A 461,373-nucleotide genomic window follows, 5' to 3' on the forward strand; every position below is an offset into this window, starting at 1 on the left:
AATTTTTCGGACGGTTTAACTCTAAACACAATATATAAGTCACCTTGAGGTCCACCGTTTTCGCCAGGTGCACCTTCACCAGCTAATCTAATTTGTTGCTCATTGTCTACACCCTCAGGTACCGTCACACTAATTTTAACATTTTTATTCTCTGTTCCTTTACCATGACATGTTGGACAAGGTTCTTCAAATTCTTGGCCAGAACCGCTACATACAGGACAAACTTTTTCAGTTCTAACTCTTCCAAGTATTGTATTTTGTTCCACAGAAACGTGACCAGAGCCATTACAGTAATGACATGTTTTTTTCTTTGTACCAGGCTTAGCACCTTCACCATCACAAGTATGACAACTTACATCTTTACGTATGGATATCTCTTTTTCAGTACCGAAAACAGCTTCATCAAATGTAACTGTCATAGTATATTGTAAGTCATCGCCTTTTCTCGGCGCATTTGGATCACGTTGTTGTCTGCCGCCTCCGAAGAATGAACTGAAAATGTCTTCGAAGCCGCCGCCACCGAATCCACTAAAGTCTTGCCCACCAAATCCTTGGCCACCAAAACCGCCTTGTGGTCCATCATGGCCGAATTGGTCATAATTTGCACGCTTATTTTCATCACTTAATACTTCATATGCTTCTGAGATTTCTTTAAACTTCTCATCAGCACCTTCTTCTTTATTTATATCTGGATGATATTTTTTTGATAATTTACGGTATGCCTTTTTGATTTCTTCTTTAGATGCACCTTTACTAACACCTAAGACTTCATAGTAATCTCTTTTGGCCACTGTTATCACTCCTTTTACAGATTTGTTGAAACTATATTAAAAAGGAAAAAGTCAAAGCCAATGTTCAATTGACTTTGACTTAATTTGGCTAAGCAATTGTGTCATATATTTCTATTAATAACAATTATTTAGTCGCTGACTGCACTTATTTTTGATTGTCTTGGTTGTCATCATCGTTAACTTCTTTAAAATCAGCATCTTCAACATTGCTATCTTGTGATGCATTTTCACCTTGAGCTTGTTGTTGTGCTTGTGCAGCTTGTTCATATACTTTTGCTGATAATTCTTGAACTACTTTTTCTAGTTCTTCTTTTTTAGCTTTAATGTCATCTAAGTCTTCACCTTCAAGTGCAGATTTCAATGCATCTTTTTTGTCTTCAGCATTTTTCTTATCTTCTTCGCTAACATTTTCACCTAAATCAGTGATTGTTTTTTCTACTTGGAATACTAAGCTATCTGCGTCGTTTCTTAAATCACTTTCTTCGCGGCGTTTTTTATCTGCTTCAGCATTTTCTTCAGCGTCTTTAACCATACGATCAATTTCATCGTCTGAAAGTGCAGAGCTTGATTGAATTGTAATGTTTTGCTCTTTATTTGTACCTAAATCTTTAGCTGTTACGTTTACAATACCGTTTTTATCGATATCAAATGTAACTTCGATTTGTGGTACACCACGAGGCGCAGCAGGAATATCAGTTAATTGGAATCTACCAAGTGTTTTGTTATCTGATGCCATTGGACGTTCACCTTGTAATACATGGATGTCTACGGCAGGTTGATTGTCAGCTGCTGTTGAATACACTTGAGATTTAGATGTTGGAATAGTAGTATTTCTTTCAATAAGTGTGTTCATACGTCCACCCATGATTTCAATACCTAATGATAATGGTGTTACGTCTAATAATACTACATCTTTAACATCTCCAGTGATAACGCCACCTTGAATTGCAGCACCCATTGCTACAACTTCATCTGGGTTCACACCTTTATGAGGATCTTTTCCAACTTCTTTTTTAACTGCATCTTGTACTGCAGGGATTCTTGTAGAACCACCTACTAAGATAACTTCATCGATGTCAGAGCTTGATAAACCAGCATCTTTCATTGCTTGACGCGTAGGTTCCATAGTTCTTCTAATTAATGAATCTGCTAATTCTTCAAATTTAGAACGAGTTAATGTAAGTTCTAAATGTAATGGACCGCTCTCTCCAGCAGAGATGAATGGTAATGAAATTTGAGTTTGTGACACACCAGATAAATCTTTTTTAGCTTTTTCAGCAGCGTCTTTTAGACGTTGTAAAGCCATTTTATCTTGTGATAAATCTACGCCATTTTCTTTTTTGAATTCTGAAACTAAGTGGTCAATAATTACTTGGTCAAAGTCATCCCCACCAAGTTTGTTGTCACCTGCTGTTGAAAGTACTTCGAATACACCGTCACCTAATTCAAGGATTGATACGTCAAAAGTACCGCCACCTAAGTCAAATACTAATACTTTTTGATCTTGTTCAGTTTTATCTAAACCGTATGCTAATGCTGCAGCAGTTGGTTCATTGATAATACGTTCAACTTCTAAACCAGCAATCTTACCAGCATCTTTTGTTGCTTGACGCTCACTATCATTGAAGTATGCAGGAACAGTAATAACTGCTTTATCTACACTTTCACCTAAATAGTCTTCTGCTGTATTTTTAAGGTTTTGTAAAACCATCGCTGAAATTTCTTGTGGTGTATATGATTTACCTTCAACGTCTACTTTATAATCAGTACCCATATGACGTTTGATTGATTGAATAGTATTTGGATTAGTAATTGCTTGACGTTTTGCTACTTCACCAACTTGTGTTTCGCCATTTTTGAATGCCACTACAGATGGTGTAGTTCTAGCACCTTCAGCATTTTGAATTACTTTTGGCTCATCGCCTTCTAAAATTGCAATACATGAATTTGTTGTTCCTAAGTCAATACCTATTACTTTACTCATAAATAAATTCCTCCTGATTTGATTTCATTTTTGGTATTTTCATCAAAATGAATATTATTGATTTACTTTAACCATTGAAGGTCTTAATACACGTTCTTTCAATTTATATCCACTTTGTAATTCTTGAGTAATTTGCCCTGATTCGTAATCTGGATTATCATCTTGAACTACTGCTTGATGGACATTTGGATCGAACTGTTGACCTTCAGTTTCAATTTTTTCCAAACCATTGTTTTTTAATGCATTTAATAGACTTTCGTGAACCATTTCTACGCCCTTTTTAAGGGATTTAAATTGTTCATCTTCACCATCTATTTGTAAAGCACGTTCAATATTATCAATGGTTGGAAGTATATCATTCAATACATCTTGTGATTTATATGCTTTCATCGTTTGATTTTCTTTTTGAATTCTACGTTTATAATTCTCAAATTCAGCATACAATCTTAAATATTTTTCTTCATTTTCTTGTACATCTTTTTTCAATTGTTGGATTTCTTCATCTTTAGAATCTGCATTTTCTTCGACATTTTGTGAATCGTCTTCTTGCAGATTGTCTTGCGATGTTTCATTGGTTGCATCAGTATTTTCTACGGATGAATCTTGAGTTGATTTTGTGTTTACTTCTTCATTTGATTCATCTTGATTGAAAACTGATTCATCTTTTTCTGTCATTGTCTGCCCTCCAATACCATATTTGATTACCAAATCGTGTTTAGTAATCGTATGACATTCTGATAATTCATTGCTGTTGGTCCGATAACTGCAATTTGACCTTTTAACCTATCATCAATGTGATATTCACTTGTGACAATAGATATATCACTTAAGCTTGATTCAATTTCATTTCCAATTTTAACGTTAATAGCTGAGTTGGACATCTCATCAAGCAAATCAGTGATTTTATTGGATTCTATATATTGTAGAATCGGTTGAATAGATGATACGTTAGATTCGTTTAACGCATCTATGAGTTTAACCTTTCCGCCCATATAAATGCCATTACTTTGATTATCAAAATGAACATCAATCGTATTCAACATATCTTTAATAAAGTCTTTTTCGATATTTGACTTTACAAAAGTGTTTAATTCATTTTCAAAATGATGGTTATTCCATTCATTATATTTAGTTGAAACAAAATTTGATATCTTTGTTAGTTCATCATTAGATAATGGAACTTGCGTCGCCAAATGTAAATGTTCAACATGACCAGATGTAAAAACAACCACCATAATAACCAAATAAGCATTTGCTCTAATCAAATGAATGTGATTAATTATATCTTTTTTATGATTTGGACGCATAACCAACGTTGTATATTGTGATGCAACTGAAAGTTCATTTGCAAAGTCACTCAATGTAGTGGAAATGTCATAATGATTTTCAATCAGTAAATCTTTTAAACGTTGGATTTTTGTTTGTTGTTGATGAGATGTTTCTTGTAATAATTGATCCACATAATATCTGATACCTGATTCAGATGGAGAACGCCCTGATGATGTATGTGTTTTTTCTATTAGCTTGAGATCTTCTAATTGTTTCATCTCGTTTCTAATAGTAGCAGGGCTAACATTTAACTTGTGTCTTTCAATTAGTGTTTTAGAACCAATTGGCTGACCCAAGTCAACATAATCTTCAACAATTGCATTTAAAATGCTCAATTGTCTATCACTAATCATGTTTTCACCTCATTAGCACTCTTTTGTTTCAAGTGCTAATTATAATTTATCAAATTGGTCAAAGTAAGTCAATGTTAAAGCATTGGAATTTTAGAATTTTTATTCATTTAATAAAAATGCTTCAAAAATATAGTTTCCAATGACTTTTCCGCGTTCAGTCATCATCAAATATCCTTGTTGATCATTGATTAATTCACGTTGCTTTAAATCAAGAATTGTTTGACCATAAACTTCTTCTATTGATTGATTAAATTTTTCATAGAAACGCTTTTTGCTAACGCCTTGGTTCATTCTTAGACCTAAGAACATTTCTTCTTCCATTTGTTCTGATTTAGTAGGAAAAGTGGATTCTAAGATAGGTCTTTCATTATTTTGAATCTTCTTTATATAATGATTTACGGGATTTACGTTACTATAACGTTCTCCATTTACATAACCACTCGCACCTGCACCAAAACCATAATACCCTTCATTTTTCCAATACACTTTATTATGTTCTGACTCATGACCTTTTTTACCAAAATTAGAAATTTCATATTGATGTAATGAAGATTGTTTCATTCTTTCTACTAAGTATTCATACATTTCTTCACCGATATCTTCATTAGGAATCTTCAGTTTCCCTTTTTTATACATGTTATAAAATTGTGTTTTTGGCTCTAAAATAAGTCCGTAACTAGATATATGATCAATATCCATTGCTAAAGCTTTTTCTAGGCTATCTTGAAAATCATCAAGCGTTTGCGTTGGTAAATGATACATTAAGTCAAGACTAATTGATGGGATTCCCACTTTTCTTGCATTTGTCACTGCATTATATATATCAGATGTATTATGTGTTCGCCCTAAAACATCTAATAATTCAGGTTTGAACGATTGAACTCCCATGGATAATCTATTTACACCAAATTGTTTTAATAGTTGTACTTTTTCAAGGGTTAATTCATCTGGGTTGGCTTCAAAACTAAATTCCCCTGAAATATTAAATATACGTGTAATAGCAGTTAATAATTTTTCGAGTTGCTTATAAGAAAGTGCAGTTGGTGTACCACCACCTACGAAAGCTGTTTCTAAATCCCTAACTTTACTGTCTTCCATTTCTTTAATTAAGCAATCTAGATATTCATCTACTGGCTGATTATGTATAAAGTATTTATTGAAATCACAATATGTACATATTCTTACGCAAAATGGAATATGTATATAAGCGCTTTTTACTTCCATTTCTATATGTCACTTCTTTCTATTTTGAAAATTATTTAAGACAAAAACTGGAGTGACTAAGAAATCAAATTTTCTAATAAAGATTTCATAGTCACACCCCGGCAAGAATATCTAAAATTGATCAGTTTTTCTGAGCTGAAGTTCATGCATAGTCTCACTAACTTGATGAATTATGTAGTGAGACTTTACATTTTCATTTCGGTCATCTACAGACTAATAGTAAAAGAACCTGAAACATCCATTTATGTGCTAGATCTTTTGCACTCTCTATTTTTGCAGATTAAATAATAATTCAGGCTGAGACAATCCATAGTGTCTCAGCCCCATTTGTTTCGATTAATATTTAATCTTCATCCATTTTAAGTACAGCAAGGAATGCATCTTGTGGAATCTCCACGTTTCCGACAGCTTTCATCTTCGCTTTACCCGCTTTTTGTTTTTCTAATAATTTTCTCTTACGGCTTATGTCCCCACCGTAACACTTAGATAATACATTTTTACCCATTGACTTAATATTTGTTCTAGCAACAATCTTCTGACCTACTGCTGCTTGAACTGGTACTTCGAATTGTTGTCTTGGTATTAATGTTTTTAATTTTTCAACTAAAGTTTTTCCACGATCATATGCAAATTCTTTGTGCACGATAAAGCTTAATGCATCAACTTTTTCACCATTTAGTAAAATATCCATTTTCACAAGGTCACTTTCTTTATTATCAATAAATTCATAATCAAATGATGCATAACCTTTAGTGTTAGATTTTAATTGATCGAAGAAATCAAAAACAACTTCTGATAGAGGAATTTCATAAATAATATTGACACGAATATCATCCATATATTCCATATTAATAAATTGACCACGTTTACGCTGGCATAATTCCATAACTGCACCTACATAATCATTTGGTACCATCATAGTCGCACGTACAAATGGCTCATATATTGTATCTATTTTATCTCTTTCAGGCATATTTGCTGGATTATCAACTGACACTTCTTCTCCAGATTTCATAATACATTCATAAATTACTGATGGTGCTGTTGCAATTAGTTCTATTCCAAATTCACGTTCAATACGTTCTTGAATTATTTCCATATGCAACATTCCTAAAAAGCCAGTACGGTACCCGAAACCTAATGCTTGAGAAGATTCTGGTTCAAATTCTAAAGATGCATCATTTAATTGTAATTTCTCTAATGCTTCTCTTAAATCGTTATAATCTTTGTTGTCGATTGGGAATAAACCGCAGAAAACCATTGGATTCATTTTTTTATAGCCTTGAAGAGCAGCTTCTGCAGGTCTATCCGCGTGCGTTATCGTATCACCTACACGGGAATCATCAACATTCTTGATACTCGCAACTATATAACCTACATCACCAACAGTTAATTCATCTACAGCTAATTGTTTCGGTGTATTAATACCAACTTCCGTTACTTCAAATTCTTTACCTGTCGCCATCATTTTAATCTTGTCGCCTGCTTGGACTACACCTTCCATAACTCTTATAGAAGAAATAACACCTCGATAAGGATCATACTCTGAGTCGAAAATAAGTGCTTTTAGTGGCGCTTCTGGGTCACCTTCTGGTGGCGGTATAACATCCACTAATTTTTCTAAAATGTCCTCAATACCGATATTTGACTTGGCACTAGCAAGTACAACATCGTCTTGATCGATACCGATTACATCTTCTAACTCTTGTTTCACACGTTCCGGCTCAGCTGCTGGTAAATCAATTTTATTGATAACTGGTAATAATTCTAAATCATTATCTAAAGCTAAATAAACATTTGCTAATGTTTGAGCTTCAATGCCTTGTGCGGCATCTACAACAAGTATGGCTCCCTCACATGCAGCTAACGATCTAGATACTTCATATGTAAAATCGACATGACCCGGTGTATCAATTAAATGGAAAGTATATGTTTCTCCATCTTTTGCTTCGTATTTTAATCTTACTGCATTTAATTTTATAGTGATGCCTCGTTCTCGTTCTAAATCCATGGAATCTAACAGTTGTGATTGCATATCTCTTGTTTCTACTGACTTTGTATTTTCTAAGATTCTATCAGCTAACGTAGATTTTCCATGGTCTATATGTGCAATAATAGAAAAGTTTCTTATATTTTTACGTCTATTAAAACGTTCTTGTTTATCCATGTATTATCCTTCTCACTTTCATAATTCTATCCCGTTTATATGTATGACATTCTTTGATATAATAACGTTTTTGTTAGGTAATTGCAAACTTGCAAAAACATTCAACGCTACTTAAATATAATTCTGTCTGATTTGATGTAAAATTGATGTATAAAATGTTTGTGCAAATAGTCTTTCTAATAAATATTGTATCATTTATCTCTAATTTACGCGCTATACGTAAATAAATGATTGCAGAAAGTCTCTTGTTTTGATAAAATATTTCTTGTTGTAATCAAATTAACTTTGATAGCGAAGATTACTTTTAGGAGGTGACACATATGCCAAACATCAAATCTGCAATTAAACGTGTTAATACAACTCGTACTGCTGAAGAGCGTAACATTTCACAAAAAAATGAAATGCGTACAGCAGTTAAAAGAGCGAATTCAGCAATTGAATCAAATGCTGACAATAAAGCTGACTTAGTAAGCTTTGCTTTGAAAAAAGTTGATAAAGCTGCTCAAAGCAACTTAATTCACAAAAACAAAGCTGCACGTATCAAATCTTCATTAATGACTGCAGCTAAATAATTTTAAAGTTCAAGCAAATGCTTGAACTTTTTTTATACTCTTATTTAATTTACATCAAAAATTTTATATAGATTCTTGTTCTAAATTCCACATTTATCATAAAGAAAGTATAAATAATTCTAAGATAAGATGCTTATCCATGTATGATGACTTCAATTTATAATCTGTTTCTGCACAAGTATCAATAATATTCAATAAATTTTCTAGTTGATAATTTCTAGCTTGGTTTAATGCTAATTTTACCCTGTACGGGTGTACGTTTATTGTTTTTGCTATTTGTTGTCCACTATACCCTTTTTGATTCAATATTTTACATTGATAAAAAAGACGATAGTTACTAGTAATTAATGCTAGTAATTTTATTGGCTCTTCTTTCATAGCTATTAAATCTTTAACAAGTTGGATAGCTTTTACCTTTTTATTTTTTTGAATATATTCAGTTAACAAAAAAACATTTTGTTCTAAACTTCTATTTACTATTTGATGAATATCTTGTTTGTTAATAGTGGAACGATCGCCTAAGTATAGAATCACCTTTTCCAATTCTTGCTTTACAATATTAAAATTGATGCCAGTTAGTTCTAAAAATAAATCAAGTGCATCTTGCTTAATATCTTTATAATTTTCATGAAGTTGTTTCTTAATCCATTGTTTAATTTCTTCCTCTGACATTTGTTCTATTTTCTTTAGTTGTGTATTTTTTTTCAACGTTTTAACTAATTTTTTTCGTTCATCTAATTTTGAATGATATACCTCAAATATTAGAAGCGTGTCTCCATCATATTTCTCAATAAATTCAATTAGTTGATCAATATTGTGATTAACATCTTTTGGAGGTTTTTCACCAGTAAACAGATACGCATTTTGAACAAGAACTACTTTTTTATCTGAAAAAAATGGCATAGTTAAAGTTTCTTCAATAATTGGTGCTAAATCTGACTCATATAAATTGTATTTCACAAAATTAAAATCATCTTTAGGTGCTTGCAAATATTGGCTTACGACTTCAGCCGATTTTTTTTCAATTAACTCAGGCACTTCACCGTAAATTGTAATTATATTATCACTCATATATAGCACCCTTTCATTACGTTTACACATTGAAACATTATATCACGGCTCTTAGTATCTCTCTACTAGAAATGATTATTGTCGTTGCCCATTTATTATTAAATGTCTTTTTAACGTTATTGTTACTTCACCAGATTGACTAGTCATATAAGTATTAGAATGAGCCTGTTGCAACCGTTTAATGATTTCGATATTCGGTAAATTATATAGATTACTTTTACCAACTGAAATCAAACTTATATGAGGTTTTATAATATTAATAAAATTATCACTAGTACTCGTTTTACTTCCATGATGCCCCACTTTTAAAATATCTATCTTTCCTATGTTATATTTTTTAACTAATTCAAATTCATTTTTAGTCGACGCATCTCCCATCAATAAAATTTTAATATCTTTATATTCAATCAAAGTCACTATTGATTGTTCATTTAAATCTTCAGATGTTTGAATAGTAGTATCTAATAAATTAAATTTCGCTTGGCTAAGAAAAAAATATGGAATCATTTTAAAATCTAATATTTTAACACTATGCTGCTTACATTGTTTCTTTAATAAATTGATTTGATTTTTTTGGAAACTCTGCTGATTAATAATTAAATTTTCAATATTCATTGCATTTATTAAGTAATTTAATTCGCCCATATGATCGACATGTGGATGTGTGATAATCAAATATTTAATTTTCTTAACACCATGCCTTCTTAATGTTGGTAAAACTCTTTTCTTTGCTATGTTGTGTTTAACTTTTTCACCTGGCTTATGCAATGTGCCTCCAGTATCTATAAGTACAGCTTCTCTTTGGGGCGTTTCAAATAGTAACGAATCTCCTTGATTTACATTTAACATTGTTAATTTATAATCATTTGATTCAGGTGAAATTGTGTCAATTGTGATCACAACTATAAAAAATATAGTAAATAAATAAAAACGTTTGTGTACTAGTAAAATTATGGTTATAACAAGGAAAAGTACATTTACAGTTATAAGTATAGGTGATAATTCTGGAATAACCCATTTTATTGATGAGAGTTTCATAAAGAGAGAGACCATCAAATCATGTATATATAAAACTAAGTTTAATAGTTTGGTAAGTGGTATGAGTTCAAAAGGAAAATGAAGCGTTAAGAAATAAAAAAGTGATAATGGTAATAAACAACAAGCATAAAATGGTACAAATAGTAAATTTGATAAAATTCCTATCCATTGAATTTGATTAAAGTGGGCTGCACTTATGATAAAAGAACCTATTTGTGCAATGAGTGTTATATAAAGTATGCATTTAATAGTGCTTGCACTTTCTAAAATAGGAAGTGAGAAAAGGATGAAAAAAGTAATTAAATAGGAGAATTGATAGCCGATATTATAAATATATGCTGGATTTATAACCGTAGTAATTATAAAAACAAAAGCTAATAGATTCATAGATTGTTTGTAAATTCGTTTAGGGAGTAAAATAATTAAAAGTGATAGTGATACTGCTCGAATGGCACTTGGCGCCAGTTCAGTGTATAAAGTATAAAGGGGAAGTAAACAAAAAAGTAATAATTTTATCAGTATAAGAGGACATTGGCATCTATTAAATATAAAATAAATTAAACCGATAATTGCTCCAATGTGGGTACCACTGATTGCTAATAAATGATAAATTCCAATTTCTCTAATTTTATCTAGATCAGATTCATCAACCTTCGACGTATCTCCTGTAATCAAGGCAATAATTTTACCTGGTGTCCGCACATGCTTTTCATTCAATCGATCAATTACAAATTGTTTATGTTTTTCTAGAATATACGAAATTGTAGAACGAGACGCTTTACAGCCATTAATGGTCTCTAATTTCACATATAAGTTGCGATTAAGTTGTTCATCAAAAGATTTAAACTTGCCTTTAACATTACAACTATAACCATATAGTTCACTATAGTGAGTGCGCATTTCATCACTTTTGAAATAGTAATAATATTTATAGCTGTGATTGTTAATTGTCAACTTACCACTAAGATCATGATTGTTAATTTCGGGTTTATTCAAAAAATATGCTTCCGTATTAAAAGAGTGATTAATAAGTTGACTTTTAGACGTCTCAGTATGGTTTAAATAGTGTTGAAAATATAAATAAGATATACATGGTACAACAAGTACAAATGCAAATTGTACCATGCCGACACGTTTTTTTATTAGTATAAAAAGTAAACTTGTAAAAACAAGTATCGATAATGGTTTGATATGTAGCCATAAAACACCCGTTAGATAAGCTAAAGCGTAATAAATCATTTGTTCAACAGATATTGTGCTACATGTTTTTGATCAAACGTAATTTTTTTATACTCGATGCCTGATTGGTCTAATAATTTCAAAGCATATTTATGATTATGATAATCTTCTGCATAATAAATTGTTTTAATTCCAGATTGAATAATTGATTTCGTACAATTTAAGCAAGGAAAATGTGTTACATAGATTGTAGCACCATCTGTAGATACTCCTTGTTTCGCACATTGTAAAAGTGCATTCATTTCTGCATGAATAGTACGGATACAATGGCCATCTTCTAATAAGCACCCTTCATCAATACAGTGCACTTCTCCTGAAACTGAGCCGTTATACCCACCAGCAATAATTCTATTATCTTTTACGACAGTTGCACCTACAGACAAACGCTGACATGTAGAACGTAATGCTAGTAAATGGCTTTGAGCCATGAAATATTCTTCCCATTTAATACGGTCCATGTTGATCCTCCAATTAGTTATATGAATTATTTGTTTCAGTTAATTATAGATTAAATTTTATTCGTTCCGAATGCAACAAAAATCACACAGTTAAATCTTCTCGTATTTTCTCTAAAGTCTTATCACCTATACCATCTACTTCTTTAAGTTGATCTATGGTTTCAAAGTGCCCATGTTGCTGTCGATATTCTATTATAGACTTCGCTTTAGAAGGTCCAATTCCATTTACTTTCAATAATTGAGACTCGTCTGCACTATTTAAATTCACCTTTTCTTGGTTTAGTTTATTCTTCGAATGCAGTTTATGGCTATGGTTATCTGAAGTAGTCAAATCATTACTTTGAATATTATTCTTTTCATCCTTTTTAGGTATATAAACTAATTTTTGATCTTGTAATTTTTCAGCTAAATTTATATTACTCAGATCTGCGTCTGGTGACAATTTCGCTTTATCTAATAATTGTTTAATTCTATCTGTCGAATCCATTTGATAAATATTAGGTTTCTCTACTGCCCCTTTAATATCTACAAAAATTGTTTCTGTAGATTTGGCATTTTTATTAGAAGGTTTAGCATATGATTTTTTATTTTTTTCATTTGTTTGTTCATTAATAAACGTAGTAGCATCATCATGCGTTATATTTCTATTTTCATTCTCATACTTTGTTGAATGTATCGCAAAGTAGAGACAAATAGTAATCAAAATTAAAGCAATAGAAATCCAAATTATTTTGTATTTTAACAGTGGCTCTTTCCATTTGTCCCATTCTATAAACATAAAAAATCACTCCTTTATATATTACACGTATAAAGGAGTGATTTTACTTTTATTTTTTTACAATGAAAAATAATCTATTGCCTTGTTCATTGTGCTTATTTGTATCAAAATCTAAAAATGTTTTAATCTTACTAAAACCTGACTGTTTTAACATTTCAATATAATCGTTTTCAGCATATGTCCTTTGATAATGAGATTCATTAAATCTAATATATTGGTTATCGTCTTGTTTAATAAAAAACGACATATCATGCCAAACGCTTAACGGAACATCACCCTTGACTGCTTCCCATCCAAGAAATACATCTTCAGATTCATCAAGATAACTTTGGTTGTTAAACAGTGTATTCATTTTATGAACTGTATGTACATCAAACATGAACACACCATCTTGAGTTAAATGGCTATAAACGTGTTCAAATGTTGAAATAACATCATCTTTTTCAGGTAAATAATTTAATGAATCACAGAAAATAGTAATTACATCAAATTGACGGCCTAACTCGAAATCTGTCATATCACCTTCAAGCCAATGTACATTATTTGATTTTTGAGATGCTATCGCTAACATATCAATACTTAAATCCATACCAGTTATTTCTTGGAAATCAGTTATTAATGACGTTAAACTTCCTGTGCCACATCCAATATCCAAAATTGAATGCTTTTTTTCAGAAAATTGATTAACAATATCTAACCAAGATTCATAGGGTTGGTCTAATGTTAATTGATCATAAAACAAACTCATTTCTTCATACTGAACCATACTAGTATACAACCTGCCCATATGATTCTAATGGTGCATCTCTATATAATTTTTCAATATTATAATAATCTCTTTCATCTTTATGAAATACGTGTACGACTACATTTGCCAAATCAATAAGAATCCATCTCGCTTCATTAAAGCCTTCCATACGTTTAACTTCAATTTCCGCTTCATTAGCTGCATCTTTTACTGCACGAGCAATAGACTGAACTTGTTTTTCGTTGTTGCCGTGGCAAACTACAAAATAATCTGTCATATCGCTAATACCTTGCATTTTCAAAGAAATAATATCTTCTGCTTTTTTATTCTCAGTTGCTTCTACAGCTAAATTTAATAATTGATCTGATTTCATTTAATCATCCTTTACTCTTTCGTCACTATAATTGTAATAATTCAAGCATGCAATCGTCGCGTCATAAACATTAATATCTTTATTAATTAAATATAGTACTGTTCGCTTAGATATTTCATAAATAGTTTTATCTAAGCTACCTTGATTGTATGCTAAATCTCTAATTTCTTCAACGCCTGGGGTCTGACGTCCAGGTTCAATATAATCTGCAATAAATACCAGTTTCTCTGTTTTTGTCATTTGTGCACGTCCAGTAGTATGGTTTTTGATTGCTAACAATACTTCTTCATCATTGACACCATAGTGTTCCTTCATGATTACCGCACATACTGGTCCATGCAAAATTTCGGAGCCATAGCTTAACAAATTGCTATCTAGCTCATGTTGTGTCACAATTTGATACATTTTACCTAAATCATCATATTTAGAATAATCATGTAGAATACCAGCGAGTTCTGCTTTTGATTCATCTCCGTCATAAATCTCTGCTAGTTTAACTGCTGTCTCTGCTACGCGTATTGAGTGATCAAATCTTTTTTTAGGTAACTTTTCTTTAACTAATTCAATCGCTTGATTAATGTTCATATAATCCTTCCTCTCGGATATATTGTTCAACATTCGGCGAAACAAGCACTTTAATATTTTCTCCATTTTTGACTCTGTTTCTAATTAGAGTTGAACTTATATCTATACGTGGAATTGTTATTGCTAACATATCTGATGTTACTTCTTGTATTGCTTTATCCCTATTTACAATAACAAATGTTATAAGTGTTTTTAATTGCTCTATCTTATGCCATTTGTGCAGTTGTTCATATTGATCTGTACCGATAACAAAATATATTTGCGAATCAGGATGTTTTTCTAATAGGCGCATGACCGTATCATAGGTGTAACTTTGCCCTTGTCGTTCGATTTCATCCAAATAAATTGAACCAAATCCCAAGTCTTTTATTGCATATTCAATCATTTTAACTCTAAATGACGAATCTAAATAATCATCATGGGCTTTTAATGGAGACATAAAACTTGGTATAAAATAAAATTGATCTGGCTTGATACAATGATAAACTTCACTAGCTACTGCCATGTGAGCTGTATGAATCGGGTTAAACTGCCCACCATATAATACTATTGATTGCGACATTACGGTAATTGAATTTGTTTATTGTCTTGTGATTCTTTATAAAGCACAATCATCGACCCGATTACTTGTACGATATCACTTTTAGTTTCATCACTAAGTTTTTGCGCTAAAACCTTTTTGTCTTCTGAATTGTTTTGTAAGACATGAATTTTTATTAGTTCTCTATTTTCTAATATATCTATTAATTGATTTACCATATTGTCATTTATTCCCGCTTTACCTATTTGAAATGTCGGGTCTACATTATGGGCTTTACTACGTAAAAAACGTTTTTGCTTACCTGTTAACATAATTACTCTCCTTTTATAAATGTTTTAATACTGCATCTTTCATAACTTTAATATCTGGCATTTTATTCGTCCATATTTTAAAACTTTCTGCACCTTGATATACAAACATATCTAAACCATTGTAAATAGGATTCCCTTTTGCTTCAGCCATTTTTAATATCGGTGTTTTAAAAGGTACATATACAATGTCGCTCACAAGTGTTCGGACATCTAAACGTTCCAAATCAATCACTATATCCTTGTTTTGATTCATACCTGCTGGAGTCGTATTAATAATAATATCAAATGATGCTAAATCTGCTTCGGCTTCCTCTAAACTTATCTTGTTAATATCCAATGTCCAATGTTTAAAACGTTGCTTCGACCTATTTGCTACAGTTAATTTATAATCAACATATTTTGAAAGTTCATTAGCGATACCTTTACTTGCACCGCCAGCACCTAAAATCAAAATCGAAGCATTTTTCAAATCAGGATATATTTGATTTAATCCAGTTACATAACCAATACCATCCGTATTGTAGCCAATCCATTTACCATTTTTTATTTTAACGGTATTAACAGCACCTACAGTTTTTGATTGTTCATCAATTTCGTCTAAAAAAGGAATAATTCTTTCTTTGTGCGGTATTGTCACATTAAAACCAGCAATTGATTTTTCATCAATAATTTCTTTAATTAAATGAAAATCAGTTTCTGGAATATTTAAAGCTTCATAGTTCGCTTTATAATTCAATGCTGTGAAATTAGCATTATGCATTACTGGCGATAAGGAATGGTCAATGGGATGACCAATCACAGCATATTTCAAAATGACCCCACCTTACATAATTGAATTTCTTAAAACTACATCAACATTTTTGGGAACACGTACAATTACTTTAGCCCCTTCATCAATCGTTATAAAACCTAGTCCAGAAATCATTACATCTCGTTTTTCCTTTCCAGTCTCTAAACGTACAGCTTTTACATTTTGCAAATCAAAATGTTCAGGATTGTTAGGTGGAGACAAAACTGCACCTAATTGATTACGCCATAAATCATTCGCATTTTCCGTTTTTGTACGATGAATATTAAGTTCATTTGAAAAATAACATACTAACGGACGCTTTCCACCACTGACATAATCTATACGTGCTAGGCCACCAAAAAATAGAGTTTGACCTTCATTAAGTTGATAAATGCGTTGCTTTACTTCTTTTTTCGGCATTATAGTTTTTAGTTCTTTTTCAGTAACGTAATGTGTCATTTGATGTTCTTGAATAACACCTGGTGTATCAAACATGAATGAAGTATCATCTAATGGTATATCAATCATATCTAATGTCGTACCTGGGAATCTAGAAGTTGTAACTACATCTTTTTCACCAACACTACGTTCAATTAATTTATTAATCAAAGTAGATTTCCCAACATTTGTTGTCCCTACAATATAAACATCATCATTATTTCTCAATGAATCTATTGAATATAATAAATCATCGATACCCTCATTTTTTTCTGCAGAAATTAAAACCACTTCTTCTGCTTCTAAACCATATTTACGCGCCGTTTTTTTCAGCCATTCTTTAACGCGGCGTTTATTAATTTGCTTTGGCAATAAATCTAGTTTATTTGCGACTAAAATAATTTGTTTATTGCCAACAATACGTTTGATTGCATTAATAAACGACCCTTCAAAATCAAAAACATCAACAACATTCACAACTATGCCTTTTTTATCAGCAAGACCGTTTAATAAGTTTAAAAAGTCTTCACTATCTAAACCAACATCTTGAACTTCATTGTAATTTTTCAATCTAAAGCAACGTTTACAAATAACATCTTCTCTATATAAATTGCTTTCCGGTACATACCCCGGCGCATTGGTATCTTCAGATTGTAATGGTGCACCACAACCGATACATTTTAAAATTTCAGTATCTGCCAATCAGTTTTCCTCCCATGTAATATAACCTTTTTTTCTAAAGTGTTGTAATAATCTACGTTCGATAAGTCTATTAAATTTCGTTATAAATCCGTCTGTTTTTTTAACTGGTACAACCATTATAGTAAATAAGCCACGTCTGTTACCACCAAATACATCTGTCAACATTTGATCGCCAATTACCACGATTTCTTCTGGCTTTAATTCCATTAAAACAGATGCTTGTTTAAAAGCACGACCTCTTGGTTTTTTCGCTTTAAATATATAATCTACTTTCAAAGATTTTGAAAAGCTACCCACACGTTGCTCATTGTTATTTGAAACAATAGTCACTTTAATGCCAGCTTCTTTGGCTTTTTCAAACCATGCTCTCACTGCTTCTGTTGGATCAGCAACATCCCAACCAACAAGAGTATTATCCAAATCTGTAATTATACCTTTCACACCAGATGCGGCAAGTTTTTCAATATCTATTTGAAAAATAGATTGCACGTATTCATTTGGCATAAAATATTTCTTTATCATACCCATTTTATTTTCACCTTTTTATATAGATTTAATTAAACGATCAACAATTTCACTGGAGGAAATTGCTGCTTTTTCTAAAAATGCTTCAAATGTAATACCGGCATCTCCATCTGCTAAATCTGAAATCGCTCTTGTAATGATAAACGGTAAATTAAATTGATAACATGTTTGTGCGATTGCAGTTGCTTCCATTTCTGCAGCCATAGCTTGTGGGAAATTTGTTTTTATTGCGGAACGTTGTTCAGCTGTGCCAATAAAACTATCACCACTTACAATCAGTCCAGTTTTTGCGGTTAAATTTTGTTTGTCTATTGCTTCAATTGCAAGTTCAATTAAGTGTTTATCTGCTACGAATTGTGCAGGCATTTGTGGAATCTGGCCTAATTGATAACCAAACGCACGAGCATCAGCATCATGATATGCAACCATATCACTTATAACGACATCACCTACATTTAAAGACGTATCAAGCGCACCTGCAGATCCTGTATTAATAATTAATGTTGGGTTAAATCGTTGTATAAGTATCGTAGTTGAAATGGCAACATTTACTTTACCAATACCACTTTGAGTTACTACGACTTCTTTGTCATGTAATAAACCTTTATAAAATTTGACATGCGCAATGTTAATTTCTTCTAATTCTACAATTTTATCTTTTAAGATTGCTACTTCTTCTTCCATAGCACCAATAATACCTATCACTATCATTCACCTCATCTTAAAATCCTAGCCTTTGTTATTCTACCACATTTAGTGGTATACCTCGATCATTGTTCGATTATTTTATATAAAAACGAGTTCAACAACTATTAAAAAAATTTGTTAATTCATAATACATAATAAAAACCTGAAAGCAACATTCAAATAAGTTGCTTTCAGGTTCAAAAAATTTACATATTAACTTCCGAATAATTCCGTTAATCCTTGAAGTGAGAAGATGCCTGTCACAATTGTCACGATGACAGCTACGATGCCGAATATGAGCATCCATGTAGGGTGTTTATAATCACCCACAATTGATTTTCGTTTACTTGCAATTAATATTGTACCTAAAGTAATTGGTAAAATTAATCCGTTTAACGCACCTGCTACAATTAATAATGTAACTGGTTTACCTAAGAATAAGAATACAATCGTCGAAATAACGATGAAACTTATAACAATAATATTTGTTTTATTATAAAAAGTCTTATGCAACGTCTTCATGAACGTAGCACTTGTGTATGCCGAACCAATTACAGATGACATCGCTGCTGCAAACAGTACGACACCAAATATATTACGTCCTACTGGACCAAGTACATGTTCAAATACTGACGCAGGTGGGTTTTCTGAATTTAATGTAACTCCAGTTACAACAACGCCGAGTACTGCTAAAAATAGTAAAGTACGTAAAACTCCTGTTGTTAAAATACCAGACACTGCCGCTCTATTTACAAAGGGCAAATACTCTTTACCTTTAATACCAGAATCTAATATTCTGTGTGCACCTGCAAAAGTGATATAACCTCCAACTGTACCACCTACTAATGTAATAATTGGTAATACCAATGCAAGTGGTTGTTCAGGCATTACTAAATGTTGTGCAGCATCTGCATATGGTGGATTAGCTTTAAACATAACAAATGCGATTACTAAAATCATCAATAAACCTAAGAACATTGTTACGACATCCATGATTTTTTGACCACTTTTACTTACGAATATACCAATAGATAATACCGCTGTAATTGCAGCTCCAATTCTTACATCTAAACCAAATATTGCATTTAAACCAAGCCCAGCTCCAGCAATATTACCGATATTGAAAGCAAAACCACCAATCGCTATTAGTATTGAAATAACGGTCCCAAGTCCAGGTAAGATTTCATTAGAAACTTCCTGGCCGCGTTTTCCAGTTACAACAAGTACACGCCAAATGTTAATTTGTGCCCCTATATCAATTAATATAGATAGTAAAATTGCAAATGCAAAACTTGATGCAAACTGTGCCGTAAATACAGCAGTTTGTGTCAAGAATGCTGGTCCTATGGCTGATGTAGCCATTAAAAATACAGAACCTAATAATAACCTTTTATGATTTTTTGTAAACTTAAAATCATTCTCTTCTAACTTCGACTTCCCTTGCATTGAATTAGCCCCCTAGCCTTGAAATTGAAACGCCTTCTTTCATTAATCTTTCTTTAATTTTAGATACAAAATTAAAAGCGTGTTCACCATCTCCATGAACACAAATTGTATCTGCTTGAATTTCTATCGTGTTATTATTTTTTGTAATAACCTTTTGAAATTTAACCATATTTACAACTTGATTAATCGCTTCGTTAGTATCAGTAATTAATGCATCACTTTCTTTTCTACTCACTAACTGGCCGTCATCTTCGTAACGTCTATCTGCGAATACCTCCGATGCAGTAGTTAATCCAACGCGTTGAGCCTCAGTAATTAAAAATGTATTAGATAGCCCTATGTATATAATTTCAGGATCGAAATCATAAACTGCTTGTGCTATTGCTTTTGCGATGTCTTTATCTCTTGCACCCATCTGATATAGTGCACCATGTGGTTTAACATGGTTAATTTTGACATTATGAATTTGACAAAAACCGTTAAGCGCACCAAGTTGATAAACCACAATATCATAAATTTCTTTTGTTGAAAAGTCCATATTTCTACGACCAAATCCTTGTAGATCTGGAAGTCCTGGATGTGCGCCAATGCCAACTTTATTTTCTTTAGCAAGTTGTACCGTTTTATTCATGACAGATTGGTCACCAGCATGAAAACCACAAGCAATATTTGCTGAAGTAATGAGCGGTATAATTTGTCCATCTCCACCAAATGAATAATTTCCGAATGCTTCACCTAAATCACAATTTAAGTCTACTTTCACTTAAGTTTCCTCCTTTATAATTTGATGTCTATCTAAAAATTTGATATCAACATTGCTCGCATCACCATTGGCATATTCAGGATATGATAACACTGCATATAAAAAGTCGGCTGTTGTTGTAAAGCCATCAATGACCATTTCATCTAATGCAACTTTTAATTTTTTAATGGCTAGTGTTCTCGATGACGATTTGACAATAACTTTTGCTACAAGCGAATCATAGTTTGGCGAAACTTGATAACCTGAATAAAGTAAACTATCAACACGAATATTAAAACCTTGTGGCAAGTGGAGGTTTTCAACTTTACCTGGTGAAGGTTGAAATTGTTTTTCGGGATTTTCTGCATTAATTCTAGCTTCAATTACATGACCATCAAATATAATATCCTTTTGAGAAAATGGGAGCTCTCCGTGTTGCATTAAATATAACTGTGCTTGGAGTAAATCACGATTTGCTCTCATTTCAGTTACGGTATGTTCAACTTGGATACGTGCATTCATCTCAATAAAATAATATGCATCATCAGTGACTAGATATTCAATAGTACCTGCACTACGATACTGTGAAGCACGTGCTACTTTGACAGCATCACTACACATTTGTTCTCGCATACTTTCTGATATTGCTGCACAAGGTGATTCTTCAATGAGTTTTTGATTTTTTCTCTGTACTGAACAATCTCTTTCACCTAAATGAATATAATTATCTTTACCGTCACCTATAACTTGAACCTCAACATGTTTTGCTACTGGAATAAATGCTTCAACATATATACGATCATCATCAAAGTATTTTTTACCTTCACTTTTTGCTTCTTTATAGGCCTTTTCAAGCATGTCTTCTGATTTGACTATACGTATCCCTTTGCCACCACCACCACTAGCTGCTTTTAACACAAGTGGATATTCAATCTCTTTGGCAATTGTTTTCACTTCTTCAATGGATTCAATAGCTTTGGTTGATCCTGGTATAATAGGTACGTTAGCATTATCAACAGTTTGACGTGCCGTGATTTTGTCTCCCATCATTTCCATTGTTTCATACGTAGGACCTATAAAGTGTATGCCATTTTCTTCTACTTTTTGAGCAAAAGAAGCACTCTCCGATAAAAAGCCATAACCTGGATGAATCGCGTTAGCCTGAGTGATTTTTGCTGCGCTAATAATTCGCGCTTGATTTAAATAACTATCTAGCGGGTTAGCTTCACCAATACATATTGCTTGGTCGGCTAAGCTTACGTGTAAGCTATTTTCATCCCCTAATGCGTATATTGCAACCGTTTCGATATCCATTTCTCTACAAGCCCGTATAATTCTTACTGCTATTTCTCCTCTATTTGCAATTAAACAACGGTACAATGCAAACACCCCTTTCTCAAATTACTTTACATTTACAATGACCTGGTTATATTCAACATTTGTTCCATGTTGCACTAATATTTCTTCAACCACGCCTGATACATCACTTGTTATTTCGTTCATGACTTTCATAGCTTCAATATAACCTATGATATCCCCTTTATTAATTTCGTCACCAACTTCTATTACAGGATTTGTTAATTCCTTTTCATCTTGTAAGAAAAATGTGCCGACCATTGGTGATTTAATTTCTTGATATTGACTTTCAGTTTTATTCTTTACTGAGTCATTATTTGATTTCATATCACCACTATGTTGTTGTATATTGTTTAACGGTTGCTGATAACCGTTATCTTCTGTAAAATCTAACTCTATTTCACTATCAAAATCTTTGAATTTAAACTTTTTAACGTCATTTTCTTTAGCTAACTTGATTAATTTTTCTACTTTTTCGTAATTCATTACAATTCTCCTTTAAGCAATTTATTAATACGTGAAGACGTATGTCTCATTTGTGATAAATCAAAAATTGGTGATTCTGATAATTGTTCTTGTTTTTCTGCAAACTTGCGTTCTTTTTCTTTGAGTTTTTCGTTTGCTTGCGCCACAGTTATCCATTGAAAATCTATTGTTTCACTAGGTTTTTTCTGTGCTAGTATTTCTAAATCTGCTACACAAACAGTCGCTATTTTTGTATAACCACCTACAGTTTGTTTATCATTTAATAAAATAATTGGATTGCCGTCGTCTGGGACTTGTATACTACCTAATGCCACTGGTTCCGAAATAATATCGGCACTTTCTTTAGGTGCAATATTTGACCCTTGTAATCGAAAGCCCATTCGGTCTGACTTTTCAGATATTTTAAATGAATTTGAAGTCAATTGAACTTTTGCTTCATCATCAAAGCTATCAAACTGAGGCCCTTCTATAATATGTATCGTATCTGATAATGGTATTTCTACAGGAACAGTCAGACCGATATGTGACATATAATCACCTTGTTTTCTAATCTGAAGTGTATCACCAGATTTAAGTGCGCGTCCTTCATATCCACCTATTTGACTATGAGTGTGTGTTGAATAGCTTTCTGCAATTAACGGGACATCAATAGGCTTACCAAATACTATATATGCTCTTGCACCCACTCGTGCTGAATTTAATGTTAAAATATCTCCACGTTTGGCAGCAATTACAGTTTGATGTGAAATTGCTTTTTCATTAAGTTGTGCGTCAAATTGTGCACCAGTTATTGCAAAAGTATTATCTTCTAGAAATTGAAGCGTAGGTCCGAATATCGTACATTCAATAGCTGGGCCATCATTGTTTATGAGCGTTTGAGCAAGCCGAAATGCATAATTGTCAAGTGCACCTGCAGCTGAAAAACCTTGATCTTGGTATCCAATTCTACCTTCATCTTGGATTGTACTGAATAAACCTGGATTTAAAACTTTAATACTCATCTTGTAACCTCACCCACTTTTCAATATTGAATTGTTGCCCTGACTGTTCGCTCTCTATTTGTTTAAATGTTTGTTCATCTATAGCATAGAATTTTATCTTGTCTCCTGGGGCATATAAGCACATAGGGCTTCGCTTTGCATCAAATACTTGAATAGGTGTTCTTCCAATAATTTGCCACCCACCAGGTGAAGCTTTTGGATACAATCCAGTTTGATTATTGGCAATACCTACAGATCCAGATGGAATACGTGTTCTTGGTTCTTTTCTTCGAGGTGTATGTAATTGTTCATCCAAGCCACCTAAAAATGGGAAACCTGGCATAAAACCTAACATATAAATTAAATATGCATTTTCACTATGTATGCGTATTACATCTTTAATATCTAACTGATGATATTTCGCTACAGTTTCTATATCTTCACCATATTCGCCACCATAACAGACAGGTAAATATATAATTTTATTATTCTTATTCATTTGAACATCGTCTGCATCTTGATAATTTTCTAGGTTCAAGTCTGAAATAATCTGATTTGAATCACTATGCGTTACATCTATATTTAACATTAATGCACGATATGAAGGTATCATTTCAATAATTGCTGGATGTTGTTGTTCTTTTATATATTTTTCAATTTGTTGAACTTTTTTAAACGTTGTTGGGTCAATTTGTTCTTCAAAATAAATCATAATTGTTTGTTCATTTATTATTTTATATTCCAAAACGTTCTCTCCCCCTTTGTAAACACTTACAATTAATTATAAAATCAAACTAAATTGTGTGCTTAACATTAGTATTATATCATTTACAATAAAACTCTGTTTAATAGCAAATAATTATCGTCTTTAATAATAAAACCGAATTCACTTGATAAATACAAAAATAATTTATCTCAACTATAAATTATATGATTTTATTCAAAAATCAGTATTCTTAAAAGAAATGATAAAAATAATACAGAAATATTTTATAATGAAAAATCCCTCACACATTGGGAAATGTTTGAGGGATGGATAATAAATTTTATTTGATATTAACAATTTTCACATTGATTTCTCCACCATTAGGTAGAGCTACACGTACTTCGTCATCTAATTTTTTACCAATTAAGCTCTTAGCCATTGGTGATTCATTAGAAATTTTACCTTTAAATGCATCAGATTCTGCTGAACCAACGATTTGATATTCTTCTTCTTCGTCACCAGGTAATTCTACGATTGTTACAGTTTTACCTAATTGTACTTCATTGTTATCACCTGTATCTTCGATGATAAGCGCATTGCGTAGCATATGTTCTACGCGTTGGATATCTTGTTCTATGAAGCCTTGTTCATCTTTTGCCGCATCGTACTCAGAGTTCTCTGATAAGTCACCGAATGAACGTGCTACTTTAATTTTTTCAACTACTTCTGGTCTTTTAACCGTTTTTAATTCTTCTAATTCTTTTTCTAATTTATCGTAACCTTCTTGAGTCATTGGATATTGTTTTTGATTTTCCATTATGTCATCTTCCTTTACCTATACAGTCTATTGTTTACTTACTAAAGTTTGAATCTTTGTAGTCATAATGTCAATTGCGACTTTATTACTACCACCTTCTGGGATAATAATATCCGCATACCTTTTAGTAGGTTCAATGAATTGGTTGTGCATTGGACGTACTACATTTAAATATTGATTAATAACTGACTCCATTGTACGCCCACGCTCTTCGGTATCTCTTAATAACCGTCTTAAAATGCGTAAATCAGCGTCAGTATCAACATAAATTTTAACATCCATTAAATCACGTAACGTTTTATTTTCAAGTGCAAATATGCCTTCTACGATAATAACATCTTTTGGCTCAAATGCAATCGTTTCTTTACTTCGAGTATGATTTGTATAATCATATGTCGGCACTTCAACCTGTTTGCCATTTCTTAAATCATTTAGGTTTTCAATCAATAAATCATTATCGAAAGCAAACGGATGGTCATAATTCGTTTCTAAACGTTCATCAAACGTTAAATGTGATTGGTCTTTATAATAATAGTCTTGAGCCAATAGTGCAACACTATGCCCTTCTAAATTCTTCATTATTTCATTTGTAACTGATGTTTTACCAGAACCTGAACCGCCTGCAATACCTATAATTGTTGTGCTTTTCATTATCCAATTTCCTTTCTCATCATATTGTTTTTATAAATTGGACGATCGACCTTTAATTGCACAATTTGTAATGGATGTCGCGCGGCATCAAGTTCATTTCCTTCTTCGTCATAAATTGTGTGTACTACTTGTCGGAACGTATCTATTTCAGGACCAAAAAATTCAATTTCTTGGCCTGGTTCAAATTTATTACGTTGCTGGATTGTGGCAATATTTGATGTTTCATCATAATCTAATACAAGTCCACAAAAGTCATAATCTGAATTTTTCTTATTCTGTTGGCCAAACATTTGCTCTTCGTAACCAGGTGTTCCTTCAAAAAATGCTGAAGCAGTATCACGGTTTGCACATTTATCTAATTCAATTAACCATTCAGGTTTAATTTTAAAATGTTCTGGATCTGCAGCATAAGCATCAATAACTTTTCTATAAACTGATACAACAGTAGCAATGTAATGAATAGACTTCATACGTCCTTCGATTTTCAACGAGTCCACGCCAATGTCCATCATATTAGGTATAGATTCAATTAATTTTAAATCTTTAGGACTCATTGCAAAAGGTGCAACATCATTGTCAGCATAAAATAAATCTAGTTCCCCTTCATTATCTACTTCTAACAAATCATAATCCCAGCGACAACTTTGGCAACATCCACCTCTATTAGAGTCACGTGCAGTCATATGATTACTCAATGTACATCTGCCTGAATATGCAATACACATTGCACCATGAATGAAAGCTTCAATTTCAATATCAACTTTTTCTTTCATTTCTTTCATTTCCATTGCACCTGTTTCACGGGCTAATACAACTCTATCTAAACCTTCTTCTTTCCAATATTCAACAGCTTTATAATTAGAAAGTGACTGTTGCGTAGATAAATGAATCTCAAGTTCTGGCGCAACTTGCTTACAAGTTTCTATAATTAATGGATCTGCAACGATGATACCTGTTGCACCGGCTGCAGCTAAATCACGTAAATATTCTTCTAAACCGTCCATATTTTCATCATGCGCTATAATATTCGTCGTAATATATATTTTAGCGCCATATTTATTTGCAAATTCAACGCCTTCTTTTATTTCAGCCATAGTAAAATTATCAGCATTAGATCTTAAGCCATATGCTTGGCCTCCTAAGAAGACAGCATCTGCACCATAATGTACGGCAATTTTAAGTTTTTCTAAATTTCCAGCTGGGGCTAGAAGCTCAGGTTTCTTTATTTTAGGTGTGTTCTGAGTATTTATTTCTTCTAAAATTTTCACTGTTTCGCCTCCATCAATATACTGTTTGTTTATATAAAAAGCCTTCGTCGAAAGGACGGTGTTCTGGTTGAATTTCTTCAATCGGGTCGACAAGCATGAATTTTTCATCATCATATGCTTCAGGGTCTTCGTTATATAAATCTATAGCTTCACGATATTGTTCTGTGCATACATTGATATACTCTTCAGTTTGCAAGACACCATCTATTTTTAATGCATCAATGCCTACTTCTAATAATGAATCCAATTCTTCAATAAGACAAATATCATTAGGTGACATAATATGAGTGCCATTATAATCTTCATAAACTGGATATTTATTATCACGCTCTTCGTCATATAACAATAATTCATTAGCTTCTTTATTACGTTCAATCTTCATTTGTCGCTCTTGGAAAGTATAATAATTACCTAATAGCATGCGTTTTGATTGGAACATACAAGTCATACCGTGTACTTGTACTTCGATTTCCACATTAGCGTGCTTTTTTATATTAATAATTTCTTCTAAGCTTAACTCTCTAGCTAGTTGAGCACGTTGCGCACCTTTTTTGCCCCAATAGTTACATTGAAAATGGTTTGTTACTAATGCTTCTGCATCCCAATTTAATGGGATCGGATTAGTTTGATCTTTTACAAACATGACAACAGCAGGATCACCAAAAATTATACGATCAACTTTGACTTCATGTAAAAATCCAATATATGCTTCAAGCGCATTCAAATGATAATTATGAAAAATGCCATTTACTGCTGCATATGCCTTTTTTCCATTACGATGGATTAATTCAACAGCTTGCTGCATGGCTTGCTTATCGAATTCTCCGGCAAGTCTTAGTCCAAATTTTTGTTCACCTATAACAAAAGCATCTGCACCTTTTTCAATTAATGTCTCTATATGAGCAACAGATTTCGGTGTTACTAATAATTCTGTCATTGTAATTCTCCTTTAATTGAAATTGCTAAACCATCATCCATATTTAAAAAATTAGTTGTATAAGCTGGATTATTCATTAACCATTCATTATACTCAATAACTTTTTTAACCATCTGACGTACATTTCGTGTTCGCACAACTGATATATCAGAAACAAATCCATGATAAAGCACATTATCTGTAATAACTAAACCACCAACTTTTAATAATGGTGTATACAATTCAAAAAACTTTTTAGATTGCGCTTTGGCAGCATCAATAAATATCATATCATAGGTACGATCATTAACTTTTGAAAATTGTTCTAAAGCGTCTCCCTGTATCATTCTTATTTGTGACGTATAACCAAATTGATTAAAATTTTCTTGAGCTTTTTGTTGCATTTCAATATTACGTTCGATTGTCGTTACATGTATATCACTTGCTACTGAAGCAAATTGCATTGCGCTGTAGCCGATTGCTGTACCAATTTCAAGTATATTCAAAGGCTTATGTAGTCGAATTAATTGTTTAATCATATCTAATGTTAATCTATCTACAATCGGTACTTGGTGCATTTCCGCATATGCTCTTAAACTTTCAATATCATTGTCTGTATGCTTATGTAAATTCAATAAATAGGATTCGTTGTTTTCCATTTTTCAGAACTTCCTTTAATGTAAAATGATACCTTTTATTTAAACAATAAAAATAAATCAGCCACTTACGACTGATTGAGTTTTAATTATCACTGTTTATGTATACACATATGAGTTGTTTAAATTTATGTATATAACTTATTTTCAAATAAGCGTACGATTAAATTTAACTTTATATATTTTACCACAAACGCATAGATAATATAAGTATTATTTAATGCATTAACTCTAGTCTCATCGTTTTGAGTTATAATTGTAATAAATGATTCCACACTTTCTACGATACAAAAAAGCCACAAGCATCAATATACATGCTTGTGACTCTCATACTAAAATATTTGAACTGTTAGATAAACAAAACATTAATTTAAAATCATAAATTTATCTTAGTGATTTTAAATTTAATTCTAAATTATTCGTGGTCGTGATCATCCATTTCAGTGTTCACAACTTCTTCAATCATATCCCATTCTTCATCAGTTTCAACTGGTAAAAATTTACCACCTTCACCGTTTTCGTCAGGTTCATTGATCATTGGAACTAATTCAATTAAATCATCATCATCTGATTCTGCGCCTTCTTCTGCAAGAATCACATACTCTTTTTTAAATTCAGGATGGAAAAATTCTAATACTTTGCGATAAAGAACTTCATTTCCTTCTTCATCGTATAAAGTTAATAATTCCTCTTCATTGTTAATTTCTAGTTCTGAATTGTGATTGTGTTCTGTCATTATTAAACGCTCCTTTTTATTGTAAAGAATCTAAATAGCCTTGTAAGATAAACACGGCCGCCATTTTATCAATGACTTTTTTACGTTTCTCTCGAGAAACATCCGCTTCTAACAATGAACGCTCAGCCGCCATAGTACTTAAACGCTCGTCCCACATGATTATTTCTAAGGATGGCAATGATTCTTGTAGTTGCTCCTTGTATTGTAACGAAGCTTCGCCTCTAAAGCCAATAGAATTGTTCATATTTTTAGGTAAACCAATAACTACTGTCCCAACTTTTTCTCTTTTTATAATTTCAACGAGTTGATCTATACCTAAATCATTATTTTCTTCGTCTATACGGAGTGTGTCTAATCCCTGGGCTGTCCAACCCATAAGATCACTTATTGCAATGCCTACAGTTTTACTACCTACATCTAGTCCAATGATTTTATGCTTTAACATAAATTAATTAGATTTCTCTTGCACATAACTAGAAACTAATTCTTCCATAATATCATCACGATCTATACGACGAATTTGATTTCTAGCTTCATTATTACGTGGAATATAAGCCGGATCACCAGATAATAAATAACCTACTATTTGATTGACTGGGTTATAGCCTCTTTCAGCTAATGTATTATAGACATTTTGTAGTACTGTTTTGACATCTTCTTTTGGAATTTCATCATAACTAAATTTCATTGTTTTATCAAAATTTTCCATGTATAACACTCCTTATTATGCAAGTAAAAACGTTCTTGTTTACATTCTACATTAGTTTTGTCTGAAGTTATAGCGATTTAATGTAATCTTTAATGAAACGTAATGATTCTGTTATTTTCTCAGGTTCAGTACCGCCACCTTGTGCCATATCAGGGCGTCCGCCGCCTTTTCCGCCAACAATCGGTGCCATGTTTTTAATGATTTCACCAGCTTTTACTTTATCTGTCATTGATTTTGGAACAGTAGCGACTAACGCCACTTTACCATCTACCTCACTGATAAGTACAATAATCACGTCTTGTAATTTAGATTTAAAATCATCCATAGTTTCACGAATTGCTTTGGCGTTTGGAACTTCTACTTCTGTAGCAAGTACTTTTAGACCATTGATTTCTTCGACTTGATCAGTAATGTCCCCCATTTTCAATGCAGTAACTTCTTTATTTTTTTGTTCCAATTGTTTTGCAAGTTCTTTTTCATCAGACTGCATCTGTATAATTTTTTCTAATACTTGATCATTTGATTTAACTTTAACTTGAGATTTAACTGCATTAAATTGTGATTGAATTGTTTCAAGATATAAGAAAGCTGATTTACCTGTTAAGGCTTCAATACGACGAACACCAGCACCTGTTCCTGATTCGCTTACAATTTTGAACAAACCAATTTCTGACGTATTATTTACATGGATACCACCACAAAGTTCGATAGAATATGGTGCCATATTTACTACTCTGACAACATCACCGTATTTTTCACCAAATAAAGCCATTGCGCCTAGTTGTTTCGCTTCGTCAATTTGCATTTCTTGAATATCTACATCAATACTATTCCAAATCTCTTCATTTACTCTGCGTTCTACTTGTTCAATTTCATCTTCTGTCATTGGTCCGAAATGTGAAAAGTCAAATCTTAAACGATCTGCTTCAACAAGTGAACCGGCTTGGTTAACATGGTCGCCTAGTACTTCTTTTAATGCGGCATGTAATAAATGTGTCGCACTATGATTTTTCTTAATTGAACGACGCTCTTTATGGTTAACGCTTGCTGAAACCTCTGCACCAGTTGTTACAGTACCAAATTGTACTTCACCTTTGTGAAGATTTTGACCATTTGGTGCTTTCGTTACTTCGGTTACAGCAATTTCAAAATTTTCATTACTAATTGTACCTTGGTCAGCTACTTGACCACCACTTACTGCGTAAAATGGTGTTTCTTTAAGTACAAAGTAAATCGTATCTCCGGCTTCTGCACTTTCAACGATTTCACCATTATGAATCATGTCAGTAATCGTAGATACTTTATCCATCACATCGTAACCAACAAATGTACTTTCAGTCGTAATATTTTTTAATACTTCACTTTGAATTTGCATAGATTGTGAATTTTGTCTAGCTTGTCTAGCTCTATCACGTTGTTGTTGCATTTCAACTTCAAATGTCTTCATGTCGACAGCTAAGTTTTCTTGTGTTGCAATTTCTTCTGTCAATTCAATTGGAAAACCATACGTATCATATAATTTAAATGCATCTTTACCACTAATTTCTTGTGAGGTTGATTTCGCTTGAGCAACTAGATTATTTAAAATTGTTAAACCTTCTTCCAAAGTTTCATGGAAACGTTCTTCTTCTGATTTTATAACACGTTTAATAAAGTCAGCTTTTTCTTTTACATTTGGGTAATAAGGTTCCATAATTTCTGCTACAATATCCACTAATTGATACATGAACGGTTCATTAATATCAAGAGATTGACTAAATCTTACTGCGCGACGGAGTAAGCGACGTAATACATATCCTCTACCTTCATTTGCAGGTAACGCACCATCAGCAATTGCGAATGCAATTGTACGGATATGATCAGCAATGACTTTGAAAGCAACATCATAGTTGTCATTTTCTAAATATGTTTTACCTGATACATTTTCTACCTCATGAATGATCGGCATAAATAAATCTGTTTCGTAATTCGTACGTACATTTTGGGCGATTGATGCCATTCTTTCCAATCCCATACCTGTATCAATATTTTTATTAGGTAATGGCGTGTAAGTATGATCCTTATTATGATTAAATTCACTAAATACAAGATTCCATACTTCTAAATATCGTTCATTTTCACCACCTGGATACATTTCTTCTACTGGATCATTCTCACCAAATGCATCGCCTCTATCATAGAATATTTCTGTATTTGGTCCTGATGGTCCTTCACCAATATCCCAGAAATTACCTTCAATACGAATAATTCTGCTTTCTTCTAAACCAATTTCTTCATTCCATATGCGATATGCTTCTACATCTTCTGGATGAATAGTTACATATAATAATTTCGGATCCATCGCCATCCATTTTTCACTTGTTAAAAATTCCCATGCAAATTCAATGGCTTCTTTTTTAAAATAATCACCTATTGAAAAATTACCAAGCATTTCAAAAAATGTATGATGACGTGCTGTAAAACCAACATTTTCAATATCATTTGTACGAATAGCTTTTTGAGAATTTACAATTCGTGGCTTTTTCGGCGTTTCTCTACCATCGAAATATTTTTTTAGTGTTGCTACACCTGAATTAATCCATAATAATGAATCATCATCTATCGGCACAAGTGGTGCAGACGGCTCAACCATATGTCCCTTTTCTACAAAATAATCAATAAAGTTTTGTCTAATTTCACTTGCTTTTAAGTTCTTCATACTTAAAATCCCTCCATCTCAGCTCAATTAAATTGGTGAGTTAATAAAAATTAAATAAAAAAACGCCCATCCTCATAAAAGGGACGAACGTTTCGCGGTACCACCCTAGTTATAAGTATTAGTAAAACAACCCAAATTATGCTGTTGGTCTGCATGTTAACAGTAGGGTTTCTTACAATTTACTAATGTACACTTATCACTCAATTAGTTATTATGCATCCTGACATAAAGTAGCGTTCAACTATACTTACTGTACTTTACACCAACCAGTACATCTCTTTATGGTTCATATAGTTTACTCATCTTTATGCGAAGTTAATTATATTGTATTTATTTTCGTTGATAATGTCAATCTTCAACAAAGTCATACGGTGTCATTTGTCCCATATTAATCATAGGATTTATGTGGTAAATGTTCGCTTCAGTTAATATCATATCGGAATCAAACATTTCATCAACACTTTCATTATCCGACAGTTGCGCATCTTCATTAGTAAAATAAGCTTTTAAGAAGGTGCATAGTTGCGTCATCCTTGCTTGCCCATGTGTTTTCAATCCAATATCAAATGCCTGTGGATCTCCTAAAAATACGAGAGATTGCTTGGCACGCGTTAATCCAGTATATAGGATTGGCTTCTGTAACATTCTAAAATACTGCTTAACCATTGGCATGATAACAATAGGGAATTCTGAGCCTTGGGATTTATGAATAGAAGTGCAATATGCATGTGTTAACTCTAATAAATCTTGACGCACAAATGTGATTTCATTACCTTCGAAATCAACGACCAATACATCTTTATTTAAGGCGTTTTCTTTAGCCCAAAAAATTCCTACGATAACACCAATATCACCATTAAAAATGTTGTCACTTGGTCTATTTACAAGCTGTAATACTTTATCCCCTTTTCTAAACACGACATCTCCGAATTCAATTTCTCTCGTGTCTTTTTCCTTAGGATTCAAAATATCTTGCAATACAGTATTTAACTTTTTGATACCAGCCGAACCTTTGTACATCGGCGCTAAAACTTGAATATCACTCATGTCATAACCTTTTTTTACAGCACTTGACACTACTTTTTCTACAACAGTTGGAATTTGATCAGTCGTACAATTAATGAAATTACGATCATGAAACCGTTGCGTGATGTCTATAGGTTCACCTAACTTCATTCTATGTGCCAATTCAATAATGCTAGACCCGTCTTGTTGTCTATATACTTCAGTCAAATTCACTCTTGGAATGACTTTAGAATCTATTAAATCTTTAAATACTTGTCCTGGACCAACTGATGGTAATTGATCTTCATCTCCTACTAATATGATTTGAGCATCAATAGGAACAGCATTTAAAAATTGATGGAACAACCACGTATCAACCATAGACATCTCATCTATAATAATGAGCTTTGCCGTAATTTCATTTTCTAAAATATCTTCTGGCTGTGTATCTTGGTTCCAGCCTATCAAGCGATGAATGGTCATTGCTTCTAGTCCAGTAGACTCAGCTAAACGTTTAGATGCTCTTCCAGTCGGTGCACCTAATACAACTGGATAATCATCATTTTGGTAGTCATCGTAATCCAGTGATAAGCCATGAATTTCTGCATATAGTTCTACAATACCTTTAATTACAGTTGTTTTTCCGGTACCTGGTCCACCTGTAAGCAACATAACTTTAGAATTGATAGCAGTTTGTAACGCATCTTTTTGAGAATTTGCATAAGTCACTTGATTTCGAGACTCTATTTCTCCAATTTCCATCAATAAATCTGATTGCTCAATTTCCTTTAATTTATTCGTATATGAAAAATTACGATAAAGGTTTTGAACGCTTTTCAATTCTGAATAATAAAGACTAGGTATGGCCACTTCATATTCTTGTTGAATTAATTTAGTATCACTCACTAGCTCGTTTATTACATCTTCTAATTGCTCCTGCTCGATGATTTCATTTGGCGCTTGCGATAACATATTTTGGGTCATTTCTAGCACTTGATTTGTTGGTAAGTATGTATGTCCTTGTTTTATGCATTCTTCCTCAAGCACATAGAGAATACCTGCTTTTAATCGTTCTGGATCATTGAAATGAATACCGACATTACGTGCTAACGTATCCGCTTTATTAAAACCAATTCCTTTGACATCATAGACAAGTTGGTATGGCTTATGTTCAACAATATTTAAAGTTTCTCCTAAATATGCTTGATATATAGCCATTGCTAACTTAGGTCCGAATCCTAAATCATGTAAACGAATGATAATTTGCTCTGTCTCTTGATTACTTGCGATTTGTTCCGCTATTTGTTTTTGTTTCTTTTTAGGTAAACTTGGCACTTTTTCTAACACGCTAGGATCGTTTAATATATCATTAATCGCGTTCTCACCAAGTTTATTAACAATACTTTGTGCAGTTTTTTTACCAATACCTTTAAATAAATCACTAGACAGATAACTTATGATTGCTTCTTTAGTTTGTGGTAGCTCTTTTTCAAACGTTTCAGCTTTTAATTGCTTGCCATACTTAGCATGTGTAACCACTTGACCTTTAAATGTATACACATCTCCTTCAGCAATCTCTGGGAAAAACCCTACAATTGTCGGCATCGAATCAAATGATTCGTTAGATTCAATCAAATCAACTTTTAAAACCGTATAAAAATTGTCTTTATTTTGAAACAAAATAGCATCAACGGTTCCTTTAATCATTGAATTGTTAAATAATGTAGGGTCTTCCATAAGTTATTCCTCCTCTGCGATAGCTTTAAAAGTTTTAATTGCATGATGACTCATCATATGTTCCGGATTTACTTTAACTGCTTCTTCAAAATATGCTAATGCTTGATCTGTATCTTCGGTTTGCATATAAGATGCTAGACCTAAATTATAAAGTGCATCTGCATGTTTTTTATCTATTTCTAAAACATGTTGTAGTTGTTTTATCGCTTGTTCGAACATTTCTAAATGACATAATACTAAACCATATTGAAATTGAACCTCGACATCTTGGCGTTGATCTTGTTCTGCTGCAGTCATTAAAAATGGTAATGCTTCTTTAAAAGCTTCTAATTGATTGAATGACATACCAATCATATAATTTGTATCTACAGTATCAACATTAAATTTCAATGCTTGTTGATAAAGCTTAATACCTTCATTAAATCGTCCTTCATTATAATAAACATTTGCCAAATTATAATATATTGCACCATTTTCCGGTGCTAATGTAATCGCACGTTGGAAGAATTTTTCTGCTTTTTCAACTTCTCCTGCTTCTGCTAATAATATACCTGCATTTATGTAATTCTCTACTTCTTTTGGATTTGCTTCAATATTTTCAAAAAGTGCCTTCAATGCCGCTTCAAAATTACCTTGTTTAATTAAATTATAAATTTGTTCTTGATTCAAAATTAACCCTCATTTCTGACTTCTAATTATAACATTTTCAGCTTATCTTTAACTATAAATTTCAAAAAAAGAAATCGCTAGTTACTATATTGTATAGTTGACTAACGATTTCAATTTCACAAACACTACAATCCTTTATAATACATAGCTCAATTGACCAGATTCTTTAAAAACATCGTCAATTGTTGCGCCACCTAAACAGACATCACCGTCGTATAAAACTACAGATTGACCAGGTGTAATCGCACGTACTGGTTCGTCAAATGTAACACGTATCGCATTATCATGTTCTTTTTGAACAAAAACTTTTGTATCTTTTTGACGATATCTAAATTTTGCCGTACACTCAAAACCATTTTCAAGATCAACTTCATTAATAAATGAAATGTCAGAGGCAATTAAATAATCACTATATAACGCTTCATGATGGAAACCTTGTTCTACATAAAGCACATTATCATTTAGATTTTTGCCTACTACAAACCAAGGATCACCATCACCGCCGATACCTAAACCATGGCGTTGACCAATAGTATAATACATCAAACCAGCGTGAGTCCCTATTTTTCTACCATCGAGCGTGCGCATTTCACCAGATTGTGCTGGTAAATACTGAGATAAAAATTCTTTGAAGTTTCGTTCTCCTATAAAACAAATACCTGTAGAATCTTTTTTCTTAGCCGTTGCTAAATCTTGTTCCTCAGCAATTCGGCGGACTTCTTTTTTCTCTATGTTACCAATTGGAAACATCACTTTCGATAGTTGTTCTTGTGATAATTGATTTAAGAAATACGTTTGGTCTTTATTATTATCCACACCACGTAGCATTTCTACATGTCCATCTTCACTGCGACGCACACGTGCATAATGGCCTGTAGCTACATAATCTGCGCCTAATTTCAAAGCATGTTCAAGAAATGCTTTGAATTTTATTTCCTTATTACACATTACATCGGGGTTTGGTGTACGTCCTTTTTTATATTCATCTAAGAAATATGTGAATACTTTATCCCAATATTCTTTCTCAAAATTAACTGCATAATATGGAATACCTAATTGGTTACATACTGCAATCACATCATTATAATCTTCAGTGGCTGTACAAACACCATTTTCATCTGTGTCATCCCAATTTTTCATAAAAATGCCAATTACATCATAGCCTTGTTCTTTCAATATATGTGCAGTGACTGAACTATCTACGCCACCGGACATACCTACAACTACTCGTGTATCTTTGTTTGACACTATGCTTCCTCCTTAAATTTGTGATAAATCTTGTGAATTTCCATTGCTATATATTTTATTTCTTGTTCTGTCGTTTGTTCATTAAAACTAAATCTAATTGAATGTTTTGCTCTATCGTCGTCACCATACATCGCTTGTAATACATGCGAAGGTGTTGTTGTACCAGCAGTACATGCAGACCCTGAAGAAACATAAATGTTTGATAAATCTAATAAAGTTAGCATTGTCTCAACATCAATAAAAGGTAAATATAAATTGACAATATGACCGGTTGTATCAATCATTGAACCATTTAGTTCGAAAGGAACTGATCGCTCTTGAAGTGTTACTAAGAATAAATTTTTCAGATTCATTAAATGAATATTATGTTCATCTCTATGTTGATTTGATATTTGTAAAGCTTCTGCTAATCCGACAATTTGGGCAAGATTCTCAGTTCCAGCCCTACGCTTAGCTTCTTGCTCTCCGCCTAGTTGTTGAAATTTTAATGGTGTCTGCGTTTTAAGTAATAATGCACCTACGCCTTTAGGGCCACCAAATTTGTGTGCCGTTATGCTCATTGCATCAATATGAAATTCTTGAAAATCAATATCTAAGTGTCCCACAGCTTGCACTGCGTCTACATGAAAATACGCATTTGATTGTGCCATAATTTCATCAATATCATACATAGGTTGAACCGTACCAATTTCATTGTTTACAAACATAATAGACACCAATATTGTCTCTTCTGTTATTGCTCGTCGTAACTGTTCTAAATCAACCATACCTGATTTATCTACATTTAAATAGGTTACGTCAAATCCTTCTTTTTCTAGTTGCTCAAATACATGGAGTACTGAATGATGTTCGATTTTAGTAGTGATGATATGTTGCCCTTTATTCATCTGATCATAAGCAATGCCTTTAATGGCCAGATTATTAGATTCTGTTGCACCACTTGTAAAAATGACTTCGTTCGGTTTCGCATTAAAAGTTTTGGCAACCGTTCGGCGTGCTTCATCTAAGTATCGTCTTGCATCTCTACCCTTACTATGAATCGAGGAAGGATTTCCAAAGTGTGTTGCATAGATTTCCATCATTTTCTCAATAACTGCTTGTTTGACTGGGGTTGTAGCAGCATGATCTGCATATACTTCCATGTTTGACACTCCTTAAACTTTTATCAATGTTCCAATGATAGCACCAACGTACAAATTTTTCTAGTTGTCTGTTTCAAAATGTCCATTTTCATCAATATGCTTGTAATCATCTAACAACTTTAATGTTGCTTCTAAATTTGCTGATTTACGTTCATTTAAACTTACATTTACCAATTGTTGATTGGACACTTTCCAATGTGTCGCATCAATTCGCGATTGTAAATAAGTATCGTGTGTGACAATCAATACTTGCCCTTCAAAATTTTTAATCATATTTAAAATCAAGTTTTGTGTAGTAATGTCAAAATAATTCGTAGGTTCATCTAATATGAGCAACTGTGGATTTGAGAAAAATAATAACACAAATTGAAGTCTGCTTTTTTCACCCATGGATAATGCACATATCTGCTGGTTGACTTTGTCTTTATCAAAACCAAATGATGCTAATATGGTTTGTCCGTGACTTCTCGTCATACCATCTAATTCCATTACCATCTCTAATGGCGATTGTTCGTAGTTTAAACATTCATTTTGTTGGTCGAAATACGCAATTTTTAATGAAGGTGTAACATGAACTTGTCCTTGATCAGGTACACATATACCTCTTATCAATGCAATGAGTAATGATTTCCCGCTACCATTTGGACCCGTTAATAAAATATTTTCTTTATTTTTTATTTCAAAATGTGCATGTTGATATATAACTTTGCTATTTAATATCATCGTTAAATCTTCTATCCTCAATAGATAACGTTTTTGCATTGTTACTTTGGCATTAAAATGATAGTTCCTGTCTTCGTGCGCTGGCATTTCAGTTTGTTTTTGATCAATTTTTTGCTTGATTTGTGTTTCTTTAGTTTTAGCTTTCTTAGCTAATTTACTCAATTTCTTTTGTTGCTTTGGGTCTCTAACACTTGCGCTTGACTTAGCAGAATTATGCCAATCCTTTATACGTTGTATGGTTTCTTCAAGCATTTTAATTTCTTTTTGTTGCTTCTCAAAAGACTTAATCTGGGTTTGTACTTCTAAATCTTTAACAGTTTCATATTGATTATAATTTCCTTGATATTTTCGCGTACAATGTTGCGTAATTTCCAAAATCTGACTAGCAGTTTGATTGATAAAGCCACGGTGATGTGAAACAAACACTATTGTTTGATTGGATTTATTAACTTCTCTAACTAGGTTTCTTATCATATTTGCATCGAGATGATTCGTTGGCTCATCAAATAGAATCAGTGGTTTTTCCGACATAAATGCACGTAATAACATTATGCTAGTTTGTTGTCCACCGCTCAAAGTCTCAATAGTTTGCTCTAAAAGCTGTTCGGATAATTGAAATCGCTTGGCTTCTGTTATGATGCTTTGTTCAATTTCGTATCCATTCATTTCAATATAATCACTGATTTTTTCAACATTTTCTTCTAATTGTTTTCTTAACTTAGCAACTGTTGGGAAATTTAACAGCACGAATTCTAAACCAGACATTTTTTTATATAACTGCATATCTTGTTGCATAAGATAGGCTTCATCTTTATATTTTTCATGAAGTGATTTTAATAAGGTAGATTTCCCTACACCATTATCGCCTACAATCGCTATATGCTCTCCAAATTCAAAATCTATATTGACATCTTTAATCAATGTTTTACCATATTGCTCAAATGGTTTTTTTTTAAAATAAAAAGACATACTGCATCCCTCTCTTTTAAGGATATAATACGCCTTTGAATCAGTATCTATTTAAAATTTAAAATGCACACATGGCTACTTTAAGTTTAATACTATTTTAGACATAGTTATATCCCATAATTGTTGTATTTAACTGTTGTTGATTGAAATTATGCTTATGAGATTTATCCATAGTATTTTTCTTAAGCCACCTAACGTTGTAATTTACTACATTATAGCAATGAGCAATTTCTTACGCAAGTTCAAAATCGACTGTTATACTTCAAAGTACTTATTATCATTTGAGGAGGACTACGGAAAATGAAAAACTTAAAGTTATCTGCATTAAATTTAGTACCTATACGTGAAGGTCAAGATGACAAAGCTGCACTTGACGACATGGTGACACTAGCTCAAAACCTAGAGTCTTTAAACTATTCACGTTATTGGATAGCTGAACATCACAATGCTCCAAATTTAGTGAGTTCTGCAACTGCGCTATTAATACAACATACACTTGAACATACTTCAACTATACGTGTTGGTTCTGGAGGTATCATGCTTCCAAACCATGCACCATTAATCGTCGCGGAACAATTTGGAACAATGGCAACACTATTTCCAAACCGTGTAGATCTAGGTTTAGGGAGAGCACCTGGTACAGATATGATGACGGCGAGTGCGTTACGCCGAGACCAACATAATGGTGTTTATGAGTTTCCAGAAGAAGTAGAACAATTAGCAACATATTTTGGACCTGCTAATCAACAAGCATATGTTCGTGCTTATCCTGCAGTCGATAAAAATGTACCATTATACATCCTTGGTTCTTCAACAGATTCAGCACATTTAGCTGCTCGAAAAGGATTACCATATGTATTCGCAGGACATTTTGCTCCGCAACAAATGAAAGATGCGATACAAATTTATAAAGAACTATTTGAACCGTCTGACGTATTAAGTGAACCGTATGTTATGGTTTGTCTAAATGTCATTGTTGCAGACACTGACGAACAAGCTGAATATTTATCTACTACTCAAGCTCAAATCATGGTGAGTATTACACGTGGAAGAATGCAACCCGTCCAACCACCTACAGATGATTTAAGAGGATTATTAACACCAACAGAATTTGAATTGGCTAAACAAAGAATGGCTCAATCACTTATCGGATCAGAAGCGACAGTAAAAGATAAACTACTAGCATTTATCGAAGAATATGGTGATATAGATGAATTAATGGCAATTAGTTACATCTATGATCAAGATGCTCAGATGGATTCATATAAGAAACTCAAAAATGTTATAGATAATTTATAATCACACACAAGTAAAAATAAAATTGATGTGGGAGTGGGACAGAAATCCATTTCTCTAATAAAGATTTCGTAGTCCCATCCCGGCAAGGATGACTAGGGTTGAAATGTTTACCTGAGCTGAAGCTCATGCATAAGTCTCACTAACTTAATAAATTAAAGCAGTGAGACTTTATATTTTCAATTCAGTCATCTACTGCCTAATTGGAAAGAATCTGGGACATCTATCTATGTCTCAGATTCTTTTTCAAACAAAAAACTCAACGAACCACTTTGTTCGCTGAGTTTATACAATCTTTGGGAATAAAAAATTATCTTTCGTCTTTATTTTCTTCTTTTTTATCGTTATCACTGCCACCAGTGAATTTATCAATTTGTTCAGACGCTTGTTTTGCTTTTTCGTTATCAGTATCTTTTAATTTATCAGATACATTTTTAGCAGCTTCTTTTGCTTTATCAAAGAAATTTTCAGCCATTTGAATCACTCCTCATTCTAGTTTTAATTAATTTAAATTTATTTTTTAAATTTGTCGATAACTTCATTTGCTTTATCTTTTGCATTTTCTACAAATTCTTTAGCTTTACCAGAAGTTTTATCTTCTTTACCTTCATTTTCTAATTCTTTATTATCAGTAACATTACCTACTGTTTCTTTAACGTTACCTTTTGCTTGTTCAAATTTATTTTCATCTGCCATTATAAAAACCTCCTTACGATGTATATATAACAAATACCACTACAACACCGAATTAAACATATTATTTTAATTTAATTAAAATTTTTCACTTAAAATGGAATAAAGTTAAACAAGATGATTACACCTTAAATATAAAACATATATCCATCTAAATTATTTGTATCCTGATAATCTGCTAAATATTTTAATGATGTATTATCTAGTACATCTCTCACTGCATCTCTCATTCTTATCCAAAGTTGTTTTTGTGCAGGTGGCTCCGATTCAATGCTTTCTACAAATGTAATAGGACCTTCTAAGAGACGAATAATGTCACCCGCAGTAATTTCATCTGCTGGTATTCTTAGTTGGTAACCACCTTTTGCACCACGAACACTTCGAATTAATCCGGCATTTCTCAATGGACCTACAAGTTGTTCTAAATAGAGGTCGCTCAAGTTATTTTCTTCTGCAATAGATTTTAATGACACACATCCTTGGCCTTCTTTTTTAGCAAGAGATATCATTAGTGTTAATCCATATCTTCCTTTTGTTGAAATTTTCATTATATTACCTCACTTAATTCGAATACTATATATTAACATTCTATCATTTTTTAAGTTAATATAGTATTAGAAAGGTGTGAAAGATTGTGACAAACGAACCACTTGCGTCGAGAATGAGACCAAATAATATAGATGAAATTATTTCACAAACACATTTAGTTGGCCCTAAAGGCATCATCAGAAGAATGGTTGATACAAAACGGCTATCTTCTATGATTTTTTATGGTCCACCAGGTATAGGTAAAACAAGTATTGCCAAAGCCATTTCTGGAAGTACACAATTTAAATTCAGACAGCTCAACGCTGTAACAAATACAAAAAAAGACATGCAACTTATCGTTGAAGAAGCAAAGATGTCTGGGCAAGTTATTTTATTGTTAGATGAAATTCATCGCTTAGATAAAGCAAAGCAAGATTTTCTACTACCACACTTGGAAAGTGGAAAAATTGTACTCATCGGTGCGACAACTTCTAACCCATATCATGCTATAAATCCAGCGATTCGTTCCAGAGCTCAAATATTCGAGTTGTACCCTCTCGATGAAAATGATATTAGGATTTCATTAGACCGTGCTTTAAAAGATACGGAACGTGGCTTAGGAAGTTATAACCCAATTGTTGATGAAGAAGCATTGACTTACTTTGCTACACAAAGTCAAGGAGATGTGAGAAGTGCCTTAAATGCACTTGAATTAGCAGTTTTAAGTGCTGAAACTGTAAATGAAGAAAGACATATAACATTGCAAGATGCTAAGGACTGCCTGCAAAAAGGTGCATTTGTGAGTGATAAAGATGGTGATATGCATTACGATGTTATGAGTGCATTTCAAAAATCAATTAGAGGCAGCGATGTCAATGCTGCACTACACTATTTGGCCCGTCTAATAGAAGCTGGTGATTTACCAACAATCGCGAGAAGATTATTAGTTATTAGTTTTGAAGATATTGGCCTAGCCTCACCAAGTGCAGGTCAAAGAACTTTAGCTGCAATAGAATCTGCAGAACGTTTAGGTTTCCCTGAAGCACGTATACCATTGAGCCAAGCTGTAATTGAACTTTGCTTATCTCCAAAATCAAATTCTGGAATCTCAGCGATTGATGCAGCACTCTCAGATATTCGCAAGGGGCATGTTGGTCAAATACCTGATCATTTAAAAGATGGACATTATGCAGGTGCGAAAGAACTTGGTAGAGCAATTGGTTATCAATATCCTCACAGCTATGATAGTGGTTTTGTGCCGCAACAATACTTGCCTGATAAACTCAAACGCAAAATTTACTATGAACCAAAAACGACCTCAAAGGCAGAACAACAATTTAAGACTGTTTATGATCAAGTTACACAATCACAACACAAAATATAAGCAACATATACAAATTTTAAAACAATATAAAAAAGACTAGATCCATATGCTATATGACTCTAGTCTCGAATTTAGACAAACCTTATGCACATAATTGCACAGGATTTGTCTATTTTTTATACTGCGTTTATTTAAAAAATTTATCAACTGATTACAGTTTGTAATTAGCTAGGCTATTTAGTTATCGCTTCATCGTGTCTTTCAATTCTATTTTCTAAAAAGCGCTTATTGATTTTTATCTTTTATACGTTTCACTGGAATATCTTTCAGAATATCGTTAATGACATAGCTCGCACAAATTAATCCTACAACACTCGGTACAAATGCATTGGATGACGGTGGCATCTGACCTTTTCTCGTTGGCGCATTAGCATCTCCTACTGTTTCAATAACATCTTCACGAATCATAATTGGACTCTCATCTGAAAATACTACTGGAATCCCTTTATATATACCTAATTTTTTTAATTTTCTACGGATCATTTTTGCCATAGGGTCCATGTAGGTCTTAGAAATATCAGCAATTTGAAATCTAGTTGGGTCTGTCTTATTAGCTGCACCCATACTTGAAATAACCGCAATACCTCTCTCTAAGCATTCTTTCATCAAATGCACTTTGTACATTAAGGTATCACTAGCATCTATAAAATAATCAATATCATAATTATCAAAGAGTGCTTCATACGTTTCCTCAGTATAAAACATGTGTAATGAAGTAACTTTGCATTCAGGATTGATTTGTTTAATTCGTTCTTCCATTAACGTTACTTTACTCTGGCCTATTGTAGTAGTTAAAGCGTGGATTTGACGATTTACGTTAGTAATGTCGACATCGTCTTTATCAATCAATATGATATGTCCAATATTGGTACGTGCAAGTGCTTCAGCTGCGAATGAACCAACGCCACCTACACCAAGTACAACAACTGTTTGTTTTTTTAATAATGCTAACCCTTCTTGTCCATAAGCCAGCTCATTTCTTGAAAATTGATGCTTCATGTCAGACTCCTTTATTGTATATGTAAATTTTTAAATTTCATTATTTGAATTTGTAAGTTTATCAATCAGATGTGCTATAACTTTATTGTATTGAAAAGTTATTTTATATCAAAAAAATACGCAAGACCGAAGTCTTGCGTACCGATAGAGTCCGTGCGTGCCGTAGTTATAAAATGCTTGATCATTCGGCCTGCTTATAACAGGTGGGTGCCCTGTTTCTTGTTTTGCAAGTCCTCCTATTGAGGCGTGTGCGCTGCAAGAAAACCCATTGGGCTCCCGGATCAAAGAGTGTTAGGCCCAAATATGAAGCAAACTTACGAACACCACAGATGACTATCTTATGGAATTATCATACCACATATAATAGATTTAGCAAGAATAAAAGCTTTACGTTCATTCTAATGACGTATACGTAATGACAATTCTTCTAATTGGTTATCAGACACTTCACTAGGCGCATCTGTAAGTAGACATGTAGCCGATGCCGTTTTAGGGAATGCAATCGTATCACGTAAGTTTGTTCGACCAGTTAATAACATTACTAAACGGTCTAAACCAAGTGCAATACCGCCGTGTGGTGGTGCACCGTATTTGAATGCGTCTAATAGGAATCCAAATTGTTCTTGTGCTTGTTCTTCGGTAAATCCTAGTACTTCAAACATTTTAGACTGTAAGTCAGCATTATGAATTCTGATAGAACCACCACCTAGTTCATAACCATTTAATACAACATCATAAGCATTAGCTTGTGCATTTTCAGGTTCATGATCTAACTTTTCAATATCTTCTTGTTTTGGTGCAGTAAATGGATGATGAGCCGCAGTATAACGTTTTAAATCCTCATCATATTCAAGTAATGGCCAATCCGTTACCCATAAGAAGTTTAGTTTTGATTCATCAATAAGTTTTAACTCTTTAGCAAGTTTAAGTCTTAATGCGCCTAGACTTTGTGCGACAACTTCTGGTTTATCTGCCACAAATAATACAAGGTCGCCTGCTTCTGCTGCTGTTAATGATTTTAATTTTTCAATGTGATCCGTTTCAAAGAATCTAGCTATAGGACCGTTAAGACCTTCATCTACAACTTTAACCCAAGCTAAGCCTTTTGCACCATAAATATTAACAAATTCAGTTAGCGCATCAATATCTTTTCGTGTATACTGATCTGCTGCGCCTTTTGCTACAATTGCTTTTACTTGTCCATTTTGATTAACAGTATCTTTAAACACTTTAAAGTCCATAATTTCTCCAAGCTCAGAAACATTAATCAATTCCATATCAAAACGTGTATCTGGTTTGTCAGAGCCATAACGCTCCATTGCTTCTGCGTATGTCATTCTTGGGAATGGACGTGGAACTTCTACGTCTTTCACTTCTTTCACAACATTTTGAAGCATTTCTTCACCCATATCCATAACATCTTCTTGATCTACGAAACTCATTTCAATATCAACCTGTGTAAATTCTGGCTGACGATCGGCACGTAAATCTTCATCACGGAAACACTTAACGATTTGGTAGTATTTATCAAATCCACTAATCATTAATAATTGTTTGAATATTTGAGGTGATTGCGGTAAAGCATAAAACTCACCATCATGTACACGAGATGGCACAAGATAGTCACGAGCGCCTTCAGGTGTAGATTTCGTCAAGACAGGCGTTTCAATATCAAAGAATCCTTCTTTATCTAAATACTGCCTAATCGCACGTGTTGTTTGATGTCTCATTTTAAATGTTTGCGCTAATTCTTGACGTCTCAAATCAAGATATCTATATTTCAAACGTATATTTTCATCTACATTTTGGTTTTCTTCATTAATTGCAAACGGAGGTGTCTCTGATTTATTGATAATTGTTATATCTGAAACTTGTACTTCTACTTGCCCTGTTGCAATTTTCGGATTAACTGTTTGCGGATCACGCTTTTTAACTAATCCTTTAACTTCAACCACATATTCTGATCTTACCGTTTCAGCAACTTTTAATGCTTCTTCAGAAAAATCTGGGTTAAATACAGTTTGGACATAACCTTCACGGTCACGTAAATCTACAAATATCAATCCGCCTAAATCTCTACGGTTGTGTACCCAACCTTTTAATGTCACTTCTTGGTCTAATAACGCTTCTGTCACTAAACCACAGTATGTTGTACGCTTGCTCATATGATATCTACTCCTTATTTTTTAAAATAATTAACTAATTGATCTAACTCAATTGCTTCGCTTTCACCTGATTGCATATTTTTAATATTGATTTGGTTGTTTTCTAATTCTTGATCACCAATAACGATTGTATATTTTGCATTCAATCTATCAGCTTGTTTCATCTGACCTTTAACTTTGCGTTGCAAGTAATCTTTGTCAGCTTTAACGCCATGACGTCTTAAATCATTTAATAATTTAACCGCATATCGGTCTGCATCTTCACCCATCGTTACGATAAATAAATCAAAGTCATGATCTACATCAAGTTCTATTTTTTCTTCATCTAAAGCTAACAATAATCTTTCAATACTTAAGGCGAAACCAATACCTGTTTGGTTTGGACCATCTAATAATTCTAAAAGTCCATTGTATCGACCGCCACCACATAGTGTTGTAATCGCGCCATCGTAATTAGGATTATCAATCATAAGTTCGAATGCTGTATGTGTATAATAATCTAATCCACGTACCAAATTAGGATCCTCAACATAAGGTACACCTAAATCGTCTAAGTGTTGTTTCACTTCTGCATAATATTGTTTTGATTCATCATTTAAAAAATCAGTAATTCTTGGTGCTGTTTTTATCGCTTCTTTATCTTTATCAATTTTACAATCCAAAATACGCATTGGATTCGTGTGTAAGCGTGCTTGACAATCACTACAAAATTCACCTATAACTGGTTCAAAATGACGAACTAAGGCTTCATTATATTCATGACGAGAATCTGCATCGCCAATACTGTTGATGACAAGTTTCAAATGTTTTAAACCAAATGATTGATAAATATGCATAGCCATTGCCAATACTTCTGCATCAATGCCTGGATTTTCAGCACCAATCGCTTCAACACCAAACTGTGTAAATTGACGATAACGCCCCTTTTGTTTACGCTCATATCTGAACATTGGGCCATTATAATAAAGTTTAACAGGTTGATTTGGTATACCTTGCATTTTGTGTTCAATATAAGAACGTACAACTGCAGCTGTTCCTTCTGGTCGTAAAGTTATACTACGATCGCCTTTATCTTTAAATGTATACATTTCTTTTTGCACTACATCTGTAGAATCTCCAACACCACGTGCAAATAAATCAGTACTTTCAAAAATTGGTGTACGAATTTCTTGATAATTATAAACTTCCATTAATTCATCTAATCTATTTTCAATAAAACGCCATCTTTTCGTTTCACTCGGTAATATATCTTGCGTTCCTCTAGGAATATTTATCATAGAATCTCTCCTTTTATACAAATAAAAAACCCTTGCATGACTAAATAGTCATACAAGGGACGAATTTCCGTGTTGCCACCCTAATTGGCTATAGACAATTAACTATAACCCACTTCATACGATTAACGCTCGTTACGCGACTCATCAAAGAGCACCTGTTCTTGTGTTAAATATTTCTAAATTACTCTGCATAATTTTTCAGCCATGAATTATGTCTCTACACATTTTTAAATGCTACCATTTCGATTAGAAAAATCAAGAATCATATCGGTTTTAATATAGAATTCATACTCAATAATAACGACTTTATGTTTAATATGCAACCTTTTTATTGTGAAAAATATGCACGTAAGCCGTCTACAACTGCTTTTTCTAAAATTTGACGATGCAATTGGTCAGTAATCATATCTTCATCGGTTGGATTACTAATATAACCTAATTCAAGTAATACTGCCGGTACATTCGTCTGTCTCAATACTTGGAAATTTTCTTGTCTTGCACCTTTATTCGTCAATAATGCTTTCTTTTGCAAACTTGCACTTAAGGTCTCAGCAAGTGCTTTTTGATTATCTTTAAACCAATATACGGTGCTACCATTGGCTTTAGACGATTTAAGGGAATCATTATGTATACTAATATAAGCATCACCTTTGATATTGCGATCATCGAGTGTCACATATTCATCTACTTCACGTGTCATTTTCACTTTAGCACCTTCTTTTTCAAGTAGTGACTTTAGCTCTTTCGCAGTTTTCAATGTGTATACTTTTTCCGTACTCTTCTTTGACGTATTACTTGATGCGCCCTGGTCACTGCCGCCGTGACCAGGATCAAGTACAATTGTTTTATCTTTTAATGGCTTTTCATTGGGGTTCGTATCAGCTTGAATATCCAAATTTGTATGCCAGCCTGCAACCCAGCCCTTTTCTTTCTTATTATTTGAAACAACTTCTATCCATTTGCCTGTTTTACCAATTTTATGAAAATGTTGACCTTTATCAATAGACTTTATTTCTGGATAAGCGGCACTTGGACCTGTTCTTAATTCAGCGTCTTCAGTCACGTAAATTGTACTGCTGTCTTCATCATTTTGGTTAAGAAAACCAATAATCATAATGATGAAAATGACAAAGGCAATTGCAATGATGAGCATAGGGAAATTTTTCATTTTATGTTTTTCTAACCGAGCAATGAATTTATTCATACGATTTTGCCATCCTGACTTTCGTAGATAATAGTGACGGGTCCATCATTGGCAATATCCACTAACATATCTGTACCAAATTCACCTGTTTGTACAGATACACCATAAGAACGCAATGTTTCATTAAATAATTCATAGAGTTCATTTGCAGTGTCGGGCGGCATAGATTGCGTGAACCCTGGACGATTCCCCTTCCTAACATCTGCATATAATGTAAATTGAGAAATGGATAAGATTTGCCCCTCAATCTGTTGTATATTCAAGTTAAGTTTACCGGCATCATCCTCAAATAACCGTGCATTAACAATTTTTTTTGCTAATGCTGCTACATCTGCTTCGGTTGATGTCTTACCTACACCAACGAGCAAACAGTAGCCTTTATTTATTTCATGTGCTATTGCGTCATTTGTGACGGAAGCATGTTTAACTCTTTGGACTACTATTCTCATTTGGTTGCACCTCTAATTCCAAACTCTCGTGACTGTATACACATCACCGAGTTGTTTAATTTTTTCTACAACTTGGTACACTTCACTTACATTTTTAACCATAACACTAATATTGATAATTGCATTTTTATCTATATCAGAGCGCCCGGAAACCTTAACTAGATTGCTTTGTGTAGAATTAACAGCTTGCAGTACTTCATTTAATAAACCATTTCGGTCATAGGCAGATACTTCAAGGTCAACTTGGTAACGCTGTGTAGAATCTTTAGAACGCACCCATTCAACATGTATGAGTCGTTCGTGTTCATTTTTTATATTAGGACAATCCGTACGATGTACTTTGATACCGTGGCCTTTCGTAATATATCCCACAATATCATCTCCAGGTATTGGATTACAACATTTCGATAAACGGATTAATACATTTTCTATACCTTCAACATAAACACCACTATCGGTTGTAATATCATCTTTGATAGGTACTGATTTCGTTATGGCTTGTGCTTCATTCAATGCTTTTTGTTTATCCAATATGCGTTGCTTTTCAGTCAGCTTATTGACAATTTGTAGTGCCGTCACACCACCAAAACCTACAGCAGCATACAAATCTTCTTCATTGGCAAAATTATATTTATCATTAACCACGGCAATATTTTCATCAGTAAGTACTGTATCTACTCTAAACCCTTGTTCTTTAATTTCTGCTTCAATCATGAACTTCCCTTTTTCAATGTTAGAAGAACGATCTTGCTTTTTAAAGAAACTACGGATTTTACTTTTAGCACTCGAAGATTTAACAATTTTCAACCAATCTCTGCTTGGGCCATAAGAATGCTTACTTGTTCTAATTTCAACAATATCACCTGTTTGCAACACATAATCGATAGGCTCTATTTTACCATTCACTTTTGAACCAATCATTTTATTACCAACTTCACTGTGAACAGCATAAGCAAAATCAATCGGTACCGCGCCATATGGTAACTCTATAACATCACTTTCTGGCGTGAATGCATACACTTTATCACTTTGTAAATCGAATTTAAGTGTTTCCATAAACTCTTCAGCATCAGAAGTAGTATTATCAGTCTCTGCTAATTCTTTAATCCAGTTCAATTTGTGATTGAAACTTTGTGTTTTTTCAGTAACTTTTTTCCCTTCTTTATAAGCCCAATGCGCAGCTACACCATGCTCTGCAATTTCGTGCATTTCGAAGGTTCTAATTTGAATTTCAAGTGGATCACCATTCGGTCCTACTACTGTCGTATGCAATGATTGATACATATTCTGTTTAGGCATTGCGATATAATCCTTGAAACGACCAGGCATTGGTTTCCATAATGTATGTACTAATCCCAACACGGCATAACAATCATTTATCGAATTTACGATAATTCTAATTGCTAATAAATCAAAAATTTGATCAAATTGTTTCTTCTGTTTTACCATTTTACGATAGATACTATAGATATGTTTTGGACGTCCGTTGATGTCGCCAACGATATTCATCTTTGCTAAATCCGTTTGAATTTGTTCAATCGCATTATAAATATATGCTTCACGTTCACTTCGTTTTTTCTTCATGAGATTAACAATTCTGAAATATTGTACAGAATCTGTATATCTAAGTGCAGTATCTTCTAGTTCCCATTTAATTGTATTAATCCCTAATCTATGCGCTAATGGTGCATAGATTTCAAGTGTTTCTTTAGAAATCCTAATTTGCTTTTCACGGGGCATCGCCTTTAATGTTCTCATATTATGTAAGCGGTCTGCTAATTTCACTAAAATTACGCGCACATCTTTAGCAATCGCAATAAATAGCTTTCGATGATTTTCAGCTTGTTGTTCTTCTTTAGAACGATATTTCACTTTTTTAAGCTTTGTTACACCTTCAACAATCACAGCAATTTCTTCATTGAACATACCTTTAACATCATCAAATGTATATGGTGTATCTTCGATAACATCATGTAAAAATCCAGCTACAATAGTAGGCCCATCTAAATGCATCTCTGTTAAAATGCCAGCTACTTGTATCGGATGCATAATGTAAGGTAATCCGTTTTTTCGAAATTGGCCTTCATGTGCTTCATATGCTATGTGATAACTCTTTAAAACGAAATCATATTCTTCTTTTGTTAAATATGATTTTGCCTTGGATAGTACTTCATCTGCACTATATGGATATTCATTGTTCAATTAAGACACCCCTATACTAAATATTAATCACTTTTAGTACCCAGTATTATTTTTCGTTAGCTATTTAATATTTATAATGTAACGAATTTTTACGTTATTAGGCCAAATTATGTATAATAGTTATATAATACTACATGTTAATCAATAAATAAATGCGTAGCTCATACTATTAGCGAAATCTAAATAATTTTATTCACGGACGAACTTATTTAAGTATAAGAATGATTGTGGATTTAAAACAAAATAAAGTCAGGTGACCAACCTATCAAAGTTTGGTCATCTGACTTTATCTATTATCTATGAGTTATTCGTCATAAGAGATTAAGCTCATAACATCATAATCTTTAATCTTTTCAATTCCGTTTAAATATTTTAATTCGATAATGAATGCAATTCCTACAACAATACCACCTAGTTTTTCAACAAGTTTGATGGCCGCTTCAATAGTGCCGCCAGTCGCAAGTAAATCGTCTGTAATCAAAACACGTTGACCTGGTCTAATCGCATCATTATGCATTGTTAAAACATTTGTACCATACTCTAAGTCATACTCATAACGTATCACTTCACGAGGTAATTTACCTTCTTTACGCACTGGTGCAAACCCAATTCCCATCGAATATGCTACTGGACATCCGATTATAAAGCCACGTGCTTCAGGCCCAACAATTACATCTACATCTCTATTTTTTGCATATGCTACGATTTGATCTGTTGCATAGCCATAAGCTTCACCATTATCCATAATAGTCGTAATATCTTTAAAGCTTACTCCAGGCTTTGGCCAATCTTCAACTTCAGACACATATTGTTTTAAATCCATTCAAACTTCCTCCTATTTATCTACCAGTTCAGTTTTAAACCATTGTTTTAAATGATTAAAATCATCATAAAGTAATACTTTTTCAACTTCTATCCTATCAAGTCTACCTTGATAATATTTACTGGATTCAATTTCTCTTTTGGTCGAAACACTATTCATTTTAATTATACCATTTTCATCTTTTATAAACTCTAAATCTAAGAAAACTTTTAGAATAAATTTCAACATACTTGGTTGTATATTTAAAAACTGACTTAACTGCATGCCTTCTTTTGCTAAATTTGTTTCTTTTTTATTAGCTAAAGCTTTAAAACATTGTTTGAATGTATCCATCTTAGGCATACCTTCAAAATAAATTGAATGTTCATGATTTAGTACTAAATAAATTTGTGACGGTTTCATTGTGCTTAACGTTGTTTTTATTGCATCCATTGACGGTGGTAAATCCCTAAATACATATTTATCATACGACTGCTCTATCGTATCGCCGTAATAGAAATAATTATCACCGAGTTTTTCACTACGATCATGAATTAAATATGCTACTTGACTTGCATCCTGATCTAATTCATTAATTTTGCGCTTGCTCCTATAATCTAATATTTGTAGACTATTGCTTGCAATGTCTTGAATCATAAACTGAGGTGATTGGAAACCATTCCATTCATTTATTTGTAATGTACCTATTACATTAATCGGTTGTTGAGCCCCTAGTTCATTTGCAAGATGTCCATTTTGCCAAAATAATGCTTGTAATTGTTGCTCACCCATTACTAATTTTAAGTGATTTTTGTCTTGACCAATAGCTTTCGCCTGATTGACAACTACATCCTCTAATTTAAAGCATGGACTAGAAAAATCTGTCCCAAAAGGTCGTAATCTTTGGACATCTTGAATATTTTTAATTGTTATATCACTTTCTGCGATTGTAACATCTACCTTTTTAACTGGTTCTAGTGATGTAGTTGATGCAAGTTGCGTCATCCAGTCATTGAGCCCTTGACGTAATTGTTCGATATTTTCAATCGGCATCGTTACACCGGCAGCCATATGATGTCCGCCAAATTTAGAAATCAAATCAGAATGTGCATTTAAAATTTCAAACATAGAAACTTGTTCAATACTACGCGCTGAGCCTTTAGCATGATCTTGACCTTCATCTATATTTAAGATTAATGTTGGTAAACTATAAGTTTCAACAATTTTTGATGCTACTATGCCGAGGACACCTTCATGCCATTCTGGTTGTGCTAACAATAAGAATTGCGCACCTTTCTTCACTTGACTGTCTGCCATTGCTAAAGCTTCTTCTGTAATTTGGGCAACAATATCTTTACGCTCTTGGTTAAAGAATTCCACTTGTTCAGCTAAAAATTCAGCCTCTTCTCCCGTATCAGTCATTAATAATTCTGCAGCCAATGCAGCATCTTCTAACCTGCCTACTGCATTAAGTCTTGGACCGATAATAAAACCTATCGTTTCTTCTGTAATCACATCATTATTACCCGCCTGCTTTAAAATTGCTTTGATAGAAGCTGGGCAATGTTGATTAAGTACATCTAATCCTTGTTTAACTAAGGTTCTATTTTCATCTGTCAATGAAACTAAATCTGCCACTGTTCCTATAGCAACGAGCGCTAAAAAATGTGCTGGGGGTTCATCCAATAATTTTTGAGCTAATTTATATGCCACACCTGCACCACATAGGTATTTAAAAGGATAATCATATTCTGGATGCATCGGATGTACAATTGCAAATGCATTAGGCATCGTGCGTCCAATTTCATGGTGGTCTGTTACAATGACATCTACACCTAAATCTTGCACCATTTGAATTTCTTCATGTCCTTGTATGCCATTATCAACCGTTATAATTAATGAAATACCTTCTTCATGTGCATTTTTGAAAGCCATTTCATTTGGTCCATATCCTTCAGAAAAACGGTTTGGAATATACCATCCTACGTGAGCACCAAGTGATTTTAACGTTTCAACTAAAATTGTTGTCGATGTAACACCATCGGCATCATAGTCTCCATAAACTAATATTTTTTGATTTTGATCAATAGCTAAATTAATACGTTCAATTGCTTTATCCATATCACTCATTAAATTTGGATCATGTGTAACTTGAGCACCTTTTAACAAGTCATTAATATCTTCTTTATCTGTGATACCTTTACTTTCTAGTATCTTTTTTACAATAGGAGTTAGTTTTAAATCTGATGAAACCGCCTCTGTAATTTCTTTTTCTGGTGTTTTAACGTCCCATGTATACTTTGATTTAATCATACTATTCTCCCTCATTTCCACAAGTCATTATACAAAAGATATCTCAAAATAAAAAGTAGTTCCATTTATTAGTGTTAATTTTATTTCCTTTTTGCTAAAACAACTCAAATTATGTGGATTTAAATAAAAACAGCCTCCTACTTAAAGTGTAGAAGGCTGTCGATTTAAAATAATTATACTAAAATCTTTTCGTCATTTGATTTTTTCTCTTTATGAACAATTATTTTATGATTATCTGATTTCTTAAGTTGACGTTTTTTCATTATGCCCCAAAGCGGTACTGCAATAAATACAGATGAGAACACACCTGAAATTAATCCGATAAGTAACGCTAATGAGAAATTGAAAATACTTGGTGCACCAAAGATTAATAATGCAATAACAACAATTACAACTGTTAATACAGTATTAATAGAACGTGTCATTGTTTGACGTATAGATCTATTAACGATGTCATCAATTTGAGATTTATCAGTAATCACTTTAACTTTGTGTAAGTTTTCCCGTACTCTGTCAAACGTTACTATCGTGTCATTGATTGAATAACCAATAATTGTAAGTACTGCTGCAATAAATGTAATATCTACTTCTAATCTAAATAAACTAAAGACTGCAACAATCATAAATGCATCATGAAGCAATGATAGAACTGATGAAAGTCCCATGCGCCATTCGAATCTAAATGTGATATAGATGATAATACCAATCGACGCATATATCAGGGCTAACATCGCATTTTTCGCTAACTCTTGTCCAATGACTGGTGACACTGTATTGACTGTCGGTTTATGACCGAATTGCTGATCTACTGTATTTTGCATTTTAGACACTTCATCTTTCGATAAATCGTGTTTAAATTGGACAGTAGCAGTTTTTCCATTTTCACCAAGTGAAACTTGATCAGGTTTAAATCCTTTATCTTCTAACGTTTGTGTCACTTTATTTTCAGTTACTTTATTATCTGATTCAAAATCAACACGTGTACCACTTGTAAAGTCGATACCTAAATTCAATTTGAAAATAAACAGAATAACGGCACCTACTACAATAATAAGCACACTCAAACCTAATAATGGTTTCGCTAGTTTCATAAAGTCAATGCGTTCGTATGGTGTTTTCAAATCATGAATCTCTTTTTCTTCATTGATACTATGGATATTTTTCTTACTTACCCCAAACAACCAGCTTGATTTTTTGAAGAAATTAGATGAAACCAACAATGATAATAACCATCTAGACAAGAAGACTGCTGTTACGAAAATCATTAAGATACCTAACAATAACATCGTAGCAAAACCTTTTACTGAACTTTCACCAAAGAAGAACAATACTGCTGCTGCAATTACAGTCGTAAGCTGTGCATCGACAATCGTTAAGAATGAACTCTTGTTTGCTTTTTTATATGCTTGCTTAAGTGTTCGTCCGATTTTCATTTCATCTTTAATCCGTTCATACATGATGATATTGGCATCTACTGCCATACCAACACCAAGCACTAATGCAGCTAAACCAGGTAATGTTAATACACCTGAAATAAAGTTAAATGCTACTAATGTTAAATATATATATGTTGTAAGTGCAATGACAGCTACCAAACCTGGTAAACGATAGAAACCTAACATAAATAAGTAAATAACTGCAATACCAATTGCCGCCGCGAATACAGTCTTATCTAAAGCATCTTGACCAAATTGTGCACCGACTGAATTTGAGTAGATTTCTTTAAGATCAACTGGTAATGAACCAGAATTTAATAAGTCTGCAATTTGTTTTGCTTTTTGTACGCCTTCTTCACCATTAAAGCCACCAGAAATTTCTACACTGTCTGAATTAATTGGCTTGTCTACAGAAGCAGCCGATACATATTTAGGATCTTTTTTATCCATTTCTTTATGATATGTATCACCTTTTTCGTGATCTAGCCAAACAACCATTACATTTTCTTTTTTCTTAGAAATTTCTTCAGTCACTTTTTTAAATTTAGCACTGTCTTTCAATTTAAAAGTAACTGCAGGTTGATTAGTATTCTGCTTGAATTCTTGTTTAGCTGAACCTTGTTGAATATCTTTACCTGTTAACTTAACATTGTCATCCGCATCACGAATCGTTAAGTTTGCTTGAGAGGATAAGATGTCTCGTGCTTGTGATTGGTTTTTTACGCCAGCTAATTGTACACGAATTCTATTTTTATCTTCTACTTGAATTTTCGGTTCAGAAACCCCTAAAACGTTGACACGATTTTCTAATGTTTTAGCAGTTGCTTTCACAGCTTTATCATCTATTTTATCGCCTTTTTGTAATGGATCAACTTGATATAAAACTTCAAATCCACCTTGTAAGTCTAAACCAAGATTGACGTCTTTGACTACGTTCTTATATGTTAGTCCCATACCTGCAAACAACAGAACTACAAGTAAGATAAACGCAACAATTCTACTACTCTTTTTCACTTGAACACCTCATTGTTAGCTTATGTTTTAAATTGACTCGCTTTGAATTTTCTACGAGTGGAATCTACTAATATTTTTTGAACAACCTTATATATCTTAACACATTACACCAAGTGTAAAAACTAACTCAACTAATTTCTACATTAAATTTTATATGTAAGCGCTATACAGAATACCTGGAATTATGTAACTTTTTATCATGCACTTTTAAAGTATAACATTAATTTACAATTTCGTTTATTTGCCTCTTTTATAAAGGAAATGATAATAAATTCTATAAAAAAATAACTCAAGACAATGGTTGTCTTGAGTTATTTTTCTAATTTATGATGGATCAACTTGTTTAATAGCTGGTTTTTCTAATGTAAGTTCAGTACCGCTACCATTTAAAGTTAAGACAACTGTAGTTTCGTCAACGCTACGTACAGTACCTTTGATACCGCCGATTGTTGTTACACGTTGGCCAGAAGTCACTTGGCTAATCATTTCACGATGCTCTTTAGCCTTTTTTTGTTGTGGTCTGATTAAGAAGAACCACATTAATACTAATAATAAAATTGGTAATATCAATGAAGTAAATTGCATTATTTTATTGCTCCCTTTTTAAAAGTTTTTTGGGTTATCAACATTAAGCCCATACTGTTCGAAGAATTCTTCTTTAAAGTCTAAAAGACGATCTTCGCGAATTGCTTGACGGATGTTTTCCATTAATTTCAGCAAGAAATGTAAATTATGATAAGTAGTAAGACGTATTCCAAAAGTTTCTTCAGCTTTTATTAAATGTCTTATGTATGCCCTACTATAATTTTTACATGTATAACAATCACAATTTTCATCAAGTGGCCCTAAATCATCCGCATATTTTGCGTTTTTAATAATTAAACGACCATTTGAAGTCATACATGTACCATTACGTGCAATACGTGTCGGTAGTACACAGTCAAACATATCCATGCCTCTTATGCTACACTCAATTAATGCATCTGGTGATCCAACCCCCATTAAATATCGAGGTTTATCTTTCGGCATAAATTGTTCAGTGTGATGTACCATATCGTACATAATTGGCTTAGGTTCACCCACAGACAATCCACCAATCGCATATCCAGGAAAATCTAAAGCAACTAATTCTTCAGCGCTTTGTTGTCTAAGATCTTTATATTCTCCACCTTGAATAATACCAAACAAGGCTTGATCTTCTGGTCTCTCATGTGCTTTTAAGCAACGCTCAGCCCATCTTGTCGTTCTTTCGATAGAATCTTTCACATATTTATATTCAGCAGGCATAGGCGGACATTCATCGAATGCCATCATGATATCTGAACCTAAATCATTTTGTATTTGCATTGATTTCTCAGGGCTTAAAAATAATTTAGAACCATTTGTATGATGACGAAACTCTACGCCTTCCTCGGTAATTTTTCTTAAATTACTCAAACTAAATACTTGGAAACCACCAGAATCTGTCAGTATAGGACCATTCCAGTTCATAAACTGATGTAATCCCCCACTCTTTTTGATGATATCATTTCCAGGTTGTAACCACAAATGATATGTGTTACCAAGTATAATTTTAGCTTCCATTTGATGTAATTCTTCTGGACTCATTGTCTTTACCGTTGCTTTTGTACCTACAGGCATAAACATTGGCGTTTCAAATGAACCGTGTGGTGTATGTACTATACCTAACCTTGCACCAGATTGTTTACATGTTTTAATATGTTCATAAGTTACTGCTGGCATATTAATGCTCCTTTCTTCCCTAAATAATAAGCATTGCATCCCCAAAACTAAAGAATCTATATTTTGACGATACTGCCTGATTGTAAGCATTTAAAATAAAGTCTCTAGAGCTAAATGCTGAAACAAGCATGACAAGTGTTGACTTGGGTAAATGGAAATTTGTAATTAGCCCATCAATTGCTTTAAATGTAAAGCCTGGGAAGATAAAGATATCTGTCCAACCACTCTGAGCGACAAATTGTTCATTTGTTTGCATAATTGTTTCTAATGTTCTTGTTGAAGTTGTTCCCACAGAAATAATACGATGTCCATTCGCTTTCGTCTGATTCAATAGCTCAGCCGTCGCTTCATTCATTTGATAATATTCACTATGCATTTCATGATCATCGATATTGTCCACACTTACCGGTCTAAATGTCCCGAGTCCCACATGTAATGTAATAAATGCAATATTTACACCTTTAGCTTTTATTTCATCCAACAATGCATCAGTAAAATGTAAGCCAGCTGTCGGTGCAGCAGCAGAACCTGTTGCTTTGGCATAAACTGTTTGATAGCGATCTGGATCATCTAATCGTTCTTTGATGTATGGTGGTAAAGGCATTTCACCAAGTTCATCTAATCGTTCTTGTAAAATACCATCATAGTGTAGACGCATAATACGTCCACCTTGATCCAGTTCTTTTACACACTCTGCAACAATTTTACCTTCACCAAAAGTCAATTTATTACCAACCTTAATTCTTTTAGCTGGTTTCAATAATACTTCCCAATCATTTTCTTCAATATGAGTAAGCATTAACATTTCAACCTTTGCACCAGTTTCTGTTTTCAATCCAAATAGACGAGCAGGCATTACCCTAGTATCATTTAATACCAAAGTATCTCCTGCTTCAAAGTAATCAATAATATTTTTAAAATGTTTATGTTCAATTTCTCCAGATTGTCTGCCTAAAATTAATAATTTACTTTCGTCTCTGTTTTTCAAAGGTGTTTGTGCAATTAACGATTCCGGCAAATGGTAATCAAACGCTTCGATATCCAAACTTATTCCCTCTTTTCATTCTTCTTGCTAAAATGTTCAAATGCATATGGCGTTGCCTTTCTTCCTCTAGGCGTACGTTCGATAAAACCTTTTTGAATTAAGAAAGGTTCATAGACATCTTCAATTGTCACACGTTCTTCTCCAATAGAAACTGCGATTGTATCCAAACCTACTGGACCACCTTTGTATTGTTCTAGAATACAATTCATCATTTTATGATCTATGTAATCCAGTCCTTCTTCATCTACCTGTAATAATTGTAATGAAGCCTTGGTTGTCGCAATACTTATGATTTCATCATCATTCACTTGTTGGAAATCACGGACACGTTTTAACAATCTATTGGCAACCCTAGGTGTTCCACGGCTACGTTTTGCTAATTCTATTGCACTATCGTCATCAATTGATGTACCTAACACCTCAGCAGTACGCACGATAATTTCCTTTAATTCAGGTTCTTTATAATATTCTAATCTCAAATGTACGCCAAAACGATCTCTCAATGGCGCAGTTAAACTTCCTGCACGCGTAGTTGCACCAATTAAAGTAAATGGCGGCAAATCTATACGAATACTTCTCGCTTCTTCACCTTTACCAATCACAATATCTAAAAAGAAATCTTCCATAGCTGGATACAACACTTCTTCTACAACACTACTCAATCTATGGATTTCATCAATGAATAATACATCACCAGGTTGTAGACTTGAGAGTATGGCAGCTAAATCACCAGGACGTTCAATAGATGGACCTGAAATAGTACGAATATTAACATCCATTTCATTTGCGATAATATTAGATAATGTCGTTTTACCTAAACCAGGGGGACCAAATAATAAGACGTGATCCAAAGGTTCTTGTCTTATTTTGGCAGCTTTTATAAAAACTTCTAAATTCGACTTTATCGTTGATTGTCCAATATATTGACGCAATTTTGTTGGTCTCAAAGATAATTCAAATGTAGATTCATCATCATGCAATGCTTGATCGACCATTCTATCATTCATTGTGTTATCCCCCTTTCATACAATATGATTCATGTTTAAGATATTAATAGTTGCAAGCCTTTTTTAACTGCCTCATCTACAGACTCAAACGTTGATTTAGATAACGTTTTTTCTACTTTTGTTAATTCGCGTTTCGAATAACCTAATGCTTCTAATGCAAGTAACGCTTCTTTAATAATTGGTAAGGTATCCTTTGTATTATCATCTATATTTAACAACTGACTACTATCCACGTCGTTAATTTGTACCTTACCTTTAAGGTCCAATACGATTTGTCGTGCTGTTTTCTTACCAATTCCTGGGAATTTTGTTAGATACGCATCGTTTTCATTTTCAATCGCAATTTTCACTTCGTTTGGCGAACTACTTGCCAAGATCGCTAAAGCTGATTTCGGACCAATACCTGTCACTTTAATAAGACTCAAAAACATATCTTTTTCTTCTTGATTTATAAAACCATAAAGTAATTGCGCATCTTCTCTTACAATAAGTGAAGTATGTATAACTACTTCTTGATCCATAAATTTTTGAAAACGATATGAATTTGGAGTTTGTATTTCAAAACCAACACCAGAAGCTTCAACTACAACGTGTGTTGGGTTTAATACGGTTAATGTGCCTTTAATATATGCGTACACAATTCCACATCCTTATATCGTCATACTAATTAATTCTACTTTAGATACATGTTCAACGACTCTTAATGCCTCTGTAACATCGTCAATTTCTAAATCTGTACTCGTTGCATCCAATGATAGTGTTATTGTTGCTCGCCCTTCCATTGGAACACTTTGATGGATTGTTAACACAGATAAACTTAATTTAGATAAAGTATTAAGCACTTCAGCTAACATACCTACAATATCATTTACATAAAGAATCAATGTAAATTCTCTTGTAGATTCAATTTTCTCATCTATTGGAAAAATAGTATCTCTATATTTATAAAAAGCACTTCTCGATAAATCGAATTGCTTCACTGCTTCAAATATGGACAATGATGGATCATTTTTCAAGACTTCTTTAATCTTTAAAGTTTTCACAACTGATTCTGGTAATACATCTTCGCGAATTAAGTAAAACTTTTTATAATCTTTTTTGTCCACTTTAAGCACCCCTATTCAACAAACTCAAATTCTCCACCAAGTATTCTTACGATATCGCCATTTTCACATCCACGCGCTCTTAACGCATCATCAATACCCATTGAGCGCATTTGACGTGCAAAGCGGCGAACTGCAGGATCACTATTGAAATCAGTCATCTTGAACATTCTTTCAATGGCTTTACCACTAACAACGTAAGCTGCGTCATCATCTCTTGTAATTGTGAATTTATCTTGACTCGGTGTGTGTTTATAGATAACTCTATTCACACCTAAATCTTCTTCATCATCTTTACTAAAGTCTACATCTTTTACTTCTTCTAATTTATCTGCAATTGAATATAATAATTCATCAATATGATCATGCATAAATGTAGAAAGTGGAATAACTTGAATAGAAGAATCATTTAAAGCTTCTTTAAAGGCTTTTAAATTCTCTTCAGCATTAGGCATATCCATCTTATTTGCAACTACAATTTGTGGTCGTTCTTCTAAACGGTGTTCATAAGCACTTAATTCTTCATTGATAACCTTATAATCCTCAAATGGGTCTCTACCTTCAGAACCAGACATATCAATCATATGTACAATAACTTTTGTACGCTCAACATGTTTTAAAAATTGGTGTCCTAAACCTACACCTTCTGAAGCTCCTTCAATAAGGCCAGGTAAATCTGCCATAACAAAACTTCTTTGATCTTTTGTAGATACAACACCTAAATTAGGTTTAATTGTCGTAAAATGATAAGCTCCTATTTTAGGCTTGGCTTTAGATACAATAGATAGAAGTGTTGACTTTCCTACACTTGGGAATCCAACTAAACCGACATCAGCAAGTAGCTTTAATTCAAGTGTGACATCGATTTCTTCTCCTGGTTCACCATTTTCACTAAAATCAGGCGCTGGATTTCTTGGTGAAGCAAAACGAGAGTTACCACGTCCGCCACGGCCACCTTTCGCTACAATAGCACGTTGACCATTTTCTACTAAATCCGCTAATACTTCTTCTGTTTCTACACTTTTAATTATCGTGCCTGGTGGTACTTTCAAAATCAAATGTTCAGCATTCTTTCCATGCATATTGCTGCTTTGACCACCATCACCTCTTTTAGCTTTGAAATGTGTTTGATATCTAAAGTCTAATAAAGTTCTTAAGCCCTCATCAACTTCAAATATGATGGACGCACCATCGCCGCCATCGCCACCAGCTGGTCCACCGAACGGGACATACTTCTCTCTGCGATATGCTGTAATTCCATTTCCGCCATCACCTGCTTTAAGTGATATTTTAACTTGATCGACAAACATGATTTCACCTCTTTTTCTTAAAGTTTAAAATTTATATTTATATCTTATTTATTATAGCATTATCTAGTTAGTTAGAAAATAAAGACAAAAAATAAACACCAGAAGTTATAACTTCTGGTGTTAACGTTAACAAAAATTACTCAGCTGCTGCATATACAGAAACTTGTTTTTTGTCGCGACCTTTGCGTTCGAATTTTACAACGCCGTCGATTTTAGCGAATAATGTATCGTCGCCACCACGACCTACATTTTCACCAGGATAAATTTTAGTACCGCGTTGACGGAATAAAATAGAACCACCTGTTACGAATTGACCATCGGCACGTTTAGCTCCTAAACGTTTTGATTCAGAGTCACGTCCGTTTTTTGTAGAACCAAGTCCTTTTTTAGATGAGAAGAATTGTAAGTTTAATTTTAACATTATGATTGCACCTCACTTATAATTTAGTCGGATATTGTCTTTATATTCTTCTTCAATTGTTTGCAATGATACTAACATTGCTTGAAGAATTAATTGCGCTTTTTCATTTGTAATGTCTACACTTCTAACGTGGAAATGTCCACCGTCTTCATTGTAATCAATGTCGGGCTTCTCACTTGTTAATCCCATTATAGCATTAACACTTCCGAAAAGAACTGCGGATGCACCTGCACAAACTATATCATGTCCATATTCGCCATGTTCAGCATGGCCATCCATGATAACATCAGTTACTTGACCGGCATCGTTCAATGTAACATCAACATTAATCATAATTATGCGTTGATTTTGTCGATAGTTAATTTAGTATAAGGTTGACGATGACCTTTTTTACGTTTAGAGTCTTTACGACGTTTGTATGTGAATACAGTGATTTTTTTACCGCGACCTTGTTTTTGTACAGTAGCAGTAACTGAAGCACCTTCAACTGTTGGCGCACCAACTTTAACTGCGTCTCCACCTACAAATAATACTTTGTCAAATGTGAATGAGTCACCTTCGTTAACATCTAATTTCTCAACAAAGATTTCTTGACCTTCTTCAACTTTAACTTGTTTTCCACCTGTTTCAATAATAGCAAACATACTTTGCACCTCCTATAATTTAAGTCACGCCAAATTCAGGTGACATACATGTACTTTAACCTGAATCCGTGCGGTTGTATGTAGCTAAAAACTACTCAACTACTGCATTTTAGCATTACGCTTTCTTACTGTCAATCTTGAATTGAATTTTTCTAAAAAATTTACTGATAATTGGATACAATATAGTTAATAAAATCAAATTCAAAATAAATGTAGGCACTACGCGGAATAGTACAAAGTCAATAAAATTAAATTCTATGAGCCCAAGTGTTCCATAAATAATTGCCACATAAATTTCTAAAAACACTGTACTTAGTAATACGATAATAAACAACATTGTATGATCTCTGTAAAATGTTTTGAAGAAAAAGTCCATTATAACTACAAATAATATATAACCGAATAGGTATAATCCATAAAAACTACCAAAATATAAGTCAGTGGCTATACCTAATACAATTGCTAAAATTAGGGCAACACCAAAGTTACGATACACACTTATCAACAACAGATACATAAATGTTAGGTGTGGCACAAAAATGATTGTTTTATCACCAATGTGCATTGGAATAACGAGCCCAATTGCGGTATCAATATAGAACAATACCACACCAATCAAAAAATAATAAAGTGCCCTCATTCACTCGCCCCACTTTCATTATCAGGGATAGTTTTAGGGTCTCTTTTAGCAACATACACATGTTTTAAATCAGCTAAGTTTGCTGCCGTTTTCACTCTAACTTCCTTAGATAAGCCATATTCGTCATTTTCTACTTTAGAAACTTCACCTATGTATATACTACTTGGAAGTTGATCTGCTAAACCACTTGTGACAACTTTGTCGCCTTTCTTAATACTATCTTTATTATTAATATCTGTGATCACAAGTTCTTCATTTTTGGCATCGTAGTGATCTATTAAACCGAAGACATTTTTTCCATCATGTTGAATATTAACTGATAATCGATTTGAACGTGTATTTGTTGATATTAAATCAACTTGAGATGAAAATTGATTTACTTTTGAAATACGACCAACTAATCCTTCAGATGTCATTACAGCCATGTTATTCTTAATACCATCTTTTGAGCCTTGGTTAATTACTAAAGTATTCATCCATTGATCTGGATTTCTAGCTAACACAGTACTAGAAATTGGTTCAAATTTAGAAATATCTTTGATATCTAATTCCTTTTTATATTTTTTATTTTCAGCTTCAAGTCTTTCATTTTCAGCTTCTAATTGTTTAACTTTTGATGACTCCTTAGAATCTTCATTTGAAAAAAGATTATTTACTGACCCTGATACAAATTGGACAGGATAACTTATCGCTTTCTGACCGAATGCAACTGAATCTCCAACGTATTGTTCCACAGGTGACTGTGATTGCGGACGCAGAGATACACCAATTAAGGCAATAAACACAATGATTGCACATAAAATAACAATCAATTTGTTGTTTTTAAAAAACTTTGACAACCTAAACACCTCTATTACCCGACTATTTTATGTTCTTTATATTATTCTATATTACAAGTAGTTCGAAATAAAGTATCAACCTCAAACCACTTAAATAAAATATTCAATCATTGTTCCAAAACGTAAATTAATTTAAATAAAAGAGCACGATATATCGTATTATATCAATTTTTATCTAGAATAGTGTATTAATTTGGTTTATTTTCACCTAATCTTTATAAAGGTGAATTTGAGATTTTGTTAATTTGAGAAAAGAAGATTAATTCGCCTTTCACAGAAATAAATGAAAATTTTAGGCTAATACATTTGTTTTGAAGTTAAATTAATAAAACAAAAAGCCCAGACAACATACTTGTCTTGGACTTAAAAATTTTACATTTGTTAAATATTCTATTTTTCTTCTTTTTCAGATGACTCAGCATTTGCTGATTTATCCGCTTCTTTTTCGTCTTCTTTATATAATGTTTCTTCTTTACGCCAACGTGCAAATAGATTTTGTGCTTTCGCTTGTTCATCTACTTTCTTATCATTAGACTGTTCACTCAAATTAGACACCAACCTTTAACGTTTTTCCTACTTTTTAAGGCTAACGTATTTCGATAAATTTTTCAAACCTCTTACTCATAACTGGAAGGTGGTTGAAGTTTAATATGTTCACCTAATTGATTAAGATCTTGTTCCATTTCAATCTCAGTTTTATAAACACGTATTGAATCTGAACCAAATTTATAAATAATGAACTCGTCACCACGCTGCCCCGCTAGGTAATTATCACTATATCCCATTCGACCAATGCCTGATACTGACATAAATTCCTTTTTGTCTATCCAGTCAAAAACATTTTTAGTTTGGCTCAAAGGTACATTATTCAAAATATCATTATCTTCTACTGAATAACGTTGACCACCGGTTAATTGTTTACTAGAATGTGAATGCTCTACGGAAGGTTCATTATTGTGTACAGGATTCCACTCTTGATCCTTTAAAAAAGGGGCATATTTCAATGCAAAAAATACAATAATTACTATTGCGATAATAGCGATAATATTTTTTATAATACTAAAAATAAAGCGCATGAACCAACCTCCTATTAATTCTTCTAAATTATATAATTCCATGGATTGAAAAACATCAGTCTATAGAAGTATCTAAAACTTAACCATAGACTGATGCGTTTGCTTGATATACATAGTACAATATGGATAAAGGGAGTGACTTAGAATGAGTATTATATCCATAATCTTGCTTGCCCTCTTAGTTATTTTATTATTTAGAGTAGGCTTATCAATTTTAAGATTTTTAATATATGTAGGTATAATCATATTATGTATTTATCTTGGTTATCAAGGTATCCTTTGGATAATGGAGAATTACAATAATTATTTTAATTTCATACATTAATTTACAACGCTTAATAACAATAGGTTATTAGGCGTTTTTATTTATCTTTTTTATCCGAGAGTCTGTCAGGATAACAAAAATAAGTATATTTAATTTATCTACTAAATAAACGTTATTTTTTAGCACTGCCTGATAGTACTTGATATACATAATAACAAGCACTAAGTAATAACCCCCATATTATAGCGACCATAAATGCACTTAATATATATGCCCAAACACCGCTCTTCGATTGATCAAATATAAGCATTATAATTGTTGTTATTACTACACCTATTATTGAGAGCAGAATTGTAAACGTAACTTGCTTCATACTAATCTCTTGTTTCTTTTTTATCAGTTGCATTAAATAAACTACTGGAATTAATAAACCAATTAATAATATAGTTCCCAAAGTGAAAATCCTCCTTATCTGACAACATGATTATACATGATTGTCTAAATATCAGGAAGAAAAAACAAGAATTATTTATATATGTATCGGTGGGGAGTTATCAAAATAACCTTCTTCCACCATACTCAAATATGTATGATCTCCGATAATAATATGATCTAATACTTCTATTCCTAACACATTTCCACAAATTCTCAAACGGTCAGTTGTTTTGATATCTTCTTCAGAGGGTGTGGTATCGCCTGATGGATGGTTATGAAGTACAATAATAGCATTACTAGCACACTTCACTGCTTCGCTAAAAACTTCACGAGGATGAACAATTGAGCTATTAAGCGTACCAACGAATATCGTTTTTTGTTTGATAATTATATTTTTGGAATTCAGGAATAGTGCTATAAATTTTTCTTGGGTTAAGTGTTCCATTTTCCCCATCATAAAATCAGCAACATCTTTAGGACTTGTTACCTGAATCTTATCGTCAATACTACCCGAATGCATACGCTCACCTAATTCAAATGCTGCTTTTAAAATTAAAGATTTGTATATTCCTACTCCTTTTACTTTATTCAAGTCATTTAGCGATAAGTGTTTTAATTCTTTCAAATTGGTCACTGATTTTAATAATTCATTCGCAATATCTAAACTAGAATAACCCTTACTACCAGTATTTATAAGGATAGCTAATAATTCAGCATGAGAAAGATGTGAAGCGCCGTGACTTAATAATCGCTCTCTTGGCTTTTGATTATGCGCTAAATCATTTAATTTCAAATAAAATAACCCCCAGTATATTGATAAATAAAAAACGCAATATTATATGCGATAAAAATAAAAGGTATAAATGGCAATTTATATTTTAAATTTCGAGTAACGAACAGCGTGAATAAGGCAAAAACTCCACCAAGGAGAAAAGTTAATAAAAATGTTAATTTGAACAGATTAAACGGTAGGATTAAAGAAAGTAGAGATAGCAGTAAAATATCACCATAACCAATTGACTTTCGATTAATTAAAAATAATGTATGTAGGATGATTGTTACTATTATAAATGGAAATATGTTTAAATGTGTAATATAAATACTCGTGAATAAAAGTACAGCAAGCATATGAAGTGGAATAGTATACGTTGTAATATCAAATAACGCAAAAACAAGGAGAAATAGGTAAATCAATAAAAAAGTAGGATTTTCAAAATGGTTAAATGGTGGTATAAAATAAAAATAGAACGCTGGTAATATTGCTAAGATTTCACCTAGCACATAACAATAACTAAGCTTTTTCTTACAACATCGTGAAGTACCTTTTAACATAATAAAACTAAAAATCGGTATCATGTCATATAACTTAATATTTTGATGACAGTGATCACATGTTGAACGTAAGGTAAAATAATTAAAGTTAATTTTATTCACAAAACTAAATTGATATAAAAAACTGAATAAGACCGGACAAAATAATAGTTGTTGAATCAACGTTGCACCTCCTACGCACATTATATCACGCAGGTGTTTAGAGTTTAATAAAATTATCACTTATTACTTTTCAGTGAATATTTGACCCACTTAATAAATATCACTAGCTGTAAGTGGTTTAGTTTTTTAAGATTCAATTGCACTTTGTGAATTCATTTCATATACATACGGTATTGTGCTATATACCTTTTACCAGTGGAGATACAGTAAGTCAAAGATTCCAATCATATTGCCAAGAAAAATTTAAAACTGATAATGTCACGCTAAAACACAAATAAATATAATTAGTACAATCGTCTTTGAAATTCTATGGTCTTTACTTGATAACAGTTAACGTCTTCTAAATAACAAAAAACTTATTAAAAAAGCTAAAAAAGCCATTAAATATTTCGACTCCACTCCACTATTTTTATAATAATAAAACAAAATGCAGGCTAAGCATTTTATAGCTTCAGCCCGCATGATATTCGAAATAACAAATTAATTAACTTTAATCTTGTTGAATTTCTTCAACAGTTTCTTCAACTTCAGCACGTGATATTTTCTCTCGTCCATTTTTCATAGCTTTAAGTGATTTATGTGCAAGTGCTAAAGGTAAACGACAGAATAATAAAATTGTTTTCTTATTAATGTCTTTCATATATGCGTCTGCTTTCGCTAAATTATCCTCTGCATACACAAACAAGTCATCACGTGACCAACCATCTGGTACAAAGCTAACACCGCGTTCTTCTAAATCTTCCTGTTCATTACGTAAAATATTTACTGCTTGCAAGCCTCTTCCATATCCAATTGCTAATTCTCTATCTGTTTTCACATTAGCGCAGAAATCCCATAGTTGTGATAGCATCACACCTACAAGTCCGGCAACATAATATGTATAATCATCAAGATCTTCTTTAGTTTGAACATCCCAATTTGCTTTGGCCCATTTAGCCATTCCATATGCCATTTCACTTGAAGCATCCATTACAATTTTTCTTGTTTTTTCAGGACAAGCTTCAATCCATTCATTTAGACGAATCGTTACTTCTGGAAGTTGGTCTTTAAGAGGTGAAAGTATCTGCATATATTTTTCATTATCAAATGGTGCTTTAAACAATTCACTGATTTCCATGAGCATCTGATGTTTGCTATCATTATTTATTTCCTCATGATCTTCAATTTCATCTATCGCTCGTAATATAAGGTAAGCTGAAGCTACTGAATGCTTCAAGTCTTTTTCCAAAAAAGTGATTGGAATATAAAATGTTCGACTGGTTTCTTTCAAAACACGCATCGCATCTTTTGGGAATTTTTTCTCTGTCATGATATTCATATACCTCCCCTTTTTCTAAATATTATCATATAATTCTAAAATTAAATAGCAAATGACTATCCTTGTGCTTCATTCACTTTTAAAAATTCATTTTCTATTTAATACAATTTTATAGAATAGGCGAATGACTCAAATTTGAATCACTCGCCTATTTTAAATTAATTAAAATTAACTTTCGATTTAACTTCACTAATAAAGTATAAACTACCAGTAATAACTAAACCTTTACCAGTATATGTCTCAATAAATGACACATAATCATCAACAAGTGCTTTAGCGTCATATTTTACTTCATCTGAAATTTCTTCCTTCGATAAAGCTTTAGGAAAATCAAAATCAGTTATATAGAAAGTTGAGGCTAGCGTTTTAAGTTGATCAACCATAGCATTGATTGGTTTCCCTTTGATAGCAGAGAACAATACGTCCATTTCTTCAATATGATAGTAACGTTTCATTGTGTCAATTAAGGCTTCAATACTTTCAACATTATGTGCGCCGTCGATTATCATCAATGGAGATTCTTTAACTTGCTCAATTCTACCGGTCCAACTTACTGATTCAATACCATCAATCATTTTATTAAAGTCTAAATCAATAATGCCCGACTCATTCAACTCAATTAGCGCTGTAATTGCTAAAGCCGCATTTTCTTTTTGATGTTCACCAGCCATATTTAACAATAATGTTTCTAGCTCATAATCTTTATAGCGGTAGGTAAACTCATCATCTTCAGATATTACACTAATATCACGATCTAACTCTATACCTTCAGCTTGTTGTTGTTCAACAAAATCACGAATTATTTTGAGTGCTTCGTCATTTTTCACTGCATAAATTATAGGTGTATTTGGCTTAACTATCGCACCTTTATCTTTTGCAATGTCAACGTAAGTATCACCCAAGATATCTGTATGATCTAATCCAATACTCGTTAAAATCGACAAAATAGGTTTAAATACATTTGTTGAGTCATTTTTAATACCTAAGCCAGCTTCAATTACAACAAAATCAACTGGATGTATCTCTCCAAAGTATAAAAACATCATAGTCGTAATAATTTCAAATTCTGTAGCAGTGCCAAGCTCTGTTTCTGCTTCCATTGCTTCGCTTACCGGTCTAACTCTTTGTACTAATTCAACGATTTCATCATCACTTATTGGAATACCATTTAGACTAATGCGTTCATTAAAGGTTTCAATAAATGGTGAAGTGAAAGTACCCACTTCATATCCGTTATCAACAAGTGCTGATCTTAAATATGAAACAGTAGATCCTTTACCATTTGTGCCACCTACATGAATACCATTTATATTAAATTGAGGATTGTTTAAACGCGTTAACATCCATTCCATACGTTTAACACCTGGTTTAATGCCGAATTTAGTTCGTTCATGTATCCAATATAAGCTATCTAGGTAATTCATCTTTAGGACTCCTATGCTTTTAATTGATTAATTCTTAGTTTAACACCATCATATTTTTCTTGATAGTTTTGCTGTTTTTCACGTTCTTCATTTATGACTTTTTCCGGTGCTTTACTTACAAAATTTTCATTAGCTAATTTTTTATTAACTCTGTCTAATTCTTTTTCCCATTTTGACAATTCTTTTTCTAAACGTTCAATTTCTTTATCCATATCTATTAAACCTTCCAATGGTAATACCACTTCGCCTGCTGTAGTTACAGAAGTCATTGCTTTTTCAGGAATTTCAATAGTCGTATCAATAGTTAACTCACTTGGATGACAGAACCTATCGATATAATTAGAATTATTTAATAAAGTTTCTTTAATCTTATCATCTTTTGCCTGTATGAAAATTGGAATTGCTTTTGAAAGTGGTGTGTTAACTTCTAAACGAGATTGTCTCACTGACTTAATTATTTCAACAAGTTGCTGCATCGTTTCTGTACTTTCATCAAATGTAAGTGCGTCATTCACTTTCGGCCACGCCGCATTTACGATAGTTTCACCTTCGTGTGGTAAATTCTGCCATATTTGTTCTGTTACAAACGGCATAAACGGATGCAACATTCTCATAGTGTTATCAAGCACATAAGTTAATACAGAACGAGTCACTTGTTTTTGCGCTTCATCTTCACCATTCATTGGTATTTTACTCATCTCGATATACCAATCACAGAATTCATCCCAGATGAAATTATATAAAGTTCTACCCACCTCGCCAAATTCATATTTATCACTTAACTCTGTAACATTTGCAATTGTCTCATTTAAACGAGTCAAAATCCATTTGTCCGCTAATGATAAATTACCAGTCAGATCTACTTGTTCAACAGTAAAGTCATCACCAATGTTCATAATGCTAAATCTTGCGGCATTCCAAATTTTATTAATAAAATTCCAAACAGATTCTACTTTTTCTGTTGAGTAACGTAAGTCATGTCCTGGCGACGAACCTGTTGCTAAGAAGTATCTTAAACTATCTGCACCGTATTCGTCGATAACATCCATTGGATCAACACCGTTACCTAGTGATTTACTCATCTTACGCCCATCTTCAGCACGAACTAATCCATGTAATAATACATCATTAAATGGTCGTTTTCCAGTGAATTCTAAACCTTGGAATATCATACGTGCGACCCAGAAGAAGATAATATCATAACCAGTCACTAATGCGTTTGTCGGGAAGTAACGTTGGAAGTCTTTAGATTCTTCATCTGGCCAGCCTAATGTTGAAAATGGCCACAACGCACTTGAGAACCATGTATCTAGGACATCTTCATCTTGTACCCATTGGTCGATATCTTCAGGTGCTTGCTCACCCACATAGATTTCACCAGTTTCTTTATGATACCACGCTGGAATTTGATGTCCCCACCAAAGTTGTCTAGATATTGTCCAATCTCTGATTTCCTCCATCCAACGATTGAAAGTCTTTTCAAATCGTGCCGGTACAAAATCAATTCTATCATCTGTTTTTTGATTATTCAGCGCTTGTTCAGCAAGTGGTTTCATTTTTACAAACCATTGTGTAGATAAGTACGGCTCTACAACTGCACCTGAACGCTCAGAATGACCAACAGAATGTTCATGTTCCTCAATTTTAATCACAAGACCTTCTGCTTCTAAGTCATTTACCAATTGTTCACGACATTCAAAACGGTCCATACCTTGGTATTTATCTGCTTTATCGTTCATTTTACCTGATTCATCCATTACAATAATACGCTCTAAATCATGGCGATTTCCAATTTCAAAATCATTCGGATCATGTGCAGGTGTCACTTTCATCGCACCACTACCAAATTCAATATCTACATATTCATCTGCTAGAATAGGTAACTCTCTACCAACAATAGGTAGAATTACTGTTTTCCCAATTACATCTTTATATCGCTCATCATTAGGGTTTACGACAATTGCTGTATCCCCCAGCATTGTTTCAGGGCGAGTAGTGGCAATTTCAATATAACCATTTCCATCTGAATAAGGATATTTAAAATGATAGAATTTACCTTGAACATCTTCATGAATAACTTCAATATCAGATAATGCTGTACGTGCAATTGGGTCCCAATTAATAATATATTCTCCACGGTAAATAAGTCCTTTATTGTACATATCTACGAATACTTTTTTAACCGCTTTACTTAAACCTTCATCTAGTGTGAATCGTTCTCTACTATAATCAAGTCCTAAACCTAATTTTGCCCATTGTGCACGAATGAAAGTAGCATATTCTTCTTTCCAATCCCAAGCTTGTTCTAAGAATTTTTCTCTACCTAAATCATGACGTGACAAACCTTGTTCATTTAGTTTAGCCTCAACTTTAGCTTGTGTCGCAATCCCAGCATGATCCATACCTGGTAAGTACAAAGTATCATAGCCTTGCATACGCTTCATACGTGTAAGAATATCTTGTAAAGTCGTATCCCATGCATGTCCTAAATGTAATTTACCAGTTACATTTGGTGGTGGAATAACGATTGTATATGTTTCTTTCGATTGGTCTTCTTTTGCTTTAAAATAACCATTGTTTACCCATTGCTCATACCGACCCGCTTCAACTTCATTTGGGCTGTATTTTGGTTTCATTTCCATTTATTATAGCCTCCTTAAAAAATAAAAATATCCATCCTATATAAATAGGACGGATATTCCGTGGTACCACCTAAATTCAAGAAATTAAAAATAATTTCAAGCACTTAATATTATGATTAACGCTCAAACACGCTTTAACTTAATTTAAATATCGAAGGACATTTCAGTTCAGTTAAAGTTCATAGTGGGCTACCTTCAACAAGTCAAATTGTACATTTTCAGCAAACATGCACTCTCTGGTAAATTCAAACCTATTTACTCTTCCCAGTAGACAATATTCTATTACTTTAATATAGTATAATGGATATGAAAATAAGTCAATGAAATGGAGAGAATTTCATGAATGAATGCGCATTTGGCACAAAAGATCCTACTTATTTGGAATACCATGATAAAGTATGGGGTCAACCAATATTTGATAGCCTTGAATTATTTAAACTTATGGCTTTAGAATCTCAACACGCCGGACTATCTTGGTTAACAATCTTAAAGAAAAAACAATCTTATGAGCAAGCTTTTTATGATTTTGATCCTGAGCGCATATCAAATATGACCTCAGATGATATTGATGCTTTAATGCAGTTCCCTAATATTGTACATAATCGTAAAAAGTTAGAAGCAATCGTCAGTCAAGCCAAAGGATATTTTGAAATTGAAAAGGATTACGGCAGCTTTAGTGATTTTTTATGGTCATCTGTCGATTATCACCCCGTAGATTTTAGGTATGAACAACCAAGTGAGCGAATTACAGTCGATGCTCGTGCAACAGAACTCTCAAAAACGCTTAAAAAATATGGCTTTAAATTTCTAGGACCTGTAACTGTTTTTTCTTTCTTAGAAGCAGCTGGTCTTTATAATGCACATTTACAGTCATGTCCCAACAACCCAAAATACCAAAATTAATATACCTATTACTATTTTATAATATAAATGTCCCCCTGCTCACGCATACTAGCAAGGGGACATTTTCTTTCAGCAATGTAACGTATCATTTTGATTTATTGGAAATATTTTCTCTATATTTAAGAAACGTTCCTAATAATGGCGCAATTAAAAATAAAATAAAGAATATTCGAAAGATGTGGTAACTTGAGATTAATGCCACATCTGCACCTGTCTCAATTGCAACCAATACAATTTGACTCATGCCTCCTGGTGCTGCACCAAGAAACAATTCGTTTACCGAATGATTAGATAATGATGTAATAACTAATACCATTATAAACGTAAGTAAGATGAGCATGATATTTTGAAATGCTATAGCGACTGCAATACGCCCTTTCATCTGATCAAGTAATTTGGCAATTTGCACCCCTATTCTAATCATGTAAATAACTTGAGCTGCTGCAATAATATAATTATCCAAGGTAAATGTGATGCCAGTTATTAAGTTCCAACAAATTAATACTAAAATTGGCGCAAGTAATTGCTTAGTTGGAAAATTTATTTTACCCATTATTAAATAAATAATCGTTATCGCCATGATTAAAAGTATAATATTCGGAATAGTCAATGCCTCTGTCAATACCTGAGTGGAAGTACCATTATTTGTTCCATGATGACTACTATCTCTAAAAAAGTATGAAATTAATGGAACAAGTATCACAACAAATATAATTCTCGATGTTTGTGTTAAACTCACAACCATGATATTCGCTTTTTTATTTTCTTCAGCCATGATAAGCATTTGACTTAATGCCCCAGGTATAACACTAAGTATTGCAGTTTCAGTATTGACATTGGCTATTTTTTTGAAAAAATGAGCAATAATCAGTGCGAGTATGAGTAACATCACAGTTATCATAATAATTGTAAACCAGTCGTCTTTAATATCAAAAATTACATTTTTAGTGAATGTAGATCCAATTTGCACACCTAGTAATACTAAACCTATTTGACTTAGCCAAAATGGCCATTCAACTTTAAATTTCAGTAATCTCACACAAATTACACTGGCAATGATTGGACCAAACATGAATGGTAATAATACATGCATAGATTTAAGTATTAAACTTATTAGTATAGCTAAAATTAAAACAATAATATTATTTTTTAATTGTTTACTCATACCTTCACAACTTTCATAAGTTATTGTCATACTTTAAGAACTACAAACAAATAATACCAGGTTGGGACATATCGGTCTCAGCCTGGTATCATTTTTGAGCAATAGTTGAATGAAGTTTGAATGTGATTGGCAATCTTGTATAACAACTATTTTCTACTAAACTTAATCATAACTTTATACAATTCGACTTAATGCACGATCAAATGCTTCAATTGTTAAATTAATGTCTTCTTCTGTATGTGCTGTTGAGAGGAACGTACCTTCAAATTGTGAAGGAGGTAAGAATATACCTTCTTTCGCCATTTCTCTATACATTTGACTAAACAATTCTAAATCACTATTGTTCGCTTGTTCAAAGTTTGTAACAGGCCCTGCGTTTAAGAAATATCCTATCATAGAACCTGCACGATTAATAGTAATCGGCACATTATGTTTTGCGAATACAGTTTTCAATCCTTCTTCTAATAGGTCACCTAATTTATTAAAATAATCATATGTTTCTGGAGTAAGTTGGCTTAATGTTTCATAACCGCTCGTCATGGCAAGTGGATTACCTGATAACGTACCAGCTTGATAAATATCGCCAGTCGGAGCAATGTGATCCATAATTTCTTTTTTTCCACCGAAAGCACCAACGGGTAAACCACCACCAATAACTTTACCTAAACAAGTCAAATCAGGTATTACATTAAAGTAACCTTGTGCACAATTGTAACCGACACGGAAACCAGTCATCACTTCATCAAAAATTAATAACGAACCATATTCAGTTGTAATATCTCTAAGACCTTGTAAGAAACCTTCAACTGGTGGAACCACACCCATATTACCTGCTACTGGTTCTACAATTACACCGGCAATATCGTCACCAAATGATTCAAATGCAACTTTAATCGCGTCTAAATCATTGTATGGTACTGTAATTGTATTTTTAGCAATACCTTCTGGAACACCTGGAGAATCTGGTAAGCCTAATGTAGCAACTCCAGATCCAGCTTTGATTAATAATGAATCACTATGACCATGATAACAACCAATAAATTTAATAATTTTATTTCTTTCAGTATAACCACGCGCAAGTCTTAGTGTATCTAATGTAGCTTCAGTACCAGATGATACCATGCGTACTTTTTCAATAGAAGGTACACGGTCAATTACCAATTCCGCTAATTTATTTTCTTGCAAAGTAGAAGCTCCAAAGCTCGTCCCCTTATCTACTGCTTCGTGTATTTTCTCAATAACTTGCTTGTTTTTATGTCCTAGTATTAAAGGGCCCCAACTCAATACATAATCAATGTACGAATTACCATCAATGTCATAAATTCTTGAACCTTCACCATGATCCATAAATATCGCTGGTGTATCAACCGATTTAAACGCTCTAACAGGGCTATTCACGCCACCAGGCATCAACTGTTCAGCTTTTTTCATTGCTTCTTCTGAGTTACTATATCTCATTAAAAATAACCTCCTATTGTTCGTCTAAATAGCGACAAATATCTTTTGAAAAATACGTAATAATCATATCTGCACCTGCACGCTTCATAGAAACCATTTGTTCCATAACAACAGCTTTTTCGTCAATCCAACCATTTAACGCTGCAGCTTTAGTCATACTATACTCACCACTTACATTATATGCAACTACAGGAACATTCGTAGTATTTCTAACATCTCTAATAATATCTAAGAAACTTAGTGCAGGTTTAACAATCATCATATCTGCACCTTCATGTAAATCACTATCCAATTCTCTCAAAGCTTCTCTTCGATTTGCTGGATCCATTTGATATGTTTTACGATCGCCAAATTGTGGTGCTGATTCTGCTGCATCTCGGAATGGTCCAAAGAAACTAGAAGCATATTTAATGCCATAACTCATAATTGGGATATTGTGGTAACATGCCTGATCTAAACCAGCTCTAATTTCAGCAACAAAGCCATCCATCATATTGCTTGGTGCAATTATATCTGCCCCTGCTTCAACTTGTGAAATTGCTGTTTTAACTAATAACGGTAATGACTTATCATTATCAACATCTTTAGTCTGTTCATTTATTACACCACAATGACCATGATCGGTATATTCACATAAACAAGTATCTGCTACGACTAATAAATCTTTATACATTGCCTTAGCTTTTCTAGTTGCTGCTTGTACAATTCCATTATGATCATATGCCCCTGTGCCAATAGCATCTTTTTCGTTTGGTACACCAAAGAACATAATGCCTCTAATACCTAATTCATATGCTTCTTTCAATTCTGCATCTAATAAGTTAAGGCTTAGCTGGTAAACACCGGGCATAGATTTAATTTCTTCTTTTACATTGTCACGTTCTACAACGAAGATAGGATAAATCAAGTCTTCTTTTCTAACATATGTTTCGCGAACCATATTTCGCATTGATTGACTACTACGTAATCGTCTATGTCTATCAAATTGCATTTTCATTCCAACTTTCTAATATTTTATTAACTAATGCTTCTAAAGTTTGTTCTCCTGCTAGTTTACCTCGTGCTTGATATTGATTTAAAGTATTTAGCGTTTGTTGGCCAATTACAAAATAATAATCTAATGTGATACCTTCATTATTTTCAAAAAAGTACCGCACAGCTGAGGAACTTGCGAAGGTCAAAGCGTCTAGCTCTCCATTTTTAATACGATTCTTAACATCTTCTATATTCTTTTTATGTGGCACTGGCTTATATAAATCAATTTTTTCCACGTGTTCATGATATTTGCGCAAAGTTTGTTCTAGTAATGGCCTCGCTTCAGCGCTAGACGGTAATAATAACTGGCCTTGGTCATATTTTGAAAAGCCTTCAAGGAACCCTTCTTGCGAAAAATCATCTGGATAAAAATCGACTTCTAAACCTAGTTTGGAACAATAATCAGCCGTTTTCTTACCAATAACGGCAAGTTGACGATATCGTACCTTATTTAAATATGGTCGGAATACGTCTACAGCATTTTTGGACGAAAAAATAAGCCAATCATAGTTAACATTCAGCAAATTTAAATCAAATGATAAAGGCATTATACTAATAAAAGGTTTATGTATTATGCAAACATCTTTTCGTTCAAATTCACTAGATTGTGTCATAACTATTATTGGTCTCATTTTCTCACCTCGAAGGATTATTGTTCTTCGTTTAGTGCTTTGATTATTTCATATGCGCCTTGCGCATTTAATACTTCAGTAACTTGTTCTCCTAGTTGAACTGGGTCAACGCCTCTTACCGTATGTTGATAACGTTCTTTACCATCCGGAGACATAATTAAGCCTGTAAATTCAATTGTACCATCGCTATCTTTCGTTGCATAGCCACCAATAGGAACCTGGCAACTACCATTCATACGTGCTAAAAATGTTCTTTCTGCAGTAACACAATCTGCTACATCTTGATTATGCACCTTTCGTAATAAAGCTAATAAATCATTATCATCTGCACGACATTCTATGCCTAAAGCACCTTGACCTATAGCTGGTATCAATGTGTCTTTATCTAAATAAGTTGTCACTATATTATCTGACCAGCCCATACGTTTCAAGCCAGCTGCTGCAAGAATAATCGCATCATAATCTTCCGTTTCAAGTTTACTTAAGCGTGTATCAATGTTGCCTCGTATCCATTTAATTTGTAAATTGGGATACTTGGCTAGTATTTGTGCACCACGTCGTAATGAACTCGTCCCAACGATACTATTATCCGGTAATTCTGATAATGGTATATGGTTTTTAGCAATATATGCATCGAAAGGATTTTCTCTATCTGGGATACATCCTAAAGTTAAACCTTCAGGAATCACACTTGGCACATCTTTTAAAGAGTGGATTGCCATATCAATATTATGTTCGAATAATTCGTTCTGAATTTCTTTAACAAATAATCCTTTTCCACCAACTTTTGATAATTGCTTATCAACTATACGATCACCTTTAGTAACAATTTCTTTTATTTCGATTTCAAGGTCTGAATCAACAGATTTCAACTTATCTATAAATTGCCGACTTTGCGTTAACGCTAATTTACTTCTTCTTGAACCAACAACTAACTTACGCTTCATGCGCAACCTCCTAGCAATGCAACGATTTATGGTTTCAATATAAATTCGCTTCAAATTCCTGTCCATTGATGAAAATCAGAAACATGTGAAGCAAATAATAAATTAATCATACTTAAGCTAAACAAAATAACATTAAAATATATCAAATTATGCTTAGATAAAGTATGACTCACTCTCAAAATGATATAAATGCCATACAACACCGTAATAATCAGCGACATAATTACCTTGGGATCAACTATAATACGTGTCCCTATTGTATTAAATCCCCATTGTGCTCCTAAAATAATGCTTAGCATGATAAATATAAACCCAATTAAACTACTATAAAATACGATTTGTTCAAGTGTTGCTACACTGCCTATCCTAAAATATTTTTGATTAAATCGTTTTTGCTTTAAATTTTTATACTGTATTAAATATAATATACAATTTACAAACGCAAATGCAAATAACGCATAACTTATAATTGCAAATGTTACATGTACAAAGAGCAATTCATTTATGACATTCAGTTTATCTCCCACTTGCTGGTAGTGCATCGGCTGAAAAGTGCTAATTGCAATAAAGACAAACCCTACTAAATTAAATAGAAAAATTGAAAAGTTTAACTGTTTAATCACATTAATTACAATCGATATCGAAATGATTAACCATGCTAAAGCAAAAAGTACATCAAATATATTACCTAGGGGTACCTGTTTCGTTACATTGACATAAAAAGATAAAGAGATTGTTTGCAACACCCAAACAATCCCTAATGTAACAAAACCAATGCTTCTAGCCTTATGATACTTTTTAATAAAATCAAAAAAATAACAAGCAATACTAAACAAATATATTAGTAATATTAGCTCATTTAATCTTATAAACAGAAGTTCTTGCATATCATCACCATTTGCATATGCTTATTCAAAACTTAATATTTGACCTACCTTCGACTGTTTCATACGTTTATTAGATTCATACGCATTTTCAGCTTCAATGTCAAAAATATTTTGAAATAGCTCTAATTTTTCGTTACTTCTTCTATCACTACTCAATTCTTTAGCTTGTTTTATAGGATCTTTCAACATTTGGTTAATGATACTTTTCGTATGTTTTGAAATGATTTTACGTTCTCTCTCTGTTAACCCAGGTAGTTTTCTATCGATACTATCCATTGTATCTTCTTGTATTGTCATCGCTTTTTCTCTTAGTGCACGAATGACAGGAACAACGCCTAACATATTTACCCACTCATTGTGTGCTTCAATTTCTGCAGGTATACTTTGTAAAATTTGTTCTGCAGCTCGTTGACGTTCTCTCAAATTAGCATCAACTAATCCTTTTAAGTCATCAACATCGTAACTAAATACATCTTGAACAGCATCTATATTAGGCTCTATATCCCTAGGAACAGCAATATCAATCATAACTAACGAATCATTCTTCCGTTCGGTAGCCTGTGTCTGCAACATATCATTTGTAATAATATAATACTCTGAGCTTGTTGAACTGATTACTATATCCACTTCAGCTAATAGTTTTGGTAGTGATTCCATAGAATCAAATTTCACCTGATGCTTCATTGCTAAATTTTGAGCTTTACTTAAAGTTCTATTAACAATTGTTATATCAGTCACACCTGAACCGATTAAATTTAAGAGTGATAATTCACTCATATCCCCTGCACCTATGATTAAAGCTTGCTTGTTTGATATTTTGCCGAATACTTTTTTGCTAAGTTCAACCGCTGCATAAGAAACACTGACTGCGTTATCTGCAATGTCAGTTTCATTATGTGCCTTCTTCGCAAAAGTAATTGCTTGTTTGAACAAATGATTAAAGATAGTACCTGTAGTTTCAACTTCTTGTGCAATAAAGAATGCTTTGCGAATTTGCCCAAGAATTTGAGTTTCTCCTAGAACTACAGAATCAAGACCTGAAGTGACTTGCAGTAAATGTTGTACTGCTTCGTCCCCCACGTTCACTTCAGTCATCTCTTTAATTTCTTCTACATCTAATTCAAATGATCTCGCTAAAAATCTCTGTATATAATAGCGACCCGTATGAATTTGATCTACAACTGCATATACTTCTGTACGATTACATGTTGATAAAATAACATTTTCTAAAATAGATTTTGTTTCATATAAACCAACATTGGCTGAACGTATAGCATCATCATTAAAAGCAACTTTTTCTCTAAGTGCCACATCTGCAGTACGATGATTTATGCTTACCGCAATAAAATGCATTTATAACGCCCTCCATACATATTACAATAAGTAAATTATAACACAATATTGACATGTATTAAGCACATTGGCTTAGTAAATTAGAAATATTACAATCTGTATTCATAAACTTGTCAAAATTATACACTCAATGAGCATAATATAACTATATGTTTTAATGATTACTTATTTTTTATAAATACTTTTCTATGATATTCCATATTTGTTGTTGCTTGTTATTTTTTACTGATGAATAACTAATGATTTCATCCTCTGGTTCCATCTCTAGTTTTTGCTGTATATTAGCAAGATGTTTTTGTACTTTCCCTTTAGCAATTTTGTCTTCTTTTGTAGCAACAACAAATGTAGGAATGTCAAAATACTTCAAATAGTTGTACATGAGTATGTCATCTTCTGTTGGGTTATGTCTCAAATCCACGAGTTGGATAACTAGTTTTAATGTTTCACGCTGTGAAATATATTTTTCAATCATTTTACCAAATGCTTCACGTTGCTTTTTGCTTACTTTTGCATAACCATAGCCTGGTACATCTACAAATACTAATTGATTATCTATATTATAAAAGTTAAGTGTTTGTGTCTTTCCAGGTTGTTGAGAAGTACGCGCCATATTTTTTCTACCTATCATACTATTAATAAATGTCGATTTACCAACATTAGATCTACCACTTAAACCTACTTCACTTAAACCTGTTTCAGGATATTGTTCAGGTTTCACAGCACTGATTAATAATTCGATTTCATTTGGATTAATTTTCATTATCGAACCTCTTTTCCTTTAAACTCATTGTTTATTATATTACACAATTACTTCTATGAATATGTATTAACTTTATTTCTTAAAAATAAAAGGAGCGGACAAGAGATCGAAAGTTTTATGATCCCAAGTCTCGCTCCTATAACTTTGATTATCCCATAATTAATTTTTAAACTGGGTTAATCAAAGGTCTTACGTTACAAACCTCATTTGGTATTATTATTATCCTTAAGCCGAAGTTTGTGTTTTATTAATTAGCTTGCCATCTTTATCATAGAGTTCAGGTTCTTTTTCTTCAACAATTGTATCTTCAGTAATAACTACTTTAACTACACCATCTGTAGATGGCACATCATACATAATATCGATTAATGCTTCTTCTATGATAGAACGCAATCCACGTGCACCAGTTTTACGCTCTATAGCTTTGTTACTAATCGCTGATAATGCTTCATCTGTAAACTCTAACTCAACATCATCAAGGTCTAACATTTTAGTATATTGTTTCACTAACGCATTTTTTGGTTGTGTTAAAATGTTTTTCAATGCATCGACATCTAATGTTTCTAAATTCGCAACAATAGGAACACGACCAATAAATTCTGGGATTAAACCATATGATTGTAAATCTTCTGGTCTAATTTGTTCTAGAATTGCATCTTCATCATATTTAGATGCTTCACTGCTTGAAAAACCAATAACTTTTTCGCCAAGTCTACGTTTAATTACTTCGTCAATACCATCAAAAGCACCACCAAGAATAAATAAAATGTTTGTTGTATCAATTTGTATTAATTCTTGGTTAGGATGTTTACGTCCACCTTGAGGCGGCACGCTAGCCGTCGTACCTTCTAAAATTTTAAGCAATGCTTGTTGTACGCCTTCACCAGATACATCACGTGTAATAGATGTATTTTCTGATTTTCTAGCAATTTTATCGATTTCATCGACATAAATAATACCTTTTTCCGCTTTATCTATATCAAAATCTGCAGCTTGTATTAAGCGTAATAAGATATTTTCAACATCATCACCAACATAACCAGCTTCAGTTAAACTTGTAGCATCTGCAATCGCAAATGGTACATTTAATGTCTTAGCCAATGTTTGCGCTAATAATGTTTTACCACTACCAGTTGGACCAATTAAAGCAACATTACTTTTTTGTAATTCTACTTCGTCTTCATTTGGTCCTAATTGTTGAACACGCTTATAATGATTGTATACTGCGACAGCTAATGATTTCTTAGCTTTTTCTTGTCCAATTACATAATCATTTAATTTATTCATAATTTCTTTAGGTGTTGGTAATTCAGTTAAACCTTCAGGTTCTGATTGAGCTAACTCTTCTTCAACTATTTCTGAACATAGCTCAATACACTCATTACAAATATATACGCCACTTCCTGCTACAAGTTTTTTAACTTGATCTTGATCTTTACCACAGAAAGAGCATTTTAAATTTTCTTCATCTTCATTGAATTTGAACATTCTATTTACACCCCTATTCCCTAAAGACTATACTAGATAGTATTTTAATATGCAACTTGTAGCTTTCACAAGTTATTTGCACAAAATAGTGTAGCAGACACATTATTTGAATGCATCTGCTACTAGTTTACTATATTAAACGACTAACATATAATTCACAAAATAATTTGCTTTAGTTATATTTAGTTACGCCTCTGAGTCATCTTTAGTCGGTTCTACTAATTTAGCTTCTTTTACTAATAAATCGATAACTTTTTGAATACGCACATCATTTTTTACGATGTCAGTACTACCAAGTGTTTTCTTAATATCTTCAACTGAGATATTAAACTGTTCACTCATTTTTTCTAATTCTTTATCGATATCAGCTTCTGATACTTCCATATCTTCTGCATCAGCGATTGCAGTTAATGTTAAGTTAGTTTTAACACGTTCTTGTGCATCGTCTTTCATTTGCTCTCTTAATTGTGACTCATCTTGGCCAGAAATTTGGAAATAAGTTTCTAAATTAAGACCTTGTTGTTGCATACGTTGCCCAAATTCTTGCACCATACGGTCTAATTCGCTGTTAATCATTGCTTCTGGAATATCAACTGTAGCATTATCAGTTGCTTTACTAATTGCTTCCTCTTTTTGATTATTTTCAGCATCTGTTTCTTTTTGTTCTGTTAGACGTTTACGTAAGTTTTCTTTATATTCATCAACAGTGTTAGCTTCTGAATCTAATTCATTAGCAATTTCATCTGTTAATTCAGGTACATCTTTAAATTTAACTTCGTTCACTTTAACTTTGAATGTAGCGTCTTTTCCAGCTAATTCTTCAGCGTGATATTCTTCTGGGAAAGTAACTTTTACGTCTTTCTCTTCACCAGTCTTAACGCCTACTAATTGTTCTTCGAAACCTGGAATAAATGATCCAGAACCAACTTCAAGGTCATAACCTTCAGCTTGGCCACCTTCAAATTGTTCACCATCTACATAACCGTCAAAGTCAATATTTACAGTGTCGCCATTTTCAATAGCGCCGTCTTCTTTGACAACCATTTCAGCTAAATGACCTAATTGGTGATCGATAGACTCTTGTAATTCTTCATCAGTAAGTTCAGCATTTTGTTTTTCAACTTCTAAACCCTTGTAATCGCCCAATTGAACTTCTGGTTCAACAACAACATTTGCTTCAAATGTCATGTCTTTACCTTTTTCAATTGAAGTTACATTGATTTCTGGTTGATCTACTGGTTTAATTCCAGTTTCATCAATTGCTTCACCATAAGCTTCTGGTAACAAGATATCTACTGCGTCTTGATATAAAGCTTCTACACCAAAGCGTTGTTCAAAGATTTGGCGTGGGACTTTCCCTTTACGGAAGCCTGGCACATTAATTTGTTTAACTACTTTTTTAAATGCTTGATCAATTGCTTTGTCTACTTTTTCTGATGGAACTGTAACGGATAATACACCTTCGTTACCTTCCTTTTTTTCCCAAGTTGCTGTCATGTATAAAAACCTCCATGATTATCCTATTTTATTTTTTCAACTCCACTATTATAGCATAGGTCCTAGCGCTACACAAATACTGTGTTTATAAACCCACGAATAATTATATAGTTGAAAATTATTAATATTGACATAGCTTTGTATTACCCGAAAATTAAATAAATAATTATTGACTAGTATCTATTTCGGTAATAAATTTTACAACATTATTTGTTTCATCTAATTTTTCTAATCCTAGCATTGATTTAAAATAATTTGTATAGGCTTCTATCCAAACATCTTTACTTGCAATACTTTCTATATTTAAAGGATAAATGAGTATCGCATGATTATTCATTAAATGAATAGCTTCTTCAACCATTTGGGCTGCGCTATCTTCTATTAAATCAATGACTTTAGGAATGATTTCCGTCTTAAATAAGGTATGTTCTAATCCATCTAGCTCTTTCGGAGTCACTTCAACATGATAACCATATTTTTGAACACGAATAGAACGATTGTATCCCGCAAACCGTAAATATTCAAGCATAATACTCACAACATTATTTGCAAGAACAATATTCTCCAATAAATGCGCCACTGTTTCTTGGTAACGGAATTGACTATAATCAATTAAAGTCAATATTGTATTGACTTGTTCTCTAAGCGTAATCTCATCGAAATTTTGCAACATACGCGTTGCTGCCTCATTATGTTTATCAATTTGACTTAAAGCGTGTTCCTTTATCGGAAATAATTCCATTCTTGTCTTGTGATCATTTACTTCATCAATAATTTGATTAATGACTTCGACAACCTCAAAATATTGTCCCAATCCATTAAGACTTTTCACATAGTAAATCATCAAATCATCATATTTGGTAATACCTTGCTTGAGTAAAATAATGGCTTCTTCACGTAATTCTAGAAAGTGCTCCATATTATACAACATTGCACATTTTAATAATGACAACTGTTCATCTAACTCAAATTGCGCTTCATACGCTTCGAATTTATCATACATTAAATCATAGTCTGAATTTTGAAAAGCCTGTTTAATTTCTTTGACTAATTTTTCTTTTGACCGTGGAAAAGGAATGATATCTGACATCTTAAAACACCCCTATTGTATCGATTGTAATATTAAAGCACTCCATGTTTCAAATGCATCATAGTTTTCAATCTTGCTTTGGTCAACCCACTTAATACGTAAAGTGTCAGTTTCTTTTGCTTCAACATCATTTGAACTTACATTAATTTTAAATACAACACCTAAATGTACTTCACCAACATCATTTGTATCATCATTTATAAAGCCAATATAAGCCAAGTTTTGTGATTTATGTTCTGGTAAGCCAACTTCTTCTTCTAATTCTCTTTGTGCATTTACTCTAAGCACTTCGTTTATTGATTCGGCACCTTTCACATCATTCATATGTCCACCGACACCTATAGACGACTGACCATGCAGACGGGATTCTCCACCACCAGACAAACGTTCATAAACCAATATTTCGTCATGTTCGTTTTCCAAAATACAATAAGAAATCAATTGCTTATAAGTTGGATCTTCTTCCATATCTCCACGACGCTTTATTTCATAATTAGAAAGCGTTTCGAAAATGTCTTGCCCTTTTGTTGTGTTTTTATCCAAGAAACCATTAAATTGATTCTTCTCATTATTAAAAAGTACTGTTCTTGGTACTACAGTTATCATTTCATCAAATTTAGACATTTCTTTCTCCTTCATATCTGACTTCTTAGTTATTTTATCAAAAGTTATGTATATCTCAAAATGATTATTCAATTATAAAACGGTATCTTAATAAGCTAAAATAAAACAGATGTAATTTGTAATGATAGACATATTTAATAACTCTATGTTTGTAAAAATACACTTGAAAGTCTTTAAAGTCAATTCCGAATTAAAATCCTTATTAAACAAAATATTAGAGGCTAGAACATAGTTGTCCTAGCCTCTATATCAATTATATTATTTTAAAGCATCTTTAGCTTTAGTAACTAATTCGCCGAAAGCTTTTTCGTCTGAAATTGCGATTTCAGAAAGCATTTTACGGTTAATATCGATTTCAGCTTTTTTCAAGCCGTTCATTAATCTTGAATAGCTCATGTCATGTTGACGAGCTGCTGCGTTGATACGTGTAATCCATAATTTACGGAAATCACGTTTTCTTTGACGACGGTCACGGAATGCATATTGACCTGATTTCATAACTTGTTGTTTTGCTACTTTATATAATGTACGTTTTGAACCAAAGTAACCTTTAGCTAATTTAATCGTCTTTTTACGACGCGCTCTTGTTACTGTTCCACCTTTAACTCGTGGCATAATAAATTCCTCCTCTAAATATGTTCTTTTCTAATAGTCTAACCATTTATTTAACGTTAATTATTTTTTATAAGCTAATAATTGTTTTACACGTTTCATGTCTGATTTGCTTACTAATGATGCTTTACGTAATTTACGTTTTTGTTTAGTGTTTTTGTTTGCAAATAAGTGAGATGTGAAAGCTCTAGAACGTTTTAATTTACCTGAACCAGTTCTTTTAACACGTTTAGCTGCTCCACGGTGTGTTTTCATTTTAGGCATGATTCATTTCCTCCTGTAATATCTATATTATTTTTCGTTAATTGGACTTAACATGATGAACATTTGGCGTCCATCCATTTTAGGTCTTTGCTCAACTGTAGCGATATCTTTACATTCTTCTGCAAATTTCTCTAATACACGTTGACCAATTTCTTTATGCGTAATTGCACGACCTCTGAAACGAATAGAAACTTTACATTTATCGCCTTTTTCTAAGAATTTACGTCCGTTCTTCAATTTTGTTTGGAAATCGTGTTCCTCAATTGTTGGACTAAGACGAATTTCTTTAAGGTTGATTGTTTTTTGTTTCTTCTTCATTTCTTTTTCTTTTTTCTGTTGTTCGAATTTGTATTTACCATAATCCATAATTCTCGCAACAGGTGGTTTAGCATTTGGAGCCATGATGACTACATCTAAACCTACACGTTCAGCCATTTCTAGAGCTTCATTTTTAGTTTTTACACCAATTTGTTCTCCATCTTGGCCAATTAAACGTAGTTCTTTCGCACGAATCTTTTCGTTAACTTGAGTTTGATCTTTTGCTATGATTGACACCTCCAAGAATTTTACGAAATTATCCAAGAAAAAGAGCGAGTATATAATATACCCGCTCTTCTTTACACACAACATTTGTCTTGTGTATATAAGACCTGCCAACTGCCTATAGCGTCGCAACAGGTGAGAAGCGGGAGCTTCTACTTGGTTCGTTTCGTATTCAACATTACTTATCTTAACAACTATATTTATGCAAGTCAACAATTATTTTTATTTAATTTGTTCCATGTCAACATCTTGTCGCAAATCCACGTTTTCTAATGGTACCATTTTTGTTTTATAACGTACTTTATGATAAATGAAGAATGCTAAAAATACAGGGATACCCATGTACGTAATCACAAAGCGATTCAAGTTAAAGTCACCTGTTTTGATGAAATCAACGTCTCGACCAATAATTACGAGAACACATAGTACGCCCGCAAAGATAGGACCAAACGGGAACAACTTCGCTTTATATTTCAGTTTTGATTTATCATAATTTTGCTTATCAAACGCTTTTCTAAATCGATAGTGACTGACTGCTATACCAACCCATGCGATAAAGCCTGTCATACCACTTGCTGCAACGATATATTCATATGCATCACCACTTAAGTGTTGTAGGACAAATATACCTATTACAATTATAGCCGTCACTAGTAGCGAAACATAAGGTACGCCACTTTTATTTGTTTTACCAAAAACTGGATAAGCCAACTTGTCCTTACTCATAGAGTATAACATTCTCGTTGATGCGTACATTCCTGAATTTCCTGCCGACAATACCGAAGTTAAAATGACTGCATTCATAAAGGATGCTGCAAATGCTAGACCCGCATTTTGGAATACTAATGTAAATGGTGAGGTTGAAATGTCATCGCCTCCGCCCATAAGTGCAGAGCTATCATATGGAATGAGCATACCGATAACAAATATAGCTAGGATATAGAAAATTAAAATTCTCCAAAATACTTGTTTGATCGCTTTAGGCACTGCGCGTTCTGGGTTTTCTGATTCTCCTGCTGTAATTCCAATTAATTCTGTACCTTGGAAAGAGAATCCAGCAACTAGGAACACACCTAAAATAGTTAATAAACTACCACCAAGACCATCACCTAATATTGGTCCACCGTCTTTAGTGAATGTATCAAAGCCAACAAACTCTCCACCCATAATACCTAGAATGGTTAATAAACCAACTGCTATAAAAATAATTACCGTAACTACTTTTATAAGGGCAAACCAATATTCACTCTCGCCATAAACACGTACTGATAAAGCATTCAATCCAAAGATGATAATTAAAAATAAACAACTCCAACTCCATGCCGGTATGCCTGACAATGGCGTCCAATATTGTATTACTTGTGCTGCAATTGTGACATCTGCCGCAACAGTGATTACCCAATTAAACCAATAGTTCCATCCTAGTGCAAAACCTAATGATGGATCCACAAATCGTGTTGCGTAAGTACTAAACGAACCAGATACTGGTAAATAAGTTGCCATTTCTCCTAATGAAGTCATTAGGAAGAAAACCATCGCCCCAATAATCGCATAAGCTAAAAGTGCACCTAGTGCACCAGCGTCATGTATTGCACCGCCTGATGTCATGAATAAACCAGTACCAATACATCCACCAATAGCAATCATGGATATGTGACGATCTTTTAATCCTCTTTTAACTCCATTGTCTTGAATTTCTTGTTTTGCCATAGAAGCTTCCTTTCTTTAAACTTAGAGGCTAACTTTCTATATGATTATTTATAAGCATTTGCAAATCTATAAACAAGCTACATTAAAGTAAATTGTTCGCACTTGTAAATTCCAGTACTAAATTTTGCTAAATATGAATTTATAAGAATCATTCAACCAAAACAAAATGGTTGCATACCTATTAAGATATGCAACCATTTTACTAATAGCATTTATATAGGTAGCACATCACATATGTGACAGTCCAGTTCCTTTCGAAAACTGTCCCAACTCGTACTGTAAATGGACAATACAAGTTTCGGCATTTTCACCTTTCATTCTTTCAACATACGCTCCATATAGCTTCTGAAGAATTACTCTTTAAAAACGCAACCTCTAACTCAAATTTAATTTTTATTTTATTTACTCACTAACCAGTAATATACATGAATTTAACAAGAGTTTCAAGACTATCTTTGTTTTTTCAATCTAATTTCATCAACTAAGTTCCAAATGAATTCATCTTTTTCAAGCGTTTCTTGATCTTGAGACCCATATCTTCTTACATTTACCTCTTGATTTTCAACCTCTTTGTCGCCAACAACTAATTGATAAGGAATCTTTTGCATTTGAGCTTCTCTAATCTTATATCCCATTTTTTCATTACGATCATCAATCTCAACACGAACACCTTGAGATTTCAGTTCATCTTGAATGCTTCTCGCATAATCGTAATGTAAGTCAACATTAACAGGAATGATTTCTACTTGTTTTGGTGCTAACCAAGTTGGAAACGCGCCTTTTGTCTCTTCTGTTAAAAAGGCAACGAAACGTTCCATTGTAGAAACAACACCACGATGAATTACAACTGGTCTATGTTGTTCACCATCATTGCCGATATAAGTTAGTTCAAATTTTTGAGGTAATAAGAAATCTAGTTGTGCAGTAGATAATGTTTCTTCTTTACCCATAGCAGTTTGCACTTGAACATCTAATTTCGGACCGTAAAACGCCGCTTCGCCTATCGCCTCTTCATAATCCAAACCAAGTTCATCGACCGCTTCTTTCAACATGCTTTCTGCTTTAATCCACATGTCGTCATCATCAAAATACTTTTCTTTATCCTCTGGATCTCTATAACTTAATCTGAAACTATAATTTTCAAAATTAAAATCATTATAAACATCGATAATTAAATTAACAACACGCTTGAATTCTTCTTTAATTTGATCAGGACGCACGAAAATGTGCGCATCATTTAAAGTCATACCACGAACACGTTGTAAACCTGATACCGCGCCACTCGCTTCATAACGGTGCATTGTACCTAATTCAGCTATTCTTATTGGTAATTCACGATATGAATGTGGTTTATTTGCATAAATCATCATATGGTGAGGACAGTTCATTGGTCTCAATACCATTTCTTCATATTCGTCTAATTTCATAGTTGGGAACATGTCTTCTTGATAATGATCCCAATGTCCAGACGTTTTATATAAATCAACATTGGCCATCACTGGAGTATAAACATGGTCATATCCCATGCTTACTTCTTTATCCACAATATAGCGCTCAATCTCACGTCGAATTGTTGCACCATTTGGTAACCATAATGGTAATCCAGCGCCTACCAGTTGATTATTCGCAAATAGTTCTAAATCTTTACCAATTCTACGATGATCACGTTCTTTTCTTTCTTCCAACATTTGTAGGTGTGCTTTCAAATCTTTTTTATCGAAGAACGCTGTTCCATAGATACGTTGTAACATTTTATTATTACTATCTCCACGCCAATATGCACCTGCAGTTGATAGCAATTTAAATTCTTTAATTTTTGACGTAGAAGGTACATGAACGCCACGACATAGATCAGTAAACTCACCTTGCGTATATAACGTTACATTTTCATCTTCTGGAATTGCATCAATCAATTCTTGTTTGTAAGGATCATCTGCGAAAATTGCTTTAGCTTCGTCTCGTGAAACAACCTTACGTTCAACAGGATGATTTTCATTTACAATTTGTTTCATTGTTTTTTCAATATTTTCAAAATCATCAGAAGAAATACTTTCTTCCATGTCAAAATCATAATAAAAACCACCGTCAATAACTGGACCTACACCAAAATGGACATTACCATAAATGCGTTTAAGTGCTTGCGCCATTAAATGTGCTGTTGAATGACGCAACACTTCCAATGCTTCATCAGTACCAGGTGTCACAATTTCAATTTCACCATCATGATCAATAGGTCTAGTTAGATCAATAAGTTGACCGTTCAATTTACCAGCTACAGCCTTTTTTCTTAAACCAGGGCTAATTGAATGTGCAATTTCTTCAGTTGTTGTTCCTTTATCAAACGCTTTCGAATTACCATCAGGAAATTTAATATTAATTTGATCCATGTAACATTCCTCCTATTTTTTCAAGCCTTAAATCATAGCAAACGGATTCGTTATCTTATATAAGATAATACAAAAAGACCCCATCCCTAAAAGGGACGAGGTCTTCGTGGTACCACCCTAAATTAAAGTGACTTTATAAGCATATAAATTCACTTCACTCTACATAAGATAACGGTCTTGAGCCGGATGTTCATTACAACATCATTTATGAAGGAGTAATCAATAAATATACTTACCAATTCTCAACCTACATTGGCTCTCTGTGAAGTAGTGATTTATTCATCTTATCTTCATGTCATTTCGTATGATTTAGATTTATTTATATTATACAACATTTATTCTAAATTTCAATCATTCCTATAATTTTTTCCTTCTAAGTAATAAGGTATAGACAATGTTTTAATGCGCTCCATAATTCGTGCTGCCTTTGTCTTTTCAGTTCCATCACGAGTAACTGACAAATGATGCTCTAATTCTTCAAAACTCAGATTTGAACTAAAGAACGTAGGTAATTCTTGAACCATTCTATAATGTAACAATGGACCTATCACTTCATCTCTAGCCCAAGGTGTAATTTCCTCGGCGCCAATATCATCTAACATCAATATATTGGCTTCTCTAACACGTGCTAATTTACTTTCAAAACTGCCATCTTTAAACCCGCCTTTAAGCGCACGAATAAATTCGGGTAAATACACAATAGTTGAAGGGATTTTTTCAGTTTTCAACTGATTTGCGATCGCACCCAAAATAAATGATTTACCTGTACCAAATGGCCCATATAAGTATAAACCTTTAATTTGCTTTTCTTGATTTGTAATTTTTTCACAAATTTGATTTGCTGCCATCGCTACGTCTAAACGATCTCTTCTATCCATATAAATATCTTCTAGTTTTGCATCTAAAGTATCACGTTGCATATGATGTGAAGTAATTAAATGTGCATTAAATCTCGCTTCATCATGTTTGATCTTACAAGGACAAGGTAAATAGCGAATCTTAATATGTTGATTTTCAACATAAAGCTCTGGTACATGCCCCTTCACAAAATTAGGACAATCTTTAAAAGCATGACCATCATAATGTTTATTCTGATCTTTATATTCTTGTAAAATATTTAAATCTTCATCAATCATAGCATTTGTTAGTTCGGATTGATGGGATTCTAGAAATTGTTTAACATCTGGGTCGTTGATTACATCTTTTTTGATTTTTTCAATTCGTTTTGCCAAATCATTAGATTCACCCATAATGTGGTTAAAAGATTTCATTTATTTATCCTCCTTCCATCTATTTTTCAATTGATTTAAAAATTGTTCCCTATCATTTTTCAGTGCTTCATCATCTTCAGATGTATTAGATGCAGGTGTTTCTGATTTATTGTCACGTTCCTCTAACCATTTTGGCGTCATTTCTCTTGATGCCAGTTGTCTCTGCTTATAATAAGGCTTATGTTTATCAGATTGCTTTTTAGGTTGACTTACTTTCATTGCATATTCATACGCTTGTGCTGCCGTTTTTATCCCTTTCTTTTTCCAATTTGATGCAATTTCAAATATGTAAGTTTTAGGTAACTTCATATCTTCTTTTAGCATCACAAATTGTAACAAGATATTAATGACACCGAACGATAAATTTTCACGTTCAATTAACTCCTCAATCATAAATTTTTGTTGAGTCGTAGGTTCAGATTCCGACCAAGACGCAAGCATATCAATAGGACTAGTTTCTTCTAATTGCTGCAACCAATCATCCTCTTGGTTTACTTGTTCTTGTTCATTCGCGCTCCCAGTATGTTGCATATCAGATGACTTAACATTCAATTTAGGTAATTGTTGCTCATGTTCCATTAAATAATAAGTTCTAGCATGTTTTCGTAACTCTTCAAATGAGAGCTCCTGTGCACTGGTAATTGATTTTAAAATAATGCGTTTCATAGATTCTGGTGTTAACCCATATAACGTTGCAATTTGTGTAATTAATGATTTCGCATCTTTGTCTATAATTTTTGTACTTATAAAATGAGTGTGTAATAAATCATACAATGTTTCAAAATCAAAATGCACTTGACTTAAATCCAAGCCATCAAATGTTGCCTCGTCTTGAATAGCATTTGTATTTTCAGTTATTGATTGATTAGGTACTTTAAATACATCAGTAAACGTACGCGTCACGTCTTTATAATGCGTCATATCAATATCAACCTTAGTTTCAAAATGACGTTTCAGTTGTTGATATCTTTGTTTGCTGACCTCACTGTATAAATAAACAGACAGCATTGGATCGTTGAAAAATTGTTTTGCTGAAGGTGGTTGTATCAATTGATACATAAAAAATGAGTGTTGTGCATCATGATTCACAAATGTTTTTACTAAACCAATACCTTCCAGTAAATCCATAGATTTTCTGAATTCCAACAAATTGATTTTCAATTCACTCATAATAATGTAATGCGTTAACACAACATCTGACTCCAGTTCTACAAATTGATTTAAATAATGATAGAGTCCAGTTGCATTTGCACCAATCATAGGTGTAAACAACCTATTTAATATTTCTAAATGATTATTATTCAAATAAAAATTACGCACAACATTAAAGTTATCATGTGGTCTCAATCCATAATCAGATGATTGTAACCCCATCTATGCATCACTCCGTTTATTTTCAGCTAAAATACCTTGCATTGACTGCAATAATTGGTCTACATCTTTGAACTCTTTATATACAGATGCAAATCTAACGTAAGATACTTGATCCACGTGCATAAGTAAATTCATTACATGTTCTCCAATTTCTCTAGATGATATTTCTGCACGGCCTTCATCACGCAATTGCCATTCAACATTATTCGTAATTTCTTCTAATTGCTCATATCTAACCGGTCTTTTTTCACAAGAACGTACAAGACCATTCAATATTTTCTCACGTAAAAATTGTTCGCGTGTGCCATCTTTTTTCACAACGATTAACGGTCTTTTTTCAATATTTTCAAACGTTGTAAACCTTGTTCCACAATTTTCACATTCTCTTCTACGTCGAATCGCATTAACCTCATCTGCATGTCGAGAGTCTACCACACGAGAATGGGTCGAATTACATTTCGGGCATTTCATAAAATAACCACCCTCCCAATTTGATTATCTTTTATTATACTATAAATGCATGTGTCACAAAAGAATCGCTATTACACTTCAATAAATTTTCTAATAAATATAGAATTCGATACTTTTATATTGGCTATAAATAAAAAACTTCTCACCAATTCATATCAAAAGCGACTGATGAATTAGTAAGAAGTTTGAATGACTAACTGTTTGTACTTTTATAAGTCAAAATGATTTATGATTGAGCTACTGCTACAACATTATTTTTTAATAATGCTCCAATTTCAGCTGCTACGTCAACAACTCGATTTGAATAACCCCATTCATTATCATACCAAGCTACGACCTTCACTTTATTTTCACCCATGACCATAGTACTTTGTGTATCAATAATGGCTGAATGTGGATTTGTGTTAAAGTCCATTGAAACTAGAGGCGCATCTTCTGTTGAAATAACGCCTTGTAAATCATGATCTTTAAATGCTTGATTTACTTGTTCAGCTGTTACTTTGGTATTTAAGTCTACAACCAAGTCAACTAATGAAACATTTTTTGTTGGTACACGTAATGCCATACCATGTAATTTACCTTCTAATTCAGGTAATACTTCTTTTAAAGCTTTAGCTGCTCCTGTAGAGGTAGGAATGATGCTTTCATTACATGAACGTGCACGTCTTAAATCTTTATGTGGATTATCTATATTATTCTGATCATTAGTAATGGCATGAACTGTTGTCATCAATCCATTTTCAATACCAAATTGATCATTTAGTACCTTGGCAACCGGACCAATACAATTTGTAGTACATGATGCATTACTGAAGATGTCGAATTGCTCAATATCTAATTGATCGTTATTCACACCTTTTACAATCATTTGTACGTCTCCACCTTTAGATGGACCAGTTAACAATACTTTTTTTGCGCCGGCATGTATATGTGCAATCGCCTTATCACCATGATTAAATTTCCCTGTCGCTTCTATTGCGATATCGACATTTAATTGATTCCATGGCAAATTTTCCGGATTTCTGTCAGAAACTAATAGAATCTCATGACCATCTACTTTAATACCTGATTCTGTTGGTTCAACTTTTAAATCATATGTACCATGCGTTGTATCATAGTTAATAAGATGAGCAATTGTTTCAGCTGGATAGCTAGCATTTATCGCTACTACATTTAAATTTTTATTTTTTAGCGCGATTCTTAACACCATTCTACCTATTCTACCCATTCCGTTAATTGCAATATTTGTCGTCATTCGAAGCACCCCTCGTTATTAGTGTTATACTTTATGGAAATAGTATAACATAAATATTTTTATAAGAAAGCGTTTTCTCAGATAAATATAAATATTTTTGAATCATATTAGCCAAAGTTATTTGTATGACCAAGAATCGTAACAACTTTAATTTAATAAAAATTATTTTTGCTACCAAAATAAAACACATCACCTATCAAAATATACGTAACTTTGACGGTGATGTGCGCTAATATTTAAGTTTAAAATTTTAAGTACGCATTCATATGCATAACTAATTATAAAGAAGCATCATCTATTTGATTTTCAATATAACCTAATTCAAGTAATAAATTTTCTAGATTCTGTTTTAATTCTAATTTTGAATCACGATTATCAATTACATGATCTGCCATGCGACGTTTTTTATCAATTGAAATTTGACTATATACACGTGCTTTAGCTTCTTCCATAGATAAATTATTGCGTTCCATTAATCTATCGATTTGAATACTTTCTGATGTGTATACTAACCAAACTTCATCAACCGCATCTTGTAATTCATTTTCGAATAACAATGGAATATCCATAATAACATTATATCCAGCTTTTAAATATTCATCTTTTTCCGCTTCCATAATATCATGTACGATTGGATGAACAATTTCATTCAACTCTAATCTTTTTTCCGGATGATTAAATACAACTTCCCCTACGTAAGCTCTATTCATCTCACCGTTTTCATCAATTGCTTCTTCACCAAACGCGGCTTTTACACGCGCTAAACCTTCTGTACCTTTTGCGACTGCTTTTCTAGATGCAACATCTGCATCAACAACTTTGAAACCATGTGCAGTTAACAATTCTGATACGGTTGATTTACCTGATGCGATACCACCAGTTAATCCTATAACTTTGGGCATAATCTCACTCTTTCTTTATTTTTGACAAGTTGGGCAGAAATGACTATTTCTAGTTGCAATCACTTGTGTTTCTATGTCACTCCCACACACCTGACATACTTTTTGTTTGTATACTTTAAGGTGTTGTTGCATTGTTCCAGTACTACCATCTGCATGTCGATAGTCTGAAATACTTGTCCCACCATATTTTATACCCAATTCTAAGACTTCTCGAACATAATAAAACACAATATTTCGTTCTTGATTCGTTAAATTTTTGGATAATTTAGCTGGATGAATACCTGCTCTGAATAGCGCTTCACAAGCGTAGATATTACCACAACCAGAAATCACACGATGATCTAATATCATTTGTTTAATGGGCTTATTTTGATATAGTTTTTTATCAAACCAAGATAGATAATGCGGCAAAGCTTCCTTATCAAATGGTTCAGGTGCAATTTGTAAAAATGATGGATACGCTTCAAACGATGCCACATTTCTAATTTCTCCAAATCTTCTAATATCTGAGTAAACTAATAATTTACCATTATCTAATTTAAAAATAACATGCCAATGTTTACGATAATTACTCACGTGAATATCTTCTAATTTATTTACGACAAAAAATCCACCAGCCATTCCTAAATGACTAATCAACTTTCTTTCTTCGCCATCTTTTTCTATATGGAATACAATATATTTACTTCTACGTTCTATATGGGTAATTGTAAATTGTTGTGTGAATTTTTGAAAAGTATCAAGTTCCATACCTTTGATGATTGTTTCACGGCTGCTTGCTTTCCCCTCTTTAACTTTATCCGAAAAAATCACACTTTCAATTTTTTGTCCGTTTGCAAACGGCTTAATTCCTCTTTTTACATGTTCTACTTCAGGTAGTTCAGGCATTCATATACCTTCTCTCTATTTTGCATCATACCATGTTGCACCGTAACTAGATTCAACTTTCAAAGGAACATCTAGTTCAAGTGCATTGTCCATAATATCTTCTATAAATTCACCAAATGCTTCAACTTCTTCTTTAGGTAATTCAAAAATCAATTCATCATGTACTTGAAGCAATAATTTTGCGTGGAAATTCGTTTTCTTAACTTCATTAGCAAAATGAACCATCGCTAATTTTATAATATCTGCAGCACTACCTTGTATCGGTGTATTCATAGCAGTTCTTTCTGCAAATCCACGTAAATTGAAATTTCTACTTGTAATGTCTGGAATGTAACGACGACGATGTAACAACGTTTCCACATATCCCTGAGCTTTACAGTCTTTAACAATATCTTCCATATATTGTTTAACACCTGGGAAACTATCTAGATAGTCATCGATAAACTGTTTAGCTTGTTTACGTGTGATACCCAAACTTTGACTCAATCCATAATCACTGATGCCATAAACAATTCCGAAATTAACAGCTTTCGCTTGTCTTCTCATTATACTATCTACTTCATCTGGCCCAACATTAAACACTTTCATCGCTGTTGCAGTATGAATATCTTCATTATTAATAAACGCTTGTTTCATACTTTCGTCTTGAGTAATATGAGCAAGTACGCGTAATTCAATTTGTGAATAATCTGCCGCAAAAATCACATTATTTTCATCACTAGATTTAAACGCTTTTCTAATCCTTCTACCTTCTTCTAGTCTCACAGGTATATTTTGCAAGTTAGGATCAATGGATGAAAGTCTACCTGTTTGTGCTAATGTTTGATTAAAACGCGTATGAATTCTATTATCTTCACTAATCACTTTTTGAAGACCCTCTACATAAGTCGATTGTAATTTAGATAATGTTCTATATTCTAAAATATAGTCAATGATTGGATGTTGACCCTGTAATTGTTCTAAAACGTCGACAGCTGTCGAATAACCCGTTTTCGTTTTCTTAATAACAGGTAATTCTAATGTTTCAAACAGGACAACACCTAATTGTTTAGGAGAATTAATATTGAAAGGTTCACCGGCTGCTTCATAGATATTTTCAATCAAAACATCTAGTTTAGCTTGTATTTCTTTTTCCATTTCTTGTAAATCGCTAGCAACCGTATAAATCCCTGTTTCTTCCATCTTGCTTAAAATGCGCGCAAGTGGTAATTCTAATTCATCAAGTAATTCCGTTTGATTATAATCATCAAGTTGTGTTTGTAACTCGGGTTTCGCTTTGCTTACCGCTTCAATAATTGTTGCGACATGTTGATTTAATACCGCGTTTTCCGGAACCTGTTTTTTCTTCCCTTTACCATATATTTCAACACTTGTCTTTACGTAATGTTGCCCGTAATGTGTCACTACAGAATTTACGTCATCAATTGTTCGAGATGGATCAATAATATAATTAGCTAACATAACGTCAAAAACAATATTTTCTATTGCAATATTTAATCTGTGAGCCACAATATATGATTTTTTAGCATCATATACCGCTTTTTCTGTTTGGTCATTTTCTAACCATGCCACAAGTTCAGGATATTCATGTATTTTATCGGCATCGATGACAATGTGATGTGCACCATCGTAGAAACCAAATTTTAAAATATCATCTTTTAAATAATTTGTACCATCTAATTCGAAATGAATTGTCGCTTTTTCCAAGGACTTAAAGTCTATATCATCAAAATGATGTTTCACATTAAGTTCAATAGCTTCAGTGTCATCACTTATACCGTCAACATCTACTTGTTCAAGTAACTGTTTAAATTCAAGTTTTTTAAATAACTCTACTTTTGAAGTCATATCCGGATCATCTGGTAATTTCGTATCTTTTAGTGAGACTTCTAATGGACTCTCACAATTAATAGTTGCTAATTCTTTACTCATTAGTGCATCATCTTTACTATTTTCAAGCTTTTCTTTTAATTTCTCACCTGAAACTTCATCTAAATGGTTATAAACATTTTCAACTGTATTGAACTGTTTCAATAATTTAATAGCTGTTTTTTCACCAACACCTGCAACACCAGGAATATTATCAGAAGCGTCTCCCATAAGCCCCTTCATATCAATAATTTGATTTGGTGTTAAGCCATCATATTTCTCTGCTATAAATTCAGGTGTATAACGATCCACATCAGTAACACCTTTTTTTGTATAGTATATTGTAACATCTTCAGTTGCTAATTGTGTTAAGTCTCGATCACCAGTAACAATAATCGTTTCAAATTGAGCAGCATTTGCTTCCTTGCTCAACGTACCTATAATATCATCCGCTTCATAATTTTCTAATTCATAACGTTTAATTTGATACGCATCTAATAATTGTCTAACATAAGGAAACTGTTCACTTAATTCTGGTGGCGTCTTCTGACGACCACCTTTATATTCACTATATTTATCATGTCTAAATGTAGTTTTCCCAGCATCAAATGCAACCAGGAAATGTGTCGGCTTTTCTTCTTTAATTATTTTTTCAAGTAACATTGCAAACCCATATATTGCATTTGTATGTATACCCGCCTTATTTTGTAAAAGTGGCAATGCATAAAAAGCTCTAAAGCTTAGACTATTGCCATCAATTAAAATTAATTTACTCAATGTTTTAACCTCCAACACATATTTACTATGTATTTTATCATAAAGATCCCGGTAATCTATATTGAAACGACATAATACTCGAATAAATCTAAATGATTAAAAGCGCAAGTTAGACAACGACAAATTTTAAAGGGCCGGGTTGGTTCACTCCTTAAAAAATAATATATTTATCATTGTCCAAATAATTAAAGAGGCCGAAACATTATGATATGCCTCAACCTCATAACTATATTATTCAATTATTTCTATTCAAAAAACGTTACCCTAAATGTTGAACCTTCATTAGGACGACTAAATACATTGATTCTTCCATTATGTGCTTCCATAATATGTTTCGTGATGGATAAGCCTAATCCTGTACCACCTGAATCTCTACTCCTAGCTTTATCTACACGATAAAACCTTTCGAAAATATGTTTCTGGTCTTCTTTACTAATACCTATACCGAAATCTTGAACTTCCATAATCCGTCTGTTCGCCTCTCTGTATACACGAATGATAACCTCACTGGATTCCTTAGAATAACTAATCGCATTTGATAATAGATTTAAAGCCACTTGTGATACTTTATCTTTATTCGCTTCAATAACGATGTTAGAATCAATTTGGTTCACAATAGTAATTTTCTTATCTTCAGCAATTGTTTGCATATTCTTCACAGTATTTTCTGCAACTTCAGATAAACTAATTAATTTCGTAGTAATTTCTGTTTGTTGCTCAACATGTGATAAATCTAATAAATCGAAGACTAATGTTTCAATTCGATCAGATTCTTTTGAAATAATTTGTAAGAATTCATTTAAAGTTTGTTCATCATCTTTAGCACCATCTAATAATGTCTCAGCAAAGCCTTTTATAGACGTAATCGGTGTTTTCAATTCATGAGATACATTTGCAACAAATTCTCTTCTCAAATTTTCAAGTTTCTTCAAATTCGTAATATCATGTAGTACGACAACCATGCCATAAAGATTTTTCTTTGTTTTTGAAAGAATCGGGACACAAGCAGTATCAAAATATTTTTGATGCACTTGGTCAATCGTCAATTCTATTTGGTCATATATTGGTTTTTCTACTTTAAATGCTTCCGTAATTAGTTTTTGCAATTTACTATCTACGAAGCCGACATAACTTTTATGCACCACAGGAGATTCAGGTGCAAAGACGTTATAAAATGATTTGTTAGCAACAACAATCTCACCATACTTATCTATCATAAGAATAGAACTTGGTATATTTTCAACAGTCGTTTTCAATCGATTGGATTGTAATTTTTGTTTATGATTTAACCTTTGTAATTTACGTGCAAGTTCATTCGTTGTGACGAATAATTCTCTTGTTTCTTTAACATTACTTTCGGGCACGCGTACATGATAATATCCTTCAGCTAATAAATTCGTTGCATATGTCACTTCATTAATTGGTCTAATATAAGTTCGATTAATACTTCTTACAACCAAAAATATGATGATTAAAACGAATAAGCCAATTAAGGCAATGTACTTCCAAATTTGAATTTGTAGTTCTAATATTTCATTGTTAACACCACTTATTAGTACATCTTTATCATTAATCGATGTTTTAAAAGTAAACCTACGATCATCATTCACCTTATCATACATCAATTTCGATGGATTGGCTTCGTTGTTAATATCATCATTTATTCGTGTTCCTTGTTTTGTGGAAAACAATTCATCGTTACCTTTTTTAATATAAATAGTTAATTTTTCACTTTTAGCAATATCTTGCATTTCACTTTTTTTACCGTCATTTAATAGATTAACGAGATGAATCGCTTGATGTTCTAAATCTCCCTCTTGTCCAGTGGCAACAGTGTTATATATAACATGTGAAATGATTGCACCTAATGCTAAGAAGCTAAAAATAACGATGGTACATAATAAAAATAACAGTCTTTGATGAAACTTAAGCATTAAACTTTAGGTCTCTCCAATTTATAACCTAACCCACGAACTGTTTTAATCAGTTTCGGCTGTTTTGGATTTTCCTCTAATTTATCTCTCAAATGACTTATATGTACATCCACAATTCTAGAATCACCTGCAAATTCATAGTTCCATACTGAATTCAGCATATGTTCGCGCGTAATAACTCTACCTTGTCTTTCAATAAGGTATAAAAGCAATTCAAATTCTTTAGGTGTTAGTTCAAGTAATTCATCTTCTCTATATACTTCAAAATACTCTGGTCTTATACGAATAGACCCTATAAGTATGTCGTCTTCATCATTCTCAACTGGTACTGCCTCGTTAACAATTGCAGATCTACGTAGAATTGCTTTTACGCGTGCAACGACCTCTCTTGGTGAGAAAGGTTTCGTCATATAATCATCTGCACCAAGTTCTAATCCTAAAACACGATCAAATTCGTCATCTTTTGCTGTTAGCATTAGTATAGGTACCAAATTTTTATCTGAACGTATTGTTTTACATACTTCTATACCATCTTTTTTGGGAAGCATAACATCCAACACAATCAATTCAGGGTTTATTGAAGCTACTTTTTCCAATGCATCTTCACCATCGTAAGCAACTTCAACTATGTATCCAGCTTGTTCTAAATTGTATTTTAATAGGGTTACAATTGATTGTTCATCATCTACTACTAGTACTTTTTGTGACATAGTATACCTCCATATTTATGTTTACAATTAATTATAACTTAACTTTTAATAAAAATAACATAGTTTAAATTCTTTTAACAAAAACTTTACAAAGTGTATAATATCAATCTTTATAAACTTCCATTGGACAAATTATCTTATCGCTATAAAAAGTGTGCTGTGCTATTTATAGTGTTTTAACAATTTATATATAAAATATCGCGTTAATAAAATCTTAACATTAAATTTATAATATGAACACTAAAGTCACAATTAAATGCTTTATTTTAATAAATTAGCACTCAAAATAATATATTTAAAAAAACAAGCCGAGACATTTATTAGTGTCTCAGCTTGTTTATATGTGCTATACCATTATTAATTAAAGATTTTTGATAAGTTCATCACCAAAGTCTGATGTAGAAACCTCTTTTGCACCATCCATTAATCTGGCAAAGTCATAAGTTACAACTTTAGAAGCAATTGTTTTTTCAATTGAAGCAGTAATTTTATCTGCAGCTTCTTGCCATCCTAAGTGTTCTAACATAAGAACCGCACTTAAAATTTCTGATGATGGATTTACTTTATTTAAGTCTGCATACTTTGGAGCAGTACCATGTGTTGCTTCGAAAATAGCATGTCCAGTTTCATAGTTAATATTTGCACCTGGTGCAATACCAATACCACCAACCTGTGCTGCTAATGCATCTGAAATGTAGTCACCATTTAAATTCATTGTAGCTACAACATCATGATCTGCAGGACGTGTTAATATTTGTTGTAAGAAGATATCTGCAATAGAATCTTTTACGATAATTTTACCGTCTTTTTCCGCTTGTTCTTGTGCAGCATTTGCTTGGTCCTTACCTTCTTTTTCAACAATTTCATCATATTGTTGCCAAGTAAATACTTTATCTCCAAATTCGTTATGTGCTAAATCGTAACCCCATTGTTTAAATGCACCTTCAGTAAATTTCATAATATTACCCTTATGCACTAATGTTAATGATTTACGGTTGTTATCTAAAGCATATTGAATCGCAGCACGTACTAGACGCTCAGTTCCTTCTTTGGAAACAGGTTTTACACCAATACCAGACGTTTCTGGGAATCTGATGTTTTTAGCGCCCATTTCATCTTGTAAGAAATCAATTAATTTTTTAGCTTCAGGCGTACCTTCTTTAAATTCAATACCAGCATAAATATCTTCTGTATTTTCACGGAAGATAACCATATCTGTATCTTCAGGACGTTTTACTGGTGATGGAACTCCTTGGAACCAACGTACTGGACGTAAACATGTGAATAGGTCTAATTCTTGACGTAATGCAACGTTTAATGAACGGATACCTCCACCAATTGGCGTAGTTAATGGCCCCTTAATAGCAATTAAATATTCTTCGATTGTATCTAATGTTTCTTTTGGTAACCATTCTCCAGTTTCATCGTAAGCTTTTTGACCAGCTAATACTTCTTTCCATTCAATTTTCTTTTCACCATTATATGCTTTTTCAACAGCTGCATCGATTACTCTGCTCGCTGCTTTCCAGATATCTGGTCCAATTCCATCACCAATAATAAATGGAATAATTGGATTACTTGGTACTGTTAAACCTTCATTTGTTTTTACTACTTTTTCGCCTGCCATGTAAAAAACCTCCATGTTTTTGATTTCTAAATTAAAGTACAGTTAGTTGTTGCTCATCTTAATTGCAATAATTTATCTCTTTTCTATTGGTTCGTATGTTCTATCTGTTTCCCCAATATAATGCGCTCTTGGACGCATAATTCTGTTATCTCTATATTGCTCTAAGATGTGTGCAATCCAACCAGAAGTTCTACTTACTGCGAAGATTGGTGTGAATAAATCATGTTCTATATTCATGCTATGATAAACGGTTGCACTGAAGAAATCGACATTAGCGATAAGTCCTTTTTCAGCTTTCATTTTATCTGCAATCTTAACTGAAATATCAAACAATTGACTTTGTCCTGTTTCAGCTGTAATTTTTCTACTCATTTCTTTCAGATATTTAGCTCGAGGATCTCCATCTTTATACACACGATGTCCGAATCCCATGATTTTTTCTTTGTTTTTAATTTTTTCGTCAATGTATGCATCTACTTCGTCGATTGATTTCACTTCAGATAACATACTCATTACACGTTCATTTGCACCACCATGCAATGGACCTTTTAATGAACCAACTGCTGCAACAATACCTGAATACATGTCAGATAAAGAAGATACTGCACATCTTGCAGTGAATGTTGATGCATTTAGTTCGTGATCTGCATGTAATACAAGTGCTTTATTAAACGCTTCAACTTCGATATCCGTCGGTAATTCTCCTCGTAACATGTACAAAAAATTACCTGCATAATTTAAATCTTTATTAGGTTTAACTGCTTCTTTGCCTTCTCTCACACGTGCATATGAAGTAACAAGTGAAGCGATTTTAGCTTGGATGCGTATTGCACGTTCCAGTGTTTGACTTTCTTCCTCATCTTCTGCGTGTTCATCAAAGTGAGCAATATAAGAAACAGAAGTTCTTAAAGCAGTCATTGGGTGTACATTTCCAGTCGCATATTCTTTAAAATGATTATATACTCTTGGATTTAAAGTCATATATTCGAATAATTTTTCTTTAAGTTCTTTTAATTCTGCTTCATTAGGTAATCGATAGTGCCATAATAAAAAGATAACTTCTTCAAATTCAGCATTTTGTGCTAAGTCATCAATATCGTAACCAGCATAAGTTAGTTGGCTGTCGATGATAGAACTTACTTTCGTTTCAGCTGCAATTACCCCTTCTAAACCTTTTTGTAACTCTGCCATATATAAATTCCCCTTTTCTATTTCATTATGAAATGGCTTTCACAGACCATTATATCCAATATTGTCTCTTTTGTGAATATTTTGGTTTCACTTTGCATACCAATTCGATAAGAAATATTTATTTGTCTATATGCCCTTAAACACGTACTTACCTATTACGTTGTTATACATTCATTTTAATATGTAACGCTTCTTTCTTCAATTTTTTATAGCTTTTCAATTGGTTATCAAGATTAATAACAAATTATTAATGTATTATTCTACCGGTCTTAAAAGCATGTACTTTAAGAAAATAGTTGTTTTATTTTATATTGCATAGCATAATAATAGTTAACTAAATAAAGGAGTAATATTATATGGCTAATCAACAGTTACAAAGAGAACTAAGTAATCGACATATTCAGCTAATTGCAATCGGGGGAGCAATTGGTACTGGATTATTCTTAGGTGCAGGTCAAACCATAGCTTTAACTGGCCCATCTATTTTACTTACATATATAATCATCGGATTCATGCTATTTATGTTTATGCGTGGTTTGGGAGAGATTTTAGTCACAAATACGAATTTCAAATCATTCGCTGATGTCACTAATCATTATATTGGTCCATTTGCTGGATTTGTTACCGGTTGGACCTATTGGTTATGTTGGATTATAACTGGAATGGCTGAAGTTACAGCTGTTGCTAAATATGTAAGCTTTTGGTTCCCAAATATACCTAACTGGTTAAGCGCACTATTTTGTGTACTTGTGTTAATGACACTTAACTTGTTAAGTGCGAAACTATTTGGAGAATTAGAATTTTGGTTTTCCCTAATTAAAATCGTTACAATTATCGCATTAATTATTGTCGGTGTTGTTATGATTGCAATGGCTTATAATACACAATTTGGCCAAGCATCACTAACAAATCTTTATAATGATGGTATTTTCCCTAAAGGTATGAGTGGTTTCGTCATGTCGTTCCAAATGGCGCTATTCTCATTTGTCGGTATAGAATTAATAGGTGTAACGGCTGGGGAAACTAAAGATCCTACTAAAACATTACCTAAAGCAATCAACAGTGTACCTATTCGTATACTTGTGTTTTATGTAGGTGCGCTAGCAGTTATTATGTCAATCATCCCTTGGAGTCAAATAAATCCAGAAGAAAGCCCATTTGTGAGACTATTTGCCTTAATTGGTATCCCATTTGCTGCTGGTATTATTAATTTCGTTGTTTTAACAGCTGCAGCATCATCTTGTAATAGTGGTATTTTTTCGAATAGTCGTATGTTATTTGGACTATCTTCTAAAAAGCAAGCGCCACCATTCTTTAATAAAACAAATAAAAATGGCGTGCCACACATTGCAATCTTTGCTTCATGTGGTTTGCTTATGATCGCAGCATTATTAAACTATATTATTCCAAATGCTACATTAGTGTTCACATATATTACGACAGTTTCGACTGTTCTATTCTTAGTAGTATGGGCATTAATTATCGTTGCATATATCAATTATCACCGTAAAAATCCAGAAAATCATAAAGAAGCAACTTTTAAATTACCTGGTGGCAAAATCATGGGTTACGTTATATTAACTTTCTTTATACTTGTATTTTGTTTATTATTTGTAAATACAGAAACTAGAATTGCAGTATTTTTAACACCAATTTGGTTTATTATCTTAGCACTCATGTATTTACGTTATAAGCAAATGTCAAAAATGCAAAGATAAACATAACTCTAATAATTAACATTTTTAAGAGCCTGGGACATAAATTGATGTCTCAGGCTCTTATCAAATTAAGCAGTAGATGACTGAATTGAAAATGTAAAGTCTCACTGCTTAAATCATTAAGTTAGCGAGACTTATGTATGAGCTTCAGCTCAGGTAAATTACCCTAGTCATCCTTGCCGGGGTGGGACTACGAAATCTTTATTAGAAAAATGGATTTCTGTCCCACTCCCATTTCTACGATTAGTCAAGTATAAATTATATTTGTAAGTATGATTATTTTAATGTGGCGACATTTGATAGTCATATTGCTGATTATTGGTAACTAAATAGTGAATTGTTTTCAATAAACGATTCATACAAGCTACCACGGCAGTCTTATGAGATTTCTCGTTAGGCTGCTTTTTTAATTTATAGTAATAATCAATAATGTGGTTATCATAATTTCGCTGACCCCGAATGATATTCATTACCACCCAAAATAATAGTCTCCGAGCTTTTTATTTCCTCATTTTTAAAATTATAGATAGTTTTAACGCAACAACAGGAAAAAACACTCATCTCTCCTTTTGGATAAAATGAGTGTTTTATTAATGTGTGTAACAGAAATCTATTTCTTCTGTCCCACTCTCTATTTAAATCGTCTTACAGTACGTTTGCATAACCTTCGAAGATTTTACCTTGGTTTGCATCAACAGTTACTAATACATCATTTTGAATGTTTTTCGTAGCATTTTCAACGCCAACTACTGTTGGAATGCCTTTTTCAAGTCCGATAATCGCACTTGGTGAAGTAATACCACTTTCTTCAGTGATAAGACCTACTGCTTTTTCGATATATGGAACTAATGATTCATCTACTGAAGTCGTAACGATAATCGAATCAGATAAGTCTTTGCCTTCTAATTCACTAGCATTATTGACAACAAGTGTATGACCAACTACTGAGCTTCTACCAATGCCTTGCCCTTTCGCAAGTTCATCGCCAACTAAGTGTAATTTCATCATATTTGTAGTGCCTTTTTCACCAGTAGGGACACCCGCAGTGATGATTATTAAATCACCATTTTGAACTCTTTCAGTTTCAACCGCTGTTGCCACTGCATTATTAAGTAATGCATCCGTAGTTTTGCGTCCTTCTTTCACTACTGGATAAATACCCCATACTAATGCACATTGACGTGCTGTTTCTTCACTAGGTGTCACAGCAATGATGTCTGATTTAGGACGATATTTAGAAATTGTACGTGCAGTTGAACCACTTTCTGTTGCTGCAACGATTGCTTTTACATTTAAGTTTAATGCAGTATGTGCAACTGATACCCCAATCGCATTAACTAATGATGTTTCTACTAATTTTGTGCGATCAGATAATAATTTTTTGTAATCTTGCGCTGCTTCTGCAGAAACTGCTATATTACGCATAGTTTTTACTGCTTCTTCTGGATATTGTCCTGCAGCTGTTTCACCAGATAACATAACAGCGTCTGTACCATCATAAATCGCATTTGCAACATCACTCGCTTCTGCACGCGTCGCACGAGGATTACGTTGCATTGAATCAAGCATTTGAGTTGCAGTAATTACCGGTTTACCTAATTTATTACATTGTCTGATTAAATCTTTTTGAACCATAGGTACAGATTCTGGTGGGATTTCAACACCCATATCACCACGAGCTACCATTAAACCATCTGAAACTTCAAGAATTTCTTTGATGTTATCAATACCTTCTTGGTTTTCAATTTTAGGGATAATACTAATGTTTGTATTATTTTTAGCTTCTAATAATTTACGAATATCTAAAACATCGCTAGGACGACGCACAAAGCTTGCCGCGATGAAGTCTACGCCTTCACTAATACCAAAGTTAATATCTTCGGCATCTTTATCAGTAATACCTGGTAAACTTACTTTAACACCTGGTAAATTAACGCCTTTTTTATTTTTTAATTCGCCTGTATTTAATACATCGCAAAGTACTTCACCTTTTGCTTTATCAATTGATTTAACTTGTAATTCAATTAAACCATCATCTAATAAAATATATGAACCTTCATCTACATCATTAATAAGATTGTCATAAGTTACTGAGAATTTATCTGGAGTACCTTCTACTTCAGACATGCTGACGATTACTTCTGAACCTTTTTCAAGTACAATTAAACCGTCTTTCATATTGTGCGTACGGATTTCTGGTCCTTTCGTGTCAAGTAAGATCGCAACTGTTTTTCCTAATTTCTTAGAAACTTTACGAATTGTATCGATTCTTGCTTTATGTTCTGCGTGATCACCATGTGAGAAATTCAAGCGGGCAACATTCATTCCAGCTTTAATTAATTTCTCAAGCATTTCTTCAGATTCAGACGCAGGTCCAATCGTACAAACAATTTTTGTTTTTCTCATTTTAATTTCCTCCCAGTATTTTATATAGATAGTTCTTTAGTTAATTCATATGTTTCGAAATCAAATTCATGCTCTTGTGATTTGAAAATTTCTTCGAATGGAGTATCAGTTAATTCGTTATTGCGAATACCTACACCAATCGCACTCTTACCTGCTAAAAGCAAGTCAACCGCGTGTCCGCCCAATCTTGAAGCAAGCACTCTGTCTGCACCACTTGGACTACCTCCGCGTTGAATATGTCCTAACACAGAGACACGTGCATCGACATTAATATATTTCGTTAATTCTGCTGCACAAGCTTCACCAGTCATGCAACCTTCAGCAACCATAACGATTGAGTGTTTTTTACCACGCTTGATACCATTATCAATCTTTTCAGCGATATCTTTGATGTCTGTTTTAACTTCAGGAACTATAATTGTTTCCGCACCTACAGATAATCCTGCCCACAGTGCTAAATCACCACAATCACGTCCCATTACTTCAATGATGAAAGTTCTAGCATGGCTAGAAGCAGTATCTCGAATTTTGTCGACACAGTCAATGATAGTATTTAATGCCGTATCAAATCCAATTGTGAAATCTGAACCATTAATATCATTATCAATCGTTCCAGGTACACCAATTGTTAAAATTTCATCGCATTCTTCACTAATACGTTGGGCGCCTCGGTAACTTCCATCTCCGCCAATTACGACAAGCCCTTCAATACCTCTTTTACGTAAATTTTCAATACCTTTTTTACGCACAGACGCATCTTTAAATTCAGGACATCTTGCAGAATATAAAAATGTACCTCCGCGTTGAATTGTGTCTCCCACTGATCCGAGCTCAAGTTTCTCAATATCATCGTTTAATAAACCTTGATAGCCTTGATAAACACCATAAACTTCAATATTATTGTAAATCGCTTTTCTAACTACAGCTCTTACTGCTGCATTCATGCCTGGAGAATCTCCACCACTTGTCAACACTGCAATTTTTTTCATGACGACATACCTTTCTAACTTGTATTCTTATTCTAAAAATACCATAAAATTTAAGCTGTTACCATTAAAATAAGGCTTAGCGATGAATGTAAACGTTTTACAAATAACTATTCATTATTTATACAAATAGTAAGCGTTTGCTTATAGGATTTATAGTACCTTGCTGTATATTTTATTAATATTACCTTAAAACCAAAATCATTAAACACCTTAAGTCTCGAAATCAATATTTTGTTGCATAAAAAAGAAGCTTCAATTAAATGAAACTTCTTAGTATTTATAACATTATTCTTTGTAAGAACCAATTGTTCTGAATTTTTGATAGCGATCTTCTACGAGTTGCTCGTCACTTAATTGCTGAAGTTCTGCTAAATGCTTTTCAAATGTTTGCTTAATGTTCTGTGCTTGTATTTCTACATCATGATGTGCACCACCAAGTGGCTCTTTTACCACTTCATCTGCAATATTTAATTCATATAAGTCATCAGCAGTTATTTTCATAGTTTCAGCAGCTATTTTTGCTAAGTTGCTATCCTTCCACAATAGCGCAGATGCGCCCTCTGGTGATATAACAGAATATGTGCTGTTTTCCAACATTAATATTCGATTTGTGATACCTAAACCAAGCGCACCACCACTTCCACCTTCTCCAATTACAATTGATATAACCGGGACAGTTAGTGATGCCATTTCGACTAAATTTCTTGCTATAGACTCACTTTGGCCGCGTTCTTCAGCTGCCTTACCAGGATATGCACCTTTTGTATCGATAAATGTAAAAATCGGTCGATTAAACTTTTCAGCTTGTTTCATCAATCTCAATGCTTTTCTATAGCCTTCAGGATGCGCCATACCGAAATTACGGTAGATGTTATCTTTCGTGTCTTTACCTCTTTGTTGACCAACAACAGTTACTGCTTGTCCATTAAGATAGCCAATCCCACCTATCATAGCTGGATCGTCTCTGTAATTACGGTCACCATGTAATTCAATAAAAGATTCAAAAACATGTGGAATGTAATCTAAAGATGTAGGACGTTCTTGTAAACGTGCTAACTGTACACGATCCCATGGTTTTAAATTCGTATATACCTTTTCAGTCTCACGTGCCAATGAAGCCTCAAGCATTTCTATTTCTTCTTGAAGATCAACATCATTTTTTTCTTGAGATTCTTTAAGTGATTCTATCTTATTTTTTATTTCGAATAACGGCTTTTCAAAATCAAGCATTAGTTTTCACCTCTTGGTGCATTTTTAGAATATCAGATAGGGTTGTACGCATATCTTTTCTATGAACTACTTTGTCTAATTGTCCATGTTCCAATAAGAATTCTGCAGTTTGGAAATCATCTGGTAATTTCTCATTGATAGTTTGCTCAATAACACGTCTCCCAGCAAATCCAATCAAAGCTTTAGGTTCACTAATGTTGATATCACCAACAGAAGCAAAACTTGCTGACACACCACCAGTTGTAGGATTTGTCAGATAGGAAATGTATAATAATCCCGCATCTGCATGTCTCTTCAATGACACACTTGTTTTACCCATTTGCATTAGAGAAATGATACCTTCTTGCATTCTTGCACCACCACTTGCTGAGAACAAGATGAACGGCATACGATTTTCTGTGCAGTGTTCAATGATGCGGCAAATTTTCTCGCCTAATACAGAACCCATACTTCCCATTCTGAAACGTGCATCCATAACTGCTATCCCGAATGGCATACCGTCAAGTTTAGCAGTACCTGTTACAACTGCCTCATTTAAACCAGTTTTTTGTTGATCTTTTTGAATTTTTTCCTCATAACTTGGAAAATCCAATGGATTCGCAGAGGTCATGCCTTTATCAAATTCTGTGAATGTCCCTTCATCTGAAATAGCTTCAATACGCTTATGTGCAGTTAATGCGATATGGTGATCACAATTGAAACATACATTTAAGTTTTCAGCTAATTCTTTTGTATACATAATTTTTTTACATTTTGGACATTTCGTCATAATGCCCGCTGGCACATCACTTTGTTTTGAATCAGATACTGTTACATACTTTTTCTTTTTACTGCTTCTATTGAAAAAATCTTTAAACATTGGTAAACCTCCACTTAACCATCGCTATCAAGTTCATTACTAAATTATAGTTATCAAAATGAGCGTTAATGAATATTATTTATCTAAATCTGTTAATTTCATTGTTTTATTATATATATCTTCTGGGTCAACGTCGATACGTGCAACGCCTGATTCCATTGCTGCTTTCGCAACCTCTCTAGCTACGGATGGTGCAACACGTTTATCAAATGGACCAGGAATACAGTAATCTGGATTTAATTCTTCTGGTTTGATTAAATCTGCAATTGCTTCAACTGCTGCTTGCTTCATTTCTTCATTGATATGTGTTGCTTCTACATCTAGTGCGCCTCTAAAAATACCTGGGAATGCCAATACATTATTAATTTGGTTAGGATAGTCTGAACGTCCAGTACCAATTACTTTTGCACCTGCTGCTTTAGCATCATCTGGTTTGATCTCTGGATTTGGATTTGCCATTGCAAATATAATTGGATCATCTGCCATAGTTTCAACCATCTCTTTTGATAATAAATCTGCTACAGAAACTCCTATGAATACATCTGCGTCTTTGATAACATCTTCTAAACTACCGTCAATTTTTTCTCTATTTGTCCATTTCGCAACGTATGATTTTGTATCATTCATACCAAATGCTCTACCTTCATAAATCGCACCTTTTGAATCACACATAATCATATTTCGAACACCGTATGAATAAAGCAGTTTAACAATCGCAATACCTGCTGCGCCAGCACCGTTTAATACTACTTTAATATCTGATAAGTCTTTTTCTACAATTCTCAATGCGTTAATCATTCCTGCAACCGTTACAATAGCTGTACCATGTTGATCATCGTGAAATACAGGAATCTTTGTTTCTTTCTTCAATCTTTCTTCTATTTCAAAACAACGAGGTGCTGAAATATCTTCGAGGTTAATACCACCATAGTTTGGTTCTAATAGTTTAACCGTATTAATAATTTCTTCAGTGTCCGTCGTTTTTAATGCGATAGGTACACCATCTATTCCAGAAAAGCTTTTGAATAGTACAGCTTTACCTTCCATTACAGGAATACTCGCTTCAGCACCAATATTTCCTAAACCTAACACTGCAGTCCCATCAGTTACTACCGCTACAGTGTTGCCTTTCATTGTATATTCAAAGACTTTACGTGGGTCTTCATGTATCTCTTTACATGGTTCTGCAACTCCAGGTGAATAAGCTAAACTTAGTTCATCTTTATTGGTAACTTTTACCTTAGGTGCAACTTCTAATTTTCCTTGATTTTTTTTGTGCATTTCTAATGCGTCGTCTCTCAAAGTCACTTCAATCTACCCCTAACATTTAATTAATTTAAAATAGCATTTCATATACATTTTTATTACAATATAACCTAAATTACAAATGATATCGATAACATTATGAATAAAATGTCGTCGTATGTTAATACTTGTAATAAAAACATATAGATTCTCTTACTATTATATTTATTTTGTATTCAATTCTACAAAAAATAAAACTGATGGCAAGTTTATGCTTTACCATCAGTTAACTATATCATAGTTTATAAGTTGATTAAAGTTAAATTATTCTGATATCCCACGGTGAAAACAACTGAGTGAGCTCACTCAATACGCGGTTTTCTCTCGTTACATATCCAATTGTTTTGGTATTTCTATTCTTTTCATTGAAATATTGAACTGGTATTTGATGTTTATTGTTGTTCTGTGATAAATATGATTGCAATTCTAACTCGTTATCTATATGCCTAACCACTATTTGTTTCGCTTGCTCAAACTTACTTTTTTCAAAATCATCAATTGTCTCTACTTGATTTAATATAAGCTGATGTTTGTTATTACGTTGTTCAAACTTCCCTTTAACAATGAGCATTTGATCTTCATTTAGCATTGTTTCAAAACGTTTGAATGCATCGGGGAACACAACACCATCCAAGTTATTCAATCCATCATTTAATGTTACAAACGCCATATGTTGCCCATTCTTAGTTCGTATTTTCTTAATACTATCAATTTGTATAAAAATCGGATGATTATCTCTAGCGTTGGTTAATTTATAAATACCTAAATATTGCTTTTGTTCAAATACTTTTTCTACTGGATGTGTAGAGACATAGACCCCTAAATATTCTTTTTCATAATCACTTAATATTTTATCTGGAAGCTCCTCTTTTTCTTCATAAGTAGCTTTAGGTGTTAACATATCAAAGATAAAATCATCTTGCTCAATATCTGATACCCCGTCAAGCACTTGATCTATAGATTGTAACAAGGTCGCTCTATTTTTTCCAAAATCATCAAATGCCCCCACTAATATGAGCGCTTCTAATAATTTGCGTGTTTTAATTCTTTTTGGAATACGACGTGTGAAATCAAAAAAGTCTTTATAAAGGCCATTTGCTTTTCTTTCGTCGACGATTAATTTAACACTTTGATAACCTACACCTTTTATTGCTCCAATAGATAAATAGATACCCTTGTCTGTTGCCTTATAAAACCAATGACTATAATTAATATTAGGTGCTAAAATAGTTAGTTTTTGATGTTTGGCTTCATCAATCATTAGCGCAGTTTTCTTATCACTACCAATTGCATTACTCAAAATATTTGCGTAAAAATAGTTAGGGTAGTGAACTTTTAAATATCCCATGATATAAGCAATTTTAGAATAACTTACAGCATGTGCACGTGCGAATCCATAATTGGCGAATTTTAAAATCAAGTCGAAAATTTGTTTGCTTAAATCTTCGTCATAACCGTTGTCTGTTGCCCCTTTTACAAAATGTTGACGTTCGCTCTCCAATACCGCGCGGTTCTTTTTACTCATAGCACGCCTTAAAATATCCGCTTCTCCATAATCAAAGCCCGCAAATTTACTAGCAATTTGCATTATTTGTTCTTGATAGATGATAACGCCATAAGTTGGTTTTAGGATGGGTTCCAAATCAGAATGCAAATACTGAACTTTATCAGGATTATGCCGCCTAGATATATAAGTTGGAATTTCTTCCATTGGTCCCGGTCTATAGAGTGATGTCACAGCCACAATATCTTCAAAATGTTTAGGCTGTAATTTCTTCAACACATTTCTTATACCATCAGATTCTAATTGGAATATCCCTGTTGTGTCGCCCTGAGATAGCAAATCAAACACTTCTTTATCATCAAATGGGATTTGTTCTATGTTAATCGTTTTATTTAAATCATATTTTACTTGTTTTATAATTTGGTGAATAATTGATAGATTTCGGAGTCCTAAGAAATCAATTTTTAGTAAACCAATTCTTTCTGCTTCAGTCATCGTCCATTGTGTTAATAAGCCGGTATCGCCTAATGTTAATGGTGCATATTCGTAGAGTGGATGATCGTTGATGATAATACCAGCAGCATGGGTTGATGTATGCCTAGGAAGGCCTTCTAACTTTTTACAAATTTCAAACCAACGTTCATGTCTGTGATTACGATGTACAAATTGTTTAAAAGCTTCTTGTTCATATGCTTCATCTAAGGTAATGCCAAGTTTATGTGGAATTAATTTCGAAATTTCATTTAATGTTATATCGTCAAACCCCATGATTCTACCGACATCTCTTGCTACGGCACGTGCTAATAAATGACCAAATGTTACTATACCCGCTACATGATTATCACCATATTTTTCTTGCACATATTGAATGACTTTTTCACGATGCGTATCTTCGAAGTCAATATCGATATCCGGCATAGTTATACGCTCTGGATTTAAAAAACGTTCAAACAGTAAATTATATTGAATAGGATCGATTGTCGTAATATTTAATAAATAACTAACGAGTGACCCAGCAGCTGAGCCACGCCCAGGACCTACCAGTACATCGTGTGTCTTTGCGTAGTTGATCAAATCACTTACAATTAAAAAGTAATCTTCAAACCCCATATTTGTGATGACATTATATTCGTGTACTAAACGTTTGTGATAAAGTTCATGTTGTTCATTTGAAAGCGTTAATTCAGTTAAATTGCGCTCGAGTAATTGCCATAAATAATCTTTCGAAACTTGACCATCTGGTGTTTCGAATTTTGGTAGTAATGATTGATGATAGCTTATTTCTGCTTGACAACGTTTAGCAATTTGGCTGGTATTATGCCAAACTTCTTCACTCACTGCTATACTTTGTAAATCAGTTTGAGTATAAAAATGAGCATTATAATCGAAGGGTTCATTAACTAAATCTAGTTTGCTATTATCCTTAATTGCTGCTAATGCCGCAATCGTATCTGCATCTTGTTGATTTAAATAACACGTACTTTGTGCCCAAACAACTGGCAACCCATATGTATCTTGACTTGTGTGATTTACATAGATATCTTCACACGTTTGAAATGATGAAATAATAGCGTCATGATTTGTTGTGACATCTTTAAAAATTACAACAAAATGCTCAATATATTTTTTTAACCATTCAACCGGGGTTTCTGTTTTGTCTTTCATTTTTATTGCAGAAGATAATTTAAACAAATCTTTAAGGCCTTGGTTGTCTTGAGCCAACACGATTGTTTCAATTTCATTTAAACCATCAGTTACATATAGCGTCATACCAAAAACAGGATGAATATTTGCTGAGATACATGCATCATAAAACTGCGGAAGCCCATATAACACGTTTGTATCTGTGATAGCTAGTGCTGTATAGCCTTCTTTTGCAGCTTTAGTAACAACATCATTAATTCTTAAACTTGAATTGAGCAAATCATATGTTGTATGTATATTTAAATGCGTAACCATTCGCAAATACCTCCTATCTTTTATAATTTATTGTTAAGTGTTTCAGCTAATATTTCAAAATGCTCCCAATCTTTAACAGAAACACCTGAAGCATTTGGATGGCCACCGCCACCAAAGTCACTTGCGACATCATTAATAACGATGCCTTTAGAACGAATTCGACATCTAATTTCAGTTTCTTCATCCACTGCAAATACCCATATTTTTAATCCTTTAATATCTGCAATTGTATTAACAAATAAAGAGGCTTCGTTTGATGCAATATCAAACTGTTCAAGTACATCTTTAGTAATTTTCACTTTGCAAAAGCCTTTATCATTTAAATCAAAGTGTTGTAATACATATCCTTGAAACGGTAATAGCTTAGGATCCTTTTCACCCATTCTATTAAGTTCTTCATTATGATTAAATGGAAATTCTAGTAATTGACTTGCGACTTGCATCGTATGTGCAGTTGTATTATTAAATAAAAATCGCCCAGTATCGCCAACAATACCTAAATAAAGTACACGCGCTACTGAAGCATCTATGATAGATAAGTCATTAAAATGTACAATGAAGTCAAAGATAATTTCACTCGTTGATGACGCATGGTCATTCACATAGTTTATATCCCCATATTGATCCACTGCTGGATGGTGATCAATTTTCACTAATTTATTACCTGATGCATAACGTGCGTCACTAATGCGTGGCGAATTGGCTGTATCACATACAATAACCAATGCATTTTCATATTGCTCATCATTGATATCATCAAATGTCCCTATGAAGTCTAGTGATGGTTCTGCTTCACCAACTGCATATACATTTTTATTCGGGAATTTTAATTTTAAGTATTGTTTTAAGCCTAATTGTGAGCCATACGCATCTGGATCTGGTCTGACATGTCTATGGATAATTATCGTTTCTGTATTTTTAATTTCTTGCATAATTTGATTAAACACTGCAGTCATTTTTTATCTTCCTTTTCAATTATGATATTGGTTCTTTAAATTAATCTATCATCTGACAAATAATCATGGCTTTGGCAACATGTTGTCCGTTGCTTGTCATTGTTACTTCTAATTTTGAAAAGTTTCTACCAACATCTAACATATCATATTGAACGTCAATTTCTGATTCAATTTGCACTGTTTTAATATATATAATGTTTAAACTTTCAATCATAACTTCAAGTTTTTTTAACTTTCTCATTTCATAACGTACTGTTTCTTCAATGATTGCAACAAACACCGCTTTACTTAACGTACCAAATTGATTTGTTAATAATGGGGATATTTGTACCTGAATGCCTTCATTAGTTATCGTAATATGTTTAGCAATTTGATCATTAATCGTTTCACCAACTTGTGGTTGTCTACTCAATAATTGCATAGCTGTTAATACATCTTTTCTAGTGATGACACCTATTAATTTTTTACTTGGTGTCGTTACTGGCAATAATTCAATACCTTCCCAAATCATCATGTGCGCACAATTCGCAACCGTCGTTGACAATTGTACATTTATTGGCGAACGTGTCATAAATTGTGCTAACGTATCATTTTCACTCATTTTAATAATTTCTTTACTTGTTACAATCCCTACTAATCTCCAATGTTCATCAATAACTGGAAACCTGGAATGACCCGTTTCACTTGCTTTGTCTTTGTAATCAGTTAAGTTCATGTGATCAAATAAAACAGTATCATCTGTCACAGGTTTAACGATATCTTCAACGACTAAGATTTCTTTACGAATCATTTGATTATACATAGCTCTATTAATAATATTTGCTACTAAATATGTGTCATAATTCGATGATAATATCGGTAAATCATGTGCATCGGCATATTTGATAATTTCATCTGATGTATTGAATCCACCTGTAATCAATACGGCGCTACCTCTTTTTAGTGCTGCTAATTGAACATCTTTACGATTACCAACTATCAGTAACGTATGTGCACTCAAATATTTTACAACATCCTCTATTTCCATCGCGCCTATTGCAAACTTCGATAACGTTTTGATTAAGCCATTGCGTCCACCTAAAACTTGACCATCTATGATTTTAACAATTTCTGCAAAGGTTAGTTGTTCTATTTGTTCACGAGATTTCTTTTCAATACGTACCGTTCCTACACGATCAATCGTTGCGACCAATCCAATTTGGCCAGCGTCTTTTATAGCTCTATAGGCTGTACCCTCTGATACACTTAAATCTTTCGCTATTTTCCTGACAGATATCTTTTGACCTATTGCAAGAGATTCTATATAAGATAAAATTTGTTCATGCTTTGTCATTACAATAACCTCATTTATTTTTGACAGTTTCTATAACATTATAACTTTTTATCAAGAAAAATGCGAAGTAACGAAACAAATTATTTAATAGAAACATTTATCGCTAGAGTATATATCAAAAAAATTATATTTTAGTTTCCTTTAACTAAAGTATTAAGTAAAATATAAAAATTTAGTTGGCTTTATTAATAAAATTTTATTAGAATGAAATTAAGGAGGGATGAACAATGTTCAAAAATATTTTACTTGGTGTTGATACAACACTTAAAAACGAAAAAGCACTGGAAGCTGTATCTAGATTAGCTGGTGAAGGTTCAACAGTTACAATTTTGAATGCAATCAGCGAACAAGATGCACAAGCGTCAATCAAATCTGGTGTTCACTTGGATAAACTGGTTCAAAAACGTAGTGAAGGCTTAGCAAGTACACGTGAAAGTCTAGATGAATACGGTATTCAGTACAAAGAAATCATCGTGCGTGGTAATGCAAAAGAACAATTAGTTAAAGAAGCGAATAGTGGCAAATATGAAATTGTTGTTCTAAGTAACAGAAAAGCTGAAGACAAGAAAAAATTTGTCTTAGGTAGTGTAAGTCATAAAGTTGCTAAAAGAGCACACATCCCAGTATTAATCGTAAAATAATTAAAGCGGAGTGGGACAGAAATCCATTTCTCTAATAAAGATTTCGTAGTCCCACCCCGGCAAGGATGACTAGGGTTGAAATGTTTACCTGAGCTGAAGCTCATGCATAAGTCTCACTAACTTAATAAATTAAAGCAGTGAGACTTTATATTTTTAATTCAGTCATCTACTGCCTAATTTGATAAGAGCCTGAGATATCTATTTATGTCCCAGGCTTCTTTTGATAAATTAACAAGAATTGCATATTAGAATTGTACTTCTTCACCTGGTTTTAAGATTTGCACGTCCCCAACCTGAACAGCTTCCTTAAATTCATTTGGATCTTGTTCAATTAATTCAAAAGTATCATAGTGAACTGGAACTGAAATCTTCGGTTTAATAAAGTTATTAATAGCATAACTTGCATCATCAATACCCATTGTAAAGTTGTCGCCAATTGGTATGAAACATACGTCTACTGGATGACGATCTGCAATTAATTTCATATCGCTGAATAATCCAGTATCACCAGTATGATAAATTGTTTTCCCTTCTATTTCTAAAACAATTCCCATAGGCATACCTAAGTAAACTGGAATCCCATTATCATCCGTTAAACTTGAACTATGGAATGCTTGAACATATTTTACACTTCCAAATTCAAAGTTTGCTTTCCCTCCAATATTCATAGGTCTTACATTCTCAACATTGTGGTATGTCGTTAAATAATCTCCTAATTCAGCAGAACCTATCACTGTCGCATGATTTCTATTGGCAAGTTCTACTGTATCACCGAAATGATCTGCATGGCCATGTGTCAAAATAATATAATCCACTTTCAATGTTGATGCATCTAAATCAGATAATTCATTTCCTGTAATAAATGGATCTACAATGACCTTTTTACCATTCGATTCGAAATATATTGTTGATTGTCCATGAAATGATAGTTTCATTTACTGTATTCCTCCCATAAAACGATTTACTTTACTTATACCACAAATAAGCAATGCTATAACACTTTTCTTCAATTGAATTAATGAATAAGTGCTTATCACCAAAATTAATTTCATCAAATACCTTTATTATAATATTTAACTTTTGAATTATTCTATGAAGTAACATAAAATTAGTTTAATGAATCACTTAGGAGGATGAACGATAATGAAAATAGAACAAATTACAAACGAAATTCAATCACAACAGGCAGACGGCGCTTGGATTACTACACCACTTAATATTTTTTATTTTACAGGTTATTTAAGTGATCCTCACGAGCGTTTATTAGCGCTTTTAATTAAAGAAAATGGTGACCAAGTTTTATTTTGTCCTCAATTAGAAGTTGAAGAAGTAAAAGCTTCCCCTTTCCCCGGTGAAGTAATTGGATATTTAGATACTGAAAATGCGCTTGCTAAATATCCAATGAATATTAATAAGTTATTAGTAGAGGCAGCACATTTAACACTTTCTCGACAACGTGAACTTATCGAAGCATTTAACGTGCAAACATTTGGTGATATCGATCAAACAATCAAAGATTTAAGAAATGTGAAAGATGCAAGTGAAATTGAAAAAATCAAGAAAGCATGTGCGCTTGCAGATAAGTGTATAGAATTGGGCGTATCATTTTTAAAAGAAGGCGTAACAGAACGGGAAGTGGTAAACCACATTGAATATGAAATTAAAGCCTATGGTGTAAATGAAATGAGTTTTGATACGATGGTACTATTTGGAGATCATGCTGCTTCACCACACGGTACTCCAGGTGACCGCCAATTGCAAAAAGATGAATTTGTACTCTTTGATTTAGGTGTCATTTATGAAAATTATTGTAGCGATATGACAAGAACTGTTAAATTCGGCACGCCACATGCTCAAGCTCAAGAAATATATGATGTTGTGCTAAAAGCAGAACAAGCAGCGATTGCAGCGATTAAACCTGGCGTAACAATTAAAGACGTCGATGATATTGCACGTAATATTATTGCTGAAGCTGGTTATGGCGATTATTTCCCTCACCGACTTGGTCATGGTTTAGGACTAGAAGAACATGAATATCAAGATGTTTCTAGTTCAAATACCAACCAATTTGTCCCAGGCATGGTTGTAACTGTTGAGCCTGGCATTTATGTACCAGGTGTTGCTGGAGTTAGAATCGAAGATGATATCTTAGTCACAGAACATGGAAATGAAAGTTTAACAGGTTATGAAAAATGATAAAAGAAGCGGTCGTTGAAACAATTGATCAAGTAGAACTGGCTATACAGAATGGTGCAGATCGTATTGAACTGTGCGACAATCTTACAGTTGGTGGCACAACACCAAGCTATGGCATGGTGGAAATTGCAACTGAAATTTGTAAAGCACATGATGTTGAAATCGCTGTAATGATTAGACCTCGTGGCGGTGACTTCGTCTATAATTTATATGATTTTGAAATTATGCAACGTGACATTAAAGCATTGCAAAATTTAGACGTTGATTATTTTGTATTCGGATGTTTAACAGAAGATTCTATTTTAAACAAGTGGCAAATGCAAACATTAAAGCAATTAGCAGAACCTACTAACGTGGTATGTCATATGGCATTTGACCAAATACACAAAGAAGGACAAGTAAAAGCATTACATCAGCTTATAGAATTAGGCTTTACTCGTCTACTGACTCATGGTGGCCCAAGTGTCACCAATATATTTGATAATTTAAATCAGTTAGGTAAATTAGTTGTTAACTCTGGTGGACATATCGAAATTATGCCTGGTGGTGGCTTAAATAAAGATAATTTGCAACAATTACTTGACGCTTTTCCATTCCAAGAAGTACATGGTACTAAAATTGTATAAATAAAAAACTGGTAGTGTCCCCTTTAATTATATGAAATAAGGGACCTACCAGTTTTTTATATTTTTATTTTAATGCATTTTCAATATCTGAATATGGTAATTTCAATGCTTCTGAAACACCTTTGTTTGTCAATTCACCATTGATTGTATTTAAACCTAATGCTAATGCCGGGTTATCTTTTAATGCATTTATATAACCTTTATTTGCAAGTTGTAAAGCATAAGGTAATGTTGCATTGTTTAGTGCAATCGTTGATGTACGAGGCACTGCACCAGGCATGTTCGCTACTGCATAATGTACAACACCATGTTTTTTGTATGTTGGATCATCGTGAGTTGAGATACGATCAGTCGTTTCAAAAATACCACCTTGGTCGATTGCAATGTCAACGATTACAGCACCGTCTCTCATTTCCTTCACCATATCTTCAGTAACTAGATTTGGCGCTTTAGCACCTGGAATTAATACAGCACCAATAACTAAGTCACTATCTTTCACACATTGTGCAATGTTTAACGGATTAGACATAATCGTGTGTACACGACCATCGAATAAATCTTCTAATTCTTGTAAACGTTTTGGATTAACATCTAAAATTGTAACGTCTGCACCTAAGCCAAGTGCAATTTTCGCAGCATTTGTACCTGCTTGACCGCCACCAATAATAGACACACGTCCTTTTGAAACGCCCGGTACGCCACCAAGAAGAATACCCATACCACCTTTATATTTCTGTAAGAATTCTGCACCGATTTGTGAAGACATACGTCCAGCAACTTCACTCATTGGCGTTAATAATGGTAACGAACGGTCAGGTAGTTGTACTGTTTCATACGCAATACCTACAACTTTATTATCTAATAATGCTTGTGTTAATTTAGCTTCATTTGCTAAATGTAGATAAGTAAATAGGATTAAGCCCTCTTTGAAATATTGGAACTCTTCTTCTAATGGTTCTTTAACTTTCATAACCATATCAACATTCCACACTTCAGCTTGCTCATTCACAATGCGTGCACCAGCCTCAGTGTAATCTACATCTTCAAAATAAGAACCTAAACCTGCAGACTTTTCAACAACAACTGTATGTCCTTGCTCTACTAATGCGTGAACACCACTTGGTGATAAACTCACTCTATTTTCATTATTCTTAATCTCTTTTGGGATACCTATAATCATTTACATCCACCTCCAAAACTATAGTAACGCGTATTTTATGAAAGCGCAATCAAAGTTTCGGGTAGTTTTACAACATCTTAATTATGTTAATATTCTGTAAACGGTGGTATAATATAAGTAAGAAAAATAAGGAGGTAATTACGATGCTAACTTATAAAAATATTTTAATAGCAGTCGATGGATCACATGAAGCTGAATGGGCTTTCAACAAAGCTGTGGATGTGGCAAAACGTAATGATGCAAAACTGACAGTGGTAAATGTAATCGATTCTAGAACATACTCTTCTTATGAAGTGTATGATGCACAATTCACTGAGAAATCCAAAAATTTCTCTGAAGATTTATTAAAAGGCTACAAAGAAGTTGCTACTAACGCTGGCGTTACAAATGTTGAAACACGATTAGAGTTTGGCTCACCAAAGGCCATTATTCCGAAAAAACTCGCAACAGATGTTAATGCTGATTTAATCATGTGTGGTACTTCAGGTTTAAATGCCGTTGAAAGATTTATCGTTGGATCTGTGTCAGAAGCTATTGTACGTCATTCACCTTGTGATGTATTAGTCGTTCGTACTGAAGAACTTCCTGAAGATTTCCAACCTCAAGTTGCTACAGACGAATTTAGATCTCAGTATCAAGCTTAATCTCACTTATTAAAAAACGTAAGTAATTATTTATGAATGTATGTTATAAATTAGGCATTAAGTTCACTTATTGTGAATTTAATGCCTTTTTGTTTTACACTTTCCAAACAAAATACGTCCTTTTATATTTACAATATAGTCATCGAATCTTTAATTTAATTTCATACCTATACGCTATAATGACTTTAAGGTATTTTTCAAAGGAGTTCTCTAACTATGAATATTTTTAATAAAAAGCTTACTATTGGTTTATTAGCAATAACTGTACTAAATCAAGTAATTGGTGCACAATCAGCACTAGCAAGTGGTTCTGGTTCCGCACCTACATCATCAGCACCTGCTACACAATCTGAAACCCACTCAGTAAAAGACTTAAAATATATCGATAGTCAAACCATTCCATATAATACACAATTTAAAAAAACTAAAGTTGGTGGTATTTCTGGTATTACTTATAATCCTAACAATAACAAATGGCTCTTATTAAGCGATGATCGATCAGAGCAAAATGATTCACGTTTTTATGAAGCACAACTTACTTATAATCATAAACAATTTAAACATTTAAAGTTAAAAAAGGTACATACTTTAAAGCAAGCCAATGGTGAACCTTACACTGATAAAAAACATTTTAAAAAGAATAGCAATGATATTGTTGCCGATCCAGAATCAATTCGTTTCGATCCACTCTATAACCAAATCTTATACACTAGTGAAGGTGATCGTACTTTAGGACTTAACCCATTCATACGCTTTGCCACAACTAAAGGAGACTTCATCTCAGATATCCCAATTAATCCAATAAAAAAAATGGATAAACAGAATAAGCAAGGCTTTAGAAATAACTTAGCATTAGAAGGCAGTACTTTTTCTACAGATGGTCAATCATTATGGACATCCATGGAAGCACCATTACTGCAAGATGGCGCTGAACCAACACCAACATCCGGAGGTCAATCACGTATTACTCAATATGATAGAGCAGATAACTTATTAACTGAATTTGCTTACCCATTAGATGCCATTCCAAAAGCGCCTGGTAAAGGTAAACATGCTGAAAATGGCGTTTCTGAAATACTAGCAATCAGTGATCATGAATTCTTAACTTTTGAGCGTGCCAGTGTACAAGCTGCTGACGACTCTTTTAAAAATTATGTGCGTATATATAAAATCAATACACAAAATGCCACTGATATTAAAAATTTAAAATCAATCAAAAATAGCAATATAAATCCTGTCAAAAAACAATTAATTGCAAACTTAAATAGCAAAGATATACCACATATCGACAATATTGAAGGTATGAGTTTTGGTAAAAAATTACCAAACGGTCATGACAGTCTAGTTATAGCATCAGATGATAACTTCAACAAAGCACAAAAATCACAATTTTTAGCATTTGAGGTTATTCCAGAATCATAAGCAAATCTTAATATCATAAATTTAAAAGCGAGCTAATCCGTTATCTATGGATTAACTCGCTTTTTTTAAATATAGCTAATAAATTTTAAAATTTATAAGTGAAGCAAAGTATTATTTAACATCTCCGAATTCAATAACATCACGTGCAATCATTACTTCTTCGTTTGTTGGAATAACAATTACTTTAACTGGTGAATGTGGGTAATTGATGAAGCCCTCTTCACCATGAATGCTTTCATTTTTCTTAGCATCCCAATAAACACCCATGAATTCTAAACCTTCTAATACTTTAGCTCTCACAGCATCAGAATTTTCACCAACACCAGCAGTGAAGACGATAACATCTACGCCATGCATACGTGTTGCATAAGAACCAATATATTTGTGAATACGTGAAGCAAATACATCAAGTGCTAGTTGCGCTCTTTCTTTACCTGATTCTGCTTCTTCTTGGATATCACGTAAATCACTTGAAGTCCCAGAAATCCCTAATAATCCTGATTCTTTATTCAACGTGTTCAATACTTCCTCAGCATTTTTACCTGTTTTTTCCATGATAAATGGAATTAAGGCTGGGTCAATATTACCAGAACGTGTTCCCATTGTTACACCGGCTAATGGAGTGAAGCCCATTGAAGTATCAACAGATTCTCCACCATCAATCGCAGCAATAGATGCACCGTTACCAATGTGACATGAAATAATTCTTAACTCTTCAATTGGTTTACCAAGAATATCAGCCGCACGTTGAGACACGTACTTATGGCTTGTACCATGGAAACCATATTTACGAATACCGTACTCTTTATAATATTGGTAAGGTAAGCTGTATAGATATGCTTGTTCAGGCATTGTTTGATGGAACGATGTATCAAATACTGCTACGTGTGGTATTTCTGGTAATAATTTGCGGAATGCGCGAATCCCCATTAAGTTAGCTGGGTTGTGCAATGGTGCTAACTCACTTAATGATTCGATTTGTTTTTCAACTTCATCAGTTATAAATGCTGATTTAGGGAATAATTCTCCACCGTGAACAACACGGTGTCCAGTACCATCAATATCATAAATACTGTCGATAATACCATGTTTTTTAAAGCTTTCTAACATAATATTAACTGCTTCTTCGTGATCTTGAATATCATTCGTCTCTTTAATTTTTTCCCCGTTAACTTCAATAGTGAAAACAGAATCTTTTAATCCAATACGTTCGATAAGTCCCTTTGTTACAATTTTTTCTTCCGGCATTTCAATAAGTTGAAATTTCAAAGATGAACTACCAGCGTTTATAGCCAAAATCAATTTTGACATGAGCATAATGCCTCCATTTTCAAATAAGTTTTAATATCCAATACTATTTAATCATTAATACAGCATGAATTCAAGGATATTACAGTTTAATTTTCAGGATGATTTTCTTCCATCCACACATTCAAATCTTGTAAAAATGCTTGGAATTGTTGAGGATTTTTAAAGTCTGGTATATTTGCCAACAATACTTCAACAGATTTGGTTACATTCGTTTCTTTTTTCTGCAATACTAAGATGGATTTACGCGCTTTTTCATTTTTAAATAATGTTGATGGTAAATTTAAAAATGCTTGCATTTCAGTTTCTGTAGCAATGAAATTTTGTAACTGTTTCACATTATTACCTTCAAATATATTACTTGGAACTACTAAAAATGCAAAACCAGAAGGACGCATTGCTGTAATCGCTTGTTCTATCAATAGGAAATGCGAATAGCTATGTCCTTCTTCAAAGCCTAGCGCCATTTCTTTGCTTCTATCATCCACTGGATAATATCCAATTGGTAAATCCCCAATAACTACATCAGCATCTTCAAAAGGCAATGGCATAATAGCATCTTGAGGATATACATCAAAAGGAATTTCTAAAAAGTTTGCTAAATGTACACTGATTCTTGACAATACAGGGTCAACTTCTACCAAATGATGCATTAATGTATGATTGGCAAGTACTTCGTGTACAGAGGCACTTAAATGCCCTGCACCACTCGCAATATCAGCAACGTGCATAGATTCATTATTTTTCAAGAAACGTTCTGCTAAAAATCCTAGAATTAAACCAATTGAATCAGGTGTGATTTGATGATTTGCTTGAATGTCTTCTTTTTGCATTAAGCTAAGGTATGCAAACTGGAATGCTTTTCTTCTATCTTGTAACGTTGCACGTTCCAATAAATCTCGCTTACTTGTGTAGATATATTCCATAGCTAATCCTAAATTTTCTATAAAACTTTGTCCGTTGTCATCGTTTAAAGTCTTTGCTTTTTCATCTAATGTCTTAAACAACTGTTCCATTACTGTTTCTTCTTGTGTCATCTAAAAGTCCTTTCTAAAAAAACTGCCCATAATTTGATTGAAACTAAGCCAGTCTATACTAACTCATTTTACCAAATAATTATGGACAGTAATGTTTATAATGTCAATCATACTGTTCACTGATGTGACAATATCTTCAACTTATAAAAATTATATATATAAAACGTAATTAAATACTGCGATATGCTTCTAAAGCAGACTCAAAATCAGGGAAATCTGTACCTTCTGACACAATTTCTGTATATACTACTTTGTTATTTTTATCTAATACAAACACTGAACGTGCTAATAAACGTAAACCTTCCATTACAACACCATAATTTTTACCAAAAGATAAATCTCTATGGTCACTTAAAGTAATGACATTTTCTAAACCGTTTGAAGCACACCATCTTTTTTGAGCAAATGGTAAATCAACTGAAACTGTTAAGACAACACCTTCTTCTTGAGATGCCTCCTCGTTGAATTGACGTGTTTGTTGATCACAAACACCCGTATCAATAGATGGTACAACACTAATCAATTTCTTTTGACCATCATAAGTTGATAAATTCACTTCAGTTAAATTGTTGTCTAACAATGTAAAATCAGGCGCTATTTCTCCTTCTTTTACTTGTGAACCTAATAATGTAACTGGATCTTGTTTAAATGTAATTTGCGCCATATGAACGCCTCCTAAATTATTAGTGCTTTCTATTATAATTATAACGCTTTGCCCATTTGAAAGATAGCATACAATTTGAAAATAGTGTTAATCTACTTTAAATAAAACAATTTGCTAAACTTATTTTTGATAACAACTGTGTCCGCAAAATAATCATGAATGCCTCTATGTTTATTTGTAAAGATGACGACCAAATAAGGCAAACTACCTAGCACACCATTGATTATTCGACCTATCCATTCTCTAAATAAGACATCTAACCATGTAAGTTGTTGTCTATCTAGTCTCTCTACTCTGATATTACAAATCATTTTGCCTAGCGTTTGTTTATAATACTTCGTTAAAAGTACAAAATATAAATAAAACAATAGTGCTCCTAGTATGTGATCTACACTAAAATAATCAATCCACAGCTTAGCGGAATCTATATTTGTAAAGTGATAAATCGGTTTTAAAATAATACTATGCACACCAAAAACGATGAGACAATCAATGATAAATGCGCAGAATCTTATCCCGAAACCAGCATAAAGTGCTTTTTGCATTTGCTTTTGATATAGTGCATCTTTTTCTGATTCGAGCGTCTGTGTGTCTGCTTGATTTTGTGTTGATTGTGAATTGTCATTTTCTATATTTTTCATATTATCACCTAACCTTCGTAAAGATACATCGGCTCAGCTTTAGAATCGTTTTTAAAGATTGATTTCACATCTTTCAGTTCATTTGTAAACTGTGAAATATTTGATTTAGCACTATATACCGATGAGAACCAACCGCCATCTTCACTATATTCAAATACTTCTGCATCTTTAGCATTCATATCTTTCTTCATAGCTTTTAATGTGCGATCTTCATAACCAATTTCATCAATTAAGCCATTACTTTTCGCTTGTTGTGCACTGTAAATACGACCATCTGCCAATTTTCTTACTTTACTCTCTGACATATGTCTACCATCTTTAACAATGTTCACAAAACGATCAAAGCTGTCATCTAGTACTGATTGTAAAATTTCTTTTTCTTCACCCGTCATTTCTCTAGAACTACTTAATATATCTTTATGTTTGCCAGATTTTATAACGTTCTGTTTGATTCCTAGATTTTTTTGAAGTCCTGAATAATCAATACTAGACATAATCACACCAATTGATCCTGTCATTGATTGTGGACCTGCATAGATCTTATCTGCAGGTGCCGAAATATAATAACCACCTGAAGCTGCCATGCTACCCATATGTACATAAACTTTTTTACCTTTTTTCTTGATTTGTTTTATCTTTTGGTATATTTCATCACTTGGATACGTGCCGCCACCTGGTGTGTTCACAGTTAGTAACATACCTTTAACTGAATCATCATTCTTAACTTTATCCAATTGTTTTAGAAAAGCTGTATGATTATAACCTTCTCCACCAAACATGCCACCACCCGTACCTTCTGCAATTTCACCATTTAAAGTTAAATGTGCAATACGTTTACTTGAATCCCCTTCTTTTTCAACCTCTTCAGTAAAAGGATCCATGTCCGTCGTCGTTGACTCATTAAAAATTGACGAAACAACTGCGGATATTGAACTCATAATAATACCACCAAGTACGATTACAACCGCAAGAACTATGGCGATAATACGCTTTTTCGACATATACAGTCACTCCCATTTGTTTTTTATTGACTCCTACTTCATTAAAACACAATTAATTCATATGTGTATACCATATTTATTATAATAGTTTTAAAAAACAGACATATGAATAAATCGATTTCATATGCCTGTTCCTCTTAATATTCAATTTTCATTATATATTTAGTTTTGCAGTAATTGCATTACATAATCATACGTATTTTTTAATATGAGTATAGCTGTCACAATAATAAACAAGGTTTTAACATATCCAACACCTTTTTTAATCGCAAACATTGCACCTATGTATGAACCACAAACCATACTGGCTGCCATAATCAAGCCATAAAAATAATCAACCTGACCTAAGCACATAAACAAAAGCAATGCGCCTAAATTAGAGGCAAAGTTTAATACTTTAGCATTACCTGCAGCGCCTAAGAAATCAAATCCAAACATTAACAAAATGAATAACATAAACGAACCTGTTCCACCGCCTAAAAACCCATCATAGAAGCCTATCAAACTCATTAAGACAGCAAATAGAATTGCTTTTCCTAGCGTGAGTTTGGTGAAAGTTCGTACATTACCCCAGTCTTTTTTCATAATTGTATAAATCATCACTAATGTTAAAATTACGATAACAATTGGTTTTAGCAGTTCGGAAGGTAAAAAGGTGGCTAAACTTGCGCCACCGATTGATAGTAAAAATACAAATGGAAATAGTTTTCCAACAATTTTCAAATCAACATTACCCGATCTTAGAAAACGTAATGCACTTGTTAATGAGCCAAATGCACTTGCTAATTTATTCGTCCCTAATGCTATTGAGGGCGGCATACCAACTGCAAGTAAAGCTGGAATTGAAATTAATCCGCCGCCACCTACAACTGCATCTATAAAAGCTGCTAAAAAACCAAGTAACACAATAATGATTACAATTGATATATCCCATTCCAGCATATTAAAGTCCCCTTTTTCATTTCTTGTTGTACACACAGTTTCATAGTTGCTACTCCTAGAGCACTTTATCTAATACAACTGCTTATTGCTTAGAATTGCATTAATAATACAGTAATAGAAGTTATGTCCTTAATTCTGTTTGACTTTATTGCTTGTTTTGTCTACATCATTTATTTAAAAAAGATTGCATAATGAATTGTTTTACGAATTCATTGTCATCACTACTTCCTTATTACATTAAAATAAATCGTCTGCTAATGCTTGTGTCGTTGTATCTTTTTCACTTTGATAATCATTAGTAATAACAATTGTTTCTATTTGGTCTACTGCTTGTTGAACAAGTGGTTCGAAATCATATCCAACTTCGTATTTTTCAACTTTTTCAATATCTGGCTCTGTTATAGGATTTTTCGGCGTAAATATAGTACAACAATCTTCATATGGTTGAATCGAAACATCAAATGTACCAATTGCTTTCGCTTTTTTCACTATATCTTCTTTATCCAACGTTAATAATGGGCGTAACACTGGTGTAGAAGTCACATGATTGATTGCATACATACTTTTCAATGTTTGACTGGCAACTTGTCCTAAATTCTCACCGTTAACAATTGCATGTGCGCCTATTTGATGTACGAGTTTATCTGCAACGCGCATCATCATACGACGTGTTGACGTCATGGTATAACGCTCATGTACTACTTTATTAACTTGTTTTTGTAAATCTGTAAAAGGCACGATATGCAATGTGATTGGTCCTACATGTGCTGATAAAATTCGTGTTAGTTCGATGACTTTTTCTTTCGCTTTTTCACTTGTGAATGGTGGACTATGAAAATGAATAGCTTCTACTGTTACACCTCTACGCATCACTTCCATACCTGCAACAGGAGAATCAATGCCCCCGGATAACATAAGTAATGTCTTCCCACCTGTTCCTACAGGTAAACCACCTGCACCTGGAAGCACTTTATCATACATATATATTGCATCTAAACGCACTTCTACCTTGATATTGTGGTCAGGCTTGTGAACATCCACTGTAAGGCGATCCGTTGCATTTAGCACTGCACCACCTATGGTTCTTTGTAGTTCATATGTGTCATATGGAAATTGCTTATCTGAACGCTTGACATCAATTTTAAATGTATCATTTTGTGCATAACCTTCAACAAATCTTACTGCAAGTGCATTTGCCGCTTCAACCGTCTTTTCAATTTTTAGCACTGGGCTGATTGAATATATGCCAAATACTTTTTGAAGTCTACTACACATCTCTTCGATGTCTGCACCTTCTGCTAATTCAATATACATTCTGTCGCGATTGGCCTTCACTGTATAACCTTGTAATGGCATCAAAGCACGTTTGACATTAGAACGCAATTTATTCACAAATATTTTACGGTTTGCGCCCTTTAAAGTTAATTCACCATATCGCACTAATATGTGATCATATATCATTTCAATAACTCCTTCACTTCTTCGTAAACTAATTTAAATTTATCTTTAAATGTTGCGATTTCATCTGGCGTCGTATAGCTCCCCATAGAAATCCTGATACTGCCTTCTATTTGTTGTTTTGGAATATCCATAGCCAATAATACTTCGTTGAGGCTTGCTTTTTTAGACGAACAAGCACTAGTCGTTGAAAGCATGACACCTTCTTTAGAAAATGCATTAACAAGTACTTCACCTTTCACGCCAGGTAGTCCAATGTTCAAAATGTGTGGCGCTGATCCTTCAGGCGAATTGATTTTGACACCATTAAAGTCAGCAAAAAATTGTTTCAAATCTTCAGTCATTGCACTGAGCTTATCATTTAACTCAAAAGTATGGTTAACGGCAGATTTCAGCGCTTTAATAATTGCAATGTCGATAGGCAAGTTAACAGTTCCACTTCTCACACCAAATTCTTGACCACCACCATGAATAATGGGTTCAATTTGATGTATATTTCGAACCAAAAGTACACCCTGGCCTTTTAAACCATGGAATTTATGTCCACTCAAGCTCAATGTATCTACGCCTTTAAATGTCAGTGGTATTTTACCAATAGCCTGCACAGCGTCAACATGTAAATGTGCTTTGGGATACTGATGTACAATCTCTGCGACTGCTTCAATTGGTTGTATTTGGCCCATAATATTATTCACATGCATACAAGTTACCAAACCAACTCGATCTGTCATCAATTCCTGTAAATGTTCTAAATCTATTTTCCCATCATTTGTTACATTGACATATTTTATAATAAAGCCATCACTTTCCAATGACCTTACCACTTCCAATACAGAAGGATGTTCCAATACGGATGTAATAATTTCATTTGCAAAATTCTTTTTCTTATACGCAATGCCTTTAAGTGCAATGTTATTAGATTCAGTTGCACCACTCGTATAGATAATATCAAATGATTGACCTAATTTAAATAAGTCTTTAATTTGTTCTTTGGATTGTTGTAACAATTGATCTGCTTGCAAACCAGCTTGATGTGGACTATTCGGATTAAAATAAAGCGATTGGTTTACTTTAATGTATGTATCTAGCACATCTTGATTAGGCATGGTCGTCGCAGCATTATCAAAATATATCAAACTGTTCCCTCCGTTCCTTTTTAATTGTTATAGTATAATTTTTATATTTTATCATTCATTTCATTAACAGCTATCATTTATATTCTATTTTAAGTTCATTTTAAAATGCTATACTGTTAGCATTATACGCGCTTTTAATAAAAAGAAAAGACACCACGCTAGAAAAATTTGAACGCAATTACTTGTATCTCTATAGTTGAAAAATTGTATACGCCTTATTTAAATATTGATTAAAAAAAGCAAATGTATTTTTAAGCATTATGACTATAAGCTATAGATTCACAAAAAACAAGTCGAGTGCATGTGCACCCGACTTGTTTTCATTTGCTTCTAATATTGTTATTACTTTTTCAATTAACCAATAACTTGTGATTCAATTTGCTTAGTAATACCTGGTTCCACACTTTCCAATGCTTGTTCAGATATTTCAATAGAACGTTTATATCTATTATTTTTAAACAGACGCTCAGCTTCATTAAGACTCTTATCAATATTTGAACTATCTTTACGATAACGGTTCCCATATTCAATTAATTTTTCTGCATACACAGCATTAACAAGTACATCCGTAGCTTCATCTTCAAATTTATTCATTTGTAGCACTACTTTAGAAACCTTATCTTTAAGTTGTTTAACATGAATAGGACGTACACTGAATTTTTTATTCACTTCTCTGACTTCATAATCAATTTCATTCTTCATAATAATGAAGCGCTCAGGTACGCTAGGTAAGTTAGAGGCCAATAATTTTCTGTAAACTTCTTCTTTTTTCGCTTGAACACGCAGGATATTTTCTTCTGCTTCTGCTTCATCTTCTCTAAGTTGAATTAAATGATTTTGTAGTTTTTCTTGTTTGTCATTGATGACAGCAACATGCTCTTCGATATATGCAAGATTATCTTGCACTTCACTGTAACGTACGGCTGATTTTGCCATTTCTCTTAAAATTTCATCATAAACAGCAATCAAATTTTGAATTTCATTTTCAAACTGTCTAACATTCTGTACATCACTTTCATTAATGTAATAATTCTCTCGAACGTATTCAATTTCAGTTTGTAATGTATAGTTCATTTCTTTTGCTTTAAATAAGTTATCAGTTATAACTTCTTTCGTTTCTTCAACTTCATTCTTAGCTTTAACTTCGTGTTCGATGAGTTCATACATTTCATCTAAACGATCATTAATACTATTTAACTTTTCGTTTGCTTCATCAAGTTCCAACCTGCTAATCATCGGCTCAACAAAACTCAACTCAGTCTTCAATGTTTGAAGCGTACTATCTATCTTCACATGGTCTAAATCATAACCTTCGACTTTCAAGTCTCTACAACCATATTTTAAATCTTGGAATTGACCAGGCAATTCTTTTTGAGCTTCTCTTATCAAATCAGGTATTTCTTGCATATCCGTTTTCAAATAATTCATATCATCATTTAACGTTTTGATATGCTCGTGTGCTTGGATATAATTTCCTTCTGATTTAAGCGTCTCAAATGTTTCCATTTCTGGTACAAATGATTCTATTTCGTGTTCTAGTGGTGCTGCTGCTTCACCAAATTGATGTCTATTTGCCAATACTTCACGTTTCATTTCTCGATAATCTGTCTTACATGCATCGTATAAATGATCGCTCTCTTTATGTAATGCCATAATTTCTTCTACTTTAGTAGTAAGGTCATTATAATTGGCTTCATATTGATCCATCATTTCGTGTGATTCGTCCACTTCAGTTTGAGCTTGTGTAAATTTAAATTTATCTAACAAGCCTTCCGCATTATGAATTTTTTCTTCAACTGGTAATAAATGTTGATTTTTACTGTCTAACGATGACTGTTTTAATCTATCATACGTTGATTTTGTCTCACCTTTTAAATTTAATTTTGTTAATTGAGACAAACTGTCATCATAAGGTAACTGTTCTACTTTAATTTTTCGTTCTTCTGCCCCTTCTATTAATTGGCTTTTATTTGAACGCATATAGAACAATACACCAACAATAATGAGTATAATAACTATAATTGCTAAAATGATATACAACACCATATGTTTTCTCCTCCTATTTTATCACTGTTCATTATAACGTAATTCACCTATCTATTAAAAGAGTAAATGAATTAATTCCTATGAATATTTCTATATTTATTATAAATTCATAGCTATTATTCATATGTAACATGTTATTCCTTGTAGTTTTTACGAATCATTTAATTGATTACTATTAAAACAGTCTTTATACTAAATGAAAAATAAAAGTGAGGTTATGCTATACTATGACACCGATTAAAGAAACAAATTATCCATTGTTAGAAAAGCAAATTGCAAGTTTAATAGAAGATGAATCTAACTTAATCGCGATTTTAAGTAATGTATCTGCCATTCTAAATGATTCAATAGATCAAATTAACTGGGTTGGCTTCTATTTAATGGAAAATAATGAATTAATACTCGGACCATTCCAAGGACATCCAGCTTGTGTACATATTCCAATTGGAAAAGGCGTCTGTGGAACAGCAGTATCGGAAAATAAAACACAATTAGTTGAAGACGTTCATGCATTTCCTGGTCATATCGCCTGTGACGCAAACAGTAAATCAGAAATTGTAGTGCCACTTCATAAAAATGGAACAATTATCGCTGTTTTGGATATTGATGCACCAATTACGAATCGTTTTAAAGATTCTGATAAAATTGCATTAGAACGCATTGTTAACGTAATCGAACAACAACTCTCGCATTCATAAATCACCAGTGTATATTACATGTAGCAACATTTTACTGTTGACAGTTACGCATATCGTGTTACAATGTACTTTGTGTGAATAAACGAAATTAGCAGTTGTATATTAGTTGGCTCTATGTTGTTCCCAACGCGGACGTGCCGTGTAACCGTAGCTATGAGGCGAGGACACATAAAACAATATATCCAAATAAGCATACAACACTCTTTTTTGTTTTTTCATAACAACAAAAGAGAAAAAGGAGGCGTCTTATTATGGCTCGATTCAGAGGTTCAAATTGGAAAAAATCACGTCGCTTAGGTATCTCACTTAGTGGAACTGGTAAGGAATTAGAAAAACGTCCTTATGCTCCAGGTCAACATGGTCCTAACCAACGTAAAAAATTATCAGAATATGCATTACAATTACGTGAAAAACAAAAGTTACGTTACTTATATGGAATGACTGAAAGACAATTCCGTAACACTTTTGAAATCGCTGGTAACCAACACGGTGTCCACGGTGAAAACTTCATGCAATTATTAGCTGCTCGTTTAGATGCAGTTGTATATTCATTAGGTTTAGCGCGTACACGTCGTCAAGCACGTCAAATCGTTAACCACGGTCACATCGAAGTTGATGGTAAACGTGTTGATATCCCATCATACACTTTAAAACCTGGTCAAGAAATTTCAGTTCGTGAAAAATCTTTAAAATTAGATATCATTGCTGAATCAGTTGAAATCAACAACTTTGTACCAGATTACTTAGAATTTGATGCTGATAACCTTAAAGGTAAATATATCCGCGTTCCAGAACGTAGTGAATTACCTGCTGAAATCAACGAACAACTTATCGTTGAGTACTACTCAAGATAAGACAATCGTTTCAACCAAGAAGTCCTTTCGACTTCTTGGTTTTTTTATGTCTTAAAAAATTTATCTAGTCCCCTATTCCAATCGTTCGTCTGAATTTACAAACACAATTTTATTCCGTATCCTATAGTTACAGAGGAGTGTTAATTGTGATTATTAGAGCATTAGAAGAAACTGATTTAGATTTTGTACACCATTTAAATAATGAATATTCCATCATGTCGTATTGGTTTGAAGAACCTTATCAATCTCTTAGTGAACTTCAAACACTATATAAAAAGCATATTTTAGATGAAGCTGAGCGTCGTTTCATTATTGAACATGAGCAAATTCGTATTGGCGTAGTTGAATTAGTTGAAATTAATTTCATCCATAGTAATTGTGAAATTCAAATTATTATTGATCCCAAATACAGTGGTAAAGGTTATGCCAAAAATGCTTTTAAAATGGCAATCGATTATGCCTTTTTAGTGTTAAACTTACATAAAATCTATTTATTTGTGGATGTTAACAATGAAAAAGCTGTCCATATTTATAAAAGCCAAAACTTTTCAATAGAAGGCACATTGCAAGAACATTTCTTCACACGCGGTGAGTACAGTGATTGCCATGTAATGGGTTTATTAAAGAAGCATTGGGTTAACCAAAATGATAATGATTTATCACATATTCGTTAAGTAAAATCAATAACGCTACCAAATATCCAAGTCTGACAAGCCCCATTATATAAGGCGAGTCAGACTTTTTTGTATTCTAGTATTTATAGTAAACTCACATCAACTTTTCTGGATTATCTGAAATTAAACCATCAACACCTAGCTCAATCAGTTTTGCTGCTGCATGCTTTTGATTTACCGTATACGGCAGCACTGACAATCCATAATCATTAGCTTTTTTTATAAATCGTCTATTTATTAATGTATATTGCGGATTAATATACTTGGCATAAGTAGATATTTTCTTAAAATTAGGCATTCTATACCAAAATTTTCTTTTACTAATTAATACGCCTAACTCATAGCCTAAATCCATAGAGGCTATGTTCTGTATACACTGCGCATCAAAAGATTGGATGATGACCTTTTCTGTCGGCATGCCGTGAACTTTTAACTGCTCAATAAGTTTATTTTCAATCTCTGAATAAAGGTGTGTTTTTTTAATTTCAATGAGTAATCTTTGAGGATAATTTTTAATTAATTCAAGTACTTCTGCCAATAATAATATCCGCTGCCCTTTAAAAGCTACACCTTTATGTATACCAAAATCAAAATGTCTCAATGCTTCCAATGTAAGACTACCAACATGCCCGCTACCATTTGAAGTGCGGTCAATCGTCTCATCATGAATCACAACAAGCTTACCATCTGCCGTACAATGTATATCAATTTCTAGTATATCAACTCCGGACTTTAATGCCGCTTCAAATGCTATGTATGTATTTTCTGGATATGCAGTTGCTAAACCTCTATGTGCAACATACAATAATTCTTTTTGTTTATGCTTTTGATTTTGCATCGACACACCCTACTTTCCTTATGACTCATTTTCATCTAAACTTAAGTTAACACATTATCTCGGGAGGTCAATCTTTATGGTACAACATGAATTTAAAGTACAAACAAAATGGGAAGGCGGCCGAGAATCGGTTGGGCAATTAAATGGTGATATCATTGACGAGCAAATGTCTATTCCAGCTGGGCTTGGAGGCAATGGTACTGGTACAAATCCAGATGAATTACTCGTTTCTGCAGCATCTTCATGCTACATTATTTCTTTAGCTGCTGTATTAGAGCGTGCAGGTTTCACTGATATTCAAATCAGTCAGTCATCTATTGGATTAGCTATATTTGAAAATACAAAGTTTAGAATGGACACAATCACACATTATCCAGAAATCACCATAGCATCTGATCAAAAAGAACGCTTAAACAAACGCCTACCACAATTGTTAAAAGTTGCAGACAACAATTGCATGATATCTAATTCACTTAGAGGAAATGTAGCTATTAAAATTTCACCCAAAATAAAATAATTTCGAAAAATTTTTATGTATGACGGAATATGATTAAAACCACATTGAATACCCTTACATTTAATATAATAGTCTTTTATTTCATCTTTTTAATACTTTTGTACTTTTATATTTTCAGAAAATTTGCTAAAATTATAAAATCTTAAGCATTGGGGGAATTAGAAATGAATTATTATCATCCATTGTTACTTACTCCTGGACCAACACCTGTCCCGGATGAAATATTACAAGCAACACAGTTGCCAATGGTCGGTCATCGGTCAAGCGATTTTGAACAAATTGCAGAAGAAGCATTTCGCGTTATTAGACCCGTTTTCGGTACTACAAATGATGTTATTATTCTCACATCAAGCGGTACAAGTGCTTTGGAATCAAGCATGCTCAATATCGCAAATCCTGAAGATGATATTGTAATTATTGTGTCTGGTGCATTTGGTAACCGTTTCAAACAAATTGCAGAAACTTATTATGAGAATGTACATATTTTCGAAGTGAACTGGGGAGAAGCTGTCAATGTTCCCGACTTTATTGATTTTTTAAAATCAATAAAAAGACCCGTGACAGCTGTATTTACACAATACTGTGAAACATCAACAACTGTGCTGCATCCAATTAATGAATTAGGAAACGCACTTAAGGCATATAATCCTTCAATTTATTATGTAGTCGATGGCGTTAGTTGTATTGGTGCTGTAGATGCAAATATGGAACGAGATCAAATTGATGTTCTAATCTCTGGAAGTCAGAAAGCCATTATGTTACCACCTGGGCTTGCTTTTGTAGCTTATAATGATCGTGCAAAAACACGTTTCAAAGAAGTAACAACCCCACGCTTTTACTTAGATTTTAATAAGTATTTAACTTCTATGGCGGATCATTCTACACCTTTCACGCCAAACGTCTCACTTTTCAGAGGTGTAAATGCATATGCACAATTAGTTAAACGAGAAGGATTAGACCAAGTGATTCAGCGTCATTATGTAATTCGTGATGCATTAAGACAAGCATTGCTAGCTTTAGATTTTGAATTACTAGTGGAATCAACATATGCCTCCCCTACTGTCACAGCTTTTATTCCTAGTACAAAGGATGAATTGAATTTTATTAAAAATGAATTAAAGCAACGCTTTGCTATTACAATTGCCGGTGGGCAAGGTCATTTAAAAGGTCAAATATTACGTATTGGTCATATGGGTCAGATATCGCCGTTTGATATTTTACAAGTCGTATCTGCATTAGAAATACTTTTATCCGAATATAGAAATCAGAATTATATCGGCACAGCTATTACAAAATACATGGAGGTCGTCAAAGCTTATGTATAAAATATTAGTTTCAGATCCAATTTCACCAGAAGGTTTAAAAAGTCTTATTGATCATCAAGATTTTGAAGTGGTAATTGATACAGATCTCAATGAGCAACAACTGATTGAAGCAATTGCGCAATATCAAGGACTCATCGTTCGCAGTCAAACACAAGTAACTCAAGCAGTAATCGAAGCAGCACCACAATTAAAAGTTATCGCTCGTGCAGGTGTAGGTGTCGATAATATCGATGTGGATGCAGCAACTAAAAATGGTGTTATCGTCATTAATGCACCAGATGGTAATACTATTTCTGCAACAGAACATTCTATGGCGATGATCTTATCAATGGCTAGAAATATTCCTCAAGCGCATCAATCACTAAAAAATGGTGAATGGGACCGCAAAACATATCGTGGCACAGAGCTTTATAATAAAACTTTAGGTGTCATTGGTGCAGGTAGAATTGGGCTTGGTGTCGCAAAACGCGCGCAAAGTTTTGGAATGCATATCCTAGCTTTTGATCCTTATTTATCAGAAGATAAAGCCAAAGAATTAAATGTTACACGTGCGAGCGTAGATGAAATTGCTGAACAAGCAGATTTTGTTACCGTACATACACCTTTGACACCTAAAACCAAGGGTATTGTCGGCAAAGCATTTTTCGACAAAGCAAAACCAACGCTACAAATTATCAATGTGGCTCGTGGCGGTATAATTGATGAAACAGCACTCATTGAGGCACTCAATGAAGGACAAATTCAAAGTGCTGCCATCGATGTTTTTGAAAGCGAACCCGCTACCGACTCACCTCTTGTTGCGCATGATAATATCATCGTCACACCTCACTTAGGTGCATCTACAGTTGAAGCACAAGAAAAAGTCGCAGTATCTGTTGCAAATGAAATTGTAGATATTTTCGAAAATGGCAATGTTTTAAATGCAATTAACGCACCTAAGATGACTTATAGTGAAATTAATGAGGAATTAAAGCCATATATAGAATTAAGCCGAATTACAGGTGAAGTTGGAATTCAATTACTTGAAAAAGCCCCACGTGAACTTCACATTAAATACGAAGGTGACATCGCGTTGGATGATACGAGTTTGTTAACTAGAACACTTGTATCCGGAGTATTAAAACAAGATTTAGCTGAACGTGTTAATCTAATCAACGCCCTCGTATTACTGAATGAACAAGACGTATCTTACAATATTGAAAAAAATACAAAACATCGTGGGTTCAGTAATTATATTGAACTTACTTTGATTAATAAAGATACTCAAATTAAAATTGGTGCTACTGTCTTGAATGGTTATGGCCCACGTATTGTCCGTATTAATGACTATCCTGTAGACTTTAAACCTGAACGTCACCAACTTGTTATTAATCATAACGATAGACCTGGGATTGTTGGACGTACGGGTCAAATATTAGGTGAATATGAAATTAATATTGCTTCAATGCACCTTGGCCGTATTCACCAAGGTGGCAATGCATTAATGATATTATCCATTGATCACCCTGCTACAGAAGAAGTGATTGATGCTTTATATGCTATTGAAGGATTTAACTTAATCAGAAGTGTTGAATTAGAATTACCACAGCAATCAAACTATTCTATTTAAAATACAAACATGATAAAACAGAGACAACCATTACGTTGCCTCTGTTTTGTCATGTTTTAATTACAATAAAATATTTCTAATATCTCCCACATGATCAACAATGTAATCTGCGCCATGTGCTTCTAACTCTGTTCTTGCAGCTTGACCTTTAAGCCCTGTTAACGGACCTATAAATGTTGCACCAATTGTCTTGGCACTTAGTAAATCTGCTAGTGAGTCACCGACGATAAACACTTCATCCTTTTTAACGCGATGTGTTTGATTTGTCGCATAATGTTTATAATTATTTTGATCATTACCATCCAAAGCAATTAAATAACTAAATGGATTAGGTTTACCTAATGGCTTAAGTTCTGGATATATATCTTCGGCAATTAATACTTCACTTGCAGTTCCTATGTAATGCTCTTCAAACAATGATTTAATCCCTAACGCCTCAAAAGGTACGATTGTTTCTGTGCGTGGTCTTCCCGTTGCAATTGCAATATGATAATCTGCAGCTTTTAAATCGATAAGTAATTGTTTGATTTCTGCTACTGGTCTTAACACGACTTCATTATAAATATAACCTTCTTTAAATGTTGTTCGTTTCGTTTTTTGTTCTACTTCACTATATAATTGATGCCCTAGATACCATTCCTGATAAATTTCCTGTGCTAATAACCAAAATGGACTTTTCAGTTCAAATAAAGCGCCTTGTTGTGTGTCTAATTGCTCATTCGCATGTGCTGCTAACGCTTGATAAATATTATCTTTACCCGCTTTCACTCCATCTAAAAATGTTAATGGCACGCTAAAATCTAAAGAAACATCCGTTGCATGCGCACCAACATTTTGTAATGTTTGTTGATTGAAACGGTTCTCATCAAGTACAGTTTCCTGTAATCCTCTGGGCAATGACTTACAAACCTCAATAAAGTGAAGTGCGATGACAATAAATAACATATCCCAATTCGAATTAAGCCCTAGTGATTTTAAACGTGTTAAAATATCATCATGATAAAAAACAATCGCTCTTATCTCTTTAATCTGTTTATCACTCAAGTTATCGAATTGAATTGACGAGTCTAAACCTAAGTACGATTGACTCATAAGCATTTCATAAACTGTAAGCGCAGATACATCGAAGCATCTTTCTTCACTTAAAAATACACCATCCACATCAAATAATACTGACTTCATCATCTATGCACTCCTTTAATCAGAAAATTCTGATACTATTATATCCTACTATCTAAAATTTAAAAGAGCAATCCATTTTACTAATTCACTAAAAAATAAATAAAAAAACATCTAACAATATATGAAATAAAATAATTCATATTGCTAGATGTCCATAAATTAAAACTATTTTTCCATTTGTGTTTCAATCTCATCAGCGACTTGCTGAACTTGTGTACCAATAATAACTTGTGTATTATGTTTACCACTTTGTGTAACACCAACGGCACCCGCGCCTTTAATTTTAGCTTCATCGATTTTACTGTTATCATGCAATTCTATTCTTAAACGCGTTGCACAATTGGTTAAAGTCATAATATTAGACTTGCCTCCTAGCCCTTCTAATAACTGACTCGCTGTATGCGTATATTTATTTGATGTTCCTGCTTCTGTGTCAGGTGTATCACCAGTTGTAGCACTATCAGAAGTTGGATCAGGTAATAAATTATCTCCGCGACCAGGTGTATTTAATTTCAAGAATCTAATAGCTAATCTAAATACAACATAGTAAATCACAAAGAACGCCAATCCTTGTAGAAGCAACATATAAGGTTGGTTCGCAACCGGATTAATCAGTGACAAGACATAATCAATTAAACCAGCACTGAATGAAAATCCTGCAGTCCAATGGAACAAGGCAGCTATAAACATAGACAAGCCTGTTAAAAATGCATGTATCACAAATAATACGGGCGCAACAAACATGAATGAAAATTCAATCGGTTCTGTCACACCTACGAAAAATGCAGATATCGCACCACCAAACATCAACCCATAGACACGTTTTTTCTGCTTGGTTTCAGCAGTATGATACATCGCTAATGCCGCAGCTGGAATACCAAACATCATTACTGGGAAGAAACCAGCCATATAGCGGCCAGTCACACCGTGCACTGCACCATCACCTGTTTGGAATTTCGCAATATCATTTATACCTGCTAAATCAAACCAAAATACAGAATTTAAAGCATGATGTAATCCTGTAGGAATTAATAAACGGTTAAAGAAACCATATAAGAAAGCACCAAATGGCCCCATATCTAAAATCCATGTCCCAAATATAACAATTGCTGCATATATATACGGCCATACAAATAACATAATCACTGCTAAAATAATGCTAAAGAATGCTGTTAAAATAGGTACTAAACGTTTACCACTAAAGAATGATAATGCAGTTGGTAATTCAGTCTTACTAAATTTGTTATAGGTATAAGCCGCAATTAAACCAATGATTAACCCTATAAATACATTTGAGTTATTCATTTGAATAAATGCATCATCCACACCAGTTTCTTTAATCCCTAATAATGGTGCTAACTTTTTAGGACTCAAAACGACTGTAGTTAAAAAGAAACCGACTGCCGCTGCTAATGCAACTGCCCCGTCATTTTTCTTAGCCATCCCAAGTGCTACCCCAATCGCAAATAGTATCCCTAACTGTTCTAGTAATGTAGTACCAGCTGATGAGAAAAATGCTGCAACTGTGGGCAAAACACCCATAGCAGTTAACGCATTCCCAATTCCTGTAATAATTGCTGCCGCCGGTAATACCGCTACTGGAAGCATCAATGATCTACCTAGTCTTTGAAAAAAACTAAACATAAACATCCCTCTTTTCAAGATCATTAGTCATACGAAAAAACATCACATGCACAATATTGTCCACGTGATGTTGGAAACGTATCCTAACTGTTATTGTACAGTTAAATAATACCATATAATTTAAATAACTCGTATACTTTTTTAAAATACAAAAATATGAATTTGCAATTTAATTCTTATTATTCATATATTCATTTAATTCTGATTGTAATTGTATCGTTTTGCGTTCGAGTTCTTTCGTTAAATATTCTAATTTCTCATTACGTTTCATCGTTTTTGGTAAATTTTTCGTTTCAATTGGTTCACCAAATTTGATGACAGCTTTACCAGTCACTAAGCCTTTGATCTTATTCGGACCGACATATGCTGCTGGCAAAATTGGAGCCTCTGCCATTAACGCAATTGTAACAGCACCACGTTTCATAGGCGCACCTTCGTTATATTTCATACGCTGTCCAGTAGGAAATATACCAACCGTTTTATTTTCTTTCAATAATTTAATCGGCTTTTTTAATGTACTTGGTCCTGGATTTTCTCTATCAACAGGAAATGCATTTAATGACGTTAAGAATTTCCCAAACCATTTATTATTAAACAATTCTTTCTTAGCCATATAATGAATTTGATTTGGATAAATAGCAATTCCTAACATTATCACTTCATTATAACTCTCATGCGTACATGTCACTAAATATCTATGTAGTTGAGGTATATTCTCTTTCCCTTGTACTTCCAACGACTTGCTCATTTTAATAATGATTAATTTTAACAAACCACTAATAAATTTATACATGTTCTCACCTGCTTCGTTTGGCTTTTATTTACTCATTGATTTTATCATTTAGTGACTTTATGAACAAGGACATTTACATTTCAGTCTAAAGTCGTATAGTGATATACTAGAAAAAGTTGTAATAAACTTTCATAATAGTAAATATAGTAAACAATGGAGGTAGCAAATGTCAGAATATAACAATGGAAATTACACAAACGATCATAGCAATAACCAACACCCACAACACGCAGTGCCTTCTCAGCAATCGCAGACACGATTAAAACCCAAGTTCCCTTGGTTTAAAACAATCATTGTCGCATTAGCTGCTGGTATTATCGGTGCATTATTTGTACTAGGTATTGGCAAAATCATCGAAAGTACTTTGTTCGATGAAGGCGGCTCATCCGTAAATGAAGCTTCCAATAGCAGTCATGGTGGTAATACACTTGATGGAAAAAGTGAAAAATATGATTCAGTCAATCAAATGATTAATGATGTTTCGCCCTCTATCGTAGGTGTTATAAACATGCAGAAAGCACAAAATTTAGATGATCTATTAAAAGGTAAATCTTCTAAATCTCAAGAAGCTGGTGTCGGATCAGGCGTTATTTATCAAAAAAATAATGGATCTGCTTATATCGTAACGAATAACCACGTCATAGATGGCGCAAGTGAAATTAAAGTTCAGTTACATAATTCTAAACAAGTAGATGCCAAAGTCATTGGTAAAGATGCTTTAACAGATATTGCTGTACTTAAAATTAATGATGCAAAAGGTACGAAAGCAATTGATTTCGCGAATTCTACTAAAGTGAAGACAGGCGATAGCGTCTTTGCAATGGGAAATCCACTCGGTTTAGAATTTGCCAATTCTGTAACATCAGGTATTATTTCAGCAAACGAGCGTACGATTGATACACAAACATCAGCAGGAGCAAACAAAGTAAATGTCCTACAAACTGATGCTGCAATTAATCCAGGTAATTCAGGTGGTGCTCTAGTCGATATCAATGGTAACCTTGTTGGTATTAACTCAATGAAAATTGCGAGTGACCAAGTTGAAGGATTAGGCTTTGCAATTCCAAGTAACGAAGTGAAAGTAACGATTAAACAACTTGTAGAAAACGGAAAAATCGTGCGCCCTTCTATCGGTATTGGTCTATTGAATGTCAGTGAAATTCCTGAACAGTATAAGGACGAACTTAAGACTAACCGTAAAGATGGTGCTTATGTTGCTAAAGTCGAATCAGATAGTGGACTTAAAGAAGGCGATATTATCACAAAAATAGATAATCAAACTGTCAAAGAAGATACAGACATTCGCTCATATTTATATCAACACAAAAAGCCAGGTGAAAAAGTCAAATTAACAATTGACCGTGACGGCAAGACTCAAACTGTTGAAATTACTTTAAAAGAACAAAAGGCTTCATCAAGTAGTGCATCTAAAGATTCAGAAAGTGAAAGCGAATCCCCTTTTAATTAAGTCATAAGAAAAGCCAACACTACTCAAATTTACGGTTTCAGACCATTGACAAACCCTTCGCAAATTAATGCGAAGGGTTTGTTTATTTCTATTTATATAGCTTTTACTGTAAATTCCAAAATGAGATACTTCATCTAAACTTTATATATTAAATACCAACGTAAACTACTTTGTTTATATTCTTTTTTCTTCGGCTCATTGATTTAATACTAAAAAATATTTTATATTTCTTTTACCAATTGATTTGGTCCACGTAATAAACACTACCCCTGTTTAATTTACATATATTCTATTTTTTAATATTGGCAGTAATTTATGCCGACTCCTTCGAGAATAGCACTAGCCAAAGACCACAGGCAAAGACAGTGCCAGCGGAAAGCGTGCATAAAAAAACTGCCAACAAGGTCGGAGACTTTGTCGACAGTTTGAAGAGCATGGGACAAAAATAGATGTCTCAGGCTCTTATCAAATTAGGCAGTAGATGACTGAATTGAAAATATAAAGTCTCACTGCTTTAATTTATTAAGTTAGTGAGACTTATGCATGAGCTTCAGCTCAGGTAAACATTTCAACCCTAGTCATCCTTGCTGGGGTGGGACTACGAAATCTTTATTAGAGAAATGGATTTCTGTCCCACTCCTTTATTTTTATCTTGTGCCAAATTTACTTGTAATTCACCATGTAGTATTTTTTCTTACCACGACGAATAATCGTAAATTCATTAGCTATTTTATCAGCATCTGTAAGTTCATAATTCACATCTTGTTGTCTTACACCATTAATATAAATCGCACCATTATTGACATCTTCACGCGCTTGACGTTTTGAAGATGAAATGCCCGTTTCAACAATAGCTTCTACGATATTAGTAGTGTCATTACTCAGTTCAACTTGTGGCACATCTTTGAAGCCTGCTTTCAATTCCGTAGCAGATAACGATTGCAAGTCTCCTGCAAATAACGCTTTAGAAATACGTACTGCATCATCGAGAGCCTCTTGTCCATGAATAAAACGCGTAACATTTTCAGCCAATGCTTTCTGTGCTTCACGTAAATGCGGTGCCTCAGTCATAGATTGTTCCAATGCTTCAATTTCTTCTTTTTCCAAGAATGTGAAGTATTTTAAGAATTTAATCACATCGTCATCAGTTGTGTTAATCCAGAATTGGTAAAATTCATATGGACTTGTCTTTTCAGCATCTAACCAAACAGCGCCACCTTCTGTTTTACCAAATTTCTTACCATCGGATTTTACAACTAATGGTATTGTCAATCCGTAAGCTTCCGTTTGACCATACATACGACGCATTAATTCAATGCCACTCGTAATATTTCCCCATTGATCTGATCCACCTACTTGAATCTTACAATTATACGTTTTGTTTAAATGTCCAAAATCAATTGCTTGTAGAATTGTATATGTGAACTCTGTGTAAGAGATACCATGTTCTAAACGTGTTTGAATAGAATCTTTACCTAACATGTAATTCACACCAACATGTTTACCGTAGTCTCTCAAGAAATCAATTAAAGAAATTTGACCTAACCAGTCTTTATTATTTACTAATTTAGCACCTTGTTCAGTATCAAATTCAAATATTTTATGCATTTGTTGACTGATGCCTTGAACATTTAATTCCACTTGTTCTTCTGTTTGCAATGTACGTTCCTCTGATTTACCAGACGGATCACCAATCATACCCGTACCGCCACCAATTAATACAAGTGGACGATGACCATGTTCTTGAAAACGACGTAACGTTAAGAACGGTAATAAGTGACCAATATGCAAGCTATCAGCTGTTGGATCTGCACCACAATACAAAGTTACTTGTTCTTTATTCAATACTGTTTCAATACCTGTTTCATCCGTTTGTTGATAAATTAAGCCTCTCCATTGTAAATCTTCTAAAAGTGCATTTGCCATTGTATCAGCCTCCTATTTTTTAGATACGGTTTTGGATTAAGATGTGAAAATTGAGTAAGATAGTGAATAATGTTATTTTGCTTTTTAAAAATATAAAAACGCCCCTACAAATTACTGTAAGGGCGCATGCGCACGGTACCACCATACTTTAAGTCAATCAACTTTATTAATGATACGTTCATTAACTAAAACGTTTGGATCTTACTCAATCAGGTGTATTCACACATTGTTTATCATTAGTTCACAGCAACCACTAACTCTCTTAAGATAACACAACATGCTACTTCTCCTTCATCCAAAAACGATATCGAATTGATATTAATTATAAGTAACTCTATTTTAAAAGTCAATCATGTAAAATATGTTATAATATTGCTTAACTAAGAAGGAGGTTATACATGAGTCAACAAACAGCTGATAATAATATGGACATACAACATGAAGCAACTAAATTAGAAAAATTCGAACGTGTATATAAAAAAATCAAACATATATTCATAGGCCTGTTTGCAATACTTGCATGTACCTCAGTCATTTTATTAGCAGTTACTGTATTTTATTTTCAACATTTAACACAGTCATCCATAAACATGTCTGATGAATCATTAAGATTAAAATTAGTGAATATTGCAGGCACCCAAGATATTGATTATGACAATCGCAATATTCTTGCTGAATATAACCAATCAATGAATCCACTCATCGTAGGACCACAAGGCGTAAATAAAAATGTTATCAAGGCTTTAACCGCTTCCGAAGATAGTTTGTACTTCAAACACAATGGTATCTTACCGAAAGCTTTGTTGCGTGCTGTCGGTCAAGATGTATTCAATTCACAATCTGCGACAGGTGGTAGTACGATTACACAACAATTAGTCAAAAATCAGGTGTTAACGAATGAAAAAACATATCATCGTAAAGCGAACGAATTGGTGCTTTCTATGCGTGCGGAGCAGGTTCTTACAAAAGATGAAATCATCTATACTTATTTGAATATAGTGCCTTTTGGACGTGATTATAATGGTAACAATATATCAGGTATTGCGTCAGCTTCTTATAGTTTGTTTGGTAAGCCACCTTCAGATATTAATGTTGCTGAATCGGCATATCTTGTAGGTTTATTGCAAAGTCCGTATTACTATACTCCTTACGAAGAAAATGGTTCACTGAAGCCTGATAATCAAATTCAAATCGGGCTTAACAGACAGCATTACGTACTAAAACGTATGCTAGTTGAGAAGAAAATTACAGAACATACGTTTAAACAAGCAGAACACTATAATATTAAACAGCATCTTTTGACAAAATAAGGGAGCATGTGTTAAATCTCATCATTACGATAGATCTCAACACTGCTCCCTTATTTTATGTTATTTAGCTTAACTTTACCTTGTTAATGGCTAAAGTTCCATGTCATATGCTTTTATTTTATTAGAAGAGTCCTACTGCATGTCCATCATCAGTAACATCCATATTTAATGCTGCTGGTTTCTTAGGTAGACCTGGCATAGTCATAATCGCACCAGTTAATGCGACGATGAATCCTGCACCAGTTTTTGCTTCTAACTCACGAATCGTAATTTCGAAGCCTTCTGGCGCACCTAATTGCGTTGCATCATCTGTAAATGAATATTGCGTTTTAGCCATACAAATTGGATAATGATCCCAACCATTGTCTTTAAATTGGTTTAATTGTTTTTGTGCTTTGCTACTGAAAGTAACTTTAGCGCCACCATAAATTTCTTTGACAATTGTTTCGATTTTATCTTCTAATGGTTGTTCTAGTTCGTAAAGATGTTTGAATGTTTGAGGTTGCTCAATGACTTCTAGCACTTCATTTGCTAAATCAATGCCACCTTTACCACCTTTTTCCCAAACCTCTGTTAACGCTAAACGAACACCATTATCTTTCGCCCATTGTTGTACAAATTCAGTTTCAGCATCTGTATCGTGAACGAATGCATTTAATGCTACAACTGGTTCTAAACCATATTTTTTCACATTTTTAACATGACGTTCTAAGTTAACAATACCTTGTTTCAATGCTTCTACATTTTCTTCTTTTAAGTTATCTTTTGCTACTCCACCGTGCATCTTAAGCGCACGAATAGTTGCTACTACAACAACTGCTGAAGGTTCGAAACCTGCTTCACGTGCTTTAATATCGATGAATTTTTCAGCACCTAAGTCTGAACCAAACCCTGCTTCTGTTACAACAATGTCTGATAAATCTCTCGCTGTTTCAGTTGCTAAAATTGAGTTACAACCATGTGCGATATTAGCAAATGGACCTCCGTGTACTAACGCTGGAGTACCTTCAATCGTTTGCACTAAATTTGGTTTAATGGCATCTTTTAAAATCATTGCCAATGCACCTTCAACTTTTAAATCTGCTACAGTAACTGGTTTGTGACTACGTGTATATCCAATAGTTATTTTACTAATTTTTTCTTTTAAATCTTTAATGTCATTAGCTAAACAAAGAATAGCCATGATCTCCGATGCAACTGTAATATTGAAACCATCTTCACGCGGCACACCTTGTGTTGGTCCACCTAAACCTACAATCACATTACGTAGTGCACGGTCATTCATATCTAACACACGTTTCCACTCTATTCGACGTTGGTCGATTTCTAATTCATTACCTTGGTGGATATGGTTATCAATAAATGCAGACAGTGCATTATTTGCTGTTGTAATAGCATGGAAATCTCCGTTAAAGTGTAAATTAATATCTTCCATCGGTAACACTTGTGCATAACCGCCACCTGTTGCACCACCTTTAATTCCAAAAGTAGGTCCTAAGGCTGGTTCACGTAATGCGACCATGACATTCTTTTTAAGTTGATTAAATGCATCTGCTAAACCAACTGTAACAGTCGATTTACCTTCTCCAGCAGGTGTTGGGCTCATTGCAGTTACTAAAACCACTTTCCCTTTACCATTTTGTTGTTGAACTTGATTAATATCAATCTTCGCCTTGTAATGACCATATGGTTCAAGTGCCTCCGCAGGGATACCTGCTTTTTCAGCTATTTCTCCTATTGGTTTAAGTGTAGATTGATTTGCAATATCTAAATCAGATAAGTGTGCCAAATTCATTCGCCCCTTCTTAAAATAAATTTTAAATCAATAATCTTTATATATTCCCATATATACTATTGATAAAAATAAATCCTTACATGTCTAATTTTAACCAAATTACATTGCAATGTCGACAAATTGCGATAGCGCTTACAGATTTTTTATACACAAAATTGTAAATTTTACCCTCATCTATACACTAATAATGTACTATTACACAATGGAATACCGAAAGTATTATTAAAATATTGTTTTCAATTTTTCAATAATAATAGCTATATCCATATAAAACTGATGGATATAGCCGTGATATTACATTTAATATTTAAATAAGCGTACATTACTACTCACTAAAGTAGATAAAATCATTTCAAATTATAATGATACCTTATCTATCATTTTATAATTCAACTTAATCTTCCATCGTACTTAAATCACCTTCAGGCAAATCAAGTTCCCAGGCTTTAAGCACACGACGCATAATTTTACCTGAGCGTGTCTTAGGTAGCTTCTCTTTAAATTCAATTTCTCTAGGAGCCGCATGTGCAGCTAAACCTTCTTTTACAAATTTGCGTATTTCTTCTTTTAGTTCATCTGATTCATGATAACCATTACGCAATGCTACAAATGCTTTAATAATTTCTCCACGAACTGGATCTGGTTTACCTATCACACCTGCTTCAGCTACCGCTTCATGCTCTACTAACTTAGATTCTACCTCGAAAGGACCCACACGTTCGCCTGCAGTCATGATTACATCATCTACACGTCCTTGGAACCAATAATAACCGTCTTCATCTTTATAAGCCGAATCACCTGATACATACCAATCACCTATAAAGTAGGATTCATATTTTTCCGGATTCTTCCAAATTGATACCATCATTGATGGCCATCCTTTTTTGATTGCTAAATTACCCATGCGATTCGAAGGTAATTCATTACCTTGGTCATCAATAATTGCTGCTTCTACACCAGGTAATGGTTTGCCCATTGAACCTAATTTTACATCCATAGATGGATAATTTACTATCATATGCCCACCAGTTTCAGTCATCCACCACGTATCTAACACACGTTTACCATATACATCCTTCGCCCATTTGATAACTTCAGGATTTAACGGTTCTCCTACAGATAAGATTGTTTTAAGTGATGAGAGATCATACTTTTCAACAATATCATCACCCGCACTCATTAACATTCTCAATGCGGTCGGCGCTGTATACCAAATTGTTACTTTAAAGGTTTCAATCATGCCATACCAAGCTTCTGGTGAGAAACGTCCACCTGCAATACAATTCGTCACACCATTCAACCAAGGGCTAAATATGCCATATGATGTTCCCGTAACCCAACCTGGATCTGCAGTACACCAATAGACATCGTCTTCTTGAAAATCTAAAACATACTTACCAGAAACGTAATGTAATAACATCGCTCTTTGCGCATGTAATACACCCTTTGGTTGCCCTGTAGATCCTGAAGTATAATGTAAAATCAAACCATCATCTAGTGATAACCATTCTGTTTCAAACTCATCTTTAGCTTTGTTAAATTCAGTATTAAAATCCACATATTCGGCATCAACATCGTCATCTACAACTACGATTGTTTCTAAATGTGGAAGCTTGTCTTTAGGAATTCTTGGCAATAGCGCATTTGTGGTAATAATTACTTTAGCTTCACTATTTTCCAAACGATCACCTACTGCTTTTTCCATAAAAGCTTCAAATAACGGACCAACTATAGCGCCAATCTTTAATGTGCCAAATAATGCAAAGTATAATTCAGGCGTTCTAGGCATAAATATAAATACTCGATCACCTTTTGCTACATTCGCTTTATCTTTAAGTACATTTGCAGCTTTATTTGTATTTGCTTGCATTTCCTTAAATGTATATTGCTCTTGGCGATTATCATCTTTATAATGCAAAGCAATTTTATCACCTTTGCCCTCATCTACATGGCGATCAATACATTCATGCGCCATATTAACATTACCAGATTCATGCCATGAAAATACTTTTTCAACTTCGTTCCAATCAAAATTTTGATATGTCTTCTCATAATCTTGAAGATTGAAATCTCCATTTTCCCCTTTGTAAACTTCTACTTTCATTTTAAATCCCCCTCTGAATGAAATCGCTTACTTAAAAAGTATTATAACGGACATTATCTAAATTTTCAAAATAATAAGTGTAAGCGCATACATTTTTGTGTTATTTTATTCTTCAATAGCCTATAATAGAACTAATAAGATTGCTACTGTGTAGATATGCGGTATTGGAGTGAAATCATGGAACATATAAAAACGTATCAGTCTCAAACATATCAAATTAACGATAATCAGTATGTAATAGAAGGTCCTGTGACATGCAAGGCTCTCGATAAGATGACCTTTGATGAAGGCTTATCAGCATTTCGATCGCCTGCCGAGCAATTCGAAGCAGTCAAAGAAATCAGTGAATTAGATGAAGGTCGTATTTTTGTATTACGCTTAAATCAACATATCATTGGCTATGTGACCTATCATTATCCAGACCCATTAGAACGATGGTCAACTGGAAATTTGCCTTATCTCATCGAATTAGGTGCTATAGAAATCAGTTTACCTTATCGAGATATCCATTTAGGTAGCGAATTGATTAAGGTAAGTTTAGCAGCAGATGAATATGAAGATTATATTGTATTAACAACAGAATACTATTGGCATTGGGATTTGAAAAACTCCGGCTTAGATGTTTATGAATATAAAAAATTAATGCAAAAATTAATGGGTTATGGGGGCTTAGAAATTTTTGCAACGGATGATCCCGAAATAACAAGCCATCCAGCAAATTGCTTAATGGCTAGGATTGGTTCAAGAATTAGTATTGAACAATTACAAGCGTTTGATGACATTCGATTTATGAATCGCTTTTTCTTTTAAAGGGGAGAAATTTATGAGTAATATGCACCACACAACAGGTTATGTCTACGCTAATGCATTACTACAATATCGCTTTAGCAATGAACATCCATTTAATCAAATGAGATTAAAATTAACAACTGAATTATTGCAAGATATGGGTAGTTTGAAAGCCCACCATATTGTGCCACCGAGAATTGCAACGGATGATGAAATTGCACTGATTCATTCATATGATTATATACAAGCGATAAGACGTGCATCACATGGTATTTTAAATGAGCAAGAAACCAAAAAGTATGGATTAGATGGTACGGAAACACAACAATTTAGAATGATGCATAAGCATAGTGCAAGAATTGTTGGCGGAGCTTTAAATTTAGCAGATCAAATTATGGATGGCACGCTTATCAATGGATGTCACTTAGGTGGTGGATTGCATCATAGCTTACCTGGCAAAGCAAATGGGTTCTGCATATATAATGACGTTGCAATATGTATTGCTTATCTTATTAAATATCACCATCAGCGTGTTCTATGTATTGATACTGACGCCCATCATGGTGATGGTACACAATGGAGTTTTTACACCAATGACCAAGCATTAATTTATTCTATACATGAAACTGGCAAATTTCTCTTCCCAGGATCTGGACACTATACCGAACGTGGTAACGAGCAAGGTTTTGGCTATACTGTAAACATTCCCTTAGAACCTTACACAGAAGATGATTCTTTTTTAGAAGTATTTCAACAAACGATTGAACCTATCGTTGCATCATTCCAACCAGATATTATCGTAAGTGTGCACGGTGTCGATATTCACTATTTAGATCCATTAACTCATATGAGTTGCACATTAGAGTCACTGTATCAAATTCCCTATATCATTCAATCACTCGCAGATCAATATACTAATGGTAAAGTCATCATGTTTGGTGGCGGTGGTTATAATATATGGGAAGTTGTTCCAAGAGCTTGGACGCATGTCTTTTTAGCATTAATCGGTGAAACACCACCAATAGGCAAACTTCCAGAATCATGGCTTTCAAAGTGGCAACCCTATGCTACTTGTCCTTTACCCCAATATTGGAAAGATGATAAACAAGACTATACTATTATTCCTCGCAGAGCAACGATTAGTGAAACAAATATGAAACATGCACAACAAGTGTTAAGCTGGTTCAATCCGCTTTAATTCAGCTACATGAGGACTCATATGTAAATATGTTTGTCATAAACATCGCTTTAAATATATATACCTATATAAAATAAAAAAACACATCCCCTTTTATGGAGATGTGTTTTTTTGTTTTAAGCTTGTTTGGAATCAAGCTATAACACTAAAAATGACTCAAACTAACGCTTTGTTTACATTATTTGCACACACTGTCAGCATTTTAAAATTATTTTGTTGTGCCTCTATATTCTATTCTGTGTGGCAAAATAACATTTGGCTCTTCAATCGTCTCTTCATTCATATATTTCGTCAACAATCTCATACCAACTGCACCAATATCATATAATGGTTGAATCACACTAGATAACTGAGGTCTCACCATTTCAACTAATCTTGTATTATTAAAACTAATGATTTGAACATCTTCAGGCACTTTCACACCTGCATCTTGTGCGGCATAAACTAATCCAATGGCTTGTTCATCACTAATTGATAAGATAGCATCCGGTTTAGCTGATTCTAAAGTTTTAAATGCACGTAAACCATCTTTATACGTTTCATTACCATTAAAGACAAGTTTATCATCTAATTCTAAGTTATGTGCATTTAATACACTTGTTAACCCCGCTAAGACATCTTCTTGTGCTTTTTTAGAATAATCTCCGCCAACTAATGCAAATGTTTTAGCACCATCTTGAATAAGTTTTTCAGTGATTTCTTGCGCAGCAGTTTCGAAATCAATGTTTACAGATGAAATACCTTCATCTTTACCGTTTGTTCCAGATACAACTACCGGTACAGATGATTTATTAATCAATTCTTTAATTTCTTCTGAAATTGTACCACCTAAGAAGATAATACCATCTACTTGTTTGCTTAGCAGATTATTAAAAATTTCCTTCTCTTTGTTCGGATCATTATCAGAATTAGAAATAATTGAATGGTATTTATACATCGTTGCGATATCTTCTAGACCACGTGCCAATTGTGAATAATACACATTTGAAATATCTGGAATGATAACACCTACTGTAGTTGTACGTTTACTTGCTAACCCTCTTGCAACTGCATTTGGACGATAATTTAATTTCTTTATTACTTCATTTACTTTATCACGTGTTTCAGGCTTAACATTTTGGTTTCCGTTAACCACACGTGAAACAGTCGCCATAGACACTCTAGCTTCGCGAGCTACATCATATATTGTTACAGTCATAATTTCCTCCTTGAAAGCGATTTCTTTATCATTGTACTCTGTTTTCATAACATTTTCAAAGTTTACCATATTTTCACGTATTGTAAAATCATTTTGTTTGTAAAACTCATAAATATTTCAATAATTATATTCATAACATTTGCTTATCGTCTTTTGTTTTATTTCTATTTAAAATGAAGGTAATTTAAATTAAATGTCGTGTAATTTATTCAAATAGCATTTATTATATTAAATCAAAAAAACCTTATCATCCACATTGCATATGCAACGTAGATGATAAGGTTTCAACAAATATATTATTAACCTATATGTCTTAAAATTATTTAAGCTGTTTATTATTATACATATCTGCAAGTGGCTTGATTTCATTATAGAATTTATCAAATTCATCAAAGTCCATTTGTTGTCCACTGTCACTTAATGCCACAGCTGGATCCGGGTGTACTTCAGCCATGATGCCATCCGCACCAACTGCTAAGCCAGCTTTAGCAGTTGGAATCATAATGTCTTTGCGCCCAGTACTATGAGTCACGTCTACCATAACTGGTAAATGCGTACCTTGTTTTAAAATAGGTACTGCTGAAATATCTAATGTATTTCTAGTCGCTTTTTCATAGGTACGAATACCACGCTCACATAAAATAATATTTTCATTACCTTGTGATGCAATGTATTCTGCTGCAAAGATAAACTCTTCAATTGTTGCTGATAAACCACGTTTTAATAATACTGGTTTATTTGAACGTCCAGCCTCTTTTAATAGCTCAAAGTTTTGCATGTTACGTGCACCAATTTGAAATACATCTAAGTAGTCATCAGCTATTTCAAAATCAGCAGGATTTACGATTTCACTAACTACATTTAAGCCATATTTATCTTTAGTATTTTTAAGAATTTTAAGACCTTCCACACCTAATCCTTGGAAATCGTATGGAGAAGTACGTGGTTTAAATGCGCCGCCACGGATAAATTTCTCGCCACGTGCTTGTAAATTCTCTGCTACTGCATCTACTTGTTCTTGTGACTCAACAGAACAAGGACCAAATACAAATGATTTGTTGCCATTTCCAATAATGCCACCATTGTCAAATTGTACAATAGTATCTTCTGGTTTTAATTTTCTAGAAACATATAAATGTTTTTCGTTTTCCGATTTTTGTAAATCAGTAGAGGCTTTAAATATTTCTTTGAATAGTTGCTTAATCACATTATCATTAAATGGCCCTTCATTTTTATCTAATAATTGATTAATCATTTCTTTCTCACGTTGTGGATCATAAACTAACGTACCTTTTTTACGCTTCTCTTCACCAATTTTTTGTGCAATCTTTCCTCTTTTTGAAAGAAGTTTTAAGATTTCTTCATTAATTTCAACTATTTCATCTCTGTATGATTGTAATTTGTCTGTCATTTTATTCACCTCTATGATTAATTTTAAAACCAATATTTTATTCTGCTTTAAAGCGATAAAATATATGTTAGTCGTTATTCTAACAATAAGTATTTGTAACTTCAAGTAAAGAATACAAAAAATTCACTTTTTTGTGAATAACACTAATAATAACTGAATTTTCAGTTATTATCTAGTTATATTTTACACTATTTTGTTATTTACTCAACTTTATTTTAAAAGCACTATTATTTATACATGCTTTATATATGAAACTAATTTTTAGCAAGTTTTTCAAATTTGGATTGATCCTTTAATTACAATTTTGATAAAAAAACACCAGACAATTTTAATGTCTGGCGCTTTTAACATTACTGTTTCTTAATCATTAAAAGTACGTTTATCAATTTTACTTTTTGCTTTTTCTGTTTTCTTTGTTTGTGGTCTATTTTTAGTTATATTATTTTGATCAGATTCATCTTGTTGTTCTGATTTTATGGTATCTACTGCATCATGATTCAAAATACCATCATTTTGGTGTTTTGCTGTGGATTTGCTTGTTGATTTACCATTATGCTTGTTAGCTAATCCACTTGCTTCATCATGTACAATGATGCCTTCGTTAAAAGATGCACTTTGATGTGTTTGTTTCACGCGTTGTTCAGCTGACTCTGATTGCGCATTTTTTTCATCACTTTTATTTTTTGATGGTTCTACTTTATCTGTCGTAGATTCAACAGCGTTATCAACTTTAGACGTTACTAAATTAGGGACGGATTTATTGTTAGCCTGTAATGGTGTCTCTGGTTTTAATAATAACGCAGTCTTTTCAGCAACTGTTACATCATCATTCAATGCTTTATTTTTATTTTTAGCTGCTAATGCCAAGCCAGTTGCAGTTAATACACTTGCTTTAGCTGCATGATTTTGCTCAGACTGATCACTCTGTTTATCATCTGACTTCGTTACTAAGTTAGGTGTCTTTTCCTTTTTATTAGTAGTAGGTTTTGCTTCTTTTAAAAGGTTAGATGTATTTTTAGATACTTGTGAATCATTGTCTAATGCATCTTTCTTTTTACTTGCAGCTTTAGCTAAGCTTGTTGCAGCAATTGTACCACCAGTTGCTGTTGCCGCTGCTTTTAAATTTGAATTATCAGAATCTGAGTACTCATCTGTATTCGTTTCTTGTTGTATTGCATGTTGTTGAGCGCGTACTTCAGATTTAGATGGTTCTGCATTGGAATCAATATGAGTTGGAATATCGTCTGCTTTATCTTGTGACACTGTTGATAGCACTTCTTGTTGTTCTTGTGCTTCTGGTGACATGTTTGCTAGATTATTATCTGAAGTTTCTTGTTGGATAGCAATTTTTTGAGCAACCAATTCAGCTTCACTAACTTCTGTATCTTTTTCTTGTGCTTCTGATATTGTTGATTTTATAGTATTGACTTGTTGTTCCGCTTCTTGTTGTTCTTTTTTGGATTGCTTAATAATATGAGCTTTAAACTGAGCGTCTTTCTTAGGAACAGATTTATCTTTATTTTTACCTTTACTTAATGAAACTAATCCTACAGCTGAACCAATGACAGCACCAACAATAAAACTATATACAAAATCATTTCTTGCGCCTTTTGTAAAATACTCTGGCACTTCATAACTTTCAAAATTTCTTTCATAGTTATCACGATTATAGTACTTCATCTTCCAAAGCCCCCTATAACAAATGCACTTAAACAAGTTTCAAACCTCATTTAAGTGCATTTGTTGTTATTATATGAATTATTTGTTTTCTACACGTGTAGTATAGCTATGATTTGTGTCATCTGCTACACTGCTCGCTTTGTAATTTGCACTATCTCTACGATTTCTTCTATTTTGCCATTTGTCAGCAACTTCCATTGCAACATTTGACCATTGAACAACTTGAGAGATTTTATCTTCATTTTGAGAAATGTTGTGCGTAATTGAGTTTGTTACTCTATCAACTGAACCATTTAATGTTTGTACTGAGTCACCGATACCTTTAACTGCATCAATAACTGAGTTTAAACGATTTGATTTGTCTTGAATATCTTCTGTTAAGCGATTCGCTTTGTGTAATAAATCAGTAGATTCACGTGTAATACCTTGAACTTGTCCTTCGACACCATCAAGAGTTTTTGCTACGTGGTCTAAGTTTTTCTTAACTGAAAGTAATACAACAACGATGCCAATTACTAATATTAGAAATGCAATCGCTGCAATAATTCCAGCTATAGGTAAAATCCATTCCATTTAAAACGCCTCCTATAAATCATATGTTGTTATTTTTTATTAATACCCCTATCATTTTAACATAAACATATTAAAAAGAAGAAGTTGCACCAATTTTTTCCATATATGCACGTTGAATTTTTTGAATGTCTCCTGCGCCCATAAATAGTATTACAGAATCATCAAAAGTTTCTAACGTATTTACACTTTCCTCGTCAATTAGAGTCGCACCATCAATTCTTTGAATTAAATCTTGAATTGTTAAATTTCCGCTATTCTCTCTTATAGATCCAAAAATTTCACATAAGAATGTTTTATCAGCTAAACTTAAACACTCCGCAAATTCATCTAAGAAAGCTTGAGTTCTACTAAAAGTATGCGGTTGAAACACAGCTACAACATCTTTATTAGGATATTTTTTTCTCGCAGTTTCAATTGTAGCACTTATTTCTCTTGGGTGGTGTGCATAGTCATCGACAAGTACTTGCTTTCCAACTTTAGTTTCATTAAATCTACGTTTTACCCCGCCAAATGTTTCTAATGCTTCTTTAATATTATCAACATTTAGTTCTTCTAAATAACTAATTGTAATAACAGAAAGTGCATTTAAAATATTATGATCTCCAAATTGAGGTGATAGGAAAGTATCATAGTATTCACCTTTCACATACACATCAAATTTGGTTCCTTTTTCACTAATTTCTAAATTATCAGCGTAAATATCATCATCTTTAGAAAAACCATAATAATATACAGGCACATCTGCTTTGATATTACATAAATATGGGTCGTCCCCCCAAGCAATTATACCTTTTTTAACATTTTGAGCCATTTCTTGGAATGCATTAAATACATCGTCAACATCTTTGAAATAATCAGGATGATCAAAATCCACATTTGTCATGATTGCATAATCAGGATGATAACTTAAAAAGTGTCTGCGATATTCACATGCTTCGAATGCAAAATAATCACTTTCAGGGATACCTAATCCTGTTCCATCACCGATTAAGAAAGACGTTTTTTTATCGCCATTCATAACATGTGATAACAAACCAGTCGTAGATGTTTTACCATGTGCACCTGTTACTGCCACTGATGTATATTGATCGATAATGTGTCCTAGAAAATCATGATAACGTATGACTTCTAATTTTAAGTCATGTGCTCTAACGACTTCTTCATGCGTATCTGGGAATGCATTGCCTTGTACGACAACCATGTCCGCTTCAATATTATCTGCATTAAATGGTAAAATTTTAATTCCATTATTCTTTAAAGCAACTTCAGTAAAAACATAATTATTAATATCTGATCCCTGTACGTCATTGCCAAGATCATGCATGATTTGTGCTAATGAACTCATGCCAGCACCTTTAATACCGACAAAATGATAATGTGTCATTGTAACACTCCTTTATCTCTAAATTAATTCTCAGTTAAATCTGATTCAGTTATATATACATCTCTTGGTTTTGAACCATTTGCACCTGAAATATAACCAAGTTGTTCTAATTGATCAACAATTCTAGCTGCACGATTATATCCAATTTGGAAATGGCGTTGTACTAATGAAGTTGAAATATGACCTTCATTGAGCATAAATCGACAGACGTCATCGAATAAATCATCTTGTGGTTGTGCTTCTGTTTTCTTCAATAATTCTTTTTCTTCGAATAAATATTCAGGCTCTCGTTGTTGTTTAATAAAGTCGACAACATCATCTATTTCCTCATCTGAGACAAATGTGCCTTGAACTCGGATAGGCTTATTCATACCGCTACCGAGATACAACATATCACCATAACCTAGTAAGCGTTCTGCACCACCACTATCTAAAATAGTGCGTGAATCCACGCTTGATGATACCATAAATGCGATTCTAGTTGGTATATTTGCTTTGATTAATCCAGTGATGACATTTACTGATGGTCTTTGCGTTGCGACGAGCATATGAATACCACATGCACGTGCCTTTTGGGCAATGCGCGCAATTGATTGTTCAACCTCTTGTGGAGCCATCATCATTAAGTCAGCTAATTCATCTATGACTATAACAATTTTAGGCATTCTATCTTCATAAGCTGCTTTTTTGTTAAACGCAGTAATATTTCTCACATGATATTTGGCAAAGACTTTATAACGTCTTTCCATTTCTTCTACAGCCCATTTTAAACTCTGTGTAGCAGCTTTAACATCTGTAATAACAGGTGCTACTAAATGAGGTAAATCATTATAAGGTGCTAGCTCTACCATTTTAGGGTCTATAAGTAATAATCTTAATTCTTCTGGGTGATTTTTATACAATAATGACATTAATATACTATTGATACAGACTGATTTACCTGAACCTGTTGCACCGGCAATTAAAGCATGTGGTGTTTTTGAAATATCCATAAGCAGTGGTTCATTATTAATTCTAAGTCCCATCGCTACTGTTAACTTAGACTCTGCATTTTTAAATGACGGCTCTTCGATAATCGAACGCAAATTAACTGTTGTCGCGTTCTGATTAGGTACTTCAATCCCTACTAAGCTTGTTCCAGGAATAGGTGCCTCAATTCGGATATCTTTTGCAGCTAAAGCCATTTTAATATCGTCTTGAAGTGCTGTAATCCTAGAAACTTTAACGCCTTTTTCCACAGATAACTCAAAACGTGTGACACTCGGTCCTTCTGTTACATTCTGCACTTCTGCTGGGACATTAAAGTAATAAAAAGCTTCATTTAATTCTTGTTTTTTATCGTCAATCCATGCATTATCTACTTCATGCTGTTTTGGTGCTTCCAAAAGTTCTACGCTCGGTAATTTTATGTTTGGTCCTCTTCTAATAGCCTTATTATTTTGTTGATCATTTAGTGCTTCATTTCCACCCAATTGCTTACCAGTCATTTCTGGCTTTAACACTGGCGCTTGTGTATTTTGTTGCTTTTGCACATTATCCGATTGTTTAGATGTTGACGATGGCGCTATATTAACTTTTTGAGGATCGCTTTTTTCATTAATTGGTGATTGTGCTTGATGTTCATGTGAATTTTGCGAAATAGCATCTTGAGTAGTTTCTTCTTTAATATCTTGATGAATCGTATTATTCAACTGCTTAGCATTTGTGATTTCAAGTTCATCATGCTCAGACAGAATTTGATTTTCGGTGTCTAGTGTTGTCGTACTATGATTTGAATCTGTTATTGGTTGATTTACATGATTAAAACTTTGAATTTTTGATTTCTGTGCATCTAACATACGTTTTTTATCTGACGGTGTCATTACAACGTTAAATGGTTTACTACCTTTTCTAATAGTATTTCGCGATTTTTTATTAGTTTTTGATACATCAACACTACTTTGTTTTAATGGCTCTGACTGCGATGTCGAATCACTTTCACTTGATGCTTGTTCAGATTGCGAAATTTGTTTATTTAGTAAAGCTTCATTATTAGATTCAGAAGCTGTTACATTATTCAAGTTTGCCTCATCAACTTCACTTTCAGAAATATATGATGTGTTATCTAATTCAGAGTTAGTGTCCACATTACTAGTATCTTCAAAACTTTCCAATTTAGTCAACGAGCTTGAATCAATGTTCTCTTTATCAAACTGCACGTAATCTTTATTTTCACCATTTGTATCCGGTGTATTGGTTTTAGATAAATCAGTTTGCTGGTCGCTTAATTCTCGATATTGTGCATCATCAATTTCAGAATCAGAATCGTCGTCAGTCATACCTTCAGACGCTTGTGTCAGCTCACGATTATGCATATCTCCAACAAAGGATTCACTTTGGGTATAATCATCATCTTTCACTGTTGTTGCATCCGAATCCATAACTTCAGAATTCATATCATTCGTGGTTGAGAAATCGTTTTGTTTTATATTTTTAGATTCATCACTGACTTCAACTTGGTTTTCATCAATTGTATGCTTTTCACGTACATGGTCTAAGTCGATTTCTTCATAATTAAATAGAGAAGATTCACCTTTAGCTGTATCATCAGACATTTGCTGTTCTGATGTAGCGTTATCTTCGTCAATTTGTGAATTATCCGTTGAAACCTCTTTCGGTTCAAGTAGATTGTCTTCATCATCTAGTGAACTTTCACCTATGTAATTTTGTGCCTGTTTCTTATACATTTCATCAATTGCTTTTTGAATACTATCTTCTTGACTATCATTATTTTCGTTACGCTTTTGTTGTAATGCTTTTTTAAATTGACGTTTTTGTAATACTTTACGTTCACGTTCACGACGTATTTCTTCCACAATTTGAGAAGCATAAATGTTTTCTAATTTTATCGTATTATCTTTTTTATTTTGACGTGATGTATTTAAATTACTAACATTTTTATTTGTAGTATTTTCTTTATTGTTTACCTGTTCTGTTGTATTCATTGATGGTGGTGTCGCATCAGTCGTGTCATTATGTTCATTAGTTTTTCTAGAATTGACACTATTCTTGTTAACTGCTTTTTGACCATTTTGATTATACGAACGCGTTGCTATTTCACTAGCAATATCTTGACCGCGGTCAGTCGTTGCATGATCATTAGTTGCATCTTGTTTACTTTTAATGACACCATTTTCTAATGGGCGTGGTTTATGTGTACCAAAAATTGCAGAAGGTACTTCACTCGCTTTAAATTCACTTTGATGATAATGCTTCGGCGTAGTTGTAGTGTGGTTAGACGTCGCATTTGCTCGTAAAACATCAGTTTGAATTCTCATACGTTTACCTTTATGTTGTTTAAATTCAGTATTTGATTTTATATGTGACTGATGTGGCGTCTTAGTATTTTGACGCGCATTTACCTGACTGTTTTTGTCATTATTTGATACTTTATCGCGCATTTGTCTATGTCTTCTATATTGTGTGTTTATGCTTCCCGACTGTTCATCACGACGATAATCTTGTTGTTCATTAGATGCACTTTGATTGTTATCATCTTGCGCGTTAGCTTCTTCTAAAACACGCATTGGAAACCTAAATTTACCTTTTGGTCTTTCGTAAACATCATTGTTTTGAGGAAGTAACGAATCACGATATTCATGTTGTGTAGCTTTTTGACGTCGTTGGCTTCGTTTACTGAGATAATCTTCATCTGAATTGTTATCTTCTCCAAATAGCTTATCAAACCAGCTCATACGTACATTACCTCCTTTTATTCTTCAAAAAATGATTGACCAACTGTATAATCATCAGATAATACCATTATGCCTTTTTCTTGAGGTGCATTTGGTAAATTTAACTCTTTCATAGAACATATCATGCCACTAGAAGCGACACCTCTTAGTTCTGCATCTTTAATAACCATACCGCTTGGCATTACAGCACCTACTTTTGCAACAACGACTTTTTGACCAGCATCAACATTTGGTGCACCACAAACAATTTGTAACTTTTCAGTAGCTACATCTACACTTAAAACACTTAATTTATCAGCATCAGGATGCTTTTCTTTTGTCTCTACATAACCAACTACAAATTTTGGTGAAAAATCTGCATTTAATTTAAAAGTAAATCCAGCGCTTTCAATCGCTTTTTGTAACCCTTGGACAAGTGTTTCTGTTAATTTAATATGACCGTTCCCGTTAATTGATACATATAAAGACGCGTTAAAAATATTATAGCCTACCACTTGACCATCAAGTTGTATCTCTACAACATCACCTTTGTTTTCATATTGAAACTCACCTTGAGCAGGTTCTAATTGTAAAAATGCAACATCTCCAACAGCTGCTTGATTATAAAATAGATTCATATTTCATTACTCCTTATTTCTTATCTTTATTTTCATATTGTTTTCGTGTAGCTTCTAATCGTTGTATAACGTTTGGATCTCTTTTTTGTTTATTATTTTTTCCTAGAATAAATATTGGTTCGAAGTGGCCATTTTCATATCCTAATGATAGTGAAGTAATTGGGACAAGCCCCTTTGTGAAAAATTCCATAGTTAAATGTGCCATAACATCATAACCCGTTTTATTGCAAATATCTGCAATAATTAAGACATCTTGATGTGGCACAGCAACTAGCATTTCACCTTCGCATTGTGCTTGAATATCATTTAAAAATGAAGTATTCAATATTCTACTCGCGTCGTAACCGTCGTTCGAATTTACAAAATAAAAAATATTTCCTTTGACTTCGTCAGTCGTATATTTATTTTCTAGTTTTCGTACATTAAATAAAGCCATTTCTTTCAATTGTTGCTTTGTCACGTTCATTTCTTGAAGCATACTTTCATCTATCAAACGATAAGACTTGCCTAAATCAACTGCATAATAAATGTTAGTTTCTGCAGTATGTTGATCTATCACAAATGCATTACCATTCTTATCTTTTTTATCAAAACTTGGGGATCTTAACACCGGCATAACTTGGATTTCATCGTTATGGTCAAGTGTCTCATCTTTCATCTGTTCAATTGCTTCATTAACATAATATATAATTTCATCTACTATTTTTTCTTTTTGAGATTTATATTTTGCTACAATTGGATTTATTTTAACAGTAACGCCTTTGCCATTATCAACTCTTGATATACGTAGCGTTTCGTCTTCACGATTAAAACTAAATTTAACATCTAAATGTTTCAATCGATCTTTTAATTTATCTCTCATTTGAAAGACATTCATGATTAACACTCCTATTTACGTACCTTAATACAGTTTACAATAAATATACCCTTAGTAACAGAAAAAATGTGTGTTCTAAGGGTATAATTTTTATAAAATCATTTTAAATTTATCTTTCTATAATTCTGATAAAAACGCATCGATTTGTGCTATAGATTTACGCTCTTTACCAATATAACTTCCAATTTGTTCACCATTTTTGAACACTAAAAAACTAGGAATGCCCATAATACCATGGTCTACACAAATATCCATGAATTTATCTCTATCCACTGAAACAAACGTATATTGCTTATACTTTGTTTCTAGATGTGGTAATTCAGGCTCAATGACTTTACAATCTGGACACCAATCAGCTGTAAATAAAAAAACAGTCTGTTGTTGTTTTAATTGTTCGAATTGTTGTTCATTTTCTAATTGTTTCATAACGGTTCACTCCTATTTTTATCATTAATGATATTGCAATGCTTCTATCTTGGATTCGTTTAAATTTGTAATCGAGTATTTTAGTAAATCTCTCGCTGCTGTATAATCTCTCATATCAAATACCGCATTTGTACTGTGAATATAACGCGCGCACACGCCAATCACTGCAGTTGGTATACCTATCTTAGCTTTATGAATTTCTCCCCCATCTGTGCCACCGGGTGAAATATAATATTGATAGTTTATATCATTTTTTTCTGCAATATTTAACAAGTAATCTCTAAATGTTGGTTTTAAAAGCATTGTACCATCTTTAATTCTTATTAATGTACCTCCACCTAATTCACCTGACAAATTTTGTTTACCTTTCATATCATTGGCTGGAGAACAATCAACTACTAGTGCAACATCTGGATCTATTAATTCTGCAGATGCACGCGCACCTCTTAGCCCTACTTCTTCTTGTACATTCGCCCCAACATATAAATCAAAATCTAGTTCTACATCTTTAAGTAATTCTAGTAATTCAATGCCTATGAGACACCCATATCGATTATCCCATGCTTTACTCGCAAAGCGATGTTCTGATAATTGTATGAATGGCGTGTCCGGTGCGATTGAATCGCCAATTTCTATGCCGCGTTGTCGTACTTCTTCAGCATTTTCAGCACCAATATCTAATAATAAATCTTCAATTTTTGGTGCCCCTTCGTTTCCAGTTCTAAAATGCTTCGGTATATTGGCAACAATTCCAACAATCTCTTCTCCCTTTCTAGATTGCACCTTTAATCGTTGGCCCTGCCATATGTCTGTCGCAACGCCTCCCAAATTGGTGAATTGAAGCATACCATTCTGTGTAATGTGTGTGACCATAAAACCAATCTCATCCATATGCGCAGCAACCATGATACGCTTTGGATTTTTTGCTTTTGAACGTTTCACGCCATAAAACCCACCCATTCGATTATAAACAAAGGTATCTACTAAGGGTTTCATTTCTGATTTTAAATATGCTTTCACTTTGTCTTCAAAACCTGCTACTCCGTGTAGCTCAGTCAATGTTTTCATTCTTGTTAACGTCTTTGCTTTATCGATGTTCAACTTCGCTCACTCCTTTATATTTATTATATCATCTTCGTTATGGTAAACTATTAATAAGACTTTATTGGGGGTAGATTGTGTTATGTTGAATAAAAAGAATTGGTTCATTATCCTATTCATTTCGTTAACAGCTTTTGTCGGATCAATTTATTTTTATAAACGTCAATTTCATATGCAATATAAAGATCCAGATAAAATAACAGCTGAAATCAAAACATATTTCATGAACGTTGTTGGATCATACATATTGAAAGAACCAATTACGTATAATAAAAACGGTATGGATTATAACGTTTTTCAAGGTGGCATCACAACGAGACACGATGATACGCTCGTTTATTATACTTTTTATGCTGATGCCATCAGTGGTGAAATTATAGATATTTGTGAAAATGAATAAAGCAATGAAGGTTAAAGTCATGAACGTGGCACTAAGTAGTAGTAATTTACACGCTACTAATGTGTACTACATATTGTTCATCACTTTAACCTTTTTATTTTCTCGCTATGAAAGTTTCAATTTCTGACATGTTGTCTTTATTAAATTTAACAGCAAAATAATTCACATCATGATAGTAAATAAACCAATACTCCTGAAATATAAAATTTGGAATTAAACGCTCTTTCTCTCTTATAGATTGCATTGGATAATCATCATAGGCAGTTACCCATAAAGGATTTCTATGTGCGACTGTTGGAAAAACATCTCCCATATGTACTGCCTTCTCACCATCACGTTCAATAGTAATAATACTATGTCCGAAACTGTGCCCTCCAGTGTGCGTCATCGTAACACCAGGTACTATTTCTATAGTTTTATCAAAAAGTAACAGTTTATTTTGGAAATCACCGTTATTTTTCTTCCAGTATGTAGATTTACTACGAATGTTGGGGCTTTGAAATTCGTGCCATTCATCCTGCTGGATAACATGGACAGCATTTGTGAAAATAGCTTCTCCATCACTATCAACAAGTCCAGAGGCATGATCAAAATGCATATGTGTCATTAACACATAATCAATATCTGCGAATGTTATGTTTAAAGCTTTTAAATCTTCTTCAATATGGCTTTCATATGTTGCACCAAAATTCCGACGCTCTTTTTCAGTTAATTTTCCTGAGCCAATACCTGTATCAATTAGAATATTTTGATCTTCCGTTTGAATTAAAATTGGATGTGTAGGTAATGGAATTTGGTTTTTATCATTCACATCATACTTCTTAGTCCATAACGCTTTAGGCACAACGCCAAACATTGCACCACCATCTATATTGGTAATTCCCCCATTTAAAGCATGTATATGATAATCGCCTATTTTCATTGCTAACCCCTCCTATTACAATATCAATGCGTTTATTTCTTATATTTTATACTAATACAAAGTTTAGACAACGTAAAATAATGTGTAAGTGAATTATGTATGAGTTGGTTTCTATTATGTGACTAAATTGCTTCATCCTTAAAATACACAAAAAAGTCAGGCTAAGACATCAATAATGTCTCAACCTGACTTCATAAATTGTATTTTGATCAATGAAATTTAGCTTCCATACGATAAATTCTAGAACCTTTATCAGAAAATTTCTTCTCATATTCTGTTTCAATATTATCCTCAACATCTTCTTCATGCAAGTTCAAATTGATTTTTGTAAAATACATACCAAACTGAGACATACTTTCTAAACTGTATGCAAACAATCCACGATTATCCGTTTTAAAATGAAGTTCTCCATCATTTTTTAAGATTTGTTTATATAACGCTAAATACGTTTTATAAGTCAAACGACGTTTCGTATGTCTTTTTTTCGGCCAAGGATCTGAGAAATTTAAGTATACTCTGCTAACTTCACCATCTTTAAAGTAGTCATTTAATTCTATCGCATCGTTGCAAATAAGTTTGATGTTCGTTAAGCCTTGTTCTACAACTTTATCTAAGACTTTTATCATGACACTTTTTTCGCGTTCCATAGAGATGAAATTAATATCTGGATTTTTTGCAGCAAGCGTTGTAATAAATTGTCCCATGCCTGAACCCACTTCTATATAAATGGGACGATCATTGCCAAACCATTCAGTGATTTGACCTGCATGACTACCATCAATGTCGACAATATTCGGTTCTTTTTTTAGATAGTCTTCAGCCCAAGGCTTGTAACGCATTCTCATTTTAATGACTCCTTATATAAAAGCATTGTTAGTCATAACTTCATTTAAAAAGTTTAACCACAAGTTCATGTCTTTATAACGTTTCTGCTCTTCATACCACTGTACCATTCCAATGGATTGTACAACCGTATACCATTTCATTCGTTTTTGTAAGTCCATAGAATCTTTTGTATCGTAGACATTTAACCATTCTGACCAATTTTTTTCAGGAACGTAATTGTATAGCAGCATGCCTAAATCAATTGCAGGATCAGCAATCATTGCACCTTCCCAGTCTACCAAAAACAATTCATCATGATCAGATAATAACCAATTATTATGATTAACATCACCATGGACCACAGTATAAAATCGTGAATCTAATACAGGCATGTGGTCTTCTAAGTATGTTAATGCTTTTCTAACGGCATGATGCGTTAATACATCTCTAGATAAAGATGCATTAATCTTATTTAATAGTATATCAGGCGTAATTGGTTCCATTTCCATACGCTTCAACATATTTAATAATGTTTTTGAGTTATGAATTGTCTTCAGTAACTGAGCAACTCGTTGCTCTTGCATTTCATTGAAAGTAAGTTCTCTACCGTTTTTCCAATGTTGTGCTGTAACGACTTCACCTGTTTCTATCCGTTTCGTCCATACGAGTTTCGGTACAATACCTTCTGCAGATAAAGCTGCAATAAATGGATTTGAATTTCTCTTTAAGAATAGTTTCTGTCCATCTTGTTCAGCCATATATGCTTCACCTGATGCACCGCCTGCCGAGTCAAGCGTCCATCCCAATTGATAAAACTGCTCCAACACGTTCACCTCACTTTCAATTAGAAAATGGCTCCAGAAAAACAAATTTCGAGAGCCATATATAACCATTTTCATAGCAAATTTCTCAAATTAAAATTATAACTTATGTCGCCTCACTATAATTATGACTAACACAATGTCCCATATAATTTAAATTTATATAATATTATTTACTGACTTTCCATTTATAGTAACTTTTATAGCATACCATAAAATGAACTCAAACAGAGAAATATTTTTAATATTTCTCTATCTTTTTAACAAGAAATTTTTACGTTCAATTTCAAAACTCATAAAAGATTTTATAATGTTTGAGTTTTAATTTCAACCAATAATGAGAAACAAAAAGTCACTTTTTACTTTCTCAAAAATAGCTAAATCAGTTTAACGGCTCAATATGCATTATAGCATAATATAGCACTCATTTTTCCTATAAATTCTATCTATTTTTAGAAAATATTAACTATGTACGTCAATATATCTATTAAAGCCTTCTTGTAAAGATTTAGTAATTGGACCTACTTCACCATTACCAACACTTTCTCCATTCAATTTAACTACAGGCATAACTTCGATTGATGTACTCGAAACAATAATTTCATCAGCATTTTTTAAGAAATCTAACGAGAATGTTTCTTCTTTAAATGGAATTTCTTTATCTTCAGCAATCGTTTTAATCACCATACGTGTAATACCATTTAAGATATAATTGTTCACTGGATGTGTATAGATAACACCATCTTTAATCGCATAAACATTGCTTGAAGAACCTTCAGTAACAACGTCACCACGATGTTGTATCGCCTCTTGCGCATTGTATTTAGCGGCATATTCTTTCGCCAATACATTTCCTAAGAGATTCAAACTCTTAATATCGCATCTCAACCAACGAACATCTTCCGTTGTAACTGCATTAATACCTTCTTCTAATGACTTATAAGGTCTGTCATATGATTTAGTAAATGCCATGATATTAGCTTCTACTGCAGGAGTCGGAAATGCATGATCACGTGGCGCCGTTCCGCGTGTCACTTGAATATATACACCGCCATTAATCACATCATTAGCCGCTAATAATTCTTGGATAAGTTCAGTAAAGCCTTCAACGCTATATTTTAAATCCAACCCAATTTCTTTAGCACTACGCAATAATCTTTCAAAGTGTTCTTGTGCTGTAAATACGCTTCTATCATATACTCTAATATATTCATAAATACCATCGCCAAAAACATAACCTCTGTCATTATACGAAACTTTAGCATCTTGTTCGTCTACAAGTGTTTCATTTATAAGTACTTTTGTCATAACTATTCCTCCACGCACAATTTATATAACGCTTCTAAATAAATACTTGTTGCATTAAATAATTGCTTTTTAGTAATATATTCATTTTTTTGATGCATTAAATCCTCAGAATCACTAAACATAGCTCCAAACGCAACACCCTTATCCAAATTACGTGCGTAAGTTCCGCCACCAATTGTATAAGGCTCTGTATCATCACCTGTTTGATTTCTATATGCTTGAACTAAAGTCTGAACGAATGGATCGTCTTTCGCGACATAATGTGGCGTTTGATTTTTACCTAATTGAATTGAAAAACCAAGTGGCTGAATTTCGTCTTTAAATCTTATTAATGCATCATCAAATTCAAAGCCTTCTGGATATCTTAAATTGATACCAAACGTACCACCTTTTTCATATTCGTATTGAATAACTCCAATATTTGTTGTTAGATCTCCCATCACTTCTGTATGGAATTTCATCCCCATTTTCTCACCGAAATCAGAATTAAATAAATATTGCTCACTAAACGCTACAAAATTAGCAGCCGTCTTATCTAAGTCTAATTGTGATAAAAAGTTTAATAAGTATAGGCCAGCGTTCACACCAATTGATGGATCCATACCGTGTACTGCTTTACCATACACAGTTAACACGAGTATTCCACTGTCAACAACACTCTCGCCTTCAACTTCATGTTCAGTCAAATATTGTTCGAAATTTTGAATTACATCTGTCATATTTTCTTTAACAGCTAATTTAGCGACAGCTTCATCAGGTACCATGTTATATCTTTGTCCTGAAGTAAACGCACGTAATTCGTATTCAGGCTCGTCTTGATCTTCAGCTTTCACATCTTGAATTACATCAAAAGTACTAATACCTTTTTCACCATGAATCGCTGGGAATTCTGCATCTGGTGCAAAACCTAATTGTGGCATTTCTTCTGTTTCAAAATAACGATCTGTACACTTCCAATCAGATTCTTCATCAGTTCCAATAATAATATGTATACGTTTTTTCCAATCAACATTCATATCGTTTAAAATTTTAACAGCATAATAAGCTGCAATTGTTGGACCTTTGTCATCTAAAGTACCACGTGCAATCACCTTATCTTCAGTTACTACTGGTGTAAATGGATCTGAATCCCAACCATCTCCTGCCGGCACGACATCTACATGGCAAAGGATACCGAATATATCTTTACCATCCCCTGCCTCGATACGGCCAGCAATATGATCTACATCATGCGTGCCAAATCCGTCTCTTTCAGCAATTTCATACATATAGTCTAAAGCTTTTCTTGGACCTGGACCAACCGGGTATTCTTTCGTAGCTTTATCATCTTCTCTAACACTCTCGATTGAAAGTAATCCCTTTAAGTCTTCTAATATAGCATCTTCATATGCTGATACTTTTTCTCTCCACATTTGTAATCAACTTCTTTCTTATATCGAATATAACTAATATTTTACATGAAGTAGCGCAGAAACTACAGTGAGATACTATTATTATTCAAATATTTATCTGTTATGTTTTTGAATTAAACAGTTCAAACGCTTTTTTTACAACTATAAAAAACTGTACTACTATCAATTGTTTTCCCGTACTATTATTTTTCAATTTAATGTATAAAAAAGACTGAGACAACTTTAGAAATTGTCTCAGTCTCAACGATAATAAAAATTAAATCGTATTATTTGTTTTTATTGCCGTTATTTTTTAATTCATCTTCTGTAACAACGCGTAAGTTGTTTGATGGGTCTGCAGCACCTTCATCAGTGAATCGTGCTTCATCAATGTGATCTTCTTCTTTGCCAGATACATTTGAGAAACGCTCTTTTTGTTCATTGATGAAACCTTTAGGATCTTGTTTCACTTTTGAAGCATAACCTTTAGGGTCTTGTTTCACTTCATTATATGTTTCACCAGCTTTTGAACTGATTTGGCTAGCGATATCTTTCGCATTTTGCTTATAAGATTCTGGATTAGATTTGTATTTACTATACTCATCTTTTAATTTGTTTCTATTTTCCTTTTTAGAAAGTAGGACAGCTGCAGCTGCACCACCTATACCAATAATTGCTTTAAATAATTTTGACATATTAATACACCTCTTCTTTATTTTATATCTAATAATTTAAAATCTTCCTGAGTTAAATGACGATATTCTCCTGGTGCTAGTGTTGAATCAAGTTGCAAGTCGCCAATACTTATACGTTTCAAAGCCTCAACTTCATTGTCTATCGCATGAAACATACGTTTAACTTGATGATAGCGTCCTTCATAAATTGTGACAAGTGATTTGTTCACTTCATCACTATGGACTAACTTTGCAGGTTTCGTCAATCCCTCATTCAATTCAATACCCACTTTAAATACATTTATATCACTTTTTGTAATATTTTTTTTAGATATTACTTCATACGTTTTTGAAACGTACTTTGATGGACTCATTAATTGGTGATTAAACTGTCCGTCATTCGTAATTAATAACAAACCTTCTGTATCTTTATCTAATCTGCCAACTGGAAATAAATCCAAATACTTATACTCATCAATTAAATCCAACACTGTTTGATGTTGTCCATCTTCTGTTGCTGAAATGTAACCTTTAGGCTTATTTAGCATGAGATATACTTTATCGATGTAATCTATACGCTTATCGTTTACCGATACAATATCAATTTCTGGATTGATTTGTATTTTCGGTGAAGTTTCAAACTTGTCATTAATTGTGACGCATTTCTTTTTTAACAACTGTTTCACTTCTGTGCGTGTACCTACACCCATATTCGATAAAAACTTATCTATACGCATTATATCAATCCTAGTTTACGTCTAATTTTATTTGGGATATCTCCTAAGAATTGATCCGCAAGTCGTGTTTTCATTGTAATACTACCGTATATAAGCATACCAACAGCAACACTTACAACAAGAATCACTAAAGCACCTATTTTGCGTTCTGGTGAAATAAACATTTGTAAAATAAAGAACGTCAATTCGACACCGATCATCATAATGAAACCGTATAAGAATATTTTCCCAAAGTGTAACCATGTTTCACTAAAATTAAATCTTGCATATTTCTTAAGAATGTAAAAATTACATAACACTGCAAATAGTAATGCAATTGCTGTACTTAAAATTGCACCAGCTGTATGGAAAGCTACAATAAGTGGTGTGTTTAAAATAATTTTTATCACAACTGCTGCTAATATGACAAATACTGTTAACTTTTGTTTATCTATACCTTGAAGCATAGATGCAGTTACACTTAATAATGCGATTAATATCGCAACGGGTGCATAATAAAACAACAATTGACTTCCGTCAACATTATAGGTATAGAAAACTGTATATAATGGTAATGCTAGGGCCATAATACCTAAACTTGCTGGCACTGTTATAAACATCAATACACCTAATGATGTACGTATTTGTCTGTGCATTTCCGTTAATTGTCCTGATGCATACGTTTTTGTAATGAACGGAATTAAACTTACCGCGAAACCAGCTGACAGCGAAGTCGGAATCATTACAATTTTATTTGTTGTCATATTTAAAATTGAAAAGAAATAATCATGTAAGTTACTCGCTACTCCTGCCATATTCAAAGCACTATTATGTGTAAATTGATCCACTAAGTTAAATAATGGGAAGTTCAAACTTACAATAACGAATGGGATACTATACGAAATAATTTCTTTATACATTTTTCCATAAGAAACATCCATACCCGTATTATCCGTTGCGACCATTCTTTCAATATTGCCTTTTCTCTTTCTCCAGTAATACCACAAGACGAATATGGCTGCGATTGCACCAATTGCCGCTGCAAAAGTCGCAACACCATTAGCCGCAAGAACACTTCCATGGAATACATTCAATACTAAATAACTACCTATTAAGATAAATAATATTCGAGCTACTTGTTCTATCACTTCGGATACTGCAGTTGGTCCCATTGATTTGTAACCTTGGAACACACCGCGCCATGTCGCTAATAGTGGAATAAAGATAACTACGATACTAATAATTCTAATAATCCACGTGATATCGTCGACTGTCCAGACACCTTTTACGTCACCCTTGTTGGCTAATGTTATCGAAGCAATACTTGGTGCCAATAAATAAAGCAGTATAAAACCAAGGAAACCTGTTATAGTCATCACTAAAAAACTAGATTTATATAATTTTTCACTTATCCTATATGCACCTAACGCATTATATTTCGATACATATTTAGAAGCTGCTAAAGGGACACCCGCAGTTGCAATTGCAATGGCAATATTATAAGGTGTGTACGCATAGTTGAAAGGCGCCAAATTTTTCTCGCCACCAATAATGGCATAAAATGGAATAATATAAATTACACCTAATACTTTAGTAATTAAAATACTTAGTGTAATTAAAAAGGTTCCTCTCACTAATTCTTTACTTTCACTCATTCAGATCTTCCTATCTCAAATTAATTTTTACACTCGTAAACTTAATAATAACGTTATAACTACTTTTTTTCAAAACTATATTACTATAAAATTAACACTATCAGGTTAAGGGAGGCAATAAAATGTATCAAACAATTATCATAGGTGGCGGACCAAGTGGACTCATGGCAGCTGCTGCAGCGAGTCAAAATAGCAAAAATATTTTGCTATTAGAAAAGAAAAAAGGACTTGGTCGCAAGCTAAAAATTTCTGGCGGCGGCCGCTGTAATGTAACAAATAGACTTCCTTACGATGAAATCATAAAAAATATTCCTGGAAACGGAAAATTTTTATATAGTCCTTTTTCAGTATTTGATAATGAATCAATCATTCAATTTTTCGAATCAAGAGGTTTACTATTAAAAGAAGAAGATCACGGTCGTATGTTCCCTATTTCTAATAAAGCTCAAGATGTTGTGGATGCATTAATCAATACATTAAAACAAAATAGCGTTGAGATTAAAGAAGAATCTACAGTTACATCTATAGAATATACGGCTACACAGTCGTTTAAGATCATTTTAAATAATCAACAATTCTTTGAAAGTAAAAGTTTAATTATTGCGACTGGTGGTACAAGCGTTCCTCAGACAGGTTCAACGGGTGATGGTTATAAATTCGCGGAACAGTTAGGTCATACAATAACAGAGTTATTCCCTACAGAAGTTCCAATCACATCTGAAGCATCCTTTATTAAAAATAAGCGCTTAAAAGGTTTAAGTTTAAAAGATGTTGCACTTTCTGTCTTAAAAAAGAATGGAAAAACACGTATCACGCATCAGATGGATATGTTATTTACACACTTCGGAATTAGTGGTCCTGCCGCTTTAAGATGCAGTCAATTCGTATATAAAGAACAAAAAAATCAGAAACGTAAAAATATCCAGATGCAAATAGATGTTTTCCCTGAACTTACTCGTCAAGACCTTGAACATAAAGTGAGACAAATGCTTGAAAACGCACCAGACAAATATGTTAAAAATAGTTTACATGGTTTAATTGAAGAACGTTATTTATTATTTATGGTTGAGCAAGCAGAGATATCTGATGATGTAACGGCGCATCATATTTCAAACACACAAATTAATCGACTCGTAGATTTATTAAAAGGGTTTACCTTTACTGTTAATGGTACATTATCGATTGATAAAGCATTCGTAACTGGTGGAGGCGTTTCACTAAAAGAAATACAGCCAAAATCTATGATGTCAAAAATTACACCAGGTTTATTTTTATGTGGTGAAGTCCTTGATATACATGGATACACAGGTGGTTATAATATCACGAGTGCACTTGTCACTGGTCATGTAGCTGGCTCAAACGCTAGTCTATTTACAACAGAATAACATTAGCTACACATATAAAAAGGCTGGGACAACATCATGATTGTCTCAGCCTCTAACGTTATATTAAATTAAAGCATTAGATACTTTTTATCTCTAATCCTTCTTCTCCCCATTCATCCATGCCGCCTTCAACATTGACAGCGTGAATGCCGTTTTGTTCTAAGTATTGTACAACTTGTGCGCTTCTACCGCCAGCTTTACAAATAATATAGTACGTATCATTTTCATTAAATTGTTTCAATTGATCTGGAATTGTGTTCATCGGAATTGTTTGAGCACCTGGAATAATACCCATTGCTGTTTCTTCATCCGTTCTAACATCAATTAGATTGACAGGATTTGCATTTAAGATTTTCTCTTTTAATTCAGTTATTGTAATAGATTCCATTGTTTAGCCCTCCATATTTTATTTAGCAACAATATTCACAAGTTTTGCTGGAACTGCAATTACTTTTTTAATATCTTTGCCTTCAATTTCAGATTTAACGTTCTCATTGCCAAGTGCAACTTGCTCCATGTCCTCTTTAGAAATATCTTTCGGAACATTAATCTTAGCACGTACTTTACCATTAACTTGAACAACGATTTCAATCTCGTCATCGACTAGCAACGATTCATCGTATGAAGGCCAAGGTTGATACGTAATTGTTTCTTCATGTCCTAAGCGTGACCATAATTCTTCAGAAATATGTGGCGCAATTGGTGCCAACATTTTAATAAATCCTTCAATATATGGCTTATAAATCTCATCCGCTTTATAACAATCATTGATGAATACCATAAGTTGACTGATTGCAGTGTTAAAGTTCAGTGTATTGAAATCTTCTGTCACTTTCTTCACTGTTTGATGATAAATCTTATCTAAAGTCTTACTATGTGTGTTTACCACTTTATTAGAAATTGAACCATCTTCTGTAATTAATAAACGCCATATTCTATCCAAGAAACGTCTTGAGCCATCTAAGCCATTTTCGCTCCAAGCAATTGCTGCATCGAGAGGCCCCATAAACATTTCATATAAACGTAATGTATCCGCACCATGTGATTTCACAATATCGTCAGGGTTGATAACATTACCTTTAGATTTACTCATTTTTTCATTACCTTCACCTAAAATCATGCCTTGGTTAAATAATTTTTGGAATGGTTCTTTCGTTGGCACTACACCTAAATCATATAACACCTTATGCCAGAATCTCGCATATAATAAATGTAATACAGCATGCTCAACACCACCGATATATAAATCAACTGGCAACCAATGTTTTAATTTCTCAGGATCTGCAAGCATATTCTCGTTATCAGGATCAATATATCTTAGATAGTACCAGCAACTACCTGCCCATTGTGGCATAGTATTTGTCTCACGGCGACCTTTCATTCCTGTTGTTTCATCTATAACATTTACAAAATCATCAATATTTGCAAGTGGTGATTCTCCTGTACCCGATGGTTTGATTTCATCTGTTTCAGGAAGTAATAATGGCAACTCATCTTCTGGTACTGTCGACATTGTACCATCTTCCCAATGAATTACTGGAATTGGCTCGCCCCAATATCTTTGACGACTGAACAACCAATCTCTCAATTTATAGTTTACTTTTCGAGTACCTGCATTTTTTTCTTCTAGTAACGCAATCGCTTTTTCAATCGCCGCTTCATTATACAAACCATTTAATTCACCAGAATTAATATGTGGACCATCACCTGTAAATGCTTCTTTGGTAATATCGCCCCCTTCTATAACTTCGATAATTGGTAAGTCGAATGCTTGCGCAAATTCATAATCACGCTGATCACCACTTGGTACAGCCATCACTGCGCCAGTCCCATATGTTGATAATACGTAGTCTGCAATCCAAATTGGAACTTGTTGGCCAGATAACGGATTAATCGCATAAGCACCAGTAAATACACCAGATTTTTCTTTTGCTAAACCAGTACGTTCTAAATCTGATTTTTTAGCCGCTTCTTTCTGATATTCTACAACTGCATCTTTATTGTCTTCCGTTGTAATTCGATTTACTAGCTCATGTTCTGGACTTAATACTAAGAAAGATGCACCATAAATAGTATCTGCTCGTGTCGTAAAGACTTCTATTTGATCATTAACATCTTTCACATCGAATTTAACAGCAGCGCCTTCTGAACGACCAATCCAATTACGTTGCATATCTTTCAAGGATTCAGGCCAATCAAGGTCATCTAAATCTTCTAATAAGCGGTCTGCATATTCTGTAATTTTAAGTACCCATTGTTTCATTGGTCTTCTATAAACTGGATGTCCACCACGTTCAGAAACACCATCAATGACCTCTTCATTTGAAAGTACTGTACCTAGAGCTGGGCACCAGTTCACAGCAACTTCATCTACATATGCTAAACCTTTATTATATAATTGAATAAATATCCATTGAGTCCATTTATAATATTCAGGATCTGTAGTGTTCACTTCTCTATCCCAATCATAACTAAAACCAAGCTCTTTAATTTGGCGCTTAAATGTCTCGATATTTTGTTTTGTAAATTCACGTGGGTCATTTCCAGTATCTAATGCGTATTGTTCCGCAGGTAATCCAAATGCATCCCACCCCATTGGATGTAACACATTATATCCTTGCATACGCTTATAACGTGAAATAATATCCGTTGCTGTATAGCCTTCTGGATGTCCAACATGCAAACCAGCACCAGATGGATATGGGAACATATCTAACGCGTAGAATTTTTTTTGGCCTAAATTATCACTTGTTTTAAACGTTTTATAATCCTGCCAATAATCCTGCCATTTCTTTTCAATTTCATTATGATTGTAATTCACTACTTTTCCTCCTATTCAATAAAAAAACACCTCAAACTATTATTGTAATTCGAAGGGACGATTTTCACCGCGGTACCACCCTGTTTCACATTAAATGTGCACTCATTTTAATTAAATAGTAAGAGATGTCATAAGTTATCTTTAAGTCCTGGTAAGTTCACAAGACACTTTACACTAAGTTCCACCACTCTTAGCTCTCTGTCGAAAAGTATGCAAGTTACTACTCCTATTCATCACTAATGATATTTGAAAAATCTATTTATTTCAAGCCATAAAACTGATTTATCAATATTTCAGCTTCCCTTTTCTCAATAATTTAAAGAAATATGTAACTACATAAATAACGATTTCTATAAAAAAACTCATCCAGTTAACAGTGGATGAGTGCATATAGATATTTCAAATAATAATTCGTATGATTTATTACACATCTTTGGATAATTTCTTATCGTAAATCATTAAAAATACAAGTGCCATTAATAGTAATACAATCATTCCTAAAAACATCGCTTGCATATTTAAAGTATCCACGATAATACCACCGATTAAAGGTCCAAATGCTTTACCTACTGTTGCAGCTGAGTTCACATAGCCTTGAAATGCGCCTTCTTTTCCTTTAGGTGCGAGTTGATTTGCAATTGTCGGTACAGCAGGCCAAACAAACATTTCTCCTAATGTAAGAATAATCATACCGACCATAAAGATTGAAAACTGTTCTGCAAAACTTGTAATGAAGAAAGAGATAATAAAAATAACAATGCCCACGAACATTTGATATTTCAAATTCCCTTTCAATAATCGAATGACAGGTTGGATTAGCGGTTGTGCTACTAATATCATAATTCCATTCACAGTCCATAATAAACTATATTGTCCCATAGAAATATTTATCTCTTGTGTGAATGAAGCAATTGTACTTTCCCATTGAATATAAGCGATCCAACATATACTGAACATGACACACAGTAATACAAGTGCGATAAATTGCGTACGATACGCCTTGGACAATAAGCCCATTGCATCATTTGGTTTCACCTTAACATCTAATTTTATATTAAATTGAGTCACTGCCACTATGGCAAATGCAATATACATAAGTAAATTTGCTATAAAAATATAATTAAAACTGAGTTCGGCAACAAAACCACCTGATGCTGCTCCTACTGCAACACCTAAATTTTGTGCTAAATAAATCGCGTTGAATGTTTGACGTCCACCTTGTGGCCAAACTGCCCCTGCCATTGCATAAATCGCTGGAACAATCATTCCTCCACCAAAACCTAAAGTAACAAGCCATACCGCATACCATGGCCACCCATGAAAGAAATTGAGCAGTGTAGTACTCATTAAACAAATAACTGTACCAATCATGATTGTTTTGTAGCCACCTAATTTATCAAACAAATTGCCACCTAATAAATTTCCAACGACCATGCCAAAAGAATTTATCATTAAAACTAAACCAGCCACAGTTAAGCTCTTATCTAATTCTTCATTCATAAAAATTGTGTTTAATGGCCATAAGAAACTTGAGCCAGTGATATTTAATGCCATTCCAATGACTAGCCACCAAACGGATTTAGGCATATTCATAACATTAAGCTCCTTTCACGATAAAAATTTCTTAATTTACTCTAAACACTATATCACTAAAATATGTTAAAATCTTTAACTAGAATGAATTTAGAAAGGAAAATGTTACATGGGACAATTCTTCCCTTACGCATTCGAAAATAAAAGATATCACACGTGGAATTATCACTTGAAAAATAAATTTGGTCAAAAGATATTCAAAGTTGCTATTGACGGTGGATTCGATTGTCCAAATAGAGACGGTACTGTTGCACACGGAGGATGTACCTTCTGTTCTGCAGCTGGAAGTGGCGATTTTGCCGGAAATCGTGTGGATCCAATCGAAGTACAATTTAGAGAAATTAAAGATAAAATGCACGAAAAATGGCAAGATGGTCAATACATTGCGTATTTCCAAGCCTTCACTAATACGCATGCACCGGTAGAAGTATTACGTGAAAAATATGAAACTGCCTTAAAAGAACCAGGTGTTGTGGGATTATCTATAGGTACACGACCTGACTGCTTACCTGATGATGTTGTTGAGTATTTAGCAGAATTAAATGAACGTACGTATTTATGGGTTGAACTCGGGCTTCAAACTGTTCATCAAAAAACATCAGACCTGATTAACCGTGCTCACGATATGAAAACATATTATGAAGGCATCGCGAAACTACGTAAACACAATATTAATATTTGTACACATATCATTAACGGCTTGCCAGGTGAAGATTATAATATGATGATGGAAACAGCTAAAGAAGTTGCACAAATGGATGTTCAAGGCATCAAAATCCATCTACTACATTTGCTTAAAGGTACACCTATGGTTAAACAGTACGATAAAGGCATGTTAGAGTTTATGACACAAGAGGAATATACTAATTTAGTAGTCGATCAATTAGAAATCATTCCAAAAGAAATGATTGTCCATCGTATTACAGGTGATGGACCCATTGATTTAATGGTGGGACCAATGTGGAGTGTCAATAAATGGGAAGTATTAAATGAAATTGATAATGAACTTGCGCGTAGAGAATCTTATCAAGGAAAATATTTCGAGAGTGCCATCAAATCATGAAACTCGAACGAATCTTACCTTTCACCAAAACACTAATTCAACAACATACAGAGCATAATAGTATCGTCATTGATGCAACATGTGGCAATGGTAACGATACGCTATTTCTCGCTCAGCAGGTACCCGAGGGTAAAGTTTTCGCATTTGATATTCAAGATGCTGCCATTAACAATACAAAAGCAAAAACTGATTCTTACACAAATATTTCATTAGTTAAAGACAGTCATGCTAATGTCAACGCACACATACCTAGTGAACATCATGGGCACATTGATGCAGCCATTTTCAACCTAGGATATTTACCCAAAGGTGACAAATCAATCACTACACAGGCAAATAGTACTATCGAGGCTATTGAAAATATTTTTGATATGTTAGCTTCAGAAGGTGTCATCATTTTAGTCATTTATCACGGACATGAAGAAGGCAAAGTAGAACGCGACGCTATCTTAAGTTACCTTCAACAATTTGATCAAAATAAAGCACATGTATTAAAATATCAATTTATTAATCAACAAAATAATCCACCTTTTATTTGTGCCATTGAAAAAAGATAATTTCGATTTAATTTCAGGGAGTAGGACAGAGAAATTTATTTGCCAGAATAAGTTTCTTAGACCTACTCTCTTTTTATACAAATTATGATAGAAATTAAAAAACCAGCCAAAGTAACTATACTTTGACTGGTAATAAAAATTATTGCAATCAGGCAATAAAATTTAAGATATTCACTATAAATTTAAGATAGATTTAAGACTGTTTTGAATAGTTGAAGCTTTAGCATCAATTTGTTTTTTAAAGACGTTTAAAAGATTTTCCCTTTGATCTTTTAAATCTTCATTGAAGTGGATAATAACTGTTCGTTCATCATTTTGTGGTCTTTCTTTAACAATCCACGCTTTTTCTACTAAATCATTATAAGTACGTGTTCTCTTGTATGATTTAATATGTACGAACTCATCCATTTCCTTTAATGTCATTGATCCCTCTTTCCATAGTGTCAAAAGAATGAGTAATTCCTCTTTAGACATCTTATATTGCTTTTGAACCTGACCAAAAATATCATCTATATCCTTGAGTACAGACTCTAATTGCAATATGCCATCAACTTTTTCAGCAAATGCTTTCCCCATAGCATAATCCCCCAATCATAGTATAAAGTTTAAACATGTAAAATTAATTCATCAAATTCATCATTTACCGTATAAAATCAACACTGATTAAATAATAGAATTTTTAATAAAATTAATCTTATATACAGTTTAAAATTAAACTATGATTTATGCAATTAAATGAGATATTTTGTTTTGCATTTCTTTCAAAATATTTACAGAGTTGTTAAATAATTTATTTTCTTCATCATTTAATGGGATTTCAAAGACTTCCACTGCACCTTGTCTATTGATCTTAGTTGGAACCCCAATATAAACATCTTCTTCACCATATTCTCCATGTAAATAACTAGAAACCGTGAGAACTACATTCTGATTATTGAGGATAGCTTTAGTTATATGCACTAATCCCATTGCAATACCGTAATATGTTGCTCCTTTAGCTTGAATTATGTCATAGGCAGCATCTCTTGTATTGATAAAAATCTCTTCGATTCTGTGTTGTTTTTCTGGATCGTCTTTTAACAATTGATATAAAGGTTGTCCAGCAATATTTGCTTGTGACCATACTGCAAGTTCTGAATCTCCATGTTCTCCAATAATTTGCCCATGTACACTTCTATCAGAAACACCAAATTCTTCAGCTAGTTCATATTTAAAACGAGCTGTATCTAATATAGTACCTGAACCAATAACTTTTTCTTTTGGTAAACCAGAAACTTTTTGTGTTACATACGTCAATACGTCGACTGGGTTTGTAGCAACTAAGAAAATACCATTAAAACCTGATTTCATGACATCAGTAACAATTGATTTAAAGATTTTTGTATTTTTTTCAATTAAGTCTAATCTTGTTTCACCTGGTTTCTGTGCAGCACCAGCTGTAATGACTACAATGTCAGCATTATGACAATCTTCATAATTACCACCTTTTATTTTTATAGGTGAACCACCGTAAGGCGCTGCATGATTTAAATCCATGACATCACCTTTTACTTTAGCTTCATCCAAATCTATAATAACAAGTTCATCTGCTACTCCTTGTGCTACCAAAGCAAAAGCATAACTAGAACCAACTGCTCCATCACCAATTAATACGACTTTATTACCTTTAATATATTCCATAATTTGACTCTCCTCACATTTAAAATGAACTGGTTTTTACTTGTGATTTTTTTCACAAGATAAATATAACAGGTTTTCTCGAAAATTACAATTACTTTATGTGATTTTTTTCACATAAATTCGATATATATTCATTCAAATATTAAAGCCCCGGACATCATTTTGTCCGAGGCTAATCTAAGAAACTTTTAATTTTTATTTTATGAAACTTCGTTCTCATCATGTACGATAAAGCCATTATTGCTCGCACTATTATTTAAAAAGGCTAGTATATATCGCATCACTTCATCACGTTCAGGCTCATTATGAATTTCATGGTATAAACCTTGCCAAGCTTTAAAATACAATTCATTTGTAGTTATTTTATCTTTAATCAAATCCATTGCAGTCGTGTCTGCCACTTTATCTTCTGTGCCATACATTAACAGCATTGGTAATGACTTCACATCTTTCAAATGATTTACGGTCTCTTTCATAATTTCGATAATTTGTTTGTACCAGTGATATGTCACTTTATTCAACATTAATTGATCATTTGAAGTTTCATCGATCACTTCTTCATTTCTAGTTAAATCTTCAACTGTGATACCTACTTTAAACCTAGTATCTTTAGCAATTTTACCGACATTAGAAATAATATTATCTTTTCTAGATTTATTACTTTTCTTAAATTCCAATAGTGGTGACACAAGCATTAATCCTTCAATTGGAACTTCGACTTTTTCTAGTAAATTTAAAATAATCAAACCACCCAAACCAACACCTAATACATAAGTTGGTAACTTATATTCATTTGCAATTCTAATCCATTCAAGTATATGTTCATGATATACATCGAAATTTTCAATTTGACCTTTATTTGAACGAGAGGTTTGGCCTTGTCCTGGCAAATCACCCATGATGACATGAAAGCCATTTCGGCGTAGCATAGTAATTACATATGCGTATCTTCCTGTATGTTCAAGCATGTTATGTGCAATTACAACGACACCTTTAGCTTCATTTTCGGTTTCCCATTTCCACATAATTCATACTTCCCCTTCTTATATAAAATTCAATAGCTTTATTGTATCAAAATGCATTATACTTTTTCCATTTTAAACAGTTTAAATCTCCTAAAAAACTTTTAATTTCTAAATGTATGGTCCTATTAATAAAAAAACATCACTTACAATCGTGTATATTATAATATAAAGTGTAATATATTTTATTGTAAACGATTTCATAACTATTAGATTCATGATACACTATTACTGAAACATAGCTATAAGCAGAATGGGAGGAATTAATATGCCAATTGTGAAAGATTTTTTTATCGGACTATCAAATAGTTCGTTTTTAAATAAGACTGCTAAGGAAATAGGTCCAATGTTCGGTGCGAATAAAGTGGTCGCAGGTAACACAATTAAATCCTTAGTAGACACAATTGAACGTTTAAATCAAAAGGGAATTACTGTTACGGTTGATTGCCTTGGGGAATTTGTAGTAACTGAAGGAGAAGCAATCCAGGCAAAGGATCAAATTATTGAAGTGATGTATGCCATTTATAATCATAATTTAGATGGACATATGTCAGTTAAACTTAGTCAGCTAGGTTCAGAATTTGATATTGATCTTGCCTATCGTAACTTGCGTGAAATATTATTGAAAGCAAATGAGTTCAATAATATGCATATTAATATTGATACAGAAAAGTATGATAGTTTATTTGACATCACACAAGTTCTAGATCGCTTAAAAGGCGAATTTAGAAATGTGGGAACTGTTATCCAAGCTTATTTATATAAAGCAGACGCTTTAATTGATAAATATCCAGAGCTAAGACTGCGCATGGTTAAAGGTGCATATAAAGAAAGTGATTCAATTGCTTATCAAACAAAAGAAGAAATAGATGACAATTACATACGTTTAATTGAAAAAAGATTATTAAATGCCAAAAATGTAACTTCTATAGCTACACATGATGATAAAGTAATCACTCATATTAAGCAGTTTATAAAGGATAATAATATCGAAAAAGACAGGTATGAATTCCAAATGTTGTATGGTTTCCGATCAGAATTAGCGGAACAAATTGCTGGCGAGGGATACAATTTCTGTATTTATGTACCTTATGGAGATGACTGGTTCAGTTACTTTATGAGAAGATTAGCTGAAAGACCACAAAACTTAAACTTAATGTTTAAAGAATTATTAAAACCAACTGTACTTAAAAAGACAGGTATAGTTGCAGGCACATTAGCAGCAGTAGTTGCAACTAGTGTGCTAGTCGGACGTTTATTGAAAAAGTAACATTTGAACAACAAAGTCCATTATAAATATGCAATACAAAAGCTGCTTTTAAACCCTTATAGTTTGAAAGCAGCTTTTACTTTTTATTTATATTGTTGGATAATTTTAAATGCTTAATTATATTGATTTAAGTAAATTAGCCATTTCAATTGCACTTACTGCCGCTTCAGCACCTTTATTACCAGCCTTAGTACCTGCACGTTCAACAGCTTGTTCAATGTTTTCTGTCGTTAATATACCAAAGATAACTGGTGTATCCGTCACATCATTAGCTTTTGATACACCCTTTGCAACTTCGTTACACACATAGTCATAATGAGAAGTTGACCCTCTGATAACACAACCTAGTGTAATCACTGCATCATACTCACCTTTTTGTGCTAATTTTTTAGCAACCAATGGAATTTCAAATGCACCAGGTACATAAGCTACATCAATTTGTTCTGCATTCACATCATGTCTAATTAATGTATCTTTTGCTCCATCTAATAAACGGTTAGTAATAAAATCATTAAATCTACTAACTACGATTGCTATTTTTAAATCTTTTCCTATTAATTTACCTTCAAAATTCATATTCCATTACCTCCTATAATAAATGACCCATTTTCAATTTTTTCGTATCCATATAATCTTGATTATATTTATTTGTTTCCACAATGAGATTTATACGTTTATTAATATTTATACCGTATGTTTCAAGACACTGAAATTTCTTTGGATTATTGCTAAGTAAATTGACACGCTCGACACCAAAATATTTTAAAATTTGAGCTGCATCCTGATAATCTCTTAAATCTTCATCAAAGCCTAAAGCAATATTCGCAGTAACTGTATCGTATCCTTGCTCAATAAGTTCATATGCTTTTAGTTTATTAATTAAGCCAATGCCTCTACCTTCTTGTGGTAAATACAAAATAATGCCACCATTCTGTTTTATATATTTCATAGATGCGGCTAATTGTTCACCACAATCACATCTTTGACTATGAAAAATATCTCCAGTTAAACATGAAGAATGGATACGCACATTTTCTACATTTTTAATATCACCACTAACAATAGCTACGATTTCTTCATCACTATTTGAATTCTCGAATCCATACATATCAAAAATACCGTATTCGGTCGGCAATTTAACTTTTGCTTTAGCCTCTAAATGAGAATTTGCTGATTTTCTATAACGTACTAAATCTTCAATTGAAATCATTACCAGCCCATGCGCCGCTTTGAATGCTTCTAAATCATCACCTTTTGCCATAGTTCCATCATCATTCATGATTTCACAAATAAGTGCAGCCGGTTTCGCACCAGTTAACTTTGCCAAGTCAACAGAAGCTTCAGTGTGTCCACGTCTCGCTAACACACCATTATCTTGCGCTATAAGTGGGAATAAATGACCCGGTTTATTAAAATCACTAGCAACTGCGTGCTTATCTAACAAAGCTCTGGCAGTCATTGTTCTTTCAATTGCACTGATACCAGTCGTAGTATTAACATGATCAATACTTACTGTAAATTGAGTACCATATACATCAGAATTATGATTAACCATTGGATTTAACTCTAATTGTTGTGCTATATCTCGACTAACAGGTGCACAAATGAGCCCTTTACCATAAGTTGCCATAAAATTAACCGTATTATCATCCATCCACTCAGTTATAGCAACAAGGTCACCTTCATTTTCTCTATTTTCATCATCAACTACAATAATACTTTCACCATTTTTCAGTGCTTCTAGCGCTGATGCTATACTATCTAATTGCATATTACCCCTCCTAAAATCCAAACGCTTTCAGTTTTTCTGAACTTAGACCAGAACCTTGATTTGCAACGATTTTTTCTACATATTTGAATAACATATCCGTTTCTAAATGAACAGAATCACCAACACGTTTTTGATTTAAAATTGTAGACTTTCTCGTTTCTGGAATAAGATGAATATCAAATGATGACGCATTTAATTTAAAAATTGTTAAACTCACACCATCCACTGTAATTGAACCTTGGCTTACCATTTGTGTTAAAAGCTTCGCCGATGGTTGAATTGTCACTATTTTCGAATTATCAGAATCCTGAATTCTCGTTACTTTAGCAACTTCATCAACATGGCCTAAAACAAAGTGACCACCAAACCGTCCTTGTCCAAGCATTGCTCTTTCCAAATTCACTTCAGCAGCTTGTGATAGTTGATTTAGATAAGTCTTATTTTCAGTACCTTTAATTACCTGAACAGAAAATGAATGCTCATCAAAATCTACTACAGTTAAGCATGCACCATTCACACTTATTGAATCACCAATATGCATATCACTTAAAATAGTATGACACGCTATTTTTAAACTAACGACAGATTGCTGTGTTGATATTTTTTTAATCGTGCCTATTTCTTCAACGATGCCAGTAAACATGGCCCATCACTTCTTTCGTAGTGTCAATTTAATGTTTTGCTCAATCATTTGAGAATTAACAATTTCAAAATGTGGTACTTCTGATAAATCAAAAATATTCTCAGTTTGGAAGAATTGATAATTACCAGAACCACCTATAATTTTCGGGGCATAATATAAAATAAGTTCATTCGTGTAATTAGATTGGAGAAATTCTGAAGTTACGGTAGGACCGGCTTCAACTAATAATCGTCCTATCCCTTTTTCATGTAAATCTTTTAGTATATTTTCAATTGAACAATTTGAAAGACAATTAATTTCAACATTTTCAATATCTGATTTTAGTTTACTATTTTCTGTATAAACCCAAATCGGTTCACTTTGATTTTGAAATATATCTAAGTTGAAATCTATTTGACCCGATTTTGACAATATAACTCGAATCGGATGTTTGCCATCTTCAATTCGCGTAGTATATTGTGGATTATCTTCTTTTAAAGTTCCTCTTCCAGTAAGTACTGCATCATGGTCGTGGCGTAAATGAAATACATCTTTCTTTACAGCTTTATTCGTAATCCACTTACTTTGTGCTTCATCAGTTGCCTGTTTGCCATCTAAACTACAAGATACCTTAACCGTTACTTTTGGCACAGATTGTCTTTTTGTTATAAAAAAGTCTCTGTATAACGATTCTGCTTCTGGTTGATGACGAAACTCGACTTGTATTCCAGATTGTTGTAAGACATCATCGCCGTGAGTTTTGAGTGTAGTATCTTTTACTGCGTATACTACCTTTTGAATACCTGCTGAAATGATTTTATTGATACATGGAGGTGTGGAACCATAATGCGTACAAGGCTCTAGTGAAACGTATATAGATCCACCTTGTGCTTGTTCTCCTGCCATATCCAACGCTTGCACTTCTGCATGTTTGTCACCTTTTTGTAAATGTGCACCTATGCCTACAATACGTCCTTGTTTAACCACGACTGCGCCCACTGGAGGATTTGTACCAGTTTGACCTTCTACCATTTTTGCTAATTGGATAGCATAATTTAAAAATTGACTCATCTCATCACCTCTATATAATAAAAAAACACCCGAATGAAAGCATTCGGATGTTGGGATATATATTGATATAACATTATTTAGCAACAATTAGACACACTCCAACATATTTTTAAAATATGAGTATGCCAAATAAACACTCTAAAAGTGCCATTTTTTGTTATACTGCAATTCTTTCTCCCATCCAGACTATACTGTCGGCTCTAGATTTTCACTAGATCAGCCACATTCGTAATTACGAATGCAGGTCGCAGGCTTAATTTACTGCCGGTTGGGATACTGCCGGTTGGGAATTTCACCCTGCCCCGAAAGAATATTTATGAAATTGTTATGGATGATTGAGTCAGTGTAACAATAAAAGTGTTACAAATTAATCGTACTACATTTTTCTCAAAAAGACAATTCTTATTGTTTGAGTCGGTTTTGTCATAAAAAATGTTAAACAGTTTACATATACAATCAACTGCTTAGCATTCAAATTATTTTCTATTTTTTAATTCACATTTAACGGTTCTATGATTTCGACTCTAGTAAATGTTTGACAACACTAACTGCCTGTTTCACAATCATCATCACACCATTTCGGGATTGGTTAATGCCATTCGTTAATTGGCCAAGCGCATACATACCTTTTAACGTACCATATCTTGGACTGATTACTTGATTAGTCTCTGCCACAATTTGGATACCTCCAAGTGGATGCGCTTGAACAACTTGACGATTTTCTAAATTTAACACAAGTTGGTCATCGCTATCGAGATCGGCAAGGTGCGTTTTAGAACCTGTTGCATTGATAACGATATCATATGATTGACTTGTACCATCCTCAAATTGTAATTGAAAGCCCAAATCCACTTTTTCAACTGATTCTAATCCCTCTTTTATTTCTATTATTCCATTTTCAATATGTTCTATAATTAATCGTGCAGTTTGTGGTGGCATTGGATTCGAATTTTCTTTTAAAATCCACTGATAGTCAGCCAAGAATTTCTTCTGATCCTCTCTACTAAAACTGTTCCAGATCCAGTTCAAGTTTTCTTTTGCCAGTTCAAGTATACTTTGGAATTTCCCTAAAATTTCTGAATGCTCTAAATCATAAGTTAAATCTAATATAACATCTTCTTGTCTACGATGGACAAGTCTCTCTATAGGAATTTCAAGTTCTGCACAATCCTTTAAAAACAAACATATGGCATCATCTAAAGGTACATTACCAAAATTACGTTGCTTTATTTCGTTAAAATTTTCAGGCGTTACATATTTAAATTCTAATTCCGGCATTTCACCTCTTACACTCGGCAAATGACCTTTTCGACTAGTCACTGTGATTGGTAAATTTGGATGGTGTGCTGTGACATAGCGTATAACATCCAAACTAGCCAAGCCAGTTCCTATGATTGATATTCTGTCAGAATCCTTAACATAATCTAATGTATTATATGTTGGATACGGTGTATGTATATAACCTGTCGTCCCTTTTAAATTATACGGATCGTGATAAGTTAACGTACCAATACAAAGAAATACAACATCATATACCTTCGCATTTTGTGTTTCTTTAGACGTACATACATTATATTGAACATCTGTATTTCCAATTTTAGATTCAATATATACCTCAGAAACTTCTTCTTGAATCAAACAAATATTCTTATATTTATAATTATATTGTTGTAAGTAGTCCTTCATATAATGACCAAATATAAACCTTGGTAAATATTTAGTATTTGAAAATTTAAATGTTGTTTGATTTTCATACCATTCATAAAATTCACGATGATTATCCAAATTCAATGACATATCTGCGGCTGGTAAATTTATTAATAATTGATCACTGTCATTTTGAAATGGGACTCCTTGCCCCATATTTTTCGGGTTATCGTACACATCAACTTGCATTTGTTCAAATTGATCGCTCTTGACCAATTCTTTCAATACGCTAACGCCAGCTGTACCCATCCCAATGATGGCAATTTTCATAGTATACATCCTCACTATTATTATTTGATTTTATTATACCAATGATTGACTCCACATTATATATTTTAGTTCTATCAGTTATTTCCATTGTTTAGTTATAATGTTTTTCAAAATATGTTAACATTGATGTATTAATAAAATTTATTTTTTTGTTTTTTATTTAAGGGGTAAAATGATGAAATTCATAAAGCAAATACTTTTTTTAATTTTAGCCAGTACAGTTTTATTGGCAAGTTGTGACTTACCCGGCTTAGGCAGTGGTCAAACTAAAGATACAGTGAAAATTTCTGCACTCGCTACGAGTGAATCGCAAACCATGGCATATATGTTAAAGGAATTAATTGAACATGATTCAAAAGGTAAAGTAAAGGGTTCCATTATCAACAATTTGGGCTCAGCAACGATACAACATAATGCATTAATGAATGGAGATGCCGATGTTTCAAGTACTCGGTACACAGGTACAGATTTAGTTGGTGTTTTAGAACAAAAACCAATTACTGATCCCGAAAAAGCTATGAAACTTACAAAGAAATTATTCACTCAAAAATTTGATCAACGTTTTTTCAATTCATATGGTTTTGAAAATACCTTTGCATTTATGGTCACCAAAGAAACTGCAAAAAAATATAATTTGCATAAAGTCTCTGACTTAGAAAAAGTAATAGACAAAGTAAATGTTGGAACAGATACAACTTGGATCAAACGTGGTGGTGATGGTTATGCCCCCTTCCAAAAACATTATGGATTTGCTTTCAATTCAATAAAACCAATGCAAATCGGTCTTGTCTATGATGCATTAAAAAACAAAAAACTAGATGTAGCGCTTGGTTATACAACTGATGGTCGAATTGAAGGTTATGACCTCGTCGTACTAAAAGATGATAAAAATTTCTTCCCACCATATGACGCTAGTGCAGTAGCACCAAACGATAAATTAAAAAAACAACCTGAACTTAAAAAAGCTATAGAAAAATTAGATGGAAAAATTTCAACGGAACAAATGCAAAAATTAAATTATCAAGCAGATGGCGAAGGTAAGGAACCTGCAATCGTAGCAAAAGAATTTTTAGAAAAACATAACTATTTTGATAAGAAGTAATAATACTGAAGGACGTGACAAGATGAAATTTGTATTCAAAGTTTTTATATCTGCACTCATGTTATTTTTATTGATAGGACAGAAAAACAAAGTTGAATAACAATTCCAATTACACCCCTATAAGCAATCATTATATGAAGGATTGGCCACAATGCGGCTTATCCTTCTTTTTTTGTATTTAAAGTCCAATAATCAAAAATTATAAAATAAAAAACCAACAAAGCACTTGGCTTCATTGGTTTGATTTAATTACTATATTATTGCGTTTTATGATTATTGCGTTTTATGTTTATTATCATCTTTATAAACAAAGTACTTATAATATTTCCCTTCTGTTTTCATGTTCTCATAAAAATTAGCCATTAATCGAGCATTACTTTTAGCCCATTTAATATCTGTAGCATATTGATGTTCACCTGGATTTTTTGGATTCCATCTCATACTGTACAATGTATTCTGATTTTTATTTGATAGATAATGATTATGGATAAAGTTAGCACCGCCACTAATTGCTTTTTGAGGTGTATCCCATCCATGTTTTTTAGCGTATTCAGAGCCTGTTTTAATTGGATCTTCATCTAAAGCCCCCACACCAAAGAAGTTGTAATATTTTTTACCATCAATTTCTACACCACTTGCAAGTTCACTCTTGGCAGAACCTGTTTCAAGTAATGCATGCGAAATTAAATATACTTCATTTACATGTTTGTCTTTAGCTGCTTTTATAAATTCATCAGAATGCTCTAATAAAGTTGGATTATCAATAAGCATACGTTTTATTCTATTTTGATCAATGCCTTGGTACTTATCTAATTCTAAAAATTGATATTTTTGTGTATCACTATCAATAAAATCACTACTGTTCATGGCAGCTTTGATTTCAGTTGATGATGCGTCTCTCCAAGATTTATTATCTTTACTTGAGACTTGTTGGCTTGTGTAGTTATCTATTTGCTTTTTTGAAGCCTTGTCCAAAGTTACTTTTAAATTCTCAACTTTTTCCTGTTCATTTACTTCTTTAAAAAAGATTTGATCTGAAATCATTGAAAATACAATGACAACAGCTACACCTAAGATTACCAATAAACCTACAATTGATAATATAGAGCCTTTTTTATGCTTCGTCATGTTCACACCTCTTAGGTAATAATTAGGAATGAGTAGTCCCTTTCATCAATCTATTCATAGATTGGGACTATCTGATAATAAAGTTTAACACTAAATAGATAATCACACAATTTTAACTTTGTGTTGTTACATATTCATAAAAAAAGTAATGAAATTTTAATTTCATTACTCTTGACTTTTATAATATTCCATCATTATAAAACTTGATGCTTGGGATCTATTTTTATAATAATAACGATTTAGATCAATCGTACCTTCTATTTCTCCATCACGATACATCATTTCATTTGTCATATTATTAATCATGACAAAATCAGATTTATCCTTAATACTATCCAAATCATTATGTTTTGCAAAAAAATGTTCCAAATTCAAATGTGCGTAATCCATATAAACCTCCTGATAATTGTCCGAAGATATCAATACATAATCTAGTGTCATATCTTTAAGTTGAATACGCGCGAATGTTATAAAACTTAAAATTTATTGCTCTTATGTTCTCTATTTAACACCTATTACTAAGATTTAGCAAATGAAATTTATTATTTTTCATTTTAAAATATAAACATCCGGAAATATTTGTTGTATATACAACGTTGGAGCTATTTAATGAATTTTAACCAATTATATAAAACAAAGTACAAGCTCATTCATTTTCTGTTAAATAAGTACAATATCAAATACAATTATGATGAATTTGCACAGCTACTCCTGATTAAATTATGGGAACTCTCTCTTAATTATGACCCTCAAAAAAACTCCTCAATGAATACTTATTTATATTCAAGATTAAACTACTATTTAATTGATTTATTCCGCACATCCAGTAGTCACTCAGAGAAGTATCAACTAACAAATGATATTGAATTACAACAATTAATAATGCATCAACCAATTGACGAACCCTTACAACTCCAGCACTTCTATTCATCTCTCTCTACTTCTGATTGCCTCTGGTTACAACTAAAACTACAAGGCTACAAACAACATGAATTAGCACAAATTTTAAATTGTTCTGTTTCAACGCTAAAAAATTATCAAAAGCGCGTTCAGAAAGCATATATCAAATTCTTTAAAACTAACTGAGGTGAGCTAATATGACAAAGTTATCGAAAGTATTATACTACAAAAATGTATTAGGGCCTGAAACACTAACACTATGTCAATACACAACACATCAAATCACATATCCAACTTCGATTAATCAAGCATTAGTATATGTATTAGAAAGTCACCAACTTTCCTTTCAAATGCAATTGAAACAGTCAAAATCATTATTAAAAATAAGAAAATTAGTTCCCATTTTTATTAACGAAGAAACAATCATTTTCCCAATTATGCATCAACGGTCTCCCATCAAATACTATATAAATGCATGTGCTATTAACGGATTAACATCGAAAAGCAGCAAAACAATAATCTATTTTGAAAATTCGACGTTCATCACGGTTGATGCACCATATATTTTAATATATAAAAAATGGCAAGAAAGTTTAACACTTTCTCACCTTTTAAATAGCTAACATCACAATGATTTATTGTATTTATATTCTAATAATTTTTTAGTAAAATAACCTGTAACCATACGTATTAAATACAAACTCAATACAATTAATAATAAAGAACCCACAAGCGTTAAAATAACAGTTAATGTAGATAATTGCACCTCAGGTTTAATAAAATATTGTACTGCCGTTAAACTCGTTATAAAGCCGAATAAAAACAAACCTAATAAGAAGATATACGTTAATAATATTCCAATGAGTAATACAAATAACTGTGTTGATGACACCACTTTTTCTTTAAAAATGTATTCTTTCAAAAACTGATTCGAAAAAGCAATTGGGCGATTCAACTTGTCACTATCGTCAGCAAGCTCAACATGTTGTAATATTTCATCCAATTTCAATTTTTCTTTTTTATTTAAAAACCACAATTGTTTTTTTACTTTTTGCTTAAAAATATTTAACTTCATTTTTCAATTGGTCTCCTTTAAGACTACTTACTATAACTACTATTTTTAATATGTTCTAAACTCATTATCTTAATTAAATAATAAACTCATTATCGCATGCTTTTTATAAAATTAAAATCTATTTTTAGTCCAACTCATTTTTGTATTTAGCCTTTAATCATCCACAACAATTAAACCCATTAGCGATGCAAATTGAATAGCTTGTTCTCTAGATATTTTACACCCTACTAAATCTTCTTTATTTATTGTTAATGTTTCGAAATACGATTTACTAATATCACACGTTTTTAATGATGTTTGAAAGTTAGACAATTCATTTATATCTGTATTTGTAAAAATTACATGATTAAGTTTATTTTGATGAAATTCAGCATTTGTAATATTGCTATTTTCTATTAAAAACTTTTCTATTTTTGATTCAATAATGGTAATGAAATCACCTTTAACTTCATTAAAAACAATATCTCCAAACCTCATATCTTTTAACATAGCACCCGTCATACGGCAATGCTTAAATACTGCTCTATGTATACTACCATGCTCCATGTTCGTATTTGAAAAATCACAGTTTTCAAAAATAACATCTGTAAAATCTACTCGTCCCAAATCGGCATTCGCAAAATTACAATCTTTGATGTAAGAACCATATATAAGCAATCGCTTGAGTTGATTATTTTCCAAACTTGATTTATTAATTTCCGCTAATTCTAATATGTCATCTTCCATAAAAAAAATATCATCTAAGACTTTTGGTTCTAACTTTTTACTGATTTTTGGTTGTTGAACCTTCATAACTGTATTCCCCTTTGATTCATTTGATTTTCAGTATAACAGACATGTGATCATCTATATAAATTTTCCCCTTAAAATAAAAAGCTGACAGAATAAGCTTCCTCATTGAATTTGATAATATTTTTATACTGTGTTACTTTATATATAGAAAAAGGGCAACACACATATGTGTATCGCCCAGATGAGCCCGTTAAAAAGACGGTGGCTGATTTAATAGTTAATTCTAAAATAACCATCTAAACCGCCAAAGTTAGAGATGGTTATTTTTTATGGTTTAATTTAACAATTGCAATCACTTAACCTAATATGGTAACGATGAAAGTTCCGAAACCTAACATCAAGTGTAGCGTTTCTACAATTGAAACCACACAAGGCATCTCCTTTCTAAAGATTTTGTCGGTACTTCCATAAGCACCACCTCACTTTATACTGAGATTAGCCACCATCTATCCAACCTGCTCACCTTAATATTTTACCAAATTCACTAATATACTTTCTTCAAATCTTGTTTAATTTCACCCTTCATTTTGAGCATTATATCACTCTGAGTATTGAGATTGTGAATTAGCTTCAAACCTTCATTTTGTTTTAATCAGAAACCCAAAAAATCAAGACATAACTTCAAAAATTTTATATACATATAACTCAAAAAATGGAAAAAGATATGATGGATAAACTAGAAGAATTTAAGATTATATGATTTTCCCTTTTTCTTTTTAAAGAACAAAGAAAACCCCTACAAACTCTTTGTTCATAGGGGAATGATATTAAAGAATAGATAAACCAGAACTTTGGATATCCTTAGCAAATCCTTGTACTGTATCAACAGATAATTCGTTGATGTCGCGTCCTAAGTTATTATTTACTTTTTTAACTACGTCAGCAGGACATGTAATGATATCTGCGCCTACTTCATCTGCTTGGATCACGTTGATGACTTCACGGCAACTTGCCCATAATAATTTCACACCTGCTTTACTATGCGTAACTTCAGCCGCTTCTTTCATTAAAGGAATTGGGTCTACACCTGTGTCAGCAATACGTCCAGCAAATACTGATACATATGTCGGAACACCTTCAGTAACAGCTTCAGTTATTTCTTTTACTTGATCTAAAGTATAAACAGCAGTAACATTTAAACGAACATTTTCTGCTGATAATTTTTTAATTAGCGAAATCGTTGATTCCCCTTTTGTATTTACGACTGGAATTTTAACAAATACATTATCTCCATATTGTTTTAAAATTTCAGCTTCTTTCGCCATTGTTTCTAAATCATCTGCAAATACTTCAAATGAAATAGAAGCATCAGGAATTTCACGTACAGCTTCTTCAGCGAAAGCTTTATAGTCAGTTACACCTGCTTTTGCCATTAAACTTGGATTAGTTGTAAAACCATCAACCTGTTTATTTTTATAAGCTGCTTTCATTTCTTCAATATCTGCACCATCTGCAAATACTTCAACATTTAATTTTGCCATTGCTTCTTCCTCCTGACTAAAATAAATAATCCAAAAATGAATTATTTGATAACGGTTTTATTAACCATACAATTCATTTATACCACCATTACTATTAAAATTCTAACTTTTTGCTTGAGTCATGGTACTCATTAATGAAATAAATCTCCCTTTATATGGTAATATACGAGTATCCGTTTTAATAATCAAAAGAATTTCTTTAAATATATTTTGTATTATTCATAATCTAATATTGTAAATATCATTAAATTATTTTAAATTTATGATATTATGATTTAATGATTCGCATTAGGAGGTCTTTATGGCACGCTCAAAACTTTATTTTTATTTATCTAGTATACTGATCATAATTAGTTTTTACTTCAATACTAGAAACCCTCTATTAAACATGCATTTTAATTCAATGATCAAGCTAATCTTTGTATGCAGTATTATTAACGCAATTATTTTAATTATTTCGATTATTTTTGCAGATAAATCCATCAAACACGCGCGTGAAAAATCAGATTGGATAGTAAATGCAAGCAAACTATTGCCTTATGTTATTTTAGTCGTAATAGTCATTCATATCATTGCTGCACTCTCCACATTTGGTATCATATTTTAATTATGTAGCTGAGACATCAATGTTTGTCTCAGCTATAATTATTAAGTGTGGTATATTATACCAATCATCAATATAAATTCTTTATCACCTTTACACGAAAGGAAAGATAACCGTATGCAATACTTATTTATTTTTTTCGGTGGTGCCATTGGGGCATTGTTGAGATATGGCTTATCTTTGATAAGTGATTCATCTGGCTTCCCTACTGGTACCTTATATGCAAATTTAATCGGCGCTTTCTTAATGGGACTATTAGGGACAGTAGCAATTAAATATTTTAATAATAATCTATTACTAAAAAAAGGTATTACAACAGGCTTTCTTGGTGCTCTAACGACATTTTCAACCTTTCAATTTGAACTCATACGTTTTCTTGAACAAAGCGCATACGTTTTAATGTTTACATATGCTTTATTAAGTTATGTACTTGGTTTATTGTTTTGTTACATCGGAGTTAAACTGGGGGGATATTTTTCATGATTAACGTCTTATTAGTCATGCTAGGTGGCGGTATTGGTGCAGTTATCCGTGCAGCTATTACAAATATTTGTAACGCAAAATCAAACTATATTATTCCGATTGGTACACCCATCGTGAATATAGTAGGAAGTATGTTAATTGGACTGTTTATGGGTATGGCATTACATGTAACATGGTTAAATGCATTTCTCGTAGTAGGTATTTTAGGTGGTTTAACTACATTCTCAACACTTTCTTCAGAGCTTGTTCAATTACTAACAATAGAAAAAAATATAAAATATTTTATTATCTATTCAATCTTGCAGTACGGCACATCATTTTTAGCATGTTTTCTTGGATATATTTTAATTTAAATATCCAAATGTATCGAAAATCCTCTTCATATTGCATACAAAAAGTGTGCGCCTTCGCAACCTTTGAAGGCACACACTTTTTTATCTAAACTAATGTCCACTATATTCAACTGGATCTGGACCAATTCTACTATTTTCATTTAGTTTGTCTAGTCTCTCAATTTGTTCAGCAGTTAATGAAAAATCGAATACTTCCAAATTCTCTTCTATACGTGATGGTGTAACAGATTTAGGTATTACGACAACACCATGCTCAATATTCCAGCGTATAATAACTTGCGCTGGAGATTTCCCAACTTCTTTAGCTATCGCTTTCACAGTTTCATCTTCTAAAATTTGTGCATTCATTAATGGAGACCACGATTCCATGTGAATATTTTGAACATCTAAATATCTATTTAATGATGCTTGTAATAAATACGGATGAAACTCAACTTGGTTTATCACAGGTTTAATAGAAACTTGCGCTAATAATGCTTCTAAATGTTCAACATTGAAATTACTTACTCCAATATTCTTCACTTTATTTTCTTTATACAAATCTTCCATACCTTGCCAAGTATCAATCATGACCGCTTCATCCGTACCAGGCCAATGCATTAAATATAAATCTAGATAATCTAACCCTAATTTTTTCAAACTTGTTTCATATGCTTCTGCCACATTTTCACGACCATAATCAGCTAGCCATAATTTAGAGGTAATGAATAAATCACTTCTCTTTAGACCAGTTGCAGCTAGACCTTCAGCAATTCCCTCACCCACTTTATCTTCATTTTCGTAAATCATAGCTGTATCTATATGTGTAAAGCCACTCTCAATTGCATGTTTAACTGATGCTTTACACTCATCATTATTTTCTACACGAAATGTACCTAATCCGACAATCGGCATTTCATTTCCATTATAAAATGAAATATATTCCATATAAATCGCCTCTTTTTTCCATTTTATTTCATCATATTTTCATTATTCCCTTTTCCAACAATAAATATGTGCTCATTTTAGAAATAAAAAAAGTAACAGCGCAATATTCACGCTGTTACTTTTATAGTACTAATTAAATGATTCAATTTCATCCATAACACGTTGTAAGTCTTCAACATTATATTGAATTCGACCATGAAAAACAAATTTATTAAAGAATTCATCTAACTGTTCTGGACCAACAAGCACTTTAGTATTTGAACTTTGTGCATAGTTTGAAATCGTCACTGCACCATCATTTTTTGGATTGAAATATAAAATAGTTGTCGGTGTAAATTTCAAGTTTAATTCTGTTTGAATATCGCCCGCAAGTTTTTCAATTTCGTTTAGATGTGTTGTATAGTTAACAAATGATAAAGATTCTTTATCCTCATTTTGATCTAAAACTAACGTTTGTGGTGTAGTTCTATCAAGATCTAATGTACTAAACACTTGTTCCATCATAGGCTGTTCTTTAAACTGAGCAGCGCTCACGCCATTATAAACATGACCTTTTAAAACTTGTGAATCGATAATGTATAAACCAGTACGTGTCAATACTAGATGACTGATACGTTGTACTTCACTAAATTCATTTCTTGGTAAAAATATATTTGCCATGATATGCATATCTTCAGGGCGAATTCTTTTCTCATTGACTAGTCTTTCACGTATACCAATCAACCTCATATCAGTTACATATTCACTTTGATTTTTAGAGAATAATTTCAATGCATCAATTTCTCTATCTTTGGAATTAACCGTAGCAGTATATTCTTCTTGTTGTTTCGTTACTGTCTTTTTATTTTCAATTCTTTCTTTTTCTAACTCTTCTTCATGTGCATCGCTCAATTGTTGTTCTCTTGATTTATATTGTGCTTCTACTTTTTCTTGTGCCTTTTTCTTACTTTTCAAAGCGACAATAAATAAAATCAAACAAATGACCGCTACTACAATTGCCACGATTAAACCAATTTCAATTGGTCCAAATGAATTCATAACCCAAACGCTCCTTTATGTGTTCAATAACTTCATTATAATAGAAAATTGCTAATCAATCGATAGTAAAGTTTCAAATTTATAAAATTACGTATTAATGTGCAACTGCATCTTTTAATACATTTACTTTATCTAATTTTTCCCAAGGTAATAAAACGTCTGTACGACCAAAGTGACCGTAGGCAGCAGTTTGTTTATAAATTGGATGTTTCAAGTCGAGCATTTTAATAATACCTGCGGGTCTTAAATCAAAGTGTTGTCTCACTGCATCCACTAATTCATTTTCAGATACTTTTCCAGTACCAAATGTATCTATTGAAATAGAAACTGGCTCTGCTACACCAATAGCATACGCTAGTTGTACCTCACATTTATCAGCTAATTCTGCTGCTACAATATTCTTCGCTACATAACGAGCAGCATAAGCGGCAGAACGGTCAACTTTTGTAGGATCTTTACCACTGAAGCATCCACCGCCGTGACGCGCATAACCGCCATAAGTATCAACGATAATCTTACGACCCGTTAAACCAGCATCACCTTGTGGTCCACCGATTACAAATCGTCCAGTTGGATTAATATAAAATTTAGTCTCATCGTCTAGTAAGTGTTCTGGTACTGTTGGATATATAACATGTTGTTTAATATCATCTTGAATTTGTGCTAATTCAATATCTTCAGCATGCTGAGTCGATACAACAACTGTATCAATACGATGTGGTTGATCTTGTTCATCATATTCTACAGTTACTTGTACTTTACCATCGGGACGTAAATAGTCTAATATGTCATCTTTACGTACATCAGATAAGCGTTTTGCTAATTGATGAGATAAGAATATTGGTAACGGCATATACGTATCCGTTTCATTAGTTGCATAACCAAACATTAACCCTTGATCACCAGCACCTGTCGCTTCAATTTCTTCTTCTGAAGCATCATTTCTATATTCAAGAGCTGTATCTACGCCTTGTGCAATATCAGGTGATTGTTCATCAATTGCAGTTAATACTGCCATCGTTTGACTATCATAACCATATTTGGCACGTGTATAACCTATTTCCTTAATTGTCTCTCTCACTACTTTTGGAATATCTACATATGTCGTTGTTGATATTTCTCCTGAAATTAAAGCCATCCCTGTTGTGACAGTCGTTTCACAAGCAACACGTGCATTGGGATCGTCTTTTAATATTTCATCTAAGATTGCATCCGATACTTGGTCTGCAATCTTGTCTGGATGCCCTTCTGTTACAGATTCTGAAGTAAATAATCTTCTATTATATGTCATAATTTGCTCCTTTAGTTTTAAATTACGAAAATTCTCTCTCTGTTGAGCTCATTAAAAAAGGCCTTCTGCACTATAGTAAATAGAGAGAAGGCCCTTTATACGTCCATTCGCTCTTATCGTTCAGACGCTATTTGTCTGCAAACGGTTTGGCACCTTTCTTCAAATAAATGAAGAGGTTGCTGGGCTTCATTGGGTCCATGTCCCTCCGCCTCTCAGGATAAGAGAATCCGTTAACATATATAGTACCGAATATAAGATATAATGTCAATTTTACATTTATTAATATTTATTTAAAATTCCTTTTAAAATGATGTGGACTATTACTTCATATGTGTTATACTCTGTAATTGTAAAGGCTTACATCAACAAATAGCGTGGAGGGATTAAGTATGGCGGTAGATACATACACGTATACAAGCAAAATTGAAAACATTCTAGACAAGCAGACTTCATTATTCCAATTATCTACAACTCAGTTGTATAACAAAATTTTAAATAATAATGAAGGTGAACTAACTGAACTTGGTGCAATTAATGCTAAGACTGGGAAATATACAGGTCGTTCACCAAAAGATAAGTTTATCGTAACTGAGCCATCTTATAGAGACGATATCGACTGGGGTAATATTAACCAACCTATCGAGGAAGAAACATTTTTAAAACTATATGATAAAGTCTTAAATTATCTAGACCAAAAAGACGAACTTTATGTCTTCAACGGTTATGCCGGAAGTGACGCAGATTCACAATTAAAACTCACTGTAGTTAATGAATTAGCATGGCATAATTTATTTGCGCAAAATATGTTTATTCGTCCGAATTCTAAAGAAGAAGCTCAAGAAATCAAACCAAACTTCACAATCGTTTCAGCACCACATTTTAAAGCTGATCCAGCAGTAGATGGTACAAATTCTGAAACATTCATTATTACTTCATTCAAACATAAAGTCATTTTAATCGGTGGGACAGAATACGCTGGTGAAATGAAAAAAGGTATTTTCTCCGTAATGAACTACTTATTACCAAAAGATAAAATCATGAGTATGCACTGCTCTGCAAACGTCGGTGAAAAAGGCGATGTAGCATTATTCTTCGGTTTATCCGGTACTGGTAAAACAACACTTTCTGCAGACCCAACACGTAAACTTATTGGCGATGATGAACATGGTTGGAATGATAATGGCATCTTCAATATTGAAGGTGGTTGTTATGCAAAAGCAATTAATCTATCTCATAAGAAAGAACCACAAATCTATGATGCAATCAAATATGGCACTATTTTAGAAAATGTGGTTGTAGACGAAGAGGGTGATGTTGATTTCGATGATAATCACTATACTGAAAATACTAGAGCTGCTTACCCTATCAATCATATCGAGAATATCGTTACACCATCGAAAGCAGCACATCCAAATACGATAATTTTCTTAACAGCAGATGCATTTGGTGTGTTACCTCCAATTTCTAAATTATCAAAAGACCAAGCTATGTATCATTTCTTAAGTGGGTTCACTGCTAAATTGGCAGGGACAGAACGTGGTGTAACTGAACCTGAACCATCATTCTCAACTTGTTTCGGTTCACCGTTCTTACCATTAAATGCTAAAGTATATGCTGATTTATTAGGTAATTTAATTGATAAACATGGTGTTGACGTATACCTTGTTAACACTGGATGGACTGGTGGTAAATATGGTGTTGGCCGCCGCATTAGCCTTAGTTACACAAGACAAATGGTTAACCAAGCCATTACTGGTGAATTACGTGATGCTGAATATATCAAAGATGATATGTTTGGATTAGACATTCCTGTAAAAGTCAAAGATGTACCTCAAACATTACTTAACCCAATTAATGCCTGGAGCAAACCAGAAGCATATAGAGAACAAGCTCAAGATTTAATTAATCGCTTCAAAAACAATTTCGAAAAATTTGGAGACGATGTTGAAGATTTAGCTACAAATGGTGGCTTTAAATAAAGATGATATAAGCAGGTTTCACTTTTCGATAGTGAAACCTGCTTTTTTGATTATTCGATTGCAAAAATCGTTTAACCCCCAATACATATACGTCTTATAACCTAATTATTTTGATGATTTGTGTGATTTGATGTTACCTGTTTCAACATCCATCATCCATTGTTTAACACAACTTAAAGTATTTGTTAATGCGAATGGTCTAGGCACATGACCTTCCTCCATTTGATAAAACGTACGATATGTTGTTCCTATTTTATCCAACTGATCTGCTAAATAATATGCGTTGTGAATACCTACTTGTTGATCTTGTCCGCCGTGAACGATGAGAATTGGAGGACTTGATGCTGTAATTTGTGCTATGGCATCCCGTTCATGATAAGCGTCCGCTTGCTTTCTAGGGTGACCCACCATACGCTTTAACATACCTCTTAAATCGATGCGTTCTTCATACATGAGATATATGTCTGACACTCCACCCCAAATGATATAACTAGATACTGGTAAATCTTGGAAAGTTAATAATCCTTGAAGCCCTCCTCTAGAAAAGCCAACCATATGTATCGCACAATCAGGATACAGTTGATGTAAAATACGGACTGCTTCGGTAACATCATGTAAGTCTGCACCGTAGAATTCATCCTTACCTTCACTTCCGTTATTACCTCGATAATACGGTCCGAACACGAGTGTCTCTGCATCTGCAAATTGCATGAGTCTGCCTGTTCTTACTTTTCCTACTTGCCCCTTGCCTCCTCGCAAGTAAACTACTATTCGCTTGACATTCTCATTTGGTAACATTAATAATCCACGGACTTTTAAACCGTCTACTTGATACGTAATTTCTTCAAAAATGTGATGCTTTGCGTCGACAGGCATCCTCTTTTTATTAATAATACCCAAGTTCACTCACTCTCTCTAAACAATGTAGTATCGCTGCATCTTTTAGCAAATAACTTTTCTTAGCTTCTGCAATTTGATCCGTATGTTGAAAAAGCAGCGGACCATCTGTTTCATAATAATTGGGTTGTTGTACAATCTCTTCAACTTCAACCATAAATACATCTTTAGTAAAACTATACCCACTTTGACGGTCCACTCTGTATTGCGCAATATATTCACAGTGTTTAATGGAAGCCCCAGTTTCTTCAAATAGTTCTCTTGAAGCTGCCATTTCGCTTGTTTCTCCAGCCTCTTTTTTACCACCTGGAAATTCTATACCTCGTATTTTATGTTGTGTAAACAGTAATTGTTGCTTAAAAATAGGAATCACTAATACATGTTGACCATCTGCAATGTCTTTATTTATTTTATACGTTAAATAAACTTCATCATTATCTTTATCTCTAAACTTCACATACATCACGCTTCCTCATAATATGTTAAACTATCAATGCTAAGATTTTTGTTGGAGGCAAAACTATGAAAAAAATATTTCTTGGACTCATTCATATTTATCAACACTTTATTTCACCTTTAACTCCTGCTACTTGTCGTTTCTATCCAACGTGCTCTGAGTATACACGAGAAGCCATTCAAGTTTATGGTGCCATAAAAGGCACTTGGTTAGGCATTAAAAGAATATCCAAATGTCATCCTCTTCATAAAGGTGGGTTTGACCCTGTACCATTAAAGAAAAAAGATAAGCATTAAGCATTATGAAATGATACGTCCCAATTGCGTCATATCTACCTTAGGAGGTTCAAAATAAATTGAACCTCCTTTTAATATGCCTGAATATTGCACAATGTCGTTTTCAAAATAATACCCTTCAGGCGTAATATCACTTGGATAATCCGCATATTGTGCCAACATTGCAGTAAAATATCTACTTAAGCCATACTCATACATGCCACCAATAACAAATTTAATATTTTTACGCTTAAGTATTTCTATTATTGTTAACGTCTTATCAATCCCACCCAGTCTAAACGGCTTCAAAACAACTACATCCACCTCATATTGCTCAATCGCATCAATGATTGCTCTATCTGACGTTGCTTTTTCATCAATTGCAATTGGCGGCAAATCATGTTCATTGAAATGATTTAACTGTTCTAAAGATTTAAACGGTTCTTCAATATATAAAATACGTTCATCAATTAACGCTTTCAATTGCGCAGCCTGATTTAAATTTAACGATTCATTTGCATCAACTGTAATTTGTATATCTGCTGGCAAGTTTTTTACAGTTGCAATATCATTTAATATATTAGCTGTCCATTTAATCTTAACACGTTCAGGTTTCGTATCGGATAATTGTCGCAAAGTTTCTTCTGTCAAACCGTTTAACGTTGCGCCATAAGGTACATGAAAGGCGTGCAAATCATGGAACATAGGATAACAGGCCATCATTAATGTATTTCGAGTCGATGGATATTCGTACAAATCATCTAACGCACTTTGAATTTCTGAAAAATGATCAAATGTTCGATTTTTATATTTTGAATACCACAGCTCTGCCTGAGTTTGTACAATTTCAATGGTCTCATTTGTGTACCATGCTGTCTCAAATGCATTACTCTCACCAAAGTAATGATTTTGCTTCTCTGTAATAAGTTCTATTAAGAGTACTTTACGTGATGTCATCGTTACTTTTGGTGTAATCACCGGCACTTTAAACTTAGTTTCATAATGGTAAAAGTTGATATCTACTATTTTCATAGCGTCTCCTTAGAAAATTTATAAGTGATTGCGCTGCAACTTACCGGTTGAGGTATACGGTAAGGACTTAACACATTGGAATCGTTTTGGTATTTTAAATTTTGCAAGATGTTTAGCAAAATATTCATATAACTGTTCTTCTGATATTAACTCATCCGCCACATAATATAGCATAGGTACCGCACCCCATGTTTCATCTTCAACTCCAATGCACATAGCGTCTTCGATTTTTGAAAATTGCTTTGCCACAGTTTCTATTTCGTAAGGATAAATATTTTCACCACCACTGATGATAAGATCCTTTCTGCGATCATAAATCATAACAAAGCCCTCTTTATCGATTTCAGCAATATCCCCAGTTTTGAAATAACCATCCTCAAACGTGTTCGCTTTGTTTAATGGATATAAGTATCCGTTCATAACATTTTCACCTTTAATAAGAAGTTCACCATGTCCGTCTAAATTTGCATCCTTAATTTTTACGCTGACATTTTCACTCGGTTTACCTACTGTATCATAGCGTTGGCTTAGCATTTCTGGTGAAGCCGTTAAAAATTGCGAACATGTTTCTGTCATCCCAAAAGAATTATAGATTGGTAGCTCATGCGACAATGCCTCTGTAATTAAAGTACTTGTGAGTTTGGCCCCACCGAGCAGTATTTTTTCTATGTTATATGGTTGATTTAAACCTGCATCCATAAGCCATTTCAATGTTTGTGGTACTAATGAAAGATGTGTCGGTGATTCATCCATTATAATCTTCAACATATTTCCAGCATTAAATTTCGCTTCAATACGTAAAGTAAATCCTTCAATCAATGCTCTTAATACAACACTTAATCCTGATATATGATAAATAGGTAACACTGATAACCATTTCGTTTGTTGATTATATCCTAAACTTTCCTTACAACCAATGGCACTTGCCAAATGATTGTTAAACGTTTGAGGCACTGCTTTCTGAGGACCCGTAGTACCTGATGTAAACATAATAGAAGCAATTCGATTCTGTGTGAAATTGACTTCATATTGTTTATCGATATTCTCTGTCATAAGTGTATTTAAAGACACGATATTTAATTGTTCTAATTCAAGTGTCTCGACTGCAATCACTGTATCTATGTCAATCGATGCCATTTGCGCTATCATTTCTCGTTTCGTTAAACGCGTATTAATCATTGCTATTTCAATTCCCGCAACCCATGCCGCATTTATTAGTACGATAGAATCAATTGAATTATTTATATATAACCCTATTCTTGAACGGTCGAGTTGATTTAATGCGTATGCTAGGCTCGTAGCACGTTGATACATTTGTGAAAAGGTTAATTGCGTTACACCATCATCCACAAAGATACGTTCCCCATTTTGTTTAGCTTGTTGTTTCAACCAAAAATCCACTCTAACATTCCTCCATCTCATTCTATATTATAACGCGTTTAACCATATTTAACATAGCCTGTGATTATTTAAATATACTAGTTATATAAAATATATGACTATTTTTCATAAAATTTAGTTTTGTTAACATATATACTGGGTAATTAATTATTAAATATAAAATGGGAGTGATATTAAATGAAATTAAAAACATTAACTACTTTATCATTATCAGCCCTATTACTAACAGCTTGTGGTAATAATGATCAAGAAAATACTAATGATAATTCGAATTCAAATAAACCTAGTAAAGAGACTTTAGAAAAACAAGTCACACAATTAGATAAGGTAAAAACAAGTCCAGAAGATGCCATTAAAAAAGCACAAAGTGAATACTCTGGTCAATCATTGAAAGGCATTTCATTTGAAGAAAGTAACGGTGAATGGGTCTATAAAATAGAACAACAAAGTAATAATGAAGAATCAGAAATCGTTATTTCTGATAAAAACCAAAAAGTATTACACAAAACATCTGAAAAAGAAGACTCTGTAGACACTCAAGATACATTTAAATATAGTGATGCGATAGATTATAAAGATGCCATTAAAAAAGGTCAAAAATCATTTAATGGTGATATCAAAGAGTGGTCACTTTCAAAAGATGATGGCAAATTAGTTTATGATTTAGATTTGCAAAAAGACACAACTAAACATGAATTAACAATCGATGCCAAAAATGGAAAAGTATTAACAGATGAACAGGAAGATTAACATTATAAATAAGGGGTCATCTAAGTATAGTTGGATGACCCCTTTTGAGTGCTTGTATTAAACAGTATGTTGGTTGCCCATAGCAATTGACAATCTATTCCACATATTAATTTGATTAATAATTAATACTAAGTCAGTATATTCTTCTTCGGAATAGCATGCACGTACTTCGTTGTATAGAGCAGTTGGCACACCATTTTTAGAAATATGTGTAATAGCCTCTGCCAATTTAAACGCTAATTTCTCTTTCTCTGAATAAATATTTGTATCATCCCATGCATTCAGTAAATAAATTTGTTCTTCTGATACTTTCATTTTTCTAGCATCTGCAGTATGCATTCCGATGCAGAAAGCACATCCATTGATTTGAGACACACGTATTTTTATTAATTCGCGCAATTTACGATCGATAGAAGTCTTCTTGAGTTGTTTTTCTAAATCCATAATTAGATTTAATTCTTCTTTTGCTACCTCATAATAATCTATTCTATTATCCATTTTTAAATCTCCATTTCATTTATGAAATATTATTAGTTCGCTTACACTTATGGTAACATTCAAAAATATAACCTAAACTTTTTAGCTCATATAAATCACTTTTGTAAAAATTACTGGCACTGTTTAATTAGAAATATTGTTGTCTTCTGTTCTTTTTTTAGGTAAAATTATACAGTAAAGAGGCAACGCACTTGCATTGCATTGCCCTTATGAGCCCGTTAAAAAGACGGTGACTGTTTAATAGTGATCTAATAACCATCTACTAATCGTCAAAGCTAGAGATGGTTATTTTTTATGGCTTAATTTAAAAATTGCAATCACTAAACTTAACATGGTAACGATGAACATACCATATTATTTATTCATAATCTCTTTTGTAGTTGTCTTCTGTCCTTTTTTTAGGTAAAATTATACATATAAAGAGGCAACGCAGTTGAGATGCATTGCCCTTTTGAGCCCGTTAAAAAGACGGTGACTGTTTAATAGTGATCTAATAACCATCGAACTCGTCAAAGCTAGAGATGGTTATTTTTTATGGTTTAAATTAACAATTACAATCACTAAACTTAACATGGTAACGATGAACATACCGAAACCTAACATTAAGTGTAATGCTTCTACAATTGAAACCACACAAGGCGTCTCCTTTCTAAAGTTTTTATAGGTACCTGCATAAGCACCACCTCACTTTATACTAAGATTAGCCACCATCCATCTAACTTACTCATAATTTTATTCTAACATGATTTTATATGATGTCATTTCAGTTTTTATTTTTTTGCTAACTTTTTTGTATACATATATTCAATCAAACAAACCCTATCATTATTTGGTTATTTTCGGGATTAGCAATTAATTTATACATTATTCACGGTATATAACGAAGGATATCAATATACAACAAAACCCCGTTATATCAACGTTTAGTTTAACGAAGAATAACGAGGAATATCGAATTAACGGAGAGTGAGGGATTCGAACCCTCGAGACGCTTGTGGCGCCTACACACTTTCCAGGCGTGCTCCTTCGGCCAGCTCGGACAACTCTCCATATAAAAAAACAGAAGCGATAATTCACCTCTGTTTGTATGACCCCGACGGGACTCGAACCCGTGTTACCGCCGTGAAAGGGCGGTGTCTTAACCGCTTGACCACGGGGCCATGGCTCCACAGGTAGGACTCGAACCTACGACCGATCGGTTAACAGCCGATAGCTCTACCACTGAGCTACTGTGGAATAATTAAAATGGAGCGGGTGATGGGAATCGAACCCACAACATCAGCTTGGAAGGCTGAGGTTTTGCCATTAAACTACACCCGCACTTTACGATTATGGGGCGGATGATGGGAATCGAACCCACGAATGTCGGAACCACAATCCGATGCGTTAACCACTTCGCCACAACCGCCAAAGTATAAAGCTAAAAATGGTTCAGGACAGAGTCGAACTGCCGACACATGGAGCTTCAATCCATTGCTCTACCAACTGAGCTACTGAACCTTAATAAAAATGGCGGTCTCGACGGGAATCGAACCCGCGATCTCCTGCGTGACAGGCAGGCGTGTTAACCGCTACACTACGAGACCTATGTAAAAAATTGCGGGAGGCGGATTTGAACCACCGACCTTCGGGTTATGAGCCCGACGAGCTACCGAACTGCTCCATCCCGCGTTAATATTATTAATAACGCTTACCCAATTAATATACCATAATTATTTACCTAATGTCAACAATATCTTAAAAATAATTAACATTATCTTAATTTATAGTTAAAATTGAAATGCCATAATTAATGTTTGCACATGCCCTATCAAACAAGACTAACTTAGTATATAAAGTTTTCAGTACATAGTCAATGGGTTCTACAGATTAATTTGTGTAAAAACAGACTTTATCTATAAATTTTTAATTTTTGTTCCCTATTTATATAAATAAAATCCAATAATTAAGCTTTTCCACAAACCTGACATATAAACCAGACATGTACAAACTAATTATATCTTCCATTATCCACTCATAATCTCCTGCATTTTACTTTGCAATCTAGTAAAAGTTGTGAATCCATCATCTTCCATAAAATGACCACCAAAATCAGTAACCTTACACTTACCACCTAAAGTATCCATTAGACGTTTAGTTTCTTTATAAGACACATGCGTATCATCTTTTGCACATAGTCCATAAAAATTATCTACTTTGTCTTTCACTTGTTCATAGTCTATTCGGTATTTATCTGTATTTACATTTTCAGAAAAAACTTTTGTATCTTCCATAAAGCCAGCAATACTAAATAAGCCTTCGATATGATCTATTTTAGATTCTTCAATATATTTTAGTGCTGCCAGTGTACCTAAGCCATGTGTAACAAAATACGTTTCATATTTATTAATTTGAACTTGTTCTTTCATTTTGCTAACCCATGTTTCGATTTGATTATTTTCATCAACGGGTATGTTAAATAAAGTGACATCATAACCTTCTAATTCAAGATTATTTGCTAACCATTCATACCAATGATTAGATGCATCACCATATTTTGAATGCACAATAATTATATCTGTCATATCTATATCTCCCCCCAAAAAACTTAAAGTTTTCGTTTAATTGTATTCAATCAAAGCTACTTATACAGTATCTCATAAATTTATATTGAATTTAACTAATTTAAACAATGCAAAAATACCATCTCTTTTCGAAAATATTGCTAAAGAGATGGTACATTTTTTTATTTTAAATATAACTAAATAGTTTCAAGCAATTCAGAGACTGCATTTTTTCCTTGTTGTATACAATCTGGCAAACCAACTGCTTCAAATGGCGCACCTGTAATCCTTAGTTTCGGATAATTTTCCTTTACATGTGCCTGTATCGCTTTGACTTGATCCATATGACCAACATGATATTGAGGCATACTTTTCGGTAATCTATTAACGATGCTAAAGTCTGGTGAACCTTTAAACGTCATCATCTGCTTCAAATCTCTTTTAACAATGTCTACTAGCTCTTCATCAGTATGCTCATCAACAACAGAATCATCAGGTTTACCAACATATGCACGTAATAACACTTTACCTTCTGGCGTCGTAAATGGCCATTTTTTACTTGTCCACGTACAAGCTGTTATATCTGTTTCACTAGTTCGTGCTATGACAAATCCCGTACCATCATACGTGTTTTCAATGTTTTTTTCATCGAATGCTAACACTACTGTAGCAACAGTTGTCGCATCCATAGTTTTAAAATAATCAAATGCTGGATCATTATCAAACCATTGCATAAACGTTTGGTGTGGTGTTGTTACAAGTATACGATCAAAGGTAAGTTTATCTTCATCTGTGACAATATCATAACCTATTTGTGATGAGACAATATCATTAACAGGTGTATTAAAATTAATTTTCACACCCTGCTCTTTTACATACTCTGTCAAATGTTCAATAAATGAACTCAGACCATGTCTAAATTGTTTGAATTGACCTTTAGGCGCACCCGGATACAATTGTCGTTGCTTTTGTCGTTCTAATTTCTCATGACGCATGCCTCTAATTAAACTTCCAAATTGTTCTTCTCTTCTTTTAAACTCTGGAAAAGTACTCATCAAACTTAATTGATCAATATTTGTTCCATAAATACCACCCATCAGTGGCTCAATTAGATTTTCCAAAACTTCATGACCTAAGCGCTGTCTAAAGAACGCACCAACCGAAATATCACCTTGCATTTCAACTGGTTTTTTAAACAAATCCATACTTGCTCGCAACTTACCGATTGGTGATATTAATTTAGTCTTAGCAAATGGTTTGATATCTGTTGGGATGCCTAGAATAGAACCACCTGGGATAGGATATAATTTATTTTTCGCATAGATATACGATTGACCTGTTTGATTGGTAATTAAATCTTTCTCAAGGCCGATATCTTTAGCAATATCTGTCATGATTTGTTTACGACCAAGATATGATTCAGGTCCTAATTCAATCGTGTAACCATCTTTTCTATAGGTTTGAATTTTTCCACCCGTACGAGACGTGGCTTCATAAATTGTTACATCGATGTCAGGACGTTGTTTTTTGATAAAATAAGCGCTAGATAACCCTGTAATGCCTCCACCAATGATTGCGATACTGTTCGTCAAAATAATTCACGCTTCCTTTAATAAACATTTTTAATTTCATCAACTATAGCACCAATAAATAATGGATCTGTATTAGGCATAGCAGGACGATAATAATGTACACCCAGTGCATCACATACAACCTTACACTCATAGTCATTATCATATAAAACTTCTAAATGCTCACACACAAAGCCAACTGGTGTATATATATAGTGTTTATAACCATGCTCATTGAATAATGACTTAGTTAAATCTTGTACATCTGGACCTAACCAAGGTGTGCCAGTGTTCCCTTCCGACTGCCATCCTTCAGCTACATGAATGATATCAGAATGTTGCTCCAATAATTCCGCTGTATGCTTCAATTCATTCGGGTATGGATCATTATTTTTTTCAATCAATCCCTTAGGCAGACTGTGCGCTGAAACCACAAGTACTGTCTTATCATGTTCATCTTTCGGAATTTCAGTTAATGTCTCATTAATTTTTTCAGTCCAATATTGAATGAATTTGGGCTGTTGATAATAATGTTCAACATGCTTTAACGTGATGCCAAACTTATCAGCCTCTTTTTGTGCACGTGTATTATACGCTCCCACAGAAAAACTTGAATAATGTGGCGCTAATACAACAGTAACCGCTTCATCAATACCATCTTCATGCATTGACTGAACAGCGTCCTCAATAAACGGATGGATATGTTTTAAACCAATATATAACTTGAATTCAACATCATCATAATCTTGGTTTAATGCATCGCAAAGTGCTTCACCTTGTTTTTGTGTTGTATTCGCTAAAGGTGATAAACCACCAATAAATTGATATCTATCTTTTAAGTCCTTCAACTCTTCATCCGTAGGTTTTTTCCCATGTCTAATATCAGTATAATAAGCTTCTATATCACTTTCTTGATATGGTGTGCCATAAGCCATTACTAACAAACCTATAGTTTTTGTCATTTTAAAATCATCCTTTTGTTTAATAATTTTTAGATTTATATGACATAATATTTGTAAATCTTGATAGCTAAAATTTATGTCTTACTATCTTCGTGTATATTCGTGTACAAACGTGGTTACACGTTTTAAAGTCTCAGGTTGTACTTCTGGAAACACACCATGACCTAAGTTGAATATATGCTTACCATGGTCTAGACCTTGATCAAGTATCTCTTTTAATCTAGGCTCAATGACTTCCCATGGTGCCAATAATAATGATGGATCCAAATTCCCTTGAAGTGTCTTAGTGATGTTCATCGATTGTGCTTCTTTTATTGAAAGTCTCCAATCTAGACCTAAGACATCTATCGGTAAACTATTCCATTCTTCAGCTAAATGACTTGCACCAACACCAAATAAAATAACCGGAACATTGTGTTTTGCTTTAATACCACTAATTAATTTATTCATAGCTGGTTTAATATAATAGCGATAATCTTCTACATTTAGCGCTCCGCCCCATGAATCAAAAACTTGAATGAGTTGTGCACCTGCTTCAATTTGTGCCGTCGTATATGTAATGGACATATCTACTAAATGATCCATCAATGCAAACCATGTCGCTTCATCACTATACATCATTGCTTTTGTAAAATTATAGTTCTTAGAAGGTCCACCTTCAATCATATAACTTGCCAGTGTGAACGGGGCACCTGTAAAACCAATCAAAGGCACATTCAATTTTTCTTCAGTCAATAGTTTTATCGTATCCAATACGTAAGGTACATCACGCTTCGGATTAATGTGTCCTAATTTCTCAACATCTTGCATATTTTTAATTGGATTGTGTATAACTGGACCTATACCTGATTTAATTTCTACATCTACACCGATTGGTTGTAATGGTGTCATAATATCTTTATATAATACTGCAGCATCTGTATTATAATTATCTACTGGTAAATGTGTAACATAAGCACACAATTCAGGTTGGTGCGTTATTTCAAATAGTGAATATTTTTCTTTTAATTTTCTATATTCAGGCTGTGATCTCCCAGCTTGACGCATAAACCACACTGGTGTGTGTGTAACGTCTTTCCCATTTATCATATCTAGGATTGTATTATTTTTAGTATGCACCTTTTAATCCTCCCACATTATAATCATTCTTATTTATGATACCATATTGATATATATCACGGCTTTTAATAACACAAAATGTCATAAAAAAGACAAAGTGTCTACTTTCACCGTTCCAATCATTTGACTATTGTTTTATATTGTAAATCAATTATAATATTAACAAAGTCTATTTTATAATTATTTGAAACACTGGTTGTTTCTATAGTAATGTAAAATAGTTATTTAAAGTTACATAATTTAAGCAAGGGGGACAAAATTATGAAAATTTATGCATCTTATGGGACATTTGGTTATTTGAATCAAATCAGACTTAACAACCCTGACCATAACTTATTACAATTTTCAGCATCTGATTCTTCAGTAATTATCGAAGAAACAGAGCAAAGTTCAGTTCTAAAGCAACCTTTAGTTTATGAAGTGCTTAAAGCTGAAGGCGAATTAAATAAAGATTATTTTTATTCTGTAATATTTGTACCTACTTCCGAAGATCATGCCTATCAATTGGAAAAAAGATTGGAAAATTTAACAACAAACTTCCAACAATTTGCAGGTTATAGAAGCTATCGTTTCTTGAAACCTGAACAAGGTCTAACCTATAAAATTTATTTTGGATTTGAAAGTAGAACAGCATACGAAGATTTTAAAGCATCTTCAGTATTTAAAGATAACTTTGATAAATCAGCACTAAGTCAATTCTTCGGTGCGAGTGGTCAACATTCAAGTTATTTTGAGCGATATCTATTCCCTATCGACGATCATTAAAAATAATTAAATCATCATTTCTGAAAATAGTGGTGCTCCGATGTTAATAAACATCGAGTCACCACTATTTTTTAATCTTTCAATAATGCTTCTTGATATTTTAATTTTTTTATCACATTTCTAATTGTTAACCAGCCAACTAAGAAAAACAGAAGTCCAAAATAACTATACATTGGGAATGTAATAACATAAACGATTACAAATAATATACCCACGATAACCATCAATCTATATAAAAACTGCTCATAGCCTTTTATAACTTTGGTATCTGAACTTGGCCATACTTGCGGCCAAAGACCATATGCTTGTTGCGTATAAAACTGTGCCATTTGTAGCAATATAATATACATGAACAAACTACCTATTATCACAGTGACAACTGGATGGTTTAGCCAAAACATTAATATTAATGCTATTAACACAAGTCTTAATATGATATTAAATGCGTCCTTTCCTCTCGCAAAACTCCTTTTAAATAAATAGAGGTACATATAGTTTTCATTAAATTGTTTGCTTTTCGGAGTTCCTAATAAAGGATCTAAATAACTTCTTCGAACAGCAGTTTCTTTAAGATGTTTTACGTCGGTGAACATATTTACGAATTTATAATAATTCATATGATGTTGTTGTTCTGATTTTATCAATCTCTCCCAAGGAAATAATTGATTTTTATTTTGTGCTTTTAATAGCATCACTAAACCAATTATCAAAAGTATAGATGTCACACTAGCAATTTGCTTCGCATCTAATGCGACATAATAACTAGATGTATATAGAATAAAAAGCAATGTATGTAATGACCAACTTTCAAGTCGATATTTATACCATTGCCATTTTAATAGTAAACCTACATACGGTAAAATCAGCATTAGCACTGCAAATAATATATAAAAGTCATAAGTCTTATTATTTAACACATAAAAAAGTGGAAATAATATGATTATCATAATTATTTGCAAACCTACTCTTGCAAAATAACTATAATTCAAACTATACGATATATATATCGACATATGCTTTTCAAATGGTAATAAAAATAATCTGTCGGCATCTTTAAGTAATGTTCTGAGCGGAAACATAGAAGTAATTGCTACAATAACACTCGCAATAAGTGCATAATTTATATTCTTAGGTATTGATTTTAACCAATCTCCATATCCTAAAATAAATGCGCCTAATAAAATGACCAAAAACACCGAAAAATGCCCATTAAAAATAAATTTATTATAATAGCGTTTTTCTTTAGCAATCGCATTCTTTCTTACACTAAATAATTGTTTGGCATCTTGTTCTTGCATCATGTATCTTGACCACCTTGTGTCACATGAATATAAATTTCATCTAATGTTTTCCCGCTTAAGCCTGTTTGAGCTTGTAATGCTTTTAAATCACCGAATGCTACGACTTCACCTTCATCCATAATTAAAAATCTGTCACAATATCGTTCAGCTGTTGCTAAAATATGCGTACTCATGAGAACTGTACGTCCTTCATTCTTTTTTTCAACCATTAAATCTAGCATCGATTGTATACCTAATGGATCTAAACCAAGAAATGGTTCATCTATGATATACAATTCAGGATTTACAATAAACGCACATATAATCATGACCTTTTGTTTCATCCCTTTAGAAAAATGACTCGGAAATATATTTAATTCATCTTCTAAACGAAACGTTTTAAGTAACGGGCGCGCACGTTCCATAGCAGTCTCTTTACTGATATCATATGCCATTGCAGTCATATATATGTGCTCTTGCAATGTTAGTTCTTCATAAATAACCGGAGACTCTGGAATATACGACAATTTTCTTCTATATGCTTCGACGTCTTGCTTAATATCAATATCAGAAATTGATAACTTCCCTTCCATTGGAGTTAATAATCCAAGCATATGTTTAATCGTTGTACTCTTACCTGCACCATTTAAGCCTATGAGGCCCACAATTTCACCTTGTGTTAATTCAAAATTTATATTTTTAATAACAGGTCGTTTACCATAACCACCTGTAAGTTGTTCTACTTTTACTGTCATAAGGCACCTCCACAAAATATATTGTACCAAAAATCAATGATTAGTCATAAATTTACTATTGAAAACTGACGGAAATATACATGTAATGCTATAATATTTAGTAACAATCTTACAAGGAGTGAAGATTCATGTCAGAAACAATTTTCAGCAAAATTTTAGATGGCGAAATTCCAAGTCATAAAGTATATGAAGACGATGCTGTATATGCATTTTTAGATATATCACAAGTGACTAAAGGACATACATTGTTAATTCCGAAAAAAGCTTCAGCAAATATTTTTGAAACGGATAGTGAAACGATGCAACACATCGGCGCAGCACTGCCTAAAGTAGCCAATGCAATTAAAGCTGCCTTCAATCCAGATGGATTAAACATTATTCAGAACAATGGAGAATATGCGGATCAATCTGTATTTCATTTACACTTTCATTTATTGCCAAGATATGAAAATGATATAGATGGTTTTGGTTACAAATGGGAGACTCATGAAGATCAAATTGATGATAAACAAAAAGCTCAAATTGCAAAAGAAATCGTAGCTCAATTCGAATAATCATGCTTACACAACAATTAAAAGGGTATACAAAAAATATTAATAGATGAGAGATTATTAAGGATAAGGAGAATTTTTATGAAAACAGCTCAAATTTTACTAGGTCTAGGTGCAGGCATTGCAACTGGAGTTGGTGTAGCTTTAATGAATCGTGATAAAAAGGATTCAAACCAATTCTCAGCGCGCGACAAACGACCAGCAGGTGCTGAATCTGAAGTTGATAGAGAAATAAACACAATTAAACAAAGTATTAATGATATTGCAAATTACGTTGCACAAATTAAAACTGAAAGTACTGAATTCGGTACATCTATTGGCGATGAAGTTAAAACAATGATTGGTGATTTCAAATCAGATATCAATCCAAATATTGAAAATCTACAATCACATATCGAGAACCTTCAAAATCGTGGAGAAGAAATTTCTAAAGCATTTGAAAAAGATAAATAAGATTGATTATAATTAAAAAAAACAGGCTAGAATCATTAAAAAATGAACTAGCTTGTTTTTTTATATGCTCTCTCCTTCGTTCACAATTAATTAAGATTGATTTAACCTTAAAATAGTCTTGACCTTACTCAAATTAAGTTAGATAATACCAAAGTATACAGACTACTTAATTAATTGAAGGGAGTATGATAGAAAGTGTATCTTTGTACAAGACAAATTGATATTAATGCACGTTTTGGCTTACCCAGGATTGCATTTCTCAGTTTAGTTACAACTATCATTACCTTTCTTATTGCATATGAAATTCTATATTTCTTTTCTAATACCAAATTAACAGATCAATATTTTTTAATATTTCTATTGCTTGTGATTATTTTATATCCTTTGCACAAAGCAATACATTTAATTTTCTTAATTCCATATTATAAATCGTTTAAAAAACATAAATTACTACGTCAAAAGAATATTCCATTCTATAACACATACGTCAATACGCCTGTAAATAAGTATTATTTTTGTTTTGATTTAATTACACCTTTTATAATTATTACAGCGATTTGTGCATATGTCAGTACATTATACCCACAATATGGACACTATTTAATGTTTTTAATAGCATTAAACATGGGTTATTCTGTAATGGATTTTCTATATTTAAAAATTATCCTGTTCTCAAATGAAGGATCCTACATTGAAGAGCATCAAACAGGTATCAATATTCTTAATAAAGTCAAATCAAGTGATATCAATTAGTATTAGCAAATTATATTTTATGCAGTGGGAGTGGGATAGAAATCTAATTTTTTATTAAAGATTTCGTAGTCCCACCCCGGCAAAGATGACTAGAGTTAAAAGTTTACCTTAGCTTAAGCTCATGCATAAGTCTCACTAACTTAATGAATTAAGCAGTGAGACTTTACATTTTCAATTCAATCATCTGCTGCCTAATTTGCCAAGAGCCTGAGACATCTAGTTATGTCTAGGCTCGCTTTTTTGTACCACGTGCTGTTTCTGAATTTATCCTGACGAAATCGCGTTATTATTCTCTATTCTTAATACTATAGTCGTAGATCATAGGTTTCTAATTGGTGAATAGTAAATAATATGTTATATTTACGTTGTTATTCTTACAAAAGGAGTTTCCAACTATGAAAACATTTAAAAAAGTTTTACTACCTGTTACGGCTAGTGCTTTATTATTAGGTGCATGTGGTAATAGCGCAACAGACTCAAAAGAAGATACAATTATTTCATCTAAAGCTGGTGATGTTAAAGTAGAAGATGTTATGAATAAAATTGGTGATGAACAAATCGCGAATAGCTCATTTTCTATTTTATTAAACAAGTTACTCGCTGATAAGTATAAAGATGATGTAAACACTAAAGAAATTGATGAAGAAGTTAAAAAAGAAGAAAAACAATATGGTGGTAAAGACCAATTTGAAAGCATGCTAAAACAACAAAAAATGTCTTTAGGCGATTATAAAGAACAGAAAAAATTACAAGCTTATCAAAAAGAATTATTAAATGATAAAGTGAAAATGTCAGACAAAGAAATCAAAGATCAAACTAAAAAAGCATCACACATTTTAATTAAAGTTAAAGAAAACAAAGATGATAAAGAAGGTTTATCTGATAAAGAAGCAAAAGCAAAAGCTGAAAAAATCCAAAAGCAAGTTGAGAAAAATCCAAATAAATTTGGTGAAATTGCCAAAGAAGACTCTATGGATAAATCATCAGCTAAAAAAGATGGTAGTTTAGGTTACGTTGTTAAAGGTCAAATGGAAAAAAAATTTGAAAAAGCCCTATTCAAACTTAAAGAAGGCGACGTATCTAAAGTTGTAAAAACGGATTATGGTTATCATATCATCAAAGCTGATAAAGAAGATGACTTTAACAAAGAAAAAGGTAAGCTTAAGTCTCAATTAATTCAAACAAAAGTTCAAAAAGATCCAAAATTACTTACGGATGCATATAAAGATTTATTAGATGAATATAAAGTAGACTATAAAGATCGTGATATCAAAAAAGCCATTGAAGATTCTATCCTAGATCCTGAAAAAATCAAACAACAGCAGCAACAGCAACAACAACAAGCTATGCAAAGTGGCGCTGGTATGACTGCTGGTCAATAATTTAATAATTGTTAACAAAAGGCGTTAGGTTATCCCCTAGCGCCTTTAACTATTTTAAAAAGCAGCTAATCAACACTTTACTTTGATTAGCTGCTTTAAAAATGTCCTATTAATCTATTGATTTAGGATTATAAAATTGTCTACCATCTAAGCCAAAAATACGCTCAGTAAATTGGCCTTTATCTGTTTTCTTGAATGCTTTTTCAAACATATTCATTTTAGCATCAATATTATCGATAAAGTATAAAATTTCTGCTTCTTTCATATGTGGTAATTTAGGTGATCCATACTCCATTTTACCATGATGTGCTAATATCATATGACGAAGTAATAACACTTCTTCTCCATCAATGTTCAACTCTCTCGCAGCTTCAGCTACTTCATCACTTGCAATAGATATATGTCCAAGTAAATTCCCTTCAACTGTATAAGTTGTTGCTACCGGACCGCTTAATTCTCTCACTTTCCCCATATCATGTAATATTATCGCACTATATAATAAACTGCGATTTAATAAAGGATAAATATCACAAATAGACTTTGCAACACGTAACATTGTAAGTACATGATAACTTAAGCCACTAGAGAAGTTATGATGATGTGTACTCGCTGCTGGAAATGTGAAAAATGCATCTTGATGTTTACGAATCAAATGACGTGTAATACGTTGTAAATGTGCATTTTCAATTTCTAACATATAATGAGATATTTCATCTTGAATTTCATCTGGGCTTAGCGGTGCACCATCAACAAAATCTTGTGTTTTCATGTTATCTTCCGGTGTCGCTAATTTTATTTTATTTATTTTCATTTGTTTACGGCCACGATAATTTATTACATCACCAAGGACATGAACAATTTTCTCTGGTTCTAATATTTTCATATCTTCTTTACTTACTGTCCATAACTTCGCTTCGATATCTCCGCTTTTATCTTGTAAATAAAGCGTCATATAGTCTTTGCCTTGTGCTGTCACACCTTGCGTCGCTTTATGGATTAGAAAGAAATGATCAACGGAATCACCAGGATTTAATTTTTCTACATTTCTCATTTTTTACCGCCTTCCTCGATTTTATCTAAGGTAATAATTTGTTTTGAAGGCACGCTAGTATCTTTGACACATGTAAAGTATAGAATTTGATAATGATTTGGCAATTGTCTTAAATAATTCATCATAATATCTTTTCGCTGTTTATCAAAATGAACAAATGCATCATCAATGATAACTGGGAATGGATAATATGGTTTCAATATTTTAATTAAGCTTAAACGTAATGCAATATAAAGAATTTCTTTGGTTGACTGACTTAATTCAACTGGTTCATACATTTGACCATTGTTTTGTTTTACCATTAAATTGTCATTCGCATAAGTAACTTGTACATAATGCCCATTAGTTAAGTGTTTAAAGATATCAGTTGCTTCATTTATCACTTGTGGTAATCGTTTATCTTTAATTTGTTTAATATGTCCATCAACCAATGCTTGTAAATAGCTTAGACTTGCCCAATCTTTAGCTTCATCATTTACTTTATTTTTGAGTATGTGAAAACGATGTCTTAAGTCTGCTAATGTTTTATCGGTTTCCATATCAGTGATTTTAGCATTTAAATCACTTACTTCTGATTGCATTTCCAAATATTGATCATTATAATCATCAACTTGGCCTGATAACACTTCATCTTCATAAGCTAGTTGAGCTGCTGTCTTTTCACTTAATTTTGAACTTGTATCATAGTTATAATTTTGATTTTCTAAATACTTAGTTAAGTCATTAAAACGTGCCATATTTCGGTGATAGTCTTTATATTGCACGTGATGTTGATAAAATGCTTCTTCATCATTTACATTTATAAAATCAAACAGTCGTGCAATCACATTGCTATTTTCATTAAGACGATTATGCAATTGTGAAACTTCACTTTCAATTAATTCGATTTGTTCATTATTGCGCGTCCATTTTTCTAAATTACTTGTTTCTGTTTTCAACCATTGGCTAATATCATGGAATAAAGACAGTTCATTGAAATATGTCCATTGTTGTTTTGTTACTTCTTGTGCATGCGCATAAAATTCTGCTAATTGTTGTTGTAAATCATGCGCTTGTTGCTGTAATTCGTCTATATGTTTGTCATGCGCTTTAATCTTGTTCATTGTGCCAATACTATCAACTATGAGTTCGTCAGACATCTTTTCAGATAAGAATAAATCTGATTTAACTTTATCTATGTTGTCTTGTGCATTTTGATATTGTTGTTGTGCTTGTTCTAATGTGCGAATGAGATAGTCTGATTTTTTATCAATAGCTTCCTTAGTCTTAATTGCATTTTGCAATTGCTCACGCACTCTGTATTGATCGTCTAAATCAAAATCCAAATCATAGTTATCTTCAAGTTTATTAATTTGAATTTCTAAATCATCTATTTCTTTAGAAAATGATTCACTATGACCAACTTTTTTAGTTTTAACAAAGAAAATTCCTACAATAAATACAAGTGACATCACAGCAAATATAATACCAAACAATACATTTGATGATACGAAGGAGAAAATTGTCAGACCTATACCCACTAACGCTAACACGATTAAACTCATGCGCAACAGATTTTGTCTCTTTTCATTTTCACGCTGTTCTTTATCAAATGTTTCTTTCATTTTTTGATAGAGATTATTTTTCTCTTGTAATTCAAATACTTGTCTACTATGTTGTTTTTTCTTTTCAAAATTCTCTTCCGGTACAATATCCGCTTCTAACGCATTAATTTCGGCATCATTGGTCTCTTTATCGATTTTGTTTTCTTCAACATTTCGTTCAAGTTGTTGAATATATGCAGTTTGTTCTTGCTTGTTTTTAATTTGATTACTGACGTGACTCTTCATTGCTTCAGAACCATCTATCTCATGATGTACAGTCTGCCAACCAATATTTGATTTCAAACCTTCTTTTTCTCGCGTTTTATCTTGAACTTCTTTGTTTAAAGCCTTTAATTCATATTCTTTTTGTTTTATTTCATTTTCTTGCTGATATATATGGTTAAAAGCATCAATATCACTTTGTTTAGGTACTGTAATTTTTTCATTTTCTGCTTTAAGATGTGCTAATCGTTCTTCTCTTAAGCTAATATCACGCTTTAAATTTTGAGTTTGAATTTTAGCAGATTCATAACGATCTATCCCTTGTTCTGGGAAAACGATTGGCTCTATGTTTAATTTTGTTTCTAGCTGTTTCCACTCTTGAGTTTGTTCATGTAACGCTAACTCTTTTTGTTTTCGCTCATGCATTTTGGATAATTGGGACAAATTTTGTTTTAAATTACTTAGACGTCTTTCTGATTTATCTTTATCATCAACCAAACGCTGGTATGTCGTTAATTTAGCTTCTTCCTCACGAATTTGACCTTCTAATTCTTTTAATTGTTCTAGTTGTTGATTAATTAATGGATTACGGCCATTTTTCTTATATAAAAATTCTTTTTTTTCATTTAACAATTCGCGCATGCTTGTAAATTCTGTAGATCCAAGCGCACCCGCCTGCAATAAATAATTTTGTAATTGAGTTTCATCTAAATTCTTATGAATATCCTGTAATCCTAATACGTCAAATGAAAAAATGCCTTGATATGTACGTTTAGAGATGTAATTCAGTTCTTTTTTCAACCAGCTCTCATCTTTAATCGTACCATTGGGTAGATATACCTTAACATCGCCTGTTGCACTACCTTTAATACGCTCTACTTCGACTAAAGAGCCATCATCTTGAATTAATGTAAGTTTCCCACCATATTGATTTCCTAATCGTGGTTCTAAACGTGGTTCGCTTTCTTTCTTTGTTGGGAATCCAAATAATATAGAGTGGATAAAAGCTTGAATTGTTGATTTACCTGTTTCATTTTCACCATAAATCTCTGTAAAATTAGCATTGAATTCAATCTTTCTTTCAATAAATCTACCATAGCCATATATTTCTAATGATTTGATCTTCATTTTACTCCCCCCTCATATCTGATTTCAACAATGCTTCTGCACGTTCTATTAATTCTTTTCTGTCAAAATCATTATAATTTTCTAGATATTTGGATGCTTTGGGATTTAAATACAAATCATTCATTGCTTGATCATAAACTGTTGTATCTTCAATAAGCTCTGTTGAAAATTCTTTGACTAAAGTATTAGACTCTTCAAATTTATTACTTATAACCAAGTCTTCTATAAACACAAAGTTATGTTCATTTTCTTCATAGTCACTAATCATTTCATGTACTTGTAACTTATCATGATCTGATATGTTTTGATCTGAATTTACCTCCACTTTTAATTGGTAAATAGCTTTACCTTGTGGTCTTACTTGTGCCTTAAATGCTTGAATATCATCAAATAAACCCTGTTTTGTCGTCTTATCCGTTTCTAGCGTTGCTTTTTCAAAACGGATAAATTGTGTAGGTACAAACTGTGTGTTGAGCTTCAGATCATCTCCCTCAACCAATAAACAGCCCTTCTCACCTAATTCTTTGAAATGACGACCTTGTATATTTCCCGCATAGTGTATCTGTGGCATATCACTTAATTGTTGGCGTTCATGAATATGTCCTAATGCCCAATAATGATACAATTTGTTGTTTAAATCCTCTAATCTAAATTCAGTATATCGATCTTTCGCATTTGTCTTACTATATGTTCCATGTAAAATACCGATATGTATACCTTTTTGTCCTTGGCTTGAAGGATATGCATCGAGTTTATTTTCATAACTCGCATCATTTTGATAACTGAATCCATGTAGGTAAATTTCTTCACCATTTTTAGTTATGGTTTGGTAGGTTTCTACATTTTCTGCGAAAACTGAAACATTGTCTGGCCAAACTGTACCTATTCTTGCTGAAAGTGGGTCATGATTGCCATGACATAAATAAACAAAAATTTGTTCACGTTCTAAACGTTCAAATTGTTCTTTTAAAAAAACTTCCGCGCGCAATGTGCGATTCTCCTGATCAAATAAGTCACCAGAAATAATCATAAAATCTATCTCTTCTTTTAATGCTAAATCAACTATTTTTTTAAAGCTCTCATAAGCACTTTTTTGCATATCTTCTAAAATAGACCGACTTAAATAACTTCTAGATTTAAAAGGACTATCTAAATGTAAGTCAGCACAATGTATAAATTTCACCATACAGTATAGTTCTCCTTTTTTGAAAGGTTTATTTATGATAATGCAACAAACACAATTCATCATAGAATTGTTTCTTGAATACAACGATAAATTGTATGCATGTCAATACCTTATATCTCTATATTTTACCACATAGACCACAATACAGTCGATAAAACAAAGCCTGCATCTCATAGAATACTGCCATTGTTAAAATGCTTAAAAATGTTTTAGCTATGTATATTAAATTTAATCTAATCACTAGTGAATGAAAAATAAAAATGCCGACAAAGCACTAAGACTCTGTCGGCATTTTATTAAAATAATCTAAAGTTTATTTACGAAAACTAAGTTATTAGTCAGCGTAAATTTCATCTAAAGGTTTAACAATGATTTGGTTAATTTCTTGGAATACTTGGCTCATATTTTGTTCAGCAGCCATTAATTCAGAAATATTTGAATCATTTTCGATTTTTTGAGCTTGTTCTTGTGCTTTTTGTAGCTCTTCTTCACCGATTTCTTCACCTTGCATTTGCTTTTGTTGGAAGTTTAATTGTGTTTCACGGAATTCGTCAAATAAATCTTTTGACTCTTTATTTTCTTTAACTTTTGCATAAGCATTTTGAATTGCTTGATATTCATCACTTTCTCTTAATGCTTGCTCTAATTGATTTGCATGATCGTATAAATTTACTGCCACTATGCTTCACTCCTTTTTTGTATATGTGTGAAAACCACATCGCTACTACAATAACATAATTTAATATGTTATACAAAAATTGCAATCACACCTTGTAATAAACCGATAATACCACCTAATAAAAATCCTAAAAGCATAATTAATTTTAATTCTTTATTAGCTATATCAATAATTAATTTTTCAATATATGCCAGATCAAATGTATTAATTTGTGCTTCTACCATTTCACGTAAATTAATCCGCTTCATGATTGGTGAAACATGTTTAGATGCATTACTAATAACCATATCCGTTATTTTTTTAGACAGCTTTCCTTCTAGAAAATTAATAAAACTTGGCATAATCGTATTTAGCGGTTTGTGCGCATTATGTTCAATATCAATATAACCTATTGCTAATTCACAAATTGAATGCTTAAGCGAATCAAATTGCTGTTCATTTATAACTTCACTTAATTGTTTAGATTTCATCGTTTCGTATTCACTTTGAATGATTTGAGTAGCAATGTCTTTCGCTTTAGGATGGTCCGTTAAACGAATAAGTTCATGTTGAATACGGTCTGCGATGCTTTCTTTTGTCATAAACATTTGTAACAAGCCTACAATTTTACCTCTTTCGTTAAAGAACGTATCTAACATGGATGCTATATCTGTAGCACCTTTTTGAGATTTCAAGTACACACGTGCACGCTCAAATAACAACTCAGGTACCGCATCAACTTTTTCATCTAAATCTTTTTCTATCGTACTTGGTATAATTTCATTGACGGCTTTTTCTTTATTGTCTACATAAAATGCATCCAATTTTGAAGAAATTAATGCATCTGCCTTAGTGTTTACTATTTCCGTTAAATCGATATCTGCTTTGTTTGCTAAATACTGCAAAGTCGTATTTTCATGTTTTAACTTTTGGATTTGTTTTAAAACTAAATCTTCAATTGCCTCTCTTGACGAAGTTGCATTTAATTTTGAATGAATGACACTTTCGGTAAGTAAATGTTCTTCAACAACTTGCCCAATTTTATCTGCAACTTCTTTCCTTCTTTTAGGAATTAAGCCAGGTGTAAATGGAACACGTTTATTAAATATATAGTAAGTCTTGAAGGGATGAAAAAGCATTCTAACGGCTATCACATTAGTCACTCCACCAATGATTGCACCAATCACCATCATAAAGACAATTATTAAAAATGCATGCATATCAGTTACTCCTTTGATTACTTTAGTTCATTTCAAATGACTATTCTATTATAACCATTTCTGTATCATATAACACTTATAATACACAATTTCGCATTGTTTAAAATTAGAGAATAGTTAGATATTCAAATACAAAAAAAGACCTAAAACAGTGTTTAGATCTTTTAAAATATAGTGATTAAATCATTCATATATATCTGGAAATGAACTCTTTCAAAATCTATATAAATAATGATTCTCCTATCACAATCCGAATTAATATTATACGTGCATTAACTCTTCTTTAGAAATTCTTCCAAAATACGTTTCAGCTTCTCTAAGCTTAGAAGTTCCAAAAATTGGTTGTGTCTCTTGATTCAATACACGATAAATGTCGCTTACCTTATTGCTTTGTAATGTAAATCCATTACGACTATCTACTGTGTTCCAATAGATATCACTTGTCGTAGAATGATTTGGGTATGCACAATGATTACGTGAAATTGTTTGTACCATTTCTAATGGGTCACAACCAAACGTACTATTTAATACATCAGAATCTCTGAATAATGCACAAATTGACACACATGTTGTCCAGTTAGGTAGTACTCTCTCTTTTTCTATTTGTACTAATGTCTTTTTTGAAAGACCAATAGTTTGGGCCATCGTATCTTGCGTATAACCTGCTTCAATACGAACCATTTTAAATTTTGTTTGAATTAAATCTGTAAAACTCTGTCTATCCATTACTTAATCTACCTTTCATAAAGAAATATTTTATCCGGACACAAGAAATTGCAATAATACACGCTTCTTGAAACACAAATTACATCATATTACATTTTTTAGTAAAATAAAAGAGTGAAATGAAATTTTCATTGTTAATTATCATTGGCGCAATTATCAAAATAATCAATCTTATATCATATATTTAATTTTAAAACAAAACTAGCTTGTTTTTAACCACAGTAAGTTTTAAAAAAGTGCTTCATCCGAATTACTTATTACTCTTTTAAGATAAGAACACTATTTATTATTATAGCTTATTTTTCGCTATTACGCATAGGAAATGATCTTATTTATTAAAAGTTTTTTCTATAAATCATCCTTTTGTAATACTGTATCCCCTATACAAATTTAAAATCCTCTACACATTCAACTAAAACCGTCTGAATTTCAATTACTTTATGTTTAACATTATAACGCAATTTTAAAAGTTCATTTTATAGAGGTAGTTCTAAACACAAAGTTTTTTATGCCCAAGCGATTCACATTCTGTTATATAACAGCTCTCCCCTTTAATGCAACTGTATTCATTTTCCATACAGTTTTTCAATTCAGTCACAGAACAGTGAAAAAACGTTCACAAAGTTTGTGAAAAATATAACAAGACAAATGTTACAATATTTGTGAAAAGATTAACAATATGAATGGAGGCAACATTATGCTAGAAAAAACTAATGAAAAAGCAACTGCATGGCATGGATTTAAAAATGGACGATGGAATCGTCAGGTAGATGTACGTGAATTTATTCAGTTAAACTATTCACTCTATGAAGGCGATGATCAATTTTTAGAAGGTCCTACTGAAGCAACAACGAAACTTTGGGAACAAGTCATGACATTGTCTAAAGAAGAGCGTGAACGTGGCGGTATGTGGGATATGGATACCAAAATTGCTTCTACTATTACTTCACATGATGCTGGATATTTAAACGAAGATTTAGAAACAATTGTCGGTGTTCAAACAGAAAAACCTTTTAAACGTTCTATGCAACCTTTTGGCGGTATTCGCATGGCAAAAGCCGCTTGTGAAGCATACGGTTATGAGTTAGACGCCGAAACAGAAAAAATATTTACTGACTATCGTAAAACGCATAACCAAGGTGTATTTGATGCCTATTCAAAAGAAATGCTTAACTGTAGAAAGGCCGGAATTATTACTGGTTTACCAGATGCCTATGGCCGTGGTCGTATCATCGGAGACTACCGTCGTGTCGCACTTTATGGCATTGACTTTTTAATGGAATCAAAAATGCATGACTTCAATACTATGTCCACAGAAATGTCGGAAGATGTTATTCGTTTGCGTGAAGAACTCTCTGAACAATATCGCGCGTTAAAAGAACTTAAGGAATTAGGACATAAGTATGGCTTTGACCTTGGACGTCCAGCAACGAATTTCAAAGAAGCTGTTCAATGGTTATATTTAGCTTACTTAGCAGCAATTAAAGAACAAAATGGTGCAGCAATGAGTTTAGGTCGTACTTCAACATTCCTAGATATTTATGCTGAACGTGATTTAAATAATGGCACTATAACTGAAAGTGAAGTTCAAGAAATTATTGACCATTTCATCATGAAATTAAGAATTGTTAAATTTGCACGTACACCTGATTATAACGAATTATTCTCAGGTGATCCTACTTGGGTAACAGAATCTATTGGTGGCGTAGGTATTGATGGCAGACCATTAGTTACGAAAAACTCCTTCCGTTTCTTACACTCATTAGACAACTTAGGCCCTGCACCAGAACCAAACTTAACTGTGCTATGGTCAGTTCAATTGCCAACACATTTTAAAACATACTGTGCAAAAATGAGTATCAAAACAAGCTCAATTCAATATGAAAATGACGATTTAATGCGTGAATCTTATGGAGACGATTATGGCATTGCTTGTTGTGTATCTGCAATGAAAATTGGTAAACAAATGCAATTCTTCGGAGCACGTGCAAATTTAGCAAAAACTTTGCTTTACGCTATTAACGGTGGTAAAGATGAAAAATCAGGTGCACAAATTGGACCTGCATATGAATCAATTCAAAGTGACATTTTAAATTATGAAGAAGTGTTTGAAAAATTCGATAAGATGATGGACTGGTTAGCTGGTGTATATATTAATGCATTAAATGTGATTCATTATATGCATGATAAATACAGCTACGAACGTATTGAAATGGCGTTACACGACACGAATATCATTCGCACAATGGCAACAGGTATTGCTGGTCTTTCAGTGGCTGCAGACTCGTTATCAGCGATTAAGCATGCACAAGTTAAACCAATCCGTGATGAAAATGGACTCGTAGTTGATTTTGAAATCGAAGGAGACTTCCCTAAATATGGAAATAATGACCAACGTGTAGATGAAATTGCCATTGATTTAGTAGAACGCTTTATGACTAAATTAAGAAGTCATAAAACATACCGCAACTCTGAACATACAATGAGTGTGCTAACAATAACTTCTAATGTAGTATATGGTAAAAAGACTGGTAATACACCAGACGGACGTAAAGCTGGCGAACCATTTGCACCAGGTGCTAACCCAATGCATGGTCGTGATCAAAATGGTGCCCTATCATCTCTAAGTTCAGTAGCAAAATTACCATATGATTGTTGTAAAGATGGTATTTCAAATACATTTAGTATCGTTCCAAAATCATTAGGCAAAATTCCAGAAGAACAAAATAAAAACTTAACAAGTATGTTAGATGGATACGCAATGCAACATGGACATCATTTAAATATTAATGTCTTCAATAGAGAGACATTATTAGATGCCATGGAACACCCAGAAGAATATCCACAATTAACAATTCGTGTATCTGGATATGCTGTTAACTTTATTAAATTAACGCGTGAACAACAACTCGACGTTATTTCTCGTACATTCCACGAAAAAATGTAATAACGTTGGATAAGGGGTACTAAAATGCTTAAAGGACACTTACATTCCATTGAAAGTATGGGCACTGTTGATGGACCAGGACTTAGATATATATTATTTACTCAAGGATGCTTATTAAGGTGTTTATATTGCCATAATCCTGACACGTGGCAAATAAACACACCTTCCCGAGAAGTTACTGTTGATGAAATGGTTGAAGAGATATTATCGTATAAACCCTACTTCGAGGCATCAGGTGGTGGTGTTACGGTAAGTGGCGGGGAACCTTTATTACAAATGCCCTTCTTAACGGCACTTTTCAAATCATTGAAAGCACATGGCATTCATACGTGTATTGATACCTCTGCAGGTTGTGCAAATGACACTGTTGCATTTAATAGACATTTCACTGAATTATTGAAATATACTGATCTATTGCTATTAGATATTAAACATATTAATAATGAACAACATATTTCACTAACTGGAAAGCCTAATACTCATATTTTAAACGTTGCTCAAAAATTGTCGGAATTAAAGCAACCAGTATGGATAAGACATGTACTCGTTCCTGGTTACACAGATAACTCTTCTGATTTAATTGAGCTTGGAAAATTTATCAATACATTAGACAATGTTGAACGATTTGAAATTTTACCATACCATCAACTCGGTGTTCACAAATGGGAAGCAATGAATATAACCTACCAGTTAACTGATGTAGAACCACCTACAGATAAAGATGTTAAAATCGCTTATCAGACTGTTAATTTTAAAGGGAAAACCCCGATGAACATATAGTTTATGATGATATTAAAATTCACTTAAAGAACTACCGTGCAAATAATGAATTACAGCGAACCTCCACACTGCAATTATGGAGGTTCGTTTTAGTGCTAATATAAAAATATTCAAGAACATTAATTGACTAAGAAAATTTACTTACATAAAAAAAATAATGTATAATATTTTTCACTGATATATAGAAATAAAGTATATGAAAGAGTGATATGTTCAAATGAATTCAATTTGGTTTGTGTTTAAAGAGCAATTAAACAACTTATATTTAATTAAAAGACTAGCAGATTTTCAACTTCGCATTTCTAATCACAATAATTATTTAGGCGTAGCATGGGAAATCATCAACCCTGCCATGCAAATTGCTGTATATTGGTTCGTCTTTGGTTTGGGATTGCGTAACAATGCGACACATGATGGCATTCCATTTATATACTGGTTGATTGTTGGAATTAGTATGTGGTTCTTCGTTAACCAAGGTGTACTCGAAGGAACAAAGGCTATTGTTTCAAAATACAATCAAGTTGCTAAAATGAAATTCCCACTTTCAATCATTCCTAGTTATATTGTATTCAGTAGATTCTATGGTCATCTTGGATTATTACTGATTGTATTAATTTTATGTTTTTTTGGTGGTTATCACCCATCTATGTATTCATTACAATTATTAATTTACGTGCCATATGCACTGATTTTAACCACTGTTATTTCAATTCTAACTTCGACACTTGGTGTATTAATTCGAGATACACAGATGATCATGCAATCCTTGATGCGTATCATATTCTTTGTATCCTCAATCTTATATGAACCTAAAAATGAAATTGTCGTAACAGTCATGAAACTAAATCCAATTTACTTTTTAGCAGAAGGTTACAGAGCAGCAGTACTACATCATCAATGGTATTTTATAGAACATTGGCATTTAACAGTTTATAATCTGATCCTCGTTACTGTTTTGTTCATTATTGGTGCTATTGTGCATACTCGTTATAGAGACCATTTTGCAGATTTCATGTAAATGTAATGTCCCTTTGTTCTTCATGAACAGAGGGATTCTTATTATCTTAATTCACTATTGTTCATAAAATGTTATACTTAAAACTAATAATGTTCCAATCAATATTTTAGTTATTTTAATAATTTAAATTACATTTAGATTGGAGTCATATTTATGAAAATTGATATTAATCATCCGGTATTAGCGGTAAATGCCTCATTAAAATTTTTTCAGTTGCAAACAATTCCAGGACACCTCATTTTATTAGATGACCGTATTGTTTTTAAATCCATCGAACCAATTCAAGTTGCAAATGTTAAAGAAACATTTTTATTTACTGATATTCAAAGTTTAAAGACTGGTCTTTCATTTTCACCATTTAGAATTACCATAATGGATAATGATGGAGAAACATGGATTTTCGACCAAGTTCAACGCGCAGAAGCGAAAAAATTTGTGGAGTTATATGAAAGCATTCGATAGAGATAGTAATTTTAATAAAATTGATTTAAGTGAGGTTAAACGATGAAAAAGTTTTGAATTATTTTTATTTGTTTAATTGCCATGTTATTACTTTCATTATTAATTTTTAGTATATCAGATAGTCTCTTTGCTAGTATATTCAACGCCATTATTATGGGCATATTGGTAGGGGCGGCTATGTATTTACTGAAAAAGAAAGTGATTTAACAATAAACCACAACAATTCACATTTAATTTTACTCAGCACATTCATTAAAAAACACTCTGTATGGTATTTATTCATTCCTACCATACAGAGTGTCTATTATTAATATTCTATTTTATCACTTTTTAATTCTTGGAATTTATAGTTGCTAATTTTTTGTCCTCAGATTTAGAAATTATCAATGCACAGGCAGCATCACCCGTTATATTCACAGAGGTTCTCGTCATATCGAGCAATCTATCAATGCCCAAAATGATACCAATTGCTGCTGGGTCCAAACCTACTGCATTCAATACCATAGCAAGCATAATTAATCCAACGCCTGGAACACCAGCTGTTCCAATAGATGCTACTACGGCAATAACAACCACTGTGACTATTTGGCCAAAAGTTAAAGTGACTCCTGAAATTTGCGCAATAAATATGGTTGCAACACCTTGCATAATTGCTGTGCCGTCCATGTTAATCGTTGCCCCTAACGGTTGTACAAATGACGCAATTTCTCTTTTAACCCCCATTTTTTTGGTGCATTCTAATGAAACAGGTAACGTCGCAGTCGAACTTGACGCACTAAAACCTAAAGTAATTGCAGGAATAAACTCTTTGAAGAATTTTAAAGGACTCGATTTTGCAATAAATTTTATTGCAGCTCCATAAACTACAAAGAAATGTATCGCTAATGCGAGTAAGACAATAAAGAAATACATGCCTAGTTGTTGAATGGCTCCAAATCCTGCGCCAGTAAATGCATGTGCAACCAGTCCAAATGTACCAATTGGTGCAAAAACGCTCATAATCATCGTTACAATATACATGAGTACTTCATTTGTTTGATCTAAAAATTTGTGAATCAACTGTGCTTTCGCACCAACCATGATAATACCTACACCAATGAAGATTGCAAAAGTGATTATTTGTAGCATATTTTCGGTTGCCATAGCCTGCAATGGATTTTTCGGAAATAAATTAATTAACGTCTGATCAAAAGTTTGTTTTGCTGGTGAATCTTGTGCACTATTTTCTTTATTCAAAGTCTGTTTATAACTAGATACATCATCACTTTTTAATAATTCAGATTTTCCTGAACCTGGTTGTAATATAGTAGCTAACGTTATACCAATAATAATTGCAATTGCAGTTGTGGTTAAGAAAAACGTTATGGTCTTTAGCCCAATACCACCCAATAATTTTGGATCGCCAACCCCTACTACACCTAAAACGATAGAAACAAATACAACTGGTACTACTAACATAAAGATTAAATTTAGAAAAATTTGTCCAATAACATTAAAGACATATTTATCTATGTTTTCTACGAACAGTGAATCTGAAAACATGTTAAAAATAGAACCAATTGCTATCCCCAATACTAATGCTACAACGATTTTTACTGACAAATGTTTCGTCTTCATAGCAACATCCCCTTTTTGTTTATTACTGTTATTATATAGTATTTATATATATTTAAAAGTAATAACTTAAACAAAAGGCGTTTTTTTCTACTGGAATTTTATTATATGATTATGCGTTATATTTATAATAGATTATTTTGCATAGCATAAATAGCTGCTTGTGTACGATCTGTGACTTGTAATTTACTGAAAATATGGCTCACGTGGGTTTTTATTGTTTTTTCTGAAACAAACAATGTCTCTGCGATTTCTTTATTAGTTTTTCCTTTAGCCATTTCCGTTAATACTTCTGATTCTCTCTTGGATAATTTATTTGTGAAATGTGGTTTTTGACTTACAGTTTCTATAACCTGTTGTGCTTGTGGATGTATCATTTTGTCTCCTGCTAAGACTCGCTTAATCGTATGAATAAGTTGTTCAGGTTCAACATCTTTCATTTCATATCCATCTGCACCTTTATCTATCGCTGATATAACATGTTCATCATCTACATAACTCGTTAAGACTAATATTTTAATAGCCGGATATTTTTGCTTTAAAATTTCTGTAATTTCAATACCATTCATTTCAGGCATAACTAAATCAAGTAATACTATATTTGGCAATACATCACTATTTGTTAAGAATTCTAAAAATGATTTGCCATCTGAGAATCCACCTATCACTTCTAAATCTTCTACAGTCGATAGCAGAAACTCTAACCCTTGTCTTACGATATGGTGATCATCTACAAGTATGATACGATGCATATTTTCATCCCCTTCTTATCTTACAACGGTACCGTTATATTAATATGAGTTCCTTGCTCTTTATCTGATTTTATATCCATATGACCATTAATCATTTTACTACGCTGTTTCATATTATTAATACCATGTGAATCTTTAAGTTGTGACTGTCCTAAATCAAATCCACTACCATGGTCTATTATATCTACAATTAATGAAGTGGCATTTTGAGCTAGTATTAGGTAAGTTGTATTTGTATTTGCATGTTTTTTTGTATTATTCATTGCTTCTTGAATAATTCGATATATATTTTCTTCAATCACACTTGGTAGATTGATTAATCCTTCAACTTGAACGGACAATTCTATTTGTAAAATCTCGCTATATTTTTTTAAGGCATGAACAATACCATGTTCTAGTCCTACTGGTTTGAGTTGCCATATTAATGAGCGCATTTCATTTACAGCTTGTTGACTGGTATTTTCAATTAAATTAAATGCATTTTTCGAAACTGTTTCATTCGTAATGCCTTGTGCTGCATGTGCAGTTAATTTCACCGAAAATAATAATTGATTCACGGAATCATGTAAGTCACGTGCTAATCGATTTCGTTCATTGATGCGCGCCGCTTCTTTTTCTTGATCTGTTAAAATAATACGTTTGATAGCCGATCCAATTTGAAAAGCTACTGATTCTAACAATTCCAAATCTTCTTCACTATAACTTGTCTGATTTGGCGACGCTACATTTAGTAATCCGAACTGTTCGTCACCTGAGCGCAATGGAACGGTTGCATGATGTGTGATTCCTTCTGTCTCTTCATGATAAGCTCGATTTGCCAAGTTAATGCGAGAGCAATTGATAATATTGGAAGCCTTCGTCAGTCTTTTATTCTGATATGCTTGAACACACCAACATGTACCTTCACACATATATTTACAATTATCTTTAGACAATGCACCAGGTAAATCTACATGTGACACGAGCTCAGGTTGACTAGCATCGTCTATAAAGAAAATCCAACCTGTCGTGAATGCAGTACCTTCAATTAAATATTTCAAAGCACCATGCATCATATTATATGTTTCTGTTTCTTCATTTAAAAATTCTGCAATTTCTTTTAACAATGCCAATCTTGTCGGTTTTTCCATATTACCAATCCATTCTTTTACTACTTTATGTATATTATACCTTCTTCATTACACTTTTAAAAATATTGAATTTTAATTTTCCATAGATAAAAAATAATAGACTATGTTAAAACATTGATACATTTGTCTAATATTTTTATGCACCTGTTTATGGTATGATTATAAATGACTATCGAGGAGGATATTATGAAATTTGAAATCCCTATTAAATATAATCAATTAACGCTAAGAGAAATTTTCCAACAATTGCATTTACCAAAAAAAGATTTGCATAATCTAAATATGTCTAAAACAATCACAATCAATGATGAAACTGCAACACTGATGACTAAGGTGAATACAGGTGATGTTGTATATGTTCCCACGCCTGAAGAAACAAGTAATTATCTACCTAGTTATCGTTTTGCACAAATTTATTATGAAGATGACGACATAGCCATTGTCATGAAACCTAAAGGTGTAAAGACGCATCCAAATGATTTAAAAGAAAGTAATACATTAATGAATCATGTCATTTATACGGTTAAAAGTGATTATGTAGAGCCTATCCATAGATTAGATCAAGAAACAGTAGGACTACTTATCGTTGCGAAAAATCCATTAATGAAAAAGATATTAGATCGTATGCTTGAAGAAAATAATATTGACCGTATATACAAAGCGCATGTGCATAGTTTACTACCAATTAAACCACAAACACTAGACATGCCAATTGGCAAAGATAAGTTCCATGCTAATAAACGTCGCGTATCACCTACTGGTCAAACGGCAATCACACATATTCTTAATTCTAAAATGATTAAAGAAGATGTATGTGAGCTAGACTTGAAATTAGATACTGGTAGAACACATCAGATTCGTGTACATTTAGCTGAGATTGGACACCCTGTAATTGGTGATCCAATTTACGGTAATTCGACTTTAAGACAACTTGAATTAAACAGTTATAAAATTGAATTCGTGCATCCATTAACACAAAAACACATTTCCGTCAGTTTAGATGATGAAATTTAAGTCATAAGAAAAGCCAACACTACTTAAAAAGTGCCGGTTTTAGAACGTTGACAAGCCCTTCGTAAATTAATGCGAAGGGTTTGTTTATTTCTATTTATATAGCTTTTAATATAAATCCTGAAATGAAAAACTTTATCTAAAAGTTATATAGTAAATAGCAACGTAACCTAGTTTGTTTCTATTTCTTTAATTGTTTGTCTTATTGATTTAATACTAAATAATATTTTATATTTCTTTTACCAAATGATTTGTTCTACATAATAAACACTACCCCTGTTTAATTTACATATATTCTAATTTTTTAATATTGGCAGTGATTTATGCCGACTCCTGTGGGAATAGTATTAGCCGAAGTCTACAGGCTAAGGCAGTGCCCGCGGAAAGCGTACATAAAAAACAGCCAACACTACTCAAAGTATTGGCTGTTCTGGTTAATCTTGTCTTATTTTGGTTCAACCATGTCCTCTGGTTTAATCCATTGCTCGAATTGTTCTTCCGTTACATAGCCTGATTGAATTGCTGATTCTTTCAATGTTAGACCCTCACGGTGTGCTTTTTTAGCAATACTTGCTGCTTTTTCATATCCAATATGAGGATTTAAAGCTGTTACTAACATGAGAGATTGATTTAAATAATTATCAATATTTTCAGGAATTGGTTCAATACCAACTGCACAATTATTATTAAATGTATCCATACCATCAGCTAATAAGTAAATAGATTGTAATGTATTTAATAAAATAACTGGTTTATATACATTTAATTCAAAATTACCCTGTGAGCTTCCGATACCTACTGCTGTATCATTACCCATCACTTGTACAGCTACCATAGTTAACATTTCACATTGTGTCGGATTAACTTTACCTGGCATGATTGATGAACCTGGTTCATTTTCCGGAATAGACAATTCAGCTAGACCCGCACGTGGACCAGATGCTAACCATCTTACATCATTCGCAATTTTCATTAAATCTGTAGCAAGTGCTTTTAATGAACCATGTAATTGTACAACTTCGTCATGTGCAGTTAAAGCGTGGAATTTATTTTCAGAAGATACAAATGGATAACCTGTATTTTCTGCGATGAATTTAGCAACCTTATCACCAAATTCAGGATGTGCATTAATTCCTGTACCTACTGCAGTACCACCAATAGCTAAATTTAAAATATGTGCTTTAGATTCACCCAATAATGTTTCACATCTATCTAACATGTAACGCCATCCGCTGATTTCTTGCCCTAAGCGAATTGGAGTTGCATCTTGTAAGTGCGTACGACCTATTTTAATAATATCGTTAAACGCCGTTTCTTTTTGTTTAAAGGTATCTCTTAAAGCTTTTAATGCTGGTTCAAGTTTTGTTTCCACTTCATTATATAAAGCAACATGCATTGCTGTTGGGAACGTATCATTTGAACTTTGTGATTTATTCACATCATCATTAGGATGTATCGTTTCATCACTGCCTTGTTCTTTCAAATATGTGTTGGCAACAAAGCTTACTACTTCATTCACGTTCATATTACTTTGTGTACCGCTACCTGTTTGCCATACAACTAATGGGAAATGTTCATCTAATTCTTTGTTTAATATACGATCACATGCATAAACAATGGCATCTTTCTTCGCATCAGATAATTTGCCTAGTTCATGATTTGCTAAGGCAGCACCTCTTTTTAATTGTGCAAAACCATATACTACTTCAATCGGCATTCGTTCTTTACCTACTGGAAAATTACGTTTACTTCTTTCTGTTTGAGCACCCCAGTATTTATCTGCTGGTACTTCAATTTCACCGAATGTATCATGTTCAATTCTAACTGACATTGTATAATTCTCCCCTTCATTAATCATTGTTCGCTATTAGTATAGCATTATTTATTTTATAGGGGCAATTGTATTATATAGCGTTTTCATAAATTATTGATTCATCTTGTAAACATACACTATTTTAGGGAATATTCATAAAAAAAGAACCTCATTGCTATGAGATTCTTTGAAAAGCTATGAACTTATTTCTCTTTGGTAATATCAACGGTTTTAAATTGTGCTTTAGCCGCTTGTATAATTCCAATTGCAGTTAATATCAATAATATGGCACCAATAATCATAGTGACCGGACTCATTGTAATTAATAATCCTAGAATACCATCTAATCCATTGTAGAAATCTCCCAATGGTTTAAATAGCAAAATCGTAATAACAATACAACATAAAACGCTTATAATAATACCCGTTTGGTTCCCTTTGACGAAAGTCGATGCATTTACTTGATCAACTAGTCCTCGGGACAGATTAACTTGTAGTTTTATGATTTTAAATAATATTGGTAAATATAATGCGCCTATTGCCATTGGGAAGCCTTTGATTGAAATAAAATTTATAATAACTGCACTTATCATTATGTATTTCCAGTATTTCCTTAACATTTGTATAAATCTCCTTAAATATATAATGATTTAATAATAACACATTCATATTTCACTTGGCATTGCTTTTTATCATTGTTAAACCAACTACTCTAATATAAAAAAAACCTTTGTAAAATTCAAATTTTACAAAGGATTCATCGATTCAATTATCTATTCTTTTAAATCTGAACGTACTTCAGAATCATGCGATTTATCTAACTTATCTTCGTCATTTTCTTCTGAAATTTGTTCCATTTCTTTGCCTAATTCTACAACATCACTAAAATCGTCAACCATTTCATTTTGTGGCTCTGTTGTGTCATTAGAATCGAAATTTTGATTTTTAGTCAATTCAATCACCTCACATTTTTATTATGCAAAACGTGCTGTGAAATAATGTCTCACATCTTCTGGTAATCCTTCAGCAGCCGCTTCATCTAATATAACATTAACCATACGGTGTGCTTTCAAATCAGATGGCTCAAAGCTTGTTTTACCATTTTCTTCATAAAGTTTATGCACAACTTCTTTTTTATCGCTACCAGTAATAACAAGAATTACTTCACGTGATGAAAATAAGCCTTGATTCACACTTACATTCAATTTCCCATTTGTATCAATAGAAAGTACTTGTGTAATCAATTTACCTTTATTTTCTTTTGTTTTAATCTTATCGTTAATGAAAGACTCTGTGTCCTCACCAAATGAAACGTTATATATTTGACCACTTGGAACACCTAGTGCTTCAAAATATGATTTATTATTATCATAATCCAAAATATTAATTTGACTAAAATCTACTGCGTGTTTATCTACATTTTTCTTTAATTCATCCAATACAGGTGCATTTTCACTTGAAAGGTGTACACCAGCAATCGTTGTAGGGTTGTTATTAAATTGTTTTCTTAAAATATCTGCAGCATATTCAGCTACAACTTGCTCATTTTCAAAAATTTTAAAGTTCATTGCCATAGTCATTACACTCCTCTTCTTCTATTAAGAACCGTTCTAGCATTATTTTTATTATTACCCTTGTTAGTTTAGCCCTAAACCATTTACTCTATATGAATTGTTTATGATTTATTAGACTAACATTCATGACTTAGCTTAATTATACAAAGCTTTAGCGTCATTTTCACTTATTTTGAAAATTATTAATGTAACTCTGGGAAATTCTGTTGTCTCAATGCTTCGTAAATCAACAATGATGCTGTATTAGATAAATTCAATGATCTAATATTATCATTCATTGGTATGCGTAAAGCTGTATCCGCATATTGATCCTTTACCCAATCCGGTAAACCAGTTGTTTCTCGGCCAAAAATAAAATAATGATCGTGCTCAACATCTCTAAAATCAAAATCTGAATATGTCTTTTTACCAAATTTAGTTAATAAATAGTATGTTCCTTCTGTTGCTTCAAAAAACGCTTCGATACTTTCATGATAAGTAATATTCACTGTTTCCCAATAATCTAACCCTGCACGTTTTAACATTTTATCATCAGTACTAAAGCCTAAAGGTTTTATTAAATGTAAATGTGTATAAGTTCCAGCACAGGTTCTTGCAATACTCCCCGTATTTCCTGGTATTTGTGGTTGAAACAGTACAATGTGATTTGTCATGCGCTTACTCGCTCCTCATTTCAAGTCCTTTAATCATTTCATTTTGGACTTCTTCTAATTCTTGATCATAATGTTGTTCTATAAATGCTCTAGCCGCTTCACCTTGAATTTGTCCAATCGCCCAATATGCCGTTCCTCTAATCATTGGTCTAGGATCGGTTAATGCTACGTCTTGTAATTCTGGTATTGCAGCTTCTTCTTTAAAATGTGCCAATGCAACAATTGCATTACGTTGTATCGGTTTCTTACCTCTCCATGCACCCGCTAAATGTCCATAGGTATTTTTAAATTCCTTATTACTCATTTTCAACAATGGAACAAGTCTTGGTTTCAAAATTTCTGGCTCTAATATTATATCATCGTGTTGTGTGTTTATCCCCTTATTTCTCGGACAAACTTGCTGACATGTATCACAACCATATAAACGATTACCAATTTTATAACGATATTCATCAGCTAAATAACCTTTAGTCTGCGTTAAGAAGCTAATACACTTCTGACTATTTAACTGGCCATCACCTACCAGTGCGCCTGTAGGACAACGGTCTACACAAATCGTGCAATCACCACAACTATCTATAAGTGGATCGTCGGGCGGGAAAGGTATGCTAACTAACATTTCTCCCAAATAAGTCCAAGTACCTAATTCAGGATTAATAACAAAACCATTTCTCCCTGTATAACCTAGGCCAGCACGTTCTGCTACTGCCCGATCTGAAAGCACACCCGTATCAACCATGGACTGAATTTCCACATCCTCGACTCTAGATTTTAGATATTCACCCAATTTGTCTAAACGCTTTCGCATAATAGTATGATAATCTTGCCCCCATGATGCACGCGCAAACATACCTCTACGATCACCACGTACACTTTTAGGCGCACCTTTAAGTTTATTCGGATAGCCAACAGCAATTGCTATAATTGATCTCGCAGTTGGCAATGATAATTTAGGTTCTGTTCTTAATTCAATATCAGATTCTTCAAACCCAGAAGCATAGCCCTTTGCATGATAATCTGCTAATTTTTGTTTTAATTCATCAAAAGGGTCTGCCGTAGTAAATCCAATACTATCAATACCAATTGTATGTGCATATTCAATTACATCTTGTTTCAATTGGTTTACATCCATTAAATACACCCCACATTACAAACATACATTTTACAGTTTAACATATTGAGTTAGATTTGAGCGTTATTCCATCACTACTTTTAAAATAAAAAATGTGCAGCGTTCAACTAATATATTTGTTTTAAAACACTAATAGACTGTTTATCTTTAACTTGAAATTCAGAGATAATAACATACAAAATTCTGGCTTATTTTAGTCCAAAAAACCTTCAAAAATTCACGTTTAAGTGTCATTTTTGAAGGTTTATATATTGTTTAAATATTGCAAATTTATAATACGCGACTCAAGAAATTCTTAGTTCTTTCATGTTGTTGGTGAACAAAAATATCTTCTGGTGTTCCTGATTCAACAATGACCCCATCAGCCATAAACACAACTTTATCACTGACATCTCGAGCAAAATTCATTTCATGTGTTACGACCACCATTGTCATACCCTCTTTTGCCAAATCTTTCATAACTTTTAAGACATCTCCAACAACCTCTGGATCAAGTGCTGATGTTGGTTCATCAAATAATAGCACTTCTGGATTCATCGCTAAAGCTCTAGCAATGGCAACTCTTTGTTTTTGACCTCCTGATAATTGGGAAGGATACGATTCTGCTTTATCTGCCAATCCAACTTTATCCAATAATACTTCAGCTTGCTTTCTCAAGTTATGTTGTGTATCTTTTTTTAATATACCTGGTGCAAGCATAATATTTTCAATCACTTTTTTATGAGGAAACAAATTAAAGTTTTGAAAAACCATACCCATTTGCTGACGTAATTTTTCTAGTTCTGTATCTTTACTCGTTAGACTATTATCCTTAAAAATAACCTCTCCACTTGTAGGCGTTTCTAATAAATTCATACAACGCAATAACGTACTTTTACCACTACCTGAAGGTCCAATTATCGCAACAACTTCGCCTTTGTTCACTGTAAAATGAATACCTTTTAAAACTTCATTTTTATCATACGACTTATATAGATTTTTAATATTAATCACTGACTTTCATTCTCCCTTCAAAGTAGTACATTATTCTAGATAATGTGAATGTAAGTATAAAGTATAATATAGCCGCTACAATTAGCGGTGTAAATGGATCAAATGATGCACCCTGAACAACTTGTGCATTAAACATAATTTCACTAACACCGATGACTGATACAATTGAAGATTCTTTAATAACAGTTACAAACTCATTACCTAATGCAGGTAAAATATTTTTTATGGCTTGTGGTAAAATAACACTCTTCATCGTTTGCCCATAGGTCAAACCTAAACTACGTGCTGCTTCTGATTGCCCTTTGTCTACCGCGTTTATACCTGCTCTAATAATTTCCGCAATATACGCTGAACAATTAATTACTAACGCAATCATCCCACAAATTAATGCTGAAATATTTAAACCAAGTACTGCTGTTGTGCCAAAATAGACTAAAAATACTTGTACCAATAATGGTGTACCTCTTAAAAATTCAATATATGCAGATGCAAGCCATCTCAACACTCGTATTTTACTAAGTTTTAATAACGCAATAACTGCACCAAATACAGTTCCTAACAATACACCAACAATTGATATTAATATCGTATTTTGAATCCCTTTAATAAAGAAATTACCGTATTTTGTAAAGAAATTACCATCATCTTTTTTCATTGCTTCTGCTGCAGAATCTTTATAATCTTCTATTAAATTTTTGTCTTTTACATCTTTTATTGTTGCATTTAATTTATTCATTAATTCAGGCGAGTGCTTAGGTGCAGCAATTGCAGTGCTTTTGCTACCTTCATTAAATTTCACATTTTTAGCAAAAGTTAAGTCTTTATTTTGTTTTAAATATGCTTCAGCAACTGGTCCTTCGATAACCATTCCTTTTACTTTACCGCTTTTTAATGACATGATTACTTCCGGTACTCTAGTTAATGATTGAATATCTGCATTATCAATTTCAGTTTGTGCTAATTTTTCTTGTTGCGTCTGTTTTTGAACTCCAATTTTTTTATTTGCAAAATCATTTAAATCTTTTAATTGGTCGGCATCAGATTTTTTAACTATCATTTTTTGTTGCACAGACATATATGGGTTTGAAAAATCTACTTCCTTTTCACGTTCGGGAGTAGGAGTCATTCCTGATATAATTAAATCTATTTTACCTGTTTTAATTGCCCCTAATAAACTATCAAACTGCATATTTACAATTTTTAGTTTTAGATGATTATCCTTCGCTACTTTTTTAGCTAATTCAATATCAATACCTGCATATTCCGATTTGCCATTTACATTGTGTTCAAATTCATATGGTGCATAATCAGCAGATAATCCTACTCTTAATTCACCACGTGCTTTTATTTTCTCCCATTGATCCTGTTCAACTGCATGAGCATCAGGATTTATGTAACTTATTGCGCTACTAATGATTAAAATCATCATCAATATTAATTTTAAAATGTATTTCATAGAATAACTCCTCTCCACATGATTTATTATTATACATTTTATCGCAATAATATTCAATACGAATTTTTAAAATACAATCTATTCAGCATATAATAGCTACATAAAATATGTTTTATTCAAATTTAGTGCATAAAAAAAGAGACCTTCTATTCGGTCTCTTAATTTTTATTGCTTTGGTATTTCAAATTGATATATATCATCTGTATAACTATTCATGAATTTTTTACATAATTCATGAACAAAAAAAGCAGACACAAAAGGTATGATAAAATAGCCAAATACTAATAAAATTATATTCATTGTTGGGTCGCCATCCATGCGATTAAATGCATTAATTGGACCTACTAGACCTGTATAACCAAATCCAGCAGACATCGGTGTCCCTTGTATACCTATAAAATAAGCAACCAAACCGCAAATAATTCCATTAATCGTTAATGGAATGGCAATAATTAAATGTTTGAAATATACCGGGATCATCATTTTTGCTGCACCTATAATAAGGACTAAATTAACGCCAGCACCATTGACCCTAATTGAACCAAACAAGAATGTAACACAGGCTGCTACTATCCCCATATTTGCTGCACCACTACCTAAACCAGATAATCCTATTGCCGTAGCAATCGCTACAACTGATATTGGTGTTACCATTAATAAACTATAACTTACACAAATCAGGATAGACATTAACATAGGATTAAGCTCTGTAAATGAACTTACGACATGTCCAATACCTTTGGTTACGTTTGATACGTATCCTAAAGTATAAACACCTACAATTCCACTTATCACAGGTATAACTACTGGTAAAATTATCATTTCTAATGAACCAAGCTTATTTTGCAATATTAAATATAAAAAACATGCAACAACAACTACCAATATAGTGTTGATGATATCGCCAATGCCATTTAATATAAAACCTTCAGGCGTGATTTTAACAGCACCACTACCTAACATAGCAGATACACCAATCATCGTTGCTCCAGCTCCGTTAAATTTAAATTGATGTGCCGCCATCACACCAATAATAAATGCCATAAATGATTGTATTAATACTACAAGTTGATAAATAGTTTCCAATAATTGATTTCCGTCTTTAAAAAACTTCAATAGTTCTCCTAATAATGCATTTGGGATTAACGCAATTACAACACCAGCACCAACAGCTTGTAGTATATTGCCGAAAAATTGTTTCCCTCCAACATTATTTTGCTTTGATTTTCCCATTTAACTTTCCTCCAAATATAACATTAGACTAATGATATTACACTTTACAATAAACTACAATCTAATTTTCAGCCTAGATATAGACACATATAAAAATGTTAAACAGTACTTTTAATTAACCATTCATATATATACTTCAAAAGAAATTCTACAATTACTTAAGATTATTACTAACCTATTTATAACCATAATTAAATATCAGAAGATTAACTTTCTATATTATTAACTTTGTACTAAAACAAAAATATTTTTTGTGAGAATCAATGTAAGCTGTAAATATTATCACGCTGTTCACTCAGTGACCAAAATTTCAAAATTTAATGGAGTTTAATGGAGGATATAAAAAAAGGGCTCTTTGTCAATAACGGTTGGTCTATAAAAAATGAATATATTTGATGCATCAAGCAACTTTTGAATGTTGCTTGATGTGTTTTTTATGTTCAGAGACAAATAATCTAGAAATTATAAGTATTCTATTTCTAAAATTAATAAAATTGCGATAGCCGTAGGCATTTCTCTTTATTAATTTGATTTTATTAATGATTCCTTCAATTGGACCGTTAGTTAATTTTGGATGCTGCACAGTGTTTTCTATAAAAGGTAAATAGTCTTTGAAAGTTTTTATAATACGGTTAAGTCCTTCAAAGAGTTCTTCATTTTCTGCTTTACTTAAAGCTTCTTCAAAATTCTTTATATCGTTCATTCTTAATGCATTTAAAATTTGATGGCCAATTCGATAGGTTGCTTCTAATTTATCGTCTAAAGTAAGTAAATACTGTAATGCACTATAAGTGCTTTGCCAACTCTTAAAGAGCCTGAATGGATGATAATTTATAGAATTCAATTGATAAGGGTTCTTTAAAAATAAACGCCAATAACGCTTTAATTTATTATATTCAGGTCTGTTTGTCTTTCGTTTGCTATTCATAACTGACACACGACAACGATTAATTTCTCTATTAATTGCTTGTACGATATGAAAGCGGTCAATAATAATTTTAGCGTTTGGGAATAATTTTTTGATTAATTCTATATATGGTTTATACATATCAATGGATATGGTTTTAACACGTGCCCGTGTTTTAAGAGGAAATCGACTAAAATATTTTTCAAGTTCACCTTTTCGTCGATCTGGTAAAATATCTAATATTTCGTGTGTAATTCCGTCACAATATATAAAACTCATTGCACCTTCAACATCTTTAGTTGATTTAAACTCATCAAAAGACAAATGATTTGGCAGTGTATCTGATATTTTTGGTTTAACTTGTTGGGCAATAATTTTCATTTGACGATGAACAGTTGAAGGTGAAATAAATAAATCATGCGCGATTGCTTTCTCAGAGCGTGCTTCAGCAGCCTTTTCAGCAATGGCTAGCTTTACTGAATTTGAAATCGAAGATTTTGGTTGAACGAAAGATGACTTAGCTGTGAAAGTTTCACCACAAGCCTTACAATAAAATCGCTGTTTATTTAGTTCTAAGTAAGCAGGTTTATATATGATTTCCCCCATATAAATTAATGTGTGTCGTTTGCCATTTTTAATAACAGTATTATTTTCATTTTTAATACCACAACATTCACAAGCAGTAACATCATAGGTTAAAACAGCTTTATAAAATAGTGTTTTGATGCATTTGTAGTATATTTCTTGAGGTAATTCATTTGAAAAATAAATATTATCTACTTTCAAACCAAGGTAATTTGTTTTATTATAAGTATACGGCACAGATATCTCTCCTTAATTATGGTTTCGTCGCTTATAATTATAGAGATATTTGTGCTTTTTTTGTATTCAAACATAAAAAAAACGATTGATGATTTTACTCACCAACCGTTAAAAGTGTACAGCCACAATTAAAGCAATACAGTAAAGTAGTACTCCGAATTTCATTCAACTAGTACTACTTATGCATTCGCCTTAACGAATGTATACCGCACTCATCAATTGAGAAAGTAGTACTTTAAAAAAACGCAGGCCATTACTGGCCTGCGTTTAGCGCGTGAACTCTTAAATTGTTATGCGATCTTATTTAGATAAGTTGTAGAATGATTTAAGTCCGTCAAACTTACCTGTTTCGAATAATTCATCTTCGATACGTAATAATTGGTTGTATTTTGCAATACGGTCAGTTCTTGATAATGAACCAGTTTTAATTTGACCTGCATTTGTTGCAACTGCAATGTCAGAAATTGTAGTATCTTCTGTTTCACCTGAACGGTGTGATACAACTGCTGTGTAACCAGCTTTTTGAGCCATTTCGATAGCGTCAAATGTTTCAGTTAATGTACCGATTTGGTTAACTTTGATTAAGATTGAGTTACCGATACCTTTTTCAATACCTTCAGATAATTTAACTGTGTTTGTAACGAATAAGTCGTCACCTACTAATTGTACTTTGTCACCGATACGTTCAGTTAACACTTTCCAACCGTCCCAGTCGTTTTCATCCATACCGTCTTCAATAGTGATGATTGGGTATTTGTTTACTAATTCTTCAAGGTAGTCTACTTGTTCTTCAGCAGAACGTTTCGCACCATTTTCACCTTCGAATTTAGCGTAGTTGTATACACCATCTTCAAAGAATTCAGAAGAAGCACAGTCGAAGCCTAAGAATACATCTTTACCAGGCTCTAAACCTACTGCTTTAATAGCTTCTAAGATTGTTTCAACAGCGTCTTCAGTACCTTCGAATTTAGGAGCGAAACCACCTTCGTCACCTACTGCTGTTTCTAAACCACGATTTTTAAGGATTGATTTTAAGTTGTGGAAGATTTCTGCTCCCCAACGTAATGATTCTTTGAATGAATCTGCACCTACAGGTAATACCATGAATTCTTGGAATGCGATTGGTGCATCTGAGTGAGAACCACCATTTACAATGTTCATCATTGGAACTGGTAATTGTTTACCGTTAAATCCACCTAAGTATTTGTAAAGTGGTTGACCAAGTAAATCAGCTGCTGCACGAGCTACTGCGATTGAAACGCCTAGGATTGCATTAGCGCCTAATTTACCTTTGTTTTCAGTACCGTCTAATTGGATCATCATTTTGTCGATTGATACTTGTTCTAATACTGAAAATTCACCTTCAATAAGTTCTGGTGCAATAATTTCATTAACGTTGTCAACGGCTTTCGTTACACCTTTACCTAAGTAACGTGATTTGTCACCGTCACGTAATTCTACTGCTTCATGTTCACCAGTAGAGGCACCTGATGGAACTAATGCACGTCCAAAAGCACCACTTTCAGTTAATACTTCTACTTCAACTGTTGGGTTACCGCGAGAGTCTAAGACTTCGCGAGCGTAAACATCTGTAATAATTGGCATGTTTATAATCTCCTTTATAAATAAGTAGTTTAGAAATATTAAATTTCATCTTCATTATAGCTTTAAATACTATAAATACAAAGTAATTTAATTCTCTTGAGTTGTTTGATTTTTGCTATAAATATTTTGGGAAAATGTGATTGAGACAAAAGTCGATTTCTGCCTCAACGCCATTTTGAATATCATTTAAATCATTAATGTTTAATCAATGATTCACCAGTCATATCTTCTGGTTGAGATACATTTAATAAATCTAATAATGTTGGTGCTAAATCACCAAGACGACCTGTTTCACGTAATGTCACACCATCTTTAGTAAGAATGACTGGCACAGGATTTGTTGTATGTGTTGTCATTGGTTGATCATCGTCTGTTAATACCATATCTGAGTTACCATGATCAGCAGTAATAATTGCATGGCCACCCATGTCGATGATTTTATCAACAACTTCACCTAAACATTCGTCTACAGCTTCAATAGCTTTAATCGTTGGTTCTAGCATACCGCTGTGGCCAACCATGTCTGGGTTCGCAAAGTTTAATAGAATTAAATCTAAGTCACCTTTATCAAGTTCTTCGATTAAAGCATCTTTAACTTCATATGCACTCATTTCTGGTTTCAAATCATAAGTCGCAACTTTAGGTGAATCGATTAAACGACGACGTTCGCCTTCAAATTCATCGTTACGACCACCACTCATGAAATAAGTCACATGTGGGAATTTTTCTGTTTCAGCAATACGTAATTGCTTTAGACCATTGTCTTGTGCAACTTCACCGATTGTGTTTGTTAAGTCTACTTTTTCAAACACGATTTCAGCATTTACATTATCGTTATATTTAGTGAAGGTTGCATAGAATAAATCATTAATTTGTTCTACTTTAAATCCTTCAAACGCTTTGTCTGTAAATACTTCTGATAGTTGTCCGGCTCTATCTGGACGGAAGTTATAAAAAATAACTGCATCGCCATCATTTACACCTTCATTTTGGTCTTGCACGATAAATGGTTCAACAAACTCATCTGTTAGATCTTTATCATAATTCGCTTCAACACCAGCTTTAGCTGATTCAAATGTTTCTCCACCAAAGTTACGGATTACATTATAAGCTTTTTCTTCTCTGTCCCAACGTTTATCACGGTCCATAGCATAATAACGTCCAGATACTGAAGCGAATTGACCAATGCCAAGCTCATTAAATTTAGCTTCAGTTTCTTCGATATATTTCAACGCTGATTTTTGATCTACATCACGACCGTCTAAGAATGCATGCACATAGACTTTTTCAACGCCTTGTTTTTTAGCTAATTCTAATAATGCGAAAAGGTGTTTATAATGACTGTGCACGCCACCATCAGATAATAAACCAAAGATATGCAATGCTGAATCATTTGATTTCACATGATCAATTGCGCGGTTTAACACATCATTATCGAAAAAGTCACCGTCTTCAATTGATTTGTTGATACGCGTTAAGCTTTGATAAACAACGCGTCCAGCACCAATATTCATATGGCCAACTTCTGAATTACCCATCTGACCTTCAGGAAGTCCAACATCTAAACCACTTGCCTCGATTTGAGTTGTTGGATACTTACTGTAATAGCGATCGAAATTTGGTTTATGCGCTAATTTAACAGCATTACCATGTTCGCTTTCTCTATTCGCAAAGCCATCTAAAATAATTAAAGCAGTTGGTTGTTTCGCCATATTATTTTGCACCTTCTAACAATTGTACAAAATCATCCACTTTAAGAGATGCGCCACCTACAAGTGCACCATCAATGTCAGATTCTGCCATGTATTCTTTAATGTTGTTAGGTTTCACACTACCACCATATTGAATACGTGTTGCATCAGCTACTGTTTGGCTTGATAATTCTGCAACTGTTTGTCTAACGAATGCACACATTTCGTTGGCATCTTTAGCTGTTGATGATTTACCAGTACCGATTGCCCAAACTGGCTCATACGCAATTACAAGTTTTTGTAGTTGTTCCTCTGAAAGACCTTCTACAGCTTTTTTCACTTGGTTGCCAACAACTTCGTTAGCTTTACCGCTTTCACGCTCTTCATCTGTTTCACCAACACAAACGATCGGAGTCATACCGTGATTGAATACAGCGTGTGCTTTTTTGTTAATTTCTTCATCAGTTTCATGGAAGATTTCACGACGTTCTGAGTGTCCAATAACTACATATTTAACACCTAAGTCAGCTAATGCAACTGGAGATGTTTCACCAGTGAATGCACCATTGTCTTCATAATAAGCATTTTGAGCACCGATTTGTAATCCTTGTGCTTTACCTTCGTTAACTAAAGTAACTAATGCATCTAATTGAATTGTTGGTGCACAAATTACAGATTCTACTTCTTTCGTATCTGGTAATGCTGGTAATTCATTGATAAAATCTTTAGCTTCTTTTACCGTTTTGTTCATTTTCCAGTTACCTGCGATAATTGGTTGTCTCATTATATTACACTCCTATTAGTAAATTATGATTAATTGTGTTGTCACGAATAATCACTGATTGCTGTTTTTAGTCGTGCGCTTATTTATTAGCGATTGCTACTACACCTGGTAATTCTTTACCCTCTAGGTATTCTAATGATGCACCGCCACCTGTTGAAATATGGCTGAAGTCATCACCGTAGCCAAGTGAAATTGCCGCTGCTGCAGAATCACCGCCACCGATAATTGTGTTGGCATCTTTTAATTCTGCGATTGCTTCACAAACGCCAATTGTACCTTTAGCAAAGTTACTTAATTCAAATACACCCATAGGTCCGTTCCATACTACAGTATGCGCACCTTGTAATTGTTCTTTGAATAATTCAACTGTTTTAGGTCCAATATCCATTGCTTCTTGATCTGCTGGAATATCATCGACTGAAACTTCTGTAATTTCAGCATCGTTTGAGAATTCTTTAGCGATTTTACAATCTACTGGTAAAACGATTTGATCGCCTGCACGGTCTAGTAATTCTTTGGCAAAATCAACTTTGTCTTTTTCTAAAAGTGATAAACCAATTTCTTTACCTTGTGCTTTAAAGAATGTGTATGACATACCACCACCGATAAGTACTTTATCAGCAATGTTTAATAAGTTTGTGATAACGCCAATTTTGTCAGAAACTTTGGCACCACCAAGAATTGCAACGACTGGCTTATCAGGGTTCTCAACAACGCCACCGATGTACTTAATTTCTTTTTCCATTAAGAATCCTGCAACAGTTTCTAAATTAGATGCAATACCAACATTTGAAGCGTGTTCACGGTGTGCAGTACCGAACGCATCGTTTACAAACACATCACCAAGTGACGCCCAGTATTTACCTAATTCAGGATCATTTTTAGATTCTTTTTTACCGTCTACATCTTCATAACGTGTATTTTCAACTAATAGTACATCACCGTCGTTTAAATCTTTAACAGCTTGTTCTAATTTTTTACCACGTGTTTCAGGCACGAATGTAATTTCTTTACCTAATTTTTCAGATAATGCATCTGCTACTGGTTTTAAAGTTAATCCAGCTTTATCGCTTTCTTCTTTAACTTTACCTAAATGTGAGAATAGAACGATTTTGCCACCTTGTTCAATGATATATTTAATCGTTGGTAAGGCTTGAACGATACGGTTATCATCTGTGATTTCTCCATCTTTCATTGGTACGTTGAAATCAGCACGAACAAGTACAGTTTTACCTTTTAATTCTAAGTCAGTTACAATTTTTTTAGCCATGTAAGCTTCCTCCTCTGAATGGAACAATAAATTAAAATAAGCGGAGAAGCGTTGTGCTCCCCGCTTACTCCTAAGCTTATTGTTGAAAATTTAACAGCACATTAAGCTTGCTAAATTCATTTTTTAGATCGAATTATTTAGCTTGAGTTGCTAAGTGTTCTAATGTACGAACTAATTGTGAAGTGTAAGACATTTCGTTATCGTACCAAGCTGCTACTTTAACTAATTGACGATCGCCAACTGTCATTACACGAGTTTGAGTTGCATCGAATAATGAACCGTAAGTCATACCAATTACGTCAGAAGAAACGATTTCGTCTTCAGTGTAACCGAATGATTCGTTTGATGCATTTTTCATTGCAGCATTTACGTCTTCAATGCTTACATTTTTCTCTAAAACAACTGTTAATTCAGTTAATGAACCAGTTGCTACAGGAACACGTTGTGCTCCACCGTCTAATTTACCATCAATTTCAGGAATTACTAGGCCAATTGCTTTAGCAGCACCAGTTGAGTTAGGGATGATGTTTTCAGCTGCTGCACGCGCACGACGTTTGTCGCCTTTTCTGTGTGGCGCATCTTGTGTACTTTGGTCACCAGTGTATGCGTGAATTGTTGTCATGAAACCTTCAACTAAACCAAAGTCATCATTTAACACTTTAGCAACAGGCGCTAATGAGTTTGTAGTACATGAAGCACCTGAAACAACTGTTTCTGAACCGTCTAATTCTTGGTGGTTCGTGTTATAAACGATTGTTTTTAAGTCGCCAGTAGCTGGAGCAGAGATTAATACTTTTTTAGCACCAGCATTGATGTGAGCTTCTGCTTTTTCTTTATCAGCGAAGAAACCTGTACATTCTAATACAACATCAATGTCTAAGTCTTTCCAAGGTAATTTGCTTGGGTCTGGCTCAGAGAATGATTTAACTTCTTGTCCGTTTACGCGGAAACCGTCATTTTCAACTTCAACTTCTCCTGTGAAGCGTCCTTGCATAGTGTCATATTTTAATAAATGTGCTAACATTTCGTCATCTGTTAAGTCATTTACTGCTACTACGTCGATTCCGTCAACGTTTTGAATTCTTCTGAATGCTAAACGACCAATTCTACCAAAACCATTAATTGCTACTTTTACTGCCATTAAAATGGCCTCCTTTAATAATGATATTTAAAAAGTATAATTACTTTTTATTACTGTTGTTCGTGATTATGCTCGCTGCGCCTTCATCTGTAATTAATACAGTGTTCTTAGGGGCAATTGAAAGATAAGCTTTGATTGCCTCTCCTTTTGATTTACCCCCAGCGACAGCAAAGATAAACTTTTTCGACTCAAGATCTTCTAATTGTAGTCCAATTGTTTTCACTTTATGGACGATATCGCCTTGATCATCGAAATAATATCCAAATGCTTCTCCCGAGGCATTGTGATGTTGAAGTTTATCTATAACTTCATTAGGTGATTGACGTCTTCGCGCCATCTTCAGCGCATCACCAATGCCGTGGATTGTTATGTTGGATTCTTTAATTTTTTTTAGTGTATGAATCACTGATGGTTCTAACATAAGTGTATTGTATGTTGTTTCACTTACATTATCTGGAACGTACAATGTTGTATAATCACCATTTGTTTGTTCTGCCATACTGGCTGCGATGGTATTCGCTTGATATACAACATTTTCGCCAAGTCCACCTCGTGCTGGAACAAAAAACACATTGTAAGGTTGACTATGCATTGCTTCACTCACGTAGGCCATTGTCGACCCACCTGTAACTGCAACAATTGCATCATCAGAAAGCACATCTTCAACTAACTGTCCTGCTTGTCGAGATAATTCAATCTTCACTGTTTGATCAGCATCTGAATCACCTGGAATCACATAGACTTCATCGATTCCGTACTGTTCTTTAATGACCTGTGCAAGATGATGGTCGTCAGAAAATATATTAAAATAACTATTCAACTGACGCACCGTAGTTTCGCCTGCTTCGGTAATTTCCATTCCCGTAGGCTTAACTTTAATGAGTGCTTGTTGTTTCAATATGTCTGTTTCAGAACGAAGTACACGCTCAGTTAACTCCATATATTCACTTAAACTACGTCGACCTACTGGTTGGTGCTTTGCAATAGTAGTGAGAATTGAAAAACGTCGATACATTTTTTCAACAAGTTCTGGAACAAGCTTTTGTTGAATTTTTACCAAATCCTTCACTACTATCCTCCTCCGTTTCTATATAAAGGGTCAAGTTTCAACCATAGATTGACTTTTTACGTCCCTGGTGGGACAAAAAAATATAACCTCTTATATTTGCAATAATACTACTATGAATTTGAAATTGCAAGAGAAATACTTTTCTATTCAAATTTCGCTTTATCGTTAAATCAGTGATTATCAATTTGTATTATCGCTTATGGTGATATTATACCCCTTTCGTATATAAATAATCATTTTTTGCTGAAATTTTTTATTATCTCTATGATTCATTTTATTCATAAAGTAAAATCAAAAACATATCTTGCTATTCATACTGACTTTGTTCAATACACAGTATCATGCGTCAGTGTATTTTCTAGGGTGAAATAAATTAACAGTACATTGATTATCTATCCTTAATACATTTAGCAATGTGTATGCTTTGAATCTATGCTCTATAATTATTAAAATATAGTTTATCACTTATAAATAGGGAGGCTAGTTCATGTCTCGAGACCAACAACCAGAAGTCATTGATCCAAAAGATCAACGTTATAAAGACGATGACTACTTCAAACAAGCACAACAATTTAATACGACATCATCACGACAATCCTATCATTATTCCAAGAACATTGGTTGTGGTTGTGGACCACTTGGTTGTCTCAGTGGATGTATGACGCTTATTTTGTTATCTGCATTAATCACTTTCTTATTAAATTTCTTCTTTTAAAACGCTTATAAAAATTGTCTGCCACTGTAGTTGCGTTTCATTAATAATTATTTTTAAAAAAGCAATCGCTACTTTTGAGCGATTGCTTTTTGAGTGACTATTTTTATTCATTTGATGATTGTGCACTTCTATTTGTGTTTGTATTACGGTTGTTACTATTTTGCGTTGATTTTTGCTGTGTATTGTTCTGAGCGCTTCTTTGTTGTGTTGAAGGTTCAGGTTTTCTTTGTTCTCTCGTTGGTTCAGTCGTTTTTTTTTCAGTTGATGGTTGAGGTGTTTTCTCTTCAGTTGTCTTTTCCTCAGTAGTGCGCTCTTCTGTCGTACGTTCTTCCGTAGTTGCTTCTTTCGTTTTTTCTGCTGTTTTTCTTTCTTCAGTTGTACGTTGTGTCGTTGCAGGTTGTTGTGTACGTTGTTGCGTCTGTTGAGTTTGCTGTGTCTGAGGGATTTGTTGCGTCTGTTGTGTCTGCTGGATTTCTTCAGTAGATTTTTCTTTCGTCTTTTTCTCTTTATCTTTTTGTTTGTCTTTTTGTTCTTGTTTCTGATCCGCTAAGCGTTCATTAGCTTTATTGGAATGATCCACAAATGCTAAAATAGCAAAAACAAGTCCTCCAACTAATAATAAGACAATTAAACCACTAACTATTTTTGCAAAACCGCTCATTTTCTTATTGTTTTGGTCATCAAAATTATTATTTTGATTAGGCATATACTTCCCTCACTTCACTTTATATCTTCACTTTTTTATACGTGTACATGTTTAATACCAAATGTGTATTTTACACTATTTCATTTATGAATCAAACTAATTATTAAATTTCTTATCTTGGTGTTATCCTAAAACTATATCTATAGTAAAATACATATATAGATTACTATATTATGCTTTAAACTCATCTTAAGCTAAAAGAATATCCACTTTCAATACTTTTGTAGAAATAAAAAATTAAAATTGATACTTTCTCTAATATCATAACAGGATGTGTTATAAAAATGAAAAATCATGATCCATTTGATTTTGATTCATTAGACCGCGATGATGCGCATCATCGAAAAGGTTTACGTCAAATTATGTTAGACAACGAAACTTATGACTCAAAATCATATTCGAAAACACGTTTTTCATTCTTTATTATGACAATATGTTTGCTACTATTTGGTTTTGGATTCATTTTGTTTTATCTATTTTAAATTATAACATTTTATTAAAACCACGACTTAAAAGGTCTGATGTTAAATGATAGTTCCTATGCTTTACTTACGTTAATATATAATTAAAGACCTATACGTTAAACGTATAGGCCACTACTAAAGGGAGTCAAAATTTTACCTTCGTTAGTATATTATGGGGTATACTCGAAATAATTAAGAGATGATTAATTCATATCGAAGGTACTTTTATTATAATGTGAATCTATTTTATTTTAAATAGTTCTTTAGCGAAGTAAATGACATATTATTGAACAAAGTTTGAAAAAATTATGACCTTCAAATGCAATTGATGATTTCTAAAGTGATTGTAACATTAGGTATGAATACTCATGAGGTGATAAAATGAAACAATTTTTAATAACTGGTGGTACTGGTATGGTTGGCACGCAACTCGTTGAAGCACTCATTCAAAGCGATGCACATATCACGATTCTCACAAGACAAGATATAACGACGACGCATCCAAAAATTTCATATGTTAACTGGTCACAGCCAGGCTGGCAAGATCAAGTTCCCAATATAGATATTGTTATTAACTTAGCAGGTGCGAGTCTCAATAAAAGATGGACTACAGCATATAAACAAACAATTATGTTAAGTCGTATTCAAGCTACACAAGCTTTATTCGAATTATTTAAAACGCGTGAACATAAACCGTCTGTATTTTTCAATGCAAGTGCTGTTGGTTACTATAAACCTGATTTAAATCGCACATATACAGAATTATACAAAACATTACCTTTTGATTTCCTATCAGAAGTCGTATATCAATGGGAACGCTTTGCACGTCAATTCGAAGACTTAGGTACACGTGTGATTATTGGCAGATTCGGAATGATTCTTTCCGACAAAGGCGGCGCATTGCCTATGATGAAACTACCTTACGATTTATATCTAGGTGGAAAATTAGGCTCAGGACGTCAATGGTACTCTTGGATTCATATCGATGATTTAACAAGAGCTATCTTGCATACGATCAATACAGAAAAAGCGAAAGGTGTCTTTAACTTTACAGCTCCAATCGTAGAACATCAAAACTTATTTGGCTATACGATTGCACGTGTAACACATCGCCCACACTTAACATGGGTACCTTCAATTATGCTGAAGCTTGTTTTAGGACAAATGTCTACAGTCATACTAGATACACAAAAGGTAATCCCAAATAAACTACAAGCAATAGACTTTAAATTTAAATACCCAGATTTAAAAATTGCGCTTGAAGACTTAGTCCAATAATTCAATAAGGAAGCGAAATTTCATATGAAACATGACCGACTAACACATATTTTATTATTAATTGTAGGCCTATTATTTCTTTTAAATGGTGCAATGGCCTTTGATAATACACTCGCAATGCTAACTGTATCTTTAGTATTAATCATTTTTGGGCTTGGTATTACTACGATCGCCATTAGGTTAATGTTAAGTAATCAAGCCAAGAAACAACACAAATCAAACAGCAAATAAAAAAGCGAGCAAAGCCATTTATTGACTTTGCTCGCTTTACATATTCACATTCTATGATTCTGGAATCATTACTTCATCAACTAAACCATAAGCTTTCGCTTCTTCAGCTGATAAGAAATTATCACGATCTGTATCTTTTTCAATTTTTTCGATTGATTGACCTGTACGTTCAGCTAAAATTTGATTTAATTTAGCACGTGTTTTTAGAATGTGGTTAGCAGCAATTTCAATTTCAGTTGCTTGACCTTGCGCGCCACCTAGTGGTTGGTGAATCATAACTTCAGCATTTGGTAATGCAAAACGTTTACCTTTCGCACCTGCTGCAAGTAAGAATGAACCCATTGATGCAGCCATACCGATACAAATAGTTTGTACATCTGGTTTGATATGTTGGATTGTATCGTAAATCGCAAATCCAGCTGTTACACTACCGCCTGGTGAGTTAATGTAAAGGTAGATATCTTTCTCAGCATCCTGTGCTTGTAAGAATAACAATTGAGATACAATAGAGTTTGCTACATTATCATCGATTTGAGAACCTAACATAATAATACGGTCTTTTAATAAACGTGAGTAAATGTCATAGGCACGTTCCCCACGGTTTGTTGTTTCAATTACTGTAGGTATTAAATTCATTAATATTGCCTCCTTATTTCTAATTGATAAATTTATTTTAACCCAAAAGTCAAACATGGTCAAAAAATAACGCTCGAAAAATTTTAAGAATCTTAGATTGTTCTTATTGACCGTTGCGTTTAAGATTTGTACACTAATATTAATGTGTTTATTAACCCCTCGTAGTGTAATGGATAACACGTAAGATTCCGGTTCTTAAGATAGGGGTTCGATTCCCTTCGAGGGGATTCAGTCAACTGATACTCTCATTTACACAATCAAACAAAAAGAGCTCCTATTATGTAGGAAGCTCTTTTTTAATATCAAAGCAGATAATAAATCTCAATTCTTATTTATCATCACTTAATTATCAAATTATTTTCTAAGTGCTTTCAAAATAAATGAAAGAAGTAAAATCAAAACAATCGCACCAATTAAAGCTGGAATAATCGGAACGCCACCTAATACTGGTCCCCATGTACCTAATAATTTACTACCGATTGCTGAACCAACTAAACCAGCGATGATATTTCCAATGATGCCGCCTGGAATATCTTTACCTAAAATAACGCCAGCTAGCCATCCAATTAGGCCACCTACAATAATCATTAAAATAAATCCCATAATTACTCTCCTCTTAAAACAATATTTTTGTAAACCAAAGCATTTTACTATTTATATTTCAAAATGACGAAATATAATAGTTGCTTCAAATTTGCTGTGTATTAATAAATTAAATACTACAATCGTATTCATACCCGTTTTTAAAAATGTAAACCATATTTATCAAAATTTTATTTAAATTCATTTTAAAGGTGTAATATTTACAGAACTAGTGTCACATAACCATATATTTTTTCGACATTAATTCTTAGAAAATTGTAGTTTTTATCTGCATTAATTCATATTAATAAATGTACTACCTAAAACATCACGTACATCATGAATAACTAAAAATGCATTTTCATCTACTTCATTTACTAACTTTTTCACTCTAGTTACCTGAGATTGTGGTACAACGACATAGAGCATGTGCGTTTCAGTCTTACCATAGCCGCCCTTACCAGTCAGTATTGTTGAACCTCTGCCTGTAAAAGCGTTGATTTTATCGCTGATATCCTCACTTTTATTCGAAATGACGGTAACTGCTTTTTTCGGGTTGAATCCTTCTATAATAAATGCGGTTGCGCGTTCAGTAACAAATAACATAATAATTGTGAATAAAACATTTTCTAGAGGCAATACCATTAAAAACGAAAGTACGACGATCGCATCTAGGATAAAAATACCTTGTGATGTCTTAATTTCTGTGTATTTATTGACAATTTTAGCAATAACGGAGGTACCACCAAGTGTACTACCAGTTGATATAACTAATCCTGCGCCAATACCAATAATCGCGCCACCAAATAATGAGTTTATTACAAAATTGTCCACACCGAGATTAATATTTTCAGTTAAATGTAAGAAGAATGATAATGCAGTATTTGAAATAACGGTATATACCGCAACTGTTTTACTTAAAAATTTCCACCCTACAAAAACGACAATTGTATTGATAATAAAAGATGTCCATGCTGGTGATAGGCCAAATGCATACATGAGTGACAGTGAAATACCAACTGTCCCACCATCTCCTAAATTTGAACCGAGTAAAAAACAGTTTACACCGATTGCATTGATTAACGTACCAATTAAACAAAAAACAATATTTTTATAATGCTTTTTCACCACATTCATGATGTATCCCTCCTCTATTCCATGTATTTTTGTATTAAAAAAGACACCTCTGTGAGGCGCCTATGACTAATTGCTTTCCATAAGAATATTCTTATATTAGCATATTTATTTTATATATGACTAGAATGAATTTATTTTACACAGAAATTTAATCTGTAGGATACATCAATCATATAATTCATCAATATGTACTCGACTCGACAATTTAGAGCTCAATTGATTCCCCGCTTCTCAACTTATCTGCCATTTCGTTTAACTTTCTCAAACGATGATTGACACCAGATTTAGAGATTTTACCGATGGACATCATTTCACCTAACTCTTTCAGTGATACTTCTTGGTGCTCTATTCTAAGTTTCGCTATTTCGCGTAATCTATCTGGCAAATTATCTAAACCAATTTCCTGATCAATCAAATGGATACTTTCGACATGCTTCATTGCTGCACTAACCGTTTTATTTAAATTTGCTGTTTCACAATTCACTAAACGGTTTACTGAGTTTCTCATGTCACGTACGATACGCACATCTTCAAACTTCAATAACGCTTGGAAGCCGCCAATTAAACTTAGGAAATCTGATATTTTTTCTGCTTCTTTTAGATATGCAATACTCCCTTTTTTCCGCTCAAGGTGTTTTGCATTTAGCTCATATTCATTCATGAGTTGAGTTATACCTTCTGAATGATCTTCGTATAATGAAAATATTTCCAAATGATAAGATGACGTTTCCGGATTATTTACAGAACCACCCGCTAAAAATGCACCACGTAGATAACTACGTTTCATATCATCATCTCTTATCATTGCTTCATCAATTTCATGCGTAAACACGCCATCCTTTAAAATACCTAATTCATTTAATATCTCACGTGCACGTGTTTTAATACGGCAAATATAGATATTATTCTTTTTCAGTTTCATTTTTTTTCTAACAAGTAATTCGACCTCAACACTAAACACTTTTTTAATTAGTGAATAAATACGTCTGGCAGTTGTGGCATTTTCTGTTTGTACGTTGATTACAAATTGCTGATTTGATAGACTGAGCGCTCCATTCATTCGAATAAGAGCACTGAGCTCTGCTTTTGCATTTTCTTCGTCAACTTCAATTCTTGTCAGTTCATTTTTCATATCTGATGCAAAGCTCATGAGTTATTCAGTCCCTTCTATACTTTATCTTCTCAATTATTGTTGTCTTTTTTACGATTAAATTCAATTGTAGCAGTTTCTCTCATAGCAATTTCATAAATCATCTTGGACAACACTTCTGTATTATGGCGCACATAATTTTCAGATGATACTTCTACTAAATTCGGATGTGTAAATACCTTAATATGTTGTGCTTCCATTTCATCGTTATTACATTTTACCGGTTCTGCACCGTCTTTCTTATAACGTTCAATGACATCACCATGAAAATCTTGCGTGCTGCAAATCGCATAATTAATACATTTACCACCCATATGGTCATGTATGGCATTGACGTGATCGACAGCAGAATAATTGTTTGTTTCACCTGGTTGTGTCATCACATTTGATACATATAGTTTGGGTGCATCTACTTTAAGTAACGCATCTGTTATACCTTTCACACATAAGTTTGAAATCACACTTGTATATAATGATCCCGGCCCCATGACAATTAAATCTGCTTCTTCTATTGCTTCTACAGCTTCTTCCATAGGGGTTACATCTTCTGGTTCTAAAAATACACGTTCAATTTTTTTGTTTTTCTTAGGTATTTTAGATTCACCGTAAACGACTTCTCCGTCTTCCATAACAGCATTCAATCTGACACTCGTATTTGTAGAAGGAATGACACGTCCTCTAATATTCAAAATTTTACTTAGTTCTTTTACAGCATGTCCAAAATCATCAGTAATGTTCGTCAAAGCAGCAATAAGTAAATTACCTAGAGAATGCCCTTCGACTTGATTTTCTTTAAAACGATATTGGAATAATTGTTCCAACGTAGATTCTGTTTCACTTAATGCAGAAATTACGTTTCGTATATCTCCAGGCGCTGGAATATCCATTTCGCTTCTAATTTTCCCAGTACTACCACCATCATCCGCTACTGTAACAATTGTAGTGATATCGATGGGATACCCTTTTAAACCACGAGCTAACACAGATAAACCGGTACCTCCACCTATCAATACAAGTTTAATTCTTCTCATCTTTTAGTTTCACGCCACTTTCAACATGTGCATCTCTATGATGCACATACACATTATAGTCAAAACTCTCTTTGAGTTCTGCTGCGATACGTTTGGCTAATGCTACAGATCGATGTTGTCCTCCTGTGCAACCAATTGCAATAACTAGTTGTGATTTCCCCTCTTTTTTGTAGCCAGGTATCATAAATTTCAGTAAATCAATTAATTTTTCATAAAAAATATTTGTTTCTTTCCATTTCATCACATATTTATACACAGGTTCATCTTCGCCTGTGAGCGGTCGCAATTCATCAACGTAGTGTGGATTCGGTAAAAAACGTACATCAAACACGAGGTCGGCATCTCTCTGAATGCCATGTTTAAATCCGAAACTTGTCACATTAATGTTAAATGTTTGCACATTACTTTGATTGAAATAATCGTTAATTCTTTTACGTAATTCTTTCGGTTTCATTTGGGTTGTATCGATTGTATAATTTGCTAAACCTTTAATTTCATTCAATAATGCTCGTTCTTCTTCTATCGCTTCTATCAATGAACGTTGTCCGTTTTCATTTAAAGGGTGCGCACGACGTGTTTCTTTATATCTGGAAATCAAACGCTCATCTGACGCTTCCAAAAACATCATATCTACGATGACATCGGTATTACTTTTAACCAAATCCATTTCTTTAATCAGCGATTTGAATAATTCTTTTCCTCGTAAATCAATGGCGATTGCTACCTTTTGCAATGATGGATTACCTTGTCCCATCAATTCAACAAATTTTGGTAAAAGTATGGGTGGTAAATTATCAACACAAAAGTATCCGATATCCTCTAGACTTTGAATAACTACAGACTTACCTGCACCTGATAACCCTGTCACGACTAACAATTCACTTTTAACTATTTCTTTTTCTTCTAGTTGCATTATTTACACCATCCGTCGATTTATTTAATCATAAAATGTTTTTACATTGTTAACAGTTCATTATATTAATATGAATGCTACATTTCACTATAAACAAGTCTAACAATCTTATGCTATCATATATTATTTTACATGAAAAAGGTCTTAGGTAGTAGTTTAATCATATCATAGCAAATATTCATTTATGTATTTTAAATTAAGTTATTAAATGTTTTCTATTTATATAAAATTATTCCTTATAAAATGCACTATTGAACGATTCACTGTGCGTTTCAATTGCTGCGTATAACGAATGGTTGAATTACGAAAGCAAAGTAAATCATGTTAACCTTATGAAAAAAGCTAGAATGCTGCAACTTACATAATTGGTAAGCTCACATTCTAGCTATGACTGAATTTATTGGTTATTGAATACGAATATATTATGCTTCAATAGTATCTTTAAGATGTTCTATGAACGCAATTGCACTTTGTGCTGCAATACTACCATCACCAGTTGCAGTTACGATTTGGCGTAAACCTTTCTCACGTACATCTCCTGCTGCATAAACACCAGGGATATTTGTACTCATATCTTCATTTGTTAGGATATAGCCAACTTCATTAGTAATACCTAAGTCTTGGAACGGAGCAGTTAATGGTTTCATACCTATATAAACAAAAACACCATCAGCGTCAAGTGTTTGTTCCGCACCATCTTTCGTTGATTCTATTGTAATAGAGCCTACTTTTCCATCTTTCTCATTGATTGTTTTCAATGTGTGACTCCAGATGAAATCGATTTTGTCATTTTTAAACGCACGATCTTGAAGGATTTTTTGCGCACGTAATTCGTCTCTACGGTGTACTATTGTCACACTATCAGCAAATTTAGTTAAAAATGTACCTTCTTCAACAGCTGAATCTCCACCGCCGATAACAAATAATTTTTTCCCTTTAAAGAATGCACCATCACATACTGCACAATAACTTACACCACGGCCACCAAGTTCTTGTTCACCTGGTACTCCGATTTTTTTATATTCTGCTCCTGTTGCAATAATAACTGCATGTGCTGTAATTACATTATTACCTAGATTAATTTCTTTGTAATTACCTTTATCTTCAATTGATTTAATATCACCATATTGATATTTTGCGCCAAATTTTTTCGCATGTTCAAACATTTTCGTTGATAAGTCCGGTCCAGTTACCATTTCAAAGCCAGGGAAGTTCTCAACTTCCTCTGTATTTGCCATTTGTCCGCCTGGCATACCACGTTCAATCATTACAGTACTTAGATTTGCACGTGAAGCGTAAACTGCTGCAGTCATACCTGCTGGGCCTGCACCGATAATTGCTATATCAAAATCTACTTGTTCAGCCATTTAAATTGCCTCCTGTTTAATCATTCATTATGCGAAGTATATACGATTCCTTGCATTTTATAAACTTATATGCTCACTAAATAATCTATCGTTTTATTTAAACGATAAGCTGAAATATCAAACCATTCTAAAACTTGTTGCTTCGTAATTTTTATATCAGTATTACGATAATACATATATACACAAGCAGCAACATAATCTCTAACATGTGTGAGTTCAATTTTTTCAGCGATGATTGCTTCAGCTTGGTCAATCCATACGATAAACAATTCTTCATTATTTTTCAATGATTCAACACCATAAAGCATCAACATGCCTTTATGAATAAACTCTAATTTATTTAATTTTAAGTCTTGAATCAAATAAGTGAGGTACAGTTTTTCATAATCGTTCATTGATTCTAGAACGCCCCAGATTTCTTGCGTCAGAAGTACTTCTCTGCCTTTAAGCTGATTTAAAAGGAAGATGCCATACAACCTATGGTGACTATTATCATTTAACAATAAAGGTAATACTTGTTGATCAAAATATGCTTTACTTTCATCTATAACCCATGGCGCATGACCTACATCCACTTTACTTATCTCTTGTAATTTACCCCAAAAGTATTTACTATCTTCGAGGTTCCCTAAATAGTAATGATTGTAACTAAGTGCATTATACATTTGGATAGAAAGAAATTTACCTTTTCTATATAAAGGTTGAAGTATTTTTTGAGAAGCTTCATATTGTTTTAAATAACACAGCACAATACCTAATTTAAATGATTCATCATCATTCATTGGCGCTACTTTGCTGAGTATTTTTAAATAGCGTTCGTATTTTTCATTGTTATTCGTGTTATACAATAACAGCGTATAATGACAAAGTGCATGTACATCTGTATTATCTTCGCTTAACAAGCGTTCAAACATTTCTTTCGCTGTTTCATATTCATTCAAATATAAATAACACATCGCAAGTAAATTACGAACGACACGATGATCTTGAATGTCAGTTTTTTGACTCAATATAAAGTCTCGTGCCTCAGGAAGTCTTCCTTGTGAAAACAAATATTGAAATATTAACTGTATCGCAAATAATTGGCATTCAATTTCGATTTTTTCTGCAGAATGATAGGACACCTCGAACATTTCTTCGAGCTCCTCTTGATAGCTTTCATCCTCGGAAAGTGCTACATAATTCATTCCAAATAAAAACGCTTTGTTAGCTTCATTCATTGTGATATTCAACTGACTTAACTGAAAATAGCTTTCTTCAGTTGCCTCACCTTGAGCAATGCTTTCATAAAATAGATGCTCCGCTTTATTTCCTAATCCTAGGTGAACCAAGCATTCTGAGTATATGACTTTCGTCTCAAAATCTTGAGGTGACATTTCAAGCACTTTGCTATAGTAGTCAGCAGCCTTCTTGTATTCTTGTTGATGGAATTTTTGATTAGCCAATTTTTTATAAAATTGACTATCAAAGTTCATAGGAATGATATTGTCGTTTCGCGCCATCCATAGCCACCTCCTAAAGGTTCATTTATATTTTATTTGTATGGGATTACCATACGCTAACGCATGATCTGGAATATCTTTAGATACAACTGAACCGGCACCGATTTTCACATAATCACCAATCGTAACTCCTGGTAAAATCGTCACATTTGCACCAATCAACGTATGATTTCCAATTTTAACGGGACCCGTTGTGAAGGCATCGACTAAAAATTCATGTGTTAAAATCGTTGTATTATAACCAATCACACAATTTTCTCCTATTGTAATGTACTCTGGATATAATAAATCTGGAACCACTTTAAATGCAAATGCAGTGTTTGGCCCAATCGACATTTTCAAACAGTTACAATAAACCCAATGCTTGAGTTTAACATTTGGCAGATATCGACATAGCTCGATTAGCACGGTTTGTCTAAACATTTTTACGCTTTTAACATAACGATACATTCGCCATAATGGATTAACACCATCTACAGTTCGTTTTTTTAAATTACGCATGTTATCTCATCACTTCTCTTTTAGATTTGGCCAAGCCAATGGTCCAACATCTTTATAGCGCGGCGAATTATATTTCACTCGTCTAATAATCATGATACTAATACCAATAATAACGAGTAGCACTGATACAAGCTGTGCAACACGAATATCGCTCGTCAGCATCAAACTATCCGTACGCATGCCTTCTACGAAAAATCTACCTATAGAATACCAAATCAAATAGAGACAGAACGTATCACCAATACGAAGATGTTTTCGTAATAAAATGAGTACCACAAAACCTAATACATCCCATATCGATTCATATAAAAACGTCGGCTGATAATATTTTCCATTAATATACATATTATTAATAATGAAATCGGGAATATGTAATTGCTCGAGGAACGCTTTTGAAACAGGGCCACCGTGTGCCTCATGATTCATGAAATTCCCCCATCTACCGATACCTTGACCTAATATCATACTTGGTGCAATAACGTCACCAATTTGAAATGGATTAATATTCTTTTGCTTACAAATAATAATACCCGTAGCAAAACCACCTATGAGCCCACCATGAATAGCAATACCACCTTGCCAAATCATAGGTATTTCAATTGGGTGTTGTGCATAATATGGCCATTGGAAAATGACAAAATAAATCCTCGCTACCACGAAGCCAATAATTGCACTCCAAAAAATAATATCAACTAATGTGTCTTGATGAAATCCAATGCGTTTCACACTGGCTTGCGCAATAAAATACCCTAGCAATATACCAGCAGCAATTATTATGCCATACCAACGTACCGAAATCGGTCCTAATTCAAACGCAATTGGATCGATATAGTTTAATACCATTATTTATTCTCCTCACTATTGTTTCCATTGCGCATTATTTCCGCATTGAGACGATCATTAAATTCTTCAGCCGTGTTAATTCCCATAATATTTAATCTATAGTTCATAGCTGCGACTTCAATAATCACTGCCACGTTACGACCAGGACGTACAGGTATCGTTTTTTTCGTAATCTCAGTATCTAAGATTCTTAACGTTTCTTCATTTAAACCTACACGATCGTATAATTTATCTTTATGCCAGTTCTCTAGATGAATATTTAAACGCAAACGTTTTTCGGTCAAAATTGATCCTGCACCAAATAATGTCATCACATTAATTATGCCTAAACCTCTGATTTCTAAAAGATGTTCTATTAATTTCGGTGCTCTACCAATCAATTCATCTTTACTAATTTCTCTAATTTCAACATTGTCATCAGCAACAAGTCTATGACCTCGTTTAATTAACTCTAGGGCCGTTTCACTTTTACCAATTCCCGAATCTCCAGTTATAAGAACTCCGACACCATACACATCCACCAGTACGCCATGCAATGAAGTAGTACGTGCTAATTCATGTTCTAAAAACGTAGTTAGACGACTCATTAATTGTGTCGTTGCGGTTGTTGAAGTGATTAAAGGCGTGTCGTGTTCTTTTGCCGCCTCAATTAATTCTTCAGGTGGTTCTAAATCTCGCGTAACAATAATTGCCGGCGTTTCAGGACGACATAGTTTTCTCATACGACCTTTACGCTCTTCATCCGGTAATAAATTATAAAAAGATAATTCTGTAGTACCTAACAATTGAATGCGGTCTGATGCATAATGCGAAAAATATCCCGCCATCTCCAATCCAGGTCTAGAAATATCTGTATTTTTGATCTGTTTATTTAAACCTGCTTCACCTGCGATTAATTCAAGTTTAAAACGTTCTACCAAGCTCTTTGTCGTTAACATTCATTCACCTCTATCATTCATTCTCTTACATTTACACTATGCTATTATCATATCAAAAAGAACTGATAATCTATATTAAAAAGTGTAACTGTCTCATAATTTATCCATACCTTTATTATCATACCTTATATTAATTATAAAGGATATCACTTATCGAAAAGCTACTTAATTTTAAAAATAAACTATTGAGCATTTTGAATCTACTAGTGCTATATTTGTAGGCTATTAATTTTATAGTTCAAAAAACTCCTACAATATACGTATATGAAAATTCATACGCATTGTAGGAGCTTATGTTAAAGCAACAATTCATATTTATATCAGTCATCCTATAACAACAAATACGTTAATGTTTGACCGTGTCTCTTTCAAGTACAGGTTTTAAATATTGACCTGTATAACTCCCTTCGACAGAAGCAATTTCTTCAGGTGTACCTGTAGCAACAACAGTACCACCACCATCGCCACCTTCAGGTCCTAAATCAATAATGTGATCCGCCATTTTAATTACATCCAAATTATGTTCAATAATTACGACAGAATCTCCATTTTCTACAAGTTTGTTTAATACTTTCAACAATCTACTAATATCATCCACATGCAAACCTGTTGTAGGCTCATCTAAAATATAAATTGAACGGCCAGTTGAACGTTTATGCAGTTCTGATGCGAGCTTCACTCGTTGTGCTTCCCCACCTGATAACGTCGTAGCTGGTTGACCTAATGTGACATAACCAAGCCCAACATCAACAAGTGTTTTTAATTTGCGATGTATTCTTGGAACATTTTCAAAGAAAGTAGTAGCATCTTCAGCCGTCATAGCTAAAATATCTGCAATATTCTTTCCTTTGTAAGTGACTTCAAGTGTTTCGCGATTATATCGTGTACCTCCACAGACTTCACATGGTACATAAACGTCTGGTAGGAAGTGCATTTCTATTTTTATAATGCCATCACCTTTACAAGCCTCACAACGACCACCTTTAACATTAAAACTAAAGCGACCCTTTGTATAACCACGCACTTTGGATTCATTGGTTTGGGCAAAAATATCTCTTATATTGTCAAACACACCCGTATACGTTGCCGGATTGGATCTAGGTGTACGTCCAATAGGCGATTGGTCAATATCTATAATGCGGTCTAATTGATCAATACCTTTAATTTCATCGTATTCGCCAGGTTTCACTTTGGATTTGTTAATATGCTTAGCTAAAGATTTATAAAGTACTTCATTTACTAATGTACTTTTACCTGAGCCTGATACGCCTGTCACAACTGTCATTGTAGATAATGGAATATCCACATCGATACCTTTTAAGTTATTGCTACATGCACCTTTAATCGAAATCTTGCGGTCTGTAATCTCTCTTCTAGCTTCTGGCACTTCAATACGTTTCTTACCACTTAAGTATTGTCCAGTTAGTGATTGATTGTTAGCCATTACTTCTTTTGGAGTACCACTAGCAACAATTTGCCCGCCATGTTCACCTGCGCCAGGTCCTACATCAACTAAATAATCGGCAGCACGCATTGTATCATCATCATGTTCGACAACGATTAATGTATTTCCTAAATCACGCATTTCTTTTAACGTGTTAATCAATCTATCATTATCACGTTGATGTAATCCTATTGATGGTTCATCTAAGACATAAAGAACACCTGACAGTCTAGAACCAATTTGTGTCGCTAAGCGTATACGTTGTGCTTCCCCACCTGATAAAGAACCAGATGCACGATTTAATGTTAGGTATTCAAGTCCCACGTTATATAGAAATTCTAGTCTTGAATTGATTTCTTTTAAAATTTGATTTGCAATCTTTTGTTCTTGTTCTGTCAGAGTAATATGTTCAAATGCATGTAACGCATCTTTAATTGAACGTTCAACAACGTCACCGATGTGCATACCATCTACAAACACAGATAGCGCTTCGCGACTTAAACGTTTACCATGACACGTCTCACATGGTAATTCCGTCATATATTTACTCATCATTTCTCTAACTAATTCTGACGGAGATTCATGATATCTTCTATTAATGTTATTTACGACACCTTCGAACTCCATTTTACGTGTGCGTGTTTGTCCGTTTCGTTGTGTAAATGTAAATTCAATCTCTTTACCTTTTGAACCATATAATATGATATCTTTTTGTCTGTCAGTTAATTTTTTAAATGGTTTATCCATGTTTATTTTGTAGACTTCGCAGACGCGTTTTAAAATCGTTGGATAAAAATCAGAACTAGAAGATTCCCATGCTACGATGGCATTTTCATTTAATGTCTTACTTGCATCTGGTACTACTAAATCTAAATCGACCATGAGTTTTTGACCTAAACCGTCACAAGTTGGACAAGCACCAAATGGACTATTAAAACTAAACATACGCGGTTCTAATTCACCAATTGAAAATCCACATATTGGGCAAGCGTGATTTTCAGAGAATTTCAATTCTTCTCCTCCAATGATATCTACCACCAATGTACCTTCTGATAATTGTAATGCCGTTTCTATAGAATCGGCTAAACGTGTTTCTATGCCTTCTTTCACTACTAAACGGTCCACTACAACTTCGATTGTGTGATTTTTATTTTTATCTAAAGCTGGCACTTCATTTATATCAGAAATTTCGCCATCTACACGTACACGTACATACCCTTTTTTGGCAATGTCGTCAAAAAGTTTTTCTTGCGCACCTTTTCTATGCGTAACAACGGGTGCCAATATTTGAATTTTGGAACGTTCTTCTAATTTCAGTACTTGATCAACCATTTGTTGAACAGTTTGTGATTTGATTTCAATACCGTGATTTGGGCAGAATGGTTTTCCAATACGTGCATATAGTAAACGAATATAATCGTAAATTTCTGTCACCGTGGCAACTGTTGATCTTGGGTTCTTACTTGTTGTTTTTTGATCAATTGAAATGGCAGGAGAAAGACCTTCAATAGTGTCTACATCAGGTTTATCCATTTGTCCTAAAAACTGTCTAGCATATGCACTAAGTGATTCTACATATCTTCGTTGACCTTCGGCATAGATTGTATCAAACGCCAATGATGATTTTCCTGAGCCTGATAAGCCTGTCATAACAATGAGCTTATCCTTTGGAATTGTGATGTCAACATCTTTCAAATTATGGGCACGTGCCCCTTTAACTACAATGGATGGTTGCTTCATATGCTTCACCTTTCTGCTTTTAATTCAAACAACATATCTCTCAATTCTGTTGCTTTTTCGAAATCTAAATCTTTTGCTGCCTTCTTCATTTCTTTTTCTATATTTGCAATTGTTTTTTCGCGTTCTTTTTTCGTCATTTTCTTCGGTACTTCAGTTTGTTGTTGTTCATTCGTTTCATCATTGTCTACCGTTGCACTGATAACATCGTGTATTTTTTTATTAATTGTAGTTGGTGTTATGTTGTGTTTTTCATTATATGCTTCTTGAATGGAACGACGTCTTTCTGTTTCATCCAATGCGTAGCGCATAGAATCTGTAATTTTATCACCATACATAATAACTTCACCACTACTATTACGAGCAGCACGTCCAATTGTTTGTACCAATGAACGTTGTGAACGTAAAAAGCCTTCTTTATCTGCATCTAAAATAACAACCAACGAAACTTCTGGTATATCAATACCCTCTCTCAGCAAGTTAATACCGACAATAACGTCATACGTTCCCATTCTCAAGTCACGTATGATTTCAATACGTTCTAACGTCTTTATTTCTGAATGTAAGTAATTAACTTTAATACCTGCTTCCTTAAGATATGTCGTTAAATCTTCACTCATTTTTTTCGTTAATGTAGTCACCAATACGCGTTCATTTTTATCAATACGATCTTGAATTTCACCGAGTAGGTCATCAATTTGATTTTCTGTAGGTCGCACTTCTACCTTAGGATCGAGTAATCCAGTTGGACGAATAATTTGTTGCACCATCTCATCTGTATGTTCTAACTCAAAAGGTCCTGGTGTGGCAGATACATAGACAAATTGTTTTGTTTTTTCTTCAAACTCTTCGAATTTTAACGGTCTATTATCTAATGCACTTGGCAAACGGAAACCATGATCGACAAGCACTTGTTTACGTGCACGGTCGCCATTATACATACCTCTAATTTGTGGCAATGTAACGTGCGATTCATCAATCATCACAAGCCAATCGTCACCAAAATAGTCTAATAATGTATATGGAGTTGAACCTAATGGACGTAACGTTAAATGCACAGAATAGTTCTCTATACCTGAACAGAAGCCCATTTCTCTCATCATTTCCAAATCATAATTCGTACGTTGCTCTAAACGTTGTGCCTCTAACAGTTTATTTTCTGAACGTAATTCTGTTAAACGTTCCTCTAATTCTTGTTCAATCCTTTGAATCGCCGATTTCATTTTCTCTTCACGTGTAACGAAGTGAGATGCTGGGAATATAGCAAAATGATCGCGTTCTCTCAATACTTCTCCTGTTAAGTAATTCACTTCACGGATACGATCAATTTCGTCACCAAAGAATTCAACACGGATACACATTTCTTCTCTAGAAGCTGGGAAAATTTCAACTACATCTCCCCTAACACGGAATGTACCACGTCTAAAGTCGATGTCATTTCTTGTATATTGAACATCCACTAATTTTTTCAATAACTCACTTCTATCCATTTCCATACCTACACGTACACTTACCACTAAGTCGCGATACTCTTCCGGGTTACCTAAACCGTATATACAACTAACACTTGCAATGATGATAACATCATCTCGTTCAAACAATGCACTAGTAGCTGAGTGTCTTAATTGGTCTATTTCATCATTAATGGATGCATCTTTCTCAATAAATGTATCTGTTGAAGGGACATAGGCCTCTGGTTGGTAATAGTCATAGTAACTGACAAAGTATTCTACTCTATTTTCAGGGAAAAATTCCTTAAACTCACTATATAACTGACCAGCTAGCGTTTTATTATGTGCGATAATCAACGTAGGTTTACCAACTTGCTTTATAACATTACTCATGGTAAAAGTTTTACCGGTACCTGTTGCACCAAGTAATGTTTGGTGTCTTTTCCCCTCATTTACACCTTTCACGATTTTTTTGATCGCTTCTGGTTGATCCCCTTGCGGTTCAAAATTAGAATGCAGCTCGAATGGATAATGCTCCATAATGACATACGCCTCCCATTTAATCTCTCTCGTGACGAACCTATGAACACCATTTTTATCACATATTTATATACATTCACATATGCGCTTAATTTTTATGTGCGGCTCAAATACTTTCTTATACTTGTTTCATATTTTAACAGATTAGCGAACAAGAAAGCAAACATTTGTTCGCAATAAATTAACTTCACTTTATAACGAAAAACAAACACAGTTATTCACCATGTTTGTAAATTTTTGATTTTCATCATACTTTCTTCTATTATCTTGAAGTCATATAATTATAAATCTCATATTTGATTATAGCAATTAGGTTGCTCGATACTTAATGTTTAGTCATCTTCTTTTTTATGTAACTCTAGCTGATCAATAATTAGATAACCAGCAAGCAAAGAGACAACGTCTATAAAAATAATCCACTCACTATGGAAAAAGCCTTTTTCAACTGAAGCACCAATTATGATAAGTGTAAGTATGGTGCCCACCCACTTGTTCCTTGTTAATACGCTTAACAGTACTACTAGGACACAAGGAAAAAAAGATGCGAGAACGTACCAAATCATTAATTTCACCCATTCCTATTATTTAAAATAGCCATCGTTGTTTCTCGTAATTCTGATCTTGGAATGAACTTTTCTGTTAACATTTCTGGAATAATATTATCAATGAAATCTTGAACGGAACTTAAATGGTCAAACTGCATAATTGTCTCGAGCGACATCTCATAAATTTCGAAAAATAACTGTTCTGGATTACGCTTTTGAATCTCACCAAACGTCTCATACAATAAATCAATTTTGTCTGCCACTGAAAGTAGTTGCCCTTCTAGTGAATCATCTTTGCCTTCTTGCAGTCTTTCGCGATAAATATCTTGATATGGCTCTGGTATTTCTTCACTGATAAAATGATCAACCATTTCTTCTTCTACTTGCGAGAACAATTTTTTCAATTCTCCACTCGCATATTTTACTGGTGTTTTAATGTCTCCAGTAAATATCTCAGCAAAATCGTGGTTTAAGGCTTTTTCATATAAACTTTTCCAATCGACTTCATTACCATGATATTCTTCAACTGTTCCTAAATACTGAGCAATTTTCGTCACCTTAAATGAATGTGCAGCGACGTTATGTTCAAAATATTTAAATTTCCCTGGTAATCTGATTAATTTTTCTAAATCAGATAAACGTTTAAAATATTGATGTACACCCATGACATCGCCTCCTTGTTAATGAATGATTATACTTTGTTTCATAATATCACTCAACACTACAAATGTCCTACCAATATCATTATTTGTACAGATTTTCATTTAAAATCTATCTATAAATTGACAAACTTTTTAATCATTTGATATTGAATACAATTAAAGGCTGAGACAAACATTATGTCCCAGCCTCTAAAACTAGTTTTATACAAATTCTATACCCCTAGTATAAATGTTTACTAGTGAATATAGTTATATTGACCAGTGTTATGAACAGTTCTATATGACTTTTTGCCTACGCCTTGCCAGTTCATTTCTGATACTACGATAGAGCCATCAGCATTTTTGCGTTCTACAACACCTACATGTCCATAGCTACCTGCCGAACTTTGGAATATAGCACCTACTTCAGGTGTATGATTTACTTGATAACCATTTTGTCGCGCTGCAGAAGCCCAGTTGTTTGCATTTCCCCATAAATTACCGACAGATTTCCCTAATTGTTGGCGACGATCGAAGGCGTAATATGTACATTGTCCCCAATCGTAATAGTTACTGCCGTTTGAAACGTGCTGTGTAGGGCGTGTTTGAACTGCCGTTGTATTATATGATGAACTTTGCTCAACGTATTGTTGGTTTGGTGTATCATTTGTTACTGTTGTCCATGTTTGCGTAGCACTTGGTCTTACTACAGATGATGTACTGTTATGGCTATTTGATGTCACTTGTTCAGATTGATTATGATAATCAGCTATTTGTTGATTATCTTGGCTTTCAGTTTGCATATTAAACATTTGTTGTAACTGATTGTTTATATGTGCTGAACCTTTATCTGAAACTGCAATCAGTTGACCTGGATAAATTACTTCTCCTAAATTCGGATTTAATTGATAAATTGCAGCTACCGTTAAATTATGTTGTGCAGCAATACTTTGAACTGTATTCCCGGATTTAACCTCTACGATATCAGAATCTGGTAATGTAATTTGTTCTCCCAAAGTTACGTAATCTCTACCATTTAATTGATTTAAATTTTGAATTTCTGTTGTCGTTGTTGCAAATGCTTGTGCTATATCTGTTAATTTAGCATCTTCTTTTACTGTGTGGATTTGGTCTGCAGAAGCAATCCCATTATAACCAAAAAACAAAGCTGCCGTTGTTATAGAAAATGTTAAACCTTTCTTCATTCGTATTTCCATCCTTTTCATTCGTATTTAATCAAAAATACTATAGCACAACGAAAAAAGGGTTTGAGAAATGTTATTATTCTGTAACACAACGGTCAAGTTTGTATTTTCAATCAATTTCACTTCATAAAAAAAGTACTTGAAACGCTTGGTATCACTGATAATTATACATTTCGTCTATTTAAGGTAAAAAGCAATGTAATATTAATATTTGCATTTTACATTTATTCTTAATTATTTTCCACAGCTAATAAATATAGTTTATGAAATTATATATACATCAATAACGAAGTTGTTTAATTTCCATTCCGATTATGAAAAACAACAATCCGTATCAACTACGAATCGTTGTTTTAATTTAAATAGTAGTCGTAGCCATACAAAGACTGAATTAAAAGTCATTTACGTCTACTCTTTTATTATTTTGTTGGCTTTATGATCCATCTGACTACGCAGATAGGCTTCGATAAATGGACCGATATCCCCATCCATAACTGCATCTACTTTACCAGATTCTTCATTGGTACGATGATCTTTAACCATCGCATATGGATGGAAAACATACGATCTAATTTGACTACCCCAACCAATGTCTTTTTGTTCACCACGAATTTCCGCCATTTCTTGCTCTTGTTCTTCAATCTTTAATTGATATAACTTCGACTTCAATGTCTTCATAGCCGCTTCTCTATTCTTAATTTGCGAACGTTCATTTTGGTTGTTAACGACAATACCTGTAGGATGATGCGTAATTCTAATAGCAGATTCAGTTTTATTAATATGCTGACCACCAGCACCTGATGCTCTAAATGTATCTACTGTAATGTCATCCGGATTAACTTCGATTTCAATTTCAGTATTGTTAAATTGTGGAATAACATCACATGAAGCAAAAGACGTATGTCTACGACCAGATGAATCAAATGGCGAGATACGAACTAAGCGATGTACACCTTTCTCAGCCTTCAGATAGCCATATGCATTATGTCCTTTAATTATGAGCGTTACACTTTTAACACCAGCTTCATCTCCTGGTAAATAATCAGCTACTTCAATCTTAAATCCTTGTTGCTCACAATAACGTTGGTACATTCTCAAAAGCATATTCGTCCAATCTTGAGATTCTGTACCGCCTGCACCAGGATGTAGTTCTATAATGGCATTATTCGCATCATACGGCCCATCAAGTAGCATTTGTAATTCAAATTGATCAAGTTCATCTTTAAAATCATGAACACTTTGTTCTAAATCTTGCTTCATAGACTGATCTTCTTCTTCAAGCAATAATGCTCTTGTTGTATCCATGTCTTCTATCGATGCTTCTAAATTGCGAAAAGCATTAACAATTGCTTTTAACGCATTATTTTTATCAATCACATCTTGAGCTTTGTCTTGATCGTCCCAGAATGATGGGTCGGTCATCATTTCTTCATATTCTTGAATATTCGTCTCTTTTTCTTCTAAGTCAAAGAGACCCCCTAAGTTGTTCTAATTTTTCATTATACGTATCTATATTACGTTTAATTTCCGATAATTCCATTTGCATCTCTCCTATATTCTTAAAAACGTGTGCACACATTTGTTTGTAATTATCTTTTATACTTACAACTATTGTACAGAACTACGCACGTTGTTTTCAACATTAATCATTTTCCAAGTAAGAATCTCAAATTTTTTATTGTATTTTAAAAAAAACAAAACCGAGAGCAAATGATAGTGTCCTATCATATCTCTCGGCTTTATAACATATATAACTCAACTTAAATTTTAGGCACCATGACAGTTTTTATATTTTTTACCGCTGCCACACGGACATGGGTCATTTCTGCCAATATCTTCATCTTTAACAAATGGCTCGGCTTTTGCTTTTTCTTTACCATCTTCCGCTGAAACATGCTCAGCTTTTCCAAAATCAGTTTGTTTATCTCTTTCAACATCATCTTCAACAGAAACGACTGATTTCAAGATATATTTACTCACATCTTCTTCGATATTTTGCATCATAGTATCAAATAGTTGATGTCCTTCGTTTTGATAATCACGAAGAGGATTCTGTTGACCATAAGAACGTAAGTGTATACCTTGTCTTAATTGATCCATTGTATCGATGTGATCTGTCCAATGTGTGTCGATAGAACGTAGTAAAATCATACGCTCAAATTCATCAAATTGTGTACCAATCTTCTCTTTTTGATTTTTTAATGCAATTTCGACTTTATTCCAAACAAACTCAAAGATATCATCATTATCTTTCCCTTTAATATCTTCAACTTTTAAGTCACCTTCATTTAAAAAGACATCGTCTACATAATTGATAAATGGTTCATAGTCTGGTTCGTCAGCTTCTTCACTTACATAATAACGTACACTTCTATCTAAAGTTGAACGAAGCATGTTTTCGACTAATTCGCCACTCTCATCACTATCAATAATACTGTTACGTTCGTTATAAATAATTTCACGTTGTTTACGTAGTACATCATCATATTCAAGTACACGTTTACGTGCATCAAAGTTATTACCTTCAACACGTTTTTGCGCAGATTCAACCGCACGTGAAACCATTTTAGACTCTATAGGTGTAGAATCATCCATGCCTAATCGGTTCATCATATTTTGCAAACGTTCTGAACCGAAACGTACCATCAGCTCATCTTGTAATGATAAATAGAAACGGCTGTCACCTTTATCACCCTGACGACCAGAACGCCCACGTAACTGATCATCTATACGCCGAGATTCATGACGTTCCGTACCAATAACGGCTAAACCGCCAAGCTCTTGGACGCCTTCTCCTAATTTAATATCCGTCCCACGACCGGCCATATTGGTAGCAATAGTTACTGCACCGCGTTGACCTGCACCTGCGACAATATCCGCTTCACGTTCATGATTTTTAGCATTCAAAACGTCATGACGTACACCGTTTTTCTTCAATAGATTTGAAATGTATTCACTTGTTTCAACTGCAACCGTACCAAGAAGCACAGGTTGACCAGCTTTATGTTTTTCAATCACTTCTTCTACAACTGCATCAAATTTACCTTTTTGACTAATATAAATTAAATCCGGTTTATCTACACGTTGCACAGGTTTATTGGTAGGGATTTGAGTTACTGTCATATTGTAAATATTTCTAAACTCTTCTTCTTCAGTTTTAGCAGTACCTGTCATACCTGATAATTTGTTATACATTCTGAAATAGTTCTGGAATGTGATTGATGCCATAGTTTTTGATTCATTTTGAATCTTCACACCCTCTTTAGCTTCAATAGCTTGGTGCAGGCCCTCAGAGAAACGACGACCTGGCATCGTACGACCTGTAAATTGGTCAACGATTAATACTTCTCCATTATTCACCATGTAGTCTACGTCTCTTTGTAACGTAACATGTGCACGTAAGGCAGTATTGATATGACTAATCACATCAACGTTCTTAACATCGTATAAATTATCTATTTTAAACATACGTTCTGCTTTGTCGATACCTTGCTCTGTTAACTGAACTGCTTTTGTTTTTTCATCGTAGTTGTAATCATCTTCATTTTTTAGCATTTTAGCAAAAACATTTGCTTGCGTGTAAAGTGATGTCGATTTTTCCGCTTCGCCAGAAATAATTAATGGTGTACGTGCTTCATCGATTAAAATTGAATCGACCTCATCAATGATTGCAAAGTTTAACGGTCTCATGACACGTTCTTCAGCATAATTCACCATATTGTCACGTAAATAGTCGAAACCAAGTTCGTTATTTGTACAATATGTTATATCACACGCATATGCTTCACGTTTTTCAGTCGTTGTTTTACTATTTAAGTTTAAACCTACAGTTAGGCCAAGAAATTCATACAGTTCAGCCATTTCTTGACTTTGTACACTAGATAAATATTCATTGACTGTGATGACATGGACACCACGGCCTGTTAGGGCGTTTAGATATACTGGCATCGTTGCCGTTAACGTTTTACCTTCACCGGTTCTCATTTCAGAAATATCGCCGCCATGAATTGCGATACCACCCATAACTTGCACTTTATATGGACTCATGTTGAATACGCGTTTTGCGCCTTCTCTTACGAGCGCAAATGCTTCTGGTAAAATGTCATCTAATATTTTATTTTGTTTTTTAATATCTGTTTCAGCTTGTAATTTTTCTTGAAATGATTTTGTTTTCGCTTTTATTTCTTCATCAGTTAATATCGACGTATCCTCTTCTAATGCAAGGACTTTGTCGGCTAATTTACCAAGGCGTTTTATTTCTTTTTTATTGCCATCTGCAATTTTTGATAAAAAACCCATTTTGTTCGCTCCTTTAGCTTTATAACTCTTCGCTTACAACAATTTATATTATCATTTATAAGCTAAAATTTACACTTATTGACTTATGATTCATGTAACGGTGAAAAAAACGCTTGATTTCAGTTACTTTGTTCTTTATTTTAACAGTATTATTTTAAATCTTACTCAATAAAAATATACACAAATACCTACATCACTTTCAAATTATTTTATAGTAACATAGCAAAAAATGAGCGTCCACGATTTTACTTAATCGTGAACGCTATATTGATGATGCAACTTTGACTCAATTCAACTGATGTTTATTCAGTTGTTTCAATAAGTCCGTATTTTCCATCTTTTCTTTTATATACAATACTTGTACCATCTGTCTCACGGTCTGTGAAAATAAAGAAATCGTGACCTAATAAATCCATTTGAAGTACTGCTTCTTCTGAATCCATTGGTTTCAAGCTAAAATTTTTAGCGCGAATGATTTCAATTTCATTGTCAGGCTCATTGGCCTCTTTTTGTATTTCAACCGCTTCGTTCTCTTCAGGTAATGAAGCAAATACTTCTTGCTCACCACGATTTCTACTTCTACGATTTACACGTGTTTTGTATTTTCTAACTTGTCTTTCAAGTTTACTATTAATTAGATCAATACCAGCATATAAATCATCGTGACGTTCTTCAGCTCTTAAAGTGACATTTTTCAATGGAATCGTTACTTCTATTTTAGTAGCTGAATTGTGATACGTTTTCACTTTAACGTGTGCAGTTGCATTTGGCACATCGTTGAAATAACGCTCTAATTTACCAATTTTCTCCTCAATATAGTTGCGAATCGCATCAGTAATAGTGAGGTTCTCCCCGTGAATTTCAAATCTGATCATAACTATCGACTCCTTTAAAACCTATATATTGGTAATATTGCTTATTAATATAATACCACGTTTATCCTACCGTGCAAACGTAAACACATCGAATTTTCTGATTTTTCTAACAGAGAGTTTGGCAATCGCTTGATGAACCGTTATGCCCGTAGTATAGATGTCATCTACAAGTAAAACATATTTATTTTCTAAATCTGCACTTTTTGATATTTCAAAAGGATTATCTAGCCTAGCCCTTAGCTGTTTACCTAAAAGTGATTGTTTTGGCCTTACCCTAGTCACTAATAGTTGTTCGTAATTCACTTTCATTTTTTTTAACACTACTTCAACCGGATTAAAAGTACGCTCTAAATCTCTTTCGTAAGGTGATGGTATGGGTATAATGACGTCATATGGCCCACGTGGTAACCGTAATCGTGTAGCAAACACATCACTAATTGCAACATCTTTCATAAATTTATACTGATGCATGAGCTGCTTCATAATACCATCGTATTTGAAATCACAATACAATTGGTGCATTAATGGATATTGTTGTGACAAAAAAGCACAATCTAAACAAACACTTTCTGTTTTCTCCAATAATTTCAAGCATTTCGAACAACGTTGCTGTAACGTTAATTTTAATGCAATCTCTTTCCACTGATTTGTGCATTGCTCACATAGCTTGGCAGGCCTTCTATAAAATGTAAGGGCATTAAAGGGGTCAATAAATAGTTTATGACATTGTATACAATTAGGCATCAACCCACCCCTTTTGCATGGCTAGTCGGTTCATATGCATAATATCTCTGCGTGCTTTTATCATTTTAAGCGTAATACCTTCATGAAAAAATATTACACGTCCATTTGGCGCCTCACACTTTCTTCCAACCCTGCCAGCAATTTGCACTAATGCACTTGTTTCAAAATTTTGACTTTGCAATACGATAGCGTCAAGGTGAGCCATTGTAAATCCTCTTTCTAAAATTGTCGTGGTAAACATAATTTGATATTTACCCCTCCTTAAATCATTTACTTTTTCAAAACGTAAGGTATCTTCACTATATACATAAGCCAAATGTTCAAACTGTGTTTTATATATGCTATAGCATGATTTCATGAGCTCAATATTATCGAAGAATACTAGTGTATAGTGTCTTTTATCAATTTGCTGCTTAAATAAATTGCTTATTCTACATTGCATTGTATGTGGTTTTAATTTGAAATATTTAAATTGAGGTACTGGTAAAGGATTACGGTGGAAGCGTGCAGGTAAAGTGATAATGTGCTCAGGTTTCATTTTTTGTAAGAGTGCTTTAGGCGGTGTGGCTGTCATGAAGATATGACAGTATCTTTGCTTAGAGGCGTGCTTAATTGCGTCCATTAATGTTGGATCCATGGTTAATGGAAATGCATCCACTTCATCAACAATGACGAAATCAAAATGACATTTAAATCTATAGAGTTGGTGCACTGTGGCGATTACAAAATGACCATTATATCTTTGAGGTTGACCTTGATAGAGTATATCAATTTGTTCTTGTTTAAATGCATCTTGTATCCTTAAACCCACTTCAATGACTACATCTACCCTTGGTGATACTATCGCTACATTATAACCTTGTTGTCTTGCATAACTAATCGCTTCGAATATCATTTCTGTCTTACCGGCTCCAGTTACTGCATACAGTACTTTTGAATCAAAATGTTTTAGTGCATTTAGAATTGCAGTTGATGCAAACAATTGTTGTTCTGAGAGCTGAAATGATAATTGATATATTCCCTGGGAAATATTCCTTTTGGACTTTGTGATTACAATTTGGTTAATATTATCCATTCTTCCTAATGAAATACAATTTCTACAATAGACGACCTTTTTATTTAGCATGGGTGCATAGTAACTATAAAAATGTTCAGGTCTAGATGTATGACATTGTTGGCAAACCCACTGCTTGTTTTGTTTTATAATTCCAGTTGTTACGTTCTCAATAGATTCATCAGTTAATTTACTTTGATCGTTAATCAATCTTCCATAGTATTTTACTGTATTTCCTCCTAAAAAAATCAGGTTGAGACCTTAAACATTGTCTCAACCTGAATCATAATTTTAAACATCGTTATCTTGAACCATCGAATTTGAATAAACATCAATTTCATTGCTCATTCAACATGCGCTTGCTCGCATTAATTTATTAATTCGTACGAAGTTTGCTCCCGAAATAACCTAAACCTATACCACCTGAACCTAAATGTGCTGCAACAACTGGACCAAAACTGGAACGATAAACATTATATTGAGGGTAGTTTGCTTCTAATTCTTGTTGTACCCAATCTGAATCTTCAGCAATATCGCCTTCAATCACAAAAAGTGTCGCTGTTTCTAGGTCTTTCACTTCGTTTATTACTTTTTCAATCATTTTACGTAAGGCGCGCTTTTTAGTTCTTACTTTCTCATCTGGTACAATTTTCCCATTATCAAACTTCAGTACTGGTTTCATTTTTAACATTGTACCTATCCAAGCTTGTGCACCCGTGATGCGTCCACTTTTTTGTAAATTCTTCAAATCATCTACCATTAAGACTGCACCTGTACGATTACGAATTTCATGCAATTCATCTAATATTGTAGTTGGTTCATAGCCCTGTTCAATCATTTCAATTACTTTTAATACATATGCACCTTCGACCATTGCAGCTAACTTGGAATCGAAAGTATGCACTTCAATATTGTCCACCATTTCGCCTGCTTGTGTAGCAGTTTGATAGCAACCACTAATACCTGATGAAAGGAATACGCATATCACATCTGTATAGCCTTCTTCACGTAGTTGTTCAAAGTGTTCTAAAAAATCACCAATTGCAGGTTGGCTTGTCGTTGGGATTGTTGCAGATGTTTTCATCCGTTCGTAAAATTCATCTGTCGATATGGATGCGTTCTCAACAAAATTTTCACCACTATCAAACGTCACGCTTAACGGTGCAATCCTTATATTATACTTGTCTATTAAAGTTTGAGATAGATAACTCGTTGAATCTGTCAAGACGGCAATCTTCATCAAAATCCTCCTCAATTATACTCACAACTATGATACCTTATTTTTAGTTAAAAGAAAATTCATTTTTACATTTATACAGCGTTGTCTTTCCGTGTATAATAAAAGATACTAAAATTAGTTTTATCGCCAATTAATTTCGAATATACAACTGGAGTGACGTTGCATGTCAGAATCAATTATAACAATTAAAAAAGAACATATGATTGAAAATGTTATTAGTAAATCACGATTTATTGCACATATTAAACCTGTCGAAACAGAGGATGAAGCTAAAGCTTTTATAGATCAAGTTAAGCAAGAGCATCGTGAAGCTACGCATAATTGTTCTGCTTACACAGTAGGCGATCAAATGAATATTCAAAAAGCAAATGATGATGGCGAACCAAGTGGTACAGCTGGTGTACCCATGCTAGAAATCCTCAAAAAACTCGAAATTCATAATGTTTGTGTCGTAGTAACACGCTATTTCGGTGGCATTAAACTCGGTGGTGGCGGATTGATTCGCGCTTACAGTGGCGCAGTTAGAGATGTTATCTATGATACAGGTAGAGTCGCTTTGCGTCCGGCAATTCCTACGACGGTGACAATCAGCTATGATTTAACTGGAAAATTTGAATATGAACTTGAAAGCACCCCATTCTTATTACGCGAGCAAAATTATACGGATAAAGTGAGTTATCATATTGATGTGGTGGTAACAGATTATTCGACGTTTATTGATTTTCTAAACAGAACTACATCTGGAAATTATGATTTAGACGAAGGTGATGCTATGCGCTTACCATTTGATATTTCAAATGATTAATACAAAGTAATTGGGTACACTAAAAAGCCAGGCAAGTCTTTGAATATTCATTCATGACTTGTCTGGCTTTTTAGACATCACTATGATTCGTGACGGTCTTCTTTATGTCGTTCTTTATTTTCAATGAGTTTTAATAATGGTCTATAATCATCATCGATTAAACCTGTAAATTCTACAATGAGCTCAATTGTAATTAATATCAAGATAAGCATCATCAGTACGCCCCACGGTTGCGATAAATACAATATAATACTAGATAAACTAAAGAGTATTGCGATTGAATAAATTAATAATACCGTTTGACGATGTGTATAGCCCAATTCTAAAAATTTATGATGTAGATGTGACTTATCTGCTTGCATGATATGTTGACCTTTCTTCACACGACGAATCATTGCAAATAACGTATCTATAAATGGCACTGCTAAAATAACAATCGGGAAGAATAACGATACAAACGTAATGTTTTTAAAACCAAGTAACGATAAAAATCCTACGATGAATCCTACAAGTAATGCCCCACTGTCTCCCAGGAAAATTTTAGCTGGATGAAAATTGAAGAATAAAAATCCTAACAAAGCACCAATTAAAACACTGCAAATCATAATAATAAATATATTGGCTTGCAGTATGGCAATGAATCCAATCGTCATTAACGCAATCATTGAAACTCCTGAAGCTAAGCCATCTAGACCATCAATTAAATTAATTGCATTGGTAATTGCAACAATCCAAATCACTGTTATTGGAATGCTAAGTACACCAAAGTGAATTGTTGGTCCTATCGGTAAGGAAATAAAATCTATAGTCACGCCATAGTATACGACAACTATGGCCGCAATCACTTGACCTAATAATTTTAAAACTGGTTTCAAATCATAAATATCATCTATGAGTCCAACCAAATATATTAATACTGCACCAATAATTAAAGGTTTGACTTCCGTTTCTATAGGATGTCCAAGCCAAATTCCTAATAAAAATGATAAAAGAACGACCGTGCCACCTAATACGGAAATGGGTGTTGTATGCACCTTTCTAAAATTCGGTTGATCTACAATACCTAATTTATGCGAAACTTTTATAACTATTGGGGTAAGTATTAAACTGACAATCATTGAAAAAATGATTAGTAATAACGTATACATCAGTTCACCTTCATTATTTAACTTCTTTATTTTTTAAATTAAAGTTTTTGTATTAAAAATCACTCTAGAAATTATATTAAAATAACTTTGCTCATACACTTTCAATAATGTTCCATTCATATGATTGAAGTGTATCTTATAATAATTAATTTATATCTATCATACCCTATACACTTTTACTTATACAACTTGAAGTGCGATAATAGGTAAGTTGAAATAGTATATGCATTGATTAATTTGGAAACATGTGAAACTTTTAATATTCACTAAGAAATTATTTTAACATGAATGTTAAGCAAATGTTATAAATTTCTATTTATATCTTGGTGACAAATTGTAAGTTTTCACTTACAATAGCTAAGTGTTGATCTAAAGGAGTGTAAAGAATAAATGTTTGAAGCTATTATCTATAATATCTCTGTAACAGTGGCAGGAATCTATCTATTCCACCGCCTACAATATTCAGAGAATAGAATCATGATATTCTCAAAAGAATATGTTTCTGTACTAATGACCATTGTCGCACTTTTACTATCTGCTTATCCAGTCCCTTTATTTAATGAATATGCGCTCTACTTATCCTTTGTTCCAATTTTATTTTTAGGTAGATATACAAATATGTTTTATACAGTATTATCGGCAATTGTTGTTGGTTTGGTGAATTTGCTAATTGGAGATTACACTTTCATTACAGCAATTGTTCTAATTGTCATCGCAGTCATCGTAGGTGCAATTGGCCCATTCCTTAAACAAAACGATATTATATCACTGCAAATTCTAAATGCTATAACATTGGTTATTTTTGCAATCTTATCTTTGATTAGTCCTTATTACGATGTTACCGAAGTTTTATTTTTAATACCAATATCCTTTGTATTAACGATTACTTCTTCTATCACGTTTGTTGATATTTGGCACTTCTTCTCATTAGTAAATCGTTATGAAAATGAAGATAAAATTGATTACTTAACAGGTTTAGGAAACGTTAAAGAATTCGATAGACATTTAAATGAAACAGCTCGTATTTCTGAAGAAAACAATCAGAGTCTAGGTCTACTATTAATTGATATTGATGGTTTTAAAGATGTGAATGATTCTTACTCACATAAAGCTGGGGATGCCGTATTAAGACAAATGGCACAGTTACTTAAAAACTATGTTCCTCAACAATTCAGTATTTACCGTAACGGCGGTGAGGAATTTTCTATTGTGTTATACGATTACACATTAGATCAATGTGTTAAATTAAGCGAAAGTATTCGCGGAGGTGTAGAACAATCTACCTTCCACCTTCCAAATAAAGAAGTTATTAAATTATCAGTATCCATCGGTGTTGGTTATCTTACAACTGAAGATTATAAATCTCAGCGCAAAGTATTTAAAATTGCCGATGATATGCTACACATGGCTAAAAATGAAGGTCGCAATCAAGTCATGTTTAATCCAATCGTTAAATTATAAAATAAACAGTAAAACTACCAACATAAGCTGCATTTTGTTGGTAGTTTTTTGTTGTAAATATTTGAATTTACATACATAAAATTAGTGAATTGCTCTGCGGCGCCATAATGATTTTTATATTACTCAATAAAATATTTTTTCAATTTATTCGAAACAATTAGCAATAATAAAATTAGTCATACATTAAAAAACTATGAATTCCCTACTGTCATACTCTCTAGGCCCCTGCCAGTGTATTGTCAAAAACTAACAACAACATAAATTTAATATACTTTTGTGATTTTAAATACTGATAAGGCACATTTCCCTAATCATCACTATTGAAAGTTTTCATGCGACACTGTAAACTTTCAATTGTTCTATTAATCAAAAAGGAGGTTCAAAGCTATGTCAGATTCGATAACGATTATTGACGAAGATAAGGTTATAGATGTCGTTCTAATTGCTGGGAGAATTTTACTTGAAAGCGGTGCTGAAACCTATCGCGTGGAAGATACGATGACACGTATTGCTGCGAGTTATGGTTTAGATGATACATATAGCTTTGTGACGTCAACTGCAATTATCTTTTCACTAAATAATCGTACGAATACACGCCTCATCAGAATTCGTGAACGTACAACTGATTTAGAAAAAATCGCTTTGACGAATAGCCTTTCACGAAAAATTTCAAGCAATCAACTTGATATAGATGAAGCAAAATCCGAACTCATTCATTTACATCATGCATCATTACAGTATTCTTCTATAACAAACTTTGTAGCAGCAGCCATAGCCTGCGGATTTTTCCTATTCATGTTTGGCGGTGTGATCAATGACTTTATATTTGCCATCATAGCTGGTGCTGGTGCCTTTTTAACTTTTAGTTATGTCCAACGTTATATTCAAATTAAATTCTTCTCGGAATTTATAAGTGCAGCTGTTGTTATTGCAATCGCCGCCTTTTTCACAAAAATAGGTTGGACGCAGAATCAAGATATTATAACCATTGCTGGCGTCATGCCCTTAGTTCCTGGGATTCTCATTACAAATGCTATACGTGATTTAATGGCGGGCGAACTCATTGCTGGTATGTCTCGTGGAGTAGAAGCGGCTTTAACATCATTTGCAATCGGAGCTGGCGTTGCCATCGTATTATTAATCTTTTAGGAAAGGAGTGCTTTCATGGGCATTGTCTATTACTTATTACAATTTATAATTAGTTTCTTTGCGTCAATGTTATTTTCAATTTTATTTAATGCGCCACGTCGCCTCCTTTTAGCATGCGGCTTCGTTGGTGCAATGGGATGGATTATCTATAAATTATCCGTTGATGCTGATTTAGGTAAAGTATTGGCATCATTTTTAGGTAGTTTTATACTAGCCATTATGAGTCATGTTATGAGTAGAAGATACAAACGCCCCGTTATTATCTTTATTGTACCTGGTATAATTCCACTTGTTCCCGGTGGCTTAGCTTATGAAGCTACACGTTTCTTAGTAAGTAATCAATATACACACGCTGTAAATACATTTTTAGAGGTTACATTGATCTCTGGTGCAATTGCATTTGGTATATTATGTGCAGAGATTATCTATTATCTCTATACGCGTATTAAGCAGCATTATGGTAAAATGAAAGGCAAAACATATAAAAAATCTTATAATATGAACAATAGAGCTTAAGGGGTGTTTTTATGAAACAAGATTTAATCGACAGACTAACTAGATATGTAACAATCGATACACAGTCAGACCCAGAATCTACGACTACGCCTTCCACTGAGAAACAATGGGATTTATTAAATTTACTCAATGATGAATTAACTGATTTAGGATTAGAAACAGATGTAGATGAACAAGGTTATTTATTCGCCACACTAGATAGTAACGTAGACGCTGATCTCCCTACTATTGGATTTTTAGCACATGTAGATACGTCACCAGATTTTAATGCTTCCGATGTCAATCCTCAAATTATCGAGCATTATGATGGTGCGCCGATTCAACTTGGCAACACGAATCGTGTACTCAACCAAGACGTGTTTCCTGCTATGAAGCAAGTCGAAGGTCATACACTTATGATTACTGATGGTACGTCATTATTAGGTGCAGACGACAAAGCTGGTGTCGTTGAAATCATGGAAGCCTTAAAATATCTAACTGAGCATCCTGAAATCAAACACGGGCGCATTCGTATTGCCTTCACACCTGATGAAGAGATTGGAAGAGGACCGCATCACTTTGATGTAGACCGCTTTGGCGCAGATTTCGCCTATACAATGGATGGTAGTGAATATGGTGAATTACAATATGAAAGCTTTAATGCTGCCGAAGCAATCGTGACTTGTCATGGTGTCAATGTTCACCCAGGTTCAGCAAAAGACGCAATGATTAATGCCGTACTATTAGGTCAACAATTCAATGCGCTTCTTCCTCAAAATGAAGTGCCTGAAAGAACGGAAGACTATGAAGGCTTTTATCATTTAATGAAAATTAATGGCGATGTTGAAAAAACAACATTACAATATATTATTCGTGATCATGATAGAAACAATTTTGAATTACGCAAAAAACGTCTCGTTGAAATTAAAAATGATATTAATTCACATTATGAAGATGAACCTATCGAAATAGAAATCAATGATCAATACTTTAATATGGGTGGAAAAATTGAAGCAGCGCCACACGTGATTGAAATTCCTAAACGCGTATTTGAGAAATTAAATATCCCTGCAAATACAGCACCAATACGTGGTGGTACTGACGGCTCTCAACTATCCTATATGGGATTACCAACGCCAAATATCTTTACAGGTTGCGATAATTTCCATGGTCCATATGAGTATGCTTCTATTGACGTTATGGAAAAAGCAGTTCATGTAATTGTTGGTATTGTTGAAGAAGTCGTAGCGACTTATAATAAATAATAATTATTTGATTACTACATGCATACTATAAAAAAGCGATTTGTAAACGTGAGTTTTTAACATCCGTTACAAATCGCTTTTTATTAATTTTAACTATTAAATAGATTAATTCATATTAAACTGTGTCTTTAATAATTTAATCGCTTGGACAGTATAATGTCTGATTTGGATGCCCATTTTAAAATCAGTAAAGCTTTCAGGCATTTCAATAAATGTATTAAACATCGCTGTAACACCCATAGATTCAAATAAATCAAATTTATCTGCTGTCGCACATATTGCTATAGATGGCTTATGATATTGTGCAGCCAACTCTGCAAGACGCACCGTTGTCGTCTCCAATATTTGATCTTCCTCGTTTATACCTTCACCGAATATAATTAAATCTGCTTGCTCCATTAATGAATCTAAGTGCGTAATCTGGTCAACTAATTCATGACTTGTCATAATTTCTGCATGATATAACGCGTAAAGTACTGCTGCAATACCGCCACCAGCACCGCCTCTTTGAATCGGTCCAAGCGCAAGCTTTAACTCACTTTTAAATATTTCACTTAAATACCAAATTAAATTATCAATTTCTGCAGCTTGTTCACGACTCAATCCATAAGTTTCATATGTTTGCATAATCTCACTATTTTTACCATATAGCTTGCTATCAAAATCTGACATCAATTGAAAACGGACTGCGGCTAATTTTGGATTTAATCCACTCGTATCAATTTTGCGTATATATTTCAACATCTTACTGCCTTGACGCATATCTACTTCTTGCGCTTCATCATCATAGAATTTAACGCCTAGTGCTTGTAACATACCTGCACCACCATCAAAACTACCGATACCACCTAGTGAAATCACTATATGATCTGCGTTATTTTCAAGTGCATCCGCAACTAATTCTCCAATACCGTAACTTGAACGTTCCGTAACTGGCTTATTACCTTTTAAAAATAAATTGCCTTCTATGACTGTCATGCCACTATCTGTCATGCCATATACCGCTTCTATTTCATTCATATCTGCATCGTGCGTAGGCACTCTATACTTCGTACCTGACTGCCATAAGAATACTGAATCCATTAACTCATGACGTCCATTGAACAATGGCACTTGCACGATATCCGCTTTGTCTATTTGACTTGCCACCGCTTCTTCTACATAACGATTTGCTTGATAACTAGAAATAATACCATTAAATTCATCCATCGCCACTAAAACTTTCATACTGTCACCTCAAATATATTATTCTTTGCTTTATATTATAAATCTATTTTCATTTCAAATTTCATATCATTTACGTGTTTGATGGATCCCCACTGTGATGTTGACCACCAATATTCCCAATATCATTGTACGCCATATTGGGTATTCAACTGTTTATTATACATGGCAACGCACATTTTTTCACACTATAAGAAACGCTTGTCAATCACTTTTCTATAAAGAAGCGGTTAACAAGCGTCATCATTATCTATTTAATTGTCACTTACTCTTCAGCATTTGCTAAAGTTGATACATTGATATCATTATGGCTTGCATTCCAAATCGCCTGTCCCTTAACAAAATAAAATGCTTGTGGCGATTCATGCTTAATCTGTGTTTTTTCTTCGATATAATTCGACAATTCACGTTCTTGTTGCACAATTAAATAATAACCATCCATATCTCTTTCATATAAAAATTTATTGAATTGGTCAATTGCGTTTGCAGACGTTGGACATGTTTCACTATGTTTCAACACAAACACATAATTGTTTTCTTTAATAATTTGCTCAAACTGGTCAATCGAACTCAGCTTTATAGCCATTCTATTCACCTCTAAAAATATTTAACACACCCGTTTTAACACAAAAAGTGTGAAATCTCCACGATATACTCATATCATTGCTTCCAATTATACACAATACTCTTTTTATTGTTAACCGTTTATTTAAAATTTTATAACTTAACTAAAATACATTTTTAATTATAGTCTTCTTTTATATTGTTATAATGCTTATCAAAAACAGCATCAAATTCTTCTAAATCCTTACTTTCTTTCGGTAATTTTCCATAATCAATTTCCGATAAATCTTCACTAATATCTATTGTTTCTACACGCGTTTCATAATAATTTTGTAAGCTATAATACATTTCAATCGCATTTTTTCTTGCGTCATTGACATAAGTATCCGTAATAGCAGTTTTGTTTAAATCTTTAATTTGCTTCGTAATTAACGGCATAATTTGATTTTTTATAGCTTTTTTTACTGTAACCGGATCTGTTGAATCAGCATCTTTTTCTGCAGTCGTTTTTAAATCTTTATTATTTTTTTCTAGCTTATGTTTAAAATTATTTACGTCTGTAGTTGCACCAGCATCACTAGCATCTTGTATATGTTTTTCAACTTGCGATCTACTTTTCTCAAAAAGTTTCGTATAATCTAAAATATCTTCATTCGCTTTAATAGATTGATTACATAAATCGACAAAAGTTTTTAATTGGTTAACTGATTTTTTCTTATCTTTCACCGAATCTAAGTAGGTTGACTTTAATTCTTTAGTATCATTTGAAGTCGCTGGCATCTTTTGTGCTGCTTTTTCGTATGCTTTTAGTTTAGGAATTAATTTACTATTTATCTTATTCTGTATATCATTGAAAGCTTTTTTATTTTTATCTGTCATATCCGTTTTACTTAAGTCGTCTAAACGCTTCAGTTTAATATCATCCATGGTTTGCTTGAGCTCTTTTTCTTTATTTTTAACATTTTTAAGCGAACTATCAAAGTCTTTAAATTCACTAGCTCCCTCATTACCACATGCACTAAGCGAAACCACAAAGCCCAACAATAAAATAATGCAAAGTATTTTTTTCATTTCTGCACTCCTTATCATTCAGTATTATACAGAAACTTATTTAACTTGAAAATAATATATGATATATTGTTTCAGAATTTACAGTTTAACAGTTCCATCATAACATTGAAAGGCGTGGACAACTTATATGTATTCACAAATTCAACCATTTATTACTGAAGATGGTGATAATGTCTATTTTCAAAAGTATAAACATTTACAAAATGTTCTATTCAATTTGCTCGACACACCGATTAAATCAGCACATCATATTGGTGGCACTGCTCATTTTAATTACCCGACAGAGCCCATCTTAGATATCTTAGTAGGCGTCGACAATTTACATGATATTACGTCACTAGATGAGAAACGTTTAAATTATGAAGGGTTTTACCGTTTGCATCATCCTTATACAAAAAAGGTTGTTATGGCCAAATTTAATAATTTAATTGATTTAAAACAAGTGGCACGACTACACATTATCCAAAAAGATTCGTCACTTTATAACGACTATCTACATACACATCAAGTACTTACTCAAAATCAAGATGTTGCTGCAGCATTCGCACTTTATAAAAACGACCTATCTGATACTAATCTCACGATTCGTGAATATGAAAATCAAAAACAGCAATGGTTCAGTTCAACTATTCATAAACTTCATCAAAGCAATTCATGATAAAATTATATATGGCTTTAATTCATATTTAAATATGAATTACTTAAATTAATTACCATACTTTTTAGCAAAGCGCACGAATCATTGGTATAATAAACAAATGAATTTAACAAGAAAGGATGTTCTATAGTTGCATAAAGATGACATCTTAAAAGATTTAGAAGCAATTATTCCAAAAGAAATTATTAAAATTGACGAGCCATTAAAACGCTATACATACACGCAAACAGGAGGTAAAGCAGATTATTACTTATCTCCTACTAAAAACGAACATGTTCAAGCAATTGTTCATTACGCTTACACAAATGACATCCCAGTCACTTATCTAGGTAATGGATCAAATATCATTATTCGTGAAGGTGGTATTCGAGGTATCGTCATCAGTTTACTGTCGCTCGACTACATTGATGTCTCAGATGACGCAATTATATCTGGTAGCGGTGCTGCAATTATTGATGTTTCTCGAACTGCAAGAGACAATGCCCTTACAGGTTTAGAATTTGCATGCGGTATCCCAGGCTCTATTGGCGGCGCAGTATTTATGAATGCAGGTGCTTATGGTGGAGAAGTCAAAGACTGTATTGATTATGCACTTTGTGTTAACGATAAAGGCGATATTGTCACATTAACAAATAAAGAACTTGAATTAGACTATAGAAATAGTATCGTTCAAAAAGAGAACTTGGTTGTCTTAGAAGCAGCATTCACCTTAGCGCCAGGTAATCAGCAAGAAATCCAAGCAACAATGGATGATTTAACACATCGTAGAGAATCTAAACAACCATTAGAGTATCCATCTTGTGGTAGTGTGTTCCAACGCCCACCTGGTCATTTTGCTGGAAAACTTATCCAAGACTCAGATTTACAAGGACACCGTATTGGTGGCGTAGAAGTTTCCAAAAAACATGCTGGTTTTATGGTTAACGTAGCAAACGGAACTGCGACAGACTATGAAGATTTAATCCACTATGTACAAAAGACAGTAAAAGAAAAATTCGATGTCGAACTCCATCCAGAAGTACGAATTATTGGAGAACATCCCATTGATTAATCACTCTAAGAGGTGCTTGTCCGTATGATAAATGTATATGGCTCTACAGTAGATCATGAAACGCGTTGTGTACATTATCAAACACCTTTGGACATTATCGCAATAAAGTTTAAATGTTGTAATAAATACTACCCTTGCTATAAATGTCATAACGAACACGAGACACATCCAATTCAAAGATGGCACGCTGATGAATTCAATCAGAAAGCCATTTTATGCGGCGTTTGTCATCATGAAATGTCTATTAATGACTATATGATGACTGAAGCATGTCCAAGTTGTAATGCACATTTTAATAATCGTTGTAAGTATCACTATCATTTATATTTTGAGATTTAAAGTAATGACGAATCATGTAAAAAGAGTTATCTGCTAATAACTGCAGATAACTCTTTTTCGTATATTATAACCCTATTATTGGTCTATTTTATCACTGACGTATTGTACAAAAGCTTCTACGTCACCTTTTTGAATGTTTTTCATTGGTATTGGGCCAATATTAAATGTGAAGTTTATACTTTCACCATCATATTCAATTTTTTCAACTTCATTATATGCAATACTTCTATAATAGAATTCGCCATTCATATCAACATTCATTATAATTCTCTCATTGGTAGCAATAAAAGCCCCTTCAAATTCAGTTGCGCCTTGAACTGAATATTCAATTGTTCCTAGGACACTTGGTCCCTTATTTTCAGTTGGAAATAAATCATTTGGATTAACATTATCTAAAATCATTCTTTTCAATCCTCCTACTAATACTATTTTAATTATTATACAATGGACGTATTTAAATTTATACTTATCTGTTTCACTGTTACTACAAAATTCAAATTGCCACATATTTATAAAATTCGTTTCACACAAGTCATTAGTCATAAAAAAGAAGCGTATTCAAAATCAATAACTTACGTTTTGATTTTGAATTATCGCTTCTTATAATTACATATTTATATAAATTAACAGTATCGTCCCCACAACTTATACCGTAAATTATTTTTCAAGTGCTTTCTCAACTTCATCAATTTGCTTAATTGCAGTACTTGTAGAGCCACTTGCGAAATACCATAGTTTTGGATCTAGTTCATATACTTTGTTTTCTTTGATAGCATCTACATTTTTAATGACATCATTATTTAAAGCTTTCTTAGCTGTAGAGTTGCCACTAATTGCTTGTCCTCTATCCATTGCAAAGATAATACTCGGATTTTTTTCGGCAATGTATTCATTCGTTACATTTTGTCCATGCTTACTATTTTTAATATTATCGTCCGCAGGTGTGAAGCCCATTGTATCAAAAATCATTGAACCAAAGCGTTCTCCCGCACCAAATGTTGATAATTCTCCTTCATTTACAAGTAAGAATGATGCTTTTTTATCTTTTAAGTCTTTTGTTTTCTCTTTAATACTTGCTACTTTATCATCTAATTTTTTATTTAAATCTTTTGCTTCATCTTCTTTTTGGTAAATTTTACCTAAATTTTCTGCATTTTTCTTCATAGAATTGATTTCATCTTTATTATCAACACCAACGTAAACGACTTTAGCATCCGGTGCTGCTTTTTTAAATTCATCTAAATTCTTTTGATTTGCTGTACGTCCAGAAATATAAATCACATCTGGTTTAGCTTCTGCAACTTTATCGAAGTTAACTTCTTTAAGGCTACCAGTATTTAAATACTTTTCATCTTTAAAATCACTTAAGAAATCAGGCAAAGAACGATTACCTTCTCCTTTAGGAACAGCTTTAACTTTATCTTCTAAACCAAGTTCTTTCATCGTATCTAATGTACCATAATCAAAAACAACTGCTTTTTCTGGGTTTGTAGGCACTTCCACTGTTTCTTTCACAGTTTTCGCATCACTACCATCACGTTTCTCCCCATTAGCTTTATAATTGTTTTCAATTTTCACAGTTTTATTTCCCTCTTTTTTATCAGAACTTTTCTTATCTTCTGAGCCACCATTACTACATGCTACTAATAAAAACATTAAACCAACTAAAAATAATAAACTTAATTTTTTCATGTACTTTACGCCTCCAAGATTTCTAATGCTGTATACCTTTTATGTCCCTAAAAGTTAAACTACGTTACTGTTGCATCACTCCTTTCAATGATATGCTATTTAATTACTCTGAACTGAATCCAAAGTTTGATCCAACATTGCTTCATCATAATAAACACATATACGTTGTCCACGAATCTCTTCAATCCTGATATCCATATCATATAATTGATTCAATACATTTGTTTGTATGACCTCATCTTTTGTTCCTGCCTTTACTAGTCGCCCATGTTTCAGAGCTATAATGTCATCGGAATAACAAGATGCAAAATTAATATCATGAATAACAATGACAATTGTTTTATTTAACTGTTTTGCTAAACGTCGTAACGTTTGCATGATTTGTACTGAATGTTTCATATCAAGATTATTTAAAGGCTCGTCAAGGAGAATATAGTCTGTATCTTGAGCAATTGTCATGGCGACATATGCACGTTGACGTTGCCCACCTGATAGTGTTTTGATATTTCTGTCTTTAATATCTGTAAGTTGCAATAATTCTAGCGCGTAATCAATTTGCTTATAATCTTCAGGCTTTAAACGTCCTTTTGAATGTGGAAAACGACCAAATCTAACCAGTTGTTCAACTGTAATATTTAAATCTGTATGATTAGATTGCTTTAAAATAGATAATTTTTTAGCTAATTCATTACTTTTATAATCTGTAATTGTTCTTCCTTCAATTTCTATGGAGCCTTCTTCAAAATCAATTAACCTTGTCACCGCAGCTAACAGCGTACTTTTACCAGCACCATTAGGACCTATCATAGAAGTAAGTCGACCTTTACTAATTTCTACATCTATATCTTGTAATATGACTTTGTTTTGAATTGATTTTTTAAGTCCTTGAATTCGAATCACTGCGCATGTCTCCTTTTAATTAATAAATAAATGAAGTAGCTTCCCCCTACCAAGTCTATAATAATACTTACTTGTGTTGTCGCTTCAAATAAATTTTCAACAATGGCTTGTGCTAAAAATAAACTCATCCAACTAATGCATATCGTTGCAGGTAAAATATATTTATGTTGGTAGGTTTTCATTAATTCATGTGCTAAATTTACTGTCAATAATCCCAAAAATGTAATCGGACCTACAAGCGCTGTGGAAATTGAAACGAGTACCGATACTAAAATAAGAAGCAGACGTGTCACTGTTTGATAGGATATACCGAGATTGATAGCTTGATCTCGCCCAAGAAGCAAGACATCTAAATATGGTATTGCATATACGGTTATTACTATTAAGACAATTAGGGTGACTCCACATAAGACCACTAGCTTGCTGTTTGAAGCGTCAAAATTTGCAAACATCGCACTTTGAACAGCTAGAAAATCTTCTGGATTAATAATTAATTCCAAAAATCCTGTAATACTTTTAAAGAAAGTCCCCAGGATAATACCAATTAATAAAATAAAATACACAGATACATTTCCAATTTTAAAAATGCCTTGGAATAATAACAGTGAAAATGCAATCATAACAATTACTGATATAGCGAAACTTATATATAAATTAGTCACAAACATAGACTGTACACCAAACACAAATACGATTAAGACTTTGACAAACATATAAACGGCATCCAGCCCCATTATAGAAGGTGTCAACAGTCGATTCGTAGTAATTGCTTGAAAGATCACTACAGAAGCTGCAATCGCGCCACCTACTAATAACATGAGAATGAGTTTTCTAAATCGACTCATAAATTGATATTCAAAAATTGCAAAATCAATACCGATGATGAGATATAAAACGGCAACTAACAAAGTTAAGCCACATAATATCCATAATTTTGATTTAGCGCTCACCTGCATAGTTATGTCTCCCTTTCATTAGCAATACTAGAAAAATAATAGTACCAAAAACTCCAATCGTTAATCCGATATTAATTTCATATGGATAAACAACAATTCTTCCAACAATATCGGAAAACATAACAAATACTGCGCCAAGCATTGCCGTGTGTGGCAGAGCATTTTTCAGATGGTCACCTCTAAAAATTGAAACTATGTTAGGCACAATTAATCCTAGGAAAGGTAATGTGCCTACTGTTACAACAACAAGCGCTGTGATAGTTGCTGTAATAAACAAACCAATATTGATGACTTTTTGATAATTGACCCCTAAATTTGTACTAAAGTCTTTGCCCATACCAGCTATCGTGAAATGGTTAGCAAAAATATATGTAAGAATTAATAACGGAATACTTAAGTATAAAATCTCATATCTGCCACTTGTAATGATTGCAAAATTTCCATTTAGCCAATTACCAATGCTCTGTACGGTATTTGTCCTTAATGCAATAAAAGTTGCAAAACTTGATACAATACCACCTAACATAATACCTAAAAGCGGAATGAAAATGACATCTGTAAAACGTATGTATTGCACTAATTTAACAAATAAAAATGTCCCGGCAACACTGAGTACTACCGCAAATATTAATTTGATAATGATATTCTCTTGTGGGAAATATATCATCGATATTAAGATACCTAACTTTGACCATTCCATTGTACCTGCCGTTGTTGGACTCACAAATTTATTTTGCATCATCTGTTGCATGATTAAACCAGCAAGTGCCAATGTACTACCTGAAATCAATATGCTGACTGTTCTAGGAATACGGCTTGATACTATAATATTCATTTGACTCTCAGTTAAATGAAAAATGTCTGTTATAGATACCTTACTTACACCTATAAATAGTGAAAGGATAGTTAGTAACAATAAAATAATAGCTAAAACTGTACCATTTAATAAAAATTTCATAATGCTCTATCCCTTTCATATCTGAGTGATTATAAATCACGTTCTAAATGGTAATGATAACCATTATCATTACCTATATAAAAATATTACCTATTTTTATCTGTAAATTCAATGGATTTCAGTGATTTAAATAAAAACATTTAATTGCATTAGATATATTTCTAATAATAAATTCAATATTTTTATAATAAGCATTAAAAAAAGAGGTTAGCAGACACTGCGCTGCTAACCTCTTAATATTAATCTTGCTTTACTTATCAAAAACGAAATCTTCATCTGTAAGTGCTTCAACATTTAATGCTAAAGTATAGCCATCACCTTTAACTGAGAAGAAATCATGATTTTTTGTAGTTGTATCTAGAGCATTTTCAATAATTGGATTAAATTCACGTTCTTCAAAGTACGGATCAAATCCTAAATTAGACAATGCTTTGTTACCGTTATATCTAACATAGTTTAATACATCTTCAGATAAGCCAATATCATCATAAAGTGAATGCGTATAAGCCACTTCATTTTTATATAAATCTTCTAATAATTTATACATTTCTTGATCAGCTTGTTGTTTTTCACTTTCTGAAAGTTCATTACGTAAACTTTGTGCATCCATACCTGTAAATACACCATGAATAGATTCATCTAATAAAATTTTACGAATAATCTCACCAGATGTCGTCATTTTACCTTGACCTGCTAAATATAATGGATAATAAAAGCCTGAGTAGAATAAGAATGTTTCTAAAAATACACTTGATACACGTGCGATATATTGATCATAAATCGAAGCTTCTTTGCCCCATAACTTATGATAATTTTCAATAATCTTGTCAGATTTATATTTTAAATGAGGCTCTTCAATTACCCATTTATCTAATAAATAGTTTGTTTCACTGGAAGGTAGTAACGTTGTAAAAATATGTGAATAACTTTTAGCATGAATTTGTTCCATCATCGCCATAAATGAATATACAGCTTTTTTTCGTAAATCAGTTGTATGTAACATGATTAATGGCATGCCATCATCTGCTTGATGCGTATCCAGTCCTGTTAAACCTGCTAAAGCTTTTTTAAATGCTTCTTTTTCTGGATCTGCTAACGTTTTCCAACTTGCAATATCTTTCGATACTTTAAACTCAGTTTCTACCCACATCTGTGAAATATTTTGTCGCCAAAACATATTTGTCATATCTTCTTGCGTATTCCAATTGACTGCTTTCATTTAGTTAATTTCCCCTATCCAGTAAAAATTTATTTAACCAGTGATTTAATCTATGTGCTCAAAAACTGCTACAGCGCTTATCAATGATACAATTTACATTATGCCTTATCTTGAAGGCTAACATTAGAACCATCCTATATTTCTAATGTTTGTATATATCTGTCACATCGTTAAATCCTGTTCAATCAATATAGAGAGGCTAAGACCTACCTAATGTCTCAACCTCAATTTCAAATCAAAATCCTTTATGCTTGAATAACACTTTCAATAGTTATATAGAACAACTTGTACATTCTTCAACACTCAACAATTTGTTTCTTGTGTAATATAAAGATTTCAATCCTTTATAGTGTGCATATACATACAATCTTGATAACTCACGTGTAGAGATTTCAGAATTAACATAAAGAATTGTAGAGATACCTTGGTCAACATGTGTTTGAATTGTTGAAATTAAGTCAATCAATTTCATTTGATCCGTGTTAAATGCAGATTTGTAATACCACATTGTCTCTGGTGATAAGAACGGCATTGGATAAAATGTTTCTGCATTACCATAGGTACGACGCTCAATCTGGTCAACAATTGGCATAACAGAACTTGTTGCGTTTTGTACATACGAAATACTTTGTGTAGGCGCAATTGCTAAACGATATGCATGGAATAAACCATGTGTTTCCACCTCTTTTTGAAGTACTTTCCAATCCTCAGGTGTTGGGATTTCTAGGCCATCAAATAATTGGCGCACTTTAGCAAATTTCGGCTCAATTGTTTGAGATGTATAAAAATCAAAATATTTTCCATTTGCATAATCTGATTGTTCAAAATCTACATACGTTTCTTGTCTTTCTTTCGCAATTTCCATTGAACGTTCGATTGAATAGTAATTCATCATCATAAAGAAGATATTCGCAAAGTCTTTTGCCTCTTCAGATTCATAGCCAATTTTATTCTTCGCTAAATAACCATGTAAATTCATGACACCTAAGCCTACAGAATGCAATTCTCTATTTGCTTTTCTTACACCTGGTGCATTTTGAATGTCAGCTTCATCACTTACAACAGTTAATGCATCCATACCAGTGTGTACAGAATCTCGGAATTTGCCTGATTCCATAACATTAACGATATTTAATGATCCTAAATTACATGAAATATCTCGCTTAATTTCATCTTCTGTACCATAGTCATTTATGATAGATGTTTCCTGTAATTGGAAAATTTCAGTACATAAATTACTCATCTTAATTTGACCTATATTAGAATTGGCATGTACTTTATTCGCATTATCTTTAAACATTAAATAAGGATAACCAGATTGTAATTGTGTCTGTGCAATCATATTTAACATTTCACGTGCGTCTTTTTTCTTTTTATCAATATTCGGATTTGCCACAAGCGCATCGTAATATTCGTCTAAGTTGATATCATCTAAAGTCACACCATATTCTTTATATATCGTATGTGGTGCAAACATGTGGAAATCTTTACCTTCTTTAGCTAATTCAAAGAATTTTGAAGGTACAATTAATCCAGTTGAAATCGTAGATAAGCGTAGATCTTCATCAGCATTTACTTTTTTAGTATCTAAAAACTCTTCAACATCATAGTGGAAAATGTTTAAATACACTGCACCTGCGCCAGGACGTTGACCAAGTTGATCTGCATAACTAAATCCACCTTCAAGTGATTTTGCAACTGGTAGCACACCTTTAGCTACACCTTTGATACCTTTAATTGCTTCTCCGCGCGCACGTAATTTTGATAAATTGATTGCAACTCCGCCACCAATTTTACTTAATTGTTTCGCTGTGGAATCGATAAAATTAATTGAATTTAAACTATCATCTACTTCTAGTAAGAAACAAGACACAAGTTCTCCACGACGCGCACGACCAGCATTCAAGAATGTTGGTGTTGCAGGTTGATAGCGCTGCTCAATCATGGCAGAAATAAATTGTTTTGCTGTCGCTTTGTGGCCATTTGCCAAATATAACGCTACAATTGCAACGTGTTGCTTGTAATCTTCTAGATATTGACTTTTATCATTTGTTTTTAAGGCATAGTCTTTGAAAAATTTGCTTGCTGACATATAACTAGCAAAGTTAAATGAAATACTTTGTGCAAAATCTGTAATTTCTTGTAAATCAGCTTCTGAATATTTTTCAAATACATTGAAATAGAAGTCATTATCAACGAGATAGTGTAGACGTTCTAGTTCTGTATCAAAGTAAATCGTTTTATCTTGAATTTCTTCCAAATAGACCTCAAGTGCCTCTTGGTCTTTCTCCAAATTAAAAAAGCCATTGTCTTTACGCTTAGTTACTTCATTATTTAATTCAATATGATTGTATTTCTTCTCGTCCATAATCTTCATTAAACTGCCCCACCTTATCTTTGAATTCACTTATATCACTCTGTGTTCCTTGTACTTCAAATTTCATCAGAAGTGGAACTTGATATTTCTCTGAAATTGATCGTCCAGCTTTCGCAAAATTTTGTCCCCAATTGCGATTTCCGCTAGCTGCAACGCCTCTTAATAAATCATGATTTACATCTAAAAATGACTGTACTGGTTGAGGTACTTCTCCAAATCCTATTGTTCCAGTGACCAAGATGAACGGCACATCAATTTTCCCATCACAATTATTTTGCGTAATTTCCATAACATCAGCGAGTTCTGTCTTGTTAATAAATCTACGCACATTGCCGGAAAATGAAAAATAAACAACCTTCATTGGACCACCTTCTTTCTAAACTATTATTTTATTCATGATAAATCATAGTCATTAAATAGAACTTCTTTTATTTATTTTTTAAGAATAATAAGTAGTATCAACTTATTGAGATTACCACTATATATAGTGCTTTCTATTAATAATATACAGTTATGTAAAAACTCAATTATTAAGTATTAATGCTTGATTTGTCATGTTTACACGTCCAAAAAAGTGTCATTTTACTTAAATTTTGATTTATTATAAATAAATTGACCACGTACAAAAACACAATATATTGTGTTCCGTCCTGGTCATCAATACTATATTCTGTGTTTCATTATACATAAGTCACAAGCTTATTAAAAGGGCTATGATTATGACAAAATATTGACTAAAGAACAGAAATGGCACCAATTCAACGTTAAATAGCAATTTGGTGAAAATAAAAATTTTTTTAGGAAATTTAAAGTAATATTGCTTGCTTTTTTTCAAAAATTTGTGCGCCTTGATACTGCTATGTTTGTCTCAAATCCTCAATCTGTGTTGTTTGCAATTCAAAATATAACCGAAGTATATCAAATAAATATATGAACAAAGAGCCACTCTTCTAAACAGAACATTTGTTCGCATAAATAATATTACAACACTTTCCTTTAGCTTTCAAGCATATATACATATTCTCCAAAACTATGCTAATATAGATACGTTAAAATTTTAAAATTGAGGCGATATATGTGAATCCTAAGGTTAAGGGTATCGTTGCTATCTTAATTTCAGCAGTTGGTTTTAGCTTTATGTCTGTCTTTTTCAGACTTGCTGGAGACTTACCCGTATTTCAAAAATCGCTAGCCCGAAATTTGGTAGCAATGTTTATACCACTTTATTTTATTTTTAAATACAAACAACCACTATTTGGGAAATTGAGTAGTCAACCCCTTTTAATTTCTCGTTCAACTTTAGGTTTAATTGGTGTGTTATTAAATATCTATGCAATTGATCACATGATTTTAAGTGATGCAGATACATTAATGAAACTCAATCCATTTTGGACCATCTTATTAAGCTTATTATTCTTAAATGAAAAAGTACGCAATTATCAATTTTTAGCAATGATAGTAGCCATTATTGGTATGCTATTCGTCGTTAAACCTGAGTTCTCATCTGCAATGATTCCTGCATTAGGTGGACTGTTTTCAGGCATCTTTGCTGCAAGTGCCTATACTTGTGTCAGAGCATTAAGTACACGTGAAGCACCTTATACGATTGTATTTTATTTTTCTTTCTTTTCAATTATCGTATTAATTCCATTCACAGCATTCACATTCGAGCCTATGACTTTAATGCAAGTTGTGTACTTGATTGGCGCAGGACTCGCTGCTGCTGCTGGACAAATTGGTATTACATTAGCGTATAGTTTCGCACCAGCAAAAGATATATCTATTTTCACTTATGCATCTATTATATTTACCGCGTTATTTGGCTTTATTCTATTTGGAGAATCACCTGATTTTTATGCAGTACTTGGCTATATTATTATTATAGGATCCAGTTACTATATGTTTGAAAAAGCTAGACGTCAGCCATTAGCTGTACAAAAAGAAGAACAAAATCCTAAATCTTAAGGAGCGATTTAAAATGACAGAAGGACGTAATAAATCAGAATTAGAGGATATTACCTTACTTGGTAATCAAAATAATACTTATGACTTTGATTATAGACCTGACGTATTAGAATCATTTGATAATAAACATCAAGGTCGAGACTACTTTGTGAAATTTAATTGTCCAGAATTCACATCGTTGTGTCCAATTACTGGTCAACCAGATTTTGCTACGATTTATATTTCATATATTCCAAATATAAAAATGGTTGAATCAAAATCATTAAAACTTTATTTATTTAGCTTTAGAAATCATGGTGATTTTCATGAAGACTGTATGAATATCATTATGAACGATTTAATTGAACTGATGGATCCTCACTATATTGAAGTTTGGGGCAAATTCACACCTCGTGGTGGTATCTCTATCGATCCATATACAAATTATGGTCGCCCAGATTCTAAATATGAAAAAATGGCAGAACATCGATTGATGAATCACGATTTATATCCTGAAAAAATCGATAATCGTTAATCAATCATCTCTGACTATATAAGCTACCTAGACCAAAGCATATTTTGGTTTAGGTAGTTTATTTTTTTATATTTTGTCATTTGAAATAAAGGTTACGAACAAATGATTTTGTACGATTGATATATACACTTGTTATTTTTGTGAAAACATTATAAAATAAATCCAACCGTTTAGGGGGAGTGAATTTATGAAAAAGATAAGTTATACACATGAAGAAATCATGGAAAGTACACCACGTACAGGTTTCTTCGGTCATCCAAAAGGATTAAGCACACTATTTTTTACTGAGTTCTGGGAGAGATTCAGTTATTATGGTATGAAAGCCATATTAATTTACTATCTTTACTATAGTGTTGCTGAAGGCGGTTTTGGTTTACCACAAGCTGTCGCACTTCAAATTGTAGCCATATACGGTACATTGATTTACATGTCTGGCGCAATCGGTGGTTGGATCGCAGATAGGATAACCGGTACACAAAATGCCGTATTCTATGGCGGATTCCTAATTATGATTGGACATATTCTACTATCGTTACCAAATAATTTAACGTTAGTTATGATAGCACTTGCCGTTATCATTGCTGGTACTGGTTTATTAAAACCAAATATCTCAACTACTGTTGGTGAATTATACGATCGTAATGATGTAAGACGAGACGCTGCATTCACATTATTCTACATGGGAATCAACTTAGGTAGTTTAACAGCACCATTAATTACTGGTTATTTACAAACGAGAATTAGTTTCCATGCCGGCTTTTTAGCGGCAGCTATCGGAATGTTCTGTGGTTTAGTCGTTTATGCGATTAAACGTAAAAAGAATTTAGGGTTTGCAGGACGTAACGTACCTAATCCACTTACTAAACCAGAAATTAAGAAATTCAGTTTTATTGCTATAGGCACATTAGTACTATTTTTAGCATACCTAGGTATTTTGCAGTTAACGGGTAATTTAACATTAGAGAATTTCAGTTTCTTCATTACCGTACTAGGTATCGTTTTACCAATTTATATTTTTGTCGTAATGATTACTAATAAAGACGTAACAAAAGATGAGCGTTCACGTGTTTATAGTTACATACCCTTGTATATCACATCGGTTGCATTCTGGATGATACAAGAACAAGGTTCTACAGTGCTTGCATCATTCGCTGATAAAAAGACACAACTTGAAATGTCAGTGCTTACAAATGGATTAATTGATTTTTCAATTCCAGCAGCTTGGGCACAATCTTTAAACCCTGTCTTTATCGTTATCTTAGCACCAGTATTTGCAACACTTTGGATGAAATTGGGTAAACGCAACCCACCTACAGTGCACAAATTTGCATTTGGAGCAATCATTGCTGGACTTTCGTATTTAGTTATGATCATTCCATTAGCGTCTGGCAATGAATTAATAAATCCACTGTGGTTAGTTTTAAGTTTCTTATTAATTACTATTGGTGAACTATGTATCTCACCTGTTGGATTATCAACAACAACAAAATTGGCTCCTGTAGCCTTCACAGCTCGTATGATGAGTTTGTGGATGTTAAGTAATGCAACAGCACAAGGTCTAAACGCCCAACTTGTGGTAGTTTATACTAAGATGAATCAAAGTGATTACTTTATGTACTCAGGATTAGTTGCAGTCGTAATTGGAATATTATTATTACTTGTTTCACCAAAAGTAAAACGTGCAATGAAAGGCGTATACTAAAAATCACTGTAAAGTACAATATTTATATTATTATAAAACCAAACGTAAACATTGCGTTTGGTTTTTCTTTGTACATTACAGTTTATTTATTCGAACATTACTGCATGCACACTTGCTTTACAACACAACTGATAACACTCAATTCAATTCAGTTCAAATTAAACTTTAGTGTTGTAAATTATAATAATTCAATTTTAAAGTACAAGAATTTATTCTCTCTAAAATCTGAATGTTCCGAATTTTCTTATTTTGAGAATATTATTGCAATTTAAATTAATTAAGCGTAAAATCTTTTTTATACATTTTATTGGGGCAAGAAAGGACGGGAATGTTTTATGCAAGACAAATACATACAACATGAACAAGCAGCTAAATCTATTCCACAAAAAGGATTTTTTGGACATCCAAAAGGACTCGGGGTGTTATTCTTTGTAGAGTTTTGGGAGCGTTTTAGCTATTATGGCATGCGTGCGCTACTCATTTTTTATATGTACTTTGCGATAAAAGATGGTGGGCTAGGCATGGATAAAGGGACAGCACAGTCGGTTATGGCTGTATATGGTGCCCTTATTTATATGACTTCCGTACTAGGCGGTTGGATTTCAGATAGAATTACTGGTACACGTGCCGCTACTTTTTACGGTGGTGTCTTAATCATTATTGGTCATATATTCTTAAGTTTACCTTTAGATATCATAGGTTTATTTATTTCTATGTTCTTCATTATCGTCGGGTCTGGACTCATGAAACCAAGTATTTCAAATATCGTGGGTAGACTTTATCCTGAAAATGACACACGTATCGACGCTGGATTTGTTATTTTCTACATGTCAGTCAATTTAGGTGGTCTACTTTCACCATTAATTCTAGATCGTTTTGTCGGTTCAGGAAACTTCCACTCTGGATTCCTTATCGCAGCTGTTGGTATGGCTTTAGGCCTTGTTTGGTATATGATTTTCAATAAGAAAAATATCGGTGAAGTCGGCACTATACCAACCAACCCATTAAACCAAAGTGAAAAGAAAAAATATGGTTTAATATTTGTCGCTGCAATTGCAATCATCGCGGCCGTATTAATCATTACAGGATTAACTGGTACGCTATCATTTAATATTGTAAGTACAGCAGTCTTAGTACTTGGTGTCGCACTACCAATTATTTATTTCACTATCATGATTCGTAGTAAGGAAGTAACTGACGATGAACGTTCACGCGTTATTTCGTTTATACCGCTATTCATTTTAGGCGTTGTATTCTGGTCTATTCAAGAACAAGGTGCAAACGTACTTAATTTATTTGCATTTGAAAGTAGTGATATGAAATTAAACATTTTCGGTTGGAAAGCTGATTTTGGACCTGCACTCTTCCAATCGATTAATCCATTATTTATTGTGTTATTAGCACCAGTCATTTCACTCATTTGGGCAAAAATGGCACGCCGTCAACCAAGCTTAGCAACTAAATTTGTACTTGGGGCAACACTCGCAGGTGCATCTTATATTATGATTGGCTTAATCGGCCATACAGTGGGTAATGATTTAAGCGTAAACTGGGTTATTCTATCTTATATCATATGTGTAATTGGTGAATTGTGTTTATCTCCTACAGGTAATAGTGCAGCAGTAAAACTAGCACCAAAGGCATTCAACACACAAATGATGAGTTTATGGCTTTTGACAAATGCCTGTGCGCAAGCTATTAATGGTACATTGGTAAAACTTATCGAACCGCTTGGCTATAAAAACTACTTTCTATTCTTAGGTGGTATCGCAATTGTAGTCAGTCTTATCATCCTTGCCTTTGTTCCTAAAATTGTAAAAGGCATGCGCGGCATCAAGTAATTACATTAGGCATCCATCATTATATACAATGATGTTAAATTGCATTATTTCAGATTACTAAGTTCAAAATTTAAAAAATCACCATTTCCTTTAATTCAATTAAGTGGAAATGGTGATTTTTTGTTACTCAATAATGTTGTCCCTCATTACAGGTACTAATCAATAACGACGTAATCATTCGTCTTAATAGTGATATCTACAAGATATAATGATAATATGATTGTCTATAATTGTGTAAACTAATCTATGTTCATGATTAATTCTTCTACTACAGTCCCCTTTTAAATTTCCAATCAAGAGCTCAGGTTTACCTTCACCGTCCAAAATACCCTCGCGTTGTATACTTTTGATTAAACTATTGATCTTCTTCATCAATTTTCTATCCTGAAGTTGCCAATATTGATAATCTCTAAACGTTGAATATGTAAAAGTGATATTGTAGTTACTCATAATCGTCAATATCTACTTCCATCATATAAGCTTTTTCAACTTCAGCTATTGATTGAGCAAGATGTTGCGCATTAGCCGGGGTCTGTTGTAAATAGAGTGTTTCCATAATAGCATTATAATCATCTTCCCCCATTAGTACTGCGTTACGGTCATTTGTAGTAATTGTTACTATATCATTATCATCATTCACTTTATCAATCAGTTTTCTAAACGCTTTCCGTGCATTTGAATAAGTAATGATTGTCATCTTTAACCCTCCTTTTCTAGTTGAATTCCTTGTACAACTTTATGTACAAGGAATTTAGATATTAAAGATATGTTAGGATTCCGAAATGTACTACATAAAAACAAACACTTTAAGGTCCTTGATTATACTGTATAAAAAGGATATATATCGGTACTTTTATAATATATTTAATTATAGTTAAAAACGGGTACACAGGTATATGACGTAATTAAATTCAAGAGAAATATGGTGAATAGAATGACGAATAAAAAATATACACATGGCGTATTATTTTACCATGAACATTCAGGTATTAAAGACATATATCGAGGTTTAGGAGATGTTGCGACATCCTTAACAACTTTCTGTAAACATTTATCGATACAGTTAAGTGAGAATGAAGGTGACATCATTGCCTTTTGTAAAAAAATAAAAGATCAAAGCTATAGTGATGATGTAGATATTGTTTTCATTCTAGGTGGTGATGGCACAGTTAATGAATTAATCAATGGCGTAATGGAAAGTGAATTAGATGTACCAATTGGCATTATTCCAGGCGGTACTTTTAATGATTTTACAAAAACGCTCAATCTTAGCCCTCGTCATAAAATTGCTAGCCAACAATTAATCTCATCAGAATTAAAATCCTATGACGTGATGAAAGTAAATGGTCAATATGCCTTGAACTTTGTCGGTCTTGGACTGATTGTGCAGAATGCAGAAAATGTTCAAAATGGTAACAAAGATGTCTTCGGTAAACTTAGTTATGTTGGTTCAACTGTTAAGACATTATTAAATCCTGAGCATTTTGATTATAAGATTACCGTCGATGATCAAACTGTCGAAGGCAATACTTCAATGTTAGCCGTTGCAAATGGCCCTTTTATCGGAGGCAGTCGTATACCATTAACTGACCTTTCGCCGAATGACGGTTACTTAAACACATTTGTATTTACTGAAGAACGAACAAGCGTCTTAAATGACATTTTCAAACAAAGAGATAGTATGAATTGGAATAACATGACAGATGGCATCAAGCATTTGCTATCTAAACATATTACTATCGAAACAGAACCACAGATGAAAGTTGATATAGATGGTGAAATTGCGTTACAGACACCACTTAATATTGAGGTCATTCCTAATGCAATTCGCATCTTAACATTGCCAGACAATGATGCGGCAGAACAAATTGAAACTGAAAATCCCTAAAAACATAAAAAGTGAGCACTCAACATTAGAGCGCTCATTTTTTCTTTTAATTAAATTTGATATTCACTATCTCCCAAGAAATAACGTTCTACATCTTTCCAATTATTGACACGTATGAATCGATCATCATTAATATTATGTGTTGCTGTATACATAATTGGTGTGCCTGTAAAGATACTTAATTGTCTTGGATTATCATCAATTAAATAGTCCGCGTTCACAATATTTTTACGTCCACAAAAGACGAATTGTTGTGGATCTAAAAATGGGAAGTATTCTCTTAACCAAGCATATTTATCGTGAAACGAAGTAGGTACGTCCATAGCAGCAGTAGCAATATATACATCATAATGCTCTGTCAGTTTTTTCACTACAGATTGTGCATCTGCCATTACTTCCAATTTCTTGAAAAACCCAGGCTCTCGTAAAATTTCAGTCAATAAACCATCATGTTCAGGCATCGCATGGCGCAACTTTTTACCATCTAACATGTCAATGGTAATACCTAAATCAGTACGCTTATTTACATCTTCAATCAAAGCACCTACCGTGTCAGCCAGCACTTCATCCATGTCAATCGCTATCGATTTTCTAGTCATGTACTACACTTCTCCCTTTAACTTCATAATCATTAACAAATTAAGTATAGCAAATATTTTTCAGTGAAATCAAAGTTACACATAATCACAGCATCAATAATGCTTTTTATATAAAACAATATTGCTTGCTCACTTAAAATTCAAAGGTTTCCAATACTTCTCTCATTGCAGCATTCTGTTCTGGGAAGCCAATTGTAATACGCACACCATTGGGAAACGCTCTAGTGATACATCCCACTTTTAATAACGCTTCATATAACACTTGGGGTTTATCCGTTTTGACGAACACAAAGTTAGTTTGACTTGGATAAAAGTGATTACTTTGCGCTAATTCAAAGAATTTCTCTCTCTCTTCAGCATTACGTGTACGAATGGATGACAAGTACGCTTGATCCTCGAACGCTGCTAAAGCTGCGTATTCTGACAAACGTCCCACATTGAATGGTGGTCGTATAATATTATATTTTTCAATTGCTTCTTTTGGTGCAATGACATAACCAATACGCATGCCTGCAAGTCCATATGCTTTAGAAAACGTACGTAAAAGGAAAGCATTGGCATGTTGTTGTTGTAACGCAAGTGTATCAGGAAAATCATCCGCTGTTACAAATTCCACATAAGCTTCATCAATGATGACTGGCACATGACTTGGCACATGATCTAAGAAATTGCTTAATGCTTCATGTGTAAAATAAGTACCTGTAGGATTATTAGGATTACACAACCAAACAAGTTTAGTGTCTTCATCAATTTCACTTAAAATACCTTCTAAATCAAATCCACCATTTTGCAATGGAACTTGGACAACATTTGCTGCTTCAACAATTGCATTATGATAATACTGTCCGAAAGTCATTTCACTTGTTACAATATTATCACCTGGTGTAAGTACCGCACGTGAAATCATTAAGATTACTTCATCTAAACCTGCGCCAAATAATATTCGAGCTGGATCAACATTAAGTTGCTTACTAATCGCTTCTTTGATTAATGGAGAACCTGTTTCAGGATAGTATTGTAGTTCATCTAAGTGTGCTTGAATCGCTTCATTGACCTTTGGAGACGGTCCATATAAATTTTCATTAGAAGCTAATTTATGTAACTCACCTTCAATACCATAGCTTTCTTTTAATGCGCGTGGCGATAATCCTGGTTCATAAGCTGAAAGTTGCTCAATTTGTTTTTTCATTGTTGCATCGGTCCTCCTTAAATTTACAGAAATTTCAAAACTTATTCACTATTATAAACACTTTTTCGCTTTGAAATCAATGTATCAATACAGTTTGTTCATGCCCAAAAATAAAATATGAGTTCAAAAAAAATGGAGCCTGGGAGATAAATAGATGTCTCAGGCTCTTATCAAATTAGGCAGTAGATGACTGAATTGAAAATATAAAGTCCCACTGCTTTAATTTAATAAGTTAGTGAGACTTATGCATGAGCTTCAGCTCAGGTAAACTTTTCAACCCTAGTCCTCCTTGCCGGGTGGGACTACGAAATCTTTATTAGAGAAATGGATTTCTGTCCCACTCGCATTTTTGAACTCATACTTAATTATTTGTGTTTAATGAGGTGGTGCTTTTCTAAATACGCTTTTGCAACTTGATAGGGATCTTCTTTTTTAACTGTCACTTTATAATTCATTTGTTGCATATCTTCATCTGAAATTTTACCTGCTAAACGATTTAATGGTTTCTTAATTTCTGGATGTTCTTTAAGATATGAAGTTTTAAACATCGGTGCGCCTTGATATGGTGGAAATACATGTTTATCATCTTTTAAGACAACCATATCGTATTGTTTCAATTCGGCATCTGTCGAATACGCGTCGATTAAGTTAATGTCACCATTTTCAATTGCTTGATAACGGAGTTTTGGTTCCATCGTCTTAACATTACCTAAATCAAGTCCATACGCTTTTTTAACTGCTGGATATCCATCACCACGATCATTAAATTCGAGTGTGAATCCAGGTTTAATTTGGTCACTTACTTTGTTCAAATCACCTATTGTTTTCAGATGATGTTTGTCTGCAAAATCCTTCTTCACTGCTAAAGCATACGTGTTGTTATACTTCATTGGTTGTAACATTGTCATATTGTATTTATTTTCAAGGCTAGATTTCGCTTGTTTATAGACTTTAGCTTCTTGTTTTGATTTCAAATCTTCTTTTGTCAATTCACCTAAGACTGTACCCGTAAATTCTAAATAACCATCAATATCGTCTGACTTTAATGCATTAAATAAGAAAGATGTTTTACCCATGCCATCTTTAACTTCTACGCGATTATCTGTTTCTTGCTCGATTAAAATTTTATACATATTTGTAATAATAGATGGCTCTGAGCCTAATTTACCTGCTAATGTCACTTTATCTCCTTTTTGTGCTAACATTGGTCCAATAATTACTAATAGTAATATAATGACAATTGCACCAAGTGAGATCAATAGTTTTTTATAGGATAATTTTTGCATATAACGGAGTACTAAATCGAATAAAATTGCTAATAAAGCTGCTGGAATAGCACCTATTAAAATCAGTGAAGAATCATTACGATCAATACCTAATAATATCAAGTCACCTAAACCGCCTGCACCTATTAATGCAGCTAAAGTTGCTGTACCAATGATAAGCACCATTGCAGTGCGTATACCTGCCATTATCACCGGCATCGCAATGGGTAACTCCACTTTAGTCAAACGACGTCCAGGCTTCATTCCAATCCCTTTAGCTGCTTCAACTAATGATCCATCAACCTCATTTATACCCGTATATGTATTTCTTAAAATAGGTAACAATGCATATACAACAAGTGCAATCACTGCTGGAACCTTTCCAATACCAAATAACGGAATCATCAAACCTAATAATGCAAGTGACGGTATCGTTTGTAGTACAGCAGCAATATTCATAATAATTTCAGCTAATTTACGCGTTTTTGTAAGATATATTCCTAAAGGCACTCCAATCAAAGCTGCAATGAGTAACGCTATAAATGATATTTGGATATGCTCAAAAATCGTAGTAATCAACTGTCCTCTACGCTCTGCAAGTGTGTGAAAGAGTTCATTCATGCGTGGTGCCCTCCTTCGTTACGACCTGATAACATTTCAAAAACATCTTGTCGTTTAAGTATATGTTGTGTTCCTGTTGACGAATCATCGATTATGATTGCTTCATGCGCTGCTAATTCTCGATAAATATCACTCACATATTGATTACTGTCGACGATAGGATAGCCTTGTTTAGCATCCCGTTCATTCAACATTAAACTTCCCGTTAATTCTGACAACTGTAGATCATTTACAGTACGCTTTAATTTATCGCCCATAAATTGTTTTACGAACTCATTTTTGGGATTTTTGATAAAACCGTCCGGCGTATCTATTTGTTCAACGTGTCCTTCGTTTAATAAACAAATGCGATCACCTAGTTTCATCGCTTCTTGAATATCATGCGTTACAAAAACAATTGTCTTCTTAATTTTTAATTGTAATTCAATCAAATCATCTTGCAATTTTTCACGGCTAATCGGATCTAACGCACTGAATGGCTCATCCATTAATATGACAGGAGGGTCAACGGCAAGCGCACGTATCACCCCTACACGTTGCTGTTGACCACCAGATAATTCGGCTGGTTTTCTATTTTTATAAATTTCTGGCTCCAAGCCTACCATATTCATCAACTCATTCACACGTTGATCTATTTTTTGCTCTGACCATTTCTTCATTTGTGGGACCTGAGCAATATTTTCCTTGATTGTCATATGTGGAAACAATGCGATTTGCTGCAGAACATAACCAATATCCCAACGCATTTCATATACTGGATAATCACTGATTGGTTTGTTATTAAAATAAATATAACCTTCTGAAAGTGAAATTAGACGGTTAATCATCTTTAAAGTTGTTGTCTTCCCACAACCCGAAGGTCCAATCAATACAAAAAATTCGCCTTCTTTGATATTAAAACTAATATCGTCAACAGCTTTTTTATCACCGTAACGCTTCACTACATTTTTAAATTCTATCACTTTGTCACCTTCACTCTTGTATGCGCATATGAATTAAATATACACTGCGCTTTTCATTTCATATTCCCTACTTTTCAATATTTCATGTAATTTTCATCAAATATTTCAACGCAAAGTACAGTCAACTACTGTTACCATTTATACAAAAAGCGAAGTTAACACTAGACAAAATCATATCCATGGTAAACGTCACACATAGAATATTAATGATTGTCAATTTAACTTCGCCTTTTTAAATAATTCGCGATTCACCGCTTATGATTTGTGATAATTATATACATATAACCAATAAAAATAAAATATTTCGCTTTTTAAATTTTAGCTTTATACGTTTGAATTTTCTCCAAAAACATCGGACAGTAATGTTTCAATTTATAGCTACCAACACCATCAATTAAAATCATTTCTTGCTTAGATTCCGGTTTTCTTTTGGCAAATTCTTCTAAAGTAAAATCAGAGAAAATGCTTACAGGTGGTATACTCAGTGAATCGCTTAATTGCTTACGCACATCTATTAATTCATCAAACAATGCGCGATCAACGCCTTCAACCGTATTGATATGAACTTTCTCTTTTGACTTACGCTTAAATGGTGTCGTATAAATTTTAATTTCATCATTTAATAATTTTTTTACGGAATTATCGCAAACAAGTATTTCATCATGCTCGTTTAAAAAACCTTTGAATCTTAATTCATCAATTAAATGACTTAAATCTGAAGTCGTATATTGTTTCATAATGCCATGTGTAGACAATTGATTATAATCACAGTATCGAATATAATCTGAATCTTCACCTCTAAGCACTTGTATAATGACACTATAACTTTCTTGTTGTTTCATACGCGCGATACAACTTACAATCATTTTGGCTTCATCAGTCATATCATACGTTTTATTCTCAACCACACAGTTACTACATTGTTCACATCCCTCTAACTTCTCATTAGGTTCAAAGTAATGTACAAGTGTCGCCTCTAAACATTTTTTAGTCTTGGTATAGAGCATCATTTTATTCAGTTTGTCGCCCATTTTATCTTTGTAATCTTCATCAGCTTTCGAGGAAGAAATAAAGTATTGATGCAAACCAATATCTCGTTCACTGAACAATAAAATACAATCACTTTTCAAACCGTCACGCCCTGCACGCCCCGCTTCTTGGTAATAAGATTCTAAGTCTCCAGGCATATTATAATGAATGACAAACCTCACATTTGATTTATCAATCCCCATACCAAACGCATTTGTAGCCACTACTACACGCACCCGATCATATACAAAGTCATTTTGTGCTGCTTCACGCTCTTTATTTGATAGGCCAGCGTGATAAATTGTACTATCGATACCCTTACTTTCTAAGGCTTCTTGTAATTCTTCTACTTGTTTACGTGTTGAACAATAGATGATACCTGCTGCATTTTTGTGCGTTTGCACATAGTCCATCACAAATTTCTGTCTTTGGTAAGTTGGGTTCACTTGAAAAACAAGGTTACGTCTTTTGGTACTCGTTTTTATTTCATCATTTTTATCAATGTTCAAGCGTTCCATGATGTCTTTCTGAACTTCTATTGTTGCTGTTGCTGTTAATGCTACAATCGTAAAATCTTGCGGCAAGGCAAATACTTTATGAATAACATCTTGATAACTTGGTCTAAAATCATGGCCCCATTTAGAAATACAGTGTGCTTCATCAAACGCAACAAGATGAATCTTTAACTGTTGTAACAATCTGACAAAATACGCATTATCAAAACGTTCTGGTGCCACATATAAAAACTGAATTTTACCTTTTCTTAATTGTTCCTCAATTTCTTTTTGCTGTTTCTGCGTTAAACTACTGTTTAAATATGCTGCATGGATACCCATGGCCTTTAATTGATCAACTTGGTCTTTCATCAATGAGATTAACGGACTGATGACTATCGTTGTGCCGCCCATCATTAATCCCGGTACTTGATAACAAATTGATTTACCCCCACCAGTAGGTAGTACTCCTAGCACATTTTGATGATTCAATACTTTTGTTATGATTTCTTTTTGGCCTGGACGATATGTGTCATAGCCAAAATAATGCGATAAAGTTGACTCCATATTATAAAATCCCTCATTGTTCTTTTTGTTCTTCAAGTTCGCTCCATCTTGCAATATCATCTTCATATAGTGAATTCAAACTGCGTTGTTCTTCGCTCAATTCTTTAATTTTTGCATAATCTGAACTCGCCTCAACCATCTCTGCTTCTATTTCTTCTAAACGCTGTTCAGTTGTATCTATACGTTCAACAATCATCTCATACTCTTTTTGCTCTTTATAAGACAATCCTTTTTTCTTTTTCTTTTCCACAGGTTGCTTAACTTTAGTTTGCTGTTTCTGTTGTTCTTTTAATTGATCTTGTTCTTTTTTATACGCTTCATAATCTTCAAATGTTCCAACGATGCGTTCTATTTGTCCATCATGGATGTACCAATATGATTGCGCTACTTTATTTAAAAAGTATCTATCATGACTCACGGTAATAACCGCACCACCAAATGTATCAACATAATCTTCGAGTATAGTGAGTGTTTCTGTATCTAAATCATTTGTTGGTTCGTCTAGCAATAGCACATTGGGTTGATGTACCAATAGTTTTAATAGGTACAAACGTTTTTGTTCGCCACCAGATAATTTATATACTTTCTTACCATGTGTAGAACTAGGGAATAAAAAGCGCTCAAGTAGCTGCGTAATTGAAACAGATGTACCATCTTTTTCCTTGGCAACTTCACTTTCTTCTCTCAAGTAATCAATCATTCTAATATCACGATCAAGTCGTTCTTCTGTTTGTTTAAAATAAGCTACTTTCACAGTCTGCCCAATTTTCAGATTACCTTCGAAATCTTTATCTTCACCACTTAATATATTTAATAGTGTCGTTTTACCTGCACCATTGGGGCCAACAATACCAATTTGTTCACCGCTTTGAATAATCTGAGTGATATCTTCAAAAAGTGTTTTACCGTTAATACGTTTTGTCAGATGTTCCAATTCATACACTTGTTTACCAAGTCGTGAATAGGCCAGATTTAAAGAAGCTTTATCTTGTTGATGCTGATTTTTTACATCTTGTTCTAAATCTTCAAACCTGTTTTTACGTGCTTGTTGTTTTGTTGTACGCGCTTTAACGCCCGCTCTCATCCAGGCTAACTCTTTTTTATACAACGATTGCTGTTTCGCCTGCTGTTTTTGTTCTATAATTTCATTTTCAGCACGTTGTGCAATATAGTCTTCATAATTACCTGGATAGGTCGACAACTTACCTCGATCTAACTCTATAATGCGAGAAGATACTTCATTTAAAAAGTAGCGATCATGCGTGATGAATAATACTGTATGCGGATATTGTTTCACATAATTAATGAGCCAGTGGATTGATTCAAAATCTAAATGGTTCGTTGGCTCATCTAGTAATAATAAATCTGGTTGTTCAATAAGCGTTTTTGCTAATCCAACTCTTTTTTGTTGCCCACCTGACAGTTCACGTACATATTTTGTCGTATCATAAATCCCTAATTTAGACAAAATCGTTTTAATTTCAGCACTATAATCCCAAGCTTGATATGTATCCATCGCTTCTTGTGCTTTCATCATTTTCTGGAAATCTTCTTCACTTTGGGTTTCCGTATATTGATTCAATGCAGCTTCATATGTACGTATAATTTGTAACGTCTTCGTTTCTGAAGTTAACACTGCTTCAAACACAGTCATACCCTCATCAAACGTTTGTTTTTGCGAAGAGTAACGAATACGATATGCATTAGGATGTGATACTTCTGCATTAAAATCTTCATCCAATCCTGCAATGACTTTTAATAACGTACTTTTACCTGTTCCATTTATACCAACAAGTCCTATTTTTTCACCTTCAGAAATAGACAATTGTAAATCATCAAAAATGATTTTATCGGCATATGATTTATGTAAATGTTCAATTTTGTATGCTTCCATTGTCCAACATCCTTTTTAATATCGAAAATTATAATTATTTCTGTTAAACTTAATTTCAGTTCTATATATTATACACCTTTTTGAACTCAAATGATACAAAGGAGCAAAGCATATGTCAGAAATTTTCCAAGACTTACCTCCTTATATCCAAGCATTAATCGCAGGTATCATTACATGGCTACTAACTGCATTGGGCGCAGCAGCTGTATTTGTTTTTAAACGCGTCAATGACAAAATATTAAATTCTATGCAGGGATTTGCTGCTGGAATTATGATTGCAGCTAGTTTTTGGTCATTACTACAACCAGCTATAGATTATGGTGAAGGCTCTGCCTTTCCTTGGTTACCTGCAGCTATCGGTTTTCTATTGGGTGGATTTTTTATTCGTGCATTAGATTTAGTTATACCACATATACACCCAAACACCCAAGATAAGAACCAATACCATGAAGGTGTAGGCACAAAAAAACTCAATAAAAATACGCTACTTGTTTTAGCAATTACATTGCATAATATTCCTGAAGGATTATCGATAGGTGTCGCTTTCGGAGGTATTGTGGCAGGTAACGGACAAGCAACTTTCTTAGGTGCACTTGGATTAGCGATTGGTATCGGTATCCAAAATATTCCTGAAGGTGCAGCATTATCTATGCCTATTAGAGCAGCTGGTGCATCAAGATGGAAAGCATTTAATTATGGCCAAGCTTCAGCAATCGTTGAACCCATCTTCGCAACCATCGGGGCAGCAGCTGTACTTGTCATAACACCTATGTTACCTTATGCCTTAGCTTTCGCAGCTGGCGCAATGATATTTGTTGTAGTGGAAGAACTTATTCCTGACTCACAAGCGAGTAATAATACTGATTTAGCAACACTGAGTTTAATGATTGGTTTCACAATCATGATGATACTTGATGTTGCACTTGGATAAAGGTTCCATTTAAATATGTATAGGGAAATACAAATAATTTTCCTAATAAAAAAAGTGTTAACGAGCATATCATATCGCTCGTTAACACTTTTTTATTATTTTTTCTCTTGTCCTTTTGGACCTGTTTTATATTCATAGTTAGAAGGTTTAATTTTCTTGAAATCTGGGTTGTCGTAGAATCTTAACAAGTCACCATTAAGCACATCGTCACTCATTTGCAAGTCTTTTTCAGACTGTTGTTTACGTTTATCGAAGTCTTTAGGTTTCTCCGTCATAGGTTCATTATTCTTATTATCATAAATTCTACCATTTACATATTTATAATCTTTTGTGACAAAGTCACCATTTCTAAATGGTACCGTATCATTATGATCTTTAGATAATAAGTCTGTACCCATCATCAAGTAATTCTTCGAATCGATACCTAATAAGTGCAACATTGTAGGCATTACATCGGCTTGACCCGCATATGTTTTATCTACAGTACCTTCTTTACCAGGAATCTTCAACCAGAAACCAGTGCGATTTAAATCATTAAATTTAGCTGGTGTAATATCTTCACCTAATAATTTTTCCATTGCTTTGTTATGATTTTCTGAAATACCATAGTGGTCACCATAAATCATAATAACTGAATCATCATACAATCCTTTTTTCTTCAACTCGTTAACAAATTCTTCTAACGATTCATCTAAATATCTTGCTGTTTGAATATAACCATCAACTGTTGAGTCACCAGTATTAGGTTTTTCAATTGATGCATCTTCATCAGAAACTGTGAATGGATAATGGTTTGTCAACGTGATTAAGTGATTATAGAAAGGTTGTTTCTCTTTAGCTAAATAATCCGCAGACTCTTTAAAGAATTCTTTGTCTTTAAGACCCAAGTTTTCAATATTTTCTTCAGACATATCATAATAAGTTGCATCATAGAACTTATCTACACCGAAGTGTTTGTAAACTTGATCACGGTTCCAGAATGTTTTGTAATCACCGTGCATAACGCTAGATGTATAGCCTTGTTTCTGATCTAGGATTGCTGGCAGTGATTGGTAAGTGTTATCTCCTTTTAGAGAATACGCAGATCCTTGTGGTAAACCGAATAAACTGTTATCCATTGTAAACTCTGAATCTGATGTCTTACCTTGTCCAGTTTGATGATAGAAGTTTGGATAATATCTATATCCTTCTTTACCGGTAGAAAGTTTATTTAAAAATGGTGTTACTTCTTTACCATTTACTTTTTTATCAATTAAAAATGTTTGGAAACTTTCTAAGTGAATTTTAATAATATTTTTCTTTTTCGCTGCGCCGAAGTATTCTTTGTTCGGTTCAGTATTTTTTTGTTTTGTATAGTTTAATACTTTCGTTAAATCGTCTTCATTTGCTAAAGCTTTTTGTTGGTTATTTTGAATCGTTTTAACACCATCATAAACTGTGAAGTTAAATGGTCCCAAGTATTTAACTAAATATTTATGGTCAAACGTACGTGTCAGTAATTCTGGACGATCAGATTCTGCAAACGCTAAATTTAAGAAGAATAATGCTACTGATGCTGCCATTACGACAGGTACAAATTTTTTGCTAAATACGCGTTTATCAATCCAATTTTGTTTAAAAATCAATACAAATAAATAGATGATTGTATCAATGAAATATACAAAGTCGTACCATTTAAATGATGCAGTCACTGCACCACCCATAGATTCCACATTACCAACCTGATTTAAAGTACTGAATGTTAAAAAGTCAGAAAAGAATCTGAAGTATACGACATTGGCATATAGTAAGAATGTTAATAAGAATCCACCAATGAAGATGAACCAGAAGGCTTTCTTACCTTTGAAAAATAAAAATATACTTAGTACTAATGCAATTAAGCTGTATGGATTCATTAATAAGATTAAGTTCTGAACTAATCCCTTAACACCCAAAGAAAAATCAACATAGTATGAAAAATACGTTTTTAATGTAACAGTGAGCACTGTCAAAATAAAAAACGCAAAAAGAGTCAGTTTCTTTTTGTGTAAACTCATGTTCTTATCCCCCGATATAGATTAGTATAGGTTGTTTCGTTGGCCAACCTTCGTGCAATGGCAAGTTACGTGTAATTGTTGTTAAATTCTGACGATGCTTTCTGTCGTTTCTAGTCTTATAGTCATGCTTTAATTTAATATTCATAAAAATCTCGTTCATATGTAGATTTCAATTTATATATGTTAAGCATTAGTTCGATTTTTTCATTAGTTATCGTTCATTGTGTAATTTTTCTTAGATATAAATGTTATATCTAGCTAAAATTTCAAATGTTTTGTTTACAAATTAACTGAAGTTAATATCGTATTTACAAACAGTATAAGTTTGTAACACTTTCGTAACAAAACGCACATAGTTCAATTAATAAATATAAAGCAAACTAAGTGAAATATCAAGTAAAAACACACTTTTTCACACATTAATTTCCTTCATTAACGCTATGTTAACGCCTTATTAACGTACGATGAATCTATCATTAACTAAATAATACGCTTTTAAATTATACGCTGAAAATTGCACATAATAATCGGGCTTGGGTCGTATAGGTTTCTTTTAACTAACTTCCATAAATATACTCAAAAGAAAAAACTGCAATCTTTCATCTATATCAATGAAAGATCACAGTTTTAATTCAACTTTAAATACGATTGTCATTACTTCAACATCTCTAATTGCATACGATATTCGATACCATGGAACAATTGATTCAACCAATTTGTGTATTTAATAAGATTCTTCTCTGCACTTACCACATCTATGAATTGAAATTTCAATTTAGTACCTTGGTGTTTCTGACCTAACTTCGTTAAATGATAACTGGCAATCGTGCCAATTTGCGGATAACTTCCTAAAGTATAATGATCATTTAATAGTATAATCGGTGTGCCATCTCTTTTTACTTGAATCGTACCAATTTGAACGGATTGATGAGCCGGCATATCTTCGTAAAATGCTTTCACAGGCTTACCTTCAACATACATACCCACTCTATTAGCTTTGCTAGTCACTTTATACTCTCCTGAAGTAAAACGACTCAACGCTTTTTGCTCAAAATCTTCAGTACCTTTATTTTTTATTACATGGAACACATCCGACATGTAATTAAAAGAAAGTGCATAGCCATCGATGCCCCAATCGGTTTGATGAGACTCTTCTAAATTCTCAAATAGTTTATGATGTCGTTCGGTATAGTCACGTTTCATGTTGATTTCATCGCCTTTTTTCAACTTACGGCCATGAAACCCACCAATTTTCACTTTAAAATCCGTAGAAGTAGAACCAAGCCACTCTTCTAACTCGAAACCACCACCTACAGCTAAGTAAACTCTCGACGTATGTTTTGTCTCGGTAAACTCAAGTACATCGCCTTTTTCCATTAAGTAAAGTTTATTCGGCAATACATTCATGTGTGCCGTTTTCGCTTTAAAGCTACCACCACTCAATGCAATCAACGTTGGCTCCGTAAAACGAAAACTTGCCATTCTATTCGTCATTTCTAAAGTTGCTTCATTTTTATCATTGGCAACCAATCGATTCGCTATTTCATGAGACAATGGATCAAGCGCACCACCAGGAATCACCCCATCATGCTCATAGCCTGTTCTCCCAAAATCTTGAAAACTCGAGAAAAGACCTTCTCCTTCTATTATGATTGACATGGTTTAAAGCCTCCTAAATCCATTTCTTTCTCTGAAACCGACTTGAATACAACGTTATCTCCAAGTTTTAATTTAGTAAAATCTTCAAATTCGGGCGTAAATAACTTAACAGGTGTGTATCCAATAACTAACCAATCACCATATGTATCAGTCGTAGTGATGCCTGTCTTTTTACCTTCAATAATCACAGAACCTGCCGGAATGAAGGATTTATTTTCACCTGTATGATTCACAAAAAGGTGCTTATCCATGCCTGTTAAATATGGAAATCCTGGCGTATAACCCATCATAGAAACAAAATAATTTGGTTGTGTATGACGTTTGACAAATTTTTCAAAATTCATTTTATAATGTTTTAATAATGATTCTAAATCTGGGCCATACATACCACCATATACAACCGGAATTTCAATTGGGTCCATCGTATCTTCTTCATGTTTAATCTCTAATTGTACAGATTGAATTAATGCTTTCATATATAAAAATGGCGATTGAATATGATGGTGTTTAATCATGTCTCGCGCATCATAACAAATCATCATATCTGATTCAGTAGGCACAATTTCTGTAATAAATGGATAGTTTTTATCTGCTAAATACTTTTTTAATGCTAATAAATCTTCTGTTAAATCTTTAGAGACCTCTTTTTCTATAGAAACGACGATTGCTTGGTCTCCTTGGCTATATATTTTCATAGGTTCACCTCATAATTGTTACTATCGATAGAATACGTCTAGTGCTTGCGCCAAATAATATACGATTGCTTTCACGAGCAAATAAACAAAAATAAATTGAATTGCGCATGATACGGAAGCGATAAGTCGCGTTAAATATATGCTATCTTTCTGAATTAACAAACGGGTTCCCCAACGGGTAAACACAGAAATCAATATAATTATCAATGCCCAAATCAGTATCATCATGCTACTTCACTCACTATTCACATTTTTTCAGTATATCTTATTATTTATAAACTCTCGTTCTCTCGTTGCAATCTTTTGTTCCTTTATAGGACACCATGGTATACCTTGCTTTTACCTACTATATTCTATAGATAAATTTCTACCTCGGCAACCTCTCTCAAACTATTTATTAGAAAAAGCTGTGCCTCTCCACTGTTTAATTTGGATTTCAATTCGTTGACATCGTAATCCTTGAGAAAAAGTTTCCCTTGATCTAACATTTCTTGTCTCATGCATCCGCGTAAAAAGTCCTCTTGATATTTAGGCGTAAAATACTGACCTTTTTCCTTAATCATCACATTACCAATATCAAATTCTAAGATTTTACCATCTTCATTATATAGTAATACAAGATCAGTTTGATAATTATGCATTAAATGCGCTCTTTCTGAAGTTTTATTTATAATGTAATGTTGATTTACTTGTGACACTACTTGTTGCAATTTTGCAGTAAAACGTTGCTTATCAGTCATTTCAGCAATCACAGTATCCATCGTGCCATCTTTATTCAACAGTAGCTTCACTCTATATTTTCCAGTATTATGTTCACGCAATACAGTTTCTATACATTGTGTCCACTGTTGTTCATTAAAAATAAAACCTAAGGCTTCAGCCGAACGCATCATTCTTGATTTATGATATGACAATCTAGGGAAATCACCCTCATCTAATCGTATCGTTTCAAATAACTGCATTATAATCTCTCCAGTATTTTGGTTTTATCAAAAAATTCTTGAACCTCTTGTTCTGGTATTGAATCTATTGTAATGCCAGCACCAACACCATAAATAGCTTGATTATTTAAATATTGAATTGTACGAATTGGTACATTAAATATAGCCTTACCATTTGGATGTAATAAACCTATTGTCCCACAATATGCATATCTTGGCACTTGCTCTAACGTTTGAATATATTTCATTGTGTTAATCTTTGGTGCACCAGTAATGGACCCGCATGGAAATAGCGCACTTAGTATCTCCACCAACTGTGTAGTCTGTCTGACAGCACCTGTTACCATGGATGTCATTTGAAAAACTGTTTCGTATGTTTCTATATGAAATGGTTGATATACTTTGACTGTTCCAGTTTGCGCAATGCGACTCATATCATTACGCAACAAATCAACGATCATAACATTTTCAGCTTTATCTTTGGCAGACTGTATCAAGGACTTATAGTTTTGTTCATCTTCATATTCAGAATGTCCTCTCGCTATTGTTCCCTTCATCGGTTTACTCAATAGTATGTCATCTTTTTCTTTAAATGGACCTCGTTGGAAAAATAATTCTGGTGATAGTGACGCAATTTGCACGTCTTCCATATCAATTAACGCAGTATAAAATCCATGATTCTGTTGTAATAAACTATAATATAAATCTGCAATTGGATAGCGAATGTTATCCGTTAGCCTTGTAGTGTAATTGACTTGATATGTATGGCCTTCAATGATGGCCGCTTGTATTGCTCTAATATGTTCCTTTAATTGTGATGTTTTCAATTGAAAATGAAATCGACAATTACGTTGAGGATGTGACATCAAGGGTACGCTTGCCTCTTTGTCCACATGATTAAACACATAAGCTGCTGCGTATACATGCTTATGTTCAATTGGCACTGTTGCCATTTCAGGATTAAAATAAGTAGCTGCTTCATAAGGCAAATATAAAGCAACATACTTCCCTTTATGTTGTTGCTGCTCGGCAAATGTCACCACTTCTCCTACATCTTCAATACAGTATGCCACTTTTTGCTCCACACAACTAGATAAAAAATATTGATGACTTTCATATGTTGTTTCATCTAAATAATAACGATAATTAAAGTGTATTGGCATGATATACCTCCATAATATTTATAAATGATTGAATTTGTTCTATACCATATTCACTTAATATAGATTCTGGATGATATTGCACACCATAAATTGGTAAATGCTTATGTGCTATACCCATAATAATACCTTCATCATTGATGGCCGTAATTTTAAGCGATTCAGGAAAATTAGCTTGATTTGCTTTTAAAGAATGATAACGCATAACATGAAATGTTGCAGGCAGCCCTTGATAAATACCTGTGCCATCGTGTTTGATTTTGGTAGTATGACCGTGAATTGGCTTATCATTTTTTATAATCTCCCCACCAAAATAATCAACAATTTGTTGGAAACCTAAGCATATTCCTAAAAAGGGTACATGCTGTGCAAAATTTTTAATCACTTGATTTAATATGGGGTAATCTTTAGGAGTACCTGGTCCTGGTGAAATTACAATCGCATGTGGTTCTATTTCGTATATTCGTTCCACACTCACTTCATCAATATCTATAACTTTGACCTGCTTTGTATAACTTTGTTTGATATAGTCTACGATGTTATAGGTGAACGAATCTTTATTGTCAATTATAAGTATCATTTCGTCTCCTCTTTTTAAATTATTCATTAGTCTGTTATACTTATTATCACAAATATTAACTTGATTTTACAGTTTAAATATATTATTCTAAATCACGTTGTAAATGAATATAAAGAGGTTCCTAGCTGATACCCTCTATAAAAAACTAGACACTAGCACGACGTCTGTCTTTTATAGAGATAGACGTTTTTTTGCGTTATGCCACTCGTCTATACGGCTAGTCTAACCATTAAAAGGAGTGCACGAAAAATGTCTCAACAATCATTAGATAATCAAAAAGCCGTCGTCGTATTTAGCGGAGGCCAAGATAGCACGACTTGTTTATTTTGGGCTAAAAAGCATTTCGAACATGTAGAACTTGTTACCTTTGCCTACGGACAGCGCCACGATACAGAATTAGAAGTTGCAAAACAAATCGCAAAAGAACAAAACGTTAAGCACCATTTATTAGATATGTCATTATTATCGCAATTAACACCAAATGCTTTAACACAACACAATATGGACATAGAAATCGGCGATGATGGTATACCAAATACGTTCGTCCCTGCAAGAAATTTATTATTTTTATCATTTGCTGGTGCTTTAGCATATCAAATCAATGCCAAACATATTATTACAGGTGTCTGTGAAACAGATTTTTCAGGTTATCCAGATTGCAGAGATCAATTTATTAAATCTATGAATGTCACACTGTCATTGTCTATGGATAAAGACTTTGTGATTCACACACCATTAATGTGGCTAGATAAAAAAGAAACATGGGCATTAAGCGATGAACTTGGTGCTTTAGATTATATTCGCTATAACACCCTAACATGTTATAACGGAATAATTGGCGAAGGTTGCGGTACATGCCCAGCTTGTGAACTTAGAGCCAATGGATTAAATTCGTATTTAGTCGAAAAAGGAGTTCAATAATAATGTTTCAACAAAATTATCCAAGTATCCAACACCCTTATGCATTTGAGCTAAATAAAGATTTCAATTTTTCTGCTGCACATTATATCCCAGGTGAAGATGCAGGTAAATGTATGCGTACGCACGGTCACACCTATTTTGTTAATCTAACTATTGCTGGTGACGTATTAGATCACAATGGTTTTTTAGTGAACTTCAGCGAACTGAAACAACTTGTACATGGCCAATTTGACCATTATTTACTGAATGACTTACCACAATTTTCCGGAAAAAGCCCTTCGACTGAAATTGTTGCACAAACAATCTATGAAATGGTTCAAAGTTCCTTAGACGCACGTGATAATCAACCAAAATGTTTACAAGTTTATGTAAGAGAAACACCTACTAGTTATGTTGTTTATCGACCAAAGGAGCATCGTCATGAGTAAAATACCTGTTTTAGAGATTTTCGGTCCAACGATACAAGGTGAAGGCCGCGTCATTGGCCGTAAGACCATGTTTGTACGTACAGCAGGTTGTGATTATCGCTGTAGTTGGTGTGATTCAAGCTTTACATGGGATGGCAGTGCTAAAGAAGATATTCAAATGATGACTGCCGAAGATATTTATAATGCCCTATACGAGATTGCTGGTGACACATTTAATCATGTAACGATTTCAGGCGGTAACCCTGCCTTAATTAAAGGCATTCAAGAATTAGTTGATTTATTTGATGAGAAAGGTATTTATAGCGCATTGGAAACACAAGGTAGTAAATTCCAACCCTGGATGACACAAATTGACGATTTAACAATCAGTCCAAAACCTCCAAGTTCCATGATGAAACCAAACTTACCTTTATTAGATGAAGTGATTGAACAATGTGTACCAGAATCATTAAATTTAAAAGTAGTCGTATTCGATGATACCGATTATGACTTTGCAAAAATGATTCACCACCGCTATCCTACTATCCCCTTCTATTTACAAGTTGGTAATCCTTACCTCGACGGAGAATATGTAGAAGCACACACTGAAAAATTATTATCTTTATATGAAACGTTAGTAGATCGCGTTATGGTGAGTAGCGATATGAATAATGTGTATGTCTTACCTCAGTTACACACACTATTATGGAGTAATAAAAAAGGTGTTTAAATTGAGTATTTCATGCGATTCGTTGTATAATGCTTTTTGTCTATATAACGAGTCGCTTTTTAATTTGTATTAACAATTATATCGTTGAGCATCGAGATATAGCATATTTTTATCATCATAATCATTAAACGATTTTAATTTGTTTTTTAGCATATTTAAAATTAAAATATCTAATTAAATGATTTGCTTTAACTTAATTGCTATAATGTTGCAGTGAAGTATCTAGGTTAGGAGAGCACCATGCTGATTAATATAATTATAAATATAGCTACGATATTAGTCATTCTTGGCATTGATTTATATCGTCAGAATTTTAAACAACTTAAGTTTAGCTCTATACTAATTGCAATAAGCCTGAATGGCATAATTAATTTATACCTAGTCGGTGAATATGATTACATCGCATTTTATACATGCGGTCAACTTATCATTTGGACGTTATTACAATTGTACTTAAACTATAAAATAGGTACTTTTAATATTTCTAACCAAAAATTTATTGCAGGTATTTTCACGATAATAATAAGTACATCACTTATACTTACATATAGTACAAGTCATGATTCATATTATATGTCTATTCCATATCTGGCTCCTGCTATTTTCTTATTCGGTGCTATTTTACTTTTCTATAGTACATTTCAACCACAAGAAAAAGCACAATTAAAATTAATGAACCGTATTAAACACCCTATTCTCGTGGGTCATATTAGTATTTTATTATCCTTTACAATCATGACGTTACTTACGCCATATTGGTATGCATTTATTATTATTCATTTATTGTTCATATTATTTTTATTTTGGCAGAATATATTTTTTTATCATAAATGATTAAGATAATATTTTTTGTGGTATATATTAACAATTAAATATATATCAAAGGAGGTTAATTCATATGGGCTTTATTCTTATGTTAATTGTCGGCGGATTAATCGGTTGGATTGCTGGCGGCATTTTAGGTAGAGATATTCCAGGTGGTATTTTAGGTAATATTATCGCTGGTATCGTTGGTGCATGGCTTGGATCATTAATTTTTGGTGATTGGGGCTGGCACTTAGGTGGCATCGCGATATTCCCTGCACTTATCGGAACGATTATCTTAGTTGCACTCGTTTCATTTATTCTAGGTAAATTACGCAAAAAATAATATTCATTTAATACACAGTGAGACAGAAATCTAACTAAAAAAGGTTTCATTGTCCACCCTGGCAAAGATGACTGAATTGATAAGAGCCTGAGATATTTATCTCCCAGGCTCTTCTTTTTTTAGAACTTCAATTCAAAATACAAATATCTTTCATTGTTGGTAATCTCAATACATACAAATAAAACGTACTTAAAGTTAAACATTTCGTAATGTCTACATTTAAGTACGTATATTAATAAATTTGATAAATGATTTCTTAAGCCACAAATTATTTATATGTGCTTAAGTTATCTGTGTTTAACTAATTCTCTTTCTTCTTTATGTCTTGATGTCATTCCATGTTGTCGATCACTACGTTCGATTTCCTGATTGATTTCTTGATTGAGGTTCTGTTTATTATGGTTACATTCATAATCAAAGTTAGTTGCCTGTACAATATATTTTGGACGTTGCTTCACTTCATAATAAATACGACCTATATATTCACCCACGATACCAATTGAAATGAGTTGAATACCTCCGAGTAATAATATAGCTGCGATCGTTGAGAAATATCCTGGTGTTTCTACACCACGAATCATTATCCCTACAGAAATATAACCAATATATAATAAACTGATAAAGAAGACGATTAATCCTAAGTAAATCATTGCCCGAAGTGGTTTATTATTGAAAGAAATCAATCCATCAATGCCATAGTTCAATAATTTACTAAACGACCACTTGGATTCGCCATCTTCTCGTTCAACATTTTCATACGTGAAAACTTTAGTATTATAACCAATCCATTCATATAAACCTTTAGAAAAACGATTATACTCATCTAATTGTGTAAGTGATTGTACCGCACGTTGGCTTAGTAATCTGAAATCGCCAATACCGTCCTCTAATTTAATATCTTCTACAAAGTGATTAATCATTTTGTAATAAAGTTTTGTCACCATTTTTCTTGATTGTTTTTCGCCAGTTCTATCTCTCTTGGCAACTACCTGATCGTAACCATCCATATAGCCTTCTATCATTTGGGGAATTAATTCAGGCGGATGTTGCAAATCAGCATCTATCATAATGACGCCATCACATGCTTTACTGTGTTGATATCCCGCAATCATTGCTGCTTCTTTACCAAAATTACGACTAAAAGATATAAATTTTACATGTAAATCTTTGTTTGCCATATCTTGAATATAATTTATCGTTTTGTCTTTACTACCATCATCTACGAATAACAAGTCGTAGTCATATTGATGATGTTGACTATCTTTAGATAAAATTTCAGTCAATTTTTGATACGTTTTAATGATGACTTCACCTTCATTGTAACAAGGCACGATAACTCTTATTTGCATTTCTAAACACCTTCATTTCAATAACTTCAACCTTACTTTATCAATTTCTGCTGTAGCTTTGCTATCTAAATCAATTAAATTTACATAATCTTTATATATCCTTAATATTTGAAGTCGAAACTTAATGCCTTCGCCGATTAATTAGGTTAATATGCAAAAACACATATTGCTTAAAATTTAATATGATAAAAAATATAAATTGTAATTCTAATTTTAGCAACAATTCTTCAATTTTGAAAATAATAACTGTTCATCATCTTTTGAAGCAAATGTTAGTGACACCTGGTTTATTCTATGAACCCTATTTATAAATATTTAACTGACTATGTGACTTGCTTAGTTATTTTATTAATTATGATTAAAAAAACATTCAAACGGTCACTCATTAAACACCGCTTGAATGCTCTTTAAATTACTCTAATGTACCTATTCGTACTTCATCTGGGTCTTTACCTTGCCTATCGTCTTTATTAAGGCTATCAATTTCAGCAATATCTGTAAGTTCAAGATTGAAATCAAAGATGTCATAATTTTCATTAATGCGCTCAGGTGTCTTCGATTTAGGAATAATCAGACGGTTATGTGCCAAATGCCAACGCAAAACAATTTGTGCTGGTGTCTTATCATATTGTTCAGCAAGCCTTGTAATTACACTATGCTCTAGCAATCCTCTGTTCCTCATTAGTGGCATCCATGCTGTAACAGCAATATCATGCTTATCACAGTATTCTTGTAGTGGTTGTTGGTTAAAGAAAGGATGCACTTCTATTTGATTAATTGCCGGCACAACATCTGTTTCTGCCATCAATTTTTCTAGATGATGTTCTTTAAAATTACATACACCAATTGCTCGAATTTTCCCTTCGTGATACAACTGTTCCATTGCTTTATAACTTTCAATAAACAAGTTGTCCGCTTCACATGGCCAATGTATTAAGAATAAATCTAAGTAATCCGTACCTAAATTCTCAATTGATTTCGTAAAATACTCAATTGTACGATCATATCCTTGGTAATCATTCCATAATTTTGAAGTGATAAAAAGCGCATCACGCGAAATATCTGCTTTTTTCAAGGCATTTCCTAATGCAATTTCATTTTTATAAAAATACGCAGTATCAAAAGCACGATAACCTGCCTCTAAAGCAGCATTGATAGCTGTTTCCATGGTTTCATCATCAATTTTATATACGCCTAAACCAATCTTTGGCATCGGATAGCCATTATTTAAATAATATACATCTTCTAGCATAATTCAAACCCTCTCATTATAAATTCTATTATATAGGGATATCACAATTTCACTTTTATACATTACCCTATCTCGCCTAATATTATTTACTATAATACTTTTTTAGCATCATGAAAATTAAAAACCCTGACATAGCTCATACACGCTTTGTCAGGGTTCTATAATCTAACTCTATTTCGCTGATATTAATCGTTTTCTTCTTCTTCAGCAATTTCTTCTAAAGTAGGTCTCGTTTTATGATATTCTAACTCTAAAATTACAGTAATAATTTGATGATTGTCTATTTCAGAAATAACCCATCTGTCAAATTCTGTATCGACATAATCATTTTGTTGTAAATTTGTATTATGTGCTTGTAGCCAACCACCGATTGTATCAATATCTTCTGAGTCTTCAAATTCAATACCAAGTTGGTCATTTAAGTCATCTAACAATACACGACCATTGATTTGGTAACGATGATCTGTGACTTTAACAATATCGTTAACTTCATCATCATCAAATTCATCACGAATCTCACCAACAATTTCTTCTAAGATGTCTTCCATCGTTAAGATACCTGCCGTACCACCATATTCATCTATAATAAGACTGATATGAACATGCTCACGTTGCATACGTACAAGCGCATCGCTAATACGTGTGGTCTCGGATATCATTGGTAAATCATGAATGTAGTTACTAACTTTAATCTGTTTACCTGATGCATATTCCGTTAAAAACTCTTTAACATTGATAAAGCCTTTAACATGGTCCTTATCGCCATCTGCAGTGATAGGATAACGCGTAAATTGATGTTCTTTGATTGTCTCTAATAATTCATCTACATTAAAAGGTTCATTCATCGTAATCATTTGTGTACGTGGAACCATGATATCTTTGGACTGTCTTTCATCGAATGAGAAGATATTTTGCATATAAGCTAATTCTGTCTGATTAATTTCTCCACCATTGTAACTATTGTTAATTATTATTTTTATTTCTTCTTCTGACATCGCATCATTATTTGCATCTGGATCTACGCCAAACATACGAATAATCATTCTAGCGGAACCATTCATTAACCAAATTAGTGGTTTCATTATCACACCAAAATAATATAAAGGTCTAGAATACACTAAAGCTAATTTCTCAGTATGTTGAATTGCTAACGTCTTAGGTGCTAATTCCCCTAGTACTACATGCAAATATGTCACGATAATAAATGACACGATAAATGAAATCGTCGTCGTTAGCGCATCTGGTAAGTGGATAAGTTCAAACACTGGATGTAATATCTTATTAAATGTCGGTTCACCTAACCAACCTAAGCCTAAAGACGTCACAGTAATACCGAGTTGACATGCAGATAAGTAATAGTCCAAGTTCTTAATCATTTTTTTAACGACGCGTGCATTTCCATTACCTTCAGCAGCGAGTTGATCAATTCTTGTGCTACGCACTTTTACTAGCGCAAATTCCGATCCTACGAATACAGTTGTTAAAGCTATTAAAAGAAAAAATATTACTAAGTTCATTATGGTCACAGTTTCCAATTAGTTCCCTATTTCTAGGGATTCACCTCCAAAATTTGTGTCACAATAGGTGACATCGTATAAGTGTTTTTGTGTTTACGTATTATAAAGTTGTTTACTATATCCTTCCCATTGTGACACCTCCCTAAAAATACGCATTGCCTTTATATTATCATAAAGTAGTCATTTCATGTAAATTTTGCTTTGAAATTTGATTAATCCAACTTAATATTTAATCGTAAATACTACGTTAAGTCAACTTTTGAATTCAATGTAACTGCCAAAAGAATGTGTACCCACTTTTTTTATAAATTGAACTTATGAATTTCACCAGCTTTTATAGTAGCAAGCACATCAATATCGTCATTTGCAATGACAATATCAGCATCCTTCCCTACTTTCAAGCTACCTTTTGTATCATCAATATTAAGCGTAATCGCTTGATTCAAGCTTGCAACACGCCATAACTGGTCTAAACTGTCACCTGTGAATGTCATTAAGTTACGTAAACCTTCATTCATTTTCAAAATACTTCCAGCTAATGCACCAGACGCTAAACGTGCCTCAGAGCCTTTGACAGTCACATTCTGGCCACCTAAATCATAGTCACCATCTGGCATACCTTTTGCACGCATCGCATCTGTAATTAGTAAGAAACGTTGATTACCCTTCAATTTATATGCAACTTCAATAGCAGCTGGATGAGAATGTATACCATCAACAATTAATTCCGTGCTGAGTTTGTCATTTAACCATGCTGCACCAAATACACCTGGCTCACGATGTCCAAAGGCTGTACCCGCGTTATATAAATGTGTCACGTGTCTCGCACCATGTTTGACTGCTTCATTCACTTCATCATATGTTGCAACAGTATGCCCAATTGAAAAGCGCATATCACTATGTAACGCTTTTAATGTTTCTTGCGCACCTTCAACTTCAGGTGCAAACGTGATTACTTTAATTTGATTCTTGGCAATTTTTTGGAACTGCTCTATTTTGGCTACGGACGGTCTTTGTACATAGGCTGGATTTTGTGCACCAACCTTATGCTCAGAAATAAACGGGCCCTCTAAATGTATCCCGACAATTGACGCTGCATGATATGTATCTTGATTTTGTTGGTAATTCACAATATTTTCTAAAGCCTTTGTAATATTATCATCAGACTGAGTCATGGTTGTCGCTAAATAACTGGTTGTCCCTTCTGATAATAATGATTCTGATAAATGCTTCAATCCTTCTAAAGAAGCATCCATAGCATCTTCTCCGTATCCTCCGTGCATATGTATATCTATAAATCCAGGTAATACGTGCTGACCATTTACATCAATTGTAGTTAAGTCGCCTTCATACGCACCGGATGCAATTTGTACAATTTTTTCATTTTCAATTATTAGATAACCTTTTTTAATCGTTCCTATTTCTGTATAAATACGTCCATTTTCAATCACATATTTACTCATTTAATCTACCTTCTTTATTATATTTTTCATTTTAACTGTGTAAAAAAACAATAATTCCCAATAAAAATTGAGTAACTTGAATATCATTTGTTATCACTCGTTCACCAAAACTGATATTAAGTTCGCATAAGTATTCAGTCTTGCCTACTTACATATATTTTACCAAATCGCAGTCATTTATTATATTCAAAAGTTTTTTTATCTTAAAATGAATAAACATAAATTTCAAAAACAACGTGCTCATATATACAACTTGTCATTTCAAATGAATCATGAACTATTATTTTTGATTTCTAGTCACTGTAACACAATAAAAATTGGGCCCGAGACACGATATTGATACTGTCTCAAGCCCAATTATTTTTTATTTAATATTATTCATTCATCGCTTCAGACGTTGCAATTTCATCCTGTGTTAATTTTGGCTTTAACACACCGTAAATAATTGCAGATACGATTGAACCGATAACAATTGCAAGTAATGATTGTAAAACATGGCTGAAATCTGTACCAAAAATTACAATAATACCACCATGTGGCGCTTGAATTGCAGAACCTAAACCTAATGCAATCGCTCCGGCTACACCTGAACCGACCATCATTGACGGAATGACTCTCAATGGATCTGCTGCAGCAAATGGAATCGCACCTTCAGTTATAAAGGACGCACCCATAACATAGTTTGGCACAATCGAACCTTTTTGTTCTTTCGTAAATTTCTTACGGAAGATTAACATTGCAGTTGCAATTGCGATTGGTGGAACCATACCGCCAATCATTGCTGCCGTAATTGGTGCCGCATTGCCTTCAGTTAATGCAGCTACTGAGAATACATATGCTGCTTTATTAAACGGACCACCCATGTCGATTGCCATCATTGCTCCGACTACTAAGCCAAGTAACATAATATTCGTGCCTGATAAACTTTGTAATCCATTTAATAATGTATTATTCAACCATGAAGCTGGTGGATTAATCACATAAATCATTAATAATCCTGTAATGGATACTGATAATACTGGGAAAATTAACGTCGGTTTTAAACCTTCTAATGATTGAGGCATACCATTTGTTAATTTTTTTATACCTAATGTTAAATAACCTGCTAAGAAACCTGCAAGGATACCACCGATGAATCCTGAATCACCATTACTAGCTAATAAACCACCGACTAGACCTGCTGCGAAACCTGGTTTATCCGCAATACTACGTGCGATATAACCTGCTAAGATTGGAATGATAAACATGAATGCACTGTTTTTACCGATATTCCAAATTTGTTCGGCAAATGCATTATATTCGGAACTCTTAGGATCGAATGAATTGGCACCAAATAAGAATGCGATAGCCATTAAAATACCACCCGCAATAACAAGAGGTAACATATTAGAAACACCATTCATCAAGTGTTTATAAATCGTTTTACCTACGCCTTGCTTTTCATTACTTTCAGCTGACGTTCTACCTTTATTACCTGAACTTGCTACAAATGGTTTGCGTGACGTATCTTGTGCTAAATGAATTAATTCTTCCGGGCGTTTAATACCATCTGCAACAGGTACTTCAACGACATTTTTACCATCAAAACGATCCGTTTCGACGTGGACATCTGCTGCTACAATAATTCCCGTAGCACGTCGAATATCTTCATCTGTGAGGTGGTTTTTGATACCGCCTGAACCATTTGTTTCAACTTTCATTTTTACGTTCATTTTAGATGCTTGCTTTTTCAACGCATCTCGTGCCATATACGTATGCGCAATACCTGTCGGACAAGCAGTTACAGCTAAAATATATGATTCATCATTGTCAGTAGTGCTAGTCGTTGACGCTGATACTTCATTTACTTTTGCTTCAGCCACTTCTTCTTCTGTTGCTTCATCGTCTGCTTTATCAATAATTTGCAAAATTTCTTCAGGACTATTTGCATGAAGGAGTGAAGCACGCACATCTTCATCCATGAGTATACCTGATAGCTTCGCTAGTGCGTCTAAGTGTGTTTGAGCACCGCCTTCTGGTGCAGCAATCATAAAGAATAAATGTGCTGGTTGCATATCTAAACTTTGATAATCAACGCCTGCTTTAGATTTACCGAAAGCAATGGCAGGTGTCGTTACCGCTGCAACTTTCGCATGTGGAATGGCAATCCCCTCTCCAATTCCTGTAGTACTTTGAGATTCACGATTATGAATCGCAGACTTAAATTGAGCAACATCATTTAATTTCCCAGCTTTATCTAATTGATTGACTAATTCATCGATAACACCATTTTTGTCTGTTGCAGTTAAATCCATTGCAATCGTATCTTTTGTTAATAACTCGGTAACTCTCATAACTATTCACTCCCGTCAATTGTCGTAATAACGACTTGATTTTTAATTTTTTCGATATCGGACTTATTAGCTAAGTCCTCATTAAATGCAGTTGCAGTCCCAGCTGACACTGCTTGTTTGAATGCATCTTTGATTGGTAATCCTGATGCTAAACCAGCAACCATACCAGCTACTGTACTGTCTCCAGATCCGACTGTATTTACAACATGCCCATTTGGTACTGTTGCTTTGTAACTATGTTCGTCATCAACATACACAGCACCTTCACCGCCTAATGAAATGATGACAGAAGTTGCGCCTTTTTTAAGAATCTCACGTGCATATTTGATAACATCTTGATCTGTAGATATAGTAGTATCAAACATGACTTCCAGCTCATCTTTGTTGGGTTTAATGAATAAAGGATGGTAACCTAATACTGATTCTACGAGGTCTTTCTCCGCATCAACGACCAAACCTGCGCCAGTCTCATTTGTGATTCGAGCAATTTGTTCATAAGCATCTTTAGGAACACTCTTTGGAATACTACCTGCGACGATTACTGTATCATTGGCTGATGTCTGTTTAATTTGTGATAATAATGCTTCAAATTGTAGATTCGTGATGTTAGGTCCTGGAGCGTTAATTTCTGTCTCATCACCTGTTTTCAACTTAACATTTATACGTGTATCTTCATCTACCTGAATAAAATCTGTAAGAATATCAGACTGCGTTAATGTGTCTGATATAAATTGGCCTGGAAATCCACCTGCAAAGCCAAGTGCTGTCGATTGAATGCCTAGTGTCTTCAATACTCTTGAAACATTAATACCTTTACCTCCAGCAAATTTATATGTTGCTGTCGCGCGATTCAAACCATTTAATTCAAAATCGTTCGCAAACATAATGTAATCAATTGAAGGATTAAAAGTAACTGTATAAATCATATCGTACCTCCCATAAAATGATATTTATCTGTAAATCGTTGAAAATCTTTTCTAGTTTTCGCCTTTGCGGAAGTAACTATTGCAACATGCTCTTCAAGTGGCACATGTGCAAAATAAACTTTTTCATATTTCGAATGGTCTATTAATACAAACACATTAGTACCTAACTGCATCGCATGGTGTTTAATAATGGCTTCTTGTTCATCTGGTGTCGTTAAACCATATTTCAAATCGATACCATTCATCCCTAAGAACACTTTGTCAAAGCGATAACGATTCAATGTCTCCAATGCGCTGGCACCCACCGTTGCATAAGTCGTATCTTTAACCTCTCCGCCAATAATCAGCGTTCGAATGCCATGTTTTAATAATTCTTCAACATGGGTCAAACCATTCGTGACAATAATGATATCTTGCGCAGTAATATGCGGAATCATTTCTAAAGTTGTTGAACCTGCGTCTAAAAATACGCAGTCTCTATCTTCGATTTGACTAGCTGCATACTTTCCTATTTCTTGTTTTTCACGTAAGTTCGTACTTCTTTTATCTGCTAAATTAGGTTCTAGGACAGATGATTGATTTAGGGTTGCACCACCATGTACTCTTTTTAATTTTCCAAAACTTTGTAATTTCGATAAATCACGACGAATCGTTGAAGCACTGCATCCTGTCCGTTCAATTAAATCTTGTAATGTTAAAAAATCTTGCTTGGACAATGCATTCAAAATTAATTCATGGCGTTTCTCCGTTATCATCACTTCACCTCATCTCACTGTTATTATAATGGATGCGCTTTCTTAATTCAATCATTTTTCGCCAAAAACAATCAAAAACAATCAAACGTATTAAAAACGTTCAACACTTTGCCATGTTTTTGAACAAAAATACTATTTTCTCAAAAATTAAAAAGTCGTGATTTCCACAAAAAAAGTGATACAAAATAATGAAAACGTACTACCTTCATTATTTCATACCACTCATATATTACGACTTAACTGACATTCAAATTAGTTTATCCAAACCATCATGTGTCATTTCAAAGCTACCATTCAATCAAATCAAAGTTTATCTTTGACTAACATCTGAAACCTCAGCCTGTATTGCTTGAATTAAATCGGATACTTCTATTTGAATTTGCAATCCTCGCTCACCACCACTAACATAAATCATTTCGTATCCAGTTGCGGTTGCATCAATAATTGTAGGGAGTTTGCTTTTCATACCTATAGGAGAACATCCACCTCTTATATAACCTGTCACTTGTTTCAATTGCTCCAGTGGCAGTAAATGTAATTTCTTCTCTCGTACAGCTTGTGCAGCTTTTTTCATATCCAACGTTTGATTGACTGGAATCACGAAAACAAAATGTGCATGGTTTGCATTTTCAAGCACAAGGGTTTTAAATACGTGAGACGGTTCAACTCCGATCATTTCAGCCACATGTTCTCCATCTATATGTGTATCAGTAACTTCATATCTATTCATTTGGTATGCAATACCTTGACGTTCTAACATGCGCATCGCATTCGTTTTCTTGTGCTTCATTATATGTCTCACCTCATAATGACTGAATAATCTTGTTAATATTTTAAAAATGCAAGTACAACAAAAGCATGTATAACTTAAATCATTAAATTTTAGCTACGCGGTGTATCCAGGTCTAAATTTTGAATAAAATCTGTTAATTCATCACGTATTTTTTCATCTTTCAAGGCATATTCAATCGTTGTTTTTACAAATCCTAATTTTTCACCTACATCGTAACGATCACCTTCAAAATCATACGCATACACTTGATCTGCTCTATTTAATCGTTCAATTGCATCCGTTAATTGAATTTCTCCGCCAGCACCTTCGCCTTGTGTCGCTAAATAATCAAAAATGTCTGCAGTCAGTACATAACGCCCCATAATCGCTAAATTTGATGGCGCTGTGCCTTGTTTTGGCTTCTCTACAAATTGTTTCACTTCGTATTTTCGACCTACTTTTTCTAATGGATCAATAATACCATAACGATGTGTGTTGGCTTCATCGACCTCTTGCACACCTATGACAGACTTTCCTGTTTCCTCATAAGCATCCATCAATTGCTTAATCGCTGGGTTTTCGGATTCAACAATGTCGTCACCCAATAATACTGCAAACGGCTCATCTCCAATAAATTGACGCGCAGAATAAATTGCATGGCCTAATCCTTTTTGTTCCTTCTGTCTTACATAGAAGATATTCGCCAATTCTGTTGAATATTTTACTTTTTCTAATAAATCCATTTTCCCTTTTTCTTGTAAAATCATTTCTAATTCTTTTTGATTATCAAAATGATCTTCAATCGCACGCTTATGTTTACCAGTTACAATAATAATATCTTCTATACCTGCGCGTGCAGCTTCTTCTACTATGTATTGAATCGTTGGTTTATCTAATATAGGTAACATTTCTTTAGGCATCGCTTTCGTCGCCGGTAAAAACCTCGTACCCAAGCCTGCTGCCGGTATGATTGCTTTCTTTATTTTTCTCAAAACGCTCATCCTTTTCTATATAAATTAATTATTACTATGCACATCTCACTTATTTTAAATATTCCACACGTTAATAATTTCATCATAACATTGATTCGTGGCACTTTATACTGATTTCCTATATGCAAAAAACCACACAGAACTTCCCATACGTTTCTGCGTGGTTTCATATTATTCATTGAGTGAAGGTTGGCGAATAACGTCTCCCGTTTTATTAACAATGACTTTGTAATCTTTTTGAGTTTCATATTCGTGGAATGTGTAGAACATACCATCTTTCGATTCATGCACTTTTTTCAATATAGCATTTTCACCTAATTCGTCTACCGCATGTTTTTGGGCAATCACTTCTGATTCTTGTGGAGAAATGCTCATTTGATTGGCATGTTGGTTGTCATTAATTTCATATGCTTTATCAAATATCGTAGCCTGATTATTATCATTTACAGTTACTCTGTAATATTTACCTGGTTTAGCTTTGTTTTCAAATGTAAAAATAAAATAATATGCACCTTGGCAAGTGCTATCAATTCCATAATCATTGTATTTATTCGAACGATCATTGTCGTTATTTACAATTGTTTGTGCCTTATCCAGCGCTTTGGAAAATTGTGGCAAATCCGCTTGCTTCTTCTCATTTTCTTTTAAATTGTGTGTCGTTAATTTGGCTATTGGCTTATAGTTTTTAGCGTCATATGGCTCTTCATTTTCATCTTTTTCCATTGCGGCCTTCAATGAATGCTTATCTTCTTGTGTTGTATTACTCTTAGCTTCAGCTATTTCGTCTATGTTTGAAAAGCTAGAAATGGTTTCATGCACTTGCGCTAACGCTTGTTGATGCATAGCTACAAAAATAAGAAAACCTAAACAACAAGCAAGCAAGAATGCCATAATGGTTAACATTAAATTTTTCAAATTCATCCCCTTACTTACATTTATTACATTTCTTATTATGTTAGCATAGATTAAACTTAAATCACTTATATAGAACACAATTTAAACCAAATGTAATATTTGTTACATGATTATTACGCAGTATAAATTCATTTAATACATATGTCATATTTATAAAAATAGAGTAACCCTCATCAATCATATTATTACTTTGATTGACGACAGTTACTCTAATAATATTCTTATACTATTTTGACTTTCTGACTTGTGCACTTATCATTTTTTCTATGAATATTACAATCATTCCTAGTACCATCACTAAAACGGACATATATAATGGAAATTCAAAGTTCACATCATATAATGTACCAGCGACAAGTGGACCAATAAAATTACCCATACTTGTAAATGTAGAATTGAGACCACCGGCGAAACCTTGACGATTTCCAGCTATATTTGAAAAGTAATTCGTTATCGCAGGTCTAATCATATCAAAACCTATAAATACGACAAAACTGATGACCATGATTGACCAATAACCATGTACAAATGTAAGTGCCAATAAAATAATTGCAGAATAAAGTAATGCATATGTGATAAATGTAAGTTCATTAAAATACTTCATAAATTTATCAAAGAAAAAGACTTGGAACACTGCACCTAGTATACCGCCACCAGTTATAGCGAATGAGATATCGAGTGGTGAATAGTGCGCTTTATCTGCAGTATATAATGGGAATAACGTTTCAAAAGCCGATAATCCAAAAGCCAATACCAACGTTAAAATAATTGGCGTTAAAAAGACCTTCCAATTTATTTTAGACAGTAATTCTGGCTGATATTTTGCGAAACCATCTTGCGTACCGTTTTTAGGATTTTTAATGAGCGTTATCGATAAAATCAGTGCGATACAACCACTGACACCAGCTACATAGAATGGTAATCTATGGGATACTTCAGCAAGCATACCGCCTAAACCAGGACCTAAAATAAACCCAGAATTAATAATCGCAGACATATAACCAAAATTCTTCGCCTTATCTCTACCAGTAGAAATATCAGCAATCATCCCTGTAACGCCAGGCATAACCATACCCGCACTGAAACCACCAAGTATTCTTGAAACAATTAGAAGTGAGAACGTATGACTTGCCGCAAATAAAAATTCAGAAATAGCAAAAAGTCCAAGACCAATACATATGATTAGTTTTTTTCCTAATTTATCTGCAAGCGTCCCACCAAATGGTGAAATAATCATTTGTGCTAGCGCAAAAACCGCAACCAATATGCCTAAGTCGCTACCCTTCAATCCTAAATCTTTTAAATATACCGGTAACACGGGCACAACTAATCCAATTCCTAAAAAGACAAGAAAAATATTAAAATATAAAATCACAAATTGTTTATTCACGTATCTCACTCCATTCTTACCTTCGTTTTTTACTTTTAAATAGTAGTTAAAAGCATAATATTAGAACATTCTATAACAGTTTCATGTCAATTGACAATAAAAATTTCATTTTGTAATCACTATTATACAATCTCTGATTTATAACTTGTATAATGAATATGTAAATAATTTTATAGATGGGGGTCGCTTATGATTTATCAAGTAGATGGTAAAACAATAGTATTGGTCTTGGAACAAGGTGAAGATATTGTAGAAGCAGTTACAGACATTGCAAGAGAACAAGGTGGAAAGTTCGGTACTGTCAGCGGTATTGGCGCTTGTGCTAGTGCTGAACTCAATTTTTATAATTTAAATACTAAAACCTATGAAAAGAAAACGATTCATGAGCCCTTAGAATTAATTAGTTTATTAGGCAACATCTCTCATATTGACGACACTCCTTTTGCACACTTACATGCAACATTTGGCACGGATCAATATGAAACCCTAAGCGGACATTTATCAAAAGCTATTGTTTCGGCAACAGCTGAAATCGTCATCACTATGACAAACTTAGATATCAACCGCAAACATAATGATTCTATTGGTTTAAATCTTTTAAATTTATAAAATAATAGTTAGCAACTTACCCTTGAGCGTGTGATACCACAACCTTATGTATCATGAGGTTTATGTCGCACGCTTATTTGACGTATTGAAAAAGTCTTTATTAATAACTATGTTTATGTTTGAAATTCATTTTCAAAATATGTATCATATAGTCTTGTATTTCATATAAACTCTACAAATCGTCCCTTTGCTCAATGCTCGTTCAAAGGATTTTTTGCCGTTTATATAACTTTTAATCAGCATAAAATGCGTTATTTGGAATATTAAAAAAGTTAATTAAGGAAAGTAGGTGTGGTTATGAAAGCACGCTATATTGCTAGAACAGTATTTCTTATTTTAATAATGATTTCAATATTTTTTAATAGTTATTATCCATTTATGACTTTAAATCTATTTCTAGCTTACGTCCCTTTTGAACTGTGCTTACTATTAAATTTATTTAAACCTAGACAAAAATATGAATGGCCATTATTCATTATATTTGCCTTGATTTTTGTGTTAATGGTACCAAACACGCTCTACATGGTAACAGATTTAATACATTTAAATCAGTTTGCATTTAACTTTTATCAAGGCTTGAATATCACAGAATGGGCATATTTTACATTTTTAGTAGCTGGTGTGTTACTTGCTATTTATTTACTCATAGTCATGTTTTTAGAAATGGAACGCTTTACACATCGCCTATGGCTAAATAGAACTATTGTTATTGCGATGATGTTTTTAAATGGATTAGGTATTTTCATCGGAAGATTCTTGCGTTTACATTCAGTCTATCTTATCAACGAACCCGTTCGTATTTTAAATGAAGTGTCTGCAAGTTTAAACTGGAATACATTATGTTTTGTATTGCTATTAGTAGCCTTACAAATGATGCTATTTGCATTTGCGAAAGGAGTACGCGACGTAAAATGACATTAAACATCCTTATCTTGTTAGGTATTCTACTTGTTTTTCAATTAATTATTGGTCATTTATTACATGATGTTGGTTTTTCGTACACAAAAAGCATTATATTGATGTGTTTACCCTTAGGTATCGGACTATTTTACCTACAATTATTTTATTACGAACGTCGATTTCCAAAATGGGACGTGCCACTTAATGTTAAATTGCGATTAAAATACATGTATATTTTGACATTTTTTGAATTTGTTGCTTTATATATCTGTATTTTTAGAATGTAACTGTAAGTAAGTATTAACTTTAGTATATGTAACTCAAAATAGACAAAGGCTAGCACAGTTTTTCATGTGCTAGCCTTTTGTATATAAATTATATTAATTTTTTTCGTGGTATTTTAGTGCCTGCCTTACATCTTTAACCGAATTTGCTGAAATTTGAAGTTGCGTTTTTTCATCTTCTGAAAGCGCGAGTTCTACGATAGACTCGATTCCATTTGCACCTAATACTGTCGGTACACCTAAGCAAATATCAGTAAATTGATATTCCCCTTCTAAATAAGCAATACTCGGAAGTAAACGGCGCTGATCTTTCAAAATAGCTTCAATCATACTATATACTGCTGATGCGGGAGCATAATACGCTGACCCCTGACCTAGCAATTCTACAATTTCTGCTCCACCTTTTCGTGTGCGTTCTACGATTTGATCAATTTGTTGTTGTTCTAATAACTTGTGTAAAGGCACTCCATTGACGTTGGTTGAATGGACAAGCGCAAGCGGAACCATCGTATCTCCATGACCACCCAAAACTAGACCTTTGATGTCTTTAACCGATACATTTAACGCTTCAGCAATAAACGTTTGATATCGAGCTGTGTCCAAGATACCTGATTGACCAATCACACGTGACTTAGGAAAGCCTGACGCTTTTAATACAGAATACGTCATCGCATCTACAGGATTTGTTAGTACAATAATTTTACAGTCTGGTGAATACTTAACAATCTCTTTTGTAACATCATGCATAACTTGTTCGTTTACTTGCACCAAATCATCACGGCTCATACCTGGTTTACGTGGGATACCCGCAGTAATTACAACAATATCCGAATCTGCAGTATCAGCGTAATCTGTAGAGCCAGTAACACTAACATCAAAACCATATATTGGACTACTCTCAAGTATATCGAGTGCTTTTCCTTTCACCGGACCTTCATTGTTCGGACGATCAATTAGGACAACATCTGCTAATTCCTTTTGTGCGACGATAAAAGCTAATGTGGCACCTGTATGCCCAGCACCAATAATTGAAACTTTTTGTCTTGTCATAAAAACACCCCCTTTTTCAATCATGATATATTTCGCTTAAATTATACCACCATTTTGTGTGCAACTATGATTACATTTTATGAATATCAATCATCATTTTCACTTATGTTTTCTTTGTCGTTTTAGCCATTTCCATATTACAAAAACAACAAGTACAATTAAGGCAACGTAAATGATACGCGAATAGATATCCATATAATAAACAATGGCATGCCAATTTCCACCAACTGTTTGACCTAAATAAATCAGCACCATATTCCATATTAGCGTTCCTATCGTAGTAAATAATATAAATAGCGGCATATTCATTCGTGTCAATCCAGCTGGAATAGATATTAGACTCCTTAATAATGGAACAAACCTACAGAAAAAGATCGTCCAGTATCCATATCGTTCAAACCAATGAATCGTTTTATCTAAATCTTTTGTTTTAATACGTAAAATTTTCCCATAACGATTTACCAAACGATATAGATTAGCTTCACCAATCCAAGCACCAATGCCATACAAAGCAATAGCACCGACAACTGAGCCGATGGTAGACGTAATTGTTACCCCTACATATGTTAATTCTGTTTTGGTAGTCATAAAGCCACCAAAAGTTAAAATAATTTCAGAAGGAATCGGAGGAAATATATTTTCCAAAAATATTAAAGAAGCAATTCCCCAATAACCAAATTGTTCCATAAAATGTGTAATCCACTGTTCCATGCATTTCCCCCTTAAGCATCTGCTAAATCTATTTATGAAATGAGGAGCGAAACAGAAATCGAACTATAAACTTGATTTCATTATTTCGCTCCAAACATTTAAAACTATATTTGAATCTCAGTACAACATCATTATTTTATATTTTCTGACCATTTATACAATAATATTTTGTGATCCACACTATTCCCCTAGATTTAGAACAAGTGATTCGACAAAGCATATAAATATAATGATAAAGCAAATAGTGCCATGGATAATATCGTTAATAATAATGCTAAAATGGCTGTTCGTTTAAAGTGTTTAATAAATGCCACAAATAAAATGCCTCCATTGTAAAGGAAAAATAAACCAAACAATGTCATCATGATATTAATATCTGGGTATGCAATATTCAAAATTGCAATCACCAATGCAAAGCCTAAAAACGGAAAATTAATAAAGTTTCTTTGAAATTTCAGTTCATTTCTACGATGTTGTTCGTTCTGTGTACTCATGCTTAATGCTCCTTTATTATCATTGAATTAAGGTATATCATGTCCTAATGAAGCTGTGTATATATCAAACCATTCTTGATCTGTTAGTATAATATCTAAACCTTTGACCGCTTCATCCACACGTGAAATGTTATGTGTTCCTAATACCGGCATAATCGATGCTGGATGTTTATTTAACCATGCTGTAACGATACTATTCGCACTTACTTGATATTTTTGTGCCAGTGGTGCAACGATTGACATAATACTAGACGCTTTCTTATCTACTAAATCAAACAACTTTCCACCTGCCAAAGGACTCCATGCCATAATCTTCACATCATCTTTATACATATGATTAATTATACCATTTTCAATTGCATCTAACGTGTATGGCGATACTTCCAATTGGTTAACCGTGATATGCAGTTTGTCACAGACAAGACATTGACTCAGTAAATCATATTGTGATTTATTGAAGTTAGAAACACCAAAAGACTTGACTTTACCTTCTGCCACTAAAGCTTTCAAAGCATCCGTTACTTCATTCGGATCCATTAATGGAGACGGTCTATGAATCAATAGTGAATCTAAATGATCAATTTGTAGTTCTTGCAATGAACGGTCAACAGATTGACGAATATGATTGCTACTATGATCATAACGGTGGCCACTTATACGATTAACAGGACTATCCGGTAAGACAATGCCACATTTAGTAACAATTTCAAGGTTTTCACGTAGCTCAGGTGATAATTTTAATGCTTCTCCAAAAATACCTTCACACGTATATTTACCATAAATATCTGCATGGTCCATCGTCGTAATGCCTCGCGAAACCAATTCATTTAAATAACGATTAAGTTGTTGTGGTGTCCATTGCCAATCTTGCGCCCTCCAAAATCCTTGGATAATTTTTGAAAATGAAACATGTTGATTTATTTTTACTCTGTCCATTTATACACCTTCTTTATTTATTTAAACAATTAAGTGAACTGTAACATGTCTAGTTGGTTGCGTAGGCGATTCTCATCAATTTGTTCACCTATTAATACGATTGTAGTCGGTATATCTTCGTTAATGATTTGATAATCTGGTAAGCCATAAGCATATTGAAATTCATATAAATCACTAGGCATATCACGAAATTTAACATATCCCTTTAATCTTAGAACATTATCTGGTAAGCGTAAAATAAATTGATAAAATAATTGTCGGTCAATAGGCGCAGTAAAATGATATTGCATACTATTGATACCATGATGATGTGTATGTTGTAAGTGTTGATGCCCTTCATGATTACTGATGTTATATATAGATGGCATGTCAACATTCGCAAACGTTGTAAAGAATTGCGGTGCTACACTATTTATTTCACTCAGTTCAGATAATGCTAATCTTTCATCTTTAGATATTTTGTCGGTTTTGTTAACAATTAAGGCGTGACTTACTTCTAATTGTTCTTCCATCAATTGTATTGTACTATTAGTATATTGGGTTCTGTTTAAAAATCTTGGTGCGTCCACTATCCCTATAACTAATGGGGGGTTCACATAGTCGACGATTTCAGGATCTTGACACGCCGCAATAATTTCAATCGGATGTGCGATACCTGTCGCCTCAATTATAATATGGCGCATTGCACTTTTGTTAAGAAAATGTTTTAATTGTTTTATTAAATCTAGTTGCAAGTCACAACATACGCAACCATTTAATATTGATGCAACTTCAACATCGTCGCTTAATGCATAGCTATCTACATTTAAATTGCCGTATTCATTTACGATGATACTTGGGGTCTCACGTTGCTCAAGTAAATATTTTATATAATTACTAAGAAACGTCGTTTTCCCACTACCCAAAAAGCCTGTTACAATTGTAATGGCTATCTGAGGGTTTTTAATATTTTTCATAAAATCACTCATTTCTTAATTTCAAATGTTTGTGTAAAATTTAATTTATACATATAATTAAACTTTCACTTGATAAAATATTAGATATCTTCTAAACTTTATATGCACTTTATTTTAGCATGGCACAGTGCAAAAGTATGATTGAAGAAGTATCAAACACAACATTAGACGGATTCCGGTCCGAAGCAGAGAGAACAAAACGGATAGAATGTCTGGAGGAGAACTTATGTCTGAACCACTTAATTTAAAGGAACAACTTTGCTTCAGTTTGTATAACGCTCAAAGACAAGTAAATCGCTACTGCTCAAATAATGTCTTTAAGAAATACAAACTGACATACCCGCAATTCTTGGTATTAACCATCTTGTGGGCCGATTCACCTGTCAATGTCAAGAAAGTCGTTACCGAGTTGGCACTTGATACTGGTACTGTATCTCCATTGCTTAAAAGAATGGAACAAGTTGATTTAATCAAACGTGAACGTTCTGAAGTAGATCAACGAGAAGTATTTATTCATCTAACTGACAAGAGTGAAGCGATTCGTCCTGAATTAGATACCGCTTGTCAAGATGTTGCAGTTGCTTCATCACTAAGTACAGAAGAATCTCAAGAATTAAATCGATTACTTGCAAAAGTAATCAATGCCTTTACTGAAGAAAAAGGGAAATAATTTTTCTAACGTATTGGTTTACGTTATCCCAAATTATTCCTTAAATATACTTTATTTATTAAGCGAGCTCAAACACTTATGTGTTTGAGCTCGTTTGTTTTAAATAATCAACTTAACCACTGAAGTTGTTGACTGTATTTATACGTGTATGTCCTCGCTTTTCTCCTTAACCATAGTAGCCACTAGGTTTTTATGTTGAGTACACCTTTAAAGCTTATTGCGTATTCAACATCATTATCTTCCGTAAATAACTATCCGCTTGATTTAACAAATCTGGGTAACTTCCCACTTCAACAATTTCACCTGACTGCACCACTACAATTTTATCAAATTGCGATAGTAGTCTTATATCATGAGTCGCTATGATTAATGTTTCAGCTTGCTTCTGAATATTTTCCATAATCACATCAGTATGATAAACATCGAGCGCGGTTGTAGGCTCGTCTAATATCCAAATTGGTGCCTGCTTAAGGAATAGCCTTGCTAAAGCTAATCTTTGTTTTTCACCACCTGACAATGTGTCAGCCGTCAATGTTATTTCTCTATCTAAATCGAGGTATGCTAGACCTAAACTATCTAGTACTGCTCGCATTTCCTGCGTTGTTTTTTCTGAAAATAAGTTATCACGCACTGTGCCATCAAATAATTGCTGTGACTGTAATAATGCATTTATTGCTTTATATTTATCTTCATCTCTAATTTTCGTAACCTCTTGTTGATTTAACATTACACTACCATGGTTACTTTGATATAAACCAAGCATCAATTGCAACAATGAACTCTTACCAGACCCTGAAGGCCCTACGATAGCAACATGTTCTCCTTTTTCAATACTCAAATTAATGTGATTCAGTACGTTACTTGATTGATTCCAATATTTAAAATCAACGTGCTTTATATCAAGCACAGGCAAATCATTTATGACGCTTGAATCTAATGCTTCTTGACCTTGCATCATAGGATGCGCAATGACCTCATTGATATTACCAAAGGCTTCATCTGTGTCCCCTTTATAATAAGCAACATTACTCATAGGTATCGCCTGTTCAAATAGCGTCAACATCATAAGTACAATACTAGTTAAATAGACTACATCTAATTGTTGCTGTTGAACTTGCACAACGCCTGCATATAATGTAACAAACAACGCCAACATCGATACAATATTCAAACTGTACTCATATAGCGATAAGAATCGTTGTTCCTTTGCTTGCGCTTGTTCAAATGCAGCGAGTTCAGTTAAAACTTTTTCCTTATACAGTTCAGTTTGTCCAAAACGGTTTAACTCCTCATAACCTTCTTTATAATCATAAAATTGGTTTAAAAAACGACGTTGTTTGGCATTTACTGTTCTTTTCAATTGACGCGCCTTTTTCGCACTTATCCATGGGATCACCCATAAAGTCACAAGCATGCTAAAACCAATGATAATTGCATGAATATAAGAAAAGAAAAGCATTGTAACCATAGCGACAATAGCTGTCAAACCAATGACAATGGGCGGGTAATATACACGTAGGTATAAATTTTGCAAAGCTTCCACTCTGCCAATCATGCGCGCAATCAAATCGCTAGAATTAAATTTACGATACACATCAGGAACAACAGGTAGTAAATTTCTAAAAAACTGAACCCTTACATCTCTTAACATCGTAAATGTTGCTCTATGCGACAATAACCTTTCGATATATCGCGCAATTGCTCTGACAAACCCAAATAATTTTACAGAAACGATTAATATCATTAATGCGAATAAGGGCGCACCTAAAGCACTTTGCGTAATCATATAGCCACTTAAAAAAAACATACTTAAGGCGACTAAACTTCCTATCACACCAACTATGATAGCTAATATGATATCTCTATCAAACTTCATTTGAATACGTGGCTTCATCTAACCTCACTACCTTTGTTGGGATTATCATGTAATACATGTGTATCACGTTTTAAACATCCATTTTCGATATTGATAAGTTTATCTGCACTGTTAATTGTATACGCCCTGTGCGCAATTGTGATAATAGTTGCGTTTGCAAATCGTGTTTCAATGACTCGTTGCATAATTTGTTCTGTTTCCACATCTAAACCTGTCGCAGGTTCGTCAAAAATTAAGACCTCTGGTTGCATCAGTAAGACTCTTGATAGCTCTATGCGTCTCATTTGACCACCTGAAAGCATTTCGCCACCTTCACCAATCCATGTATCTAATCCTTTTGGAAGCTCTGAAATCTTTTCTTTCAAACCTACATCATCTAACACACGGTAAATGCTCACTTCATCAATGTTATAAAACATAGTTATGTTGTCGCGAATTGATGCATTAAATATATATGGCGACTGGCTTAGAAAACCTATGTTTAAATCTTGATTTTGATAGGTCACGGAACCTGAATACGGTTTATAATTTTGTGCTATAAGTTGTGCAAGTGTTGATTTACCTGCGCCACTCTGACCAATTAATGCTATCTTTTCCCCTTGTTCAATCTCTAGAGAGACATCTTTTACTGTGTCTGTTGTTGCATCATCATATTTAAAATATACTTGTTTCAATGCTATTAACGCAGCTTGATGCTTGTCATATTTTCTCTCTGAATGTACTTCTTGCTCCTTTTGATCTAACAACGCAAAAATAACATCACTCGCCCCTTCACTTTGCTTACCTGTATGAAATGACTGACCTAAATCTTTGATTGCATTGTAAAATTCAGGTGCCAATATGATAGCAATAGCAGCCGTTTTAAAATCAATACTATGAAACAGTATCAATCCTAAGCCTGCCTCTAATGCGACGAGTCCTATACCTAACATGCTGATGAATTCCAACATGAGTCCCGACAAAAAAGCACTTCTTAGAATTTTCATTGTCAAATCTCTAAAAGTAGTACTCTCACGATATAAAGCTTCTTCAGTAACTGCCGTCCTATTAAATAACTTTAAAGTAATCAAGCCCTTTATTTTATTTAAAAATTGTTGGCTAAATTGATTGAGATACATCATCTTATCTTTTGATTCATCACGGGTCTTCAAACCAAAAATAATATAGAACACAGGTATAAATGGTGCTGTAACTAACATAATAAGTGCTGTATTGAGGTGAACAAAACACATCGCAATAATTATCATGACTGGAATCATCATAGACTTAAATACTTGCGGAAAATAACTATTGAAAAACGGTACGATGCCATCGACACTTTCCGTCAAAGTACTAATCTGCGCGCCAATTGGCTCCTTAGCACGTTTAGAAATGATTTGACGTCTTAAATCTTGCTTAACACGTCCTGCCATTTTGTTTCCTATAAGTTGATTTATTGTATTTAACGTTGCCCGCCCTATTAGTATGGCAAGTGTAAATAAAAGTAATAACACTAGATCTTGGTTGCGATGTTTTAACATCGTATTTAAAATTTCAGCAATAGATATATTTTGAACCACTACGGTAACTGCTAAAAATGTACTGACGATAAACATTAATATTGGATATAATTTATATTTTAACGCTAAATTTGTTAATCTTTTCACAAATATCACCTGCCACATATTATAAACACATTATATGAAAATTAAATGAATTCGCTCATTATAAATAGGTTGTTTTTATGTTAATTTCATATTTTAGACATAAATGGTTATTTTTCTACTTTGCCTACTATCTTATCGTGAGATATCAGTCTTTAGTCTAGTCTTACATTTATAAGTAGCATATTATATTTTCATTGTGCTATCATTATAAAATGAAAATGTATGAAATCTAATAAGTTCTATGAAAGAGGTAAATTATGTTAATACTTGAATTAATTAAGGGTATAATTCTTGGTATTGTGGAAGGTTTAACGGAGTTTGCTCCTGTTTCTTCTACAGGTCATATGATTTTAGTTGATGATATGTGGCTAAAATCAACTGAATTTCTAGGTTCACAATCAGCTTTTACTTTTAAAATTGTGATTCAACTTGGTTCTGTATTTGCAGGAGCTTGGGTATTCCGAGAACGCTATTTCGAAATGTTACATATCGGAAAATACAAAGCAGAACCGATTGACGGTCTACGTCAAAAACCAAAACGTTTGAATCTATTGCATATTTTTGTCGGTATGATTCCAGCAGGTATTTTAGGATTATTGTTTGATGATGTTATTCAAAAATATCTGTTCAGTGTACCTACTGTAATGATTGGTTTATTCATTGGTGCAATTTATATGATCATTGCCGATGTTTATAGTAAAAAAGTTACAAATCCAAAAACTGTCGATCAAATAAACTATTTCCAAGCTTTTGTAATTGGTTTATCACAAGCCGTAGCAATGTGGCCTGGTTTCAGTAGATCTGGTTCTACTATTTCTACTGGTGTTCTTATGAAGATGAACCACAAATCAGCGTCTGACTTTACATTTATCATGGCTGTCCCTGTCATGTTGGCTGCAAGTGGCTTATCTTTAGTTAAAAATATGGAATATATCCATTTCAGTGATATTGGTTTCTATGTTTTAGGTTTCTTAGCCGCATTTATTGTTGGTTTAATTGCAATCAAGACATTCCTATTCTTAATTAGTAAAGTCAAATTAATTCCTTTCGCGATTTATAGAATCGTCTTAGTTATTATTATTGCAATTCTTTACTTTGGTTTCGGAATTGGACAAGGCATTACTGGAGAATAATATTAACCATTTAGGTTTCATGAACGATATAGCCGATGAATTTTCAAATTATTGAAGGTTTATCGGCTCATTTTTTCTAAGTAATATTGTTTAACTCCCATTAAAAATAAGATTATAATAATACATAATAAATCCCATGCATACGCTATATTTACCGTTTAATTTCATGTATGATAGGGTAATGTGAAGATAGTATATATTAAATGGAGGCAACGAGTATGAACAAAAAGCAATTAATTAAAACAATTATCACAGTAGCGCCTGTGTTTTTAGTACCATTAATCGTTGAACGTAAACGAATCAAAGATCATCCAGATGTGAAAAAAGCAAGTGACGCAACAGTAAGTGCTTCTAAAACAGTAGCAAATAAATCAGTAGAATTAAAAGATACTGTCGTTGAAAAATCATCTCATGCTAAAGATTTTGTTGTAGACAAAAAACATGACATCGATCAAAAACGCGAACTTAAACGTATCGCAAAAGAAAACGATCCTGCTTACATTGAGAAAAAAGGCGAAAAATTAGAAAAAGAAAATCGCAAAGAAGCAGACAAAATGAATAAAATTTTACAAAAAAATATCGATAAGCGTCATAAAGAAGAAGACAAAGCTCGCCAAGAAAATGAAAAACAACGTATCAAAGATATGAAGAAATCTAATAAGCACATGGAAAAAGTTGGCCTAACACCAGGTAAATTAGATGACGAGACTGAGAAAAAAGGCGAAAAATTAGAAAAAGAAAACCGTAAAGAAGTTAATAAATTCAATAAATTACTGCAAAAAAACATCGACAAACGTCATAAAGAAGAAGACAAAGCTCGCGAAAAAAATAAAAAAGCACGTTTAGCAGAGTTCAAGAAATACAAAGACTATGTGGCTAAAAGTGTTGTAAAACAAAACAACGAAAATAAAGGCAAATAATAAAATGACACAAGTCATTATAGACGGAGATGCTTGTCCTGTAACCAATTCAGTAATTGAATTGACTGATGGGACAGGCATTTTTGTTACGATAGTACGTAGTTTTAGCCACTTTTCAACAGTTATACAACCTGAACACGTCAATGTCATTTATGTCGATGATGGCCCAGACGCAGTCGATTATCGTATCGTTAGACTCGCCAAATCTGAAGATATCGTTATCACTCAGGATTATGGCTTAGCCAGTTTATTATTAGCAAAAGTTAAATATGTAATGCATCATTCTGGATTTATTTTCAATCAGCAAAATATAAGTAACTTACTTGAACAACGTCATGCCAGTGCGCAGTTTAGAAAAAGCGGAGGACGTACAAAGGGCCCTTCTGCTTTTACAGAAGAAGACGTGACAAAGTTTGAAACGAAATTCACGACTATTTTACAGACTATACTGAAGGAGGACTAACGATGAAAAAAATTGCAGTTTATTGCGGTGCTAGCAAAGGTAATGACCCATCGTATATCAAAGAAGCTTACCAATTAGGAAAGTATATGGCTGAACATGGGTATGAATTAATCTTTGGTGCTGGATCTATTGGCATAATGGGTGCGATTCAAGATGGCGTCCTTGACCATGACGGTACAGCTATTGGTGTAATGCCTAAGATGTTAGATGAAAAAGAAATTACGAGCACAAAGCTTAGCGAGTTAATTTTGGTCGATTCTATGCATGAACGCAAACATAAAATGGCAGAATTAGCAGATGGTTTTGTCATGGCTCCAGGCGGTGCTGGCTCATTAGAAGAATTTTTCGAAATGTATAGTTGGGCACAAATTGGTATTCATCAAAAACCACTTGCCGTGTTTAACATTAACGGCTTTTTTGATCCGTTGCAAACTTTACTCAACCACATGATTGATGAAGGTTTTATTGATGCTAAATATAAAAAACTTGCCCCACTCTGTGATTCGAAAGAAACTTTATTCGATACATTAAAACAATATCAACCTTTAGGCGTTCGAACTTACGATTAATATGTTTAAAGTGAATAAAAGCACCTATAGCGAAAGTTCTGCGCAAAGCATTTTCACTGTAGGTGCTTTATTTTTAATTCTTATATATTTTGGGGTACATTTTTAAATACAGTTAAGCTGTCAACTTAGACCTTATTCATTAAATAATTTCAAATAATTGTTTTATAATCATTGCTGCCACAAATAAAATAATAACAGCAGAACATTTGTTTAAAATCGTAATATATTTACCAGTTTTATCAATATTGCCCATTATTTTTCCAGCTATTGCTAAAAAGAAAAACCAAATCCAAGAAATTCCAGCAGTCGCAACTGTAAAGGCAATTTTGTCTCCACCATCATAAATTGCACCATTCGTTCCAATAACGCCAAAGATATCCATAATTGCATGAGGATTAAGCAATGATACCGACATCGCAAAACTCATTTGTTTTTTCGCAGACATTGGACGATATGTTTGAACACCATTAGGTTGCGTTCGCCACAATGATATAGCCATATATAATAAAAACAATAATCCAATACAATAAATTGCAATTTGTAGTGCAGGTAAAGATAATAAAATAGCTGAAACACCTAACACTGCCAATACAATTAACAATGTATCACAAAATCCAGCAGTAATAATCACAGGTAATGATTTGGAAATACTCTTGTGATTTGCTCCTTGATTAAATACAAAAACATTCTGTGCTCCTAAAGGTAAAATCAAACCTAATGCTAATAATATGCCATGTGCTATTGCTTGTAACATCATTTAATCCCCACTTCTATATCATCATTGGTCAATAAAATCTCATGAATATAAATGCGCACGTTTGTCCAAATTACTAGAGATTCATTCATGATATCACTTAACTCTCTTGCCTTAATTTTTTAACTTCGTCAAATCTTTATAGTATCTCACATGTCTTTTAAGTGGATGATATTTACTCAAATCTGGATATTCAAAGTAATCATACAATGACATACCAATCTTCTCCATAACTTTTCGTGAGGGCTCATTATTTTCCGATGTAAATGCGTATACTTCTTTCAGTCCTTGTGCCTTCGCATATTTTAGCACCGCTTCAGCACCTTCTGTCGCAAAACCATTTCCCCAAACGTCAGGTATCAGACGCCATCCTATTTCATAAAATGGTAATTCATCAAATTTATATTTACTTTCTTTAGGTACAAAATTCAAACCTATAAAACCAAGCCAACCATTTGTTTCTTTCAGTTCGACTGCAAAAAGACCTATATGATGCTCTTGAATAACATCATTCATTTGACGCATATCAAGTTCTGTACGTCGATAACTTAATAAGCTAGGAAAATAGCGTCTTACTTGTCTATTCGCATTCATTTGTTGAAATGGTAATAAATCATCTTCGCGCCAGTCACGTAATCTTAACCGTTCAGTTTCAATATAAACTGTCATTTATTACACCTCTAGATTGAAAAATAAATTGATATAGAAAAGTAACGCGTTATGAACCATGTCATATCGCGCTACCTTTAAATTATTTAAAAATTTTCATTTATGCTCTTGAAACATAGCTAATTAATTCAACGTTTACTGCTACTTCTTTCAAACGACTACGCTCACTTTTCGGTGCTGTAAATGTCGCATCGATAAAATCGTTTCTATGATTTAATTTGTAAGTAGCTACAAATGTATCTGTGTCAGATTCAAAATTAGGTAAGTGTGCAATAACACGCTTAATCTCACCTGTTGAATCTTTAATTTGTCTGCCAGTTATATTTTCAATTTCCCTGCCTAATTCAGGTAAAGTAATTGAACGTCCCTCTAATAAATTAAAATCTTGTTCGTGCATAACCATAACCTCTCTTCTTTATGAAGGAAAATTATTATATACCTTCATCTTATTTAATGTAGTTAACATTGTGAAGATACACTTAATGAAATAATCAACCTTGTTTTTTATCTTTAACCATTATATTTTATATCTATTTATACAAATCCCTATTATCTTATAACGTTACCCATTATAACAATGACTAAAACCATATTACAATGATTTCCTAGGAAATAACTTCATATGTTTATTTCTGTTTTGTCACATTTACCACAAATCAAAGACAAAAAGTTACATTTTTGCGTTAACATCTTTTTCTAAACTATCTGATTTATCTTTAAGTTTGTCATGTTCTTTTTGTAATTTTTCTTTTTGCTTTTTCAAATCCTTATTCTGCTTTTCAAGTTTATCTATATCTTTCTCTAACGTTGCTTTCTCATCATTTTTACTACATGCAGATAAGGCAATAATACAAGCTAATATGAGTGCCAGACACTTTTTCATGTAAGAACTCCCTTTTCACAATAATATAGTTATTTTATCATCATTTATTATTATCTTCATTATTTATTATAAGTTTTTTAGACATCACAACGCTATTAATTTGATAACCCATGTTCAGATTCAATGATTGCATTACCATATTATCAGCTGCTATTGTACTTTCAATAGACTGTGCGCCTTGTCCAATAGCCCAAGATTCAACGGCCTTCTTCAAACTGGTTCCTATATGTTGTTGGCGAAACATTTCATGAACAAACAGTATTTCAATTAAAGCCTTCCGTTCATTTGGAATATAGCGCGCCCATATAAAGCCCATCATTTCATTTTGCTCATTAGTTTCAATAAATATTCTGTCGTCATTATATTTTAAGCCATGTTCAATCATTTCAATACGTAAAGCTTTAGATAATGACGTACAAGTATAAGTATCGTATTGACGTGCTAATTCCGTTTCATGAATCGTTGCAATTTGATGAATAAAGTCTTTTTGCGATAATTGTAATCGTTCCATATATGCTCCTTTCAAAAGCCTGTTGCTTTATATTGTTATATTCGTCATAATAATCCTTATCTTATATTTATATTCTAAAAAAAGGTAGCGAAATTCAAATGAAATCTACGGATAGATTAATGCGTGAAAATAATGTAAAGTCATTGCGACTTAATAATACAGATAGAGAGACTTTCGAAAATTATATGACATATGTTCGCGCAGATTTAAGCGTGAATCCTCATGATTCTGAAAAAATGCTCAATCGTATTTTAAATAAATTATTACAAGCTGAAAAAGATGGCACGTTAGCAATGGATTTCTTTGATCACGATCCAAAAGCTCACGCTAAAAAGGAAATTAAGAAATTACCAAATGAAACGATTGTTAATATATTTAAGTATATTTTTCAACATATACTGTTATTCTTTGGTATTTTTTGTTTCTTGAAAGGCTTCGTTGGTTTTTTTATTGGCGCTAAACGTTTATATCTTTATACTTTTCCTATTATGTTAATTATTGGAATTTGTATTATTTTCATGTTTATATGGATGATTTTTAAAACTGTCCAAATGCAATGTTTCACGAAATCACATTGGACCTGGATGTTGACATACATCGGTATTTTCGTCCTACTGTTTGTTTTATTTTATGTATTTTTTGTGCCACAGTCTAGTTTGGCTTTTGGCCCCTATATCAAGATTAGCAATTGGACGTTTATTATTATTTCATTCATAGTCATACCAATTTCATTATATATTGACCATCATTATATTAATAAAGATAGCAATACTTCACTATAATGATCAATCGACGATTAATTAATAAAAATGCGGTAAGAACTCATCATCACCAAGTTATTGATGGGTTCTTACCGCATTTTATTGTTACATACACAGATTATTGAATGTACGTTTATGTTGTCATACCTTCTCTCTTTTCAACTGCAATACTGATGAATAAGAAGATGAGTCCGACTACTGTTAGAAGAGGTGCAACTAAACTTAAGGAAGCCACCGGTAAATGTGTAACAACCACGCCACCTATAAATGCACCTAGTGCATTTCCTAAATTAAAGGCAGACTGATTAAGTGTACTAGCCAATGTAGGCGCATCTTTCGAAATCAATGTACTCTTGAATTGCAAGGATGGACTCATACTAAAGCCTATTAAACCAAAGAAGAAGATACCTACAACCATTAAATAACCATTCATTTGGATAAAGTATAGCAATACAAAGTATGCAATAAAGGCAATAAAAATCATTTTCAACGCTTTATTTAAATCCCAATCTGCAAGTTTACCACCCACAACATTACCTAATGTCACACCAATACCAAATATTATTAGAAGGTAAGAAATCAAATGTTCTTGAACATGCGATACATCAATCAATACTGTCGAAATATAAGTGAAATATGCAAATACACTACTAAATCCAAAAAGTGTTACTGCTAATGTTAACCACAAGCGCTTTTCTTTTAAAATTTTCAGTTCATTTAATACTGAAGATTTCTCTGTTTCTTTTTGCATTGGTACAAAAATAATGATACCAATCAGAGCGATTGCACCTAATATGGAAATAATGATAAAAGTCATCGGCCACCCGAAATTTTGACCGATTAATGTACCAAATGGCACACCTAAAATGTTACTCATGCTAAGTCCCATGAACATCAAAGCCATCGCACTTGCACGTCTTTCAGGCTTGACCATACTTGCGGCAAGTATAGATCCGATTCCAAAGAATGAACCATGTGCTAAAGATGTAATAATACGGCTTGTCATCATAAAGCCATAACTTGGGCTAAAAGATGCTGCAACATTTCCTAATATGAAAATGCCCATTAATGCGAGTAATAAATATTTTCTATTCCATTTAATCGTCAACATCACAATGATAGGTCCACCGATGGCCACACCTAAGGCATAACCTGTAATTAACTGACCCGCTTGGCTCACCGTCACATCAAAATCACGTGCAATATTAGGTAATAAACCCATAATTACGAACTCAGTCATACCAATTGCAAAAGCTCCAATGGCTAACATCCAAATTGCGATTGGGTATTTCATTTCAATGCCCCCTACCTTCATTTTTTAAACACGTTTGTGATTATACTAAATTGACATAAATGAAAACAAGGTTATTGCTTATATGACATTAAATTTGTAGAGCAATGCACTATATATGTATTTTGTCGTTTTAATTTAAGGTTTTTTATAAAAATATAAAAAAGAGTTAATCTTATTCATAAAAATGATGACACGCTTGTGACTTTCATTTTCAAAAATTAAGATCAACTCTTACTAAAACATTTAATTTATTAATAGAGCGTCAATAAAGAACCAAGTAACCATAATAATCATGATTATAGCTTGTGCAATTGAACTCGCTAAAAATGCCATTACGGAACCCATACTCGCCTTAAGCGCTTTTGATAAATTTGGCTCTTGGATCATTTCCACAATCAATACCGCTACAAACGGTACAATAATAATACCGAATGGAGGGAACACAAAACACCCTACAATCACACCTATTAGTGCGGCATATTCACTGAGTTTGGATCCGCCAAATTTGTTAACAAAGTATTTGTTCATGACAAAATCTGCAACAAGTATAAAGACTGTAAAAAGAATCATCGATACATAAAATACCCACGATAATTGCCCGTTATGAAAGCCGAATTGATAAATCAAGAAACCAATCCATAAGACTAACACAGACGGTATAATTGGCTTAATTAAGCCAATAAATGCGACGACAAACGCCGCTATTATACATAACCATAAAATAACTGACATTATAATCTACTCCATTTGTTCCTCTGTAAATTTTTGATCTTTTGTAAAGAAAATGAGTACCATACCAATAAAAATAGACCCTGCAGAAACAAAAAATACATTTCCTAAACCGACCCATTGGCTCATGATACCACCTAATAGATTACCACATAATTGTCCGATAACCATAGCGTTAGCAAACAGTGTGGATGCATATCCTGGAAAATCTGGCAAAATATCTTGGAAATAACTAATCCCAAGTCCTAATAAAATAGCTAAAAAGATTGCTAAAAACAACTGACCTACGAACATCATAATCAAACTTTCAAATACACCAATACTAAAATAGAATAGTCCTCCGAATAATCCACCTAGCATTAATAACGTTCGTGTTGTCATTTTTGCAGACAATATACCTAGTACCACCATAAAAGGTACTTCTAAACCAGCACATAAACTGGCCAAGCCACCCACGTAACTTTCAGATTCATGTAGATAATTGGTTACGAAGAGTGGCATGTTTAAGGTATACATCCATTGTCCGATATGTAATAAGATAAATGCTAAAAATGGTACAAATAATACTTTATCTTTCAACATATTAGGCGCTGTTGTTTCAACGTGAGTCGCATCAGTAACACTATGCTTTGTTTTAATATCTTTAAAAAAGAACACTTGTAAAATAAGTGTGAATAAAATAATTGAAATGGTACCACCAAATAATCCAGAATAGCCGTTTGCTTTTAATAACAACGCACCGATTAATGGACCAAATAAGAAGCCGAATGAGAACATGGAACGTAATACAGCATTCGCGAATTTAGCTTTACTTCTCGAGGTAGAGGCATTAATTGACTCTCTTGCAGAGGCATACATTTGTGGCATTGCTGGCGCAAAGCACCCTTGAAATATTGCATACATCACTATGAATATCCATATTTCATGAATATAAAAATAAATAGAAAAACTTACTGCACCCATAAACAAGGCAGCTATAATTATGACTTTTCTATTGATTTGATGTGTATCTGAGAAACGGGCAACAATCGTGTTCATTATAAATTGACTGATTGCTGCTAAGGCTAATAACAACCCATATTGCGAGGATGTCATTCCTAAATCATTTGTCGCAAACAATACTAAGTATGGAACCGTTATTGCTATTCCCATTCCTAGTAGCATCATATTCACAACAAAAAGTTTATAATTTTTAATATGTAATAAGGCACTAAACATATAGATGACCTCTATTCTTTAAATAATGGTACATTAACGCACCTGCATTTTATTAATAGTCTTTAAAAATATATTTTGCAACGTGTACAATAAACTGTTATTTTTATGATTCTACATATTCCATCATTAAATTAATAAATGATTCTACTTGTGGCAATTGCATCATACTAGAATCATAACTTAAGAACGTTGAACGAATGAGTGGTTTCTCATCAATATTGACACGTTTAAATTCAAATTGCTCTTTATCCAAATTTTTCATCATAATCTCTGGAAGTATCGTTACCCCTACACCATTCAACAACATTTCCTTACACGTTGCTACCTGATCCACGGTAATCATTGCATGATAGTCTTGTCCAATTTGACTACCATACCACTCTTTAATTTGATTAATATAAATTGGATCTGCCTGAAACTCAATAAATGGCATTTTATCTACTTCATCATTTCGATTCTTAGGATGAATAAAAAAATGCTCATCGTTAAAAAGATGTGTATTACTTAAATTCATCATTTTGTTACCACGAATAATCATAACGTGATAATCTCTATGGTTTGCTTTGATTTGTTCACTTGATCCTACTTGTACCTGGATCTCCACATTTGGAAATTGTCGTGTGTACAAATTCAACACTTCAGGTAACAACGTTTGACCGATTAATGATGAACAGCCAATCGAAATCGTACCATTGACCTCACCAATGTGTGCCTGCATTTTATCTAAGAACAAACGCTCTCTGTTAAGCATTTCTCTCGCATGTTCAATAATCATCGCACCTTCAGTCGTCGTGATTAATTGTTTTTTAGTGCGGATAAACACGTCCACACCAAAGGCATTTTCAATCGCTTTCAAACGTTGTGTCACAGCGGGTTGAGATATATATAAAATCTCTGCTGCTTTTCTAAGTGTTTTTGTCTCGTCCAATGTAGTTAACAAGCGATAATCGTCAATCTTCATAATTATCCCCCTATTTAAAAAGCGTATCGCATCTTCAGTGTGTGAATCGCTGTTTCCAATCGCCCTATTGCCCGTAAAAGTACGCTAGAAATATAATTAACAGTTAGATAGATTTGATTTACGCATCGACTTTGTAACTTTTTCAAAAATCTAGCAGTTTATCTACATGACAGTACAACAACCATCACTTTAACCGCATATAATAAACAACTTTAACAGTTCCTCATGTGCATACTCACTATAACACGCTTGGTTTTGTGCGCATATCATTACTTTAACAAGGTATGTACATAGCCTTTCCATACCTATACTTGGCTAATTGTCACTCGTCTTATGTGATGTTTGTTTACTCCATTGTTCAAAAGTTCCTTTTTTATGCTGCTTGTCAGTCTTTTCGGATTTGGAAGACTTTTCGTGCTTCACATGTTTGTCCTGTTTAGGATGCTTTGATGAAAATTTGGGTTTGTGTGTTTTGTTTTTACTATCCTTCGCTTTATGCGGGACATGTTTTTTTTGAAATGGATGTTTTGATGTATTAGATTTCTGCTTAATCTTATAAAAACAATACATAATTCTATCTTGCATCGCTTGGAAATCATCATCAATTTTTATCATTAATTGATGCGCAATCACATACGCTTCATGATATTGCTTTTGCGTAATTTGCCCTGATTCTAAGGCGCGTTCTAAATCATCTTGATCCACTAACTCATACTGACCATCCGGTAGCACAAGTACATCCAAACACAAATCAACCGTTCTCGCGTTACCTTTTTGTGTAACGTTCTTAATGTTGATATCAAAGTAATATTCTAATGGATTACCCTTGTCATCAAGCATCACTGTAATACTGTATCGTTTCTTCTCTGGTAATATTTGTAACCACTGATAATTATCATCAGCGACAATGATATTTTGACCTACAACAGTTACTTCTAATGGTTCTCTTACTTTTTTCATAGTCACTAAGCCAATAATACCCTTAAACTTATTATTGTTGACCTTGACTTCTGTATATTCTCTATCAATAATACGACGCCAGTGACGCTTATCAATATATTTTACCTTCATTGTCACCAACTCCTTGTCATTATTATATAAAACTGTCCTCGCTATGTCATCTCATGAATTATATTGAATGCATTATATTTGTTTTACACAAAGTTTGATTATTGTTATTGTACTATATTTCATACCTTAAAAGCGAAATTGACAATTTTAATGAAGTCTGTTAAATTTTATCTATATTTTTCAGAAAATTCTATAAATAGGGGAGTTTACATAATGACAGTTAACCAAAGACCATTTAGAGCTGATCATGTCGGTAGTTTATTACGACCTGAACACTTAAAACAAGCAAGACAAGATTATCAAAACCAAATCATTGATGCACAAGCATTGAAACAAGTTGAAGATGAGGCAATCATTCACATCATAGAAAAACAACTAGAAATCGGTTTACATAGTATTACTGACGGAGAGTTCAGAAGAAGCTGGTGGCACTTTGATTTTCTAGAAAATTTAAATGGCGTAGAAGGTTATACATCCGAACGCGGCTTAGAATTTGAAGGCATAGAAACACGCAACCATAATGTCAAAGTTGTAGATAAAGTTACATTCAATCCAAACCACCCTCACTTTGAACATTTCAAATTCTTACATGAAAAAGTTGATGGGCGCGCGACTTCAAAAGTATCTATCCCAAGTCCTAATCAGCTATTCCATCCAAATATTCTGAATGAAACAATTTATCCAGACATTCAAGTGTTTGCACATGACGTTGCACAAGCTTATCGAGAAAGCTTGCTTAAATTTTATGAATTAGGCGCACGCTATATTCAACTTGACGATGTATATTGGGCAAACTTAACTTCAGGAACACAAAAAACACGTGGTCGTGATCGTACAGAAGCTGAAAAAGAAGCAGCGCGTGAACTTGCCTATCAAGTCGTGAATGAAGCAGTACAGGACTTACCTGATGACTTGCTTATAACAACACACATTTGTCGTGGTAACTACCAATCAACTTGGGCTATTTCCGGTGGTTATGAACCTGTTGCACCTTACTTATTCAAAGAGAACTTAGGTGGATTTTTCTTAGAGTATGATGATGAACGTTCCGGTGATTTTGAACCTTTACGTTTCTTCCCTCAAAACCAATCTGCTGCCGTATTAGGTTTATTCACTTCCAAAAATGGCGATTTAGAAGACAAGTCAACCATTCTTAAACGTATTGAAGAAGCACAAAAATATATACCTTTAGAACAAATTTGTCTAAGCCCACAATGTGGCTTTGCCTCTACTGAAGAAGGTAATAAATTGACTGAAGAAGCGCAATGGAAAAAATTAGCATATGTTGTAGCTATTGCGAATGAAGTTTTTGGCACTGCTAAATAAAACCATATATACAATAAAGAGCGAATCAGGTACTGACATCAAATGATGCCTTTACCTAGTTCGCTCTTTTTATAGTTTACTTGTTCGCATTTTCAATTGCTTCATCCGTCAATGCATAACGTTTATGAATCTCTTTTAAATGTGGATATTGTTCATTTAACCAAGACTGGCTCATCAATTCAAAATGTTCAAATTCAAATCCAGGTTGGCACATGCAACCAACAAGCGCATAATCATTTTCACCTTCCACGGAGGAAGCAAAAATCGTCCCTTTTGGAACGACGTATTGCAATACATCACCCGCTTCTATATTTTGACCAATTGTTACCTGTGAATATTGCCCTTCTGGACCAATCATATGCACTGTAAGTGAGTCACCTGCATGATAATACCAAATTTCATCTGCATCAATTCGGTGGAAATGCGAAATATTGTCGAATGTTAATAAGAAATAAATGCTTGAGTATGCCGCCCGCGTGCCTTGACCCTGCGCATTTCCTTTAATAATTTCTTTATAATAACCACCTTCTGGATGGGGCTGTAACTGTAATTGTGTAATCCAGTTTTCTATATGTTGTTTCATATTATTTCACGTCCACATTATGGAATACATTTTGTACATCATCCAAATCTTCTAATGCCTCAATTAAGTGCTCAAACACTTCTTGATCTTGTGATGACAATTCAATATCTGTTTGGGGTAACATTTCAAATTCAGCAACTTTAAAATCTTCTACACCAAGTTCACGCAATGCATCTTGAACTTGTGCAAAATGATCCGGTTCTGCATATACAAGTGTCAGCCCATTTTCTTCAAAGACATCACGCACATCGATTTCTTTTTCCATCAATGCTTCTAATGTGTCGTCCGCTGTTTTGTCTTCGATACCAAACACTGCTGTGTGTTCAAACATATATGCGACTGAGCCAGAAACACCCATGTTTCCACCATTTTTACCAAATGCCGCACGTACATTGGATGCTGTACGATTTACATTATCTGTCAATGCATCCACAATAATCATCGAACCATTAGGTCCAAAGCCTTCATATCTGAGTTCATCATAATTTTCTTCGCCAGAGCCTTTTGCCTTTTCAATAGCTTTTTCAATAATATGATTTGGTACTGAATATGTCTTTGCACGCTCTAATGTCAAACGTAGCGTTTGATTAGATTCTGGGTCTGGTTCTCCTGATTTGGCAGCTACATAAATCTCTTTGCCAAATTTCGCATAAATTCTACTTGTATTCTTATCTTTTTGGGCTTTTTTTTCCTTAATATTATTCCACTTACGTCCCATAGTTCCATCTCACTTTCTCAATAAATACATAGTCATAACATGATTTATTATACAATATTTTCTATTTAGAACATAGATGTACGCACGTATATCTGCCATTATTAGGACTTCAGTGCAAAATATGTTATTCCCTTTGATTTTACAAATCGTATTCCTACACTCATTTTTCTATTTTTAGACTAAGCTTGTACAACTAAGCAGTGCATTTTCTATAGTCATTGAACCAAGTCTTTAACACTATTCAATAAAAACAAACCCGACACCAATAAGGATGACGGGTTTGTCCACATACAAAAGTTAATGCTCTATTAACCATTGCACTTTATCCGATAATAATGCATTACTAGAAAAAGTAGACGTTATACAATTTTTAAAGTGTTCGTACACTCATTTTGAATATGCGCATTGCATTTATGTGCACTTCATCCCTTATACTTTTTAATGTTGTCAGCACTCGGATAATTATGTATAGAAGTTGAACCTTTAACTACAATTTTCAGCTTCCCAGCGATTTGTCAATTTCCAAATTCACATGGTTTTTATACTTTTCAAAGCATCGAACAACTATTTTACAAATGCTTCAATTTCATCTAACAACGTATTGTATTTAACCACGTTATCGTCGTTCATAAATAAATACACTTTGCGTTCATCTTCAGTTGAACGTATTTTACTCACTCTATCTTGATCTATTAAACGACGAATCGACGCAAGCACCTTAGTTCTACTTAAATCCAAATCCGTTGTTGCAATTTTTAAAAATGGTTGCATTAACATATTTTGTGCACTGCAGTTTTGTTGTATCAATTCTAAGATTGCTACGTCATTCATTGTTAACTTATAATTCTCTTCAACATAGTGCATTACACTTTTATATTTTTTATAAATGTTTAAAAATTGCGCTTTTTTGTCTACATTCATTGTTGTTACACCTCCAAATGCTATTAAGCAATACACTACAATTATCCATAAAATGCATATGCTTGTCTTTATCATTTGTAATTATAGGTTTGTCAAAATTACGAACAACAATAAATTAAATTTTGCTACGCTTTATAAATGTTTAAATTCATAGCACTAAATCCTCATGTTCATTTATATATATCTATAATATGCAATGTATTATAATCCAAATTTATGGTTAACGTTTCATCTTCAAAATCATGTTCAAACACACTAAATTTCGGTTTATTATAATCATCAATCCTATTAACCAACGTATTCGGCCAATCATATCGATTTCTCAATGTTGCAGGAATAGCGTTATTAATATTGCCATATGCGTTGTTGATTGTTTCGTAAAATATCATATAAGGCTGACGCAATGCACGATCTTTAAAATTAATGTGCAATTGAATATTTTGCGATTCATTATCTACTGCACTTTCACTTTCAATAACACGCCAATCACCAACAAATATTGTGGTTTTATCTGGTTGTTCAACAACCGTATAAAAATCATATTCTTTTAAGAGGTATTTCCCCTTTTCCATTAATCGTTCATAAATATTACCAAGTAAAGAACGAAATCCTTTACGATCATATAAATATAATGCATTTTTTCTTCCTTGTTGTTGTATCAAATCAATACCTATACCCGAGAAGTGACGATATACTTTTTTAAACATATCCATTAACAAGGGTGGGCTTTCTATAATTTCCATTGTTTCATCATTTAACAATACATTATTATGCACATTTAATAGAAAGTATTTGCGTTCTTCTAGTTTCATCATCGTCATTATTTTTTTGATATTGCTAAACTTAAACACTTCTTTTGTTAATAATTCTTCATGATCCACATTTAAATATGGAGATGTTAGTTTGTGATTATCAATAAAATAATAGTCAAATCCTATACGCTTTAATTGTGTCTCCATCATTTTAAATGATTCAGGGTGATTAAACAGGTGCGTAACATCTACGCCAAATTTCACATGCTCTCTATAATGTTGAATCTTTATAATATTACGGTAAATTTCTTTGATGGACATTGTTGCTAAGTCAAAAATATAACTTACAGAATGCATTTTACTTTCAGACAAATCGGGATGCTTTTCAAGAAAAGTTTTATACCTTCTATAAATTTCATCTATATAAATATTAAGCTCTGTACTATCGTTAATTTGAAACACTAAATTAACTTTTGTGTTTAATACAAAATCAATAAACCCACAATCTAAATCCCCATCAAACGCGTTGCGCAATTCTTCTGCATGAATCTTGCAATAGACAAGCACCTTTTGTGTCCCCTCAAACACGTAACTCATACTCTTGTTGTTAATTAGAAACTGTAGTTCTTCTATTGAATGTATTTGTATCACAACTGTATCATTGGTTACTTTAGTCATTTCTTTCATATTTAAACAAATATAATTATTTTGGACATTTAGCTGATTTAATTTTTGGGCAATGATTTTTTGCACACCATCGATAAACAATGCATCATAACTTTTGGTTGAATATTCAAACAATTTTTCGTTTTTGGAAAGACGCCGATACACCTTTGGCGCATAGCCAAAATAATGTTTGAATTTTTTACTATAACTCGCAGAACTACTAAATCCATACTTATCGGATATTTCACTAATTGTACACTGACCATTTAATAAGCTGGCAAGTGAAGTGGATAGCTTCAATGTATCAACATAGGATTTAAAGCTCATACCTAGTAAATTATAGAATTGATTCGAGATATTGGATTGTGAAATAAACACCTTACTCGAAATCGCCTTTAAAGTCATTCTTTTATGTAAATGATTATCTACATAATCAAGCATTTCTCCAGTAATACCATATTGAGAATAATCTGTTTGTTGTTTCAGATAATTAATATCAATCTTAGCCTCGGAAGCAATAATATCAACAATTTTATACATATATGCATCGAAGTTTTCTTTAGTCAGTGTTCGATTCAAGTGATATTTTGCTATGTTTAATAACGATTCAAATAACATGCTCGATGACTGAATTAATTTAGATGTATATTGATATTCAAAAAATGAATACCCACGCTCATAAAACCAATCACTGGATATATAAAGCAATAAGGCAATTTCATTACGTTTCACACTGAAAATCTCTGAGTTATTTATAATCAACAAATCCTCTTCAACTTCTACGTCAGTTATAAAATGTTGTACTTCAGTTTTTCCCTTCAAAGGAAATAATAGTACCAATCCATCTGTTACACGTTTAGCAGGATACTTGTCCTTAGAAATAATATTTAAGCACTGCGCTTTCATAAATTTAACCTCTTTCAAATATTGTCATACGCTATGCATAAAAAGTCGCTTCGCTATTAAATCTATATTCAACACGGTATGCCCCTAATACCTTAATTAACATGTTTTTAGCCTTTAGATAATTTTGAATAAAATAATTAATTTTGTCAACATCTTTTTTTATTTATCAAACTTAATTTTAAAATACACCTATTTTATTATTAAAAATTTAAATAGTTTGTCGAATTTTAAATGTACTTATATTAAAATACACCCTAAAAGTTACAATGATAAAAGTAACCTTTAGAGTGTATTCACACTGATATAATTATTTAATAGTAAACTATCTTTTTACTCTATTTGCAAGTCTTAAGACATATTTTATGATATGAAGCAAATTAATAAACAAATTAAAACCCATTTCACGGGGAGAAAATTGTCCTCGCTTCATACGATTAAAATCATATAATGTATATAGTAAGAATAATAATAATCCCACTACTGTGATAATCGTATGAAAAATTGGATTATGAATGAACATTCCAATCAAGCTTGCAACAATCAATGCAATCAGAGTTACAAATAAATATTTTCCCATACTAGCGGCATTACCAATTAAGAAAAAGCCTATAATCCCAAATACAATAAATGCTGCAATTGCAAGTGCTATATTTTTATAAAATACTTCTGGTCCTAAATTCTGTAAATAAGCTGTGAATGTCGCATATGACAACAATCCAACAACAATAGTATAAATATGTGATATCACAAGACCGTATCTACGTGCTCTATTAAAGAACACCGTTATCAAGACTAATCCAAGTAATACGAAAGAAAGTGGTTGTCTCCATGACATTGGTAAAAATTGTCCAAAGTAACAACCGATACCAAATATAATCCAATAGTACATAAAAAAGAGCCAGACTTTTCCATATGCACTCGATGACTTTGATTTTGCTTGATGCTGCTTCTTGCCAGCTTGTTGTGCTGAATCAGTCATTGTAAACACTCCTTATTTTTTAGTTCGTTTCCAAATCGTAACGCCATAACTGGGCTATTACTACACCTGAAGATTTAAAATACTTAGTTGTAATTACTATATTTAAAATGCGTTTATTTCCAGATTCTCTCAGTTTTCATGACGTTTGACAAGCAATCCGTGGCTTCTATATTGCATTGAAAAAATAATAAAATTGCCTGTTTCTACTATTATATATGTTCACACATTACTTCAATGTTCACTTTTTTGCTTTATATCAAACATATCAATTAAAAGTATTTTACACAATTGTTGATAAACAAGTTATTTTTAATCGAACTAATGTTACATTTTAAAAAATAAACGCGTAATTTCAATCATTATCATCACTTATAAACTGCTCTATACAAGTCTTTGTTGATAAAAAGTCATTTCCTTACGAAATGTTAATAATATTACAACTCTATAACAACGCACACAAAGCAAATATTTTTTGATAATATGGAACGTGAATTCGCAATCAAAAAATTAACGAATATATTTAATACATAAATTTGGTTAGATATATAGGATTTAAAGGAGGAGTTCTTTTTGAAAAAATTAGCATTTGCAGTTACTGCAGCTTCTGGGGCAGCCGCATTCATCGCGAATCACGAAGCCGATGCGTCGACGCAACACACAGTTAAATCTGGTGAGTCTTTATGGACAATCTCACAGCAATACGGTGTTTCAGTAGACGAAATCAAACAAAGCAATGATATCAATAACAACATGGTATTTCCGGGACAAGTTATTGAAATTGGTGGAAGCAATAGTTCTCAAGGACACAGTGCTTCATCAAACAATGCTTCAGGTGGTTCTACACACACTGTTCAAGCAGGTGAATCATTAAACATCATTGCAAATCAATATGGTGTTTCAGCAGAAGAAATTATGTCAGCTAATAATTTAAATGGATACTTAATCCACCCTAACCAAACATTAACAATACCAGGGGCAACTGGTACAGGTGGTTCTGGTGGCACAGCTACAGAAACACCTCAAACAAATACAGGTAACTCATCTGCAAGTGATGCTAACCTATATGACTGGGGACAATGTACTTGGCACGTATTTAACCGTAGAGCAGAAACTGGTCAACCTATCAGTACTTACTGGTGGAACGCAGATCACTGGGCAAACAACGCTGCTTCAGATGGCTACACGGTTAACAATGCTCCAACAGCTGGTTCTATCATGCAAAACTATGAAGGACCTGTTGGACACGTAGCTTATGTTGAAAGAGTTAACCCAGATGGTAGTATTTTAATTTCAGAAATGAACTATAATACACCACCAGGTACAGTAGACTACCGTACAATCCCAGCTTCTCAAGCTTCAAGCTACAATTATATTCACTAATCAGTGATAACACATCAAAAACAGAGACAATCATTGTCTCTGTTTTTTTATTATTTAATTGTTATATGGCGTTGAATACTGTATTTATTAAAAGGTGTTTATAAGTTCAATTCTTCTTTTAAAGCACGTTGCAAAGTTTGACTGAAGTTAATCCCTCTATCTTTCCCTAACTCAACCATATACTTAGGTAATGTCACCATTTTATTGACTGTTCTATTCTCTTCTCTAGCTCGAATAATCTTAGTATCAACCATAATTAATTGTAATTGCTGTTTAACATCCAAATGACTAACTAAATCATCGAAAGTTGATGGTTCTGGCAAAATATCATGATCATTCTCACATACTAACAAATGACCACCTAATGCATCGCTTGCCATATCTAGTGCATCTTCAATACCCTCTCCAAAAGTATTCACCCCTGGTAAATCTGGAAAAGTGACATTATAGTAATGTTTCTCTGGTTCTAATATTGCATAATAATAATATTTCATAATGTTTCTCCCCCCTATTGATTCTCATATAGAATGTGTGTATCATATGTAACTTTCATACACTTTAACATATGTAAAAACATATATCATGTAATCCTATCATTTAGTGGTGAATATTGCTAAATCAAAACTCCCCTGCTTTATATAGTGCAAAATAAAAAAGTGAGATGGCGGCACCATAATTGGCTTCGCCATCTCACTTTTTAGTATAGAACACTGTCATACTTACAAATATTTTCAAACGTATTATAAGAATATGTTAATGATGTAATAAATAATTGCTGCAACAATTGCAGAAATTGGTAATGTAATCACCCAAGTAACAATCATACGTTGTGCTGTATTCCATTTTACACCTTTAATACGGTTAGAAGAGCCTACACCTAATATAGATGAAGATACAACGTGTGTTGTTGATAATGGGAAATGTAATGACGATGCAACGAATATTGTTAATGCAGAAGATAAGTCTGCTGCTGCACCATTCGCTGGACGAATTTTCATAATATTACCACCAACTGTTTTAATGATTTTCCAACCACCTACAGCCGTACCTAGCCCCATCGCAGTAGCACAAGCAACTTTAACCCACATTTGTGGCTCAACGCTAGTACCAGTTTGTATATTAGCAACAATTAGGGCTAATGTAATAATACCCATTGATTTTTGTGCATCGTTTGTACCATGTGAAAATGATTGTAACGCTGCAGTAAATATTTGAAAGAATCTAAAGTTACGATTAGACTTTGTAAGATTCGCATTTTTAAATAATACTTTTACGATCGAATACATAATAAAACCTACACAAAATGCAATCATAGGAGACACTAATAATACGATAATTATTTTTGTGAATCCTTCATAATGTAAAACTGCAAATGAGCCTTGTGAAGCAATCGCTGCTCCTGCAATAGAACCAATCAACGCATGGGATGATGAGCTCGGTATCCCATAATACCATGTGATTAAATTCCATAAAATCGCCGCGATAATCGCCGCTAAAACGACAACGAGTCCATTTTGTAATTTAAATGGGTCTACAATATCTTTCGTGATTGTACCTGCAACCCCTGTAAAAGTTAATGCTCCAATAAAGTTCATCACTGACGCTAATAGTATAGCAGTTCTAGGAGTTAAGGCACGTGTTGAAACAGCAGTAGCCACAGCATTGGCTGTATCATGGAACCCATTGATAAAGTCAAATACAAGTGAAAAAATAACGATAGCTACTGTGATGATCAAAATATATTCCATAAGTTAGGACTCCTTAGCTATTTTTCATGATTATAGTTTCAAAGTTATTCGCAACAGCTTGACATTTATCTGCAATTTCTTCCATGCTTTCATAAATCTCTTTTATCTTAATTAATGTAATTGGATCTGTTTCACTATTAAAAATATGCTTGATTGACTGGCGTAAGATACCATCACAATTTGTTTCAAATTCTTTAATATTAATAGAATGAATACGCATATGTGATAATTTTTTATCTACAAGTAGGCCAACAGCTAATTTCATTTCTACAATAGCTTTTTGGATATTGTCAGCAAATTCTGCCATGTATTCGTCCGTATATTCGATAGAATACATCTCAAACATCGCTGCTGTTTCTTCAATTGCGTCTAACACATCGTCAATTGCGTTACACAAAGAGAGGATATCCTCACGTTCAATTGGTGTAATAAAAGTTTGGTTTAAATCAGAAATAACTTGGTGCATTAATTCATCGCCGTGTGATTCGTACGTTTTGATATTATCCGAATAGGCTTTAAGATCTAAATGTGTATTGAAATCCATTTTACCAAATTCGATGGCCGCTCTATCTAAGTTGAACACCATTTCTTCAAGTTTCACCATGAACTTATCTTTTTTCTTGTTAAACATCCAAAAAATCCTCCATTTACAGTGATTGACTGCAATCACTTTCAATAAATTTAAAAAAATTTTAAAATTTAAGACAAATTAAGATTGGCAAGATTTACATTAACTCACTGTTTCAAGGCCAAAATAATAGCATTGATATGTATAGCAATGAGTATTTGCTTATAATGGTTTAAAAAATCTCACAAATGTTGATTTATCCTTCTTTGAAAATATCACAAAATTTACATTCCCACAATTAAATTTACAAATTCTTAACAATTCATTTTTCGTATTTACGCAAAGTTTACATTAATCATTCACATAATTGCATTCATAGAATATAAAGTTTAATGTTATTTACAAATTAAATTCACATAAGATATGATTGCACATTTATCACTGGTATTCAACTATTACTTACATAAACTGTGAAATTCCATTTACTTCTTCATATTTTCCCTTAAATACGATTTCATACAAAAAATGCCAGCACCAAAGTGCTGACAGTTACTGTCCATATAATGATATTATGAAATGTTTTCATTTAGTTTTGAGACGATATCATTTTGATTAGGGAATATGAATTTAAATGTTGTCCCAATGCCTACTTCTGACGTAACGTTGACGGCAATACCCAGCTTATCTTTAACGTGATTAACCAAATATAACCCAATACCTGATGAAGCAGTGCTATGGCGATAAATCGTAGAGGTGAATCCTTTTTCAAATATTCGCGGCAAGTCTTTTTTACTAATGCCCCTACCCTCATCATTTATTTCCAGCACCACATGGCCTTGTGCTTTATATGCACGAATATGAATGGTACTATCTTCACTGTATTTCACAGCATTAGACAATATTTGCCTAATCATCATACGACACCACTTCGTATCTGTATAAATCATGAAGTCATCGTCAAAATCCAAATCATACCCTATACCTTTAGATTGACTAATATATCTCGTGATTTGAATTTCTTCTATAACTAATCGTTTCAAACCAACTTTTTCAAAATACATATCTTTATTTTGAGAAGTTAAACGTGTCAAAAACAACTGTCGATCTAACATATCATTGATTCTCGACCACTCATATAGTAATGCATTTTTCCGTTCTTGATCTTGTTCTTTTTCAATCAATAATTTCATAGCTGTCACTGGCGTTTTGATATCATGCACGAAATCAGTTAGTGATGCTTCTGTAGATCGAATTTGTTGTGTTTGTTGTGTTACTAATGATTTTTGGGTTGTAATTTGGCTGTATAAGTAATCAACCATTTCCTGTTGTAACGGCGTATCTGCGAGCGATTTATGTTTCAAGGCTTCTGGTTCAATATTTTCATCTAGATGCTTAAAGAACTTAATTTCTTTGATATAAGTAAATAATAAAAATAATACAGATATACCTAAATTCAACACGATTATATAAAAAATACTGTAAACACTTATATCGTAATCTAAATATGCAACACCTAAAAACACACAATGTAAAAATACTAACCATAAAATCCAATATATACGCGACCTTAAAAAGATAAGTAACCACTTCAAATTAGCCATGTGCCATATATCCTTTACCAATCTTCGTTTCTATCGCATCATTCATATCAATATCTGCTAATTTTTTCCGAAGACGATTTACGTTAACTGTAAGCGTATTGTCACTCACAAATGCTTCATCATCCCATAATGCTGTAATCAAGGTGTCTCGCGTCACAATTTGATTCTGTTTTTTCACTAACATTTCTAAAATAATCATCTCAGTCTTAGATAAGAAAATTTGGCGGTCTCCTTTACTAATACTATCTTTAGTCAAATCTAGTACCGCATCTTGCCATGACAACACGCGTTTCTCATCCAAACTAAACTGATACACACGTCTATAGATGGCCTGTAATTTTGCAATTAACACACTCGTATTAAATGGTTTTTGCACATAGTCATCCGCACCCAATTCCATACTCATAACTTGGTCCATTGGATTATCTCTTGATGATAAGAACAATATTGGTGTATTTGACACTTCTCTTATTTTCCGTGTCCAATAAAAACCATCATACTTAGGTAACTTAACATCCATAATAACAATCGCAGGTTTCACCATCTCGAATTTTGCCATGATATCGCTAAAATCATCAATGCCATTGACATTAAAATCCCAAAGTTCTAATTCTTCACTTAATTCTTTAAATAATGTCATATCATCTTCCACTAATAAAATGTCCATATAATCACCTTTTATTTATTTAGTATATTTTATATCTTCACCAGACTGTATGCGACCATTGAAATGTTTAATGCGACAATCAATTTCAAAGCCACGTAACATCAAACCTTGAAATGGCGATTGTACTAAATAGTAAACTGGCCAAACTAATTTAGGAATATAATCATACAGATGAACCAGTACTTTCTGCGTATCTTTAAGCATTCTAAATTCTAACTTACCTTGTTTTTGCAAATTGGGTTTAACTACCGTACCACCGACTAAATGCAACACAATCATATCTTGATCAATATAATCCTTATGCAACACTAATAACGGATTCTGTTTATCTTTAATATAGATTACATAATTATCTTCATCCTTGTATGTATGTAACATTGTTCCTTTCGTTTCATCCAACCATTGAAAATAATACTCAACCATTTGCTCCAGTGTCCAGTTCATCGGCAACTGGATACTTAAAGCACTTCGCACATCATCATATTTCGACACTTGAAGTTCAACTGCAACATGTGGTCTTGATACTATTTGTTGTGTTTTTTCAACGGGAACACCGTACGCTTCTAATCGTTGAATCGTTTCAAAATCAAAACGACTACCACTAATATATATGATTTTCCCAATATCATGTGCCGCAGCCGCTCTACCAAAATTATCCGCAGCAATTAGATTCAAATCACGTGCCGTCGCTTGCGTAAGCTTGGCCGAGTGTTTGGTTGGATCTAAATAATAAATCGCAATATCCATACCTTCCATTGCATTCCATACATCTGTGTAGTTATAAATATCCTTTTTTAGCCACGTTACTTGTTGAAAATCTTTTTCCTTTGGATACTTTGATAATGTATATAGTTGACCTTCATCTTTGATAGAGTGTATCAAGTTTTTTCCTATATAACCTGTGACGCCAGCTAGTAAGATATTAGGTTTCATAAATTGGCTCCTTTGCATTTATTGTTATTGAATTATATATTGCTAGTATTATGGTAATATTGATGTTAAGTTATACTATAACTGAGTAATAGCAAAATAGATATAAGGAGTGGACATATATGGTTCATCAAATACGTGAAATTGGCATCAACGATATAGATCCATTTGTTAAATTATTAACAACAATTTATGATGAATCTGATTATTTAATCTACAATCCAGGTGAGTATGCACCATCTAATAACGACGCAATTGCAAATTTGGAGCATTATATCACTTCACCCTCCAACGCTATATATATAGCTGAAAATAATGGCGAGCTTGTTGGTTTCGCTATCGTTACAACTGAAGATTTCGAACGCACACGCCATGAAGCTTCGTTCTCTATGGGTGTTATTCGACATTATCGTGAAAAGGGATTAGGTCAATCCTTAATCAATTCCATTGAAGCATGGTGCTTGAACCATGATATTCGACGTATTGAAGCATTCATCGTCCCTGAAAACGAAACCGCCGTTGATTTATTTAAAACTGCTGGTTACCAAATCGAAGGCGAACTTCGCGATAAATTATTTATTGACGGTAAATATTACAACCAATATATAATGGCAAAATTATTATTATAACTTACTGCTTTATGTATGTTTAATTCATTGATGCATGTTATTTCCATTGTATATGAACAAAGCGTCAAATGACAATCATGTCATTTGACGCTTTTGTTTTCATCTATATTAGTATGGATTTAATTCTACACCATTTGGATTTGAAGCATCTTCATTTAACTCCGTTTCCACACCCGACGAACTCGTATTTCTACTTAAAAAGCTCAATACATCCTTCATGTTTTGGCGAGATTCTGGTAAATCTAGATGAAATTGATATTGATGCCTCAAATTATGTGTACCATCGTAAAATAATTTATCTACTGGAACATCTTTTGATTTCAGTTTTTTATAAAATTCAATATTTTGACTATAGAATGGATCCGCATCTCCTACAGATAAAAAAGTTGGTGGGTATTCATTAGTTATTTGGTTTATTGTCGACATTTCACTGATGTATTTAAACTGTTGTTCCCAGTCTCGTTTACCAGTATAACTTTCCATAAATAATTGAATTCTTGGAAATTCTGTTGCCTTTACCGTTTTCATATCATAAAAGCCACCAAAAAAGATTGCTGCTTTTAATTGCTCCGGATCAAAACGTTGTTCAAATTTCATATCATTTCTCAATGATTGATTCGTTTGTATGGCTGTATATTGACTAGATAACTGAGCACCAGCAGAATCACCACCAAAAATGACTTGATCAAAATCTATTGGCAGTTCATGCTTGTTTCTTTTTATAAATTTTACTGCCTGATCAATTTGTTGTAATTGTGATGGATACTTATAATCAGGAGCTAAGGCATAGTTTATATTTACTACGATATATCCTTGTTCTGCAATTTTAGCTAGCAATGGATTTTTATATTGTTTATCGCCTGCAATAAATCCACCCCCATGCATCCAAAAAATCACAGGTAACTTATTATCTTTATCTAAATCTGTTGGTGTTAATATGTCTAACCTGCTATTAGGATAGCCTTTACCATACGTTATATTTGTAAATGCATTTACATTTTTATTATTAATTTGTACTTTTTCTTTTATTTCTTGTGAGTGTTGACGATCATATTGCACTTTTAATAACAATGCTGTTACTAAAGATACGACAATAAATACTATCACTGCAATCATCGTCCATTTATGTTTTTTCTTCATGCACTACCTTCCCTTTCGGAAGCATTGTACCATATTTAATTATGTCGCTGTAGTCTAATTCCATTTTCTTTAAATTTGAAAAATTTCTTACAAAAAGGGCTAATCCATTCAATATGGGTTAGCCCTTTTACTTATAAAGTGCAACAATGTATCTTTGTATCGTGTCACACTATGCTCATTCTAATTTTACTTACGCAATAAATTTCTTGTTTTGACGTTTTCTGCTGTAGTATTTCACAAGTACGCCGATTACAACTACTAAACCTACAACACCCATAATTGGGTATAAGAAGGTGATAAGTCCAGCGAAACCTACAAAACTTAATGCGAATGCAACAATGACCATAACAACGATAAAAATATGATATTTTTTGCTATATGGTTCTGTAAATCTTGCTGCAAATGAATACATAAGTCCAAGAATTGTATTATACATTACCGCTAACATAATAATTGATAATACCAATCCAATCCATGGATGGATATCATTAGCTAACGTCAACATCGGAATTGATGCATCTTGGATTTTTGTGAATTCTGATTGTAATGCAAAGTTGATAAGTGCTAATAAGATTGTATACACAATACCACCAAATAATGCACCTGCGCCTGAAACTCTACGTCTCGAAGCGTCTCCACCAATTGCAACAATCGTACTAAATCCAACCGCAAATGCTAAACCACCGTAATTAATACCGTATAAGATACCTTTCACGAGACTTGCATCTGGTACTTTTTCATTAACTTGACCAATCGAAATACTTCCATTGAATAAATAATAAATGGCAATAATTACTACCAAAATAATCAAGAACGGTGTAACGACACCTAATGCACGTACAATTTTATTGAAATCCATTAATAATGTAATGTAGATTGCAATGACCATAATTAGTGCACCTAACCATGTTGGTACGCCAAAACTTTCTTGGAATGTTGACCCAGCACCTGCGATCATTGTGACTGAGATACCAAATAAGAAAAATATTAATAAATAGTCTACAAGTTTACTAAACTTATCTCCGAATAAGTAGTCTAAAGTAGATTCATGGTTTTGTGCATCAAATGCAGTACCAATTTTTGCTACTTGTCGACCTATAAAACCTAAAATCAGACCCGAAAGTATCACACCAATGTATGACCATAGGCCAAATGGTGAGAAAAATTGCATAACTTCCTGTCCTGTTGAAAAGCCGGCACCTACTACGATACCAACATAAGCGAAACCAATTTTTATAGCTTCTTTATTCAACCCCATGTGATTTTAACCTCCTCATAGTTAACACATTGAGTTATTATAACTTACTGAATATATTTTGCAACTACACAATATAAAATTTTACACTATAGATTATAATTAACACAATCTTGTAATTAGCTTAATATAATTAAAAATACATTTAGTGTTTTAAATATAATCAAGTTAGTTATTAAACCCTTATTTTAAAACTAAAATTTAATGGATTTTTGTAAATTTATACAATTATGTAAAGCATTAATAAAGTTTTAAATTTCATCCATTTTTTTATTTATTTCTTTGGTTACTTACCCTTCTAGGAGGATGTAAAACAAAAAAAGAACTAAAAGCAGGCACATACAAGATGTATCTATTTTAGTTCTTTATTTTAAGCATTCACTTTATTAATTAAGTCAAAATCTAATTTTCATATTTCAATACTAAATTCACTGCATTGTTTAATGTGCGTTTTTAAAACGATTCAATTCGTTGAAATCAACAACAACATTATCCATACGTTTGGCAGTTTCTTTTAGTACATTACGCGCAACACTATTAGAAGGATCTAATTTAAGTATTTGACGAGAAACATCTAATGCTTTTTTATCAGAAATGACTGGTTCGGGAACTGCATGTAGTAACAACATTTGTAATAAGCTTTTTACTTCTTTGCCCTCAGTAAGTTTTATGGATGAATCCGCATGATAGTATGCAGAATCTAAAGCACCCTTCAGTTCACTTAGTGGATAAACTAATAATAAGAAAGCTAAGTCGTGCATTTCTGCCGTTTCTTCTACTTTCATCATATCTAAAATACATGTGTAAAACATGATACTTTCCACTTCATGTGCACTTGAAATATATGCCTCTTCAAATTCCATAAAATCTGATTGGGACATTAGTCGTTTGACTGACTCAAATTCGCCGTTTAAGACATGCTTTTGTATCAAATCTTTCATGGCAATGTCCTCCTAAATATCCAGATTTCTATTACAGTTAGCTTTTATTCTACCATAATTTACTGATATATTCATTTAAAAAAGTATTTTTTGTCAATTTAATGATGCGATATGCTTTATTATACCTAAATTGAATTAACATTTTATCAAGCGCGCGCATTTTAATTAGAGAAAAATCTAGAACTGATTTAAAATACAGACATAATTCTTTTCTTCATCAATATATTACTATTTAACTTTCTTAAAACGATTCATTGCCCCACAAATTTCTCAACAGCGCATATGGAGGGACCTTTTATCCAAAATTTTGTGTAAGCTCATCAAGCGTATCATCGATAGAAGCACCTACAGATAATTTTACTGCTGCAGTGAAACTACCCTCTACAATAGGTGCATCCACTTTCACAACACGTTGTGCTCCTTCGTACATTTCAATCGCCAAATCTAAATTCATTTCAGCCGAACCAATATCATAGAAACATAACGCATCATCATCTAATTCATTAATCAACGATTGTATATGATCATATGAAGTGCCAATTCCACCATCAACGCCACCTTGTGCCACAATTGTCACACCACTTGCCATTTGTTCTAATAATTCCTTTGTACCTTCGGCAATTGCATGACTATGACTAACTACTACTATCTGTGTCATATCTATTCATCTCCAATCAAAGCGTTTAAAATATACACACTGCTTTGTGCGCCTGGATCTATATGCCCTTTTGAATCTGCTTTAAAGTAAGATGCTCTACCTTTAGTTGCCTCAATATCTTTTGTTAAATCAGCATAAGACTGCAACACATCATAATTTAATGTTTCGCCTTCTTTAGCCGCTTCATTTGCGCGCGCTACTACGTCGTACATTGTTTTTTCGTTCAATTCAACTTTCCCTCTTTGAGCAATAGCTTCTGCGAACGTATTTAATAATACTTTTAAATTGTCTTGATCAATTTCATCTTCAGCTACCTGAGCCATTTTCACAAAACTGAAGCCATATAGTGGTCCAGAAGCGCCACCAATATTAGACATCAACGTCATGCCTGTAGATTTTAGTAAACTTTGCATTGAGCTGTCATCGATATTATCAGGTAGTGCTTTAAAACCTCTAACCATATTGACACCATGGTCGCCATCACCAATTGCTCTATCTAATTCAGTTAATAAATTTTCTTTTTCTTCAAATACATCTACTAAATTCAATAAACGTTGTTTAAGTTCAGTTACATTCATAATAAAAATGCTCCTTTGTATATAGTAATCACTTCTTGTTAATTAAAATATGGACTTGCTGTGGAAGCTGTTAATGCTTTTAATAACGTTTCAGATTCTGGAACAAGCGTTAGTGAAAAACCTTGCATATCTAATGCAGTCATATAATCACCAACGAACCATTTGGTAACCGTTTTATTTTGAGATTCTAATGCTTCATCAACATATTTTGCAACGATATTAAGTTCAGATAACGGCGTTGCGCCCATGCCATTGACCATAACTATAAGACGGTCCTCATTCACTTCATTAAGTAATTCATTGAGTAATCGCGCAACAATTTTGTCTACTGTTTCAACTTTTTCACGAGATAAGCCTTTTTCACCATGAATACCCACACCAATCTCCATTTCGTCAGCTTCAATATCGAACCCATATTGTCCAGTAGTTGGAACCATTGGCGCAGTCAGGGCCATACCAATCGTTTTAATATTGGGTAGTACCGTTTCAATTTGCGCTTTCATATCTTGCAATGACGAACCTTGTTCTGCCAAATAACCAGCATATTTATGGACAAGCACAGTCCCCGCAACACCTCGACGCTTATCGACATCACTGACTGCAATGTCATCTTTTACTATAACTGTTTCTACTTGAATGTCTTCCATTTCAGCCATTTCTTGCGCCATCTCAAAATTCATCACGTCACCAGCGTAGTTTTTAACTACTAACAGTACACCCTCACCATTATCAACTGCTTTAATTGCATTCAATATTTTATCAGGTGTTGGTGACGTAAATACTTCTCCACAGACAGCAGCATCTAACATACCTTGTGCTACATACCCAGCGTGTGCCGGTTCATGGCCACTACCACCACCGGAAACAATGGCAACACCTTGTTGCTTTTTATCTGCTCTTACAACAACCGTATCTGAAATAATTTTTATATCTTTATTTGTTTTTGATAATCCATCTAGCATATCTTTTAGAAAATGTGTTTTGTCTTTAATTAATTTTTTCATAACGATGGCCTCCTCAATTTTCCGCTTCATGTATAGTATACCCCACCCACAAATGTAAACGCTAACATATTAAATTGAATTTTTATATTTTTTGAAAACAAAAAACGAATATCTGCCGATACACTGACAGATACCCGTTTTAATTCTAATTGCGTTAGACTGATTTCGTTTTGTACATTAAATATAAAAAGTATGGTGCACCAACAATAGCTACGACAATCCCAGCTGGAATTCCAGAAGGTTGTAATATCACTTGTCCTACTGTGTCAGCGAATACAAGTAAAAAAGCCCCAATGAGAACTGCAAGCGGTAAAAACAATTGATGCCTTGGTCCAACTATTGACTTAGCAATATGTGGTCCCAATAAACCAATAAAGCCAATAGCGCCAGCTACAGAAACTGCAGCTGATGATAACAATACTGCAACTAACAGTAATACAATGCGCTCTCGTCCTATTTTGACGCCGACACCTTGTGCAATGTGTTGATGTGTATTTAACAGATTCAAGACATTAGCTTTAATTAAAAGGTAAGGGATAAGTACAATTACCCAAGGCAGGAATGCAATTACAAACGCCCACTCGTCACCCCATATATTACCGGCAAGCCACGAAGCAATAAATTCTGATTGATCTTCGTCAAATGTCGACATCAATGTAAGTGAACCACCACTAAGTGCTGAAGCCATACCTACACCGACAAGTACCATACTCGCTGGCGTGATACCCTCACCTTTATTATAGCTAAAGGAAAAAATAATCAGTGCTGTTAATACCCCACCAATCATACTAATAATAGGTAATACATAGATAAAGTTGTCTGCATCGACTTGCCCTACCACGATGAAGAGTGAAATTACAAATCCGCTACCAGCATTAATACCAAGTATGCCTGGTTCTGCTAATGGATTTCGCGTAACACTTTGAATAATGGCACCACTCATAGCTAAAGCTGCTCCTGCTAGTATCGTAATGACCATACGTGGCAGCCTAAATTCCATTAATATCAAGGTATCTGTATACTCACCTTGACCGATTAATGTTTTAAAGAAAGCTCCCATAGACATCTTATACTCACCAGAGGTCATACTCCACGCGCAAGCCAACAATACACATATCGTTAGAATAATCATTGCGTACCACTGTTTACGCTTTAATTTTGGATCAATCATGAGAAGCGTCCTCCTCTTTTAACTAAGTATAAGAAGTAAGGTACACCAATAAAGGAGATAATAGCGCCAACAGGAGCTTCTCCTAGCATTCGTGCAATCGTATCTGCCACAAGCAACAACAATCCACCTACAACCGCTGTAAGTGGGATGACACGTGCATAGTCAGTACCTACTAAATATCTCACTATATGCGGTACCATGAGTCCAACGAATGCAATCTGACCTACCATGGCAACGGCAATCCCTGCAAGTATCATTGATAAAATTAATGTAATGCCTCTTGTAAATGCCACATTCTGCCCTAGACCTTTGGCTAACGTTTCACCTAGATTTAATATTGTTAATTGTTTACTCATCGACACGATAATCACCAATGAAACTAAAATAAATGGTGCAGCCCACATCAATTGATTCCAAGTTGTTCCTGACACACCGCCAGCACTCCAAAATGTTAAACTTTGATTTAATCTAAAGAGTAACGCAACGCCTTGGCTCAGTGCAGTTAATAATGCACTTACAGCTGCACCTGCAAGGATAATTCGCATCGGATTGAACCCATCACTTCTTGAACGCCCAATCATAAGCACAATAAATCCACCAATTAGCGCACCTATGAAACCTGCAAACATCATTACTAAAAACGGTGCAGTTGGATAAAATGCAAAGGTAAGTGCCAACATGAATGCGGCACCCGAATTTAAACCGATGAGACTCGGATCTGCGAGGCCATTTTTTGTCACACCTTGAATGACTGCACCTGAAGTTCCGAGTGCGACACCAACCAATATTGCACCAATATCTCTTGGGATACGAATTTCACTGATGATATTATGCTGTTGATTTTTTGGATTATAATCAAAAATCGCTTCAAAAATCGTCGTTAAATGAATTTTTGCATCACCATACAGTATCGAAATCATCAGTGCGATGATTAATAATACACATGCAATACTAAAGGTCGCAGTAAAATTTAACTTCCCTTTTCTCTTTGTAGTCATAATTTACCCCTAAACTTCTGAATAACTTTTTTTGCATAAATCGTATGTCACTAGCATTGGTTTTCCAGTTCTTGGGTCAGTACTAATTTCAACATCTATGTTAAATACTTTTTCTAGTATATCTTTCGTTAATACGTCTTCTGTATCACCATCTGCGACAATATCACCATTTTTCATTGTAATTAAATGATCTGAAAAGCGCACAGCCTGGTTAATGTCATGTAACACCATGATGATGGTACAGCCTTGCTCTTTATTTAATTGCGTAATTAATTCTAATATTTCTAATTGATGAGAGATGTCCAAATATGTCGTTGGCTCATCTAAGAAAATAATATCAGTACGCTGTGCAAGTGCCATAGCAATCCATACGCGTTGACGTTGTCCACCACTTAAATCGTTAATCGATCTCAATCGGAAATCATACGTACCTGTTACACGCATTGCCCAATCAATTTCTTTCTTATCTTCAGCAGAAAGTCGACCAAATCCTTTTTGATGTGGAAAACGTCCATAAGACACCAATTCTCCAACTGTAAGTCCGTCTGCAACTTCAGGTGATTGTGGTAAAATGGCAATTTTCTTAGCAATTTCTTTAGTAGATTGCGCATGTATATCTGCATTATCTAACTTGATTGCACCACTTTTAATTGGCAATAAACGCGATAACGCTTTCAGTAATGTCGATTTCCCACAACCATTCGGTCCTATAATCGAAGTAATCTTCCCATCGGGTATTTGGACATCTAAATTATCGACGATGACATGATCTCCATATCCAATTGTGACTTGTTCACCTTTTAAGCGCGTCATAAATTCCCTTCTTCCTATATTAATAAGCTTAACATCCTAAATTTTCCCAAATATTTATGTCAATTTACTAAGATTTTCAATTAATCTCTAGTAAATGATAATCATTATCACAGGAGGTATTATATCATTTTTTATATCTATTGACTATTAAATATTTTCTCGTGATACGTTCTACATCTTGCTTTTACTGACACCGACAGCTATCCAGCCTCAATTTTTAGTAAAATAAAAAAGCTTCAACTCTAGGTATTTGCACTAAAGTCGAAGCTGATATCATCATTACGTATTATATGTTTTAATGTTCATCTATTAAGAAACCATTGCCATATACATCACGCACATCGTGAATAACGAGGAAAGCATCTTCATCAATTTTTTTAATCAGACGCTTGGCTCTTGTAACCTGTGTCTTTGTTATAACGACGTATAAGATATCTTTTTCTTCTTTTGAAAAGTAACCACGTCCATTTAAAATCGTAAGCCCTCGTCCAACTTGTTCGTCAATGACTTTTGCAATTTCATCGGGCTTGCTAGAAATGATTGTCATTGCTTTCTTCGTATTCAAACCTTCAATAACGTAGTCCATTACTTTAGTCCCAATATATAATGAAATAACTGTTACCAAGGCACTCGGAACTGGTATTACAGTTAGTGAAATTGCAACTACGATGAGATCAAAGAATAGCAGTGCATAAGGCGTACTAACATCCAGATATTTATTTGCGATTCGTGCCAAGATTGTTGTACCAGCAGTTGTCCCACCAGCTAATACAATAACACCAATACCTAATCCAACACAGGCACCACCAAATACTGCATTGACCAGAATATTACCTGTTTCAATCTTCCAACTGACGGTTAACTCTAAGAATATCGAAATAAGTATCGTTGCTACAATCGTTAAGTACATACTTCTTTTACTCAAAAATTTATAACCGATTGCGATAAGCACAGCATTAAAGACAAAGTTAGTAATACCGGGAGAAATATGAAAGGCATAGTATAGTACGATGGCTATACCAGTCACTCCTCCTTCACCTAGATCAGCAGATATAATAAATGTATTAACTCCCGCTGAAAATATGAATGACCCTAAAACGACTAATATTAAATCACGTACTGTTTTATTCACCCACACAACCCCCTTGTATTTGATTCAATCAATTGAATAGTAGCAAATAATTACATATACCACAACATCTATAACCCTTAAATACACTAAAACTTCCCTTTTATCCATAATGATTTTATATTTCACTCACTCAAAAATTTACTTTTTAAAAATTCTGAAATTTCTGTTTACTTATAAAATCTATTTTGCTATAATGATTTCTAACTTCTTATTTTTTAAAACTTTAAGAAGTGATCTCCTTTGTGTTGTTTATAATAATCAACAACATAATTTTTGCTCGAGTATATAATTAGTTCCTAGTCCTTACTATTTATATACAATTTATTCATTTCCCGTAAAGCCAGATCATGTAATAAGTGTCTCCTCACTTTTATGGTCTGGCTTTTTTATGCTATAGATTCACAACTCACTATTTATCACATGCAATGATACAACCACTGCTATTTTTGACTTAACAGTTCTGTGTTTAACAACAATCTAAATTTTTTATGCGCAGCCAAATCATTTGTTATTACATAATTAAACGCGTGCATCCATTGTTTCGGATACACGCGTTTGTTTTAAAATATATATTGATAACTTACTTTGAACAGCGATTTATTTTGACAATTACCAAGCAAATAAACCGACGAAACCTGCAGTCATTAATGAAACTAAAATACCTGCTAATAAAAGCATTGGCACGTATTGTGAAACAAAGTCTGATGTTTTCTTATCAACAATCCCTTTCAATGTACCTACGATCATACCAATCGTCGAGAAGTTGGCGAAAGAAATTAAGAATGTTGTAATTACTGCACGTCTGTGTGGTGAATAAGAATCAACCACATCTTTAATTTGACCCATAACAACAAATTCGTTCGTCACAATCTTTTTAGCCATTTGTTGTGCAACTATCCATGCTTCATCAAATGGTAAACCAAGTAATAAGGCAAATGGATACATAAATACGCCTAGAATTTGGTCTAAACCAAAGCTTCCTTTGATACCAGCCCAATTCGCTACAACGCCTGTTAATAGATTAATGAGGCGGTCAATTAAATCAGAGAGTGCCACAAAACTGATAACGAATGCAACGATAATTAAGATTAATTTACCAGCATTGAGTACTGAATCTCCTAAGAAAGAGAAAAAGGGTTGACGCTCTAATTCATCATTTTGAATACTATAAATGATATCCTCTTTTTCTTCTAGTGAAATAGGATTTAGTATTGCCGCAACAATAATCGCATTGATTACATTTAACGGAATTGCCGTTAATACTAAGTCTCCTGGAACCATAGATACATAGGCACCTACAATCGCACCCGATACAGAACTCATCGACATCATAGCTACCGTTAGTACACGGGCTTCTTGCATACGTTTGAGTTGTTCATTGGAAACAGCTAAAGCTTCTGTATTTCCTAAGAACATCATTTCGATACCGAAGAAAGATTCAAATTTAGGTTGGCGTGTAATTTTTGCTAATACCCAACCAATACCTCCAATAACTTTAGGCAGAATATTGAAATACATCAAAATATCAAAAAGTGGAACTACTAATAAAATCGGGAATAACGCACTAACTGCCATATCCATAGCACCTGGTTTCACCCAACTTGCAAATGCAAATCCAGTACCCATATGTGCAGAATCAATAACCCAAGAAATACCATTTGCTAATAACTGTACTGTCGATTTCCCCCATGGAAAGTACATTAAAAACCATGCTAAAAACAAATTTAAAACGACTAATATACCAATTGATTTCCATTGAATGTTCTTTTTGTCTCTAGAAAAAAGCACGGCAATGCCTAGAAATACAAATAATCCAATGATATTAATCACTAAAAACATCTTACACCCACCATTCCATAATAAAATCATTGATTACAATGTCATGTTGAAAGTCATATTTACTATGTATTAAGCGACATCAAGTTGCAGCAAACGCAATATTAATATAACTTGTTTCCACTCATACATAAGGTGAAAATTTGACAACTTTTATTTGCTTATTCATTATTTTTAAAATTACACTTTCATAAAAACACTGTTTTTTATAATGCACAGTTATTATAGCATGTGTGGACTTTATATAAAATAACTATTTTATCGTTCGAATAATAATCAACTTTTCGACGCCATAATAATACAATGTTCGCCTTTAGATATGAAAACGGCTACATGGTACCTATTAAAGTTAAGTCATGTAGCCTAATTTTTATTCTGATAGGTTTTGTGTATTTACAAACTGACGATATTTTTCATGATTTGTGATCAATGCTTGGTGTGTGCCTACACCAGTTACTTTACCAGCATCGATAAATATAATTTGCTCTGCTTTTTTAATTGTTGATAGCCTGTGTGCGATAACCACGGTTGTACGATTATCCATGAGCTCTTCCAACGCATCTTGGATTTTACGTTCACTTTCACTATCTAGATTGGCTGTAGCTTCATCTAATAACAGGATATCTGGATTTTTTACGAAGCTACGTGCAATATCGATACGTTGACGCTGACCTCCTGAAAGTTTCAAGCCACGCTCACCCACTATCGTATCGTATCCATCTTCAAATTGCTCAATAAATTCATGACAATTGGCCAATTGAGCATAATGTTTGAGTTCTGAATCACTGACTTCTCGATTGATACCATATAGGATATTATCTCGAATCGTCCCATTCATCATGGAATTAGATTGCATTACATAGCCAATCTTTTCACGCCAATCACCCAACGCAATGTCGTATATAGACTTACCATCATATGTAATGTCACCTTGTTCAATATCATACATGCGCTCAATGATATTGAAGACTGTACTTTTACCTGAACCTGATGGCCCGACAAATGCCGTTACTTTACTAGGTAAAATTTCAAAACTGACATCTGAAAGGATAGGTTTAACACCATATTTAAAGTCTACATGTTCAAATTTTAGACTTCCATCCGTAATAACACCTTCTTGTTTAAGATGTAGAGGTTCCGTAGGTTCTTCTAAAATTTCATAAATACGACTACTTGCGCCTACTGCTTTTTTATAATCTGTAACCAATGTCGATAAGTTCACTAATGGAGATGACAATTGAATCACATAGAAAATCATCGCAATTAACGTACCAGCTGTAATCGCACCTGATGAAATTCTAAGTGCACCAAAACCTAGTATAATGGCAATGGTTAATAACATAATCACACCAGAAATAGGTTGTATAATCGCAGTAATCTTAGCTTGTTTAAGTCCTAAAAAGTAGATTTCTTTCAGGTTTTTATGTGCATTATCTAATTCTAAGTCTTCTGTATGTGACACTTTAACAAGTCTCATTTCTGTTAAAACACGACCTAACAATCCACTAAAGTTGGCAATTTCAGACTGTGTTTTTTTAGAAATATTTTGCATAATCTTTCCTAGTGGAATCATGATAATTACGAACACTGGTATTGTAATAAATGTTAGCAATGTCATCTTCCAATCCATCACAAACAGCATAATCATCGAGCCAATAATTGTAAGTACAGAAGGTAATAGTTCTGGTAATTTCTGTGAAATAAATTCATTAATGACTTTCGTATCATCTGTAAGTCTACTCATTAGTTGACCACTTTCATTTTGATCAAAGAATGGCATTTTCAAATGAATAATATGACGCCATAGTACCGAACGAATCGCGTAAATGACCTTTTCACCTATTTTACTTAGTAGATATAGCCCTACACCACTTAATAATGCATTAACGATAAATACCAAGATAAAACCTGCAATAAACATCCAGTTCATATTTTCAAACGAGAATTTATCGACAAGTTTCCCCGTAAATAAAGGAACGAGCAGTCCTGTGATACTACCTAATGAAGAAATTAATACGGCAATAATGATCAGACCGATCGGCCATGATAATTTTTTAAATAAGTAGAATAATGGATTCTCTTGCTTCATGTTTTTTACCTCTTCTAAAATATTTTAATTCACTTACTTTGAAAATGAGCAATAATTTTAATTTCGTGTCGCTTATTTCTCGACGTAACCCCTTCTATTTTACACAACTATTTTTTAATTCACAAACGTTCTAAAATTCATTGGGTTATATTTTATTATAAGTTTGCATTATGCTAAAATACTTCTATTGCAATTAAAACTGAATATATATTAAGAGGGAATGTAATTATGAGAAAGTTTATACTAACAATCGTAACTGTACTCTTCGTTGGTACAATTATAACACCTTTTGCACAAGCTGAAAGCATAACGCCAACACAAGCTGCAAATCAATATGGTTATAGTGTCTCTGACGCCTATCAGCCTGAAGGTGCAGTCAATGTTGCTCAAACCGGGCAAGTGCTTTATCAATATAATATGAATAAAACATGGTACCCCGCTTCAATGACGAAGCTCATGACTATGTATTTAACGCTAGAAGCTGTTAAGCATGGCGAACTATCTTTAGATGATAAAGTTAAAATAACCGACAAACATTACAGAATGTCTACTTTACCGGAATTAAGTAATACTAAATTGTATCCAGGTGAAACATATACGATTAAAGAATTATTACAAATCACTGTTTCTAACTCAAGCAACGCTGCAGCACTTATTTTAGCAAACGAAGTTTCTGATAATACTTCAGATTTTACAGATAAAATGAATGAAACTGCTAAATCATTGGGTATGAAAGACACACATTTTGTAAATCCAACCGGTGCTGAAAACAAACAACTTCAAGAGTTCGCACCAGCAAAATACAATAATGAAGATAATAATACATCGACTGCAAAAGATTTCGGCATCTTGTCACAACATGCTGTACAAGATACGCCTAAGATTTTGTATTTCACTAAGCAACTCGCACCTACGCAACATGGCGTCACTTACTATACATTTAACCATTCACTAGAAGGCGCTGATATGAGTCTAAAAGGTACAGATGGATTAAAAACCGGTTCGAGTGATATTGCCAACTATAACCATTCAATCACGACTGAACGCAATGGTTTCAGAATTAATCAAGCCATTATGGGTGCTGGTAACTATGATAACCTAGGTGGGGAGAAACAGCGTAATATGATGGGCAATGCATTGATGAATATGTCCTTTGATCAATACAAATATCAAAAAATATTATCTAAAGGTGAACAAAAAATAAATGGTAAAACATACTTTGTTCAAAAAGACCTTTATGATGTACTGCCTAAAAACTTTACTAAGAAAGACTATAAAATGATAGTAGAAGATGGCAAAGTCCATATCGATTATGACCGTACTTTCATATCGAACAAATATGGTCCACCTACTGTTAAAGTAGGTAAGCCCATCGTTCACCAAGCAACAACAATTGTAAAATCAACATGGGATGACCATCCAGTATTAACTTTACTCGGTACTGTGTTACTCATTGCAGCTATCGCAATCATTATTTTTCTAACTATTGATATATTGAGAAGGAAATTTAGATAAAGCGCATATATCATTTCAGATTCTAGCCCGCCTATAATTTTCCAAACAAAAAGCTGTATGTAACTGAGACATGATAAATGTTTCAGACACATACAGCTTTTTTAGTCCAACTATCATGACCACATGATGTTGGGCTTTTTATTATTTCGCGTTATCGCCATACAGTTCTTTTTTAATTTTAGTTGTAGAAATTCCTTCTGTACGATTAAGATAAATGACTTCACATTTATCTTTAAGGAAATCAAACTCACCTTCCCAATCATGTCCCATCACAAACGTATCAATTTCATAGCGCTCGACATCAATTTTTTTTTGATCCCAACCACTCTCTGGAATGACTAAATCGACAAAACGTATAGATTCCAACATCATTTTGCGTTGCTCAAAGTTATAATATGATTTTTTATTTTTAATACGATTAAATTCATCAGTAGACAATGCAACGATTAAATAATCGCCCATTTCTCGTGCTCTTCTTAACAATTCAATATGGCCATAATGAAGTAAATCATAGGTCCCATAAGTGATTACTCTTTTCATAAGTGTATACTCCTTAACAAAATATTAAATTGATACGTTTCATTTTTAAAGATTATATCACATTCATTTAAAGTATAAGCAATGAACTATTTTAACGCTTTAAAAATTGTTTTAATTTTGTTCTTGATTTAAACTTCGCACGTTTAGGTAATACTTCAACTTGGAAGCGATAGTAATTAGGTCTACCAATCCCCACCTTCAACAACGTCTCTCTCCATTGTTGATATAGCGATTTATCCCATTTTTTACCGCCTTGTTCTATGACTTTTACCAGTCTAAACATTGCTTCACCACTACAATCAGTCTGCTGCATTGCTTCCATATAGGCTGTTACAGACGTAATTAATGTTTGTGTAATTGTTGGCTGTTTTTCAATAAATGCTTGCACTAAATAACTCACAATTAGCTCATCCATACGATAGCTATAATAGACACGTAATTCTCTTAACAATAATGCTTCCATTACCCGCGCTCTCACTTTTTGTGCATCTGAAATATAGGCATTAAATTGGTCCGCACGCTGGTCAGTTACAGAACCTTCTTGTACATTATATCCATAAACCATAGTCGGTAATAATTGAATATCACGCGCTTTTTTAAATGCATCGATCATGAACGTATGCTCTTCACAGAACACAACATCTTCATCGAAACGTAAATCTGCAAATTGAGCGCTAAACATTTTGGCGCCTGGACCAATCGATTGCATCATTTCTGGGCATTGTGCCAGATTGACTTTTTCTAATTTCTGTATTGCTTGATGCGAATAAATCGGATGCCAAGTATCATGGCTGTCTCTAGCAATTTGTCCAATGACGATATCCACGTTTTCATCTTTCTGATAGTAATCCGCCATAAAATCAATTCTACTAGGCAGAAATTGATCATCTGCATCTAAGAACATAAATACATCACCTGTCATAGATGATATCCCTACATTTCTGCTTGTAGCGGCACCTTTATTCTCTTGGTTAATGATGATGACATTTTTATATTCTTTTTGGAGTTGCTCTAATGTTGCTTTACTATCATCTGTTGACCCATCATTAATACAAATAATTTCATATTGATGCTTTGTGTCGATAGATGCAATTGCTCTACGAATTGTCTTAGCTGCATTATAGACTGGAATTATAATTGAAATTTTCATAGTTTCACCATTTTCTCTATTTCATTTATTACTTGTGTCAGGCTTTCTGATGTATTATATTCATGCCATTGCTTAAATAATGGCTGCAACGTCGTATCTTGAGTTCGTAATTTTTCAAGCAACGCTTCTTCAGAATACGCTTTATATTCATCAGGTATTGCTTCATAAAATGTATTTAAACCACGTTCTTCTTCATATGCTTGCTCATCATAGACATAAAAGAGTGTTGGTTTCTCTATAATGCTCGCTTCGATAGCTAAAGAACTATAGTCACTGATTATAACATCAGCTAGCAGCATTAACGTTTGTAAATCAATGGACGTTTGTGCGTCTGCTTGAATAGATGGATGTAATTTGCTTATGAGCGTGTAACCTGGTAAAGCCGCTTCAAAACGTTCTTTATCTATTTGTCGATTCGCTTGTTTATGCTCACGGTAGGTCGGTACATAAATAGCTACGTTCCCTTCAATACCATATTGTTTTTTCAATGCTTGCTGTTTCTGTTTCACATCTATTTGAGTGTAAGGGACCAAGCGTGGCAATCCAGTTTTTAAAAATTGCTCCTCAGTTGCACCAAATGAATCTTTAAAACATTGCTCCATAGGCTGACCACCAACTAAATACTTATCCGTTGCATTGTAAACTCGTTTATATTGTGCAACCATCTTAGGATTAGACAAATCGACTTGATGATCCGTCAAACCAAATTTTTTTAATGCACCCGCAGCATGCCACGTTTGTATGATTTTTTGGCTGCGTTTCTTTTTAAAGCCTCCAAGCATTAAATAATACGTATCAATGACGATGACTTTTGCAGTACTCAACACCTTAATATGCTTCAGCACTTGTTTGTTCCCTGCTGGTATGAAGTTAATGTTCTCTAAATGTTGGATATATTTATAATTTGTTACGTCACCAATAACTGTAAGTTTATAACCCTTGTGATATAACGCCTCGATAATTGGACGTACATCTTCTACAAATGTCATCAACACCACAATATGATTGTTTTGCACCTTTTTTTTAGCGTACATCACATTCAAAAGGCCAATGATGACCATATACAATTTTTTAATTATTTGTCTCAATACATTCACCACCAATATCATTTTCGCTATTTTTACTATATTATAGCTATCCTCATGCCAAAATTATAGAAAAATCCATTTTTATCTTGTTTTCATTAAACAAAATTTTTTGCTAATAATGTCTTTGAAATTAAAAAATGCCAACAAAGCCAAAGACTCCGTTGACAATTTACATTTACCTTTTACATGAAATCAGCAAAGTGATCTCTATAACGCATGTGTAGAATTGAACCTAATATAAATAAAACTAAAATAATCACTATGTTATATAATGTTAATTCCCAATGTGTAATGAAATACCACTCTTTATGCAGTACAGCAGAACGATATGCTTCTGCAAGATAATAAATCGGATTTAATTTCATTACATCTTTAACTATTCCTTCTGGAGGAACAATCAAAATTGAAGATGCAAAGAACACCATTCTCATCAATGCTTGAATCGCTTGTTGCGTATCTTTAACAAGCACGCCGAGCGTCGAAGTAAACAACGCAATTGCTGATGTCAGTATTAAAGCTAATGGTATATACAATAATAATTGCAACGTATATATTGTCGGATAGAATCCTGCTAACATACATAATCCAATTACTACCGCAAGTAATGCCAGATGTCCGTAGAACCTACTCATGACAATATATGTTGGAATAATCGATAACGGAAAATTCATTTTCGCTACGTGATTATACTTCATTGCTATGGACTTTGTTCCTTCTAAAATACCTTGGTTCACAAAGAACCACATACTAATACCCACGAGTAACCAATAAATAAATGGTACACCATCTACTGGACCGTTATTTCTAATTCCTAGACCAAATACAAACCAGTAAACCATTATTTGCATCGCAGGGTTAATAAGCTCCCAAGCCATGCCAAGGTAATTATTCGTATTTGTAATTTTTACTTGAAACTGCGCAAGTCTTTGGATAAGATAGAAATTTTTAAAATGCTCTCTAAAAACTACCCACACTGCATTCATTTAATAAACCACACTTTCAATCGATTAGCTTTTTATCTACTTATTTTTGATACCATTGACACTCTTGTCATAATGCTTTCAATAACCATCATACCAATTTGCATTCTCATTCGTAAATGCGTTATTTTAAAATTACAGTTATGCGGCATATTCATACAAGAAGTCTAATTAATTAATGTTAGATAACAACTATCATATCTTTATAATTTCACAATTTGTCTTTAAATAGTTGATTTTATATTTTATATTAAGTAAAATTTAACAACTGTATAAGATTTCATTTGTTAAATTGTACTCACTTACTTTACAATAGGTTAATAAATTTAACAACTAATATAATGTATAATATAATAGTAGTAACTGTAAACAAGGAAGGTAAAAATATGAATGTATCGGTTAACATTAAAAATGTAACTAAAGAGTATCGTATTTATCGTAATAATAAAGAGCGCCTAAAAGATGTTATAATTCCATTTCATAAAAATAAAACATTTTATGCATTAAATGACTTATCATTAACAGCATATAAGGGTGATGTTATAGGACTTGTCGGCATCAACGGTTCCGGTAAATCTACACTCAGCAATATGATTGGCGGCTCATTGTCTCCAACAGACGGGGATATCACTCGTGATGGCGATGTCAGCGTTATAGCGATAAGCGCGGGATTAAATGGCCAATTAACAGGTATTGAAAATATCGAATTCAAAATGTTATGCATGGGATTCACTCGAAAACAAATCAAGGCATTGACGCCCGAAGTAATTGAATTCAGTGAATTAGGTGAGTTCATCTATCAGCCTGTAAAAAAATATTCTAGTGGTATGCGTGCCAAACTAGGATTCTCAATTAATATTACGACAAACCCAGATATACTTGTCATTGATGAAGCATTATCGGTTGGTGACCAAACTTTTGCCCAAAAATGTTTAGATAAAATATTTGAATATAAAGAACAAGGCAAGACGATTTTCTTTGTAAGTCACAATATGAGACAAGTGCGTGAATTCTGTACTAAAATTGCATGGATAGAAGCTGGTAAGCTTAAAAAATTCGGTGAGTTGGACGAAGTATTACCAGAATATGAAAAATTCTTAGATGATTTTAAAAAACGTTCAAAAGCAGATCAAAAGAAATTCAGAAGTGATTTAGATAACTCAAGATTCGTTATAAAATAATATGAAGAAAGCATGAAGCTAAGACATCAATTGATGTCTTAGCTTCTTTGTCGATTGGGCAGTAGATAACTGAAATGAAAATGTAAAATCCCACTACTTAATTCTTTAAGATAGTGATACTTATGCATGCGCTTCAGCTCGGATAAATCATTCCATTCTAGCCACCTTTGCTAGGATGAATCTATACAAACTTTTCAGTAAAGTTAGGTTTCTGTCCCACTCTCACACTTTTTTCTTATTTTCTAAATTTCATTTTAAACACTTTTAATAAAAATTTAGGGATAGCTTTCATTCTACCAATACGTTTCCAATCAATAAGTAATCGGTAAACCCATTCTAAATTTAATCTACGGAATAACAATGGCGCCCGTTTCTTCGTTCCACTAAATACTTCTATTGAACCACCGACTCCCATCATCACAGTTTGTTGAAAACGATGTGCATGTTTTTCAATCCATTTTTCTTGTCTTGGATAACCCATACCTACAAATACATAATCCGGATTAAAATCCGTCACCTGTTTCAAGACCATTTCATCAGTTAAATCAAAAAAACCATGATGAAAATCAAAATGAATATTGGGATACTGTACAGAAAGCTTTTCTACTGCTTTCGTAACCACTTCATTATTCGCACCTAATAGGAATACTTTTTGATGATTTGCATTCGCAATTTTCAAACATGCTTCTGTCAATTCAATGCCTGGCACCCGTTCTTTTAAAGGCGTATTAAGTATTCTCGCCGCTTTAACAATCCCCGTCCCATCTGGTATGACATAATCTGCATCATTAATTAAATTACGATAATCTTCGTTTTCTGTTGCATAATCTACAATTTCCGGATTAGCTGTCACGATGAATAAGTTTTCAATACTATCTTTCAAGAAAAATTGCTTAATATGTTCTCTCATTTCTATTAAAGTAACATTATCAAAATATATTGAAAGTACATCTACTTTATTTAATCTGTTGTTCTCCGTCATGATTTAGAATCTCCTAACTCAATTTTACATATTCCTTAATTGATTACTGTCATATTAACACATTCCAATTTGTATGAGATAGCAATTGCAAGTATTTTTGTCGTACATTTAAAATTCAAAGATACATCAAAAGTCTAAATGTTTTCTAATCACAAATACTTTATAATTAAATTAATACTACAGGTTCCATTTATGCAAACAGTGGGCCGTTCTAATTACAAAACGAGGTTACATTATGACAAAATTACAGACATTTTTCAGTTCTTCGATCCAACTAAATTTATATTGGGTCGCAATCATAGGTCTTATTTATATTTTTATACATACTTATAGAAATAAATCCTTAAATCAAATCTTAGACATCTATTTAAACTACATTCCTGTATTAACTCACGAATTTGGCCACATTTTATTCAATAAAATCAGTGGAGGTAAAGCAAAAGATCTCGTCATCGTTTCTCGTCCATCAGAGCGACTAGAAACTGGACAACAAGGATTTGCTATAACACAATCCAAATCTCGCCTAGGTCAAGCTATCACAACTTTTGGTGGTTATGTCATGCCGCCTATCATGTTATTTTTAGGATTCTTAGCTATCACATTTCATTACCCTAGCTTGTTTATCACGGCTTACCTTGCCATTTTCATTTATTTTCTAATACTTACTTCTAGAAAAATACTACCTATTCTTATTGTCATAATACTCATTGCACTATTGTACTTTTTATTTCAAAGTGACAATCAATTCATGATGCACTACATAGTGACCTTGTCCTATCATTTTATTTTAGGTGTACTATTAGGTGAAGTTTTACAATCGTCATGGACAATTTTTAAACTGACTTTTTCAAATCAAACAGTGACATGGGATGGAACCACGCTCAAATCATTAACACACATCCCTACATTTTGTTTTAGTATCATATGGATTGCTATCAACATATTCACAGTTTACCAGCTATGCGCTACGTTCTTTGTGAAGTGATTTTTTGAAACTTTATTTCAAAAAAACACAGCTCCTATTTTAGGTAGCTGTGTTTTTTGCATTGTTTCAAATTTCTAACACTACGCAAAGATACTTGCATTATTTTTCAGCATAAATATGTTCAGCATTGTCATAACTTAATACAATAATTTGATCTGATTTCTTCACAATAATTACTTTATTAGTATCATCTCTGTTAATAATTTCTATTTTTTCATCAATTAAAATGTCTTTGCTAGATAAATAAATTAACAAGTCTGTTTTATCTCGGACACGTTTAATCGTGACCGTATCTCCAGTATCATATGCTAATAAACTAGTCGTATATAGTTCTTTATACTGCTCATTTCTTGGTATGACGCCTCCATGTGGACACGTTACAGGATAATCCAATAATTTATCTAATCGCTCTACAAATAAGTGAGATACTCTATGTTCCAATACTTCTGCTTCTTGATGTACTTCTTCCCAATTGTACTGCAATATTTTAATTAAAAATAACTCTAATAATCGATGGCGTTTAATGATATCTAATGTATATGTTAAACCTGTCGCTGATAGTTTAACTCCTTTGTAAGGTTTTGTTTCGACATATCCCGCTTTTTCTAAACGAGTTACCATTTCACTGACAGATGGCGGCTTAATATTTAAATATTGGGATAGCGTTTTGTTTGAAACGAAAGAATGATCGCCATCATGCGTCAAAATCGCTTTCAAATAATCTTCTTTTTCTTCAGTTAGCATTATCTCACCTCTCAACTATTCACTTTATTGTATCACGAATCGACTTGACACGCTAAAAGTTCATGGTATATTATAAATTAAATTAGGTTAACCTAAAAATATTATTAAGGAGGGTGAATATGTTAGAGGTTAAAGATTTAAATCTTAGTTTAGGTAACAAACACGTGTTACATAATATCAATTTAACTATTCCTGTTCACGGAGAAATTATCGGTATTATGGGACCCAATGGTGCCGGAAAATCATCTTTAATAAAATCCCTAATAGGCGAGTTTAAATCTACAGGGTCTGCTCAGTTAAATGGTGATACCATACAAAATTCTTTGAAATCTGTAACTTATATTCCACAAAAAGCGCATATTGATTTAGATTTTCCAATTGATGTAGAACATGTAGTTATTTCGGGTGCTTATAAAGACATTGGCTGGTTTAAATGGGTAACACCTGATACAAAAGCGCGCCTAAACCAACTCATGCATACGTTAGAACTGGAAGATTTACGTCATCGTCAAATATCAGAGTTAAGTGGCGGACAATTACAACGTGTATTGGTAGCACGTGCTTTAATGACTGATAGCACCATTTATCTATTAGATGAACCATTTGTAGGCATCGATTTTCATAGCGAACAAATCATCATGACACAATTACGTCGATTAAAAGCAGACGGTAAGTTGTTACTGATTGTACATCATGATTTATCCAAAACAGAAACTTATTTTGATCGCGTGATTCTGTTAAACAAGTCGATTCGTTTCTTCGGGGACAGTGTAACTGCAATGCAACCAGAGCATTTAAACAAGACATTTTTAGGTGCCGCAATTACAGACGAAACGGCTTAACATCTTAGAAAGGAATTAACTTATTATGGAATTTTTACAGCATTTACTGGATTATAAATTTTTAAGTAACGCATTAATTATTTCAATTGTTGTAGGGATTGTCTGTGGAACTGTAGGATGTCTAATTGTACTTAGAGGGCTCTCTCTAATGGGTGATGCAATGAGTCATGCGGTGCTGCCAGGGGTTGCTTTATCATTTCTATTTGGTATTCCTATGTTTATCGGCGCACTAGTTACAGGTATGATTGCCAGTATTTTTATTGGTTTTATCACTAAAAATAGTAAAACTAAACCAGATGCAGCAATTGGTATTAGTTTCACCGCATTTTTAGCAATTGGTGTAATTCTCATCAGTTTAATTAATAGCACGACCGATCTCTATCACATATTATTTGGTAATTTACTTGCAGTTACACAATCTACTTTTTGGTCAACTGTCATTGTTGGAATAATTGTTATGATTTTGATTATTGTCTTTTATAGACCATTAATGATTTCTACGTTTGACCCTGTATTTAGTAGAATGAGTGGTTTAAATACAACATTTATTCATTATTTTGTCATGTTGTTATTATCACTTGTTACTGTAGCAAGTATTCAAACTGTCGGAATCATATTGGTAGTTGCACTACTTATAACACCTGCTTCAGCAGCATTCTTAATTGCTAAAAAATTACACACAATGATGATTATCTCAAGTCTTATTAGTACAATCAGCGCTATTGTAGGACTATACATAAGCTATATATATAACATTCCAAGTGGTGCAACTATTGTATTCTGCGCATTTATGATTTACATCGTTATTTTTATTTTAAGCAAATTACAGTTTTTTAATAGGAAAGGACAAAAAATATGAAGAAAATAATATCAATCGCACTAATACTACTGTTGTTTCTAGCAGCTTGTAGTAATGGCAAAAATGAATCAAGTTCTAATGAAAAATTAAAAGTCGTAACAACAAACTCAATTTTATACGATATGGTTAAACATGCAGGTGGTGACAATGTGGAAGTGCATAGTATTGTCCCAATTGGTCAGGATCCACATGAATATGAAGTAAAACCTAAAGACATCAAAGCATTAACTGATGCAGACGTTGTATTTTACAATGGTTTAAACCTAGAAACAGGTAATGGTTGGTTTGACAAAGCATTGTCTCAAGCAAATAAATCAACAAAAGATGACAGTGTAGTCCAAGTTTCTGACAAAGTGAAACCACTTTATTTAAACGGTGCTGAAGGCGATGAATCTAAACAAGACCCACATGCTTGGTTAAGCTTAGAAAATGGTATCAAGTATGTTGAAACGATACGTGATACATTGTTAAAACATGATAAAAAACATAAAGATGATATAGAATCACACAGTAAAGCATACATTGCAAAATTAGAAAAATTAAACAAGGATAGTCATGAAAAATTCAATGATATTCCAAAAGAACGTAGAGCTATGATTACAAGTGAAGGTGCTTTCAAGTATTTCTCTAAACAATACGGTATCAAACCGGGCTACATTTGGGAAATCAACACTGAAAAACAAGGTACACCCGAACAAATGAAACAAGCGATTCAATTCGTAAAAGATAATAATCTGAAACATCTTCTTGTCGAAACAAGCGTTGATAAGAAGAGCATGCAAAGTTTAAGCGAAGAAACAAATAAAGATATCTATGGCGAAGTGTTTACAGACTCAATTGGCAAAAAAGGTTCAAAAGGTGATTCATACTATAATATGATGAAATCAAATATTGAAACTGTACACGGTAGCATGGAATAAATCATTAATGATGAGGGCTATTTTACCTATTTGTAGGTGAATAGTCCCATGCCGTACGACTTCCCTCCTAATGATACGTACGGCATGGTGGTATTCAAGCCTTAAATCATCTCCCTTACTCCATCAATGGCGGCTCCTCCCCCCATTGATGGAGATTTTTTTTAGCGAAACTTTTCGTATAGAAATTAGTTTCGCTTATGCATGAGCTTTAGCTCAGGCGTTCCTTTGTCATTTTATGACTTAGTGGCATTTATGCATGAGCTTTAGCTCAGGCGTTCCTCTTTCGTACAGAAATTAATTTCGCTTATGGGAGTAGGACAGAAACTCCACTTTTCTAAAAAGGTTTCGTTGTCCTACCCCCTCAAGGATGACTAGGATTGAAAAAGCTTAATATAAGCGCATTTTCAATTCAGACAGCTACTGCCTATACAATTAAAAATTCTAGTTCATTTTTTATGTCTTAGGATAGTTCCTTCCACGTAGAATTATTTACTAGAAACATCAGAATGCATTTAGTACACGTAATTAAATGGCAACACATAAAAGCAGATTCCAAGTTATTATGGAATCTGCTTTTATTAAACCTATTTATCAATCAGTTAAACTATCAACAATAATCATTTCATCATAATTGATAGATTCTCGAATTTTTAATGCCGTCACTTCGCTGACTTCTTCATCTTCTACAAGCTGATTAAGAATACGTCGTTGCTCTTTTAATGCATTTAATTTAATTTTCGTAATAGAGTTTTCATTTTTAGGATTAAAGAAATTAGAAGGCGTTAAATTATCAATACGGATAAGATAATTATCACAAATCATCCCTACTTCTAATTTATTATCTTCTGTAGTCTCTTTACCTAAACGACTTACTACACGATAATGTACTGTGCGCATAACATTTGAAATTTCGCGTAGATTATCAACTACTGATAAAGGTGAAGCAGCATTAGTTTTTACTTTTGATCTAATTCTTCTCTTTAAAATAAACGCTCTTACTTCTACCTTAATACGTTGTAATAATGATGCTTGTTTGTATACCTGTGTTCGCTCAGTATAACGCATATAGTTGTCTAAGACGTTTGTCGTAATATCTCCATTTTCCACTAAATTATTTAATGTTTCATTTTCAACATCAAATGCTAATTTTTGCAATCTTTCAAGTTCTTTCGTATTTTCATCTTCATTCTCAACACTTCTTAAAAAAGCTAGTTTATCATGGTAATCTTTGATGACATTACCATATTGAAAACTCGATGCCACCGAAGACTGTTGATTCAGTGAATCAATTACTTTTTCCAAAATATATACTCTTGCTTGTTTAAAATTCATACCTAATACTTTAGGCTTTTTCGCATTTGGGGTAACTAATGGCAAGATAAATTGCGCCACAATTAGACTAATTATCACCATACCTGAAGCAATAAATAGTAAATCATCTCTAAAACTAAATGCATGATGGTTAGCCAACATATAAGGTAATGTCAATGCAATCGCTAATGAAATCGTGCCATGCACACCACACAAAGTCATTATAAACGCATACATACTACGTTTTGGTGGCGTTTCTGTGACTTTCTGTGCATCTTCGTTATAAGATATCATTTTTTGGAAAGGACTGACAGGTAAATAGAAGTACGGATATAAAACAAATACCCATAAAAATCTAAATAAATAAATGGCTAACGCAATTAAACATGTCACGATAATTAAGAAAATTAAATTATGTGGTTCATTTTCTATAATACGTCCAACAACTTCTGGAATTAAAAATCCCAAAATAGAAAATACAAAACCATTTAATGCGTATCCTAAAATGTTCCATGTATGGTTATAACTCATTTGTAATCTTGTACGCGCTTGAGCAATACGATCTCGCTCAAAGCCATGAACTAAACCTGCTACAACCGCTGCTATAATACCCGATGCATGAAACATCTCCGCTACGAGATATGTGATAAACGGCGTCACCAATTGTAAAAAAGTAAACATATTAATATTTTCGATGCCGCGTCTAGACAATGTAACTCTGAATCTTACTAGCGCTACTCCAATAAATAAACCTACGATAAAGCCACCTATTGATGAAATTAAAAATTGCTCAATGGCATTGACCATTGAAAAGCCACCTGTTATAAGAGCTGCCACAGCAATTTTAAAAGAAATGATACCCGCAGCATCATTTAAAAGAGATTCACCCTCTAAAATTGTCATAGAACCTTTTGGTAATACTTTTCCATTGGTAATCGCTTGTACTGCAACCGCATCTGTCGGACAAAGAATTGCTGCAAGTGCAAATGCAGCTGCTAATGGTAAGTCTGGCCAAATCCAATGCACAAATAAGCCAACTACAATTACTGTTGTTACAACTAAACCCAATGCCATCATTAGCACAGGCTTAATATATCTTCTTAAATGAACACGAGAAACTTTAACGCCTTCTACAAAAAGTAAGGGTGCAATTAATGCCACCATAAATAACTCAGAATCAAAATGGAATTCTACTGGTATCGGCGTTACATAAAGCAACATACCTAATATAATTTGGATGAATGCTAAAGGCATTTTAGGAAGGAATGTGTGTACAAACGAACTTACTATAACAAGCGCTAAAAATATAAGTATCGTTTCAAATATCTGCAAGGTTTCACCTCTTTTCAACGTAATTATTCTTTCATAATTGTTGAGGTTGAAACATAAAATTATTACGTTTTCGTATGAAGATTTGAGTCTCAAACTCATAATTATAATTCATCAAAATGTTTTCGAAGACAAATTTGATTATAGAACATAAAATTATAACAATTACAAATATATATTATTTTATCATTTTCTTGTCATCTTATTAAAGATATTGCTTCTACAGTCACTTCATTTTGCTAAGCACATAGTATTTATTACATGGTTATTATTGAAGACACGAGTTACTTGTACATGCTGAACCCCAAAAAAGGTTACACATAAATATGCGCAACCTCTTTTACTTTGAATTTAATAGTCGTTCTCTTTCTCATATGCTTCTCTTCTACGTGCTTCACGTGCTTGAGCACGTTTTTTCAATTGTTCAAAGGTATTATTTTCAGTGGAACTCAACAAGATACTGGACTGTCTTGGCGCATCGCTTTTCCGGTACATATAAGCGCCTGTCCGATAAGCTGCGCGAGAGATGAGGTGTCCACCCACCGGCGAAGTTAAATTGATGAATACTAATGCTAAGATAAGCCTAACACTTAAGTATCCTTGCGAAGAGATAAAGAATATAATTACGCCTACTAAAGTTAGTAGAACGGATAATGTTGAACTCTTCGTTGCGGCATGACTACGTAAAAAGACATCTTGGAATTTAATTAAACCAATTGCACTGATTAATGCAATAATACTTCCCATGAAGATCATAAATGCTGCTAATAAGTTAACGATTTCGCTTGTTATTTGCATTGAAGACGTGCCCCCCTTCTATAAATCTAGAAATAGAGACCGTACTTACGAAGGAAATAATAGCTATAAGTAGTATAGAGTCTAAGAATGAGAACGTGCCAAAGACAATACTGAGCAAACCAACCATCGACATCAATATTGCACTGGCAGCATCAAACGTAACTACTCTATCTGCCGTAGTTGGACCTTTAATCAATCTAAACAATGTAAGTAACAGCGCAATTCCAAATAATATGAGTGCACTTGTTATGAAAAAATCAGTCATCACACTTATCATTCTGCCACCTCCAATATGAGTCCTTCATATTGTCTAATACTTTTCAATAATTTTTGTTTCTCTTTATCCGAAACATCAATGGCATGTATAAAGAACTTTTTCTTTTCTTTCGAAATTCTTATGACTGTAGATCCTGGTGTAATGATAATTAAAATAGTTAAAAACGTTACTTCCCAGTCAGTATCTAAAGTTGTTTCATAAGTAACGAGGCCAGGGTTCAAATTTTTCGTTTTAAACAAAATATAATTAATCGTCGTAATACTTGAAGTACTTAATTGATACAGATAAACAGCTAAAAATTTAATGCCTACCCAAACTTTTTTTAAGTAAAATTGCTGACCGAAGAAACGATGCAAAATGTAAATTACTAATAAGCCAATAAGGTAACCCGCAAAAAAGGTAGATAATTTAAATGAGTCTTCATCTTGAAATAATACCCATAAAAATGCAATAACAATATTTAATAAAACTTGTTGCATTATTTATCCCCCTTTATCAAATGCGGATTCACCATTTTTTCATACATTCCATCATCCATATTTAAATGTGTTGCATTTTCTGTAACTTTAAATATCAACGGTGCAGCTAGACCCATTGCGATAATAACTGCAACTAAAGTACCAATTAACCCTTTACGATAGGTAGGTATTTTCTTAAAATCGATTGCTTCACCTTTTTGCTCATTGCCAAGATACATGACAAAGAATATTCTAAACAAACTAAACATTGCAATTAAACTTGTAATAATCATTAATGCTAATCCAATATAATTTCCATTTTCAATTGCGCCTTTAAATATAAAGACTTTACCTGGGAAACCACTAAATGGCGGCACACCACCAATAGCTAAAATCATCACTACAAATGCAACACCAAAAAATGGCTCTTGTTTCGCTAAGCCGTATAAACTTTTATACTGCCTAACCCCTGTAATATAAACCAGGCTACCAATGATAAAGAATAATAATGTTTTCACTACGATATCATTTGCTAGATAGAAAATTGCACCATTTATTCCAGAAAATGTATTCGTTCCTAGCCCTAAAATGATGAATCCTATAGATAAAATGACTTGATACGCAGCAATTTTTTTAATGTCTTTGTACGCTAGGACACCGAAAGCACCAATGAGCATTGTGATACATGATAAAAACACTAACAATGGATGTGAAATGCCATTATGCTCATCGAAAATCAATGTAAAGAAGCGAATCAGTGCATAGGCACCTACTTTTGTCATTAATGCTGCAAATAAAGCGGCCAATTCTGTATTCAAAACTGCATAAGCTTTAGGTAGCCACATAAAGAGTACTAAAGCAGCTTTAGCGCTAAATGCAACTAAGAACACCATCGATACAATTACAATCGAACTTTTATCATCCATTTCATTTAAACGTTGTGCGACAAGAGAAAAATTTAACGTTCCCGTTAATTTATATAACAAACCGATGCCTAGCAAGAGCAACCATGAGCCTAAAATATTCAACACTACGTAAATAATAGCAGCACGTAATTGCTCAACTGATTGCCCAAGTGTAATCAACACAAACGACGCCAGTAGCATTACTTCGAACATAACATATAAATTAAATAGGTCAGCCGTAAGAAACGATCCAATCACGCCTACAGTTAAAAATAGTATAAAACTTGGTAAGTAATAACGAATTGCTCGTTTTTCAGTCCTACCAAATCCGTATGCCATGATCAATGTAACCACAAAACATGAAGTTGTGACCATGAGTAAACTTAGTGTATCTCCTACAAATTGAATACCAAATGGTGCCTTCCATCCACCAAAATCTAAGGCAATCGGTTTGTGATTCATTACATAAATGAGTAATAGTAATGATATAACGGTTGTTACACCCATCGTACCGATTGAGAAAATACGTGATAAACGACTATGTGTACGTATAAATACGAGCCCTAAGGCACATACAGCTGGTAATAGTAGTGGTAATATTAATAAATTACTCATAATCATCGTCGTCATCACCTCTCAATACATCGATTTCGTCTTCTTTCGTTACACGATAGGTTCTATAAACTAAAACGAGTAAAAATGCTGTCATCGCAAAACCAATGACAATCGCTGTTAATACAATTGCTTGTAGTAAAGGATCAACATAATTCTGACTACCTTCACCAATCAATGGTTCAACTTTATTTTTATTATATTTACCCATGCTCATAATAATTAAATTTCCTGCATGCGTATATATTGAAATACCAATAACAATGCGAATCAAATTGACTGATAATATCATATACGTTCCAATAAATATTAAGAAGCCAATAACTAATAATAAGATTAAATTCATGAGCGACCACCACTAATAGATAACATAACAGTGACAACCACGCCGACCACTGCTAATACGATGCCCGCTTCAAATACGGTTACCGTCGTTAAATGTACTTCACCTAATAATGGTAACTGGACATATGCATCGGTTTGGTAAAGGAACGGTTTACCAAAAAACATCGGTAGCACTGCAGTTACAAATGAAAGTAAAGATCCACAAATCATTAATATTCTGAAATCAAGTGGTAAAGCCACCAACACTTGCTTCACGTCGAAGGCCAAGAACATTAATAAAAACGCTGAACTAAATACAAGACCACCTATAAATCCACCACCTGGATTACTATGTCCAGCTAAAAACAAGTAAAATCCAAAAGTGAGTAGGATAAATACGACAATCTTAGTGACGGTCTTTAATACAACATCATTCTCTTTCATCTTGACCCCTCCGTTCTTTAAAGTTGAGCAACGTATAAATACCGAGTCCTGCAATTATAAGGACCATACCTTCGAATAACGTATCTAGCGCACGGAAATCACCTAGAATGGCATTGACGATATTTTTACCACCTGTTAATTCGTATGCATCATGATAGAACGTTGAAATTGTAGGCATTGCATCACTTTGTTGAGCAATAAATACGAGTGTTACAACAATAACAGCCATCAATAATGACACGACAATTTTAACGGCTTCCCGTTTTTTGTGCACTTTCGCACGTGGTACGTTGGGTAGACGTGAGAAACTGACAATGAATAAAATAGTCGTAATTGTTTCTACTACAAGTTGCGTTAATGCTAAATCAGGTGCTTTCATTAAAATGAATAATATCGTTACACAATATCCAATGATACCGTTTAAAATTACCATTGTTAGCCTTTGACGTATAAATGTTAAGGCTATTCCTAATACAAAGACTACAATTAATGTAATGACTTCAATTGGACCGAAATCACTGACATGAATTTGATGAACTTCAGGAAAACCTGCCTGAATAATGCCATACGTTACTACCATACTAAAAATCAACAGCGTAATAATGATGTAATGATTTAAACGGTTATTCATTAATGTACGAATGCTATATCCTGAATAATGTTCAAACTGTTTGTATGAACCTAGATACAAATCTGTTATGGACTTCACTTTAATTCGATTCGCATACCCTTTCCAATTAATTTTCAAGGCCATAACGAATCCTACAACCATCACTATAATACTCAATATGAGCGGTAAATTAATACCATGCCACTGCGATACATGCGGCGCAATATTGTCTACTTTTTCACCAATTGTAATGCTGCGTAATGCTGGTAAAATTATATTATTTCCAAACACATTTGGTATGAAAAAGATAATTGGTAAAAGTATCATCATAATTGCAGATGGTAGAGTAAATAAAAATGGTTCATTTGGCTTAGGTTTCGGTAAATCGGCTTTACTCGAGTCTCCCCAGAACACTTCTTTTATCATGTACACACCATAAACCAGTGTAAATATACTTGCGATTACACCTATTGCAGTAATTATAATCGTCAATGTTAATCCGAACTGAGGCAATTCAATTGCACTGACTAGTCCATCAAAGAACATCTCTTTACTTAAGAAACCATTAAGGAATGGTATACCTGCCATAGATAAAGCTGAAACTAACATCACTATATGTGTAATCGGGAATGCTTTTCTTAATCCTGACAATCGACGAATATCTCTCGTACCCGTTTCATGATCGATAATACCAACACCCATAAACAATGCACCTTTATATAGCGCATGATTCATTAAATGAAATAACGCAGCAAATAAAATCATGCCGTACACTTTTGCTAATTCACCAGTTGGATGCTGTGCAAAGCCGCCGCCAATTCCTACCATAGAAACAATCATACCTAATTGACTGATTGTCGAATAAGCTAAAATTGCCTTCATATCAAATTGTCTAACCGCATTAACTGCACCAAAAATCATTGTGATTAACCCTACAAATGTCACACTATAGATATAAAAATCACTTAAGCCTAATACAGGCGTAAATCTGAATAATAAGAATATCCCTGCTTTTACCATTGTCGCTGAATGTAGATATGCACTGACAGGTGTAGGTGCCGCCATCGCTTTTGGAAGCCAAATATGGAATGGAAACTGCGCAGATTTAGTGAATGCACCCAATAGTAGCAAAATAATGATAGGAATAAATAAGTCACTTTGCGCAATTTTATCACTTTGCTCAATAATGGAAGAAATCGTATTTGTACCAGTTACGTTATAAATCATGATGAAACCTGTTAATAATGCGAGTCCGCCAAATACAGTAATCATAAAGGATTGAATCGCGCCGAATTGACTTTCGCCTTTACTATACCAATACACGATTAATAAAAAGGATGAAATACTTGTTAGTTCCCAGAACACGTATAACAAAATTGTATTGTTAGCTGTTACAACACCTAACATACTGAACATGAATAATAGTAAATAAATATAAAAACGAGGTAAATTATCGCGTTCTTTAGATAAATACTGAGTGGCATAATAAACAACGGCTAAGCCAATCAATGAAATTAACAAACTGAAAAATAAACTTAACCCATCTAATTTAAAATCAATATTTATATCTAATGATGTTAGCCATGGAATTTTGACTGACACAAAATGTCCTTGGAGGACTTGTGGTATTTGCCATAAAAAGTAAAATGAAGCAATTAGCGGTGCAGTAAGTGCTATATATCCAGCAATTTTTTGAAAGCTTTGCTTAATTAATGTTCCTAATAAGATAACCATTATGAACATTAATGCAGCGAGTAGGTAAACGATACTCATGATATCCCCCCTTTAATTAAGATTTATAAATTTAATGCAATGGTCGTCTTGCACTTTTTAGTAGAAATACCGATAAACTTCATCGTTTCATAGGTCGTTTGATGCCCTAAATATTTTTGTATGATAGAAATCGATATTCCAGATTGATACGCGTGATAGGCAAATGTTTTTCTTAAAGTTGTTAAACCAATATGTAACATACCAATATCTTCTGCAGCCGCATGTATAATACGATAAGCCTGCTGCCTAGATAAACCTTTTAGTGTTCTATTTGATTGAAACAACAATTGGTCTGTTTCTAATTGTTCGTTTTCAATAAATTGTGTCAATTCATTTCTCAAAGTTTCAGGTAATCTAATATGAATATTTGGCGCATGTGCTTCAAGCCAAAAGTGTTTAATATCTTGATCGTGTCCTTGAACATCACTCACACACAAGTTTAATAACTCTGAAAGTTTCACGCCTGTATGTATTGCAAACTTAAATAATAAGTAATCTCGTTCTGATTTACTTCGTAGTACTTTATACATAGCTTGTATCTCATGTATATCTCTAATTGGATCTACTTGATTCATAAATTCACCTCTCATCGTCCAAATGTTTCTTATATAATGATATATGATATTTATGTCACATGGAAGAGGTTAGCTCAAATTTTTCAAATTATTTTGACCAATTTGCATCTCCTATTCGATATATATAGTGAAAGGAGGTGACAAACATGAATACAATTAGCCAGCTAGCAGTCACATTGTCGCGCACATTGTTCGATAAAGATGGAAAAGCAACACAAGTCAAACGTCACTTTACAAACTTAAGCACCGAGGCAACGACAGAACAACTAAAGAGCTTTAAATCAATTATCGAGCAAATCACAGGAGAACATTTTGATAAATTAGAAGTTATCAAAACAGAAACAATTAATTAAGGAGGATAACAATTATGAGCCAAACATTAGAACTTATATTTAATGATGCTGTAAATAAAGCCATCAAGATTCAAATACCCAAAATCGAACACTTTCTAAACGAATCTGCAGTTAAAGAAGGTATGACAAAATTGATTGAATTAGACATCTTAAGACCAAAATCCGGCATACCAACTACAGCACATTCAGCACAAATCATCGATAAAACGACTAAATTGATTTTTGAAAATTAATAGTCTCAAGTAGGACAAATACTTAACCTCTGTAAAATTATGTTCCTACCAGAAAAGGCATGAAACTAAGCGTTTCATGCCTTTTTTTGTATGCTATGGAAAATAATTCAGAAATCAGATGAATTAATTAGTATTTTCATAGAAAAATCTTTTCAATTTATGTCTTGTCTTAATCTCTTAATGGTCTTAATCTAACCGTATCTCCAAAAAATATTTTCTTTTTCCCAAGTTTTTTGCACATTGCGTATTGATCATAGACCTCAACAATTTGCGCTAGATTTTTATATGAACGTCTTGAGTTCAACACTTCTAAAAACTGATTCTTTTTAATATTGTCATTGCTACCAGCACCTAAGAAAAAAGTTTCCTCATCTATGAGACGAATTATGGAAAGTTGTTTCAATATCTATAGTCACTCACTTCTATTTTTGCTTTTATTATTTAAAAACTTCATTTATTTAATTACTTTTAAATTTCAAAAATCATCAACATAGATATTTTATTATAATTCCTGTGTTGTGTACATTATTTTCGACCAAATGCATTCTTTTTTATAATAAATTTAAAATTATGATTATCTTTCTCTTTCATATATAATATAGCTATCTCCATAGAAAGCGTGATTTAATGATTCTTTTATACATAATAGGTATTGTTGCTGGCATGGTTGTTCCATTTCAAACTTCTATTAATTCCAGACTTAGTCTTTATACCAAGTCATCATTCTATGCCTCAACGATTTCATTTGCAACAGGAACTATATTTTTAGTTCTTATTATTTTTATTTTTAACCCACATATCTTTAGTACATACTATATAAGCCATCAATCATTGAGTTATCTTTGGTTTGTTGGTGGTATGTTAGGTGTTATTTTCCTTACCGGCAATTTATTACTTTTACCCCGTCTAGGTGCTTCATTGACTGTCGTTATGACAGTAGCTGGACAAATCATTATGGGTGTAACTATTGATACTTTTGGTTGGTTTGGTGCAGATCAAGAACCTTTTACTATTTTTAAAGTATTGGGAATATTGTTTTTAATTTTTGGTATTCTATTGATGAACTATGTACGTCGTAATCCAATGGCGAACAAACGCAATACTTCTACTATTTATATTTGGTTATTCATAGGCTTTATATTTGGATTTTGTCCACCTATTCAAACTGCAATCAACAGTGCTTTAGGACAATCTCTACAATCACCTATTGCAGCATCTTTAGTATCCTTTTTTGTAGGTACAGTCGTTCTTTTCATGTTGACGCTTATTTTTAATAGAAGTCTAAAACTTACAACTACACACGCACAACAAGGTAAACTTAAGCCTATCTATTTTATCGGTGGTATACTGGGTGTTATTTTCGTCACAACAAATATTATTTTAATGCCCCACTTAGGTGCTGCATTAACTACAATTATCGTTATGCTCGGTCAAATGCTCATGGGTAGTATTATAGATCACTTTGGATTACTAGGAACGTATGTCAATAAGATAACACCTCGAAAAATTATAGGCATTGTTGCTATGATGATAGGTATAATATTATTAAGATTATTTTAAAAATGAACTATCAAGTCAATTACTTTTAACAAACGGTAATTGACTTGATTTTTTTATAGAAAGTCCTTCAACAGTGCTTGTATAATAAAAGCATCAAACAACATGAGGTGACTTTATTGCGAAAATCTATTTTAATATTTATTTTAGTATGTATCATAAGTAGCATCATTTACATTGGCTGGCCATACATTCACTTTCTGAAGCCAAATTTTAAAGCAACTCCTATAGAAACCATAGATGTGAAATATAATTCCCCAACTGTAATCTCAGGCATACAGACGCCGACACAGACTTCTCGTATACGCTACGTAAATTCTAAAGGTTACATTAATCATTGGTTTGTTAAGAATAGCGCTAAAGTCAAAAAACAAACACCCCTTTTTGAATACTATAATCCAAGTATTGAACATCAAATTACAGCAAAACAGAAATACCTTGCTCACTTAAAACAAATACCCCCTAATAAATACACATCACTCAATTTAGAAATCCAGCGCACACAATATGAAATCGAAACACTACAATCTCAATTACGCACGACAATTTATGCTCCTTTAGATGGTATTGTGACGATAAATCAAACAAATCCTTCTGAAAAAAATGAACTCATTCTGCAAATTTATCAACCAAATGCTATAATCAAAACTGAAGTCCCAGAAACTATAGTAAACTCATTGGAATTGAAAGATAAATTACGCATAAAAATTGACCCAGTACATAGTTTCACTGGTGAAATTATATCCATTGCCCCCTTACCTGTAGCAATAGATCATTCAAAGCAGAAATCTCATTATACGATGACGATTACGAGTAAACCTGAATTTCATTTTGGGAAACATTTTCAAATAAATATTCCCAGTCGCACAATTGAAATTCCTAGCACTGCTATTTATGATAATCAATTTGTTTTTTTAAAAAGAAATAAAAAATTTATAAAACGGGTTATTAAAGCACAAAAAATGGGTAATAACAAACATGTGTTAATTCTAGAAGGATTAAGACAAGGTGATAAAATAGCTAAGGATGCGAGTACAGTACTTTCCAAACAATAACTATAACAATTATTAATAGCAAGCACTTTTAAATTCATTAATCTTAGTTAGAAATTTTATCAAATTACGAAAAATTGAAATAGAGAAATATTAATTTCAAATCAATCATTGGTATTTAAAGAATTGAATTAATATCTTAAATCATTCATGCAACGCTTAAACAGATTTTTGTTTACTTTCTAAATTTATTTAGTTATAATAAACTAAATAATAGCAGTTTTAATATATTTTACCCAAATATAATGGGACTGCAAATTATGATGAATTCTTTGTATTTAACTTTGAATTAAGACAAATATTTATACAAAAACATTTTTAATATGTATACTTGATTGGGCATTACAATAGGGAGGAATAAGGATGGCTATCACCAAAATCAATGATTGTTTTGAATTATTAGCAATGGTTACTTATGCTGATAAATTAAAAGGAATCATCAAAAAGGAATTTTCAGTAAGTTTTGAGGAGTTTGCTGTATTAACGTATATTAGTGAACATGAAAGTGAAGAATATTATTTAAAAGATATTATTAATCATTTAAACTACAAACAACCACAAGTTGTTAAAGCAGTTAAAAACTTATCACAAGAAGACTACTTTGATAAGAAACGTAACGAACATGACGAAAGAACTGTATTAATCTTAGTTAACTCAAAACAACGTAAAAAAATCAACGAGTTGCTTTCACGTGTAAACAACCGTATTAAAGAAGCTAACGACGAAAAAGAAGTCTAAGCTTATTATAATAAAAGGACCTTCCCTAATTGGAAAGGTCCTTTTTATGTATCTATATTCAGAAATCAATAGATACGTAAATAATTTTAGGTCACTCTGTCAATTTAATATTCTGCATTGTTGTTATAGATTTTATATACGATGTCAACACTTCTAAGAAATGTTGTGGTTCTTCGATATGTGGTGCATGACCCGATTGACTAAATGATTGCACATGCACAGAAGTAAATGCATTACGATATTCTTCAACAGTCTCTTGTGTAACTAAAGGATCGTGTTCACCATTAATAATTAAAGTCGGGATACTCGTATGCTTAATCTCTATATTTTTTTCAAATACTGGAAAACCCATTAAGGCACGTGCTGCAATGGCACTATCTTCTGAAGATTGTCTGCTGTAAATGAACTGATGTTGCAGCCACTTTTTCGCATTTTCTGAATCTTTATACATATATGGCATAAGTAAAATAAGCGCTTCATGTTTATCGAAGCCTTCTATTTCATCTTGATGTTCGACCATTAATCTATTCAAACCGTGGACACTTTCTACTAAATCGCAAGCAATGAGCGTTAATGATAATACCATCGATTCATATTCGTCTGAAAAATGCTTTGCTATAACACCACCCATATCATGACCAATGATATGTGCTGCTGGAATTTCTAATTTGGACATCAATGTATATAAATCATCGACATGATCATCTAATTGAAACGCATTTGTTTTCGTTGATTTACCATGACCTCTCACATCGTAAATAATGACATCAAATGAGTGTTTGAGTGCATCTTTTAAACTAAACATTGAAGCCATATTACCGTCTAAGCCATGTATAAGTATTACAGGAATACCTTGACCCTCTCGGATGTATGTAATCTCGGTGTTAAAGTTTGTTGCAATTTTTTCCATTTATGGGTCACCTCCCTTTACAGAAGTTATATACCCTAATATATAGAAATTCACGCTATGTTTTATATTTAAGTTATTAATAAATGGAAAATGAATGATTTTCGTCATAAAAAAAACACGTGTCCTATATGTTGTGCCGTAGCTTTTAGCACTTCATATTGAAACGTGTTTAACTTACTTATGTTGAATTTTTCATCAAAAACACTTAATTTCTAGATGAAATCCGAATAGTGTAATAAATAATCACAATTAATAAAAGTATCCAAATAACGATGGATCCTATTTGCGCAATATTAGGATTACTAATCATAGCATCTATTGTTTTTTGACAAAATAATAGCCCAATACCAGTAAATTCTAACCTGCCAAAATAAAGACCAGACACACTAAATAATACACCAATAAAAAATACGACTTGATGCGCATAAATTGTTACCGCTACAATACCGATATCCATATTTATGCCATGTGAAATAACAAGAATGAAAGAAGCCACTGCTACAATTAAGCCAATTATCATTTCAAATTTATTGCTATATAAATAATTTTTCCAATCTATCCTCAAATAAATAAATATTGAAATCGGCAAAATGATTAAGCAATAAAAAATTGATGTCCCAGTAGCTGCTTGGTATGATACATATTGTTTATCATATAGATAAGAAATTAAGATGAAATTAATTATAAAAAATATAATCGGATTTAATTGCAGTGTAAATAAATTGCGCTGAATTGTTAGAATAATTTCTGCAGGTGATTTTTTTCTATATTCAATATAATCTTCATCTTTTGCTTCTGATTTTTGAAAATCCTTTTTCAGTTTTCCCTTAATATCCTCTATTAAGTTTGGAGAAAGGCCTTTATGAGTGAAATAATCATTGATATTTTCCACTAATACTTTATCGTTAACTCTCATATTAATCTCCTTTTAAATTTTAAAAAACGACTACTTACGTATGAGATTCTGACTCTCCTGTACTTAGGTGTAGGCACTCGTAATATATAATACTCACCATAACTCGTTTGTAACATTATAGCTAAAATGATGATCGATTTTCAATGCAATCTAATCTAGGTTCCATTTATCATTCTATTATAACAATAACACGACGGCGATACAGTTAATTCACTTTTCCAAAATGAATTTTGATCACATGTGTTTACACAACAAATCGCATAATTTCTACAGAATTTGACAATCAAAATAAGGTTGAGATGCGCATTCACGTCCCAACCTTATTTGCTTAATTTTATATTAGACTGACGATTATTCAGCCAAATCTATGCGATATAATTTAATGTTTTTATCACTTGGTGATGACGAGCTAAATTGATAAGATAATTTGTTATCTTGCACATAGCCAAAATTACCAGTAACTTTATTATAATGTTCACGAGTTACTGCATTTTTACTTACTTGATGTTTAACGTCTTTATAAGTTGGACCATCTGGTGCATTATAGCTCATTGACACGCGTGTAATTTTACCTTCATCTTTCTTACCATTCGCTGTCACAACAAGTACGCCATTATTTTTCTTGAACTCATAATAATGTTCCTTGCCATCAGGGCGATGTGAATATACAGGTTTTTGGTTGTTTTTCAAAACACTTTGAACCGATGCACCTAACTTAGCACCTTCTAATGTCGTATCTCCATGTTGTAATGCTTTAACGTTTTGGATTGAGTTACCCGAAGCTGCATCTACACTGCCTGTACTAGCAACTGTAAGTGCTAGACCTGAAACGAGTACTGCTGTAATTAACTTTTTCATAAGCACTCTCTCCTTATTTGTATGTCTTATTGTGCTTACACACAGTATACTACAAATATTACTAAAATAACAGTAATGTTACAAAAAGATTACAGGACAATTGATACACTTTATCAAAATCCTTATAATTACAGTTATTTGTTACCTAATACGTTGCTTCAACTTCGTTTTCTTTTATAAAATCTAATACTAATTTTATGAATTTATCTTTCTCTTCCACAAAAGGATACAAACCAGATGACGTAAATACTTCAAATTTCACTTCACCAATGTAGTCTCCAACTTCCTTAGCTTCTACAATAGTTGTCCGTTCACCATGTTGACCTGCAATAATTAACGTAGGCAATTGAATATCACTTAAATAATCCATAATATCATTATCTATAAACGAATCCTTCACGGCTTGTAATTCCGCTTTCGTTGCAATACTATTTGTATCTTCGACTTGTTTTAAAAATTTCTTCGCTTTACGTTTGGAATAGTACAATTGCTCATCCAGGAATTTTTGTTGCGCGTCTTTATCCCAATTTCTAATTTGGGGTGCGTATCTACGGTATAAACGCTCTTCAGGTGTCATATCATTCAATAAAGTCGGGTTAATTAATGTTATTGAATCTGACATATCAGGATACAATGAGGCAAAGGATGCAGCAATCGAGCCCCCTAATTCATGCCCAATAAACGATGCTCTCGTGATATATAGATGATCCAACAATGCTTTAATATCCGCCGCATATGTTTTAAAGTCTATTTTATGAGGTTTATCCGAATAACCATGACCTCTTAAATCGACAAGTACAACTTGGTTGTCTCCGCTAAATTGATTTTCAATCGTATCAAATACAGTTAAATTGTCAAAAGCTGTATGCAACATTACAATTGCATTGCCTTCACCGCTTGTTCTATAATTTAGCGCAATGTCGTCTTTTGTTGTAAATAAATTCATTCACTATCTCCCTTTCTCTGCAATTGCTAATATATCCAACAATTCTTCAGTTGATGTTATGGTAAAATCTACTTCTTCTGGCAAAGGTTCAATATCTACTTCTTCATTTTCTTTAAACCACACGCTAATCATGCCCATTGCCCTTGCTGGTGCAACGTCATTAAGCGGATCATCTCCAACATATATCGTTTCTTCTGGTTTCGTACCTAACTGATCCAACATATCTTCAAATATCTTCGGATGTGGCTTACGATAACCTACTGTTTCTGATGTTGTAAGATAATTAATTGCATCTTCTACACCTAATGCATGTAGTCGATATTGTTTTATTTTAGAGCGCCCATTCGCAATTACACCTGTTAAATAACCATGCTTAGTTAATTTTTCTAATGTATAAAGGGTGTCATAGTATGGAAACACATAGCGATAGAAATGCATTTCAAAATCATTAAACAAATCTTTCCAAGTCAAACGGTCAATATGAAAATCTTTAATAATCGCTTTGTAAAGTTCTGGTTTATCATGATCTTCATCATCATCTAACTCAATAAACTTCCTTTTAAAATCTGCAAGTTGAATGCGTACTAAATAGTCATGAAATCTTTCATATTGTTCTTCAATAAATTTTTCTCTAGACTTTTTTCTATCTAAAAGTGTGCCCTCTAAATCAAAAACAACCGCTTTAACTTGTGATACATCCATTATCATTACCTCTTTAATCATCATATTTCTAATTATGTTACGCTTAATTGTAACGCGCTTACCCGTTTTAATATTAAATTATTGCACCTGTCCTTATATAATATAATCATTCTTGTACACGTTGTTGTGTCGCCATTAAATAGAACAATACTGGTATACCTAATAAAGCGAGAATGATACTTGCTGGAATTTGAAAAGGATCTAGGACAATGCTCCCTATCCAATCTGAAAGTACCATTATTGTACCACCAATTATGATATTCAGTACCATCTGTTGTCCAAGACGATAATTTCTTTTGATTCTGCGTATTAATTGTGGAATGACCATACCTATAAAGCCAATTACACCCACGTATGCAACAATGACTGCAGTCACAATAGTTGCAATGAATAGCACAATATAGGTCACTGCTCGCACATTCAGACCTAATGATTGTGCACGTAAATCTCCTAATTGTAAAAGCTTAATTTTAGAAATCATACTGAATAATATAATTAGACAAAATATTAATACGATTCCTATATAAGTCACTTCATTATACTCTGCAGTCGAGAATCCACCAAACATATAATTGACAATATTATTCATTTTACTTTGATTAAATATTATTAAAACATATAAAAATGCATTGAATAATGCTCCAATCATAATACCAGCTAAAATCAATGTCTTAACAGGATAGCCTTTGGACATCACAGAAGTTAACGTAATCACAAGTATTAAAGTTGTAATACTAAATACCATTGAAAACACAGGTAACCAAATAAACGACACGCCCATTACAACTGCTAAACCAGAACCCAATGTTGCACCACTAGCAAGCCCAAGCGTGAAACTATCTGCCAATGGATTGTTCAGTAATGTTTGAAACATTTGTCCGGCTATTGTTAAACCTATGCCTGCAAGCAATGCCTGTAACATACGTGGCATTCTCACTTGGAATAAAATAGTTTGAGATAGTGTATCATTCATTGCACCAATGCCCCAAGATAAACTCAGCAATACACTGACTATAAGTAATAAAATCCAAAGGATAATTGCTCTAGAATACCACATGTCTTTGCCACGCTTTCAATGAAATCTTTCACTTCTTACAATACCATTTGCACTTGTTTTACACTATACCCTTTTGTATAAATCAGTATTTCCCTTATATAATAAAGATAAGAGCTTGGGACATAAATAGATGTCTCAGGCTCTTATCAAATTAGGCAGTAGATGACTGAATTGAAAATATAAAGTCTCACTGCTTTAATTTATTAAGTTAGTGAGACTTATGCATGAGCTTCAGCTCAGGTAAACATTTCAACTCTAGTCATCCTTGCCGGGGTGGGACTACGAAATCTTTATTAGAGAAATGGATTTCTGTCCCACTCCCCCTCTATATTTGTGTCGTTAGTGCTGACTGAATCAAAATACTTTTAAATATCGTTTTTCTCTAGCCATCCTTGCAAGTATGAGACTACAAAATTTATTTAGAAAAATTAGATTTGCATCCCTCTAACATGACTGTTAAAAATGCATCATGTATCTATAGCGATTCCAGAGGTTTAGCACTAAAGTTATTTTTTATAAATTGCGTCTCTTAAAGCTTTAAGTCCATCATCAATCCGTGGGCCCGGACGCGAAATTTGATCACCATTGACTGTTTCAATGCGATTGTTTTTCACTGCCTTAATGTCTGAGAATCCACCACGTTTATCAACCATAGATTGATATTCTTTATTAGAAATACTCATTGTCGAAATCATAATATCTGGATTTTTCTTAATAATAGCTTCTTTACTCACTTTTTTCCATCCGTCTAAATTAGAAAAGCTATTCTTCACCTTCAATTGAGTTAGCATATCATCAAAAAACGTACCTTTACCAGCCGTATAAATTTCTGGTTCCGATGACACTTCCATAAACACTTTTTGTGATTTTGCATCTTTTGGTACAGAATCTTTCACTTTTTTGATATTAGCTTTTGTTTCTTTTACAAGCGATTTTGCTTCTTTTTCTTTGCCAGTAATCTCACCAATTTGCTCAAAAGTATCATACATTTCATTTATAGATTGCGCATCTTTCACATAAACAACCTTTATGCCACTATCTTTCAATCCATTTAATAGTTTTCCATTAGTAGATTTTTGTGATTCGTGTGCAAGTATTAAATCCGGCTTCGCTTTCAATAAATCTTCTTTATTTAATTTCATCGCATCGAATTGTTTTTTATCTTTAACTTCTTTAGGATAATCATCTACTGTAGATACACCTACAACTTTATCTCCTAGACCTAATTCATATAAAATTTCAGTATTACTAGGTATGAGCGATATAATCCTGTCATACGACTGTTCTGATTGCTTGTTTTTATTTGATTGATCAGAATTAGTACTACATGCAGCTAACAGTACAGCTAAAATTATAAACAAATAAGCAACTTTAAAACATTTCTTCATGATTTAATCTCCTATTATATAATTTACTTTTATCATATCAAATTCGGCCGTATTTTTGGATATGGTTTATTATTGAATAAATATAAACTAATACATAATAATACTTTATAATTCATTGATAATAATGAAATGCTAACTCCACTATTTTTCTAATCATTTTCAAAATAAGTATCTAAAAATGTATATCGATTTTCCATCTTACCGTTGAAATAATTTTTACCAAAGTTATCAAGGAGTGCATGTAACTCATTGGCATCTTGATTTGTAAAAGATTTAGGTAATTTGATTTGGCGTTTGAGCTTATCATATTGCTCTGTATGTTCGTATCCTAATAAACGATAAATTCTTCGCGTATAACTATCTGGTATAAATTCGATACCTCCAAATATATAAACGATCAGAACATCCGCCGTTTCACTACCTATCCCTTTGATACTGAGTAATGTTTTTCTTAAATCTGAACCATATATTTCTGCAATTTTCTCATAATTAAAATCATGTTGAGACAGCCAATTCAATAATGATACTATCGTTTGAGATTTATTTTTATAGAATCCACTCGATTTAATAAGCAATTGTAAATCTTCTAATTTTAAATTTAAAATATGATGTGGTTCTAACTGTGTTTCTTGTTCTAATGCTCCAATTGCATATGCTGCATTACGCCAATTTGTATTTTGAACTAATATTGCTCCTAAAATAATTTCGATTTTTGATTTTGCTGGCCACCACTTTTGAGGTCCCATATGACGTTTCAATATTTGATATAAAGTTTCTGTATCTAACTTCATTATAGTCACCCTCTATACTTCATTTTTCAAATAAAAAAACTAGCACCTTTTGTCTTTGAATGAACTTTACTTTCATCTTCATCCAGAACAAAACTGGTGCTAGCTTTCATTATCATGTCTTCTTTATTGATTACATGGATTCCGGCGCATTTACACCGACTAAATCTAACGCATTGTGCAATGTGATTCTTACCGCATCAATTAATGCAATTAAAGCCGTTGTTTTCGCAACATCATCTGTTAATACTTTTTCAGCATTGTAGAATTTATGGAAATGTGATGCCAAATCTTGAATATAATTAGTGATTCTGTGTGGTGCTCTGTGTTTTGCCGCACTTTGAATTGTTGTTTCAAATTCAGCAATTTTTTTCAATAAATCAATCGCTTTATCGTTGGTAATCAAGGAATAGTCCGCATCTGTTGACGGAGTAATACCTTTTTCAGCCGCTTGTTTTAAAATTGAACAAATACGCGCATGTGCATATTGTGCATAGTATACGGGATTATCTTGAGATTCTTGTTTTGCAAGTTCCATATCAAAATCAAAATGTGTGTCTGGACTACGCATTGTTAAGAAATAACGTGCCGCATCGACACCAACTTCATCCATGATTTCTCGTAATGTGATCGCATTCCCTGTACGTTTACTCATCTTCACTTCTTGTCCATCTTGCATTAAACGCACCATTTGCATTATTTGAATTTCAAGACGCTCACTGTCTACACCAAACGTTTCGAGAGATGCTTTAAGACGATTAATATAACCGTGATGATCAGCACCAAATAAGTTGATAAGCGTGTCATTACCACGTTGAATTTTATCAAAGTGATAAGCAATATCTGGTAAGAAGTACGTATAATTGCCATCATTTTTAATTAATACTCTGTCTTTATCATCTTTAAAGTCCGTTGTGCGTAACCACGTTGCACCGTCTTGATCATATGTGTATCCAAGTTCAGACATTTTATCTAACACTTCAGTGATTTCATTTTTTTCATATAGTGATGTTTCACTAAACCAATTATCGAAATGTGTATTAAAGTCCGCTAAGTCTTTTCTTAATTTTTCCATTTCATAATCGACACCTAATTGTCTAAATGTCTTGATGCGCTCATCTTCTGATAAGTCTTTAAGTTCAGGTTGTTTTTCTGCTAAATCTTTACCGATATTAATAATGTCTTTACCATGATAGCCACCTTCAGGCATTTCAAACGAATCATCGCCAAGTGCTTCAAAGAAACGCGCTTCAATAGAACGTGCCAAATTCGTAATCTGATTACCAGCATCATTAACATAGTATTCTCTTGTAACATTGTAACCTGCAGCTGTTAAAATATTCGCAAGTGTATCACCTACAGCTGCATTACGAGCATGACCAATATGTAAATCACCTGTAGGGTTTGCAGATACATATTCTAATAATATATTTTCGCCATTGGAATGTTCCGTGCTGCCAAATTGATCCCCTTTATTGATCGCTTCAGTGATGATTTCAGTTAAGTAACTATTATCTAAATAGAAATTGATAAAACCTGGTCCAGCAATTTTTACTTTTTCGACATTAGCTGCTGAAGTATCTAAGTGATCTACGATAGCTTGTGCAATTTCACGTGGGTTACGTTTCGTAATTTTTGTTAATACCATGGCAATGTTTGTTGAATAATCTCCATTGGCATGATCTTTTGGTATTTCTACTTTAATTTCTGGAATTTCACTCGCGTCGGCAAGTTGCGCTTTAATAACACTGCTATTAATTTCTTCAATCAATGTTTGTTTAACTTGATCAATTATATTCATCTATGATTGCTCCTTATAAGTGATTTCATATTGATATGTGCCCATTTTCTCGTCATCTTGAATTAAATCATAGTGAACTTTTAATTTGCCACCATTATCCATCACAAAATGTAAAATTGAATGCGTACGTACAGTTAATGGAATACGTCCACCATTAATTTCGTAAAGCGTCATTGTGTCTGCACCTTCGACAAAATGCAGGTTCATATTAATTTCACCTTTGCGAATAATTTTTACGCCTGATGATTCTATTTTAACAGTTACATTAACGACGATATTATCAATTTCTTCTTGATAACGTATAAATTCAGCATTACGTTTTTGCCAAGATCCTTGTGTTTTTACTGTGAATTTCTCTTTATTATCAAACTGCTTCACAACTTGTTTCGTTTGGATATCAACATTGTTTTCCAATGTACGTTTCACCCTAATCTTTTAAAATAATACAGACCATTATAGCACATTTGCAAGGTGCATTACAGATACGAAATCGTTTTTCCTGATGCGAATCATTCATTTTTACGAAGGATAATGTTATAAAAAATATGGAGTGGAACAGAAATCCATTTCTCTAATAAAGATTTCGTAGTCCCACCCCGGCAAGGATGAATAAGGTTGGAAAGTTCACCTGAGCTGAAGCTCATGCATAAGTCTCACTAACTTAATAAATTAAAGCAGTGAGACTTTATATTTTCAATTCAGTCATCCACTGTCTAATTTGATAAGAGCCTGAGACATCTATTTATGTCCCAGGCTCTGATATACCATGATTAGTTTTCAAGCGCTTCATGTAACGCTTTTTCCGAATTGTTCCACATGTCTAAATCATGTGTTTGTAGAAAATCTTTCAAGATTGCCTTGTTTTCATCACCTATATGATTTATCTCTATTTGATGTTTCATAGACTTATCCATCATATTGACATGTTCTGGCATACTCTTATATCCTCTACGAATACTTTTATTCACTAATAAATAACAACCTGTTACACCGGCATAATACGGGCCATGCTCGCCTCTTTCAGTTGTGACCCAACACAACCAATACTCCTTGGCTTCTTCGCCTTCGACCGTTTCTTTGTCGTTAATCCACTTAACACCTTTTTCCACGCTCGAACGGGCGTGCATACCACCAATATCAATAAATGCTTCCTTATTTTGTACATCTATAAAGACAGGTGCTACATTGTCTAAACTAATCGAACCAATATTAGTTCCTTTATGTCCATCAAGTGGATCATTTTTAATGATATTAAATTTAAAACCTTTATTTTCAGCCACGATTGCACCTCCTATGCCTATCTATGCATACTTTGATTATCTGTTCATTATTGTACTATCTATACGATTATGAATTCAATTCATCTAAAATACTATTTATTGCATTTTTTACCTGCTCGTCTTCTATTGCAGCAATGCGCTCTTTTGGATAATACAACTTATAGTCTTCCCTATTAATCCCCGTGATACTGTGAATGACCAACGATTGACTACTTATTTCACGAATTTTGCCATTGCGTTTTAATAGGTGAATCGGTTGACGATCCGAACCAGGTCGATCATAGTCGTATGGTAAATCTGAGAATGATTCACTGACGAAATAATAGTTAGGGTCAATATCTCCTTGTATAAATAAATCGGTTAATTCAGTAATTGTAATTATGGATCCATCAAATGGCATATATTTGAATAAATCTCTATTTATAAAGCGGCGAGATAAATCGCTTAATATCTCGTCGTCTTCATTGATCCATGCTTTCAAATAGTAAAGCACCACGGATTCATCTAGGTCAACGTATTGCTCTATCGTCATCGCTTCTTCAAAAAATGGCACAAAATCGGTTGGGTACATCTTAAAGGTATAGCCTTCATTGTACAATTGCTTCGCACGTTTCAAACAATTATTTAATAATACTTCCCCACCTCTGCTTACAGGATGGAAATAGATCTGCCAATACATTTGATAACGACTCATGATGAAATTTTCAACGGCATGCATACCACTTTCTTTAATCAGCACTTCATCTTTTGAAGGGCGCATTAATCTAAGGATACGTTCCATATCAAACTCACCGTACGAAACACCTGTGAAATAGGCATCACGTTGCAAGTAATCCATTCTATCTGCATCTATCTGTGAAGAAATCATTGAAATGACTAACTTATTGTCATGCGTTTTATTGATAACATCTGCGACTTGTTGTGGAAAATCTTCAGATACACGACTGAGCACAGCATTGACTTCTGTTGGCCCGGTGATAATTGCTTGTGTAAATGCTTCGTGATCTGTATTAAATATTTTCTCGAAACTATGGGAAAATGGGCCATGCCCTAAATCATGTAATAAAGCCGCGCATAAGGCTAACGGTCTATCGTCGTTATTCCAAGCTTCACGACCATTAAATGAATCATCAATAAGTCTGCGCACGATTTCATAAACGCCAAGCGAATGTCCAAATCTGCTATGCTCTGCAGTATGGAATGACAAATACAGCGTCCCTAATTGTTTGATTCTTCTTAAGCGTTGAAATTCTTTGGTCTTGATTAAATCCCAAATGACTTGATCTCTGACATGAATATATCTATGAATCGGATCTTTAAAAACTTTTTCCTCTGGTAACTTTTGCGTTGCATAAGCTGTAAATGTCAATGTAGTCCTCCTATTCACGAGACTAGAACATATTATTTTTTTCAACGTCTCTTTCATCGTTTTGGTTATAAATTTTAAAAGTGTATTGTCACGAAATCGAATGAGCTACGTTGAAACTTCACCTAATTTATTATTTAGGTCTTACACCACTACTTAGGTTAGTTTTACGCAACAATGCTAAATCCATGGCCTCTCCATACATCACATGAGTATACGAACGTATTTTTTCAAATCCTTTTTGTTCATAAAAAGCCACTGCTTCATCATTTTTATTATCAACTTCTAAAAAGACTTCATTATACTGATCTTTAAAGTAATTGAGCCCTTCTTCTAACAACTTAGAGCCATAGCCATGATGCTGCCATGATGGTCTTACATAATGCGCTGATAAAAATAATTCTGTCCCATAGATAAACGTTGCGAAACCAATAATTTCTTCATCTTCTTCAACAACTAAAAATAATTGATCTTCCAATCGTTTAAGCAAATGTTGTTCATTATATGAAGCAGCTAGTAACTCATTAACCGTTTTAGCCGCATATATATTTAAGTAAGTATTATACCAAGCTTTTGTTGCTACATCTCTGATGCCTACAACATCTTCTGGTGTTGCTTTTCTAATTTTATGCATGTTGCTCTCCCCCTATTTAAGATAGGTAATAATAGCTACATTATATCATATCTTTAATATTCAAAATACTTTAACTATCTATACAAAAAAGGTTTGGGCAATTTAAATAATCACCCAAACACTCTAATAATATTTATGATTGGTCTAACGTTTGTTGCCATTCTTTAGCACGATTCAATGCATAGACATCTTTTTGAATATCTCCTGGTCTCTCAGCCGTCCCAATGATATATCCGCCTAGTGTAGCACCTAAAAATTCCAGACTATATTTGATTTGTGTAATACATGGTTTAGCCTTAACCTTCGGACAATCTCCACCCACAATAATCAATCTGAAATCTTTTTCCGCCATTTTCGCTTTAAAATCGCTGTAATTTGGATCCATCATTGTTTCAGACCAATGATCGATAAATGCTTTTACAGACGCCGATACACTATACCAATAGACTGGCGATGCAATAATTACCGTGTCGCTAGCTAATACTTTGTCTATAAGTAATTTATAGTCATCTTCATAAGACGTTATATGCTTCCCATCATGTCTAACGTCTCTAACTGGATTTAATTGATATTTTGTTAAATCTACCCATTCGTAGTCGTGTCCATCTATGGCCATCTTAGTTAAATGTGCAGTATTTCCTTCTGGACGACTACCTCCAAATAAAACTGTGATCATAATATTCTCCTTCTACTACCATTGTGAATGTATCTCAACAAATTCATAAATATACATTTTCATAAATTAACTAAATATATTTGATAATTCTACACTAAAATACAGAATTACTAAATAGTTTATCTAAAATACTATAATCATTTAAAATATTTACTCAGAAATAGAAGTAATTTACCATACAATCCATGTATATTTTTAAAAAAAGCATTATAAAAATTAATCAAAAGCGAATAGATTGTGATATTCAGTATCAGTACTTATTTCTTAGGAAATAATTTATCAATTTTTTCTATTTCATCATCTGTTAATTTAACATCTAATGTCGTCAAATTATCGACCACTTGATTCGGACGTTTCGCACCCGGTATCACAATATCAAGCGATGGTTTAGTTAAATAATATGCCAATACTATATGTGCAACATCTACTCGATGATTTTCAGCAATGCCACGTAATTGCTCTATTTTATCAAGATTTTCCTTAAAACGATCCCCTTGAAACTCAGGATTTTTCGCACGAATATCATCAAATTCTGTATTCTCGTTATATTTACCTGCAAGCAAACCTGATACTAGTGGGAAATATGGCACAAAAGTAATATTATTGGCTGTCGTATAGTCAAAAATCGCTTCATTTTCACGATTAAGTAAGTTATATTCCATCTGAACAACATCGACATAACCATCTTTATTGGCTTCTTTCAGTTGTTCTAAGCTGAAGTTAGATACACCAATTGCTTTTATTTTACCTTCTTCTTTTAAAGACTGTAATGCTGCTACCGCTTCATCTTTAGGTGTATTTTCATCAGGAAAATGAATGTAATATACATCTATATAATCTAATTGCAGACGTTGTAAACTTTGTTCCACTTGATTTCTTAAAAATTCTGGATCGTTTGAATATCTTTCATTGCCATTTTCATCGACATAATGCGCGCCTTTAGTAGCAATTGCAAAATCTTCTCTAGCAAATTCTTTGACTGCGTCACCTATTAATTCTTCAGAACGCTCCGGCCCATAGATATAAGCCGTGTCTATAAGCGTAATACCATTTCTAATCGCTGTACGTACAGTCTCTTTCCCCTGTTCTTCATCTAAATCATTATAGAAATTATGTCCGCCGACAGCATTTGCACCTAATGCAATTGGTGTTACTTTAACTTCTGATTTTCCAATTTGTACTTTTTCAGTCATTTATATCTCGCTCCTTTTATAAATATTCAAAATTGACATCATTACCTGTCGCCATGTTCTCAATTTAGAACATATTGCCTTCTATGATTGCCATTGCAAATAACAGCAAGTTTTAATATATACTATTTACCCTTTTTTATTCATTTTAACATCTACTAAAAACATATTTTCTATTAGAAAATTACTTAATCTATCTAAAACTTATCATGTCATCACTAGTATCTTAAATTTTTTGCTCAATTGTACATTACTGTGTTCGTCAGTTTTTATCCCAACTAAAAAAGTTGTGATTTCATCTAATATCTCAGACTAAATCACAACTTAACCGTGTTATTTTTATATCTTATTATTGTGCACTTTTACGTTTTGCAAGTTTCTCTTTTAATTTCTTGTCTTGCTCTTCTTTTCGACGTTTACGTTCTTCATTTCGTAACCTTAGACGTTCCTCTTCTTCAGGGTCTCTCGGTTTTTGCAGTTGCTTAACAACTTTATCCATCAGTTCATCTTCAGTGAGTGCAGCAAGGGGACGATTGTTCACAAATGCAAATGTCTTACGACGGCCAGGACCGCAATATGATTGGCAACCTATTTCGATTTCAGCATCTGGATCTAATTTCGTTAATTTTTTCTCAAGGGATTTACAGTTCACACCTTGGCAATCATCACAAATCAGAAATTTATTTTGCATCTACAACCTCTCCTTTCTCTGAGCTCACACCTCATTCGTCATTTTTTAAAAACTGATTCGTTTTTTATGCGTACTTAATTCTGTAGCTTTAACTCTAATTATTTTACGCTCTTTTGATAAAATTTCAACCTCTAATTATGATACACACAGTACACTTTTTGTACATGTATTCTTTATTGTGACATGATTAATATTATAAAAAACAGTACCCCACCGTTTGATGAGAATACTGTTAAATGAATAATATTACTATTGACCGTGATATATATTAAATTCTAATGGCTTCACTTCATTTTCTAACCATTCTTTATAAATCAATTGTTTATTTACATCACTATTAATAATTGTAATACCACAATCGCCACCACCAGCACCTGATGTTTTGGCAGCACCACCATGTTTTTCAGCTATTGAGCATAAAACTTTTAAATGAGCAGTTTCAATATCAATCGTAGCTTCTTTATCCATGGATTGAATAATTTCACGATTCGTTCTAATCATTTGTTGGACACCTTTAATATGGTTCGTCTTAAAAGCATGGATAAGTTTTTCAACACATAGGTGAGAACGTTCTAGAAACTTGCCATAAAAAGTAGGATCCGCCTTCAAACGTTTCACTTCACTAACAAGATGATGAGAAGATGCAGGTGAACCTGTCCACCCAATTAATACTTCCATATTTTCAGGTGGCTGTAATGGTTCAATATGTAAACCAGGCCAGTTTTTATTTAACACATCATTGACAGAAGTATCTTCAATTTGTTGAGCAACCCACTCATGATCAAATGTACTATATGCCAACCATCCCGTATATATACTTACGGCAATATCACCACAAGAACTTAAACTTTGTAATTTCATGTTGGCGATGACTGCTAATTTGTAAATATAAAGATTTGATAAATGCGTTTCATAAAACTCATTTAACACTTTTACTACAGAAACAAGTACAGCTGCACTTGAGCCCAATCCATATTTATGGCCATTAGCGTCATCTAAGTTACTATCAATCGTTAAGTTGAAATGTTTTAAAGGAATGTGATTACTACGTGCGTACTGTTCAAACACTTCAATTGCAGTAATAACATATTTTAATTGCTTTGCTGCATGTACATCTGACACCACAATTTTATCTTCATGTCTTTGGAACGTTACAGGATCATGGTGTAACGTCTTAGAATGTATTGTACCTTGAGATGCAGTCGCGTCTTCTATTGCAGCTGTTACAAAACGGTCAACTGCAATTAATACAGATTTATAGCCAGGTTCAGTTACCGCATATTCACCTGCAATATAAAGTTTACCTGGTGCTTTAACTTGAATCATGTTATCTCTTCCTTATTCAATAATTTCAACGCCTGTACGTGTAATGTCACTCGCAATAATTTGGTCTTCACTAAATGATTGATGTAATGCATCTAACACAGCTTGCTGATTTTTCTTTTCTACTAAAATTTTCACATTCGGTCCAGCATCCATAGTAAAGTAGCAAGGATAGCCAGCTTCTCTACATTGATGCACAACATTCATAGCAAGATAACTATCGTCTACCATATATGTAAATGGTGGTTGAGCACCTAAGTTCGTAGCGTGCATGCGTAATCCATTCGCCTCAATGACTTCACCCATTTGTTTAAAGTCCTTTTGTTTAATTGCATGTTTAACAGCAGTGATATCTTCATCTACGTGGTCTAACCAATATTTGTAAAAGCGTGAAGTGTCTCGTGTTAGAGACATGCCCGCACGGCTAGAAACTTTTTTCGATTTATTATTAATCACCACAAAAATCATGGCAAGATCATCTTCCCAACGATCTGCTTCAATTGGAAAACTGTATGATGATACATCATCATGCCCTTTTTCCCATTCTACAAAGCCACCGTAGATACTTCTAGATGCTGATCCAGAACCTCTACGCGCTAATCTGGATAATGCTTTACCAGACAATCCTAGGTTTAAAGCTTTGTCACACGCAGCTGCTAATGCCGCATAAGCACTCGCTGAAGACGCTAAACCTGCAGCAGTTGGGACATAATTTTCACTTTCAATTCGCGCATACATCGTCGTATCTGCTTGCGCTCTAACTATATCCATATAACGACTAATTTTTACTGATTCTTTACCTTCAATCGTTTCGCCATTCAATACCAAGACATCTTCAGTATACTCAGGATCAAATGTTACTTTCGTTTCAGTATAAAAACGCTCTAACGTTACAGACAGACTATTGTTCATAGGAATAATATACGTCTCGTCTGCTTTCCCCCAATATTTAATCAGTGCAATATTTGTATGTGCACGTGCTTTACCACTATTCACCAACTTCATTACCCTCCTAAGTACTCAATCCAAGTGTGATGGGCGCCCAATTGTTTCGCTGTAGCTGCAATTTGCTCTGCCGTTTCTAAACTAGAAGCAAGCACAATCATACTTCCTCCACGGCCACCACCAGTTAATTTACCTGCAATCGCTCCATTTTCTTTACTAGCGTTCAGTATTTCTTCTATTTTGTCATGGCTTACTGTCAGTGTTCTCAAATTTTCTTGGCATAAATTAAAAATTTTAGCTAATTGTTCAAAATTGTGGTGCTCAATTGCTTCACTCGCTTCATGAACAAGTGTACCAATATGTTCAACATATTGCAGATATGTACTATCTGTTTTACATAAATTATGTACATCTTCTACTGCTTGTTTAGTAGAACCGCGTACACCAGTATCAATTACAATCATATACCCCTCTAAATCTAAAGGTTTAAGTGTTTGAACCTTTCCTTGTTTAAACCATACGGGTTTATTTGAAACAATTGTTTGTGTGTCGATACCACTCGGCTTACCATGTGCAATACGCTCCGCCCAATTGGCTTCTTCAATCAGCACTTCATCCGTTAATGTCTGCTTTAAATAATCGTAACTCGCGCGCACAAAAGCAACCGCCATAGCTGCACTAGAACCTAAACCTCTAGACGGTGGCAGATTTGTATCAATTGTAACTTTTACAGGCGTTTTAATTTTATATTTTTCAATAAAGCGTGTAATCACTGCTTTTAAATGTTCAGGCGCTTTATGTAACGCTCCATCAAACACATCGCTTTTAATATAGGAATCTTTTAACTCTGCAATAGATTCTATTTTTGCTTTTACTTTTCCAGTTGTAAATGGAATTGCAATTGCTGGTTCACCAAACGTAACAGCATGTTCTCCTATTAAAATCACCTTGCCATTCGCTTCCCCGTATCCTTGTTGTGCCATATTTTCAATCACCTTTAGTATTTTCTTTAAATTTATGTAAATTCACACGTTCAACTTCATTCGATATTTCCACTTTTCAGTTATTTGCCAAGTCATTTCATATTATATTCGCGCGTCATTTCCCAGGAAATTATATACATTAAGAAGTTTAACATACACAAAGCCAGCATAGTGTCATGTGGTTTATGTAACGACGCCTGGCTGCCTCTTTAATTATCCAGGTTTCAGTTACCGTTAATTTCATTCTAAATTTAACAGCACCTGTTGTTGTGATGTTGTGCGTAACGATACTAAATTTCTACTTTTTCTTATTTTACTCAAATGTCATTCTATATTATCTCATAATTTTAATATATTGCCATACGACTCTAGCCATATTTTATTATTTAAAATACGCAGAAAAATATCATTTTTTCAAAATTAATACCTGCTACTAATTATTATCCGCACTTTTTTATTATAAATTGCATTTGCTACATATTCAAAAAGTTCTACTTTTATAGAATATACTTTATTCGTATTAAGATTTTAAACCATACTTTCACTATATTACTGATTTCAAATCTATAATTCAACAGATATAAAAATCTATTACTAGAAATTTTCCAAAAATTAAAAACCAGAACACCTACCCATGTAATTAAGTAAGTATTCTGGTTCAATTATAGTTAATTCATAGATTGATTTATTTTTGCATTACGTTCAATCATTTTATCAAAATAGCCTTCGTAACGTTGCCATTCATCATCCGTTATAGGTTCCATATTTAATCTGCCACCCAAATCTTTGATAGCATATAATAGTTGGAACATGACATCTTGAACTGTAATCTTTCTATTTAATAGCGTTTCTAATGATGCCATACATTGTGGATCAATATCAGGATATGAGAACTTTGTATGTTCCCCTTTTAACGCATGTGCATAAAAGGATTTCATCATGTCTGCACGCTCACTGCCGTCTCCTTCGACGCATAAATAAATTTGAACAGCAATGCCTCCACGTACACGTCTTTGTGAGATACCTGCAAATTTCTTCCCATTGATGCTCAAATCAAATTTGCCCGGACAATAGGATTGTTCAATCTCATGTGTTTCAATCTCGACATCTTCATCTTCAAACATTTTAGCAATTAATAAATACATCACTGAGAATGCTTCATCAATCGTCACGTCATGTTTCCCTTTGATGAGCAAAGAAATATTAAGTACGCCTTGATCTAAGACCACACCGAGACCACCTGAATTTCTAACTATCGCATTATAACCACGTTCTTCCGTAAGATAGCGTATGCCGTCTTGCAAATGCGGCAACCGTGAATCATGAATACCTAAAATCACAGTATGTTGATGTACCCAAGTACGTACCACACTACATGATAAGTCTTTGCCGACACTTTCTGAAAAAGTATCATCAAAAGCAAAAGATTGCATTGGCGCTAAACCCGAAGAATGATCGATATAGCGCCAATCTGCACTGTTAAAATATTTACTTGCGAGGTCCATTATTGTAATGATTGCGCAGCTGTAATTATTGATAAATTGTATACGTCTTCTGTTGAACAGCCACGAGATAAGTCATTTACTGGTGAGTTAAGCCCTTGTAATACTGGACCTACAGCATCAAAGCCACCTAAACGTTGAGCAATTTTGTATCCAATATTACCAGCTTCTAAACTTGGGAATATAAATACGTTTGCGTCACCTTGGATTTTAGCATCTGGTGCTTTTTTCTTAGCAACTTCTGGTACAATCGCTGCATCGAATTGGAATTCGCCATCAACAATAACGTCTTCAATGTTGTCCGCTTCAATTTTTTCTTGAGCTAGAGCAACTGCGTTAGATACTTTTTCAACATCATCTGACTTCGCAGAACCTTTTGTTGAGAAACTTAGCATCGCAACACGCGGTGTCATACCAAAGCTTTTCGCTGATTTTGCACTTTCTACTGCAATTTCTGCTAAATCTTGCGCTTCAAGCGTCGGATTAATCGCACAGTCACCAAAGATATATTGTTTATCATCCTTAATCATGAAGAAAATACCAGACGTTTTTGATACGCCAGGTTTTGTTTTGATAATTTGTAATGCTGGGCGTACTGTATCACCTGTTGAATGTGCTGCACCACTTACAAGTCCTTCAGCTTTGCCTGTATAAACTAGCATTGTACCGAAGTAGTTAACGTCTTTCAGCATTTCTTGAGCTTGTTCCTCTGTTGCTTTACCTTTTCGACGTTCTACAAACGCAGAAACTAATTCGCCTTTTAATTCACTCGTTTCAGGATCAATAATTTCTATACCTGAAATGTCTAAGTCTTTATCACTCGCTAAAGCTTTTACATTTGCTTCATTCCCCAATAATATTGGAGATACATAATCTGTTTTTTTCAATTGTGTTGCAGCTTCCAACACACGCTCATCTTCACCTTCTGGTAAGACAATCTTCACATTTTTACCTGTAAGCTTTTCTTGTAATACATCTAATAACGTCATTATGGTGCCTCCTCGAATTTCTTTTCATATGATTTTACGTTTCTCATTATACGTTATTTTTCAACAGAATTCCATGTCACCAATTTGTAATCATTTGCTTATGTTTTAAGCGTTTCTTTATGGTAAAATTTTGAAGTGAAGACATAAGAATTTTCATAATGAAGGAGCGATTTAAATGCCACAAGCACCAGAAACATTAGACGGATGGTATAGTTTACATTTATTATATGCAATTGATTGGTCAAGTTTGCGCTTAGTGCCAGATGATGAACGTCAAACACTCGTAACTGAGCTACAATCATTTTTAAATAAACATCAAGAGGCACGTACAAATCACGTAGGTGATCATGCACTTTATAATATTACTGGTCAGAAAGCGGATATACTTTTATGGGCATTACGTCCAGAGATGAAGGATTTAAATGCTTTTGAAAATGAATTTAATAAATTAAGAATTACCGACTTCTTAATTCCAACATATTCATATGTTTCTATTATTGAGTTAGGTAACTATCTCGCTGGCAAATCAGATGAAGATCCTTACGAAAATCCTCATATCAAACCGAGACTGTTTCCTGAATTACCTCAAACTGAATACATCTGTTTCTATCCAATGGATAAACGACGTAACGAAACGTACAATTGGTACATGTTACCGTTAGAGAAACGTCAAGAATTAATGTATGCACATGGTAAAATCGGAAGAAAATATGCTGGTAAAATCAAACAATTCATCACTGGTTCTGTTGGTTTCGATGATTTTGAATGGGGTGTCACATTATTTGCGGACGACCCACTACAATTCAAAAAAATCGTTTATGAAATGAGATTCGATGAAACAACTGCACGCTACGGTGATTTTGGTAGCTTCTATGTTGGTCATATTATTACAGAAGACAACTTACCAACATTATTCAGTTTATAAAATATATAGCTTTAAAAGCATAGCAGAACGAGCCTGGGACATAAATAGATGTCTCAGGCTCGTATCATATTAGACTGTAGATGACTGAATTGAAAACATAAAGTCTCACTGCTTTAATTTAATAAGTTAGTGAGACTTATGCATGAGCGTCAGCTCAGGTAAACATTTCAATCCTAGTCATCCTTGCCGGGGTGGGACTACGAAATCTTCATTAGAGAAATGGATTTCTGTCCCACTCCCGTTTTTCGTGCATATATTATGTATGTAATTTGCTCAAATTTAATGAGGCTGAGACACATATTAAATGGCTCAGCCTCGTCTGATTGTAGTGTGTTTGGGAGAACTTAACCACTACTTAATTTAAAGATTAACTGTTGTATATTGTCGCTACCCAACATACATTTGTAACAGTTAACTAATATTATTTTAACCTATTTGAAATATTTGAAACATAACTGCATTAAATAATTCACTATAAAAATAGCCACGTTTGTATACGCGATTCATATTCCAATTCTAATAACAAATTCCAATAATAAAATGTTACAATAAAAATTATTACTTTAAAGTTAACACTAGTGCGATTACCTCGCATGGCGCTAGCTAAATAAATTATAATTGGTGATCAAATGACGATATATAATCAATCAATAGAAAGTTATGATGAAAAAATGGCTAAAGATGTCATCATGCTGGCAGGCAGAATTTTATTAGAATCTGGTGCTGAAGGCTCTCGCGTAGAAGATACAATGACACGTATTGCAACGACTTTAGGACATAAAGAAAGTAATAGTTTCGTAACGAACACCGTTATTAACTTTATGCTACATGATGAGTCCTATCCACGTATGTATAGAATTCGAACACGCGATACAAATCTTCATCGCATTTCACGAACCAACGGCATTTCCAGACGACTCGCGACAGGCGACATTTCTTTGGAAGACGCTTTTCAAGAATTACAAAAAATTTATAACGAACAAAGTATTAAAAATCACTATCTTCTATATAAATTTATAGCTGCTGCAGTTATATCAGTCAGCTTCTTATATTTGCAAGGTGGCTATTTAATTGATGTATTTACCGCACTACTGGCAGGATCATTTGGATACATCGTCGTAGAAGTATTACAACAAAAATTACATGCCCAATTTATCCCTGAATTTATAGGTGCACTTGTAATAGGTGCTATTTCCATTATCGGTCATAATTTGATACCTGGTGGCTCAGTACCAACAATCATCATCGCTGCCGTCATGCCTATCGTTCCCGGAGTGCTCATTACGAATGCTATACAAGACTTATTTGGTGGTCACATGCTCATGTTTACTACCAAATCATTAGAAGCACTTGTAACTGCATTTGGAATTGGCGCAGGCGTTAGTACAATACTTATTATTTTTTAGGAGCAATGTCTATGTTTTGGATATTAAACTTTATATTTAGTTATACTGCTTCCCTATTTTTCGGTGTTATATTTGATGTGCCCAAACGCTTATACAACACTGTCGGCATCGTAGGGGCATGCGGTTGGATGGTTTATACATTCTTTTTCGACGGCTTAAATACACATACAATTTATTCAAGTTTCTTTGGCAGTCTTGCACTTGGTTGTTTAAGTCACGTGATGGCTCGCTCAAAAAAAGAACCTGTTATCATCTTCATGATTCCAGGTATCATACCACTTGTACCAGGTGGCTTAGCTTTTGATGCTACGAAAAACCTAGTACTTCTAGAATTTAGTAAAGCCATTAACACGATGCTTGAAGTAACACTTATCGCAGGTGCAATTGCACTCGGATTATTATTTGCCGATCAATTATCAAAACTCATTATTTCCGGTACAAAAATACGTAAAAAAAGAGTTTAACGTATTGTTAACCTTTAACCAAGCTCTTTTAACTACATTTCTATAGTTATAGCGATTTATATATTAGCTTTATAAAAAGAAACGGACAGTCCACCTAATTAGGAGAACTGCCCGTTTTTTGATTTTCATTTAAATTTATATCATTATGCTTTGTGCATATTTTCAGTTAAAAAGTATGCTGATTATCTTTATTTTCCGGTTCATTTTCATTAACCATCGCATCCACATCATCTTCAGAACGATTCAATATGAGCAAGCTCAATTTATCATTATCCATTAATTTCAATTTAGGATAACGTACGGCAAAGAAGATTAATCCAATCACGAGCCAGCCTCCTAATGCAATATAGGAAGGTAGTGAAAGTGATGCTGGTGAACCAGGCACCAATAATAACAACAAGAAGATAAATGATACGATTGTACCTAATATTGCAAATGTCTTATAAATCGGTCCATAAGTATTGCTCGCTTTGTTATAACTGAATAATTTAGCCGCCGATAAACATGTAATAAAGTATGCAATCGACACACCTGTAGAAGACATATCTACAATCCAAGTTAACGCTGTACGCCCTAACCATGGCGCAATTAATGTCACAGCAACTAAGAAGATAATCGCTACATATGGCGTTTTGTATTTCTTGTGCAATTTACTAAATACAGAAGGCATTATGCCTGAACGTCCCATTGAGAATAATAGTCGACTTGAACTCATTAAAAATCCATTCAGACCGGTAAATATTCCCATCATAATCGCGATAGCTAGCACAGCTAAGCCAATATATCCAAAGGCTTCTTGCGTTACAGCTCCTGTTAACCATAGATTACCATTAAGGCTCTTCGCATTAGTACTCAACCAACCTGTATATAAAATCATTAACACATACGTAAATGCTGCAGCCAACAGACTATATACGATTAATTTAAATGTTTTATTAGGTGAAAAATCAAATTCTTCAGCAGTTTGTGGTATATTATCAAATCCGACATATGCCCACGGTGCTACTGCTACAATCATAACGATTGATGTCAGCCAACCTTCTTTTTCATTCGTTAAAGGTTGTAAATTTTCTAAAGAGAAATTACCTCCAAAGAAAGAACCGAAGAATAATAGTAAAATTGTAATAACCATCGCTACACAGAAGTAATATTGCAGTGAACCCGAAACACTCGCACCTTTAATTGCGATAAACATAAACACAATTAGTAATAATGATGCTATCAAAATTTCAGTAATATAAACGTCCCAACCTGCAATCGTATATAATTTTCCAGTTTCTAAAACATCTGGCAACAAGAACTTAATTAACAAACTAAATGCCGTCGCGTTGAGTGCAACTACACATATGTAACCAAAAGTTAAAAACCATGAAGAAAAGAAACTGACATATCTCCCAAATCCTAAAAAACTAAATGCAAAGGCACCACCTGAAACTGGGAACCTTTCAACTAATGCACCATAACTTACCGCTATGAGTATCATTAACAGTGCACCAATGACAATACCAATCGCAGCTGAAATCGGACCCGATTGTCCAATCCAGTCACCTGGTAATATAAACGCACCCCATCCTATACAAGATCCATAAGCAATTGCCCACACAAATTTTTCTGAGAGGTTCTGCTTCAAATCTCCTCTATCTATCTGTTTATTATTTTGACTCATAAAAAATTCACCTCGTGAGTTGTATTATACCCCCAAGATGAATTCTATAACAATTAAAAGTCTATAATTTAAACGTAGCTATTACTAGCATCAACCAGCCTACGATGAATAGTACGCCCCCAATTGGAGTAATCGCGCCAAGAATACGGATTTGCGTTAATGCCAAAATATAGAGTGAACCACTGAAAAACACAATACCAAAGAACAGTAACCAACCTGCCCAACTTACATTAATAGACGTCGTACCACTTATGATACCAATGGCAAGTAAACCTAACCCATGATACATTTGGTACGTTGTAGCTTTTTCCCAAACTGACATATATTTGTCAGATAATTTATTTTCTAAACCATGCGCACCAAATGCACCTGTTCCCACTGCCATCATTGCATTTAAGGCACCTAATATTATAAACACTTTCATCATATTTATTTCACACCTGTTCCTGTTAAAATTTTAAAAATCAAAAATTGAGTCACCATTGCCTATATTATCATCCGTAACTAATTTATTTGAAGACAGCGTAGAATTAGAAGTTACGTTTGAATTACTTGTTCCTGACACTTTTCCACCCATAGCTCTGATTTCTTCATTAGAGATACCTTGAGTGGTCTTTGTGGATTGCTGTTTCGTTGACGATGGAAATGACGCCGAAACATTAAAACTGTTATCGCTATATGTTATTTTTGTCGTCGTAGTCTCTGTGGCCAACGATGTTAAGGTATGAATCGCGTACATATGTTTTTCGAATTCCGCTTGTGTATTTGCTTCATCTGCCTGCACCAATTCTTGTTCTATCAATTGAATTATTTTATCTTTTTCCATTTTATGCCTCACTCTCACACCACTGCACGGGTTGAATGCCATTTTCTTCTAAATATGTATTTGTCTTTGAATAGGGTTTAGAACCAAAGAACCCTCGATACGCTGATAATGGACTTGGGTGTGGTGACTGGATAATATGATGTTTAGCTGTATCTATGAGTTTAATTTTTTGTTGCGCTGGTTTGCCCCATAAAATGAATACAACATGATTCAAATGCTCTGAAACTGCTTGTATAACTTCATCGGTAAATATTTCCCAGCCAATATGCTTATGGGAATGTGCTTCTCCCTGTCTCACAGTTAATACTGTATTCAATAAAAGTACACCTTCACGCGCCCAATCTTGTAAATGTGGTGATTGTCTGACACAACCAATATCATCTTCGAGTTCTTGATACATGTTACGTAACGATGGTGGGAATTTCGCATCAGGTTGAACTGAGAATGCTAAACCATGCGCTTGCTTTGGCCCATGATAAGGATCTTGCCCTAATATGACAACCTTTACTTGTTCAAATGGCGTTAAATCAAATGCCTGATAAATATTTTCTCTATCCGGATATACTGTTTGTGTCGTATATTCCTTTTCTAAAAAATCATGCATCTCACTAAAATCATGCTTCGTTGTTATGTCGTGAAAAACGTCCGACCATTCCATGTCACTCACCTCAATGATATATTAACATATAAAGTGGTACTTTCTCGAAGATGAGATTAGTACCACTTATGCATTCACTTTAGGGAATGTATTCCTTTATTCACTTTTTTGCTTCGCAAAAATTATAAACGCTACTTCTTGTTTTAACAAGTTTAGTAGCGTTTATGCATGGACTTCAATGGCCAGGTATTCCTTTACTTCTTCAACTTTGCTATGTCATTGAAACTATTTCACATAATCAATTCCTCCCATTCAACCTTCCTTTATTTTGCATACTCGATAAACGTGATATGATATATGCAAAAGATATTTAGGAGTGAAATTCCATGGCATTGAAAAAAACATTAACGATTGCCGGTTCAGATACAAGTGCTGGCGCTGGTATGCAAGCAGATTTAAAAACATTCCAAGAACTTGATACTTACGGTATCGTAGCGTTAACATCTATCGTGACAATGGATAAAGCCTCATGGTCTCATGATGTAACACCAATTCCATTCGATGTATTTGAAAAACAATTAGAAACAGCTATTTCAATTGGACCAGATGCAGTAAAAACTGGTATGTTAGGCACGCAAGAAATCATTAAACGTGCAGGCGAGGCATTTGTAGAATCTGGCGCAGATTACTTTGTAGTAGATCCAGTCATGGTATGTAAAGGGGAAAATGAAGTACTCAACCCTGATAATACAGATGCTATGATTGAACATTTACTACCAAAAGCAACTGTTGTCACACCAAATTTATTTGAAGCTGGGCAACTATCAAACTTAGGTACTTTAAAATCTATAGACGATATGAAAGAAGCTGCTCAAGTTATCCATAAACAAGGCGCACAACACGTTATTATTAAAGGTGGTAAAGCGCTAGATCAAGATAAGTCATACGACCTTTACTATGATGGAGAACAATTCTATCAATTAACAACAGACATGTTCCAACAAAGTTATAATCACGGTGCAGGTTGTACATTTGCTGCTGCAACGACAGCCTACTTAGCAAATGGCAAATCACCTAAAGAAGCTGTGATTGCTGCTAAAGCATTTGTTGCTTCTGCGATTAAAAATGGTTGGAAGATGAATGATTTCGTCGGTCCAGTAGACCACGGTGCTTATAATCGTGTTGAACACATTGATGTAGAAGTTACAGAAGTATAAAAATGAAGAAAACGCACACTCGAAATCTTGAGTGTGCGTTTTCTTCATTTTTACTTTTATTTTATATTGATTTCATTCTTTTTTATCCACCATAACCACCATAACCAATATTCACTTCGGTAACTTTGCTATTTGTCATTTCAAAGTACACTACTGGACCTACTTGATTTGGTTTATAAGCATAAACACCAGTACCTTTAGGCTTTTTCTCTGGTTCTTTAATTTTAGCAAGTTCACTTCCATATGCTTTCTTCACTTGGCTATATGTTAGATTTCCTGTGATAGGTATACTTACATTGCTCGCTGTTTTGTGTTTTTTAGAATAACTTGTAAACGTTTGGTCATATTTTTTAAATGTTGGCACTGTATTTTCTGTAGTTTTACTACTGATTTTCACACCATTAAATGTAACGTTGTTATATTTAACACCATTTTTAAATTGCCCATTTAATAAAAAACTAGGATTATTACCTGCGTAACCATCATAGTGATAATATGGCGTTGTTGCTGCTTGTGCTTCGTTTTGTGATACGTCTACGTTAGAAACGCTTACGCCTAATGCAGTCCCCAATACAATGCTACCCGCTACAAAAGTCTTTGCAATCTTATTCATACTGTATCACTCCATTACTTTTTTTGAATCATATTATATTACGATTCGATTACAATGTTACAATAGCATTACTCAAAGTGCAAATATAAACTAAAAAACAATATAATATATGTTTTTATGTAGTACAAACCTTATTAAACCGACACTTCCACTCTTCTAAAAAAATTAATTGAATTTTCTAATAATATACGACGTTAGTCCTAGTTAAAGTTGATACTACAGACTCATGTATTTCGCATAGATTTCTATTATTATATGTAGTGTAGAGAGATGAAGGAGGGAACACAACATGATTATCTACAAGAAAGCTTTTGAAAATGGTAACCCAATATATGAAATTATCACCCAGACTTTCAAAACAATTTCTGTTAAATTCGATGAAAGTTTCAACAAGACTGAATTATATAAGTTACTCTCTCTACTAGAAAATGACATTGATAACATGAAATTGAGTTACTAGTTTCATTTTCAACACATCCAAGATGAAACAGAAATGGCAATAAGCGAAACCAGAAGAAACGATATACAATTAACTCCCCTTATTAAGAAATATGTATTAAAACAAAAAGTAAGTTTAAGTTGTCCCCTTAAACTTACTTGAATAAAACATCCCTATAAACACACACCCTTAGTGGTACATGGTTAGACAAAGATTGTCCCCTTTGTTTGCTTGGAGAGTAACCTCGAAGCAGTTCTAACCCATGTACCACTTTTTTATACGTATAAGACTTTAAATTCTTCGCAGATCATCATTGATGTTTCATTAAATTCAATATCTAAGGATGCGTAATAAAGAATGACTACTTTATTTATAAAGTTTAGTCATTCTTATGCAAATGCTTTTGCATTTGTAATCCTACTTACGAGTACTTTTCTTATATATTAGAACCAATTTCATCATTTTTAAATATAATAATAACCAAGCCTTAGCTATTTAATTACCTATAAAATTATATGCATTACTTTTCATATCACAAAAACACACCTATTCCATTAATTTCAGAACAGATGTGTCTTTCATTTAGCCTTCTAATAATTCTGCTTTATCTACAGTCAACTTATCTCTTAACATATAAACAATAAACATTGCAGCTAATGCACAAATTGTTTCTGCAATTAAAAGTGACCAAATGACACCGTGCAAACCAAATAATCCATTCAT

439 protein-coding genes, 9 tRNA genes, 1 other RNA gene, 5 pseudogenes, 3 riboswitches and 4 other annotated features (2 of these 461 running past the window's edge) are annotated in these 461,373 nt (G+C 33.3%); of the genes and pseudogenes, 97 read left to right on the top strand and 357 right to left on the bottom strand.

What is annotated here, in order from left to right:
* The 6 genes from dnaJ to lepA all read right to left on the bottom strand — a co-directional run.
* A protein-coding gene (gene dnaJ / locus BJS11_RS00330; RefSeq protein ID WP_069995952.1) for a molecular chaperone DnaJ crosses the window boundary here: on the bottom strand, positions 1-791 show its 5' portion. The gene continues 346 nt to the left of window position 1, outside the view; only the first 791 of its 1,137 coding nucleotides appear in the window; the start codon lies at positions 789-791; the stop codon falls past the left edge of the window.
* A gap of 145 nt (positions 792-936) precedes the next feature.
* A complete protein-coding gene (gene dnaK / locus BJS11_RS00335; protein WP_069995950.1) occupies positions 937-2,775 on the bottom strand; it encodes a molecular chaperone DnaK in 1,839 nt (612 codons plus the stop codon).
* 54 nt (positions 2,776-2,829) lie between these two features.
* Positions 2,830-3,450 carry a nucleotide exchange factor GrpE gene (gene grpE / locus BJS11_RS00340; RefSeq protein ID WP_069995948.1) on the bottom strand — a complete coding sequence of 207 codons (621 nt, stop codon included), beginning with the start codon at positions 3,448-3,450 and terminating at the stop codon, positions 2,830-2,832.
* A 26-nt stretch (positions 3,451-3,476) separates the two neighbouring features.
* The gene (gene hrcA / locus BJS11_RS00345; RefSeq protein WP_069995946.1) at positions 3,477-4,457 is read right to left on the bottom strand and encodes a heat-inducible transcriptional repressor HrcA; all 981 of its coding nucleotides are present in this window, start codon (positions 4,455-4,457) and stop codon (positions 3,477-3,479) included.
* A gap of 99 nt (positions 4,458-4,556) precedes the next feature.
* Positions 4,557-5,681, bottom strand: coding sequence for a radical SAM family heme chaperone HemW (gene hemW / locus BJS11_RS00350; protein ID WP_069995944.1), 1,125 nt, complete (start codon positions 5,679-5,681; stop codon positions 4,557-4,559).
* 343 nt (positions 5,682-6,024) lie between these two features.
* Positions 6,025-7,848 carry a translation elongation factor 4 gene (gene lepA / locus BJS11_RS00355; protein ID WP_069995942.1) on the bottom strand — a complete coding sequence of 608 codons (1,824 nt, stop codon included), beginning with the start codon at positions 7,846-7,848 and terminating at the stop codon, positions 6,025-6,027.
* A gap of 320 nt (positions 7,849-8,168) precedes the next feature.
* Between lepA and rpsT the strand changes: the two genes are divergently transcribed.
* Complete coding sequence (gene rpsT / locus BJS11_RS00360; RefSeq protein WP_069995941.1) at positions 8,169-8,420, top strand: 30S ribosomal protein S20; 252 nt, start codon at positions 8,169-8,171, stop codon at positions 8,418-8,420.
* Between the two features lie 96 nt (positions 8,421-8,516).
* Here the strand turns inward: rpsT and holA are convergent, their stop codons facing one another.
* From holA to sal, 34 genes and pseudogenes are all read right to left on the bottom strand, one after another.
* Positions 8,517-9,491, bottom strand: coding sequence for a DNA polymerase III subunit delta (gene holA, locus BJS11_RS00365; protein ID WP_069995939.1), 975 nt, complete (start codon positions 9,489-9,491; stop codon positions 8,517-8,519).
* Positions 9,492-9,566: 75 nt separating this feature from the next.
* Positions 9,567-11,525: a DNA internalization-related competence protein ComEC/Rec2 gene (locus tag BJS11_RS00370; RefSeq protein ID WP_245167036.1), complete on the bottom strand. Its 1,959-nt coding sequence runs from the start codon at positions 11,523-11,525 to the stop codon at positions 9,567-9,569.
* Between the two features lie 239 nt (positions 11,526-11,764).
* Positions 11,765-12,226, bottom strand: a complete 462-nt coding sequence (locus BJS11_RS00375) for a ComE operon protein 2 (protein WP_069996482.1) — start codon at positions 12,224-12,226, stop codon at positions 11,765-11,767.
* 82 nt (positions 12,227-12,308) lie between these two features.
* Positions 12,309-13,004, bottom strand: a complete 696-nt coding sequence (locus BJS11_RS00380; protein WP_069996481.1) for a ComEA family DNA-binding protein — start codon at positions 13,002-13,004, stop codon at positions 12,309-12,311.
* Positions 13,005-13,053: 49 nt separating this feature from the next.
* Positions 13,054-13,770, bottom strand: coding sequence for a class I SAM-dependent methyltransferase (locus tag BJS11_RS00385; RefSeq protein WP_069996480.1), 717 nt, complete (start codon positions 13,768-13,770; stop codon positions 13,054-13,056).
* Between the two features lies 1 nt (position 13,771).
* Positions 13,772-14,125, bottom strand: a complete 354-nt coding sequence (rsfS, locus tag BJS11_RS00390) for a ribosome silencing factor (RefSeq protein ID WP_069996479.1) — start codon at positions 14,123-14,125, stop codon at positions 13,772-13,774.
* Positions 14,126-14,710: a bis(5'-nucleosyl)-tetraphosphatase (symmetrical) YqeK gene (yqeK, locus tag BJS11_RS00395; protein WP_069996478.1), complete on the bottom strand. Its 585-nt coding sequence runs from the start codon at positions 14,708-14,710 to the stop codon at positions 14,126-14,128.
* Positions 14,700-15,272 carry a nicotinate (nicotinamide) nucleotide adenylyltransferase gene (gene nadD / locus BJS11_RS00400; protein WP_069996477.1) on the bottom strand — a complete coding sequence of 191 codons (573 nt, stop codon included), beginning with the start codon at positions 15,270-15,272 and terminating at the stop codon, positions 14,700-14,702. Before nadD ends, yqeK begins: the two co-directional genes overlap by 11 nt.
* Entirely contained in the window at positions 15,272-15,562 is a 291-nt protein-coding gene (gene yhbY, locus BJS11_RS00405; protein WP_069996476.1) for a ribosome assembly RNA-binding protein YhbY, read from the bottom strand. Before yhbY ends, nadD begins: the two co-directional genes overlap by 1 nt.
* Before the next feature lie 13 nt (positions 15,563-15,575).
* Positions 15,576-16,373, bottom strand: coding sequence for a shikimate dehydrogenase (gene aroE / locus BJS11_RS00410; protein ID WP_069996475.1), 798 nt, complete (start codon positions 16,371-16,373; stop codon positions 15,576-15,578).
* Positions 16,374-16,385: 12 nt separating this feature from the next.
* A complete protein-coding gene (gene yqeH / locus BJS11_RS00415) occupies positions 16,386-17,492 on the bottom strand; it encodes a ribosome biogenesis GTPase YqeH (protein WP_069996474.1) in 1,107 nt (368 codons plus the stop codon).
* On the bottom strand, positions 17,493-18,020 hold the full coding sequence (locus tag BJS11_RS00420) for a YqeG family HAD IIIA-type phosphatase (RefSeq protein WP_069996473.1): 528 nt from the start codon (positions 18,018-18,020) through the stop codon (positions 17,493-17,495). It abuts the gene before it with no gap.
* Between the two features lie 15 nt (positions 18,021-18,035).
* Positions 18,036-18,722 carry a 5'-methylthioadenosine/adenosylhomocysteine nucleosidase gene (locus tag BJS11_RS00425; RefSeq protein ID WP_069996472.1) on the bottom strand — a complete coding sequence of 229 codons (687 nt, stop codon included), beginning with the start codon at positions 18,720-18,722 and terminating at the stop codon, positions 18,036-18,038.
* Positions 18,723-18,917: 195 nt separating this feature from the next.
* Entirely contained in the window at positions 18,918-20,150 is a 1,233-nt protein-coding gene (locus BJS11_RS00430) for an NRAMP family divalent metal transporter (protein WP_069996471.1), read from the bottom strand.
* 4 nt (positions 20,151-20,154) lie between these two features.
* Complete coding sequence (gene pxpA / locus BJS11_RS00435; protein ID WP_069996470.1) at positions 20,155-20,913, bottom strand: 5-oxoprolinase subunit PxpA; 759 nt, start codon at positions 20,911-20,913, stop codon at positions 20,155-20,157.
* Positions 20,914-22,272, bottom strand: a complete 1,359-nt coding sequence (locus BJS11_RS00440; RefSeq protein WP_069996469.1) for an acetyl-CoA carboxylase biotin carboxylase subunit — start codon at positions 22,270-22,272, stop codon at positions 20,914-20,916.
* 21 nt (positions 22,273-22,293) lie between these two features.
* Positions 22,294-22,530: pseudogene (locus BJS11_RS14100) on the bottom strand (acetyl-CoA carboxylase biotin carboxyl carrier protein); the annotation flags it as partial.
* Between the two features lie 89 nt (positions 22,531-22,619).
* Positions 22,620-22,734: pseudogene (locus BJS11_RS14105) on the bottom strand (acetyl-CoA carboxylase biotin carboxyl carrier protein subunit); the annotation flags it as partial.
* On the bottom strand, positions 22,734-23,735 hold the full coding sequence (locus tag BJS11_RS00450; protein ID WP_069996467.1) for a 5-oxoprolinase subunit C family protein: 1,002 nt from the start codon (positions 23,733-23,735) through the stop codon (positions 22,734-22,736). The gene BJS11_RS00450 and the pseudogene BJS11_RS14105, both read right to left, overlap by 1 nt.
* On the bottom strand, positions 23,725-24,459 hold the full coding sequence (pxpB, locus tag BJS11_RS00455; protein WP_069996466.1) for a 5-oxoprolinase subunit PxpB: 735 nt from the start codon (positions 24,457-24,459) through the stop codon (positions 23,725-23,727). The genes BJS11_RS00450 and pxpB overlap by 11 nt, the downstream gene beginning before the upstream one ends.
* Positions 24,460-24,760: 301 nt before the next feature.
* Positions 24,761-25,237, bottom strand: coding sequence for a transcription elongation factor GreA (greA, locus tag BJS11_RS00460; RefSeq protein WP_069996465.1), 477 nt, complete (start codon positions 25,235-25,237; stop codon positions 24,761-24,763).
* A gap of 27 nt (positions 25,238-25,264) precedes the next feature.
* Entirely contained in the window at positions 25,265-25,888 is a 624-nt protein-coding gene (gene udk, locus BJS11_RS00465) for a uridine kinase (RefSeq protein ID WP_069996464.1), read from the bottom strand.
* Positions 25,888-27,156 carry a peptidase U32 family protein gene (locus tag BJS11_RS00470; protein WP_069996463.1) on the bottom strand — a complete coding sequence of 423 codons (1,269 nt, stop codon included), beginning with the start codon at positions 27,154-27,156 and terminating at the stop codon, positions 25,888-25,890. The genes udk and BJS11_RS00470 overlap by 1 nt, the downstream gene beginning before the upstream one ends.
* Positions 27,157-27,169: 13 nt before the next feature.
* A complete protein-coding gene (locus BJS11_RS00475; RefSeq protein WP_069996462.1) occupies positions 27,170-28,093 on the bottom strand; it encodes a peptidase U32 family protein in 924 nt (307 codons plus the stop codon).
* Positions 28,090-28,731: an O-methyltransferase gene (locus tag BJS11_RS00480; RefSeq protein WP_069996461.1), complete on the bottom strand. Its 642-nt coding sequence runs from the start codon at positions 28,729-28,731 to the stop codon at positions 28,090-28,092. The genes BJS11_RS00475 and BJS11_RS00480 overlap by 4 nt, the downstream gene beginning before the upstream one ends.
* Before the next feature lie 412 nt (positions 28,732-29,143).
* Positions 29,144-29,464 (bottom strand): DUF1292 domain-containing protein, encoded by a 321-nt coding sequence (locus BJS11_RS00485; protein ID WP_069996460.1) that lies wholly within the window; start codon positions 29,462-29,464, stop codon positions 29,144-29,146.
* Between the two features lie 16 nt (positions 29,465-29,480).
* Positions 29,481-29,909, bottom strand: a complete 429-nt coding sequence (gene ruvX, locus BJS11_RS00490; protein ID WP_069996459.1) for a Holliday junction resolvase RuvX — start codon at positions 29,907-29,909, stop codon at positions 29,481-29,483.
* Between the two features lie 3 nt (positions 29,910-29,912).
* Positions 29,913-30,173, bottom strand: a complete 261-nt coding sequence (locus BJS11_RS00495; protein WP_069996458.1) for an IreB family regulatory phosphoprotein — start codon at positions 30,171-30,173, stop codon at positions 29,913-29,915.
* A gap of 67 nt (positions 30,174-30,240) precedes the next feature.
* A complete protein-coding gene (gene alaS, locus BJS11_RS00500) occupies positions 30,241-32,871 on the bottom strand; it encodes an alanine--tRNA ligase (RefSeq protein ID WP_069996457.1) in 2,631 nt (876 codons plus the stop codon).
* A 348-nt stretch (positions 32,872-33,219) separates the two neighbouring features.
* On the bottom strand, positions 33,220-35,613 hold the full coding sequence (recD2, locus tag BJS11_RS00505; protein ID WP_069996456.1) for an SF1B family DNA helicase RecD2: 2,394 nt from the start codon (positions 35,611-35,613) through the stop codon (positions 33,220-33,222).
* 3 nt (positions 35,614-35,616) lie between these two features.
* Positions 35,617-36,282 (bottom strand): tetratricopeptide repeat protein, encoded by a 666-nt coding sequence (locus BJS11_RS00510; protein ID WP_069996455.1) that lies wholly within the window; start codon positions 36,280-36,282, stop codon positions 35,617-35,619.
* Positions 36,283-36,417: 135 nt separating this feature from the next.
* Positions 36,418-37,530: a tRNA 2-thiouridine(34) synthase MnmA gene (mnmA, locus tag BJS11_RS00515; RefSeq protein ID WP_069996454.1), complete on the bottom strand. Its 1,113-nt coding sequence runs from the start codon at positions 37,528-37,530 to the stop codon at positions 36,418-36,420.
* Positions 37,530-38,672 (bottom strand): cysteine desulfurase family protein, encoded by a 1,143-nt coding sequence (locus tag BJS11_RS00520; RefSeq protein ID WP_069996453.1) that lies wholly within the window; start codon positions 38,670-38,672, stop codon positions 37,530-37,532. Before BJS11_RS00520 ends, mnmA begins: the two co-directional genes overlap by 1 nt.
* A gap of 60 nt (positions 38,673-38,732) precedes the next feature.
* Complete coding sequence (gene sal, locus BJS11_RS00525; protein ID WP_081333933.1) at positions 38,733-40,364, bottom strand: Sal family ABC-F type ribosomal protection protein; 1,632 nt, start codon at positions 40,362-40,364, stop codon at positions 38,733-38,735.
* Between the two features lie 300 nt (positions 40,365-40,664).
* Between sal and BJS11_RS00530 the strand changes: the two genes are divergently transcribed.
* On the top strand, positions 40,665-41,663 hold the full coding sequence (locus tag BJS11_RS00530; RefSeq protein ID WP_069996271.1) for an LLM class flavin-dependent oxidoreductase: 999 nt from the start codon (positions 40,665-40,667) through the stop codon (positions 41,661-41,663).
* Between the two features lie 307 nt (positions 41,664-41,970).
* Here BJS11_RS00530 and BJS11_RS13755 read toward each other — a convergent pair whose 3' ends face one another.
* From BJS11_RS13755 to cymR, 3 genes are all read right to left on the bottom strand, one after another.
* Entirely contained in the window at positions 41,971-42,135 is a 165-nt protein-coding gene (locus tag BJS11_RS13755) for a hypothetical protein (RefSeq protein WP_167351800.1), read from the bottom strand.
* Between the two features lie 38 nt (positions 42,136-42,173).
* Positions 42,174-42,356, bottom strand: coding sequence for a CsbD family protein (locus BJS11_RS00535; protein ID WP_002483111.1), 183 nt, complete (start codon positions 42,354-42,356; stop codon positions 42,174-42,176).
* Between the two features lie 125 nt (positions 42,357-42,481).
* Positions 42,482-42,901: a cysteine metabolism transcriptional regulator CymR gene (gene cymR / locus BJS11_RS00540; RefSeq protein WP_069996272.1), complete on the bottom strand. Its 420-nt coding sequence runs from the start codon at positions 42,899-42,901 to the stop codon at positions 42,482-42,484.
* A gap of 86 nt (positions 42,902-42,987) precedes the next feature.
* Between cymR and BJS11_RS00545 the strand changes: the two genes are divergently transcribed.
* On the top strand, positions 42,988-44,265 hold the full coding sequence (locus tag BJS11_RS00545; protein ID WP_069996273.1) for a replication-associated recombination protein A: 1,278 nt from the start codon (positions 42,988-42,990) through the stop codon (positions 44,263-44,265).
* A gap of 225 nt (positions 44,266-44,490) precedes the next feature.
* Here the strand turns inward: BJS11_RS00545 and BJS11_RS00550 are convergent, their stop codons facing one another.
* From BJS11_RS00550 to BJS11_RS00660, 24 genes are all read right to left on the bottom strand, one after another.
* Entirely contained in the window at positions 44,491-45,264 is a 774-nt protein-coding gene (locus BJS11_RS00550; protein ID WP_069996274.1) for a tRNA threonylcarbamoyladenosine dehydratase, read from the bottom strand.
* A 144-nt stretch (positions 45,265-45,408) separates the two neighbouring features.
* Positions 45,409-45,599, bottom strand: a non-coding RNA gene (gene ssrS, locus BJS11_RS00555) — 6S RNA.
* Positions 45,600-45,662: 63 nt separating this feature from the next.
* Positions 45,663-47,429, bottom strand: coding sequence for an aspartate--tRNA ligase (gene aspS, locus BJS11_RS00560; RefSeq protein ID WP_069996275.1), 1,767 nt, complete (start codon positions 47,427-47,429; stop codon positions 45,663-45,665).
* A gap of 14 nt (positions 47,430-47,443) precedes the next feature.
* Positions 47,444-48,706 (bottom strand): histidine--tRNA ligase, encoded by a 1,263-nt coding sequence (gene hisS / locus BJS11_RS00565; RefSeq protein WP_069996276.1) that lies wholly within the window; start codon positions 48,704-48,706, stop codon positions 47,444-47,446.
* Between the two features lie 328 nt (positions 48,707-49,034).
* Positions 49,035-49,910, bottom strand: a complete 876-nt coding sequence (locus BJS11_RS00570; RefSeq protein ID WP_069996277.1) for an N-acetylmuramoyl-L-alanine amidase family protein — start codon at positions 49,908-49,910, stop codon at positions 49,035-49,037.
* Positions 49,907-50,359 carry a D-aminoacyl-tRNA deacylase gene (gene dtd / locus BJS11_RS00575; RefSeq protein WP_069996278.1) on the bottom strand — a complete coding sequence of 151 codons (453 nt, stop codon included), beginning with the start codon at positions 50,357-50,359 and terminating at the stop codon, positions 49,907-49,909. The genes BJS11_RS00570 and dtd overlap by 4 nt, the downstream gene beginning before the upstream one ends.
* Positions 50,360-50,371: 12 nt before the next feature.
* Positions 50,372-52,561 (bottom strand): RelA/SpoT family protein, encoded by a 2,190-nt coding sequence (locus tag BJS11_RS00580; RefSeq protein ID WP_069996279.1) that lies wholly within the window; start codon positions 52,559-52,561, stop codon positions 50,372-50,374.
* 304 nt (positions 52,562-52,865) lie between these two features.
* Positions 52,866-53,384, bottom strand: coding sequence for an adenine phosphoribosyltransferase (locus BJS11_RS00585; protein WP_069996280.1), 519 nt, complete (start codon positions 53,382-53,384; stop codon positions 52,866-52,868).
* Positions 53,385-53,396: 12 nt separating this feature from the next.
* Entirely contained in the window at positions 53,397-55,676 is a 2,280-nt protein-coding gene (gene recJ / locus BJS11_RS00590; protein ID WP_069996281.1) for a single-stranded-DNA-specific exonuclease RecJ, read from the bottom strand.
* A 173-nt stretch (positions 55,677-55,849) separates the two neighbouring features.
* Positions 55,850-58,126, bottom strand: coding sequence for a protein translocase subunit SecDF (gene secDF / locus BJS11_RS00595; protein ID WP_069996282.1), 2,277 nt, complete (start codon positions 58,124-58,126; stop codon positions 55,850-55,852).
* Positions 58,127-58,450: 324 nt separating this feature from the next.
* On the bottom strand, positions 58,451-58,711 hold the full coding sequence (yajC, locus tag BJS11_RS00600) for a preprotein translocase subunit YajC (protein ID WP_069996283.1): 261 nt from the start codon (positions 58,709-58,711) through the stop codon (positions 58,451-58,453).
* A gap of 18 nt (positions 58,712-58,729) precedes the next feature.
* Positions 58,730-59,869, bottom strand: a complete 1,140-nt coding sequence (gene tgt / locus BJS11_RS00605; protein ID WP_069996284.1) for a tRNA guanosine(34) transglycosylase Tgt — start codon at positions 59,867-59,869, stop codon at positions 58,730-58,732.
* A gap of 19 nt (positions 59,870-59,888) precedes the next feature.
* The gene (gene queA / locus BJS11_RS00610; protein WP_069996285.1) at positions 59,889-60,914 is read right to left on the bottom strand and encodes a tRNA preQ1(34) S-adenosylmethionine ribosyltransferase-isomerase QueA; all 1,026 of its coding nucleotides are present in this window, start codon (positions 60,912-60,914) and stop codon (positions 59,889-59,891) included.
* 2 nt (positions 60,915-60,916) lie between these two features.
* Positions 60,917-61,921: a Holliday junction branch migration DNA helicase RuvB gene (gene ruvB / locus BJS11_RS00615; RefSeq protein WP_069996286.1), complete on the bottom strand. Its 1,005-nt coding sequence runs from the start codon at positions 61,919-61,921 to the stop codon at positions 60,917-60,919.
* Positions 61,922-61,956: 35 nt separating this feature from the next.
* Entirely contained in the window at positions 61,957-62,559 is a 603-nt protein-coding gene (gene ruvA / locus BJS11_RS00620) for a Holliday junction branch migration protein RuvA (protein WP_069996287.1), read from the bottom strand.
* A gap of 12 nt (positions 62,560-62,571) precedes the next feature.
* The gene (locus BJS11_RS00625; protein ID WP_069996288.1) at positions 62,572-63,027 is read right to left on the bottom strand and encodes an ACT domain-containing protein; all 456 of its coding nucleotides are present in this window, start codon (positions 63,025-63,027) and stop codon (positions 62,572-62,574) included.
* 11 nt (positions 63,028-63,038) lie between these two features.
* Positions 63,039-64,334 carry a GTPase ObgE gene (gene obgE / locus BJS11_RS00630; RefSeq protein ID WP_069996289.1) on the bottom strand — a complete coding sequence of 432 codons (1,296 nt, stop codon included), beginning with the start codon at positions 64,332-64,334 and terminating at the stop codon, positions 63,039-63,041.
* A gap of 136 nt (positions 64,335-64,470) precedes the next feature.
* The gene (rpmA, locus tag BJS11_RS00635; protein ID WP_069996290.1) at positions 64,471-64,755 is read right to left on the bottom strand and encodes a 50S ribosomal protein L27; all 285 of its coding nucleotides are present in this window, start codon (positions 64,753-64,755) and stop codon (positions 64,471-64,473) included.
* A gap of 12 nt (positions 64,756-64,767) precedes the next feature.
* On the bottom strand, positions 64,768-65,088 hold the full coding sequence (locus BJS11_RS00640; RefSeq protein WP_069996291.1) for a ribosomal-processing cysteine protease Prp: 321 nt from the start codon (positions 65,086-65,088) through the stop codon (positions 64,768-64,770).
* 2 nt (positions 65,089-65,090) lie between these two features.
* Positions 65,091-65,399 (bottom strand): 50S ribosomal protein L21, encoded by a 309-nt coding sequence (gene rplU / locus BJS11_RS00645; protein WP_011302944.1) that lies wholly within the window; start codon positions 65,397-65,399, stop codon positions 65,091-65,093.
* Positions 65,400-65,411: 12 nt separating this feature from the next.
* Positions 65,412-65,485: a sequence feature (ribosomal protein L21 leader region), on the bottom strand.
* Positions 65,486-65,514: 29 nt separating this feature from the next.
* Positions 65,515-66,039 carry a rod shape-determining protein MreD gene (gene mreD / locus BJS11_RS00650; protein WP_069996292.1) on the bottom strand — a complete coding sequence of 175 codons (525 nt, stop codon included), beginning with the start codon at positions 66,037-66,039 and terminating at the stop codon, positions 65,515-65,517.
* Positions 66,036-66,878 carry a rod shape-determining protein MreC gene (mreC, locus tag BJS11_RS00655; RefSeq protein ID WP_069996293.1) on the bottom strand — a complete coding sequence of 281 codons (843 nt, stop codon included), beginning with the start codon at positions 66,876-66,878 and terminating at the stop codon, positions 66,036-66,038. Before mreC ends, mreD begins: the two co-directional genes overlap by 4 nt.
* A 390-nt stretch (positions 66,879-67,268) precedes the next feature.
* Positions 67,269-67,424, bottom strand: coding sequence for a hypothetical protein (locus BJS11_RS13485; RefSeq protein WP_142351596.1), 156 nt, complete (start codon positions 67,422-67,424; stop codon positions 67,269-67,271).
* A gap of 71 nt (positions 67,425-67,495) precedes the next feature.
* Entirely contained in the window at positions 67,496-67,954 is a 459-nt protein-coding gene (locus tag BJS11_RS00660) for a DUF4930 family protein (protein ID WP_069996294.1), read from the bottom strand.
* 145 nt (positions 67,955-68,099) lie between these two features.
* Between BJS11_RS00660 and BJS11_RS13760 the strand changes: the two genes are divergently transcribed.
* The gene (locus BJS11_RS13760; protein ID WP_081333131.1) at positions 68,100-68,279 is read left to right on the top strand and encodes a hypothetical protein; all 180 of its coding nucleotides are present in this window, start codon (positions 68,100-68,102) and stop codon (positions 68,277-68,279) included.
* A 112-nt stretch (positions 68,280-68,391) separates the two neighbouring features.
* On the opposite strand, the gene BJS11_RS00665 is transcribed toward BJS11_RS13760, so the two are convergent.
* The 6 genes from BJS11_RS00665 to BJS11_RS00690 form a co-directional block, all read right to left on the bottom strand.
* Entirely contained in the window at positions 68,392-68,673 is a 282-nt protein-coding gene (locus BJS11_RS00665; protein ID WP_069996295.1) for a hypothetical protein, read from the bottom strand.
* A gap of 75 nt (positions 68,674-68,748) precedes the next feature.
* On the bottom strand, positions 68,749-69,447 hold the full coding sequence (gene radC, locus BJS11_RS00670; protein WP_069996296.1) for a RadC family protein: 699 nt from the start codon (positions 69,445-69,447) through the stop codon (positions 68,749-68,751).
* Complete coding sequence (locus tag BJS11_RS00675; protein WP_069996310.1) at positions 69,444-70,169, bottom strand: prepilin peptidase; 726 nt, start codon at positions 70,167-70,169, stop codon at positions 69,444-69,446. The genes radC and BJS11_RS00675 overlap by 4 nt, the downstream gene beginning before the upstream one ends.
* A gap of 469 nt (positions 70,170-70,638) precedes the next feature.
* Positions 70,639-71,457: a squalene/phytoene synthase family protein gene (locus BJS11_RS00680; RefSeq protein WP_069996311.1), complete on the bottom strand. Its 819-nt coding sequence runs from the start codon at positions 71,455-71,457 to the stop codon at positions 70,639-70,641.
* Between the two features lie 167 nt (positions 71,458-71,624).
* On the bottom strand, positions 71,625-72,890 hold the full coding sequence (locus tag BJS11_RS00685) for a bifunctional folylpolyglutamate synthase/dihydrofolate synthase (protein ID WP_069996297.1): 1,266 nt from the start codon (positions 72,888-72,890) through the stop codon (positions 71,625-71,627).
* 11 nt (positions 72,891-72,901) lie between these two features.
* Entirely contained in the window at positions 72,902-75,532 is a 2,631-nt protein-coding gene (locus BJS11_RS00690) for a valine--tRNA ligase (RefSeq protein WP_069996298.1), read from the bottom strand.
* Between the two features lie 42 nt (positions 75,533-75,574).
* Positions 75,575-75,813, bottom strand: a binding site (T-box leader).
* A gap of 58 nt (positions 75,814-75,871) precedes the next feature.
* Here BJS11_RS00690 and BJS11_RS00695 point away from each other — a divergent pair.
* Positions 75,872-76,435 carry a DNA-3-methyladenine glycosylase I gene (locus tag BJS11_RS00695; protein WP_069996299.1) on the top strand — a complete coding sequence of 188 codons (564 nt, stop codon included), beginning with the start codon at positions 75,872-75,874 and terminating at the stop codon, positions 76,433-76,435.
* Between the two features lie 85 nt (positions 76,436-76,520).
* Here BJS11_RS00695 and BJS11_RS00700 read toward each other — a convergent pair whose 3' ends face one another.
* From BJS11_RS00700 to BJS11_RS00835, 28 genes are all read right to left on the bottom strand, one after another.
* Positions 76,521-77,600: an AbrB family protein gene (locus BJS11_RS00700; RefSeq protein WP_069996312.1), complete on the bottom strand. Its 1,080-nt coding sequence runs from the start codon at positions 77,598-77,600 to the stop codon at positions 76,521-76,523.
* A gap of 174 nt (positions 77,601-77,774) precedes the next feature.
* On the bottom strand, positions 77,775-79,058 hold the full coding sequence (hemL, locus tag BJS11_RS00705) for a glutamate-1-semialdehyde 2,1-aminomutase (RefSeq protein WP_069996300.1): 1,284 nt from the start codon (positions 79,056-79,058) through the stop codon (positions 77,775-77,777).
* 13 nt (positions 79,059-79,071) lie between these two features.
* Entirely contained in the window at positions 79,072-80,049 is a 978-nt protein-coding gene (gene hemB / locus BJS11_RS00710; RefSeq protein ID WP_070014058.1) for a porphobilinogen synthase, read from the bottom strand.
* Positions 80,039-80,725, bottom strand: a complete 687-nt coding sequence (locus tag BJS11_RS00715) for a uroporphyrinogen-III synthase (RefSeq protein ID WP_070014044.1) — start codon at positions 80,723-80,725, stop codon at positions 80,039-80,041. The genes hemB and BJS11_RS00715 overlap by 11 nt, the downstream gene beginning before the upstream one ends.
* A gap of 17 nt (positions 80,726-80,742) precedes the next feature.
* On the bottom strand, positions 80,743-81,672 hold the full coding sequence (gene hemC, locus BJS11_RS00720) for a hydroxymethylbilane synthase (RefSeq protein ID WP_069996303.1): 930 nt from the start codon (positions 81,670-81,672) through the stop codon (positions 80,743-80,745).
* A 50-nt stretch (positions 81,673-81,722) separates the two neighbouring features.
* Positions 81,723-82,559, bottom strand: coding sequence for a cytochrome c biogenesis protein (ccsA, locus tag BJS11_RS00725; RefSeq protein WP_069996304.1), 837 nt, complete (start codon positions 82,557-82,559; stop codon positions 81,723-81,725).
* A gap of 21 nt (positions 82,560-82,580) precedes the next feature.
* The gene (hemA, locus tag BJS11_RS00730; RefSeq protein ID WP_069996305.1) at positions 82,581-83,912 is read right to left on the bottom strand and encodes a glutamyl-tRNA reductase; all 1,332 of its coding nucleotides are present in this window, start codon (positions 83,910-83,912) and stop codon (positions 82,581-82,583) included.
* A 172-nt stretch (positions 83,913-84,084) separates the two neighbouring features.
* Positions 84,085-84,672, bottom strand: a complete 588-nt coding sequence (gene yihA, locus BJS11_RS00735) for a ribosome biogenesis GTP-binding protein YihA/YsxC (RefSeq protein ID WP_069996306.1) — start codon at positions 84,670-84,672, stop codon at positions 84,085-84,087.
* 225 nt (positions 84,673-84,897) lie between these two features.
* Positions 84,898-86,160 (bottom strand): ATP-dependent Clp protease ATP-binding subunit ClpX, encoded by a 1,263-nt coding sequence (gene clpX / locus BJS11_RS00740; RefSeq protein ID WP_069996307.1) that lies wholly within the window; start codon positions 86,158-86,160, stop codon positions 84,898-84,900.
* Between the two features lie 186 nt (positions 86,161-86,346).
* Positions 86,347-87,657 carry a trigger factor gene (tig, locus tag BJS11_RS00745; RefSeq protein WP_069996308.1) on the bottom strand — a complete coding sequence of 437 codons (1,311 nt, stop codon included), beginning with the start codon at positions 87,655-87,657 and terminating at the stop codon, positions 86,347-86,349.
* A gap of 166 nt (positions 87,658-87,823) precedes the next feature.
* Positions 87,824-88,747 carry a hypothetical protein gene (locus BJS11_RS00750; RefSeq protein ID WP_069996309.1) on the bottom strand — a complete coding sequence of 308 codons (924 nt, stop codon included), beginning with the start codon at positions 88,745-88,747 and terminating at the stop codon, positions 87,824-87,826.
* 12 nt (positions 88,748-88,759) lie between these two features.
* Positions 88,760-89,371: an NUDIX domain-containing protein gene (locus tag BJS11_RS00755; RefSeq protein WP_070014046.1), complete on the bottom strand. Its 612-nt coding sequence runs from the start codon at positions 89,369-89,371 to the stop codon at positions 88,760-88,762.
* A 258-nt stretch (positions 89,372-89,629) separates the two neighbouring features.
* Positions 89,630-89,986, bottom strand: a complete 357-nt coding sequence (rplT, locus tag BJS11_RS00760) for a 50S ribosomal protein L20 (RefSeq protein WP_069995134.1) — start codon at positions 89,984-89,986, stop codon at positions 89,630-89,632.
* Between the two features lie 60 nt (positions 89,987-90,046).
* Complete coding sequence (rpmI, locus tag BJS11_RS00765; RefSeq protein ID WP_069995133.1) at positions 90,047-90,247, bottom strand: 50S ribosomal protein L35; 201 nt, start codon at positions 90,245-90,247, stop codon at positions 90,047-90,049.
* 27 nt (positions 90,248-90,274) lie between these two features.
* Entirely contained in the window at positions 90,275-90,802 is a 528-nt protein-coding gene (gene infC / locus BJS11_RS00770) for a translation initiation factor IF-3 (protein WP_081333072.1), read from the bottom strand.
* Positions 90,803-90,823: 21 nt separating this feature from the next.
* Positions 90,824-90,954 (bottom strand) — a sequence feature (ribosomal protein L20 leader region).
* A gap of 58 nt (positions 90,955-91,012) precedes the next feature.
* Positions 91,013-92,500, bottom strand: coding sequence for an amino acid permease (locus BJS11_RS00775; protein ID WP_069995132.1), 1,488 nt, complete (start codon positions 92,498-92,500; stop codon positions 91,013-91,015).
* Between the two features lie 213 nt (positions 92,501-92,713).
* Positions 92,714-92,886, bottom strand: a riboswitch (Lysine riboswitch).
* A gap of 63 nt (positions 92,887-92,949) precedes the next feature.
* Positions 92,950-94,887 carry a threonine--tRNA ligase gene (thrS, locus tag BJS11_RS00780; RefSeq protein WP_069995131.1) on the bottom strand — a complete coding sequence of 646 codons (1,938 nt, stop codon included), beginning with the start codon at positions 94,885-94,887 and terminating at the stop codon, positions 92,950-92,952.
* Between the two features lie 347 nt (positions 94,888-95,234).
* On the bottom strand, positions 95,235-96,158 hold the full coding sequence (gene dnaI, locus BJS11_RS00785) for a primosomal protein DnaI (RefSeq protein WP_069995130.1): 924 nt from the start codon (positions 96,156-96,158) through the stop codon (positions 95,235-95,237).
* Complete coding sequence (gene dnaB, locus BJS11_RS00790; RefSeq protein WP_069995129.1) at positions 96,159-97,532, bottom strand: replicative helicase loading/DNA remodeling protein DnaB; 1,374 nt, start codon at positions 97,530-97,532, stop codon at positions 96,159-96,161.
* Entirely contained in the window at positions 97,533-98,003 is a 471-nt protein-coding gene (gene nrdR / locus BJS11_RS00795; protein ID WP_069995128.1) for a transcriptional regulator NrdR, read from the bottom strand.
* A gap of 226 nt (positions 98,004-98,229) precedes the next feature.
* The gene (gene gap / locus BJS11_RS00800) at positions 98,230-99,258 is read right to left on the bottom strand and encodes a type I glyceraldehyde-3-phosphate dehydrogenase (protein ID WP_069995127.1); all 1,029 of its coding nucleotides are present in this window, start codon (positions 99,256-99,258) and stop codon (positions 98,230-98,232) included.
* A gap of 278 nt (positions 99,259-99,536) precedes the next feature.
* Positions 99,537-100,160: a dephospho-CoA kinase gene (coaE, locus tag BJS11_RS00805; RefSeq protein WP_069995126.1), complete on the bottom strand. Its 624-nt coding sequence runs from the start codon at positions 100,158-100,160 to the stop codon at positions 99,537-99,539.
* Positions 100,161-100,175: 15 nt separating this feature from the next.
* Positions 100,176-101,048 carry a bifunctional DNA-formamidopyrimidine glycosylase/DNA-(apurinic or apyrimidinic site) lyase gene (gene mutM, locus BJS11_RS00810; RefSeq protein WP_069995125.1) on the bottom strand — a complete coding sequence of 291 codons (873 nt, stop codon included), beginning with the start codon at positions 101,046-101,048 and terminating at the stop codon, positions 100,176-100,178.
* 15 nt (positions 101,049-101,063) lie between these two features.
* Complete coding sequence (polA, locus tag BJS11_RS00815; protein WP_069995124.1) at positions 101,064-103,694, bottom strand: DNA polymerase I; 2,631 nt, start codon at positions 103,692-103,694, stop codon at positions 101,064-101,066.
* Positions 103,695-103,939: 245 nt separating this feature from the next.
* A complete protein-coding gene (gene pnpS / locus BJS11_RS00820) occupies positions 103,940-105,628 on the bottom strand; it encodes a two-component system histidine kinase PnpS (protein WP_069995123.1) in 1,689 nt (562 codons plus the stop codon).
* On the bottom strand, positions 105,628-106,338 hold the full coding sequence (locus BJS11_RS00825) for a response regulator transcription factor (RefSeq protein WP_069995122.1): 711 nt from the start codon (positions 106,336-106,338) through the stop codon (positions 105,628-105,630). Before BJS11_RS00825 ends, pnpS begins: the two co-directional genes overlap by 1 nt.
* A 361-nt stretch (positions 106,339-106,699) precedes the next feature.
* Entirely contained in the window at positions 106,700-107,965 is a 1,266-nt protein-coding gene (gene icd, locus BJS11_RS00830; protein ID WP_069995121.1) for an NADP-dependent isocitrate dehydrogenase, read from the bottom strand.
* Positions 107,966-108,037: 72 nt separating this feature from the next.
* Positions 108,038-109,156 (bottom strand): citrate synthase, encoded by a 1,119-nt coding sequence (locus tag BJS11_RS00835; RefSeq protein ID WP_069995120.1) that lies wholly within the window; start codon positions 109,154-109,156, stop codon positions 108,038-108,040.
* Between the two features lie 356 nt (positions 109,157-109,512).
* Between BJS11_RS00835 and BJS11_RS00840 the strand changes: the two genes are divergently transcribed.
* Entirely contained in the window at positions 109,513-110,874 is a 1,362-nt protein-coding gene (locus BJS11_RS00840; protein WP_069995119.1) for an amino acid permease, read from the top strand.
* Between the two features lie 281 nt (positions 110,875-111,155).
* Here BJS11_RS00840 and BJS11_RS13235 read toward each other — a convergent pair.
* The 9 genes and pseudogenes from BJS11_RS13235 to BJS11_RS00880 form a co-directional block, all read right to left on the bottom strand.
* Positions 111,156-111,374 (bottom strand): annotated as a pseudogene (locus BJS11_RS13235) (IS110 family transposase); the annotation flags it as partial.
* Between the two features lie 145 nt (positions 111,375-111,519).
* Positions 111,520-113,280 (bottom strand): pyruvate kinase, encoded by a 1,761-nt coding sequence (gene pyk, locus BJS11_RS00845; protein WP_069995118.1) that lies wholly within the window; start codon positions 113,278-113,280, stop codon positions 111,520-111,522.
* Between the two features lie 20 nt (positions 113,281-113,300).
* A complete protein-coding gene (pfkA, locus tag BJS11_RS00850) occupies positions 113,301-114,269 on the bottom strand; it encodes a 6-phosphofructokinase (protein WP_069995117.1) in 969 nt (322 codons plus the stop codon).
* A gap of 285 nt (positions 114,270-114,554) precedes the next feature.
* Entirely contained in the window at positions 114,555-115,499 is a 945-nt protein-coding gene (locus BJS11_RS00855; RefSeq protein ID WP_069995116.1) for an acetyl-CoA carboxylase carboxyltransferase subunit alpha, read from the bottom strand.
* Entirely contained in the window at positions 115,492-116,358 is an 867-nt protein-coding gene (gene accD, locus BJS11_RS00860; protein WP_069995115.1) for an acetyl-CoA carboxylase, carboxyltransferase subunit beta, read from the bottom strand. The genes BJS11_RS00855 and accD overlap by 8 nt, the downstream gene beginning before the upstream one ends.
* A 75-nt stretch (positions 116,359-116,433) precedes the next feature.
* Positions 116,434-117,666, bottom strand: coding sequence for an NADP-dependent malic enzyme (ystJ, locus tag BJS11_RS00865; protein ID WP_069995114.1), 1,233 nt, complete (start codon positions 117,664-117,666; stop codon positions 116,434-116,436).
* 256 nt (positions 117,667-117,922) lie between these two features.
* The gene (locus tag BJS11_RS00870) at positions 117,923-121,126 is read right to left on the bottom strand and encodes a DNA polymerase III subunit alpha (RefSeq protein WP_069995113.1); all 3,204 of its coding nucleotides are present in this window, start codon (positions 121,124-121,126) and stop codon (positions 117,923-117,925) included.
* A gap of 20 nt (positions 121,127-121,146) precedes the next feature.
* Positions 121,147-122,082, bottom strand: coding sequence for a DHH family phosphoesterase (locus BJS11_RS00875; protein WP_069995112.1), 936 nt, complete (start codon positions 122,080-122,082; stop codon positions 121,147-121,149).
* 40 nt (positions 122,083-122,122) lie between these two features.
* Positions 122,123-123,415: a DRTGG domain-containing protein gene (locus BJS11_RS00880; RefSeq protein WP_069995111.1), complete on the bottom strand. Its 1,293-nt coding sequence runs from the start codon at positions 123,413-123,415 to the stop codon at positions 122,123-122,125.
* A 227-nt stretch (positions 123,416-123,642) separates the two neighbouring features.
* Here BJS11_RS00880 and BJS11_RS00885 point away from each other — a divergent pair, with 227 nt between their 5' ends.
* The gene (locus BJS11_RS00885; RefSeq protein WP_069995110.1) at positions 123,643-124,056 is read left to right on the top strand and encodes a universal stress protein; all 414 of its coding nucleotides are present in this window, start codon (positions 123,643-123,645) and stop codon (positions 124,054-124,056) included.
* Between the two features lie 245 nt (positions 124,057-124,301).
* On the opposite strand, the gene BJS11_RS00890 is transcribed toward BJS11_RS00885, so the two are convergent.
* Positions 124,302-124,991: a metal-dependent hydrolase gene (locus BJS11_RS00890; RefSeq protein WP_069995109.1), complete on the bottom strand. Its 690-nt coding sequence runs from the start codon at positions 124,989-124,991 to the stop codon at positions 124,302-124,304.
* 208 nt (positions 124,992-125,199) lie between these two features.
* Between BJS11_RS00890 and BJS11_RS00895 the strand changes: the two genes are divergently transcribed.
* Complete coding sequence (locus BJS11_RS00895) at positions 125,200-126,252, top strand: M24 family metallopeptidase (RefSeq protein ID WP_069995108.1); 1,053 nt, start codon at positions 125,200-125,202, stop codon at positions 126,250-126,252.
* Complete coding sequence (locus BJS11_RS00900) at positions 126,249-126,878, top strand: copper homeostasis protein CutC (RefSeq protein ID WP_069995107.1); 630 nt, start codon at positions 126,249-126,251, stop codon at positions 126,876-126,878. The genes BJS11_RS00895 and BJS11_RS00900 overlap by 4 nt, the downstream gene beginning before the upstream one ends.
* A gap of 64 nt (positions 126,879-126,942) precedes the next feature.
* Here the strand turns inward: BJS11_RS00900 and ald are convergent, their stop codons facing one another.
* The gene (ald, locus tag BJS11_RS00905) at positions 126,943-128,058 is read right to left on the bottom strand and encodes an alanine dehydrogenase (RefSeq protein ID WP_069995106.1); all 1,116 of its coding nucleotides are present in this window, start codon (positions 128,056-128,058) and stop codon (positions 126,943-126,945) included.
* 143 nt (positions 128,059-128,201) lie between these two features.
* Here ald and BJS11_RS00910 point away from each other — a divergent pair, with 143 nt between their 5' ends.
* Together BJS11_RS00910 and BJS11_RS00915 are read left to right on the top strand one after the other, a co-directional pair.
* On the top strand, positions 128,202-128,702 hold the full coding sequence (locus BJS11_RS00910) for a universal stress protein (protein WP_069995105.1): 501 nt from the start codon (positions 128,202-128,204) through the stop codon (positions 128,700-128,702).
* A 216-nt stretch (positions 128,703-128,918) separates the two neighbouring features.
* Entirely contained in the window at positions 128,919-130,124 is a 1,206-nt protein-coding gene (locus BJS11_RS00915; RefSeq protein ID WP_069995104.1) for an esterase-like activity of phytase family protein, read from the top strand.
* Positions 130,125-130,235: 111 nt separating this feature from the next.
* Here the strand turns inward: BJS11_RS00915 and BJS11_RS00920 are convergent, their stop codons facing one another.
* From BJS11_RS00920 to ezrA, 9 genes are all read right to left on the bottom strand, one after another.
* Positions 130,236-131,435, bottom strand: coding sequence for an acetate kinase (locus tag BJS11_RS00920; RefSeq protein ID WP_069995103.1), 1,200 nt, complete (start codon positions 131,433-131,435; stop codon positions 130,236-130,238).
* Positions 131,436-131,521: 86 nt separating this feature from the next.
* Positions 131,522-132,469, bottom strand: a complete 948-nt coding sequence (locus tag BJS11_RS00925) for a class I SAM-dependent methyltransferase (RefSeq protein WP_069995102.1) — start codon at positions 132,467-132,469, stop codon at positions 131,522-131,524.
* Between the two features lie 169 nt (positions 132,470-132,638).
* A complete protein-coding gene (gene tpx / locus BJS11_RS00930; RefSeq protein WP_069995101.1) occupies positions 132,639-133,133 on the bottom strand; it encodes a thiol peroxidase in 495 nt (164 codons plus the stop codon).
* 92 nt (positions 133,134-133,225) lie between these two features.
* Positions 133,226-133,774, bottom strand: coding sequence for an RDD family protein (locus BJS11_RS00935; RefSeq protein ID WP_069995100.1), 549 nt, complete (start codon positions 133,772-133,774; stop codon positions 133,226-133,228).
* Between the two features lie 8 nt (positions 133,775-133,782).
* Positions 133,783-134,775: a signal peptide peptidase SppA gene (gene sppA / locus BJS11_RS00940; protein WP_069995099.1), complete on the bottom strand. Its 993-nt coding sequence runs from the start codon at positions 134,773-134,775 to the stop codon at positions 133,783-133,785.
* A 162-nt stretch (positions 134,776-134,937) separates the two neighbouring features.
* The gene (locus tag BJS11_RS00945) at positions 134,938-135,717 is read right to left on the bottom strand and encodes a sulfite exporter TauE/SafE family protein (protein ID WP_069995098.1); all 780 of its coding nucleotides are present in this window, start codon (positions 135,715-135,717) and stop codon (positions 134,938-134,940) included.
* A 237-nt stretch (positions 135,718-135,954) separates the two neighbouring features.
* Positions 135,955-137,178, bottom strand: a complete 1,224-nt coding sequence (gene thiI, locus BJS11_RS00950; RefSeq protein WP_069995097.1) for a tRNA uracil 4-sulfurtransferase ThiI — start codon at positions 137,176-137,178, stop codon at positions 135,955-135,957.
* Positions 137,175-138,311 (bottom strand): cysteine desulfurase family protein, encoded by a 1,137-nt coding sequence (locus BJS11_RS00955; RefSeq protein WP_069995096.1) that lies wholly within the window; start codon positions 138,309-138,311, stop codon positions 137,175-137,177. Before BJS11_RS00955 ends, thiI begins: the two co-directional genes overlap by 4 nt.
* A 354-nt stretch (positions 138,312-138,665) precedes the next feature.
* A complete protein-coding gene (ezrA, locus tag BJS11_RS00960) occupies positions 138,666-140,357 on the bottom strand; it encodes a septation ring formation regulator EzrA (protein ID WP_069995095.1) in 1,692 nt (563 codons plus the stop codon).
* Between the two features lie 227 nt (positions 140,358-140,584).
* Between ezrA and msrC the strand changes: the two genes are divergently transcribed.
* The 3 genes from msrC to BJS11_RS00975 all read left to right on the top strand — a co-directional run bounded on the left by msrC (position 140,585) and on the right by BJS11_RS00975 (position 142,583).
* Positions 140,585-141,055, top strand: coding sequence for a free L-methionine (R)-S-oxide reductase MsrC (gene msrC, locus BJS11_RS00965; RefSeq protein WP_069995094.1), 471 nt, complete (start codon positions 140,585-140,587; stop codon positions 141,053-141,055).
* A gap of 251 nt (positions 141,056-141,306) precedes the next feature.
* Complete coding sequence (gene rpsD, locus BJS11_RS00970; RefSeq protein WP_002483023.1) at positions 141,307-141,909, top strand: 30S ribosomal protein S4; 603 nt, start codon at positions 141,307-141,309, stop codon at positions 141,907-141,909.
* Between the two features lie 146 nt (positions 141,910-142,055).
* On the top strand, positions 142,056-142,583 hold the full coding sequence (locus BJS11_RS00975) for a GNAT family N-acetyltransferase (protein ID WP_069995093.1): 528 nt from the start codon (positions 142,056-142,058) through the stop codon (positions 142,581-142,583).
* A gap of 94 nt (positions 142,584-142,677) precedes the next feature.
* Here the strand turns inward: BJS11_RS00975 and BJS11_RS00980 are convergent, their stop codons facing one another.
* Positions 142,678-143,421: a glycerophosphodiester phosphodiesterase gene (locus tag BJS11_RS00980; protein WP_069995092.1), complete on the bottom strand. Its 744-nt coding sequence runs from the start codon at positions 143,419-143,421 to the stop codon at positions 142,678-142,680.
* Positions 143,422-143,497: 76 nt separating this feature from the next.
* On the opposite strand from BJS11_RS00980, the gene BJS11_RS00985 reads away from it, so the two are divergent.
* The 3 genes from BJS11_RS00985 (at position 143,498) to serA (ending at position 146,872) form a co-directional block, all read left to right on the top strand.
* Positions 143,498-143,938 carry an SACOL1771 family peroxiredoxin gene (locus BJS11_RS00985; protein WP_069995091.1) on the top strand — a complete coding sequence of 147 codons (441 nt, stop codon included), beginning with the start codon at positions 143,498-143,500 and terminating at the stop codon, positions 143,936-143,938.
* 164 nt (positions 143,939-144,102) lie between these two features.
* On the top strand, positions 144,103-145,263 hold the full coding sequence (locus tag BJS11_RS00990) for a pyridoxal-phosphate-dependent aminotransferase family protein (RefSeq protein WP_069995090.1): 1,161 nt from the start codon (positions 144,103-144,105) through the stop codon (positions 145,261-145,263).
* Positions 145,256-146,872 carry a phosphoglycerate dehydrogenase gene (serA, locus tag BJS11_RS00995; protein ID WP_070014048.1) on the top strand — a complete coding sequence of 539 codons (1,617 nt, stop codon included), beginning with the start codon at positions 145,256-145,258 and terminating at the stop codon, positions 146,870-146,872. The genes BJS11_RS00990 and serA overlap by 8 nt, the downstream gene beginning before the upstream one ends.
* A gap of 60 nt (positions 146,873-146,932) precedes the next feature.
* On the opposite strand, the gene BJS11_RS01000 is transcribed toward serA, so the two are convergent.
* The 3 genes from BJS11_RS01000 to BJS11_RS01010 form a co-directional block, all read right to left on the bottom strand.
* Complete coding sequence (locus BJS11_RS01000; protein WP_069995137.1) at positions 146,933-148,054, bottom strand: HAD family hydrolase; 1,122 nt, start codon at positions 148,052-148,054, stop codon at positions 146,933-146,935.
* A gap of 165 nt (positions 148,055-148,219) precedes the next feature.
* Entirely contained in the window at positions 148,220-149,698 is a 1,479-nt protein-coding gene (gene nagE, locus BJS11_RS01005; RefSeq protein ID WP_069995089.1) for an N-acetylglucosamine-specific PTS transporter subunit IIBC, read from the bottom strand.
* Positions 149,699-149,867: 169 nt separating this feature from the next.
* Positions 149,868-150,491 (bottom strand): lysophospholipid acyltransferase family protein, encoded by a 624-nt coding sequence (locus BJS11_RS01010; protein ID WP_069995088.1) that lies wholly within the window; start codon positions 150,489-150,491, stop codon positions 149,868-149,870.
* A gap of 166 nt (positions 150,492-150,657) precedes the next feature.
* On the opposite strand from BJS11_RS01010, the gene BJS11_RS01015 reads away from it, so the two are divergent.
* Positions 150,658-151,959, top strand: coding sequence for a S1C family serine protease (locus BJS11_RS01015; RefSeq protein WP_069995087.1), 1,302 nt, complete (start codon positions 150,658-150,660; stop codon positions 151,957-151,959).
* A 663-nt stretch (positions 151,960-152,622) separates the two neighbouring features.
* On the opposite strand, the gene tyrS is transcribed toward BJS11_RS01015, so the two are convergent.
* Entirely contained in the window at positions 152,623-153,885 is a 1,263-nt protein-coding gene (gene tyrS / locus BJS11_RS01020) for a tyrosine--tRNA ligase (protein ID WP_069995086.1), read from the bottom strand.
* Positions 153,886-154,283: 398 nt separating this feature from the next.
* Here tyrS and BJS11_RS01025 point away from each other — a divergent pair, with 398 nt between their 5' ends.
* Positions 154,284-155,195, top strand: coding sequence for a biosynthetic peptidoglycan transglycosylase (locus BJS11_RS01025; RefSeq protein WP_069995085.1), 912 nt, complete (start codon positions 154,284-154,286; stop codon positions 155,193-155,195).
* Positions 155,196-155,316: 121 nt separating this feature from the next.
* Here BJS11_RS01025 and BJS11_RS01030 read toward each other — a convergent pair whose 3' ends face one another.
* Complete coding sequence (locus BJS11_RS01030; protein WP_069995084.1) at positions 155,317-156,984, bottom strand: formate--tetrahydrofolate ligase; 1,668 nt, start codon at positions 156,982-156,984, stop codon at positions 155,317-155,319.
* Positions 156,985-157,384: 400 nt separating this feature from the next.
* Entirely contained in the window at positions 157,385-159,094 is a 1,710-nt protein-coding gene (gene acsA, locus BJS11_RS01035; protein WP_069995083.1) for an acetate--CoA ligase, read from the bottom strand.
* A 177-nt stretch (positions 159,095-159,271) separates the two neighbouring features.
* Here acsA and BJS11_RS01040 point away from each other — a divergent pair, with 177 nt between their 5' ends.
* Positions 159,272-159,904, top strand: coding sequence for an N-acetyltransferase (locus tag BJS11_RS01040; RefSeq protein ID WP_069995082.1), 633 nt, complete (start codon positions 159,272-159,274; stop codon positions 159,902-159,904).
* A 13-nt stretch (positions 159,905-159,917) separates the two neighbouring features.
* The gene (locus BJS11_RS01045; protein ID WP_069995081.1) at positions 159,918-161,081 is read left to right on the top strand and encodes an acetoin utilization protein AcuC; all 1,164 of its coding nucleotides are present in this window, start codon (positions 159,918-159,920) and stop codon (positions 161,079-161,081) included.
* Between the two features lie 208 nt (positions 161,082-161,289).
* Here BJS11_RS01045 and ccpA read toward each other — a convergent pair whose 3' ends face one another.
* From ccpA to BJS11_RS01095, 10 genes are all read right to left on the bottom strand, one after another.
* On the bottom strand, positions 161,290-162,279 hold the full coding sequence (gene ccpA / locus BJS11_RS01050; protein ID WP_069995080.1) for a catabolite control protein A: 990 nt from the start codon (positions 162,277-162,279) through the stop codon (positions 161,290-161,292).
* A 319-nt stretch (positions 162,280-162,598) separates the two neighbouring features.
* Positions 162,599-163,690, bottom strand: a complete 1,092-nt coding sequence (locus BJS11_RS01055; RefSeq protein WP_069995079.1) for a bifunctional 3-deoxy-7-phosphoheptulonate synthase/chorismate mutase — start codon at positions 163,688-163,690, stop codon at positions 162,599-162,601.
* A gap of 360 nt (positions 163,691-164,050) precedes the next feature.
* A complete protein-coding gene (locus BJS11_RS01060; protein WP_069995078.1) occupies positions 164,051-165,370 on the bottom strand; it encodes a hypothetical protein in 1,320 nt (439 codons plus the stop codon).
* A 78-nt stretch (positions 165,371-165,448) separates the two neighbouring features.
* The gene (locus BJS11_RS01065) at positions 165,449-165,943 is read right to left on the bottom strand and encodes a DUF948 domain-containing protein (RefSeq protein ID WP_069995077.1); all 495 of its coding nucleotides are present in this window, start codon (positions 165,941-165,943) and stop codon (positions 165,449-165,451) included.
* Positions 165,944-166,013: 70 nt separating this feature from the next.
* The gene (gene murC, locus BJS11_RS01070; RefSeq protein ID WP_069995076.1) at positions 166,014-167,327 is read right to left on the bottom strand and encodes a UDP-N-acetylmuramate--L-alanine ligase; all 1,314 of its coding nucleotides are present in this window, start codon (positions 167,325-167,327) and stop codon (positions 166,014-166,016) included.
* A 23-nt stretch (positions 167,328-167,350) separates the two neighbouring features.
* Complete coding sequence (locus tag BJS11_RS01075; RefSeq protein WP_069995075.1) at positions 167,351-171,061, bottom strand: DNA translocase FtsK; 3,711 nt, start codon at positions 171,059-171,061, stop codon at positions 167,351-167,353.
* 17 nt (positions 171,062-171,078) lie between these two features.
* Entirely contained in the window at positions 171,079-171,678 is a 600-nt protein-coding gene (gene ytpR / locus BJS11_RS01080) for a YtpR family tRNA-binding protein (RefSeq protein WP_069995074.1), read from the bottom strand.
* 13 nt (positions 171,679-171,691) lie between these two features.
* Positions 171,692-172,555, bottom strand: coding sequence for a DUF1444 domain-containing protein (locus BJS11_RS01085; protein ID WP_069995073.1), 864 nt, complete (start codon positions 172,553-172,555; stop codon positions 171,692-171,694).
* Positions 172,556-172,672: 117 nt separating this feature from the next.
* Positions 172,673-172,981, bottom strand: a complete 309-nt coding sequence (locus BJS11_RS01090; protein ID WP_069995072.1) for a thioredoxin family protein — start codon at positions 172,979-172,981, stop codon at positions 172,673-172,675.
* Positions 172,982-173,005: 24 nt separating this feature from the next.
* Positions 173,006-174,082, bottom strand: coding sequence for a M42 family metallopeptidase (locus BJS11_RS01095; protein WP_069995071.1), 1,077 nt, complete (start codon positions 174,080-174,082; stop codon positions 173,006-173,008).
* A gap of 82 nt (positions 174,083-174,164) precedes the next feature.
* Here BJS11_RS01095 and BJS11_RS01100 point away from each other — a divergent pair, with 82 nt between their 5' ends.
* On the top strand, positions 174,165-174,482 hold the full coding sequence (locus BJS11_RS01100) for a hypothetical protein (protein WP_069995070.1): 318 nt from the start codon (positions 174,165-174,167) through the stop codon (positions 174,480-174,482).
* A 94-nt stretch (positions 174,483-174,576) separates the two neighbouring features.
* Here BJS11_RS01100 and BJS11_RS01105 read toward each other — a convergent pair whose 3' ends face one another.
* From BJS11_RS01105 to BJS11_RS01140, 8 genes are all read right to left on the bottom strand, one after another.
* Positions 174,577-175,404 (bottom strand): YtnP family quorum-quenching lactonase, encoded by an 828-nt coding sequence (locus BJS11_RS01105; RefSeq protein ID WP_069995069.1) that lies wholly within the window; start codon positions 175,402-175,404, stop codon positions 174,577-174,579.
* A gap of 209 nt (positions 175,405-175,613) precedes the next feature.
* On the bottom strand, positions 175,614-176,249 hold the full coding sequence (gene trmB, locus BJS11_RS01110; RefSeq protein WP_069995068.1) for a tRNA (guanosine(46)-N7)-methyltransferase TrmB: 636 nt from the start codon (positions 176,247-176,249) through the stop codon (positions 175,614-175,616).
* 12 nt (positions 176,250-176,261) lie between these two features.
* A complete protein-coding gene (locus BJS11_RS01115; protein ID WP_069995067.1) occupies positions 176,262-177,053 on the bottom strand; it encodes a phosphotransferase family protein in 792 nt (263 codons plus the stop codon).
* Between the two features lie 459 nt (positions 177,054-177,512).
* Positions 177,513-178,358 carry a D-amino-acid transaminase gene (gene dat / locus BJS11_RS01120; protein ID WP_069995066.1) on the bottom strand — a complete coding sequence of 282 codons (846 nt, stop codon included), beginning with the start codon at positions 178,356-178,358 and terminating at the stop codon, positions 177,513-177,515.
* Positions 178,359-178,360: 2 nt separating this feature from the next.
* Positions 178,361-179,770, bottom strand: coding sequence for a dipeptidase PepV (gene pepV, locus BJS11_RS01125; RefSeq protein WP_069995065.1), 1,410 nt, complete (start codon positions 179,768-179,770; stop codon positions 178,361-178,363).
* A gap of 266 nt (positions 179,771-180,036) precedes the next feature.
* Positions 180,037-180,444, bottom strand: a complete 408-nt coding sequence (locus BJS11_RS01130; RefSeq protein WP_069995064.1) for a YtxH domain-containing protein — start codon at positions 180,442-180,444, stop codon at positions 180,037-180,039.
* A gap of 17 nt (positions 180,445-180,461) precedes the next feature.
* Positions 180,462-181,160 (bottom strand): pseudouridine synthase, encoded by a 699-nt coding sequence (locus BJS11_RS01135; RefSeq protein WP_069995063.1) that lies wholly within the window; start codon positions 181,158-181,160, stop codon positions 180,462-180,464.
* Positions 181,160-182,794: a putative polysaccharide biosynthesis protein gene (locus tag BJS11_RS01140; RefSeq protein ID WP_069995062.1), complete on the bottom strand. Its 1,635-nt coding sequence runs from the start codon at positions 182,792-182,794 to the stop codon at positions 181,160-181,162. The genes BJS11_RS01135 and BJS11_RS01140 overlap by 1 nt, the downstream gene beginning before the upstream one ends.
* Positions 182,795-182,916: 122 nt before the next feature.
* Here BJS11_RS01140 and BJS11_RS01145 point away from each other — a divergent pair, with 122 nt between their 5' ends.
* Positions 182,917-184,179: a BaiN/RdsA family NAD(P)/FAD-dependent oxidoreductase gene (locus tag BJS11_RS01145; RefSeq protein WP_069995061.1), complete on the top strand. Its 1,263-nt coding sequence runs from the start codon at positions 182,917-182,919 to the stop codon at positions 184,177-184,179.
* A gap of 76 nt (positions 184,180-184,255) precedes the next feature.
* Here the strand turns inward: BJS11_RS01145 and BJS11_RS01150 are convergent, their stop codons facing one another.
* From BJS11_RS01150 to BJS11_RS01160, 3 genes are all read right to left on the bottom strand, one after another.
* Entirely contained in the window at positions 184,256-184,567 is a 312-nt protein-coding gene (locus tag BJS11_RS01150) for a rhodanese-like domain-containing protein (protein WP_069995060.1), read from the bottom strand.
* A gap of 18 nt (positions 184,568-184,585) precedes the next feature.
* On the bottom strand, positions 184,586-187,000 hold the full coding sequence (gene leuS / locus BJS11_RS01155) for a leucine--tRNA ligase (RefSeq protein ID WP_069995059.1): 2,415 nt from the start codon (positions 186,998-187,000) through the stop codon (positions 184,586-184,588).
* Positions 187,001-187,050: 50 nt separating this feature from the next.
* Positions 187,051-187,243: a binding site (T-box leader), on the bottom strand.
* 180 nt (positions 187,244-187,423) lie between these two features.
* Complete coding sequence (locus BJS11_RS01160; RefSeq protein ID WP_069995058.1) at positions 187,424-188,593, bottom strand: MDR family MFS transporter; 1,170 nt, start codon at positions 188,591-188,593, stop codon at positions 187,424-187,426.
* A 109-nt stretch (positions 188,594-188,702) separates the two neighbouring features.
* On the opposite strand from BJS11_RS01160, the gene mnmL reads away from it, so the two are divergent.
* Positions 188,703-189,656 carry a tRNA modification radical SAM protein MnmL/YtqA gene (gene mnmL / locus BJS11_RS01165; protein ID WP_069995057.1) on the top strand — a complete coding sequence of 318 codons (954 nt, stop codon included), beginning with the start codon at positions 188,703-188,705 and terminating at the stop codon, positions 189,654-189,656.
* Complete coding sequence (gene mnmM / locus BJS11_RS01170) at positions 189,653-190,213, top strand: tRNA 5-(aminomethyl)-2-thiouridylate-methyltransferase MnmM (protein ID WP_069995056.1); 561 nt, start codon at positions 189,653-189,655, stop codon at positions 190,211-190,213. Before mnmL ends, mnmM begins: the two co-directional genes overlap by 4 nt.
* 174 nt (positions 190,214-190,387) lie before the next feature.
* On the opposite strand, the gene BJS11_RS01175 is transcribed toward mnmM, so the two are convergent.
* From BJS11_RS01175 to BJS11_RS01185, 3 genes are all read right to left on the bottom strand, one after another.
* A complete protein-coding gene (locus BJS11_RS01175; RefSeq protein ID WP_069995055.1) occupies positions 190,388-190,789 on the bottom strand; it encodes a transcriptional regulator, SarA/Rot family in 402 nt (133 codons plus the stop codon).
* A 147-nt stretch (positions 190,790-190,936) separates the two neighbouring features.
* Positions 190,937-191,893: an L-lactate dehydrogenase gene (locus BJS11_RS01180; protein ID WP_069995054.1), complete on the bottom strand. Its 957-nt coding sequence runs from the start codon at positions 191,891-191,893 to the stop codon at positions 190,937-190,939.
* A 200-nt stretch (positions 191,894-192,093) separates the two neighbouring features.
* Entirely contained in the window at positions 192,094-192,918 is an 825-nt protein-coding gene (locus tag BJS11_RS01185; RefSeq protein WP_069995053.1) for an alpha/beta fold hydrolase, read from the bottom strand.
* A 265-nt stretch (positions 192,919-193,183) separates the two neighbouring features.
* On the opposite strand from BJS11_RS01185, the gene BJS11_RS01190 reads away from it, so the two are divergent.
* Positions 193,184-194,185, top strand: coding sequence for a proline dehydrogenase family protein (locus BJS11_RS01190; protein WP_069995052.1), 1,002 nt, complete (start codon positions 193,184-193,186; stop codon positions 194,183-194,185).
* A 117-nt stretch (positions 194,186-194,302) separates the two neighbouring features.
* Here the strand turns inward: BJS11_RS01190 and ribH are convergent, their stop codons facing one another.
* The 5 genes from ribH to BJS11_RS01215 form a co-directional block, all read right to left on the bottom strand.
* Complete coding sequence (ribH, locus tag BJS11_RS01195) at positions 194,303-194,761, bottom strand: 6,7-dimethyl-8-ribityllumazine synthase (RefSeq protein WP_069995051.1); 459 nt, start codon at positions 194,759-194,761, stop codon at positions 194,303-194,305.
* 13 nt (positions 194,762-194,774) lie between these two features.
* A complete protein-coding gene (locus BJS11_RS01200) occupies positions 194,775-195,956 on the bottom strand; it encodes a bifunctional 3,4-dihydroxy-2-butanone-4-phosphate synthase/GTP cyclohydrolase II (protein ID WP_069995050.1) in 1,182 nt (393 codons plus the stop codon).
* A gap of 10 nt (positions 195,957-195,966) precedes the next feature.
* A complete protein-coding gene (locus BJS11_RS01205; RefSeq protein ID WP_069995049.1) occupies positions 195,967-196,599 on the bottom strand; it encodes a riboflavin synthase in 633 nt (210 codons plus the stop codon).
* A gap of 6 nt (positions 196,600-196,605) precedes the next feature.
* Positions 196,606-197,649, bottom strand: coding sequence for a bifunctional diaminohydroxyphosphoribosylaminopyrimidine deaminase/5-amino-6-(5-phosphoribosylamino)uracil reductase RibD (ribD, locus tag BJS11_RS01210; RefSeq protein ID WP_069995048.1), 1,044 nt, complete (start codon positions 197,647-197,649; stop codon positions 196,606-196,608).
* A 165-nt stretch (positions 197,650-197,814) separates the two neighbouring features.
* Positions 197,815-197,963: riboswitch (FMN riboswitch) on the bottom strand.
* A 196-nt stretch (positions 197,964-198,159) separates the two neighbouring features.
* Positions 198,160-199,626, bottom strand: a complete 1,467-nt coding sequence (locus tag BJS11_RS01215; RefSeq protein WP_069995047.1) for an FAD/NAD(P)-binding protein — start codon at positions 199,624-199,626, stop codon at positions 198,160-198,162.
* A 175-nt stretch (positions 199,627-199,801) separates the two neighbouring features.
* Here BJS11_RS01215 and BJS11_RS01220 point away from each other — a divergent pair, with 175 nt between their 5' ends.
* Positions 199,802-200,728: an osmoprotectant ABC transporter substrate-binding protein gene (locus BJS11_RS01220; protein ID WP_069995046.1), complete on the top strand. Its 927-nt coding sequence runs from the start codon at positions 199,802-199,804 to the stop codon at positions 200,726-200,728.
* 273 nt (positions 200,729-201,001) lie between these two features.
* On the opposite strand, the gene sagB is transcribed toward BJS11_RS01220, so the two are convergent.
* Positions 201,002-201,856 carry a peptidoglycan release complex glucosaminidase SagB gene (gene sagB / locus BJS11_RS01225; protein ID WP_069995045.1) on the bottom strand — a complete coding sequence of 285 codons (855 nt, stop codon included), beginning with the start codon at positions 201,854-201,856 and terminating at the stop codon, positions 201,002-201,004.
* A 165-nt stretch (positions 201,857-202,021) separates the two neighbouring features.
* The gene (locus tag BJS11_RS01230; RefSeq protein WP_069995044.1) at positions 202,022-202,246 is read right to left on the bottom strand and encodes a hypothetical protein; all 225 of its coding nucleotides are present in this window, start codon (positions 202,244-202,246) and stop codon (positions 202,022-202,024) included.
* Positions 202,247-202,465: 219 nt separating this feature from the next.
* Between BJS11_RS01230 and BJS11_RS01235 the strand changes: the two genes are divergently transcribed.
* Both BJS11_RS01235 and BJS11_RS01240 read left to right on the top strand, forming a co-directional pair.
* The gene (locus BJS11_RS01235; protein WP_069995043.1) at positions 202,466-202,942 is read left to right on the top strand and encodes a sigma-70 family RNA polymerase sigma factor; all 477 of its coding nucleotides are present in this window, start codon (positions 202,466-202,468) and stop codon (positions 202,940-202,942) included.
* A gap of 11 nt (positions 202,943-202,953) precedes the next feature.
* On the top strand, positions 202,954-203,379 hold the full coding sequence (locus BJS11_RS01240) for a competence protein ComK (RefSeq protein ID WP_069995042.1): 426 nt from the start codon (positions 202,954-202,956) through the stop codon (positions 203,377-203,379).
* Between the two features lie 2 nt (positions 203,380-203,381).
* Here BJS11_RS01240 and BJS11_RS01245 read toward each other — a convergent pair whose 3' ends face one another.
* The 4 genes from BJS11_RS01245 to BJS11_RS01255 all read right to left on the bottom strand — a co-directional run bounded on the left by BJS11_RS01245 (position 203,382) and on the right by BJS11_RS01255 (position 206,104).
* Positions 203,382-203,831: a hypothetical protein gene (locus BJS11_RS01245; protein WP_069995041.1), complete on the bottom strand. Its 450-nt coding sequence runs from the start codon at positions 203,829-203,831 to the stop codon at positions 203,382-203,384.
* Positions 203,832-203,984: 153 nt separating this feature from the next.
* On the bottom strand, positions 203,985-204,623 hold the full coding sequence (locus BJS11_RS01250; protein ID WP_069995040.1) for a pentapeptide repeat-containing protein: 639 nt from the start codon (positions 204,621-204,623) through the stop codon (positions 203,985-203,987).
* A gap of 296 nt (positions 204,624-204,919) precedes the next feature.
* Positions 204,920-205,000, bottom strand: coding sequence for a putative holin-like toxin (locus BJS11_RS14110; RefSeq protein WP_258953783.1), 81 nt, complete (start codon positions 204,998-205,000; stop codon positions 204,920-204,922).
* 390 nt (positions 205,001-205,390) lie between these two features.
* Complete coding sequence (locus BJS11_RS01255; RefSeq protein WP_069995039.1) at positions 205,391-206,104, bottom strand: transaldolase; 714 nt, start codon at positions 206,102-206,104, stop codon at positions 205,391-205,393.
* 301 nt (positions 206,105-206,405) lie between these two features.
* On the opposite strand from BJS11_RS01255, the gene BJS11_RS01260 reads away from it, so the two are divergent.
* The 3 genes from BJS11_RS01260 (at position 206,406) to BJS11_RS01270 (ending at position 207,544) form a co-directional block, all read left to right on the top strand.
* Positions 206,406-206,711 (top strand): hypothetical protein, encoded by a 306-nt coding sequence (locus tag BJS11_RS01260; RefSeq protein ID WP_069995038.1) that lies wholly within the window; start codon positions 206,406-206,408, stop codon positions 206,709-206,711.
* Between the two features lie 114 nt (positions 206,712-206,825).
* Positions 206,826-207,191: a fluoride efflux transporter CrcB gene (gene crcB / locus BJS11_RS01265; RefSeq protein ID WP_069995037.1), complete on the top strand. Its 366-nt coding sequence runs from the start codon at positions 206,826-206,828 to the stop codon at positions 207,189-207,191.
* Positions 207,188-207,544, top strand: a complete 357-nt coding sequence (locus BJS11_RS01270) for a fluoride efflux transporter FluC (RefSeq protein ID WP_069995036.1) — start codon at positions 207,188-207,190, stop codon at positions 207,542-207,544. The genes crcB and BJS11_RS01270 overlap by 4 nt, the downstream gene beginning before the upstream one ends.
* Before the next feature lie 90 nt (positions 207,545-207,634).
* Here BJS11_RS01270 and BJS11_RS01275 read toward each other — a convergent pair whose 3' ends face one another.
* The 3 genes from BJS11_RS01275 to metK all read right to left on the bottom strand — a co-directional run bounded on the left by BJS11_RS01275 (position 207,635) and on the right by metK (position 210,800).
* Positions 207,635-208,471, bottom strand: a complete 837-nt coding sequence (locus BJS11_RS01275) for an aldo/keto reductase (RefSeq protein ID WP_069995035.1) — start codon at positions 208,469-208,471, stop codon at positions 207,635-207,637.
* A 129-nt stretch (positions 208,472-208,600) separates the two neighbouring features.
* A complete protein-coding gene (locus tag BJS11_RS01280) occupies positions 208,601-209,509 on the bottom strand; it encodes a nuclease-related domain-containing protein (protein ID WP_069995034.1) in 909 nt (302 codons plus the stop codon).
* A 94-nt stretch (positions 209,510-209,603) separates the two neighbouring features.
* Complete coding sequence (metK, locus tag BJS11_RS01285; RefSeq protein WP_069995033.1) at positions 209,604-210,800, bottom strand: methionine adenosyltransferase; 1,197 nt, start codon at positions 210,798-210,800, stop codon at positions 209,604-209,606.
* Positions 210,801-210,910: 110 nt separating this feature from the next.
* A riboswitch (SAM riboswitch) is annotated at positions 210,911-211,024 on the bottom strand.
* Between the two features lie 165 nt (positions 211,025-211,189).
* Between metK and pckA the strand changes: the two genes are divergently transcribed.
* Complete coding sequence (pckA, locus tag BJS11_RS01290) at positions 211,190-212,779, top strand: phosphoenolpyruvate carboxykinase (ATP) (RefSeq protein ID WP_069995032.1); 1,590 nt, start codon at positions 211,190-211,192, stop codon at positions 212,777-212,779.
* A gap of 105 nt (positions 212,780-212,884) precedes the next feature.
* Here the strand turns inward: pckA and BJS11_RS01295 are convergent, their stop codons facing one another.
* Together BJS11_RS01295 and ytkD are read right to left on the bottom strand one after the other, a co-directional pair.
* The gene (locus BJS11_RS01295; RefSeq protein WP_180365210.1) at positions 212,885-213,679 is read right to left on the bottom strand and encodes an alpha/beta hydrolase family protein; all 795 of its coding nucleotides are present in this window, start codon (positions 213,677-213,679) and stop codon (positions 212,885-212,887) included.
* Complete coding sequence (gene ytkD, locus BJS11_RS01300; protein WP_069995031.1) at positions 213,666-214,139, bottom strand: RNA deprotection pyrophosphohydrolase; 474 nt, start codon at positions 214,137-214,139, stop codon at positions 213,666-213,668. Before ytkD ends, BJS11_RS01295 begins: the two co-directional genes overlap by 14 nt.
* Before the next feature lie 59 nt (positions 214,140-214,198).
* On the opposite strand from ytkD, the gene yidD reads away from it, so the two are divergent.
* Positions 214,199-214,429: a membrane protein insertion efficiency factor YidD gene (yidD, locus tag BJS11_RS01305; RefSeq protein WP_069995030.1), complete on the top strand. Its 231-nt coding sequence runs from the start codon at positions 214,199-214,201 to the stop codon at positions 214,427-214,429.
* Positions 214,430-214,432: 3 nt separating this feature from the next.
* Here the strand turns inward: yidD and menC are convergent, their stop codons facing one another.
* On the bottom strand, positions 214,433-215,440 hold the full coding sequence (gene menC / locus BJS11_RS01310) for an o-succinylbenzoate synthase (protein ID WP_069995029.1): 1,008 nt from the start codon (positions 215,438-215,440) through the stop codon (positions 214,433-214,435).
* Between the two features lie 18 nt (positions 215,441-215,458).
* Positions 215,459-216,841: an o-succinylbenzoate--CoA ligase gene (menE, locus tag BJS11_RS01315; RefSeq protein WP_069995028.1), complete on the bottom strand. Its 1,383-nt coding sequence runs from the start codon at positions 216,839-216,841 to the stop codon at positions 215,459-215,461.
* A 177-nt stretch (positions 216,842-217,018) separates the two neighbouring features.
* Here menE and BJS11_RS01320 point away from each other — a divergent pair, with 177 nt between their 5' ends.
* Entirely contained in the window at positions 217,019-217,591 is a 573-nt protein-coding gene (locus tag BJS11_RS01320; RefSeq protein ID WP_069995027.1) for a PepSY domain-containing protein, read from the top strand.
* Between the two features lie 57 nt (positions 217,592-217,648).
* On the opposite strand, the gene BJS11_RS01325 is transcribed toward BJS11_RS01320, so the two are convergent.
* The 15 genes from BJS11_RS01325 to hemE form a co-directional block, all read right to left on the bottom strand.
* Positions 217,649-218,089 carry a carboxymuconolactone decarboxylase family protein gene (locus BJS11_RS01325; RefSeq protein WP_069995026.1) on the bottom strand — a complete coding sequence of 147 codons (441 nt, stop codon included), beginning with the start codon at positions 218,087-218,089 and terminating at the stop codon, positions 217,649-217,651.
* A gap of 285 nt (positions 218,090-218,374) precedes the next feature.
* Positions 218,375-218,437, bottom strand: coding sequence for a hypothetical protein (locus BJS11_RS14115; RefSeq protein ID WP_220387132.1), 63 nt, complete (start codon positions 218,435-218,437; stop codon positions 218,375-218,377).
* Between the two features lie 177 nt (positions 218,438-218,614).
* Entirely contained in the window at positions 218,615-218,722 is a 108-nt protein-coding gene (locus tag BJS11_RS13240; protein WP_081333069.1) for a putative holin-like toxin, read from the bottom strand.
* A gap of 327 nt (positions 218,723-219,049) precedes the next feature.
* Positions 219,050-219,138 (bottom strand) — tRNA-Ser (locus tag BJS11_RS01330).
* 39 nt (positions 219,139-219,177) lie between these two features.
* Positions 219,178-219,249 (bottom strand) — tRNA-Glu (locus BJS11_RS01335).
* A gap of 1 nt (position 219,250) precedes the next feature.
* A tRNA-Asn gene (locus tag BJS11_RS01340) sits at positions 219,251-219,325 on the bottom strand.
* 10 nt (positions 219,326-219,335) lie between these two features.
* Positions 219,336-219,409, bottom strand: a tRNA-Gly gene (locus tag BJS11_RS01345).
* A 12-nt stretch (positions 219,410-219,421) separates the two neighbouring features.
* Positions 219,422-219,497, bottom strand: a tRNA-His gene (locus tag BJS11_RS01350).
* A gap of 19 nt (positions 219,498-219,516) precedes the next feature.
* Positions 219,517-219,589, bottom strand: a tRNA-Phe gene (locus BJS11_RS01355).
* A gap of 10 nt (positions 219,590-219,599) precedes the next feature.
* Positions 219,600-219,675 (bottom strand) — tRNA-Asp (locus BJS11_RS01360).
* Between the two features lie 11 nt (positions 219,676-219,686).
* Positions 219,687-219,760 (bottom strand) — tRNA-Met (locus BJS11_RS01365).
* 335 nt (positions 219,761-220,095) lie between these two features.
* Positions 220,096-220,653: an RBBP9/YdeN family alpha/beta hydrolase gene (locus BJS11_RS01370; protein WP_069995025.1), complete on the bottom strand. Its 558-nt coding sequence runs from the start codon at positions 220,651-220,653 to the stop codon at positions 220,096-220,098.
* Positions 220,654-220,829: 176 nt separating this feature from the next.
* Complete coding sequence (gene hemY / locus BJS11_RS01375) at positions 220,830-222,224, bottom strand: protoporphyrinogen oxidase (protein ID WP_069995024.1); 1,395 nt, start codon at positions 222,222-222,224, stop codon at positions 220,830-220,832.
* A gap of 17 nt (positions 222,225-222,241) precedes the next feature.
* Positions 222,242-223,165: a ferrochelatase gene (gene hemH, locus BJS11_RS01380; protein WP_069995023.1), complete on the bottom strand. Its 924-nt coding sequence runs from the start codon at positions 223,163-223,165 to the stop codon at positions 222,242-222,244.
* Between the two features lie 84 nt (positions 223,166-223,249).
* Entirely contained in the window at positions 223,250-224,284 is a 1,035-nt protein-coding gene (hemE, locus tag BJS11_RS01385; protein ID WP_069995022.1) for a uroporphyrinogen decarboxylase, read from the bottom strand.
* 261 nt (positions 224,285-224,545) lie between these two features.
* Between hemE and BJS11_RS01390 the strand changes: the two genes are divergently transcribed.
* Positions 224,546-225,049, top strand: a complete 504-nt coding sequence (locus BJS11_RS01390; protein ID WP_069995021.1) for an antibiotic biosynthesis monooxygenase — start codon at positions 224,546-224,548, stop codon at positions 225,047-225,049.
* 71 nt (positions 225,050-225,120) lie between these two features.
* On the opposite strand, the gene ecsB is transcribed toward BJS11_RS01390, so the two are convergent.
* Together ecsB and ecsA are read right to left on the bottom strand one after the other, a co-directional pair.
* Positions 225,121-226,350, bottom strand: coding sequence for an ABC transporter permease EcsB (ecsB, locus tag BJS11_RS01395; protein WP_374699927.1), 1,230 nt, complete (start codon positions 226,348-226,350; stop codon positions 225,121-225,123).
* Complete coding sequence (ecsA, locus tag BJS11_RS01400; protein WP_069995020.1) at positions 226,347-227,084, bottom strand: ABC transporter ATP-binding protein EcsA; 738 nt, start codon at positions 227,082-227,084, stop codon at positions 226,347-226,349. The genes ecsB and ecsA overlap by 4 nt, the downstream gene beginning before the upstream one ends.
* 128 nt (positions 227,085-227,212) lie before the next feature.
* Here ecsA and BJS11_RS01405 point away from each other — a divergent pair, with 128 nt between their 5' ends.
* The 4 genes from BJS11_RS01405 to prsA all read left to right on the top strand — a co-directional run bounded on the left by BJS11_RS01405 (position 227,213) and on the right by prsA (position 230,223).
* Positions 227,213-227,638 carry an HIT family protein gene (locus BJS11_RS01405; protein ID WP_069995019.1) on the top strand — a complete coding sequence of 142 codons (426 nt, stop codon included), beginning with the start codon at positions 227,213-227,215 and terminating at the stop codon, positions 227,636-227,638.
* A 78-nt stretch (positions 227,639-227,716) separates the two neighbouring features.
* Positions 227,717-228,088 carry a YtxH domain-containing protein gene (locus tag BJS11_RS01410; protein WP_069995018.1) on the top strand — a complete coding sequence of 124 codons (372 nt, stop codon included), beginning with the start codon at positions 227,717-227,719 and terminating at the stop codon, positions 228,086-228,088.
* A 195-nt stretch (positions 228,089-228,283) separates the two neighbouring features.
* On the top strand, positions 228,284-228,841 hold the full coding sequence (locus BJS11_RS01415) for a DUF3267 domain-containing protein (RefSeq protein WP_069995017.1): 558 nt from the start codon (positions 228,284-228,286) through the stop codon (positions 228,839-228,841).
* A 395-nt stretch (positions 228,842-229,236) separates the two neighbouring features.
* Complete coding sequence (prsA, locus tag BJS11_RS01420; RefSeq protein WP_069995016.1) at positions 229,237-230,223, top strand: peptidylprolyl isomerase PrsA; 987 nt, start codon at positions 229,237-229,239, stop codon at positions 230,221-230,223.
* A 109-nt stretch (positions 230,224-230,332) separates the two neighbouring features.
* Here prsA and yhaM read toward each other — a convergent pair whose 3' ends face one another.
* The 6 genes from yhaM to xdrA all read right to left on the bottom strand — a co-directional run bounded on the left by yhaM (position 230,333) and on the right by xdrA (position 237,997).
* Positions 230,333-231,274: a 3'-5' exoribonuclease YhaM gene (yhaM, locus tag BJS11_RS01425; RefSeq protein ID WP_069995015.1), complete on the bottom strand. Its 942-nt coding sequence runs from the start codon at positions 231,272-231,274 to the stop codon at positions 230,333-230,335.
* Entirely contained in the window at positions 231,271-234,207 is a 2,937-nt protein-coding gene (locus BJS11_RS01430) for an ATP-binding protein (RefSeq protein WP_069995014.1), read from the bottom strand. The genes yhaM and BJS11_RS01430 overlap by 4 nt, the downstream gene beginning before the upstream one ends.
* Position 234,208: 1 nt before the next feature.
* Positions 234,209-235,393, bottom strand: coding sequence for a metallophosphoesterase family protein (locus BJS11_RS01435; protein WP_069995013.1), 1,185 nt, complete (start codon positions 235,391-235,393; stop codon positions 234,209-234,211).
* Positions 235,394-235,727: 334 nt separating this feature from the next.
* Positions 235,728-236,072: a YlbF/YmcA family competence regulator gene (locus BJS11_RS01440; protein ID WP_069995012.1), complete on the bottom strand. Its 345-nt coding sequence runs from the start codon at positions 236,070-236,072 to the stop codon at positions 235,728-235,730.
* Between the two features lie 68 nt (positions 236,073-236,140).
* Positions 236,141-237,271 (bottom strand): DUF445 domain-containing protein, encoded by a 1,131-nt coding sequence (locus tag BJS11_RS01445; RefSeq protein WP_069995011.1) that lies wholly within the window; start codon positions 237,269-237,271, stop codon positions 236,141-236,143.
* 261 nt (positions 237,272-237,532) lie between these two features.
* Positions 237,533-237,997 carry an XRE family transcriptional regulator XdrA gene (xdrA, locus tag BJS11_RS01450; protein ID WP_069995010.1) on the bottom strand — a complete coding sequence of 155 codons (465 nt, stop codon included), beginning with the start codon at positions 237,995-237,997 and terminating at the stop codon, positions 237,533-237,535.
* A gap of 697 nt (positions 237,998-238,694) precedes the next feature.
* Between xdrA and pflB the strand changes: the two genes are divergently transcribed.
* The 4 genes from pflB (at position 238,695) to BJS11_RS01470 (ending at position 243,204) form a co-directional block, all read left to right on the top strand.
* Entirely contained in the window at positions 238,695-240,944 is a 2,250-nt protein-coding gene (pflB, locus tag BJS11_RS01455; protein WP_069995009.1) for a formate C-acetyltransferase, read from the top strand.
* Positions 240,945-240,968: 24 nt separating this feature from the next.
* Positions 240,969-241,724 (top strand): pyruvate formate-lyase-activating protein, encoded by a 756-nt coding sequence (pflA, locus tag BJS11_RS01460; RefSeq protein WP_069995008.1) that lies wholly within the window; start codon positions 240,969-240,971, stop codon positions 241,722-241,724.
* 217 nt (positions 241,725-241,941) lie between these two features.
* Entirely contained in the window at positions 241,942-242,742 is an 801-nt protein-coding gene (locus tag BJS11_RS01465) for an ABC transporter permease (protein WP_069995007.1), read from the top strand.
* 153 nt (positions 242,743-242,895) lie between these two features.
* On the top strand, positions 242,896-243,204 hold the full coding sequence (locus BJS11_RS01470) for a hypothetical protein (protein WP_069995006.1): 309 nt from the start codon (positions 242,896-242,898) through the stop codon (positions 243,202-243,204).
* Positions 243,205-243,534: 330 nt separating this feature from the next.
* Here BJS11_RS01470 and BJS11_RS01475 read toward each other — a convergent pair whose 3' ends face one another.
* From BJS11_RS01475 to BJS11_RS01485, 3 genes are all read right to left on the bottom strand, one after another.
* Positions 243,535-244,821, bottom strand: a complete 1,287-nt coding sequence (locus BJS11_RS01475; protein ID WP_069995005.1) for a dicarboxylate/amino acid:cation symporter — start codon at positions 244,819-244,821, stop codon at positions 243,535-243,537.
* Between the two features lie 122 nt (positions 244,822-244,943).
* The gene (locus tag BJS11_RS01480) at positions 244,944-245,570 is read right to left on the bottom strand and encodes a response regulator (RefSeq protein WP_069995004.1); all 627 of its coding nucleotides are present in this window, start codon (positions 245,568-245,570) and stop codon (positions 244,944-244,946) included.
* Between the two features lie 20 nt (positions 245,571-245,590).
* Complete coding sequence (locus tag BJS11_RS01485; RefSeq protein ID WP_069995003.1) at positions 245,591-246,700, bottom strand: GAF domain-containing sensor histidine kinase; 1,110 nt, start codon at positions 246,698-246,700, stop codon at positions 245,591-245,593.
* Between the two features lie 186 nt (positions 246,701-246,886).
* Here BJS11_RS01485 and BJS11_RS01490 point away from each other — a divergent pair, with 186 nt between their 5' ends.
* Positions 246,887-247,714 (top strand): RluA family pseudouridine synthase, encoded by an 828-nt coding sequence (locus BJS11_RS01490; protein WP_069995002.1) that lies wholly within the window; start codon positions 246,887-246,889, stop codon positions 247,712-247,714.
* A gap of 442 nt (positions 247,715-248,156) precedes the next feature.
* Here the strand turns inward: BJS11_RS01490 and fumC are convergent, their stop codons facing one another.
* The 16 genes from fumC to BJS11_RS01570 all read right to left on the bottom strand — a co-directional run bounded on the left by fumC (position 248,157) and on the right by BJS11_RS01570 (position 265,854).
* Complete coding sequence (gene fumC / locus BJS11_RS01495) at positions 248,157-249,542, bottom strand: class II fumarate hydratase (RefSeq protein ID WP_069995001.1); 1,386 nt, start codon at positions 249,540-249,542, stop codon at positions 248,157-248,159.
* Positions 249,543-249,727: 185 nt separating this feature from the next.
* Complete coding sequence (locus BJS11_RS01500; RefSeq protein ID WP_069995000.1) at positions 249,728-250,144, bottom strand: hypothetical protein; 417 nt, start codon at positions 250,142-250,144, stop codon at positions 249,728-249,730.
* A gap of 153 nt (positions 250,145-250,297) precedes the next feature.
* Entirely contained in the window at positions 250,298-250,477 is a 180-nt protein-coding gene (locus BJS11_RS01505) for an SAS053 family DNA gyrase inhibitor (protein ID WP_069994999.1), read from the bottom strand.
* A gap of 21 nt (positions 250,478-250,498) precedes the next feature.
* The gene (locus tag BJS11_RS01510) at positions 250,499-251,098 is read right to left on the bottom strand and encodes a sugar phosphate isomerase family (protein WP_069994998.1); all 600 of its coding nucleotides are present in this window, start codon (positions 251,096-251,098) and stop codon (positions 250,499-250,501) included.
* A gap of 182 nt (positions 251,099-251,280) precedes the next feature.
* Positions 251,281-251,751, bottom strand: coding sequence for a tRNA (uridine(34)/cytosine(34)/5-carboxymethylaminomethyluridine(34)-2'-O)-methyltransferase TrmL (trmL, locus tag BJS11_RS01515; RefSeq protein WP_069994997.1), 471 nt, complete (start codon positions 251,749-251,751; stop codon positions 251,281-251,283).
* Positions 251,752-251,755: 4 nt separating this feature from the next.
* On the bottom strand, positions 251,756-252,883 hold the full coding sequence (gene queG / locus BJS11_RS01520) for a tRNA epoxyqueuosine(34) reductase QueG (RefSeq protein WP_069994996.1): 1,128 nt from the start codon (positions 252,881-252,883) through the stop codon (positions 251,756-251,758).
* 270 nt (positions 252,884-253,153) lie between these two features.
* On the bottom strand, positions 253,154-253,876 hold the full coding sequence (locus tag BJS11_RS01525; RefSeq protein ID WP_069994995.1) for an amino acid ABC transporter ATP-binding protein: 723 nt from the start codon (positions 253,874-253,876) through the stop codon (positions 253,154-253,156).
* On the bottom strand, positions 253,869-255,332 hold the full coding sequence (locus tag BJS11_RS01530; protein ID WP_069994994.1) for an ABC transporter substrate-binding protein/permease: 1,464 nt from the start codon (positions 255,330-255,332) through the stop codon (positions 253,869-253,871). The genes BJS11_RS01525 and BJS11_RS01530 overlap by 8 nt, the downstream gene beginning before the upstream one ends.
* A 165-nt stretch (positions 255,333-255,497) precedes the next feature.
* Positions 255,498-256,565 (bottom strand): PTS sugar transporter subunit IIC, encoded by a 1,068-nt coding sequence (locus BJS11_RS01535; protein ID WP_069994993.1) that lies wholly within the window; start codon positions 256,563-256,565, stop codon positions 255,498-255,500.
* A gap of 400 nt (positions 256,566-256,965) precedes the next feature.
* On the bottom strand, positions 256,966-258,294 hold the full coding sequence (locus BJS11_RS01540; RefSeq protein WP_070014050.1) for an ISL3 family transposase: 1,329 nt from the start codon (positions 258,292-258,294) through the stop codon (positions 256,966-256,968).
* Between the two features lie 300 nt (positions 258,295-258,594).
* The gene (eno, locus tag BJS11_RS01545) at positions 258,595-259,899 is read right to left on the bottom strand and encodes a surface-displayed alpha-enolase (protein ID WP_069994442.1); all 1,305 of its coding nucleotides are present in this window, start codon (positions 259,897-259,899) and stop codon (positions 258,595-258,597) included.
* A gap of 194 nt (positions 259,900-260,093) precedes the next feature.
* On the bottom strand, positions 260,094-261,611 hold the full coding sequence (gene gpmI, locus BJS11_RS01550) for a 2,3-bisphosphoglycerate-independent phosphoglycerate mutase (RefSeq protein WP_069994441.1): 1,518 nt from the start codon (positions 261,609-261,611) through the stop codon (positions 260,094-260,096).
* Between the two features lies 1 nt (position 261,612).
* Positions 261,613-262,374: a triose-phosphate isomerase gene (gene tpiA, locus BJS11_RS01555; RefSeq protein ID WP_069994440.1), complete on the bottom strand. Its 762-nt coding sequence runs from the start codon at positions 262,372-262,374 to the stop codon at positions 261,613-261,615.
* 79 nt (positions 262,375-262,453) lie between these two features.
* Complete coding sequence (locus tag BJS11_RS01560) at positions 262,454-263,644, bottom strand: phosphoglycerate kinase (RefSeq protein ID WP_069994439.1); 1,191 nt, start codon at positions 263,642-263,644, stop codon at positions 262,454-262,456.
* 133 nt (positions 263,645-263,777) lie between these two features.
* Entirely contained in the window at positions 263,778-264,785 is a 1,008-nt protein-coding gene (gene gap / locus BJS11_RS01565) for a type I glyceraldehyde-3-phosphate dehydrogenase (RefSeq protein WP_069994438.1), read from the bottom strand.
* 40 nt (positions 264,786-264,825) lie between these two features.
* On the bottom strand, positions 264,826-265,854 hold the full coding sequence (locus BJS11_RS01570; RefSeq protein WP_069994437.1) for a sugar-binding transcriptional regulator: 1,029 nt from the start codon (positions 265,852-265,854) through the stop codon (positions 264,826-264,828).
* Positions 265,855-266,341: 487 nt separating this feature from the next.
* On the opposite strand from BJS11_RS01570, the gene BJS11_RS01575 reads away from it, so the two are divergent.
* Complete coding sequence (locus BJS11_RS01575; RefSeq protein WP_069994436.1) at positions 266,342-266,569, top strand: hypothetical protein; 228 nt, start codon at positions 266,342-266,344, stop codon at positions 266,567-266,569.
* Positions 266,570-266,672: 103 nt separating this feature from the next.
* Here the strand turns inward: BJS11_RS01575 and BJS11_RS01580 are convergent, their stop codons facing one another.
* Positions 266,673-267,275 carry a DUF4887 domain-containing protein gene (locus BJS11_RS01580; protein WP_069994435.1) on the bottom strand — a complete coding sequence of 201 codons (603 nt, stop codon included), beginning with the start codon at positions 267,273-267,275 and terminating at the stop codon, positions 266,673-266,675.
* Positions 267,276-267,559: 284 nt separating this feature from the next.
* Here BJS11_RS01580 and BJS11_RS01585 point away from each other — a divergent pair, with 284 nt between their 5' ends.
* The 3 genes from BJS11_RS01585 to BJS11_RS01595 all read left to right on the top strand — a co-directional run bounded on the left by BJS11_RS01585 (position 267,560) and on the right by BJS11_RS01595 (position 269,248).
* A complete protein-coding gene (locus BJS11_RS01585; RefSeq protein WP_069994434.1) occupies positions 267,560-267,757 on the top strand; it encodes a hypothetical protein in 198 nt (65 codons plus the stop codon).
* 363 nt (positions 267,758-268,120) lie between these two features.
* Positions 268,121-269,017 carry a TIGR01777 family oxidoreductase gene (locus BJS11_RS01590; protein ID WP_069994433.1) on the top strand — a complete coding sequence of 299 codons (897 nt, stop codon included), beginning with the start codon at positions 268,121-268,123 and terminating at the stop codon, positions 269,015-269,017.
* Positions 269,018-269,041: 24 nt separating this feature from the next.
* Complete coding sequence (locus BJS11_RS01595; RefSeq protein WP_069994432.1) at positions 269,042-269,248, top strand: hypothetical protein; 207 nt, start codon at positions 269,042-269,044, stop codon at positions 269,246-269,248.
* A 51-nt stretch (positions 269,249-269,299) separates the two neighbouring features.
* Here the strand turns inward: BJS11_RS01595 and clpP are convergent, their stop codons facing one another.
* Positions 269,300-269,884: an ATP-dependent Clp endopeptidase proteolytic subunit ClpP gene (gene clpP, locus BJS11_RS01600; protein WP_069994431.1), complete on the bottom strand. Its 585-nt coding sequence runs from the start codon at positions 269,882-269,884 to the stop codon at positions 269,300-269,302.
* 155 nt (positions 269,885-270,039) lie between these two features.
* On the opposite strand from clpP, the gene BJS11_RS01605 reads away from it, so the two are divergent.
* A tRNA-Arg gene (locus tag BJS11_RS01605) sits at positions 270,040-270,111 on the top strand.
* A gap of 127 nt (positions 270,112-270,238) precedes the next feature.
* Here BJS11_RS01605 and BJS11_RS01610 read toward each other — a convergent pair.
* From BJS11_RS01610 to fakB1, 21 genes are all read right to left on the bottom strand, one after another.
* Positions 270,239-270,487, bottom strand: coding sequence for a GlsB/YeaQ/YmgE family stress response membrane protein (locus BJS11_RS01610; protein WP_069994430.1), 249 nt, complete (start codon positions 270,485-270,487; stop codon positions 270,239-270,241).
* A gap of 273 nt (positions 270,488-270,760) precedes the next feature.
* Positions 270,761-271,603, bottom strand: a complete 843-nt coding sequence (locus BJS11_RS01615) for a YitT family protein (RefSeq protein ID WP_069994429.1) — start codon at positions 271,601-271,603, stop codon at positions 270,761-270,763.
* Between the two features lie 205 nt (positions 271,604-271,808).
* A complete protein-coding gene (whiA, locus tag BJS11_RS01620; RefSeq protein ID WP_069994428.1) occupies positions 271,809-272,753 on the bottom strand; it encodes a DNA-binding protein WhiA in 945 nt (314 codons plus the stop codon).
* A gap of 32 nt (positions 272,754-272,785) precedes the next feature.
* On the bottom strand, positions 272,786-273,784 hold the full coding sequence (mgfK, locus tag BJS11_RS01625) for a gluconeogenesis morphogenetic factor MgfK (RefSeq protein ID WP_069994427.1): 999 nt from the start codon (positions 273,782-273,784) through the stop codon (positions 272,786-272,788).
* A complete protein-coding gene (gene rapZ, locus BJS11_RS01630) occupies positions 273,771-274,697 on the bottom strand; it encodes an RNase adapter RapZ (protein ID WP_069994426.1) in 927 nt (308 codons plus the stop codon). Before rapZ ends, mgfK begins: the two co-directional genes overlap by 14 nt.
* A 422-nt stretch (positions 274,698-275,119) precedes the next feature.
* Positions 275,120-276,064 (bottom strand): thioredoxin-disulfide reductase, encoded by a 945-nt coding sequence (gene trxB, locus BJS11_RS01635; protein ID WP_069994425.1) that lies wholly within the window; start codon positions 276,062-276,064, stop codon positions 275,120-275,122.
* Positions 276,065-276,129: 65 nt separating this feature from the next.
* Positions 276,130-277,566, bottom strand: a complete 1,437-nt coding sequence (locus BJS11_RS01640; RefSeq protein ID WP_069994424.1) for a tetratricopeptide repeat protein — start codon at positions 277,564-277,566, stop codon at positions 276,130-276,132.
* A gap of 21 nt (positions 277,567-277,587) precedes the next feature.
* The gene (locus BJS11_RS01645) at positions 277,588-278,067 is read right to left on the bottom strand and encodes an acyltransferase (RefSeq protein ID WP_069994423.1); all 480 of its coding nucleotides are present in this window, start codon (positions 278,065-278,067) and stop codon (positions 277,588-277,590) included.
* A 9-nt stretch (positions 278,068-278,076) separates the two neighbouring features.
* Entirely contained in the window at positions 278,077-278,910 is an 834-nt protein-coding gene (lgt, locus tag BJS11_RS01650; RefSeq protein ID WP_167351801.1) for a prolipoprotein diacylglyceryl transferase, read from the bottom strand.
* Positions 278,910-279,848, bottom strand: coding sequence for an HPr(Ser) kinase/phosphatase (gene hprK / locus BJS11_RS01655; protein WP_069994421.1), 939 nt, complete (start codon positions 279,846-279,848; stop codon positions 278,910-278,912). The genes lgt and hprK overlap by 1 nt, the downstream gene beginning before the upstream one ends.
* Before the next feature lie 346 nt (positions 279,849-280,194).
* Entirely contained in the window at positions 280,195-283,032 is a 2,838-nt protein-coding gene (gene uvrA / locus BJS11_RS01660; RefSeq protein WP_069994420.1) for an excinuclease ABC subunit UvrA, read from the bottom strand.
* A gap of 5 nt (positions 283,033-283,037) precedes the next feature.
* Positions 283,038-285,023, bottom strand: a complete 1,986-nt coding sequence (gene uvrB / locus BJS11_RS01665; RefSeq protein WP_180365205.1) for an excinuclease ABC subunit UvrB — start codon at positions 285,021-285,023, stop codon at positions 283,038-283,040.
* 329 nt (positions 285,024-285,352) lie between these two features.
* Positions 285,353-285,583 carry a CsbA family protein gene (locus tag BJS11_RS01670; RefSeq protein ID WP_069994418.1) on the bottom strand — a complete coding sequence of 77 codons (231 nt, stop codon included), beginning with the start codon at positions 285,581-285,583 and terminating at the stop codon, positions 285,353-285,355.
* Positions 285,584-285,588: 5 nt separating this feature from the next.
* Positions 285,589-286,230, bottom strand: a complete 642-nt coding sequence (locus tag BJS11_RS01675) for a YfbR-like 5'-deoxynucleotidase (RefSeq protein ID WP_069994417.1) — start codon at positions 286,228-286,230, stop codon at positions 285,589-285,591.
* Positions 286,231-286,463: 233 nt separating this feature from the next.
* A complete protein-coding gene (locus BJS11_RS01680; protein WP_069994416.1) occupies positions 286,464-287,411 on the bottom strand; it encodes a COG3942 and LysM peptidoglycan-binding domain-containing protein in 948 nt (315 codons plus the stop codon).
* Between the two features lie 408 nt (positions 287,412-287,819).
* Positions 287,820-288,951, bottom strand: a protein-coding gene (prfB, locus tag BJS11_RS01685) for a peptide chain release factor 2 (RefSeq protein WP_142351546.1) whose coding sequence is annotated in 2 segments (ribosomal slippage) — positions 287,820-288,878 and positions 288,880-288,951 — 1,131 coding nt in all. Because the reading frame shifts where the segments join, the coding sequence is not laid out codon by codon here.
* Positions 288,952-289,178: 227 nt separating this feature from the next.
* On the bottom strand, positions 289,179-291,710 hold the full coding sequence (gene secA / locus BJS11_RS01690; protein WP_069994414.1) for a preprotein translocase subunit SecA: 2,532 nt from the start codon (positions 291,708-291,710) through the stop codon (positions 289,179-289,181).
* Positions 291,711-292,012: 302 nt separating this feature from the next.
* Positions 292,013-292,585, bottom strand: coding sequence for a ribosome hibernation-promoting factor, HPF/YfiA family (gene hpf / locus BJS11_RS01695; protein WP_069994413.1), 573 nt, complete (start codon positions 292,583-292,585; stop codon positions 292,013-292,015).
* A gap of 66 nt (positions 292,586-292,651) precedes the next feature.
* Positions 292,652-293,329 carry a ComF family protein gene (locus BJS11_RS01700; protein ID WP_069994412.1) on the bottom strand — a complete coding sequence of 226 codons (678 nt, stop codon included), beginning with the start codon at positions 293,327-293,329 and terminating at the stop codon, positions 292,652-292,654.
* The gene (locus BJS11_RS01705; protein ID WP_081333049.1) at positions 293,322-294,593 is read right to left on the bottom strand and encodes a DEAD/DEAH box helicase family protein; all 1,272 of its coding nucleotides are present in this window, start codon (positions 294,591-294,593) and stop codon (positions 293,322-293,324) included. Before BJS11_RS01705 ends, BJS11_RS01700 begins: the two co-directional genes overlap by 8 nt.
* A gap of 166 nt (positions 294,594-294,759) precedes the next feature.
* Entirely contained in the window at positions 294,760-295,623 is an 864-nt protein-coding gene (gene fakB1 / locus BJS11_RS01710; RefSeq protein ID WP_069994410.1) for a fatty acid kinase binding subunit FakB1, read from the bottom strand.
* 163 nt (positions 295,624-295,786) lie between these two features.
* Here fakB1 and BJS11_RS01715 point away from each other — a divergent pair, with 163 nt between their 5' ends.
* Entirely contained in the window at positions 295,787-296,428 is a 642-nt protein-coding gene (locus BJS11_RS01715; RefSeq protein WP_069994409.1) for a YigZ family protein, read from the top strand.
* 80 nt (positions 296,429-296,508) lie between these two features.
* Here the strand turns inward: BJS11_RS01715 and BJS11_RS01720 are convergent, their stop codons facing one another.
* Entirely contained in the window at positions 296,509-297,576 is a 1,068-nt protein-coding gene (locus BJS11_RS01720; protein ID WP_069994408.1) for a glycosyltransferase family 4 protein, read from the bottom strand.
* A gap of 390 nt (positions 297,577-297,966) precedes the next feature.
* Here BJS11_RS01720 and gdpS point away from each other — a divergent pair, with 390 nt between their 5' ends.
* From gdpS to pepT, 4 genes are all read left to right on the top strand, one after another.
* Positions 297,967-299,037: a GGDEF domain-containing protein GdpS gene (gene gdpS / locus BJS11_RS01725; protein WP_069994407.1), complete on the top strand. Its 1,071-nt coding sequence runs from the start codon at positions 297,967-297,969 to the stop codon at positions 299,035-299,037.
* 387 nt (positions 299,038-299,424) lie between these two features.
* Positions 299,425-300,186 carry a threonine/serine exporter family protein gene (locus BJS11_RS01730; RefSeq protein ID WP_069994406.1) on the top strand — a complete coding sequence of 254 codons (762 nt, stop codon included), beginning with the start codon at positions 299,425-299,427 and terminating at the stop codon, positions 300,184-300,186.
* A 15-nt stretch (positions 300,187-300,201) separates the two neighbouring features.
* Positions 300,202-300,702 (top strand): threonine/serine exporter family protein, encoded by a 501-nt coding sequence (locus tag BJS11_RS01735; protein ID WP_374699924.1) that lies wholly within the window; start codon positions 300,202-300,204, stop codon positions 300,700-300,702.
* An 11-nt stretch (positions 300,703-300,713) separates the two neighbouring features.
* Positions 300,714-301,946, top strand: a complete 1,233-nt coding sequence (gene pepT, locus BJS11_RS01740) for a peptidase T (RefSeq protein WP_069994405.1) — start codon at positions 300,714-300,716, stop codon at positions 301,944-301,946.
* Positions 301,947-302,051: 105 nt separating this feature from the next.
* Here pepT and BJS11_RS01745 read toward each other — a convergent pair whose 3' ends face one another.
* The 3 genes from BJS11_RS01745 to BJS11_RS01755 form a co-directional block, all read right to left on the bottom strand.
* Positions 302,052-303,173, bottom strand: coding sequence for a glycerate kinase (locus BJS11_RS01745; protein ID WP_069994404.1), 1,122 nt, complete (start codon positions 303,171-303,173; stop codon positions 302,052-302,054).
* Between the two features lie 262 nt (positions 303,174-303,435).
* Positions 303,436-303,756, bottom strand: coding sequence for a bacillithiol system redox-active protein YtxJ (gene ytxJ, locus BJS11_RS01750; protein WP_069994403.1), 321 nt, complete (start codon positions 303,754-303,756; stop codon positions 303,436-303,438).
* Between the two features lie 155 nt (positions 303,757-303,911).
* Entirely contained in the window at positions 303,912-304,805 is an 894-nt protein-coding gene (locus tag BJS11_RS01755; RefSeq protein WP_069994402.1) for an EMYY motif lipoprotein, read from the bottom strand.
* A 127-nt stretch (positions 304,806-304,932) separates the two neighbouring features.
* Between BJS11_RS01755 and BJS11_RS01760 the strand changes: the two genes are divergently transcribed.
* The 3 genes from BJS11_RS01760 (at position 304,933) to BJS11_RS01770 (ending at position 306,853) form a co-directional block, all read left to right on the top strand.
* Positions 304,933-305,463, top strand: a complete 531-nt coding sequence (locus BJS11_RS01760; protein ID WP_069994401.1) for a GrpB family protein — start codon at positions 304,933-304,935, stop codon at positions 305,461-305,463.
* A gap of 130 nt (positions 305,464-305,593) precedes the next feature.
* Positions 305,594-306,514, top strand: a complete 921-nt coding sequence (gene murB / locus BJS11_RS01765) for a UDP-N-acetylmuramate dehydrogenase (RefSeq protein WP_069994400.1) — start codon at positions 305,594-305,596, stop codon at positions 306,512-306,514.
* Between the two features lie 24 nt (positions 306,515-306,538).
* A complete protein-coding gene (locus tag BJS11_RS01770; protein WP_069994399.1) occupies positions 306,539-306,853 on the top strand; it encodes a CHY zinc finger protein in 315 nt (104 codons plus the stop codon).
* A 75-nt stretch (positions 306,854-306,928) separates the two neighbouring features.
* Here BJS11_RS01770 and BJS11_RS01775 read toward each other — a convergent pair whose 3' ends face one another.
* From BJS11_RS01775 to nrdI, 8 genes are all read right to left on the bottom strand, one after another.
* A complete protein-coding gene (locus tag BJS11_RS01775; RefSeq protein WP_069994398.1) occupies positions 306,929-307,255 on the bottom strand; it encodes a PH domain-containing protein in 327 nt (108 codons plus the stop codon).
* A 255-nt stretch (positions 307,256-307,510) separates the two neighbouring features.
* On the bottom strand, positions 307,511-308,545 hold the full coding sequence (locus tag BJS11_RS01780; RefSeq protein ID WP_069994397.1) for a ferrated catecholamine ABC transporter substrate-binding lipoprotein SstD: 1,035 nt from the start codon (positions 308,543-308,545) through the stop codon (positions 307,511-307,513).
* A 99-nt stretch (positions 308,546-308,644) separates the two neighbouring features.
* Positions 308,645-309,445: an iron ABC transporter ATP-binding protein gene (locus BJS11_RS01785; protein ID WP_069994396.1), complete on the bottom strand. Its 801-nt coding sequence runs from the start codon at positions 309,443-309,445 to the stop codon at positions 308,645-308,647.
* A complete protein-coding gene (locus BJS11_RS01790; RefSeq protein WP_069994395.1) occupies positions 309,442-310,401 on the bottom strand; it encodes an iron chelate uptake ABC transporter family permease subunit in 960 nt (319 codons plus the stop codon). The genes BJS11_RS01785 and BJS11_RS01790 overlap by 4 nt, the downstream gene beginning before the upstream one ends.
* Positions 310,385-311,359, bottom strand: coding sequence for an ABC transporter permease (locus tag BJS11_RS01795; protein WP_069994394.1), 975 nt, complete (start codon positions 311,357-311,359; stop codon positions 310,385-310,387). Before BJS11_RS01795 ends, BJS11_RS01790 begins: the two co-directional genes overlap by 17 nt.
* Positions 311,360-311,609: 250 nt before the next feature.
* Positions 311,610-312,578: a class 1b ribonucleoside-diphosphate reductase subunit beta gene (gene nrdF / locus BJS11_RS01800; RefSeq protein WP_069994393.1), complete on the bottom strand. Its 969-nt coding sequence runs from the start codon at positions 312,576-312,578 to the stop codon at positions 311,610-311,612.
* A gap of 271 nt (positions 312,579-312,849) precedes the next feature.
* Positions 312,850-314,955 carry a class 1b ribonucleoside-diphosphate reductase subunit alpha gene (gene nrdE / locus BJS11_RS01805; RefSeq protein ID WP_069994392.1) on the bottom strand — a complete coding sequence of 702 codons (2,106 nt, stop codon included), beginning with the start codon at positions 314,953-314,955 and terminating at the stop codon, positions 312,850-312,852.
* Positions 314,918-315,316, bottom strand: coding sequence for a class Ib ribonucleoside-diphosphate reductase assembly flavoprotein NrdI (gene nrdI / locus BJS11_RS01810; RefSeq protein ID WP_069994391.1), 399 nt, complete (start codon positions 315,314-315,316; stop codon positions 314,918-314,920). The genes nrdE and nrdI overlap by 38 nt, the downstream gene beginning before the upstream one ends.
* A 716-nt stretch (positions 315,317-316,032) precedes the next feature.
* Here nrdI and BJS11_RS01815 point away from each other — a divergent pair.
* The 4 genes from BJS11_RS01815 (at position 316,033) to BJS11_RS01830 (ending at position 320,977) form a co-directional block, all read left to right on the top strand.
* On the top strand, positions 316,033-316,920 hold the full coding sequence (locus BJS11_RS01815) for a DMT family transporter (RefSeq protein ID WP_069994390.1): 888 nt from the start codon (positions 316,033-316,035) through the stop codon (positions 316,918-316,920).
* A gap of 13 nt (positions 316,921-316,933) precedes the next feature.
* A complete protein-coding gene (gene queF, locus BJS11_RS01820) occupies positions 316,934-317,434 on the top strand; it encodes a preQ(1) synthase (RefSeq protein ID WP_069994389.1) in 501 nt (166 codons plus the stop codon).
* A 187-nt stretch (positions 317,435-317,621) separates the two neighbouring features.
* A complete protein-coding gene (locus BJS11_RS01825) occupies positions 317,622-319,136 on the top strand; it encodes a peptide MFS transporter (RefSeq protein WP_069994388.1) in 1,515 nt (504 codons plus the stop codon).
* Positions 319,137-319,471: 335 nt separating this feature from the next.
* Positions 319,472-320,977, top strand: coding sequence for a peptide MFS transporter (locus BJS11_RS01830; protein WP_069994387.1), 1,506 nt, complete (start codon positions 319,472-319,474; stop codon positions 320,975-320,977).
* Positions 320,978-321,160: 183 nt separating this feature from the next.
* Here BJS11_RS01830 and BJS11_RS13245 read toward each other — a convergent pair whose 3' ends face one another.
* Entirely contained in the window at positions 321,161-321,427 is a 267-nt protein-coding gene (locus BJS11_RS13245) for a Txe/YoeB family addiction module toxin (protein WP_081333051.1), read from the bottom strand.
* A complete protein-coding gene (locus BJS11_RS01835; RefSeq protein ID WP_069994386.1) occupies positions 321,420-321,674 on the bottom strand; it encodes a type II toxin-antitoxin system Phd/YefM family antitoxin in 255 nt (84 codons plus the stop codon). The genes BJS11_RS13245 and BJS11_RS01835 overlap by 8 nt, the downstream gene beginning before the upstream one ends.
* Before the next feature lie 237 nt (positions 321,675-321,911).
* On the opposite strand from BJS11_RS01835, the gene BJS11_RS01840 reads away from it, so the two are divergent.
* A complete protein-coding gene (locus BJS11_RS01840; RefSeq protein ID WP_069994385.1) occupies positions 321,912-322,865 on the top strand; it encodes a diacylglycerol/lipid kinase family protein in 954 nt (317 codons plus the stop codon).
* Between the two features lie 50 nt (positions 322,866-322,915).
* Here BJS11_RS01840 and BJS11_RS01845 read toward each other — a convergent pair whose 3' ends face one another.
* The 6 genes from BJS11_RS01845 to BJS11_RS01870 all read right to left on the bottom strand — a co-directional run bounded on the left by BJS11_RS01845 (position 322,916) and on the right by BJS11_RS01870 (position 331,485).
* Complete coding sequence (locus tag BJS11_RS01845; protein WP_069994384.1) at positions 322,916-323,464, bottom strand: 5' nucleotidase, NT5C type; 549 nt, start codon at positions 323,462-323,464, stop codon at positions 322,916-322,918.
* Between the two features lie 133 nt (positions 323,465-323,597).
* Positions 323,598-324,653, bottom strand: a complete 1,056-nt coding sequence (hisC, locus tag BJS11_RS01850; RefSeq protein ID WP_069994383.1) for a histidinol-phosphate transaminase — start codon at positions 324,651-324,653, stop codon at positions 323,598-323,600.
* Positions 324,654-325,018: 365 nt separating this feature from the next.
* A complete protein-coding gene (locus BJS11_RS01855) occupies positions 325,019-326,539 on the bottom strand; it encodes an ABC transporter permease/substrate-binding protein (RefSeq protein WP_069994382.1) in 1,521 nt (506 codons plus the stop codon).
* Entirely contained in the window at positions 326,536-327,501 is a 966-nt protein-coding gene (locus tag BJS11_RS01860) for an ABC transporter ATP-binding protein (protein ID WP_069994381.1), read from the bottom strand. The genes BJS11_RS01855 and BJS11_RS01860 overlap by 4 nt, the downstream gene beginning before the upstream one ends.
* Before the next feature lie 311 nt (positions 327,502-327,812).
* Entirely contained in the window at positions 327,813-329,591 is a 1,779-nt protein-coding gene (gene recQ, locus BJS11_RS01865) for a DNA helicase RecQ (RefSeq protein ID WP_069994380.1), read from the bottom strand.
* A 13-nt stretch (positions 329,592-329,604) separates the two neighbouring features.
* Positions 329,605-331,485, bottom strand: coding sequence for an ABC-F family ATP-binding cassette domain-containing protein (locus BJS11_RS01870; RefSeq protein ID WP_069994379.1), 1,881 nt, complete (start codon positions 331,483-331,485; stop codon positions 329,605-329,607).
* 112 nt (positions 331,486-331,597) lie between these two features.
* Between BJS11_RS01870 and BJS11_RS01875 the strand changes: the two genes are divergently transcribed.
* Positions 331,598-332,416, top strand: coding sequence for a ZIP family metal transporter (locus BJS11_RS01875; RefSeq protein ID WP_069994378.1), 819 nt, complete (start codon positions 331,598-331,600; stop codon positions 332,414-332,416).
* A gap of 95 nt (positions 332,417-332,511) precedes the next feature.
* On the opposite strand, the gene ltaS is transcribed toward BJS11_RS01875, so the two are convergent.
* The 7 genes from ltaS to BJS11_RS01905 all read right to left on the bottom strand — a co-directional run bounded on the left by ltaS (position 332,512) and on the right by BJS11_RS01905 (position 339,487).
* Positions 332,512-334,452 (bottom strand): polyglycerol-phosphate lipoteichoic acid synthase LtaS, encoded by a 1,941-nt coding sequence (ltaS, locus tag BJS11_RS01880; RefSeq protein WP_069994377.1) that lies wholly within the window; start codon positions 334,450-334,452, stop codon positions 332,512-332,514.
* A gap of 4 nt (positions 334,453-334,456) precedes the next feature.
* Positions 334,457-334,597: a hypothetical protein gene (locus BJS11_RS13680; RefSeq protein ID WP_159427246.1), complete on the bottom strand. Its 141-nt coding sequence runs from the start codon at positions 334,595-334,597 to the stop codon at positions 334,457-334,459.
* Between the two features lie 509 nt (positions 334,598-335,106).
* Positions 335,107-336,111 carry a 5-oxoprolinase subunit C family protein gene (locus BJS11_RS01885; RefSeq protein ID WP_069994376.1) on the bottom strand — a complete coding sequence of 335 codons (1,005 nt, stop codon included), beginning with the start codon at positions 336,109-336,111 and terminating at the stop codon, positions 335,107-335,109.
* A complete protein-coding gene (locus BJS11_RS01890) occupies positions 336,099-336,806 on the bottom strand; it encodes a 5-oxoprolinase subunit B family protein (protein ID WP_069994375.1) in 708 nt (235 codons plus the stop codon). Before BJS11_RS01890 ends, BJS11_RS01885 begins: the two co-directional genes overlap by 13 nt.
* A 353-nt stretch (positions 336,807-337,159) precedes the next feature.
* Positions 337,160-337,768: an aminotransferase class IV gene (locus BJS11_RS01895; protein WP_069994374.1), complete on the bottom strand. Its 609-nt coding sequence runs from the start codon at positions 337,766-337,768 to the stop codon at positions 337,160-337,162.
* Entirely contained in the window at positions 337,768-338,910 is a 1,143-nt protein-coding gene (locus tag BJS11_RS01900; protein ID WP_069994373.1) for a chorismate-binding protein, read from the bottom strand. The genes BJS11_RS01895 and BJS11_RS01900 overlap by 1 nt, the downstream gene beginning before the upstream one ends.
* Positions 338,894-339,487, bottom strand: a complete 594-nt coding sequence (locus tag BJS11_RS01905; RefSeq protein ID WP_069994372.1) for an anthranilate synthase component II — start codon at positions 339,485-339,487, stop codon at positions 338,894-338,896. Before BJS11_RS01905 ends, BJS11_RS01900 begins: the two co-directional genes overlap by 17 nt.
* A gap of 249 nt (positions 339,488-339,736) precedes the next feature.
* Between BJS11_RS01905 and queC the strand changes: the two genes are divergently transcribed.
* From queC to BJS11_RS01930, 5 genes are all read left to right on the top strand, one after another.
* Positions 339,737-340,408, top strand: coding sequence for a 7-cyano-7-deazaguanine synthase QueC (gene queC / locus BJS11_RS01910; RefSeq protein WP_069994371.1), 672 nt, complete (start codon positions 339,737-339,739; stop codon positions 340,406-340,408).
* Positions 340,409-340,410: 2 nt separating this feature from the next.
* Positions 340,411-340,836 (top strand): 6-carboxytetrahydropterin synthase QueD, encoded by a 426-nt coding sequence (queD, locus tag BJS11_RS01915; RefSeq protein WP_069994370.1) that lies wholly within the window; start codon positions 340,411-340,413, stop codon positions 340,834-340,836.
* Complete coding sequence (gene queE / locus BJS11_RS01920; protein ID WP_069994369.1) at positions 340,829-341,545, top strand: 7-carboxy-7-deazaguanine synthase QueE; 717 nt, start codon at positions 340,829-340,831, stop codon at positions 341,543-341,545. Before queD ends, queE begins: the two co-directional genes overlap by 8 nt.
* Before the next feature lie 240 nt (positions 341,546-341,785).
* Positions 341,786-342,379 (top strand): hypothetical protein, encoded by a 594-nt coding sequence (locus tag BJS11_RS01925; protein ID WP_069994368.1) that lies wholly within the window; start codon positions 341,786-341,788, stop codon positions 342,377-342,379.
* Positions 342,380-342,443: 64 nt separating this feature from the next.
* The gene (locus tag BJS11_RS01930) at positions 342,444-342,695 is read left to right on the top strand and encodes a GlsB/YeaQ/YmgE family stress response membrane protein (RefSeq protein ID WP_069994367.1); all 252 of its coding nucleotides are present in this window, start codon (positions 342,444-342,446) and stop codon (positions 342,693-342,695) included.
* A gap of 287 nt (positions 342,696-342,982) precedes the next feature.
* Here BJS11_RS01930 and BJS11_RS01935 read toward each other — a convergent pair whose 3' ends face one another.
* The 11 genes from BJS11_RS01935 to norA all read right to left on the bottom strand — a co-directional run bounded on the left by BJS11_RS01935 (position 342,983) and on the right by norA (position 356,359).
* The gene (locus tag BJS11_RS01935; protein WP_069994366.1) at positions 342,983-344,044 is read right to left on the bottom strand and encodes a glycosyltransferase family 2 protein; all 1,062 of its coding nucleotides are present in this window, start codon (positions 344,042-344,044) and stop codon (positions 342,983-342,985) included.
* A gap of 412 nt (positions 344,045-344,456) precedes the next feature.
* The gene (locus tag BJS11_RS01940; RefSeq protein WP_069994365.1) at positions 344,457-345,296 is read right to left on the bottom strand and encodes an aldo/keto reductase; all 840 of its coding nucleotides are present in this window, start codon (positions 345,294-345,296) and stop codon (positions 344,457-344,459) included.
* 185 nt (positions 345,297-345,481) lie between these two features.
* On the bottom strand, positions 345,482-346,831 hold the full coding sequence (locus BJS11_RS01945; protein WP_069994364.1) for a hemolysin family protein: 1,350 nt from the start codon (positions 346,829-346,831) through the stop codon (positions 345,482-345,484).
* 284 nt (positions 346,832-347,115) lie between these two features.
* Positions 347,116-348,276: an N-acetylglucosamine-6-phosphate deacetylase gene (gene nagA / locus BJS11_RS01950; RefSeq protein ID WP_069994363.1), complete on the bottom strand. Its 1,161-nt coding sequence runs from the start codon at positions 348,274-348,276 to the stop codon at positions 347,116-347,118.
* 374 nt (positions 348,277-348,650) lie between these two features.
* A complete protein-coding gene (locus BJS11_RS01955) occupies positions 348,651-350,609 on the bottom strand; it encodes a PTS fructose transporter subunit IIABC (RefSeq protein ID WP_069994362.1) in 1,959 nt (652 codons plus the stop codon).
* A gap of 2 nt (positions 350,610-350,611) precedes the next feature.
* A complete protein-coding gene (gene pfkB / locus BJS11_RS01960) occupies positions 350,612-351,535 on the bottom strand; it encodes a 1-phosphofructokinase (protein ID WP_069994361.1) in 924 nt (307 codons plus the stop codon).
* Positions 351,532-352,290 (bottom strand): DeoR/GlpR family DNA-binding transcription regulator, encoded by a 759-nt coding sequence (locus BJS11_RS01965; protein WP_069994360.1) that lies wholly within the window; start codon positions 352,288-352,290, stop codon positions 351,532-351,534. The genes pfkB and BJS11_RS01965 overlap by 4 nt, the downstream gene beginning before the upstream one ends.
* A gap of 310 nt (positions 352,291-352,600) precedes the next feature.
* Complete coding sequence (gene ybaK, locus BJS11_RS01970; protein ID WP_180365204.1) at positions 352,601-353,083, bottom strand: Cys-tRNA(Pro) deacylase; 483 nt, start codon at positions 353,081-353,083, stop codon at positions 352,601-352,603.
* An 89-nt stretch (positions 353,084-353,172) separates the two neighbouring features.
* Positions 353,173-354,054 carry a UTP--glucose-1-phosphate uridylyltransferase GalU gene (galU, locus tag BJS11_RS01975; RefSeq protein ID WP_069994358.1) on the bottom strand — a complete coding sequence of 294 codons (882 nt, stop codon included), beginning with the start codon at positions 354,052-354,054 and terminating at the stop codon, positions 353,173-353,175.
* Positions 354,055-354,225: 171 nt separating this feature from the next.
* Complete coding sequence (locus BJS11_RS13865) at positions 354,226-354,969, bottom strand: hypothetical protein (protein WP_069994357.1); 744 nt, start codon at positions 354,967-354,969, stop codon at positions 354,226-354,228.
* Positions 354,970-355,195: 226 nt separating this feature from the next.
* Positions 355,196-356,359 carry a multidrug efflux MFS transporter NorA gene (gene norA, locus BJS11_RS01985; protein WP_069994356.1) on the bottom strand — a complete coding sequence of 388 codons (1,164 nt, stop codon included), beginning with the start codon at positions 356,357-356,359 and terminating at the stop codon, positions 355,196-355,198.
* A gap of 189 nt (positions 356,360-356,548) precedes the next feature.
* Here norA and BJS11_RS01990 point away from each other — a divergent pair, with 189 nt between their 5' ends.
* The 3 genes from BJS11_RS01990 to BJS11_RS13870 all read left to right on the top strand — a co-directional run bounded on the left by BJS11_RS01990 (position 356,549) and on the right by BJS11_RS13870 (position 358,155).
* Positions 356,549-356,968 (top strand): PPC domain-containing DNA-binding protein, encoded by a 420-nt coding sequence (locus tag BJS11_RS01990; protein WP_069994355.1) that lies wholly within the window; start codon positions 356,549-356,551, stop codon positions 356,966-356,968.
* Positions 356,969-357,265: 297 nt separating this feature from the next.
* Positions 357,266-357,883 (top strand): DUF1361 domain-containing protein, encoded by a 618-nt coding sequence (locus tag BJS11_RS01995; protein WP_069994354.1) that lies wholly within the window; start codon positions 357,266-357,268, stop codon positions 357,881-357,883.
* The gene (locus tag BJS11_RS13870; RefSeq protein WP_069994353.1) at positions 357,880-358,155 is read left to right on the top strand and encodes a hypothetical protein; all 276 of its coding nucleotides are present in this window, start codon (positions 357,880-357,882) and stop codon (positions 358,153-358,155) included. Before BJS11_RS01995 ends, BJS11_RS13870 begins: the two co-directional genes overlap by 4 nt.
* A 93-nt stretch (positions 358,156-358,248) precedes the next feature.
* Here the strand turns inward: BJS11_RS13870 and mdh are convergent, their stop codons facing one another.
* The 5 genes from mdh to BJS11_RS02025 form a co-directional block, all read right to left on the bottom strand.
* Complete coding sequence (mdh, locus tag BJS11_RS02005) at positions 358,249-359,202, bottom strand: malate dehydrogenase (protein WP_069994352.1); 954 nt, start codon at positions 359,200-359,202, stop codon at positions 358,249-358,251.
* Between the two features lie 99 nt (positions 359,203-359,301).
* Positions 359,302-359,913, bottom strand: a complete 612-nt coding sequence (locus BJS11_RS02010; RefSeq protein ID WP_069994351.1) for a DedA family protein — start codon at positions 359,911-359,913, stop codon at positions 359,302-359,304.
* 194 nt (positions 359,914-360,107) lie between these two features.
* Positions 360,108-360,407, bottom strand: coding sequence for a hypothetical protein (locus tag BJS11_RS02015; RefSeq protein WP_069994350.1), 300 nt, complete (start codon positions 360,405-360,407; stop codon positions 360,108-360,110).
* A 27-nt stretch (positions 360,408-360,434) separates the two neighbouring features.
* Entirely contained in the window at positions 360,435-361,343 is a 909-nt protein-coding gene (locus BJS11_RS02020; RefSeq protein ID WP_069994349.1) for an aldo/keto reductase, read from the bottom strand.
* Positions 361,344-361,372: 29 nt separating this feature from the next.
* Positions 361,373-362,299, bottom strand: coding sequence for a CobW family GTP-binding protein (locus BJS11_RS02025; protein ID WP_069994348.1), 927 nt, complete (start codon positions 362,297-362,299; stop codon positions 361,373-361,375).
* 226 nt (positions 362,300-362,525) lie between these two features.
* Between BJS11_RS02025 and mgrA the strand changes: the two genes are divergently transcribed.
* Positions 362,526-362,969: a global transcriptional regulator MgrA gene (mgrA, locus tag BJS11_RS02030; protein ID WP_069994347.1), complete on the top strand. Its 444-nt coding sequence runs from the start codon at positions 362,526-362,528 to the stop codon at positions 362,967-362,969.
* A gap of 214 nt (positions 362,970-363,183) precedes the next feature.
* Here mgrA and cydC read toward each other — a convergent pair whose 3' ends face one another.
* The 3 genes and pseudogenes from cydC to BJS11_RS14125 all read right to left on the bottom strand — a co-directional run.
* A complete protein-coding gene (gene cydC, locus BJS11_RS02035) occupies positions 363,184-364,863 on the bottom strand; it encodes a thiol reductant ABC exporter subunit CydC (RefSeq protein ID WP_069994346.1) in 1,680 nt (559 codons plus the stop codon).
* Complete coding sequence (locus BJS11_RS14120; protein WP_425337472.1) at positions 364,860-365,777, bottom strand: ATP-binding cassette domain-containing protein; 918 nt, start codon at positions 365,775-365,777, stop codon at positions 364,860-364,862. The genes cydC and BJS11_RS14120 overlap by 4 nt, the downstream gene beginning before the upstream one ends.
* A pseudogene (locus tag BJS11_RS14125) lies at positions 365,763-366,509 on the bottom strand (ABC transporter transmembrane domain-containing protein); the annotation flags it as partial. The pseudogene BJS11_RS14125 and the gene BJS11_RS14120, both read right to left, overlap by 15 nt.
* A gap of 239 nt (positions 366,510-366,748) precedes the next feature.
* On the opposite strand from BJS11_RS14125, the gene BJS11_RS02045 reads away from it, so the two are divergent.
* The 4 genes from BJS11_RS02045 (at position 366,749) to BJS11_RS02060 (ending at position 369,576) form a co-directional block, all read left to right on the top strand.
* Positions 366,749-367,624 (top strand): undecaprenyl-diphosphate phosphatase, encoded by an 876-nt coding sequence (locus BJS11_RS02045; protein WP_069994344.1) that lies wholly within the window; start codon positions 366,749-366,751, stop codon positions 367,622-367,624.
* A gap of 218 nt (positions 367,625-367,842) precedes the next feature.
* Positions 367,843-368,544 carry a hypothetical protein gene (locus BJS11_RS02050; protein ID WP_069994343.1) on the top strand — a complete coding sequence of 234 codons (702 nt, stop codon included), beginning with the start codon at positions 367,843-367,845 and terminating at the stop codon, positions 368,542-368,544.
* Positions 368,545-368,548: 4 nt separating this feature from the next.
* The gene (locus tag BJS11_RS02055) at positions 368,549-369,007 is read left to right on the top strand and encodes a YaiI/YqxD family protein (protein WP_069994342.1); all 459 of its coding nucleotides are present in this window, start codon (positions 368,549-368,551) and stop codon (positions 369,005-369,007) included.
* Between the two features lie 2 nt (positions 369,008-369,009).
* A complete protein-coding gene (locus tag BJS11_RS02060; RefSeq protein WP_069994341.1) occupies positions 369,010-369,576 on the top strand; it encodes an LOG family protein in 567 nt (188 codons plus the stop codon).
* A 139-nt stretch (positions 369,577-369,715) separates the two neighbouring features.
* Here the strand turns inward: BJS11_RS02060 and BJS11_RS02065 are convergent, their stop codons facing one another.
* The 5 genes and pseudogenes from BJS11_RS02065 to BJS11_RS02085 form a co-directional block, all read right to left on the bottom strand.
* The gene (locus BJS11_RS02065) at positions 369,716-370,330 is read right to left on the bottom strand and encodes a LysE/ArgO family amino acid transporter (protein WP_069994340.1); all 615 of its coding nucleotides are present in this window, start codon (positions 370,328-370,330) and stop codon (positions 369,716-369,718) included.
* 114 nt (positions 370,331-370,444) lie between these two features.
* The gene (locus BJS11_RS02070; RefSeq protein ID WP_069994339.1) at positions 370,445-370,999 is read right to left on the bottom strand and encodes a GNAT family N-acetyltransferase; all 555 of its coding nucleotides are present in this window, start codon (positions 370,997-370,999) and stop codon (positions 370,445-370,447) included.
* Positions 371,000-371,099: 100 nt separating this feature from the next.
* Entirely contained in the window at positions 371,100-371,396 is a 297-nt protein-coding gene (locus BJS11_RS02075) for a hypothetical protein (protein WP_069994338.1), read from the bottom strand.
* 285 nt (positions 371,397-371,681) lie between these two features.
* Positions 371,682-371,882 (bottom strand): annotated as a pseudogene (locus tag BJS11_RS02080) (SA0632 family lipoprotein); the annotation flags it as partial.
* Between the two features lie 40 nt (positions 371,883-371,922).
* On the bottom strand, positions 371,923-372,393 hold the full coding sequence (locus BJS11_RS02085; protein WP_069994336.1) for a GNAT family N-acetyltransferase: 471 nt from the start codon (positions 372,391-372,393) through the stop codon (positions 371,923-371,925).
* Positions 372,394-372,491: 98 nt separating this feature from the next.
* Between BJS11_RS02085 and BJS11_RS02090 the strand changes: the two genes are divergently transcribed.
* The gene (locus tag BJS11_RS02090) at positions 372,492-373,175 is read left to right on the top strand and encodes a DUF1129 family protein (RefSeq protein ID WP_069994335.1); all 684 of its coding nucleotides are present in this window, start codon (positions 372,492-372,494) and stop codon (positions 373,173-373,175) included.
* A 112-nt stretch (positions 373,176-373,287) separates the two neighbouring features.
* Here BJS11_RS02090 and BJS11_RS02095 read toward each other — a convergent pair whose 3' ends face one another.
* The 5 genes from BJS11_RS02095 to BJS11_RS02115 form a co-directional block, all read right to left on the bottom strand.
* Positions 373,288-374,448: an MFS transporter gene (locus tag BJS11_RS02095; protein ID WP_069994334.1), complete on the bottom strand. Its 1,161-nt coding sequence runs from the start codon at positions 374,446-374,448 to the stop codon at positions 373,288-373,290.
* Between the two features lie 243 nt (positions 374,449-374,691).
* Complete coding sequence (locus BJS11_RS02100) at positions 374,692-375,180, bottom strand: DUF456 domain-containing protein (RefSeq protein WP_069994333.1); 489 nt, start codon at positions 375,178-375,180, stop codon at positions 374,692-374,694.
* A gap of 6 nt (positions 375,181-375,186) precedes the next feature.
* Complete coding sequence (locus tag BJS11_RS02105; RefSeq protein ID WP_069994332.1) at positions 375,187-376,395, bottom strand: sugar efflux transporter; 1,209 nt, start codon at positions 376,393-376,395, stop codon at positions 375,187-375,189.
* A 103-nt stretch (positions 376,396-376,498) separates the two neighbouring features.
* Entirely contained in the window at positions 376,499-377,356 is an 858-nt protein-coding gene (locus BJS11_RS02110) for a LysR family transcriptional regulator (RefSeq protein WP_069994331.1), read from the bottom strand.
* A gap of 315 nt (positions 377,357-377,671) precedes the next feature.
* On the bottom strand, positions 377,672-378,427 hold the full coding sequence (locus BJS11_RS02115; protein WP_069994330.1) for a ribonuclease FAU-1 family protein: 756 nt from the start codon (positions 378,425-378,427) through the stop codon (positions 377,672-377,674).
* Positions 378,428-378,640: 213 nt separating this feature from the next.
* Here BJS11_RS02115 and BJS11_RS02120 point away from each other — a divergent pair, with 213 nt between their 5' ends.
* On the top strand, positions 378,641-379,753 hold the full coding sequence (locus tag BJS11_RS02120; protein WP_069994329.1) for a 5-methyltetrahydropteroyltriglutamate--homocysteine S-methyltransferase: 1,113 nt from the start codon (positions 378,641-378,643) through the stop codon (positions 379,751-379,753).
* A gap of 76 nt (positions 379,754-379,829) precedes the next feature.
* Here BJS11_RS02120 and BJS11_RS02125 read toward each other — a convergent pair whose 3' ends face one another.
* The 5 genes from BJS11_RS02125 to BJS11_RS02145 form a co-directional block, all read right to left on the bottom strand.
* Complete coding sequence (locus BJS11_RS02125; protein WP_069994328.1) at positions 379,830-380,336, bottom strand: cupin domain-containing protein; 507 nt, start codon at positions 380,334-380,336, stop codon at positions 379,830-379,832.
* A 1-nt stretch (position 380,337) separates the two neighbouring features.
* Positions 380,338-381,054, bottom strand: a complete 717-nt coding sequence (locus tag BJS11_RS02130; RefSeq protein ID WP_069994327.1) for a YebC/PmpR family DNA-binding transcriptional regulator — start codon at positions 381,052-381,054, stop codon at positions 380,338-380,340.
* Between the two features lie 564 nt (positions 381,055-381,618).
* On the bottom strand, positions 381,619-381,975 hold the full coding sequence (locus BJS11_RS02135; protein WP_069994326.1) for a transcriptional regulator, SarA/Rot family: 357 nt from the start codon (positions 381,973-381,975) through the stop codon (positions 381,619-381,621).
* Positions 381,976-382,145: 170 nt separating this feature from the next.
* On the bottom strand, positions 382,146-384,299 hold the full coding sequence (locus tag BJS11_RS02140; RefSeq protein ID WP_069994325.1) for a helix-turn-helix domain-containing protein: 2,154 nt from the start codon (positions 384,297-384,299) through the stop codon (positions 382,146-382,148).
* A gap of 322 nt (positions 384,300-384,621) precedes the next feature.
* Positions 384,622-385,278 carry a Bax inhibitor-1/YccA family protein gene (locus BJS11_RS02145; protein ID WP_069994324.1) on the bottom strand — a complete coding sequence of 219 codons (657 nt, stop codon included), beginning with the start codon at positions 385,276-385,278 and terminating at the stop codon, positions 384,622-384,624.
* Positions 385,279-385,848: 570 nt separating this feature from the next.
* On the opposite strand from BJS11_RS02145, the gene BJS11_RS02150 reads away from it, so the two are divergent.
* Positions 385,849-386,658 carry a LysM peptidoglycan-binding domain-containing protein gene (locus tag BJS11_RS02150; RefSeq protein ID WP_069994323.1) on the top strand — a complete coding sequence of 270 codons (810 nt, stop codon included), beginning with the start codon at positions 385,849-385,851 and terminating at the stop codon, positions 386,656-386,658.
* A 98-nt stretch (positions 386,659-386,756) separates the two neighbouring features.
* On the opposite strand, the gene BJS11_RS02155 is transcribed toward BJS11_RS02150, so the two are convergent.
* The 6 genes from BJS11_RS02155 to BJS11_RS02180 form a co-directional block, all read right to left on the bottom strand.
* On the bottom strand, positions 386,757-387,152 hold the full coding sequence (locus tag BJS11_RS02155) for a type II toxin-antitoxin system HicB family antitoxin (RefSeq protein ID WP_069994322.1): 396 nt from the start codon (positions 387,150-387,152) through the stop codon (positions 386,757-386,759).
* 246 nt (positions 387,153-387,398) lie between these two features.
* On the bottom strand, positions 387,399-388,406 hold the full coding sequence (locus BJS11_RS02160; protein ID WP_069994321.1) for an inorganic phosphate transporter: 1,008 nt from the start codon (positions 388,404-388,406) through the stop codon (positions 387,399-387,401).
* Positions 388,407-388,419: 13 nt separating this feature from the next.
* Positions 388,420-389,037 carry a DUF47 domain-containing protein gene (locus BJS11_RS02165; protein WP_069994320.1) on the bottom strand — a complete coding sequence of 206 codons (618 nt, stop codon included), beginning with the start codon at positions 389,035-389,037 and terminating at the stop codon, positions 388,420-388,422.
* A gap of 506 nt (positions 389,038-389,543) precedes the next feature.
* A complete protein-coding gene (locus BJS11_RS02170; protein ID WP_069994319.1) occupies positions 389,544-390,575 on the bottom strand; it encodes a sensor histidine kinase in 1,032 nt (343 codons plus the stop codon).
* Positions 390,568-391,242 (bottom strand): response regulator transcription factor, encoded by a 675-nt coding sequence (locus BJS11_RS02175; RefSeq protein ID WP_069994318.1) that lies wholly within the window; start codon positions 391,240-391,242, stop codon positions 390,568-390,570. The genes BJS11_RS02170 and BJS11_RS02175 overlap by 8 nt, the downstream gene beginning before the upstream one ends.
* 15 nt (positions 391,243-391,257) lie before the next feature.
* Complete coding sequence (locus BJS11_RS02180; RefSeq protein WP_069994317.1) at positions 391,258-392,175, bottom strand: Rossmann-fold NAD(P)-binding domain-containing protein; 918 nt, start codon at positions 392,173-392,175, stop codon at positions 391,258-391,260.
* A 119-nt stretch (positions 392,176-392,294) separates the two neighbouring features.
* Between BJS11_RS02180 and BJS11_RS02185 the strand changes: the two genes are divergently transcribed.
* Positions 392,295-392,801, top strand: a complete 507-nt coding sequence (locus BJS11_RS02185) for a GNAT family N-acetyltransferase (protein WP_069994316.1) — start codon at positions 392,295-392,297, stop codon at positions 392,799-392,801.
* Between the two features lie 108 nt (positions 392,802-392,909).
* On the opposite strand, the gene BJS11_RS02190 is transcribed toward BJS11_RS02185, so the two are convergent.
* From BJS11_RS02190 to BJS11_RS02245, 12 genes are all read right to left on the bottom strand, one after another.
* On the bottom strand, positions 392,910-393,941 hold the full coding sequence (locus BJS11_RS02190) for an alpha/beta hydrolase (protein ID WP_069994315.1): 1,032 nt from the start codon (positions 393,939-393,941) through the stop codon (positions 392,910-392,912).
* Between the two features lie 190 nt (positions 393,942-394,131).
* The gene (locus tag BJS11_RS02195; RefSeq protein ID WP_069994314.1) at positions 394,132-395,199 is read right to left on the bottom strand and encodes a YkvI family membrane protein; all 1,068 of its coding nucleotides are present in this window, start codon (positions 395,197-395,199) and stop codon (positions 394,132-394,134) included.
* Positions 395,200-395,636: 437 nt separating this feature from the next.
* Entirely contained in the window at positions 395,637-396,137 is a 501-nt protein-coding gene (locus tag BJS11_RS02200) for a hypothetical protein (protein ID WP_069994313.1), read from the bottom strand.
* 295 nt (positions 396,138-396,432) lie between these two features.
* On the bottom strand, positions 396,433-396,795 hold the full coding sequence (gene dhaM, locus BJS11_RS02205; RefSeq protein ID WP_069994312.1) for a dihydroxyacetone kinase phosphoryl donor subunit DhaM: 363 nt from the start codon (positions 396,793-396,795) through the stop codon (positions 396,433-396,435).
* A 2-nt stretch (positions 396,796-396,797) separates the two neighbouring features.
* Complete coding sequence (gene dhaL / locus BJS11_RS02210) at positions 396,798-397,373, bottom strand: dihydroxyacetone kinase subunit DhaL (RefSeq protein WP_069994311.1); 576 nt, start codon at positions 397,371-397,373, stop codon at positions 396,798-396,800.
* 38 nt (positions 397,374-397,411) lie between these two features.
* Entirely contained in the window at positions 397,412-398,377 is a 966-nt protein-coding gene (gene dhaK / locus BJS11_RS02215; RefSeq protein ID WP_069994310.1) for a dihydroxyacetone kinase subunit DhaK, read from the bottom strand.
* Positions 398,378-398,531: 154 nt separating this feature from the next.
* A complete protein-coding gene (locus tag BJS11_RS02220; protein WP_069994309.1) occupies positions 398,532-399,548 on the bottom strand; it encodes a FecCD family ABC transporter permease in 1,017 nt (338 codons plus the stop codon).
* A complete protein-coding gene (locus tag BJS11_RS02225) occupies positions 399,545-400,546 on the bottom strand; it encodes a FecCD family ABC transporter permease (protein WP_069994308.1) in 1,002 nt (333 codons plus the stop codon). Before BJS11_RS02225 ends, BJS11_RS02220 begins: the two co-directional genes overlap by 4 nt.
* Before the next feature lie 9 nt (positions 400,547-400,555).
* Positions 400,556-401,359 carry an ABC transporter ATP-binding protein gene (locus BJS11_RS02230; RefSeq protein WP_069994307.1) on the bottom strand — a complete coding sequence of 268 codons (804 nt, stop codon included), beginning with the start codon at positions 401,357-401,359 and terminating at the stop codon, positions 400,556-400,558.
* Positions 401,360-401,654: 295 nt separating this feature from the next.
* Positions 401,655-402,491, bottom strand: a complete 837-nt coding sequence (locus tag BJS11_RS02235; protein ID WP_069994306.1) for a YitT family protein — start codon at positions 402,489-402,491, stop codon at positions 401,655-401,657.
* Positions 402,492-403,100: 609 nt separating this feature from the next.
* Positions 403,101-404,330 (bottom strand): NupC/NupG family nucleoside CNT transporter, encoded by a 1,230-nt coding sequence (locus tag BJS11_RS02240; RefSeq protein ID WP_069994305.1) that lies wholly within the window; start codon positions 404,328-404,330, stop codon positions 403,101-403,103.
* Between the two features lie 367 nt (positions 404,331-404,697).
* A complete protein-coding gene (locus BJS11_RS02245; protein ID WP_069994304.1) occupies positions 404,698-406,416 on the bottom strand; it encodes an ABC transporter ATP-binding protein in 1,719 nt (572 codons plus the stop codon).
* Between the two features lie 228 nt (positions 406,417-406,644).
* Here BJS11_RS02245 and pbp4 point away from each other — a divergent pair, with 228 nt between their 5' ends.
* Entirely contained in the window at positions 406,645-407,931 is a 1,287-nt protein-coding gene (pbp4, locus tag BJS11_RS02250; protein ID WP_069994303.1) for a penicillin-binding protein PBP4, read from the top strand.
* Positions 407,932-408,072: 141 nt separating this feature from the next.
* Here pbp4 and tagD read toward each other — a convergent pair whose 3' ends face one another.
* The 4 genes from tagD to BJS11_RS02270 form a co-directional block, all read right to left on the bottom strand.
* Positions 408,073-408,471 (bottom strand): glycerol-3-phosphate cytidylyltransferase, encoded by a 399-nt coding sequence (gene tagD, locus BJS11_RS02255; RefSeq protein WP_069994302.1) that lies wholly within the window; start codon positions 408,469-408,471, stop codon positions 408,073-408,075.
* Positions 408,472-408,562: 91 nt separating this feature from the next.
* Positions 408,563-409,621, bottom strand: coding sequence for a glycosyltransferase family 2 protein (locus tag BJS11_RS02260; protein ID WP_069994301.1), 1,059 nt, complete (start codon positions 409,619-409,621; stop codon positions 408,563-408,565).
* Positions 409,618-410,709: a teichoic acid glycerol-phosphate primase TarB gene (gene tarB / locus BJS11_RS02265; protein ID WP_069994300.1), complete on the bottom strand. Its 1,092-nt coding sequence runs from the start codon at positions 410,707-410,709 to the stop codon at positions 409,618-409,620. The genes BJS11_RS02260 and tarB overlap by 4 nt, the downstream gene beginning before the upstream one ends.
* 182 nt (positions 410,710-410,891) lie before the next feature.
* On the bottom strand, positions 410,892-411,692 hold the full coding sequence (locus tag BJS11_RS02270; RefSeq protein WP_069994299.1) for an ABC transporter permease: 801 nt from the start codon (positions 411,690-411,692) through the stop codon (positions 410,892-410,894).
* 383 nt (positions 411,693-412,075) lie between these two features.
* On the opposite strand from BJS11_RS02270, the gene tagH reads away from it, so the two are divergent.
* The gene (tagH, locus tag BJS11_RS02275) at positions 412,076-412,870 is read left to right on the top strand and encodes a teichoic acids export ABC transporter ATP-binding subunit TagH (protein ID WP_069994298.1); all 795 of its coding nucleotides are present in this window, start codon (positions 412,076-412,078) and stop codon (positions 412,868-412,870) included.
* 235 nt (positions 412,871-413,105) lie between these two features.
* Here tagH and tarA read toward each other — a convergent pair whose 3' ends face one another.
* The gene (tarA, locus tag BJS11_RS02280; RefSeq protein ID WP_069994297.1) at positions 413,106-413,852 is read right to left on the bottom strand and encodes an N-acetylglucosaminyldiphosphoundecaprenol N-acetyl-beta-D-mannosaminyltransferase TarA; all 747 of its coding nucleotides are present in this window, start codon (positions 413,850-413,852) and stop codon (positions 413,106-413,108) included.
* Between the two features lie 235 nt (positions 413,853-414,087).
* Here tarA and BJS11_RS02285 point away from each other — a divergent pair, with 235 nt between their 5' ends.
* Positions 414,088-414,837: a M50 family metallopeptidase gene (locus BJS11_RS02285; protein ID WP_069994296.1), complete on the top strand. Its 750-nt coding sequence runs from the start codon at positions 414,088-414,090 to the stop codon at positions 414,835-414,837.
* 99 nt (positions 414,838-414,936) lie between these two features.
* On the opposite strand, the gene BJS11_RS02290 is transcribed toward BJS11_RS02285, so the two are convergent.
* Positions 414,937-415,581: a metal-dependent transcriptional regulator gene (locus BJS11_RS02290; protein ID WP_069994295.1), complete on the bottom strand. Its 645-nt coding sequence runs from the start codon at positions 415,579-415,581 to the stop codon at positions 414,937-414,939.
* Between the two features lie 119 nt (positions 415,582-415,700).
* Between BJS11_RS02290 and BJS11_RS02295 the strand changes: the two genes are divergently transcribed.
* The 3 genes from BJS11_RS02295 to mntC are packed head-to-tail and all read left to right on the top strand — an operon-like array spanning position 415,701 to position 418,202.
* Positions 415,701-416,423 (top strand): metal ABC transporter ATP-binding protein, encoded by a 723-nt coding sequence (locus tag BJS11_RS02295; protein ID WP_069994294.1) that lies wholly within the window; start codon positions 415,701-415,703, stop codon positions 416,421-416,423.
* A gap of 22 nt (positions 416,424-416,445) precedes the next feature.
* Complete coding sequence (locus BJS11_RS02300) at positions 416,446-417,282, top strand: metal ABC transporter permease (RefSeq protein ID WP_142351545.1); 837 nt, start codon at positions 416,446-416,448, stop codon at positions 417,280-417,282.
* Positions 417,279-418,202 carry a manganese ABC transporter substrate-binding lipoprotein MntC gene (mntC, locus tag BJS11_RS02305; protein WP_069994292.1) on the top strand — a complete coding sequence of 308 codons (924 nt, stop codon included), beginning with the start codon at positions 417,279-417,281 and terminating at the stop codon, positions 418,200-418,202. The genes BJS11_RS02300 and mntC overlap by 4 nt, the downstream gene beginning before the upstream one ends.
* A 591-nt stretch (positions 418,203-418,793) precedes the next feature.
* Here mntC and BJS11_RS02310 read toward each other — a convergent pair.
* The 9 genes from BJS11_RS02310 to BJS11_RS02350 all read right to left on the bottom strand — a co-directional run bounded on the left by BJS11_RS02310 (position 418,794) and on the right by BJS11_RS02350 (position 427,618).
* Positions 418,794-420,845 carry a cation:proton antiporter gene (locus BJS11_RS02310; protein ID WP_069994291.1) on the bottom strand — a complete coding sequence of 684 codons (2,052 nt, stop codon included), beginning with the start codon at positions 420,843-420,845 and terminating at the stop codon, positions 418,794-418,796.
* Positions 420,846-421,193: 348 nt separating this feature from the next.
* Positions 421,194-421,640 carry a Na+/H+ antiporter subunit G gene (locus tag BJS11_RS02315; RefSeq protein WP_069994290.1) on the bottom strand — a complete coding sequence of 149 codons (447 nt, stop codon included), beginning with the start codon at positions 421,638-421,640 and terminating at the stop codon, positions 421,194-421,196.
* The gene (gene mnhF2 / locus BJS11_RS02320; RefSeq protein WP_069994289.1) at positions 421,615-421,917 is read right to left on the bottom strand and encodes a Na+/H+ antiporter Mnh2 subunit F; all 303 of its coding nucleotides are present in this window, start codon (positions 421,915-421,917) and stop codon (positions 421,615-421,617) included. Before mnhF2 ends, BJS11_RS02315 begins: the two co-directional genes overlap by 26 nt.
* A complete protein-coding gene (mnhE2, locus tag BJS11_RS02325; RefSeq protein WP_069994288.1) occupies positions 421,914-422,396 on the bottom strand; it encodes a Na+/H+ antiporter Mnh2 subunit E in 483 nt (160 codons plus the stop codon). Before mnhE2 ends, mnhF2 begins: the two co-directional genes overlap by 4 nt.
* On the bottom strand, positions 422,396-423,898 hold the full coding sequence (mnhD2, locus tag BJS11_RS02330) for a Na+/H+ antiporter Mnh2 subunit D (RefSeq protein ID WP_167351803.1): 1,503 nt from the start codon (positions 423,896-423,898) through the stop codon (positions 422,396-422,398). The genes mnhE2 and mnhD2 overlap by 1 nt, the downstream gene beginning before the upstream one ends.
* The gene (mnhC2, locus tag BJS11_RS02335; RefSeq protein ID WP_069994287.1) at positions 423,888-424,238 is read right to left on the bottom strand and encodes a Na+/H+ antiporter Mnh2 subunit C; all 351 of its coding nucleotides are present in this window, start codon (positions 424,236-424,238) and stop codon (positions 423,888-423,890) included. Before mnhC2 ends, mnhD2 begins: the two co-directional genes overlap by 11 nt.
* Positions 424,235-424,660 carry a Na+/H+ antiporter Mnh2 subunit B gene (gene mnhB2, locus BJS11_RS02340; protein WP_069994286.1) on the bottom strand — a complete coding sequence of 142 codons (426 nt, stop codon included), beginning with the start codon at positions 424,658-424,660 and terminating at the stop codon, positions 424,235-424,237. The genes mnhC2 and mnhB2 overlap by 4 nt, the downstream gene beginning before the upstream one ends.
* On the bottom strand, positions 424,647-427,043 hold the full coding sequence (locus BJS11_RS02345) for a DUF4040 family protein (RefSeq protein ID WP_069994285.1): 2,397 nt from the start codon (positions 427,041-427,043) through the stop codon (positions 424,647-424,649). Before BJS11_RS02345 ends, mnhB2 begins: the two co-directional genes overlap by 14 nt.
* Positions 427,044-427,066: 23 nt before the next feature.
* Positions 427,067-427,618 (bottom strand): tyrosine-type recombinase/integrase, encoded by a 552-nt coding sequence (locus BJS11_RS02350; protein ID WP_069994284.1) that lies wholly within the window; start codon positions 427,616-427,618, stop codon positions 427,067-427,069.
* A gap of 146 nt (positions 427,619-427,764) precedes the next feature.
* On the opposite strand from BJS11_RS02350, the gene sroA reads away from it, so the two are divergent.
* A complete protein-coding gene (gene sroA, locus BJS11_RS02355; protein ID WP_069994283.1) occupies positions 427,765-427,971 on the top strand; it encodes a sigS mRNA-stabilizing protein SroA in 207 nt (68 codons plus the stop codon).
* Positions 427,972-427,985: 14 nt separating this feature from the next.
* Entirely contained in the window at positions 427,986-428,204 is a 219-nt protein-coding gene (locus tag BJS11_RS02360) for a DUF2922 domain-containing protein (protein WP_069994282.1), read from the top strand.
* Between the two features lie 169 nt (positions 428,205-428,373).
* Here the strand turns inward: BJS11_RS02360 and BJS11_RS02365 are convergent, their stop codons facing one another.
* Positions 428,374-428,607 (bottom strand): hypothetical protein, encoded by a 234-nt coding sequence (locus tag BJS11_RS02365; RefSeq protein ID WP_069994281.1) that lies wholly within the window; start codon positions 428,605-428,607, stop codon positions 428,374-428,376.
* A gap of 224 nt (positions 428,608-428,831) precedes the next feature.
* Between BJS11_RS02365 and BJS11_RS02370 the strand changes: the two genes are divergently transcribed.
* The 3 genes from BJS11_RS02370 (at position 428,832) to sarA (ending at position 431,551) form a co-directional block, all read left to right on the top strand.
* On the top strand, positions 428,832-429,764 hold the full coding sequence (locus BJS11_RS02370) for a DMT family transporter (RefSeq protein ID WP_069994280.1): 933 nt from the start codon (positions 428,832-428,834) through the stop codon (positions 429,762-429,764).
* 116 nt (positions 429,765-429,880) lie between these two features.
* Positions 429,881-430,816 carry an efflux RND transporter periplasmic adaptor subunit gene (locus BJS11_RS02375; RefSeq protein ID WP_069994279.1) on the top strand — a complete coding sequence of 312 codons (936 nt, stop codon included), beginning with the start codon at positions 429,881-429,883 and terminating at the stop codon, positions 430,814-430,816.
* A gap of 360 nt (positions 430,817-431,176) precedes the next feature.
* Positions 431,177-431,551 (top strand): global transcriptional regulator SarA, encoded by a 375-nt coding sequence (gene sarA / locus BJS11_RS02380; RefSeq protein WP_069994278.1) that lies wholly within the window; start codon positions 431,177-431,179, stop codon positions 431,549-431,551.
* A 91-nt stretch (positions 431,552-431,642) separates the two neighbouring features.
* Here the strand turns inward: sarA and BJS11_RS02385 are convergent, their stop codons facing one another.
* The 21 genes from BJS11_RS02385 to pta all read right to left on the bottom strand — a co-directional run bounded on the left by BJS11_RS02385 (position 431,643) and on the right by pta (position 452,499).
* The gene (locus tag BJS11_RS02385; RefSeq protein WP_069994277.1) at positions 431,643-432,461 is read right to left on the bottom strand and encodes an alpha/beta fold hydrolase; all 819 of its coding nucleotides are present in this window, start codon (positions 432,459-432,461) and stop codon (positions 431,643-431,645) included.
* A gap of 205 nt (positions 432,462-432,666) precedes the next feature.
* Complete coding sequence (locus BJS11_RS02390) at positions 432,667-433,377, bottom strand: hypothetical protein (protein WP_069994276.1); 711 nt, start codon at positions 433,375-433,377, stop codon at positions 432,667-432,669.
* A gap of 351 nt (positions 433,378-433,728) precedes the next feature.
* Positions 433,729-434,235, bottom strand: a complete 507-nt coding sequence (locus BJS11_RS02395; protein ID WP_069994275.1) for an SA0570 family protein — start codon at positions 434,233-434,235, stop codon at positions 433,729-433,731.
* Positions 434,236-434,380: 145 nt separating this feature from the next.
* Positions 434,381-435,181, bottom strand: coding sequence for an alpha/beta fold hydrolase (locus BJS11_RS02400; RefSeq protein WP_069994274.1), 801 nt, complete (start codon positions 435,179-435,181; stop codon positions 434,381-434,383).
* A 3-nt stretch (positions 435,182-435,184) separates the two neighbouring features.
* On the bottom strand, positions 435,185-435,883 hold the full coding sequence (locus tag BJS11_RS02405) for an HAD family hydrolase (RefSeq protein ID WP_069994273.1): 699 nt from the start codon (positions 435,881-435,883) through the stop codon (positions 435,185-435,187).
* Between the two features lie 106 nt (positions 435,884-435,989).
* The gene (locus tag BJS11_RS02410; RefSeq protein WP_069994272.1) at positions 435,990-436,940 is read right to left on the bottom strand and encodes a FecCD family ABC transporter permease; all 951 of its coding nucleotides are present in this window, start codon (positions 436,938-436,940) and stop codon (positions 435,990-435,992) included.
* A 506-nt stretch (positions 436,941-437,446) separates the two neighbouring features.
* The gene (locus BJS11_RS02415) at positions 437,447-438,328 is read right to left on the bottom strand and encodes an ABC transporter substrate-binding protein (RefSeq protein ID WP_069994271.1); all 882 of its coding nucleotides are present in this window, start codon (positions 438,326-438,328) and stop codon (positions 437,447-437,449) included.
* A gap of 149 nt (positions 438,329-438,477) precedes the next feature.
* Positions 438,478-439,119, bottom strand: a complete 642-nt coding sequence (locus tag BJS11_RS02420) for an endonuclease III domain-containing protein (protein WP_069994270.1) — start codon at positions 439,117-439,119, stop codon at positions 438,478-438,480.
* Between the two features lie 130 nt (positions 439,120-439,249).
* Positions 439,250-440,917, bottom strand: a complete 1,668-nt coding sequence (argS, locus tag BJS11_RS02425) for an arginine--tRNA ligase (protein ID WP_069994269.1) — start codon at positions 440,915-440,917, stop codon at positions 439,250-439,252.
* A complete protein-coding gene (locus BJS11_RS02430; RefSeq protein WP_069994268.1) occupies positions 440,918-441,331 on the bottom strand; it encodes a YwiB family protein in 414 nt (137 codons plus the stop codon). It lies immediately after the preceding gene.
* A gap of 356 nt (positions 441,332-441,687) precedes the next feature.
* On the bottom strand, positions 441,688-442,197 hold the full coding sequence (locus BJS11_RS02435; protein ID WP_069994267.1) for a YwhD family protein: 510 nt from the start codon (positions 442,195-442,197) through the stop codon (positions 441,688-441,690).
* Between the two features lie 67 nt (positions 442,198-442,264).
* Positions 442,265-443,566 (bottom strand): HD domain-containing protein, encoded by a 1,302-nt coding sequence (locus BJS11_RS02440; RefSeq protein ID WP_069994266.1) that lies wholly within the window; start codon positions 443,564-443,566, stop codon positions 442,265-442,267.
* A gap of 130 nt (positions 443,567-443,696) precedes the next feature.
* Positions 443,697-444,197 (bottom strand): GNAT family N-acetyltransferase, encoded by a 501-nt coding sequence (locus BJS11_RS02445; protein ID WP_069994265.1) that lies wholly within the window; start codon positions 444,195-444,197, stop codon positions 443,697-443,699.
* 133 nt (positions 444,198-444,330) lie between these two features.
* The gene (locus BJS11_RS02450; protein WP_069994264.1) at positions 444,331-444,873 is read right to left on the bottom strand and encodes a flavodoxin family protein; all 543 of its coding nucleotides are present in this window, start codon (positions 444,871-444,873) and stop codon (positions 444,331-444,333) included.
* Positions 444,874-445,130: 257 nt separating this feature from the next.
* Positions 445,131-446,066: an aldo/keto reductase gene (locus BJS11_RS02455; RefSeq protein WP_069994263.1), complete on the bottom strand. Its 936-nt coding sequence runs from the start codon at positions 446,064-446,066 to the stop codon at positions 445,131-445,133.
* Between the two features lie 346 nt (positions 446,067-446,412).
* Positions 446,413-446,754, bottom strand: coding sequence for a YuzB family protein (locus tag BJS11_RS02460; protein ID WP_069994262.1), 342 nt, complete (start codon positions 446,752-446,754; stop codon positions 446,413-446,415).
* Between the two features lie 249 nt (positions 446,755-447,003).
* Positions 447,004-448,080, bottom strand: coding sequence for a phosphomevalonate kinase (locus BJS11_RS02465; RefSeq protein WP_069994261.1), 1,077 nt, complete (start codon positions 448,078-448,080; stop codon positions 447,004-447,006).
* A 12-nt stretch (positions 448,081-448,092) separates the two neighbouring features.
* Positions 448,093-449,076 carry a diphosphomevalonate decarboxylase gene (gene mvaD / locus BJS11_RS02470; protein WP_142351549.1) on the bottom strand — a complete coding sequence of 328 codons (984 nt, stop codon included), beginning with the start codon at positions 449,074-449,076 and terminating at the stop codon, positions 448,093-448,095.
* 5 nt (positions 449,077-449,081) lie between these two features.
* Positions 449,082-450,005 carry a mevalonate kinase gene (gene mvk / locus BJS11_RS02475; RefSeq protein WP_069994259.1) on the bottom strand — a complete coding sequence of 308 codons (924 nt, stop codon included), beginning with the start codon at positions 450,003-450,005 and terminating at the stop codon, positions 449,082-449,084.
* Between the two features lie 668 nt (positions 450,006-450,673).
* A complete protein-coding gene (locus BJS11_RS02480) occupies positions 450,674-451,510 on the bottom strand; it encodes a lipoate--protein ligase family protein (protein ID WP_069994258.1) in 837 nt (278 codons plus the stop codon).
* Complete coding sequence (gene pta / locus BJS11_RS02485) at positions 451,510-452,499, bottom strand: phosphate acetyltransferase (protein ID WP_142351544.1); 990 nt, start codon at positions 452,497-452,499, stop codon at positions 451,510-451,512. The genes BJS11_RS02480 and pta overlap by 1 nt, the downstream gene beginning before the upstream one ends.
* Before the next feature lie 172 nt (positions 452,500-452,671).
* Between pta and hemQ the strand changes: the two genes are divergently transcribed.
* The 3 genes from hemQ (at position 452,672) to BJS11_RS02500 (ending at position 455,291) form a co-directional block, all read left to right on the top strand.
* The gene (hemQ, locus tag BJS11_RS02490; RefSeq protein ID WP_069994256.1) at positions 452,672-453,421 is read left to right on the top strand and encodes a hydrogen peroxide-dependent heme synthase; all 750 of its coding nucleotides are present in this window, start codon (positions 452,672-452,674) and stop codon (positions 453,419-453,421) included.
* Between the two features lie 635 nt (positions 453,422-454,056).
* Complete coding sequence (locus BJS11_RS02495) at positions 454,057-454,827, top strand: threonine/serine exporter family protein (RefSeq protein WP_180365203.1); 771 nt, start codon at positions 454,057-454,059, stop codon at positions 454,825-454,827.
* 11 nt (positions 454,828-454,838) lie between these two features.
* Positions 454,839-455,291: a threonine/serine exporter family protein gene (locus BJS11_RS02500; protein ID WP_069994254.1), complete on the top strand. Its 453-nt coding sequence runs from the start codon at positions 454,839-454,841 to the stop codon at positions 455,289-455,291.
* Between the two features lie 166 nt (positions 455,292-455,457).
* Here the strand turns inward: BJS11_RS02500 and BJS11_RS02505 are convergent, their stop codons facing one another.
* From BJS11_RS02505 to BJS11_RS02520, 4 genes are all read right to left on the bottom strand, one after another.
* Positions 455,458-456,957, bottom strand: coding sequence for an APC family permease (locus tag BJS11_RS02505; protein WP_069994253.1), 1,500 nt, complete (start codon positions 456,955-456,957; stop codon positions 455,458-455,460).
* 61 nt (positions 456,958-457,018) lie between these two features.
* Positions 457,019-457,381: a DUF423 domain-containing protein gene (locus BJS11_RS02510; protein ID WP_142351548.1), complete on the bottom strand. Its 363-nt coding sequence runs from the start codon at positions 457,379-457,381 to the stop codon at positions 457,019-457,021.
* 33 nt (positions 457,382-457,414) lie between these two features.
* Positions 457,415-457,783, bottom strand: coding sequence for a DUF5327 family protein (locus BJS11_RS02515; protein WP_069994251.1), 369 nt, complete (start codon positions 457,781-457,783; stop codon positions 457,415-457,417).
* A gap of 1 nt (position 457,784) precedes the next feature.
* Positions 457,785-458,441 (bottom strand): uracil-DNA glycosylase, encoded by a 657-nt coding sequence (locus BJS11_RS02520; RefSeq protein ID WP_069994250.1) that lies wholly within the window; start codon positions 458,439-458,441, stop codon positions 457,785-457,787.
* A gap of 326 nt (positions 458,442-458,767) precedes the next feature.
* Here BJS11_RS02520 and thiD point away from each other — a divergent pair, with 326 nt between their 5' ends.
* Positions 458,768-459,598, top strand: coding sequence for a bifunctional hydroxymethylpyrimidine kinase/phosphomethylpyrimidine kinase (gene thiD, locus BJS11_RS02525; RefSeq protein WP_069994249.1), 831 nt, complete (start codon positions 458,768-458,770; stop codon positions 459,596-459,598).
* An 82-nt stretch (positions 459,599-459,680) separates the two neighbouring features.
* Here thiD and isaB read toward each other — a convergent pair whose 3' ends face one another.
* On the bottom strand, positions 459,681-460,211 hold the full coding sequence (gene isaB / locus BJS11_RS02530; RefSeq protein WP_069994248.1) for an immunodominant staphylococcal antigen IsaB family protein: 531 nt from the start codon (positions 460,209-460,211) through the stop codon (positions 459,681-459,683).
* A gap of 289 nt (positions 460,212-460,500) precedes the next feature.
* Here isaB and vraX point away from each other — a divergent pair, with 289 nt between their 5' ends.
* Positions 460,501-460,671, top strand: coding sequence for a C1q-binding complement inhibitor VraX (gene vraX / locus BJS11_RS13685; protein ID WP_159427247.1), 171 nt, complete (start codon positions 460,501-460,503; stop codon positions 460,669-460,671).
* 561 nt (positions 460,672-461,232) lie between these two features.
* Here vraX and BJS11_RS02535 read toward each other — a convergent pair.
* Positions 461,233-461,373 carry the 3' end of an MATE family efflux transporter gene (locus BJS11_RS02535; protein WP_069994247.1) on the bottom strand. It continues 1,215 nt past the right edge of the window, so the window shows 141 of its 1,356 coding nt (coding positions 1,216-1,356); the start codon falls outside the window, past its right edge; it ends in the stop codon at positions 461,233-461,235.

The organism is Staphylococcus caeli, assembly GCF_900097965.1.
Lineage (GTDB): Bacteria > Bacillota > Bacilli > Staphylococcales > Staphylococcaceae > Staphylococcus > Staphylococcus caeli.

Coding starts and splice junctions, on each gene's coding strand:
- dnaK (WP_069995950.1), bottom strand. CDS start 2,775: ATGAGTAAAGTAATAGGTATTGACTTAGGAACAACAAATTCATGTATT.
- grpE (WP_069995948.1), bottom strand. CDS start 3,450: ATGACAGAAAAAGATGAATCAGTTTTCAATCAAGATGAATCAAATGAA.
- hrcA (WP_069995946.1), bottom strand. CDS start 4,457: ATGATTAGTGATAGACAATTGAGCATTTTAAATGCAATTGTTGAAGAT.
- hemW (WP_069995944.1), bottom strand. CDS start 5,681: ATGGAAGTAAAAAGCGCTTATATACATATTCCATTTTGCGTAAGAATA.
- lepA (WP_069995942.1), bottom strand. CDS start 7,848: ATGGATAAACAAGAACGTTTTAATAGACGTAAAAATATAAGAAACTTT.
- rpsT (WP_069995941.1), top strand. CDS start 8,169: ATGCCAAACATCAAATCTGCAATTAAACGTGTTAATACAACTCGTACT.
- holA (WP_069995939.1), bottom strand. CDS start 9,491: ATGAGTGATAATATAATTACAATTTACGGTGAAGTGCCTGAGTTAATT.
- BJS11_RS00375 (WP_069996482.1), bottom strand. CDS start 12,226: ATGGACCGTATTAAATGGGAAGAATATTTCATGGCTCAAAGCCATTTA.
- BJS11_RS00380 (WP_069996481.1), bottom strand. CDS start 13,004: ATGTTTATAGAATGGGACAAATGGAAAGAGCCACTGTTAAAATACAAA.
- BJS11_RS00385 (WP_069996480.1), bottom strand. CDS start 13,770: ATGGTTCAGTATGAAGAAATGAGTTTGTTTTATGATCAATTAACATTA.
- rsfS (WP_069996479.1), bottom strand. CDS start 14,125: ATGAAATCAGATCAATTATTAAATTTAGCTGTAGAAGCAACTGAGAAT.
- yqeK (WP_069996478.1), bottom strand. CDS start 14,710: ATGAACATTAATCAAGCGATTGAATTAGTTAAAGAAAAGTTACCTAAA.
- nadD (WP_069996477.1), bottom strand. CDS start 15,272: ATGTCGCAATCAATAGTATTATATGGTGGGCAGTTTAACCCGATTCAT.
- yhbY (WP_069996476.1), bottom strand. CDS start 15,562: ATGTTAACAGGTAAGCAAAAACGTTTTTTACGTAGTAAAGCCCATAAT.
- BJS11_RS00420 (WP_069996473.1), bottom strand. CDS start 18,020: ATGGGTATGATAAAGAAATATTTTATGCCAAATGAATACGTGCAATCT.
- BJS11_RS00430 (WP_069996471.1), bottom strand. CDS start 20,150: ATGCAAGGGAAGTCGAAGTTAGAAGAGAATGATTTTAAGTTTACAAAA.
- BJS11_RS00450 (WP_069996467.1), bottom strand. CDS start 23,735: ATGAGTATTAAAGTTTTAAATCCAGGTTTATTCAGTACAATCCAAGAT.
- greA (WP_069996465.1), bottom strand. CDS start 25,237: ATGGAAAATCAAAAACAATATCCAATGACTCAAGAAGGTTACGATAAA.
- udk (WP_069996464.1), bottom strand. CDS start 25,888: ATGAAAAGCACAACAATTATAGGTATTGCAGGCGGTTCAGGTTCTGGT.
- BJS11_RS00475 (WP_069996462.1), bottom strand. CDS start 28,093: ATGACAGAATTATTAGTAACACCGAAATCTGTTGCTCATATAGAGACA.
- BJS11_RS00480 (WP_069996461.1), bottom strand. CDS start 28,731: ATGGAAAACAACGAATCCTATTTATTGAATTTACATAAGCATACAGAC.
- BJS11_RS00485 (WP_069996460.1), bottom strand. CDS start 29,464: ATGACAGAACACAATCACAATTCAGAACTAGAAATTAACAATGAAGAG.
- ruvX (WP_069996459.1), bottom strand. CDS start 29,909: ATGTTAAAGCATAAAATCATTGGACTAGATGTAGGTAGTAAAACTGTA.
- BJS11_RS00495 (WP_069996458.1), bottom strand. CDS start 30,173: ATGGAAAATTTTGATAAAACAATGAAATTTAGTTATGATGAAATTCCA.
- alaS (WP_069996457.1), bottom strand. CDS start 32,871: ATGAAGAACTTAAAAGCAAGTGAAATTAGACAAAACTTTATTGATTAT.
- recD2 (WP_069996456.1), bottom strand. CDS start 35,613: ATGGAAGACCCTACATTATTTAACAATTCAATGATTAAAGGAACCGTT.
- BJS11_RS00520 (WP_069996453.1), bottom strand. CDS start 38,672: ATGGAAGTATATGCAGATCATGCTGCTACAACCCCAGTCAAACAAGCA.
- sal (WP_081333933.1), bottom strand. CDS start 40,364: ATGTCTTTTTATTTTAAAAAAAAACCATTTGAGCAATATGGTAAAACA.
- BJS11_RS00530 (WP_069996271.1), top strand. CDS start 40,665: ATGAAAAACTTAAAGTTATCTGCATTAAATTTAGTACCTATACGTGAA.
- BJS11_RS13755 (WP_167351800.1), bottom strand. CDS start 42,135: ATGGCTGAAAATTTCTTTGATAAAGCAAAAGAAGCTGCTAAAAATGTA.
- BJS11_RS00535 (WP_002483111.1), bottom strand. CDS start 42,356: ATGGCAGATGAAAATAAATTTGAACAAGCAAAAGGTAACGTTAAAGAA.
- cymR (WP_069996272.1), bottom strand. CDS start 42,901: ATGAAAATTTCAACAAAAGGAAGATATGGATTAACACTAATGATATCT.
- BJS11_RS00550 (WP_069996274.1), bottom strand. CDS start 45,264: ATGAAGCATCAATTTTCAAGAAATGAGCTGGCTTATGGACAAGAAGGG.
- aspS (WP_069996275.1), bottom strand. CDS start 47,429: ATGAGCAAGCGTACAACATACTGTGGTTTAGTGACAGAAGCGTTATTA.
- hisS (WP_069996276.1), bottom strand. CDS start 48,706: ATGATAAATATTCCTAGAGGAACGCAAGATATATTACCGAGTGAAACG.
- BJS11_RS00570 (WP_069996277.1), bottom strand. CDS start 49,910: ATGAATAAATTCATTGCTCGGTTAGAAAAACATAAAATGAAAAATTTC.
- dtd (WP_069996278.1), bottom strand. CDS start 50,359: ATGAGAATAGTAGTCCAAAGAGTTAAACATGCTTCCGTCACAAATGAC.
- BJS11_RS00585 (WP_069996280.1), bottom strand. CDS start 53,384: ATGGATTTAAAACAATATGTGTCTGAAGTTGAAGATTGGCCAAAGCCT.
- recJ (WP_069996281.1), bottom strand. CDS start 55,676: ATGATTAAATCAAAGTATACATGGGACGTTAAAACACCAGAAAAAGAA.
- yajC (WP_069996283.1), bottom strand. CDS start 58,711: ATGCAATTTACTTCATTGATATTACCAATTTTATTATTAGTATTAATG.
- tgt (WP_069996284.1), bottom strand. CDS start 59,869: ATGCCAGCAGTAACTTATGAACATATTAAAACATGTAAACAATCTGGT.
- ruvB (WP_069996286.1), bottom strand. CDS start 61,921: ATGAATGATAGAATGGTCGATCAAGCATTGCATGATGATGAATCTACA.
- obgE (WP_069996289.1), bottom strand. CDS start 64,334: ATGTTTGTCGATCAAGTTAAAATATCACTTAAAGCAGGTGATGGCGGA.
- rpmA (WP_069996290.1), bottom strand. CDS start 64,755: ATGTTAAAATTAAACTTACAATTCTTCTCATCTAAAAAAGGACTTGGT.
- BJS11_RS00640 (WP_069996291.1), bottom strand. CDS start 65,088: ATGATTAATGTTGATGTTACATTGAACGATGCCGGTCAAGTAACTGAT.
- rplU (WP_011302944.1), bottom strand. CDS start 65,399: ATGTTTGCTATTATTGAAACAGGTGGAAAACAAGTTAAAGTTGAAGAA.
- mreD (WP_069996292.1), bottom strand. CDS start 66,039: ATGAGGGCACTTTATTATTTTTTGATTGGTGTGGTATTGTTCTATATT.
- BJS11_RS00660 (WP_069996294.1), bottom strand. CDS start 67,954: ATGCGCTTTATTTTTAGTATTATAAAAAATATTATCGCTATTATCGCA.
- BJS11_RS13760 (WP_081333131.1), top strand. CDS start 68,100: ATGAGTATTATATCCATAATCTTGCTTGCCCTCTTAGTTATTTTATTA.
- BJS11_RS00675 (WP_069996310.1), bottom strand. CDS start 70,169: ATGTGCGTAGGAGGTGCAACGTTGATTCAACAACTATTATTTTGTCCG.
- BJS11_RS00680 (WP_069996311.1), bottom strand. CDS start 71,457: ATGACAGAGAAAAAATTCCCAAAAGATGCGATGCGTGTTTTGAAAGAA.
- BJS11_RS00685 (WP_069996297.1), bottom strand. CDS start 72,890: ATGAATTACCTAGATAGCTTATATTGGATACATGAACGAACTAAATTC.
- BJS11_RS00690 (WP_069996298.1), bottom strand. CDS start 75,532: ATGGAAATGAAACCAAAATACAGCCCAAATGAAGTTGAAGCGGGTCGG.
- BJS11_RS00695 (WP_069996299.1), top strand. CDS start 75,872: ATGAATGAATGCGCATTTGGCACAAAAGATCCTACTTATTTGGAATAC.
- BJS11_RS00700 (WP_069996312.1), bottom strand. CDS start 77,600: ATGAGTAAACAATTAAAAAATAATATTATTGTTTTAATTTTAGCTATA.
- hemL (WP_069996300.1), bottom strand. CDS start 79,058: ATGAGATATAGTAACTCAGAAGAAGCAATGAAAAAAGCTGAACAGTTG.
- hemB (WP_070014058.1), bottom strand. CDS start 80,049: ATGCAATTTGATAGACATAGACGATTACGTAGTAGTCAATCAATGCGA.
- BJS11_RS00715 (WP_070014044.1), bottom strand. CDS start 80,725: ATGAGACCAATAATAGTTATGACACAATCTAGTGAATTTGAACGAAAA.
- hemC (WP_069996303.1), bottom strand. CDS start 81,672: ATGAAGCGTAAGTTAGTTGTTGGTTCAAGAAGAAGTAAATTAGCGTTA.
- ccsA (WP_069996304.1), bottom strand. CDS start 82,559: ATGCAAGAACTTCTGTTTATAAGATTAAATGAGCTAATATTACTAATA.
- hemA (WP_069996305.1), bottom strand. CDS start 83,912: ATGCATTTTATTGCGGTAAGCATAAATCATCGTACTGCAGATGTGGCA.
- yihA (WP_069996306.1), bottom strand. CDS start 84,672: ATGAAAATTAATCCAAATGAAATCGAATTATTAATCAGTGCTGTGAAA.
- clpX (WP_069996307.1), bottom strand. CDS start 86,160: ATGTTCAAATTCAATGAAGATGAAGAAAATTTAAAATGCTCTTTCTGT.
- tig (WP_069996308.1), bottom strand. CDS start 87,657: ATGACAGCAACTTGGGAAAAAAAGGAAGGTAACGAAGGTGTATTATCC.
- BJS11_RS00750 (WP_069996309.1), bottom strand. CDS start 88,747: ATGTCAGATATCATTCCTTTTCCACGGTCAAAAGAAAAATTAGTCAAA.
- BJS11_RS00755 (WP_070014046.1), bottom strand. CDS start 89,371: ATGTCTAAATTTGATGAAATGATAACTGTAGTACCAAGAACAGTACTT.
- rplT (WP_069995134.1), bottom strand. CDS start 89,986: ATGCCACGAGTTAAAGGTGGAACAGTAACAAGAGCGCGTCGTAAAAAG.
- rpmI (WP_069995133.1), bottom strand. CDS start 90,247: ATGCCTAAAATGAAAACACACCGTGGAGCAGCTAAACGTGTTAAAAGA.
- BJS11_RS00775 (WP_069995132.1), bottom strand. CDS start 92,500: ATGGCAAAACAAGAAATTCAAGACAATGGAGTTAAAAGAGGATTAAAA.
- thrS (WP_069995131.1), bottom strand. CDS start 94,887: ATGGATCAAATTAATATTAAATTTCCTGATGGTAATTCGAAAGCGTTT.
- dnaI (WP_069995130.1), bottom strand. CDS start 96,158: ATGAAATCTTTTAACCACATTATGGGTGAATCTAATGATTTGGCAAAA.
- dnaB (WP_069995129.1), bottom strand. CDS start 97,532: ATGGGGTTACAATCATCTGATTATGGATTGAGACCACATGATAACTTT.
- nrdR (WP_069995128.1), bottom strand. CDS start 98,003: ATGAAATGCCCGAAATGTAATTCGACCCATTCTCGTGTGGTAGACTCT.
- gap (WP_069995127.1), bottom strand. CDS start 99,258: ATGACGACAAATATTGCAATTAACGGAATGGGTAGAATAGGTAGAATG.
- coaE (WP_069995126.1), bottom strand. CDS start 100,160: ATGCCCAAAGTTATAGGATTAACTGGTGGTATCGCATCAGGTAAATCA.
- mutM (WP_069995125.1), bottom strand. CDS start 101,048: ATGCCTGAACTACCTGAAGTAGAACATGTAAAAAGAGGAATTAAGCCG.
- pnpS (WP_069995123.1), bottom strand. CDS start 105,628: ATGCTTAAGTTTCATCAAAGACTGTTATTTTTATTATGTACCATCGTT.
- BJS11_RS00825 (WP_069995122.1), bottom strand. CDS start 106,338: ATGTCACAAAAAGTACTAGTAGTAGATGATGAACAATCAATTGTAACC.
- icd (WP_069995121.1), bottom strand. CDS start 107,965: ATGGCAGGCGAAAAAGTAGTAAAAACAAATGAAGGTTTAACAGTACCA.
- BJS11_RS00835 (WP_069995120.1), bottom strand. CDS start 109,156: ATGGCAGAGTTACAAAAAGGTTTAGAAGGGGTAATTGCAGCTGAAACG.
- BJS11_RS00840 (WP_069995119.1), top strand. CDS start 109,513: ATGGCTAATCAACAGTTACAAAGAGAACTAAGTAATCGACATATTCAG.
- pyk (WP_069995118.1), bottom strand. CDS start 113,280: ATGAGAAAAACAAAAATTGTTTGTACGATTGGACCTGCGTCTGAATCT.
- pfkA (WP_069995117.1), bottom strand. CDS start 114,269: ATGAAAAAAATTGCAGTGTTGACAAGTGGTGGAGATTCTCCAGGCATG.
- BJS11_RS00855 (WP_069995116.1), bottom strand. CDS start 115,499: ATGCTTGATTTTGAAAAGCCGTTATTCGAAATAAAAAATAAGATAGAA.
- accD (WP_069995115.1), bottom strand. CDS start 116,358: ATGTTTAAAGATTTTTTCAATAGAAGCAGTAAAAAGAAAAAGTATGTA.
- BJS11_RS00870 (WP_069995113.1), bottom strand. CDS start 121,126: ATGGTTACGCATTTAAATATACATACAACATATGATTTGCTCAATTCA.
- BJS11_RS00875 (WP_069995112.1), bottom strand. CDS start 122,082: ATGACTGCAGTGTTTAATCAAATTATGCAAGAAATTAAAAATACAGAA.
- BJS11_RS00880 (WP_069995111.1), bottom strand. CDS start 123,415: ATGACAAAGCATGAACAAATTTTATCTTATATAGAATCTCTTGCAATA.
- BJS11_RS00885 (WP_069995110.1), top strand. CDS start 123,643: ATGTTCAAAAATATTTTACTTGGTGTTGATACAACACTTAAAAACGAA.
- BJS11_RS00890 (WP_069995109.1), bottom strand. CDS start 124,991: ATGAAACTATCATTTCATGGACAATCAACAATATATTTCGAATCGAAT.
- BJS11_RS00895 (WP_069995108.1), top strand. CDS start 125,200: ATGAAAATAGAACAAATTACAAACGAAATTCAATCACAACAGGCAGAC.
- BJS11_RS00900 (WP_069995107.1), top strand. CDS start 126,249: ATGATAAAAGAAGCGGTCGTTGAAACAATTGATCAAGTAGAACTGGCT.
- ald (WP_069995106.1), bottom strand. CDS start 128,058: ATGATTATAGGTATCCCAAAAGAGATTAAGAATAATGAAAATAGAGTG.
- BJS11_RS00910 (WP_069995105.1), top strand. CDS start 128,202: ATGCTAACTTATAAAAATATTTTAATAGCAGTCGATGGATCACATGAA.
- BJS11_RS00915 (WP_069995104.1), top strand. CDS start 128,919: ATGAATATTTTTAATAAAAAGCTTACTATTGGTTTATTAGCAATAACT.
- BJS11_RS00920 (WP_069995103.1), bottom strand. CDS start 131,435: ATGTCAAAATTGATTTTGGCTATAAACGCTGGTAGTTCATCTTTGAAA.
- BJS11_RS00925 (WP_069995102.1), bottom strand. CDS start 132,469: ATGACACAAGAAGAAACAGTAATGGAACAGTTGTTTAAGACATTAGAT.
- tpx (WP_069995101.1), bottom strand. CDS start 133,133: ATGGCGCAAATTACATTTAAACAAGATCCAGTTACATTATTAGGTTCA.
- BJS11_RS00935 (WP_069995100.1), bottom strand. CDS start 133,774: ATGAAAAATATAGAAAATGACAATTCACAATCAACACAAAATCAAGCA.
- sppA (WP_069995099.1), bottom strand. CDS start 134,775: ATGTCGAAAAAGCGTATTATCGCCATAGTTCTTGCGGTTGTAATCGTA.
- BJS11_RS00945 (WP_069995098.1), bottom strand. CDS start 135,717: ATGCTGGAATGGGATATATCAATTGTAATCATTATTGTGTTACTTGGT.
- thiI (WP_069995097.1), bottom strand. CDS start 137,178: ATGATATATGATCACATATTAGTGCGATATGGTGAATTAACTTTAAAG.
- ezrA (WP_069995095.1), bottom strand. CDS start 140,357: ATGGTGTTGTATATCATTTTAGCAATTATAGTTATTATACTCATTATT.
- msrC (WP_069995094.1), top strand. CDS start 140,585: ATGACACCGATTAAAGAAACAAATTATCCATTGTTAGAAAAGCAAATT.
- rpsD (WP_002483023.1), top strand. CDS start 141,307: ATGGCTCGATTCAGAGGTTCAAATTGGAAAAAATCACGTCGCTTAGGT.
- BJS11_RS00980 (WP_069995092.1), bottom strand. CDS start 143,421: ATGCAAAATCAAAAGCATAAACAAAAAGAATTATTGTATGTTGCACAT.
- BJS11_RS00985 (WP_069995091.1), top strand. CDS start 143,498: ATGGTACAACATGAATTTAAAGTACAAACAAAATGGGAAGGCGGCCGA.
- BJS11_RS00990 (WP_069995090.1), top strand. CDS start 144,103: ATGAATTATTATCATCCATTGTTACTTACTCCTGGACCAACACCTGTC.
- serA (WP_070014048.1), top strand. CDS start 145,256: ATGTATAAAATATTAGTTTCAGATCCAATTTCACCAGAAGGTTTAAAA.
- BJS11_RS01000 (WP_069995137.1), bottom strand. CDS start 148,054: ATGAAGTCAGTATTATTTGATGTGGATGGTGTATTTTTAAGTGAAGAA.
- nagE (WP_069995089.1), bottom strand. CDS start 149,698: ATGTTTAGTTTTTTTCAAAGACTAGGTAGATCATTGATGCTTCCAGTA.
- BJS11_RS01010 (WP_069995088.1), bottom strand. CDS start 150,491: ATGTATAAATTTATTAGTGGTTTGTTAAAATTAATCATTATTAAAATG.
- BJS11_RS01015 (WP_069995087.1), top strand. CDS start 150,658: ATGTCAGAATATAACAATGGAAATTACACAAACGATCATAGCAATAAC.
- tyrS (WP_069995086.1), bottom strand. CDS start 153,885: ATGGCAAATGCACTTTTAGAAGATTTACAATGGAGAGGCTTAATTTAT.
- BJS11_RS01025 (WP_069995085.1), top strand. CDS start 154,284: ATGAGTCAACAAACAGCTGATAATAATATGGACATACAACATGAAGCA.
- acsA (WP_069995083.1), bottom strand. CDS start 159,094: ATGAAAGTAGAAGTTTACAAAGGGGAAAATGGAGATTTCAATCTTCAA.
- BJS11_RS01040 (WP_069995082.1), top strand. CDS start 159,272: ATGGAACATATAAAAACGTATCAGTCTCAAACATATCAAATTAACGAT.
- BJS11_RS01045 (WP_069995081.1), top strand. CDS start 159,918: ATGAGTAATATGCACCACACAACAGGTTATGTCTACGCTAATGCATTA.
- ccpA (WP_069995080.1), bottom strand. CDS start 162,279: ATGACTGTAACAATATATGATGTAGCTCGCGAAGCTAGAGTGTCTATG.
- BJS11_RS01055 (WP_069995079.1), bottom strand. CDS start 163,690: ATGACAGACAAATTACAATCATACAGAGATGAAATAGTTGAAATTAAT.
- BJS11_RS01060 (WP_069995078.1), bottom strand. CDS start 165,370: ATGAAGTACTATAATCGTGATAACTATGAAAGAAATTTTGAAAGTTAT.
- BJS11_RS01065 (WP_069995077.1), bottom strand. CDS start 165,943: ATGGAATGGATTTTACCTATAGCTGGAATTATTGCAGCGATTGCATTT.
- murC (WP_069995076.1), bottom strand. CDS start 167,327: ATGACACATTATCATTTTGTCGGTATTAAAGGTGCTGGCATGAGTTCA.
- BJS11_RS01075 (WP_069995075.1), bottom strand. CDS start 171,061: ATGAGCTGGTTTGATAAGCTATTTGGAGAAGATAACAATTCAGATGAA.
- ytpR (WP_069995074.1), bottom strand. CDS start 171,678: ATGAATCTATTTTATAATCAAGCAGCTGTTGGAGATGTTGCATTTTTA.
- BJS11_RS01085 (WP_069995073.1), bottom strand. CDS start 172,555: ATGAATGTCTTTCAAATGAGAGATAAATTAAAAGATCGATTGAAACAT.
- BJS11_RS01090 (WP_069995072.1), bottom strand. CDS start 172,981: ATGAAACAATTAGAAAATGAACAACAATTCGAACAATTAAAACAACAA.
- BJS11_RS01100 (WP_069995070.1), top strand. CDS start 174,165: ATGTTGAATAAAAAGAATTGGTTCATTATCCTATTCATTTCGTTAACA.
- BJS11_RS01105 (WP_069995069.1), bottom strand. CDS start 175,404: ATGAAAATAGGCGATTATCATATACATGCTTTAAATGGGGGAATTACC.
- trmB (WP_069995068.1), bottom strand. CDS start 176,249: ATGAGAATGCGTTACAAGCCTTGGGCTGAAGACTATCTAAAAAAAGAA.
- dat (WP_069995066.1), bottom strand. CDS start 178,358: ATGACAAAAGTACTTATAAATGAAACACTTGTAGACGAACAAGATGCT.
- pepV (WP_069995065.1), bottom strand. CDS start 179,770: ATGTGGAGAGAAAAAGTATCAGCATATGAAGATGCTATATTAGAAGAC.
- BJS11_RS01130 (WP_069995064.1), bottom strand. CDS start 180,444: ATGTCAAAATTATTTAAAGCAATTATTGGTATAGGTGGTGCAGCTGCA.
- BJS11_RS01135 (WP_069995063.1), bottom strand. CDS start 181,160: ATGCGTATAGATAAGTTTTTATCGAATATGGGTGTAGGTACACGCACA.
- BJS11_RS01140 (WP_069995062.1), bottom strand. CDS start 182,794: ATGAGTGAAAGTAAAGAATTAGTGAGAGGAACCTTTTTAATTACACTA.
- BJS11_RS01145 (WP_069995061.1), top strand. CDS start 182,917: ATGTATCAAACAATTATCATAGGTGGCGGACCAAGTGGACTCATGGCA.
- BJS11_RS01150 (WP_069995060.1), bottom strand. CDS start 184,567: ATGGAATCTATTACAATAACTGAATTAAAAGAGAAAATCTTAAATGCA.
- BJS11_RS01160 (WP_069995058.1), bottom strand. CDS start 188,593: ATGAATATGCCTAAATCCGTTTGGTGGCTAGTCATTGGAATGGCATTA.
- mnmL (WP_069995057.1), top strand. CDS start 188,703: ATGGGACAATTCTTCCCTTACGCATTCGAAAATAAAAGATATCACACG.
- mnmM (WP_069995056.1), top strand. CDS start 189,653: ATGAAACTCGAACGAATCTTACCTTTCACCAAAACACTAATTCAACAA.
- BJS11_RS01175 (WP_069995055.1), bottom strand. CDS start 190,789: ATGGGGAAAGCATTTGCTGAAAAAGTTGATGGCATATTGCAATTAGAG.
- BJS11_RS01180 (WP_069995054.1), bottom strand. CDS start 191,893: ATGGAATATATTAAAGGTAATAAAGTCGTATTAATTGGTGATGGAGCA.
- BJS11_RS01185 (WP_069995053.1), bottom strand. CDS start 192,918: ATGTGGAAATGGGAAACCGAAAATGAAGCTAAAGGTGTCGTTGTAATT.
- BJS11_RS01190 (WP_069995052.1), top strand. CDS start 193,184: ATGCCAATTGTGAAAGATTTTTTTATCGGACTATCAAATAGTTCGTTT.
- ribH (WP_069995051.1), bottom strand. CDS start 194,761: ATGAATTTTGAAGGTAAATTAATAGGAAAAGATTTAAAAATAGCAATC.
- BJS11_RS01200 (WP_069995050.1), bottom strand. CDS start 195,956: ATGCAATTAGATAGTATAGCATCAGCGCTAGAAGCACTGAAAAATGGT.
- BJS11_RS01205 (WP_069995049.1), bottom strand. CDS start 196,599: ATGTTTACTGGCATCGTTGAAGAAATAGGCACGATTAAAAAAATATCA.
- ribD (WP_069995048.1), bottom strand. CDS start 197,649: ATGAGTCAATTTTTAAATTATGCTATCCAATTAGCAAAAATGGTAGAA.
- BJS11_RS01215 (WP_069995047.1), bottom strand. CDS start 199,626: ATGAAAATTGCCATCATTGGGATGGGTACAGCTGGCGTTAGCGTATTG.
- BJS11_RS01220 (WP_069995046.1), top strand. CDS start 199,802: ATGAAATTCATAAAGCAAATACTTTTTTTAATTTTAGCCAGTACAGTT.
- sagB (WP_069995045.1), bottom strand. CDS start 201,856: ATGACGAAGCATAAAAAAGGCTCTATATTATCAATTGTAGGTTTATTG.
- BJS11_RS01230 (WP_069995044.1), bottom strand. CDS start 202,246: ATGGATTACGCACATTTGAATTTGGAACATTTTTTTGCAAAACATAAT.
- BJS11_RS01235 (WP_069995043.1), top strand. CDS start 202,466: ATGAATTTTAACCAATTATATAAAACAAAGTACAAGCTCATTCATTTT.
- BJS11_RS01240 (WP_069995042.1), top strand. CDS start 202,954: ATGACAAAGTTATCGAAAGTATTATACTACAAAAATGTATTAGGGCCT.
- BJS11_RS01245 (WP_069995041.1), bottom strand. CDS start 203,831: ATGAAGTTAAATATTTTTAAGCAAAAAGTAAAAAAACAATTGTGGTTT.
- BJS11_RS01250 (WP_069995040.1), bottom strand. CDS start 204,623: ATGAAGGTTCAACAACCAAAAATCAGTAAAAAGTTAGAACCAAAAGTC.
- BJS11_RS14110 (WP_258953783.1), bottom strand. CDS start 205,000: ATGCCTTGTGTGGTTTCAATTGTAGAAACGCTACACTTGATGTTAGGT.
- BJS11_RS01255 (WP_069995039.1), bottom strand. CDS start 206,104: ATGGCAAAATTAAATGTTGAAGTATTTGCAGATGGTGCAGATATTGAA.
- BJS11_RS01260 (WP_069995038.1), top strand. CDS start 206,406: ATGGCACGCTCAAAACTTTATTTTTATTTATCTAGTATACTGATCATA.
- crcB (WP_069995037.1), top strand. CDS start 206,826: ATGCAATACTTATTTATTTTTTTCGGTGGTGCCATTGGGGCATTGTTG.
- BJS11_RS01270 (WP_069995036.1), top strand. CDS start 207,188: ATGATTAACGTCTTATTAGTCATGCTAGGTGGCGGTATTGGTGCAGTT.
- BJS11_RS01275 (WP_069995035.1), bottom strand. CDS start 208,471: ATGGAATATATTTCATTTTATAATGGAAATGAAATGCCGATTGTCGGA.
- BJS11_RS01280 (WP_069995034.1), bottom strand. CDS start 209,509: ATGAATTCATTTGGACCAATTGAAATTGGTTTAATCGTGGCAATTGTA.
- metK (WP_069995033.1), bottom strand. CDS start 210,800: ATGACATATAATAGAAGATTATTTACTTCAGAATCTGTAACAGAAGGG.
- pckA (WP_069995032.1), top strand. CDS start 211,190: ATGGCGGTAGATACATACACGTATACAAGCAAAATTGAAAACATTCTA.
- ytkD (WP_069995031.1), bottom strand. CDS start 214,139: ATGTATGTGAAGTTTAGAGATAAAGATAATGATGAAGTTTATTTAACG.
- yidD (WP_069995030.1), top strand. CDS start 214,199: ATGAAAAAAATATTTCTTGGACTCATTCATATTTATCAACACTTTATT.
- menC (WP_069995029.1), bottom strand. CDS start 215,440: ATGAAAATAGTAGATATCAACTTTTACCATTATGAAACTAAGTTTAAA.
- BJS11_RS01320 (WP_069995027.1), top strand. CDS start 217,019: ATGAAATTAAAAACATTAACTACTTTATCATTATCAGCCCTATTACTA.
- BJS11_RS01325 (WP_069995026.1), bottom strand. CDS start 218,089: ATGGATAATAGAATAGATTATTATGAGGTAGCAAAAGAAGAATTAAAT.
- BJS11_RS01370 (WP_069995025.1), bottom strand. CDS start 220,653: ATGACAGATATAATTATTGTGCATTCAAAATATGGTGATGCATCTAAT.
- hemH (WP_069995023.1), bottom strand. CDS start 223,165: ATGACAAAAACTATAGGTTTGTTAGTAATGGCTTATGGCACACCATAT.
- BJS11_RS01390 (WP_069995021.1), top strand. CDS start 224,546: ATGAAAATTTATGCATCTTATGGGACATTTGGTTATTTGAATCAAATC.
- ecsB (WP_374699927.1), bottom strand. CDS start 226,350: ATGATGCAAGAACAAGATGCCAAACAATTATTTAGTGTAAGAAAGAAT.
- ecsA (WP_069995020.1), bottom strand. CDS start 227,084: ATGACAGTAAAAGTAGAACAACTTACAGGTGGTTATGGTAAACGACCT.
- BJS11_RS01405 (WP_069995019.1), top strand. CDS start 227,213: ATGTCAGAAACAATTTTCAGCAAAATTTTAGATGGCGAAATTCCAAGT.
- BJS11_RS01410 (WP_069995018.1), top strand. CDS start 227,717: ATGAAAACAGCTCAAATTTTACTAGGTCTAGGTGCAGGCATTGCAACT.
- prsA (WP_069995016.1), top strand. CDS start 229,237: ATGAAAACATTTAAAAAAGTTTTACTACCTGTTACGGCTAGTGCTTTA.
- yhaM (WP_069995015.1), bottom strand. CDS start 231,274: ATGAGAAATGTAGAAAAATTAAATCCTGGTGATTCCGTTGATCATTTC.
- BJS11_RS01430 (WP_069995014.1), bottom strand. CDS start 234,207: ATGAAGATCAAATCATTAGAAATATATGGCTATGGTAGATTTATTGAA.
- BJS11_RS01435 (WP_069995013.1), bottom strand. CDS start 235,393: ATGGTGAAATTTATACATTGTGCTGACTTACATTTAGATAGTCCTTTT.
- BJS11_RS01445 (WP_069995011.1), bottom strand. CDS start 237,271: ATGCATGCATTTTTAATAATTGTCTTTATGATGGTGATTGGTGCAATC.
- xdrA (WP_069995010.1), bottom strand. CDS start 237,997: ATGGATAGACAGAGTTTTACAGATTTAATTCAAACAAAATTTAAAATG.
- pflB (WP_069995009.1), top strand. CDS start 238,695: ATGCTAGAAAAAACTAATGAAAAAGCAACTGCATGGCATGGATTTAAA.
- pflA (WP_069995008.1), top strand. CDS start 240,969: ATGCTTAAAGGACACTTACATTCCATTGAAAGTATGGGCACTGTTGAT.
- BJS11_RS01465 (WP_069995007.1), top strand. CDS start 241,942: ATGAATTCAATTTGGTTTGTGTTTAAAGAGCAATTAAACAACTTATAT.
- BJS11_RS01470 (WP_069995006.1), top strand. CDS start 242,896: ATGAAAATTGATATTAATCATCCGGTATTAGCGGTAAATGCCTCATTA.
- BJS11_RS01475 (WP_069995005.1), bottom strand. CDS start 244,821: ATGAAGACGAAACATTTGTCAGTAAAAATCGTTGTAGCATTAGTATTG.
- BJS11_RS01480 (WP_069995004.1), bottom strand. CDS start 245,570: ATGCATCGTATCATACTTGTAGATGATCACCATATCGTAAGACAAGGG.
- BJS11_RS01485 (WP_069995003.1), bottom strand. CDS start 246,700: ATGGAAAAACCGACAAGATTGGCATTGTTAAAAGAAATTGCAGAATTT.
- BJS11_RS01490 (WP_069995002.1), top strand. CDS start 246,887: ATGAAATTTGAAATCCCTATTAAATATAATCAATTAACGCTAAGAGAA.
- fumC (WP_069995001.1), bottom strand. CDS start 249,542: ATGTCAGTTAGAATTGAACATGATACATTCGGTGAAATTGAAGTACCA.
- BJS11_RS01500 (WP_069995000.1), bottom strand. CDS start 250,144: ATGTTAAGGAAATACTGGAAATACATAATGATAAGTGCAGTTATTATA.
- BJS11_RS01510 (WP_069994998.1), bottom strand. CDS start 251,098: ATGGCAATGAACTTTAAAATTTTTGAAAATGAGCAAGTTGTAGCTGAA.
- trmL (WP_069994997.1), bottom strand. CDS start 251,751: ATGACAAATCACATTGTACTGTTTCAACCACAAATACCAGGAAATACG.
- queG (WP_069994996.1), bottom strand. CDS start 252,883: ATGGATGTAAACCAATTGAAACAAGATGTAATTGAATATGCACATACA.
- BJS11_RS01530 (WP_069994994.1), bottom strand. CDS start 255,332: ATGAAATACATTTTAAAATTAATATTGATGATGATTTTAATCATTAGT.
- BJS11_RS01535 (WP_069994993.1), bottom strand. CDS start 256,565: ATGGGAAAATCAAAGCAAAATAATGTTGGAGGGAAACAATTTTTCGGC.
- eno (WP_069994442.1), bottom strand. CDS start 259,899: ATGCCAATTATTACAGATGTTTACGCTCGCGAAGTCTTAGACTCTCGC.
- gpmI (WP_069994441.1), bottom strand. CDS start 261,611: ATGGCGAAACAACCAACTGCTTTAATTATTTTAGATGGCTTTGCGAAT.
- tpiA (WP_069994440.1), bottom strand. CDS start 262,374: ATGAGACAACCAATTATCGCAGGTAACTGGAAAATGAACAAAACGGTA.
- BJS11_RS01560 (WP_069994439.1), bottom strand. CDS start 263,644: ATGGCTAAAAAAATTGTAACTGACTTAGAATTAAAAGGTAAAACTGTA.
- gap (WP_069994438.1), bottom strand. CDS start 264,785: ATGGCAGTAAAAGTAGCAATTAATGGTTTTGGTAGAATTGGTCGTTTA.
- BJS11_RS01575 (WP_069994436.1), top strand. CDS start 266,342: ATGTCTCGAGACCAACAACCAGAAGTCATTGATCCAAAAGATCAACGT.
- BJS11_RS01580 (WP_069994435.1), bottom strand. CDS start 267,275: ATGCCTAATCAAAATAATAATTTTGATGACCAAAACAATAAGAAAATG.
- BJS11_RS01585 (WP_069994434.1), top strand. CDS start 267,560: ATGAAAAATCATGATCCATTTGATTTTGATTCATTAGACCGCGATGAT.
- BJS11_RS01590 (WP_069994433.1), top strand. CDS start 268,121: ATGAAACAATTTTTAATAACTGGTGGTACTGGTATGGTTGGCACGCAA.
- BJS11_RS01595 (WP_069994432.1), top strand. CDS start 269,042: ATGAAACATGACCGACTAACACATATTTTATTATTAATTGTAGGCCTA.
- clpP (WP_069994431.1), bottom strand. CDS start 269,884: ATGAATTTAATACCTACAGTAATTGAAACAACAAACCGTGGGGAACGT.
- BJS11_RS01610 (WP_069994430.1), bottom strand. CDS start 270,487: ATGGGATTTATTTTAATGATTATTGTAGGTGGCCTAATTGGATGGCTA.
- BJS11_RS01615 (WP_069994429.1), bottom strand. CDS start 271,603: ATGAATGTGGTGAAAAAGCATTATAAAAATATTGTTTTTTGTTTAATT.
- whiA (WP_069994428.1), bottom strand. CDS start 272,753: ATGAGCTTTGCATCAGATATGAAAAATGAACTGACAAGAATTGAAGTT.
- mgfK (WP_069994427.1), bottom strand. CDS start 273,784: ATGAGAAGAATTAAACTTGTATTGATAGGTGGAGGTACCGGTTTATCT.
- rapZ (WP_069994426.1), bottom strand. CDS start 274,697: ATGCAACTAGAAGAAAAAGAAATAGTTAAAAGTGAATTGTTAGTCGTG.
- trxB (WP_069994425.1), bottom strand. CDS start 276,064: ATGGCTGAACAAGTAGATTTTGATATAGCAATTATCGGTGCAGGCCCA.
- BJS11_RS01640 (WP_069994424.1), bottom strand. CDS start 277,566: ATGGCGCGAAACGACAATATCATTCCTATGAACTTTGATAGTCAATTT.
- BJS11_RS01645 (WP_069994423.1), bottom strand. CDS start 278,067: ATGCGTAATTTAAAAAAACGAACTGTAGATGGTGTTAATCCATTATGG.
- lgt (WP_167351801.1), bottom strand. CDS start 278,910: ATGGTATTAAACTATATCGATCCAATTGCGTTTGAATTAGGACCGATT.
- hprK (WP_069994421.1), bottom strand. CDS start 279,848: ATGTTAACGACAAAGAGCTTGGTAGAACGTTTTAAACTTGAATTAATC.
- uvrA (WP_069994420.1), bottom strand. CDS start 283,032: ATGAAGCAACCATCCATTGTAGTTAAAGGGGCACGTGCCCATAATTTG.
- BJS11_RS01670 (WP_069994418.1), bottom strand. CDS start 285,583: ATGATTTGGTACGTTCTCGCATCTTTTTTTCCTTGTGTCCTAGTAGTA.
- BJS11_RS01675 (WP_069994417.1), bottom strand. CDS start 286,230: ATGGGTGTACATCAATATTTTAAACGTTTATCTGATTTAGAAAAATTA.
- BJS11_RS01680 (WP_069994416.1), bottom strand. CDS start 287,411: ATGAAGAAAGGTTTAACATTTTCTATAACAACGGCAGCTTTGTTTTTT.
- secA (WP_069994414.1), bottom strand. CDS start 291,710: ATGGGTTTTTTATCAAAAATTGCAGATGGCAATAAAAAAGAAATAAAA.
- hpf (WP_069994413.1), bottom strand. CDS start 292,585: ATGATCAGATTTGAAATTCACGGGGAGAACCTCACTATTACTGATGCG.
- BJS11_RS01700 (WP_069994412.1), bottom strand. CDS start 293,329: ATGCCTAATTGTATACAATGTCATAAACTATTTATTGACCCCTTTAAT.
- fakB1 (WP_069994410.1), bottom strand. CDS start 295,623: ATGAAGATTGCCGTCTTGACAGATTCAACGAGTTATCTATCTCAAACT.
- BJS11_RS01715 (WP_069994409.1), top strand. CDS start 295,787: ATGTCAGAATCAATTATAACAATTAAAAAAGAACATATGATTGAAAAT.
- BJS11_RS01720 (WP_069994408.1), bottom strand. CDS start 297,576: ATGTATACGTTATTACTAATCATTTTTTCAATGATTGTCAGTTTAATA.
- gdpS (WP_069994407.1), top strand. CDS start 297,967: ATGTTTGAAGCTATTATCTATAATATCTCTGTAACAGTGGCAGGAATC.
- BJS11_RS01730 (WP_069994406.1), top strand. CDS start 299,425: ATGTCAGATTCGATAACGATTATTGACGAAGATAAGGTTATAGATGTC.
- BJS11_RS01735 (WP_374699924.1), top strand. CDS start 300,202: ATGGGCATTGTCTATTACTTATTACAATTTATAATTAGTTTCTTTGCG.
- pepT (WP_069994405.1), top strand. CDS start 300,714: ATGAAACAAGATTTAATCGACAGACTAACTAGATATGTAACAATCGAT.
- BJS11_RS01745 (WP_069994404.1), bottom strand. CDS start 303,173: ATGAAAGTTTTAGTGGCGATGGATGAATTTAATGGTATTATTTCTAGT.
- ytxJ (WP_069994403.1), bottom strand. CDS start 303,756: ATGGCTATAAAGCTGAGTTCGATTGACCAGTTTGAGCAAATTATTAAA.
- BJS11_RS01755 (WP_069994402.1), bottom strand. CDS start 304,805: ATGAAAAAAATACTTTGCATTATTTTATTGTTGGGCTTTGTGGTTTCG.
- BJS11_RS01760 (WP_069994401.1), top strand. CDS start 304,933: ATGTATTCACAAATTCAACCATTTATTACTGAAGATGGTGATAATGTC.
- BJS11_RS01770 (WP_069994399.1), top strand. CDS start 306,539: ATGATAAATGTATATGGCTCTACAGTAGATCATGAAACGCGTTGTGTA.
- BJS11_RS01775 (WP_069994398.1), bottom strand. CDS start 307,255: ATGATTTTAGATAATGTTAATCCAAATGATTTATTTCCAACTGAAAAT.
- BJS11_RS01780 (WP_069994397.1), bottom strand. CDS start 308,545: ATGAAAAAATTAAGTTTATTATTTTTAGTTGGTTTAATGTTTTTATTA.
- BJS11_RS01790 (WP_069994395.1), bottom strand. CDS start 310,401: ATGCAGGTGAGCGCTAAATCAAAATTATGGATATTATGTGGCTTAACT.
- BJS11_RS01795 (WP_069994394.1), bottom strand. CDS start 311,359: ATGAAATTTTTATTAAATGGTACAGTTTTAGCTATTATTTTATTGTTA.
- nrdF (WP_069994393.1), bottom strand. CDS start 312,578: ATGAAAGCAGTCAATTGGAATACGCAAGAAGATATGACAAATATGTTT.
- nrdE (WP_069994392.1), bottom strand. CDS start 314,955: ATGAAGATTATGGACGAGAAGAAATACAATCATATTGAATTAAATAAT.
- nrdI (WP_069994391.1), bottom strand. CDS start 315,316: ATGAAGGTTGTTTATTTTTCATTTTCCGGCAATGTGCGTAGATTTATT.
- queF (WP_069994389.1), top strand. CDS start 316,934: ATGACAGAAGGACGTAATAAATCAGAATTAGAGGATATTACCTTACTT.
- BJS11_RS01825 (WP_069994388.1), top strand. CDS start 317,622: ATGAAAAAGATAAGTTATACACATGAAGAAATCATGGAAAGTACACCA.
- BJS11_RS01830 (WP_069994387.1), top strand. CDS start 319,472: ATGCAAGACAAATACATACAACATGAACAAGCAGCTAAATCTATTCCA.
- BJS11_RS13245 (WP_081333051.1), bottom strand. CDS start 321,427: ATGAGTAACTACAATATCACTTTTACATATTCAACGTTTAGAGATTAT.
- BJS11_RS01835 (WP_069994386.1), bottom strand. CDS start 321,674: ATGACAATCATTACTTATTCAAATGCACGGAAAGCGTTTAGAAAACTG.
- BJS11_RS01840 (WP_069994385.1), top strand. CDS start 321,912: ATGACGAATAAAAAATATACACATGGCGTATTATTTTACCATGAACAT.
- BJS11_RS01845 (WP_069994384.1), bottom strand. CDS start 323,464: ATGACTAGAAAATCGATAGCGATTGACATGGATGAAGTGCTGGCTGAC.
- hisC (WP_069994383.1), bottom strand. CDS start 324,653: ATGAAAAAACAAATTGAGCAACTTTCAGCTTATGAACCAGGATTATCG.
- BJS11_RS01855 (WP_069994382.1), bottom strand. CDS start 326,539: ATGAATGAACTCTTTCACACACTTGCAGAGCGTAGAGGACAGTTGATT.
- recQ (WP_069994380.1), bottom strand. CDS start 329,591: ATGGAGTCAACTTTATCGCATTATTTTGGCTATGACACATATCGTCCA.
- BJS11_RS01870 (WP_069994379.1), bottom strand. CDS start 331,485: ATGGAAGCATACAAAATTGAACATTTACATAAATCATATGCCGATAAA.
- BJS11_RS01875 (WP_069994378.1), top strand. CDS start 331,598: ATGTCAGAAATTTTCCAAGACTTACCTCCTTATATCCAAGCATTAATC.
- ltaS (WP_069994377.1), bottom strand. CDS start 334,452: ATGAGTTTACACAAAAAGAAACTGACTCTTTTTGCGTTTTTTATTTTG.
- BJS11_RS13680 (WP_159427246.1), bottom strand. CDS start 334,597: ATGAATATTAAATTAAAGCATGACTATAAGACTAGAAACGACAGAAAG.
- BJS11_RS01885 (WP_069994376.1), bottom strand. CDS start 336,111: ATGTCAATCATAATAGAAGGAGAAGGTCTTTTCTCGAGTTTTCAAGAT.
- BJS11_RS01890 (WP_069994375.1), bottom strand. CDS start 336,806: ATGAAAATATATAGCCAAGGAGACCAAGCAATCGTCGTTTCTATAGAA.
- BJS11_RS01895 (WP_069994374.1), bottom strand. CDS start 337,768: ATGCAGTTATTTGAAACGATACGATTAGATGAGGGTGATTTCCCTAGA.
- BJS11_RS01900 (WP_069994373.1), bottom strand. CDS start 338,910: ATGCCAATACACTTTAATTATCGTTATTATTTAGATGAAACAACATAT.
- BJS11_RS01905 (WP_069994372.1), bottom strand. CDS start 339,487: ATGATACTTATAATTGACAATAAAGATTCGTTCACCTATAACATCGTA.
- queC (WP_069994371.1), top strand. CDS start 339,737: ATGTCTCAACAATCATTAGATAATCAAAAAGCCGTCGTCGTATTTAGC.
- queD (WP_069994370.1), top strand. CDS start 340,411: ATGTTTCAACAAAATTATCCAAGTATCCAACACCCTTATGCATTTGAG.
- queE (WP_069994369.1), top strand. CDS start 340,829: ATGAGTAAAATACCTGTTTTAGAGATTTTCGGTCCAACGATACAAGGT.
- BJS11_RS01925 (WP_069994368.1), top strand. CDS start 341,786: ATGCTGATTAATATAATTATAAATATAGCTACGATATTAGTCATTCTT.
- BJS11_RS01930 (WP_069994367.1), top strand. CDS start 342,444: ATGGGCTTTATTCTTATGTTAATTGTCGGCGGATTAATCGGTTGGATT.
- BJS11_RS01935 (WP_069994366.1), bottom strand. CDS start 344,044: ATGCAAATAAGAGTTATCGTGCCTTGTTACAATGAAGGTGAAGTCATC.
- BJS11_RS01940 (WP_069994365.1), bottom strand. CDS start 345,296: ATGCTAGAAGATGTATATTATTTAAATAATGGCTATCCGATGCCAAAG.
- nagA (WP_069994363.1), bottom strand. CDS start 348,276: ATGAGTAAATATGTGATTGAAAATGGACGTATTTATACAGAAATAGGA.
- BJS11_RS01955 (WP_069994362.1), bottom strand. CDS start 350,609: ATGAGAGTTACCGAGTTATTAACAAAAGATACGATTGCAATGGATTTA.
- pfkB (WP_069994361.1), bottom strand. CDS start 351,535: ATGATTTATACAGTTACTTTTAATCCTTCAATTGATTACATTATGTTT.
- BJS11_RS01965 (WP_069994360.1), bottom strand. CDS start 352,290: ATGATAACGGAGAAACGCCATGAATTAATTTTGAATGCATTGTCCAAG.
- BJS11_RS01990 (WP_069994355.1), top strand. CDS start 356,549: ATGATTTATCAAGTAGATGGTAAAACAATAGTATTGGTCTTGGAACAA.
- BJS11_RS01995 (WP_069994354.1), top strand. CDS start 357,266: ATGAAAGCACGCTATATTGCTAGAACAGTATTTCTTATTTTAATAATG.
- BJS11_RS13870 (WP_069994353.1), top strand. CDS start 357,880: ATGACATTAAACATCCTTATCTTGTTAGGTATTCTACTTGTTTTTCAA.
- mdh (WP_069994352.1), bottom strand. CDS start 359,202: ATGACAAGACAAAAAGTTTCAATTATTGGTGCTGGGCATACAGGTGCC.
- BJS11_RS02010 (WP_069994351.1), bottom strand. CDS start 359,913: ATGGAACAGTGGATTACACATTTTATGGAACAATTTGGTTATTGGGGA.
- BJS11_RS02015 (WP_069994350.1), bottom strand. CDS start 360,407: ATGAGTACACAGAACGAACAACATCGTAGAAATGAACTGAAATTTCAA.
- BJS11_RS02020 (WP_069994349.1), bottom strand. CDS start 361,343: ATGGACAGAGTAAAAATAAATCAACATGTTTCATTTTCAAAAATTATC.
- BJS11_RS02025 (WP_069994348.1), bottom strand. CDS start 362,299: ATGAAAAATATTAAAAACCCTCAGATAGCCATTACAATTGTAACAGGC.
- mgrA (WP_069994347.1), top strand. CDS start 362,526: ATGTCTGAACCACTTAATTTAAAGGAACAACTTTGCTTCAGTTTGTAT.
- cydC (WP_069994346.1), bottom strand. CDS start 364,863: ATGAAGCCACGTATTCAAATGAAGTTTGATAGAGATATCATATTAGCT.
- BJS11_RS14120 (WP_425337472.1), bottom strand. CDS start 365,777: ATGTTAGGTATAGGACTCGTCGCATTAGAGGCAGGCTTAGGATTGATA.
- BJS11_RS02045 (WP_069994344.1), top strand. CDS start 366,749: ATGTTAATACTTGAATTAATTAAGGGTATAATTCTTGGTATTGTGGAA.
- BJS11_RS02050 (WP_069994343.1), top strand. CDS start 367,843: ATGAACAAAAAGCAATTAATTAAAACAATTATCACAGTAGCGCCTGTG.
- BJS11_RS02055 (WP_069994342.1), top strand. CDS start 368,549: ATGACACAAGTCATTATAGACGGAGATGCTTGTCCTGTAACCAATTCA.
- BJS11_RS02060 (WP_069994341.1), top strand. CDS start 369,010: ATGAAAAAAATTGCAGTTTATTGCGGTGCTAGCAAAGGTAATGACCCA.
- BJS11_RS02065 (WP_069994340.1), bottom strand. CDS start 370,330: ATGTTACAAGCAATAGCACATGGCATATTATTAGCATTAGGTTTGATT.
- BJS11_RS02070 (WP_069994339.1), bottom strand. CDS start 370,999: ATGACAGTTTATATTGAAACTGAACGGTTAAGATTACGTGACTGGCGC.
- BJS11_RS02075 (WP_069994338.1), bottom strand. CDS start 371,396: ATGCACGAACAAGATTTTAATTTATTAGAGGGACGTTCAATTACTTTA.
- BJS11_RS02085 (WP_069994336.1), bottom strand. CDS start 372,393: ATGGAACGATTACAATTATCGCAAAAAGACTTTATTCATCAAATTGCA.
- BJS11_RS02090 (WP_069994335.1), top strand. CDS start 372,492: ATGAAATCTACGGATAGATTAATGCGTGAAAATAATGTAAAGTCATTG.
- BJS11_RS02095 (WP_069994334.1), bottom strand. CDS start 374,448: ATGAAATACCCAATCGCAATTTGGATGTTAGCCATTGGAGCTTTTGCA.
- BJS11_RS02100 (WP_069994333.1), bottom strand. CDS start 375,180: ATGTCAGTTATTTTATGGTTATGTATAATAGCGGCGTTTGTCGTCGCA.
- BJS11_RS02105 (WP_069994332.1), bottom strand. CDS start 376,395: ATGTTTAGTGCCTTATTACATATTAAAAATTATAAACTTTTTGTTGTG.
- BJS11_RS02110 (WP_069994331.1), bottom strand. CDS start 377,356: ATGAAGATTGACGATTATCGCTTGTTAACTACATTGGACGAGACAAAA.
- BJS11_RS02115 (WP_069994330.1), bottom strand. CDS start 378,427: ATGAAGGTAAAATATATTGATAAGCGTCACTGGCGTCGTATTATTGAT.
- BJS11_RS02120 (WP_069994329.1), top strand. CDS start 378,641: ATGACAGTTAACCAAAGACCATTTAGAGCTGATCATGTCGGTAGTTTA.
- BJS11_RS02125 (WP_069994328.1), bottom strand. CDS start 380,336: ATGAAACAACATATAGAAAACTGGATTACACAATTACAGTTACAGCCC.
- BJS11_RS02130 (WP_069994327.1), bottom strand. CDS start 381,054: ATGGGACGTAAGTGGAATAATATTAAGGAAAAAAAAGCCCAAAAAGAT.
- BJS11_RS02135 (WP_069994326.1), bottom strand. CDS start 381,975: ATGAATGTAGACAAAAAAGCGCAATTTTTAAACATTTATAAAAAATAT.
- BJS11_RS02140 (WP_069994325.1), bottom strand. CDS start 384,299: ATGAAAGCGCAGTGCTTAAATATTATTTCTAAGGACAAGTATCCTGCT.
- BJS11_RS02145 (WP_069994324.1), bottom strand. CDS start 385,278: ATGACTGATTCAGCACAACAAGCTGGCAAGAAGCAGCATCAAGCAAAA.
- BJS11_RS02155 (WP_069994322.1), bottom strand. CDS start 387,152: ATGAAATATTATTATTATGCAATATTAGAACCAGAGAAACATTACTAT.
- BJS11_RS02160 (WP_069994321.1), bottom strand. CDS start 388,406: ATGGAATATATTTTGATCATCACAGTAGCTATCGTTATTTTTTCACTT.
- BJS11_RS02165 (WP_069994320.1), bottom strand. CDS start 389,037: ATGTTTAACAAGAAAAAAGATAAGTTCATGGTGAAACTTGAAGAAATG.
- BJS11_RS02170 (WP_069994319.1), bottom strand. CDS start 390,575: ATGGCTAATTTGAAGTGGTTACTTATCTTTTTAAGGTCGCGTATATAT.
- BJS11_RS02175 (WP_069994318.1), bottom strand. CDS start 391,242: ATGGACATTTTATTAGTGGAAGATGATATGACATTATTTAAAGAATTA.
- BJS11_RS02180 (WP_069994317.1), bottom strand. CDS start 392,175: ATGAAACCTAATATCTTACTAGCTGGCGTCACAGGTTATATAGGAAAA.
- BJS11_RS02185 (WP_069994316.1), top strand. CDS start 392,295: ATGGTTCATCAAATACGTGAAATTGGCATCAACGATATAGATCCATTT.
- BJS11_RS02190 (WP_069994315.1), bottom strand. CDS start 393,941: ATGAAGAAAAAACATAAATGGACGATGATTGCAGTGATAGTATTTATT.
- BJS11_RS02195 (WP_069994314.1), bottom strand. CDS start 395,199: ATGGGGTTGAATAAAGAAGCTATAAAAATTGGTTTCGCTTATGTTGGT.
- BJS11_RS02200 (WP_069994313.1), bottom strand. CDS start 396,137: ATGAAAGATTTGATACAAAAGCATGTCTTAAACGGCGAATTTGAGTCA.
- dhaM (WP_069994312.1), bottom strand. CDS start 396,795: ATGACACAGATAGTAGTAGTTAGTCATAGTCATGCAATTGCCGAAGGT.
- dhaL (WP_069994311.1), bottom strand. CDS start 397,373: ATGAATGTAACTGAACTTAAACAACGTTTATTGAATTTAGTAGATGTA.
- dhaK (WP_069994310.1), bottom strand. CDS start 398,377: ATGAAAAAATTAATTAAAGACAAAACACATTTTCTAAAAGATATGCTA.
- BJS11_RS02220 (WP_069994309.1), bottom strand. CDS start 399,548: ATGATTGATCCAAAATTAAAGCGTAAACAGTGGTACGCAATGATTATT.
- BJS11_RS02225 (WP_069994308.1), bottom strand. CDS start 400,546: ATGACTACAAAGAGAAAAGGGAAGTTAAATTTTACTGCGACCTTTAGT.
- BJS11_RS02230 (WP_069994307.1), bottom strand. CDS start 401,359: ATGACGCGCTTAAAAGGTGAACAAGTCACAATTGGATATGGAGATCAT.
- BJS11_RS02240 (WP_069994305.1), bottom strand. CDS start 404,330: ATGTTTTTAGTGATTAATATCATTGGATTATTTGTATTTCTAGGCATT.
- BJS11_RS02245 (WP_069994304.1), bottom strand. CDS start 406,416: ATGAAGCAAGAGAATCCATTATTCTACTTATTTAAAAAATTATCATGG.
- pbp4 (WP_069994303.1), top strand. CDS start 406,645: ATGAGAAAGTTTATACTAACAATCGTAACTGTACTCTTCGTTGGTACA.
- tagD (WP_069994302.1), bottom strand. CDS start 408,471: ATGAAAAGAGTAATCACTTATGGGACCTATGATTTACTTCATTATGGC.
- BJS11_RS02260 (WP_069994301.1), bottom strand. CDS start 409,621: ATGAAAATTTCAATTATAATTCCAGTCTATAATGCAGCTAAGACAATT.
- BJS11_RS02270 (WP_069994299.1), bottom strand. CDS start 411,692: ATGAATGCAGTGTGGGTAGTTTTTAGAGAGCATTTTAAAAATTTCTAT.
- tagH (WP_069994298.1), top strand. CDS start 412,076: ATGAATGTATCGGTTAACATTAAAAATGTAACTAAAGAGTATCGTATT.
- tarA (WP_069994297.1), bottom strand. CDS start 413,852: ATGACGGAGAACAACAGATTAAATAAAGTAGATGTACTTTCAATATAT.
- BJS11_RS02285 (WP_069994296.1), top strand. CDS start 414,088: ATGACAAAATTACAGACATTTTTCAGTTCTTCGATCCAACTAAATTTA.
- BJS11_RS02290 (WP_069994295.1), bottom strand. CDS start 415,581: ATGCTAACTGAAGAAAAAGAAGATTATTTGAAAGCGATTTTGACGCAT.
- BJS11_RS02295 (WP_069994294.1), top strand. CDS start 415,701: ATGTTAGAGGTTAAAGATTTAAATCTTAGTTTAGGTAACAAACACGTG.
- mntC (WP_069994292.1), top strand. CDS start 417,279: ATGAAGAAAATAATATCAATCGCACTAATACTACTGTTGTTTCTAGCA.
- BJS11_RS02315 (WP_069994290.1), bottom strand. CDS start 421,640: ATGCAAATAACAAGCGAAATCGTTAACTTATTAGCAGCATTTATGATC.
- mnhF2 (WP_069994289.1), bottom strand. CDS start 421,917: ATGATAAGTGTGATGACTGATTTTTTCATAACAAGTGCACTCATATTA.
- mnhE2 (WP_069994288.1), bottom strand. CDS start 422,396: ATGCAACAAGTTTTATTAAATATTGTTATTGCATTTTTATGGGTATTA.
- mnhC2 (WP_069994287.1), bottom strand. CDS start 424,238: ATGAATTTAATCTTATTATTAGTTATTGGCTTCTTAATATTTATTGGA.
- mnhB2 (WP_069994286.1), bottom strand. CDS start 424,660: ATGAAAGAGAATGATGTTGTATTAAAGACCGTCACTAAGATTGTCGTA.
- BJS11_RS02345 (WP_069994285.1), bottom strand. CDS start 427,043: ATGAGTATCGTTTACCTACTCGCTGCATTAATGTTCATAATGGTTATC.
- BJS11_RS02350 (WP_069994284.1), bottom strand. CDS start 427,618: ATGAATCAAGTAGATCCAATTAGAGATATACATGAGATACAAGCTATG.
- sroA (WP_069994283.1), top strand. CDS start 427,765: ATGAATACAATTAGCCAGCTAGCAGTCACATTGTCGCGCACATTGTTC.
- BJS11_RS02360 (WP_069994282.1), top strand. CDS start 427,986: ATGAGCCAAACATTAGAACTTATATTTAATGATGCTGTAAATAAAGCC.
- BJS11_RS02370 (WP_069994280.1), top strand. CDS start 428,832: ATGATTCTTTTATACATAATAGGTATTGTTGCTGGCATGGTTGTTCCA.
- sarA (WP_069994278.1), top strand. CDS start 431,177: ATGGCTATCACCAAAATCAATGATTGTTTTGAATTATTAGCAATGGTT.
- BJS11_RS02385 (WP_069994277.1), bottom strand. CDS start 432,461: ATGGAAAAAATTGCAACAAACTTTAACACCGAGATTACATACATCCGA.
- BJS11_RS02390 (WP_069994276.1), bottom strand. CDS start 433,377: ATGAGAGTTAACGATAAAGTATTAGTGGAAAATATCAATGATTATTTC.
- BJS11_RS02395 (WP_069994275.1), bottom strand. CDS start 434,235: ATGAAAAAGTTAATTACAGCAGTACTCGTTTCAGGTCTAGCACTTACA.
- BJS11_RS02400 (WP_069994274.1), bottom strand. CDS start 435,181: ATGAATTTATTTACAACAAAAGACGACATTGCGCTAAATTATAGAACA.
- BJS11_RS02405 (WP_069994273.1), bottom strand. CDS start 435,883: ATGGATGTATCACAAGTTAAAGCGGTTGTTTTTGATTTAGAGGGCACA.
- BJS11_RS02410 (WP_069994272.1), bottom strand. CDS start 436,940: ATGTGGTATTCTAGAGCAATTATCCTTTGGATTTTATTACTTATAGTC.
- BJS11_RS02415 (WP_069994271.1), bottom strand. CDS start 438,328: ATGAAGAAATGTTTTAAAGTTGCTTATTTGTTTATAATTTTAGCTGTA.
- BJS11_RS02420 (WP_069994270.1), bottom strand. CDS start 439,119: ATGAAGTTAGATACAGAAACTTTATATCAAATATTGAAACGTCATATG.
- argS (WP_069994269.1), bottom strand. CDS start 440,917: ATGAATATAATTGATCAAGTTAAACAAACATTGATTGAAGAAATTAAT.
- BJS11_RS02445 (WP_069994265.1), bottom strand. CDS start 444,197: ATGCATAAAATTAGAAAAGCAACACCAGAAGATGTTGTAGGCATCAGA.
- BJS11_RS02450 (WP_069994264.1), bottom strand. CDS start 444,873: ATGATCACAGTTTTATTTGGAGGTAGTCGTCCAGAAGGAAATACTGCA.
- BJS11_RS02455 (WP_069994263.1), bottom strand. CDS start 446,066: ATGACTGAAAAAGTACAAATTGGAAAATCAGAAGTTAAAGTAACACCA.
- BJS11_RS02460 (WP_069994262.1), bottom strand. CDS start 446,754: ATGCAAAATAAATTTCTGATTTGTGATGATTGCCAAGGTGTGAACTGT.
- BJS11_RS02465 (WP_069994261.1), bottom strand. CDS start 448,080: ATGATTCAAGTTAAAGCACCAGGTAAACTTTATATTGCAGGTGAATAT.
- mvk (WP_069994259.1), bottom strand. CDS start 450,005: ATGGCACAACAAGGATACGGGGAAGCGAATGGCAAGGTGATTTTAATA.
- BJS11_RS02480 (WP_069994258.1), bottom strand. CDS start 451,510: ATGGACCTCGCAAGTAAATATTTTAACAGTGCAGATTGGCGCTATATC.
- hemQ (WP_069994256.1), top strand. CDS start 452,672: ATGCCACAAGCACCAGAAACATTAGACGGATGGTATAGTTTACATTTA.
- BJS11_RS02500 (WP_069994254.1), top strand. CDS start 454,839: ATGTTTTGGATATTAAACTTTATATTTAGTTATACTGCTTCCCTATTT.
- BJS11_RS02505 (WP_069994253.1), bottom strand. CDS start 456,957: ATGAGTCAAAATAATAAACAGATAGATAGAGGAGATTTGAAGCAGAAC.
- BJS11_RS02510 (WP_142351548.1), bottom strand. CDS start 457,381: ATGAAAGTGTTTATAATATTAGGTGCCTTAAATGCAATGATGGCAGTG.
- BJS11_RS02515 (WP_069994251.1), bottom strand. CDS start 457,783: ATGGAAAAAGATAAAATAATTCAATTGATAGAACAAGAATTGGTGCAG.
- BJS11_RS02520 (WP_069994250.1), bottom strand. CDS start 458,441: ATGGAATGGTCGGACGTTTTTCACGACATAACAACGAAGCATGATTTT.
- thiD (WP_069994249.1), top strand. CDS start 458,768: ATGGCATTGAAAAAAACATTAACGATTGCCGGTTCAGATACAAGTGCT.
- isaB (WP_069994248.1), bottom strand. CDS start 460,211: ATGAATAAGATTGCAAAGACTTTTGTAGCGGGTAGCATTGTATTGGGG.
- vraX (WP_159427247.1), top strand. CDS start 460,501: ATGATTATCTACAAGAAAGCTTTTGAAAATGGTAACCCAATATATGAA.